General features: G+C 66.9%; 427 protein-coding genes, 8 tRNA genes, 1 other RNA gene and 5 pseudogenes (2 of these 441 cut by a window edge). 206 read left to right on the forward strand and 235 right to left on the reverse strand.

Annotated elements, in window-relative coordinates; all coding sequences use genetic code 11:
* The 4 genes from gltA to PIB44_RS09315 all read left to right on the forward strand — a co-directional run.
* On the forward strand, nucleotides 1-698 hold the 3' portion of the coding sequence (gltA, locus tag PIB44_RS09300; RefSeq protein ID WP_025977401.1) for a citrate synthase. The gene continues 604 nt to the left of window position 1, outside the view; 698 of the gene's 1,302 nt are visible here — the last part of the coding sequence; the start codon falls outside the window, past its left edge; its stop codon occupies nucleotides 696-698.
* Between the two features lie 137 nt (nucleotides 699-835).
* A complete protein-coding gene (locus PIB44_RS09305) occupies nucleotides 836-1,225 on the forward strand; it encodes a cupin domain-containing protein (protein ID WP_278069159.1) in 390 nt (129 codons plus the stop codon).
* Between the two features lie 171 nt (nucleotides 1,226-1,396).
* On the forward strand, nucleotides 1,397-2,647 hold the full coding sequence (locus PIB44_RS09310) for an acyl-CoA dehydrogenase family protein (protein WP_278069160.1): 1,251 nt from the start codon (nucleotides 1,397-1,399) through the stop codon (nucleotides 2,645-2,647).
* Nucleotides 2,644-3,666 (forward strand): phosphotransferase family protein, encoded by a 1,023-nt coding sequence (locus PIB44_RS09315; RefSeq protein WP_278069161.1) that lies wholly within the window; start codon nucleotides 2,644-2,646, stop codon nucleotides 3,664-3,666. The genes PIB44_RS09310 and PIB44_RS09315 overlap by 4 nt, the downstream gene beginning before the upstream one ends.
* 27 nt (nucleotides 3,667-3,693) lie before the next feature.
* Here PIB44_RS09315 and PIB44_RS09320 read toward each other — a convergent pair.
* The 4 genes from PIB44_RS09320 to clpX all read right to left on the reverse strand — a co-directional run bounded on the left by PIB44_RS09320 (nucleotide 3,694) and on the right by clpX (nucleotide 8,155).
* Nucleotides 3,694-3,770, reverse strand: a tRNA-Val gene (locus PIB44_RS09320).
* A 47-nt stretch (nucleotides 3,771-3,817) separates the two neighbouring features.
* The gene (locus PIB44_RS09325; protein WP_278070984.1) at nucleotides 3,818-4,066 is read right to left on the reverse strand and encodes an HU family DNA-binding protein; all 249 of its coding nucleotides are present in this window, start codon (nucleotides 4,064-4,066) and stop codon (nucleotides 3,818-3,820) included.
* Between the two features lie 146 nt (nucleotides 4,067-4,212).
* Nucleotides 4,213-6,612: an endopeptidase La gene (lon, locus tag PIB44_RS09330; protein WP_278069162.1), complete on the reverse strand. Its 2,400-nt coding sequence runs from the start codon at nucleotides 6,610-6,612 to the stop codon at nucleotides 4,213-4,215.
* 274 nt (nucleotides 6,613-6,886) lie between these two features.
* Nucleotides 6,887-8,155: an ATP-dependent Clp protease ATP-binding subunit ClpX gene (clpX, locus tag PIB44_RS09335; protein ID WP_278069163.1), complete on the reverse strand. Its 1,269-nt coding sequence runs from the start codon at nucleotides 8,153-8,155 to the stop codon at nucleotides 6,887-6,889.
* A gap of 195 nt (nucleotides 8,156-8,350) precedes the next feature.
* Here clpX and PIB44_RS09340 point away from each other — a divergent pair, with 195 nt between their 5' ends.
* A complete protein-coding gene (locus PIB44_RS09340; RefSeq protein ID WP_134581115.1) occupies nucleotides 8,351-8,998 on the forward strand; it encodes an HAD-IB family hydrolase in 648 nt (215 codons plus the stop codon).
* 3 nt (nucleotides 8,999-9,001) lie between these two features.
* Here PIB44_RS09340 and PIB44_RS09345 read toward each other — a convergent pair whose 3' ends face one another.
* From PIB44_RS09345 to tig, 3 genes are all read right to left on the reverse strand, one after another.
* The gene (locus tag PIB44_RS09345) at nucleotides 9,002-9,544 is read right to left on the reverse strand and encodes a cytochrome b (RefSeq protein ID WP_278069164.1); all 543 of its coding nucleotides are present in this window, start codon (nucleotides 9,542-9,544) and stop codon (nucleotides 9,002-9,004) included.
* 102 nt (nucleotides 9,545-9,646) lie between these two features.
* Nucleotides 9,647-10,288: an ATP-dependent Clp protease proteolytic subunit gene (locus PIB44_RS09350; RefSeq protein ID WP_024354168.1), complete on the reverse strand. Its 642-nt coding sequence runs from the start codon at nucleotides 10,286-10,288 to the stop codon at nucleotides 9,647-9,649.
* Nucleotides 10,289-10,456: 168 nt separating this feature from the next.
* On the reverse strand, nucleotides 10,457-11,800 hold the full coding sequence (tig, locus tag PIB44_RS09355) for a trigger factor (protein ID WP_025977409.1): 1,344 nt from the start codon (nucleotides 11,798-11,800) through the stop codon (nucleotides 10,457-10,459).
* A gap of 172 nt (nucleotides 11,801-11,972) precedes the next feature.
* Between tig and PIB44_RS09360 the strand changes: the two genes are divergently transcribed.
* Complete coding sequence (locus PIB44_RS09360) at nucleotides 11,973-12,686, forward strand: MBL fold metallo-hydrolase (protein WP_278069165.1); 714 nt, start codon at nucleotides 11,973-11,975, stop codon at nucleotides 12,684-12,686.
* Between the two features lie 16 nt (nucleotides 12,687-12,702).
* Here the strand turns inward: PIB44_RS09360 and PIB44_RS09365 are convergent, their stop codons facing one another.
* Nucleotides 12,703-12,999, reverse strand: coding sequence for a hypothetical protein (locus PIB44_RS09365; RefSeq protein WP_134581118.1), 297 nt, complete (start codon nucleotides 12,997-12,999; stop codon nucleotides 12,703-12,705).
* A 173-nt stretch (nucleotides 13,000-13,172) separates the two neighbouring features.
* Between PIB44_RS09365 and PIB44_RS09370 the strand changes: the two genes are divergently transcribed.
* A complete protein-coding gene (locus tag PIB44_RS09370; RefSeq protein ID WP_029673451.1) occupies nucleotides 13,173-13,406 on the forward strand; it encodes a con-10 family general stress protein in 234 nt (77 codons plus the stop codon).
* A 78-nt stretch (nucleotides 13,407-13,484) separates the two neighbouring features.
* Here the strand turns inward: PIB44_RS09370 and egtB are convergent, their stop codons facing one another.
* Both egtB and PIB44_RS09380 read right to left on the reverse strand, forming a co-directional pair.
* On the reverse strand, nucleotides 13,485-15,650 hold the full coding sequence (egtB, locus tag PIB44_RS09375) for an ergothioneine biosynthesis protein EgtB (RefSeq protein ID WP_278069166.1): 2,166 nt from the start codon (nucleotides 15,648-15,650) through the stop codon (nucleotides 13,485-13,487).
* A gap of 562 nt (nucleotides 15,651-16,212) precedes the next feature.
* The gene (locus PIB44_RS09380; protein ID WP_024354161.1) at nucleotides 16,213-16,518 is read right to left on the reverse strand and encodes an SCP2 sterol-binding domain-containing protein; all 306 of its coding nucleotides are present in this window, start codon (nucleotides 16,516-16,518) and stop codon (nucleotides 16,213-16,215) included.
* 198 nt (nucleotides 16,519-16,716) lie between these two features.
* On the opposite strand from PIB44_RS09380, the gene PIB44_RS09385 reads away from it, so the two are divergent.
* Nucleotides 16,717-16,893 carry a hypothetical protein gene (locus tag PIB44_RS09385; RefSeq protein ID WP_278069167.1) on the forward strand — a complete coding sequence of 59 codons (177 nt, stop codon included), beginning with the start codon at nucleotides 16,717-16,719 and terminating at the stop codon, nucleotides 16,891-16,893.
* A gap of 34 nt (nucleotides 16,894-16,927) precedes the next feature.
* Here the strand turns inward: PIB44_RS09385 and PIB44_RS09390 are convergent.
* Nucleotides 16,928-17,019: transfer RNA gene (locus tag PIB44_RS09390), tRNA-Ser, on the reverse strand.
* Between the two features lie 258 nt (nucleotides 17,020-17,277).
* On the opposite strand from PIB44_RS09390, the gene PIB44_RS09395 reads away from it, so the two are divergent.
* Genes PIB44_RS09395 through PIB44_RS09410 form a run of 4 tightly spaced genes read left to right on the forward strand, consistent with a single transcriptional unit; the run spans nucleotide 17,278 to nucleotide 22,032 of the window.
* Nucleotides 17,278-18,705, forward strand: a complete 1,428-nt coding sequence (locus PIB44_RS09395) for an exopolysaccharide biosynthesis polyprenyl glycosylphosphotransferase (protein WP_278069168.1) — start codon at nucleotides 17,278-17,280, stop codon at nucleotides 18,703-18,705.
* A complete protein-coding gene (locus tag PIB44_RS09400; RefSeq protein WP_278069169.1) occupies nucleotides 18,705-20,156 on the forward strand; it encodes a lipopolysaccharide biosynthesis protein in 1,452 nt (483 codons plus the stop codon). Before PIB44_RS09395 ends, PIB44_RS09400 begins: the two co-directional genes overlap by 1 nt.
* A complete protein-coding gene (locus PIB44_RS09405) occupies nucleotides 20,153-21,085 on the forward strand; it encodes a glycosyltransferase family 2 protein (RefSeq protein WP_278069170.1) in 933 nt (310 codons plus the stop codon). Before PIB44_RS09400 ends, PIB44_RS09405 begins: the two co-directional genes overlap by 4 nt.
* Nucleotides 21,082-22,032: a glycosyltransferase family 2 protein gene (locus PIB44_RS09410; RefSeq protein ID WP_278069171.1), complete on the forward strand. Its 951-nt coding sequence runs from the start codon at nucleotides 21,082-21,084 to the stop codon at nucleotides 22,030-22,032. The genes PIB44_RS09405 and PIB44_RS09410 overlap by 4 nt, the downstream gene beginning before the upstream one ends.
* Before the next feature lie 51 nt (nucleotides 22,033-22,083).
* Here the strand turns inward: PIB44_RS09410 and PIB44_RS09415 are convergent, their stop codons facing one another.
* Nucleotides 22,084-22,764, reverse strand: coding sequence for a P-loop NTPase family protein (locus tag PIB44_RS09415; RefSeq protein WP_278069172.1), 681 nt, complete (start codon nucleotides 22,762-22,764; stop codon nucleotides 22,084-22,086).
* Nucleotides 22,765-22,869: 105 nt separating this feature from the next.
* Entirely contained in the window at nucleotides 22,870-24,315 is a 1,446-nt protein-coding gene (locus PIB44_RS09420; RefSeq protein WP_025977418.1) for a GumC family protein, read from the reverse strand.
* Between the two features lie 125 nt (nucleotides 24,316-24,440).
* Here PIB44_RS09420 and PIB44_RS09425 point away from each other — a divergent pair, with 125 nt between their 5' ends.
* The gene (locus tag PIB44_RS09425) at nucleotides 24,441-25,169 is read left to right on the forward strand and encodes a polysaccharide biosynthesis/export family protein (RefSeq protein WP_025977419.1); all 729 of its coding nucleotides are present in this window, start codon (nucleotides 24,441-24,443) and stop codon (nucleotides 25,167-25,169) included.
* 524 nt (nucleotides 25,170-25,693) lie between these two features.
* Here PIB44_RS09425 and PIB44_RS09430 read toward each other — a convergent pair.
* The 8 genes from PIB44_RS09430 to PIB44_RS09465 form a co-directional block, all read right to left on the reverse strand.
* Nucleotides 25,694-25,885, reverse strand: a complete 192-nt coding sequence (locus tag PIB44_RS09430; protein ID WP_025976195.1) for a hypothetical protein — start codon at nucleotides 25,883-25,885, stop codon at nucleotides 25,694-25,696.
* A 181-nt stretch (nucleotides 25,886-26,066) separates the two neighbouring features.
* Nucleotides 26,067-26,143 (reverse strand) — tRNA-Pro (locus tag PIB44_RS09435).
* A 67-nt stretch (nucleotides 26,144-26,210) separates the two neighbouring features.
* Nucleotides 26,211-26,690, reverse strand: a complete 480-nt coding sequence (locus tag PIB44_RS09440) for a DUF192 domain-containing protein (RefSeq protein WP_278069174.1) — start codon at nucleotides 26,688-26,690, stop codon at nucleotides 26,211-26,213.
* Nucleotides 26,691-26,711: 21 nt separating this feature from the next.
* A complete protein-coding gene (locus PIB44_RS09445) occupies nucleotides 26,712-27,251 on the reverse strand; it encodes a cold-shock protein (RefSeq protein ID WP_278069175.1) in 540 nt (179 codons plus the stop codon).
* 179 nt (nucleotides 27,252-27,430) lie between these two features.
* Nucleotides 27,431-27,505 (reverse strand) — tRNA-Glu (locus PIB44_RS09450).
* A gap of 184 nt (nucleotides 27,506-27,689) precedes the next feature.
* Nucleotides 27,690-27,764, reverse strand: a tRNA-Glu gene (locus PIB44_RS09455).
* Nucleotides 27,765-27,879: 115 nt separating this feature from the next.
* Nucleotides 27,880-29,682, reverse strand: a complete 1,803-nt coding sequence (gene recJ / locus PIB44_RS09460; protein ID WP_278069176.1) for a single-stranded-DNA-specific exonuclease RecJ — start codon at nucleotides 29,680-29,682, stop codon at nucleotides 27,880-27,882.
* Between the two features lie 182 nt (nucleotides 29,683-29,864).
* Nucleotides 29,865-30,326 (reverse strand): hypothetical protein, encoded by a 462-nt coding sequence (locus tag PIB44_RS09465; protein ID WP_278069177.1) that lies wholly within the window; start codon nucleotides 30,324-30,326, stop codon nucleotides 29,865-29,867.
* 76 nt (nucleotides 30,327-30,402) lie between these two features.
* On the opposite strand from PIB44_RS09465, the gene phaC reads away from it, so the two are divergent.
* Together phaC and PIB44_RS09475 are read left to right on the forward strand one after the other, a co-directional pair.
* Entirely contained in the window at nucleotides 30,403-32,373 is a 1,971-nt protein-coding gene (gene phaC, locus PIB44_RS09470) for a class I poly(R)-hydroxyalkanoic acid synthase (RefSeq protein ID WP_278069178.1), read from the forward strand.
* Nucleotides 32,370-32,747: a hypothetical protein gene (locus PIB44_RS09475; RefSeq protein WP_134581134.1), complete on the forward strand. Its 378-nt coding sequence runs from the start codon at nucleotides 32,370-32,372 to the stop codon at nucleotides 32,745-32,747. The genes phaC and PIB44_RS09475 overlap by 4 nt, the downstream gene beginning before the upstream one ends.
* Nucleotides 32,748-32,766: 19 nt before the next feature.
* Here the strand turns inward: PIB44_RS09475 and argC are convergent, their stop codons facing one another.
* The 3 genes from argC to rplM all read right to left on the reverse strand — a co-directional run bounded on the left by argC (nucleotide 32,767) and on the right by rplM (nucleotide 34,752).
* The gene (argC, locus tag PIB44_RS09480; RefSeq protein WP_278069180.1) at nucleotides 32,767-33,702 is read right to left on the reverse strand and encodes an N-acetyl-gamma-glutamyl-phosphate reductase; all 936 of its coding nucleotides are present in this window, start codon (nucleotides 33,700-33,702) and stop codon (nucleotides 32,767-32,769) included.
* A gap of 85 nt (nucleotides 33,703-33,787) precedes the next feature.
* Nucleotides 33,788-34,276 (reverse strand): 30S ribosomal protein S9, encoded by a 489-nt coding sequence (rpsI, locus tag PIB44_RS09485; protein WP_024354145.1) that lies wholly within the window; start codon nucleotides 34,274-34,276, stop codon nucleotides 33,788-33,790.
* Between the two features lie 2 nt (nucleotides 34,277-34,278).
* Complete coding sequence (gene rplM / locus PIB44_RS09490) at nucleotides 34,279-34,752, reverse strand: 50S ribosomal protein L13 (protein ID WP_201105658.1); 474 nt, start codon at nucleotides 34,750-34,752, stop codon at nucleotides 34,279-34,281.
* A 277-nt stretch (nucleotides 34,753-35,029) separates the two neighbouring features.
* Between rplM and PIB44_RS09495 the strand changes: the two genes are divergently transcribed.
* The 8 genes from PIB44_RS09495 to PIB44_RS09530 all read left to right on the forward strand — a co-directional run bounded on the left by PIB44_RS09495 (nucleotide 35,030) and on the right by PIB44_RS09530 (nucleotide 45,794).
* Entirely contained in the window at nucleotides 35,030-35,641 is a 612-nt protein-coding gene (locus PIB44_RS09495) for a TIGR02466 family protein (protein WP_278069182.1), read from the forward strand.
* Between the two features lie 125 nt (nucleotides 35,642-35,766).
* On the forward strand, nucleotides 35,767-37,434 hold the full coding sequence (ettA, locus tag PIB44_RS09500; protein ID WP_025977430.1) for an energy-dependent translational throttle protein EttA: 1,668 nt from the start codon (nucleotides 35,767-35,769) through the stop codon (nucleotides 37,432-37,434).
* A 221-nt stretch (nucleotides 37,435-37,655) separates the two neighbouring features.
* Complete coding sequence (locus PIB44_RS09505; protein WP_278069183.1) at nucleotides 37,656-38,585, forward strand: 2-hydroxyacid dehydrogenase; 930 nt, start codon at nucleotides 37,656-37,658, stop codon at nucleotides 38,583-38,585.
* Between the two features lie 135 nt (nucleotides 38,586-38,720).
* Complete coding sequence (locus PIB44_RS09510; RefSeq protein WP_025977434.1) at nucleotides 38,721-39,683, forward strand: ArsR/SmtB family transcription factor; 963 nt, start codon at nucleotides 38,721-38,723, stop codon at nucleotides 39,681-39,683.
* Complete coding sequence (gene metF / locus PIB44_RS09515; protein WP_278069184.1) at nucleotides 39,683-40,630, forward strand: methylenetetrahydrofolate reductase [NAD(P)H]; 948 nt, start codon at nucleotides 39,683-39,685, stop codon at nucleotides 40,628-40,630. Before PIB44_RS09510 ends, metF begins: the two co-directional genes overlap by 1 nt.
* Nucleotides 40,631-41,707: a homocysteine S-methyltransferase family protein gene (locus PIB44_RS09520; RefSeq protein ID WP_278069185.1), complete on the forward strand. Its 1,077-nt coding sequence runs from the start codon at nucleotides 40,631-40,633 to the stop codon at nucleotides 41,705-41,707.
* A 184-nt stretch (nucleotides 41,708-41,891) separates the two neighbouring features.
* The gene (metH, locus tag PIB44_RS09525; RefSeq protein ID WP_278069186.1) at nucleotides 41,892-44,558 is read left to right on the forward strand and encodes a methionine synthase; all 2,667 of its coding nucleotides are present in this window, start codon (nucleotides 41,892-41,894) and stop codon (nucleotides 44,556-44,558) included.
* 84 nt (nucleotides 44,559-44,642) lie between these two features.
* Nucleotides 44,643-45,794 carry an amidohydrolase gene (locus PIB44_RS09530; RefSeq protein ID WP_278069187.1) on the forward strand — a complete coding sequence of 384 codons (1,152 nt, stop codon included), beginning with the start codon at nucleotides 44,643-44,645 and terminating at the stop codon, nucleotides 45,792-45,794.
* 22 nt (nucleotides 45,795-45,816) lie between these two features.
* Here PIB44_RS09530 and PIB44_RS09535 read toward each other — a convergent pair whose 3' ends face one another.
* Together PIB44_RS09535 and PIB44_RS09540 are read right to left on the reverse strand one after the other, a co-directional pair.
* Nucleotides 45,817-46,230 carry an ArsR/SmtB family transcription factor gene (locus PIB44_RS09535; RefSeq protein WP_278069188.1) on the reverse strand — a complete coding sequence of 138 codons (414 nt, stop codon included), beginning with the start codon at nucleotides 46,228-46,230 and terminating at the stop codon, nucleotides 45,817-45,819.
* Entirely contained in the window at nucleotides 46,227-46,868 is a 642-nt protein-coding gene (locus PIB44_RS09540) for a peroxiredoxin (RefSeq protein ID WP_025977440.1), read from the reverse strand. The genes PIB44_RS09535 and PIB44_RS09540 overlap by 4 nt, the downstream gene beginning before the upstream one ends.
* Nucleotides 46,869-46,960: 92 nt before the next feature.
* Between PIB44_RS09540 and PIB44_RS09545 the strand changes: the two genes are divergently transcribed.
* The 4 genes from PIB44_RS09545 to PIB44_RS09560 are packed head-to-tail and all read left to right on the forward strand — an operon-like array spanning nucleotide 46,961 to nucleotide 50,444.
* A complete protein-coding gene (locus tag PIB44_RS09545) occupies nucleotides 46,961-47,917 on the forward strand; it encodes an MBL fold metallo-hydrolase (RefSeq protein ID WP_278069189.1) in 957 nt (318 codons plus the stop codon).
* Nucleotides 47,918-47,952: 35 nt separating this feature from the next.
* The gene (locus PIB44_RS09550) at nucleotides 47,953-48,366 is read left to right on the forward strand and encodes a protein tyrosine phosphatase family protein (protein WP_278069190.1); all 414 of its coding nucleotides are present in this window, start codon (nucleotides 47,953-47,955) and stop codon (nucleotides 48,364-48,366) included.
* 3 nt (nucleotides 48,367-48,369) lie between these two features.
* The gene (locus tag PIB44_RS09555; protein ID WP_278069191.1) at nucleotides 48,370-49,650 is read left to right on the forward strand and encodes an NAD(P)/FAD-dependent oxidoreductase; all 1,281 of its coding nucleotides are present in this window, start codon (nucleotides 48,370-48,372) and stop codon (nucleotides 49,648-49,650) included.
* The gene (locus PIB44_RS09560; RefSeq protein ID WP_278069192.1) at nucleotides 49,650-50,444 is read left to right on the forward strand and encodes a sulfite exporter TauE/SafE family protein; all 795 of its coding nucleotides are present in this window, start codon (nucleotides 49,650-49,652) and stop codon (nucleotides 50,442-50,444) included. The genes PIB44_RS09555 and PIB44_RS09560 overlap by 1 nt, the downstream gene beginning before the upstream one ends.
* Nucleotides 50,445-50,462: 18 nt before the next feature.
* On the opposite strand, the gene PIB44_RS09565 is transcribed toward PIB44_RS09560, so the two are convergent.
* Both PIB44_RS09565 and hemA read right to left on the reverse strand, forming a co-directional pair.
* On the reverse strand, nucleotides 50,463-51,695 hold the full coding sequence (locus PIB44_RS09565; protein ID WP_253121268.1) for a benzoate/H(+) symporter BenE family transporter: 1,233 nt from the start codon (nucleotides 51,693-51,695) through the stop codon (nucleotides 50,463-50,465).
* A gap of 134 nt (nucleotides 51,696-51,829) precedes the next feature.
* On the reverse strand, nucleotides 51,830-53,077 hold the full coding sequence (hemA, locus tag PIB44_RS09570; RefSeq protein ID WP_278069193.1) for a 5-aminolevulinate synthase: 1,248 nt from the start codon (nucleotides 53,075-53,077) through the stop codon (nucleotides 51,830-51,832).
* A gap of 115 nt (nucleotides 53,078-53,192) precedes the next feature.
* Here hemA and pdxR (PIB44_RS09575) point away from each other — a divergent pair, with 115 nt between their 5' ends.
* The 4 genes from pdxR (PIB44_RS09575) to PIB44_RS09590 all read left to right on the forward strand — a co-directional run bounded on the left by pdxR (PIB44_RS09575) (nucleotide 53,193) and on the right by PIB44_RS09590 (nucleotide 57,924).
* The gene (gene pdxR / locus PIB44_RS09575) at nucleotides 53,193-54,683 is read left to right on the forward strand and encodes a MocR-like pyridoxine biosynthesis transcription factor PdxR (protein WP_278069194.1); all 1,491 of its coding nucleotides are present in this window, start codon (nucleotides 53,193-53,195) and stop codon (nucleotides 54,681-54,683) included.
* Between the two features lie 86 nt (nucleotides 54,684-54,769).
* The gene (alr, locus tag PIB44_RS09580) at nucleotides 54,770-55,936 is read left to right on the forward strand and encodes an alanine racemase (protein WP_278069195.1); all 1,167 of its coding nucleotides are present in this window, start codon (nucleotides 54,770-54,772) and stop codon (nucleotides 55,934-55,936) included.
* Complete coding sequence (locus tag PIB44_RS09585) at nucleotides 55,933-56,694, forward strand: YggS family pyridoxal phosphate-dependent enzyme (protein WP_278069196.1); 762 nt, start codon at nucleotides 55,933-55,935, stop codon at nucleotides 56,692-56,694. The genes alr and PIB44_RS09585 overlap by 4 nt, the downstream gene beginning before the upstream one ends.
* A 72-nt stretch (nucleotides 56,695-56,766) precedes the next feature.
* On the forward strand, nucleotides 56,767-57,924 hold the full coding sequence (locus tag PIB44_RS09590) for a DegT/DnrJ/EryC1/StrS family aminotransferase (RefSeq protein WP_278069197.1): 1,158 nt from the start codon (nucleotides 56,767-56,769) through the stop codon (nucleotides 57,922-57,924).
* Nucleotides 57,925-57,930: 6 nt separating this feature from the next.
* Here the strand turns inward: PIB44_RS09590 and pdxY are convergent, their stop codons facing one another.
* From pdxY to PIB44_RS09605, 3 genes are all read right to left on the reverse strand, one after another.
* Nucleotides 57,931-58,731, reverse strand: coding sequence for a pyridoxal kinase (gene pdxY / locus PIB44_RS09595; protein WP_278069198.1), 801 nt, complete (start codon nucleotides 58,729-58,731; stop codon nucleotides 57,931-57,933).
* 17 nt (nucleotides 58,732-58,748) lie between these two features.
* On the reverse strand, nucleotides 58,749-60,017 hold the full coding sequence (gene glyA, locus PIB44_RS09600; protein ID WP_278069199.1) for a serine hydroxymethyltransferase: 1,269 nt from the start codon (nucleotides 60,015-60,017) through the stop codon (nucleotides 58,749-58,751).
* A gap of 98 nt (nucleotides 60,018-60,115) precedes the next feature.
* On the reverse strand, nucleotides 60,116-60,355 hold the full coding sequence (locus tag PIB44_RS09605; protein WP_278069200.1) for a thioredoxin: 240 nt from the start codon (nucleotides 60,353-60,355) through the stop codon (nucleotides 60,116-60,118).
* A 118-nt stretch (nucleotides 60,356-60,473) separates the two neighbouring features.
* Between PIB44_RS09605 and pdxR (PIB44_RS09610) the strand changes: the two genes are divergently transcribed.
* The 3 genes from pdxR (PIB44_RS09610) (at nucleotide 60,474) to PIB44_RS09620 (ending at nucleotide 65,684) form a co-directional block, all read left to right on the forward strand.
* Nucleotides 60,474-61,910, forward strand: coding sequence for a MocR-like pyridoxine biosynthesis transcription factor PdxR (gene pdxR, locus PIB44_RS09610; protein WP_278069201.1), 1,437 nt, complete (start codon nucleotides 60,474-60,476; stop codon nucleotides 61,908-61,910).
* Nucleotides 61,911-62,439: 529 nt separating this feature from the next.
* The gene (locus PIB44_RS09615) at nucleotides 62,440-64,650 is read left to right on the forward strand and encodes a TonB-dependent hemoglobin/transferrin/lactoferrin family receptor (RefSeq protein ID WP_278069202.1); all 2,211 of its coding nucleotides are present in this window, start codon (nucleotides 62,440-62,442) and stop codon (nucleotides 64,648-64,650) included.
* 62 nt (nucleotides 64,651-64,712) lie between these two features.
* Nucleotides 64,713-65,684 carry a DUF6607 family protein gene (locus tag PIB44_RS09620; protein ID WP_278069203.1) on the forward strand — a complete coding sequence of 324 codons (972 nt, stop codon included), beginning with the start codon at nucleotides 64,713-64,715 and terminating at the stop codon, nucleotides 65,682-65,684.
* A 225-nt stretch (nucleotides 65,685-65,909) separates the two neighbouring features.
* On the opposite strand, the gene PIB44_RS09625 is transcribed toward PIB44_RS09620, so the two are convergent.
* The 3 genes from PIB44_RS09625 to PIB44_RS09635 all read right to left on the reverse strand — a co-directional run bounded on the left by PIB44_RS09625 (nucleotide 65,910) and on the right by PIB44_RS09635 (nucleotide 66,687).
* Nucleotides 65,910-66,116 (reverse strand): type 2 periplasmic-binding domain-containing protein, encoded by a 207-nt coding sequence (locus tag PIB44_RS09625; protein ID WP_278069204.1) that lies wholly within the window; start codon nucleotides 66,114-66,116, stop codon nucleotides 65,910-65,912.
* Between the two features lie 49 nt (nucleotides 66,117-66,165).
* A complete protein-coding gene (locus PIB44_RS09630) occupies nucleotides 66,166-66,363 on the reverse strand; it encodes a hypothetical protein (RefSeq protein WP_278069205.1) in 198 nt (65 codons plus the stop codon).
* A gap of 250 nt (nucleotides 66,364-66,613) precedes the next feature.
* Nucleotides 66,614-66,687: transfer RNA gene (locus PIB44_RS09635), tRNA-Gln, on the reverse strand.
* Between the two features lie 217 nt (nucleotides 66,688-66,904).
* On the opposite strand from PIB44_RS09635, the gene PIB44_RS09640 reads away from it, so the two are divergent.
* The 8 genes from PIB44_RS09640 (at nucleotide 66,905) to PIB44_RS09675 (ending at nucleotide 72,249) form a co-directional block, all read left to right on the forward strand.
* Nucleotides 66,905-66,981, forward strand: a tRNA-Pro gene (locus PIB44_RS09640).
* Nucleotides 66,982-67,055: 74 nt separating this feature from the next.
* A complete protein-coding gene (locus tag PIB44_RS09645) occupies nucleotides 67,056-67,604 on the forward strand; it encodes a DUF924 family protein (RefSeq protein WP_278069206.1) in 549 nt (182 codons plus the stop codon).
* 68 nt (nucleotides 67,605-67,672) lie between these two features.
* Complete coding sequence (locus tag PIB44_RS09650; RefSeq protein WP_278069208.1) at nucleotides 67,673-68,977, forward strand: hypothetical protein; 1,305 nt, start codon at nucleotides 67,673-67,675, stop codon at nucleotides 68,975-68,977.
* Between the two features lie 102 nt (nucleotides 68,978-69,079).
* On the forward strand, nucleotides 69,080-70,024 hold the full coding sequence (locus tag PIB44_RS09655; protein WP_278069209.1) for a CsgG/HfaB family protein: 945 nt from the start codon (nucleotides 69,080-69,082) through the stop codon (nucleotides 70,022-70,024).
* Nucleotides 70,025-70,142: 118 nt separating this feature from the next.
* On the forward strand, nucleotides 70,143-71,000 hold the full coding sequence (locus tag PIB44_RS09660) for a thymidylate synthase (protein WP_278069211.1): 858 nt from the start codon (nucleotides 70,143-70,145) through the stop codon (nucleotides 70,998-71,000).
* Between the two features lie 7 nt (nucleotides 71,001-71,007).
* A complete protein-coding gene (locus PIB44_RS09665) occupies nucleotides 71,008-71,307 on the forward strand; it encodes a nucleoside triphosphate pyrophosphohydrolase family protein (protein WP_278069212.1) in 300 nt (99 codons plus the stop codon).
* A 78-nt stretch (nucleotides 71,308-71,385) separates the two neighbouring features.
* On the forward strand, nucleotides 71,386-71,913 hold the full coding sequence (locus PIB44_RS09670) for a dihydrofolate reductase (protein WP_278069213.1): 528 nt from the start codon (nucleotides 71,386-71,388) through the stop codon (nucleotides 71,911-71,913).
* Nucleotides 71,914-71,928: 15 nt separating this feature from the next.
* Complete coding sequence (locus tag PIB44_RS09675; RefSeq protein ID WP_134581175.1) at nucleotides 71,929-72,249, forward strand: YbjQ family protein; 321 nt, start codon at nucleotides 71,929-71,931, stop codon at nucleotides 72,247-72,249.
* A gap of 12 nt (nucleotides 72,250-72,261) precedes the next feature.
* On the opposite strand, the gene PIB44_RS09680 is transcribed toward PIB44_RS09675, so the two are convergent.
* On the reverse strand, nucleotides 72,262-72,684 hold the full coding sequence (locus PIB44_RS09680) for a universal stress protein (protein ID WP_278069214.1): 423 nt from the start codon (nucleotides 72,682-72,684) through the stop codon (nucleotides 72,262-72,264).
* Nucleotides 72,685-72,712: 28 nt separating this feature from the next.
* On the reverse strand, nucleotides 72,713-73,780 hold the full coding sequence (locus PIB44_RS09685) for an Mrp/NBP35 family ATP-binding protein (protein WP_278069216.1): 1,068 nt from the start codon (nucleotides 73,778-73,780) through the stop codon (nucleotides 72,713-72,715).
* Nucleotides 73,781-73,867: 87 nt separating this feature from the next.
* Between PIB44_RS09685 and miaA the strand changes: the two genes are divergently transcribed.
* The 3 genes from miaA (at nucleotide 73,868) to PIB44_RS09700 (ending at nucleotide 75,730) form a co-directional block, all read left to right on the forward strand.
* On the forward strand, nucleotides 73,868-74,749 hold the full coding sequence (gene miaA / locus PIB44_RS09690) for a tRNA (adenosine(37)-N6)-dimethylallyltransferase MiaA (protein ID WP_278069217.1): 882 nt from the start codon (nucleotides 73,868-73,870) through the stop codon (nucleotides 74,747-74,749).
* 13 nt (nucleotides 74,750-74,762) lie between these two features.
* Nucleotides 74,763-75,131: a transfer-messenger RNA gene (gene ssrA / locus PIB44_RS09695) on the forward strand.
* 101 nt (nucleotides 75,132-75,232) lie between these two features.
* The gene (locus PIB44_RS09700) at nucleotides 75,233-75,730 is read left to right on the forward strand and encodes an SspB family protein (protein ID WP_278069218.1); all 498 of its coding nucleotides are present in this window, start codon (nucleotides 75,233-75,235) and stop codon (nucleotides 75,728-75,730) included.
* Nucleotides 75,731-75,763: 33 nt separating this feature from the next.
* On the opposite strand, the gene PIB44_RS09705 is transcribed toward PIB44_RS09700, so the two are convergent.
* Nucleotides 75,764-76,114: a RusA family crossover junction endodeoxyribonuclease gene (locus PIB44_RS09705; protein WP_278069219.1), complete on the reverse strand. Its 351-nt coding sequence runs from the start codon at nucleotides 76,112-76,114 to the stop codon at nucleotides 75,764-75,766.
* A gap of 105 nt (nucleotides 76,115-76,219) precedes the next feature.
* Between PIB44_RS09705 and fumC the strand changes: the two genes are divergently transcribed.
* Nucleotides 76,220-77,611, forward strand: a complete 1,392-nt coding sequence (gene fumC, locus PIB44_RS09710; RefSeq protein WP_278069220.1) for a class II fumarate hydratase — start codon at nucleotides 76,220-76,222, stop codon at nucleotides 77,609-77,611.
* Nucleotides 77,612-77,674: 63 nt separating this feature from the next.
* On the opposite strand, the gene PIB44_RS09715 is transcribed toward fumC, so the two are convergent.
* Nucleotides 77,675-78,070: a YccF domain-containing protein gene (locus tag PIB44_RS09715; protein ID WP_278069221.1), complete on the reverse strand. Its 396-nt coding sequence runs from the start codon at nucleotides 78,068-78,070 to the stop codon at nucleotides 77,675-77,677.
* Nucleotides 78,071-78,163: 93 nt separating this feature from the next.
* Nucleotides 78,164-78,397 (reverse strand): DUF2171 domain-containing protein, encoded by a 234-nt coding sequence (locus tag PIB44_RS09720; RefSeq protein ID WP_003167222.1) that lies wholly within the window; start codon nucleotides 78,395-78,397, stop codon nucleotides 78,164-78,166.
* Between the two features lie 121 nt (nucleotides 78,398-78,518).
* Between PIB44_RS09720 and PIB44_RS09725 the strand changes: the two genes are divergently transcribed.
* Nucleotides 78,519-78,707, forward strand: coding sequence for a DUF4169 family protein (locus tag PIB44_RS09725; protein ID WP_278069222.1), 189 nt, complete (start codon nucleotides 78,519-78,521; stop codon nucleotides 78,705-78,707).
* On the opposite strand, the gene PIB44_RS09730 is transcribed toward PIB44_RS09725, so the two are convergent.
* Nucleotides 78,704-79,648, reverse strand: coding sequence for a DMT family transporter (locus PIB44_RS09730; RefSeq protein WP_278069223.1), 945 nt, complete (start codon nucleotides 79,646-79,648; stop codon nucleotides 78,704-78,706). The two genes, PIB44_RS09725 and PIB44_RS09730, sit on opposite strands and share 4 nt — an antisense overlap.
* Nucleotides 79,649-79,778: 130 nt before the next feature.
* On the opposite strand from PIB44_RS09730, the gene PIB44_RS09735 reads away from it, so the two are divergent.
* Genes PIB44_RS09735 through PIB44_RS09745 form a run of 3 tightly spaced genes read left to right on the forward strand, consistent with a single transcriptional unit; the run spans nucleotide 79,779 to nucleotide 81,166 of the window.
* Nucleotides 79,779-80,195, forward strand: a complete 417-nt coding sequence (locus tag PIB44_RS09735) for a YbaY family lipoprotein (protein ID WP_278069224.1) — start codon at nucleotides 79,779-79,781, stop codon at nucleotides 80,193-80,195.
* 3 nt (nucleotides 80,196-80,198) lie between these two features.
* The gene (locus tag PIB44_RS09740) at nucleotides 80,199-80,438 is read left to right on the forward strand and encodes a ribbon-helix-helix domain-containing protein (protein ID WP_025977485.1); all 240 of its coding nucleotides are present in this window, start codon (nucleotides 80,199-80,201) and stop codon (nucleotides 80,436-80,438) included.
* Complete coding sequence (locus PIB44_RS09745; protein ID WP_278069225.1) at nucleotides 80,435-81,166, forward strand: SIMPL domain-containing protein; 732 nt, start codon at nucleotides 80,435-80,437, stop codon at nucleotides 81,164-81,166. The genes PIB44_RS09740 and PIB44_RS09745 overlap by 4 nt, the downstream gene beginning before the upstream one ends.
* Nucleotides 81,167-81,203: 37 nt before the next feature.
* Here PIB44_RS09745 and PIB44_RS09750 read toward each other — a convergent pair whose 3' ends face one another.
* Genes PIB44_RS09750 through PIB44_RS09760 form a run of 3 tightly spaced genes read right to left on the reverse strand, consistent with a single transcriptional unit; the run spans nucleotide 81,204 to nucleotide 82,059 of the window.
* On the reverse strand, nucleotides 81,204-81,551 hold the full coding sequence (locus PIB44_RS09750) for a DUF488 domain-containing protein (RefSeq protein ID WP_278069226.1): 348 nt from the start codon (nucleotides 81,549-81,551) through the stop codon (nucleotides 81,204-81,206).
* A gap of 4 nt (nucleotides 81,552-81,555) precedes the next feature.
* Nucleotides 81,556-81,864: a hypothetical protein gene (locus PIB44_RS09755; RefSeq protein WP_253121247.1), complete on the reverse strand. Its 309-nt coding sequence runs from the start codon at nucleotides 81,862-81,864 to the stop codon at nucleotides 81,556-81,558.
* A gap of 9 nt (nucleotides 81,865-81,873) precedes the next feature.
* Nucleotides 81,874-82,059 (reverse strand): hypothetical protein, encoded by a 186-nt coding sequence (locus tag PIB44_RS09760; RefSeq protein WP_278069227.1) that lies wholly within the window; start codon nucleotides 82,057-82,059, stop codon nucleotides 81,874-81,876.
* Nucleotides 82,060-82,193: 134 nt separating this feature from the next.
* Here PIB44_RS09760 and PIB44_RS09765 point away from each other — a divergent pair, with 134 nt between their 5' ends.
* From PIB44_RS09765 to PIB44_RS09775, 3 genes are all read left to right on the forward strand, one after another.
* A complete protein-coding gene (locus PIB44_RS09765) occupies nucleotides 82,194-84,596 on the forward strand; it encodes an ATP-dependent helicase (protein WP_278069228.1) in 2,403 nt (800 codons plus the stop codon).
* Complete coding sequence (locus PIB44_RS09770) at nucleotides 84,593-85,840, forward strand: O-antigen ligase family protein (protein WP_278069229.1); 1,248 nt, start codon at nucleotides 84,593-84,595, stop codon at nucleotides 85,838-85,840. The genes PIB44_RS09765 and PIB44_RS09770 overlap by 4 nt, the downstream gene beginning before the upstream one ends.
* Nucleotides 85,841-85,908: 68 nt before the next feature.
* Nucleotides 85,909-88,011 (forward strand): DNA topoisomerase IV subunit B, encoded by a 2,103-nt coding sequence (locus tag PIB44_RS09775; protein ID WP_278069230.1) that lies wholly within the window; start codon nucleotides 85,909-85,911, stop codon nucleotides 88,009-88,011.
* Between the two features lie 8 nt (nucleotides 88,012-88,019).
* Here the strand turns inward: PIB44_RS09775 and PIB44_RS09780 are convergent, their stop codons facing one another.
* The 8 genes from PIB44_RS09780 to PIB44_RS09815 form a co-directional block, all read right to left on the reverse strand.
* Nucleotides 88,020-88,694 (reverse strand): helix-turn-helix transcriptional regulator, encoded by a 675-nt coding sequence (locus tag PIB44_RS09780; protein WP_278069231.1) that lies wholly within the window; start codon nucleotides 88,692-88,694, stop codon nucleotides 88,020-88,022.
* A gap of 299 nt (nucleotides 88,695-88,993) precedes the next feature.
* A complete protein-coding gene (locus tag PIB44_RS09785; protein ID WP_278069232.1) occupies nucleotides 88,994-89,875 on the reverse strand; it encodes a hypothetical protein in 882 nt (293 codons plus the stop codon).
* 16 nt (nucleotides 89,876-89,891) lie between these two features.
* The gene (locus PIB44_RS09790) at nucleotides 89,892-92,504 is read right to left on the reverse strand and encodes a fimbria/pilus outer membrane usher protein (protein ID WP_278069233.1); all 2,613 of its coding nucleotides are present in this window, start codon (nucleotides 92,502-92,504) and stop codon (nucleotides 89,892-89,894) included.
* A gap of 1 nt (nucleotide 92,505) precedes the next feature.
* Nucleotides 92,506-93,243, reverse strand: a complete 738-nt coding sequence (locus PIB44_RS09795; RefSeq protein WP_134581193.1) for a fimbrial biogenesis chaperone — start codon at nucleotides 93,241-93,243, stop codon at nucleotides 92,506-92,508.
* Nucleotides 93,244-93,312: 69 nt separating this feature from the next.
* A complete protein-coding gene (locus PIB44_RS09800; protein WP_134581194.1) occupies nucleotides 93,313-93,906 on the reverse strand; it encodes a hypothetical protein in 594 nt (197 codons plus the stop codon).
* 158 nt (nucleotides 93,907-94,064) lie between these two features.
* Nucleotides 94,065-96,365, reverse strand: coding sequence for an ABC transporter permease (locus tag PIB44_RS09805; RefSeq protein ID WP_278069234.1), 2,301 nt, complete (start codon nucleotides 96,363-96,365; stop codon nucleotides 94,065-94,067).
* The gene (locus PIB44_RS09810; RefSeq protein ID WP_278069235.1) at nucleotides 96,362-97,429 is read right to left on the reverse strand and encodes an HlyD family secretion protein; all 1,068 of its coding nucleotides are present in this window, start codon (nucleotides 97,427-97,429) and stop codon (nucleotides 96,362-96,364) included. Before PIB44_RS09810 ends, PIB44_RS09805 begins: the two co-directional genes overlap by 4 nt.
* A complete protein-coding gene (locus PIB44_RS09815) occupies nucleotides 97,426-98,949 on the reverse strand; it encodes a TolC family protein (protein ID WP_278069236.1) in 1,524 nt (507 codons plus the stop codon). The genes PIB44_RS09810 and PIB44_RS09815 overlap by 4 nt, the downstream gene beginning before the upstream one ends.
* 243 nt (nucleotides 98,950-99,192) lie before the next feature.
* Between PIB44_RS09815 and PIB44_RS09820 the strand changes: the two genes are divergently transcribed.
* Complete coding sequence (locus tag PIB44_RS09820; protein WP_278069237.1) at nucleotides 99,193-100,062, forward strand: bile acid:sodium symporter family protein; 870 nt, start codon at nucleotides 99,193-99,195, stop codon at nucleotides 100,060-100,062.
* Between the two features lie 6 nt (nucleotides 100,063-100,068).
* On the opposite strand, the gene PIB44_RS09825 is transcribed toward PIB44_RS09820, so the two are convergent.
* Both PIB44_RS09825 and PIB44_RS09830 read right to left on the reverse strand, forming a co-directional pair.
* Nucleotides 100,069-101,796 (reverse strand): AMP-binding protein, encoded by a 1,728-nt coding sequence (locus PIB44_RS09825; RefSeq protein ID WP_278069238.1) that lies wholly within the window; start codon nucleotides 101,794-101,796, stop codon nucleotides 100,069-100,071.
* Between the two features lie 169 nt (nucleotides 101,797-101,965).
* Nucleotides 101,966-102,247 (reverse strand): hypothetical protein, encoded by a 282-nt coding sequence (locus tag PIB44_RS09830; RefSeq protein WP_278069239.1) that lies wholly within the window; start codon nucleotides 102,245-102,247, stop codon nucleotides 101,966-101,968.
* 25 nt (nucleotides 102,248-102,272) lie between these two features.
* Here PIB44_RS09830 and PIB44_RS09835 point away from each other — a divergent pair, with 25 nt between their 5' ends.
* Genes PIB44_RS09835 through PIB44_RS09845 form a run of 3 tightly spaced genes read left to right on the forward strand, consistent with a single transcriptional unit; the run spans nucleotide 102,273 to nucleotide 106,083 of the window.
* Nucleotides 102,273-103,511 carry a parallel beta-helix domain-containing protein gene (locus PIB44_RS09835; protein WP_278069240.1) on the forward strand — a complete coding sequence of 413 codons (1,239 nt, stop codon included), beginning with the start codon at nucleotides 102,273-102,275 and terminating at the stop codon, nucleotides 103,509-103,511.
* Nucleotides 103,512-103,519: 8 nt separating this feature from the next.
* Nucleotides 103,520-104,665 (forward strand): SO2930 family diheme c-type cytochrome, encoded by a 1,146-nt coding sequence (locus tag PIB44_RS09840; RefSeq protein WP_278069241.1) that lies wholly within the window; start codon nucleotides 103,520-103,522, stop codon nucleotides 104,663-104,665.
* Entirely contained in the window at nucleotides 104,656-106,083 is a 1,428-nt protein-coding gene (locus PIB44_RS09845) for an aldehyde dehydrogenase family protein (protein WP_278069242.1), read from the forward strand. Before PIB44_RS09840 ends, PIB44_RS09845 begins: the two co-directional genes overlap by 10 nt.
* Before the next feature lie 15 nt (nucleotides 106,084-106,098).
* On the opposite strand, the gene PIB44_RS09850 is transcribed toward PIB44_RS09845, so the two are convergent.
* Nucleotides 106,099-106,743, reverse strand: coding sequence for a TetR/AcrR family transcriptional regulator (locus PIB44_RS09850; protein WP_253121233.1), 645 nt, complete (start codon nucleotides 106,741-106,743; stop codon nucleotides 106,099-106,101).
* Nucleotides 106,744-106,885: 142 nt separating this feature from the next.
* Between PIB44_RS09850 and PIB44_RS09855 the strand changes: the two genes are divergently transcribed.
* The 4 genes from PIB44_RS09855 to PIB44_RS09870 all read left to right on the forward strand — a co-directional run bounded on the left by PIB44_RS09855 (nucleotide 106,886) and on the right by PIB44_RS09870 (nucleotide 112,524).
* Nucleotides 106,886-109,303 carry a TonB-dependent receptor gene (locus PIB44_RS09855; protein WP_278069243.1) on the forward strand — a complete coding sequence of 806 codons (2,418 nt, stop codon included), beginning with the start codon at nucleotides 106,886-106,888 and terminating at the stop codon, nucleotides 109,301-109,303.
* A gap of 310 nt (nucleotides 109,304-109,613) precedes the next feature.
* Complete coding sequence (locus PIB44_RS09860) at nucleotides 109,614-110,609, forward strand: TerC family protein (protein WP_278069244.1); 996 nt, start codon at nucleotides 109,614-109,616, stop codon at nucleotides 110,607-110,609.
* Between the two features lie 149 nt (nucleotides 110,610-110,758).
* Nucleotides 110,759-110,947 carry a DUF2256 domain-containing protein gene (locus PIB44_RS09865; RefSeq protein WP_253121230.1) on the forward strand — a complete coding sequence of 63 codons (189 nt, stop codon included), beginning with the start codon at nucleotides 110,759-110,761 and terminating at the stop codon, nucleotides 110,945-110,947.
* Nucleotides 110,944-112,524 (forward strand): cryptochrome/photolyase family protein, encoded by a 1,581-nt coding sequence (locus PIB44_RS09870; protein ID WP_278069245.1) that lies wholly within the window; start codon nucleotides 110,944-110,946, stop codon nucleotides 112,522-112,524. Before PIB44_RS09865 ends, PIB44_RS09870 begins: the two co-directional genes overlap by 4 nt.
* Before the next feature lie 57 nt (nucleotides 112,525-112,581).
* Here the strand turns inward: PIB44_RS09870 and PIB44_RS09875 are convergent, their stop codons facing one another.
* Both PIB44_RS09875 and PIB44_RS09880 read right to left on the reverse strand, forming a co-directional pair.
* Entirely contained in the window at nucleotides 112,582-113,022 is a 441-nt protein-coding gene (locus PIB44_RS09875; RefSeq protein WP_278069246.1) for a DUF3429 domain-containing protein, read from the reverse strand.
* Complete coding sequence (locus PIB44_RS09880) at nucleotides 113,019-113,381, reverse strand: thiol-disulfide oxidoreductase DCC family protein (RefSeq protein WP_278069247.1); 363 nt, start codon at nucleotides 113,379-113,381, stop codon at nucleotides 113,019-113,021. Before PIB44_RS09880 ends, PIB44_RS09875 begins: the two co-directional genes overlap by 4 nt.
* Before the next feature lie 526 nt (nucleotides 113,382-113,907).
* On the opposite strand from PIB44_RS09880, the gene PIB44_RS09885 reads away from it, so the two are divergent.
* The gene (locus PIB44_RS09885) at nucleotides 113,908-116,037 is read left to right on the forward strand and encodes a TonB-dependent receptor (protein WP_278069248.1); all 2,130 of its coding nucleotides are present in this window, start codon (nucleotides 113,908-113,910) and stop codon (nucleotides 116,035-116,037) included.
* Between the two features lie 365 nt (nucleotides 116,038-116,402).
* Here the strand turns inward: PIB44_RS09885 and PIB44_RS09890 are convergent, their stop codons facing one another.
* A complete protein-coding gene (locus PIB44_RS09890) occupies nucleotides 116,403-117,563 on the reverse strand; it encodes a class I SAM-dependent methyltransferase (RefSeq protein ID WP_278069249.1) in 1,161 nt (386 codons plus the stop codon).
* Nucleotides 117,564-117,697: 134 nt separating this feature from the next.
* Between PIB44_RS09890 and PIB44_RS09895 the strand changes: the two genes are divergently transcribed.
* Entirely contained in the window at nucleotides 117,698-118,498 is an 801-nt protein-coding gene (locus PIB44_RS09895) for a maleate cis-trans isomerase family protein (protein ID WP_278069250.1), read from the forward strand.
* A gap of 35 nt (nucleotides 118,499-118,533) precedes the next feature.
* Nucleotides 118,534-118,827, forward strand: coding sequence for a hypothetical protein (locus PIB44_RS09900; protein ID WP_024354889.1), 294 nt, complete (start codon nucleotides 118,534-118,536; stop codon nucleotides 118,825-118,827).
* A 104-nt stretch (nucleotides 118,828-118,931) separates the two neighbouring features.
* On the opposite strand, the gene PIB44_RS09905 is transcribed toward PIB44_RS09900, so the two are convergent.
* Nucleotides 118,932-120,131, reverse strand: coding sequence for an FAD-dependent oxidoreductase (locus PIB44_RS09905; protein WP_278069251.1), 1,200 nt, complete (start codon nucleotides 120,129-120,131; stop codon nucleotides 118,932-118,934).
* A gap of 230 nt (nucleotides 120,132-120,361) precedes the next feature.
* On the opposite strand from PIB44_RS09905, the gene PIB44_RS09910 reads away from it, so the two are divergent.
* Nucleotides 120,362-121,855 (forward strand): aldehyde dehydrogenase, encoded by a 1,494-nt coding sequence (locus PIB44_RS09910; protein WP_278069252.1) that lies wholly within the window; start codon nucleotides 120,362-120,364, stop codon nucleotides 121,853-121,855.
* Nucleotides 121,856-121,897: 42 nt separating this feature from the next.
* On the opposite strand, the gene PIB44_RS09915 is transcribed toward PIB44_RS09910, so the two are convergent.
* On the reverse strand, nucleotides 121,898-122,722 hold the full coding sequence (locus PIB44_RS09915) for a GntR family transcriptional regulator (RefSeq protein ID WP_025977517.1): 825 nt from the start codon (nucleotides 122,720-122,722) through the stop codon (nucleotides 121,898-121,900).
* A gap of 127 nt (nucleotides 122,723-122,849) precedes the next feature.
* On the opposite strand from PIB44_RS09915, the gene PIB44_RS09920 reads away from it, so the two are divergent.
* Both PIB44_RS09920 and PIB44_RS09925 read left to right on the forward strand, forming a co-directional pair.
* Nucleotides 122,850-123,650: a GntR family transcriptional regulator gene (locus PIB44_RS09920; RefSeq protein WP_278069253.1), complete on the forward strand. Its 801-nt coding sequence runs from the start codon at nucleotides 122,850-122,852 to the stop codon at nucleotides 123,648-123,650.
* Between the two features lie 90 nt (nucleotides 123,651-123,740).
* Nucleotides 123,741-124,433 carry an isochorismatase family protein gene (locus PIB44_RS09925; RefSeq protein ID WP_278069254.1) on the forward strand — a complete coding sequence of 231 codons (693 nt, stop codon included), beginning with the start codon at nucleotides 123,741-123,743 and terminating at the stop codon, nucleotides 124,431-124,433.
* A 127-nt stretch (nucleotides 124,434-124,560) separates the two neighbouring features.
* Here the strand turns inward: PIB44_RS09925 and PIB44_RS09930 are convergent, their stop codons facing one another.
* From PIB44_RS09930 to PIB44_RS09950, 5 genes are read right to left on the reverse strand one after another with little or no spacing between them, the layout of a single operon-like run.
* Nucleotides 124,561-125,475 (reverse strand): polysaccharide deacetylase family protein, encoded by a 915-nt coding sequence (locus PIB44_RS09930; RefSeq protein ID WP_278069255.1) that lies wholly within the window; start codon nucleotides 125,473-125,475, stop codon nucleotides 124,561-124,563.
* Nucleotides 125,462-126,412, reverse strand: a complete 951-nt coding sequence (locus tag PIB44_RS09935; RefSeq protein ID WP_278069256.1) for a polysaccharide deacetylase family protein — start codon at nucleotides 126,410-126,412, stop codon at nucleotides 125,462-125,464. The genes PIB44_RS09930 and PIB44_RS09935 overlap by 14 nt, the downstream gene beginning before the upstream one ends.
* Nucleotides 126,409-127,296, reverse strand: a complete 888-nt coding sequence (locus PIB44_RS09940) for an isocitrate lyase/PEP mutase family protein (RefSeq protein WP_278069257.1) — start codon at nucleotides 127,294-127,296, stop codon at nucleotides 126,409-126,411. Before PIB44_RS09940 ends, PIB44_RS09935 begins: the two co-directional genes overlap by 4 nt.
* Nucleotides 127,293-127,781 (reverse strand): LeuD/DmdB family oxidoreductase small subunit, encoded by a 489-nt coding sequence (locus tag PIB44_RS09945; protein WP_278069258.1) that lies wholly within the window; start codon nucleotides 127,779-127,781, stop codon nucleotides 127,293-127,295. The genes PIB44_RS09940 and PIB44_RS09945 overlap by 4 nt, the downstream gene beginning before the upstream one ends.
* Entirely contained in the window at nucleotides 127,778-129,064 is a 1,287-nt protein-coding gene (locus tag PIB44_RS09950) for a 3-isopropylmalate dehydratase large subunit (RefSeq protein WP_278069259.1), read from the reverse strand. The genes PIB44_RS09945 and PIB44_RS09950 overlap by 4 nt, the downstream gene beginning before the upstream one ends.
* A 125-nt stretch (nucleotides 129,065-129,189) precedes the next feature.
* Here PIB44_RS09950 and PIB44_RS09955 point away from each other — a divergent pair, with 125 nt between their 5' ends.
* The 8 genes from PIB44_RS09955 (at nucleotide 129,190) to PIB44_RS09990 (ending at nucleotide 138,149) form a co-directional block, all read left to right on the forward strand.
* Nucleotides 129,190-130,380, forward strand: coding sequence for an acyl-CoA dehydrogenase family protein (locus PIB44_RS09955; protein WP_278069260.1), 1,191 nt, complete (start codon nucleotides 129,190-129,192; stop codon nucleotides 130,378-130,380).
* A 13-nt stretch (nucleotides 130,381-130,393) separates the two neighbouring features.
* Nucleotides 130,394-131,599 (forward strand): CaiB/BaiF CoA transferase family protein, encoded by a 1,206-nt coding sequence (locus tag PIB44_RS09960; RefSeq protein ID WP_278069261.1) that lies wholly within the window; start codon nucleotides 130,394-130,396, stop codon nucleotides 131,597-131,599.
* Nucleotides 131,600-131,761: 162 nt separating this feature from the next.
* Nucleotides 131,762-132,670, forward strand: a complete 909-nt coding sequence (locus PIB44_RS09965; protein WP_278069262.1) for an ABC transporter permease — start codon at nucleotides 131,762-131,764, stop codon at nucleotides 132,668-132,670.
* Nucleotides 132,667-133,473: an ABC transporter permease gene (locus PIB44_RS09970; protein WP_278069263.1), complete on the forward strand. Its 807-nt coding sequence runs from the start codon at nucleotides 132,667-132,669 to the stop codon at nucleotides 133,471-133,473. Before PIB44_RS09965 ends, PIB44_RS09970 begins: the two co-directional genes overlap by 4 nt.
* Nucleotides 133,470-134,279, forward strand: a complete 810-nt coding sequence (locus tag PIB44_RS09975) for an ABC transporter ATP-binding protein (protein WP_278069264.1) — start codon at nucleotides 133,470-133,472, stop codon at nucleotides 134,277-134,279. The genes PIB44_RS09970 and PIB44_RS09975 overlap by 4 nt, the downstream gene beginning before the upstream one ends.
* Nucleotides 134,276-135,169, forward strand: coding sequence for an ABC transporter ATP-binding protein (locus PIB44_RS09980; protein ID WP_278069265.1), 894 nt, complete (start codon nucleotides 134,276-134,278; stop codon nucleotides 135,167-135,169). Before PIB44_RS09975 ends, PIB44_RS09980 begins: the two co-directional genes overlap by 4 nt.
* The gene (locus PIB44_RS09985) at nucleotides 135,166-136,707 is read left to right on the forward strand and encodes an ABC transporter substrate-binding protein (protein WP_278069266.1); all 1,542 of its coding nucleotides are present in this window, start codon (nucleotides 135,166-135,168) and stop codon (nucleotides 136,705-136,707) included. The genes PIB44_RS09980 and PIB44_RS09985 overlap by 4 nt, the downstream gene beginning before the upstream one ends.
* A 59-nt stretch (nucleotides 136,708-136,766) precedes the next feature.
* On the forward strand, nucleotides 136,767-138,149 hold the full coding sequence (locus PIB44_RS09990; protein ID WP_278069267.1) for an FAD-dependent oxidoreductase: 1,383 nt from the start codon (nucleotides 136,767-136,769) through the stop codon (nucleotides 138,147-138,149).
* A 650-nt stretch (nucleotides 138,150-138,799) separates the two neighbouring features.
* Here the strand turns inward: PIB44_RS09990 and PIB44_RS09995 are convergent.
* Both PIB44_RS09995 and PIB44_RS10000 read right to left on the reverse strand, forming a co-directional pair.
* Nucleotides 138,800-139,435, reverse strand: coding sequence for a general stress protein (locus tag PIB44_RS09995; protein WP_278069269.1), 636 nt, complete (start codon nucleotides 139,433-139,435; stop codon nucleotides 138,800-138,802).
* A 17-nt stretch (nucleotides 139,436-139,452) separates the two neighbouring features.
* Nucleotides 139,453-139,806, reverse strand: coding sequence for a hypothetical protein (locus tag PIB44_RS10000; protein WP_134581225.1), 354 nt, complete (start codon nucleotides 139,804-139,806; stop codon nucleotides 139,453-139,455).
* Between the two features lie 433 nt (nucleotides 139,807-140,239).
* On the opposite strand from PIB44_RS10000, the gene copC (PIB44_RS10005) reads away from it, so the two are divergent.
* Nucleotides 140,240-140,599, forward strand: coding sequence for a copper homeostasis periplasmic binding protein CopC (copC, locus tag PIB44_RS10005; protein WP_134581226.1), 360 nt, complete (start codon nucleotides 140,240-140,242; stop codon nucleotides 140,597-140,599).
* A gap of 1 nt (nucleotide 140,600) precedes the next feature.
* The gene (gene copD, locus PIB44_RS10010) at nucleotides 140,601-141,506 is read left to right on the forward strand and encodes a copper homeostasis membrane protein CopD (RefSeq protein WP_278069270.1); all 906 of its coding nucleotides are present in this window, start codon (nucleotides 140,601-140,603) and stop codon (nucleotides 141,504-141,506) included.
* Nucleotides 141,507-141,515: 9 nt separating this feature from the next.
* Here the strand turns inward: copD (PIB44_RS10010) and PIB44_RS10015 are convergent, their stop codons facing one another.
* Complete coding sequence (locus PIB44_RS10015; RefSeq protein WP_278069271.1) at nucleotides 141,516-142,166, reverse strand: PepSY domain-containing protein; 651 nt, start codon at nucleotides 142,164-142,166, stop codon at nucleotides 141,516-141,518.
* Nucleotides 142,167-142,342: 176 nt separating this feature from the next.
* Here PIB44_RS10015 and PIB44_RS10020 point away from each other — a divergent pair, with 176 nt between their 5' ends.
* From PIB44_RS10020 to PIB44_RS10050, 7 genes are all read left to right on the forward strand, one after another.
* Complete coding sequence (locus tag PIB44_RS10020; RefSeq protein WP_278069272.1) at nucleotides 142,343-142,624, forward strand: hypothetical protein; 282 nt, start codon at nucleotides 142,343-142,345, stop codon at nucleotides 142,622-142,624.
* Nucleotides 142,621-143,061, forward strand: a complete 441-nt coding sequence (locus PIB44_RS10025; RefSeq protein ID WP_278069273.1) for a Spy/CpxP family protein refolding chaperone — start codon at nucleotides 142,621-142,623, stop codon at nucleotides 143,059-143,061. Before PIB44_RS10020 ends, PIB44_RS10025 begins: the two co-directional genes overlap by 4 nt.
* Before the next feature lie 7 nt (nucleotides 143,062-143,068).
* Nucleotides 143,069-143,623 carry an RNA polymerase sigma factor gene (locus tag PIB44_RS10030; RefSeq protein WP_278069274.1) on the forward strand — a complete coding sequence of 185 codons (555 nt, stop codon included), beginning with the start codon at nucleotides 143,069-143,071 and terminating at the stop codon, nucleotides 143,621-143,623.
* 162 nt (nucleotides 143,624-143,785) lie between these two features.
* Complete coding sequence (locus PIB44_RS10035; RefSeq protein WP_278069275.1) at nucleotides 143,786-145,600, forward strand: copper resistance system multicopper oxidase; 1,815 nt, start codon at nucleotides 143,786-143,788, stop codon at nucleotides 145,598-145,600.
* Entirely contained in the window at nucleotides 145,597-146,745 is a 1,149-nt protein-coding gene (locus tag PIB44_RS10040) for a copper resistance protein B (RefSeq protein ID WP_278069276.1), read from the forward strand. The genes PIB44_RS10035 and PIB44_RS10040 overlap by 4 nt, the downstream gene beginning before the upstream one ends.
* A gap of 19 nt (nucleotides 146,746-146,764) precedes the next feature.
* Complete coding sequence (locus PIB44_RS10045) at nucleotides 146,765-147,151, forward strand: copper resistance CopC family protein (RefSeq protein ID WP_278069277.1); 387 nt, start codon at nucleotides 146,765-146,767, stop codon at nucleotides 147,149-147,151.
* A 114-nt stretch (nucleotides 147,152-147,265) separates the two neighbouring features.
* Entirely contained in the window at nucleotides 147,266-147,628 is a 363-nt protein-coding gene (locus tag PIB44_RS10050; protein WP_278069278.1) for an amidase family protein, read from the forward strand.
* A 156-nt stretch (nucleotides 147,629-147,784) separates the two neighbouring features.
* Here the strand turns inward: PIB44_RS10050 and PIB44_RS10055 are convergent, their stop codons facing one another.
* The 10 genes and pseudogenes from PIB44_RS10055 to PIB44_RS10100 all read right to left on the reverse strand — a co-directional run bounded on the left by PIB44_RS10055 (nucleotide 147,785) and on the right by PIB44_RS10100 (nucleotide 162,743).
* Entirely contained in the window at nucleotides 147,785-149,419 is a 1,635-nt protein-coding gene (locus PIB44_RS10055) for an alkaline phosphatase D family protein (protein ID WP_278069280.1), read from the reverse strand.
* A 112-nt stretch (nucleotides 149,420-149,531) separates the two neighbouring features.
* Nucleotides 149,532-152,585 (reverse strand): TonB-dependent receptor, encoded by a 3,054-nt coding sequence (locus tag PIB44_RS10060; RefSeq protein ID WP_278069281.1) that lies wholly within the window; start codon nucleotides 152,583-152,585, stop codon nucleotides 149,532-149,534.
* 89 nt (nucleotides 152,586-152,674) lie between these two features.
* Entirely contained in the window at nucleotides 152,675-153,874 is a 1,200-nt protein-coding gene (locus PIB44_RS10065; RefSeq protein WP_278069283.1) for a hypothetical protein, read from the reverse strand.
* A gap of 233 nt (nucleotides 153,875-154,107) precedes the next feature.
* Nucleotides 154,108-154,797: a response regulator gene (locus PIB44_RS10070; RefSeq protein ID WP_278069285.1), complete on the reverse strand. Its 690-nt coding sequence runs from the start codon at nucleotides 154,795-154,797 to the stop codon at nucleotides 154,108-154,110.
* A gap of 10 nt (nucleotides 154,798-154,807) precedes the next feature.
* Nucleotides 154,808-157,477, reverse strand: a complete 2,670-nt coding sequence (locus PIB44_RS10075; RefSeq protein WP_278069287.1) for a DUF4118 domain-containing protein — start codon at nucleotides 157,475-157,477, stop codon at nucleotides 154,808-154,810.
* The gene (gene kdpC, locus PIB44_RS10080; protein WP_278069288.1) at nucleotides 157,477-158,061 is read right to left on the reverse strand and encodes a potassium-transporting ATPase subunit KdpC; all 585 of its coding nucleotides are present in this window, start codon (nucleotides 158,059-158,061) and stop codon (nucleotides 157,477-157,479) included. The genes PIB44_RS10075 and kdpC overlap by 1 nt, the downstream gene beginning before the upstream one ends.
* Nucleotides 158,061-158,819 carry a TorF family putative porin gene (locus PIB44_RS10085; RefSeq protein ID WP_278069289.1) on the reverse strand — a complete coding sequence of 253 codons (759 nt, stop codon included), beginning with the start codon at nucleotides 158,817-158,819 and terminating at the stop codon, nucleotides 158,061-158,063. Before PIB44_RS10085 ends, kdpC begins: the two co-directional genes overlap by 1 nt.
* 30 nt (nucleotides 158,820-158,849) lie before the next feature.
* Nucleotides 158,850-160,915, reverse strand: a pseudogene (gene kdpB / locus PIB44_RS10090) (potassium-transporting ATPase subunit KdpB).
* A 12-nt stretch (nucleotides 160,916-160,927) separates the two neighbouring features.
* Nucleotides 160,928-162,640, reverse strand: a complete 1,713-nt coding sequence (kdpA, locus tag PIB44_RS10095; protein ID WP_278069291.1) for a potassium-transporting ATPase subunit KdpA — start codon at nucleotides 162,638-162,640, stop codon at nucleotides 160,928-160,930.
* A 16-nt stretch (nucleotides 162,641-162,656) separates the two neighbouring features.
* A complete protein-coding gene (locus tag PIB44_RS10100; RefSeq protein ID WP_327020087.1) occupies nucleotides 162,657-162,743 on the reverse strand; it encodes a potassium-transporting ATPase subunit F in 87 nt (28 codons plus the stop codon).
* 368 nt (nucleotides 162,744-163,111) lie between these two features.
* On the opposite strand from PIB44_RS10100, the gene PIB44_RS10105 reads away from it, so the two are divergent.
* Nucleotides 163,112-163,261 (forward strand): hypothetical protein, encoded by a 150-nt coding sequence (locus PIB44_RS10105; protein WP_278069292.1) that lies wholly within the window; start codon nucleotides 163,112-163,114, stop codon nucleotides 163,259-163,261.
* Between the two features lie 628 nt (nucleotides 163,262-163,889).
* Here PIB44_RS10105 and arsH (PIB44_RS10110) read toward each other — a convergent pair.
* The 7 genes from arsH (PIB44_RS10110) to PIB44_RS10140 all read right to left on the reverse strand — a co-directional run bounded on the left by arsH (PIB44_RS10110) (nucleotide 163,890) and on the right by PIB44_RS10140 (nucleotide 167,957).
* Nucleotides 163,890-164,642: an arsenical resistance protein ArsH gene (arsH, locus tag PIB44_RS10110; RefSeq protein ID WP_278069293.1), complete on the reverse strand. Its 753-nt coding sequence runs from the start codon at nucleotides 164,640-164,642 to the stop codon at nucleotides 163,890-163,892.
* Nucleotides 164,643-165,059 carry a GNAT family N-acetyltransferase gene (locus tag PIB44_RS10115; protein ID WP_278069294.1) on the reverse strand — a complete coding sequence of 139 codons (417 nt, stop codon included), beginning with the start codon at nucleotides 165,057-165,059 and terminating at the stop codon, nucleotides 164,643-164,645.
* Nucleotides 165,059-166,144 (reverse strand): ACR3 family arsenite efflux transporter, encoded by a 1,086-nt coding sequence (gene arsB / locus PIB44_RS10120; protein WP_166604665.1) that lies wholly within the window; start codon nucleotides 166,142-166,144, stop codon nucleotides 165,059-165,061. The genes PIB44_RS10115 and arsB overlap by 1 nt, the downstream gene beginning before the upstream one ends.
* On the reverse strand, nucleotides 166,141-166,566 hold the full coding sequence (gene arsC / locus PIB44_RS10125; protein WP_135196040.1) for an arsenate reductase (glutaredoxin): 426 nt from the start codon (nucleotides 166,564-166,566) through the stop codon (nucleotides 166,141-166,143). The genes arsB and arsC overlap by 4 nt, the downstream gene beginning before the upstream one ends.
* 7 nt (nucleotides 166,567-166,573) lie before the next feature.
* Nucleotides 166,574-166,909 (reverse strand): ArsR/SmtB family transcription factor, encoded by a 336-nt coding sequence (locus PIB44_RS10130; protein ID WP_278069295.1) that lies wholly within the window; start codon nucleotides 166,907-166,909, stop codon nucleotides 166,574-166,576.
* 243 nt (nucleotides 166,910-167,152) lie between these two features.
* Nucleotides 167,153-167,560 carry a DUF305 domain-containing protein gene (locus PIB44_RS10135; protein ID WP_278069296.1) on the reverse strand — a complete coding sequence of 136 codons (408 nt, stop codon included), beginning with the start codon at nucleotides 167,558-167,560 and terminating at the stop codon, nucleotides 167,153-167,155.
* Between the two features lie 58 nt (nucleotides 167,561-167,618).
* The gene (locus tag PIB44_RS10140) at nucleotides 167,619-167,957 is read right to left on the reverse strand and encodes a metal-sensitive transcriptional regulator (RefSeq protein WP_318035466.1); all 339 of its coding nucleotides are present in this window, start codon (nucleotides 167,955-167,957) and stop codon (nucleotides 167,619-167,621) included.
* 39 nt (nucleotides 167,958-167,996) lie between these two features.
* Here PIB44_RS10140 and PIB44_RS10145 point away from each other — a divergent pair, with 39 nt between their 5' ends.
* The 6 genes from PIB44_RS10145 to PIB44_RS10170 all read left to right on the forward strand — a co-directional run bounded on the left by PIB44_RS10145 (nucleotide 167,997) and on the right by PIB44_RS10170 (nucleotide 172,982).
* Nucleotides 167,997-170,351, forward strand: a complete 2,355-nt coding sequence (locus PIB44_RS10145; RefSeq protein ID WP_278069297.1) for a heavy metal translocating P-type ATPase — start codon at nucleotides 167,997-167,999, stop codon at nucleotides 170,349-170,351.
* Between the two features lie 147 nt (nucleotides 170,352-170,498).
* Nucleotides 170,499-170,993 carry a DUF305 domain-containing protein gene (locus PIB44_RS10150; protein ID WP_278069298.1) on the forward strand — a complete coding sequence of 165 codons (495 nt, stop codon included), beginning with the start codon at nucleotides 170,499-170,501 and terminating at the stop codon, nucleotides 170,991-170,993.
* Nucleotides 170,994-171,110: 117 nt separating this feature from the next.
* Entirely contained in the window at nucleotides 171,111-171,473 is a 363-nt protein-coding gene (copC, locus tag PIB44_RS10155) for a copper homeostasis periplasmic binding protein CopC (protein WP_228184647.1), read from the forward strand.
* Nucleotides 171,474-171,477: 4 nt separating this feature from the next.
* Nucleotides 171,478-172,392, forward strand: coding sequence for a copper homeostasis membrane protein CopD (gene copD / locus PIB44_RS10160; protein ID WP_228184646.1), 915 nt, complete (start codon nucleotides 171,478-171,480; stop codon nucleotides 172,390-172,392).
* A 62-nt stretch (nucleotides 172,393-172,454) separates the two neighbouring features.
* Entirely contained in the window at nucleotides 172,455-172,787 is a 333-nt protein-coding gene (locus tag PIB44_RS10165; RefSeq protein ID WP_269220985.1) for a hypothetical protein, read from the forward strand.
* A gap of 48 nt (nucleotides 172,788-172,835) precedes the next feature.
* A complete protein-coding gene (locus PIB44_RS10170) occupies nucleotides 172,836-172,982 on the forward strand; it encodes a hypothetical protein (protein ID WP_228184644.1) in 147 nt (48 codons plus the stop codon).
* Nucleotides 172,983-173,080: 98 nt separating this feature from the next.
* Here the strand turns inward: PIB44_RS10170 and PIB44_RS10175 are convergent, their stop codons facing one another.
* From PIB44_RS10175 to PIB44_RS10185, 3 genes are read right to left on the reverse strand one after another with little or no spacing between them, the layout of a single operon-like run.
* On the reverse strand, nucleotides 173,081-173,572 hold the full coding sequence (locus PIB44_RS10175) for a YybH family protein (RefSeq protein WP_278069299.1): 492 nt from the start codon (nucleotides 173,570-173,572) through the stop codon (nucleotides 173,081-173,083).
* Nucleotides 173,573-173,621: 49 nt separating this feature from the next.
* Nucleotides 173,622-174,098, reverse strand: coding sequence for a DUF411 domain-containing protein (locus tag PIB44_RS10180; protein ID WP_228184642.1), 477 nt, complete (start codon nucleotides 174,096-174,098; stop codon nucleotides 173,622-173,624).
* Entirely contained in the window at nucleotides 174,095-175,186 is a 1,092-nt protein-coding gene (locus tag PIB44_RS10185; RefSeq protein WP_228184641.1) for an acyltransferase family protein, read from the reverse strand. The genes PIB44_RS10180 and PIB44_RS10185 overlap by 4 nt, the downstream gene beginning before the upstream one ends.
* 191 nt (nucleotides 175,187-175,377) lie before the next feature.
* Between PIB44_RS10185 and PIB44_RS10190 the strand changes: the two genes are divergently transcribed.
* The 7 genes from PIB44_RS10190 (at nucleotide 175,378) to PIB44_RS10220 (ending at nucleotide 180,441) form a co-directional block, all read left to right on the forward strand.
* Nucleotides 175,378-175,656: a hypothetical protein gene (locus PIB44_RS10190; protein WP_269220983.1), complete on the forward strand. Its 279-nt coding sequence runs from the start codon at nucleotides 175,378-175,380 to the stop codon at nucleotides 175,654-175,656.
* Nucleotides 175,653-176,093: a Spy/CpxP family protein refolding chaperone gene (locus PIB44_RS10195; RefSeq protein WP_183204306.1), complete on the forward strand. Its 441-nt coding sequence runs from the start codon at nucleotides 175,653-175,655 to the stop codon at nucleotides 176,091-176,093. Before PIB44_RS10190 ends, PIB44_RS10195 begins: the two co-directional genes overlap by 4 nt.
* 9 nt (nucleotides 176,094-176,102) lie before the next feature.
* On the forward strand, nucleotides 176,103-176,672 hold the full coding sequence (locus PIB44_RS10200) for an RNA polymerase sigma factor (RefSeq protein WP_228184639.1): 570 nt from the start codon (nucleotides 176,103-176,105) through the stop codon (nucleotides 176,670-176,672).
* Nucleotides 176,673-176,800: 128 nt separating this feature from the next.
* A complete protein-coding gene (locus PIB44_RS10205) occupies nucleotides 176,801-178,612 on the forward strand; it encodes a copper resistance system multicopper oxidase (RefSeq protein WP_228184638.1) in 1,812 nt (603 codons plus the stop codon).
* Nucleotides 178,609-179,802 carry a copper resistance protein B gene (locus tag PIB44_RS10210; protein WP_228184637.1) on the forward strand — a complete coding sequence of 398 codons (1,194 nt, stop codon included), beginning with the start codon at nucleotides 178,609-178,611 and terminating at the stop codon, nucleotides 179,800-179,802. The genes PIB44_RS10205 and PIB44_RS10210 overlap by 4 nt, the downstream gene beginning before the upstream one ends.
* 17 nt (nucleotides 179,803-179,819) lie before the next feature.
* The gene (locus PIB44_RS10215; RefSeq protein ID WP_278069300.1) at nucleotides 179,820-180,206 is read left to right on the forward strand and encodes a copper resistance CopC family protein; all 387 of its coding nucleotides are present in this window, start codon (nucleotides 179,820-179,822) and stop codon (nucleotides 180,204-180,206) included.
* Nucleotides 180,207-180,216: 10 nt separating this feature from the next.
* On the forward strand, nucleotides 180,217-180,441 hold the full coding sequence (locus PIB44_RS10220; protein WP_278069301.1) for an ammonium transporter family protein: 225 nt from the start codon (nucleotides 180,217-180,219) through the stop codon (nucleotides 180,439-180,441).
* Between the two features lie 52 nt (nucleotides 180,442-180,493).
* Here PIB44_RS10220 and PIB44_RS10225 read toward each other — a convergent pair whose 3' ends face one another.
* The 3 genes from PIB44_RS10225 to PIB44_RS10235 are packed head-to-tail and all read right to left on the reverse strand — an operon-like array spanning nucleotide 180,494 to nucleotide 181,490.
* Nucleotides 180,494-180,853: a bleomycin resistance protein gene (locus PIB44_RS10225; RefSeq protein ID WP_228184634.1), complete on the reverse strand. Its 360-nt coding sequence runs from the start codon at nucleotides 180,851-180,853 to the stop codon at nucleotides 180,494-180,496.
* Nucleotides 180,854-180,888: 35 nt separating this feature from the next.
* The gene (locus PIB44_RS10230; protein WP_114818253.1) at nucleotides 180,889-181,107 is read right to left on the reverse strand and encodes a GDCCVxC domain-containing (seleno)protein; all 219 of its coding nucleotides are present in this window, start codon (nucleotides 181,105-181,107) and stop codon (nucleotides 180,889-180,891) included.
* Nucleotides 181,104-181,490, reverse strand: coding sequence for an MFS transporter permease (locus PIB44_RS10235; RefSeq protein WP_114818252.1), 387 nt, complete (start codon nucleotides 181,488-181,490; stop codon nucleotides 181,104-181,106). Before PIB44_RS10235 ends, PIB44_RS10230 begins: the two co-directional genes overlap by 4 nt.
* Nucleotides 181,491-181,552: 62 nt before the next feature.
* On the opposite strand from PIB44_RS10235, the gene PIB44_RS10240 reads away from it, so the two are divergent.
* A complete protein-coding gene (locus PIB44_RS10240; RefSeq protein ID WP_040349355.1) occupies nucleotides 181,553-181,957 on the forward strand; it encodes a MerR family transcriptional regulator in 405 nt (134 codons plus the stop codon).
* Between the two features lie 40 nt (nucleotides 181,958-181,997).
* Here PIB44_RS10240 and PIB44_RS10245 read toward each other — a convergent pair whose 3' ends face one another.
* Nucleotides 181,998-182,396: a four-helix bundle copper-binding protein gene (locus PIB44_RS10245; RefSeq protein ID WP_008261099.1), complete on the reverse strand. Its 399-nt coding sequence runs from the start codon at nucleotides 182,394-182,396 to the stop codon at nucleotides 181,998-182,000.
* Between the two features lie 947 nt (nucleotides 182,397-183,343).
* Here PIB44_RS10245 and PIB44_RS10250 point away from each other — a divergent pair.
* Entirely contained in the window at nucleotides 183,344-183,772 is a 429-nt protein-coding gene (locus PIB44_RS10250; RefSeq protein WP_008263799.1) for a DUF411 domain-containing protein, read from the forward strand.
* A 19-nt stretch (nucleotides 183,773-183,791) separates the two neighbouring features.
* On the opposite strand, the gene PIB44_RS10255 is transcribed toward PIB44_RS10250, so the two are convergent.
* Complete coding sequence (locus tag PIB44_RS10255) at nucleotides 183,792-185,951, reverse strand: heavy metal translocating P-type ATPase (RefSeq protein ID WP_278069305.1); 2,160 nt, start codon at nucleotides 185,949-185,951, stop codon at nucleotides 183,792-183,794.
* Between the two features lie 136 nt (nucleotides 185,952-186,087).
* Here PIB44_RS10255 and PIB44_RS10260 point away from each other — a divergent pair, with 136 nt between their 5' ends.
* Nucleotides 186,088-186,645 (forward strand): Fur family transcriptional regulator, encoded by a 558-nt coding sequence (locus tag PIB44_RS10260; RefSeq protein ID WP_114818270.1) that lies wholly within the window; start codon nucleotides 186,088-186,090, stop codon nucleotides 186,643-186,645.
* Nucleotides 186,646-186,888: 243 nt separating this feature from the next.
* Here PIB44_RS10260 and PIB44_RS10265 read toward each other — a convergent pair.
* From PIB44_RS10265 to PIB44_RS10305, 9 genes and pseudogenes are all read right to left on the reverse strand, one after another.
* Nucleotides 186,889-187,863: pseudogene (locus tag PIB44_RS10265) on the reverse strand (acyltransferase family protein); the annotation flags it as partial.
* Nucleotides 187,864-188,286 carry a hypothetical protein gene (locus PIB44_RS10270; protein ID WP_112863181.1) on the reverse strand — a complete coding sequence of 141 codons (423 nt, stop codon included), beginning with the start codon at nucleotides 188,284-188,286 and terminating at the stop codon, nucleotides 187,864-187,866.
* A gap of 3 nt (nucleotides 188,287-188,289) precedes the next feature.
* Entirely contained in the window at nucleotides 188,290-188,733 is a 444-nt protein-coding gene (gene copM, locus PIB44_RS10275) for a CopM family metallochaperone (RefSeq protein ID WP_114818249.1), read from the reverse strand.
* On the reverse strand, nucleotides 188,730-190,796 hold the full coding sequence (locus PIB44_RS10280) for a heavy metal translocating P-type ATPase (RefSeq protein ID WP_278069307.1): 2,067 nt from the start codon (nucleotides 190,794-190,796) through the stop codon (nucleotides 188,730-188,732). The genes copM and PIB44_RS10280 overlap by 4 nt, the downstream gene beginning before the upstream one ends.
* Nucleotides 190,797-190,946: 150 nt before the next feature.
* Nucleotides 190,947-191,636: a methyltransferase family protein gene (locus PIB44_RS10285; RefSeq protein WP_278069308.1), complete on the reverse strand. Its 690-nt coding sequence runs from the start codon at nucleotides 191,634-191,636 to the stop codon at nucleotides 190,947-190,949.
* Nucleotides 191,633-192,235 (reverse strand): cation efflux transmembrane domain-containing protein, encoded by a 603-nt coding sequence (locus PIB44_RS10290; RefSeq protein WP_040349350.1) that lies wholly within the window; start codon nucleotides 192,233-192,235, stop codon nucleotides 191,633-191,635. Before PIB44_RS10290 ends, PIB44_RS10285 begins: the two co-directional genes overlap by 4 nt.
* A complete protein-coding gene (locus PIB44_RS10295; RefSeq protein ID WP_114818248.1) occupies nucleotides 192,232-195,453 on the reverse strand; it encodes an efflux RND transporter permease subunit in 3,222 nt (1,073 codons plus the stop codon). Before PIB44_RS10295 ends, PIB44_RS10290 begins: the two co-directional genes overlap by 4 nt.
* Before the next feature lie 11 nt (nucleotides 195,454-195,464).
* Nucleotides 195,465-196,673, reverse strand: a complete 1,209-nt coding sequence (locus tag PIB44_RS10300) for an efflux RND transporter periplasmic adaptor subunit (protein WP_278069310.1) — start codon at nucleotides 196,671-196,673, stop codon at nucleotides 195,465-195,467.
* Complete coding sequence (locus tag PIB44_RS10305; protein ID WP_040349348.1) at nucleotides 196,673-197,926, reverse strand: TolC family protein; 1,254 nt, start codon at nucleotides 197,924-197,926, stop codon at nucleotides 196,673-196,675. Before PIB44_RS10305 ends, PIB44_RS10300 begins: the two co-directional genes overlap by 1 nt.
* A gap of 141 nt (nucleotides 197,927-198,067) precedes the next feature.
* Here PIB44_RS10305 and PIB44_RS10310 point away from each other — a divergent pair, with 141 nt between their 5' ends.
* Entirely contained in the window at nucleotides 198,068-198,403 is a 336-nt protein-coding gene (locus tag PIB44_RS10310) for a hypothetical protein (RefSeq protein WP_162790673.1), read from the forward strand.
* A gap of 223 nt (nucleotides 198,404-198,626) precedes the next feature.
* Here the strand turns inward: PIB44_RS10310 and PIB44_RS10315 are convergent, their stop codons facing one another.
* Nucleotides 198,627-199,133 carry a hypothetical protein gene (locus tag PIB44_RS10315; protein WP_050771603.1) on the reverse strand — a complete coding sequence of 169 codons (507 nt, stop codon included), beginning with the start codon at nucleotides 199,131-199,133 and terminating at the stop codon, nucleotides 198,627-198,629.
* Nucleotides 199,134-199,313: 180 nt separating this feature from the next.
* Here PIB44_RS10315 and lspA point away from each other — a divergent pair, with 180 nt between their 5' ends.
* From lspA to PIB44_RS10345, 6 genes are all read left to right on the forward strand, one after another.
* The gene (lspA, locus tag PIB44_RS10320) at nucleotides 199,314-199,838 is read left to right on the forward strand and encodes a signal peptidase II (protein ID WP_008258720.1); all 525 of its coding nucleotides are present in this window, start codon (nucleotides 199,314-199,316) and stop codon (nucleotides 199,836-199,838) included.
* 289 nt (nucleotides 199,839-200,127) lie between these two features.
* Nucleotides 200,128-200,376, forward strand: a complete 249-nt coding sequence (locus tag PIB44_RS10325) for a hypothetical protein (RefSeq protein WP_008262009.1) — start codon at nucleotides 200,128-200,130, stop codon at nucleotides 200,374-200,376.
* A 48-nt stretch (nucleotides 200,377-200,424) separates the two neighbouring features.
* The gene (locus PIB44_RS10330) at nucleotides 200,425-200,859 is read left to right on the forward strand and encodes a MerR family transcriptional regulator (RefSeq protein WP_040349346.1); all 435 of its coding nucleotides are present in this window, start codon (nucleotides 200,425-200,427) and stop codon (nucleotides 200,857-200,859) included.
* Between the two features lie 112 nt (nucleotides 200,860-200,971).
* Complete coding sequence (locus PIB44_RS10335) at nucleotides 200,972-202,231, forward strand: cytochrome P450 (RefSeq protein ID WP_008261169.1); 1,260 nt, start codon at nucleotides 200,972-200,974, stop codon at nucleotides 202,229-202,231.
* Nucleotides 202,232-202,294: 63 nt separating this feature from the next.
* Entirely contained in the window at nucleotides 202,295-203,707 is a 1,413-nt protein-coding gene (lpdA, locus tag PIB44_RS10340; protein ID WP_008259848.1) for a dihydrolipoyl dehydrogenase, read from the forward strand.
* Nucleotides 203,708-203,844: 137 nt separating this feature from the next.
* The gene (locus tag PIB44_RS10345; protein ID WP_278069313.1) at nucleotides 203,845-205,782 is read left to right on the forward strand and encodes a cytochrome c/FTR1 family iron permease; all 1,938 of its coding nucleotides are present in this window, start codon (nucleotides 203,845-203,847) and stop codon (nucleotides 205,780-205,782) included.
* Between the two features lie 114 nt (nucleotides 205,783-205,896).
* Here the strand turns inward: PIB44_RS10345 and PIB44_RS10350 are convergent, their stop codons facing one another.
* The 3 genes from PIB44_RS10350 to PIB44_RS15225 form a co-directional block, all read right to left on the reverse strand.
* Entirely contained in the window at nucleotides 205,897-208,026 is a 2,130-nt protein-coding gene (locus tag PIB44_RS10350) for an NAD(+) synthase (RefSeq protein WP_040349344.1), read from the reverse strand.
* 242 nt (nucleotides 208,027-208,268) lie between these two features.
* Nucleotides 208,269-209,024, reverse strand: coding sequence for an arsenical resistance protein ArsH (gene arsH, locus PIB44_RS10355; protein ID WP_008259815.1), 756 nt, complete (start codon nucleotides 209,022-209,024; stop codon nucleotides 208,269-208,271).
* A complete protein-coding gene (locus PIB44_RS15225; RefSeq protein ID WP_446680377.1) occupies nucleotides 209,024-210,961 on the reverse strand; it encodes a GNAT family N-acetyltransferase in 1,938 nt (645 codons plus the stop codon). Before PIB44_RS15225 ends, arsH (PIB44_RS10355) begins: the two co-directional genes overlap by 1 nt.
* Before the next feature lie 161 nt (nucleotides 210,962-211,122).
* On the opposite strand from PIB44_RS15225, the gene PIB44_RS10375 reads away from it, so the two are divergent.
* Nucleotides 211,123-211,968 carry a hypothetical protein gene (locus PIB44_RS10375; protein ID WP_278069316.1) on the forward strand — a complete coding sequence of 282 codons (846 nt, stop codon included), beginning with the start codon at nucleotides 211,123-211,125 and terminating at the stop codon, nucleotides 211,966-211,968.
* Nucleotides 211,969-212,008: 40 nt separating this feature from the next.
* Complete coding sequence (locus PIB44_RS10380; protein ID WP_278069317.1) at nucleotides 212,009-213,151, forward strand: GIY-YIG nuclease family protein; 1,143 nt, start codon at nucleotides 212,009-212,011, stop codon at nucleotides 213,149-213,151.
* A 44-nt stretch (nucleotides 213,152-213,195) separates the two neighbouring features.
* Here the strand turns inward: PIB44_RS10380 and PIB44_RS10385 are convergent, their stop codons facing one another.
* Complete coding sequence (locus tag PIB44_RS10385) at nucleotides 213,196-214,059, reverse strand: DUF3800 domain-containing protein (protein ID WP_278069318.1); 864 nt, start codon at nucleotides 214,057-214,059, stop codon at nucleotides 213,196-213,198.
* Between the two features lie 232 nt (nucleotides 214,060-214,291).
* Here PIB44_RS10385 and PIB44_RS10390 point away from each other — a divergent pair, with 232 nt between their 5' ends.
* From PIB44_RS10390 to PIB44_RS10405, 4 genes are all read left to right on the forward strand, one after another.
* Entirely contained in the window at nucleotides 214,292-215,572 is a 1,281-nt protein-coding gene (locus tag PIB44_RS10390; RefSeq protein WP_278069319.1) for a DUF4238 domain-containing protein, read from the forward strand.
* Between the two features lie 282 nt (nucleotides 215,573-215,854).
* Nucleotides 215,855-216,052, forward strand: a complete 198-nt coding sequence (locus PIB44_RS10395; protein WP_278069320.1) for a hypothetical protein — start codon at nucleotides 215,855-215,857, stop codon at nucleotides 216,050-216,052.
* Between the two features lie 158 nt (nucleotides 216,053-216,210).
* Nucleotides 216,211-217,428 (forward strand): hypothetical protein, encoded by a 1,218-nt coding sequence (locus PIB44_RS10400; RefSeq protein WP_278069321.1) that lies wholly within the window; start codon nucleotides 216,211-216,213, stop codon nucleotides 217,426-217,428.
* A 213-nt stretch (nucleotides 217,429-217,641) separates the two neighbouring features.
* Nucleotides 217,642-217,923, forward strand: a complete 282-nt coding sequence (locus PIB44_RS10405; protein WP_278069322.1) for a helix-turn-helix transcriptional regulator — start codon at nucleotides 217,642-217,644, stop codon at nucleotides 217,921-217,923.
* Between the two features lie 258 nt (nucleotides 217,924-218,181).
* Here the strand turns inward: PIB44_RS10405 and PIB44_RS10410 are convergent, their stop codons facing one another.
* From PIB44_RS10410 to guaB, 7 genes are all read right to left on the reverse strand, one after another.
* Nucleotides 218,182-218,721: a YjaZ family protein gene (locus tag PIB44_RS10410; RefSeq protein WP_278069323.1), complete on the reverse strand. Its 540-nt coding sequence runs from the start codon at nucleotides 218,719-218,721 to the stop codon at nucleotides 218,182-218,184.
* A 138-nt stretch (nucleotides 218,722-218,859) separates the two neighbouring features.
* The gene (locus PIB44_RS10415) at nucleotides 218,860-220,113 is read right to left on the reverse strand and encodes a tyrosine-type recombinase/integrase (RefSeq protein ID WP_278069324.1); all 1,254 of its coding nucleotides are present in this window, start codon (nucleotides 220,111-220,113) and stop codon (nucleotides 218,860-218,862) included.
* 290 nt (nucleotides 220,114-220,403) lie between these two features.
* Entirely contained in the window at nucleotides 220,404-221,966 is a 1,563-nt protein-coding gene (gene guaA, locus PIB44_RS10420) for a glutamine-hydrolyzing GMP synthase (RefSeq protein WP_278069325.1), read from the reverse strand.
* Nucleotides 221,963-222,658, reverse strand: coding sequence for a 5'-methylthioadenosine/S-adenosylhomocysteine nucleosidase (locus PIB44_RS10425; RefSeq protein WP_278069326.1), 696 nt, complete (start codon nucleotides 222,656-222,658; stop codon nucleotides 221,963-221,965). The genes guaA and PIB44_RS10425 overlap by 4 nt, the downstream gene beginning before the upstream one ends.
* Entirely contained in the window at nucleotides 222,655-223,950 is a 1,296-nt protein-coding gene (locus tag PIB44_RS10430; protein ID WP_278069327.1) for an RsmB/NOP family class I SAM-dependent RNA methyltransferase, read from the reverse strand. The genes PIB44_RS10425 and PIB44_RS10430 overlap by 4 nt, the downstream gene beginning before the upstream one ends.
* A 1-nt stretch (nucleotide 223,951) precedes the next feature.
* Entirely contained in the window at nucleotides 223,952-224,350 is a 399-nt protein-coding gene (locus tag PIB44_RS10435; RefSeq protein ID WP_025977557.1) for an MAPEG family protein, read from the reverse strand.
* Nucleotides 224,351-224,415: 65 nt separating this feature from the next.
* Nucleotides 224,416-225,876: an IMP dehydrogenase gene (gene guaB / locus PIB44_RS10440; protein WP_278069328.1), complete on the reverse strand. Its 1,461-nt coding sequence runs from the start codon at nucleotides 225,874-225,876 to the stop codon at nucleotides 224,416-224,418.
* Between the two features lie 128 nt (nucleotides 225,877-226,004).
* On the opposite strand from guaB, the gene PIB44_RS10445 reads away from it, so the two are divergent.
* Nucleotides 226,005-226,571 carry a DUF2061 domain-containing protein gene (locus PIB44_RS10445; RefSeq protein ID WP_278069329.1) on the forward strand — a complete coding sequence of 189 codons (567 nt, stop codon included), beginning with the start codon at nucleotides 226,005-226,007 and terminating at the stop codon, nucleotides 226,569-226,571.
* Here the strand turns inward: PIB44_RS10445 and PIB44_RS10450 are convergent.
* Nucleotides 226,568-227,290 (reverse strand): RlmE family RNA methyltransferase, encoded by a 723-nt coding sequence (locus PIB44_RS10450; protein WP_278069330.1) that lies wholly within the window; start codon nucleotides 227,288-227,290, stop codon nucleotides 226,568-226,570. The genes PIB44_RS10445 and PIB44_RS10450 overlap by 4 nt on opposite strands.
* 80 nt (nucleotides 227,291-227,370) lie before the next feature.
* Between PIB44_RS10450 and PIB44_RS10455 the strand changes: the two genes are divergently transcribed.
* Entirely contained in the window at nucleotides 227,371-227,835 is a 465-nt protein-coding gene (locus tag PIB44_RS10455; protein ID WP_003167307.1) for a peptidylprolyl isomerase, read from the forward strand.
* Nucleotides 227,836-227,970: 135 nt separating this feature from the next.
* On the opposite strand, the gene PIB44_RS10460 is transcribed toward PIB44_RS10455, so the two are convergent.
* The 3 genes from PIB44_RS10460 to PIB44_RS10470 all read right to left on the reverse strand — a co-directional run bounded on the left by PIB44_RS10460 (nucleotide 227,971) and on the right by PIB44_RS10470 (nucleotide 230,162).
* Complete coding sequence (locus PIB44_RS10460; RefSeq protein ID WP_029972565.1) at nucleotides 227,971-228,486, reverse strand: hypothetical protein; 516 nt, start codon at nucleotides 228,484-228,486, stop codon at nucleotides 227,971-227,973.
* Nucleotides 228,483-229,106, reverse strand: coding sequence for a methyltransferase family protein (locus tag PIB44_RS10465; RefSeq protein ID WP_278069331.1), 624 nt, complete (start codon nucleotides 229,104-229,106; stop codon nucleotides 228,483-228,485). Before PIB44_RS10465 ends, PIB44_RS10460 begins: the two co-directional genes overlap by 4 nt.
* A gap of 90 nt (nucleotides 229,107-229,196) precedes the next feature.
* The gene (locus PIB44_RS10470; RefSeq protein WP_278069332.1) at nucleotides 229,197-230,162 is read right to left on the reverse strand and encodes a M28 family peptidase; all 966 of its coding nucleotides are present in this window, start codon (nucleotides 230,160-230,162) and stop codon (nucleotides 229,197-229,199) included.
* Between the two features lie 133 nt (nucleotides 230,163-230,295).
* Here PIB44_RS10470 and ligA point away from each other — a divergent pair, with 133 nt between their 5' ends.
* A complete protein-coding gene (gene ligA / locus PIB44_RS10475; RefSeq protein ID WP_278069333.1) occupies nucleotides 230,296-232,623 on the forward strand; it encodes an NAD-dependent DNA ligase LigA in 2,328 nt (775 codons plus the stop codon).
* Nucleotides 232,624-232,791: 168 nt separating this feature from the next.
* Nucleotides 232,792-233,214 (forward strand): DUF2147 domain-containing protein, encoded by a 423-nt coding sequence (locus PIB44_RS10480; protein WP_278069334.1) that lies wholly within the window; start codon nucleotides 232,792-232,794, stop codon nucleotides 233,212-233,214.
* An 82-nt stretch (nucleotides 233,215-233,296) separates the two neighbouring features.
* On the opposite strand, the gene PIB44_RS10485 is transcribed toward PIB44_RS10480, so the two are convergent.
* From PIB44_RS10485 to PIB44_RS10495, 3 genes are all read right to left on the reverse strand, one after another.
* The gene (locus PIB44_RS10485) at nucleotides 233,297-235,120 is read right to left on the reverse strand and encodes an aminopeptidase P family protein (protein ID WP_278069335.1); all 1,824 of its coding nucleotides are present in this window, start codon (nucleotides 235,118-235,120) and stop codon (nucleotides 233,297-233,299) included.
* A 72-nt stretch (nucleotides 235,121-235,192) separates the two neighbouring features.
* Nucleotides 235,193-235,489 (reverse strand): endonuclease domain-containing protein, encoded by a 297-nt coding sequence (locus PIB44_RS10490; protein WP_278069336.1) that lies wholly within the window; start codon nucleotides 235,487-235,489, stop codon nucleotides 235,193-235,195.
* 146 nt (nucleotides 235,490-235,635) lie between these two features.
* Nucleotides 235,636-236,502: a 50S ribosomal protein L11 methyltransferase gene (locus PIB44_RS10495; RefSeq protein WP_278069337.1), complete on the reverse strand. Its 867-nt coding sequence runs from the start codon at nucleotides 236,500-236,502 to the stop codon at nucleotides 235,636-235,638.
* Nucleotides 236,503-236,583: 81 nt separating this feature from the next.
* On the opposite strand from PIB44_RS10495, the gene PIB44_RS10500 reads away from it, so the two are divergent.
* Entirely contained in the window at nucleotides 236,584-237,108 is a 525-nt protein-coding gene (locus tag PIB44_RS10500) for a hypothetical protein (protein WP_278069338.1), read from the forward strand.
* Nucleotides 237,109-237,187: 79 nt separating this feature from the next.
* Here PIB44_RS10500 and PIB44_RS10505 read toward each other — a convergent pair whose 3' ends face one another.
* From PIB44_RS10505 to PIB44_RS10515, 3 genes are all read right to left on the reverse strand, one after another.
* Nucleotides 237,188-237,397: a DUF3126 family protein gene (locus tag PIB44_RS10505; protein ID WP_003167318.1), complete on the reverse strand. Its 210-nt coding sequence runs from the start codon at nucleotides 237,395-237,397 to the stop codon at nucleotides 237,188-237,190.
* Between the two features lie 90 nt (nucleotides 237,398-237,487).
* A complete protein-coding gene (cysE, locus tag PIB44_RS10510; RefSeq protein ID WP_227157709.1) occupies nucleotides 237,488-238,309 on the reverse strand; it encodes a serine O-acetyltransferase in 822 nt (273 codons plus the stop codon).
* A 28-nt stretch (nucleotides 238,310-238,337) separates the two neighbouring features.
* Complete coding sequence (locus PIB44_RS10515; protein ID WP_278069339.1) at nucleotides 238,338-238,967, reverse strand: NUDIX domain-containing protein; 630 nt, start codon at nucleotides 238,965-238,967, stop codon at nucleotides 238,338-238,340.
* Nucleotides 238,968-239,013: 46 nt separating this feature from the next.
* Here PIB44_RS10515 and PIB44_RS10520 point away from each other — a divergent pair, with 46 nt between their 5' ends.
* The gene (locus tag PIB44_RS10520; protein WP_278069340.1) at nucleotides 239,014-239,616 is read left to right on the forward strand and encodes a nitroreductase family protein; all 603 of its coding nucleotides are present in this window, start codon (nucleotides 239,014-239,016) and stop codon (nucleotides 239,614-239,616) included.
* Nucleotides 239,617-239,795: 179 nt separating this feature from the next.
* Here PIB44_RS10520 and PIB44_RS10525 read toward each other — a convergent pair whose 3' ends face one another.
* From PIB44_RS10525 to queF, 3 genes are read right to left on the reverse strand one after another with little or no spacing between them, the layout of a single operon-like run.
* Nucleotides 239,796-240,605, reverse strand: coding sequence for a DUF817 domain-containing protein (locus PIB44_RS10525; protein WP_278069341.1), 810 nt, complete (start codon nucleotides 240,603-240,605; stop codon nucleotides 239,796-239,798).
* A 44-nt stretch (nucleotides 240,606-240,649) separates the two neighbouring features.
* Complete coding sequence (locus PIB44_RS10530) at nucleotides 240,650-241,699, reverse strand: hypothetical protein (RefSeq protein ID WP_278069342.1); 1,050 nt, start codon at nucleotides 241,697-241,699, stop codon at nucleotides 240,650-240,652.
* 57 nt (nucleotides 241,700-241,756) lie between these two features.
* Entirely contained in the window at nucleotides 241,757-242,218 is a 462-nt protein-coding gene (gene queF, locus PIB44_RS10535) for a preQ(1) synthase (protein ID WP_025977575.1), read from the reverse strand.
* A 202-nt stretch (nucleotides 242,219-242,420) separates the two neighbouring features.
* Between queF and PIB44_RS10540 the strand changes: the two genes are divergently transcribed.
* The 5 genes from PIB44_RS10540 to PIB44_RS10560 all read left to right on the forward strand — a co-directional run bounded on the left by PIB44_RS10540 (nucleotide 242,421) and on the right by PIB44_RS10560 (nucleotide 245,582).
* The gene (locus PIB44_RS10540) at nucleotides 242,421-243,125 is read left to right on the forward strand and encodes a TonB family protein (protein ID WP_278069343.1); all 705 of its coding nucleotides are present in this window, start codon (nucleotides 242,421-242,423) and stop codon (nucleotides 243,123-243,125) included.
* Between the two features lie 151 nt (nucleotides 243,126-243,276).
* Nucleotides 243,277-244,203 (forward strand): NAD(P)H-dependent flavin oxidoreductase, encoded by a 927-nt coding sequence (locus PIB44_RS10545; protein ID WP_134581318.1) that lies wholly within the window; start codon nucleotides 243,277-243,279, stop codon nucleotides 244,201-244,203.
* A gap of 35 nt (nucleotides 244,204-244,238) precedes the next feature.
* Nucleotides 244,239-244,931 (forward strand): TorF family putative porin, encoded by a 693-nt coding sequence (locus PIB44_RS10550; protein WP_253122372.1) that lies wholly within the window; start codon nucleotides 244,239-244,241, stop codon nucleotides 244,929-244,931.
* A gap of 63 nt (nucleotides 244,932-244,994) precedes the next feature.
* Complete coding sequence (locus PIB44_RS10555; RefSeq protein WP_025977579.1) at nucleotides 244,995-245,201, forward strand: hypothetical protein; 207 nt, start codon at nucleotides 244,995-244,997, stop codon at nucleotides 245,199-245,201.
* Between the two features lie 168 nt (nucleotides 245,202-245,369).
* The gene (locus PIB44_RS10560) at nucleotides 245,370-245,582 is read left to right on the forward strand and encodes a cold-shock protein (protein WP_003164457.1); all 213 of its coding nucleotides are present in this window, start codon (nucleotides 245,370-245,372) and stop codon (nucleotides 245,580-245,582) included.
* 84 nt (nucleotides 245,583-245,666) lie between these two features.
* Here PIB44_RS10560 and PIB44_RS10565 read toward each other — a convergent pair whose 3' ends face one another.
* The 3 genes from PIB44_RS10565 to PIB44_RS10575 are packed head-to-tail and all read right to left on the reverse strand — an operon-like array spanning nucleotide 245,667 to nucleotide 249,535.
* Nucleotides 245,667-246,893, reverse strand: coding sequence for a mechanosensitive ion channel family protein (locus tag PIB44_RS10565; protein WP_278069344.1), 1,227 nt, complete (start codon nucleotides 246,891-246,893; stop codon nucleotides 245,667-245,669).
* Nucleotides 246,894-246,948: 55 nt separating this feature from the next.
* A complete protein-coding gene (locus PIB44_RS10570; protein WP_278069345.1) occupies nucleotides 246,949-248,127 on the reverse strand; it encodes a cystathionine gamma-synthase in 1,179 nt (392 codons plus the stop codon).
* A 4-nt stretch (nucleotides 248,128-248,131) separates the two neighbouring features.
* Nucleotides 248,132-249,535, reverse strand: a complete 1,404-nt coding sequence (locus tag PIB44_RS10575) for a pyridoxal-phosphate dependent enzyme (protein WP_278069346.1) — start codon at nucleotides 249,533-249,535, stop codon at nucleotides 248,132-248,134.
* Between the two features lie 111 nt (nucleotides 249,536-249,646).
* Between PIB44_RS10575 and rnr the strand changes: the two genes are divergently transcribed.
* Both rnr and PIB44_RS10585 read left to right on the forward strand, forming a co-directional pair.
* Nucleotides 249,647-251,962: a ribonuclease R gene (gene rnr, locus PIB44_RS10580; protein ID WP_278069347.1), complete on the forward strand. Its 2,316-nt coding sequence runs from the start codon at nucleotides 249,647-249,649 to the stop codon at nucleotides 251,960-251,962.
* The gene (locus PIB44_RS10585) at nucleotides 251,959-252,666 is read left to right on the forward strand and encodes an NUDIX hydrolase (protein WP_278069348.1); all 708 of its coding nucleotides are present in this window, start codon (nucleotides 251,959-251,961) and stop codon (nucleotides 252,664-252,666) included. Before rnr ends, PIB44_RS10585 begins: the two co-directional genes overlap by 4 nt.
* 18 nt (nucleotides 252,667-252,684) lie before the next feature.
* On the opposite strand, the gene PIB44_RS10590 is transcribed toward PIB44_RS10585, so the two are convergent.
* On the reverse strand, nucleotides 252,685-253,299 hold the full coding sequence (locus PIB44_RS10590; protein ID WP_278069349.1) for a hypothetical protein: 615 nt from the start codon (nucleotides 253,297-253,299) through the stop codon (nucleotides 252,685-252,687).
* A 127-nt stretch (nucleotides 253,300-253,426) separates the two neighbouring features.
* Between PIB44_RS10590 and rpmG the strand changes: the two genes are divergently transcribed.
* Entirely contained in the window at nucleotides 253,427-253,594 is a 168-nt protein-coding gene (gene rpmG / locus PIB44_RS10595) for a 50S ribosomal protein L33 (protein ID WP_003164451.1), read from the forward strand.
* Nucleotides 253,595-253,688: 94 nt separating this feature from the next.
* On the opposite strand, the gene PIB44_RS10600 is transcribed toward rpmG, so the two are convergent.
* Nucleotides 253,689-255,050 carry a PleD family two-component system response regulator gene (locus PIB44_RS10600; protein WP_278069350.1) on the reverse strand — a complete coding sequence of 454 codons (1,362 nt, stop codon included), beginning with the start codon at nucleotides 255,048-255,050 and terminating at the stop codon, nucleotides 253,689-253,691.
* A 3-nt stretch (nucleotides 255,051-255,053) separates the two neighbouring features.
* Nucleotides 255,054-255,419 (reverse strand): response regulator, encoded by a 366-nt coding sequence (locus PIB44_RS10605; protein ID WP_003167338.1) that lies wholly within the window; start codon nucleotides 255,417-255,419, stop codon nucleotides 255,054-255,056.
* A gap of 123 nt (nucleotides 255,420-255,542) precedes the next feature.
* On the opposite strand from PIB44_RS10605, the gene PIB44_RS10610 reads away from it, so the two are divergent.
* The 4 genes from PIB44_RS10610 to PIB44_RS10625 all read left to right on the forward strand — a co-directional run bounded on the left by PIB44_RS10610 (nucleotide 255,543) and on the right by PIB44_RS10625 (nucleotide 258,865).
* Nucleotides 255,543-256,817, forward strand: a complete 1,275-nt coding sequence (locus PIB44_RS10610) for a DNA polymerase IV (RefSeq protein ID WP_278069351.1) — start codon at nucleotides 255,543-255,545, stop codon at nucleotides 256,815-256,817.
* Between the two features lie 54 nt (nucleotides 256,818-256,871).
* On the forward strand, nucleotides 256,872-257,330 hold the full coding sequence (locus PIB44_RS10615; protein WP_025977588.1) for a RidA family protein: 459 nt from the start codon (nucleotides 256,872-256,874) through the stop codon (nucleotides 257,328-257,330).
* Nucleotides 257,327-258,472 carry a GNAT family N-acetyltransferase gene (locus PIB44_RS10620; protein ID WP_278069352.1) on the forward strand — a complete coding sequence of 382 codons (1,146 nt, stop codon included), beginning with the start codon at nucleotides 257,327-257,329 and terminating at the stop codon, nucleotides 258,470-258,472. Before PIB44_RS10615 ends, PIB44_RS10620 begins: the two co-directional genes overlap by 4 nt.
* Before the next feature lie 87 nt (nucleotides 258,473-258,559).
* Nucleotides 258,560-258,865, forward strand: coding sequence for a CsbD family protein (locus PIB44_RS10625; protein ID WP_178826095.1), 306 nt, complete (start codon nucleotides 258,560-258,562; stop codon nucleotides 258,863-258,865).
* A 186-nt stretch (nucleotides 258,866-259,051) separates the two neighbouring features.
* On the opposite strand, the gene clpA is transcribed toward PIB44_RS10625, so the two are convergent.
* From clpA to PIB44_RS10640, 3 genes are all read right to left on the reverse strand, one after another.
* Nucleotides 259,052-261,355 carry an ATP-dependent Clp protease ATP-binding subunit ClpA gene (clpA, locus tag PIB44_RS10630; RefSeq protein ID WP_253122350.1) on the reverse strand — a complete coding sequence of 768 codons (2,304 nt, stop codon included), beginning with the start codon at nucleotides 261,353-261,355 and terminating at the stop codon, nucleotides 259,052-259,054.
* Between the two features lie 12 nt (nucleotides 261,356-261,367).
* Nucleotides 261,368-261,697 (reverse strand): ATP-dependent Clp protease adapter ClpS, encoded by a 330-nt coding sequence (gene clpS / locus PIB44_RS10635; protein ID WP_003164443.1) that lies wholly within the window; start codon nucleotides 261,695-261,697, stop codon nucleotides 261,368-261,370.
* A gap of 170 nt (nucleotides 261,698-261,867) precedes the next feature.
* Nucleotides 261,868-262,338, reverse strand: a complete 471-nt coding sequence (locus tag PIB44_RS10640) for a phasin family protein (RefSeq protein WP_278069353.1) — start codon at nucleotides 262,336-262,338, stop codon at nucleotides 261,868-261,870.
* Nucleotides 262,339-262,608: 270 nt separating this feature from the next.
* On the opposite strand from PIB44_RS10640, the gene PIB44_RS10645 reads away from it, so the two are divergent.
* A complete protein-coding gene (locus tag PIB44_RS10645) occupies nucleotides 262,609-264,012 on the forward strand; it encodes a D-alanyl-D-alanine carboxypeptidase (RefSeq protein ID WP_278069354.1) in 1,404 nt (467 codons plus the stop codon).
* Nucleotides 264,013-264,121: 109 nt separating this feature from the next.
* Here the strand turns inward: PIB44_RS10645 and PIB44_RS10650 are convergent, their stop codons facing one another.
* The gene (locus tag PIB44_RS10650) at nucleotides 264,122-264,478 is read right to left on the reverse strand and encodes a phage holin family protein (RefSeq protein ID WP_025977594.1); all 357 of its coding nucleotides are present in this window, start codon (nucleotides 264,476-264,478) and stop codon (nucleotides 264,122-264,124) included.
* A gap of 113 nt (nucleotides 264,479-264,591) precedes the next feature.
* Here PIB44_RS10650 and PIB44_RS10655 point away from each other — a divergent pair, with 113 nt between their 5' ends.
* Entirely contained in the window at nucleotides 264,592-265,029 is a 438-nt protein-coding gene (locus PIB44_RS10655) for an HIT family protein (RefSeq protein WP_025977595.1), read from the forward strand.
* A gap of 7 nt (nucleotides 265,030-265,036) precedes the next feature.
* Here the strand turns inward: PIB44_RS10655 and PIB44_RS10660 are convergent, their stop codons facing one another.
* On the reverse strand, nucleotides 265,037-265,387 hold the full coding sequence (locus tag PIB44_RS10660) for a DMT family protein (protein ID WP_278069355.1): 351 nt from the start codon (nucleotides 265,385-265,387) through the stop codon (nucleotides 265,037-265,039).
* A 51-nt stretch (nucleotides 265,388-265,438) separates the two neighbouring features.
* On the opposite strand from PIB44_RS10660, the gene PIB44_RS10665 reads away from it, so the two are divergent.
* The 3 genes from PIB44_RS10665 (at nucleotide 265,439) to PIB44_RS10675 (ending at nucleotide 266,771) form a co-directional block, all read left to right on the forward strand.
* Nucleotides 265,439-265,514 (forward strand) — tRNA-Thr (locus PIB44_RS10665).
* Between the two features lie 17 nt (nucleotides 265,515-265,531).
* Nucleotides 265,532-266,158 carry a TetR/AcrR family transcriptional regulator gene (locus tag PIB44_RS10670; RefSeq protein WP_134581330.1) on the forward strand — a complete coding sequence of 209 codons (627 nt, stop codon included), beginning with the start codon at nucleotides 265,532-265,534 and terminating at the stop codon, nucleotides 266,156-266,158.
* A gap of 82 nt (nucleotides 266,159-266,240) precedes the next feature.
* A complete protein-coding gene (locus PIB44_RS10675) occupies nucleotides 266,241-266,771 on the forward strand; it encodes a c-type cytochrome (protein WP_278069356.1) in 531 nt (176 codons plus the stop codon).
* Between the two features lie 79 nt (nucleotides 266,772-266,850).
* Here the strand turns inward: PIB44_RS10675 and PIB44_RS10680 are convergent, their stop codons facing one another.
* The 4 genes from PIB44_RS10680 to PIB44_RS10695 all read right to left on the reverse strand — a co-directional run bounded on the left by PIB44_RS10680 (nucleotide 266,851) and on the right by PIB44_RS10695 (nucleotide 272,898).
* A complete protein-coding gene (locus tag PIB44_RS10680) occupies nucleotides 266,851-270,087 on the reverse strand; it encodes an efflux RND transporter permease subunit (RefSeq protein WP_035302429.1) in 3,237 nt (1,078 codons plus the stop codon).
* On the reverse strand, nucleotides 270,087-271,232 hold the full coding sequence (locus PIB44_RS10685; RefSeq protein ID WP_278069357.1) for an efflux RND transporter periplasmic adaptor subunit: 1,146 nt from the start codon (nucleotides 271,230-271,232) through the stop codon (nucleotides 270,087-270,089). Before PIB44_RS10685 ends, PIB44_RS10680 begins: the two co-directional genes overlap by 1 nt.
* 110 nt (nucleotides 271,233-271,342) lie before the next feature.
* Nucleotides 271,343-272,131 carry a hypothetical protein gene (locus PIB44_RS10690; RefSeq protein WP_134581332.1) on the reverse strand — a complete coding sequence of 263 codons (789 nt, stop codon included), beginning with the start codon at nucleotides 272,129-272,131 and terminating at the stop codon, nucleotides 271,343-271,345.
* Nucleotides 272,128-272,898, reverse strand: coding sequence for a class II aldolase/adducin family protein (locus PIB44_RS10695; protein ID WP_025977602.1), 771 nt, complete (start codon nucleotides 272,896-272,898; stop codon nucleotides 272,128-272,130). Before PIB44_RS10695 ends, PIB44_RS10690 begins: the two co-directional genes overlap by 4 nt.
* A 160-nt stretch (nucleotides 272,899-273,058) precedes the next feature.
* Between PIB44_RS10695 and PIB44_RS10700 the strand changes: the two genes are divergently transcribed.
* From PIB44_RS10700 to PIB44_RS10710, 3 genes are read left to right on the forward strand one after another with little or no spacing between them, the layout of a single operon-like run.
* Nucleotides 273,059-274,162: a DUF2336 domain-containing protein gene (locus PIB44_RS10700; RefSeq protein ID WP_278069358.1), complete on the forward strand. Its 1,104-nt coding sequence runs from the start codon at nucleotides 273,059-273,061 to the stop codon at nucleotides 274,160-274,162.
* A gap of 31 nt (nucleotides 274,163-274,193) precedes the next feature.
* A complete protein-coding gene (locus tag PIB44_RS10705) occupies nucleotides 274,194-274,973 on the forward strand; it encodes an NAD kinase (RefSeq protein ID WP_025977604.1) in 780 nt (259 codons plus the stop codon).
* 60 nt (nucleotides 274,974-275,033) lie between these two features.
* The gene (locus PIB44_RS10710; protein WP_134581334.1) at nucleotides 275,034-275,510 is read left to right on the forward strand and encodes an Hpt domain-containing protein; all 477 of its coding nucleotides are present in this window, start codon (nucleotides 275,034-275,036) and stop codon (nucleotides 275,508-275,510) included.
* 51 nt (nucleotides 275,511-275,561) lie between these two features.
* Here PIB44_RS10710 and spbR read toward each other — a convergent pair whose 3' ends face one another.
* Both spbR and PIB44_RS10720 read right to left on the reverse strand, forming a co-directional pair.
* Nucleotides 275,562-276,701 carry a SpbR family protein gene (spbR, locus tag PIB44_RS10715; protein ID WP_253122337.1) on the reverse strand — a complete coding sequence of 380 codons (1,140 nt, stop codon included), beginning with the start codon at nucleotides 276,699-276,701 and terminating at the stop codon, nucleotides 275,562-275,564.
* Nucleotides 276,702-276,791: 90 nt separating this feature from the next.
* Complete coding sequence (locus PIB44_RS10720) at nucleotides 276,792-277,589, reverse strand: transglycosylase SLT domain-containing protein (RefSeq protein WP_025977607.1); 798 nt, start codon at nucleotides 277,587-277,589, stop codon at nucleotides 276,792-276,794.
* 150 nt (nucleotides 277,590-277,739) lie between these two features.
* Here PIB44_RS10720 and PIB44_RS10725 point away from each other — a divergent pair, with 150 nt between their 5' ends.
* A complete protein-coding gene (locus tag PIB44_RS10725) occupies nucleotides 277,740-278,480 on the forward strand; it encodes an energy transducer TonB family protein (protein WP_278069359.1) in 741 nt (246 codons plus the stop codon).
* On the opposite strand, the gene PIB44_RS10730 is transcribed toward PIB44_RS10725, so the two are convergent.
* Nucleotides 278,477-279,499 (reverse strand): NAD(P)/FAD-dependent oxidoreductase, encoded by a 1,023-nt coding sequence (locus PIB44_RS10730; protein ID WP_278069360.1) that lies wholly within the window; start codon nucleotides 279,497-279,499, stop codon nucleotides 278,477-278,479. The genes PIB44_RS10725 and PIB44_RS10730 overlap by 4 nt on opposite strands.
* Nucleotides 279,500-279,551: 52 nt before the next feature.
* Entirely contained in the window at nucleotides 279,552-281,396 is a 1,845-nt protein-coding gene (locus tag PIB44_RS10735; RefSeq protein ID WP_278069361.1) for a phosphoenolpyruvate carboxykinase (GTP), read from the reverse strand.
* 209 nt (nucleotides 281,397-281,605) lie between these two features.
* Between PIB44_RS10735 and PIB44_RS10740 the strand changes: the two genes are divergently transcribed.
* Nucleotides 281,606-282,241 carry a DUF938 domain-containing protein gene (locus PIB44_RS10740; protein ID WP_278069362.1) on the forward strand — a complete coding sequence of 212 codons (636 nt, stop codon included), beginning with the start codon at nucleotides 281,606-281,608 and terminating at the stop codon, nucleotides 282,239-282,241.
* On the opposite strand, the gene PIB44_RS10745 is transcribed toward PIB44_RS10740, so the two are convergent.
* A complete protein-coding gene (locus PIB44_RS10745; RefSeq protein ID WP_244093376.1) occupies nucleotides 282,238-282,729 on the reverse strand; it encodes a type 1 glutamine amidotransferase family protein in 492 nt (163 codons plus the stop codon). The genes PIB44_RS10740 and PIB44_RS10745 overlap by 4 nt on opposite strands.
* 307 nt (nucleotides 282,730-283,036) lie before the next feature.
* On the opposite strand from PIB44_RS10745, the gene PIB44_RS10750 reads away from it, so the two are divergent.
* Complete coding sequence (locus tag PIB44_RS10750; RefSeq protein ID WP_253122324.1) at nucleotides 283,037-283,795, forward strand: pseudouridine synthase; 759 nt, start codon at nucleotides 283,037-283,039, stop codon at nucleotides 283,793-283,795.
* On the opposite strand, the gene PIB44_RS10755 is transcribed toward PIB44_RS10750, so the two are convergent.
* The 11 genes from PIB44_RS10755 to PIB44_RS10805 all read right to left on the reverse strand — a co-directional run bounded on the left by PIB44_RS10755 (nucleotide 283,785) and on the right by PIB44_RS10805 (nucleotide 292,350).
* Complete coding sequence (locus PIB44_RS10755) at nucleotides 283,785-284,087, reverse strand: winged helix-turn-helix domain-containing protein (protein ID WP_134581340.1); 303 nt, start codon at nucleotides 284,085-284,087, stop codon at nucleotides 283,785-283,787. The genes PIB44_RS10750 and PIB44_RS10755 overlap by 11 nt on opposite strands.
* Nucleotides 284,084-284,533: a hypothetical protein gene (locus PIB44_RS10760; RefSeq protein WP_278069363.1), complete on the reverse strand. Its 450-nt coding sequence runs from the start codon at nucleotides 284,531-284,533 to the stop codon at nucleotides 284,084-284,086. Before PIB44_RS10760 ends, PIB44_RS10755 begins: the two co-directional genes overlap by 4 nt.
* 80 nt (nucleotides 284,534-284,613) lie before the next feature.
* Nucleotides 284,614-285,375 carry an ATP12 family chaperone protein gene (locus PIB44_RS10765; protein ID WP_278069364.1) on the reverse strand — a complete coding sequence of 254 codons (762 nt, stop codon included), beginning with the start codon at nucleotides 285,373-285,375 and terminating at the stop codon, nucleotides 284,614-284,616.
* A 9-nt stretch (nucleotides 285,376-285,384) separates the two neighbouring features.
* Complete coding sequence (locus PIB44_RS10770) at nucleotides 285,385-286,071, reverse strand: HAD-IA family hydrolase (RefSeq protein ID WP_278069365.1); 687 nt, start codon at nucleotides 286,069-286,071, stop codon at nucleotides 285,385-285,387.
* A 1-nt stretch (nucleotide 286,072) separates the two neighbouring features.
* Entirely contained in the window at nucleotides 286,073-287,554 is a 1,482-nt protein-coding gene (locus PIB44_RS10775) for a putative 2OG-Fe(II) oxygenase (RefSeq protein WP_278069366.1), read from the reverse strand.
* Between the two features lie 20 nt (nucleotides 287,555-287,574).
* Nucleotides 287,575-288,570 (reverse strand): RluA family pseudouridine synthase, encoded by a 996-nt coding sequence (locus PIB44_RS10780; protein ID WP_025977619.1) that lies wholly within the window; start codon nucleotides 288,568-288,570, stop codon nucleotides 287,575-287,577.
* Entirely contained in the window at nucleotides 288,567-288,965 is a 399-nt protein-coding gene (crcB, locus tag PIB44_RS10785) for a fluoride efflux transporter CrcB (RefSeq protein WP_278069367.1), read from the reverse strand. Before crcB ends, PIB44_RS10780 begins: the two co-directional genes overlap by 4 nt.
* Nucleotides 288,966-289,045: 80 nt before the next feature.
* On the reverse strand, nucleotides 289,046-289,540 hold the full coding sequence (locus PIB44_RS10790) for a CC0125/CC1285 family lipoprotein (RefSeq protein WP_278069368.1): 495 nt from the start codon (nucleotides 289,538-289,540) through the stop codon (nucleotides 289,046-289,048).
* A 157-nt stretch (nucleotides 289,541-289,697) separates the two neighbouring features.
* Nucleotides 289,698-290,423, reverse strand: a complete 726-nt coding sequence (locus tag PIB44_RS10795; protein ID WP_134581347.1) for an RluA family pseudouridine synthase — start codon at nucleotides 290,421-290,423, stop codon at nucleotides 289,698-289,700.
* 43 nt (nucleotides 290,424-290,466) lie between these two features.
* Entirely contained in the window at nucleotides 290,467-290,907 is a 441-nt protein-coding gene (locus PIB44_RS10800) for a hypothetical protein (protein ID WP_253122316.1), read from the reverse strand.
* A 132-nt stretch (nucleotides 290,908-291,039) separates the two neighbouring features.
* On the reverse strand, nucleotides 291,040-292,350 hold the full coding sequence (locus tag PIB44_RS10805; protein ID WP_278069369.1) for a replication-associated recombination protein A: 1,311 nt from the start codon (nucleotides 292,348-292,350) through the stop codon (nucleotides 291,040-291,042).
* 67 nt (nucleotides 292,351-292,417) lie between these two features.
* Here PIB44_RS10805 and PIB44_RS10810 point away from each other — a divergent pair, with 67 nt between their 5' ends.
* Nucleotides 292,418-292,837: a VOC family protein gene (locus tag PIB44_RS10810; RefSeq protein ID WP_024353942.1), complete on the forward strand. Its 420-nt coding sequence runs from the start codon at nucleotides 292,418-292,420 to the stop codon at nucleotides 292,835-292,837.
* Nucleotides 292,838-292,979: 142 nt separating this feature from the next.
* On the opposite strand, the gene PIB44_RS10815 is transcribed toward PIB44_RS10810, so the two are convergent.
* Nucleotides 292,980-294,368, reverse strand: coding sequence for a Do family serine endopeptidase (locus PIB44_RS10815; protein ID WP_278069370.1), 1,389 nt, complete (start codon nucleotides 294,366-294,368; stop codon nucleotides 292,980-292,982).
* 148 nt (nucleotides 294,369-294,516) lie between these two features.
* Nucleotides 294,517-295,752, reverse strand: a complete 1,236-nt coding sequence (locus tag PIB44_RS10820; protein WP_278069371.1) for an alkaline phosphatase family protein — start codon at nucleotides 295,750-295,752, stop codon at nucleotides 294,517-294,519.
* Between the two features lie 104 nt (nucleotides 295,753-295,856).
* Between PIB44_RS10820 and PIB44_RS10825 the strand changes: the two genes are divergently transcribed.
* Nucleotides 295,857-296,756 carry an ABC transporter ATP-binding protein gene (locus PIB44_RS10825; RefSeq protein ID WP_278069372.1) on the forward strand — a complete coding sequence of 300 codons (900 nt, stop codon included), beginning with the start codon at nucleotides 295,857-295,859 and terminating at the stop codon, nucleotides 296,754-296,756.
* Complete coding sequence (locus PIB44_RS10830) at nucleotides 296,753-297,616, forward strand: hypothetical protein (RefSeq protein WP_278069373.1); 864 nt, start codon at nucleotides 296,753-296,755, stop codon at nucleotides 297,614-297,616. The genes PIB44_RS10825 and PIB44_RS10830 overlap by 4 nt, the downstream gene beginning before the upstream one ends.
* Before the next feature lie 117 nt (nucleotides 297,617-297,733).
* Here PIB44_RS10830 and PIB44_RS10835 read toward each other — a convergent pair whose 3' ends face one another.
* The 3 genes from PIB44_RS10835 to PIB44_RS10845 are packed head-to-tail and all read right to left on the reverse strand — an operon-like array spanning nucleotide 297,734 to nucleotide 299,731.
* The gene (locus PIB44_RS10835; protein ID WP_278069374.1) at nucleotides 297,734-298,219 is read right to left on the reverse strand and encodes a GNAT family N-acetyltransferase; all 486 of its coding nucleotides are present in this window, start codon (nucleotides 298,217-298,219) and stop codon (nucleotides 297,734-297,736) included.
* A complete protein-coding gene (locus PIB44_RS10840; RefSeq protein ID WP_278069375.1) occupies nucleotides 298,216-298,773 on the reverse strand; it encodes an NADPH-dependent FMN reductase in 558 nt (185 codons plus the stop codon). The genes PIB44_RS10835 and PIB44_RS10840 overlap by 4 nt, the downstream gene beginning before the upstream one ends.
* A gap of 1 nt (nucleotide 298,774) precedes the next feature.
* The gene (locus PIB44_RS10845) at nucleotides 298,775-299,731 is read right to left on the reverse strand and encodes a LysR substrate-binding domain-containing protein (RefSeq protein WP_278069376.1); all 957 of its coding nucleotides are present in this window, start codon (nucleotides 299,729-299,731) and stop codon (nucleotides 298,775-298,777) included.
* A gap of 126 nt (nucleotides 299,732-299,857) precedes the next feature.
* On the opposite strand from PIB44_RS10845, the gene PIB44_RS10850 reads away from it, so the two are divergent.
* Both PIB44_RS10850 and PIB44_RS10855 read left to right on the forward strand, forming a co-directional pair.
* Complete coding sequence (locus PIB44_RS10850; RefSeq protein ID WP_134581354.1) at nucleotides 299,858-300,730, forward strand: pirin family protein; 873 nt, start codon at nucleotides 299,858-299,860, stop codon at nucleotides 300,728-300,730.
* Nucleotides 300,731-300,791: 61 nt separating this feature from the next.
* The gene (locus PIB44_RS10855) at nucleotides 300,792-301,688 is read left to right on the forward strand and encodes a pirin family protein (protein WP_278069377.1); all 897 of its coding nucleotides are present in this window, start codon (nucleotides 300,792-300,794) and stop codon (nucleotides 301,686-301,688) included.
* A gap of 17 nt (nucleotides 301,689-301,705) precedes the next feature.
* Here the strand turns inward: PIB44_RS10855 and PIB44_RS10860 are convergent, their stop codons facing one another.
* From PIB44_RS10860 to PIB44_RS10885, 6 genes are read right to left on the reverse strand one after another with little or no spacing between them, the layout of a single operon-like run.
* Nucleotides 301,706-302,476 (reverse strand): 2,3-dihydro-2,3-dihydroxybenzoate dehydrogenase, encoded by a 771-nt coding sequence (locus PIB44_RS10860; protein ID WP_025977634.1) that lies wholly within the window; start codon nucleotides 302,474-302,476, stop codon nucleotides 301,706-301,708.
* Nucleotides 302,473-306,363, reverse strand: a complete 3,891-nt coding sequence (locus PIB44_RS10865) for a non-ribosomal peptide synthetase (protein WP_278069378.1) — start codon at nucleotides 306,361-306,363, stop codon at nucleotides 302,473-302,475. Before PIB44_RS10865 ends, PIB44_RS10860 begins: the two co-directional genes overlap by 4 nt.
* A gap of 9 nt (nucleotides 306,364-306,372) precedes the next feature.
* Complete coding sequence (locus PIB44_RS10870) at nucleotides 306,373-306,636, reverse strand: phosphopantetheine-binding protein (RefSeq protein WP_024353927.1); 264 nt, start codon at nucleotides 306,634-306,636, stop codon at nucleotides 306,373-306,375.
* Nucleotides 306,633-307,280, reverse strand: coding sequence for an isochorismatase family protein (locus PIB44_RS10875; protein WP_278069379.1), 648 nt, complete (start codon nucleotides 307,278-307,280; stop codon nucleotides 306,633-306,635). Before PIB44_RS10875 ends, PIB44_RS10870 begins: the two co-directional genes overlap by 4 nt.
* Entirely contained in the window at nucleotides 307,277-308,905 is a 1,629-nt protein-coding gene (locus PIB44_RS10880; RefSeq protein ID WP_278069380.1) for a (2,3-dihydroxybenzoyl)adenylate synthase, read from the reverse strand. The genes PIB44_RS10875 and PIB44_RS10880 overlap by 4 nt, the downstream gene beginning before the upstream one ends.
* Entirely contained in the window at nucleotides 308,902-310,149 is a 1,248-nt protein-coding gene (locus PIB44_RS10885) for an isochorismate synthase (RefSeq protein ID WP_278069381.1), read from the reverse strand. Before PIB44_RS10885 ends, PIB44_RS10880 begins: the two co-directional genes overlap by 4 nt.
* 140 nt (nucleotides 310,150-310,289) lie before the next feature.
* Here PIB44_RS10885 and PIB44_RS10890 point away from each other — a divergent pair, with 140 nt between their 5' ends.
* From PIB44_RS10890 to PIB44_RS10900, 3 genes are all read left to right on the forward strand, one after another.
* A complete protein-coding gene (locus tag PIB44_RS10890) occupies nucleotides 310,290-310,967 on the forward strand; it encodes a response regulator (RefSeq protein ID WP_278069382.1) in 678 nt (225 codons plus the stop codon).
* Entirely contained in the window at nucleotides 310,945-312,351 is a 1,407-nt protein-coding gene (locus PIB44_RS10895) for a sensor histidine kinase (protein ID WP_278069383.1), read from the forward strand. The genes PIB44_RS10890 and PIB44_RS10895 overlap by 23 nt, the downstream gene beginning before the upstream one ends.
* 98 nt (nucleotides 312,352-312,449) lie before the next feature.
* On the forward strand, nucleotides 312,450-312,770 hold the full coding sequence (locus tag PIB44_RS10900; protein ID WP_278069384.1) for a YdeI/OmpD-associated family protein: 321 nt from the start codon (nucleotides 312,450-312,452) through the stop codon (nucleotides 312,768-312,770).
* Between the two features lie 34 nt (nucleotides 312,771-312,804).
* Here PIB44_RS10900 and PIB44_RS10905 read toward each other — a convergent pair whose 3' ends face one another.
* Nucleotides 312,805-314,601 carry a DUF885 domain-containing protein gene (locus PIB44_RS10905; RefSeq protein WP_278069385.1) on the reverse strand — a complete coding sequence of 599 codons (1,797 nt, stop codon included), beginning with the start codon at nucleotides 314,599-314,601 and terminating at the stop codon, nucleotides 312,805-312,807.
* Nucleotides 314,602-314,654: 53 nt separating this feature from the next.
* Nucleotides 314,655-317,120, reverse strand: a complete 2,466-nt coding sequence (locus PIB44_RS10910; RefSeq protein WP_278069386.1) for a zinc-dependent metalloprotease — start codon at nucleotides 317,118-317,120, stop codon at nucleotides 314,655-314,657.
* Nucleotides 317,121-317,315: 195 nt separating this feature from the next.
* Between PIB44_RS10910 and PIB44_RS10915 the strand changes: the two genes are divergently transcribed.
* On the forward strand, nucleotides 317,316-317,489 hold the full coding sequence (locus PIB44_RS10915) for a DUF1328 family protein (protein ID WP_025977645.1): 174 nt from the start codon (nucleotides 317,316-317,318) through the stop codon (nucleotides 317,487-317,489).
* 64 nt (nucleotides 317,490-317,553) lie between these two features.
* On the opposite strand, the gene PIB44_RS10920 is transcribed toward PIB44_RS10915, so the two are convergent.
* Genes PIB44_RS10920 through PIB44_RS10930 form a run of 3 tightly spaced genes read right to left on the reverse strand, consistent with a single transcriptional unit; the run spans nucleotide 317,554 to nucleotide 319,519 of the window.
* The gene (locus tag PIB44_RS10920) at nucleotides 317,554-317,859 is read right to left on the reverse strand and encodes an ATP-binding protein (RefSeq protein ID WP_278069387.1); all 306 of its coding nucleotides are present in this window, start codon (nucleotides 317,857-317,859) and stop codon (nucleotides 317,554-317,556) included.
* Nucleotides 317,859-318,869: a sensor histidine kinase N-terminal domain-containing protein gene (locus PIB44_RS10925; protein ID WP_278069388.1), complete on the reverse strand. Its 1,011-nt coding sequence runs from the start codon at nucleotides 318,867-318,869 to the stop codon at nucleotides 317,859-317,861. Before PIB44_RS10925 ends, PIB44_RS10920 begins: the two co-directional genes overlap by 1 nt.
* The gene (locus PIB44_RS10930) at nucleotides 318,866-319,519 is read right to left on the reverse strand and encodes a response regulator (RefSeq protein ID WP_278069389.1); all 654 of its coding nucleotides are present in this window, start codon (nucleotides 319,517-319,519) and stop codon (nucleotides 318,866-318,868) included. The genes PIB44_RS10925 and PIB44_RS10930 overlap by 4 nt, the downstream gene beginning before the upstream one ends.
* A gap of 62 nt (nucleotides 319,520-319,581) precedes the next feature.
* On the opposite strand from PIB44_RS10930, the gene dsbD reads away from it, so the two are divergent.
* The 11 genes from dsbD (at nucleotide 319,582) to PIB44_RS10985 (ending at nucleotide 330,610) form a co-directional block, all read left to right on the forward strand.
* The gene (dsbD, locus tag PIB44_RS10935; protein ID WP_278069390.1) at nucleotides 319,582-321,537 is read left to right on the forward strand and encodes a protein-disulfide reductase DsbD; all 1,956 of its coding nucleotides are present in this window, start codon (nucleotides 319,582-319,584) and stop codon (nucleotides 321,535-321,537) included.
* The gene (locus PIB44_RS10940; protein ID WP_278069391.1) at nucleotides 321,534-322,328 is read left to right on the forward strand and encodes a TlpA disulfide reductase family protein; all 795 of its coding nucleotides are present in this window, start codon (nucleotides 321,534-321,536) and stop codon (nucleotides 322,326-322,328) included. The genes dsbD and PIB44_RS10940 overlap by 4 nt, the downstream gene beginning before the upstream one ends.
* 137 nt (nucleotides 322,329-322,465) lie before the next feature.
* Nucleotides 322,466-323,110: a DsbA family protein gene (locus tag PIB44_RS10945; RefSeq protein ID WP_278069392.1), complete on the forward strand. Its 645-nt coding sequence runs from the start codon at nucleotides 322,466-322,468 to the stop codon at nucleotides 323,108-323,110.
* Between the two features lie 132 nt (nucleotides 323,111-323,242).
* A complete protein-coding gene (locus PIB44_RS10950) occupies nucleotides 323,243-323,380 on the forward strand; it encodes a hypothetical protein (RefSeq protein WP_278069393.1) in 138 nt (45 codons plus the stop codon).
* Between the two features lie 102 nt (nucleotides 323,381-323,482).
* A complete protein-coding gene (gene msrC / locus PIB44_RS10955; protein ID WP_278069394.1) occupies nucleotides 323,483-323,980 on the forward strand; it encodes a free L-methionine (R)-S-oxide reductase MsrC in 498 nt (165 codons plus the stop codon).
* 237 nt (nucleotides 323,981-324,217) lie between these two features.
* Entirely contained in the window at nucleotides 324,218-325,111 is an 894-nt protein-coding gene (locus tag PIB44_RS10960; RefSeq protein WP_278069395.1) for an ROK family protein, read from the forward strand.
* Between the two features lie 63 nt (nucleotides 325,112-325,174).
* Nucleotides 325,175-325,852, forward strand: coding sequence for an SDR family NAD(P)-dependent oxidoreductase (locus PIB44_RS10965; protein WP_278069396.1), 678 nt, complete (start codon nucleotides 325,175-325,177; stop codon nucleotides 325,850-325,852).
* Nucleotides 325,852-326,670, forward strand: a complete 819-nt coding sequence (locus PIB44_RS10970; protein WP_278069397.1) for an HpcH/HpaI aldolase/citrate lyase family protein — start codon at nucleotides 325,852-325,854, stop codon at nucleotides 326,668-326,670. Before PIB44_RS10965 ends, PIB44_RS10970 begins: the two co-directional genes overlap by 1 nt.
* Before the next feature lie 217 nt (nucleotides 326,671-326,887).
* Nucleotides 326,888-328,951 carry a capsule polysaccharide biogenesis protein gene (locus tag PIB44_RS10975; protein WP_278069398.1) on the forward strand — a complete coding sequence of 688 codons (2,064 nt, stop codon included), beginning with the start codon at nucleotides 326,888-326,890 and terminating at the stop codon, nucleotides 328,949-328,951.
* Nucleotides 328,952-329,099: 148 nt separating this feature from the next.
* Complete coding sequence (locus PIB44_RS10980; protein ID WP_278069399.1) at nucleotides 329,100-330,245, forward strand: beta-ketoacyl-ACP synthase III; 1,146 nt, start codon at nucleotides 329,100-329,102, stop codon at nucleotides 330,243-330,245.
* 98 nt (nucleotides 330,246-330,343) lie between these two features.
* The gene (locus PIB44_RS10985) at nucleotides 330,344-330,610 is read left to right on the forward strand and encodes a hypothetical protein (RefSeq protein WP_025977657.1); all 267 of its coding nucleotides are present in this window, start codon (nucleotides 330,344-330,346) and stop codon (nucleotides 330,608-330,610) included.
* A 76-nt stretch (nucleotides 330,611-330,686) separates the two neighbouring features.
* Here PIB44_RS10985 and PIB44_RS10990 read toward each other — a convergent pair whose 3' ends face one another.
* The 3 genes from PIB44_RS10990 to ppdK all read right to left on the reverse strand — a co-directional run bounded on the left by PIB44_RS10990 (nucleotide 330,687) and on the right by ppdK (nucleotide 334,872).
* Nucleotides 330,687-331,214, reverse strand: coding sequence for a porin family protein (locus PIB44_RS10990; RefSeq protein ID WP_278069400.1), 528 nt, complete (start codon nucleotides 331,212-331,214; stop codon nucleotides 330,687-330,689).
* A 213-nt stretch (nucleotides 331,215-331,427) separates the two neighbouring features.
* The gene (locus PIB44_RS10995) at nucleotides 331,428-331,961 is read right to left on the reverse strand and encodes a porin family protein (protein WP_025977659.1); all 534 of its coding nucleotides are present in this window, start codon (nucleotides 331,959-331,961) and stop codon (nucleotides 331,428-331,430) included.
* Nucleotides 331,962-332,181: 220 nt separating this feature from the next.
* Nucleotides 332,182-334,872 (reverse strand): pyruvate, phosphate dikinase, encoded by a 2,691-nt coding sequence (ppdK, locus tag PIB44_RS11000; protein WP_278069401.1) that lies wholly within the window; start codon nucleotides 334,870-334,872, stop codon nucleotides 332,182-332,184.
* A 226-nt stretch (nucleotides 334,873-335,098) separates the two neighbouring features.
* Between ppdK and ygfZ the strand changes: the two genes are divergently transcribed.
* The 4 genes from ygfZ (at nucleotide 335,099) to PIB44_RS11020 (ending at nucleotide 337,677) form a co-directional block, all read left to right on the forward strand.
* Nucleotides 335,099-335,887: a CAF17-like 4Fe-4S cluster assembly/insertion protein YgfZ gene (ygfZ, locus tag PIB44_RS11005; protein WP_278069402.1), complete on the forward strand. Its 789-nt coding sequence runs from the start codon at nucleotides 335,099-335,101 to the stop codon at nucleotides 335,885-335,887.
* A 110-nt stretch (nucleotides 335,888-335,997) separates the two neighbouring features.
* On the forward strand, nucleotides 335,998-336,462 hold the full coding sequence (locus PIB44_RS11010; RefSeq protein WP_278069403.1) for a hypothetical protein: 465 nt from the start codon (nucleotides 335,998-336,000) through the stop codon (nucleotides 336,460-336,462).
* Entirely contained in the window at nucleotides 336,459-336,659 is a 201-nt protein-coding gene (locus PIB44_RS11015; protein WP_024353899.1) for a helix-turn-helix transcriptional regulator, read from the forward strand. The genes PIB44_RS11010 and PIB44_RS11015 overlap by 4 nt, the downstream gene beginning before the upstream one ends.
* Nucleotides 336,660-336,705: 46 nt before the next feature.
* Entirely contained in the window at nucleotides 336,706-337,677 is a 972-nt protein-coding gene (locus PIB44_RS11020) for a TraB/GumN family protein (RefSeq protein ID WP_278069404.1), read from the forward strand.
* Between the two features lie 130 nt (nucleotides 337,678-337,807).
* On the opposite strand, the gene PIB44_RS11025 is transcribed toward PIB44_RS11020, so the two are convergent.
* From PIB44_RS11025 to PIB44_RS11050, 6 genes are read right to left on the reverse strand one after another with little or no spacing between them, the layout of a single operon-like run.
* Nucleotides 337,808-338,602 carry a DUF3313 family protein gene (locus tag PIB44_RS11025; protein ID WP_278069405.1) on the reverse strand — a complete coding sequence of 265 codons (795 nt, stop codon included), beginning with the start codon at nucleotides 338,600-338,602 and terminating at the stop codon, nucleotides 337,808-337,810.
* A 58-nt stretch (nucleotides 338,603-338,660) separates the two neighbouring features.
* Nucleotides 338,661-339,218 (reverse strand): lipocalin family protein, encoded by a 558-nt coding sequence (locus tag PIB44_RS11030; protein WP_278069406.1) that lies wholly within the window; start codon nucleotides 339,216-339,218, stop codon nucleotides 338,661-338,663.
* Nucleotides 339,219-339,242: 24 nt separating this feature from the next.
* Entirely contained in the window at nucleotides 339,243-340,469 is a 1,227-nt protein-coding gene (locus PIB44_RS11035; RefSeq protein ID WP_278069407.1) for an SAM-dependent methyltransferase, read from the reverse strand.
* Between the two features lie 31 nt (nucleotides 340,470-340,500).
* Nucleotides 340,501-341,964 carry a cryptochrome/photolyase family protein gene (locus PIB44_RS11040; RefSeq protein WP_278069408.1) on the reverse strand — a complete coding sequence of 488 codons (1,464 nt, stop codon included), beginning with the start codon at nucleotides 341,962-341,964 and terminating at the stop codon, nucleotides 340,501-340,503.
* Entirely contained in the window at nucleotides 341,954-342,757 is an 804-nt protein-coding gene (locus tag PIB44_RS11045; protein ID WP_278069409.1) for a DUF1365 domain-containing protein, read from the reverse strand. Before PIB44_RS11045 ends, PIB44_RS11040 begins: the two co-directional genes overlap by 11 nt.
* Nucleotides 342,754-344,091, reverse strand: coding sequence for an NAD(P)/FAD-dependent oxidoreductase (locus PIB44_RS11050; RefSeq protein WP_278069410.1), 1,338 nt, complete (start codon nucleotides 344,089-344,091; stop codon nucleotides 342,754-342,756). Before PIB44_RS11050 ends, PIB44_RS11045 begins: the two co-directional genes overlap by 4 nt.
* A gap of 162 nt (nucleotides 344,092-344,253) precedes the next feature.
* Between PIB44_RS11050 and PIB44_RS11055 the strand changes: the two genes are divergently transcribed.
* The 3 genes from PIB44_RS11055 to PIB44_RS11065 are packed head-to-tail and all read left to right on the forward strand — an operon-like array spanning nucleotide 344,254 to nucleotide 346,264.
* Nucleotides 344,254-344,826 (forward strand): sigma-70 family RNA polymerase sigma factor, encoded by a 573-nt coding sequence (locus PIB44_RS11055; protein WP_235599192.1) that lies wholly within the window; start codon nucleotides 344,254-344,256, stop codon nucleotides 344,824-344,826.
* Nucleotides 344,823-345,461 (forward strand): cadmium/peroxide/UV radiation responsive anti-sigma factor ChrR, encoded by a 639-nt coding sequence (gene chrR / locus PIB44_RS11060; RefSeq protein ID WP_278069411.1) that lies wholly within the window; start codon nucleotides 344,823-344,825, stop codon nucleotides 345,459-345,461. The genes PIB44_RS11055 and chrR overlap by 4 nt, the downstream gene beginning before the upstream one ends.
* Complete coding sequence (locus PIB44_RS11065) at nucleotides 345,458-346,264, forward strand: DUF1295 domain-containing protein (protein ID WP_278069412.1); 807 nt, start codon at nucleotides 345,458-345,460, stop codon at nucleotides 346,262-346,264. The genes chrR and PIB44_RS11065 overlap by 4 nt, the downstream gene beginning before the upstream one ends.
* On the opposite strand, the gene PIB44_RS11070 is transcribed toward PIB44_RS11065, so the two are convergent.
* Nucleotides 346,261-346,668: a DUF2177 family protein gene (locus PIB44_RS11070; RefSeq protein WP_134581384.1), complete on the reverse strand. Its 408-nt coding sequence runs from the start codon at nucleotides 346,666-346,668 to the stop codon at nucleotides 346,261-346,263. The genes PIB44_RS11065 and PIB44_RS11070 overlap by 4 nt on opposite strands.
* Before the next feature lie 87 nt (nucleotides 346,669-346,755).
* A complete protein-coding gene (locus tag PIB44_RS11075) occupies nucleotides 346,756-347,361 on the reverse strand; it encodes a cysteine hydrolase family protein (RefSeq protein WP_025977674.1) in 606 nt (201 codons plus the stop codon).
* A gap of 263 nt (nucleotides 347,362-347,624) precedes the next feature.
* On the opposite strand from PIB44_RS11075, the gene PIB44_RS11080 reads away from it, so the two are divergent.
* Together PIB44_RS11080 and PIB44_RS11085 are read left to right on the forward strand one after the other, a co-directional pair.
* Nucleotides 347,625-348,404: a nucleotidyltransferase family protein gene (locus tag PIB44_RS11080; protein ID WP_025977675.1), complete on the forward strand. Its 780-nt coding sequence runs from the start codon at nucleotides 347,625-347,627 to the stop codon at nucleotides 348,402-348,404.
* Entirely contained in the window at nucleotides 348,388-349,185 is a 798-nt protein-coding gene (locus PIB44_RS11085) for a metallophosphoesterase family protein (RefSeq protein WP_278069413.1), read from the forward strand. Before PIB44_RS11080 ends, PIB44_RS11085 begins: the two co-directional genes overlap by 17 nt.
* A gap of 4 nt (nucleotides 349,186-349,189) precedes the next feature.
* Here PIB44_RS11085 and PIB44_RS11090 read toward each other — a convergent pair whose 3' ends face one another.
* On the reverse strand, nucleotides 349,190-350,083 hold the full coding sequence (locus tag PIB44_RS11090) for an SDR family oxidoreductase (protein WP_278069414.1): 894 nt from the start codon (nucleotides 350,081-350,083) through the stop codon (nucleotides 349,190-349,192).
* Nucleotides 350,084-350,273: 190 nt separating this feature from the next.
* Here PIB44_RS11090 and PIB44_RS11095 point away from each other — a divergent pair, with 190 nt between their 5' ends.
* The 4 genes from PIB44_RS11095 to PIB44_RS11110 all read left to right on the forward strand — a co-directional run bounded on the left by PIB44_RS11095 (nucleotide 350,274) and on the right by PIB44_RS11110 (nucleotide 352,063).
* Nucleotides 350,274-350,468, forward strand: a complete 195-nt coding sequence (locus tag PIB44_RS11095) for a hypothetical protein (RefSeq protein ID WP_278069415.1) — start codon at nucleotides 350,274-350,276, stop codon at nucleotides 350,466-350,468.
* Between the two features lie 126 nt (nucleotides 350,469-350,594).
* The gene (locus PIB44_RS11100; protein WP_278069416.1) at nucleotides 350,595-350,828 is read left to right on the forward strand and encodes a hypothetical protein; all 234 of its coding nucleotides are present in this window, start codon (nucleotides 350,595-350,597) and stop codon (nucleotides 350,826-350,828) included.
* 28 nt (nucleotides 350,829-350,856) lie between these two features.
* Nucleotides 350,857-351,447, forward strand: a complete 591-nt coding sequence (locus PIB44_RS11105; RefSeq protein ID WP_278069417.1) for a DUF4142 domain-containing protein — start codon at nucleotides 350,857-350,859, stop codon at nucleotides 351,445-351,447.
* A 118-nt stretch (nucleotides 351,448-351,565) separates the two neighbouring features.
* Nucleotides 351,566-352,063: a YciE/YciF ferroxidase family protein gene (locus tag PIB44_RS11110; protein ID WP_134581389.1), complete on the forward strand. Its 498-nt coding sequence runs from the start codon at nucleotides 351,566-351,568 to the stop codon at nucleotides 352,061-352,063.
* Nucleotides 352,064-352,106: 43 nt separating this feature from the next.
* Here PIB44_RS11110 and PIB44_RS11115 read toward each other — a convergent pair whose 3' ends face one another.
* Nucleotides 352,107-352,835, reverse strand: a complete 729-nt coding sequence (locus PIB44_RS11115; RefSeq protein WP_134581390.1) for a Crp/Fnr family transcriptional regulator — start codon at nucleotides 352,833-352,835, stop codon at nucleotides 352,107-352,109.
* Between the two features lie 159 nt (nucleotides 352,836-352,994).
* Between PIB44_RS11115 and PIB44_RS11120 the strand changes: the two genes are divergently transcribed.
* The gene (locus PIB44_RS11120; protein WP_278069418.1) at nucleotides 352,995-353,258 is read left to right on the forward strand and encodes a hypothetical protein; all 264 of its coding nucleotides are present in this window, start codon (nucleotides 352,995-352,997) and stop codon (nucleotides 353,256-353,258) included.
* A gap of 59 nt (nucleotides 353,259-353,317) precedes the next feature.
* Nucleotides 353,318-354,022: a Crp/Fnr family transcriptional regulator gene (locus PIB44_RS11125; protein WP_278069419.1), complete on the forward strand. Its 705-nt coding sequence runs from the start codon at nucleotides 353,318-353,320 to the stop codon at nucleotides 354,020-354,022.
* Between the two features lie 43 nt (nucleotides 354,023-354,065).
* Here the strand turns inward: PIB44_RS11125 and PIB44_RS11130 are convergent, their stop codons facing one another.
* Both PIB44_RS11130 and PIB44_RS11135 read right to left on the reverse strand, forming a co-directional pair.
* Nucleotides 354,066-354,452 (reverse strand): hypothetical protein, encoded by a 387-nt coding sequence (locus PIB44_RS11130; protein ID WP_278069420.1) that lies wholly within the window; start codon nucleotides 354,450-354,452, stop codon nucleotides 354,066-354,068.
* A gap of 2 nt (nucleotides 354,453-354,454) precedes the next feature.
* Nucleotides 354,455-355,276, reverse strand: coding sequence for a TIGR02587 family membrane protein (locus PIB44_RS11135; protein ID WP_278069421.1), 822 nt, complete (start codon nucleotides 355,274-355,276; stop codon nucleotides 354,455-354,457).
* A 196-nt stretch (nucleotides 355,277-355,472) separates the two neighbouring features.
* On the opposite strand from PIB44_RS11135, the gene ku reads away from it, so the two are divergent.
* Complete coding sequence (gene ku / locus PIB44_RS11140; RefSeq protein WP_278069422.1) at nucleotides 355,473-356,330, forward strand: non-homologous end joining protein Ku; 858 nt, start codon at nucleotides 355,473-355,475, stop codon at nucleotides 356,328-356,330.
* A 3-nt stretch (nucleotides 356,331-356,333) separates the two neighbouring features.
* Here ku and ligD read toward each other — a convergent pair whose 3' ends face one another.
* The 11 genes from ligD to PIB44_RS11195 all read right to left on the reverse strand — a co-directional run bounded on the left by ligD (nucleotide 356,334) and on the right by PIB44_RS11195 (nucleotide 372,456).
* Nucleotides 356,334-358,868 (reverse strand): DNA ligase D, encoded by a 2,535-nt coding sequence (ligD, locus tag PIB44_RS11145; RefSeq protein ID WP_278069423.1) that lies wholly within the window; start codon nucleotides 358,866-358,868, stop codon nucleotides 356,334-356,336.
* Between the two features lie 267 nt (nucleotides 358,869-359,135).
* On the reverse strand, nucleotides 359,136-360,935 hold the full coding sequence (locus tag PIB44_RS11150; protein ID WP_278069424.1) for a DUF885 domain-containing protein: 1,800 nt from the start codon (nucleotides 360,933-360,935) through the stop codon (nucleotides 359,136-359,138).
* Nucleotides 360,935-362,668, reverse strand: a complete 1,734-nt coding sequence (locus PIB44_RS11155) for a DUF885 domain-containing protein (protein WP_278069425.1) — start codon at nucleotides 362,666-362,668, stop codon at nucleotides 360,935-360,937. Before PIB44_RS11155 ends, PIB44_RS11150 begins: the two co-directional genes overlap by 1 nt.
* 27 nt (nucleotides 362,669-362,695) lie before the next feature.
* The gene (locus PIB44_RS11160; RefSeq protein ID WP_278069426.1) at nucleotides 362,696-364,492 is read right to left on the reverse strand and encodes a DUF885 domain-containing protein; all 1,797 of its coding nucleotides are present in this window, start codon (nucleotides 364,490-364,492) and stop codon (nucleotides 362,696-362,698) included.
* A gap of 101 nt (nucleotides 364,493-364,593) precedes the next feature.
* Entirely contained in the window at nucleotides 364,594-367,557 is a 2,964-nt protein-coding gene (locus tag PIB44_RS11165; RefSeq protein WP_278069427.1) for a TonB-dependent receptor domain-containing protein, read from the reverse strand.
* A 90-nt stretch (nucleotides 367,558-367,647) separates the two neighbouring features.
* Nucleotides 367,648-368,055, reverse strand: coding sequence for a RidA family protein (locus PIB44_RS11170; protein ID WP_025977693.1), 408 nt, complete (start codon nucleotides 368,053-368,055; stop codon nucleotides 367,648-367,650).
* Nucleotides 368,056-368,068: 13 nt separating this feature from the next.
* Entirely contained in the window at nucleotides 368,069-368,521 is a 453-nt protein-coding gene (locus tag PIB44_RS11175; protein WP_235599238.1) for a VOC family protein, read from the reverse strand.
* Nucleotides 368,522-368,670: 149 nt separating this feature from the next.
* Nucleotides 368,671-370,053, reverse strand: a complete 1,383-nt coding sequence (locus PIB44_RS11180; protein ID WP_278069428.1) for an FAD/NAD(P)-dependent oxidoreductase — start codon at nucleotides 370,051-370,053, stop codon at nucleotides 368,671-368,673.
* Entirely contained in the window at nucleotides 370,050-370,337 is a 288-nt protein-coding gene (locus PIB44_RS11185; protein WP_278069429.1) for a (2Fe-2S)-binding protein, read from the reverse strand. The genes PIB44_RS11180 and PIB44_RS11185 overlap by 4 nt, the downstream gene beginning before the upstream one ends.
* Nucleotides 370,330-371,529 (reverse strand): NAD(P)/FAD-dependent oxidoreductase, encoded by a 1,200-nt coding sequence (locus PIB44_RS11190; protein WP_278069430.1) that lies wholly within the window; start codon nucleotides 371,527-371,529, stop codon nucleotides 370,330-370,332. Before PIB44_RS11190 ends, PIB44_RS11185 begins: the two co-directional genes overlap by 8 nt.
* Nucleotides 371,530-371,532: 3 nt before the next feature.
* On the reverse strand, nucleotides 371,533-372,456 hold the full coding sequence (locus tag PIB44_RS11195; protein ID WP_278069431.1) for a dihydrodipicolinate synthase family protein: 924 nt from the start codon (nucleotides 372,454-372,456) through the stop codon (nucleotides 371,533-371,535).
* 138 nt (nucleotides 372,457-372,594) lie between these two features.
* Between PIB44_RS11195 and PIB44_RS11200 the strand changes: the two genes are divergently transcribed.
* On the forward strand, nucleotides 372,595-373,512 hold the full coding sequence (locus PIB44_RS11200) for a LysR family transcriptional regulator (RefSeq protein WP_025977699.1): 918 nt from the start codon (nucleotides 372,595-372,597) through the stop codon (nucleotides 373,510-373,512).
* Nucleotides 373,513-373,530: 18 nt separating this feature from the next.
* Here PIB44_RS11200 and PIB44_RS11205 read toward each other — a convergent pair whose 3' ends face one another.
* The 5 genes from PIB44_RS11205 to PIB44_RS11225 form a co-directional block, all read right to left on the reverse strand.
* Nucleotides 373,531-374,982: a sodium:solute symporter family protein gene (locus PIB44_RS11205; protein WP_278069432.1), complete on the reverse strand. Its 1,452-nt coding sequence runs from the start codon at nucleotides 374,980-374,982 to the stop codon at nucleotides 373,531-373,533.
* Complete coding sequence (locus PIB44_RS11210; protein ID WP_201105631.1) at nucleotides 374,979-375,245, reverse strand: DUF3311 domain-containing protein; 267 nt, start codon at nucleotides 375,243-375,245, stop codon at nucleotides 374,979-374,981. Before PIB44_RS11210 ends, PIB44_RS11205 begins: the two co-directional genes overlap by 4 nt.
* 22 nt (nucleotides 375,246-375,267) lie before the next feature.
* Nucleotides 375,268-376,557 (reverse strand): amidohydrolase family protein, encoded by a 1,290-nt coding sequence (locus PIB44_RS11215; RefSeq protein WP_278069433.1) that lies wholly within the window; start codon nucleotides 376,555-376,557, stop codon nucleotides 375,268-375,270.
* A 153-nt stretch (nucleotides 376,558-376,710) separates the two neighbouring features.
* Nucleotides 376,711-377,361 (reverse strand): flavin reductase family protein, encoded by a 651-nt coding sequence (locus PIB44_RS11220; RefSeq protein WP_278069434.1) that lies wholly within the window; start codon nucleotides 377,359-377,361, stop codon nucleotides 376,711-376,713.
* Complete coding sequence (locus PIB44_RS11225; RefSeq protein ID WP_278070985.1) at nucleotides 377,351-378,304, reverse strand: carbon-nitrogen hydrolase family protein; 954 nt, start codon at nucleotides 378,302-378,304, stop codon at nucleotides 377,351-377,353. The genes PIB44_RS11220 and PIB44_RS11225 overlap by 11 nt, the downstream gene beginning before the upstream one ends.
* 102 nt (nucleotides 378,305-378,406) lie before the next feature.
* Between PIB44_RS11225 and PIB44_RS11230 the strand changes: the two genes are divergently transcribed.
* Both PIB44_RS11230 and PIB44_RS11235 read left to right on the forward strand, forming a co-directional pair.
* Nucleotides 378,407-379,534 (forward strand): cupin domain-containing protein, encoded by a 1,128-nt coding sequence (locus tag PIB44_RS11230; RefSeq protein WP_278069435.1) that lies wholly within the window; start codon nucleotides 378,407-378,409, stop codon nucleotides 379,532-379,534.
* Nucleotides 379,535-379,546: 12 nt separating this feature from the next.
* The gene (locus tag PIB44_RS11235; RefSeq protein WP_253122683.1) at nucleotides 379,547-380,458 is read left to right on the forward strand and encodes a fumarylacetoacetate hydrolase family protein; all 912 of its coding nucleotides are present in this window, start codon (nucleotides 379,547-379,549) and stop codon (nucleotides 380,456-380,458) included.
* Nucleotides 380,459-380,523: 65 nt separating this feature from the next.
* Here PIB44_RS11235 and PIB44_RS11240 read toward each other — a convergent pair whose 3' ends face one another.
* The 4 genes from PIB44_RS11240 to PIB44_RS11255 form a co-directional block, all read right to left on the reverse strand.
* On the reverse strand, nucleotides 380,524-380,925 hold the full coding sequence (locus tag PIB44_RS11240; protein WP_278069436.1) for an acyl-CoA thioesterase: 402 nt from the start codon (nucleotides 380,923-380,925) through the stop codon (nucleotides 380,524-380,526).
* Nucleotides 380,922-381,389, reverse strand: a complete 468-nt coding sequence (locus PIB44_RS11245; protein WP_278069437.1) for a MarR family winged helix-turn-helix transcriptional regulator — start codon at nucleotides 381,387-381,389, stop codon at nucleotides 380,922-380,924. The genes PIB44_RS11240 and PIB44_RS11245 overlap by 4 nt, the downstream gene beginning before the upstream one ends.
* Nucleotides 381,390-381,427: 38 nt before the next feature.
* Entirely contained in the window at nucleotides 381,428-383,731 is a 2,304-nt protein-coding gene (locus tag PIB44_RS11250) for a bifunctional salicylyl-CoA 5-hydroxylase/oxidoreductase (protein WP_278069438.1), read from the reverse strand.
* A 98-nt stretch (nucleotides 383,732-383,829) separates the two neighbouring features.
* The gene (locus PIB44_RS11255; protein WP_278069439.1) at nucleotides 383,830-384,306 is read right to left on the reverse strand and encodes a MarR family winged helix-turn-helix transcriptional regulator; all 477 of its coding nucleotides are present in this window, start codon (nucleotides 384,304-384,306) and stop codon (nucleotides 383,830-383,832) included.
* 122 nt (nucleotides 384,307-384,428) lie between these two features.
* Between PIB44_RS11255 and PIB44_RS11260 the strand changes: the two genes are divergently transcribed.
* From PIB44_RS11260 to PIB44_RS11270, 3 genes are read left to right on the forward strand one after another with little or no spacing between them, the layout of a single operon-like run.
* Complete coding sequence (locus tag PIB44_RS11260; RefSeq protein ID WP_278069440.1) at nucleotides 384,429-385,214, forward strand: cyclase family protein; 786 nt, start codon at nucleotides 384,429-384,431, stop codon at nucleotides 385,212-385,214.
* Nucleotides 385,215-385,220: 6 nt separating this feature from the next.
* On the forward strand, nucleotides 385,221-387,362 hold the full coding sequence (locus PIB44_RS11265; protein WP_278069441.1) for a ferredoxin family protein: 2,142 nt from the start codon (nucleotides 385,221-385,223) through the stop codon (nucleotides 387,360-387,362).
* 6 nt (nucleotides 387,363-387,368) lie between these two features.
* Complete coding sequence (locus PIB44_RS11270) at nucleotides 387,369-388,850, forward strand: indolepyruvate oxidoreductase subunit beta family protein (protein ID WP_278069442.1); 1,482 nt, start codon at nucleotides 387,369-387,371, stop codon at nucleotides 388,848-388,850.
* Nucleotides 388,851-389,361: 511 nt separating this feature from the next.
* Here the strand turns inward: PIB44_RS11270 and PIB44_RS11275 are convergent.
* Complete coding sequence (locus PIB44_RS11275) at nucleotides 389,362-391,164, reverse strand: metallophosphoesterase (protein ID WP_278069443.1); 1,803 nt, start codon at nucleotides 391,162-391,164, stop codon at nucleotides 389,362-389,364.
* Nucleotides 391,165-391,316: 152 nt separating this feature from the next.
* Between PIB44_RS11275 and PIB44_RS11280 the strand changes: the two genes are divergently transcribed.
* The 3 genes from PIB44_RS11280 (at nucleotide 391,317) to PIB44_RS11290 (ending at nucleotide 395,794) form a co-directional block, all read left to right on the forward strand.
* Complete coding sequence (locus PIB44_RS11280) at nucleotides 391,317-391,847, forward strand: phosphonate degradation HD-domain oxygenase (protein WP_278069444.1); 531 nt, start codon at nucleotides 391,317-391,319, stop codon at nucleotides 391,845-391,847.
* A gap of 203 nt (nucleotides 391,848-392,050) precedes the next feature.
* Nucleotides 392,051-394,888: a TonB-dependent receptor gene (locus tag PIB44_RS11285; RefSeq protein ID WP_278069445.1), complete on the forward strand. Its 2,838-nt coding sequence runs from the start codon at nucleotides 392,051-392,053 to the stop codon at nucleotides 394,886-394,888.
* A gap of 138 nt (nucleotides 394,889-395,026) precedes the next feature.
* A complete protein-coding gene (locus PIB44_RS11290) occupies nucleotides 395,027-395,794 on the forward strand; it encodes a UTRA domain-containing protein (protein ID WP_278069446.1) in 768 nt (255 codons plus the stop codon).
* A gap of 9 nt (nucleotides 395,795-395,803) precedes the next feature.
* Here the strand turns inward: PIB44_RS11290 and PIB44_RS11295 are convergent, their stop codons facing one another.
* Nucleotides 395,804-396,433, reverse strand: a complete 630-nt coding sequence (locus tag PIB44_RS11295; RefSeq protein ID WP_318035468.1) for a DUF5690 family protein — start codon at nucleotides 396,431-396,433, stop codon at nucleotides 395,804-395,806.
* Nucleotides 396,434-397,103: 670 nt separating this feature from the next.
* On the opposite strand from PIB44_RS11295, the gene istA reads away from it, so the two are divergent.
* From istA to PIB44_RS11310, 3 genes are all read left to right on the forward strand, one after another.
* On the forward strand, nucleotides 397,104-398,615 hold the full coding sequence (gene istA, locus PIB44_RS11300) for an IS21 family transposase (RefSeq protein WP_278070986.1): 1,512 nt from the start codon (nucleotides 397,104-397,106) through the stop codon (nucleotides 398,613-398,615).
* Nucleotides 398,602-399,330, forward strand: coding sequence for an IS21-like element helper ATPase IstB (gene istB / locus PIB44_RS11305; protein WP_278069447.1), 729 nt, complete (start codon nucleotides 398,602-398,604; stop codon nucleotides 399,328-399,330). The genes istA and istB overlap by 14 nt, the downstream gene beginning before the upstream one ends.
* Nucleotides 399,331-399,699: 369 nt before the next feature.
* Complete coding sequence (locus tag PIB44_RS11310; protein ID WP_278069448.1) at nucleotides 399,700-400,608, forward strand: helix-turn-helix domain-containing protein; 909 nt, start codon at nucleotides 399,700-399,702, stop codon at nucleotides 400,606-400,608.
* On the opposite strand, the gene PIB44_RS11315 is transcribed toward PIB44_RS11310, so the two are convergent.
* The 13 genes from PIB44_RS11315 to PIB44_RS11375 form a co-directional block, all read right to left on the reverse strand.
* Complete coding sequence (locus PIB44_RS11315) at nucleotides 400,605-401,021, reverse strand: cupin domain-containing protein (RefSeq protein WP_278069449.1); 417 nt, start codon at nucleotides 401,019-401,021, stop codon at nucleotides 400,605-400,607. The genes PIB44_RS11310 and PIB44_RS11315 overlap by 4 nt on opposite strands.
* 20 nt (nucleotides 401,022-401,041) lie before the next feature.
* Nucleotides 401,042-403,402, reverse strand: a complete 2,361-nt coding sequence (locus tag PIB44_RS11320; RefSeq protein WP_278069450.1) for a TonB-dependent receptor — start codon at nucleotides 403,400-403,402, stop codon at nucleotides 401,042-401,044.
* Between the two features lie 199 nt (nucleotides 403,403-403,601).
* Nucleotides 403,602-404,405, reverse strand: coding sequence for a 3-oxoadipate enol-lactonase (pcaD, locus tag PIB44_RS11325; RefSeq protein ID WP_278069451.1), 804 nt, complete (start codon nucleotides 404,403-404,405; stop codon nucleotides 403,602-403,604).
* A gap of 5 nt (nucleotides 404,406-404,410) precedes the next feature.
* Nucleotides 404,411-405,613 carry a 3-oxoadipyl-CoA thiolase gene (gene pcaF, locus PIB44_RS11330; protein ID WP_278069452.1) on the reverse strand — a complete coding sequence of 401 codons (1,203 nt, stop codon included), beginning with the start codon at nucleotides 405,611-405,613 and terminating at the stop codon, nucleotides 404,411-404,413.
* Nucleotides 405,610-406,260, reverse strand: coding sequence for a 3-oxoacid CoA-transferase subunit B (locus PIB44_RS11335; RefSeq protein ID WP_278069453.1), 651 nt, complete (start codon nucleotides 406,258-406,260; stop codon nucleotides 405,610-405,612). The genes pcaF and PIB44_RS11335 overlap by 4 nt, the downstream gene beginning before the upstream one ends.
* Nucleotides 406,257-406,970 (reverse strand): CoA transferase subunit A, encoded by a 714-nt coding sequence (locus PIB44_RS11340; RefSeq protein ID WP_278069454.1) that lies wholly within the window; start codon nucleotides 406,968-406,970, stop codon nucleotides 406,257-406,259. Before PIB44_RS11340 ends, PIB44_RS11335 begins: the two co-directional genes overlap by 4 nt.
* Nucleotides 406,971-407,066: 96 nt before the next feature.
* Entirely contained in the window at nucleotides 407,067-407,843 is a 777-nt protein-coding gene (gene benD / locus PIB44_RS11345) for a benzoate diol dehydrogenase BenD (protein ID WP_278069455.1), read from the reverse strand.
* Nucleotides 407,840-408,868, reverse strand: coding sequence for a benzoate 1,2-dioxygenase electron transfer component BenC (gene benC / locus PIB44_RS11350; protein ID WP_278069456.1), 1,029 nt, complete (start codon nucleotides 408,866-408,868; stop codon nucleotides 407,840-407,842). The genes benD and benC overlap by 4 nt, the downstream gene beginning before the upstream one ends.
* A gap of 18 nt (nucleotides 408,869-408,886) precedes the next feature.
* Nucleotides 408,887-409,393, reverse strand: a complete 507-nt coding sequence (gene benB / locus PIB44_RS11355) for a benzoate 1,2-dioxygenase small subunit (protein ID WP_278069457.1) — start codon at nucleotides 409,391-409,393, stop codon at nucleotides 408,887-408,889.
* Nucleotides 409,390-410,751: a Rieske 2Fe-2S domain-containing protein gene (locus PIB44_RS11360; protein WP_278069458.1), complete on the reverse strand. Its 1,362-nt coding sequence runs from the start codon at nucleotides 410,749-410,751 to the stop codon at nucleotides 409,390-409,392. Before PIB44_RS11360 ends, benB begins: the two co-directional genes overlap by 4 nt.
* A gap of 29 nt (nucleotides 410,752-410,780) precedes the next feature.
* Entirely contained in the window at nucleotides 410,781-411,671 is an 891-nt protein-coding gene (locus PIB44_RS11365; protein WP_278069459.1) for a dioxygenase family protein, read from the reverse strand.
* A 59-nt stretch (nucleotides 411,672-411,730) separates the two neighbouring features.
* Entirely contained in the window at nucleotides 411,731-412,021 is a 291-nt protein-coding gene (gene catC, locus PIB44_RS11370) for a muconolactone Delta-isomerase (RefSeq protein WP_278069460.1), read from the reverse strand.
* Between the two features lie 4 nt (nucleotides 412,022-412,025).
* On the reverse strand, nucleotides 412,026-413,216 hold the full coding sequence (locus PIB44_RS11375; RefSeq protein ID WP_278069461.1) for a muconate/chloromuconate family cycloisomerase: 1,191 nt from the start codon (nucleotides 413,214-413,216) through the stop codon (nucleotides 412,026-412,028).
* A 175-nt stretch (nucleotides 413,217-413,391) separates the two neighbouring features.
* Here PIB44_RS11375 and PIB44_RS11380 point away from each other — a divergent pair, with 175 nt between their 5' ends.
* The 3 genes from PIB44_RS11380 to PIB44_RS11390 all read left to right on the forward strand — a co-directional run bounded on the left by PIB44_RS11380 (nucleotide 413,392) and on the right by PIB44_RS11390 (nucleotide 416,016).
* Nucleotides 413,392-414,327, forward strand: a complete 936-nt coding sequence (locus tag PIB44_RS11380) for a LysR family transcriptional regulator (protein ID WP_278069462.1) — start codon at nucleotides 413,392-413,394, stop codon at nucleotides 414,325-414,327.
* A gap of 127 nt (nucleotides 414,328-414,454) precedes the next feature.
* On the forward strand, nucleotides 414,455-414,763 hold the full coding sequence (locus tag PIB44_RS11385; RefSeq protein ID WP_278069463.1) for a helix-turn-helix domain-containing protein: 309 nt from the start codon (nucleotides 414,455-414,457) through the stop codon (nucleotides 414,761-414,763).
* Complete coding sequence (locus tag PIB44_RS11390; RefSeq protein WP_278069464.1) at nucleotides 414,760-416,016, forward strand: type II toxin-antitoxin system HipA family toxin; 1,257 nt, start codon at nucleotides 414,760-414,762, stop codon at nucleotides 416,014-416,016. The genes PIB44_RS11385 and PIB44_RS11390 overlap by 4 nt, the downstream gene beginning before the upstream one ends.
* A 917-nt stretch (nucleotides 416,017-416,933) precedes the next feature.
* Here the strand turns inward: PIB44_RS11390 and PIB44_RS11395 are convergent.
* The 4 genes from PIB44_RS11395 to PIB44_RS11410 are packed head-to-tail and all read right to left on the reverse strand — an operon-like array spanning nucleotide 416,934 to nucleotide 423,101.
* Complete coding sequence (locus tag PIB44_RS11395) at nucleotides 416,934-418,265, reverse strand: spinster family MFS transporter (RefSeq protein WP_278069465.1); 1,332 nt, start codon at nucleotides 418,263-418,265, stop codon at nucleotides 416,934-416,936.
* Between the two features lie 55 nt (nucleotides 418,266-418,320).
* Complete coding sequence (locus PIB44_RS11400; RefSeq protein WP_278069466.1) at nucleotides 418,321-419,250, reverse strand: NAD(P)H-dependent flavin oxidoreductase; 930 nt, start codon at nucleotides 419,248-419,250, stop codon at nucleotides 418,321-418,323.
* On the reverse strand, nucleotides 419,247-420,947 hold the full coding sequence (locus tag PIB44_RS11405) for a class I adenylate-forming enzyme family protein (protein ID WP_138141650.1): 1,701 nt from the start codon (nucleotides 420,945-420,947) through the stop codon (nucleotides 419,247-419,249). Before PIB44_RS11405 ends, PIB44_RS11400 begins: the two co-directional genes overlap by 4 nt.
* A gap of 42 nt (nucleotides 420,948-420,989) precedes the next feature.
* Nucleotides 420,990-423,101 carry a TonB-dependent receptor gene (locus PIB44_RS11410; RefSeq protein ID WP_167493328.1) on the reverse strand — a complete coding sequence of 704 codons (2,112 nt, stop codon included), beginning with the start codon at nucleotides 423,099-423,101 and terminating at the stop codon, nucleotides 420,990-420,992.
* Between the two features lie 329 nt (nucleotides 423,102-423,430).
* Between PIB44_RS11410 and PIB44_RS11415 the strand changes: the two genes are divergently transcribed.
* The 5 genes from PIB44_RS11415 (at nucleotide 423,431) to PIB44_RS11435 (ending at nucleotide 428,491) form a co-directional block, all read left to right on the forward strand.
* On the forward strand, nucleotides 423,431-423,907 hold the full coding sequence (locus PIB44_RS11415; RefSeq protein ID WP_278069467.1) for a MaoC family dehydratase: 477 nt from the start codon (nucleotides 423,431-423,433) through the stop codon (nucleotides 423,905-423,907).
* Between the two features lie 72 nt (nucleotides 423,908-423,979).
* Nucleotides 423,980-425,473, forward strand: a complete 1,494-nt coding sequence (locus PIB44_RS11420; protein WP_167493329.1) for a carotenoid oxygenase family protein — start codon at nucleotides 423,980-423,982, stop codon at nucleotides 425,471-425,473.
* Nucleotides 425,470-426,684, forward strand: a complete 1,215-nt coding sequence (locus PIB44_RS11425) for an acetyl-CoA C-acyltransferase (RefSeq protein ID WP_167493330.1) — start codon at nucleotides 425,470-425,472, stop codon at nucleotides 426,682-426,684. The genes PIB44_RS11420 and PIB44_RS11425 overlap by 4 nt, the downstream gene beginning before the upstream one ends.
* On the forward strand, nucleotides 426,681-427,493 hold the full coding sequence (locus PIB44_RS11430; protein WP_138141655.1) for an alpha/beta fold hydrolase: 813 nt from the start codon (nucleotides 426,681-426,683) through the stop codon (nucleotides 427,491-427,493). The genes PIB44_RS11425 and PIB44_RS11430 overlap by 4 nt, the downstream gene beginning before the upstream one ends.
* A 62-nt stretch (nucleotides 427,494-427,555) precedes the next feature.
* Nucleotides 427,556-428,491 carry a winged helix-turn-helix transcriptional regulator gene (locus PIB44_RS11435; protein WP_278069468.1) on the forward strand — a complete coding sequence of 312 codons (936 nt, stop codon included), beginning with the start codon at nucleotides 427,556-427,558 and terminating at the stop codon, nucleotides 428,489-428,491.
* Here the strand turns inward: PIB44_RS11435 and PIB44_RS11440 are convergent.
* The 3 genes from PIB44_RS11440 to PIB44_RS11450 all read right to left on the reverse strand — a co-directional run bounded on the left by PIB44_RS11440 (nucleotide 428,488) and on the right by PIB44_RS11450 (nucleotide 431,014).
* A complete protein-coding gene (locus PIB44_RS11440; RefSeq protein ID WP_138141657.1) occupies nucleotides 428,488-429,390 on the reverse strand; it encodes an SDR family NAD(P)-dependent oxidoreductase in 903 nt (300 codons plus the stop codon). The two genes, PIB44_RS11435 and PIB44_RS11440, sit on opposite strands and share 4 nt — an antisense overlap.
* On the reverse strand, nucleotides 429,387-430,325 hold the full coding sequence (locus PIB44_RS11445; RefSeq protein ID WP_278069469.1) for a DUF1295 domain-containing protein: 939 nt from the start codon (nucleotides 430,323-430,325) through the stop codon (nucleotides 429,387-429,389). The genes PIB44_RS11440 and PIB44_RS11445 overlap by 4 nt, the downstream gene beginning before the upstream one ends.
* A gap of 161 nt (nucleotides 430,326-430,486) precedes the next feature.
* On the reverse strand, nucleotides 430,487-431,014 hold the full coding sequence (locus PIB44_RS11450) for an alpha-ketoglutarate-dependent dioxygenase AlkB (RefSeq protein ID WP_376787713.1): 528 nt from the start codon (nucleotides 431,012-431,014) through the stop codon (nucleotides 430,487-430,489).
* On the opposite strand from PIB44_RS11450, the pseudogene PIB44_RS11455 reads away from it, so the two are divergent.
* Nucleotides 431,002-432,217: pseudogene (locus PIB44_RS11455) on the forward strand (IS3 family transposase). The gene PIB44_RS11450 and the pseudogene PIB44_RS11455 sit on opposite strands and share 13 nt — an antisense overlap.
* A 549-nt stretch (nucleotides 432,218-432,766) precedes the next feature.
* Here PIB44_RS11455 and PIB44_RS11460 read toward each other — a convergent pair.
* Nucleotides 432,767-433,477 (reverse strand): GntR family transcriptional regulator, encoded by a 711-nt coding sequence (locus PIB44_RS11460; protein ID WP_278069471.1) that lies wholly within the window; start codon nucleotides 433,475-433,477, stop codon nucleotides 432,767-432,769.
* Between the two features lie 302 nt (nucleotides 433,478-433,779).
* Here PIB44_RS11460 and PIB44_RS11465 point away from each other — a divergent pair, with 302 nt between their 5' ends.
* A complete protein-coding gene (locus PIB44_RS11465) occupies nucleotides 433,780-436,101 on the forward strand; it encodes a S9 family peptidase (RefSeq protein WP_278069472.1) in 2,322 nt (773 codons plus the stop codon).
* Between the two features lie 126 nt (nucleotides 436,102-436,227).
* Here PIB44_RS11465 and PIB44_RS11470 read toward each other — a convergent pair whose 3' ends face one another.
* Both PIB44_RS11470 and PIB44_RS11475 read right to left on the reverse strand, forming a co-directional pair.
* Nucleotides 436,228-439,122 (reverse strand): TonB-dependent receptor plug domain-containing protein, encoded by a 2,895-nt coding sequence (locus PIB44_RS11470; RefSeq protein WP_278069473.1) that lies wholly within the window; start codon nucleotides 439,120-439,122, stop codon nucleotides 436,228-436,230.
* Nucleotides 439,123-439,390: 268 nt separating this feature from the next.
* Nucleotides 439,391-439,633 (reverse strand): hypothetical protein, encoded by a 243-nt coding sequence (locus PIB44_RS11475; RefSeq protein WP_313391233.1) that lies wholly within the window; start codon nucleotides 439,631-439,633, stop codon nucleotides 439,391-439,393.
* Nucleotides 439,634-439,741: 108 nt separating this feature from the next.
* On the opposite strand from PIB44_RS11475, the pseudogene PIB44_RS11480 reads away from it, so the two are divergent.
* Nucleotides 439,742-439,879 (forward strand): annotated as a pseudogene (locus PIB44_RS11480) (integrase core domain-containing protein); the annotation flags it as partial.
* A gap of 26 nt (nucleotides 439,880-439,905) precedes the next feature.
* Here PIB44_RS11480 and PIB44_RS11485 read toward each other — a convergent pair.
* Nucleotides 439,906-440,131, reverse strand: a pseudogene (locus PIB44_RS11485) (IS110 family transposase); the annotation flags it as partial.
* Between the two features lie 374 nt (nucleotides 440,132-440,505).
* Here PIB44_RS11485 and PIB44_RS11490 point away from each other — a divergent pair.
* On the forward strand, nucleotides 440,506-441,456 hold the full coding sequence (locus tag PIB44_RS11490; RefSeq protein WP_278069474.1) for a winged helix-turn-helix transcriptional regulator: 951 nt from the start codon (nucleotides 440,506-440,508) through the stop codon (nucleotides 441,454-441,456).
* 57 nt (nucleotides 441,457-441,513) lie between these two features.
* On the opposite strand, the gene PIB44_RS11495 is transcribed toward PIB44_RS11490, so the two are convergent.
* Entirely contained in the window at nucleotides 441,514-443,715 is a 2,202-nt protein-coding gene (locus PIB44_RS11495; RefSeq protein ID WP_278069475.1) for a TonB-dependent receptor, read from the reverse strand.
* A 122-nt stretch (nucleotides 443,716-443,837) separates the two neighbouring features.
* On the opposite strand from PIB44_RS11495, the gene PIB44_RS11500 reads away from it, so the two are divergent.
* The 3 genes from PIB44_RS11500 to PIB44_RS11510 form a co-directional block, all read left to right on the forward strand.
* Nucleotides 443,838-444,830 (forward strand): DUF1295 domain-containing protein, encoded by a 993-nt coding sequence (locus tag PIB44_RS11500; RefSeq protein WP_278069476.1) that lies wholly within the window; start codon nucleotides 443,838-443,840, stop codon nucleotides 444,828-444,830.
* Nucleotides 444,827-445,720: an SDR family NAD(P)-dependent oxidoreductase gene (locus PIB44_RS11505; RefSeq protein ID WP_278069477.1), complete on the forward strand. Its 894-nt coding sequence runs from the start codon at nucleotides 444,827-444,829 to the stop codon at nucleotides 445,718-445,720. Before PIB44_RS11500 ends, PIB44_RS11505 begins: the two co-directional genes overlap by 4 nt.
* Nucleotides 445,721-445,817: 97 nt before the next feature.
* Nucleotides 445,818-446,408, forward strand: the 5' end (the start) of a protein-coding gene (locus PIB44_RS11510) for a carotenoid oxygenase family protein (RefSeq protein ID WP_278069478.1). 870 nt of this gene lie beyond the right edge of the window; the window shows 591 of its 1,461 coding nt (coding positions 1-591); its start codon is at nucleotides 445,818-445,820; its stop codon lies off the right edge, out of view.

The following is a 446,408-nucleotide window of genomic DNA, read 5'->3' on the forward strand; positions in this document are numbered from 1 at the left end:
ACTTCCTGCGCATGTGCTTCGCCGTGCCGGCCGAGGACTACCACGTCGATCCGGCGCTGGTGCGCGCGATGGACCGCATCTTCATCCTGCACGCCGACCACGAGCAGAACGCCTCGACCTCGACCGTCCGCCTGGCCGGCTCGTCGGGCGCCAACCCGTTCGCCTGTATCGCCGCCGGCATCGCCTGCCTGTGGGGCCCGTCGCACGGCGGCGCCAATGAAGAGGCGCTGAACATGCTGAAGGAAATCGGCACCCCCGACCGCATCCCCGAGTTCATCGAGGGCGTGAAGGCGCGCAAGTACAAGCTGATGGGCTTCGGCCACCGCGTGTACAAGAACTACGATCCGCGCGCCAAGGTCATGCAGCAGTCTGCCTATGAAGTGCTGGCCGCCACGGGCCGCGAGAACGACCCGCTGTTCCAGGTCGCCAAGGAACTCGAAGCCGTCGCCCTGCAGGACGAGTATTTCACCTCGCGCAAGCTGTTCCCGAACGTCGACTTCTATTCGGGCATCACCCTGTCGGCCATGGGCTTCCCGACCACCATGTTCACCGTGCTGTTCGCCCTGGCGCGCACCGTGGGCTGGATCGCCCAGTGGCAGGAAATGATGGCCGATCCGTCGCAGAAGATCGGCCGCCCGCGTCAGTTGTACACCGGCCCGACCGAGCGCGATTACGTGCCGCTGGCCCAGCGCGGCTAAGCGATCAAAAGCGTAAGACTGCACAAACGCCGGGGCGAAAGCTCCGGCGTTTTTTCTTGGTTTTGCGAAAGATCAAGACCCGGCCGCATCAGGCGCGTTATGAGTCGAACTCTCCCAGTTCTTCATGAGGATCCGCCATGCAAGGCTATCTGGACGACATCGAACGGGCCACGCTCGACAACGACGACTATCGCCGCGTGCTCTACACCGGCCGTCACCTGCAACTGGTGCTGATGACCCTTCAACCGGGCGAAGAGATCGGCGAAGAGGTCCACGAAGGTCACGACCAGTTCTTCCGCATCGAACAGGGCGAAGGACAGATCGTCATCGACGGGCAGTCGCGCCCCGCCCAGGCCGAGTCCGGCATCATCGTTCCGGCCGGCGCCCGTCACAACCTGATCAACACGGGTTCGGAGCCGCTTAAGCTCTACACCCTCTATGGCCCGCCGGAGCATCGCCACGACGTGGTTCATCCGACCAAGGCCGACGAAGCCGAAGAGCATTTCGACGGCAAGACCTCGGAATAGGCTCAGGCGACCGGCGCGTTCCCCCATGCAGACGGAGGAGCGCGCCCTCTGCCTTGGACGCTTCAGCCGATTTCAAATGCCGAACGGTCTGGCATGGTGAAGCCTGTCGAGAATCTTCGACCGGTTGAAAGACCGACTCGACGTTGTGGCCATACCTAAGGGAGCTAAGCGATGGATTTCACCCTGACGGAACGAGAGCGTTCGTTTCAGGCGCGCGTCCGGGCCTTCATGGCCGACAAGGTTCGCCCGCGTGTCGCCGCCGTCCACGCCGAGATCGCTGAAGGCGACCGCTGGGCCGCGCCCCTGCCCTCGATCGAGGCGTTGAAGGCCGAGGCGCGCGCCGCCGACCTGTGGAACCTGTTCATGCCGCCCGCCCCCGAAGGCATGGCCGAGCCGGACGATTTCGAGTTCACGGGCGAACGGCTGACCAACCTCGAATACGCCCTGTGCGCCGAAGAGATGGGCCGCATCGAATGGGCCAGCGAGGTGTTCAACTGCTCGGCGCCGGACACCGGCAACATGGAGGTGCTGCACCGCTACGGCTCGCCCGCTCAGAAAGCGCAGTGGCTGATTCCGTTGATGAACGGCGAGATCCGCTCAGCCTTCCTGATGACCGAACCGGCCGTCGCTTCGTCCGACGCCACCAATATCCAGACGCAAATCCGCCGCGACGGCGACTGCTATGTCATCAACGGCCGCAAATGGTGGTCGTCGGGCGCGGGCGATCCACGCTGCCGCGTCGCCATCGTCATGGGCAAGACCGACCCGGACGAGAAGACCTATCGCCAGCAGTCGATGATCCTGGTGCCGATGGATGCGCCGGGCGTTAAGATCGAGCGGCCGCTGAGCGTCTATGGCTATGACCACGCCCCGCACGGCCACATGGAGGTCAGCCTGACCGACGTGCGCGTGCCGGTCGAGAATATCCTGCTGGGCGAGGGTCGCGGCTTCGAGATCGCGCAGGGCCGCCTGGGGCCGGGCCGCATCCACCACTGCATGCGCACCATCGGCGCGGCCGAAGAGGCGCTGGAGGCGATGACGCGCCGCCTGATGTCGCGCGTCGCCTTCGGCAAGCGGATCGGCGAACATTCGGTCTGGGAAGAGCGCGTCGCGCGCGCACGCATCGACATCGAGATGACGCGCCTGCTGTGCCTCAAGGCCGCCGACATGATGGACCGCGCGGGCAATAAGGCGGCCAAGGACGAGATCGCCATGATCAAGGTCCAGGCGCCGATGATGGCCCTGCGCATCATCGACGACGCCATCCAGGCCCACGGCGGCGGCGGCGTGTCCCAGGACTTCGAGCTGGCCGCGGCCTGGGCGGGCATCCGCACCCTGCGCCTCGCCGACGGCCCCGACGAGGTGCACGCCCGCGCCATCGCCCGGTCCGAGTTCGCCCGCCACGCTGAGGCGGCGCGATGAGCGATCTAGACGTCGCGCGTCTGGGACAGTGGCTGGCGGGCGTCCTGCCCGCCGCGCCCGCCGATGTCCATCTCGAGAAGTTCCCCGGCGGCCAGTCGAATCCGACCTACCGGATGACCGTCGACGGCCAGGACTATGTCCTACGCCGCCGCCCGTTCGGCCCCCTGCTGCCCTCGGCCCATGCGGTCGAGCGTGAATACAGGCTGATCAGCGCCCTGCATCCGACCGGCTTTCCCGTGCCCGCCCCGCTCGCCCTGTGTCAGGACGACGCCGTCATCGGCTCGGCCTTCTATGTGATGGAGTTGGTTGAGGGACGCACCTTCTGGAACGGCGCCCTACCGGGCCTGTCGCCGTCCGAGCGCCGCGCCGCCTATGAGGCCATGGTCGATACGTTGGCCCAGTTGCACGGCGTCGATCCGGTCGCGGTGGGACTGGAAGACTTCGGGCGCCCCGGAAACTATTTCGAGCGTCAGGTCGCGCGCTGGACCAAGCAGTATCGCGCCGCCCAGACCGACGACCTGCCCGAGGTCGAACGCCTGATCGACTTCCTGCCGCGCACGGCGCCGGAACAGACCCGCACCGCCATTATCCACGGCGACTATCGTATCGACAACCTGATCTACGCCCCCGATTCCATGACGGTCCGGGCCGTGCTGGACTGGGAGTTGGCGACGCTGGGCGACCCTCTGGCCGACTTCGCCTATCTGGCCATGAACTGGATTCTGCCCGCCGACGGCCGCGCCGGGCTAAACGGTCTGGACCTTGAGGCCGCGGGCATTCCCTCGCTGGACGACATGGCCCGGCGATATTGCGCCGCCACCGGGCGCGATACCCTGCCGGACCTGCACTGGCACTTCGCCTTCAACCTGTTCCGCCTGATCGGCATCATTCAGGGCGTAAAGAAGCGGATGCTGTCGGGCAACGCCTCCAGCGCCAAGGCCGCCGACGCCGTGGCCATGCTGCCTGCCCTGACCAAGGCCGCCTGGCGTGAAGCTCGCCTGGCGGGCACCGAAGAATAGGATGCTCGCCCGTCCGAACGGAAGCGATGGTAGGCGGCGACGGGTTCGAACCGCCGACCCTCTCGGTGTAAACGAGATGCTCTGACCAGCTGAGCTAGCCGCCCACATCATTCGACTCAATGTCGAGGACAGGCTTCATGCCCTGTGGCGGTCAGCCGTTCAAGGCGCTTTTCAAGCCTTCGCACGGGCGAAAGCGTGCGGTGCGAGAGGCGGGCCGCGCGATCTCCTGGCCGGTCTGAGGATTGCGCGCCACGCCCGCCTTGCGCTCGGCGGCGACGAAGCTGCCGAAGCCGACCAGGCGCACCACCCGCCCCTCGACAAGCGAGGCCGTCACCTGATCGGTAAACGCCTCCAGCGCCAGCTTGGCCTGGTCGCGGCTGATCCCCGCCGCCTGGGCCATGCGGCCGATCAGTTCAGTCTTGGTCACGTCGAAAGCCCCCTCGCGAACGAAGGCGGAACTTAAGCGGCTATTGGGGCGCGCGTCAAAAAAGAGGCGGCTCAGGTCGCCCCGAGCCGCCTCTCGTCACTCTCAGGCCAAGGCCCGCATCAGTGGCTGATGCTGGCCCCCTCGCCGGCCGGCGCCGCCGGCGGCGTCGGGGTCATGGGTTCGGCCGCCTCGTCCCATTCGACGGGGGTCGGCGTGCCGGTCAAAGCCCACTTCAGCGCCTCGTCGGCGTTAGAGATCGGTACGATCTCCAGGGCCGCCTTGACGTTCTCCGGCACCTCCTCGAGGTCCTTCTCGTTCTCCTGCGGGATCAGGACGGTCTTCACACCCGAACGCAGGGCCGCCAGCAGCTTCTCCTTGAGGCCGCCGATGGCCGTGACCCGACCGCGCAGAGTGATCTCGCCGGTCATGGCGATGTCCTTGCGGATCGGAATGCCGGTCAGAACCGACACCATGGCCACCGTCATGGCCACGCCCGCCGAGGGGCCGTCCTTGGGCGTGGCGCCGTCCGGCACGTGCACGTGGATGTCGGTCTTCTCGAACAGCGGCGGCTTGACGCCGAAGCTGAGGGCGCGGCTGCGGACGTAGGACGCCGCCGCAGAGATCGACTCCTTCATGACGTCCTTCAGGTTGCCGGTCACGGTCATGCGGCCGCGGCCCGGCATCTTCAGGGCCTCGATGGTCAGGATGTCGCCGCCGAACTCGGTCCAGGCCAGACCGGTGACGATGCCGACCTGATCTTCCGCGTCCGTCTCGCCATAGCGGAACTTCTTCACGCCCGCGTATTCGGCCAGCTTGGCCGCATCCACAGTGATCGAGGCGGCCTTGGTCCTGGCCATCTCGCGCACCGCCTTGCGAGCCAGACCGCCCAGGGCGCGTTCCAGCGAACGCACGCCTGCTTCACGCGTGTAGTAGCGGATCAGGTCGCGGATCGTGTCATCAGGGACGATCAGCTCGCCCTCCTTCAGGCCGTGGTCCTTGAGCTGTTTGGGCAGGACGTGGCGGCGGGCGATCTCGACCTTCTCATCCTCGGTGTAGCCGGAGACGCGGATGATCTCCATGCGGTCCAGCAGGGGCTGGGGCATGTTCAGGCTGTTGGCCGTGGTGACGAACATCACCGGCGACAGGTCGTAGTCGACCTCCAGATAGTGGTCGCCGAAGGTCGAGTTCTGGGCCGGGTCCAGCACTTCCAGCAGAGCCGAGGACGGGTCGCCGCGCCAGTCGGCGCCCAGCTTGTCGATCTCGTCCAGCAGGACGAAGGCGTTGGTGGTCTTGGCCTTCTTCATCGACTGGATGATCTTGCCGGGCATGGAGCCGATGTAGGTACGGCGGTGGCCGCGGATCTCGGCCTCGTCGCGCACGCCGCCCAGCGACATACGGACGTATTCACGCCCCGTCGCCTTGGCGATGGACTGGGCCAGCGAGGTCTTGCCGACGCCCGGAGGGCCGACCAGGCACAGGATCGGCCCCTTCAGGCTGCCGGTGCGCGCCTGAACAGCCAGATACTCGATGATCCGTTCCTTGACCTTCTCCAAGCCATAGTGATCCTCTTCGAGGATGTCCTCGGCCTTCTGCAGATCGATGGGCTTGGGCCGGGTCTTGGACCACGGGATCGACAGCAGCCAGTCGAGATAGTTGCGCACCACGGTCGATTCCGCCGACATCGGCGACATATTGCGCAGCTTCTTCAGCTCCGCCTCGGCCTTGGTGCGGGCCTCCTTGGACAGGCGCGTCTTCTTGATGCGCTTTTCCAACTCCAGCAGTTCGTCACGCGCGTCGTCGGTCTCGCCCAGCTCGCGCTGGATCGCCTTCATCTGCTCGTTCAGATAATACTCGCGCTGGGTCTTCTCCATCTGCCGCTTCACGCGGCTGCGGATCTTCTTCTCGACCTGAAGGACGCTGATCTCGCCTTCCATCATGCCGTAGACCTTCTCCAGCCGCGCCGGGATGACGACGGTTTCGAGCAGGGCCTGCTTGTCGGCGATCTTGACCGACAGATGGGCGGCGACCGAGTCCGCCAGCTTGGACGGATCGGTGATTTGGGGGATGGCGCTGAGGGCCTCGGGCGGGACCTTCTTGTTCAGCTTCACATAGTTTTCGAACTGTTCGATCACGGCGCGCAGCAGGGCTTCGCTCTGCGACGGGTCGCCGGCCTCATCGTCGATCTCGACGGCCTCGGCTTCGTAATAGTCCTCACGATCGGTGAAGCGGGTCAGCCGCGCGCGCGACTTGCCCTCGACCAGCACCTTCACCGTGCCGTCCGGCAGCTTCAGCAGTTGCAGCACCGTCGCCAGCACGCCGGTCGAATAGATGGCGTCCGTCGCCGGGTCGTCATCGACCGAGTTCATCTGGGTGGCGAGCAGGATTTGCTTCTCGCCCTTCATGATCTCGTCGAGGGCGCGCACGGACTTCTCGCGCCCGACAAACAGCGGCACGACCATGTGCGGAAAGACGACGATGTCTCTCAGCGGCAGGACAGGGAGGATTTTGCTCTCGGTCATGATGCGTACTTTCCGGGGCCATCGTGAATCTCCGGCCCGCCGAACCGGTCTGATTTGGCGTTACTGCCTCTTCGTCCCGACTCGACCCGCTGTTGTCAGCGGCTTTCGTGTGAGTATGTGGTTCTGTCTGGACGCGGTTCAAGCGTGGCGGGCCTGCAGCCCACAGAAGCGTGAAAAAGCGTGTGATTTCAGATAGCCGCCTGGGCCATCTCTGAAACGATGAAGGGGCGGCCCGTGGCGAGCCGCCCCTTTTCGCTTTGATCGGACGTCAGCGTCAGGCGGCGCCGTCGGCCGTCTTCTTCTTGGTTTCCGAATAGATCAGCAGCGGCTGGGCCTTGCCCTCGATCACCTCGGCGTTGACCACGACCTCTTCGACGCCCTCGAAGGTGGGCAGTTCGAACATGGTCTCCAGCAGCACGCCCTCCAGAATGGAGCGCAGGCCGCGCGCGCCGGTCTTGCGGGTGATCGCCTTCTTGGCCACCGCCGACAGGGCGTCATCGGTGAAGGTCAGGGTGACGTTCTCCATCTCGAACAGGCGCTTGTACTGCTTGACCAGGGCGTTCTTCGGCTCGGTCAGGATGGTGATCAGCGCCGTCTCGTCGAGGTCTTCCAGCGTCGCCAGAACCGGCAGACGGCCGATGAACTCGGGGATCAGGCCGAAGCGCATTAGGTCGTCCGGCTCGACGCCCTTCAGGATTTCGCCGGTGCGACGCTCGTCGATCTCCTTGACCTTGGCGCCGAAGCCGATCGAGGCCCCTGCCCCGCGCGCCGAGATCACCTTTTCAAGGCCGGCGAAGGCGCCGCCGACGATGAACAGGATGTTGGCGGTGTCGACCTGCAGGAACTCCTGCTGCGGATGCTTGCGCCCGCCCTGCGGCGGCACGGAGGCGACGGTGCCTTCCATGATCTTCAGCAGGGCCTGCTGCACGCCCTCGCCCGACACGTCGCGGGTGATCGAGGGGTTGTCCGACTTGCGCGAAATCTTGTCGATCTCGTCGATGTAGACGATGCCGCGCTGAGCCCGCTCGACGTTGTAGTCCGAAGCCTGAAGCAGCTTCAGGATGATGTTCTCGACATCCTCGCCCACATAACCGGCCTCGGTCAGGGTCGTGGCGTCGGCCATGGTGAACGGCACGTCGATGATGCGCGCCAGCGTCTGGGCCAGCAGCGTCTTGCCCGAGCCGGTCGGCCCGATCAGCATGATGTTCGACTTGGCTAGCTCGACGTCGTTGTTCTTCGTCGCGTGGTTCAGGCGCTTGTAGTGGTTATGAACGGCGACGCTCAACACCTTCTTGGCGTGGCTCTGACCGATCACATAATCGTCGAGGACGTCGCGGATCTCCTTGGGCGTAGGCACGCCGTCCTTGGAGGTCTTGAAGGCGATCTTGTGCTCTTCGCGGATGATGTCCATGCACAGTTCGACGCATTCATCGCAGATGAAAACGGTCGGTCCGGCGATCAGTTTGCGGACTTCGTGCTGGCTCTTGCCGCAGAACGAGCAGTAGAGCGTGCTTTTGGCGTCTGTGCCGGCGGCTTTGGTCATAGACCCTTCTCACTATCCGCAATCCGCCCCGACATTGAGACGAAAAGCGCTTCCTTCACGATCGATCCAGGGAATCTATCATCGAAGGTCTTCAAAAAATGACAATCACCCATCACACGTTCCGCCACAACCCCGTTGCGGCGCTGCAACGCGCTTCAGGGACGGACAGGACAGATAATATGGGGATCACGGCTAATGTCTGACATGGGAAGCCAAAAAGCCTTTCACCAGTCCCCTGACCCCGGACAGCCCATCGTCGCCTTCGACTTCGACGGCACCCTGACGATTCGCGACAGCTTCACCAGTTTCCTGAAGTGGCGAGCCGGGCCGCTGCGATGGGTGACCGGTCTGGCGCAGATGATCCCGGCGGTCTTGGCCTATCTGGGCGACCGCGACCGGGGCCGGATCAAGGTCGCCTCGGTGCGCGAGTTCCTGATGAACGTCGACCGCAAGGCGCTGGAGGCTGACGCCGAACGCTTCGCCGCAGAGATCTGGCCGCGCTTCATGCGCCCGGACGCGCTGGCGACCTGGGAGGACTGGGGCCGTCGCGGCGCCCATCGCGTCATCGTCACCGCCTCGCCTGAGACAACCGTCGCCCCCTTCGCCCGCAGGCTGGGCGCCGAGAACCTGATCGGCACACGCTTGGCGTTCGACGCCCAGGATCGCGTGGCCGGCAGCTTCCTCGGCGGCAACTGCCGGGGCGAGGAGAAGATGAGCCGTCTTCGCGCCGCCTACGGCGACGACATGACGCTGGCCGCCGCCTATGGCGATACCTCGGGCGATGCCGAGATGATCGCGGCGGCCGCCGAAAAGGGCTACCGCGTCTTCACCGGCCGCCCCTGAGCACTAGGCGATCATGCGCTTGGTCGTCTCGTCCTTCCAGATGAAGCGATGAACCAGCACCATCAGGATATGGCCCGCAATCGCGGCCAGCAGCACCCAGGCCAGCAGGCCATGAGCGGCGTTGGCCGGGGCTGTCATCCACGGAACCTCAGCCCAGCCCCCGTCGATCAGACGCACGCCGAACACGTCGAGCGGCTTGCCCGATCCATACTGCCGGAGTAGGGCCAGCGCCGGGACGATCAGCATCAGGGCGTAGAGCGCCAGATGCCCGACCTTGGCGGCCAGCCCCCAGAAGCCGCCGCCATGCGCCGGACGCGTCTTCATGTTGTATAGCCCCCACAGCGCGCGCAGCACGATCAGGGCCAGCAGAACGACGCCGATCCCCTTGTGCGTGCCGACCCAGAAGGCGGTGATCGGCGCCTTGCCGACGGTCAGTTTGATGGCCATGCCCGTAAACTGCCACGCCAGCAGCAGGGCCATCGCCCAGTGCAGCGCCCTCGTCACGGCGCCATATCGAAAGCCGTCGTCTCTCCACTGCGTCGCCATGAGGCCCCCTCCCGCTGATACCGAGTCTGAAACACGATTCGAGGCGGGATCCGTCGCCGAATCCCGCCTCGCCAATTGTCGCAGCCGAAGCTCGTCTAAGGCTTAGGGAGCCTTGACGCCGTCGTCGTCAGCCTGGGTGCGCTTGTCATAGACGTGGTCGACGATGCCCCAGGCCTTGGCTTCCTCGGCGGTCATGAAGTGGTCGCGGTCCAGGGTGCGCTCGACCTCTTCATAGGTGCGGCCGGTGTGCTGGACGTAGATTTCGTTGAGGCGGCGCTTGGTGGCGATGATGTCCTCGGCGTGGCGCTCGATGTCCGAAGCCGTGCCGCGGAAGCCGCCCGAGGGCTGGTGCACCATCACCCGCGCGTTCGGCAGGGCGACGCGCTGGCCCGCCTCGCCGGCCGTCAGGATCAGCGAGCCGGCCGATGCGGCCATGCCCATGACCACGGTCGAGACTGGCGACTTGATGTATTGCATGGTGTCGTAGATCGCGAGCGCCGAGGTCACCTGACCGCCGGGGCTGTTGATGTACATGCTGATTTCCTTCTTCGGGTTTTCCGATTCCAGGAACAGCAGCTGGGCGCAGATCAGCGAGGCCATGCCGTCTTCGAACGGGCCGGTCAGGAAGATGATCCGCTCGCGCAGCAGGCGCGAGAAGATGTCGAAGGAGCGCTCGCCGCGGCTGGATTGCTCCACCACCATCGGCACGAGGTTATTGGAGATGTAGTCGATCGGATCGCGCATGAAGGCCTTCTCGAATTCAGGAGGGTCGCACGACTCATACGGCGCGCGCCTGTCTTCTACGATATCGCGTTCATGAGGCCTCGGCGCAAGGCGGCGCCGGAAAGCAAAATCCCCGCCCCGGAAAACCGGAGCGGGGATCGCAAGGCTCAGGGCCTGAGGAAGAAAGGCTTACGCCTCGTCTTCTTCCTTCATCAGCTCTTCCTTGGTGATGGCTTCGTCCTTCACCTCGGCGACCGAGACGATCAGGTCGACGACCTTTTCCTCATAGATCGGCGCGCGCAGTTGGGCGGCGGCGTTCGGGTTCTGGCGGTAGAAGTCCAGCACCATCTTTTCCTGACCCGGATAGTTGCGGGCCTCGGCCATGATGGCGTTCGACAGTTCCTGATCCGTCACGCCGACGTTGTTGGCGCGGCCGATCTCGGCCAGCACCAGACCCAGGCGCACGCGGCGCTCGGCGATCTTGCGGTACTCGGCCTTCAGTTCGTCTTCCGACTTCTTGGCGTCTTCTTCCGGCAGCTGGCCCGCGTCCTTGTCGGCCGAAACCTGAGCCCAGATGCCTTCGAACTCGGCGTCGACCATCTTCGGCGGCAGGGCGAAGTCGTGGCCTTCGTCCAGGATGTCCAGCAGGGCGCGCTTCAGCTTGAAGCGGGTGGCGCCGGCGTATTGCTGGTTCAGGTTGGACTTCAGCAGTTCCTTCAGCTGGTCCAGCGACTCCAGGCCGATGCGCTTGGCGAACTCGTCGTCGATCTTGGATTCGACCTCGGCCTTGATGGCCTTGACGGTGACGTCGAAGGTCGCGGCCTTACCGGCCAGGTGCTTGGCCTGGTACTCTTCCGGGAAGGTCACTTCGATGGTCTTTTCTTCACCGACCTTGGCGCCCTTCAGCTGCTCTTCGAAGCCGGGGATGAAGCGGCCCGAGCCGATCACCAGGTCCGCGTCGGTGGCGGCGCCGCCGTCGAAGGCTTCGCCGTCGATCTTGCCGACGAAGTCGATGGTCAGCTGGTCGCCGTCGGCGGCCTTGACCGTCTTGCCCTTCTTGTCCTCGTAGGACTTGGCCTGCGAGGCCAGTTCCTTCAGCGCCTCGTCCAGGTCCTCTTCCGAGGCCTCATAGGTCGGGCGGGTCAGCTTCAGGGTCTTGGGGTCGACCGGGGTGAATTCCGGCATGACTTCCAGCGACATTTCATAGGCCAGGTCTTCCTGACCGGCGATGACCTTGTCCATGTCGGAGGTCAGGTTCATTTCGGCCGGCGCGGCCGGACGCAGCTTCAGCTCTTCCAGAGCGCCCTGGCTGGTCTCGTTCAGCGAGGCGTTGATGATTTCGCCCATGAAGTCACGGCCGAAGGTCTTCTTGACGTACGAGGCCGGCACCTTGCCCGGACGGAAGCCTTTCAGCTTCATCTGGGGGGCCACTTCCTTGATGCGGGCTTCGAGCTTTTCATTGAGCTCGGCGACGGGAATGGTCACCGCAATCACGCGGCTGAGGCCTTCGTTCGACTTTTCGACGACTTGCATGGTCGGATATCTGACGCTCTGTGGCGACGCCGCAAAGGCGCGCGGTGGATAAAGCAACAGGGCCGCCCCTTTCGGGAGCGGCGCCTCGGAGCCCGCCCTTATGTCGAGAAGGGGCTGAAACGTCAACGCAACGCGGTTCCTTTGTGGTCAGAGGGCCGCTATCTGGTGACGCATGAGCCAGTCGTCAGCCTCTTCCGCAGCCCCCATCGGCGTCTTTGTCACGCCCGTCACCCCGCTTCAGCAGAACTGCACCACCGTGTGGTGCACGAAGACGAACAAGGCCGCCGTCATCGATCCCGGCGGCTCGGTCGACGCTATCCTGGGCGAGGTCGCGCGGCGCGGACTGACGCTGGACGCCATCTGGATCACCCACGGCCACCTAGACCATGCCGGCGCCGCCGCCGAAATGCAGGAGAAGACCGGTCTCGACATCGTCGGCCCGCATCTTGAGGACCAGTTCTGGATCGACCTGATTCCCACTCAGGGCCAGAAGTACGGCCTGCCCGAGGCCCGCACCTTCACCCCCACGCGCTGGCTGGACGATGGCGACGTGCTGACCCTGGGCGAAACCACGTGGGAGGTCTTCCACTGTCCCGGCCACACGCCCGGCCACGTGATCTTCTTTAACCGCGAGGCTCGCTTCGCCCAGGTCGGCGACGTTCTGTTTCAGGGTTCGGTCGGCCGCACCGACTTCCCGCGGAGCGATCATCAGGCGCTGCTGAGCGCGATCACCACCAAGCTGTGGCCGCTAGGCGACGACGTGACCTTCGTGCCGGGCCACGGGCCGTATTCGACCTTCGGGGCAGAGCGGCGCACCAACCCCTTCGTCTCGGATCGGGCCATGCAGGCGGCGCCGATCGCGCGCCCCGCCTCCGGCCCGGCCTGACCTCCCTGATAGTCGTCTAACGCGCGGCCAGCAGGCCGATCAGGACGCCGATGCCAAGGGCGTAGAGCGTCATGCGGATCGGCTCATCGCGAATCGCGTCGCGGGCCTCAGAGCTGCGATGGCGCGCCCAGTCGCGCACCTCGGCCGCATCTTCTCGCACAGCCTGACGCAGGGGGCGTGGCCGCGCCCCGGCGGCCAGAATCTCGTCGGCGGCGCCCTCAAGACGGTCGCCAAGGGTGGAGCGGTCCTCGATGATGTCCTCGGGCGATGGCGCGCCGTCCGTATGGGCGAAGGGGTCGTTGGATGCCGACATGAACTGAGCTCCTGAATGCTGCACTCCGAGCCTCGATGAACCCGCCGAAGTCCGCGCGGTTCCGTCTTGTCGAGGCGCGCCGCCGAACAGGGTTTTAATCCTTTCTCGGAACCTCCGCGCCGGGGCTGGGTTCTCTTTCGCAAGCGCCACCGTCTACGAAAGGAACATCCGAAATGGCCGAAGGTCAGCCCACTCGCGGCTCCGGTGTTTCCAAGCGAGGCTTCGCCTCGATGGACCCGGAACGTCAGCGCGAAATCGCCCGCAAGGGCGGCGCCAGCGTCCCCAGCGAGAAGCGCAGCTTCTCTCAGGATCGCTCTCTTGCAGCCCAGGCCGGCCGCAAGGGCGGCGAAGCCTCCCACGGCGCGCGCAACAAGGCCGCTCAGGATCCGGCGACGCCGAAGCGCTGATCCCAGCGACACAGTTTCAGACTTTACAGACGGCGCGGGAAACCTCGCCGTTTTTCTTTGCCCGAAAAGACCCGAAGACTAGCTGCCCAGCAACGCCAGGGCCACGCGCGGCGCGTCGCTGACCGCGAACGCCTCGATACGCCAGCCCGCCGCCTCGGCCAGGGCGCGCACGCGGGCCTCGTCGAACTTGCGCGAGCTTTCGGTGTGGATCGTCTCGCCCTGCGCAAAGCGGAAGACCAGCTTGCCAAGGCGCACCGTCATGGGGCGCAGGGCCTCCAGATGCATCTCCATGCGCGCCTCGGCCTCGTTCCAGACCGCCCGATGGGCGAAGGCGTCCAGATCAAAGTCCGTCCCCAGATCGCGGTTGGCCCGCGCTAGCACGTTCAGGTTGAAGCGGGCGGTCACGCCTTGCGCGTCGTCATAGGCGGGGACCAGGACCGACGGCTCCTTGATCAGATCGACGCCCAGAATGAACAAGGCGTCCGGCCCCAACATGTCGCGCGCGTCGCGCAACAAGGTCTCGGCGGCCTCTGGCGTCAGGTTGCCGATGGTCGAGCCCGGGAAGAAACCGACGCGACGCCCCTGCCCCGCTTCGGCCGGCAATACGCCCATATGCTCGAAATCGCCAACCTGCGGCAGGACCCTTAGCGCGGGATAGGCCTGTCGCAACCGCGCCGCCGCGTCATCCAACGCCGTAGGGCTGATGTCGATGGGGATATAGGCCGCCAGATCAGGCGCGGCGTCCAGCACGATCCGGGTCTTCTCGCTGGCGCCCGAGCCCAGTTCGACCAGGACGGCGTCAGGGCCGAACCGCCCCGCCCAGTGCGGCGCGACCCGCCGCAGCAGCGCCGCTTCCTGTCGGGTCGGATAGTATTCCGGCAGCCGCGTAATCGCCTCGAACAGGTCCGAGCCTCGCGCGTCATAGAACCACTTGGGCGGCAGGCTCTTTGGCCTGGCCGCCAGGCCGGCGACCAGATCGCGACGAAAAGCCTCATGCTCGTCGTCGCTCTCGCCGCGTCGCCTCGCCTCGTCAGCGTCCGACGCCACCCGCACGCCGGTGAAGGCCCAGCGCTGGTCCGGATAGAAGAAGTTGCGATAGGTCGGCCGCGCGTGGCCCGGCGCAGTGGCGAAGGCACCGCCGCGCAGCACCATCTGATTGGCCATGAACTTGCCGTTGTACTCGGCCGCCGTGCCTTCGGTCGGGCGAAAACCGGGGTAAGGGGCATAGGCGCTGGCGGTCCATTGCCACGCCTCGGTGTCCAGATTGGAGAAGGCCTCGGGTCGGCTGCGGGCCGCGTGTTCCCACTCCGCCTCGGTCGGCAGGCGTCCCCCCGACCACCGCGCGAAGGCGTCGGCCTCATAGAAGCTGACATGACGCACCGGCGCCGCCGGATCGACCGGCCGCCGCCCCGCCAGCGTCATCACCGTCCAGCCGCCGTCTTCCTCACGTCTCCAGTAGAGCGGCGCCGTCCAGCCCTTCGCTTGAACCGTCGCCCAGCCGTCGCTCAGCCACAGATCGGGCCGCGCGTAGCCGCCGTCGCTGATGAAGGCCAGCCACTCTCTGTTGGTGACCAGGTCCGCCGCTAGGTCGAACGGCTCCAGCCAGACGCGGTGAGCGGGCCGCTCATTGTCGAAGGCGAAGCTGTGGCCGGCGTCGCCGATTTCGACCAGTCCGCCTTCAAAACCTTGCCAGCCGCCATACGGAGCCTCCAACGGCGACGACCGCGGCTCTTCGTCATAGACGGCCGGATCCAGGGGCGAGCGCGACATCAGATGGAGGATATCCATCAGGAACAGCTCCTGGTGCTGCTGCTCGTGGTTCAGGCCCAGCTCGAAGAGATATCGCTCTAGCGCGCCAAGCGGCCTTGCAGCGTCGGCAAGGCGCGCTTCCATCCGCCGATCGACCTCTGCCCGATAGGCCATGACCTCAGCCCGGGAAGGCCGGGTCATCAGACCCCGTTCGGCGCGCCCGATCCGTTCGCCCAGAGCCTCGTAATAGGAGTTGAAAACCCGCCCCAGCCTGGGGTCGATCGGCTGATAGCCCGGCTCTTCGAGCAGCATGGTTTCAAAAAACCAGCTAACATGGCCGAGGTGCCATTTGCCCGGACTGGCCTCCGCCATCGACTGAGCCTGCAGGTCTTCATCCGTCAGCGACGCCGCCAGTATCGGCAACACGCTGCGGGTCCGGCGATAACGTTCCAGGTCATCGACGGGTGCGGTCGCCCTATGCTGCATGCTGCCCATGAAGCCGCTTCGCCCCCATTTTGATTTCGACGATCGCCACCTTCTCGAAATGCAGCCGGCGCGCAGGGGGTTCCTTAAGTCGTGAGCGGACCCTGGCGGAGGCTCAGCATCGCCACGTGGCGTACGGAAAAGAAGGTGATCGGCCGGCGGCGCAACCGGGTCGGCGATGACGCTAAAATAATACTGGCCGCAAAAGCGGCGCCGCAGGAACAGCGCCTCTCTGAAGGGGTTTAATTCCCAGCCTTAGGAGAGTCCGCAATGATGACTCCGCAACACCCTTCGTCCCCCCAAAGCCCCCGTCCGGCCAAGCGCGGCCTTATGGACTGGCTGTTCGGCCGGCCGCCAGCTCCGCCCAAAAAATCAAGCACGAATCTTTATTTGGGCGACATCGTCGATGGCGATTTCAGTTCGCCGTCTGTCCATCACCACCACAGGAATCCGCCTGATAAGGCGGGATAGGACGACCCGCGCCGGCCCTGAACCGGGCGCGAGCCATCCCCCAAACGAAAACGGCGCGGCCCCATCGGAGCCGCGCCGTTGACCATCAGACCTCAGCCCGCCGTTAGCCCTTGAGCAGCGGCGCCAGCTTTTGGGCGATCATCATGTCGCCGGCGATCTTCAGCTTGCCCTGCATGAAGGCCATCATCGGATCCAGGCGACCCTCGGCCAGGGCGACGAAATCGTCCCACTTGATCGAGACCGTGGCGTCGGCCGGCTTGTCGTCGTTGCTGACGGTGTTCGGAGCCGAGGCGCCGTCGATGAAGATCTTGCCGTCATCGCCGAAGTCCAGCTTCACGGTCTTGCCCAGACCCGAGTTTTCGCCGACGGCGGCGCGGATCTTGTCGGTGGCGAGGGCCAGATCGGCCATGTGCGTTTCTCCCGTTGAGAAGTTGAGCCACAGGCCTAACCCGCGCGCCGCGCGGCGCCAAGATCACCTTAGGGAAGCTCGCCCCTGAAGAGGCCCAACATGCGGCCTCCCTCACATATGGCTCAGGTTACATGAGTTTGCGTTCGTCCCCGGCTAGACCGCCTAAAAGCAAGGCGTCTGCGTAACGAGGACTCGTCAATGACTCGCCTGCTCACTCCAGAGGAAGTTCGCCTGGATCAACTGTGGCGCGAGCGTTTCGGGCAACCGCTGCCGATGGTCGGCGCGCCCGAAGTCGCCCGTCGCATCCTGCGCCAGCACGGCGTCCCTGTACGCCGCCCCACCGACGCCAAAGCCGCCCCCTCCCAGCAAGGCTGAGGCTGCATCATCATTTATGTAAGGTGAAAGGTTCTGGCGGAGACGGAGGGATTCGAACCCTCGGTACCCCTTACAGGGTACGACGATTTAGCAAACCGTTGCCTTCAGCCACTCGGCCACGTCTCCGGCAGGCCGCGTGGATAGCGAGTCGCGCGACGCTTCGCAATGCGGAACTGACGCCCTTTGTGTTAACCCGGCATAAGACTGGCATGTGAGAGGGGATTATCGCCCTGTTTTGCTCGATTTCGGGAAAGAGAATTGGCCCTCACGCCTGCTGACAGCCTGACATCCGCGACGGATCGCGCGCGCGCATCTCGCGCAGCGTCGGCCGAATCGCGCGCTGCGGCGCCGGCAGGGCCGGCGGAGCGGACGCGGCGCGGGCCGTTGCGTCCAGAGGTTTGGCTGAACACCCGACAGCGCGCGGCGGCGCGACGCCGGGTCTTCTATTTCCGTGGGGTGGACATCGTCGCCTCGTCCTTCCTGTGCGTCGTAGCGATCGAGCGGCTGGCCCCAGGCGGTCTGATGCAGGTCGGGCTGTTTCAAGCCCTGCCGATCCTGCTCGGCGCACTGGTCACTCTGGGCCTGATGCGCTCGCTGGGCCTATATCGTTTTGACAGCAGCCGGGCGCCGGCGCGCCATCTGGCGGGGGTCGCTGTCGTGGCCGCCCTGGGCGGAGCCATCGCTTGCGCGCTGGGGCTCGTCCTGCCCGGCGAAACGCCCCTGGCCGAATACGGCTGGTGGGCGATCGCGTCCACGGTGGTGGTGACCGGCCTGCATACCATCTGGCGAATGCTGGTGGCGCAATGGAGAAGCCGCGGCGACTTAACGCCCAACGTCGTCGTGGTCGGCGCCACGCGCCATGCTGAATCTCTGATCCGCGAGGCGCTGGATCGCCGCGACCTGAACATTCTGGGCGTTTTCGACGACCGCCTGGCCCGTACGCCCGACGCCCTGGCTGGAGTGCCGGTTCTGGGCGGCGCCGACGCCCTGCTCGACCATCGACTGACGCCCTATATCGACCGCGTCATCCTGGCCATCGACCCCAAGGCCGAGGCGCGGGTGCGCGCCCTGACGCGCCGGCTGGAAGTCCTGCCCATCCCGCTGACGCTTCTGGTCGATCCCAAGGGCGCCGCTCAACGCAACGAGGCGCTGGAGAAGCTGGCTTCGGCCTCCCTGCCCCTGCTGGGCGGCGCGATGGACGGCGAGCGGCGCGCGTTCAACAAGCGCATCCTCGACATCATCCTGTCGGCGCTGGCCTTGGTCACGCTCGGCCCGGTTCTGTTCCTGATCGGCCTGGCCGTGCGGCTGGACAGCAAGGGCCCGGCCCTGTTTCGCCAGCGCCGCCACGGCTTCAACCAGGAAGAGATCGTGGTGTGGAAGTTCCGCACCATGCGTCAGGAAGCCTCCGACGCCACCGCCAGCCGTCAGGTCACAGCCGGCGACGACCGCGTCACCCGTCTGGGCAAGTTCCTGCGCGCCACCAGCCTGGATGAACTGCCCCAGCTGGTGAACGTCCTGCGCGGCGAGATGTCGCTTGTCGGGCCGCGTCCGCACGCGATCGGCATGAAGACCGGCGACGCCGAGTCGGCGCGTCTGGTCGCTGAATACGCCCACCGTCATCGCATCAAGCCCGGGATGACCGGCTGGGCCGCCATCAAGGGCTCGCGCGGGCCTTTACACACGGCCGATGAGGTGCGCCGCCGCGTGCAGCTCGATATCGAATACATCGAGCGCCAGTCCTTCTGGCTGGACCTGTGGATCATAGCCGTGACCGTCCCCGTGTTGTTGGGCGACCGGATGGCCGTGCGCTGATGTTCTGGCGGGGGGTGTTCGGCTATCTGCCGGCCAACATCGTGCAGGGCGTGGTCGGGTTTCTGACCATCATCATCTTTACGCGCCTGCTGTCGCCCGAGGATTTCGGGCGCTACGCCCTGGCCTATTCGGTGCTGACCCTTGCCCATGTGGCGACGTTCAGTTGGCTGGAAGCGTCCATGGCCCGCTTCTGGGCCGCCCAGTCCGACGAGGCGCAGATGGCCGGGCATTTCGCCAGCCTGTATCGCGCCGCCCTCATTATGACCGCCGTCTTCGTGCCGGTCGTCGGTCTCATGGTGTGGCTGTGGCCCATGCCGGACAGCTTCCGCCTGCCGCTGGCGGTGGCCTTGGCGGGCGTGCCGGTGCGCTGCTTCCTGAAGCTGGCGCAGGAACGGTTCCGCGCGGCGGGGGATGTCGGCCCCGCCGCCGCCATCGATATCTGGAGCGCGATGGCCGGACTGGTCTTCGGCGTCGGCCTGGCCCTGCTGGGGCTGGGGGCTGAGGCCCCGTTGGCGGGTATGCTGCTGGCCCCGCTGGCCGCCCTTCCCTTCATCCTTCCCGCCGAACTGCGCGAAGCCCGGCGCGGGCGGCTCGATCGCCAGCGGCTGAAGGCCTACGCCGTCTACGGCTATCCCATCGCCGTCGGACTAGGGCTGACCGTGGTGCTAGCCTCGACGGACCGCTTTCTGCTGGCGCTATTCATGAACGAGGCGGCGGTCGGCGCCTATCACGCCGCCTACAGCATCGCCAACCGGACCCTGGACGTCATGTTCGTTTGGCTGGGCGCAGCGGGCGCTCCCGCCCTCGTCATGGCGCTGGAACGCGGCGGGCGCGAAGACCTTCAAGCCGCCGCGCGCGAACAGGCTTCCACCCTGGTGCTGATCGGCCTGCCCGCCGCCGTAGGCGTGGCCCTGGTCGCGCGGCCGCTGGCCGAGTTCATGATCGGCGAAGACCTGCGCACAGTCGCCGCCTCCGTCACGCCGTGGGTGGCGCTGGGCGCTTTCCTGTCGGGCATGACGACCTATTATTTCGGACAGGCTTTCACCCTGGGCCGCCGCACCGGCTGGCTGTTGCTGGCCATGAGCATTCCGGCGGGCAGCAACATCGTCCTGAACATCTTGCTGATCCCGCGGTTCGGCGTGATGGGCGCGGCCTGGGCGACGGCGATCAGCTTTGCCCTGGGCCTGAGCGCCTCCATGACTATCGGCCGCCGCATCCTGCCGCTGCCGGTGCCGTGGAACGCTCTGGCGCGCTGCGGTCTGGCCGCCGCCGTCATGGCCGCAGCTGTGCTGTTGCTGCCGCCGATCGGAGGTTTCGCCGAACTGATGATGGACGCAGGCGTGGGCGTCGCCGTGTACGGCGCTGTCGCCTACGCCCTGAACGCCGCCGGCGTGCGCGACCTGCTGCGCCGCCTGCGCGGCTTCCTGCAGGCGCGAAAGGCGGCGGCATGAGCGGCTCGCTTCACGACAACACGGCATGGGCGGCGGCGACGCCCGTCCTGTCGGTGCTGATGCCCTTCCTGCGCGACGATCCGGCAGAGCTGCTGCGGATGCTCGACCGCGAGGCCCCTGCCGTCGCAGAGCGCGCCGAGTTGATCATACTGGACGACGGTACGGCGGACCCGGCCCTGACGGCCCGCCTGACCGCCCTGATCGACGCCCTGTCCCTGCCCGCCCGGCTGATCACTCTAGACGCTAACGAGGGCCGCTCCAAAGGCCGCAACCGCCTGGCCGAGGCAGCGCGCGGCCGCTTCTTGCTGTTCCTGGACAGCGACATGCGCCCCGACCATGCGCGCTTCCTCAGCGACTGGGTCGATCTGGCGATTAAGGATGACCCGGCCGTGGCCTTCGGCGGCTTCTCCCTGCTTCAGGCGCCGACCGACGCGCGCTTCGCCGTTCATCGCCAGATGGCCGCGCGATCCGACTGCATACCCGCCGATCAGAGGGCGCTGCAGCCTGAAAAATACGTCTTCACCTCCAACCTTCTGGTGCGCCGGGACGTCTTCGACACCGAGAGCTTTGACGCCGGTTTCAGCGGCTGGGGCTGGGAGGACGTCGAATGGGCCATGCGCGTCTCGCGCCGGTTCACGGTCACGCACATCGACAATCCGGCCACCCACATGGGTCTGGACACCGTCGAGGCCCTGGCCGCCAAATATGAGCAATCGGCGCCCAACTTCGCCCGCGTGGCCGCCCGGCACCCTGACTTCGTCGCCGCCTATCCCAGCTATCGCGTGGCGAAAAAGCTGAAGGCCGTGCCCGGCCTGCGCCTGATCCGGCCTCTATTCAAACAGGCGGCGCGCATCGGCCTGCTGCCCCCCGCCGTACGCGGCCTCAGCCTGCGCCTGTATCGCGCCGCCCTCTATGCAGAGGCGATATGAGCAGCCCTGACGTCGCCGTCGTCATTCCGACCCTGCGTCGCCCGGACGAACTGACCCGCGCCCTGCGCTCGATCTTCGCCCAGCAGAACGTCGACAGCCGCCTGCGCGAAATCGTCGTCGCCGACAACGATCCCGAAGCCAGCGCCCGCGCGACCGTCGAAGCGTTGAGGGGCGAATCGCCGGTCCCGCTGATCTGGACCCACGCGCCGCGACCCGGCGTAGCCACCGCGCGAAACACGGGCCTGGCCGCCACCCAGGCGCCGCTGATCGCCTTTCTGGACGACGACGAGGCCGCCGCCCCCGGCTGGCTCGCCGCCCTGCTGCGCGGTCAGGCGGCGACCCGCGCCGACGCCGTGTTCGGCCCGATCCTGGGTCGCGTGCCGGACGGAACCGGCTGGGCGACGGCCTACCTGGAGCGCTTCTTCGGCCGCGAAGGCCCTGAAGGCGATCAACTGATCGACGAGCCCTACGGCTGCGGCAACTCGCTTCTGGTGCGCGCGACCGCCTTGCCCGGCGAGACGCCCTTCCACGTCGGATCGGATCAGATCGGCGGCGAGGACGATGTCCTGTTCGCCGCCTTGAAGGCGCGCGGCGGCCAGTTCGGCTGGGCGGCCGACGCCTGGGTGGATGAGTTCGCCCCCCCGCATCGGGCCACCCTGCGCTACGCCCTGACCCGCGCGTTCGCCTATGGCCAGGGCCCCAGCCAGACAGCCGCCGAGGCGCGCGACTGGCTCGGCGTCGGCCGCTGGATGGCCATCGGCGCGGTACAGACGCTGGTCTGGGGCGCAGCGGCACTCGCCATGGCCATTATGGGCCGCGACAGCCGCGCCCAGATGGCCGACCGCGCCGCGCGCGGTCTGGGCAAGATCATGTGGATGAAGGGCTTCGAGCCGCGCTTCTACGGCCAGAGCGAACTGGACCGCCTGAACCGCCAGCGCTCCAGATAGTTCTGGACCATTGTTCTGGGTCCAGTCGATTCCGACTGAACCGAAAATGGTCTAGCTGAAGAACCGCTTCAGCAGTTTGGGCGGGCTCCAGGTCGAACGGTTCATCACCAGACCCGCGACACGGCCCCCGGCGGCGTCGATCTCTTCACGCAGGGCGGCAGGCGCGGCTGCGCCGGTGCTGTCCGCCGCCACCACCATCACCGTCGAGTCCGCCAGCGGCGCCAGCGTCAGGGCCATGTCGCTACGGTCCGCCGCCGGGGCGTCGATCACCACGGTGTCGGCATGCGCCCGCAGACGGGTCCAATAGCGCGGATCATCGACCGCCTCGACCCGCTGGCCTGCGCGCAGCAGCTCCATATGGAAGCGGGTGACATACAGCCGCCCTCCCAGGCAGGCCTTGGCCGTCAGGACGCGTCCCGGCGCAGCGGGCTTGCCGTCACGGCCGCGCAACGGCGGCGACACGGCGTAGAAGGCCGACCCGTCCGGCGACGCCCGCACAGACGCCCCCAGGCGCCCGAACCGGTCCGGCTCGGCGGCGATCTGCTCCATCTGGCCCTGCTGCGACAAGTCGCCGTCGATCAGCCAGACCGGACGGCGTCCGCGCACGGCGGCCATACGGGCGAACTCGCGCGCTACCGTCGAGACGCCTTCGCCCGATGTCGCGGCGGCGAACAGGATCACGCGGCCGCGATGCGCCGGGGCCGGCCCCAACGCAGCCCACAGGCCAGCCATTTCTGTCGTCAGATCGACCATGCGAATCGGTTACGCGCGCGCCATTTGGCGAAACCTAGCACGGGCCGTCCGCCGGTCATCGCCGCGTATCCGCGTCATACGCGCTCAGATGCTCTTGGCGGGCGCTACGGCCAGCACCGGCGCGTTGAGGGTGCGGCTCAGGGTCGCGGGCATGGCGAATCCCGGCCGCAGCAGCACCCGCAGCAGGCCGACGCACAGGGCGGTGAAGCCGGCGAACAGGAAAACGGCGATCATCAGCGGCGCCTTCAGGCTCTTGCCCTTCGACGGCGGCTGGGCGCGCTCGATGACGGTGACGTTGTCGGCGCCCGCCTTGACCAGTTCGTTGTCAGCTCGGCTCTGGGTCTCGCGCTGCTGGAACTCGCGGATCGATGCGGTCAGCACCTCGCGGTTGCCCGCCAGGGTCGAGTTGCGCGACTCCAGTTCGGTCAGGCGCGACTGACGCGCGCGCAGGTCCGACAGTTGCCGATCCAGAACGGCCAGCCGCGCCGCCAGCGCGTCCCGCTCGGCCTGGGCGTTGATGCGGGTGGTCTCCAGTTCGACCCAGATCGGGTTCGGTCCCGTGCGGACCTCCTTGGCGCCGACCGCCGTGCCGGTGCCGACATAGGTCTGGAGCTGGGCGATCTTGGCGTCGATCTCGCGCACCGGCTGGGCGTCGGCCTGATAGCGGGCCAGCAGGCTCTCACGTTCCGTGCGCAGTTGCAGGATCAGATCCTGGGCCGAAACGTTCAGATCCTTGTACAGGGCCACCTCGGCCGGGGTCCGCGACAGCTGGCTTACCAGCGTCGCCAGACGCTGCGACGCCTGCTGCAGTTGGGCCTGAACGCCCATCCGCTCGGCGAAGATCGACTGATAGGTGCTGGCGACCGTCGCCCTGGCCGTGGCGAAATCGCCGATATTATTGGTGCGCAGGAAGTCTTCATACGCGCGGTCAGCGTCGCCCAGCTCGTCCTCGAATGTCTGGCGCTGAGTGCGGATCGCCGCCGTCGCGCGGTCCTGAAACACTTCGCGGCGATAGGTCAGATACTGGTCGATGACCGTGTTCAAGACCCGCGCCGACTTGGCCGGATCATCGCTCTTGTAGCTCAGGCCGATCACCGGGCTCAGCGGCGTCACCTCGACGCCCAGACCGCTGGCGACCGCGCGAACCGCCGAAGCCTCGCGGCGGGCCGGATCGGCGGGCGGGGGCGCATCGGGGCTCTGGAAACTCTCGACGCCCAGGGCGCGCACCACGCGGCGCTTGACCTCAAGGCTGTTAAGGATGGCCGCCTCGGACTGAGCCACCTCGGCGGCCGAAGGCGGCATCGCCCGCTCGCCCAGGCCGACGCGCGGCTGGTAGACATATTCCTGACCGACGCCAACAAACAGGCTGGCTCCGGCCGTGTAGGTCTTCTTCATCGTCATCACGACAGCGGCGCCGATGCCGAAGATCACCGCGAAGATGATGACCATCAACAGCAGCTCCCGGAACAGCAGGGCCACGACGTCCATGACGCCGTACCGGGGACGGGTTGCTGTGACGTGCGAACGCATACGGGCCGGATCATCCACCAGTGTCAGACCGGGACAGCTTGAAGCGTTGGCGTTAACCGGCCGTTACCCATAAGGCGTCAACTTGGCGGAACTTCAGTTTCGCAATCGATCGGACCCGGCCGCTCATGGACGTTGATCGCCGCCTGCTTCTTCTGGCGCTGGGCGCCGGCCTGACCGGCTGTGCGTCAAGCGGGCGCAACGAGTCCGCCGCCGTCCTGCCCAGGCCTCAGACAGTGGCCGACCTGCCGCGTGACCTGCCGTTCGCGCCGTGGACCGATATCGAGCCTGAATACCGTCTCTACGCCGGAGACGAGATCGAGGTCGCCCTGCCCACCGCGACCGAACTGACCCGTCAGCTGAAGATCGGCCCGGACGGCCGTGTCTCCCTGCCCCTCGTCGGACATGTGACCGCCGCCGAGCGCAGCCTGTCGGAGCTTGAAGGCGATATCTCGGCCGGCTACGCCCCTCACCTGCTGCGCCCCGAAGTCGAAGTCACGCTGCGCCAGGCCGGCCCGCTCAAGGTCTGGGTCGACGGCGAGGTGCGCAATCCCGGCGTTTTCGACATGCCGGGCCCGATTGACGCCTATCAGGCCCTGATCATGGCCGGGGGCGCCCTGCCGACGTCCAACACTCGAAACTGCGCCCTGATCCGTCGCGGGCCGGGCGATCTGCGCATGCTGAAGGTGCTGGATCTGCGCGCGCCGCGCGGCGAGATTCTGCCCCTGCGTCGCGGCGACATCCTCTTCGTTCCGCGCTCGACGCTGGGCGAACTGGCGGCCTTCTTCACCCAGTTCCGCGCCGCCCTGCCGATCGGCTTCTCCTACGCCATCAACGGCGGCTACGCCTCGACCTGACGCGGGTCGGGGCGATGCGGCGATAAGGAAGCGGCGTCATCGTCGCACTGAGGGCGTTAGCAATCAGTCCCGGGCGCCTGGATCGACTTCCAGAAGCAGTAGACCGCGAACACGTCACGCCCGTTATCGGACTCTATCGTTTGTTCGGGTCGCCGGAAATCACGCGTCTGCGAGCTATTTCGCCCTCAGGGGTAAGTCGAAAATCGAAAATAGGCCCAAATCGAACTAAGTCGATCCGATCGAGCCGCTCGGTTCTGACAACAAGGCCTGCCTCCCCTGCCGTCACAAGCGCATGATCCCTTGTCCCAGGCGCGGTTGCAGTTAGCAGTGCAGAGGTTCCGCCTCGGGCGAGAAGGACGGCGTCTACATTCTTAGCAGTTTGCTTCCGAACAAGGCGGCGGAGCAGTGAGAGCATCGACATGCCCTTTGCTTGCTAGATTTTGGTAATGACCGCAATCCACCCTTAGGCGAACTTCGCTTCACGACCCGTTGCTGACATCCAGAGAGTTCAGTCCCCGTGGGACTTACTGAGGTTGGTCGGTCGCTCCGAACCGCTTGACCAAGGTCAGCGTCGATTTGCCCGCTAGCAGCAGTCCGACCAAGCCGATGAGGACCGCCCAATCAGAGCCTGAAATCAGAGCAGAGACGATCAATGCCAGCCCCAGCGCGATGGCGATGAAGAAGGCCAGAGTCGGGGCTCGATCTATAATGCTCATGTATCAACGATACAGAGAGCCGATTCTGGGAGCAACTTCCGCCTTCCACCCATAGCTGAAGTTGAAAGGGTCTGTTTTGGGGAAACCAAAACCAGCGCCGATCGAGAAAACTGATTGCGAGGCAGCGCTTCAGCCGCAGGGACGAGTGTAAAACTCATCCCGCCCAAACGGGCTTAAACCGTGGTCGGGGCGAGAGGATTCGAACCTCCGACCCTCTGGTCCCAAACCAGATGCGCTACCAGGCTGCGCCACACCCCGGACCGACGGAGCGCTCTCATGGCACGTCGGCGGCGGCGCCGCAACGGCCTAAGCGGCGCCTTAGTCGTCAAGGGCGAAAGAAAGGGTGTTTCACCGTGTCGCCCGGCTTGGCGCCGATCTCGTCCGCCCGTCCTGCACGCAGTTCCAGCACTCCGTTGGCCGCGCCGTTCGAGGGAATCGGCGCCTCTGAGTTCGGCGTCGTGTGGCGGGCGATGGAGACGATGCGGCCGCGCGGGTCGATGTAGAGGATGTCCAGCGAACTGGGCGTGTTCTTCATCCAGAAGCTCTGCTCGGACGCCGCCGGGAACTGGAACAGCATTCCGCGATCGCCTTCCAGCGGCGGGCGGAACATCAGGCCGCGCGCGCGCTCAGTGTCGTCGTCCGCGATCTCGACCATGAATTTGTGCTCGCCCGTCGACGTGACGATGGACAGAGCTTCAAGCGGTTGCCCCGCGCCATCCATCGGCCCTGTGCGCGCGCAGGCCGAAGCCATCACGGCGATACCCAGGGCGGCCCCCAGGGCGAAACGGCGAGTGAGGTTCATCATCATCGTCCTCTACGGACGAACTCAGCCGCCCGGTCTGATATCAGCCACCACGAGGCCCTTGGGACCTTCGGCGAAGCGAACGCTGACCGGATCGCCCGGCAGCAGGTCGTCCAGGCCGCAGCGTCGCAGCGTCTCGACGTGAACGAAGATATCGCCGTCCTGGCCGTCACGCACCACGAATCCATAGCCCTTGGTGCGATTGAACCATTTGACCACGGCGGCTTCCAGCGGGGTGTCAGCAGAGAAAGCCTGACCAATCGACGAGGGCCGGACGTTTTCCCGCCGCGTCACAGGCGTCGCCTCAGCCGCTTCCAGATCAATGACCGCCACGACCTGCCAGCCCTTCGTCCGCTTGGCGCATTCGCAGGTGATGGCCGCGCCCTCGCCCGCCAGCTCGTGCCCCGCCTGGCGCAGGCTGGTGACATGAAGCAGGACGTCGCGACCTTCCGTCAGAGCCGGATCGTCCGGGACGATGAAGCCGTACCCCTTGCCAGCATCGAACCACTTGACCTTACCGGCGACCTTGACGGTCTCAAGCGTATCGCTCTCTTCGAAACTCATCACCTACTCCCCGCCCGAGCACTCCGGGACAGTCGCCATACCACGGGTATGTCAAGATTGGCAATCTTGCCGCCCCTTTTACGCCACATTATCGTCACGGGCGCAAGACAAACGCGCGCAACCGCGCGTTGCATAGGCGGTCTTGGGGCTGGAGATTCTGGGGAGGTGTTTGCTCCGCGTGGCAGTCCCTAGGGGAATCGAACCCCTCTTTTCAGGTTGAAAACCTGACGTCCTAACCGATAGACGAAGGGACCGCTGCGCGGAGGAGCGGCCTGATAGCCGTCCCTTTTCGGCGACGCAAGAGGCTGCTTCGCGCTTTTTCAAAAAAACGACAAAGCCGCACGCAGACGCCGGATCGATCGCGCAAAATCGACACGGCAAGCGTGCGTATTCACGAGCGACGACAGATCTAAATGTCAGGGGGAGATAAACTCCGCGTGGCAGTCCCTAGGGGAATCGAACCCCTCTTTCCAGGTTGAAAACCTGGCGTCCTAACCGATAGACGAAGGGACCGCTGCGCGGAGGACCGTGTAGATAGCCGCCCATTCCGCTTATGGCAAGCTCGGTGGAGGCGATTTATGCGACTTTTTCAAAGACCTGCGTCGTTTCACAGCCAAGGCTGACGCTTTCAGACCATGCGCGGATCGGCGACGTCCTCGATCTCGAACTGAACGCCGCGACGGCCGTTCCAGTCGTCGGCTTTCAGGCGGCCCGCCACGTTGAGGCCGCCCTGCCCCGCCAGCAGCGCCTTGCCCGTCGGCAGGTCGGCGCAGCGCCAGGCGATGGCGCGCACCGAGGCGCCGTCCGGCCCGACCAGGCGGCACCGCACATGGCCGCCGTTCATGGCCACCGGTTCGCGGGCTTGAACCCCTTCCAGCGCGAATAGAGGCTCTGGGTTGGCGGGGCCATAGGGGGCGAGTTGCTCGAAGGCGTCGAACAGCTCGCGCGTGGCGGCGCGCGGGTCGATCAGGGCGTCGACCTCGACCCAGTCCTGGGCCACGGCCTCGACGCGTTCGTCCGACAGTCGCTCATTGAGGAAGGCGCGCAGCTCGTCGATGCGGTCGGCCGCCACCGTCAGGCCCGCGGCCATGGCGTGGCCGCCGCCGGCGATCAGCAGGCCGTCGGTCCACGCCGCCTGCACCGCTCGGCCCAGATTCATTCCCGGCTGCGAGCGGCCCGACCCCTTGCCCACGCCGTTGATGGCGTCGACGCCGATGACGATGACCGGCTTCCTCCAGCGTTCGCGCAGGCGCCCGGCGACGATGCCGACCACGCCGGGGTGCCAGTCTTCGCCCGAGACGACCACGGCGGCGCTGTCGTCGGCATGAGCGCCCGTCGCCTCGACGCGGCGGACAGCCTGTTCCGTCACCTCGGCCTCGACCTCGCGGCGAGCGAGGTTCAAGGCGTCCAGTTCCTGCGCCAGCATCCGCGCCTCATCCGGGTCGTCGGTGGACAACAGGCGCGCGCCCAGATCCGACTTGCCGATCCGACCGCCCGCATTGATGCGCGGCCCCAGGATAAAGCCCGCATGGTTGGTCTTGGCCGGTCCCGGCTCGGCCCCCGCCGCCGCCAGCAGGGCGCGCAGGCCCGGATTGCGCCAGTGCGACATGACCCCCAGCCCCAAGCTGGTCAACGCGCGGTTGAAGCCGGTCAGGCCCGTCACGTCGCAGATGGCGCCCATGGCGGCCAGGTCCAGCCACTGACGGATATCGGGCTCGGTCTTGCCCTCGAACAGGCCGCGCCCGCGCGCCTCGCGGTTCAGGGCGGCCAGCAGGACGAAAACTACCCCCGCCGCCGCCAGATTGCCCTGCCCCGAGCCGCAGCCCGGCCGGTTCGGGTTGACCACGGCCAGGCAGGCAGGCGGCTCCTCGCGCATCATATGGTGGTCGATGACCACGACCTTCAGGCCGATGGACGCCGCATGGGCCACCGCTTCGTTAGCCGCCGCCCCGCAATCGACGGTGATGACCAGATCGGCGCCGCGCGCCTTCAGCGTGTCGAACGCCCTGGCGCTGGGGCCGTAACCCTCGGTCAGGCGATCCGGCACATAGATCGGCAGGTCGGCGCCCAGCGCCCGGAACCAGCGTACCAGCAAGGCCGCGCTGGACGCCCCGTCCACATCGTAGTCGGCGAAGACGTGGATGCTGGCGCCGCTCTGCAAGGCGTCGACGATGGCGGCGGCGGCGGCGTCCATGTCCATGAAGCTAGACGGATCGGGGAACAGCGCCTTCAGCGTCGGCTTGAGGAAGTCGGCGCCCTGATCCGCCGCCACGCCGCGCGCCGACAGGGCGCGAGCCATCACCTCGTCCAGCCCCAGCGCCTGCATATGGGCGCGGGTCGTCGCCGTCTCGGCCGGACGCTGCCGCCACGCCCGCCCCGACAGAGAGCGGCTGACCCCCAGAAAGGCGGGCAGGCCGTAACCGTCCGCCATCAGAAGGTCCGTCCGATGAAAATAGCGACAATGAAGACAGAACGGGCCATGCGGACCTTTGCAGCAGATTCGAGCGTCGGCCCTGCGGCCGAAGCGTTCAGGATCGCGAGATTCGAGGCCGGACGCGATCTGCGCGCCTCATGCCCCTTACATCGCGACTGCGCCTGATACGGTCGTGCGTCTCAGAAGCGCGGACGGTCGATCGGCGGCGGCGCCGTGGCGCGGCGGCGCAGCTCTTCGGCGTAGGCTTCAACTTCCTGAGCGGTCTTCAGCGTCTGGGGCGACATCTGGCTGGCGTCCAAACGGCGGTTGATCTCGGCGAGGAAGGCGGACGGGTCGCTGTTCAGCGTCCAGTCGATACGCGCCATCTCGGCGGTCAGGGCGGCGCTGCGGCCTTGCAGGCGTCCCACGTCGGCGGCGATCTCGGTCGGCGCCGGCAGCGGGGTGCTGCTGCGCGGGAAATCGGCCCAGCGCGGATACTGGCGATTCTCATCGACCAGTTGCTGGATGCGGGGCGCCAACGGCGAGGTCGGGTCGATCTTCGGCTCGAAAGCCCCGACGCAGCCGCCCAAAATCAGGGCTGAACCGAGGGTCGCCCCCCAGGCTGCCGTCCATCCCGTCTTTTTCAGCATAAGCGCGTTCATTTCCGTCACTGACATATGCCATCATCGCGTCGGGAGGAAGGCGCGCGCATTCGCTCGTCCCCAACGGAGGTTCGCCATGGCCAAGCGCCCGACCAAGGCCCCGCCCCAGCCAACGGCGCCCGCCGAGGCCCCCGCCCCGCGCAAGGCCGGCCGCCCGACCTCGGCCAAGCCGCGCGCCAAGAAGGCCGCCGCACCGCCTGAACAGCCGCAACCGGCGCCCGCCCCGGAACCGACGCCGCAGGACGAAGCCCCCGCCTCTACGCCCGACTTCATGGCCTTCAGCGCCAAACAGCGTCAGCAGTTGGAGACGCTGTCCCTAAATCTGGCCAAGGCGGCGATGATGGCCCAGACAGCGGTGGCCGAGGCGGCTCTGTCGCAGGCCGACCGCCCCGCCGCCCTGTCGCCCGACCCGTTCAACGTGGCCCCGGCCATGTCCTCGGTCATGACCAGCCTGGCCGCCCGACCCGAAAAGCTGTTTCAGGCCCAGGCCGATCTGTTCGGCCGCTATATGGAGCTGTGGTCGACCACCACGCGCCGGGCGATGGGCGAGACGGTCGACAGCCCCGCCCCGTTCGACAAGCGGTTCCGCGATCCGGCCTGGTCCGAAAACCCCATGTTCGACATGATGCGCCAGTCGTATCTGGCCACCTCGGACTGGATGAATAATCTGGTCTCCAGCGTCGAGGACGTGGACCCGCGCGTGAAACGCCGGGCTGAGTTCTTCACCCGCCTGCTGACCGACGCCTTCTCGCCCGCCAACTTCCTGGCGTCGAACCCGGTGGCGCTGAAGGCGCTGGCCGAAACCAGCGGCGAATCCCTGGTGCGCGGGATGCAGAACTTCGCCGCCGATCTGGAGCGCGGGGCTGGCTCGCTGAAGATCAGCCAGGCCGATTATGGCCGCTTCGTCCTGGGCGAGAACGTCGCCACGGCGCCGGGTCAGGTCGTCTGGCGCGACGAACTGTTCGAGCTAATCCAGTATGACGCCGCGACGGAGCAGCAGCACGCCATTCCGCTGCTGATCTTCCCGCCGTGGATCAATAAGTTCTACATCATGGACCTGCAGCCGGCGAACTCCCTGATCCGCTGGCTGAGCGCGCAGGGCTTCACCGTCTTCGTCTGCTCGTGGGTCAACCCGGACCGCGACAAGGCCGAGTTCGGCCTCGACGACTACATGAAGAAGGGCGTCTATCGCGCCGTCGAGAAGACGCTGGAACAGACCGGCCAGAAGCATCTGAACGCCGTCGGCTACTGCATCGGCGGCACCATGCTGGGCGCCACACTGGCCCATATGGCGGCCAAGGGCGACGACCGCATCGCCTCAGCCACCTTCTTCGCCGCCCAGCACGACTTCGCCGAGGCGGGCGACCTGCTGCTGTTCACCGACGAGCACTGGCTGGCCGAGATCGAGCGCATGATGGACGAGGCGGGCGGCGTACTGCCCGGCACGGCGATGGCCGACACCTTCAACGCCCTTCGCGCCAACGACCTGATCTGGTCCTTCTTCGTGTCCAACTATCTGATGGGCAAGGCGCCGCCCGCCTTCGACCTTCTGGCGTGGAACGCCGATCAGACGCGGATGCCCAAGCGGCTGCACCTGCAATACTTGCGCCTGATGTACGGCCAGAACGCCCTGGCGAAGGGCGAACTGGAGATCGACGGCGAGGCCATCGACCTGTCGAAGGTCCGCATCCCCCTCTACTTCCAGGCCAGCCGCGAGGACCACATCGCGCCGATGAACTCGGTGTATCGCTCGGCGCGGCTGTTCGGCGGGCCGGTGACCTATACGCTGGCCGGGTCGGGCCATATCGCCGGGGTCATCAACCCGCCATCGGCCAACAAGTATCAGCACTGGGTCAACGCCGCCCTTCCCGAAACGCTTGAGGAGTGGCAAGCGGAGGCGGAACAGCATCCCGGCAGTTGGTGGTCGCACTGGGCCGACTGGCTGGGCGCGAAGTCCGGCGAGAAGATCGCCGCTCGCGATCCCAAGGCCGGGCCGCTGAAGCCCATCGAACCGGCGCCCGGCGCCTATGTGAAAGTAAAGTCTTGAAGCGTATCGAGCCTAACCTGCTGCTGGCCGTCGCCACGGCCATTCCGCTGATCCTGCTGATCGCAACGGCGACCCTGTTCGGAGCGCCCGGCCAGCTGGTGAAGTATCTGGCGATCGCCATTATCGTGCCGGCGGCCTTCGTGCCGCTGAACGGCATCATGGCCCGGCGGATGGGCATGCAGCGCCCGCCGATGATCCATCCTCACGCCGCCTCGACCGCCGTCTGGGCCAGCCTGTTTCCGGCGCTGATCATCCTGGCGGCGGGCGTGCCGCTGGTCTTCCCCGGACACGACTACGGCCTGCTGATCATCATCGCCGCCGTCTTCTTCGGCGGGACGGTGGAGTCGGCCGTCAAGGCGGCGCGGGCGCGCTGATCGCGCGCCCCGGCCGGCCTCACCTGAGGCCGGTCGCCTCGTCCAGACCCAGCATGATGTTGAGGTTCTGAACCGCCGCGCCCGAGGCGCCCTTGCCCAGATTGTCCAGCAGGGCGACCAGACGCGCCTGCTCCCCGCCCCGATCGCCGAAGACGTGCAGGCGCATTCGGTTGGTGCCGTTCAGGCCCTCGGGCTCGATGCCGGTCATGGCCTCGGTCTCGTCGATCTCGGCGACCTCGACGAAACGCTGGCCGTCATAGGCCTCGACCAGCGCGCCGTGTAGCCGCTCGACCGAGGGCGTCTCCGGCAGGGCCGACAGGTGCAGCGGAACCTCGACCAGCATTCCCTGGCGGTAATTCCCGACAGCGGGCGAGAACAGCACCGGCCGCGACAGCCCCGCGTGCCTGGTCATTTCCGGCACATGCTTGTGCTTCAGCGTCAGGCCATAGGCGCGGAAGGCGGTGGATGCGCCCTCAGCTTCAAACTCGGCGATCATCGCCTTGCCCCCGCCGGAATAGCCGGACACCGCATTGATCGTAACCGGCCAGTCCGCCGGGACCAGCCCAGCCTTCACCAGCGGCCGCATCAGGCCGATGAAGCCGGTCGGATAGCAGCCGGGATTCGACACCCGCGTCGAGGCCGCGATGGCCGCGCGATGGGCCTGATCCATCTCGGCGAAGCCATAGGTCCAGCCGTCCGCCACCCGATAGGCGGTCGAAGCGTCGATGACCCTAACCGACGGATTTTCGATCATCGACACGGCTTCCTTAGCCGCGTCGTCGGGCAGGCACAGGATAACCGCATCGGCGCTGTTCAACGCCTCACGCCGCGCCTCGACATCGCGGCGGCGGTCGCCCAGCAGCATCAGTTCCAGATCGCCGCGCGCCTCCAGCCGCTCGCGGATCTCCAGGCCCGTGGTCCCGGCCTCGCCGTCGATGAAGATGGTGTGGGTCATCTGGTGCCCTCGGACATGCAAAAAGAAAAAGGCGCCTCGGGTTTCCCCGAAGCGCCCTTTGTATTCCCAGTCGCGGGTTCGCGACTTAGCGCTTCGAGAACTGGAAGGACTTGCGCGCCTTGGCGCGGCCGTACTTCTTACGCTCGACGACGCGGCTGTCGCGGGTCAGGAAGCCGTGCGGCTTCAATACCTTGCGCAGTTCCGGCTCGTAGTGGGTCAGGGCGTGCGACAGGCCGTGGCGGATGGCGCCGGCCTGGCCCGACAGGCCCGAGCCCTCGACGGTGCAGATCACGTCGTATTGCGTGGCGCGGTCCGAAACGTTCAGCGGCTGTGCGACCATCATCTGCAGCACGGGGCGAGCGAAATACGCAGCCACGTCCTTGCCGTTGACGGTGATCTTGCCGGTGCCGCGCTTCACCCACACGCGGGCGATGGCGTTCTTGCGCTTGCCGGTCGAGTACGAACGGCCCAGGGCGTCGATCTTCGGCTCGCGGACGATTTCCTCGGCAGCAGCGGTGCCCAGGCCCTTCAGGGCGTCAAAGCCGGCGGCGGTGTCTTGAGTCACGTCGGTCATGCTCAGGCGCTCCGGGTGTTCTTGGACGACATCGACTTGAAGTCGATGGTCGTCGGCTGTTGGGCTTCGTGGTCGTGCGCGGCGCCGGCGAACAGGCGCAGGTGGGTCATCTGCTTGCGAGCCAGCGGCGACTCCTTGGGCAGCATGCGCTCAACGGCCTTTTCCAGCACGCGCTCGGGGAAGCGGCCGCCCAGGACTTTCTCCGGGGTCGTCTGCTTGATGCCGCCCGGGTGGCCGGTGTGGCGATAGTAGACCTTGTCGGTGTTCTTCTTGCCGGTGAACACCACCTTGTCGACGTTGGTGACGACGACGTAGTCGCCGCAGTCAACGTGCGGGGTGTAGGTCGGCAGGTGCTTGCCGCGCAGGCGGTTGGCGATGAAGGTCGCGAGGCGGCCCACCACGACGCCTTCGGCGTCGATGTGGATCCACTTCTTCTCGACCTCGGCCGGCTTCAGCGAAGCCGTAGTGCTCTTCAGCATGATGAGGGTCCTGGAAGACGAAAAACGCGGCCCGAACCAGATGGATCGGGCGGAGGCCGTGCTGATAGAGGGTCCACGCGCACAGGTCAACGCCATCCTTGATGCGGAAAACAGGACAACTTGTTGAAAAATATCGTCTATTTATATCTGGTATTAAAATACCCGACCCGTTTCGCCCGAAAGGTGCCGCCGAGGGGCCGGAAAACACCCCGTCGCCCGCCCTGCGCGACCGTTTTCGTCTTCTCGCATAAATCCAGACGCGGTATCGCGGGCCATGCCCTCTCGCTCCCTCTTCCCGACCCAGGTGTATGACGCCTCCCTCGCCTCGGCGCGCGGGTGGACGGAACTGCACGAGGAGTTGCTGGAACTGTGCCTTGTCATGGCGGAAGAGGACGAGGCCGGGATCGAATGGTGCCGGGCCAACCACTATCCGGGCTATACCTCCTATGGCTCGATCAACGACCTGCCTCAGCGGTTTCCCGAGTTCGGCGAGCTGAAAAAGCTGCTGGACAAGCATGCGGCGCTCTTCGCGCAGAGCCTGCATTTCGACTTGGCGAAGAAGCTGCGGCTGGACAATCTGTGGGTCAATGTCCTAATGCCCGGCGGCGGCCACACCGGACACATCCACCCCCACGCCGTGCTGTCCGGCACCGTCTATATCCATGTGCCCGACGGCGCCTCCTCGCTGAAGATCGAGGACCCGCGCCTGGCCATGATGATGGCCCGCCCCGGCCTGACCGCCGAAGCCGGCGAGGCGGAACAGCCTTTCGTCTATCTGAAGCCGGCGCCCGGCACGGTGCTGATGTGGGAAAGCTGGCTGCGCCACGAAGTGCCCGCCAACCGCGCCGAAGAACAGCGCATCTCCATCAGTTTCAACTACGCCTAAGGCGGGGCGCCGACGCCGCCATTGAAAAGCCGCGTCGGCGTCCGAAGATTTGCCCAAAGCCTTCTGGATCGCTACATCCCCCGGCAACTTCCCATCCGCACTGAATCAAAGGCGCGACGCGACGCATGGCGCAACAATATATCTTCCAGATGCAGGGCCTGACCAAGGCCTATCCCGGCGGCAAGAAGGTCTTCGAGAACATCTGGCTCAGCTTCTACAACGACGCCAAGATCGGCGTCGTCGGGGTCAACGGCTCGGGTAAGTCGACCCTGCTGAAGATCATGGCCGGCCTGGACCACGAGTTCCAGGGCGAGGCCCGCGCCGCCGACGGCGTCAAGCGCGGCTACCTGGAGCAGGAGCCGCAGCTCGACCCGAACCTGAACGTTCGCCAGAACGTCGAGGCCTGGTGTGAAGAGAAGCAGTGGGTCAACCGCTTCAACGAAGTCGCCAACGAACTGGGCGAAAACTACACCGACGAGCTGATGGAGGAGATGACCGCCCTCCAGGAAAAGATCGACGCCGGCGACGTCTGGGACATCGACAGCCGCATCGATCAGGCCATGGGCGCCCTGCGCTGCCCGCCGGACGACTGGGAAGTCACCAATCTGTCGGGCGGTGAAAAGCGCCGCGTGGCGCTGGCTCGCCTGCTGCTGTCCAAGCCGGACATGCTGCTGCTCGACGAACCGACCAACCACCTGGACGCCGAGTCGGTGGCCTGGCTGCAGCACCACCTGGAAAACTTCCCCGGCTGCGTCATCCTGGTGACCCACGACCGCTACTTCCTGGACCTGGTGACCAAGTGGACGCTGGAGCTGGACCGCGGCAAGGGCCACCCGCACGAGGGCAACTACTCCTCGTGGCTGGAAGCCAAGACCAAGCGCGTGGTGCAGGAGCAGTCGGAATCCGAAGCCCGCCAGCGCGCCCTCACCCGCGAACTGGAATGGGTCCGCTCGGGCGCCAAGGCTCGTCAGGCCAAGTCCAAGGCCCGTCTGGCCGCCTATGAGAAGATGGTCGCCGAGCAGGAAAACAGCCGTCAGGCCCAGTCCTTCGCCGTCATCCAGATCCCGCCCGGCCCGCGCCTGGGCAACGTGGTGCTGGAAGTCGAGGGGCTGAAGAAGTCCTATGGCGACAAGGTCCTGTTCGACAACCTGAACTTCAAGCTCCCGCCCAACGGCATCGTTGGCGTCATCGGCCCCAACGGCGCCGGCAAGTCGACTATGTTCAAGCTGATCACCGGCCAGGAACAGCCCGACGGCGGCACAATCAAGGTCGGCGAGACGGTCAAGCTGGCCTATGTCGATCAGTCGCGCGACGACCTGAAGCCGGACGACACCATCTGGCAGGCCATCTCGGGCGGCACCGACATCATGATGGTCGGCAAGCGCGAGATTAACACCCGCGCCTATGTCGGCAGCTTCAACTTCAAGGGCGGCGACCAGCAGAAGAAGGTCGGCCAGCTGTCGGGCGGTGAGCGCAACCGGGTCCACCTGGCCAAGACCCTGGCCACCGGCGGCAACCTGATCCTGCTCGACGAACCGACCAACGACCTGGACATCGAAACCCTGCAAAACCTCGAAGAGGCTCTGGAAGAGTTCGCCGGCTGCGCGGTGGTCATCAGCCACGACCGCTGGTTCCTGGACCGTCTGGCCACCCACATCCTGGCCTTCGAAGGCGACGGCCATGTGGAATGGTTCGAGGGCAACTTCGAAGCCTACGAGCAGGATAAGATGCGCCGCCTGGGCGCGGACAGCATCATTCCCAAGCGCGTCCAGCACCAGAAGTTCGGCCGCTGATCCAGCGGACAGACTGACACGCGGCCCTCCGAGCGATCGGGGGGCCGTTTTTCTATGCCCCCTCTCCCGCTCATCCCGGCGGACGCCGGGATCCAGTAAGAGCCCAAGACCAGAGGGTCGAACGTCGCACCTGTCGCCAAAACACTGGATCCCGGCGTCCGCCGGGATGAGCGGTGAATGAGAAGGCTGGCGCTCCGGCGAAAGCGGGATAGTCTGCGCCCATGACCCAGCGTCCCGCCGTCCTGATCATGCAGCGGCATCTGGCCCCGCTGAGCGCCTTCCTGGAAGGCGCCTACGATGTCTATCGCTTCTGGGAAGGCCCCCCGATCGAGGCCGCCGGCGACATTCGCGCCCTGATCGTCGCCGGCGAGTTCGAGCTCGACAAGGATCTGATCGAGCGCCTGCCGAACCTGTCGCTGGTCGCCTGCTTCACCGCTGGATATGACGGCATCGACGTCGCGTGGTGCCGCGCGCGCGGCCTGCCCGTCACCCATGCGCCCGGCGTAAACCATGAGGACGTGGCCGACCACGCCATCGGCCTGATCCTCGCCTCACGCCGCCAGATCGCCGAGGGCGACCGCGCCGTCCGTGCGGGCGAATGGAGCCTGTCCAGCCGCAGCATCACCACATCTCTGAGCGGTCAGCGTCTGGGAATCGTCGGTATGGGCCACATCGGCGAGGCCGTAGCGCGGCGCGCCGAGGTCATGCGCATGGACGTCCGCTGGTGGGGGCCCCGCGCCAAGGAGGCCGCCTGGCCCCGCGCCGATAGCCTGATCGCCCTGGCGCGCGATTCGGACATTCTTGTCGTCGCCTGTCGCGCGGACGAGAGCAACCGGGGACTCATCTCTCAAGATGTCATCGATGCGCTTGGGCCTTTAGGTCTGCTGGTCAACGTCGCGCGCGGACAACTGGTGGACGAAGACGCCGTCATCGCCGCCCTGAGAGAGGGCCGCCTGGGCGCCGCAGCACTCGACGTCTTCGCTGAGGAGCCGACCGACGCGGCGCGTTGGGCGGGCGTGCCAAACACCGTCCTGACGCCCCATACCGGCGGCGCCACGACCGAAGCGGTGCAGGGCATGCTGATGCTGCTCCTGCAGAATCTGTCCGCCCACTTTGCGAACGAGCCGCTGCAGACGCCTGTCGCAGACTAAGATTTTCTCTTTGGGGCGCTCTCGACCCTGATTTCAGACACAAGAAGAACGATCCGTGCCTGCGTTCGGTGGTTGGCGGACGCGCGCGACCAGATTTTGCTTGCATAAGCGTATAAGGATATCTTTATACGACCTATGACGCTGACCGCTGACCAGACCGTTGAAGCCCTGCGCGCCGCCGGAGAACCGACCCGCCTGCGCGTCCTATCCCTGCTGGCTGCGGAGGAGCTGTCGGTGATGGAGCTGTCGCGGGTTCTGGACCAGAGCCAGCCGCGCGTCTCGCGCCATCTGAAGCTGATGGCCGACGCGGGTCTGATCGAGCGGTTTCCCGATGGCGCGCGCGTCTTCTACCGTCTGTCGCACGACGCCCTGTCGCGGCGGCTGATCGACACCGTGCTGGACCTGCTGGACGACGGCGAGGGCGAGGCCGACCATCGCCGCCTGGAGGAGGTGCGCAAGGAGCGCGCCATCGACGCCGCCCGCTACTTCGAGCAGATCGCGCCCCAGTGGGACCAGATGCGCAGCCTCTATGTCTGCGAAAGCGCGGTCGAGGCGGCGGTCGAACGCGCCGCTGGTCCCGGCCCGTTCGATCGGGTGGTCGACCTGGGCACCGGCTCGGGCCGGATGCTGACCCTGTTCGGCAAGAAGGCGAAAATGTCGGTGGGCCTCGACCTGTCGCAGAACATGCTGAACATCGCCCGCGCCAATGTCTCCAAAGCCGGGCTGGACAAGGTCGAGCTGCGCCACGGCGACATCTTCTCGACCCGCCTGCCGCACGAGAGCGCCGACCTGGTGATCGTCCATCAGGTGCTGCACTACCTGGCCGATCCCGCCGCCGCCGTGGCCGAAGCTGCGCGTCTGGTCATGCCGGGCGGCAAGCTGCTGATCGTCGATTTCGCCCCGCACGCCTTCGAGCACCTGCGCGAGGCGCATCAGCACCGTCGCCTAGGCTTCCCCGACGCTGAAATCCGCGAATGGCTGACCGAGGCGGGCCTGACGCCCTCGGCGCCCATCGCCCTGCCGCCCGACACGGAAGGGCTGACTGTTCACATCTGGACCGGCGAACGCGCCGCGAGCCCCGTCCGAAAGACCGCCTGATGGCCCCCTCCTCTCTCGCCGAAGCCCGCGCCCTGCTGCTGTCGCCGCTGGGCCCAGTCGCGCGCGCCGGATCGAACCGCAACGCCGTCAACGTCTCGTTCGAGTTCTTCCCGCCCAAGACCGACGCGGCCGAGGCCAATCTGTGGTCGGCGATCCGGCGCCTGGAGCCGCTGAACCCGGCCTTCGTCTCCGTCACCTACGGCGCGGGCGGCTCGACGCGCGAGCGGACGCACCGCACCGTCCAGCGCATCATCAGCGAAACGACCCTGCGCCCCGCCGCCCACCTGACCTGCGTCGAGGCGAGCCGCGCTGAGGTCGATGAAGTCATCGAAGGCTACAAGGCCATCGGCGTCGATCACGTCGTCGCCCTGCGCGGCGACCCGCCGGGTTCGGCCGGCATCGGCGGCGCCTATACGCCGCGCGCCGACGGCTACGCCAACGCCACCGAACTGACCGCCGCCCTCAGCCGCATCGGCGGGTTCGAGGTCACGGTCGGCGCCTATCCGGAGAAGCATCCGGAAAGCCCGTCGATCGACCACGACATCGAGGTGCTGAAGGCCAAGGTCGATGCGGGCGCCACGCGCGCCGTGACCCAGTTTTTCTTCGACATCGAGGCCTTTCTGCGCTTCCGCGACCGGGTGCGGGCGGCGGGCGTGACCATTCCGCTGATCCCCGGCGTCATGCCGGTGACCAACTTCGCGGGACTGCAACGGATGACGGCGGCGTGCGGCGCGGCCCTCCCCGATTGGCTGGCAGGCCACTTCGACGGGCTGGACGACGACCCGGAGACGCGCAAGCTGCTGGCCGCCTCCATCGCCGCCGAAACCTGCGCCCGCCTTCAGGAAGAGGGCTTTTCGGACTTCCACTTCTACACCCTGAACCGGGCCGAGCTGGTCTATGCGATCTGTCGGGTTCTGGGCGTGCGCGAAACCAAGGCTGTTGCGTAGATGACGTCTCCCCTGACCCGCCCCGACCGCATCGCCGCCCTGCACGCGGCGGCGAAAGAGCGAATCCTGGTGCTGGACGGCAGCTGGGGCGTGATGATCCAGCGCCGCGAGCTGACGGAAGAGGACTTCCGCGGCGAGCGCTTTCGCGACCACAGCCATCCGCAGAAGGGCAACAACGATCTGTTGATCCTGACGCGCCCGGACATCATCGCCGACCTGCACGATGTCTATTACGCCGCCGGGGCGGACATTTCGGAGACCAACACCTTCTCCTCGACCACCATCGCCCAGGCCGACTACGGGCTGGAAGACGCGGTCTATGACCTGAACTATGAAGGCGCCCGCATCGCGCGCGAGGTCGCCGACCGTTGGGCCGAGAAGGAGCCGCACAAGCCGCGCTTCGTCGCCGGCGCCATCGGCCCGACCAACCGCACCCTGTCGCTGAGCCCCGACGTCAACGACCCCGGCTATCGCGCCGTCACCTATGACGAGGTCTATGAGGCCTATAAGCAGCAGGCCCGCGCCCTGCACCACGGCGGCGTCGACCTGTTCCTGATCGAGACGGTGTTCGACACCCTGAACTGCAAGGCCGCGATCAAGGCGATCAAGGATCTGGAGGACGAGGGGCTGGAGCCCCTCCCCCTGTGGATTTCCGGCACCATCACCGACCGCTCGGGCCGCACCCTGAGCGGCCAGACGGCGGAAGCCTTCTGGAACTCGATCCGACACGCCAAGCCGTTCGCCGTCGGCTTCAACTGCGCCCTGGGCGCCGAGTTGATGCGGCCCCACATCGCCGAGCTGAGCCGCGTCGCCGACACCCTGGTCAGCGCCTATCCGAACGCGGGGCTGCCCAACGCCATGGGCCAGTATGACGAACAGCCGCACGAAACGGCCCACTTCCTCGAGGAATGGGCGCAGTCGGGTCTGGTCAACATCGTCGGCGGCTGCTGCGGCACCACCCCCGACCACATCCGCCACGTCGCCGACGAGGTCGCAGGCGTGACCCCGCGCGTTGTGCCGGAGCGCCCGGTCGCCCTGCGCCTGGCGGGCCTGGAACCGTTCGAGCTCGTGTCGTGATCACGTGTTGCTCTTTCCTTCTCCCCTCGGGGGAGAAGGTGGCCGCGAAGCGGTCGGATGAGGGGGCTGCCCACAACGCGCTCACCCTCAGCCGTTCAGCCTGCGGAACCCTACCCCTCATCCGTCATGCTTTGCATGACACCTTCTTCCCCAAGGGGAGAAGGACTGCCTTTGGTGCGTGCTGATGCGTCCTGTCTTCATCAACGTCGGCGAGCGGACCAACGTCACCGGCTCGGCCAAGTTCAAGAAACTGATCATCGCGGGCGACTATCCCGCCGCCCTGTCGGTCGCGCGTCAGCAGGTCGAGGCGGGCGCCCAGATCATCGACGTCAACATGGACGAGGGCCTGCTGGACGGTCCCGCCGCCATGCGCACCTTCCTGAACCTGATCGCGGCCGAGCCCGACATCGCCCGCGTGCCGATCATGATCGACAGCTCGAAATGGGAGGTTATCGAGGCGGGCCTGAAGTGCGTGCAGGGCAAGCCGATCGTCAACTCGATCAGCATGAAGGAGGGCGAAGACGCCTTCCGACACCATGCCGTCCAGTGCCTGCGCTACGGCGCCGCTGTCGTGGTCATGGCCTTTGACGAGGTGGGCCAGGCCGACACCGCCGCGCGCAAGATCGAGATCTGCACCCGCGCCTACAACATCCTGGTCAACGAGGTCGGCTTCCCGCCCGAGGACATCATCTTCGACCCCAATATCTTCGCCGTGGCGACGGGGATCGAGGAGCACGACAACTACGCCGTCGACTTCATCGAGGCGACGCGGGTCATCAAGGCCACCCTGCCCCACGCCCGTGTCTCAGGCGGGGTGTCGAACGTCTCGTTCAGCTTCCGCGGCAATGAGCCGGTGCGCCGGGCGATCCACAGCGTGTTCCTGTATCACGCGATCAACGCTGGTCTGGACATGGGCATCGTCAACGCCGGCGACCTGCCCGTCTATGACGACATCGACGCCGAACTGCGCGAAGCCGTCGAGGACGTGATCCTCAACCGGCCGCAGCGGACCAACGTGTCCAACACCGAGCGGCTGGTGGACATGGCGCCCCGCTACAAGGGCGAGAAGGGCGCGGCCAAGGTCGTGGACCTGAGATGGCGCGACGCCCCGGTCGCCAAGCGCATCGAACACGCCCTCGTCCACGGCATCACCGACTACATCGTCGAGGACACCGAAGAGGCCCGACAGGCGTCCGAGCGCCCGCTGCACGTCATCGAAGGCCCGCTGATGGACGGCATGAATGTGGTCGGCGACCTGTTCGGCTCGGGACGGATGTTCCTGCCCCAGGTGGTGAAGTCGGCGCGGGTGATGAAACAAGCCGTGGCCCACCTCGAGCCCTTCATGGAGGCCGAGAAGGCCGGTCAGGAGCGGCAGGCGGCGGGCAAGATCCTGATGGCCACGGTCAAGGGCGACGTTCACGACATCGGCAAGAACATCGTCGGCGTCGTGCTGCAATGTAACAACTATGAGGTCGTCGATCTGGGGGTCATGGTTCCCGCCGACCGCATTCTGGACGCCGCCATTGAGCACAAGGTCGACATCATCGGCCTGTCGGGCCTGATCACGCCGTCGCTGGACGAAATGACCTTCGTCGCCGCCGAGATGGAGCGGCGCGGCTTCGACATTCCCCTGCTGATCGGGGGCGCCACGACCAGCCGGACCCATACGGCGGTGAAGATCGAACCGGCCTATCGCAAGGGCTCGACCACCTATGTCATCGACGCCAGCCGGGCCGTCGGCGTGGTCTCGGGCCTGCTGTCTCCAACCGACCGGGCGAAGAACGAAGCGGCCACTCGCGACGAATACATCCGCATCCGCGAGCAATACGCCCGTGGGCAAGAGGTGAAGGCCCGCGCCACCATCGAACAGGCGCGCGACAACCGCTGGCGGCCCGACGAGGCGCAAAGCCCTGCCCCGGCGCCGTCCTTCCTCGGCGTGCGCGCCTATGAGGCGTGGGACCTTCAGGATCTGGCCGACCACATCGACTGGACCCCCTTCTTCGCCAGTTGGGAGCTGATCGGCCGCTATCCGCTAATCCTGGAGGACGAGATCGTCGGCGAGGCGGCGCAGGACCTGTTCCGCGACGCCCAGGCCATGCTGAAGCGCATCGTCGAAGAGAAATGGTTCACGGCCAAGGGCGTCGTCGGCTTCTGGCCCGCCAATGCGCGCGGCGACGACGTGATCGTCTGGACCGACGAGAGCCGCACCGAGGAGGCCGCTCGGCTCCACGGCCTGCGCCAGCAGATCAAGAAGTCCAACGGCAAGCCGAACCTGTGCCTGTCCGACTTTGTCGCCGAAGAAGGAAACGACTACCTGGGCGCCTTCGCCGTCACCGCCGGTCACGGCGAGCTGGAAAAGGCCGCCGAGTTCAAGGCGGCGGGCGACGACTACTCCGCCATCATGGCCACGGCCCTGGCCGACCGTCTGGCCGAGGCCTTCGCAGAGCGGCTGCACAAGGAAGTTCGCACCCAGCTGTGGGGCTACGTTCCCGACGAGCAGACGTCGGTGCAGGATCTGATCGAGGAGAAGTATCAGGGCATCCGCCCCGCCCCCGGCTATCCGGCCCAGCCCGACCACACGGAAAAGGCTGCGCTGTTCCGTCTGCTGGACGCAGGCGCCAACGCCGGGATAAGCCTGACGGAATCCTTCGCCATGTCGCCCCCGGCCTCAGTCAGCGGCCTCTACTTCGGCCATCCGGGCAGCCACTATTTCGGCGTCGGCAAGATCGACCGCGATCAGGTCGAGGACTACGCCGCCCGCAAGGGCTGGGACGTGCAGACCGCCGAGCGCTGGCTGGCGCCCATCCTGAACTACGATCCGGCCGCCATCGGACGAGACGACGCCGCCTGACCCGCGACCGGGGGCCGCCATGTCCCCGACCGCGCGGGGGTGCTAAGGGTCTGGGCGTCGTCTTTTTCGCCGGATGCCTGACCTATGAAGCCCCTGCCCGCCCTCGCCGCCCTCGCCTCGGCCATGACCGCCTGGCGTCGGGATTTCCACGCCCACCCCGAGCTCTCGGGCGAGGAAAGCCGCACGGCGAAGATCGTCTTCGACGCCCTTAAGGACATGGGCCTGTCGCCCGAAGGCGGCATCGGCGGCGCGGGCGTCGTGGCGGTGGTTCAGGGACGCGAGCCCGGCCCCTCCATCGGCCTTCGCGCCGACATGGACGCCCTGCCGATGAACGACGACAGCGGCGCCGAGCACGCCTCGACCAAGCCCGGCGTCTCGCACGCCTGCGGCCACGACGGCCACACGGCGACCCTGCTGGGCGTCGCCCGTTACCTGAGCGCCAATCCTCCTGCGCGCGGACGCGTGGTGCTGATCTTCCAGCCCGCCGAAGAGAACGGCCTGGGCGCCAAGGCCATGATCGACGACGGCCTGTTCGACCGCTATCCGTGCGATGAAGTCTACGCCTATCACAACATGCCCCTGCTGCCGTTCGGCGAGGCGGCGGTGCGTCCGGGCGCGACCCTGAACGGCTACAAGATCTGGGAGATCGACATTCAGGGCGTCGGCGGCCACGGCGCCGCCCCGCACAAGACTAAGGACCCGCTGCAGGCGGCCGTCCGCGTCGCCTCGGAGATCTCGTCCATCATCGGCCGTCACGTCGATCCGATGGAACCGGCCCTGTTCACCGTCACCAAGCTGCAGGCAGGCGCGTCGCACAACGTCGTGCCGCACGAAGCCAGTCTGGCCGGCACCCTGCGCGCCACCTCGCCTGAAGTGATCGAAACCATGTGGAGCCAGCTTCAGGCCATCTGCGACGGCGTCGCCCGCATGACCGGCTGCACCCTCACCGTGACGGAAATCGCCGGCGTGCCGCCCTGCATCAACGCCCCGGCTCAGGCCGCCATCGCCGCCGACGCCTGCGCCGCCGTGCTGGGCGCGGACAAGGTGCTGCGCGATCTGAAGCCTTATCCCTTCACCGACGACTTCGCCTATATGCTGCAGCACGCGCCGGGGGCCTATATGTTCTTCGGCCAGGGCGGACCGATGGTCCACCAGACGGTCTATGACTTCAACGACGCCGTCCTGCCCGTCGCCTCGTCGATCTTCGCCCGCGTCGTCGAGGACCGCCTGAGCTGAGTTCAAATCAGCAAGAGGCGCATCAGGCGCGCGGAGGAAGGATCCGGGCGAACCGGGCCGCGTCGCCTGCAGGGCGCGCCAGCTCCGGCGCGGGCGCCTGATGCAGCCTTTCGGCCAGGGCCGCCGGGTCCTGGCAGAAGATCTCGAACAGCATGGCCATCACCCCTTCGGCCCGCTCGTCGGCGAGGGAGTAGTAGATGGAGCGGGATTCCCGCCGGGTCTTCACCAGACCCGACTGGCGCAGTTCGGCCAGTTGCTGCGACAGGCCCGGCTGACGCAGACCCAGCTCCTGTTCCAGCTGACCCACCGAACGCTCTTCCTGCGCGATATGGCACAGGATCAGCAGGCGATTGGCGTTAGCCAGTTGGCGCAACAGTTCGGCCGCCTCGGGCGCGGCAGCCTTCAACCGGCCCAGATCGACGTCGCCGCGCGTCATTTCGGCCCCGGCCGATAATACCAGGCGTCATCGCCCGCCAGCACGTCGCCAAAGTCGGTCGGCGCCGCCTGAAGCAAAGGCGCGCCCGGCGTCCAGCCCTCGGGCGCGGAGGCCCCTTCCCGATCCGCCGTCTGCAGGGCCGTGATCAGCCGCAGCAACTCCTCGACCGAGCGGCCGACGTTCATCGGATACCAGCTGATCGCCCGCACCACCCCGTTCGGGTCGATGACGAAGGTGGCGCGCACCGAGGCGCTGTCGGGCGCCGCCGGGTCGATCATGCCATAGGCCTGAGCGATGACCATCGACGGGTCTTCGATGATCGGAAACTCCACCGTCACGCCGAAACGGTCGCGGATGTCCTTCAGCCACGCCAGGTGAGAATAGAGGCTGTCGACCGACAGGCCCAGCAGCTCGCAGCCGATCGCCGTGAAGTCCGCCTGACGCCGGGCCAGGGCGATGAACTCGCTGGTGCAGACCGGGGTGAAATCCGCCGGATGCGAGAAGAAGGCCAGCCAATGCCCGCGATAGTCGCTCAGCCGGCGCTGGCCGCGCGTCGTGCGTGCGGCGAAATCCGGCGCCGCCTCATTGATCCGCAGCGGCCGCAGCAAAGGCGTGTCCGTCATCGAGTCGGTTTCCATGTCATAGGGCTACGCGCAGCCGAGGTCTGACGCACCTTGAAAACATTTACTTGCATATAATATGTAAATATCTAATTGCTTGATGCAGATCAATGCGGAGAGACGCCGTGACCGACACCCCCATCGACCCCGCCCGCGACCACGCGAGGGAAGTGATCGAGGCCGCCCTGACGAACCCGACCCAGCGCCCCGTGGTCAAATCCTTCTTCGACCCCGCCACCTTCACCGTCAGCCATGTGGTGCGCGACCCCGGCTCGAACGCCTGCGCCATCATCGACAGCGTGCTGGACTATGATCAGGCGGCGGGCCGCACCTCGACCGCCTCGGCCGACGCCCTGATCGCCTATGTCGAAGCCGAGGACCTTGAGGTTCAGTGGCTGCTGGAGACGCACGCCCACGCCGATCACCTGTCGGCCGCGCCCTATCTGCAGGAGCGCCTCGGCGGCCGCCTGGCCATCGGCCGCGACATCATCAAGGTGCAGGACGTCTTCGGCAAAGTCTTCAACGAGGGGACCGAGTTCCGCCGCGACGGCAGCCAGTTCGATCAGTTGTTCGACGACGGCGACCGCTTCGCCATCGGCGGGCTTCAGGCCACGGTGCTGCACGTTCCCGGCCACACCCCCGCCTGTCTGGCCTATGTGATCGGCGACGCCGTCTTCCCGGGCGACACCCTGTTCATGCCGGACTACGGCACGGCGCGTTGCGACTTCCCCGGCGGCGATGCGCGGACGCTGTATCGCTCGATCAAGCGCCTGCTGTCCCTGCCCCCGGCGGCGCGCGTCTTCCTGTGCCACGACTACAAGGCGCCGCCCGCCCGCACCGAATTCGCGTGGGAGACGACCATCGGCGCCCAGCGCCAAGGCAATATCCACGTCCGCGACGGCGTGACTGAGGATGAGTTCGTCCAGATGCGAACCGCCCGCGACGCCACCTTGTCCATGCCGCGCCTGATCTTGCCTTCGGTTCAGGTCAATATGAACGGCGGCCGGATGCCCGAGCCTGAAGACAACGGCGTCCGCTATCTGAAAGTGCCCATCAACGCGCTCTAACCCGAGCACCCCTTTCCTCAAGCCAGAGAAGCCTCATGGACATCCGCACCCTGGAAGACCGCCTGCACGTCTCGCCGCAGATCCTGCCTGAGGAGGTCCCGACGGCGGCCGCCCAGGGCTATCGCGCCATCATCTCCAACCGCCCCGACGCCGAAGAGCCGGGCCAGCCGACGACCGAGGACATCCGCGCCGCCGCCGAGGCCGCGGGCCTGCCCTTCGTCCACATCCCGGTCCGCGGCGGAGCCATGACGCCTGACGACGTGGCCCGCTTCAAGGCGGCGCTGGCCGAACTGCCCCAGCCCATCCTCGGCTACTGCCGTTCCGGCACCCGCACCACCTTCCTGTGGGCCCTGTCGCAGGCAGGCGAGCGCCCGGCCGAAGAGATCGTCGCCCTGGCCGCCGCCGCCGGTTACGACGTCTCGCCGCTCGGCCCGCGCCTGGAGGGCTGAGGCATGGCCCATACGGAAGCTTCCGAGACCTGCGACGTCCTGATCGTCGGCGGCGGCGCTGCCGGCATCGCCACGGCGGCCAGCCTGCTGCGCCGCCGCCCCGGCCTTGACGTGGTGATCGTCGAGCCGTCCGAGCGCCACTATTACCAGCCCGGCTGGACGCTGGTCGGCGCCGGCGTCTTCACGCCCGAGCGCACCATGCGCGAGACCTGCCGCCTGATCCCCAAGGGCGCCCGCTGGATCAAGGACAGCGTCGTCGACTTCGCGCCGGAAGCCGATCAGGTGCGCCTGTCGGACGGCCGCCGCATCGGCTATCGCGCCCTGGTCGCCGCGCCGGGCATCAAGCTGGACTGGGACGCCATCCCCGGCCTTAACCAGACGCTGGGCCGCAACGGCGTGACCTCCAACTACCGCGTCGATCTGGCGCCCTATACGTGGAAGCTGGTGCAGGAACTGAAGGGCGGCCGCGCCCTGTTCACCCAGCCGCCCATGCCGATCAAATGCGCGGGCGCCCCGCAGAAGGCCCTCTATCTGTCGGCCGACCACTGGCAGCGCACCGGCGCCCTCAAGAACGTGGACATCGAGTTCCACAACGCCGGGGCCGTGCTGTTCGGGGTCAAGGACTACGTCCCCGCCCTGATGAAATACATAGAGCGTTACGGCGTCGACCTGCGCTTCAACTCGCGCCTGACCGCCATCGATGGCGAGGCGCGCAAGGCGACCTTCGCCGTCACCGACGCCGATGGGGCCGTCAGCGAAGTCGACCGCGACTTCGACATGCTCCATGTCTGCCCGCCGCAGACCGCGCCCGACTTCATCCGCAACAGCCCGCTGGCGGCCGACAGCGGCTGGATCGACGTCGATCAGGCCACCTTGCATCACAACCGCCTCGACAACGTCTTCGGCCTGGGCGACGCCTGCTCGGCGCCCAACGCCAAGACGGCCGCCGCCGCCCGCAAACAGGCGCCGGTCGTGGCCGAGAACGTCATCTCCCTGCTGGACGGCAAGGCGCTGAAGGCGGTCTACGACGGTTACGGCTCCTGCCCCCTGACGGTCGAGCGCGGCAAGATCGTGCTGGCCGAGTTCGGCTATGGCGGCAAGCTGCTGCCCAGCTTCCCGGCTTGGATGCTGGACGGCCGCCAGCCGACGCGCCGCGCCTGGCACCTGAAGGCGCAAGCCCTGCCGGAAATCTACTGGGTCGGGATGCTGAAGGGCCGCGAGTGGCTGTGCGCCCCCGACTGCGTCGAGCCGGGCGTCGCCCCCCGCGCCAAGAGCGCCGCCTGATGGGCGAGCCGCTCAGCCTGCTGCAATACGGACTGGGCGCCGGGGCGGGGTCGCTGGTCGGCTTCACCCTGGGCCTGGTGGGCGGGGGCGGCTCGATCCTGGCCGTGCCGCTGATCGTCTATCTGGTGGGGGTGAAGGACCCCCACCTGGCCATCGGCACCAGCGCCTTCGCCGTGGCCGCCAACGCCTTCGCCAACCTGCTGAACCACGCCCGCCACGGGGCGGTGAAGTGGAAGATCGCCCTGCTGTTCGCGGCGGCGGGCGTGGTCGGGGCGGCCCTGGGCTCCAGCCTCGGAAAGGCGGTGGACGGGCAGAAGCTGCTGGCCCTGTTCGCCGTGCTGATGCTGGTCGTCGGCTCCCTGATGCTGCGCGGCCGCTCGGCTGCAGGCGACCCGCAGGTGATCCTGACCGCGCGCAATGCGCCCAAGCTGATCGGCACGGGGACGGCGACGGGGATGCTGTCGGGCTTCTTCGGCATCGGCGGCGGCTTCCTGATCGTGCCCAGCCTGATGGGCTCGACCGGCATGCCCATCTATTACGCCGTCGGCTCGTCTCTGGTCGGCGTCACCGCCTTCGGCCTGACCACCGCCTTCAACTATGCGCTGGCGGGATGGGTGGACTGGCCGCTAGCGGCGGTCTTCATCGGCGGCGGCGTTCTGGGCGGGTTGGTGGGCGCGCGACTGGCCAAGACGATGTCCAGCCGCAAGGGCCTGCTGAACACCGTCTTCGCAGGCCTGATCTTCGTCGTGGCCCTCTACATGCTCTATCAGAGCGCGCAGGCCTTGATGGCGTGAACACGGGGGCGTCCTGCCTTATGGCGTGACGCCCTCGCCCGCGACGTCCTTCGCAGCGCGACGCGGGACGCGGCCGGTGAAGATCCAGTGCGCCGCCAGCCCGATCACCAGCCCCCAGAAGGCGCCGCCGATCCCCAGCAGGGTGATGTTCGCTGCCGCCGCCAGGAAGGTGATCAGGGCCGCCTCCCGCGACGTGGTGTCGGCCATAGCGCCCGCCAGGCTGCCCCCGATCGTGCCCAGCAGCGCCAGCCCCGCCAGGGTGGTGATGAAGGCCGCCGGGAAGGCCATGAAAACCGCCGCCAACGTCACCCCGAACACGCCGACCAGGATGTAGAAGACCCCTGCGGCGACGCCCGCGATCCATCGCTTTGCGGGGTCTTCGTGCGCCTCTGGCCCCGTGGCGATGGCGGCGGTGATGGCGGCGATGTTGAAAGCGTGCGACCCGAACGGCGCCAACAGCAGCGAGCCCAGGCCCGTCACGGCGACGATGGGATTGGCGCTGGTCTTGAACCCGTCGTTCCTCAGCACCAACATGCCGGGCATGTACTGGCCCGACAGGGTGATCAGGAAGAGCGGCAAGGCCACGCTCAGCAGGGCGTTGAGCGAAAACGTCGGCATGACGAAGACTGGAGCGGCGAACTCCAGCTTCAGGCCCGACACGTCCACCCGCCCCTGCCAGATCAGGATCGCAACCCCTAACAGCAGGATGCCGACGACCGCATAGCGCGCCGAGAACCGCTTGAAGCCGACATAGGCCAGGATCAGCAGGCCGACCAGCAGGGGATCGACGCTGGCCCCGGCGAAGGCCCCCACGCCGAACTGCAACAATATGCCCGCCAGCAGGCCCGAGGCGATGCCCGGCGGGATCAGTCTGACCACCTTGTCGAAGCCGCCTGATACGCCGAGCAGGACGAAGGCGGCCGCCGAAACCATATAGGCGCCGATCGCATCGGCATAAGCCGTGGTCGCCAGTGCCGTGACCAGAAAGGCCGCCGCCGGCGTCGACCACGCCGTGATGATCGGCTCGCGATAGCGCCAACTCAGATACAGGCCGGTCAGGCCCACGCCGATAGAGACCGACCACACCCATGAGGCCGTCATCTCAGGGCTGAGCCCAGCGATCTTGGCCGCCTGGAAAACCAGGATGAAGGTGCCGCCATAGTTGACCAGAACGGAGATCAGGCCGGCGACGACGGGATGGAGCAGATCACTAAGGCGAAACGGCGAGGCGATGGTCGGGGAGGACGACATCTGGCTTGAAAGTCTCCGAGGAAGGGGTCGCGGACGGCGGCGATAAGCGGGGCGAAGTCGGCGCGTCGCCGGCCGCTGGATACAGACGCGCCACACCACCGCTTCTGGCGTGCGGGGTCTGGGCGCGGGCCGCGTCAGACGGTCTCTAGCTGGCGCATCGCCATCGCTGAGAAGCGTCGCCACTCGGTGTTATCGCACCAGATTTCGACCAGCGCCTCCAGCAGTTGCTCTTCGTCCTCGTCGGCATGAAGAGGCGTGGGCGTGACCCTGAGGCGCTCGGTTCCGCGCGCAACGGTCGGGAAGTTGATCGGCTGGATATAGACGCCGAAATCCTCCATCAGCCGGTCCGTCACGCGCCTCGCCGTCGCCGCGTCCCCGATCATCACCGGCAGGATGTGGCTGGGGCTGGGCAGGACCGGCAAGCCCATCCTGACCATGGCTTCGCGGATGGACTTGGCCCGCGCGGCCAGGGCTCGCCGGGGTCCGCCGTCGGCTTTCAGATGCTTCAGCGCAGCGCGCACCCCCGCCACGACCGACGGCGGCAGGGCGGTGCTGAAGATAAAGCCTGGCGCATGACTGCGAACAAAATCGACCGCATCCGCATCACCCGCCACATAGCCGCCCATCGCGCCGAATCCCTTGCTGAGCGTGCCCTGGATCATGCTGATGCGGTGCGACTGGCCGTCGCGTTCGGCCACGCCGGCGCCGCGCGCGCCGTACAGGCCCACGGCGTGGACCTCGTCCAGATAGGTGAAGGCGCCGTGTTTTTCGGCCACGTCGCAGATCGCAGCGATGGGGGCGAAGTCGCCGTCCATCGAATAGCAGCTCTCGAAGCAGACCAGCTTGGGCCGATAGCGGCAGACCCCGCTCATCAACCGGTCCAGATCGCGCCAGTCGTTATGGGCGAAGATGTGCTTCTCCACGCCCGAGCGCCGCATGCCCTCGATCATGGAGGCGTGGTTCAGGGCGTCAGAAAAGATCACCGCGCCCGGCAGGCGCGAGGCCAGCGTCGACAGGGCCGCGTCATTGGCCGCATAGCCCGAGGTGAACAGCAGCGCCGCCTCCTTGCCGTGCAGATCGGCCAGATCGCGTTCCAGCAGGACGTGCTCGTGACTGGTGCCCGAGATGTTGCGGGTGCCGCCCGCGCCCGCGCCATAGGTGCGGATCGCATTTTGCGCCGCCTCGACCACCTCGGGATGGACGCCCATCGACAGATAGTCGTTCGAGCACCAAATGGTGATGGTCCGCTCGCGCCGATGATCCCAGGCGTAGGGCGCGCCCTTCGACAGCCGCTCCAGATCGGCGAAGACGCGATACCGGCCCTCCTGCTTCAGGTCGTCCAGATCGCGGCTGAAGAAGTCGGCGAAGTCGAAAGCGCCCATGACATCACATCCCATCACAGGACGGGCGGCGACATTGCCATCCCGCCGGGGGCGTGACACCTAGCGCTGCATTGGCCGGGCCATTCCGGCCACTTTGGAAAGAAGCCCCAGACCATTGCTGAAGCGCGCCCAGCTGGACTCCGTTAAGGCCTTCATGGACCACCCGGCCCAGTCCGGCCTGCCCCTGCACGCGCGCATCCAGCGCGCCGTGCGCCAGTTGATCGTCGAGCGTTCGCTGACGGCGGGGCGCCCCTTGCCCTCGTCGCGCACTCTGGCCCGGTCGCTGGGCGTGTCGCGCGACACGGTCGAGACGGCCTATGCCCAGCTTCACGCCGAGGGCTTCATCGAGCGCCGCGTCGGCAGCGGCAGCTTCGTCTGCGAGCTGACCGAACTGGGCCTGAAGCGCGGGGTGCTGCGCCCGGCCGACCGCCGCCCCGCCCTGCAACCGGCGACGGCGCCGACCCTGAGTAAACGCGGGCAGGCGATGGCCGACAGCGGAGGTCTGCGCGACCCTTACGCCCCGCTGGCCTTCTCGCCCGGCGTGCCGGAGACGCGGCTGTTTCCCTTCGCCCAGTGGGACCGGCTGCACCGCCAGACCCTGCGCGAGGAAGGCGCCGCCGCCCTGCATCACGGCGATCCGCAGGGGCATCCGCGCCTTCGCCGCGCGATCGCCGAATACGCCAATCTCGAGCGCGGGGCGCGCGCCGACCCCGACCAGATCCTGGTCCTGACCAGTTCGCAGCAGGCCCTGTCCCTGTGCGCGCGGGTGCTGGCCGACCCCGGCGACGGCGTCTTCATCGAAGACCCGGCCTATCAGGGCGCCGCCAGGGCCATGGACGCGGCGGGGCTGGAACGCCTGCCCGTGGCGGTCGATGCGCAGGGGCTGCGCACCGACGACCTGCTAGCCCGGCGTGAGGACGGGCGGGCGGTGTTCGTCACCCCCTCGCACCAGTTTCCGACCGGGCGCACCCTGTCGCTGGACCGGCGTCTGGCCCTGATCCAGTGGGCGGCGGATCATGACGCCTGGATTCTGGAAGACGATTACGACAGCGAGTTTCACTACGCCGGGCGGCCGACCGCCTGCGTGCAGGGTTTGGACCCGCACGACCGGACCCTGTACCTGGGCACCTTCACCAAGTCGCTGTTTCCGGGGCTGAGGCTGGCCTATCTGATCCTGCCGCGCCCACTGGTCGAGCCTATGGTCGCGGCGCGCAGCCTGATGGACGGCTTCACCGCCTCTGTGGCCCAGCTGACGCTGGCGCGCTTCATCGAGGACGGCCGGTTCAGCGCCTATGTCCGCACCATGCGCGGCGTCTATGAGGAACGGCTGGATGCGCTGGAGGCGGCGGTGACGGCGCGTCTGTCCCACGTCGTCACGCCCGACCGGCCCGCCGGAGGATTGCAGATGCCCTGCTTCCTGAAGGACGGCTTAGACGAGGCCGAAACGGTGCGCGCGGCGCGGCGCGTCGGCGTCCACCTGACCGGCCTGACGCCCCTGCACGACGCGGGCGCGGGCCGCCCCGGCTGGCTGATGGGCTTCGCCGCCTCGACCCCGGCCGAGATCGACGCCGCCGTCGAACGGCTGGCGAAAATCTTCCCCGCGTGATCGACGCTTACAAAGCGGTCTGACGATCTGCGCCGACGTGGCGGGGAATGGCCGGGGCGGCGCTGGCTAGGGTGCAGAGGTCGGCGGTGAGCCGACGCCGTGAAAGCTTCCGTCCCTTGCCTGCCCTCGCCCTCTTCCCGACCGACCAGCCGGCCCGCCGATCCGACCATGGCGGCGGCCGCATTCGCGTGTCCCTAGGCGCCGTCGCCGCCAACTATCGCGCCATGCGGGACAGGATCGCGCCCGCCGCCTGCGCCGCCGTGGTCAAGGCCGACGCCTATGGTCTAGGCGCGGCCCGCATCGCGCCCGCCCTCTATGACGCCGGATGCCGCGCCTTCTTCGTCGCCCATCTGTTCGAGGCGGTGAATCTGCGCCGCGTCCTGCCCGCCGACGCCGAGCTGTTCGTGCTGAACGGTCTGGCGCCGGGCGCCGAATACGCCGCCCTCGCCGCCGGAGCGATCCCGGTGCTGAACAGCCGCGAACAGATGGAGGACTGGGCGCGTCTGGGCCGGGCCGTCGGGCGGCCGCTGGCGGCGGCGATCCAGTTCGACACGGGCATGTCGCGACTGGGTCTGCCGCCCGAGGACGCTGCATGGGCCTTTGACCCGGACGGCCCGATCCGCTGGATCGAACCGCGCCTGATCCTCAGCCATCTGGCCGTCGCCGACACGCCCGGCCATGCGGGCAATGCGCGCCAGCGTCAGGCCTTCGAGCGCATTCTGGCCCACGCGCGGCCGGGCGTTCCGCGTTCGCTGGCCAACTCGGCCGGGTGCTGGCTGGGCGAAGACTATCACTATGACGTGTGCCGGGTCGGGGCCGCCCTGTTCGGTCTGGACGCCTCGCCCTCGGCCAAGGCCATGCTGCCAGTGGTCGAGGTGACGGGCCGCGTCATCCAGACCCGCGCCGTGCCTGCGGGCGCGGGTGTCGGCTACGGCTGGGCCGTCACGGCGGCGAAGGGAATGCGTCTGGCCACCATCGGCGTGGGCTATGCTGACGGCTGGCCGCGTCAGTTGTCGGCCACCGGCGGCGCAGCATTCGAGGGGCGGTTGCTGCCCTTCGTCGGGCGCATCTCGATGGACAGTCTGGTCGTGGACATCAGCGACCTGCCGCCCGATGCGGTGAAAGCGGGCGATCAGCTCGAACTTCTGGGCCCCAATCGCACGCCGGAACAACTGGCTCGGGACGGCGCGACCATCGACTATGAAGTCATCGCGCGGCTGGGCCGCCGCCTGTGTCGGGAGTATGTTTCGTGACCCTTTCGCCTGAAAACCTCGAACGCTTCGGTGCTGACCCGCGCGAGCGGTTCGCCGCCAATCTGGCGCTGGTCCATCGCCGCATCGCCGCCGCCTGCGAACAGGTCGGGCGGCCGATCGACAGCGTGCGTCTGTTGCCGATCACCAAGACGGTTCCGGCCGAGGTCCTGCGTCTGGCCTGGGCCGCGGGCGTCACCGACTTCGGCGAGAACAAACTTCAGGAGGCTCGCGACAAGGCTGAGGCCATGGCCGACCTGCCAATGCGCTGGCACGTCGTCGGCCACCTTCAGTCGAACAAGGTCAAATACCTGACCCGTCTGGCCGACGAGTTTCATGCGCTGGACAGTCTCAAGCTGGCCGAGGTGCTGAACAAGCGGCTGGAGACCGACGGCCGCGACATGAAGGTCTATGTCCAGGTCAACACCTCGGGCGAGGAGAGCAAGTTCGGTCTGCATCCCGATGATGCCCTGGACTTCATCGAACGGCTGGAAGCCTTTCCCCGGCTGAAGCCGCAGGGGCTGATGACGCTGGCGGTGTTCAGCGAGGACCCGGACAGGGTGCGGCCCTGCTTCACCCTGTTGCGGTCCCTGCGCGACAGGGCCGAGCGCATTGATGGGCGCATCACCGGCCTGTCGATGGGCATGACCGGCGACTACGAACTGGCCGTGCGCGAAGGCGCGACCGTGGTCCGCGTCGGCCAGGCCATCTTCGGCCCGCGCCCGACGCCGAACGGGCACTACTGGCCAGGTCTGGCCTGAGCTGACTTGCCCTGGGCCGACTGGGCCTGAGCCGACTGGGCCTGACTTTCCTCCACTCCCCGGAGTAACCGCGTGACCATTCCCTTCATCGATCTTCTCAGCCAGCGCCGCCGCATCGGCGCGACCATCGACGCCGCCCTGCTGGAGGTCGCCGCCAGCGGCCAGTACATCATGGGTCCGGCGGTCGGCGCCTTCGAACACGCCCTGTGCGACTTCGGACAGGCGCCGCACGCCCTGTCCTGCTCCAACGGGACGGATGCGCTGGTGCTGCTGATGATGGCGTGGGACGTGGGGCCGGGAGACGCCGTCTTCTGCCCCGCCTTCACCTTTGCGGCTACGGCCGAGGTGGTGGCGCTGGCGGGCGCCACGCCGGTCTTTGTCGACATCCGTCCCGACACCTGGACGATCGACCCCGACCACCTGCGCGCCGCCGTCGAGGCGGTCGAGCGCGAGGGCGTGCTGAAACCCCGCGCCGTCATCGCCGTGGACCTGTTCGGGCAGCCCGCAGACTATCCCGCCCTGTCGGCAATCGCGCAGCAATACGACATTAAGCTGATCGCGGATTCGGCGCAGGGGTTCGGCTGCACCCTGAACGGCCAGCACCCCATCCACTGGGCCGACGCCACGACGTTGAGCTTCTTTCCGGCCAAGCCGCTGGGCGCCTATGGCGACGGCGGGGCCGTGCTGATGAAGGAGGCGGCCCTGATGGACCACCTCGTTTCCCTGCGAGTCCACGGTCAGGCGACGGCGGCGGATGCGGCGGCGCAGGGCTTCGCCCACGACCCGAAATACCTGAACCCGCGTCTGGGCATGAACGGACGGCTGGACACGCTGCAGGCCGCCGTCCTGCTGGAGAAGCTGAAAATCTTCCCGGACGAGATCGAGCGCCGCAACCGCATCGCCGAGCACTATGTGCAGGGGCTGGCCGGTCATGTGGCGGCGACGCCGGTGGTCATACCCGGCGGCCGGTCGGTCTGGGCCCAGTTCACCGTCGAGCATGACGATCGCGACGCCCTGGCCGCCCATCTGAAGGCTGAAGGCGTGCCGACCGCCGTCTATTACCCGATCCCCCTGCACCGCCAGCCCGCCTATCGCCAGCACCCGGTCGGCCCCGGCGGTCTGGCCGCGACCGAGGCCAAGGCGGAACGGGTCATCAGCCTGCCGATGAGCGCCTATCTGGACAAGGCCGTGCAGGATCGGGTGATCGCCGCCGTCGCCAGCTTCGGCTGAGGGCTTTCAGCCCTCGGTCAGGCGCATCTCGAAGGCGCCCGCCGCCTGGGTCCGCAGCAGAACGGTCTGGACCCCGGCGGTGGCGCGGGCGGCGGCCTCGGCTAGTCCCTCGCCGCGCATCAGCCAGCCGGTCAGGTATGCGGTGAACAGGTCGCCCGTGCCGCTGGGCCGGATCGGGATGCGGGGGATGGAGGTGCGATGGGCGACGCCGCCTTCGACGGCCACCGTCTCGACCTCGCCTGGCGCGGTGTCCGTCAGGACGCAGCCCGCCACCACCGTCCGCCCCGTGCCGCGCGCGCTCAGGATGCGCGTCGCCTCGATCACCCCCGCGACCGTATCAGGCCGTTCGCCGACCAGTCGGCCCAGTTCGAACTGGTTGGGGGTGATGATGTCGGCCATCGGCGTCAGCTCGTCGCGGAACTGTTCGATCAGGCCCTCGGCGACGAAGACGCCCAGATCATCGTCGCCGATTACCGGGTCGCAGATGTGCAGCAGGGCCGGATTCTTCGCCTTCCAGCGCCGCAGGAAGCCCGCCGTCGCCGCCGCATTGGCGGCCGAGCCCATATAGCCCGTGACCACCGCCCCGGATGTCATCGGCAGGTCGCGCTCCTCGACCCCCAGCAGCAGGTCGGCGACCAGTTCCGTCTCCAGAATCCGGCCGCGCATGGTGGGATAGTGCGGGTGATTGGACAGCAGGGTGGTCGGCACCGCCGCCACCTCCAGCCCCATGGCCTGCATCGGCTGGACCGCCGCGCTGTTGCCGACGTGGCCGTAGACGACCTGGCTCTGAATCGAGATGACCCGCACGCGCCTTCAGAACCTCCTTAGGCGGGCGTCAGCGCCGGTCCGGCGATCGGCCAGGCCCGCGTCAGTTCTCTTGCCTGCGCCTTCACCGCCGCGCTGTCGAGATCGCCGTCTCGCAGGCCTTTGAGGATGGTCAGGATCATGCCGCCGACCGTGCGGAACGCCTCGGCGTCGAACCCGCGCGAGGTCGAGGACGGCGAACCCAGCCGTAACCCCGACGTCACCATGGGCGAGGCCGTGTCATAGGGGACCGAGTTCTTGTTGGCGATCAGGCCGTGATCCTCCAGCGCATCGACCGCCGCCTTGCCGGTCAGGCCGAAGGGGCGCAGGTCGACCAGCACCAGATGGCAGTCCGTTCCGCCCGACACGAGGCGCAGGCCTCCGTCCGCCAGCGTCTGGCCCAGCACGCGGGCGTTCTCGATCACCGCCTTTGAGTATTCGACGAAGTCCGGTTGCAGCGCCTCGTGGAAGGCCGCCGCCTTGCCGGCGATGACGTGCATCAGCGGCCCCCCTTGCGTGCCGGGGAAGACGGCCTTGTCGATGCGCCTTGCCAGCTCTGGATCATTGCACAGGATCAGACCGCCGCGCGGGCCGCGCAGGGTCTTGTGCGTGGTCGAGGTGGTGACATGAGCGTGCGGCGTCGGATTGGGATAGAGGCCCGCCGCGATCAGCCCGGCGTAGTGGGCCACGTCGGCCACCAGCCAGGCGCCGACCCTGTCCGCGATCTGGCGCATCCGGGCGAAGTCGATGCGGCGCGGATAGGCCGAGCCGCCTGCATAGATCAGGCGCGGCCGATCCTGAAGGACGCGCCGTTCCATGTCGTCATAGTCGATCAGGTCGTCGTCCTCGCGCACCCGATAGGCGCTGACCTCGAACCACTGGCCCGACAGGCTGACCGGCGAGCCGTGCGTCAGGTGACCGCCGCAGGCCAGGTCCAGCCCCATGATGCGGTCGCCCGGCTTGATCAGGGCGAACAACACGGCCAGATTGGCGTTGACGCCCGAGTGCGGCTGGACGTTGGCGTAGGCCGTGTCGAACAGGGTGCAGGCGCGTTCGATCGCAAGCTTCTCGGCGATGTCGACCGCCTCGCACCCGCCGTAGTAGCGGCGGCCCGGATAACCCTCAGCGTATTTGTTGGTCAGGACCGAGCCCTGCGCCTGACGCACGGCGGCGCTGACGATGTTCTCGGACGCGATTAATTCGATGCTGTCCTGCTGGCGCTGGCGCTCCTGCATCAGGGCTTGGGCCAGTTGCGGGTCCAGAGCCCGCGTCGCAAGGTCGGAAGTCATGCCGTCTCCGTCTGACAAAAAGAGGCGGGCGGCTTGACGAGAGGGAGGCCGCCCGCCCAGCGGCCGCGCTTCGGGGGAAGGAAGCGTAGCCGAACAGATCACCCGCGCAGGGCCGAGAGATCCGCGCCGTGATTGATGTGGTACACGGCGCCGTCGATGACGAAGGCGGGCACCGACTTGACGCCGGCGGCCTCGGCCTCCGCCAGGCGCTCGGACGTCTCTCCAAGATGCACCACTTCAACAGCGTAGGCGGCCGGGTCCAGGGCGCCCACGAAGCCCCTCTCGGCATCAAGGCAGACGGTGCATCCTGCGTGATAGAAAACAGCTTTCCCGGACATGACGCTTTCTCGTGTTTCTGGTCCCGCAGCGGTGTTGCTGAATGGGAGAGCGGCTGGGATAACCGGCGAAACGGCCCCGTGATAAGTGCCGCTATTTCGAAACTTGATAGGCCGGATTATGGCGCGCAGCACCGTCGTCATTGAACTGATAGAAGACGCCTCCAGGCCCATCTTCATCAACCTGGCGGAATCGATCATCCGCGAGATTGAACGTGGCCGGCTCAAGCCTGGAGATCGCCTCCCGGGGACGAGGGCTCTCGCTGGGACGCTCGGCGTGCACCGGAATACGGTCGACGCCGCCTATCAGGAGCTGGTGCTTCAGGCCTGGCTGGTTTCCGAGGCGTCCCGCGGCACATTTGTCGCAAGGGACCTGCCGGACCTGGGCGCCCGAAGCTGGGCAGGGCATGCCAAAGCCCGGGCGGCACCGATCGAAGCGCGAACCGCTCTGCCTCCCCTGAAATTCTCCGACGGCGCGCCTGACGCCCGGCTGATGCCTGGCGCAGAACTGGCGCGCGCCTTCCGCCGCGCCGTGTCCGCCTCAGGGCTGAGAATGCTGACGGGATATGGCGATCCTCGCGGCGCAGCGCCCCTGCGATCGGCCCTCGCCCGCTATCTGTCTTCGGAACGCGGCCTGATTGTCGGCGCCGACGACATCCTGGTCACGCGTGGGAGTCAGATGGCGCTCTTCCTCGTGGCGGGCGCCGCTCTCAGGCCAGGTGAAGCGGTCGCCGTCGAAGACCCGGGCTATCCCATGGCCTGGAAGTCATTTCGCGCCGCGGGCGCCCGCGTCGTGGGCGCTCCTGTGGACGGCCTGGGCCTGGATATCGACCGCCTGGAGAGCCTGCTCGACCAGGACCCGGGGATTCGCGCGATCTATCTGACGCCGCATCACCAGTATCCCACCACCGTGACTCTTGGCGCAGGGCGCCGCCTGCGGCTCTTCGACATTGCGCGCCGGCGCCGACTGACGCTGATCGAAGACGACTATGACCACGAATACCGTTTCGAAGGCCGGCCGGTTCTGCCCATGGCGGCGCGCGCGCAGGCTGAAGACCGGATAATACACATCGGTTCGGTGTCAAAACTGCTCGCTCCTGCCTTGAGGATCGGCTACGCCACCGGAACCTCCGCCTTGTTGGAAAGAATGAAAAATCTGCGCGAAGCGATTGATCGTCAAGGCGATGTCCTCCTGGAAACCGCTCTCGCCAAGCTGATCGACGAAGGCGATCTCGGCCGTCACGCCCGCAAGGCGAGAAAGGTCTACGAACAGCGCCGCGACCACCTGGCGGATGAACTCACTGCACGGCTCGGCGACGCCGTCGCCTTTGATCGTCCCGCAGGGGGACTGGCTCTCTGGGTGAAAGTTCATCCGTCGATCAACGCCTCGGCCTGGGCGGCCGCCGCCCAGGGCTCGGGTCTCTTGCTGACACATGGCGGCCAGCTTTGCCTGGAAGAGGATGGCCAAATGAACGCCTTCCGGCTCGGCTTCGCCAGCCTCGACGATGCCGAGCTCAGACGCGCCGTCAAACTCCTGGAGACCTCCAGGCCCGTCTAGCGATCCAGTGGTCTTCAGAACCGGAGGATCGCGCCCATCCCGCTTCATGCCCCCGTCGTGAGCTGATGTCTCGAGGGTTGACTGGTTCATGTCCTGACGAACCTTCGTCAGAAAACCCGCGCAACGTCGGCGACCTGACGAGATCGACAGAACCGTCCAAGGCCGGGCGTCGACCCAACGATCACCCAAGCCGGTTCAACAACTCGATACACGCCTTTCACAGCCGCCGAGCCTCGACACGTCGGGCCCGCCGAACTCGGCCTTCCATTTGGAAGTCCGAGACTGAGTGATGCCGAATCAAGTGTTAGGCAGGAAAACGGGCAACTTCCGGTTCCTTTAAAATCAATGACTTCGTCGGCGGGATTGTTGTTTCGGTGCAAAGGTAGCGCTGTCCGGTTGACATGAGCGAATGCGGAACACGCTGCCACATGCCACCGCCTAAGAGTGCTTAGCCAAATAGAAATAGTGCTATTGATTCTGATAATCGTTCGCATTAAAGGCGAGGCCTCTTTCAAACGGGGTGCCGCCTATGCGTTCGCTATTGATGATTTCCGCCGGGGCCGCGGCTCTTGGGGCCGCCTTGCCGGCCAGCGCGGAGGACGGGTTTGAGATCGACCTGAATCAACCGGTGCGGGTGGCTCCGGTCACCGTCGTCGGCACCCGCACCGAACGACGCGTTGACGAAGTGCCCGCCAGCGTCAGCGTCATCACCGCAAAAGACATCGAGACCAACCTCGTTACGGACATCAAGGACCTGATCCGGTTCGAGCCGGGCGTTAGCGTTCCGACCAGTCCGGCCCGCTTCTCGGCAGCCCTGTCGGGCGCCGGGCGGGACGGCAATTCGGGTTTCACCATCCGCGGCATGGGCGGCAACCGCGTCCTGATCGTCCAGGACGGCGTGAGGGTGCCGGACGGCTTCGCCTTCGGCGCCCAGGCGGTCGGACGCGGCGGCTATAATGACTTGGATCTGGTCAAGTCGGTCGAGATTCTGCGCGGTCCGGCTTCGGCTCTGTATGGCTCGGATGGCATCGCCGGGGCGGTCAGCTTCACCTCGAAGGACCCGACCGACTTCATCGAGGCGGGCCGCAGCTTCGGCGTGCGTGCGCGTGTCGGCTACAGTTCGGCTGATGAGGGCTGGACCGAAGGCCTGGCCCTGGCCGGGCGCAGCGGCGCCCTGTCGGGTCTGCTGGCCTACACCCGCCGCGACGCTCAAGAGACCGAGAACAGGGCTGAGACCGGCGGCGTCGGCGCGGCCCGAACCCAGCCCAATCCCCAGGACTTCGCCTCCAACGCCGTGTTGGCCAAGCTGGTCTGGGATGTGAATGACCATCACACCTTGCGCCTGACCTACGATCACTTCGATCAGGACATGGATGGCGCGGCGTTGAGCGGTTATTCGGCCACGGTCGTCGGCTTGACGGCTCATGACGAGACCCAGCGCGATCGCGTCAGCCTTGACTGGCGTTTCGACGACGTCCTAGGTCTGGATTCGGGCTCTGTGGCCGCGTTCTGGCAGGATTCGACCACGCGCCAGTTCACCTATGAGGACCGCACGCCAGCGGTCGACCGCACTCGCGACGTGACGTTCGACAACGCCGTCTGGGGCTTGGCGGCGCAGGGCTCCCGAAGCTTCGGCGGCGAGGCCGTTCGTCACCGGGTCACCTTCGGCGCCGACTGGTCGCGCACCACCCAGGAAGGCATCCGCGATGGCACGGTCCCGCCCATGGGCGAGCCTTTCCCCGCCCGGCCTTTCCCCAAGACCGAGTTCGACCTGGCGGGCCTGTTCATCCAGGACGAGATCGATCTGCTGGGCGGCCGCCTCAGCATCATCCCGGCCCTGCGCTACGACTGGTATGAGCTGACGCCGCAGGCCGACGCCCTGTTCCCGGCCCCGGCCGAGGGGCAGAGCGACAGCCATCTGTCGCCCAAGATCGGCGCCATCTACTGGGCCGACGATCATTTCGGCGTCTTCGCCAACTACGCCCAGGGCTTCAAGGCGCCCTCGCCGATGCAGGTGAACAACTTCTTCGCCAACCCGGTATTCGGCTATGAGTCCATCCCCAATCCCGACCTGAAGCCCGAAACCAGCGAGAGCATCGAGGGCGGCTTCCGCTTCCGCAATCTGGAAGCCTTCGGCGGCGCCCTTTCGCTGCAGGCTACGGCCTTCCGCACGGAATACGACGACTTCATCAATCAGGTCGTGGTGAGCGGGACCGGCGTGCCGGGCGTCGATCCGCTGATCTATCAGTACGACAACCTGACCAAGGTCGAGATCTGGGGCCTGGAAGCGCGCGGCGATATTCACTGGGACAACGGCTTCTCGGCCATCGTCGCCGCCTCCTTCGCCGACGGCGAGCAGGAGACGGACGGCCAGCGCGGCGCCCTGACCAGCGTGGATCCGATCAAGTTGGTCGGCGGGCTGAACTACGCCGCTCCCTCGGGCGTCTGGGGCGGAAGCGCCACGGTCACCTGGTCGGACAGGAAGTCGAACCACGAATGCGGCGGCGGCCTGTGCTGGCCGGGCGAGCGCTTCACCCTGCTGGATGTGATCGCCTTCTGGAACGTGACCGAACGGGCCACTCTGCGCGCCGGCGCCTTCAACGTGTTTGACGAGAAATACGCCTGGTGGAGCGACGTGCGCGGCCTGAACAGCCCGGCCGTCGGCGCCCGACCGGCGACGCTGGACGCCTTTACCCAGCCCGGCCGCAACGTCGGCGTGTCTCTGAGCGTGCGCCTGTGAGCTCGACCATGCCCCGGAAGCGCCAGCTGAAACCCCGTCCTTCGCAAACCAATGGAGCCCCCATGCGCGCAATCTTGATCGCGGCCGCCCTTCTGACCGGCGCCCCGGCCGTCCAGGCCTTGCCCGCCTCGACGGAGACGGGCCAGACCCAGGCGCCCGCTAGCGCCTTTGAACAGGACCGTCAGGCCATCCTGGCCCAGGTCGGCGATTATCGCGTGCGTTTCGACATGCGCGAGACGGTTGGCCTGCAGGCGGACTATCAGCCGCTCGAGCCCAAGCGGTCCGGCGGCACCGAGATCGTGCGTGTCGTCTACGACACCGGCGATCGCATCAGCCTTCAGCACATCCTGGTCATGTATCACCAGGGTCAGACCATACTGGTCAAACACTGGCGTCAGGACTGGGCCTATCAGCCCGAGACCGTGCTGACCTACGCCGGACCGAACCAGTGGACCCTGACTCCTGTGTCGGACGAAGAGCGTCGCGGCGCCTGGTCCCAGACTGTCTGGCAAACGGACGATTCGCCTCGCTATGGCGGCGTCGGACGTTGGAGCTACGACAATGGCATGACCGTGTGGACGTCCGGCCCGACCTGGCGGCCGCTGGCCCGTCGCGACGCGGTGCGCAACCCGGTCTATGACCGTTATCTTGGGACCAATCGCCACGTTATCCGTCCGGGCGGCTGGGTCCACATTCAAGACAACGTCAAAATGACCGGGCGTAACGGCGGTGTTCCTCAGGCCGTGGTTCAGGAAGACGTGGTCAACACCTACGACGCCTCGACGGCCTTCGAGCCCAAGCCCGGCGACGACTATTGGGCCGCGACCAAGGACTATTGGGCCGAGGTCCGCGCCGCATGGGACGCCGTGATCGCACGCGACGGAGGCGTCCATGTTCAGGAGGTCGCTGAAACCGGCGCCGTCACCAGCGCCCCTCTGAGGGATCTGGCGGACCAGATCAATGCAGGGACATTGACTACCCAAGCTGCTGTAGAGCGCGGACGCGCCCTGATCGCCGACGCAACCCGGCGTTAAGCACCTCTTCCGCCTATCGTGCCGGTCCGGGTGAAGCAGCGTCTGATTTGGGTCGCCTAGCTCTGCAGCGCATAAATCAAGTCCGCCCCGGACACGAGCGGGGGCCCAAGATCGGGCGGGGGGGGGGCCATGACCCGACGGCCCCCCCTGCTTTCCCAGCCCTTATAGGCAATCGCGGATTCACCAGTCTGATTGTGATTAACTAGGCTGATTTCGGCATGAAACCTACGGACCGAAATCGCCCCCAAGCGAGTCCCCAGCCGGTTCTTGAGCCGGTGACAGCATTCTAAGAAACTCCTCGGCCAGACGCGACGGCTTGACGCTGCTGGACACCACGAAGGCGTGTTCATGCAGAATGTCTGGATCGAACCGACCCAGCACGGTTTGATCGCGCACATAGGCCTGCGCCAGTCGTTCGTTGACGATAGCCACGCCGACGCCACGCGCAGCCAGGGCGCAAGACGAGGCCACCGTGTGGGTTTCAACGCATGTCAGGGCCGTGCTGGATGATCTGGATCGCGGCGAATGCCCGACCGTCCTGCAGACGTCGGATGGTCTGCCCTAGACGCCGCTCGGCAACGGCCTGGATAGCGGCGTGAGGCGCGCCCGCCTTGAGGCGGATGAGGCCGCGAAACGATCCGGCAAGGCCAGCGCCGGCCTTGAGGGCCTGCGCTTCCATGACCTGCGCGGCACAGCCGCCACCAACTTCATCCGTGCAGGTCTGCCGCTGGATGATGTCGCCACGATCCTGGGCTGGGAGCTCGACCGCGTGAACGAGATCGCACGGCGTTATGTAACGGGAGAGGCCATCGGTTTAGGCATGATCGCGCGGCTCCAGGAGACCCGGAACCGAAGGCCAACTGTAAAACCCGCTGTAAAACCTGAGCCCCGAAGGGGGCGCTCAAGGCGCTCAAACCCTTACAGGACGATGGCTGGGGAACTAGGACTCGAACCTAGAATGACGGTACCAAAAACCGTAGTGTTACCATTACACCATTCCCCAGCGGTCCGGTGTTCCCGCCGGCGCAGTGCGTCCCGGCGAGGAGCGGTCAGATACGCCAAGGTTTCGGGGGATGCAACACCTGAAAAGGAAAGAATTTTCATCGGCCCAAGAGTTTTTTCCGGAGGCTCATTTACCCGCTTGCGAGGGCCGGTCGGCATGGCTATAAGCCCCCTCCTCGACGCAAGCGGCGACCACGGCTCGTCTGATTGCGTAAAGTCGGAGTGTGGCTCAGTCTGGTAGAGCACCGCGTTCGGGACGCGGGGGTCGCAGGTTCGAATCCTGCCACTCCGACCATTTCTTTCTCTAATTGCGAAGTCAGAGCCGTCGCAAGGTCGCGCCCGCTGGCGCGCTGCTGCTAGGCTGGCGGCATGACCCAAGTTCTGACCCCCGCTGAAGTCGTCGCCTTCTGGACCGAGGCCGGCCCCGAAAAATGGTTCGCCAAGGACGCCGCCTTCGACCGCGCCTTCACCGAGTTGTGCCGCGACAGCCACTTCGCCGCCGCCGCGCGCCAGCTGGATCATTGGCTGGAGACGCCCGACGCCGCCCTGGCCCTGATCATCCTGCTGGACCAGTTGCCGCGAAACGCCTTTCGCGACACCGCCCACATGTTCGCAACCGACCCCCTGGCCGTCGCCTTCGCCAAGAAAGCGATTGAGCGCGGACATGATCGCCAGGTCGCGAAGGAACTGCGCCCCTTCATGCTGATGCCTCTGATGCACTCCGAGTCGTTGGAGGATCAGGACCACCTTCTGGCTCTGCTGGATGAAGCGACCGAAGCGCAGACGTACAAGTTCGCCGTGATTCATCGGGACATCATCGCCCGTTTCGGCCGCTTCCCGCACAGGAACGACTGTCTGGGCCGCGTGACATCCGCAGAGGAGGCGGCCTTCCTCAGCGCAGGCGGCTTTTCCGGCTAGACGTCGATTGCTTTGCAGCAACGGCAAAGCTAAGGGCGGGCCGGTTTTTCACAATCGGCCTGTTCATCATGTATCGTTTCGCGCTCGTCCTGACGGCAACCTCGGCCCTGTTCGCCGTCTCGGCGTCCCCGGCTGAAGCGCAGATTTTCAACCGCCGATCCAACGCTGAAACGGCTCAGGTCGTTAACGAAGCGCCGCGCTGCACCCAGAATCTGGGAACCGTGGCGATCGCCGAAACCCAGGGCGTCCTGTTCGAGCAGATGGGGCTGGGGGAGCCGACGGAACTGCTGCGCACCGTGATTCGCGATTCCGGCTGCTTCACCCTGATCGAGCGCGGGCCCGGGATGGATCTGGTCGAGCGCGAGCGCAGCCTGGGCGGCGCCGCGCGCGTCCGCACGGCCGACTTCGTCCTGGTCGCCGAACTGGCGAACCCCATTGAATCGACCGACAGCGACCGCAGGTCGGGTCTACTTGGCTCGCTGGCGGCCGTCGGCGGGCGCGCGCTGCTCACGGCCGGCCTGGCCGCAGCCACGGGCGGCGATCTGGGCGGAGGTCTCGGTGGTCTGGGCGGTCTAGGCGCCGAGGCGGGGCTTAATCCCTTGCAGATGCAGGCCATGAATGCGGCCATGAACATGGCCGGCAACGCCCTCGGCGGCCAGAAGGGCGCTCAGGCCGCCCCAGCCCAGGCGCTGAACGCCAATACGGTTGAGCGGATTCGCGACCTGAAAAAGGACATTGGTCGCGGCAAGGAAGACGCCCAGATCGTCTTTTCTCTGGCCAGCGTGCCTCTGGCTGAAACCGTCGGCACTACGCGCGCCGTGGCCAACAAGGACGAGCTGCGCCGCCTTCGTATCCGCGACAACCATTTCGGCGGCCGCGTCGGCGCCGGCTATGAAAGCCAGGATGAGGGGAAGGTGATCGCCCTGGCCCTGGTGCGCGGTTACGCCGATCTGGTGACCAGCCTTGGAGGCACGGGCGCGCAGACGCCGGACGTCACGCTCGCCAACCGTGAGGCTGTCCGCGCCGCCGCCGCCGAGCGCGAGGCCGAAGCCGCTCGCAAGGCCGAGGCGGAACGCCGCGAGCAGGAGCGTCTCGATCGCGCGCGCGAAGAAGAACGACGCCGCCTGCGCGAAGAAATCCGGCGTGAAGACGAACTCCGTCGCCGCACCGACGCAGCGCAGAGCCTGGCCAGCCGTCAACTGGCCCTGCCGACGGTGCTGCGCAAGGCTCCGGACGGCGAGGCCATTCGCCCCATGGCGGCGGGGGCGGCGGTGTTCCCGACTGGAAAGTCTGATGACCAATGGGTCGAGGTTCTGGACGCTGACGACAACATCGGTTGGCTGCCACAGGACCGATTGGTCGACGCTCAATAAACAAGGTTCCCTTAGCTTCACCGTATTGCTACGGCGTTCGCGCCCGCCGCGTGTCGGCGCCAAGGGCCGTGAAGCTTGATAGCGAAACCAGGAGATCACGTTTTGAAGACCTATCTTATCGCCCCGGCCCTCGCCGTCTCGATCGCCGCCTTGGCCCTGCCGAGCGCATCCCTGGCCCAAGCGCGCAGCGGCGCGCAGCGCGCCCAGGACGCGCAGATGGCGCAGATCCCGCGCTGCCGGGCCAGCCTCGGCTCCATCACCATCACTGACGGCCAGTCCGACTATTGGCGCGAGCTGCAGCTGTCGCCGCCGCAGAGCCTGCTGCGCGTCGTGATCCAGCGTTCGGGCTGCTTCACCCTGGTCGATCGCGGCGCCGGCATGAGCGTCGCCCAGCGCGAACGCGAGATGGCCGCAGGCGGCGACCTGCAGCGCGGCTCCAACGTCGGCGGCGGCCAGGTGCGCGCGGCCGACTATGTGCTGGTCGGCGAAATCGCCAGCCAGAACGCCAACAGCGGCGGCAACGCCCTGGCCGGTCTGGCCGGCGCGGCGCTGGGCGGGCGCGCCGGCGCCCTCGTCGGCGGCCTGCGCACGCGCAGCATGGAAGCCAACACCGTCCTTTCGCTGACCAACGTCCGCACCTCGGAAACCGAGTTGGTGACCGAAGGTTACGCCTCCAAACGCGACCTGAGCTGGGGCGTCGGCGCCGCAGGCTTCGGCGCAGGCGCCCTGGGCGGCGGCAGCTATGAAAACACCGAGATCGGCCGCATCGTGGCCCAGTCCTTCATCCAGGCCTACACCGACATGGTGACCCAGATGGGCGGCCTGGAAGGCGGCTCGGCGGCCCAGTCCGCCCCGATCCAGAGCTATACGGTCCAGACGGCGTCGACGCTGCGCTCGACCCCGAACGGCGGCTCGGTCGTGCGCGCCCTGCCCGCCGGCCTGCGCCTCTATCCGACCGGCCAGCGGGACGGCGCCTGGTGGGAGGTCATGGACGACAACGACAACGTCGGGTGGGTCCAGAACGAACGCCTCGCGCCGGGCAAGTAACGGCCGAACGCCTGAAACCAAGAGCGCCCGCTGTTGCGTCAGCGGGCGTTTTCTCTTTTCTGTGAGCAAGAGAATCAGGCCCCTGCCCTCCGGAGAGAATCAGCGGCATCCTCAGAGCATGAACGCCGCCGTCGCCCTCGCCGATCTTGAAGCCCGCACGGCGGCCGCGCCCGCCGACCATCCCGAATGGCAGTATCTGAACCTGCTGCGGGACATCCTCGACAACGGCGTGCGGCGCGACGACCGCACCGGCACGGGGACGCTGGGCGTCTTCGGACGTCAGATGCGCTTCGACCTGTCCAAGGGCTTCCCCCTGCTGACGACGAAGAAGCTGCACACGCGGTCGATCTTCATCGAACTGCTGTGGTTCCTGCGCGGCGAAACCAACATCGCCTGGCTCAAGGACAACGGCGTCAGCATCTGGGACGAATGGGCCGACGCCGAGGGCGACCTCGGCCCCGTATATGGCAAGCAGTGGCGCTCCTGGTCCGCCCCGAACGGCCAAAGCATCGACCAGATCAGCAAGCTGGTTCACGGCCTGAAGACCAACCCCAACAGCCGCCGCCACATCGTCAGCGCCTGGAACCCGGCCGACGTGGACGACATGGCCCTGCCGCCCTGCCACTGCCTGTTCCAGTTCTTCGTCGCCGACGGAAAGCTGAGTTGCCAGCTGTATCAGCGCTCGGCCGACGTCTTCCTGGGCGTACCCTTCAACATCGCCTCCTACGCGTTGCTGACGCACATGCTGGCCAAGGTCGTGGGGCTGGAGCCGGGCGACTTCGTCCACACCTTCGGCGACGCCCACCTGTATCTGAACCATCTGGAGCAGGCCGAGCTTCAGCTCAGCCGCGCCCCCCTGCCCCTGCCGACCCTGAGCGTGGCGGACAAGAGCGACCTGTTCGGCTTTGGGCTGTCGGACTTCGTGCTGAACGACTATCAATCCTGGCCGCACATCAAAGCCGCCGTCGCCGTCTGATCCCCGCATGAAGCTGACCGATCTGCAGGCGGATGTGCTGCGCATCTCCGACATCTACGCGCGCGAACACGCCATCGACCGCGACCGCGACTGGGCTCTGCTGAAGTTGCAGGAAGAGCTGGGCGAGCTGACCGCCGAGCACTTGCGCCTGACCCAAAGGGCGCGCGGCGCCGCCGATGCTCAGGCCCTGGCCGATGAGGCGGCGGACGTGTTGGGCATGCTGCTGATCTACTGCGACCACGCCGGCGTCGACCTGAACGCCGCGATGCAGCGCAAATGGCTGAGCTGGCTCAACACCGAGGCTTGAAACTGCTCCAGCCGGACGCCTAACTCCTGCGGACGGGAGCGGCGTCGCGCGGCTCCCGATTCGCTTCGGAGAACCGCCTTGGCCCTGCCCCGCATCGCCCTCGTCGTCGCCCGCGCCCGCAATGGCGTCATCGGCTGGGACGGCGACCTGCCCTGGCGGCTGCGCTCGGACCTGCAGCGCTTCAAGGCGGTGACGATGGGCAAGCCCTGCATCATGGGCCGCAAGACCTGGGAGAGCCTTCCCTTACGCCCCCTGCCCGGACGGCTGAACATCGTCCTGACCAAGGATGAATCCTACGCCGAGGCGGGCCTGGCCAAGGGCGCCGTCGTCTGTTCGACGCTGGACGAAGGCCTGTCCATCGCCCGCGAACAGGCGGCCGACGACGGCGTGGACGAGGTCTGCGTCATCGGCGGCACGGCCATATTCGCCGCCGCCCTGCCGCGCGCCAGACGCCTGTACATCACCGAGGTCGAGGCCGAACCGGAAGGCGACGCCGTCTTCCCCACCTTTGACGAAACCGCCTTCGTCCGCACGGCGTTTGAACCGCATGAGGCGGGCGAAAAGGACGAGCACGCCTTCGCCTTCACCGTTCTGGACCGCCGCTGAACATCAGGAGTTCTCATGATCGTCGCCACCACCAATGACCTGGCCGGTCATCGCATCGTGCGCCAGCTGGGCGTGGTGCGCGGCATCACTGTGCGCTCGCGCAACCTCGTCTCCGACGCCATCGGCGGGGTCCAGTCGATGATCGGCGGCAAGGTCGGCGCCTATGTCAAACTGGCCGAGGCCGCGCGCCAGGAAGCCTATGACGACCTGATCGCCCATGCGCAGGAACTAGGCGCCAACGCCATCCTGGCCATGCGCTACGACGCCAATGAGATCATGCCGGGCGTGACCGAAGTCCTGGCCTACGGCACCGCCGTGGTGGTCGAGCCCGCCTGAACCGATAATGGTCTAGCGAGCGATGGTCACGCTGACCGGGGCGCGGGCGGCGACAGCCTCGGCGGTGGAGCCCATCAACCAGTTCACCAGCCCTTTGCGGTCGCCCGTGCCCACCACGATGTGATCCGCGCCTAGGGCGACGGCCGCCGCGATCAGGGCGTCGGCCACGTCATGCCCCTCGGTCGTGACCGCTTCAACCGACGGGCAATGACGCCGCGCCTCGGTCATCGACCGCATCAGAATGGCGTCCTGCTCCTCGGCCTTCCAGGCGCGAATATCCGGGTGGCCGCTGGCCGAGCTGAGCGGATTGACCGCCACCAGCGCCAGTCTGGCGCCTTTCGCCCTGGCGAACTGCGCCGCGATGCGCACGGCGCTCTCAGCATGCGCGCTGCCGTCGATGCCGCAGACGACCGCGGATTGTTCCTGCTCAGCCATCATGGCCTCCCTCTAAAGAGCCAGCGACCTAAAGACCCAAGGACTGGGCGACCTTCGCGGCGATCTGTTTGAAACGCTCGGACGCCGGATGCTGCGGGTCAACGGCGACCAATGGCCGCCCCGCGTCGCCCGCCCGCCGCAGCGCTCCGTCCAGCGGCAGATCGCCCAGATAGGGTGCCCCCAGACGCGCCGCCTCGGCCTCGGCGCCGCCGGTTCCGAACACCTCGCCGCTCATGTTCTCGACCAAGCCTAGCGTGGGGACGCCGACCTTGTCGAACAGGGTATGCGCCCGGCGCGCGTCGGCCAAGGCCACCTCCTGCGGCGTCGAGACGATGACCGCCCCGTCCAGCGGCGTCTTCTGGATCAGGGTCAGTTGCACGTCGCCGGTGCCGGGCGGCAGGTCGATGACCAGAACATCCAGCGGCTGCTCTTCCGTTCCCCAGCGCGTCTGGGTCAGCATCTGATTGATGGCCTGCGACGCCATCGGCCCGCGCCAGATCATGGCGTCCTCGGCCTTGGTCAGCAGGCCGACCGACATGGCTTTCAGCCCATGCGCCACGTGCGGAACCATCGCCCCGTCCTCATAGGCGGGCTGTCCCGAGATCCCCAGCATGGTCGGCAGCGACGGGCCATAGACGTCCGCATCCAGCACCCCGACCGATAGACCGCGCGCCGCCAGCGCCGCCGCCAGATTGACCGAGACCGTCGACTTGCCGACCCCGCCCTTGCCGCTCGCCACGGCCAGAACGCGCTTCACATGGGCCGGGCGCTCGTTCGGCACCGGCGCCTTGGGGCGCCCCTGATCCGTCGCCGCCTTCGACAGTCCAGCCGTGCGGCGCGGCGCGGCGGTCACGGCCTCGGCGGTCAGGACGACCGACACCCGCTCCATGCCCGGCATGGCCTTCAACGCCGCCTCGGCCGCATCGCGCACCGGGGCGTAAAGCGCCGTCTCCTTGGCGGGAACTTCCATGACGAAGCCCGCGCGCCCGTCGGTCACCACCAGTCCCTGCACCAGCCCGGCGGTCGCCAGCCCCTGCCCCGACCTGGGGTCGGTCACGGCGTCGAGGACAGCGAGGACGGCGGCGCGGTCAGTCACGATGAAGACTCCTTGAAGACCCGACGGACTTGCCGGGCCGGTGACAGGCGTTCTATCGCCCTAAGCGTCCGTTCGCGAGTTGATCCTTTGTCCCAACCTCTCCTCACCCTGATCGCCGGCCCCACCGCCTCGGGCAAGTCGAGGCTGGCGATGCAGCGTGCGCGCGAAACGGGCGCCGTCATCATCAACGCCGACAGCCAGCAGTTGTACGCCGACCTGCGCGTGCTCAGCGCCCGGCCGTCCGCCGAGGACGAGGCCGAGATTCCGCACCGCCTCTACGGCGTCGCCGACGCCGCCGACGCCTGGTCCGTCGGGCGCTGGAGCCGGGCGGTGATGGACCTGCTGGCCGAACTGGCCGCCGAGGGCCGCCCGGCCCTGCTGGTCGGAGGGACGGGCCTCTACTTCAACGCCCTGACCAAGGGGCTGGCCGAAATCCCGCCTGTCCCGGTCGACGTCCGCGACGCCGTTCAGACCGAGTTCGACGCCGAGGGCGAGGCTGTCTTCCGCCGCCGCCTGGCGCACGTCGATCCGGCCGCCGAGGCCGCCATCTTTCCCGCCGACCGCCAGCGGCTGGTCCGCGCCTTCAGCGTGCATCGCGCCAGCGGCCGCGCCCTCAGCGACTGGAAGGCCGACACCCGATCCCTGCTTGCGCCCGGCAGCTATGAGGCCCTTGTCGTGGAGCCCCCGCGCGAGCGCCTTTACGCCTCGTGCGACGCCCGCGTCGATGTAATGATGGCCCACGGCGCTCTGGACGAGGTTCGCGCCCTTGTCGCCCGCGACCTTCCCCCCGATTTGCCCGCCATGAAGGCTGTCGGCGTGCGGGAGCTGGCGGCGCATCTGGCGGGCGACCTGTCGCTGGACGACGCCGTCGCCGCCGTGAAGCAGTCGACCCGCAACTACGCCAAGCGCCAGTTGACGTGGTTCCGCAACCAGCAGCGAGACTGGCCCCGCCATCCCGGTTTCGCCTGAACTTCTGCGCCAGCCCCTTGGAACGCGGCGTCGCCCATACTATATTGATCGTGCTCGGGTTCGCCCGGGCTATGGCGATAAACGCGCCTGTAATAAGCGGACCGGACCCGGGTGCGAATCCCGGCGGCTCCACCAACTTCTTCCCCGCGTTATCGGCGGAGGCAGCATGGGGCCGACTAGCATCGACGGACGTGTAAAGAGGATTGCTTTCGCTCGTCCTGGCCCACCGTATCGGGCCTTTATCTAACTGCGAACGATAACTTCGCTGGAGAAGTCCGCCTCGCCGCGTAATGCGGTTCGGTTGATTTCGAACACTTAAGTCCTAGGGGTTCAGATCCTTAGGCGGGGCCTGTCGGGAGCCTGGCAACAGAATCCCGGCGCTTCTCGCAAAAATCGAAATTCCTGATCCGGCGGCGACTCTGCGTCTTCCGTCGCCTGCGCTTGGCGGGTAACAGTCACGCGTTCCCCTGTTTTGAGGCCCTGATGACGGATCAAACTCCCCCTGTCGACGAGATGCACTATGAGCAGCTCGCCCAGGACGCCCTGCGCGGCGTGATCCGCCTGGCGCTGGAGCGCGCGGCCATGCCCGAGGGCATCCCCGGCGCCCACCATTTCTACATCACCTTCAAGACCCGCGCGTCGGGCGTCAGCGTCCCGCCCGACGTCCTGGCCAAATATCCGGACGAGATGACGGTGGTGCTGCAGCACCAGTATTGGGATCTGGCGGTCGAGCCTGACCTATTCTCGGTGATGCTGAAGTTCGGCGGCGCGCCCAAGGTGCTGACCGTGCCCTACAGCGCCGTGGTTCGTTTCTACGATCCCAGCGTGCAGTTCCTGCTGCAGTTCGACGAGCCGGAAATCGTCGAGGCCGAGATCGCCCCCCTGTCGCCGCCCGCGCGCGACCCGGATGCAGCCGCCCCGCCGCCGTCCGGCGACGACGGCCCCAAGGTCGTTTCCCTGGATCAGTTCCGGAAGAAGTAAGCGGCCAAGCCTCGCCCCGATCGGCGCCCGCTTTCAGGTCCTCGGAAACACCCTGATGCTGATCCGTTCGCGCTCGCCTTCGCGGCGTTCGACCAGCAGGCGGGCGACCTGGCTGTCGTCGTGGAACAGATAGCCCTTGATGGCGTCCAGCAGGGCCTTGGCCAGGTTGTCCAGATCCATCCACGGCGGATCGCCGACGTGCTCCATCATGATCTCGACGACGTAGTCGCCCCAGGAGGGGCGCGACGCCCACTCCTTGCGCATGAACTCATAGACCAGCGGCTTGTAGTATTTGGCCTGGGTGGTCAGGCCGTCGATGGTGATCTCGACCGCCTCGCCCTGCTCGCGCGCCCTGACCTTTCCGGTTCCGATCCAGCCGTGCACGCGCCGTCCGCCTTTCGTGATCAGCGGCTCGCCTTGCTCCGCCGCGCCTGCGTGCTACACCGCCCGGCATCTTCCCGCCACGCCTGAGAGACGAGTCCCGCGCACATGAGCAACGTTCGTATCGAAACCGACACCTTCGGCCCCATCGAGGTCGCCGCCGATCGCTATTGGGGCGCGCAAGCCCAGCGCTCGCTCGGCAACTTCAAGATCGGCTGGGAGAAGATGCCGCTGCCGATCGTGCGTGCGCTCGGCGTCGTCAAGCGCGCCGCCGCCGAGACCAACCGCGACCTGGGCAAGCTGGACGCCAAGCTGGCCGACGCCATCATCGCCGCCGCCAATGAAGTGATCGAGGGCAAGCTGAACGACCACTTCCCGCTGGTCGTCTGGCAGACCGGTTCGGGCACCCAGTCGAACATGAACGCCAATGAGGTGATCTCGAACCGCGCCATCGAGATGCTGGGCGGCGAGATGGGCTCCAAGACGCCGGTCCACCCGAACGACCACGTCAACATGAGCCAGTCGTCGAACGACACCTATCCGACGGCCATGCACGTCGCCTGCGCCGAGCAGGTGGTCAACGACCTGCTGCCCGCGCTGAAGCACCTGCACGCCGCGCTGGACGCCAAGGCCAAGGCCTGGGCCCACATCATCAAGATCGGCCGCACCCACACCCAGGACGCCACGCCCCTGACGCTCGGCCAGGAGTTCGGCGGCTACGCCCACCAGGTCGCCATGGGCATCGAGCGCATCGAACTGACCCTGCCGCGCCTGATGGAGCTGGCCCAGGGCGGCACCGCCGTCGGCACCGGCCTGAACGCGCCCATCGGCTTTGCCGAGAAGGTCGCCGAGAACATCGGCAAGATCACCGGCCTGCCCTTCACCACGGCGCCGAACAAGTTCGAGGCCCTGGCCGCCCACGACGCGATGGTCTTCACCCACGGCGCCATCAACACGGTCGCCGCCTCGCTGTTCAAGATCGCCAACGACATCCGCTTCCTGGGCTCGGGTCCGCGCGCGGGTCTGGGCGAGCTGTCGCTGCCGGAGAACGAGCCGGGCTCGTCCATCATGCCGGGCAAGGTCAACCCGACCCAGAGCGAAGCCCTGACCCAGGTCTGCGCCCAGGTGTTCGGCAACAACGCCGCCATCTCGTTCGCGGGTTCGCAAGGCCACTTCGAGCTGAACGTCTACAACCCGGTGATGGCCTACAACTTCCTGCAGTCGGTGCGTCTGGTCGCCGATGCGGCCGTCAGCTTCACCGACAACTGCGTCGTCGGCATCGAGCCGCGCGAGGACAACATCAAGGATGGCCTGGAAAACAGCCTGATGCTGGTCACCGCCCTGAACGCCAAGCTGGGCTACGACACCTGCGCCAAGATCGCCAAGACGGCGCACAAGAACGGCACCACCCTGCGCCAGGAAGCCGTCGGCGGCGGCTATCTGACCGACGCCGAGTTCGACGAATACGTCCGCCCCGAGAAGATGATCGCGCCGCAGTAAGCCGCGCTCATCACCAGATATGAAGACGCCGGTCGGGTTCGTCCCGGCCGGCGTTTTTCATATTCAGTCCTTGTCGCGGATGGTCCGCCCGACCGGCGCCAGCGACAGCCGCGCCAGCTCGACATTCTTCAACGCGAACGGAATGCCGATCAGGCTGACGAACTGCGGCACGGCGATCAGGATATGCGCCAGGGCGATGTACCAGCCCGCCAGCACCAGCCAGATCACGTTCAGCCCGACGCCCAGGCAGCCTGCGCCCAGATCCGCCGGGTTCGGATCGCGCCAGACGATCTCGCGCCCGAACGGCCAGAAGGAATAGCTGGCGATCCGCCACGCCGAGAACGCCCACGGCAGGCCCACGACGGTCAACGCCAGCAGCATTCCGCCGAACAACCAAGCTAAACCCGAGGCGAACCCGCCCAGGAAGAACCACAGCAGATTGAGGATCAATCGGATCAAATCATCGGCCCTTTCGCGTCACCACCCCCCTCATATGGCGAAAGGCCCCGCTGATTGCAGCGGGGCCTTCGATGAAATCACGGTAAGGCGTGACTAGTGCTTCTCGGTCCAGCGCGCCTTGGCCTCGTCCTTGCTGAGGTTGAGATGAACGTGCTCGTCGACGCGGGACACCCAGCTGACCGGGATCATATGGTGCTTCAGGCCTGAACCCAGATCCAGTTTGGCCAGCTCGATCTGATCGCCCTTTACGTGGTCCACCCGGCCGACGTGGCCGCCGTCGGAACCGACGACTTCCTGATGTTCCTTGATCATCGAGGCGTTTATCATGATTGACTCCAATGGCTGTGAGGGACGCTGAGACAACGAGTCCGCCCGCCATGGGTTCACCGCCAAGCCTATCGTGGGAGTTCACAATGTCGATGCCCCGCCCGATGCCGGGACGCGCCTGATGGCCGAGATCGTCAACTTGAACCGGGCGCGCAAGGCGCGCGCCAAGGCCGACGCCAAGCGTACGGCCGAGGCCAACCGCCTGACCTTCGGCCGCACCAAGGTCGAACGGCTGACCACCCAGACGGAGCGCGAGCGCGACGCCGCCCAGCTGGACGGTCACAAGTTGGAAAAGCCTGACGACGCCTAGGCCGCCGATCGCTTTGGCGCGCGGATCAGGAACAACTGCCCTGCCAGCACCAGGACCAGGCCCGCCAAGGCTAGGACGCCGAAGCGGGCGCCCTCGAACATCACCGACACCAGCATGGCGATCGGCGGCGTCAGGGCCGAGATATAGCTGGCCAGCGCATAGCCCCTCGCCCTGGCGATGGTGAAGTACAGGCCGAAGGCGATGACCGAGCCGAACACCGCCAGATACAGCAGGGAAACGATATAGGCCGGACTCCAGGCGACCGACCACGACACCCCTGTGACCAGGGCGTAGAGCGCCAGCGTCCCCGTGCCATAGGCCATCGCCCAGGCGGTCGAAGGCAGAACCTGCGAGCCCGCCTGCTGGCCGCGCCAGGCGAACCAGTTGCCGAAGGCCGAGGCGACGACAGCGATCACGGCGAAGCTGACGCCCGCCACGGCATGGACGCCCAGCCCCGCCCCCATCACCTCGCCCGCAGACAGAACGCCGACGCCGGCCACGCCCATCCCCGCGCCCAGCCAGGCCGCCGGCGCCGCCTTCTGGCCCGAGGCGACGCGGAAAAGGATCAGATTCAGGAAGGCCAGGGCGGCGAAAATCACCGCCACCACCGCCGAGGCGATCTTCTCCTCCGAGGCGTAAACGAAGGCGTAGCTGATGGCGAACGAGAACAGCCCCTGCCCCAGCGCCGCCAGATGCTGAGTGCGTGTCAGGGCCAGCCGCCCGCCCGTCGCCTTGGCGACCAGCGCCAGCAGGGCCGAGGCGATCCCGAACCGCAGCACCACCGACACCACCGGGTCCACAGCGCCCAACTGGAACGTGATGGCGTACCAGGTGGTGCCCCAGATCAGGGCGCAAACGCCCACGCCGCCGAAGGCCAGCATGGCCGGCGACCGGAGAAACGACGATCCGCCTTCTGGCGATGGAGCATCAGACTGGGGCACTCAGGCGCACTCGACAGGACTAAACGACACATGGCGATACCACCGCTCGGGCGTCCCGTCTCTCAAGCGTTGCAGCCATATGTCGCGCTGATGAGTTCTGCTAAGCTGACCTTATGCAATGGAGGCGCTGATGCGCTCTTTTCTCGCCCCGCTCGTCATGATCCCTGCCCTGATGGCGGCAGCCTGCACCACCTCGCCCGAACCGTCGAGCGACACGACCGAAGTCCGGGTCACCGCGACCTATCGTGAGCGCATCATGCTGCCGGCCGGCCATACCCTGACGGTCAGGATCGAGGACGTCAGTCGCGCGGACGCTCCATCGCGCGTGCTCGCCGAGTCGCGGCAGCCTTTGGATGGCCGCGCGCCCCCTTACGCCGTCACCCTGTCCGTTCCGAACGACGAGATCGACAGCCGCTTTGAATACGCCGCCCGAGCAGAAATTCGCGATGCCGCCGGCGCCCTGCGCTTCACGACCGACACACGCCATTCGGTGCTGACCCGCGGCGCGTCGAACAGCGCCGACATCGTCATGGTGGGCGTGCGGTAAGCCTTGAGCGGTCTCATTAAACGATCCGTCCTGCTGTCAGGCCACGCCACATCGGTGGCGCTGGAGCCTGAGTTCTGGGCCATTCTGGACGCCATCGGGGCGGAGCTTTCCTTGAGCCGCGCCGGACTGATGATCCGTATCGACGACTGGCGGGGCCGCCGCCCCCTGGCGTCATCCTGCCGCGTCCTGGCCCTGCAATGGGCGGGCGGCGACCGCAGCTTTGCAGAAGAGAAGACCCCATGAGCGATAATCGCATCGACACCGCTCGCCTCATCCCGGCGGCTGTCTTCGGCGGCCTGGTGGCTATCGGCCTGATCGGCGGCGGCGCCCTGATCGGACAGGGCGTGGTCAACGCCCGCGCCGGCGACCGCTCCGTCACGGTGCGCGGCCTGGCGGAAAAGGACGTGAAAGCCGACCTGGCCGTCCTGCCGATCCGCTTCACCACCTCGGGCGACGTGCTTTCCGAGGTCCAGAGCCGCATCGACGGCGACCTGGCCATCGTGCGCCAGTTCCTGAAGGCGCAGGGCTATCCTGACGATGCGGTCGACCTGGGCCAACTGGGCGTCGCCGACACCCGTTCGCGCGAATACATGAGCCAGACCGGCGGGCCGCGCTTCATCTTGACCCAGACCGTGATCGTGCGCACCACCGACGTGGACCGGGTGCAGACGACGACGCGCAACCTGAACGATCTGGTGCGTCAGGGCGTGGTGCTGCAGGACTTCAACGGCCCGTCCTACATCTTCACCAAGCTCAACGACGTGCGACCGGCTATGATCGCCGAGGCCACCGCCGCCGCGCGCAGCGGCGCTGAACAGTTCGCCAAGGATTCCGGCGCGCCGCTCGGCCCCATCAAGACGGCCGGCCAGGGGTCTTTCGAGATCCTATCGCGCGACGGAACCGGCGACGAGGCCAGTTCCCCCAACAAGAAGGTGCGCGTGGTCACGACGATCAGCTACCGCTTGAAATAGTCGGGCCCGCCTGCCGGGCTGGCGTGAGCCGCCCGGCTCAGGCGCCGCCTAGAAAGGCCGCGAGCACGACGGCGTCGTTGTGCGCTTCATCTTTCGCACCATAGAGCAGAGTCGCTCGACCGCTCGCCAGCGCGGCCTTCAGCTGGGAGACCGCCTCCCCCTTCGCCCGCAGCTCGGCGCGGTACCGACGCTGAAACTCGGGCCATTTTTCGGGATCGTGGTTGAACCACTGGCGCAACTCAGTGCTGGGCGCGACCTCTTTCAGCCAGAGGTCGACTTGCGCCTTGTCCTTGCTCAGCCCGCGGGGCCACAGGCGGTCGATCAGAATGCGCGTCCCGTCCGCCTGAGACGGAGTCTCATACACGCGCTTCAGGCCGACCGTCACGGCGTCAGGCCTTGGGTTCCGGCGTCGTCACCTGAGGGGTCTCGCTGGGGCGGGGAAGTTCCGGCGGCGCGGGGCGATCTGGAACGTCGGGCATGCGCGGCGCGGGTACGCTTATGTCCACATCGAGGTTCGGCGCCTCCGGCGCAGGCGCGCGTCCCCCGGCGAAGACGAACCAGGCGATCATCGCCACGGCGACCAGCAGCCCGCCCACCAGGAAGGCCAGGCCCGCTCCCCCGCCTTTGCGTGGCGGCGGGGCGGTGTTGATGGTCGTCTGATGCACGACGCGCTCGGGCGGAAGGTTAGGGTCCGTCATCGCGCGACCTCAGTTGCCGCCCGGGACGGCCGTCGCCGAAACTTCAGGCAGCTTGACGTCGACATCGACGTTCTTGGTCTCCGGCGCGGCGCCTCGGCCCAGCAGGAACCAGGCCAGTATGGCCACCACCACCACCAAACCGCCTACGATAAAGGCGAGACCGGCGTTGCCGCCGCTGCTTGAGTTCTCCGCCATCCGGCATCCCTTCCTATGTAGTCCCTGTCATTTGGGACAACGATGCTCTGGCTTCACGGTTCCGTTCATTCCCTAGCTGAAGGGGACTGACTTTGGCCGCTGTGCTGCTTATGTTCTCCTCTTCCAGATTCCGCATGGGCGCCACGCCCGCCCCAGACGCCCAGACGCTGTCCCGAGTACCCGCCCCTGTGACCGACCTGCCCGCTCCCCGTATTTCCGACCTCGCCCGCGCCCAGAGTCCGCAAGGTGCTCCGCAAGGCGCGGCGTCCGACTATCTGGCCGGGCTCAACCCCGAACAGCGCGAGGCGGTGGAGACGACCGAGGGGCCGGTTCTGGTGCTGGCCGGAGCCGGCACGGGCAAGACGCGCGTCCTGACCACCCGTCTGGCGCACATTCTGGCGACCGGCCGGGCCAAGCCGTGGGAGCTGCTGGTCGTCACCTTCACCAACAAGGCTGCGCGCGAGATGCGCGAACGGATCGGCCACCTGATCGGCCCGTCGGCCGAGGGGCTGCGCTGGCTGGGCACCTTCCACTCGGTGGCCGCACAGATCCTGCGTCGCCATGCGGAACTGGTCGGGCTGAAGTCCAGCTTCACCATCCTGGACACGGACGATCAGGAGCGGCTGCTGAAGCAGCTTCTGGAAGCGGCCAACATCGACACCAAGCGGTTCACGCCCAAGTCGCTGGCCCATATGATCGACCACTGGAAGAACCGCGGCTGGACGCCCGACAAGCTGCCGCCGGGCGAGGACTTCGCCAACGGGAAGGGCCCGGCGCTCTACGCCGCCTATCAGGCGCGGCTGGCGACGCTGAACGCCTGCGACTTCGGCGACCTGCTGCTGCACAACATCACCATCCTGTCCAAACACGCTGATCTGGCGGAGGAATATCGCCGCCGATTCCGCTACATCCTGGTCGACGAATATCAGGACACCAACGTCGCCCAGTATCTGTGGCTGCGGCTGCTGACCTCTTCGACCGGCAACGTCTGCTGCGTCGGCGACGACGATCAGTCGATCTATGGCTGGCGCGGGGCCGAGGTGGACAATATCCTGCGCTTCGAGCGCGACTTCCCCGGCGCCAAGGTCATCCGACTGGAGCGCAACTACCGCTCGACCAAGCACATCCTGGGCGCGGCCTCGGCCCTGATCGCGGCCAATCAGGACCGACTGGGCAAGACCCTGTGGACCGAGGACGACAGCGGCGACAAGGTCCGCGTGCGCGGCGTCTGGGACGGCGAGGCCGAGGCCCGCCTGATCGCCGACGAGATCGAGACCGCGCGCAAGCAGGGCATGAATTACAAGGACATGGCCGTCCTTGTTCGCGCGTCATTTCAGATGCGGGCGTTTGAAGAACGCTTCCTGATGCTGGCCATCCCCTATGTCGTCATCGGCGGCCCGCGCTTCTTCGAGCGGGCCGAAATCCGCGACGCCCACGCCTATCTGCGGCTGATCCAGTCCGAGGACGACGACCTGGCGTTCGAGCGCATCGTCAACACGCCCAAGCGCGGCATCGGCGACACCAGCGTCCAGAAGATCCTGCACATCGCGCGTGAGAACGGCGTCTCGGCCATGCGGGCGGTGCGTCACCTGATCACGACGGACGAGCTTCAGGCCCGCACCCGCACGCCGCTGGCCAACTTCGTGCGCGACCTGGACCGCTGGCGCGACCTGATGGCCATGGGCACGCCGCACTGGCAGGTGACGGAGACCCTGCTGGACGAGAGCGGCTATACCGCCATGCAGAAGGCCGACCGCACCAGCGGCCAGACGCGGTTGGACAACCTGAAGGAACTGACCCAGTCGATGCAGCAATTCGAGACGCTGCAGGCCTATCTGGAGCATGTCTCCCTGGTCATGGATCTGGAGCGCCGCGACGAGAACGCCGACGGCTCGGGCTCGGTGCAGATCATGACCCTGCACGGCGCCAAGGGGCTGGAGTTCCCCCTGGTCTTCCTGCCGGGCTGGGAGGAAGGCGTCTTCCCCAGCCAACGCAGCATCGACGAGAAGGGCGTGAAGGGGCTGGAGGAGGAACGCCGCCTGGCCTACGTCGGCGTCACCCGCGCCAAGCAGGATGCGCGCATCAGCTTCGCCGCCAACCGCATGGTCTACGGCCGCTGGACCTCGCAACTGCCCAGCCGCTTCGTCGATGAACTGCCCCTCGCCCACGTCGAGCCGCAGTCGGACACCGGCTACTACGGCACCTCGAGCGGGATGAAGGAGGCCAAGAGCCGCTGGGACGAGGCTCCCTCGTTCGGCGGCGGCTATTCCAGCCCCGGCTGGAAGCGCGCCCAGACCTACACCGCCGCCCAGACGCCCAAGCCCGCCTACGCCCGCCGCGCCGTGATCGAGGGCGAAGGCCGCCTGATCGCCACCGCCGATCCCAAGGCGGCGTCCGGCTGGTCGCGCGGCGACCGCGTCTTCCACCAGAAGTTCGGCTACGGCCACGTCCGCGCGGTGGAGGGCAACAAGCTGGTCGTCACCTTCGACAAGGCCGGCGAGAAGAAGGTCATCGACACCTTCGTGGAGAAGGCGTGACGGGGGCCGACGCCCTTCGACGTCCGGTCTCCGACACCCCCACCCTGTGGGAACAGGCGGCGGCGGCTCTGATTCTGGCTCTGTTGTCCGGCGCCCTGCTCGGCCCGATCTTCGCACCACAGCAGCAGGAAACGCCGGTGCTTCGGCTGATCTGGCCGCCGATCTATCTGGTGATCCTGGGGCTGGCCGCGTTTCGCGCGCGCCGGATGGCGGCGGCCTGGCCCGCCTTCATTCCCCTGCTGTTGATGGCGGTTCTGGCGTTGGCGTCCAGCCTGTGGTCCCAGGCGCCCGAGGTGACCGAGCGCCGCGTGCTGGCCCTGGTTCTGACCGGCGTCTTCGCGATCTATCTGGGCGCGGTCTTTCGGGGGATCGCCCTGCCCCGAATGCTGACCGCCGCCTTCCTGGCCCTTGGCGTCGGCAGCCTGATCTCCGTCTTCGCCTTTCCCGGCTTCGGCGTGCACGCCGACGTCAACGCCGGGATGTGGCGCGGCCTGTGGTATGAAAAGAACCAGCTGGGCATGGTCATGGCCGTGGGCCTGATCTCCGCCGCCGCCCTGATGGCCGCTCAGGAGCAGAAGGTCGACCGGAACCTGGCGCTGATCGCGCTGGGCGTCTGCGCCCTGGCGCTGTTGGGATCGCAATCCAAGACTGCCCTCATCATGGCGATGCTGGGCGCCGGGCTGGTGGTCCTGTGTCTGGCGATCCGGCGGATGGGGCCGGTGTTCGGCGTCATCGCCGTCTGGTGTCTGGGCGTCGCCCTGTTCGGCGGCCTGTGGATCTGGAGCGAGTTCTCCGTGGAGATTCTGGCCCTCTTCGGCAAGGACCCCAGCCTCACCGGCCGAACCGAAATCTGGGACGCCATCGGCCGCATGACCGAGCGCAAACCCTGGCTCGGCTATGGCTACAGCGCCTTTTGGCTGCCGCACGCCGAGCCGATGGAATGGATCCGCCATGAGACGGGCTGGCGCGTGCCGTCCGCTCACCAGGGCTGGCTGGACCTGCGCGCCGAACTGGGCTGGACGGGCGTCGGCCTGGTCGGCGCCGTCGTCGCCGTGACCTCGTCCGCCGTCCTGATCCGCCTGTCCGGCCTGGGTCGGCGGGAGGGCTACTGGAGCCTGGCCTATCTGGCCGCCTTCCTGCTGCTCAGCCTGTCGGAGAGCGTGCTGATGCGGCACCAGGACCTGCCCTGGACCCTGTTCGTCGCCCTGATGACCCGCAACCTGTTGGTCAACAGGCCTGAATGAGGCGACGCTTGCCCCCGCTCTCTGCGAAGCCTACCAGACCCTGCCCCGAATCGCCGCAAAATGCCCTGATGGACGATCTGTTTTCCAAGCTCGACGACGCCGAACCGACCAAGCCCGCCGCTCCCGCTGCGGCGCCCGCTCCTGCGGCGACGCCCCTGGCGGCCCTTCAGGCAGCGCCTGCGCCGGTGCATGAGCCGAAGGTCGAGCTGACGTCCCACGCCAGCACGGCGACGGCGGCCGCCACCGGCTATTCGGCCTCCTCGATCGAGGTGCTGGAAGGGCTTGAGCCCGTCCGCAAACGCCCCGGCATGTATATCGGCGGCACCGACGAACGCGCCCTGCACCATCTGTTCGCCGAAGTGCTCGACAATGCGATGGACGAAGCCGTCGCCAAGCACGCCAAGCTGATCACCGTCGATCTGGACGCCGAGGGCTATCTGTCGGTGCGCGACGACGGGCGCGGCATCCCCGTCGATCCGCACCCGCGCCATCCGGGCAAGTCGGCGCTGGAAGTCGTCATGACGGTGCTGCACTCGGGCGGCAAATTCTCGGGCAAGGCCTATGAGACCTCGGGCGGCCTGCACGGCGTCGGCGTCTCGGTCGTCAACGCCCTGTCGGAAAGCCTGGACGTCACCGTCTGGCGCGACGGCTTCGAATGGCGCCAATCCTTCAGCCGCGGCCTGTCGCAAGGCCCGATCCAGCAGGTCGGCCCCTCTAAGAAGAAGGGCACCCTGATCCGGTTCAAGCCGGACGAGCAGATCTTCGGCGTCGGCGCGACCTTCAAGCCCGCCCGCCTGTTCCGCATGACCCGGGCCAAGGCCTATCTGTTCCGCGGCGTCGAGATCCGCTGGAGCTGCGCCCCTGAGCGCATCACCGACCAGACGCCGGCCCAGGCGACGCTGCACTTCCCCGGCGGCCTGGCCGACGCCCTGTCCGAGCGCGTGGGCGAACTGGAAACCGTCACCCCGGTCTTCGCCGGGCGCGTCGAGCGCAAGGGCGAGGCCGGCGCGCTGGAATGGGCCGTCACCTGGTCGCCGATCGGCTTCGGCGACGCGGACAGCTTCGTCGCCTCCTACTGCAACACCGTCTCGACCCCCGACGGCGGCACCCACGAGGCCGGTTTCCGCGCCGCCCTGGTCAAGGGGCTGAAGGCCTATGGCGAGCTGATCAATGAGAAGCGCGCCGCCCAGATCACGGCGGAAGACGTCATCGCCAATGCCGGCGCCCTGATCTCGATCTTCATCCGCAATCCCGAGTTCCAGGGTCAGACCAAGGACCGCCTGTCCTCGCCCGAGGGCGCGCGCCTGGCCGAACAACTGCTGCGCGACCCCTTCGATCACTGGCTGACCGAGAGCCCGAAACAGGCCAACGCCCTGCTCGGCTTCGTCGTCGACCGCGCCGAGGACCGCCTGCGCCGCCGCAAGGACAAGGAAGTCCAGCGCGCCGCCGCCACGCGCAAGCTGCGCCTGCCCGGCAAGCTGTCGGACTGCTCACGACAAGCCGCCGAGGGCACCGAACTCTTCATCGTCGAGGGCGACTCGGCCGGCGGCTCGGCCAAGCAGGCGCGCGACCGCACGACCCAGGCCATCCTGCCCCTGCGCGGCAAGATCCTGAACGTCGCCTCGGCCACGGCGGACAAGCTGCGCCAGAACATCGAACTGACCGACCTGATGCTGGCGCTCGGCGTGCAGGCGGGCAGCCGCTTCAGCGTCGACGACCTGCGCTACGAGCGCGTGGTCATCATGACCGACGCCGACGTCGACGGCGCCCACATCGCGGCCCTGCTGATCACCTTCTTCTACCGCTCCATGCCGGACCTGATCCGTCAGGGACGGCTCTACATGGCCCTGCCGCCGCTCTATCGGATTTCGGCGGGTCCCCTGTCGGAATACGCCCGCGACGACGCCCACCGCGACGAGCTGCTGGCCACCGTCTTCAAGGGCAAGAAGACCGAGATCGGCCGGTTCAAGGGCCTGGGCGAGATGATGGCCTCTCAGCTGAAAGAGACCACCATGGACCCGAAGAAGCGCACCCTGGCGCGCGTCTCCCTGCCCGACAGCGAGGAAGAGATCGAGGATCTGGTCGAGCGCCTGATGGGCCGCAAGGCCGAGGCCCGCTATCAGTTCATCCAGGAAAACGCCCGCTTCGCCGTCGCCGACCTGGACGTCTGATCCGCGCGTCAGCTCATCTGGAAACTGAGCCGCAGGGCGCCGTTGATGCCCTTGACGCCCATCCGCATGCAGATCGAGCGCAGGTGCGCCCGCACGGTATGGATCGACATATCCAGCTTGCGGCCGATGTCCTTGGGCGTGGCGCCGGCGGTCAGGTGCAGCAGCACCGCCGTCTCGGCGCGGGTCAGGCCGAAGACCGCCCCGAGAGCCGTGATCTTGGCCACGTCCAGCGGTTTGACCGGCTGGGCCGTGGCGAACACTCGGCACGGCGCCTCGGGCGTCGTCATCAGATCCAGGATGCACCACTCGTCGTCGCCGGTGCGGAACAGAATGCGTCCGCTCGACCGATTTCCATCGGCTAGGTCCCGCAACAGCGCGTCCAGCTCCGCCCGGCTGCGATGCGCCGCGCAGATAAACAGACCGCGCGACCCCACCATGCCGCAGTCGGCCAGGGCGCGCGCCTTGGCGTTGGTGCGTAGAACCCGACCGTCTGCATCCAGAATAAAGCGGGCCGTATCATCGGCCTCAAACCAAGCGTCCGCTTCCGGTAGATCGCGAGGCGCGGAAGGGGGATGGAACGAGCGGATATCGCCGAAGGCCGCTTCAGATCGGCTTATCCACAACCCGTCAACGGGGCTCCCCGTATCCGATCCAAGCGTCGTCGTGGTCTGCTCTCCGATCATCGCCCTAACCTCCCGCACGCCAGGCCCTAAGGACCATCAGCTCCTGAAAGCTGAACAGCGCATCCTCTAATTCCACATTGTTGGTCGCGTATCGGTGGCTTTTCAAGGTTCAAAATGAGAAATCGGGATTTTAATAAGCTGCGCTTTAAAGATTCTCCCTAGTGGGTACGTTTGATCAACACTAAATAAAAAACTTCGATGACTTCACAGATCTGACAAACAGCATACTTGGCGCTGTAAACAAATTCGTTCTGGCACGAAATTTAACACGCCGCTATAAAGTCCCAAAATGGGTCAGTTCATTTGGGGGAGATGTCTATCGTCAGAACGTCCGCATAACGACCTTCCATGGCGCCGGCGACAGACCCCAAAATGAAGGTCATCGGAATGGAAATACCGGCCAGGGTCCGCGGCGGATCAATCTGTTTTGTCCACAGGGTCGACAGATCAACACCATCACCGTCCAAATCCACTGTGTAGGGCAAGGCCGGGGCGTCGGGCGCCTCCTCCACCCGGCGCATGACGCCGCCGTGCTGAGACGAAACCGACACCGTCGCCATCGTATTGGCGCGGACCTGAAGGAATATCCGCCGGGTGACGCCGGCGATCGCCTCGCCGAAATCCACGACCTCAACGCTGGAGCCCGTGCCGAAGGCTCCCGCTGCGCCCGCCAGATTCAGTTGCGCCCTCGGCGTCGCTTGAAGGATCAGCCGCACCGGGATCGGCGCTCCGATCGGTTCGCCGTCCGCCGTCTTCACGACCAGACGCAGGTTCACGCCGTATTCGCCGGCGTCGGCCACCGCTCCCTGCACCACAGCGGCGTCGAACTGGGCCTGCCCCTTGGCGCCCGGAGCGAGCTGATATTGGAACACGGCTGTCTGCACATCGGCCATCTGCACGCCCGACGCCTCACGCGGCCGGAATTGCACGCCCACATTACCCAGGACTACGCTGGTGACCTCAACGCCGACGTCGTCGGTGAACGACATCCGCACATCGCAGGCGGCGTCGCCCCGGTTCTCCAGGTTGATGTCCAGCGCTCCGGACGAAGGTCCGATGTCGAAGGGGTTGTACTCGATCCGCACCGTCTGCGGCCCGTCCCGCGCCGCCAGCTCGCATGTCTGGGCCGAGACGCTGGACGCCAAGGCTGCAGCCGCAAGCAGGCCCGCTGTCCCGATCATCAGCCGCCCTTGCGCCCTATGACACCGGGCCAGGGGTTTTGATTTCTCCCACATCGCTTACTCCTTCCGCGTTGTCCGGAATGACAAATTCGCCCACCGTTCGCCCCTTGATCACCAGTCGATATTGTCCGGGGGCCAGGCCGTCGGCGATGAAACGCCCGTTGCGATTGGTGAAGAAGGGCTTGCCCTGAGCGTCGTCCTTTGCACCGGCCGGGACGATCAGGCCGCCCATCAAGGCCACCGGCCCCTCGGGCGATATCAGATAGCCCCGCGCCGTGCGTGAGGCGTCGCTGCCGACGACAAAACGATAGCCGTTGCCGAAACCAGGAAAGGCCTGGATCACGCCGGCGCCGAGATCATAGCCCTCCGGCAAGGGATCGACCTCCAACTCGTAGCGCCGGACGCCATAGCCGCGATCAATGCCCGCCAGCGCCGGGCCGAACCAGCCGCTTTTGGCGACCGGATAGCCGCTGGAGTCCGTCAAGCTGACCTGCGCGCCCTTCAATGTCGGGTGGCCGGTGGCGATGACGAAGCCTTCGCGCGCCGATCGGCCAATGCCGAAAGCGCCGTTCGCATAACCGACCATGGTCGAGAGCCGCCACAGCGACTCCTGCCGCGTCTCGCCGTCGTTCAGGTTCGAAACCAGGCGGTTTGAGATGATCTCCGCATCGAAGCGGTTGTTGATGTAGCGCAGGTCGCCGGCGATGGTCTGCTGCGTCCCGTCTTCGGAGAAGCGCAGATCCCCGCTCAGATCGTTCAGGCGGCCTGACGAGGCGCGCGAAATGCCGACCTCGCGTAGGTCGTTCTGGCTATCGTAACGCGCCACGCCGCTCCACCGCCCGCCGAAACGAGTGGTCAGGTTGATGCCGAACCGCGTGTCGTCGCGTCCGTCCAGGGCGGTCGTGCGCTGCACGGTCATATTGACGCCGAAACGGCGGAAACTGCGACCGAAGTTCAGATTGAGGTCGGTCCGATCCCGCTCGCCCCGCCCCTTCACATAGGCTGCGCCAAAGCCCATCGTATAGGCGCGGAACCGCAACAACGCCTGGCCGGCGGCGCGCCATCTCTCACGGTTGAAGCCATTGGTTTCGAAAGCGCTCTGGAAATAGCGGCTGGTCGCCTGGATTGACGCTACAAGGCGAAGATCGGCTTCCCGGCCGAACGTCGTCTCGCGCAGATAGTCGATCGAGCCGATATAGCCCTGCCGTCCCGTGTCGCCGTTATGACTGACAGCGGCGCTCGCCTGGATCAGGCCGAGGCGGCTGCCCCATACGGCCAGCCCGCCGGCCTGGCCACGTCCTTCGGCCAGCTGGGCGTTGGCGCCCAGGGTCAGCACGTCGCTTATCCCCTTGCGGACAAAGCCCGACGCGCCCAGGGCGGAGCCGTATTCCAGCGATCCGCCCTCCTCCAGCACGCCCGCCGAGACGCCGAAATCCAGCACGCCGGGGTCCAGCAGTCCTGCGCCGCCGAACAGGTCGAACACGGCGATCTCTCTCTGGCCCGTATTGTCCTCGACCAGCAGGCGCACGGTGTTGGCGCCCTGGCCGAACGGAAAGTCGCCCAGTGAATAGGGCCCGGCGTCCAGGCGCAGCCGCTCGATAATCACGCCATTGACCTCGACCACCACCAGGGCGGGGCGATCCAGCACGAACTGGCGCCGCCCAGATGGCCGCACGTTCTGGAACGGTCGGATCGTCGAATAGGCCCGCGCCGCCGACAGGCCCAGAAATCGTCGCGAACCCTGGAAGCTCTCAACCGGCGGTGCGAACTCGCCGGCGGTCAGGCGCACCGCCGACTGGAACAGATCCTTGGTGAGGCGGATTTCGCGGCGGCGCCAGCGCTCATCGGATGAGCCGTCGTAGTCGACGCCTGCCGTTAACGTCACGCCGTCGAAGCCGCCGAAGTTGGCGAACATGTCCACCCCGCCCGCCAGGGGCGCAAAGCTGTTCTCCGAATGCGAATACTGCTGAGCCATGGTGATATTCGCGCCAGCCGAAAAATTGGCGGGCTGATCAAAGGCCGCCGGATCGACCAACTCGTTACGGTTGAAGCTGACGTCCCGGCGCGCACGCGCCCCGGCCGACAGTTCTGCTACGAAGGTCAGGGCCAGTGGATCGAAGCTCAAGGAAAAGCCCTCGCCTCTCAGGTCCGCCATGTTGACGCGCTTCTGCGACGCGATGATCGTCTTCAGCCGGTCGCGCTGGGCGGGCGCCAGACTGGGACCCAGAAGGTCCATCAGCCCCTCGGCGTCGACCAGCCCCTGGCCTTGCAGATCCACCTCCCCCGCCAGGTCGCCCAGATAGCGGCCATCGAGGGTCAGCGGCCCCTGGATCGGGCTCAGCACCGGCGTCGGCCGGGCCGAGGGCGCCTGATCCTGGGGTCCGCCGGCCGCCGCATCGAGCGCGGGGGGAACACTCGACGCGGCGCCGGCGGCGAGCAGGACGTCAGGGGCGTCTCGCTCGACCGGGACTACGGCGGCGGCGCCGTAGGTGACTTCGGAATAGTTGCGCGCCGTGCGGATGACTTCATCCCCCGCGAAGGGCGCTTCGGCGTTGCTGGCCGAGGCGACGCTGCCGCCCAGGCAGGCCGCGGCGCCCAGGCGCCGCCAGATCCGTTTGCGGCCGGACATCTCACAGCAGCACGATCGAGGCGGTCACGTCGCCGCTGGCGTCAGCCGCCAGCGCAGCCGGGATACGCATGTTGCGCGTGGCGCCGCCCGCCATCACGCTAACCTCTCCGACATCAATATTGGCAGCAGGAACCTCATGCGTCTTCCCGTCCGCCGTCTTGAGCGTGAAACGCGCCTCGCGCAGATGGGCGAAGCCGTCGCCCGTGTTTCGCGCCGTCAGAAGAATGTCGCCGTTCGGCGCGCGGGAAACGGAGGTCACCTCGACCGCCGCCCTGGCGCTGGTCGGCGCCACGAAGACATAGGTGTTGATCGTGAAAGCCAGCTTGACGTCTGCTCCAGCCTCGTCCTCGCCGGTGATCGACTGCATATTGATCGGCAGTTGCGCCGCCCGTACCAGGTACATCTTTCCTTCCGGCCCGCTGTCGCCGAGATAGCGCACCTGCACCACCTGTTCGCGATTGGGCGGGATGACGGATTGCACCGGGAAGACGCCGATGTCGTCTTCTTCAGGGACCAGGCTGCGGACGCCGTTTTCGTCGACCCTCATCCGATAAACTTCTATCTCCACCGTGGCCGGCGCCGTGGCGGTGTTGCGCACGGTCAGTCGGTAGCTGGATCCGCTTCCTGAAGGCGTGATCTTGGCCACCATCGGCGAGACATCCATGGCGCGCGTGTCTGACGGCGCCGTCATGGCCATCATCAGACAGAGCACCGAAGCTGCGATGACTTGAACTCTCATAACTGCATCTCCCCTGCAGTAATGCGAAAGAAAAACGGGGAGCCTTGCGGGCTCCCCGTTCTGGCTCGATCAAGCCGGGTTCAGCGTAAAGGTGAAGGTCTCCGTATAGGTGCCGGCCGGGGCCGTGGCCGCGCCCGGACCAGACGGCGCAGCCGCGCAGCCCGTCGAACCGGGGTTGGTGTTGTCGCCTTGCGTGCCGCCGACGCCGGTGCCGCCCGGAACGTTGTAGCAAAGGTTCAGGAACAGATCGGCGAAGATGCCGTCAGCCAGGGCTTGGCTATAGCCGCCCGAGTTGGTGACGATCGCCGGGCTGCCGGGCCAGGTGTCCTGAGCCGGGAAGCCCAGGGTCGGCACTTGCTGAACCACCAGGTCCCAATCGTAGTTGATCAGCACGCCGTCGACCGACTTGAAGTCGCCGTTGGCGGCGCTGGAGGTCAGCTTGGCGCCCGTCGGGGCGTTACACGACATCCGCAGCGTGGTGACTTTCTGGCGCTGGCCGTTGGCCACCGCGACATTGCCGCCGGCCACATTGGCCAGGCCGATGCCGCAGAAGTTGGTCACGCTGGTGCTGACCGTCACATTGGTTTGCGCGCTGGAAACGCCGGGCAGAGCCAGCAGGGCTGCTGCGGCGGTGGCGGCCGCAGTGATCATCAAAGTACGCATCTTCGCCTCCGGGAATGGGTTGTTAAACGAGATTCCAGACTGTCGCTTCCGATGTCTGGAGTTGCGGCTGATCGCCACAATCTCGCCATTTAAACCTCCCCCCAGAGGCCAACATCCCCAAGGTTGATACTCATCTTGGACTAGTCAATTGTAACTAATCATTTACCGCTGCGACGGACGAGGCTGCTACGCGGCGGATCGAGCAGCAACCACAGGGCGCCGAAGATCGCCGCCAATGCCACCAGCCCCGCCGCCTGAGGCGCGACCTCCGCCAGACTGGCGCCCATGGCGTTCATCGGCACAAAGGCCTGGACGGCGGCGGTCGAGGGCGACAGGTAAGCCAGCCAGACCAGCAGCTTGGGCATCATGAAATGCGGCCAGGCCGCCCCCGCCAGAAAGAAAAGAGGCGCCGAGGTTCCGACCAGCACCTGCAAGACCCGCTCGTGACGATCGAACAATCCGCCCAGCAGCAGCCCCAGCGCCGAGACCCCGGCTGCGAACACGGGCGACAACAGGACGACCCCGCCTAGATCGCCGCCGCGCGGATAGTCCTGCACCCAGAACACGAAGCCGAAATAGAACAAGCAGGACGCCGTGCCGATCGCCGTGAGCGCCAACCACAGACCCAGCTTTGCGCTGCGCCGCATGGGGGCCGCGCCGGTCTCGCGGCGCAGGGCGGCGATAACGCCGGCGCCCAGCAGCAGGGTCTGCTGCAGAATGATCAGACTGACCGCCGGCACAGCATAATCGCCATACCCTTCCGTCGGATTGAACAGGGACTCCTGCTTCAGCGTCGGCACCAGCTTTGCCGCGCGGGCGGCCTGAGGCAGGCCCTCCAGCCGCGTCTCGGCGACATGGGCCGCAGCGGCCGCGACCGCCTTGCCGACCGAGGTGACGCGGACCAGATAGCCGCCGTTCAGCCAGACGGCCACGCCGTCGGGCGCGCCGCGCGCCAGATCGGCCTCGAACCGCTCGGGCAGGATGACCACGCCGTCGACGACGCCGCGCCGCATCAGGTCGGACGCTTCGGCGGTCGAGGGGAGGACGGCGGCGACCTCGACCGCGTGGGAGGCGTTGAGGTCTTCGACCAGGGCGCGGGTCAGGGCGCTCTGCGTCGGCGTCACCACGGCGACCGGCAGCCCCGTCGCCGCCTGCCCGGCATAGGCCGCCGGATAGTAGAAGGCGTACAGAACCACAGCCAGGATCAGCAGGCTGCTGACAGGCCGGGCGCGCGGCAGATTGCGGAAGGTGGCGATGAAGGCGACGCCCACGCCCTGTTCGGGCAGGGGGAAGGCCAGCGCTTCGGCCTTGGGCGCGCGGCGGGCGCGCAGGCCGACCAGCACGGCGGCCAGGATCAGGGCGATCACGGCGACAACGCTCAGAATCGCCAGGTCGCGCCAGGCCCCGCCGGGCGCTGCGCCTGTCACCATCTGGCCGGTCTGCAGCCGCAGATAGTGGGTGTAGGGCAGGATGTCGCTCCAGATCCGAGCGAACCGCGGCCCGTGATCCAGCGGCAGGGTGCCGTTCGAGAAGGCGATGGCCGCGCCCGAATAGATGGCGGTGCCCGAGAAGGCCATGTCGATGTCCCCCAGCAAGGCGACCAGCAGGGCCGACAGGGCGACGCTGACGGCCATCAGGGCGACCACGCCCAGCAGCAGCAAGGGCAACGACCCCGCCACGCCCCAGCCCCTGATCCCGCACAGCCAGCCGATCCACGCCAGCCCCCACAGGGTGAAGATGACGAAATGCGGGATCAGCGTCCCGAGCAGAGCCACCGTCGTCCGCCCGTCGTTCTGGGCCCTGAAGGTCTGGAAGGAGCCGCCCTGCATCAGCCGCCCCACCGCCAGCACCGCTGAACAGGCCGCCAGCAGATGCAGCACGCCGGGCGCCAGCAGGCCGCCGAGGAACAGTTCGAAACTCAACTGCGGATTGCCGATGATCGACACCTGAACCACCGGCGGCTCCAGCGCCGTGGCGGGCAGGCCCATCTGGCGCGCGCGCTCCTCCAGCCGCGGCGCGGCGGCCGAGGCGATGGCCGCCGACTGCCCCAGGGCTGACAGGGCGCCGACGGTCTGGAAGGCGCCGTTGAACGACACCGTCACCTGCTCCGGACGACGGAAGGCGCCTTCGCTGAAGCCCGAGGGAAAGTGCGCGATGCTGTAGACCTCGCCGCGCCGCATCAGGGCCACGGCCTCATCCACCGTCGCCGGGGCATGGGCCACCCGCACGCCGGGGCTGGCCTCCATGTTGCGGATCGCCGCCCGGCTGAAGGCCGAGTTGTCCTGATCCACCACGGCGACCGGGGCCTGACGGATCACGCCGGGCGCCAGCATGGCCGCGATCACCGCCAGCAGGATCAGCGGCAGGCCGAAGGCGACGAAGGCGTCCCACGGCCGGGTCGCCAGCCGCCGCGCCTCGTCCTGAACGGCCGCAAGAAAGACGGCCGCCCCGCCCTTCATCGCGCCGACCAGTCGAACAGGACGCTCATGCCCGGCCGCAGGCCCTCGATCGGCCGGACAGGCTTGGCCTTCACCTGGAAGCTGCGGACATCATAGCCGCTGGACTGCCGGGTCGAGCGCCAGGTGGCGAACTCGCCCTGCGGGCTGATGGCGGTGACGCGGAAAGCCGCGCCTTTGACGCCCAGCGCCGGCACGTCGCCGCGCACGGTGGCGCCGATCTTCAGATCGCGGAACTGATCCTCGCGCACGCTGAAGGCGACCCACGGATCAGACGTATCGACGATGGTGAACACCGGCACCCCCGTCAGCACCAGCTCTCCGACATTGGCGAAGCGTTTCGACACCTCACCCCCATGCGGAGCGGTCAGGCGGGTCTCGCCCTGCAGGCTTTCGACCTCGGCGACGGCGGCGCGGGCGCCGCTGACATTGGCGTCGGCGACCGACTTCTCTTGCTGACGGGTTCCGGCCTGCGCCTTCAGATACTGCTGGCGCGCGGCCTCGGACTGAGACGCCGTAGCGGCGCGGGCGGCCACCGCCTCATCTCGGCGCTGGGCGGAAATGACGCCCTCGGCGAACAGGTTTTCGGCCCGGCGCGCGGTCTGATCGGCCAGACGAGCCGTCGCCTGTGACGCGCGCCAGATGGACTCGACCGTCTGCACGTCCTCGACGCGGGCGCCCTCGCGGCTCATGGACTGGATGGCCTGCGTCGACTGCAGCAGGGCGCGGGCCTGGGCGTCCTTGGCCTCGACCTCGGGGCTGCTCATCAGCGCCAGTTCCTGCCCGGCCGTCACCTGATCGCCCTCGGCGGCCATGAAGCGTTCGACGCGGCTGGGCACCTTGGTGGCGACGGTGAAGGTCTCGGCCTCGACCATGCCCTGAACCTGATTCGGCGCCGGACGGGCGGCCAGGAACAGACCCACGACGATGAAGACCAGCAGCAGCGCCACCCCCGCCGCGACGATCAACGGCAGAAGCGGACGGCGCGGTTTCGGCGGCGGCGCCTCGGCGGGTTTGGGCGGCGTATAGGCCGAAGAAGGCGTCTCGCTCATGGGGCGCTGAGTCATGGGGCGCTGATCCGGTCGTCGCGTTGCAGATAATCGTTCAGGGTCTGGCCGTTGCCCGACGCCGCCAGCAGCGCCGCCAGGCTCAGGTCGTATTCATAGGCCGCAGCCGCCCGTTGCAGGCGCGCGGTTCCCAACAGGTTGCGGGCGTCGATCACCGAGGCGGCCGTCGCCTCGCCCTCGCGGAAGCCGACCTCCTGCACGCGCAGATTTTCGCGCGCGGCCTCCATACTGCTGTCCATGCTCAGGAACTGCCGCCGGGCCAGATCGACCTGATTATAGGCGCGCGTGACCATCAGCCGGGCGTCGTCGCGGGCCTTGCGCTCCATCTGAGACGCCGCCGAGGCCTGGGCGCGCGCGGCGCCGAGCAGCCGTCGCCGGTCCACCGAAGACATCAGGGTGTAGCGCGCGCCCAGCCCAAAGGCCCAGTCCGGCTCGGTCGGCAGGGCATCATCGGGGTTCAGATTATAGGTCCCGAAGGCGAACACCGACGGCTTCAGCCGCGAGGCGGCCAGATCCGCCCCCGCCTCGGCCAGATCGCGCCCCGCCTGCGCCTGAATGACCCGCGCGTTCGACTGCCCCGCGCTGTCCACAAACAGGTCGGCCGGTCCCACCGGGCCGCGGTTGACGAACAGGGGCGTGGTCGGCGTCGCCCCGTCCTCAAGGTCCGTCACGCGCGCCAGCGAGGCGACGGCGTTTTCATGCTCCAGTTCGGCGCGGTTGACCTGACGCTGGGCGGCGTCGCGCGCCACCTCGACCTGAAGCGTCTGGGCGCGGCTGAGGAACCCCTCGCTCTCCATGCGGCGCGCGTTGTCCAGATGCAGATCAAAGCCGTCGCGCGTTTCGATGGCGATCTTCAGCGCCTCCGCCGCCAGCACCTGGCTGAAATAGGCCTGGGCCAGCCCGACGCCTTCCAGATCGACGGCTTCGCGACGCTTGGCTTCGGCCAGATCCAGATTGGCCTCCGCCGCCCGACGCAGGGCCGGAATGGCGCCGCCGGTATAGATCGGCTGAAGCGCCGTCACCGTCGGGCGAAACGTCGTGTCGTCCACCTGCAGCCGGATATCGTGCGGCAGGGCGGCGAAAATCTCTGGCAGAGCCGCCTGCAGCCTCTGCTCCACGACGCCCAGAACATCGCCCGGCACGCCCGGCAGACCTGAAATCAAACCCGGAATGGCCGCGCTGATGTCGGACTGCGCCCGGTCCAGCGGCTCGCCCAGCGACAGGTCGAACGTCTTGCGATAGCGGATCAGCTGAGCGTCCAGCGACACCGTCGGCCGGTTCAGGCCGTCTGCGGCGCGCGCCTGAGCCTCCGCCGCCTCTACCGCATAGCCCGCCGCCCGGTTCAGGCTGGACGTCGCACGCAGCCGCGCCTCAGCCTCTGCATAGCTCAGCGGGGTGCGGGACGCCTCGGCGTTTCGAGGCGCAGATGCGGTCAGTTGAGCCTGCCGCTCCGCCTCCTGGCTGCTCGCCATCGGCCCCGCAGCCAGCGCGACGCACAGCCCGACCCCACTGATCACCATCGCTTCACCCCGTATCACGTCCGGCCCCAACGATCCTGACGCGCCGCCGTTGCGTCAAGCAAGCACGGGCCGCGCCCGCTCGCCTTGAGGAAAGGCGTTCTAGCCGGATTCCAGCCCTGTTCCGAACCGTCTTGACGCGCGACGCCCCCGTGCTGGAAGGTCTCCATACCGCTGGCGAAGCTTCCGGGCTCGGCGGCGGAAGGGGCGCTGTCAGGGCGGACCTGACGACAGGGGGAATGACCTATGGGCTCGCCGTTGACCCTGATCGGGCTGCCGATCGCGCTGGGCATCATCATGTTCGGCCTGGGCCTGGGTTTGACGCCCTCCGATTTCGTCCGGGTGGGCCGACAGCCGAAGGCGGCGGCGGTGGCCCTGGCCTGTCAGCTGCTTCTGCTGCCGGCGATCTGCTTCGCCCTGGTGCTGGCGTTCCAGTTGCCGCCGCTTCTGGCGGTCGGCATGATGCTGCTGGCGGCCTCGCCGGGCGGGACAACGGCCAATCTCTATAGCCACCTGTTCCGCGGCGATGTGGCCCTCAACATCAGCCTGACAGCGATCAACTCCGTCATCGCCGTCGTGACCCTGCCGGTCATCGTCAACCTGGCCGTGGCCCATTTCCAGCCCGGCGACATGAAGGTCGGCCTGCAGCTGACCAAGACCCTCGAGGTCTTCATGATCGTGCTGGTTCCCGTGGCTCTGGGGATGCTGGTGCGCGGTCTGAAACCCGGCTTCGCCCAGGCGATGGACAAGCCGGTGCGGATCGCCTCCATCGTGATCCTGACCCTGGTGATCCTGGGCGCGGCGGCGTCCAGCCTGGATGTGCTGCTCGCCAACTTCCAGGCCCTGGCGGGGATCGTCATCCTGTTCTGCCTGTTCAGCCTGGGCATAGGTTTCGCCGTGCCGCGCCTGCTGAAGATCGAACGCCCGCAGGCCATCGCCAGCGCCTTCGAGGTCGGGCTGCACAACGCCACCCTCGCCATCGTCATCGCCCAATCGGTGCTGCGCAGCCCGGAGATGACCCTGCCGGGCGCCGTCTATGGCGTGCTGATGTTTCCCCTGGCGGCGGCGTTCGGCCTGCTGATCACCCGCTACCGCGCAACAGCCGTCGCAGGCTGAACGCGATCAGCCGCGCAGTTCGCGACGCAGCACCTTGCCCACCGCCGTCTTAGGCAGGGGTTCGCTGCGGAACTCGACGATGCGCGGCACCTTGTAGCCGGTCAGTTGCGCGCGGCAGTGGGCGATCAGCATCTCCTTCGTCAACTCAGGCGATCGCGGCACGACGATGATCTTGATCCGCTCGCCCTGCGCCGCATCCGGCACGCCGACGGCGGCGACCTCCTCGACCAGCGGATGGCTGGCGACCACATCCTCGATCTCGCCCGGATAGACGTTGAAGCCGGACACCAGGATCATGTCCTTGATCCGGTCCACCAGACGCACGCGCCCGTCCGCCTGCATCACCCCGACGTCCCCCGTCGCCAGCCAGCCGTCGTCCGACAGCACCCTGGACGTCTCGTCGGGCCGTTTCCAATAGCCCAGCATCACCTGGGGGCCGCGCACATGCAGCTCTCCCTCTTCGCCGATCCCGGCCCAGCTGCCGTCCTCGCGACGCATGCGAACCTCGGTCGAGGGCACCGGCAGGCCGACCGTTCCGTCGAAGCCCATCCCCTCCTGATGCTCCAGATCGACGCGCCCGATGCATACCACCGGCGACGTCTCCGTCAGTCCATAGCCGTCGATCAGCGGCGCGCCCGTCACCGCCTGCCACTCCTGGGCCACGACGCTCTGGGTCGCCATGCCGCCGGCGATGGTCAGCTTCAGATCCGAAAAGTCGCGCTCTCGAAACGCCTGGCTTTTCATCAGGCTGACGAACAGGGTGTTCAGCCCGGTCATGGCCACGAAGCGCTCCTTGCGCAGGATCCATTCCACCCGCTTGGCGTCGCGCGGATTGGCGATCAGGATGTTGCGCCCGCCCGCCCCGGTGAACATCATCAGGTTCGCGGTCAGCGAGAAGATATGGTACAGCGGCAGCATGGTGACATTGCCTAAAGGCCGTGTCTGATCAATCTGATCCAGCAGCCAGACCCGCCCCTGAATCGTGTTGGCCAGGATGTTGCGATGGGTCAGCATCGCCCCCTTCGCCACGCCTGACGTTCCCCCCGTATATTGCAGGAAGGCGATGTCCTCGGGACTGATCGGCGCCGGCTGCAAGCTCATTCGCCGCGCCTTGGCCATCAGGCGCGTCCACCGATGCGCGCCCGGCAGGCGATAGGTCGGAACCATCTTCTGCACATGACGCATCATGGCGCTGACGGCGACGCCCTTCAGGCCGCCCATCATGTCGCCCATGGCGGTGACGACGACATGCCGAAGATCGGTCCCTTCGCGCGCCTGCTCCACCGTGGCGGCGAACATGTCCATGACCACCAGGACGACTGCCCCGCTGTCCTTGAGCTGATGGTTCAACTCGCGCGGGGTGTAGAGCGGATTGACGTTGACCACGATGGCGCCGGCGAACAGCGCGCCGAACAGGGCCGCCGGATACTGCAGGCAGTTCGGCATCATCAGCGCCACCCGCTCGCCCGGCTGCACGCCGATCGACTGCAACCACGCGCCGAAGCTCTTGGCCGCCTTCAGCATATCGCCGTAGGTCACTGCCGAACCCAGGCTGACGAAGCCGGGCCGGCCGGCGAACTTCAGCGCATCCGCCTCGAACAACTGAGGGACCGACGTCCAGCGCGCCAGCTCGTCCTCAATGCAGCGGGGCACGCCCTTGTGATAGAATTTCGTCCAGAAACGCTCGGCCCACAGTTGGTCCAGGTCGTCAGCGGAATCAGTCACGGCGCTCATTTCTCGACCGCCCACGCCGACCGGCGCCCTGCGGCCGCCTCGCGACAATGGACGCGCAGGGCGGCGGTCAGCCGGTCCCGGTTCGCCCCAACGGCCCAGGCGGCGCTGGGCCGCCAAAAGGGGATACGAACGCCGCCGATCATGGCGAACCGTGGCGGTGCGGATGCGGTCAGCATAGGGCTTCATCCCTGGACGAAAGGGTCAGGCGACCCTGTAGATGGAAGCGCGACCCAATGGCGGCGCGCGCGGAAAAATCACATTCGTGGCCGCCTGCTCCTACGTAAAGCAACGCCTTTCCGAGCCGAAACTGCGGCGCGGGAGCGAAGGTCATGGCGACGAAGGCCATCGAGACAACCCCGACGATTCGTCGAGCGTAGCCAAAAACAGAAACAGTTTCATTTTCTTCTTGCGACGTAATGAACCTTGTGAAAGCCTTGGGCTGGGCGAACACTCACGAGCGTTCTGGAGGGGACATCATGAAAATGCGCATCTGGCTGCCGGTCGCGGCGATATTGTTTCTGAGCGCCTGCGGGTCGAAACCGGCCGAGAAGGGCACGGACCTCAGCAAGGCGAACACCACCTATCAGAACGAACTGATGGAGCTGTTGATGGACGCCAAGCCGGGCGCGGTGATCGAGATCCCCGCCGGCGTCTTCGCCATCGATACTGAGTTGAGCCTCGTGGTCGACGGCGTGACCATTCGAGGCCAGGGCATGGACAAGACCATCCTGAACTTCCGCAACCAGGCGGCCGGCGCCCAGGGGCTGCTGGTCACCGCCAGCAACTTCACCATCGAAAACCTGGCGATCGAGGACACCAAGGGCGACGCCATCAAGATCAACAAGGGCGAGAACATCATCGTGCGCAAGATCCGCACGGAATGGACCCAGGGCCCCAAGACGGAAAACGGCGCCTACGGCATCTATCCGGTTCAGACCAAGAATGTCCTGATCGAGGACAGCGTGGCGATCGGCGCCTCCGACGCCGGCATCTATGTCGGCCAGTCGCAGAATGTGGTGGTCCGCCGCAACCGCGCCGAGTTCAACGTGGCCGGCATCGAGATCGAGAACTGCATCGACGCGGACGTCTATGAAAACCTGGCGACCAACAACACCGGCGGCATTCTGGTCTTCAACATGCCCCAGCTTCAGCAGGCCGGCTATCGGACGCGCGTTTATAACAACCGCGCGATCGCCAACAACACGCGCAACTTCGGCCACGCCGGCACCCCGGTCGCCAGCGTGCCCGCAGGCACGGGCGTGATCGTCAACTCCAACGATCAGGTCGAGATCTTCGACAATGAGATCGCCGACAACAAGACGGCCAACATCATCATCTCGGCCCTGTTCTCCGCCGGCTATTCCGACGGCGCCATGAGCGCGGACTTCGACCCCTATCCCGAGGCCATCCTGATCAAGGACAACCGCTTCAGCGGCGGCGGCAATGCGCCGGACGGCATGGATTTCCAGGCCCTGCGCATCGCCAAATTCGGCCCCACCGGCCGCTTCCCCGACATCCTGTGGGACGGCTATGTCAATCCGAAGAAGCTGGTGAACGGCCAGTTGCCCGCTGACCTGCGGATCTGCATCGACAACGGCGACGCCGGAATCCTGAACGTCGACGGGCCCAACAAATACGCCAAGCCCAACACCGACATCACGCCGCACCGCTGCACCCTGCCCCGGCTCAAGCCGGTCGTCCTGCCGCAAGCCTGACACGGGCCATGAAACCGCTTCACCTGCTCTCGCTGGGCCTGCTGCTCCTGATCGGAGCAGCAGGCTGCTCCAAGCCTCCGCCCCCGGCCCAGCCTCTGGCGGAGCCGACCTATTTCGAGGCCGACAATCCCAAATCCCTTCGGGAATGGGGCATGGTTCAGACATCGGACGGGGCTCTGGTCCTCGGCGCCCGGGTCACGCCGTATGACCTGACCACGCCGCTGTTCACCGACTATGCGCAGAAGCTGCGGACCATCTGGATGCCGCCGGGCGTTTCGGCCGGTTACACGCCGGACGACGCGCTGTCCTTCCCGGTCGGCACGGTCATCACCAAGACCTTCTTCTACCCGACCGGCGCCAAGGGTCGCGTGCTGCAACAGGCGGACCCCAGGCAATTCCATGATGGCGACGGCCTGAAGCTCAAGCAGGTTCGCATGATCGAAACCCGCCTGCTGATCCGCCGGCCCGAGGGATGGACCGCCCTGACTTATCTCTGGAACGAGGCCCAGACCGACGCCGTCCTGCACCGCGTCGGCGCCGCGGTCCCCCTGACGATGACGGGCTCGGACGGCAAGGACGAAACCTTCTCCTACATCGTCCCCAATGCGACCCAGTGCTCGGCCTGCCATGCGACCAATGTCGCCACCCGCGAAATCCAGCCCATCGGCCCCAAGGCCCGTCTGCTTAACCGCGACTTCGCCTATTCGGACAGGACGGAAAACCAGCTGAGCCGCCTGACCGCCATGGGCTATCTGAAGGGCGTCGCCGATCCGGGCCAGGCGCCGCTCCAGGTGTCCTGGACAGACGCCGCCGCATCGACCGAGGCCCGCGCCAGGGCCTATCTCGACGTCAACTGCGGCCATTGCCACAACCCCAAGGGCGCCGCCGCCACCTCGGGGCTTTATCTGGATGCGCCCTCGCCGCTGTCTGGGTCCGCCGGCCTGTGCAAACCGCCCGTCGCGGCGGGCGCGGGCACGGGGAACCTGCGGTTCGACATCGTGCCGGGCAAGGCGGATGAATCCATCATGGCCTACCGCATGGACTCGACCCATCCGGCCGTCATGATGCCCGAGATCGGCCGCTCGACCCGCCATGACGAGGGCGTCGCCCTGATCCGGTCCTGGATCGATTCACTGGAGGGATCATGTCGTTAGACGCGGCCCAGACCCCTGTGCACCAGACCCCTGCCCCTCAGACCCCTGACCCTCAGATCCCCGCGATCCTGGATCGCCTCCGGGCCGCCTTCGACAGCGGCCTGACGCGCGACCTGGCCTGGCGCCGCGCCCAGCTCGCCGCCCTCGAACGGATGATGGTCGAGAACGAAGCGGAGATCGCTTCTGCGCTGAAGGCGGATCTGGGCAAGCCGTTCGCCGAGGCCTGTACGGCCGAGATCGACCTGGTCTCCAGCGAGGCGGCCCTCGCGCGCAAGCATCTGGGCCGCTGGAGCCGCCCCCAGCGGACCCGCACCCCCCTGGCGATCCAACCCGGCAAGAGCTTTATCGAGTCGGCGCCCTACGGCGTGACCCTGATCATCGGGGCGTGGAACTATCCCTTCCAGCTGGTGCTGGCCCCTCTGGTCGGGGCCATCGCGGCGGGCAACTGCGCGGTCATCAAGCCTTCCGAGATGGCGGTCCAGTCCTCCGCCCTGCTGAAGCGTCTGGTGGAGCGCTATCTGGACCCGCGCGCCTTCGCCGTGGTCGAGGGGGACGCCGCAGTCTCGACAGCCCTATTGGAGCAGCGTTTCGACCTGATCTTCTATACGGGCGGCGAGCGGGTCGGTCGGATCGTCATGGAGGCCGCCGCCCGACATCTGACCCCAGTCGTGCTGGAGCTGGGCGGGCAGAACGCCTGCATCGTCGATGAAACCGCCGACCTGACGGTGGCCGCCCGGCGCATCGTCTGGGGCCGGTTCCTGAACGCCGGCCAGATCTGCGTCGCGCCGGATCACGTCTATGTCGCCGCCTCGGTCGAGGCCCGCTTGCTGGAGGAGCTGAAGCGCGCGGTCACGGCCATGTTCGGCCCCGATCCACGACAGAGCCCCGACTACGGCCGCATCATCAACGTGCGTCACGCCGCACGCCTGCAGCGCCTGCTGGCCGACGGCCGCGCCGTCACGGGCGGCCAGGCCGATGTCGACGCCTGCTATGTCGCGCCCACCATCCTGACGGATGTCGCGGCCGATGCGCCGGTTCTGGCCGAGGAGATCTTCGGTCCGATCCTGCCGGTCCTGCCCTATCAGACGCTGGACGAACCCCTGGCGGCGATCAACGCCCGCGCGCCTGCCCTGGCGCTCTACGCCTTCACCCGGAACAAGGCGACGGTTGACCGGATCATCGCCGCCACGCGATCCGGCTCGGCCACCATCAACGATGCTGTGATCTTCATGGCCAATCCGAACCTGCCGTTCGGGGGCGTGGGGGCCAGCGGCATGGGCGCCTACCACGGACGCTACAGTTTCGAGGCCTTCAGCCATCGGCGCGCCGTGCTGAAGCGAGGCTTCGCCCTGGACGCCAGCATCCGCTATCCGCCCTTCACCCCGGGCAAGCTGGCGCTTTTCCGACGCATGGCCTGAGCCGTCTGCCCCGGATCAGTCCTGCAGATAGGCTGACAGATAACGCTCCAGCGCCACGGTCGCCTCCGCGAACAGACGGTCGGTCCATTCCGACTGGGCCTCGCCGCTGGTCAGGGTTTCAAACGAGGTGAAGATCTCGGTTGCCATGCGGGCGACGGCCAGGGGCGCGTCGCCCTGGAAGCCGTCCAGCCCCTGTTCCCACCGCGCCGCCAGATAGGCCGCGATCTGGGCATTGGCCTGTTCCTTGACGATCCGCAGTTCGCGCGTCGTCAGCATCAGATGGAACAGGGGGCGATAGGCGGGGTCCTCGTCCAGCATCTTGCGCAGGGTCCGCATCACCTGCAGATGGCGCTCGCGCCATGACGTGAACTCGGGGTTCTCCATGATCTCCGCAATGCGGGCGTGCAGTTGCGCCACCAGGGTCTCGAACAGCTCCTTGTAGATGGCGAAGACGTTCGGGAAGTAGCGATAGATCGAGCTGACCGGCACATTGGCTTCAGCCGCGATGGCGCTGGTGGTGATCGTATCGACGGAGGTCGAGGCCAGGAGCTTCTCGGTCGCCGCCAGCACCCGGGTGATTCTATCGCGCGCACGTTGCTGCATCGGCGCGGCGCGGCGTTCCAGCGTGGTGATGATTTCTTGCGACGCGCGCGAGGTCACTGCCGCCCTCCATTCCAGTCTGCAGGCCGTCTAACATGACTTGACGCCTTTCCATACGCCGCATCGAGCCACAGCCTCTTGTCAAACGGAATAATATTCTGTTTCTTGAAGTTTGAGAAACGGGGCTTTGGGAGGGGCTGCGATGATCAAGATGGAGCACTGTCGCAAGGCGACGCTGGCGGGGAGCGTGGCGCTGGCCGCCCTGGCCGCGCCGGGTCTGGCGACGGCGCAGGAGGCCACGACCCTCGATGATGTCGTCGTCACCGCGCAACGGCGCGAACAGAGCCTGCAGGAAGTCCCGATCACGGTCAGCGTCGTCACGGCCAAGACCCTGGAATCGCTGGCGGCGGACGACATGGGCGACATCTCCGCCTTCGTGCCGGGCCTCTCGGTGTCGAACACCAGTCCGACCCAGGCCAAGTACAGCATTCGCGGGGTCTCGACGTCGGACTTCGGCGTCGGCACCGACCCGGCGGTGGGCGTCTATGTCGACGGCGTCTATGCGGCGCGCTCGGGCGCCGGCCTGCTGGCGTTCAGCGACGTGGCCCGGATCGAGGTGCTGAAAGGGCCGCAAGGCACCCTGTTCGGCCGCAACAGCGCCGCCGGCGCCGTGTCCATCACCACCAACAAGCCCAGCGACGAATTCGAAGCCCGCCTCGGCGTCCGGCTGGGCGAATATGACAAGCGTCGCTTCGAAGGTCTGGTCAATCTGCCGATCAACGACGCCCTGGCCCTGCGGGTGAACGCCCTGGTGAACCGCCGCGACGGCTGGCTCATCGATGAGGCCACCGGCCAGTACTATGACCGCGAGGACAACTGGGCGGCGCGTGCAGCCCTGCGCTGGGATATCGGTCCCCAGACGCAGATGATCCTCAGCTGGACCCATGACGAGATCGATCAGGACGCCCGCCCGGCGATCGGCGTCGCCCGCCTGCCCGCCGCACCGGGTTTGCCGGCCTTTCCGTCGAATCCGGCGGACTATCTGAACCCGTTCAAGGCCGGAATCCGCAATGACGTCATCGACAACCACGAGACGCGTCGCCTGGACGAGGGCACGCTGACGATCACTCACGCCTTCGGCGACATCGACTTCACCTCCCTGACCTCGGCCCGCCGCTTCAGCACCGAGAACCGCGAGGACGAGGACGGCACCAACCGGCCGGATCTGTATTTCGACACCAACAACCGCGAAAAGAACCGGTCCTGGTACCAGGAATTCCGTTTCGCCGGCGAACACGGCGCGTTCAACTGGATCGCCGGTGCCAGCTATTACAGCGAACACGCCGAACAGCGCAGCGACACCTACGCCACCACCGACAGCATCAACACCATCCTGACCAATGCGGCCGGACAGCCGCTGTTCTCGCTGGCCGACATGATCCTGGGCATGGCTGGAATCCCCGCCAGCACCCTCGGTCACAGCTGGCAGGAGGACATGATCAACGAGGGCGATTTCGACGCGACCGCCGGGTTCGCCGACGTCATCTGGGCCGCCAACGACCGCCTGAACTTGACGTTCGGCCTGCGCTATACCCGCGACAAGAAGACGTTCCAGTGGCTGAACGGCCCGCGCGTCGCGCCCGGACTAGACGCCGTGCTCAACGACCCCACGGTCAACTTCGTGCTGGACGCCTACATGGGGCCGGCGCTGGGCTATCTGTATTCCGACTTCGTCTTCGACCTGTCCGGCCTGGCGGGGGTTCAGTGCGACAACGGCGTCACGGTCCAGGAAGGCGTAGCCTGCAAGCTGTCCGACTCCTGGTCCGACCTCAGCCCGCGCTTCGTCGCGGACTATCACCTGACCGACAACGCCATGGTCTTCTTCTCCTACGCCAAGGGTTACAAGGCCGGGGGCTTCAACAGCGTCGAGGTCGCCTCGCGCTTCGACAATGAAGACGTGCAGAATTTCGAGATAGGGCTGAAGAGCAGCCTGGGCCCCAACGCCCGCTTCAATATCTCGGCCTTCCAGTATGACTACGACGGCAAGCAATCGATCCGGCTGGTCACGCCGGCGGGGTCCAATGTGCCGCAGTATCTGGTCGAGACCAGCGACGACACCGCCTGGGGCCTCGACATGCAACTGGACGTGCAGCCTCTGGACGGCCTGAACCTGTTCGCCAACGCCCAGTACATCGACGCCACCTACAAGCGAAAAATGACCGACGACGGCGATCTGGCCGGCCAGCCGACGGGCGAACCGCTATGGTCAGCGGCGGCGGGCGCCTCCTATCGCCGCGACCTCGGCGCCGCCGGCTCGCTCGACATGCAGCTGATCCACGCCTATCGCGGCGAAGGTCGCTGCAACAAGACGTCCACGGGTCAGGGTTCTTGCCTTCAGACCCCCTGGTTCGATCCCTCCGAGGCGCAGAACCGAACGGACGTTCGTCTGTACTGGCGCAATGCGGACGAGCGCTATCAGGTCGGTTTCTACGTCAATAACCTGTTCGACAACCAGTATGTGACCGGCGTGAACAACATCACCGCCACCACCTTGGGCACCCCGTTCGTGAACATCACCGAACCCAGAATGTGGGGCGTCGACCTGACCTACACCTACTGAGGGGTTTCCGCCTGGGACGGCGCAAAGGCGGTCCCAGGCGCCTCGCTTGGCCGATAGGACGCCGGGCGCGGAACAGCCCAGACCGGCGCCTGGCCGCTCTCGCTCGAGGGCGCCGCCGCCCCGCATCGGTTTCGGCTTGTCGGAAAAGTGCGGACCGGATAAATTATGGATCAGCGGACCGGGCCCCTCTGACGTCTGATGGCAGACGTGATGTCGGACCGCATCGAGTGATCTCGGTGCGCGACTACCCCTTTCTGGTCGATCCCCCAAATTGCGCGCCGGGGTCGCTCCTTGAACAAGGGGTGTCCTTATGGACCTGATGACTTTCTTCCTGACCGAATGGCTGGGCAAGCCGGCCTGGATGTGGCTGGCGTTCATGGGCGTGGTCGTGGCGCTGCTGTTGCTGGACCTGGGCGTCCTTCACCGCGACCAGCACGAGATCGGCGTGCGTGAGAGCCTCTTGCTCTCCAGCATGTACATCGCCGTCGCGCTCCTTTTCGGCGGCTGGGTCTGGCGGGAGCTGGGCAGCCAGTCGGGCATGGAATACCTGACAGGCTTCGCGATCGAGAAGTCGCTGGCGATGGACAACGTCTTCGTCATCGCCATGATCTTCGGCTACTTCGCTATTCCGAGGTCGCTGCAGCACCGGGTGCTTTTCTGGGGCATCCTGGGCGTAATCGTACTCAGGGCCATCATGATCGGCGCAGGCGCGGCCCTGGTCAGCCAGTACGGCTGGGTGCTCTACATCTTCGCCGCCTTCCTGATCTTCACCGGCATCAAGATGTTTTTCGCCGGCGACGGACATGCCGACGTGGGCGCCAATCCGCTGGTGAAGTGGATGCGCGGGCATCTCAGAATCACCGACCAACTGCACGGCCAGAGGTTCTTCGTGCGGGAGCCGCACCCGAAGACCGGACGCTCGGCCCTCTGGGCCACGCCGCTGTTCCTGGCGCTGGTGATGATCGAGATCGCGGACGTGATCTTCGCTGTGGACTCGGTGCCGGCGATTTTCGCCATCACCACTGACCCCTACATCGTCTACACCTCGAACATCTTCGCCATCCTGGGGCTCCGGGCGCTCTATTTCGCGCTCGCCGCCATCATCCACCGCTTCGCCTATCTCAAGCAGGCGCTGGCCGTGCTGCTGGTGTTCATAGGCGGCAAGGTTTTTGTGGCCGACCTCTTGGGCTGGGAGAAGTTTCCTGCGGAATGGTCGCTGGCCATCACGGCCTTCATCTTGGCCGCCGGGGTGTTGTGGTCGCTCTGGAAGACGCGGGGCCGGTCCTCTGAGGCCTCCTCCTCGTGACGAGAAAGGGCCCCTCGACAGGCCCCAAAGCCGCCCCTTCCCCGACGGTCCGCTGAATGGAGGCGGCTAGACCTGATCCAACCAAGGGCTGGAGCGTAATAAAGCCCGACTGAGGCGGGACCCCTCTTGCAGGGCGGAAGGTGACTTGGATGCGGCGAGTTCAGAAGAAGGACCTGCCTTCCAAGACCTGCCCCGTCTGCGCCAGGCCCTTCGCGTGGCGCAAGAAATGGCAAAGAGACTGGCCGAACGTGATCTACTGCAGCGCGCGTTGCGCCTCCCGAAAGACGCCCCTCGAAGAGGCGGGCAAGCCTGTCCGTCCTTCGTCGATGCCGTCATGACGCGGGTGGATGACGTGAGGGTTCTGCGGCTGGTGCTCGGCGATCAGCTTTCAGACAGCCTTGCCGGCCTGACTGATCTGGAGGCGACGCGCGACGTCGTGCTGATGGCGGAGGTGCGGGACGAGGCGACCTATGTGCGTCATCACAAGCAGAAGATCGCGCTGACCTTCGCCGCCATGCGAGCGCACGCGAACCGGCTGACGGCGCGAGGCGTGACGGTTCGCTATGTCCGCATCGACGACCCCGACAACACGCATTCCATCATAGGCGAACTGCATCGCGCCCTTACGCACGACGCCTATGCCCGCGTCGTGATCACCGAGCCCGGCGAAGTCAGGCTGGCCGAAGCCTTCGCGGCCTTCGCCGCGACCGCCGGCCTGCCGGTCGAGATCCGCGAGGACCGGCGCTTCATCTGTTCCCATGCCCGTTTTCGACGCTGGGCCGCCGACAAGCGCGAACTGAGAATGGAGTATTTCTATCGCGAGATGCGCCGCGAGACGGGCCTGCTGATGGACGGCGCCGATCCCGAAGGCGGTCGCTGGAACTTCGACGCCGAGAACCGCAAGAAGCTGACCAGGGGACTGCGCCCGCCCCCTCGGCTGCGCACCGCCCCCTCGGCCACGACGAAGGGCGCGATCGCCGACGTCGCCCGCCTGTTTCCCGACCATTTCGGCGATCTGGACGATTTCGGATGGCCGACCACGGTCGAGGAGGCCGAGGCCGCGCTGGAGACCTTTCTGGCGCGCATCCTGCCCGCCTTCGGCGACTGGCAGGACGCCATGGCCCACGGCGAGCCCTGGATGTGGCACGGCCTGGTCTCGACGGCGATCAACATGGGCCTGCTGGACCCGCTGGACGTCTGCCGACGAGCCGAAGCCGTCTATCGGGCCGGCGCCGCGCCCCTGAACGCGGTCGAGGGCTTCATCCGCCAGATTCTGGGGTGGCGAGAGTTCGTGCGCGGCGTTTATTGGCTGAAGACGCCCGAGTACGGGCGCATGAACTTTCTGGACGCGGACCGCACCCTGCCCTGGTTCTTCTGGTCCGGCGAGACGGACATGGCCTGCGTCGCCGACGTGGTGTCCGCCACCCGCGCCAGCGCCTACGCCCACCATATCCAGCGCCTGATGATCACCGGCAACCTGGCCATGATGCTGGGCGTTCATCCCGACGCCGTCGATGACTGGTACATGACCGTCTATGCCGACGCCTATGAGTGGGTCGAGATGCCGAACACGCGGGGCATGGCCACCTTCGCGGACGGGGGGATCGTCGGCTCCAAGCCCTACGCGGCGTCCGGCGCCTATATCCAGCGCATGAGCGACTATTGCGGCGGCTGTCGCTACGACGTGAAGGGCAAGAGCGGCGATGGCGCCTGTCCGTTCAACCGTCTCTACTGGGGCTTCCTGGAGCGCAATCGCCCGCGCCTTCGCCGCAACGCCCGCCTGGCCATGCCCTATCGCACGCTGGACGGCTTTGGAGAGGCGAAACGCGCCGCCTTGCTGGCGGAGGCGGAAGCCGCGCGGCTGGCTCTCGGCGCTGCGCCGATCAGCGGCGCGGACGAAGGCTTAGGCCGGTGAAGGTCAGCGCGGCGCTCGGATCAGCTCGGATCCTGGGGCAGACCCGCGATCTCGGCGTCAAAGTCTAGCGGTCAGGAGCACGGCGGACGCCGCGATCAGGCAAACGCAGACTGCCAAGGTGAGCCATACACGGATCCGACCATACCATTGCGGAAGGTCGCCACGCCGGACGCATCTCAGATCATAGGCCAGCAGGAGGCAGAAACCGGCGGCGAGCCCGACCAGACCGATCGTCGTCGGGGCGAACCCCATGGCAAAGGCCCACAGCGCGGGCAGGACGCTGACGGCATAAGGCGGCGCCTTGTCCTCATTCCTCAACGTCGCGACGCCCCAGTGGACGCCGCCCATGAAGGACAGAATGACCGCCCCGTAAAGCCGAAGGGCGCCCGCGACCTGGTCAGAATCGCCCAGCCCAAACGCCAGAGCCCCCACAAGGCCGGCAAAGGGCAGAACGCCGGACCAGCCCAGGATCATCGCTGAGCGCGGGGTCTGCATCATACCCCCTTGCCTTCGCGTTCCAGGCGGCGAACGACCCTCTGCAGGCCAGGACGAAGGCGCAGGAAGCCTCGGTAGGCGAACTCCAGAACTGCGGCGACAGGTCGGATTGTCGCCAGTCGGCCAAGCCAGTTCAAGGCCGGAAGCTCGCGCCAGACGGCGGCGAAGGCTGCGGCTCCGCTAACGGTCTGACCGTCGGTCCCGCGCACATGAAACTGACGGAGCAGCGCGTCGCGGTCCATATCCCCCACATCGCGCCGCGTCACGTCGAGGAAGGACAGACGCCTGTGACGGTCCAGCCGCCGCATCACCCTGATTTCCCGAGAGCAGAGCGGGCACCCGCCGTCGTAGTAGACGATCATCCCGGAATCCGCCGGCTCTGCCTGATGAGGTAAGCGCTTCACGACAGTCGGAACTCCAAACCGCACCCGCGCACAATACGCCCCATCCCGACCTCTGGATCAGCCGCGCTGGCGTCACACGCTGAACCTCTAAAGGACCTCCTGGAGAGAGAGGCGGTCAGGCCCGCCGGTTGGCGCGAGGCGACCGGTCACCTGCAGTCTGCCTGGGAGTTAGGCGAAAGTCGGGAGGGTCATGCTCTGGGCGTCGAGCGGACCACCGTGCGCTCTCCGGGGGCGGGCCCGCACGACAGCGCCTTGCGCGCACGGCCCAGCCATGACGAGTGCATTTGAATACCTCTAAGTTCTAGGGCAGCCCTGGGACGACCGAACGGCACGGCTCGCCGCGTGCGTTTGTCAGGTTTTCACGCGGACTGATTGACAGAAAGCTCAGGTTATGTCGACATCGCACGTATTCATAAAGATACATGCTCGGCCAAGAGGGCATGACAGGGGAGCCACCGTGAAACATTGTACCCACGCCTTAGCCATGACTGCCCTCGCGGCCGGCTTTAGCGTCCTGGCCAGCGTCGCCGCAGCCCAAGAAACCGCCCAGGTCGATGACATCATAGTCACCGCGCGCAAGACCAGCGAGCGTCTGCAAGAGGTGCCGCTGGCCATTACCGCCCTGAATGCCGAGGAAATGCAGCGTCGCGGCATTCGAGACGTTACGGATCTGTCCTCGATCGCGCCGGGTCTGAACATCGAGAAAGACCAGGGCCGCCGCTTCGAGCGCCCGGTCATTCGCGGCCAGGCCAACGTCTTCGGCGCGCCCAACGCCGCCTCCTTCATCGACGGCGTCTATATCCCGGACAGCTTGTTCGCCACCGAAATGGCCTTCGTCGATCAGGTCGAGGTGATCAAGGGACCGCAGTCGGCTCTGTACGGCCGCCAGACCTTCTCGGGCGCGATCAGCTACACGACACGCAAGCCGTCGCAGGACGTCGAGGCCCTGATCCGCGCCACCGCGGCCGAGCATGACGAATACAACTTCCTGATGGGCCTCAGCGGGCCGCTGGTGAAGGACGTGCTGTCGGCCCAGGCGTCCGTCAACTACTACACCTATGGCGGCGAGTACCGGAACAACGCGCCCGGCACGCCCAGCGACGGCAAGACCATCGGTCAGGAAAAGACCGTCGGCGGCACCCTGGCGCTGATGTACACGCCGACGTCGGAACTGAGCTTCATCCTGCGCGGCTCGTACGCCCATAACAACGACGGCCACGAGCCGATGGCGATCCAACGCTCGAGCGCCAACAACTGCTATCTGAACACGCGCACCCAGTATTATTGCGGCGCCATCAACGTCACGCCGGACATGATCGGCCTGAATCTGGATGAAATCGGCGGCGGCGGCGTGGAACGCAAGACCGGCCGTCTGAGCCTGACCGCCGAATACGATCACGGCGGCTACACCCTGACCTCGATCAGCGCCTATAACGATTCCGAAGAGCATCGAAAGGCCGACCTTGATTACCTGCCCCAGCGTCTGCTGGGCGGTTCGCTGCATGTCGACGACCGGGTGAACATCAAGGGCTTCAGCCAGGAGTTCCGCATCGCCTCGCCGCGCGGCGAACGCCTGCACTGGATGGCCGGGGCCTATTATTTCAACAGCGACCGCTGGGACGGGCGTTATCGCTATGTCTCACGCGCCCTGCAGGACAACGGCACGATCGAGACGGAAAACCTGGCCGCCTTCGGCCTGGTCGGCTTCGACTTCACCGACAAGCTGTCGGGCACGGCCGAAGTGCGGGTCGCCGAAGAAAAGCTGCACCTGACCGGCGGCGATTCCAACTTCGATTACGAAGCGACCTATCGCTCGACCAACCCGCGCTTCACCATGTCGTATAAGGCCACTGACGACCTGATGTTTTATGGCCTGGTGGCGCGCGGCAACAAGCCGGGCGGCTTCAACACCGACGTGCGCCTGAGCCCCGCGGATCGCTCCTACGGCGAAGAGACCGCCTGGAACTATGAACTGGGCTTCAAGAGCGATCTGTTCGATCGCCGCGTCCGCCTGAACGTCGCCGGCTACTATATCGACTGGTCGAACCAGCAGATGACCCAGGTGGCCAATCTGTCCTCGACTGAGACCGTCTCCTTCATCCGCAATGTCGGCGAGGTCGAGGTCAAGGGCGTCGAGGTCGAGGCCCAGGCCAAAATCACTTCTGACTGGTCCGTGCGCGGCACCTTCGCCTATGCGGATTCCGAATACACCAATGCGTTCGACCCGGACTTCGCCACCCTGACCGGGGGCGACGGCGACGTCAGCGGCAAGGCGATCCCCAACGCGCCCAAGATCCAGTACTCCCTGGGCAGCAACTACGCCTGGTACGTCGGCGAGAACCGCTTCTTCGTCGACGGCACCTATTCCTTCCGCTCCAAGAAGTATGATCAGGTCGCCAACCTGGCCTGGGTGGACGGCCGCGATACCGCCAACGTGCAACTGGGATGGGAACGCGGCCCGCACCGGGTGATCCTGTTCGGCCGCAACATCTTCGACAACATCGATCCTGTCGGCATCGTCCGCTACTCGGACTTCACCACCAACCAGCGCGGCTTTGTGGGCTCCCTGCCGCGCGGTCGTCAGATCGGCCTGACCTACGAAGCCAACTTCTGACCTGCCTCCCGGAAGCTGGTTGGGCCCGCAGTTCACGCTGCGGGCCCTTTTTTCTTGGCTGAGTTCACGTTGGACGTTGGCGAACTGAAGGCCTCCGATTCTCGCGTCATCCTCGCCCTTGTGGCGAGGATCCAGAACCTCGACGGGAGACTGGTCGGGCGGAACCGCTCAAAACGGCTTCGGCGGCGCGTCTAGATCCTCGCCACAAGGGCGAGGATGACGAATGATGGCGGGGCCAACACTTAACGTGGATACAGCGTTTTTCTTTGAGGCCCTGGCCTCGGCCAGCCTCTGCTCCAGAAAGCAAAAAGGCCCCGGACGGCGATGCGTCCGGGGCCCTTTCCATCATTTGATCGCCGGGTCGATCAGCCGGTGAGAGCCGTGCCGCGACGCCCCTCAGCGTCAGGCTTCTCGCCCAGCACGATATACCAGGCGCGCGGGCCGTCGCGCATCCGCACCGTCGTCTCCAGCACTTCGTCAGCCGCGAAACCCGCTTCGAGCATGACGTCCGGCGCCTGTGTCGCCAGGAACTCGTCCCAGAAGGGTTCGTCGTTGTTCTTGGTCTGCCAGGCGAAGATGAACTTCTCGAAGGCGCTGAAATCGGCGCCCTTCATCGGCACGTCCTGGTGCACGACCACGCCGCCGGGACGCAGCACACGGCGCGCCTCGCTGAAAATGCGGCCGAGCGAAGCGCGCGAGACCTCGTGCATCATGTTGTGCGACACGACCAGATCAAAGCTTTCGTCCTCGAACGGCATGGCGCCCGCATCCATCTGACGGAAGTGCGCCTTCAGCCCCATCGCCTCGGCCCGGATATGGGCGTAGCGCAGCAGGCCCGGCGCCACGTCGACGCCATAGACCTCGGCCTCGGGAAAGGCGGCCGCATAGCCGACCGTGGCGCCGCCCGAAGAACAGGCCAGATCCAGAATGCGACGCGGCTTGAAGCCGGGATAGCGCTCAGCCAGGAATTCGATGACAGCCGCAGACTTGGAGTCGCGCGTGCCGATGCCGACGCCCAGCGAATAGGCGTTGCCGCCGCTTTCATAGAAGGCCCCGGCCGTGAAGTCGTCGGCCGAACCCTCGCCCAACATATAGCCGCCGGGCTGGCCGTGGATGTGGCCCGCATAGGCGTCGGCCGGGGCCGCAAAGTCGGGGCTGGTTTCGCAGCTGCCGCCCGCCGGCGCCTGAGCCAGACCGGCGGCGACCTGCTTCATGCGCGGCAGTTCGCGATGAATGGTCTCGCCCACCGAGTTCCACATGACGTCCTGAGCGCTGCGGCTGAAGGCGCTCCAGATCTGATAGAAGGGATCACGGATCATGGCCGCCGTGATGTCCTCGACGGTTTCCGGCGCCTTGCCCGACGCGGCCTTGAAGGCCGGACCGGCGCGCGCGTCCAGGGCGACCTTGTTGGCGTCCTCATAGCGACGCAGCCGGTTCTTCAACTGCACGATGTACTGGGTGCGCGCCGCCTCGTCATGAAGCGGCCGGGCCAGAAGTTCATGGGTGGCCGTACGGTCGATGATCATGCGCTCTCCTCCATGTTCGACTGGCGTTCAGTCTTTCATGATGTATTATCTCAAATACCTCTTATGCGGAAGTCTCTTCGTCGGATCGGACCATGCCTTCAATCTCGCCACCCCCTCTTCACGCTGCATCCGGTGTGGAGCGCGACCGGCCCGATCTGGGCGCGCGCGGCGTGGTCGCCCTGCTGACCCCGGCCGAAAACCCGACCGCCGAGCCCGAGCTGTCGCTGCTGATGCCGCCGGACGTGAACCTGCTGACCGCGCGCATGTATGCGCCCGCTTCCGAGATGAGCGCCAGGCTCAGGGCCTATGAGACGCGGCTTGAGGAATGGCTGGCCCCTTTCGGCGACGCGCCGCTGGACGCCGTTGCGTTCGCCTGCACCGGCTCGACCTATCTGCTGGGCCCTTCGCGGCGTCGGCCGGAAGCGCTGGAGCGTCACCACGGCCCCTGTCCTGTCGTTTGCGCCGCCGATGCGCTGAAGGATGGCCTGCAATCGCTGAGGGCGCAGCGCATCACCCTGGTCAGCCCTTACCCTTCAGCCTTGACCGAGGCCGCTCAGGATCACTGGCGCGAGGCGGGATATGATGTGGCCGCTGTCATCCAGTCGCCCCTCGCGCATGGCGCGGCCCACCCGATTTACGGCCAGACGGCCGCCACCCTGCTGACAGGGCTGCGCCAGGGCCTGAAGGCGGGCGTCGCCGACGCCGTGATCGTCATGGGAACGGGCGCGCCAAGCCTGGCCGCCCTGGCCGTCGCCAGCGAGGAAACGGACATTCCGATCCTGTCCTCCAACCTGGCCACGGCCTGGTCCATCGCGCGTCAACTGGGGCTGGAGGATCGGGCGCTGATCACGGACTGGCTGGCGCCCGACGCCCCCTGGCGCGAACGGTTATGGAGCCGTTTCCCCGCCGTTCAGGCCCGGCTGAAGAGCGCCTGACGCCCTATTCTGATTTCGTTTCGAGGAGTTTCCTGATGTCTACGCCCAAGCCGCCCCGCCCGACCTTCTTCGAGGACACCGCCAACGACCGGCTGACCGCCATCATCACCGCCCTGGTGACCGAGGTGGCCGGGTTGAGCGACCGGGTGGCGACGCTGGAGAACCTGCTGGCCGCCCAGGGTGTTTTGTCGCCGGACGCGGTCGATCATCATGTCCTGACCGAGCAGGAACAGGCCGCGCGCCGCGCGCGCCACGCCGCTCTGACCGACCGCGTGTTCTACGTGCTTCAGGAAGAGGTCGACGCCCTCAAGGGACAGTTGGGCGCCTGATACGAAAACGGGCCGGGACGCCTTCGCATCCCGGCCCATCGCCCCTCGCCCCGCTCCGCTTTCACCGATGCTCCCTCAAGCAGCGACGCGCGGAGGAGTTCGCCTCAGGTCAGCGTCGCCGCCTTGCGCAGGCCGTCGATCATGGACGACCGCATCACATAGTCCTTGTGCCGCACAGGATCGGCCAGCATGGCCTGCATCTCGGCCATCATGACCTTGCGGCGTTCCGGGTCGCGCTCCTGCATCCGGCCACGGTTGCGATCGGCCTGGGCCAGGATCTCCTGCTCGGCGATAGGGCGGCGCTGGCGCGTGTAGAGATCCAGCAGCCCCTCGTCGGCGCCTTCCAGCACGGCTTTCAGCTTCTCGGTCAGGTTGAAGGCGTCATGAACGCCGCCGTTCATGCCCATCCCGCCGGACGGGCTGTTGATGTGGGCGGCGTCGCCCGCCAGAACGACCCGTCCGCTGCGGTAATCAGGCGCGATCCGCATGTGCACGCGATAGGGACGGATCTCCAGCACCTTATAGGGCTCGTCCCTGGCGACGATGGCCTGAAGCTTGCGCTCGATGCTGGCCGGGTCCAGCGCGTCCTCGATGGACTCTTCGCCGCGCGGATAGAGGCTGCAGCGCCAGAAATCCTTCAGCTTGAGCAGGGAGAAGGTGCCGCCGTCCGTCCAGCAGTAGTTGACGTTCGACAGCCCCTCCAGATGGTCTTCGAAAGGGAAGTCCGTGATCGCGAGGATGGTCGTTTCAGGATAGGTCTTGCCGTCAAGCTCCCACCCCAGCAGGGTCCGCACCGCGCTGCGGGCGCCGTCCGCCCCGATCAGATAGCGACAGCGCAGCGTCCGCGCCTGACCGCCCTGCTCATAGGTGACGTTGACGCCGTCTGCGTCCTGATCCACCGCGCACACCGTTGCGCCCATGCGGATTTCGACATGGCGCGCATCCGACAGATGGTCGGCCAGGATGCGGCACAGACGAAACTGCTCGCACTGCAGCCGGAAGGGATGCTGGGTCTCGCCCTCAAGATAGGACAGGTCGAATACGGCGCGTTCGCCGGTTTCATGATGCCGGATCTGCCACTGCTCGCACTTCAGCCCCTGAGCGATCAGCGGCTCGGCCAATCCGTACTGCGCCAGCATGTCCAGCGTCGGGGGATGAAACGTCGACGCCCGCAGGTCTTCCGGCAACTCCGTTTCGGCCTCAAGCACGATGGCTGAAATCCCGAAAGCTTCCAGCCTCAAGGCCGCGCTCAACCCGACCGGGCCGGCGCCGACGATGACCACTTGGGCGTCCCATTGCTGCATATTGGCGACCTCATGCCTACTTGTATCTGACTTAATACATTTGTTCGGCATTCCGGCAAGGGAAGAGTCGCAGACTTCTCTGCCGCCTGGTCGGTTTAAGGAAACTTCGACGCCGGAGCGGGCCAATGATGCAGCTTTCCCCTCACCGCACCGTCTCGCCTTGCGATCCGCATCGATCACGTATTAGCTTAAACACAACACAAGTCGCCACAGTATCAGGATGACCGCTCATGTCCCTCCCCGCCTCCCCATTCGACTGGGCTCCCAAAACGGTCACCAGCCTGATTGACGGCGCCTATGTCGCAGAGCACGGCGGCCATCGCCTGCCCGCCTATTATCCGGGCAACGGCGAGGTCATCTCCGAACTGCAGGAAGCCGACGCCGAGGAAGTCGATCGTGCGGTCCGGTCGGCCCGCCGGGCCTTCAACGATCCTGCATGGCGCGAAATGTCGGTAGAGGCCCGACAGGCCATCCTCTATCGAATCGCCGACGCCATCGACGCTCACGCCGTGGAACTGGCGACGCTGGAAACGCTGAACGCCGGCATCGTCCTGCGCGACGTTCTCAGCCGCCAGGTCGTGCGCGCAGGCTATAATTTCCGCTTCTTCGCCGAGGCGATCAGCCAGCAGCCCGGCCAGGTCTGGCAGCAGATCAAGGATCACCTGACCTTCGTCACGCGCCACCCCGTCGGCGTGGCCGCCCTGATCGCACCGTGGAATTCGCCGCTGGCGCTGGCGTCGATGAAGGTCGCCTCGGCCATCGCCTTCGGCAACACCTGCGTGCTGAAGCCGTCGGAGCAGACACCGCTGTCGCTGGCCCGCATGGTCGAGATCATCAACACCATCACCCCGCCGGGCGTGGTGAACCTGGTGAACGGGCGCGGGGCGGTGACGGGCGCCGCCCTGGTGGATCACCCCGAGGTCGATCTGATCTCCTTCACCGGCGGGACGGAGACGGGCCGCCACATCATGCAGGCGGCCGGACGGCGGCTGAAGCCGGCCGCGATGGAACTGGGCGGCAAGTCGGCCAACATCATCTTCGCCGACGCCGATCAGGAGCGGGCCCTGGACGGCGCCTTGATCTCCATCTTCTCGAACAACGGGCAACAGTGCCTGGCCGGGTCGCGCATCCTGGTCCAGGATTCCATCTTCGACGAGTTCGTCGATCGCTTCGTCGAGCGGGCGCGAAAGATCCGCGTCGGCGACCCACTGGACGACGCCACCGAGATCGGCCCCATCGCCTCGGCCCGCCATCGTCAGCACATCCTGTCCTATGTCGACATCGCCAAAAGTCAGGGCGCGACCCTGTTGACCGGCGGCAAGGCGCTGGACCGGCCGGGCTATTTCATCGAGCCGACCGCCGTCCTGGCGCCCAGCAACAGCGACCGCGTCTGTCAGGAGGAAATCTTCGGCCCCTTCGCCGCCTTCGTGAAGTTCAGCGACATGGAGGACGCCGTCCGCATGGCCAATGAAAGCCAGTTCGGCCTGGTCGGCTATTGCTGGACGCAGAACGTGGACAAGGCCCTGAGGGTCAGTCAGGCCGTTCGCACCGGTCTGATGTGGGTCAACACCCCGATGGTGCGTGAACTGCGCGCGCCGTTCGGCGGGGTGAAGGATTCAGGCCTGGGCCGCGACGGCGCCGCCGCCTCCATGGCCTTCTTCACCGAAGAGAAGACGACGACCATTCCTCTGGCCGACGTGCCGCTGCGCAAGTTCGGCGTCTGATCCCGACTGGGTCGCGGCGGGCCTGTCCCGCCGCGCTTCGCGTCAGCCGATGTGGCGCCACTGCGGACGGGCCGAGCTGTTATCGCGCGTCAGCAGCATGTGGTACTCATACTGATCGGGATTATAGAGGCCGACCTGATGCTCGAACGGGCGGCCGTCGCCGTCAAACACGGTGCGGCGCAGGCGCAGCAGCGGCGCCCCGATGGCCACATTCAGCTTATTGGCCGCCGCGTCGTCAGCGAGAATGGCGCTGATGGTCTGTTCGGCGCGCTGGGCGCGTATCCCGCCGCTTTCCAGAATGCGCATGATCGGTCGGTCATCGATGACGCTGCGGGGCGTCAGGGAGGCGACGGAACGAGGCAGCCACACCGTCGTCACCGACAGGGGCTTGTCCTTGAAGAAACGCAGGCGCTCGATCCGCAGCGCCCGCTCGTCGGCGGGCAGGCCCAGCGCCTGAAGCACGGCGGCCGGCGTCGGCGCCTCGGGTTCATAGGCCAAAAGCCGCGCCGTCGTCTCAAGCCCCAGGGTGATGAGGTTCTCGACCAGGCCCGACACCCGGCTTTCCTCTCGCTGCGCCTCATCAGCACGGGGGGCGACGAAGGTGCCGACGCCATGCTTGCGTCGAATCCAGCCTTCGCGTTCCAGCAGATCCAGCGCGCGCCGCACCGTCACGCGCGACACGTCATAGGCCGCCGCCAGCTGCATTTCGGACGGCAGCGGCTGCTCCGGCGCAAAGGCGCTGTCCTTGATCTGCTGACGCAGAATGGTGGTCAGCTGGTGATAGATCGGCAGGCTGCTGGAACCGCCGTCCGCCTTGAGGCTGCGTCGACCGATATCGGTCCCTGCCCCGGCGCCCTGTCTGGCCAAGCTCATCCTCCACACGCCGGCGTCAGGGCCTGCGTCGTCAATTAGCGAACTTGTGCTTATTATCAGACCTTAGCGGCTTGGCCACTCCGGCTTGTCTCCGTCGCCGCCGCAAGCCACACAAGACGGTATGACATCATCCCCGCCGACAGACGACGCCCTGGATCTGCGTCCCGAGCTTCTGGACGACCGGCTGCCGATCCCCCTCTATCATCAGGTTAGGTTGCTGCTGGCCGAGCGCATCCGGCGCGGCGTGTTTCCGCCTGGCTCCCTGTTGCCCGGCGAGCATCAGATCGCAGAATTGCTGGGCGCGTCGCGCATTACGATCAAGCGCGCCATGAATGAACTGGCCGATGCGGGCCTGGTCACGCGCCATCGGGGCCGCGGCACGGTGGTGGCGCCGCAGGTCGAACTGCCGGTTGTAACGGGGTCCTTTTCGACCCTGATGGATTCGCTCAAGACCATGGGACACGAAACCCAGGTCGAGTTGCTGGAAAGCCGGTCCGTCGCCGCCGATAGCGACGTCGCGCACGCGCTGGCGGTCAGCCCCGGCGCATCGGTGCGGCGCATCACCCGCCTGCGTCGGCTGGGCGAGACGCCGTTTTCCTATCTGGTGTCGTGGTTGCCGGAGTTCGTCGCCAGCGGATGTGACGACGCCGCCTTCGCTGAACAGTCCATGCTGGACCTGCTGGAGCGAGCCGGGGCGACGCCGCATGAGGCTGAACTGTGGATCTCGTCAGTCGGAGCCGACACCGCTGCTGCTTCGGCGCTCCAGGTGGCGATCGGGTCGCCCCTGCTCCGGATCGAGCGGATCATGCGCCGGGCCGACGGCGAACCGGTTCAGTATATTCACGCCCATTATCACGCCGACCGCTTCCGCTATCACCTGCTCAGCCGCCGCGAAAAAGGAAACTGGCAGGACGGCGCCTGATTTCCGCTGCGCCGCCTCAGGACCGGCTGGCGCCTGCCGCAGGACGGTCTATAGTTGGCATATCTTTATACCATTAAGGACAGACCGACCGTGAGCGACCTTGTCTTCGAACCGACCATGATCTGCGAGAACAAGACGGCGCGCGAACTGTTCGAGGCGGTCAAGGCCAACCCCGCCCGCACCCGTTTCGGCTTCGGCGAGAAACTGGCCGTCGTGAACGTCGACTTCCAGCAGTCCTACACCCGCCCCGATCTGTTTCCGAAGACGGCCTATGTGACCCACCCTGACCAGATCGGCTTCACCAACCGCATCTCGGCCGCCGCGCGCGCCAAGGGGATGCCGGTGATCTGGAGCCATGTCGCCTATAAGGCCGACGCCGGGGACGCAGGCGTCTGGGGCACGCGCACCGATACGCCCGACAGCCTGCAGAACATCAAATACGGGTCCGAACGCCACGCCCTCGATCCGCGCTGTCAGATCGATGAGGCCGCCGACCTGATCTACACCAAGCGGATGCCCTCGGCCTTCTTCGAGACGCCGCTGAACTCCTACCTGCGGTGGCACAAGGTGGACACGGTGCTGGTGACGGGGGGCTCGACCTCGGGCTGCGTGCGCGCCACGGCGGTGGACAGCCTGTCCTATGGCTTCCGCACCATCGTCGCCGAAGAGTGCGTGGCGGACAAGCACGAGAGCTACCACTACGCCAATCTGACCGACCTTCAGTTGAAGTATGCCGACGTGGTGTCGGCGCAGGAAGTGCTGGACTGGCTGGCCTCGCGCTGAGCTGACGGCAGCCTGAAAAATCGAAGGGCGGCGGACCGAAATCCGCCGCCCTTCTTTTTACGCTTTTACGCTTCCCGGCCGAAGGTTGGGGGCGACGGCCGAGCCTGGAGCCGGGACGGCGGCGGCCTCAGCCGCGCGCCGCCTCGACAATCTCTGAGACGCCGGCGGTCCATACGGCGTCGTCCTGGGCCAGACCGTCCAGCACGCGGCGGACAGACTTCATCCGGAACGGCAGGCCGCTGACGTAAGGGGTCAGGGTGAAGCCGACGACCTGGCCGCCGAAGCGGTCGGCCTCGGCCCTGTGCAGGCGGATCGCCTCCAGCACCTGATCGGCCCATTCGTCCTCGGTCTGAAGGCGCACGGTCAGCAGGGTGCGGTCATCCAGTTCATTCGACAAAGGCGCCGCCCAGACCACGCCCTTGTCGGTCTGCATCGGCACGGGAACCGTGTCCTGCTCCCAGTCCAGGCAGATGTCGAAGCCCGCCTCGGCGATCAGGTCCAGCGTCTGGAACGACTGCTGCCGCGCCGGGCTCATCCAGGCGCGCGGCTTCAGCCCCGCCCTGTCGAAGGCGTCGCGCGTACGGCCGATCCATTCAGTCTCGACGCCTGGTTCAAGCCCGCTCCAGTGGATGCAGTCCGCCTCCCAGCCATAGGCGGCGATCTCATGCCCGTCGGCGAGGATGGCCTCGACCAGCGGTCGTGCGCGTTCCAGCAGGACCGCATTGATCGGAAACACCGCCTTCAACCCTCTCGCTTTCAGCGCGTCCAGAATGCGGAACACCCCGACCCGATTGCCGTAGTCGCGCGTGGTGAAATGGCGCAGATCCGGATAGGTGGTCTGCATGGCGCCGGGATGCTTGAACGGCTTGCCTTGCGGGTTCAGGCGATGGAACTCCAGCGGGACCACGATCATGGCGGCGGCAACCTTGCCGTCCGGCCAGGCCATCTTCGGCCGCTCGGTCGCCGGACGCCACGGATACAGCGTCTGATCCATGCCGTAGGAACGGTGCGGATAGGTCAGATAGTCCTCAGGCAGCGCCATGGCCGAACCCCTTTCCTCCGGTCGCGCAGCCTCTTGCCGCGATATCGGCCTGCGTCTGGTCCCAGCAGTGGTCGCGATAGTAGCCCGCGATCTCGGCGCCGGTGGCGAACCACACGTCGTCGGCGTGGCCCATCACGTGTTTCAGCGCCTCTTCGAACGGGCCGATGCGATGGGGCTGGCTGACCAGATAGGCGTGCAGGGGAATGCACATGACCGTGCCGCTCTGCTCGCCCTCTTCCAGCAGTTGGTCGAAATGCCGCTTCAGGATGTCGGTGTAGCGCGCCGGGCTCATCCCCAGGGCGCCGTAGGTGATGACGTCGTTCACCTCTAGCGAATAGGGCAGCGAAATCAGCTTGCCTGACGCCGTCTTCACCGGCTGCGGCTGGTCATCCTGGAACAGGTCGCAGGTGTACCAGAAGTCGTTCTCGGCGATCAGGTCCAGCGTCCGTTCGGTGTGCGTCAGAGCCGGAGCCAGATAGCCGCGAATACGCTGGCCGCTGGCCTTTTCGACCGTGCGGATGGCGTCTTCGATGATGGCGCGTTCCTGCGCCTCGTCCATGCCGTATGAATAGCGGGTGTTGTAGACGCCGTGCGAAAAGAACTCCCAGTTCCGCTCGACGCAGGCCTCGATGATCTCAGGATGGTGGTCGCACAGGGCGACGTTCAGCGACACCGAGCCGCGCAGGCCGTATTTGTCCAGCAGTTCCATCAGCCGCCAGTGGCCGACGCGGTTGCCCCAGTCCCGCTGGGAATAGGCGACGACATCCGGCGCAGGCTTGGGCCAACCGGCGCGGCCGGGGTTCCTGGCGGGATCGAACTCATAGAACTCGATGTTCGGAGCGACCCAGAAGGCCAGTTTCTTGCCGCCGGGCCAGACGATCTTCGGCCGGTCTCGATAGGGCCAGTAGTCGTAGAGGTTGGGGTCCGCGACGGTCATGCCTTCTCCTCTTCCTGCGCTTCGTATCGCTGTCCCAGAGCCATCATCTCATCCAGACCGATGCGGGCGTTGACCCCCATCAGGTCGGTCATGTGCGCCCGGTGCGCCGCCGTGCCGCCGTCGCGCTTCAGCACCGACAGGAAGGCTTCGACAGCCGGAATGACGGCCCGCACCATCGCGCCCGGCGCAATGACAAGGCGATAGCCCAACTCGCACAGGCTGTCCGCCGAACTCAGCGGCGTGTCCCCGCCCTCGACCATATTGGCCAGCAGGGGAACGCGGGCGGCGAAGCGTTCGGCCACCGCCCGCATCTGCTCCAGATCGCGCGGCGCCTCGACGAACAGGACGTCGGCCCCGGCCTCAAGGAACAGTTCGGCGCGATCCATCGCCGCTTCAAAGCCTTCGACCGCGATAGCGTCAGTGCGGGCGATGATCAGGGTGTCGTCGTCGTGGCGGGCGTCGACGGCGGCGCGGACCTTGCCCGCCATCTCCTGCGCCGAAATCACGCCCTTGCCGCGCAGATGGCCGCACCGCTTGGGGAAGGTCTGGTCCTCGATCTGGATGGCGCGGGCGCCCGCCCGCTCGAACAGCCGCACCGTCCGGCCCATGTTCAGGGCGTTGCCGAAGCCGGTATCCGCGTCGACGATCAGAGGAATGTCGATCCGCTCGGTGACGCGCGCCGCCACGTCAACGACGTGATCCAGACTGACCAGGCCGATATCGGGCCGCCCCAGCTGAGTATAGGCGACCGAGGCGCCCGACAGATAGGCCGCCTCGAATCCCGCCTGCTGGATCAGCAGGCCGGACAGGGCGTCATAACATCCCGGCGCCAGAAGGGCGGGGGACTGCTTGAGCCGGCGACGCAGGTTAAGACGCTCGCTCATGCGGCGCCCGCCAGCTTCTTCTTCAGGTGCGGCATCAGCCCCCCGTCATCCATCATGGCCATAAGGTGCGGCGGCAGGGGCGTGAAATCATAACCCTGCCCCGTCGTCAGATTCGTCAGACGCCCAGCCGCCAGATCGACCTTCAGCCGGTCGCCTGCGGAAATCTCGCCCGCTTGTTCAAGGGTGATGCACGGCACCCCCAGATTGATCGCATTGCGCCAGAAGATGCGGGCGAAAGAGCGCGCGATCACGGCGCGTACGCCCAGCAGGCTCAAAGACACCGCCGCTTGCTCGCGCGACGAGCCGATGCCGAAGCTGCGGCCGCCAACGACGAAGTCGCCCTTGGCCACCGTGCGGGCGAAGTCAGGATCGACAGCGGCCAGACAATGCTGCGCCAGTTCTTCGGGCGGCAGCTTCATCAGCGTCCCCGGCGCCATGACGTCGGTGTCGATATTGTCGCCGAAGACGAAGGCCCGACCGCTCATGCCGCCTCTCCCAGGAACTGACGCGGATCGGCGATGCGGCCTTCAATCGCGGCAGCGGCCACGGAATAGGGCGAGCCGAGATAGACCTGCGCCTCCTTGGACCCCATGCGCCCCTTGAAGTTGCGGTTGGTCGAAGAGATGCAGACCTCGCCGTCCGCCAGCACCCCGGCGCCATAGCCAGCACAGGCGCCGCAACCGGACGGCAGCAGGACCGCCCCCGCCTCCATCAGCGTCTGCAAGGTGCCGTCCTGCGTCGCTGTCGTCGTGGTTTTCTGAGACGCCGGAGCGATCAGCAGGCGAGTGTCCGGCGACACCTTGCGACCCTTCAACACGGCGGCGGCCATGCGCAGGTCTTCGATCTTGGCCCCGACGCAGGCGCCGATATAGCACTGATCCACCTTGATCCCGGCGTGTTCGGTCACGTCCTGAGTGCGTGACGGATCATGCGGCGCGGCGATCTGCGGCTGCAGCGTCGCCGCATTGAAGCGGTGGACGGCGGCGTAGGCGGCATCGCGGTCCGACGCCAGCGCCAGAGCCGCCGCCTCGTCCTCCACCGGACGCCCGGCCGCGCGCAGATAGTCGAAGGTGGTCCGGTCCGGCGCCACGACCCCGGCTTCGCAGCCCAGTTCGGCGGCCATGTTGCACAGGACCATCCGCTCGGCCATCGACAGGCCCTCGACCGTGTCGCCGCCGTATTCAATGGCCTTGAAGGCGTTGTCCATGCCCAGTTCGCGGCACAGGAACAGCATGATGTCCTTGGCCGCAACGCCCGCACCGAACCGGCCCGACCACTCGACGCGGATCGTCTCGGGCACGGCCAGCCAGGTTTCGCCGGTGGCGACGATGGCGGCCATGTCGGTCGCGCCATAGCCTGCCGCATAGGCGCCGAAAGCCCCCGCCGTCGGCGAGTGACTGTCGCCCCCCGCCACGAAGGCGCCCGGCCGGATCAGGCCATGCTCGGGCAGGACCAGATGGCAGATGCCCACCATGTCGAAGAAGGCGCCGACCTGATGTTCGGCCGCAAACTCTCGCGCCAGCTTCAGGATACGGGCGGATTCAGCGTCAACCGCCGGGACATAATGGTCAGAGACGATGGCGACCTTCTGCGGATCCCACAGCCCCACGCCCAGTTCGCGCAGCATCGGCGCCCAGCGACGCGGCCCCGAACTGTCGTGCGCAAAGGCCAGATCGACCTGAGCCGTCACCAGTTGGCCGGGCGCAACCCGGTCCACGCCGGCCGCCCGGGCGATGATCTTTTCAACGAGGGTGGAGCCCCGGCCCATGCCTTCTCCCGATGATGCGCCGCACAAGGGCATTGCTGGATCAAATGATATAGTTTTATATCATCTAAACGCGCAGCCTTGGCAAGCGCCTTCCCGCACCTTCCAGTCCGTCAGGAACGCTCATCATGTCGAACCCCGCCGCTTCTTCCGCCCAAACCTTCCGCTGGGACGACCCCTTCGACCTGACGGGGCGTCTGACCGGCGAAGAGCGGATGGTCCAGGACGCCGCCCGGTCCTATGCGCGCGAGGCCCTGCTGCCGCGGGTGGTCGCCGCCTTCCGCGACGAGGTCTTCGACCGCGCCATCATGACCGAGATGGGCGAGATGGGCTTTCTGGGCGCCATGCTGCCGGAACAGTACGGCGGTTCCGAAGCGTCGCACGTCGCCTATGGCCTGATCGCGCGCGAGGTCGAGGCGATCGACAGCGGCTATCGCTCGGCCATGAGCGTGCAGTCGTCGCTGGCCATGTACCCGATCTTCGCCTTCGGCTCCGAAGAGCAGAAGGCCAAATTCCTGCCCAAGATGGCGGCGGGCGAACTGGTCGGCTGCTTCGGCCTGACCGAGGCCGACGGCGGGTCCGACCCGGCCTCGATGAAGACCACGGCGGTGGCGGTCGACGGCGGCTATCGCCTGAACGGCGGCAAATACTGGATCACCAACAGCCCGATCAGCGACCTGGCCATCGTCTGGGCCAAGCTGGACGGGACCATCAGGGGCTTCATCGTCGAGCGGGATTTCGAGGGCTTCACCACAGGCAAGATCGGCGACAAGCTGTCCTTGCGCGCCTCGATCACCGGCGACATCGGCCTGAACGACGTCTTCGTGCCGGAAGCCAACATCCTGCCAGGCGTGCAGGGCCTGCGCGGGCCGTTCTCCTGCCTGAACAAGGCGCGTTTCGGCATCGCCTGGGGGGCGATGGGCGCGGCCGAGTTCTGCTTCCACGCCAGCCGTGACTATGTGGCCGAGCGCACCCTGTTCGGCCGCCCGCTGTCGGCGCGCCAGCTGGTGCAGAAGAAGCTGGCCGACATGCAGACCGAGATCTTCCTCGGCTTCGAGGGCGCCTATGCGCTCGGCCGCCTGCTGGACACGGGCGCCTGGGTTCCCGAGGCCATCAGCCTGATGAAGCGCAACAACTGCGGCAAGGCCCTGGCCGTCGCCCGCGAGGCCCGCGACATGCACGGCGGCGCCGGGATCACGGGCGAGCTGCACGTCATGCGCCACGCCATGAACCTGGAAACCGTCAACACCTATGAAGGCGCCCACGACGTCCACGCCCTGATCCTGGGCCGCGCCATCACCGGCGAAGCCGCCTTCTGATCAGGAGACTGTCATGACCTCCAGACCCGCGATTTCGAAGACCGCCCGCGGTCCGCTTCACGGCGTGCGAGTTCTGGACCTGTCGCGGGTGCTAGCGGGGCCTTGGGCGACGCAGACGCTGGCGGATCTGGGGGCCGAGGTCATCAAGATAGAGCGGCCGGGCGCCGGCGACGACACCCGCCATTGGGGCCCGCCCTTCACCACCACGGCCGACGGCGCGCCCGGCGACGCCGCCTATTTCCTGTGCGCCAACCGGGGCAAGAAGTCGGTCGAGCTGGACATCGCCAGCCCTGAAGGCGCCGAGGCCGTGCGCCGTCTGGCCGCCACCTGCGACGTGGTGGTCGAGAACTTCAAGACCGGCGGGCTGAAGAAGTACGGCCTCGACTACGCCGCGCTGGCGGCGATCAATCCGAGGCTGGTCTACTGCTCGATCACCGGCTTCGGCCAGGACGGGCCGGACGCGCACCGGGCGGGCTATGACTACATGATCCAGGCCATGGGCGGGCTGATGTCCATCACCGGCCAGCCCGACGGCGCGCCGGGCGCCGAGCCGATGAAGGTCGGGGTGGCGGTCGTTGATCTGTTCACCGGCCTTTACGCCTCCAACGCCATACTGGCCGCCCTGTGGCACGCCCGGGCGACGGGCGAGGGCCAGCACGTCGACATCGCCCTGTTCGACGTTCAGGCGGCCATGCTGGCCAATCAGGCGACCAACTGGTTCGTGTCCGGCAAGGCGCCGACGCGGATGGGCAACGCCCACCCCAATCTGGCCCCCTATCAGCCCTTCGCCTGTTCCGACGGGATGGTGATCATCGCCGTGGGCAATGACGGCCAGTTCCGCGCCCTGTGCGCCGCCCTGGGGCTGGAGGCTGAGGACCGCTTCGCCACCAACGCCCTGCGGGTCGCCGAGCGCGAGGCGCTGGGTCCGCTGATCGCGGCGAAGACGGCGGGCTTCACCATGCAGGGGCTGATGCAGGCGCTGGAGGCGGCGGGCGTGCCCTGCGGCCCCGTCAACACCATCGACCAGGTGTTCGCCGAGCCTCAGGCCATCCATCGCGGCCTGACGGTCGAACAGACGCGGCCCGATCTGGCCGATCCGGTCCGCACCGTCGCCTCGCCCATCCGCCTGTCGAAGACGCCCGTGCGATACGACGCCCCGCCGCCGAGGCTGGGACAGGATACGCAAGATGTGCTGCGCGATCTCAAGTCCGGGGATTGAGCGCCGTTGACAGGCGCTTCGCTTACCCTAAGGATGATGTCTTAACTTAGATACGACTCTGCGGCGGAGACCGTTCATGCCCAAGCCTCTACCGAGCGTTTCGGCCCGCAGCAAAGCGAGCCGCCGCCCCTGATGTTTTCCTCTTCTCGTATGCTTGGCGGCTTGAGGGACTTCGCCTTTGTCCTGATCGCCGCAATGACAGTGCTGTTCTTCCTGCTGCGGCTGACCGGCGACCCGGCCCTGGTCATTGCGGGCGAAGGCGCCTCTCCGGCTCAGATCGAGGCGATCCGCGTCGAATACGGCTTCGACAGGAGCCTGATCGTCCAGTACAGCCAGACCATGCTGAGGCTGCTTCAGGGCGACTTCGGCAAGTCGCTGACCGATGGAAGCCCGGCGCTGGGCAAGGTCCTGGCCTCCCTGCCCGCCACCCTGTTCCTGGCCGCAATGGCGCTGAGTCTGAACCTGCTGATCTCCCTGCCGCTGGGCGCCTGGCTGGGGCAGAAGCGCACCGGGGCGGCGCGTCGTGCGGTGCGCGGCGTGCTGACGGTGATGCAGGGATTTCCCGGTTTCGTCATCGCCCTGCTGTTGATCAACCTGTTCGCCGCCGGGCTCGAATGGCTGCCCTCGATCGGCTACGGCGGACCGGCGACCTGGGTGCTGCCGGTGATCTCGGTCGTCTCCTTCCTGGCCCCCAAGCTGATCCGCGTGGTCGAGGCCAACACCCACGCCGCCCTGGCCGCCGACTTCGTGCGCACCGCGCGCTCGACCGGGGCGTCCGAAAACCAGATCCTGTGGCGCCATGTCCTGCCCAACGCCCTGCTGGGCGCCGTCGCCCTGATCGGCGCTGAACTGGCCTTCATGCTGACGGGCCTGGTGGTCATCGAGACCATCTTCGCCTGGCCCGGCATCGGCTGGCTGCTGGTGCAGTCCACGCTGAACCTGGACTTCCCCGTGGTGCAGGCCGTGGTCTTCGTCATGGTGGTCAGCGTCTTCCTCAGCAACGCCGTCACCGAGGCGGTGCAGGCCCTGTTGGACCCGCGCATCCGCAGCCGCGCGAGGGCCGCATCATGAGCCGCAGCCTGTCCCCCGCCATTGTCGGCGCCGGCGTGGTCGGCCTGTTCTGCCTCGCCGTCATGATCTTCGGCGACGCCCTGTCCGGCCACGATCACCGCGCCATCGATCTGTCTATGCGTCTGGCCGCGCCGCTGGCGGCGGGCCATCTGTTGGGAACGGACGAACTGGGGCGCGACGTGCTGGCGCGTCTGCTGAACGGGATGCGCTGGTCGGTAGGATCGGCCCTGTGCGCTACCCTGATCGCCTTCAGCATCGGCACGACCTTCGGCCTGGCGGCGGCGCACAAGGGCGCCTGGCTGGGCGGCGCCCTGAAGCTGCTGACCACCTTCACCCAGTCCTTTCCGTCCTTCGTCATGGCGGTGACGGTGATCGCCCTGCTGGGCGACAGCGGCTTCTGGGCGGTCACGCTGACGCTCGGCCTGGTGACCTGGCCGGTCTTCTCCCGCGTCGTCTACGCCGAGGCCAGCAGCCTGTTTCAGCGCGAATACGTCCAGGCCGCCGAAATGACCGGCATGAGCGTCGCGCGTCTTTACGCCCACCACGTTCTGCCGGCCCTGGTCCCGACGCTGTCGGTGCTGGTGGTCTTCCACTTCGCCGAGATGATCGTGGCCGAAAGCGCCCTGTCCTTCCTGGGCATCGGGGCACCGCTGGGGGCCGCGACCTGGGGCGCCATGTTGAGCGAAGGACGGGCCTTCATGCTGCAGGCCCCGTGGCTGACGCTGGGACCGGCCTTCGCCATGGTCATCATCATCGTGGCCGCCCACAGCGTGGGCCAGCACCTGCGGAACCTGACCCGATGAGCGTTGCTGACCTGAACACGGCGCACGAAATCGTGCTGGATATCCGCAAGCTGAGGCTGGAGACCGTCGCCGACCGCCGCGTGTTGATTCCCAGCCTCGACCTGACGATCCGTCGCGGCGAGATCGTCGGCCTGGTCGGCCAGTCGGGGTCGGGCAAGACCCTGACCTGCTTCGCCGTCGGAGGCCTGGTTCCGCCGGGCGTGCGCCTCGCGGGCGGCGAGATTCATCTGGAAGGCCGCCGCATCGACAATCTGACCGAGGCGGAATGGCGCGCCGTGCGCGGCGGCCGCATCGGCATGGTGTTCCAGGACCCCCTGTCCTCGTTCAACCCGGTGAAGACGGTCGGCTCCATTCTGATCGAGTCGGCGCGTCGTCATCGCGGCCTCGACAAGGCCGCCGCCCGCGCCCTGGCCGTCGAAACCCTGCGCGCGATGCGCCTGCCGGGAGCCGACGCCTGCGTCGACGCCTTCCCGCACCAGTTGTCGGGCGGACAACGCCAGCGCGCCATGATCGGCCTGGCGTTGATCAATCAGCCTGCGCTGATCCTGGCTGACGAGCCGACCACCGCGCTTGACCCCACGGTCCAGTTGCAGATTCTGGCCCTGTTGCGGCGTCAGGCCCAGCAGGCCGCCGCTCTGATGATCACCCACGACATCGCCGCCGCCGGCGCCGTCTGCGACCGCCTCGCCGTCATGCTGGAAGGCGAGATCGTCGAGGAAGGCCCCACAACACAGGTGCTGTACGAGCCCCGGCATCCCTTCACCCGCAGCCTGCGGGACGCCGCCCACCTGGGGAGACGGCCATGACCGCGCCGCTTCTGTCGATTCAAAACCTGGGCGTCGCTTACGGCAGCGGGCTTGACCGCCGCTTCGTCCTGCGCGGCGCCGGTTTCGACCTGGCGCCCGGTCAGGTCATGGCCATCGTCGGCGAGTCGGGATCGGGCAAGTCGACCCTGGTGCGCGCCGTCGCCGGGCTGGCGACACCCGCTGAAGGGGCGATCATGTTCGAGGGCGTCGCCCTGCCGCCGCTGGGCAAACGCTCGAAGGCCATGCTGCACGGCATCCAGATGGTCTTTCAGGACCCCGGCGCCAGCCTGAATCCGAGCCAGTCGATCCGCACCGTGCTGGAAGAGCCGCTGATCGTGGTGGGCAGGCTGGACGGCGCGGCGCGACGGCGACGGGTCGAGGAGCTGATGGACCTCGTCCATCTGGACCATCGCCTTCTGGACCTGCGGCCCTCCGCCCTGTCCGGCGGGCAGAAACAGCGCGTCGCCATCGCCCGCGCCCTGTCGATGGAGCCGCGCCTGCTGATCGCCGACGAGGCGCTGTCGGCCCTGGACTTCGCCAATCAGGACAAGGTCTCCGCCCTGCTGCTGGAGCTGAAGGAGCGGCTGAACCTGGCCATGCTGTTCGTCTCGCACGACATGCGCAGCGTGCGCCGCATGGCCGACCACGTCTGCGTCATCGAAGGCGGTCAGGTCGTCGAACAGGGGCCGGTCGCAGAGGTCCTCTACCACCCCAAGAGCGCCTATACGCAGTTGTTGCTGGCCGCCGCCCTCAACCCGGCCGCCGCCCTGGCCGACCCGCGCCTGAGCGCCGCCCTGGAAGCCGGGGGCCCGATCTCGGACGAGGCGCTGGCCGGCGTGATGGACATCATCGGCGCGAACGCCCGCTTGCAGGAGCAGCCCAGCTCATGACGCCGAACCGCCTTCGCCTCTTCATCGCCGCCTGTCTGGGCGCCGCCCTGGTCGCCGCCTGCGGCGAGGGCGGCACGAACAAGCCGACGCCTGCGACCGGCAGCCAGGTGCTACGTGTGGCCGCCGCCAGCCTGCCCTCCAGCCTTGGCAATCCCTTCCGGGGCAACAGCCGTCCCGGCTCCCTGCTGTGGTTGGCCATTTACGACGGCCTGACCGCCATCGACGACGAGGACCAGTTGGGCTCGGGCCTGGCGACCGAATGGGCGCTGGTCGAACCGACGGTCTGGCGTTTCAAACTGCGCGAAGGCGTGCGTTATTCGAACGGTCGCCCGTTCGACGCCGAGGCCGCGGCCGAGGTCTTCGCCTTCCTGCGCTCGGATCAGGGCAAGCGCACCCTGATCGGCTCCGAAGCGCGCGGCATCGTCGAAGCGCGCGCCGTCGGACCGCTGGAACTGGAGATCCGCACCGAACGGCCCGATCCGGTCCTGCCGCGCCGTCTGGCCGCCATCATGATGATCGAGCCGAAGGCCCTGGCCGATATGGGCATGGACGCCTACGCCCAGAAGCCGGTCGGCACCGGCGCCTTCGTCATGACCGGCTGGGACCAGCGCACCCGCCGCCTGACCCTGGCCCGAAACCCGAAATCATGGCGCCCGTCGACGATCGACGGCGTGGTCTTCTATGAACTGCCGAGCGCGGCGGGGCGGACACAGGCCCTGCTGTCGGGCGATGTGGATCTGTCTCTGGTCGACCTGGAGGAGACGGAGCGGCTGGAGCGCAACGGCTTCCACGTTCTTTACAGACCCTCCATGCAGGTGAAGGCCTACTCCTTCCGCAACGTGGGCGGCGATCCGTCCTCGCCCTTGCGCGACGTTCGCGTGCGTCAGGCGCTCAACTACGCCGTCGACAAGGAGGCGATCGCCTCCCTGCTGCCGCAGAACGCCAAGCCGTCGGGCCAGCCTGCCGCCAAGGGAGTGTTCGGCTACGACCCGACCATCGCGCCCTACCCCTATGACCCCGCCAAGGCGCGCCGCCTGTTGGCGCAGGCCGGTTACCCGAACGGCTTCAATCTGACGATGGAGGTCCTGACCGACGCGGCGCCGGGCGACGACATGATGTCCCAGGCCGTGGCCGAATACTGGCGCGCCGTCGGGGTCGACACCCGCCTCAAGGTCATGACCATGCCGGACTTCCTGGTGAAGTATCAGACCAACAGCTGGTCGGGCGAGGCGCTGGCCCTGTCGTGGAACAGCTTCCAGTACTACGACGTCACCCGCGCCATGGAGGACTTCTCCTGCATGCGGCCGACGCCCTTCTTCTGCGACGCGGAAATCACCGACAAGCTGAAGACCGCGCGCGAGATCATGGACGATGACGAGCGGCTGAAGGCCTATCAGGCGCTGGGTCGACTGTACCGGGAGGCGGCGCCTTCGCTGTTCCTGATCGAGCACCAGGACCTGTTCGCCTATACGCCCAGGGTGGGCCACGTGAAAATCCGCCACCGCGTGCCGGTCTATGAAGAAATGACCCTCCGTTGAACATGGCCTCAGGCGCCGCTCCCTGGGACCTCGTTATCGTCGGCGGCGGGGCCGCGGGTATGGCCGCCGCCATCTTCGCGGCGGAGCGCTCGTCTCGCGTCCTGTTGATCGACCACGCCGATGTGCTGGGCGGAACCCTCTGGGTCGCCAACGGCCAGTTGAGCGCGGCGGGCACGCGCCTGCAGCGCGACAAGGGGATCGAAGACGACGCGCAGGCGCATTTCGACGACATCATGCGCCTAAGCCGGGGCACGGCGAACGAGGCCCTGGTACGGCTAGCGGTATGGAACGCCGCCGAGACGTTCGACTGGCTGATGGAACAGGGGTTCGACGTCGACCCCGCCTGTCCGGTCGACGGCGTCGGCCACGAGCCCTATTCGCGCGCGCGCTACTACTGGGGCCGAAACGGCGGCGCCTCGCTGCGCGACGTCCTGATCCCGCGTGTCGAGCAGGCCGTCGCGGACGGCCGGATCAGCCTGAGGCTAGGCCATGAAGCACTGAGCCTGACAACCGACCCCGGCGGCGCCGTGACCGGGGTTAAGACCCGCGACGCCCACGGCGCCGAACATCGCTTCGAGGCCGCCCAGACCGTGCTGGCGACGGGCGGCTATTCTGCCTCGCCCGACGTCTATCAGGCCCTGAACGGCGTCCCGCTCTACACCAATCTGCCCTATGCTTATTCGCAGGGGGTAGGGCACAGGCTGGGCTGCAGCGTCGGCGGATGGCTGCGAGGTCGCGAGAACTTCTTCATCAACTTCGGCTTCCTGCTGGACGGCGAAGGACCGCGCCCCGGCATGGTCGGCCGGTTGAACACCTATCCCCAGCATCGTCCGCCGTGGGAAATCTACGTCAACGCCCACGGCGACCGCTTCGTGCGCGAGGACATGGAGTCTGTCGATGCCCGCGAAAACGCTCTGCTGGAGCAGCCCGAGCAACGTTACTGGGTCGTGTTCGACGAGCGAATCCTGAGCGAAGCGCCGCCGTTCATCGCCGGCTTCGACGCCGGCGAAATACGCGCCCTGTTCGCGGACGATCGCCCCTTCTTCTACAAGGCCAATGATCTGGAGACGCTGGCTCAGAAAGCGGGCGTCGACGCGCATGGCCTGATGCGCGCCGTGCGCGGCTATAATTACGGCGTCCATTCCGGCAACGATTTCCTGGGCCGCCGCCATCTGCCTCTCCCGATCGCGCAAGGCCCTTTCCACGCCATCCGGGTGCAGGGCGCGGCGGTCAGCAGCGCGGTCGGCCTGGCGGTCAACGAGCAGCTTCAGGTGATCCGCCCCGACGGATCGGCCATACCGGGGCTGTGGGCCGCCGGCGAACTGCTGGGCGCCGGCCAGACCATGGGACGCGCCGTCTGCGGAGGCATGATGGCGACGCCCGCCCTGACCTTCGGACGCCTGCTGGGCCAGAGTTTCGTCCCCCTGAACTCCAAGGCCTGACTTCAAGCGGGCTCCGGCTCGTGATCGTCGCGGTTACGCGGACCGCCTGCGGGGCGGATCACTAGCCCAAGCACTCTGGTCTCCGTTGGAAGTCACGCGGCTTTTGATGCACCTCCCATAATGCGGTCAGTTCGGCGACTACGGGGAGCGCCCAAGCCATTCGACCGTCGACCGATAGACGCCAGTCGCCTTGCTGCCGGCGGGAACCATTTCGGGCGCCGTCCTCTCATCAGAGGCAAAGCCATGACGGGAGAGTCCGATGGGACAACCGAAGCAGTCGAAAGGTCGAGAGCAGAACGCCGCCATTCCGGGCGGCAAGCCTGATGCGGCCACGTCCGATGAAGCCGTGCGTCGGGTGGGACGAGACTCCCGCCGTCGCGCCGGGCCTGACGGACCTGACGCCCGCGAGGTTGGCGACACGTTCAAAAAGACGTCGGCCGCCCCCGCGGCCAGCGCGAAACCACAAAGCCGCCCTTAAGCTGCGGAACGGCCATCGCGCCTAGGTGCAGCTTCGAGAGCCCCCTCGTGATCATGCCACGCCACGGCAGGGCGCCAGAACGAAGCCTTATCTGCGCGTCATCGCCCCGTCCTGCGATCCGCCTTAGGCGTGAAGGCGGCGCGATTGCGTCGCGCCGCCTTCCCTCTTCGCCTTATCGATATCGCGCGCGCTCGGCGGCGATTTCTTCGGTGGTATAGGGCGCGGCGGCAGGGTCGAAGTTCGTCCAGCCGGCCTCGCGGTAGGCGGCGCCTCGAGCGCCGGCGTCCCAGCCCCGGCTTTCGTCCAAGATCGCCTGCGCCCTGGACCGCTCAGCTTCATCGACGCGAACGCTGACCAAGGTCCCGCCCCGACGCACGCCCTCGGCGTAGACGTGGGCGTCCTTGTCATCATGGCCCGCCTCCTTGAGCGCGCCGAGGATGCCGCCGACCGCGCCGCCTGCAGCGGCGCCCGCGACGCCCGCAGCCGCCGCCGACGCGAGCCAGCCGGCAGCCACCACGGGGCCCAAGCCCGGCACCGCCAGCATGCCCAGACCTGCCAGAACGCCGGCGCCCACGCCGAGCGCGCCGCCCGTCGCCGCGCCCTTGCCAGCGCCTTCGGCGACGTCGTTCTCGCCATCGCCGTTCATATCGCCCGGCGAGCGCCCGTGATGGCGGTGGCCCTCATGCCAGTTATCGGAGTTGTTGGAGATGATGCTGATGTCGCCCTCTGCAAAGCCAGCGGCTTCAAGGGCGGATACGGCATCCATCGCTTCGGTGTGAGTATCGTAAAGGCGCGTGATCGTGGACATGGAAATCTCCTTAAGCATCAGGAAGCGGGCGAGGCGCTGACAACGCCCTTGTAGTCGACGGAAACCTTGGACTGGACGCCGTCCTTGACGGCGGTCGCCGTCCAGACGCCGTCTTGGCCTTGGCTCAGGGCGCCGATCTGGGCGTAGCCCTGTTTTTCAATGGCGCTTCGCGCCTGGCCCTCGGTGAAGGAGTTCGCGCCCGGCGTGAGCGTCCCGTCTGCAGCGTTCTGCGTCGTGTCGACAGCGGGATTCCTGGGCGTTTCGGACTCGGACACCACAGGCCCTTCAACAGGCGCCTCGGCGTCGCGACCATCGCCGCACGCTCCCAGCAGAAGGGCGGCTCCCGCCAGGCCGATGAGGGCTCTTGTCATGGACTTTCTCCTTTGATGAGGTGTTGAAGGAAGCCGCCCGGATTCAAACCGTTCCGCCGCGTCGAAGACTTTCTCGCGAAGCTTGCGTCCAACATCCTGCGCAAAAGAAGCTCAGGCTGAGGCCGAGCCGCCGCCGCGCCTCCGCTCGGGAGCGGGACGTTCACCACGAACGTCGATAAGCTTTTCGCGGGCCTGGGCGATCAGGCGAGCCCCTCCGAAAAACTTGGAAGGACCGCGTCAAAGTCCACTTTTATGTCAGCGACCTCGGCTCTTTCGGAAGCAATACCGGCGCCTCCTGGACGGCCTGAATGAGTCACGCTCGACTACTGTGTCTTCACTTTCGGCCAGCCAACACCGATCCGATGAGGGAAGCGCCCGCCCGACGCGTAGATGATCACGCGGCCAATATCGGCCAATACCGTGGAGACCGCGCGTGGGTTACTCAAATATCGTCCCCTTCGTCGCCGTCGCGGCCGTGACAATCGCGGCCGGCCCGGCGGCGGCGCACGCCCGTCTCGTCAGCGCGACGCCGGCGCCCGGTTCCGCCGTGTCGGCGCCCCGGTCCATCAGCCTGACCTTCAGCGAGCGGACCATGGCGGCCTTTTCCGGCTTCGACGTGATAAACGCCGCGGGTGCGAAAATCGCGATCAGGGTCGCTGTGTCACAGGACGGCAAGACCCTGACCGGAACGCTGGCTCGGCCGCTGCCTGCCGGCGCCTATGTCGTCAATTGGCGCATCGCTTCCAGCGACGGCCACCGCATGACCGGCCGCCACGGCTTCACCGTCCGCTGAAATGGCCGACGTCTGGATCGTCGTCCTGCGCGGCCTGCAATACGCCGCCGGGGCGTTGCTGCTGGGGCTGCCCGCCTTCATGCTCTACAGTCAGCAGGCGGTCGGGCCGCTGGGTCTGCGCTGGCCGCGTCAGGTCCTGATCTGGGCGGCGGCGGCGGCGGCGGTGGCCGCGCCCGCCGCCCTGGTGACCCAGACCGCAATGATGGCCGGGTCGTTGAGCGAAGCCGTCAAGCCCGCCCCCCTGGCGTTTATGGTCACAGGCATGGGATTGGGCCAGGCGCTGATGGTGCGGACGCTGGCGGCCGTCCTGGCGTTGGGGGCGGCCCTGCTGCTGCGGCCCGGACGTCCGATGTGGAGCGTGCTGACGCTGCTGGGCGTCATCGTCTCGGCCAGCTTCGCCTGGACCGGCCACGGCGCCGCGACCGAAGGCGCAGGCCATGCGGCGCATCTGATCTCCGACGTCCTCCATGCCCTGGCCGCCTCCATCTGGATCGGCGCCCTGGCCGCCTTCGCGGTCCTGGTCGTGCGGCGACCTGCGGAGGATCCCGCCTGGGAGGCGAGCGTGGCGCGCAGCTTGACCGGGTTCGCCGGGGTCGGCGCGACGGCGGTCGGCACGTTGATCGTCACCGGCCTGATCAACAGCGCCTTCCTGGTCGGGCCGTCGAAGGCGCTTGAACTGTGGACCAGCCCGTATGGCGTCCTTCTGATGATCAAACTGGTCCTGTTCGGCCTGATGCTCGGCTTGGCGGCGATCCACCGTTTTCGCCTCGCGCCTCTGATGGCCAGGGACGCCGGCCAGGCGCTTCCCCATCTGAAGAAGAGCCTGACGATCGAGTTCGCTGCGGCCTTGGGGATTCTGGCCGTGATCGCGGTCATGGGAACGCTGCCGCCACCCGCAGCCCTGTAGCGACGAGTCCTAGAGGGCGGCCTTGCGGCGGGCCGCCCGCACCGCCCGCGCCGTCTTCAGGTCGCGCGCCAGGCGTATCCAAAGCAGGATGAAGCCGGTGATCACGATGCTGAGCGTCAGTGCCGTCAGGCCGATCAGCAAGGGATGGTTGAAGTTGTCGCCGTCCTTGAAGTCCAGGATATGGAGCCGCCAGAAGAAGTCGTAGAAGCGCCAGACCGCCGAGCGCCGCGTCACCACATCGCCCGTCTGCGGCGACAGATAGAAGGCCGTCCGTTCGGCGTCGTTGAATTCCACGCGCCAGATCGGCCCCTCGCGGCCCGTCTCCTTCGGCGCCTGATCCAGCAGAACCGCCTGCCTGGGCGCCGCCCCGCCCCGATAGGCGGCCGCTGCCAGGGCCGAGGCCTCGTCCTCCCTCATGGCGGCGAAGGATCGGCCGGTCGCGGCGGCCACGGTGACAGGCGCGCCCTCAAGCGGGGTCAGGACCCAGGCAGGTCCGCGCGGCGTGGTTTTCAACTCGGCGCGCGCGGGCGCCACGCCGGACAGGCGCGCGGCCTCGGCCAGCGGCAAGGCCTGATCCAGGGCCAGGGCGACCGGCGCCGGCGCCTTCAGCCGCCCCCGACCCAGAACAACACCTGCAAGCCCACCACCAGGCCGACCCATTTATGAATCTAGGTCGAATAACGCAGGACCTTCATAGCTTCCCCTCAAGCCCAAGGCGCCGCGGCCGCCACGGCCCAAATGAACCCTATACGCCTATCGACGCGCGCCCCCTCATGCGCTTTCAAGGGAAGGAACGACGGGCTGCGTATTCACCGTCGGGGCCGCGAGGATTTGCAATGACCGACGACATCGAGCGCATGCTGGCGACGCCGCTTTCAAGCGACGAAACCGCGCATCTGACCGGGCTGGAAGGGCGCGTCTGGCGCCGCATCGAGGAGCGGCAGGCGCAACGCCGCCAGGGTCAGGTGCGCCTGGCCGTCCTGGCCTTCGCGCTGCTGGTCGGCGTGACCAACGGCGGCGTACTGGGCCAGGCCTTCAAGCCCCGGCCGTCCGACATCCAGGTCTTCAGCGTCTCGGCCGGCCTGTCGCCGATGACGAGCGTCGAGTTTGGCGGATGAGCTCGAACTGGAAGTCGATCGCCCTGACCGTGGTCATGGCGGCCCTGGCCAGCGCCGGCGGAGCCTGGCTTGGCGCCGGCTGGATGATGCAGCGGCATGAGACGCTCGGCTTGCATGAGATCGTGCATCAGAAGCTGGACCTCACTGCCGAACAGGATGTCCGCCTGGACGAGATCGAAGCCCGCTTCGCCGTTCGGCGCGAGGCTCTGGAGGCAGACGTCCGCGCCGCCAACCGCGAACTGGCCCAGGCCATCGCCGCCAGCCAGGGCGACAGCCCCGAGGTGCGCGCCGCGGTCGATCACTTCCACGACGCCATGGGCGCGCTGCAGAAAGCGACCATCGCCCATGTGTTCGAGATGCGCGCGGTGCTGACGCCGGAACAGGCTCGCGTCTTCGACAGGGAAATCGCCGGCGCCCTGACGCAAGAGCCCAGGTAAGCCCGGGGTGGCGGCCGACGACGACACAGACGAAATCCGGGCCGCGCAGGGTGATCGACGCGCCTTCTCCGCCCTGATGGCGGCGACCAGCGGCGAGCTATACCGCTTCGTCCGCCGGTATGTCGGCGATGCGGACGAGGCTCAGGACCTGCTGCAGGAAACCTACGCCGCCGCGTGGATGGCCATCCGGCGCTACGATCCCGCGCGGCCCTTTGCGACGTGGCTGCGCAGCATCGCCGTCAACAAGTGCCGCGACTGGGGCAGGAAGCGGACGGTGCGCCGCATCGTGCGCGGCGTCATGGGACTGGACGGTCCCGAAGCCATGGCCGTGGGCGAGGATGCGCCCGAGCCCGAGGCCCGGCTGGACGCCGGCCGCCGCATGGCCGAGCTTGATCGCGCCTTGGCCGACCTGCCCGACGCGCTGAAGGCGCCGCTTCTGCTGGCAGCCCTGGAAGGCCGCTCTCACGCAGAGATCGCCGAAGTGCTCGGCGTCACCCCCAAGGCGGTGGAAACCCGCATCGCCCGCGCGCGACAGAAACTGAACCTGGCCCTGAGGGGTTGAGACCGACGCGCGTCGGACACCCTAGACCTGGACCTTGGCCGAGCCTGCGGCGCCCTGCCGCAACGGCGGGGCGAGGGGCCATCGCATTCTTCGCGTATCCCGATCAAACCTCTTCCCTGCCCGCCATCCCTTGGCGAACGGCTTCCTTGAGACCTGGACGACATGGCGACAACATCCCTGGACCGTCGAACCCTATTGAGAGGCGCCGCCCTGGGCGGCGGCGTCCTGGGCCTGCAGGGCCTACTGCCCGCCTGGGCCCAGACCGGATCGCCGGGCCTTCGCGCCGACCTGCCGACCCTGACCGGGCCGAACATCGACTTGAGGGTCGGGCGCTCCGACTTCACCGTCGGCGGGCGCACCGGCCATGCAGTGATGGTGAACGGCCTTTTGCCCGCCCCCCTGCTGCGGATGCGCGAGGGCCAGAACGTGCGCCTGTCGGTGACGAACACCCTGGACGAGGACACCTCGATCCATTGGCACGGCCTGCTGCTGCCGTTCCAGATGGACGGCGTGCCGGGCATCAGCTTCCCTGGCATCAAGCCGCGCGAGACCTTCGTCTATGAGTTCCCGATCAGGCAGTCGGGCACCTATTGGTACCACAGCCATTCCGGCCTTCAGGAAGCCATGGGCCACTATGGTCCTATCGTCGTCGATCCGGCGGGCGCCGACCCGGTCGCCTATGACCGCGAGCATGTCCTGGTCCTGTCGGACTGGAGTTTCCTGCATCCGCACGAAATCCTCGACAAGCTGAAGAAGAGCCCCGGCTACTTCAACCAACAGAAGACGACGCTGGCGGGCCTGATCGACGGCTCCGACCGCATGAACCTGGCCGAGCGGCGGATGTGGGGCTCCATGCGGATGGACCCGCGCGACATCCTGGACGTCAACGGCTCGACCTACACCTATCTGGTCAACGGCCACGGGCCGGACGAGAACTGGACCGGCCTGTTCCGGCCCGGCGAGCGCGTGCGGCTACGCGTGATCAACGCCTCGGCCATGTCGATCTTCAACGTCCGCATTCCGGGGCTGGCCATGACCGTGGTCAACGCAGACGGCGAGAACGTGCGCCCGGTCGAGGTGGACGAGTTCCAAATCTCGGTCGCCGAGACTTATGACGTCATCGTCCGTCCCACTGAGGATCGCGCCTACACCATCGTCTCCGAGGCCATCGACCGTTCAGGCATGGGCCGCGCCACCCTGGCGCCGCGCCTGGGCATGACGGCCGAGGTCCCGCCGCTGCGCCAGGTCCCGAACCTGACCATGAAGGACATGGGCATGGGCGGCATGGATCACGGCGGAATGGACCACAGCGCCATGGGCCACGGCGCTGCCGGCGCCGACCACGCGGCCATGGGCCAAGGTGCGGCCGCAAGCGCGGCCGCAACCGCCGCGCCGATGGACCACGGCGGCATGAGCCACAACATGCGCGATCCGAACAACGCCCCAGCCGACATGGCGGTCGGCGTCGGCGTCGACATGATTTCGCCCGCGCCTTCCAACCGCCTGGCCGACAGGCCGCAGGGTCTGGATAACGTCGACCACCGCGTGCTGGTCTACGCCGATCTGGTCTCGCTGACGCCGAACAAGGACCGTCGCGCGCCCTCGCGCTCCATGGAGATCCACCTGACCGGCAATATGGAGCGGTTCATGTGGGGCTTCGACGGACGCAAATTCTCTGAGGTCGTCGAACCGATCCGCTTCGAGCTGAACGAACGGGTGCGCGTGACCCTGGTCAACGACACCATGATGGCCCACCCCATCCACCTTCACGGCCATTTCTTCGAACTGGTCAACGGCCACGACGGGCATCAGCCGCTGAAGCACACGGTCAACGTCGCCCCGGGCGGCAAGGTCGCCTTCGACCTGACCGCCGACGCGCCCGGCGACTGGGCCTTCCACTGTCACCTTCTGATGCACATGCATGCGGGCATGTTCAACGTCGTCACTGTTCGCCCGCTGGATGGAGCCGTCTCGTGAAGTCCCTTTCTCTTTCGCTCGCGCTCGCCCCGCTGATGGCGCCCGCGGGCGGGCCGGCCCTGGCCCAGAGCCATGCCGGACATGCCGGCCATGCTCCCGCTGCTCAAGCGGCGGCTCCGTCGGCCAAGCCCGCGCATGACTGCCCGATGATGCGTGACGGCAAGCCCTGCCCCATGCACGGCGCAGCCGCCACCGGCGCTCAGGCCGATCCGCATGCGGGTCATGACATGAGCAGCCATGCCGGACACGGCGCTGCTGCGGCCGATCCCCACGCGGGCCACGCCATGGCTTCCGCCCCAGCGGCTCAGGCCGACCCGCACGCCGGTCATGACATGGGCGCGACACGCGGTGGTCCGAACATCCCGACCAGCGTGGACGCCGTCGGCGGCCGTCTGGTCGAGACTCCTCCCCCCGCCGCCGCGCGCGCGGCCCCCGCCCACGCCGCTGACCTGCTGTTCGACCCGGTCGTCATGGCTGCGGCGCGCAAGCAGTTGCTGGCCGAGAACGGCGACATCCGCTCGACCGCCGTATTCATCGACTCCCTCGAAGCCAACTTCGGCGACGGCGCCGACGGCTACAGTTGGGAGGCCCAGGGCTGGACCGGCGGCGACATCAACCGCTTCTGGTGGAAGACCGAGGGCGAAGGCGAGTTCGGCGGCAACCTGCACGAGGCCGAGTTCCAGGCCCTCTACAGCCGTGCCGTCGCTCCCTTCTGGGATCTGCAGGCAGGCCTGCGCCAGGACATCCGTCCCGACGGCGACGACACGACCCACCTGACCGTCGGCGTCCAAGGCGTGGCCCCCTACTGGTTCGAGATGGGCGCCGCCGCCTTCCTGTCGACCGACGGCGACCTGACCGCCCGCCTCGACGCCGAATACGACCAGCGCATCACCCAGAAGTGGATCCTGCAGCCGGTGGTCGAACTGCATATGTCGGCGAGCGACATCCCGGAACTGGGGCTGGGCTCGGGCCTGACCTCGGTCACGGCGGGGCTGCGCCTGCGCTATGAAATCCGCAAGGAATTCGCGCCCTATGCCGGCGTCGAGTGGAGCCGCTCGCTGGGCGACACGGCCGATTACGCCAAGACCCGCGGCCAAGACCCCCAGGACACGCGTTTCGTGGTCGGCCTCAAGGCCTGGTTCTAACGCTGAAGGATAGCTGACAATGATGCGCACCTTGGCTTTCACCACTGCGCTGGCTCTCACCGCCGGCGCGGCCTTCGCGCAGGATCCCCATTCCGGCCACGCTGGAATGCATCCGCAGGCATCGGCCGCCTCGGGCATCGTCACCAGCCCGGCCGACGGCGCCATGACGCACGGCTCGCCGGAGCGCTTCAACGTGACCTTCCCCCATCCGATGATGCTCAGGACCGTCACCCTGACGATGGAGCACCATGCTCCGATCGTGGTCACGGCGCCGGAAGCGCCTGCCGCGCTGAGCGTCGGCGCGCCCCTGCCGCGTCTCGCGCCCGGAACCTATCGGGCGATATGGGTCGCCGAGGCGCCGGACGGCCACCGCATGACCGGGACCGTCAGCTTCATGGTTCACTAAGAGCGACGCTAGCTCGAGCCCCAGGGTCGACCTGGGGCGCGAGGCAGGCCCCGACGACCTGGAGCCCCTGACCCTCGCCCTGGCCGCGATCGGCCGACGCTCGCCCCCGAAGCCATGAGCGCTGCCTTAGGAATCCTCGGCGGGTCTATGGAGGGCTACCTCGCCCAGTTCGACAGCATCGATGTCTTCATGACCCCGACGCAGAACAAGCCGCCGGTCCCGCTGTCCTATCTGGATCAGGCCCTGCCGGTCGAAATCCAGATGGAACGTCTGTTCGGCTACGCCCCGACGTGGCTCGACAACGTCGCCGGCACGCCCGCGATCACCCTGCCGATGGGCCAGAGTCGTGACGGCCTGCCTCTCGGCCTGCAGTTCTCGACCCGCCCCGGGGGCGAAGCCATCCTGCTTCAACTAGCCTTCGAGCTTGAACGCGAGTTGCAATGGGACCTGCGCAAGCCGCCGGTCTGGGTGGGGTGATGGACGGAGCCAACGCCCAAGTGACCTCCACGGCCGAAGCCGCAGTCTATGGCGTAGCTGAGCGCCAATTCACGGCCGGACCTCGGTTCCGCTTCTGATCGGATACGCCGGTCCGGGTGGGCCCGCGCGTCGATCTGCCTGAAGACCAGCAAACCCTCAGGCGACGAAACGTCGCCGTCCCTTCTGGACTGTCATCCGGTGCGCGCCTGCGACGGCGGTGCTGCGCGCCTTGATCGTCTCCATGAAGATCCACTCGCCGCCGACGCGGTCCGGCGTGATGTCGATCATCATATAGCCGCGCCCGCTGGTCTGGGCCCAGGCCATCTCCGGGTTGGCGGCGACGAAGGAACGGGCGGCGACCGAGGGGGCCACGCCCAACTGTTTTTCGATGCCGTTGGAGGTCACGGCCTGACCGGCGAACTCCACCCCGGCCGGGCGACCGTCCTCGGACAGTGAATAGGCCCAGGCGTTGTGGCTGTCGCCGGCCAACATGACCAGATCCGCGTCGGCCGCCTGCGCCGCCTTGAGGAAGCGCGAGCGCGCCGCCGGATAGCCGTCCCAGCGGTCCATCCACATGGGCAGGCCGACCCGCCCCGCCCGCGCGGCGTTGGTGAAGGAGCGGACGGCGCCTTCGCTCAGGTCCGAGCGCAGCCAGCTGACGGCGTCGTGGGGCATGACGGTGCGCCCCATGATCGTGCCCATACCCACCACCTGCCAGGCTGTCTTGCGTGCGTTGATCCGCAGTTCGCGCGCCAACCAGGCCTCCTGGGTCGAGCCCAGCATGGAGGCCGAGGCGTCCTGCCAGGCGCCGTCGCGGAAGGCGGTCAGGGCGGCTTCCGTCCCCTCGCGATAGGCGGCGCCGATGTCGGCCTGGCGCGTGCGGCCGATCAGGCGCGATTCCGTGCGATAGAGGGTGGCCAGATCGCCGATCGGATAGGCTTTCCACGGCTCTTCCGAGATCGGCATCCATTCCAGATAGGCCTGAGCGGCGGCGGCGCGGCGCGTGCTCCAGTCGCCTTCGGTGGCCGCCTGATGGTTCTGCGCCCCGCCTTCCCAGCTGTCGTTCGTCGATTCGTGATCGTCCCAGACGCAGACCATGGGCGCCGCCGCATGCACGGCCTGCAGGTCGGGGTCGGCGCGATAGCAGGCGAAGCGGAGGCGATAGTCGGCCAGAGCCACCATCTCGTGGTCATGGGCGGGCAGGACCGCGCGCTCGGCGAGCCGGTCGTCCACGGCGTAGGAGCCCAGGCCGTATTCATAGACATAGTCGCCGACGTGCAGCCACAGGTCGACGTCGTCGCGCGCCGCCGCATGGGCATAGGCGTTGAACCAGCCCATCGGCAGGTTGGAGCAGGAGAACAGCCCGATGCGGAACCGCTCGGCCCGACCGACCGGCAGGGTCCGCGCCCGGCCCGTCTGCGACTGCGACCCGTCTGGGCCGATAAAGCGATACCAGTAGGTCGTGCCCGGTTGCAGACCATCCAGAGTGATCTTCACCGTCCAGTCGCGATAGGCGCCGGTCCGCACCACGCCGCGCGCTGCGATCTGATGGAAGCTTGCGTCCAGGGCGATCTCGGCGTCCAGGCGGACCTCGTCGGCGCCGCCCGAGGGAACGTAGCGGCTCCACAGCAGCAGGGAGTCCGGCCCTGGTTCGCCGCTGGCCACGCCGTGGGTGAAGCCGGAGGCGCTGAGAAGTTCGCGCGCCAGGGCTGCGCCGCCCGGCAGGCCCAGCGCCGCCAGCCCCAGGCCGCCGCCCAGCACCAGCCGCCGTCGATCAAGCATCAGAGGCATGAGATGTCCTTTGGAAATACAGGTCGAGGGACGCCGCCCCTCAGGTCGGACTCCGAGCGGCCGCACCGTCGCAGGACGATACGGCCGCCGGGTCTTCAAGCCGAAAGGGTGATCAGAAGACGCCCTTGACGCCGATGTTCCACATGGAGCCGTAGACGGTGTACTGCTGCACCCGATCACGCTCGTTGGAGTAGATGACGTCCGGCGAGTTGAAGATATTCCGACCGGCCAGCATCAGGTCGAAGCGGTCGTTGATCTTGTAGTTCACGCTGACGTTCCACAGCTCGCGCGGCGAGTGGTAGAGGATGCCGTTGTTGGCCGTGGTCGGCGTGTTGTTCAGCCCACTGACGCGATATTTTGACTGCCAGTTGCCGTTCAGCTGGAAGTCGAAGCGCCCGATGTTGTAGCGCACGCCCCAGTTGGCGGCCTGTTTCGGCGTGCCCTGACGCTCGCCGTCCGGATCCAGGTAAGTCACCGAGCCATGCAGGCCCAGGCCGCGCCAGGCGCCCGGCAGGAAGGTCAGCTGCTGGCTGTATTCCGCGACATAGCCGCGGTTGGTGCTGGTCCCCGGCAGGTTCTGGGCGCTGCGGAAGGTGTAGCCGGCGTATTCGGCCGGATCGAAGCCGACGTCCTCCGGGTTTACCGTCATGCCGGTGACCTGCATGTCCTGCATGTCGAGCTGGTAGGCCGACAGACCGATGATGCCCGCCGGCGCCAGATAATACTGCAGGCTGGCGTAATACTTCGTCGAATGCTCCGGCTTCAGCTCGGGGTTCGGCACGGTGACGATCATGGTGTCGTCGTTGACCGACACCACCCCGCCCAGGTTGCCGTAGTCGGGACGCAGGACCGCCTGGCTGAAGGACAACTGGCCGACCAGCTTGTCGGTGAAGTCGTACTTCACCCCGCCGCTCCAGAACCAGTCGTCGTACTCGCCCTTGCGATCCTGATAGGTCCCGTTGTTGTACTGGTACAGCAGCCCCTCGACCGTGTTGACCGACAGGCCGGCGTCCGCGACCTCCTTGGCCGGACGGATGACGGCGATACGGGCCGCCGTCTCGGTCTTCTCGTAGCGCAGCCCCAGGTCGAAGCGCGCGCGGCCGGCGTCGGCCTGGGCCTCGACGTAGGCCGAGGTGATGTCTTCCTTGACCCGCTTGTTGTTGTCGAGACGGCGCTTCAGGTTGCCGACCTCGTCCGCCACGAAGTACTCAGGGTGTTCGCGGTAGATGTCGTACATTCCGTAGTGGCTGTCGGCGCGCCAACCTTGGGCGTTCATGTTGCCGGCATCGAAGCCGATCATCTCGAAGCGGTATTTCTGCGTCCACGGCACCACGGCTTCGGCGGCGGTCTGGGTCAGATCGCCGGTCGAGCCGACATACTGGAACTGCTGATAGGAGCCCTCGTCCGTACGCCAGTCATTGCTGCGCGCGCCCAGGCCGCCCATCAGGGTGAAGTGGACGTCGCCCAGGCTGAGCCGCTTCTTCGCGTCCAGGTTCAGCGAATACATGTCGTTGACGGCGTCCGATTCCGCCGTGCGGACGTTGTTGCCGATGTCGATGTCGCGATTGAAGTTCATCGGATCGCTCCACGAACGACCCGCCGTCTGGCGCAGATACCAGGCGTTGGAGTCCGTGGAGTCGCGCTCCATCTCGAAGCCGATCCCCGTCAGGTGGTTGTCGGTTCGCTGGAAGAAGCCCTTGCTGGTGTCGCGGAAGTTGAACTCCGCCGACGAGTAGCTGGCGCGCAGCGCCGCTTCCCACGTCTCGCCCTTATATTCCAGCTTCGGCGCGATCAGATAGGTCGGCGTTCCGGCGTAGCGGTGCGAATAGCCGGTGTGCAGCCGGGTGTTCCGGCCGTCCGGATTGACCACGATATGCGTCCCCGTCGAGTCAGGCGTGGCGTAGGACTTCGTCGTCGTGCCGAACGTCAGATAGGTGTACTGGTTGAAATACTCGACGTCATAGAACGAGTAGTTGCTGCGCAGCGAGAAGATCAGGTCTTCGGTGAACTTGTAGTCGACCGCCAGGTTGGCGGCGGATCGGCTGGTCAGCTTCGGCCCCGGACGCCACATGACCTGGTAGGGGATCACCCGGCCGTCAGCCAGGTAGGACCAGTCGGTCTGGATGCGATCCTGCTGCACATAGTTGGCGTTGTGGCTGGCGCTGACGGCGACGCCCAGGCGGCCGTCCAGGAACACGTCGGCGTAGGAGAACTGGGCCGAGGGATAAAGGCTGGCGTGCTTCTTGTCGTCGGGCATGTAGTGGCGCGACAGGGCCGAGTCCGAGGTCGCCACCCCGCCCACCTGAAAGCGCAGCTGCCGCTCGGGCAGCTGGAAGGCGTACTTGCTGCGCAGGTTGATGCTGCCGCCCGGCGAGTCCGCATCCATGCTGGCCAGCAGGGTGTGGTTCAGCTCGATCGTCTCGATGCCGGTGATCGACATCTGCTCGAACGAGTTCTGACGGCCCGAGTTGTTGTTCGAGGTGGCCGTGGCCATCCTGGCCCCGTCCATGGTGAAGGTAGAGTATTTGGGCGGCAGGCCGCCGATGCGCACGGCGGTGGCGTCGACCTCGGTGTAGTCGATCGACAGACCCGGCATCGACTTCATGAACTCGCCCACGTCGCCCATGGTCAGGGCGCCGAAATTGTCGGCCGGGACCACGTTCTTGGCGTTCATCGCCACGCGGCGCTCCATCAGCGCCTTGGCCTGGCCCCCGCGTGCGGCCGTGACCACGATGTCCTCCACGGCAGACGCCTCATCGGAGCCAGCATAGAGCGGGGCCTTCAGCTCGATGTCGACAACCGTGGTCTGGCCTGCGACGACGCTGGCCGTGGCCCGCGCGTCCTGCAGGCCGGCGTAGCGGACCACAAGCGTGACCTCGCCCGTCGGCACGCCGCTGAGACGGAAGGCGCCGCCGTCCTCGGAATAGGCGACGATGCCCGTGCCTTCGACGCGAACCTCGGCATTGCGCAGATACTCGCCGCTGACGGTGTCGAGCACCCGGCCGCGCAGGGCGCCGGCGGCGGCGGGCGCCTGGGCCGCGGGCTGGCTGGTCGTTTGCGCCACCGCCGCCTGAGGCGTCACGGACACAAAGGCGGCCGCCATCAGCGGATACAGCAAGAGGGCTCGCGGGCTGGTGCTGGCGAGGTGGCGAGAACGGGCCTTCATGGGAGTTTACTCGAACAACTAGGAGGGAAGAGAAAAAGCGAGGGGGATGCCGCTCACAGCGAGCGGCGCGCCGAGAGGGCGGGCGCAGCTCAGGGCGTGGAGCTTCGTCGCCGGCGCTCTTCGGCGTCGACGGGCGCGAACGGCGTCTGCGGATCGCCGGTCCAGCGCATCAGGGTCAGGTCGGCCGTCTGGCTCCCCTTTCCGCCGGAATTCATCGCCAGATAGAAGAGGCCGCGTCCCAAGGACTCCAGGCCGACATCCGCCTTCCAGCGCCAGCCGCGCAAGCCAGTGGCTGGATCTTCCAGGCCATCGGCCGCCAGGGGCAGAAGCATCCCCTGATCCCATCCTGGGCCGGACGACGCAGGCACGCCGATCAGATCGCCGCGCACGGGCCGGCTCCCGGCCTCGACGGCGAACAGCAGATAGTTGGGAAACTCCGCCTTGCGGCCCTGATAGACCCCCAGGAACCAGCGCCCGAGTTCGGCGTCGTAGGCGAGGGTCTGCACCCCATAGGTCGTATTGCCGGTACGGACAAAATACTTGCCGTCAACGGCGGCGGGGCCCTCGCGATGCGGCGCGGCCTCGGACAGCGGACGGGCGTGACGCTCCCAGTCAGCGATGTCGTACTGCAGCAGGACCTGGTGGTCGTTGTCGGCCCGCGTCACATCGCCATAGACGCCGTAGGCCACCGTCAGCAGCGAGGGGCCGTCCCTGCGCCCGAAGCGCGGCCCAAAGGCCACCCCGTCGATGCCCGAGGCGCCGTAGCGATGGTCGCGCGTCTTGGCCGTATCGCCGTCGAAGCGTCCGTCCCCGTCCATGTCGGCGACGTAGTCCCGCGCGACCTCGGCCAGATGAACGGTCTTGAACAGGTCGCTGCGGCCGGCCTCGACCCCGACCCGATCCAGTCCGCTGACATCGATCACCGCGATGTAGAACGCCTGATCCGCCTTGTATTCCAGCGAGCCGTAGAGCTTTCCGTCGGCTGGATTGAAGGCTAGGTCGCCCAGGTGCCCGGTCCACCCGACCAGCGTCCCCACCAACCGACCCTCGAGGTCGTATTTGGCGAGCAGGTTGGTGAAGGAATAATAGATGAAGCCGCCTTCGAGATCGACGGCGACGCCCTGCACATGGCCGGCGTCCCACGTCCCGCCATTCTGGCTCAAAGGCAGCCGCAGCAGAGACTGTCGCTCGGCGGTCGAGGCCGTAGCCTGATGCGGCTGCCACGCGACTAGCGCCGCCGTCACAAACGCCACGCCCGCCCGCTTCAGCGGCGCAATACTGAACTTCATCCTTGCCCCCTGCGACAGCCTGGGGGTCTAGGGCGGGTTCATGATCGCTCGCTCACGCTTCAGCTACATTCGCGCCAAGTTTGGATGAAGATAGCTTTGCGATTAGGCCGCGCACGGATAAGCGCCAGGGGAAGACTGGCTGGCTCCCCATAAGCCGATAAGGGCGCCCCGCCTAAAAGCTGGCCTCTAGACCCGCTTGCCGTACCCGCCAAAGTCGCGCCTTGAGGCGTTGATCAATCCACCAGGCGATAACCGACCCCTGGTTCGGTGACGATCAACCGGGGCTGTGCGGGGTCGATCTCTAGCTTCTGGCGCAATTGGCCGATGACCACGCGGAGGTACTGGGTGTCGTCCGCATGAGCCTTGCCCCAGACGGCGGTCAGCAGGTCGCGATGGCTGACCACCTTGCCGACGTTGCGCGCCAGATGGGCGAGGACATCGTATTCCTTGGGCGTGACGCGCACGGCGACGTCGGCGCGGGTAATCAGGCGGCCCTCCAGATCGATAACCACCTCGCCCGCCGTCAGCGGCCCCTGCATCTCGACGCGCGACGCGGCTTGCCGCAGGTTGGCGCGGACCCGGGCCAGAAGTTCGCCGACGCCAAAAGGCTTTTCGACATAGTCGTCGGCGCCCAGATCCAGGGCCGCGATCTTCTCCGCCTCCCTATCGCGCGCCGACAGGATGATGATCGGCCCTGAATAGAACTCGCGGGCGCGGGCCAGCACGTCCTTGCCGTCCATGTCGGGCAGGCCGAGGTCCAGCACCACGGCGTCGGGGCTCCACAGGGCGATGCCGCGCAAGCCCTCCTGCCCGCTGTCGGCGCGGCGCGGCTCATAGCCGGCGGCGTCCAGCGCCGGCGACAGGAAGCGATGGATCTGGGGCTCGTCGTCGATGACGAGAATCTGGGGACGAACGGCGGCCATGCGGCGGACCTTAGAGCAGGCTCGGGTGGGTGACGACGGCCTTGGGCAGGCTGATCAGGATACGGGTCCCTTTTCCGTCCATGATCGGGCTGGCGGCGGCGATGCGGCCGTTCATGGCCTCGACGAAGCCCTTGGCGATGGCCAGACCCAGGCCGGCGCCCTTGGTGCGGTCCGACGGCTCCTCCATGCGGCGGAACTTGTCGAAAACCCGTTCCAGCTCGGCGGTCGGGATGCCCTTGCCCTCGTCCTCGATGGAGATGACCACCGCCCCCCGGTCCTCATAGGCGGCCAGTTCGACGGTCGAGCCGTCGGGGCTGTAGGCGATAGCGTTTTCCAGGATGTTGACCAGGGCCTGTTCCAGCAGCCCCTGATCAACCATGACCAGGCTGAGCTGGGCCGGGAAGTCGCGGGTCATCTTGCGCGCGCCCAGACGCCGCGCGACCCGCTTGCCCGCCGCGTTCAGCACGTCGCGCACATCGACCCAGTCGGCGCGGATGTTCAGCCCCCCGCCCTCCAGACGGGTCATGTCCAGCAGGTCGCCGACATAGCGGCTGAGCCGCTCAGCCTCCTCGCGGATGGAAAGCAGCAGGTCGGCGCGGACCTCGGGCTTCAGCTTGTCGCCCAGATCGATCAGGGTGGTCGAGGCGCCTAGGACCGTGGACAGGGGCGTGCGCAGATCATGGCTGACGGAGTTCATCAGCGCGCCTCTAAAACGATCCGTTCGCCGCAGGGTTTCGGTCTCGACCGCCTGCCCGGCCAGATCGGCGCGCTCGACGGCCACAGCGCCCTGATCCAGCAGGGCGAGGGCCAGTTTCTCTTCGTCCGAACCGGGCGACAGGGCGGCGGCCTCGATCCCCGCTACGCCCGCACGATCGCGCACGCCCTGCAAGGGCCTGAAGGTCCAGCGCGCCTGCGGCAGGGTGCCAGTGCCGTGCCCCGCCGGTTCGCCCTTTTCCCAGGCCCAGCGGGCGGCGGCCATGGCCTCGGCGTCTAGCGGGGTCTTGGTCGGCGCGCCGGCGACCAGGGTCAGTTCGTCGTTGACGGGCAGAAGCACCACGGCCCCCGCCCCCGCCGCCGCCGCCGTCTGCTCGGCCAGGATGCGCGCGGCGGTGGTCCGATCGCCGACGCCAGTCAGCCTCTGACTGGCGGCCAGCAGAGCGGAGACCGCCGAGGCCCGGCGCTGCGCCGTCTTCGCCTGCTCGCGCACCCGACCCGCCAGGAAGCCTGTCGTCAGGGCCACGGCCCAGAAAACGATCAGGGTCAGGACATCGGTCGGCGACCCGATGGCGAAACTATATTTCGGCTGAAGGAACAGGAAGTTGTAGGTCAGGAAGGCGACCGTCGCCGCCGCCAGGGCCGGGCGCAGACCGTAGAGCACCCCCGCCGCCAGCACCGCCGACAGATAGATGACGCCCAGATCGACACGCTCGAACGTGCGGTCCAGCAGCAGGGCCAGGCCCGTCGCCGCCACGACGCAGGCGGCGCCGACCGCATAGCCGCGCCAGCCCCCGGTCAAACGCAGACGCGGCTCCCGCAGCGTCTTCTCCTCCAGATCGACCCCGTCGGTGATGACGTGAACCGCGACGCCGCGCGCCTGGCGCAGCAGTTCCGCCGCCAGCGACCGCCCCAGCCATTCGGACAGGCGGCTGTCGCGCCCCTTGGCAAGGACGATCTGGGTGACGTTGTTCTGATGGGCGTGATCCATGACGGCGCGCACCACGTCGTCGCCGCTCAGGACCACCGTCCGCCCGCCCAGCTGCTCGGCCAGCTTCAGCGCGTCCGACAGCTTGCCCGCCGAGCCCACGCCGTGCCGCGCGCCCGAGGGCCGGTCGACGTGGGTCACGGTCCAGGGCGCGTCCATCATCATGTCGGACAACCGTCGACCGGCGCGGACCAGGGGCGCGGCCATGGCGTCGCCGGCGATCAGCACCAGAATCCGCTCGCCCGCCGCCCACGGCCCCGGCACCCCCTGCTCGCGGAGTCGGGCCACCAGCTGATCATCCACCGTCTGGGCCGCCCGGCGCAGCGCCAGTTCGCGCAGGGCCGTCAGGTTCTCGACCTTGAAGAAGTTGTCCGAGGCCAGCCGCGCCGTCTCGGGCACATAGACCTTGCCCTCGGCTAGCCGCTTGCGCAGTTCCTCCGGGGTGATGTCCACCAGTTCGATGTCGTCGGCGCGCGACAGGGCGCTGTCCGGCACGCTTTCACGTTGCCTGACGCCGGTGATGCGCAGCACCACGTCCGACAGGCTTTCCAGGTGCTGGACGTTCAACGTGGTCCAGACGTCGATCCCGGCGTCGAGGATCTCCTCCACGTCCTGCCAGCGCTTGGGATGACGCGAGCCGGGGGCGTTGGAGTGGGCGTATTCGTCGACCAGCAACAGGCCGGGGCGGCGCGCCACGGCGCCGTCGAGATCGAATTCCAGCAGGGTCCGGTCGCGATAGGCGATGGGGCTGCGGGCCATGACCTCCAGCCCGCGCAGCAGGCTCATGGTCTCCTTGCGGCCGTGGGTCTCGACCACGCCGACGACGACATCATCGCCCTCGGCTTTGCGGCGGCGGGCGGCGCGCAGCATTTCGTAGGTCTTGCCGACCCCAGGCGACATGCCCAGAAAAACCTTCAGCCGCCCACGCTTTCGCGGGGCGGCCGGGGTCTTGCTCGTCGGAAGGATGGGCGGCGCCATCAGCCCTCCGCAGGACGCGGGAAGCGGGCGTCCAGCGCCATGTTGGTCAGCAGCACATTGACGCGCGGCTGGCCCAGCACGCCGAATGTTCGGCCTTCGACATGCTGTTCGATCACCTCGCGCACCTGCGCCTCCCCTACCCCGCGCGCGCTGGCGATGCGGGCGATTTGCAGCTCGGCGTAAGCCGGAGAGATATGCGGGTCGAGGCCCGAGGCCGAGGCCGTCACGGCGTCGGCGGGAATAACCGCCGCACCCGTTTCGGCGCGCAAGGCATCGGCGTCTGTCTTGACCCGCGCGATCAGATCCGGGTTCAGCGGGCCCAGGTTGGCGCCGGATGAGGACGAGGCGTCATAGCCGTCGCCCGCCGCCGAAGGGCGCGGATGCAGATAGACCGGCTCTGCGAAGGTCTGGCCGACCAGGGCCGAGCCGACCACCTTACCGGCCTTGTCCCGGACCAGGCTGCCGTCGGCCTGTTCCGAGAAGACCGTCTGGGCCACGCCCGTCACCGCGAACGGATAGGCGACGCCCAGAACGCCGGTGAACAGGGCGATCATCACGACCGCCGGACGGATGTGGTTCAGCATCAGAAGGTCGCCTTCAGGCTGGCTGCGACGCGACCGTCATAGGCGGCGCCGAAGTCGTGTTCGTCAGTGTCGAAATAGCGGACGTCCAGCGCCAGATGGTCGGTCAGCTGATAGGCCGCGCCCAGGTTCCAGGTGGTGTAGTCAAAGTCCGACGACACCCACTGGCGCCCCACCGCCGCCGAGATGGTCCACTTGTCGGCCGGGCTGATCGCGCCGTTGATCTCGGCATAGGTCGCCTCGTCCTCGGACGCGCCGAAGAAGTCCGGCGAGTGATAGATCGCGGCCCCCAGGGTGGCCGGGCCGACCGCGCGCGAGGCGGCGGCCTTCAGCTCGACATAGTCGTAGTCGGCCCCGTCCGGCTGGCCGGCGTAGACATAGCTGACCACGCCGAAGTCCCAGTTGAAGCCGCCGAACTCGGGCCGGACGCCGGCGTAGAGGTCGATCTCGGCGTCGGTGTCGGCGTCTCCGGCGAAGGAGACGTTCCCGGCCCAGGCCCCGGCGTAGAAGACGCCTTGCGTCACATCGACCCCGGCCGAGATCGCCGGATCGCCTTCATTCTGGCTGACGCCCCGGAAGACGTAGTCAGATCCAATGGCGGCGTTGAAGGCGACCTCGGGACGGACGCCCTTCGCAAAGTCCTGGGCCTTGGCGTCCGTGGGCGCCGTGCACAGGCCCAGGGTGATGACGGCGACCAGGCAGGCCCCGCCCACCAGGGCGTTGTTCAGGTCCGAGCCGTCGAGTTTCTTGCGTTTACGCATGGTGGCTTCCTTGATCGCTCAGGGCGGGCTTTACGCCAGGCCGAGGGCGGAGATGACGATGTCGATGAGCTTGATGCCGACGAAGGGCGCGATCAGACCGCCCAGGCCGTAGATCAGCAGGTTGCGGCCCAGCAGCTTGCCCGCCCCCACGGCGCGGTACTTCACCCCGCGCAGCGCCAGCGGGATCAGGGCGATGATGACCAGGGCGTTGAAGATGACCGCCGACAGGATGGCGCTCTCCGGGTTGGACAGCTTCATCACGTTCAGCGCCGCCAGCGACGGCAGGCCGACCACGAACATGGCCGGGATGATGGCGAAATACTTGGCCACGTCGTTGGCGATGGAGAAGGTGGTCAGGGCGCCGCGCGTGATCAGCAGTTGCTTGCCGACCTCGACGATCTCGATGACCTTCGTCGGGTCGCTGTCGAGGTCGACCATGTTGCCGGCCTCGCGGGCGGCCTGGGCCCCGGTCTGCATGGCCACGCCGACATCGGCTTGTGCTAGCGCCGGAGCATCGTTGGCCCGTCGCCGCACATGGCGACCAGACGGCCCTTGGCCTGCTCCGCCTTGATCAGGCGCATCTTGTCCTCGGGCGTGGCCTCGGCCAGGAAGTCGTCGACCCCGGCCTCGGACGCGATGGCCGCCGCCGTCACCGGGTTGTCGCCGGTGATCATGACGGTGCGCAGACCCATGCGGCGCAGATCGGCGAAGCGCGCCTTCACGCCCGGCTTGACCACGTCCTTCAGGTGAATGACCCCGACCAGGGCGTCGTTCTCGGTCACGGCCAGAGGCGTGCCGCCCGAGCGGGCGATGCGGTCCACGGCGGCGCGGAACTGGGCGGGTGCGGCGTTTTCGGCCATGCCCAGGGATTTCAGCACGGCGTCGACCGCGCCCTTGCGCCACGACTGGCCGTCCGCTTCCAGACCCGACTGGCGGGTCACGGCGCTGAACGGGATGGTCCTGGCGCCGGCAGGCAGGTCGCCCATCACGCCGGCGTTTCGGCCCAGCTCGACGATGGAGCGGCCTTCCGGCGTCTCGTCGGCCAGCGAAGCCATGACCGCCGCCCGCATCGCTGCGTCGGGACGCACGCCCGGCACGGTGATGACCTCGACAGCCATGCGGTTGCCGAAGGTGATGGTGCCGGTCTTGTCGAGCAGCAGGGTGTCGACGTCGCCTGCCGCCTCCACCGCACGGCCCGAGGTCGCCAGCACGTTCACCTTCAGCAACCTGTCCATGCCGGCGATGCCGACCGCGGACAGCAGTCCCCCGATCGTCGTCGGGATCAGGGTGATGAAAAGGGCGCCCAGGACGATGGGGTCCAGCTTGATCCCCGAATAGGCGCCGAGACCCAGCAGGCTGGCCACCGCGATCAGGAAGACCAGGGTCAGCCCGGCCAGCAGGACCGACAGGGCCAGTTCGTTCGGCGTCTTGCGACGGTCTGCGCCCTCGACCATGGCGATCATGCGGTCGAGGAAGGTCGCGCCGGGGGCCGAGGTGATGCGTACCTTGATCCAGTCCGAGACGACCGTGGTGCCGCCGGTGACGGCCGAGCGGTCGCCGCCGCTTTCGCGGATCACGGGGGCGCTTTCGCCGGTGATGGCGGCCTCGTTGACCGAGGCGACGCCTTCGATGATCTCGCCGTCCGACGGGATGACGTCGCCGGCCTCGACCAGGACGATGGAGCCGATCTCAAGCTCCCCGGCCGGGGTCGGGACCACCGTGCCGGTCTTCGGATCGACGATCAGCTTGGCCTTGGTGGTGACGCGGGTAGCCCTCAAGGAGTCCGCCGCCGCCTTGCCGCGCCCTTCGGCGATGCTTTCGGCGACGTTGGCGAACAGGACCGTGGCCCACAGCCACAGCGCCAGTTGGATGGCGAAGCCCGCCGCCTGGCCGCTGGCTGCCGCCACGACCGCCGAAGCGGTCGCCAGCAGGGCGACGATCCAGGTGGCGAAGATCACCGGGTTGTTGAGAAGCTTGGTCGGGTTCAGCTTGGCGACGGCGTCGCCGAGCGCCCGGCCGAGCATGGCCCCGGTCAAGCCGCCCGCGATGGACGGCGACGACCGGGAGCTCGACGGATCGAGCGTGACTTGGGTCATAGGATTATCCGATCAGAACCGGGCCACGACCTGGAGCATGTCGAAATGCTCCCCGATCGGACCCAGCGAGAGGGCGGGGAAGAACTGCAGGCCGCCGAGGATCAGGATCACCCCGATCAACAGGCCGATGAACAGCGGGCCATGGGTCGGCAGGGTCCCGGTCGAGGGGGCCAGCTTGGGCTTGGCGACCAGGGCGCCGGCGACGGCAAGCACCGCGACAGCGGGCACGAACCGGCCCAGCAGCATGGCCAGACCCAGGGTGGTGTTCCACCAGGGGGCGTTGGCGGTCAGACCCGCAAAGGCCGAACCGTTGTTGCCGGTCGCCGAAGTGTAAGCATAGAGGACCTCGGACAGGCCGTGCGGCCCCTTGTTCAGCAGACCGGCCAGGGCTTCGGGCAGGACCGCAGCCACGGCCGAGAAGCCCAGCACCGACAGCGGCACGACCAGAACCGACAGCATGGCGAACTGAATCTCGCGCGCCTCGATCTTCTTGCCCAGGTATTCAGGCGTGCGACCGACCATCAGGCCCGCCACGAAGACCGCCAGCATGGCCATCAGCACCATGACGGCGATGCCCGAGCCGATCCCGCCGGGCAGGATCTCGCCCAGCTGCATCAGGAACATGGTCACCGCCCCGCCCAGCGGCATGTAGCTGGCGTGCATGGAGTTGACCGAGCCGTTCGAGGCGCCGGTCGTCTGCGCCGCCCAGGCCACGGAGGCCGGGACGCCGAAGCGGACCTCCTTGCCCTCCATATTGCCGACCGAGGTCTCGACCCCGGCGGCGACCAGAGCCGGCGCCGGCTGGCTCTCGATGACGTAGAGCGCCGAGCCGGCGGCGCCCAGCAGCAGGATCGCCGCGATCACCAGGGCGCGCACGTCCTTCTTGGCCAGGACGCTGCGGCCAAAGGCGAAGAAGGCCGCCCAGCCCAGGACGTTGATGCTGATCGCCGTGATCAGCGTCGTCAGCGGCGTGGGGTTTTCCAGCGGGTGGGCCGAGTTGACGTTGAACACGCCGCCGCCGTTGATGCCCAGCTGCTTGATGGCCAGCTGGCTGGCGGTCGGGAACAGGCTGATCGTCTGCGATCCGCCTTCCAGCGTCGTCGCCTGGGCCGCGGCCGCCAGCGACTGCACCACGCCCAGCCCGGCCAGAACCACGGCCACGATGAAGGCGATGGGCAGCAGGACATAGAGGCTGGTGCGCGTCAGGTCGGCCCAGAAGTTGCCGACGCCCTCGCCGCGATTGGCGATGAAGGCGCGGGCGAGAGCCGCCGCGATGGTCGCGCCGGTGGCCGCCGACACGAAGTTCTGCACCGTCAGGCCGACCATCTGGGTGAAGGTCGACAGCGTCGTTTCGCCGCCATAGCTCTGCCAGTTGGTGTTGGTGACGAAGCTGACGGCCGTGTTGAAGGCCAGATGCGGGCTAACGCCGTCAAACCCCTGCGGGTTCATCGGCAGGACGCCTTGCAGACGCAGAATGGCGTACAGCAGGACAAACCCCGCCAGGTTGAAGGCCAGCAGGGCGCCGGCATAACCCAGCCAGCCCTGGCTGCGCGTCGGGTCCACCCCGGCGGCGCGATAAAACAGGCCCTCGACCGGCCTAAGCACCGGGTCCAGCCAGGTGCGTTCGCCGTTCCAGACGCGCGACATATAGATCCCGATCGGCCAGCCGAGCATGACGGCGAGGCCGAGGGTCAGGGCGATTTCCGCCCAACCTTGAATATTCATGAGAAGGCGGCTCCGTTCAGAACCGCTCGGGGCGCAGCAGGGCCGCGACCATGTAGCCAGCAATGACGAGGGCGCCGGCGCCCCACAGGACGTTCAGCAGCATCGTCACAACCTCTTCAACGCAACAGCGAGGGCGGCGAAGGCCAGAAAAGCCCCGCCGCCGATCGCCAGAAAAATCACATCGGCCATGCCGACACCTCCAGCTCGACTGAGAGCCGGAAGAGACGCCCTGAGGACCTAAGCGGGCCATGTGGAAAGCGCGGCCGAGCATAACGCCTGCATAAGGGCGCGCTTTGCTTGAGACGGTGCTGCGGCGATGCATCCAGCCTGATCAAGGCCGACGCCAACCGCCAACGCGGCGTGCCCGGGCCACCAAGGCCTGCCGCCCGAGGCCGCCAGCTGCGCTATCGACGAGTACTCTGGCCGTGCTGGACGAGGCCGAAGCGACGGCGGCCCGCACCATGATCGAGCGTGCGCGCGAGCATCATGATCTGTGGCCCGCCCGGCTGGGGGGCGGACATGGCCTATGGCTCGGCCGAGATGCTGGCCTGGCGGGTTCACGGTCGGCGTGGCTTCTCGACGCCCCGGACCCAGGCCCCGCCTCGGGACACCCAGCGCTAGGCGCCCAGGACTCCGCCCGCGGCATCGCCGAGACCGACGCCGACGACCGCGTGAGGCGGGAGCCAACCGCAGCGTCCGCTTCAAGCGGCGATCTCAGCAGCCGCCTTTTTCAAATCAGTCGGAAGCTGACCTAATGAGCCGCATCAAGCCCTCTGCGCCCCTTCCGCCTCCGTAGATCTACTACCGCAGACCCGAGGGACCGCACTCGCCGAACGCGACCGCTACCCCCCTCTTTCTCATTCCCACTCGATTACTTAATGACAACAACAGTGTTGTTTACAAAGCTCTTTTTATTGGCACGACGACCCCATGCCGACTAGGCTACCGTCGCCCAATAACGCTATTGAAAACACTAAGAAATATTGCGTCATAAAATTTTAGTGATGACGCTATCTTTCGAGATCATTCGAGGCATGGCAGCCAAGTCGACGCGTAATTTAAATCGAATCTGAGCTGCAGAGTCCATCTCATCTATTCGTAGCAGCTCGAAAGAATCCATGTCGCCCTCGCGGCTCCTAATCGACCAATCATGTCGGCGAAGCGCCAACAGCGGTCATTGGCGAAGTTCCGAGAACCAGACATGAGCTTGGGTTCGATGACCGAGCTTAACTGCGCCGATCCCGGCACCTCATTGTGCCGCGATGGCGATGGATGACAAATCGGACGCGGCGTCGACCGGAACGCCCTCCGCCTTTCGTTCGGAATACCGATCGACGAGCTGGACGGCGTGGGGCCGGACCAGAATGGTGAAGCGCACCAGTTCCTCCATCACGTCGACGATCCGCTCATAGTAGGCCGAGGGCTTCATCCGGCCGGCCCCGTCGAACTCCTGGAAGGCCTTGGCCACGCTCGACTGGTTGGGGATGGTGATCATCCGCATCCAGCGGCCCAGAAGGCGCAGGGTGTTGACGGCGTTGAAGCTCTGCGACCCGCCCGACACCTGCATGACGGCGAGGGTCCGGCCCTGCGTCGGGCGCATGCCGCCCTGGCTCAATGGCAGGTGATCGATCTGCAGCTTCATCAGCCCGGAGACCTGGCCGTGCCGTTCCGGACTGCACCAGACCATGCCCTCCGACCAGAAGGCGTGTTCGCGCAACTCGCGCACCGCCGGGTGGTCGTCGTCGCCGGGCGCGCCCGGCAGGGGGAGGTCGGAGGGGTCGAAGATGCGGGTCTCGCATCCCATGCGCTGCAGTAGGCGGGCCGCTTCCTCGACGCAGAGCCGCGAATACGACCGCTCGCGCAGCGATCCGTACAAGAGAAGGATCCGCGGCGCCGGGTCGGTCGAGCCCAATCCCCGGGCGGGCTCGGCGGACAGATAGGCCGCGTCCAGGGCCGGCAGGTTATCCGGATCCGGCAGCGAACGCAGACGGGTGAACGTCATTCAAAGGTCCTTGGTCAAATAGACGGCAGACGCCGGGCAGAGGTCCGCGAACTCGCGAGTTTGCCGGATCGCGGGCGGCGCGGACTCACGATCGGCGGCTACAAAGCCGCGCCCGGTGAAGAAGCGCTCGGCCGTCGTGGTGAGCAGGTGCAGACGTGCAGCGCCCAGGTCGCCGGCGGTGGTCTCGGCGGCGGCCAGCACCCGACTTCCCAGGCCGCGGGCCTTCTGGTCGGCAAGTACGACCAGGGAGCGCAGCAGCAGGTCGCGCCGCTCCCCTTCCACCCCGACGTAGCCGATGACCGCGCCGTAGTGGTCGGCGCTGAAGTATCGCCCGGCGCCCGGCTCAGGCAGGTTCTCGCCACGCAGGGCCGCGATCAGATCGACATCGGTCGAGTCGACCAAATGCAGACTGACCATCAGCCGGCGTCCTTCGGCGGGGCCGTGTCCGGGAACCAGCGTCGGCCCATCCAGAGCGCGACCGACACGAGCAGGATCAACACCGGCACCTCGACAAGGGGGCCGATGACGGCCGCGAAGGCGACCGGCGAGGTCAGACCGAAGGCCGCGATGGCCACCGCTATGGCCAGTTCGAAATTGTTCGAGGCCGCGGTGAAGGCCAGGGCGGTGGTGCGCGGATAGTCGGCTTCGATCAGCTTGCCCATGAGGAAGCTCACCACGAACATGACGAGGAAGTAGATCGTCAGGGGAATGGCGATGCGCAGGGCGTCCAGCGGCAAAGCCACCACCTCCCCGCCCTTGAGGCTGAACATGACCACGATGGTGAACAGCAGAGCGATCAGGGTGATCGGCCCGATGCGCGGCAGGAAGCGCCGCTCGTACCAGTCGGCGCCGCGGCGAGCGATCAGGCTGCGTCGGGTCAGGAAGCCGGCTAGGAACGGTAGGCCAAGGTAGACGAGCACCGCGCCGGCGATGGTCCAGACGCTGACGTCCACCACGCTGCCCTGCAGGCCGAACAGTGGCGGCAGGACGGTGAGGAAGATCCAGGCATAAAGGCTGAAGAACAGGATCTGAAAGATCGAGTTGAAGGCTACGAGGCCGGCGACATACTGGTTGTCGCCCCGCGCCAGCTGGTTCCAGACCAGGACCATGGCGATACAGCGCGCCAGCCCGATCAGGATGACGCCGGTCATGTATTCCGGCTGATCACGCAGGAAGATCACCGCCAGGGCGAACATCAGCACCGGGCCCAGCACCCAGTTCTGGAACAAGGACAGGGCCAGGACCCGCTTGTCGGCGAAGACGCGCGGCAGTTCCTCGTACCGGACCTTGGCCAGCGGCGGGTACATCATCAGGATCAGACCGATGGCGATCGGGATATTGGTCGTGCCGATTGAGAGGCTGTCGACCCAGGTCGGCAGGCCCGGCGCCAGCGTCCCCATAGCCACGCCCAGGCCCATGGCCACGAAGATCCACAGCGTCAGCCAGCGGTCGAGGAAGGACAGGCGACGCGGCGCAGCGTCCTCCACGCGGGTGTCGATCATCGCTTCACCCGCTGGCCGGCGGCGTCGATGACGACCTCGCCGTCCTCCTTGGTGAAGGGCTTGAGATCATCGGCGGGCAGGAGGTCCAGAACGGCCTCGGACGGTCGGCACAGGCCGACGCCGAGCGGACTGACGACGATCGGGCGATTGAGCAGGATCGGATGGGCCTCGATCGCATCGAGCAACTGATCGTCCGTCAGGCCCGGGTCCCCTAGGCCCAGTTCGGCGAAGGGCGTGCCCTTCTCGCGCAACAGATTGCGCAGCGGCTTGCCGGCCCGTTCGGCCAGCCAAGCGACCATGGTCCGCGACGGCGGGGTCTTCAGATACTGCACGACATGCGGCTCGATGCCGACGTGGCGGATCAGCTCGAGCGCGTTGCGCGACGTCCCGCAGGCGGGGTTGTGATAGATGACGATGTCCACGGGATCCTTAGGGGCACCAGGGCGCGAGTTCAGCCAGCAGGGGTTCGCACAGGTCCGCCCTGCCCCCGCAGCAGTCCTTGAGCAGGAAGAGGACCAGGTCGCGAAGCCGATCCAGGTCGGCCCGGTAGATGATCGACCGGCTGCGCCGCTCCGACCTGATCAACCCCGCGCGCGTCAGGACGCCGAGATGGGACGACAGGGTGTTGGCCGGGATCACCAGATGGTTGGAGATGTCACCGGCCGGCAGACCATCGGGTTCGTGACGCACGAGGAGGCGAAACGCCTCCAGCCGCGTCGATTGCGCCAAGGCGGCGAGAGCGAGAATCGAAACTTCGGTTTCCATATTTCCAAATTAGTCGAAATATGGAAATGTTCAAGCCCGCTCGTCTGCGGGTGCGGCAGTTCAGGCATCGGTGACGACCTGATCTTTGACGACTGCCGCCTAAAAGATCGCAGAGTAGCGACAGCCGAGTTTAAGGGTCGCTGGGCTATACTCTCCGTCGAGACCATGGACTTTGGCCACGAGGTCGACAGTTGGCCGATTTCGCACGTCTGTCGGTCCGGACGCGGTGCGCTGATCTCGCGATCAGGCGGCGGGAGCCGCCGACGCTCCCTTCTGGGCGAGCCAGGCGTCGATCAGGGTGATTTCGCGCTCCTGCGCCGTGATCACCTCCTGGGCCAGGTTCCGCGCTTGGGCGTCCTTGCCTTGCGCGAGCTCCACACGGGCCATCGAGACGGCGGCGACGTGGTGACCTCGCATCTGCTTCATGAAGTCGATGTCCGCGTCCCCGGTGAAGGCGGGCATCGCCTCCATCATCGTGTTCATCGAGGCCTTGTAGCCTTGGGTGGCGACGGAGTCGCCGGGCGCAGGCGCAGCCATGCCGCCCTCCGCCGCTGCGGGGGCCTCAGGCGCGGCTACGGCGGGCTCTTCGGCTTGCGGGGAACAGGCCGTAGCCAAGGCGCAGGCGGCGAGGACGAGGCTGATGCGTTTCATGACGGCTCCTTGGGATCCCGACGTTAGCGACCAGGAGGGCCCATTCGTTCCGCCAACTCTACCGTCCGGCCCGCGCCAAGAGCTCGATCAGCTCGCCGGCCTTTGCCTTGCGATCCTCGGGATCGTCGCCGGTCATAGCGCCCATGACGCAGTGGTCGAGGTGATCCCGTAGCACTTCGGTCTCCACGCGATGGAGCGCGGCTCGAACGGCCTGAAGTTGGGTCAGCAAGTCGACGCAATACCGGTCATCTTCAACCATGCGGGAGATTCCCCGCACCTGGCCTTCGATCCGGCTGAGCCTGTTGAGGACTTTGGGTTTCGTGTCGGTTTGCATGCGGCCTGTCCTCCTGAGCACCCCCATATACCCCAGACGGGTATCTTGCGATATACCCCCCATGGGTATATGTTAGCTCTTCGGTCAGCCGGAGAGAGCGACATGTCCACGCATCCTCACAATCACGCCTCGGGTCACGCCTGCTGCGGGGCGAAGGCCTCGGATGGCGCGGCAACGGTCAAGGATCCCGTCTGCGGCATGTCGGTCGATCCGACGGCCACCGCTCACCGAGCCAGTCATGACGGTCAGGACTATTTCTTCTGCTCGGCGGGGTGCCGGACCAAATTCATCGGCGATCCGATGCGTTACCTGAACCCTCCCGTGGAGGCCGAGCCGGCCGTTCCCGGCGCCATCTACACCTGCCCGATGCACCCCGAGATCCGGCAGGAAGGCCCAGGCTCCTGCCCGATCTGCGGCATGGCGCTTGAGCCGGAGACGGTCACGGCGGAGGCCCCGCCCAACCACGAGCTGATCGACTTCACCAGACGCTTCTGGGTCGGTCTGGTCCTGACCCTGCCGGTCTTCGCCCTGGAAATGGGCGGACACCTGGCCAATCTCCACATGTTCATCCCGGGCCAGATGTCGAACTGGATCCAGTTCGCTTTGGCGACCCCCGTGGTTCTCTGGTGCGGCTGGCCCTTCTTCGAGCGCGGCTGGACATCGCTGCGCACCCGGCGGCTGAATATGTTCACCCTGATCGCCATGGGGGTCGGCGTGGCATGGCTTTACAGCGTCGTGGCCGTCGTCGCGCCAACCCTGTTCCCGCCCGCCTTCCTGAAGGCCGACGGCAGTGCGCCGGTGTATTTCGAGGCGGCGGCGGTCATCACCGTGCTGGTCCTCGTCGGGCAGATTCTGGAACTGCGCGCCCGCGAACAGACGTCGGGCGCGATCCGCGCCCTGCTGGACCTCACGCCCAAGACCGCGCGCCGAATCCGGGCGGACGGCGTCGATGAAGATGTCTCGCTTGACCAGATCGCCGTCAGCGACCGCCTGCGGGTAAGGCCCGGAGAGAAGATCCCGGTCGATGGCGAACTCCTGGAGGGTCGGGTCGCTGTCGACGAATCCATGGTGACCGGCGAGTCCATGCCGGTGACCAAGGATGTCGGCGACCGCGTCGTGGCCGGCGCGCTCAACAAGACCGGATCCTTCATCATGCGCGCCGACAAGGTGGGCGCCGACACCCTGCTGGCGCAGATCGTCCAGATGGTGGCCCAGGCCCAGCGCAGTCGCGCCCCGATCCAGCGGCTGGCCGATACGGTCTCCGGATGGTTCGTTCCCACCGTGATCGCGATCGCCCTGCTCGCCGCCGTCGTCTGGGGCCTGGTCGGTCCCGAGCCCCGTTTGTCCTACGCCCTGGTCGCCGCCGTTTCGGTGCTCATCATCGCCTGTCCCTGTGCGTTGGGTCTGGCGACGCCGATCTCGATCATGGTCGGGGTGGGACGTGGCGCCCACGCCGGCGTCCTGATCAAGAACGCCGAGGCGCTCGAACGCTTCGAGAAGGTCGACACTCTCGTTCTGGACAAGACCGGCACCCTGACGGAGGGCCGTCCGTCGGTGACGGCGATCCTGCCCGCCCTCGGCTTCGTGGAAGCGGACATCCTGCGTCTTTCGGCCAGCCTCGAGCGGGGCAGCGAACATCCGTTGGCCGACGCAATCGTCCGGGCAGCCAAGGACCGGGACATCCCCCTTACCGAGGCCGCGGACTTCGACAGCCCGGTCGGTCGCGGCGTTCGCGGGACGATTGAGGGCCGCCAGGTCGCCCTGGGCAACACCCGTTTTCTCGGCGAGCTTTCGATCGACGTCTCCGCGCTGGAGCCGAAGGCGGAGGCCCTTCGCCACGACGGCGCCACCGCCATATTCGTGGCGATCGACGGAAAGGCGGCCGGGGTCATCGGCATCGCCGATCCCATCAAGGCCACCACGCCGGCTGCGATCCTCGCGCTGAAAGCGGCCGGTCTGCGGCTGGTGATGATGACCGGGGACAACCGGACGACGGCCGAAGCGGTCGCGCGGCGCCTCGGCATCGACGAAGTCCAGGCGGAGGTTTTGCCGCAGGACAAGGCGTCTGTGGTTCAACAGCTTCGTTCGCAGGGTCGGATCGTCGCCATGGCGGGGGATGGCGTCAACGATGCCCCTGCCCTCGCCGCAGCCGATGTCGGCGTCGCCATGGGGGCGGGTTCGGACGTCGCCATCGAAAGCGCCGGCGTCACCCTGCTGGGCGGAGATCTGCAAGGCATCGTGCGCGCACGGCGTCTGTCCCGCGCGGTGATGGGCAACATCCGCCAAAACCTCGTTTTCGCCTTCGGCTACAACGCCCTTGGCATCCCCGTGGCGGCTGGCCTGCTTTATCCCGTCTTCGGCTGGCTTCTCTCGCCTGCCCTTGCGGCGCTCGCAATGGCGCTCTCCTCGGTCAGCGTCATCGGCAATGCGCTGAGACTGCGCGCGGTGAGGCTTTAGCCAGGATAGGCAATCAACAGTCCGCCCACCCACCCAAGGGAGGAACCGGCTGTGACGGGCCGGATTGATTCAGACGCTGACCGCAGTCTCCAGGCTTTCGCAGCGGCAGGCGAAGACGAACTGAAATTTCTGAAAAGGATACGGACGATGTCTCATCAACAGATGGACCACGGCGGGCAAGGCAACGCTCGTGGACTCGGCCCTTATCGGAGCCTGTACCTCGAGTTGGCGCTCGATTTCGTCATCATGTACCTGGTCATGTACACGATGATCGCCACGCTCGGTCACTTCTATCTCAACCTGAACAACGTCTACATGACCCTGATGATGGTCGCGCCGATGGCGGTACTGATGCTCGTCTTCATGCGGTCCATGTACCCGTCGCGCAAAACGAACCTGGCCATCGGCGCGGTCGCGGCCGTGATCTTCCTCGGCAGCTTCATCGGCATGCGCACCCAGGCGTTCGTTGGCGACGACGAATTCCTTCGATCGATGATCCCGCACCATTCCGGGGCCGTGTTGATGTGCGAGCAAGCCTCCCTGACCGATCCGGAGATCATCGCCCTGTGCAACGGCATCGTGCGTGGTCAACAGGAGGAGATCGCCCAGATGCAGGCGCTCCTCGAGAAGCGTCGCCGCTGACCCCGGCGTGCGGGGGTAGGACTCAGCCGCCGCCCGCTTCCTCTTCATGAGGGACGCGGTCGTGTGGCGCGTAGAGAAGCAGAAGGCCGGGACCGGCCGAACGTCTGGAGACTGAGTATGCGTTACTTCAACCCTGCGCCCTTCATCGCCGTCGCGGCGGTCGTGGCCTTCGCCGCCGGACCGGCGGCGGCCCACGCTCGCCTGGTCAGCGCCACCCCGGCACCCGACTCCACCGTGGCCGCCACCCGGACGCTGACCCTGACCTTCAGCGAACGCAGCGTTCCCGCCTTTTCCGGCTTCGACGTCGTCAATGCGGCGGGGGAGAAGATCGCGATCCGCACCTCGGCCGCCGAGGACGGCAGGACCCTCACGGGCGCGCTGGCTCGCCCGCTGGCCGCCGGCGCCTACCGTGTCGACTGGCGTATCGCGTCGAGCGACGGCCACCGCATGACGGGATCCTACACCTTCACGGTGCGCTGACGCCGTGCTGGAAGTCGCGGTCATCGCGCTTCGCTGGCTTCAATACGGCGGCGGCGTCGTCCTTCTCGGCGCGCCGCTGTTCCTTCTCTACAGCTTCAAAGACGCCGACGCGCCGAACCTGGAATGGTCGCGACCGACATTGCGCCTCGCCGCGATCATCGTCGCGCTCGGCTCGCTCGCCGCCCTGGTGGCCCAGACGGCCGTCATGGCGGGGTCGCTGGGCGAAGCCGTCAAACCCGCGTCCCTGTCCTTCATGGTCACCGGCACGGCCCTGGGCATGGCGATGGTCGTGCGGGCCGCCGCCGCCTTGCTTGGGCTTGTCGCCTTGGTGGCCCTGAAACCCGGTCGCGCGCTCTGGAGCGTGACGACCGCCTTGGGTCTGATCGTGGCCGCCAGCTTCGCGTGGACGGGTCACGGCGCGGCCACCGAGGGCCCTGGCGGGCCCATCCATCTTGTCGCCAACATCATTCACGCGGTGGCAGCGGCCTTGTGGCTGGGCGCCCTGGCGGCGTTGACGGCCCTGCTTCTGCGCCGAGCCGGTCCGGACGACCTTGCAATCCATCGCGCCCTGCATGGCTTCGCCGGCCTTGGAACGCTCGCGGTCCTGGTGCTGGTGCTGACCGGTCTCGTGAACAGCTGGTTCCTGATCGGTCCCGAGCGCGTGGCGTCGATCGCGGGCAACCTCTACGGCCAGCTGCTGGTCGCCAAGCTCGTCCTCTTCAGCTTGATGCTTGCGCTGGCGGCGAGCAACCGGTTCCGGCTGACGCCGACACTGGGCTCTGCGCTGGAGACGGGCCAACTCTCCGTCGCCGCCATAAGCGCGCTCCGGCGCAGCCTGTTGGTCGAAACGGGTCTGGGACTCGCCCTGATCGGCGTCGTGGCGGTCATGGGAACCCTGCCGCCCGCGGCGTCTCTGTAGGCTCGATTGCGATGATCAAAATGAGCTCGTCGTTCCGCCGACCGTTGAAGTATGATCAGACAATGCCGTTCCTGCGTCATGACCTCGTCCGACTGACGACCGCGCTGCTCGCGGCATTTGCCGTGCTGTTCGTGTCCACCGCTTCGATCGCCTGCGAAGCTCCGGTCGATCAGGATATGGCGTCCATGTCGATGAGCGGCGACGGCGCCCCGTGCGAGCCGAAGACCGTCAGGATCTCGTGCCATAAGGCGTGCCTGGCCATCTGCCAGGGCCTCGTCCCCCAGAGCGGCGAACCCACCCCTGCACGGGTCTATGCATCCGTCCGCTATCCATCCCTTGATACGCGGCATGCCGATTTCACCGCGGAGGCGGACGACCCGCCCCCGCGACGCTGATCCTGTTGAAGAAGACCGAACTCATTCAATCAAACAGAGATCAAAACCATGAAACGCACGCTCACCATCGCAGCCCTGGTGCTGCTGGCTTCCGGTTCAGCCGCCTTCGCGGCCGCGCCGGACGCCGTGGCGCAGGCCGTATGCGCTTGCTGCGACGCTATCGCAGCCTGCGCGGAAGCCTGCGCCTGCTGCTGATCTTATGATCGGGGACGCCCGCCCGCGACGGCGGGCGTCTTCTCGATGTTCCTCACCGACGTCGCAGGGCAGGCGACCCGCTGCCGCGGGCCTGAGCGTCAGCCGGGCGCGCGCGACGACCAGTGAATGTGGTGGATGCGCCAGCCGTCGGCATGGCGTTTGAGCACCATCGTTTCCGTCGTCAGGCGGTCTACGGCGCGGCCGTTGAATTGGCCCGTGGTGCGGCCTTCGCTGGCGATCCAGGCGATGTCCCCGTCGGCCCATCCCGATCTGCGCGTCACCGTCGCTTCAGAGGCGGCGGCGAAGGCGGCGTCCGAGCCCAGGTGATGGGACGCATACTCGTCGCGTGATCGCTCCGCGCCACCCTCCTCGAAGATCATCACATCCGGCGCCATCAGGGCCAAGGCGCCGGCCGTGTCGCCGGCCTTCAGGGCGACGTGAAAGGCGTCGACGGCCTTCGCCGCGTCCGCAGCTTCCGCGGCGACCGAGCCGGCGGCCTGGGCATGCCCGTGGGCGTGGTCCTGGGCGAAGACGGGGGTTGCCGAAAGCACGGCGAGCGACAGGACGAGGGCGAGAGAGGTGCGGGACATGGCGAACTCCGGACTGTGGGTGATCTGAACGGGCTGAGCGCGATCTGCGTCAGGCCGGCGGGTTGTGGCGGGCGAACACGCGGGTCGCGCCCGAGCGAAGCACCAGCAGGGTGTCGTAGGGCTCCTTGTGCCCCTGCGGCGTCTCCATGCCGGGCGAACCGAGCGGCATGCCCGGGACCGCGACGCCCACCGCTGCCGGTCTCTCGGTCAGCAGTCGAATGACGTCCGGGGCCGGCACATGACCCTCGACCAGATAACCCTCGATCAGACCGGTATGACAGGAGGCGAGCGCGTCCGGCATGCCGCGGCTGCTCCGGACCGATTGAAGGCTGGGAAGGACGGTGATGGTGGTGGTGAAGCCCGCCTGGCGCATGTGCGCGATCCAGGCGTCGCAGCAGGCGCAGGTGGGCGTCTTGAAGACCGTGAGGTTTCTGGACGGACGGGTCTGGGCGCAGGCGGACCCGCCCATGCCGATGAAGACGGCCGCGCCCATGAGTAGACGACGGTTCAGATTGGCGGGTTTCAAAAGGGTTCTCCCTGATCGCTGTGGACGGATCGCTGCGCCTCGACAGGGTCGGCGCGCTGCGGCGCCAGCCGCGCCCGCAACCACCGTCGGCCAGGCTGCTCGACGAAGACATGGATGGCGGCCGCGGCGGCGAGCGTCAACACAAGCATGGCGGCCAGTTCGACCAGGCCCATTCGATAGTCGGCGCCCCAGCCGGAGAACGCCTGCGCCGCATTGCGCCACACCATCAGGATGGGGATGTGGACGAGATAGAGGGCGAACGACGCTTCGCCGGCGAACAGAAGGACGGGGTGAGACAGGAAGGTCCGGACCGGAGCCTTGGCCAACAGGGCGAGCGACAGGATGAAGGAACCGGCCGCCGCCACGATGACCCGGTCGTCGGCGCCGATCTGCATGAGCGTCAGCAGCAGGGTCGTGGCGACCAGGGCGCCCATGAGGGACATTCGCGGCGAAGGCGTCCAGCGCTGACCGAGATAGTAGAGGCCAATGCCGTAGAGGAATTCGGGAATGATGCGCAGGATCCCGAGGCTGTCCTCGGCGCGAGGCAGCATCCGGCCGAACCAGGCGCGGTAGAAGGCGTCCAAAGCGACGAAAAACAGCATGGCGAGTGCAATCAGGACCCACGGCCTGGCCCGCAGCCGGAGCGCGAGGGCGGCATAGGCGGGGAAGGCCAGATAGGCGAACCACTCCGCCGACAGCGACCAGGCCGGTCCGTTCCAGAGCGCCATGCTCTCGCGCGGGAACCACGCCTGTACGAGCAGAAGGGTGCCCGCGAAGTCGACGGGATTAAACCGGCCAGGCTCCAGCCCGACGCCGAACACCGGCGCGATCAGCACCAGCCCAAGCATGGCCAGGAGGATGAACAGGTGAGCCGGATAGATCCGGGCCAGGCGCGCCGCCAGGAATCGACCGTAGTTCGGGGCCCGGTCTCCCTGCAGGTAGACGTGGGTCAGGATGAAGCCCGACAGGATGAAGAAGACATCCACGCCCAGGCGCGCGCGGTTCAACAAGCCCGCGCTCTCCGCCGGGAGCGTCCAGTAGAGCTGGAAGTGGAACAGCACGACGCCGAGGGCGAGAAAGAACCTCACGCCCGTGAGCGGATCGAGCACGTCGGGGAATGGAACCCGCGTGGGCCCTGCTCTGTCGCTCACGTCTTTTCCCCGGACGACAGGGCGCGTCCCGGTCGTTCTCTGGTATCTACGCGGGCGACGGCTCGTCCCCTCGTGAGGGGACCGGAAGGCCGGCGCGTATGGCAGATGGGGCGTGACGCAGGTGCTCAATGACCGACGACATGAATGAACTGATCGCAGCGGTCGGGCCGGGCGACGCCGGCCGGCTGGTCGGAATGGAAGACGCGGTCTGGGTGCGGATCGGCGAACGCAAGGAGCGCGCCCGCATGGGTCAGGTCCGGGTCGCGGCCGTTGCATTCGCGCTGGTGATCGGCGTTGCGAACGGAGGGCTGATGCTCATGGCTCCGCGGCCGGAGCCGTCCGAGATGCGGATTTTCACCGTCTCGGCGGGCTTGTCGCCTCTCTCCGGCCTGGACGTTCGGGGATGAGGGCCGCCTGGAAGTCGATCGTTATCACGGCCATCCTGGCCGCGCTGGCCAGCGGCGCGGCGACCTGGGCGAGCGCGACCTGGGTCATGCGGGAGCGGCAGCCGCCAAGCCTGCACAGCGTCGTCCATGAGAAACTCGACCTGAGCCCTGAGCAGGATCGACGGCTCGATGTGGTCGAAGCCCGGTTCGCCGCTCAGCGGCCGGCGCTCGAAGCGGAAGTGCGCGCGGCCAATCGCGAACTGGCGGCCGCCATCGCCGCCAGTGACGGCGACACGCCCCAGGTCCAGGCCGCGGTCGATCATTTCCACGCCGCCATGGGCGATCTGCAGAAGGCGACAATCACCCATGTGTTCGAGATGCGATCCGTCCTGACCCCGGCGCAGGCCGAGGTGTTCGACGCCGCGGTCGTCGAGGCCCTGCACGACGACGCCGGCTAAGCGGCGCGCGTGTGTGCCGAGCAGAGCATCGAGGCCCGTGCGGCGACCGGAGACCGGGCCGCCTTCACCGCCTTGATGGCCGCCACAAAGGCCGATCTCTACCGGTTCGTGCGCCGCTATGTCGGCGACGAGTCCGAAGCGCATGACGTGCTTCAGGAAAGCTATGCGTCCGCCTGGCTCGCCCTGCTGCGGTATGATCCGGCGCGGCCGTTCGACGTCTGGCTTCGCTCCATCGCCCTCAACAAATGTCGAGACTGGGGCCGGCGGCGCGCGGTCCGCCGGGTCGTGCGCGGCGTCATGGGCCTGGAGGCGCCCGAGGCGGCGGCGGTGGGCGACGATGCGCCGTCACCCGAGACACGGCTGGACGATCAGCGCAGGGCCGAAGCTCTGCAACGCGCCTTGCGGGACCTTCCCGACGCCCTGAAGGGGCCGCTTCTGCTCGCCACGCTCGAGGGACGGTCTCACGCCGAGATCGCCTCGATCCTCGGTATTACGCCCAAGGCGGTCGAGACCCGCGTCGCCCGCGCCCGCAAGACCTTGACGGCGGCTTTGGCCCAAGCTTCCGGCGGAAACGCTTGACCTTGCCCTGATGGGAAGATGCACAAGCTGCAATCCCGACGTCTGCGGCAACCTGACGCGAGGGATACGCCGCCCGGCCGCGTATCTGAACGAACGGCTGAATAGCCCGACCAAGGAATTTCTCGCCTATGTCCACGCCCCGCCTCGATCGCCGAACGCTTCTCCGTGGCGCAGCCGCCGGCGGCGGGCTGCTGGGCCTGCAGGGTCTGCTCCCCGCCTGGGCGCAAACCGGATCGGCGGGACTGCGGGCGGATCTTCCGACGCTCACGGGACCGAACATCGACCTGACCGTCGGACACACGCCCTTCACCGTGGGCGGCCGCACCGGCCATGCGGTGACCATCAACGGCGTTCTGCCGGCGCCGCTGCTACGCCTTAGAGAAGGCCAGAACGTCCGGCTAGCGGTGACCAATACGCTGGACGAGGACACCTCAATCCACTGGCACGGCCTGCTCGTCCCGTTCCAGATGGATGGCGTGCCCGGCATCAGCTTCCCCGGCATCCGGGCGCGTGAGACCTTCGTCTACGAGTTTCCGATCAAGCAGTCGGGCACCTTCTGGTATCACAGTCACTCTGGCCTACAGGAGGCGATGGGTCACTACGGCCCAATCGTGATCGACCCGGCGGGCGCCGATCCGGTCGCCTACGACCGCGAGCATGTGCTGGTCCTGTCGGACTGGAGTTTCATGCATCCGCACGAAATCCTGGCCAAGCTGAAGAAGAGCCCGGGTTACTTCAACCAGCAGCGCACCACGCTGGCGGGGCTCATGGACGGCAGCGACCGCATGAGCCTGGAGGAACGGCGCATGTGGGGCCAGATGCGGATGGACCCGCGCGACATCCTCGACGTCAGCGGGTCGACCTACACCTATCTGATCAACGGCCATGGACCGCAGGAGAACTGGACCGGCCTGTTCCGGCCCGGCGAGCGGGTGCGGCTGCGCATCATCAACGCGTCGGCCATGTCCATCTTCAACGTTCGCATCCCGGGCTTGCCGATGACCGTGGTGCAGGCCGACGGCGAGAACGTGCGCCCGGTCGAGACGGACGAGTTCCAGATTTCGGTCGCCGAGACCTACGACGTCATCGTCCAGCCGACCGAGGACCGCGCCTACACCATCGTCTCCGAAGCCATCGACCGGTCCGGCATGGGCCGGGCGACCCTGGCGCCGCGCCTGGGCATGACCGCCGAGGTCCCTCCCCTGCGAGAGGTCCCGAACCTCACCATGCGCGACATGGGCATGGGCGGAATGGATCACGGCGCGATGGGCGACATGTCCGGTATGGACCATGACGCGATGTCCGGCATGGACCACGCCGCTCCGACCCAGAACGCGCCCGCAGCCGGCGAGATGGCCGGGATGTCCATGTCGGGCATGAACATGCGCGATCCCGAGAACGCTCCGCCCGACATGGCGGTGGGCGTCGGCGTCGATGCGATCGCCATGGACCCCGCCAACCGTCTGGGTGAGCGTCCGATCGGTCTCACGACCGTCGATCATCGCGTCCTCGTCTACACCGACCTGGTGTCGCTCCAGCCGAACAAGGACCCGCGCCCCCCGTCTCGGACGATGGAGATCCACCTGACCGGCAACATGGAGCGGTTCATGTGGGGCTTCGACGGCCGAAAGTTCAGCGAACTGGTCGAACCGATCCGCTTCGAGCGCAACGAGCGGGTGCGGGTGACCCTGGTCAACGACACCATGATGGCCCACCCGATCCATCTGCATGGTCATTTCTTTGAACTGGTGACCGGCGGACCGGCCGGGCACCAGCCCCTCAAGCACACGGTCAACGTCGCGCCCGGCGGCAAGGTGACCTTCGATCTGACCGCCGACGCGCCCGGTGATTGGGCCTTCCACTGCCACATGCTGATGCACATGCACGCCGGCATGTTCAATGTTGTGACGGTGCGGCCCATGGACGGAGCTGCGTCATGAACCGCCTCGCCGTCGCCCTCGCCCCGCTGGTGCTCGCCGCCAGCGCCTTCAGCGCCCAGGCCCAGGACCCTCACGCGGGCCACACGATGCCGGCGACCGCGGCGCCGACACGCCCCGCGCCAGCACCGCGGCCCACGCCACAGGCGCCGGCCCGACCGGCGCAGGATCCGCACGCCGGTCACGTCATGCCGCCCGCGCAGACGCCGCCCGCCGCGGATCCGCATGCAGGCCACCAGATGCCGGCGCAGCCCGCGCCCGTAGACCCGCACGCGGGACACCAGATGCCGGCGGCGACGCCCGGCCAGGCTGATCCGCACGCGGGCCACGACATGTCGGCCATGTCGCCCGCGCAGACCGACCCTCACGCCGGGCATGACATGTCGACCATGAGCATGGGGCCGCCCGATGTGGCGACCAGCGCCGACAATCCCGGCCGTCCTCCGGAGGACCCGCTCCCGGCCGCCGCCCTGGCCGGCCCTGCCCACGCCGCCGATCTCGTCTTCGGCGCCGAGGCCATGGCCGCCTCTCGCCGGACCCTGATTCACGAAAACGGCGACGTCCGCACCACGGCCGTCATTCTCGATCGCCTCGAAGCCGGCTTCGGCGACGACGGCGAGACCTACCTCTGGGACGTCCAGGGCTGGACGGGCGGCGACATCAATCGCTTCTGGTGGAAGTCCGAGGGCGAAGGCGACTTCGGCGGCGAGCTCGAGGAGGCTGAAGTCCAGGCGCTCTACAGCCGCGCGGTCACGCCCTTCTGGGACGTTCAGGCCGGCGTGCGTCAGGACTTCCGGCCCGACGGCGAGGACACCACGCATCTGGTCCTCGGCCTGCAGGGCCTGGCGCCCCATTGGTGGGAAGTCGACGCCGCCGCCTTCCTGTCGACCGACGGCGACCTGACCGCCCGCGTCGAGGCCGAATACGACCAGCGCATCACCCAGCGCCTGATCCTTCAGCCCCGCCTCGAAATCGACGCTTCAGCCAGCGACATTCCGGAACTGGAGATCGGTTCGGGCCTGTCCTCGATCGAGGCGGGCCTGCGACTGCGCTACGAATTCCGCAAGGAGTTCGCCCCCTATGTCGGCATCGAGTGGAGCCGCGCGTTCGGCGATACCGCCGACTACATCGAGGCCCGAGGCGGCGAGACCGACGACACCCGCTTCGTCGTCGGCCTCAAGGCCTGGTTCTAACCGAAGGAGACCACCCCATGATGATCCGCACTCTCGTTGTCACCGCCGCCCTCGCGTTCGCTGGCGCCGCCGCCGCCCAGGACCCGCATGCGGGTCACGCTATGCCGGCCCAGGCCGCTGTGCCCCAATCTGGCATCACGACCGTCCCTGCGAATGGCGCGATGACCCAGGGGTCGCCCGAGCGGTTCAGCGTCACCTTCCCCCACGCCATGGTCCTCAAGACCGTCGCCCTCTCCGCCGAGGGGCAGGCTCCGGTCGACGTCACTGTCCCCGCCGCACCGGCCGCCGCCACCGTCGGCGTGGCTCTTCCGCGCCTCGCGCCGGGCACCTACACTGCCGCCTGGACCGCCGAAGGCCCGGACGGTCACAAGATGTCCGGCTCCGTCAGCTTCATGATTCACTAGGAGAACGACGATGAAGGTTTCCACCCTGCTGGCCGCCGCCGGCGCGATCGTGACCCTGAGCGCCGGCGCGGCCCTCGCCGCCGAGGGCTGCGAGTGCTGCAAGGACATGGCCGCGGACGCCGCGATGACGTGCTGCGACGAGATGAAGACCGAGCCCGCCCCGGCCGAACCGGCGCCGCCCGCCCCGGTGCCGTCGGATGCGCCCGCGCCTCAGGGCCACGCCGACCACAACTGATCGTCGCATCGATGGTTTCCGGCGGTTTCCCGTGGGGGAGCCGCCGGACGCCTCAGTTCTGAATCAGGCGGATCAAGTTTCCGTCCGGGTCGATGAGCGCGCCGATCCGCAGTCCCGACTCCTCAAGCTTCGGCGCGTGCAGGCGGGGGTGGCCCCAGCAGGTTTCCGGCAATCCTGAAACGACGCACCCTGCGTAAAACCCGTCCAGGTCGTCCAGCCGCAGGCAGCAGCCGAAGTTGCTGGTCAGCGGATCCACCTCCGGATGCGGGAAGAACTCCAGCGTCAAACCGCCTCTTTTCAGGATCATCCAGCCTTTGTCGCGCCAGTCCTGGTCGAAGCCCAGTCGAGTGTAGAACTGGGACGTAACTTCGAAATCCCGCGACGGTAGGTTGGGCGTGGCGTGGTCGGTCACGGCGAACTCCGGGAATGCAGCAATGCCGCCGTAGCCTAGCCGCAACACCCCTTGCCATCTACCTGGATCGGCGGACACGGCACGTCGGCATAGGAGCAGAACACGCAGCAGTCGCCGGGTAGGGGCTTCAGCTTCATGCCGCAGCCGAGACAATCGTAAAACCAGATGCAGGCGTCGGTGGGCATGGTCTCCGTCGCAACATGACCGCAATCCGGGCAGGTCAGCGTCGAATCCAGAACGATGGCCGGGGTCATCGCATGGCCGCCAGTCGCGGCATGACCCACGGCTCGATGTACGGCTGCCAGGCCATGGAAAGGACGATCAGCAGACTGGCGATCACCAGCAGCCAGAAGGCGAGCCGCGAAGGGTGGCGGCAGGCCCCGTCTTTCCGACACATCCGCAGGCGACGCCAATGCAGCAGCCAGCCCGCGGCCAGGATGACGGCGGCCAGAAGCGTCAGCCAGTTCCGCGCACCCGCGATGACCGCGGCGCCGGCGAAGGATACGCCCGCCACGGACAGAGCCAGAGGCAACACACAGCACGCGGCCCAGGCGAACACCGAGGCGACACCGCCGAGGGCGGCCGAGGCGCTGACGGCGACCTCGGGCATGCGGGGCCGGTCGTAATCGATGGCCATGGGACCTCCCGTTCGATTTCTGCTACAGGCTACAACCCGTAGCCGCTACAGGATCAAGAGCCATGTCCGCACGAAGTTTGACGATCGGGCGCCTCGCTGACAGCGCCGGGGTGAACCTGGAAACGGTGCGCTACTACGAACGTATCGGGTTGATGCCCGCGCCGGCCCGGACCGAGGGCGGCCACCGCAGCTACGAGCCGGAACACGCCCAGCGCCTGCGCTTCATCCGCCGGTCGCGCGAACTGGGCTTCGGCATCGACGCCATTCGGCGCCTGATCGCGCTGAGCGAGCCGGGCGTTCAGGCGTGCTGCGAAGTCCGCGACATGGCCCAAGACCACATCGCCAGCGTGGACGCCAAGATCGAGGATCTGCAGAGGCTACGGAAAGTGCTGAGGCAGGCTGTGGCCGACTGCAGTGAAGGCGGGCGGGTTAGGTGCCCGGTGATTGATGAGCTGGGCTCGAGCTAGCGTCGAAGCTACGACCCTGTGCCGATGACAGCGGTCAGCCTCAGTGCCGTGAAGGCCTGATCGACGCGGCCGCCTCGCGGCAAGCATCTTCGCAACGCCGGCATTCTTCGGCGCAGATACGGCAATGCTCGTGCATCTCGGCGTGCTTCTCGCACTCGATGGCGCAGTCGGCGCAAGCCTCGGCGCAGGTCTCGAGCATGCGCTTTATCAAGGCCTCGTTGCTGCCGGCGCGCCGCACGGCGAGCCCGGCCGTAGCCAGACAGACATCGGCGCAGTCGAGATCGAGCCGGATGCACTGGGTCAGGTCCCTGACCATCTCCTCGGCCAGGCAGGCGTCAGCGCAGATGCGGCATACGGCGGCGCAGCCGTAGCCCGCTTCGATCGCGCGAATGAGGCTGTCGTTCACGCTGCCGCGTACGTCGGGGTGGGTGCTGATCATTGGTTGGATTTGCATCGGAGGCTCCCTCGGGTGATCTGGATCCAACCCCGGCGCCGGGAAGATGTTCCGAACGGCGACGCCTCCCGACCTCGTCAAACCCGTACTTCGCCGAGCCGAGATCATGTGGAAATGCGGTGGACCAGACATCAGGGGCCGGCCGGCGACCTCAAGCTCACATGCATTCGACCACGGATCACTGAACCGCTTGCGATTTGGATCTCCGCACTTGCCCGCGAGAATTCATCTACAATCGGCGGCGCAACCGAGATTGTGGGGTCGGCGGGCTCCGGAACAGAGAGGCGCTGGTCTTGAGCCAGGGACGTAATGCGTCGGCCCGGGCGCGCCGGGCCGGCCTCGTCCTCGCTGCCCTCGAGGGCCGAAGGCTCGTCTTCGCGAGCGGGCCCGCGCGAAAAGTCAGCCTGTTGGTCGCGCGCGCCGTGTTGCGCCTTATACGGCCGGGCGGAGGCCGTTGCCGCTCACATGCAGTTTTTGGCGCCTTCGGGGCCCCGCAAGCGTCTGCGGGCTAGCTCTCGACGCCACGTTAGCCGCAGCGGACGCTTCGCCTCCGGCTTCCGCCGGCTCCTCAATCCCGTCGCCCATGACCATTCCGCGGGGATCAGCGCTTGCGTGACCGGCCTCGTACGGTCGCGATACGTCAGCGAAGGCATGGTTGCGAGACCCCGGGCGCCTCAGGCGAACGGATTCGCTTGGCCGCGCCGGCCGAGCAGGGGGCTGTGTCCTGCCCGGGCGGGTGCGGGCCTTCTACCAGAGGTTCCGCTGCGATATGGGCGGGCTTAGCCGGCGCTCCACGCCTGGGCGACGTCAGGTCAGGGCGCGACAACTGCGCCCGTCGCCAAACCGGCCCGCGCCCGCCATGGTGGGATTTGGACTCCCAAGGAGCGCTCACTTTGGTTCAAACTCGCCCGCGCTTGTCCCGCCGGACCCTCGTGTTCGGCCTGCCCCTGGTCGCCGTGCCCGGCCCGGCCCTCGCCGCGCCCCCGAAACGGATGATCGCCTACAAGACGCCATGGTGCGGCTGCTGCGGCGGCTGGATCGCCCACATGCGCCAGGCGGGCTGGATCGTCGAGGTCGTCGAGCGCGAGGATCTCGCCCCGATCCGGGCCCGGCATGGCATTCCGGACCGCCTCGCCTCGTGCCACACAGCGGTGGTCGGCGCCTACGCCATCGAGGGCCATGTTCCGTCGAGCGATGTCGAGCGGCTGCTCGGCGAACGCCCCGCCGCCCGCGCACTAAGCGCGCCCGGCATGCCGGCGGGCTCGCCGGGCATGGAGGCCGCCGGGCGCGAACCCTATGCGACCGTCCTGATCCTCAACGACGGTTCGACCCGCGTGTTCGGTCGCCACAACGGGGCCTGAGAAGGCGCACCGCCGGCAGTCACGACGGTTGACGACGCGGCGTCCAGCGCAGCAGGCGCATGGCATTGGCGGTGACCAGGACCGTGGCTCCGGTGTCAGCGAGGATGGCGGGCCACAGGCCCGTCACCCCGATCACGGTGGTGACCAGGAACACCGCCTTCAAGCCCAAGGCGATGGTGATGTTTTGCCCGATATTGCCCATCACTCCGCGGGACAAGGCGATCATGTCGGGAATGTCCCTGACCCGGCCGTGCAGGACGGCGGCGTCCGCCGTCTCCAGGGCCACGTCGGTGCCGCCGCCCATGGCGATGCCGACATCCGCCTGGGCCAGGGCCGGGGCGTCGTTGATGCCGTCCCCGACCTTGGCGACCACCAGCCCCTCGGCCTGCAGCGCCTTGACGATGACTAGCTTGTCCTGCGGCAGCAGTTCGGCCCGGGGCTCGATGCCCAGGCCGGCGGCGACCGCCTCCGCCGTGCGGCGGTTGTCGCCCGTCAGCATGATGGTCCGGATGCCCCGCGCCTTCAGGTCGGCCAGACCCTGGACTGCGTCGGGCCGCGCCTCGTCGCGCATGGCGAGGAACCCGGCGACGCCATCCCCGACGACAAGGACGGAAACCGTCTTGCCCTCGGCGTTCAGGGCGGCGATGGCCGCGTCCTGGGCCGGCGTGATCGGGGCGCGTCGGGCCGCGGCCTGCGGCGAGCCGAGGAATATGCGTTCGCCGCCGACCTCGCCTTCCACGCCCTCCCCCGGAATGGCCTGGGTGGCCGAGGCCGGCGGCGCCGTGATCTTGTCCGCCTCAGCTCGGGCGAGGATGGCGAGGGCGAGCGGATGGCTCGATCCCGTTTCCAGCGCGGCCGCTAGGGTCAGCAGGGCGGAGGCATCCCGCGTTCCGGCGACGACGTCGGTGACGACGGGCTTGCCGGCGGTCAGGGTCCCCGTCTTGTCGAAGGCGATCGCCGTGATCTTGCCCAGGGTCTCCAGCACGGCCCCGCCCTTCATGAGCAGGCCGCGCCGGGCCCCCGCCGACAGGCCGGCGGCGATGGCGGCCGGCGTGGAGATGACGAGGGCGCAGGGGCAGCCGATCAGCAGCACGGCGAGGCCCTTGTAGACCCATTCGCTCCACGTCCCGCCGAACAGCAGCGGCGGCGTGACCGCGACGAGGGCGGCGAACACGAGCACGCCCGGCGTGTAGATTTTCGAGAAGCGGTCGATGAACCGTTCGGTCGGCGATTTCGATTCCTGCGCCTCCTCGACGAGACGCACCACCCGGGCGATGGTGTTGTCCGAGGCTGAGGCCGTCACGCGCACTCGCAGGACGCTGCCGCCGTTGATCGTGCCGGCGAACACAGGATCGCCCTCGACCTTGCGCTTGGGCACGCTCTCGCCCGTCACCGGGGCCTCGTCGAGGTCTCCCGCGCCCTCGATGATCTCGCCGTCCGCCGGAACGCGGTCTCCGGGCCGGACGAGGATGATCGCGCCCACCGCCACGGTCTCGGCGGCGACCTCCGTGGTCACGCCGTCCACCTCGACGAAGGCGGTCTTGGGCACGAGGGCGGCGAGCCCCTGGATGCTCTTGCGCGCGCGACCAGCCGCCACCCCTTCGAGCATCTCGCCGACGAGGAACAGCAAAACGACGGCGGCGGCCTCTTCCGCGGCCCCGATGAAGACGGCGCCGACGGCGGCGATGGTCATCAGCATTTCGATGGAGAAGGGCGTGCCGTGGCGCGCCGCCGAAAAAGCGCGCGACGCGATCGGAATGAGCCCCACGGCCAGGGCGGCGAGGAAGGCGTATCGTTCCAGGGAGGGGAACAGCGTGCCCAGTCCATAGGCGGACAATAGCGCCAGGCCGCAGAGCGCGGTGAGGCGGGCCTTGCCGGTCCACCACCACGGGGCGCCCCCGGCCCGGGCGGCCGCCGGAGGTGGGCCCGCCGCCGCAGCGACGGCTCCGGACGTCGGCGCGGCCGCTTCTCCGCTGTAGCCGAGGTTGCGCAGTTGCTGCAGGACCGCCTCGTCGGCGAGGTCTCCGCCATGCCGGATCTTGAGCACGCCGGTCTGCACCGCCACCGAGACGTCCTCGACGCCCGGCAGCCTGCGGATCGCCGTGTCGATCTTGCGGCCGCAGCTGGCGCAATCCATCCCGGTGACCCGGTATCGGCTTTCGAGAGTTTGCGCCGTCATGTCTGTTCCTTGTGATCTCTATAGGGCAAGGCTACCTCCTCCAGCGACTGTAGATGCAAGCTAAAAAATGAGCGCGCCGTTCGGTTGGAGTGGAGGGCGCCGTCCGACGAACCCCGGAGGCGAGGCCAGCCCCTTGATGACCTCGCCTTGTCCGCATGACCGGGAGACCGCGCCGCCGACGGCCGCACAGGTGGAACGCGCCCTGGACGCAGCCGCCGCCAGCGTCGCCGCCGCCGGGGACAAGCTGACGCGCCCCCGGCGCAGGGTGCTGGAGCTCCTGCTCGTCGCGGGCGCTCCGGCCAAGGCCTATGATCTCGTGGCGACGTATCACCGGGAGGCCCGCGTCGCGACGCCGGCGACCGTCTATCGGGCGCTGCAGTTCCTCGAGACCCGCGGTCTGGTTCATCGTCTTTCCAGCCTTAAGGCCTATGTGGCCTGCGATCCCGAACGCCTCGGTTCGCCTGCGGTTTTTCTTCTGTGCGACTGTTGCGGCTTCTGTCGCCAGATTCCTTCGTCCGGCATGGCGTCGCTGGGCGCGGCCGCGACAGCGGCGGGCTACGAGATCGAACGGATCACGCTCGAAGGCCAGGGTCTGTGTCCGGCCTGCCGCCCGCAGCGCCCCGGCGCGGCCCGGGATCCGGCCCCCCAGACAGAGCCGGGGGCGGCCGCGGGGGTCCGGGCCCACAAGCACTGAGCCGCGCCCCTGATCAAGCCCGGGGCGGGTCGATGGCGGCCTGGCCCGGGCGCCCGGCCGCGGCGACGCCGGGGCCCGCGGCCCATTCCATGGCCTGTTTGGTGGCGGCGGCCGACATTCGGGTCCCCCCCCCCGTCGGGACGGACTAAGCCAGGTCTGGACCGGTCGGTCGAAGCCGTAGCGAAACACGGCGGCGGCCACGAACGCCCCGACCAAGCCGATCGCCCACAGGACCCAGCGAACGCCGGACGACCACGCCTCCTGTCCAAGGGCGTCGAGCAGGCCGAACCAGACGATGCGGCTCACCTCATTCGTGAGGAACATCGAGAACGACATTAGGGCCAGATGCTCGATCAGCCGTGAAGGACTGCGCACCGGCACGGCGCCGGCGGCCCAGATGATCACGGTCATCAGGCCGAGCGACACCAGGCTGAAGGCGCCGAAGGCCTGCAGCCCCACGAGCGCGAAGGCGGCGGCGAGGCCGATCGCCCTGGCCCGGTGCGGCGCGACACAGACCCGCGAACCGTAGAAGGCCGCCGCGACTCCGAGCAGGAAGAGCGGCATGGCGCGGAGAATGCCGTGGCGCATCGGCAGGCGGTAGATCGGATCCCCGAGCCAGAGCGAGGCCGCGACATCGGCGACGACGACGAGGAGGGCCGCGCCGATCACGACAGCGATCGGCGGCCAGCGCCACAGGGCCCGGCAGATCCAGGGCAGCAGGAGGTAGCAGGCAATCAGGGCCGAGAGCGTCCAGGTCGGGGCGTTCCACCCCTGCCCGCCCGGCACGCCCCAGGCCTGGAGCAGCAGCACCTGGGCCGGCAGCTGCGACCAGTCGAACCAGCGCGGATTGCTGGGCGCGATCCCGGCCAGGGCGGCGCCGCCGACGAGCAGCACCAGGACGAGGCTGACCGCCAGGTGGGCCGGAATGACCCGCAGCAGGCGCTGGCGCGCATAGGCGCGCAGCGAGGCCTGTCCGGACGCGAGGCGATCACCGTAGATGCGGGCCAGGACATAGCCGGAGTCGATGATGAAGAAGTCGGTGAGCAGATAGCCGCGCTCGAAGACTGGATGCAGTTGTCCGAGAGGCACAGGCGCGGCCTCGCGGAAATGGTAGAGGATGATCAGCGCCCCTACGATAAAACGCAGCGCGTCCAGCCAGCCGCCGCGCGCGATCCGGACGGGGCGAGGCGATGGCTCGGTCAGCGCGGCTTCGGGCATTCAGTCAGCCTTCCGTGGCGCAGACTTGGCGGCGGCGCTGCGGTGCTCATGTGGACGCAGGACGATCTGGTCTCGCGAAGCGTAGAGGACGGCCGTTCCCAAAACCCAAACGACGACCAAGCCTCCGACGACCATCAGTCCGGGCCTATCGCGGGGTCCAAACACAAACGAGCAGCCGATCACGCCGCCCAGAATGGCCCCGTAACCAAAATGCAGCGGCACCTTGTGTGCGCCCAGTAGCAGAAGGGCCATGCAGAAGACCAGGCCTCCTGCGAACAGGCTGACCCCGATGGCGACGAGCGTATCGAGCACGGGCCGTGGCTTCAGCGGGCGCGCCTGGAGCCGCCGCCTACCTCGTTGGCGATAGCGGCCTTCCCGCCAACGAATGCTCCGGCCGCGCACGGTGAAGCGTTTGCCGGCCATGCGTCAGGGCCTTGCGTTGGGCGCGGGCGTGTCCTCATGGCGCGCAAGAAGGATTCTCATCCGGACAATTTCGGATTCCTGGGCCGCAATGATCTCATCGGCCAGATTACGCACGTCGCGGGCTTCGCCATGCTCGACGGCGACCTTGGCCATTGCGAGCGCACCCTCGTGGTGGGCGATCATTCCGCGCAGGAAGTCGATGTCGGCGTCGCCCGTGTAGTTGATGCTCATGGCCTGGTGCATCTTCGCGCTGGCCTCGCGATAGGCGCGAGTCGATGGGCTGTCCGTGGTCTCGCCAGCGTGGCTTGCCTCGGTGTCGCTCGGGCGAGAGTCAGCCGCCGACGGCGCCGCAGGGACCTCGCGGGTTTGCCGCGAGATCATCCCGAAGGCGAAGGCCGACAGGGCGAGAAAGACGGCGATGACGGAAATCCATCCGAAACGCTTCATGACGATGTCCTCGAGAGAGCCGGCGGGGCCACGGGGGCGGCCGGGATTGCACTGGGAAGGATGGGCGCCGTTCGGTCGCGGTAGCCGAGCAGGCGCAGAGCGTTGAACACCACCAGCAGGGTCGACCCCTCGTGGAGCGCCACGGCAGGGCCGATGCCAAGGCCGAGGATCGTCGCCGGCACAAGGAAGGCGACGATTCCGAGACTGACGTAGAGATTCTGGAGAATGATGCGCCGCGTCTGTCGGCTGAGACCGACGGTGAAGGGCAGCTGCGACAGGTCGTCGGACATCAAGGCGACGTCGGCGGTCTCAAGCGCAACATCGGAGCCAGCCGCGCCCATCGCGATACCGACGGTCGCCGTGGCCATGGCCGGGGCGTCGTTCACCCCGTCGCCGACCATGGCAATCTTGCCGTCAGCGCGAAGGCGTTTGATGGCGTCGACCTTGTCCTCGGGCATGAGGTCGCCCCAAGCCTCTGTCAGGCCGACCTGTCCGGCGATCGCCTGTGCGGCCTTCTGGTGATCGCCCGAGATCATGATCATTCGCCCGATGCCGAGGGCGCGAAGAGTGGTCAGCGTCGGCCGCGCTGCTGGGCGAGGCGTATCAAGAAGCCCAATGACACCGAGATCGCGCGTGCCGCGTCGCACCACCATCAGGGTTCGCCCCTGCAGTCGCAACTGAGCGACGACAGAGGTTGTTTCGTCGCCGAGCGGCGCTACGCCGTCGACGCCGAACATCTCCGGCTTCCCTATCCAGATCGTCTCGCCGTGCAGCTGGGCGGTCACGCCCTTGCCCGTCAGGCTCTTGAGGTCGATCGCGGCCGGGATGATCGTATCGCGCAAGCGTGCGCCACCGTCGCGCGCGATGGCCTCCGCCAACGGGTGGTCGCTGAGCCGTTCGACCGCCACAGCGACCGCCAGAAGATCGCCCTCCTTCGTCCCGCGCACCGTCATGACGTCGGTGATCCGCGGCCGTCCCTCGGTCAGGGTGCCGGTCTTGTCGAAGGCGATGGCGTTGAGCGAGCCGAGGTTCTCCAACGGCGCGCCGCCCTTGATCAGGACACCGGCGCGCGCCGCACGGGCGACGCCCGAGAGGACGGCGCTCGGGGTGGCGATGGCGAGCGCGCAAGGACTCGCGGCGACCAGCACGGCCATGGCGCGATAGAAGCTGTCGCGGAACGGCTCATCGACGACGACCCAGGCGAACAGCAGGACAAAGGCGAGCGCCAGCACCACAGGCACGAAGATGCGTTCGAACCTGTCCGTGAAGCGCTGGGTCGGCGACTTCTGCGTCTCGGCCTCACTCACCATCCGAACCACCTTGGCCAGGGTGGTGTCGCTCGATGTGCGGGTCGTCTCAATCTCGATGGCGCCTGAGCCATTGATGGTGCCCGCGAAGACGAGAGACGGCGATCCGACCTGGGCCGGTCTCGCCCGCGCCGCCTCGGGGTCCGCGACGGGCTGCTTGTCGACAGGCATGCTTTCGCCGGTCACGGGGGCTTGGTTGATGCTTGTGGTGCCGACCACGACAAAGCCATCAGCGGGCAGTCGTTCGTTTGGACGCACCACCACGGTGTCGCCGACGACCAAATCTTCGACAGGCAATTCGACGACCTGCCCGTCGCGTCGCACATGGGCTGTCCGGGGGGCAAGCTCGGCCAGGGCCTCGATCGCGCGTTTGGCGCGGCCCATGGCGTAGTGTTCGAGCGCGTGGCCGATGCTGAACAGAAACAGCAGGAGAGCGCCTTCGGCCCAGGCCCCGAGCGCCGCCGCACCTGCGGCTGCGACGAGCATCAAGGTATCGATCTCGAAGCGCTTCTGGCGGAGGTTCTCGAACGCTTCTCGCACCGTAAAAAAGCCGCCGAAGATGTAGGCGATCAGGAAGAGGGCGAGGGGAATCCAAGCGGGAAGGCCCGTTGCGAGTTTCTCGAGGGCGAATCCAAGGCCCAGAGCAAGGCCACTTGTCAGGGCGAAGATCAGCTCCGTATTGGAGCCTAGAACGCCACCGTGATCGTGCTCCTCGGACTTGGTGTGGAGATGGTCCGGCAGTGTTGTGCTGGTCATAAATAGGGTCCCGTTGCGGGTTGGGAATCGCGGCTGCTTGCGGCGACCGCCGCGATCGAGGGGGCGGGATAGCGACACGGGCGAAGGCGCGCCGGGCCAGCGGGTTCCAGCGCGATCCGCTCGCAGGTGGTCATCCCGGTTCTCCCGACCTCAGGGCACGGGCACGACGGCATTAAAGCCCCCGAGCCGCTGGAGCTGCTCAATCGCTTCGAAAAGCGGAAGCGCTAGGAGAAAGACGAAGCCGTCGCGCACCGTGCGGACGAAGAATACCGGCCGGATCATGATTTCCGCCTCGTCGCGCCATAGGGAGAGCTTGGGCAGGAACCGAGGGGTGCGCTCACGGTAAGCTTGGTAGTCGTGTCCAAAGGCGTCGGAGAGGAAGCGTTCTTCGCGGCCGACCACGATGCGAAACACCACCCAGCAGGCTAATCCGAAGACCAAACCGACGCTAAGGCTGCCGGACTGGGCGCCGATGCCAAACGCGCCGATGAAGCTGAAGACGTACAGCGGATTGCGGCTGACCGAATACGGTCCTGCGGATATGATCTCCTGTTTCTTCCGGCCACCGATGTAAAGGGAACACCAGGCCCGACCGATGATGCAAACCATGATGGCGATCAGGCCCAGATGCTCGACAGGATGTTCGAGCAAGGGCCAGGATGTGACGAGCGCCGCGCAGACGACAAGAAGCAGGCCCCCGACGAGAATGCCCGCCTTGCGCCATCGTTGAACGGATTGGATATCGACCGCTGATCGACAGGCGTCATCAGGGGGCGAGGAGCCGGACAAAGCGGGGCTTGCGGGCTTGGAGACGCTGTCGGAGGGCTCGAGCTCCATCATTGCCCCTCCCCCTCAGCCGGACGATCCTTAGCCGCATCGCGCAGGATATCCACGCCGCCCTTCAACGCGATGGCGGCCACGAGGACGCCGACGACGAGGTCCGGCCACGCCTGGCCGAGCCAGAGCACCAGGGCCCCGGCGACGAGGATTCCCCCGTTGGAGGCGAAGTCGTTAAAGCTGAACGTCTCGGCAGCCTTCATGTTGACGTCGCCGCTGTGCTGACGGCGGATCAACTGCAGGCAGATCAGGTTGATGATCGCTGCGACGACCGAGAGTCCCATCATGGTCGGGCCGATCGGTTCGGTCCCGATGAGGAATCGACGACCCGCGTCCAGAAGGACGCCAGCGCCGAAGATAAGGAGCATGACGCCCGAGAGGCGCGCCGCCCCCCGCTTCCACGAACCAGGCCGACCGATCGCGAGAAAGCTGATCAGATAGACAGCAGCGTCCGAGGCGTTGTCCACTGCATTGGCCAGCAGAGCGCTGGAATCGGCGGACAAGCCGCCGATCCCGAGCGCTAATGCCAGGCCCGCGTTGAGCGCGAGAACCGTCAGCAACGTGCGTCGCTGCTGACGGTCATCCTGAGTGCGAGCAATCAATCCTCAACCCCCTCGTCCTTGCGATGACGCACCGCCTTGGCCGCGAAGGTCGGCAGGACCAGCAGGGTCAGGGCCGTCGCGGTCAGAAGGCCGCCGATGACGACCGTCGCCAGAGGCTTCTGAACCTCGGCCCCCGCGCCGTGGGCGAGCGCCATCGGGATGAAGCCGACAATGGCGACCAAGGCTGTCGTCAACACCGCACGCAATCGGCTGGACGCCCCTTCGATCGCCGCGTCCCGGGGCGCGAGCCCCGCCTGCAATCGCTCGCGAATGGCCTGCATCAAAACAAGTCCGTTCAGGGTCGCCACACCCGAGACGGCGATGAAGCCAACGGCCGCAGACACCGAGAACGGCATCCCTCGCATGAGAAGCGCCAAGGCGCCGCCGATCAAGGCCAAGGGCACGCAGGCGAAGACCAGCCCAGCCTCGGAGAACGACCCCAGAGCCATAAACAGCAGCACACCGATCAGGACGAAGACGATCGGAATAACCAGGCCCAGCCGTTGTTCGGCCCGTTTGAGGTTCTCGAACTGACCGCCCCAGGTCAGGCGGACGCCCGGCGGGAGCTGGATTTGGTCCACCTTGGTTTGTGCGTCGGTGACGAAGCCGCCCAGATCCCGGCCGCGAACGTTGGCCTGGACCACCATCCGTCGGCTACCGTCGTTGCGGCTGATCTGGTTCGGCCCCTCGGCGCTTTGGATACGGGCTACCGAAGACAGCGGCACGGTTACGCCTGTCGAAGAGACGATCGGCAGGGCCGCGAGCGCCGCCGGATCGTTGCGCGCATCGTCCGGAAGACGGACGACGACGTCGAAGCGACGGTCGCCCTCGAAAATCCGGCCGGCCTCCGCGCCGCCGATGGCGGCCGAGACCGCTTCAGAAACGTCGGCTGCGGACAGGCCGTAGCTGGCCGCCGCGAACCGATCGACGCTGACCGTGAGCGTCGGCAAGCCCGACGCTTGTTCGACGCGAACGTCGGCGGAGCCGGTGGTCTGCCGCAGTACGCCGGCCACCTCATCAGCGACCCGCTGCATGGTGTCGAAGTCATCGCCGTAGACCATGACCGCGAGGTCGGTCCGGACCCCGGAAATGAGTTCGTTGAAGCGGAGCTCGATGGGTTGGCTGAACTCGAAATTATTCCCGATCTGTTGGTTGGCGAGCTCTTCGAACCGCTCGAGCAAGGCTTCCTTCTCGAGACCTGAATCCGGCCAGTCCATGCGGTCCTTCAGAACGATGACGCTGTCCGAAATGTTGGGCGGCATCGGGTCGACGGCCGCCTCGGCGGTGCCGGTCCTGGAGAACATGGTCTCGACTTCCGGCTGGGCGGTGATGACCCGTTCCAACGCCATCTGCATGGCGAGCGACTGTTCCAGCGACGCCGAGGGAACACGCAGCGCCTGCATGGCGATGTCGCCTTCGTCCAGGGTAGGGATGAACTCCCGCCCGAGGGACGAAAAGGCCAGACCACCGACGACGACCGCGCCGAGCGCCGAGATCAGGACGATCTTCGGACGATCGACGGCGGCGCGGATGGCCGGCTGGATCCAACGCCGCGCGTGGCGGAGCAGGAAGGTTTCGTGTTCGTGGGCGTGGCCGTGTTCGTCGGTCTCGACCTTCTTGGGATCCCGCACCAGCAGGGCCGTCATGGCCGGAACGAAGGTGAAGGAGAAGATGAAGGCCCCGACCAAGGCCAGCATCACCGTCGCCCCCATGGGGACGAAGGTCTTGCCCTCCACCCCCTCAAGCATCAGCAGGGGCGTGAAGACCAGCAGGATAATCAGCTGACCGAAGGCGGCCGGCTTGACCATCTTGCGAGCTGCGGCCACGGCGACATCGAGGCGTTCCCGACGGGTCAGGGCCCGTCCCAGATCGATCCGCCGCTGCGATAGCATCAGCAGGGTGCTTTCGACGACGATGACCGCCCCATCGACCAGAAGGCCGAAGTCCAGCGCGCCCAAGCTCATCAGGTTTCCACTGATGCCAAACCTATTCATGCCGATGACGGCGAACAGGAAGCTGATCGGGATCATCAGGGCCGTGATGCTGGCCGCACGAATGTTTCCGAGCAGCAGGAACAGCACGACGATGACCAGAAGGGCGCCCTCGGTGAGGTTGCGGGCCACGGTCGAGATGGTCGAGTTGACTAGGGCGCTACGGTCAAGGACCGTCACCGCCTCGATCCCTGCGGGCAGAGTCTTGCGAACCTCATCGAGTCGCTCCCCGGCCGCCTGGGCCACGGTGCGGCTGTTGCCGCCCGCGATCATCAGCGCCGTTCCGAGCACGGCCTCGTGGCCGTCACGGCTGGCGCCGCCCAGGCGCGGAGCCTGGCCGATCTCGACCGTGGCGACATCGGCGACCCGCACGATCAGGCCGTTCCGGTTGACGACCGGCGCCTGAGCCAGATCTTCCACGGTGGAGGCCAAGGCGTCGGTGCGGACCGTCAGAGCTTCGCCAGCGCGCTGGATATAGCCTGCGCCGGCCTGAGTGTTGGCGCGATCGAGGGCCTGGATAAGGTCGCCCATGCCCAGGCCGTAGGCGGAAAGGCGCGCCGCGTCCGGACGGACCGCATACTCCTTCACATAGCCGCCGACGGTGTCGACGCCGGCGAGACCGGGGGCGGTCCGCATTTGCGGCGCGACGATCCAGTCCTGCACGGTGCGCAGATAGGTGGCGCGCTGCTGCGGGGTCGAAAGCAGATCGCCTTCGGGCGTCAGATAGGCTCCGCCCGCCTGCCAGCCCGGCTCGCCAGGCTTGGCGAGGTTCTGACTGTTGAATGGCTTGTAGTCGATCGTCCACATCAGCACTTCACCGAGGCCCGTGGTGATCGGGGCCATGGTCGGCTCCACCCCGTCAGGCATGGCCTCCCGGGCGCCCGCGAGCCGTTCGGCGACCTGCTGGCGCGCGAAATAGATGTCGGTCTGGTCGGTAAAGATGACCGTGACCTGGCTGAAGCCGTTTCGGCTGAGGGATCGGGTCGTGGTCAGGCCGGGAATGCCGGCCATGGCGGTTTCAATCGGGTAGGTGACCTGTCGTTCGATCTGTTCAGGCGCGAGCGCCGGAGCGACCGTGGTCACCTGGACCTGGCGATTGGTGATATCCGGCACGGCGTCGATGGGAAGCCGTGTCAGCTCGAGGAGTCCGTAGGCCGCGACAAGCGCCGTGGCGAGAACCACGAACCATCGGAATTTGACCGAGAGTTCGATGATGAATTTGAACATGCGGTGCGCCCCTAGTGACCGTGCTCGGCCTCGCCCTTGGCGAGCTCGGCTTTGAGGAGGAAGGCGTTCGTGCCGGCGACCCGTTCAGCCCCGGTGAGGCCACGCAGGATTTCAGTCCGCCCCCCGGCCTGACGACCGGCGAGCACCGGACGGGCCTGGAAGCCGTTCGGGACCTGAACGAAGACGACGGTGTTGCCGTCGACGGTCTGGACGGACTCGGTCGGCACGGTGAGACCGCCGGTCGTCTCGCCCGTCACGATCGCCCCCGTGACGGCGGAACCGGCCGGCGGGAGGACAGAGCCCGTCGGCCGGGCCCGAATGACCGTGGCGCCGCTTTCGCCGCCCGCGCCTGCGGCAACGCCGGTGACGATGGCGTCGAAGTCGCCGCTGGGGCTGCTGACCCGCAGAGGCGCCCCGGCCCTTACATTGGCGGCCAAAGCAGGCGGCGCGTTGAAGACGAGCTCAACCCTGGCCGGGTTGGTGACCTCGGCGACAACGCCGCCAGGGGCGACGAAGCCGCCCGGTCCGACCTGGACGCTGGTCACGACTCCGGTGATGGGGCTGGTGACGCTGAGGCGGCCCGAAGCGTTGGGCGAGCCCGCCGCGCTGGACCGCGCGCGAGCCGCGCGGGCGCCGGCTTCGGCGCTGAGCAGTTGCGCGCGGGACGCCTCGACCTCCTGTCGGGCGACAACGCCCTGGTCCGCCAGATTGCGGTTGCGTTGATAAGCCTGGCGCGCCACTTCAGTTTCGGCGGCCGCCGCGTCTGCGTCCGCGCGGAACGTCGCCGCTTCACCGCTGACGACGCTCGCCAGGGGCTGACCGATCCGGACCGACTGGCCCGGAGCTACGAGAACCCGCTCGACCCGCCCGCCGACGGACGCCGCCACAGCGGCGCGCGCGTCGACCATGGGCTCGACCCGCCCGGAGAGCCGGGTTTCGGCGCCCCCTCCCCGACCGACGCCGACCACGATCAGGTTGGCGGCCTGGGCCTGGGCCGCGCTCAGAGCGACGAAGCCTTCCGGCGCTTCGGCCTCGCGTTCGTGGCCGGCTTCGCCCTCGGCGTGGGCGCCCTCTTCTTCAGCGTGACCCGCCTCACCCTCGGCGGCGGCTGGAGCGGCGTCCGGCCCGCGCGTGAGCAGGAACAGCCCGCCTCCGCCAAGCAGAACGACGGCGGCGGCGCCGCCGATCAGCAACGTCTTGTTGGATGTGCGCTTGCGCATCATTGGGCTCCTTGGAAGGGGGCGCGGCCGTCCTGGCGCGCAAGTTCAATCTCGGCCTGGACGCGTGCAAGGCGCGCATCGACGGCCGAAGTTCGGGCAGAGATCAGGGCTGCACGGGTGACCCGCAGCTCGAGTTGGGAGATGCGCCCCGCTTCGGATCCGATCCGCGACAGACGGTAGGCCTCCTCGGCAGACGCCACCCCCGCATCGGCGGCGGAGACCCGGCTCACGGAGGCGGCGAGGCGCGCCCGCGCCGCGGCGCGATCGGCCTGGGCCTCCTGGCGGGCGCCCAGGAGCCGCGCATCCGCAGCCCGGAAGTCGGCCTGCGCCGCGTCGATGTTCCCGCGGTTGCGGTCGAACAGGGGCAGCGGCATGCTGACGCCGAACGTCAGCGCCGTCGCGTCCTCCATCTCGTAGCGACGGACACCAACGCTGGCGTTGATGTCCGGGCGCGAGCGGATCCGCTCCACATCGATCCTGCGTTCGGCGGCCGCGCGCTGAGCCTCGGCGACGCGAACGGCCGGCGCCTCCGCCGGGGGAGCGAAGGTCGCGGCAGGTGCGAGGTCCAGCAGGCTGGTGTCGATCGTCGTGACCGGAGCCGCCAGCATGGCGACTGCGGTCAGCCGCGCGAAGGCCGCGTCGCGCTCCGCGACGGCTTCATCGCGAGAGGCACGCGCCGCAGCCGCTTCGCTTTCCCCCTGGATGCCGCGCAGCAGCGGCTCACGGCCTTCCTCGACAAGAACAAGGGCGGCCCTCGCATCGGCGATGGTCAGGGTGAGGCTTTCCTCCGCGAGAGCAGCCCGCCTTTGGGCGGCTTCCGCATCGGCATAGACCTGAGCGAGCCTTCCGGCGGCGTCGATGATGGCGAGATCCCGCTGCAGCGCCGCGGTTCCGGCTTCCGCGCGGGCGACATTGACCCGCGCGGTCCGACGTCCCCACAGCTCGAGGTCCTGGCTGATCGACAAGGTGGTTTCGGCATTGGCGTAGCCCGAGAAGGGCCCCGTGCCGAAAGCGTTCTCGGCGTCGAGAGCGATCGTCGGATTAGGCCTCGCACGGGCCTGGCGGACACGTGCTTCGGCGGCGTCCGACAGGGCGCCGGCTTCAAGGGTGGCCGGGGTTTGACCCAGCTGGGCGAGCAGCTCGGCGAAGGACGGCGCGGGGTCAGCCCAAGCGGGACTGGCCAGCACGGCCGCGAATGCGGCCAACGCGCAGCCGACCGCGAAACGCGGCGGCCTGCGGTATGAGGGAGGCATGATTCATCTTCCAGAAATTTGACACGAGTTCGCGCGCACGGCGGCGCAGACGTCCGGTCAGACTCTGGGAGGGCGCTTCAGGCCGTCGGGAGAGATCGACGACGGAAAATCACTCGAGGGGAAGGCGTGAACAGGCCGCGCGTGGATCTGCATCGCGATGTGGTCGGCGACATCCGCACGGGCAGTTCCGTTGTGGTGGCAGTGGCCGTGGGTGCAGACTCCGTGCCCAGCGCCAGGGTCGACCTGGTCGCCATCGCCCGCATCTTCAACGACCATGGCGTGAGCCGATGCCGTCTCCGGGACGCAGGTCGCGGCGTCAGCGATCGGGGCGACGAAAAACACGGCGGAGACCAGGGTCACCGCCAGTATCAGTCTTGCCCATGTCGCAATTGGCCACGCCATCGCGTGGTGGATACTTTCATTCGGGCGATCAAGCAATCTGTTACAGTGTTCGGGGGCTGCGACTGTTTCGAGTGACCACCAATCCGCGGTGAGGGAGAGGGAAAGTCGACATGCAAGGCCGAGAGTGGCGCGTCGTCGGCCATCTCGACCTATTCAGCAACGTCGAGCGATCTTTAAGCGAGCGCACGCTGATCGCGTCCGATTCTTTCGCTGCGTCTGCAGGTGGATCGAGATTGCAGAATGCGCAATCTTCACCCGAGTAGCGCTCCCGCTATCAGGTCGGGCCATCGTGAACCGGTCAGCCAGACCGCTCCGCCGGTCGCCGCGACGCCAGGCTCTGGGTAAGGTCGTTGCGCGCGCATAGCCAGAGCGAGCGGACGTTGGCGTCGCCTGCGCAGTGGCTTACCAGCAGTAAGCCGGCCAGGGCGTTGGCGAAGAAGCCCAGAGGGCCCAGTCCGGTGATGCCACGGGACGGCGCCCCGGAGGTGGCTCGCGAGATCGCGTAGCTGAGGAATAACAGCACCAACGCAACGAGGCTGGCGCCTTGGCCATTGGCCGCCCCGGACTGCACGGCGACCGAACGTCCGATCACGGCCAGGCTGATGCCGTAGGTGGCGCGTCGGCCAGGAAGTTGAGCACATTGGCGCCCAGGGGGCGCCGAGCCTTGCAGGGACACGCCGCTGGCTATGGCCATAAAGGCGGCGCAGTTGACGGCGATCACCGCGATCATGATGCGCCGGTAGGCGGGGTGGCGCTGTCGAACCTGGAGGCCACGCCGCAACTGCAGCCGGGCGAGGAAGTGCACAGGACGAGAGGGGGTTCAGTCATCGGATTACCCTTTCGCGAGAAGCATGCATCTCCCAATGGCTAGACGATCATGCCGAGAATGCATGGCTTCCATGAAAGAAACGCCTGTCAGATAAAACCAGCTTGATCCTCTAGTAACTAGAGGGCCCAAAATCAGTTGAAATCCATTGGAGGCTTCATGATCACCATGCACCCGACGCGACGCGTTCCCGGCCGCCTGCAGACGATCGCCTTCGCGCTCGCGGCGCTGATCGCCGTCGTGGATCAGGCCGCCAAGGCCGCGGCGCGCGCTCAGCTGGACGCTCCGATCAACCTCACGCCGTTTCTCGCGCTGCGTCTCGGGTTCAACCCCGGCGTCACCTTCGGCCTGTTCGCCGGCTCAGGCGCCGTCGGCCGCTGGGCGCTGAGCGCCGTGGCCTCCCTGATCATCGGCGCCCTGCTGGCGTGGATCTGGCGCACGCGCAGCGCCGTGACGGCGGCCGCCGCAGGCCTCATCGCCGGTGGAGCGATCGGGAACCTCGTCGACCGGCTACGCTTTGGCGCGGTCACCGATTTTATCGATCTTCATTGGGGGGCGGCGCACTGGCCGACCTTCAACCTCGCCGATGCGGCCATTGTCTGCGGCGTCGCGCTGCTCCTCCTCACCGTCCGGGGCTCGGACAGCCGCGCGGCGTCCTCGACCCTGGGACGGGCGGCGCGATGAGGCTTCCCGCCGAACAGAGGGCGATCGCCGTCCGCTCGGCGCCGGCGATTCTCATCACCGCCTCAGCGGCGGCCTCCGCCTGGCTGCGGCTTTCCCCGCCCCTTCTCGGCGCGGCGCGCGACATGGCGACGGCCGATAGGCTGGCCTATGCCCTGCAGGCGAATCTCCCGGTCTTCCTGTGGCTCGCGGGGTGTTTGAGGGTGGTGGCCAGCATCCGGTTCCGGTCCGACGCCGACCGGCCGGGTCCGCCGATGCGGCGCCCGGCGCCAGGCTCGCCCTACCCGCCGCCGTGCTACAGAACTCGCTTGAACAGACCGTTCTGGCGGTGAGCGCCCACCTGGTGCTCGCCACCGTGCTGCGCGGCGAGGAGATGATCCTGCTGCCGGTGTTGGTCCCTCTTTATCTGGTTGGTCGGGGTTTCTTCGCCCTGGGTTACGCGCAGGGCGCGGCGGCCCCGGCCTTCGGCATGGCGCTCACCGGCGCCTCCACGATTGCCGCCTTCGGCATCGCCGTCGTCCTGATGGGGCTGGGCCGATGATCCCTCCCCGCCCCAGATGCCTTTCACCCGCCGTTACGAGCTGACGCGATGCCCCTCCCCTCTCCCGCCTCGTCCGGGTTGCGCCCCATCGGCAAACTGGCCGCCGCCACGGGCGTCAAGGTTCCGACCATCCGCTTCTATGAAGAAATCGGCTTGCTTCCGCCGCCGCCGCGCACCGCCAGCGACCGGCGCATGTATGACGACGCGGCGGAGCGCCGCCTGTCATTCATCCGGCATGCCCGCCAGCTGGGCTTCGATCTGGATTCGATCCGCTCCTTGCTTGATCTGTCGGATCACCCCGATCGACCCTGCGCCGAGGCCAGCACCCTGGCCGAACGTCATCTCGCCGATGTGAAACAGAAGATCGCCCGGCTCCGCGCCCTCCAGCGCGAACTGTCGCGGATGACGACGGAATGCGCCGGGGGCCGGGTCTCCGCCTGCAAGGTGATCGAGGCGTTGCACGATCCATCCGCGCCGCTTTGACCCTGTGGAAGATCCGGAAGGCGCAAAGACCCCGGAGCCATTAGCCCACCGCGACGTTTGGAGGCGATTGGCGGCTCCCGTCGCGGACCGCCCGTCCTTCTGGAGGATTTCGATGACGCATCGGCCGACCTCGCGACACGGCGACCAGACCCTGGCCCTGCTGACAGACCCTTATCGGCGCCTTTCCCACCTGTTCGAGCAGGCCGGCGCCGACGTCGTCGAGACCCGCCTGGCGCTGAAGGAGACGACCTGTCTGAGAGGCCGCGAGGCGGCGCGGATCTTCTATGACGAGACCCGCATCGTGCGGGCGGGCGCCATGCCGGCGCCGGTCCGCCGCACGCTGCTCGGCGAGGGCGGTGTCCAGGGGCTGGACGGCGAGGCCCACCGCGCCCGCAAGGGCGTGTTCATGTCCCTGATGTCGCCAGCCCGTGTCGCGCGACTGGGCGAACTGTTCGAAGCGGAGTGGCGGCGCGCGGCCGTCGAATGGGCCGGCGAGGACGACATCGTGCTGTATGACGCCTTGCAGCCGGTGCTAACGCGGGCCGTCTGCGCCTGGGCCGGCGTGCCGCTCGAGCCGCACGAAGAGGCGAAACGGGTCCGTCACCTGAGGGCGCTGTTCGACGCGGCGGGATCGCGGGGCCCCCGGCATCTGTGGTCGAGGCACGCGCGTCGCCGCGTCGACGCCTGGCTGGGCTCGATCATTGAAGACATTCGCGCCGGCCGTCTGTCGCCGGATCCGGACACGGCCGCCCACGCCTGGGCCTGGACCCGCGCCGCGGACGGCGAACCGTTGCCGATCCACACGGCGGCGGTCGAACTGGCCAATGTATTGCGGCCGACTGTCGCGACCTCGGTCTACATCGTGTTTGTGGCGCACGCGATGCAGGCTCACCCGGATGCGGCCCGTCTGGCCGACGCCGACGCCGGACGTCGCCGCGCCTTCGTCCAGGAAGTCCGACGCTTCTATCCGTTCTTCCCGGCAGTGATCGGGCGTGTGCGCGCGCCGTTTCGCTGGCGCGACCTGGTCTTCCCGGAGGGCCGTCAGGTGGTCCTCGACCTCTATGGCTCCAATCACGATCCCGCACACTGGACTGATCCCGAGGCGTTCCGGCCGGAGCGGTTCAGCGACGGCTCCGGAGATCCGTTCGGTCTCATCCCCCAGGGCGGTGGGGATGCGGCGACCGGTCACCGTTGCCCTGGCGAAGGGATCGTCGTGGAGCTGATGGAGCGCGCCGTCGGCCTGCTCGCCGACCTGAACTACCGGCTGCCGGATCAGGATCTGGAGATCGACTTCCGCCGCCTGCCGGCCCTCCCCGGAAGCGGGTTCCGAATGGAGACGCGCGACGCGGCCCTCAATGAGGGGGGCGCCTGATGCCGCTTCCTCGGGCTGGCCGGGGCCCTTCTCTCCCATCCACTCGCAGCAAAGGCTGACGCCATGAGCCGTTCGACGACCTCCTACGACCTGGTGATCATCGGCGGCGGGCCGGGCGGATACCCGTGTGCGATCCGGGCGAGCCAGCTCGGCCTGTCGGTGGCGGTCATCGACGACCGCGAACTGCTCGGGGGGACCTGCCTGAACATCGGGTGCATTCCGTCCAAGGCGCTGCTCCAGGCCACCGAGCGGCTGGAGATGGCGCGCAATCTCGAAGCGTTCGGCGTCATGGTAGACAATGTGCGGGCCGATCTTGACGGTGTCATGCGGCACAAGGGCAAGGTGGTGACCGAGCTTGGCGAAGGGGTCGCCTACCTCCTGCGCAAGCACAAGGTCGCCCGCTTCCAGGGCCGCGGGCGGCTGCTGGCGCGCGACCGGGTGGAGGTGCGCGCCGCGGACGGCGCTTTCGAGGTGCAGGCCAGCAAGGCGGTGGTCATCGCCAGCGGATCGGAAGCGGCGACCTTGCCCGACCTGCCCATCGACGAGCGGCGGATCGTCACCTCCGCCGGCGCCCTGAGCCTGACGGCGGCGCCGCGCCATCTGGCGGTGATCGGCGGCGGCTACGTCGGACTGGAGCTGGGGTCGGTCTGGCGTCGGCTCGGCAGCGAGGTCACGGTCATCGAGGTGCTCGACCGGATCGCCTCCGGCGTCGACTCGGAGATGTCGGCGGCGCTGCACAAGGTGCTCGAGGCCCAGGGCTTCCAGTTCTGCCTTGGGCATAAGGTGGTCGGATCGCGGATGGAGGGCGACGACGTCGTCCTCGACGTCGAGCCCATGGGCGATGGCGCGCGAGGAACCATCAAGGCCGATGTCGTGCTGGTCTCCATCGGCCGACGGCCCGCAACCGCCAGGCTCGATCTGGAAACGGTCGGCATTGCGCCCGACCGCAGGGGCTTTATTCCGGTGGACGAAGGGTTCCGGACCAGCGCCGACGGGGTCTACGCCATCGGCGACGTCATCGGCGGCGCCATGCTGGCCCACAAGGCGGAGGAGGAAGGGATCGCCCTGGCCGAACGCCTGGCGGGGGGCGCGGGCCATGTGGACTACGGAACGATTCCGGCGGTCGTCTATACCTGGCCGGAACTGGCTTCGGTCGGCCGCACCGAGGACGACCTCAAGGCGGCCGGCGTGGCCTACCGCGTGGGGCGCTTCCCCTTCTCCGCCAACGCCATGGCCAAGGCGCGTCTGGAGAAGAACGGTCTGGTCAAGGTTCTGGCCGACGCCGCGACGGACAAGATCCTCGGCGTGCACATCCTGGGCCCTGAGGCCGGCGGGTTGATCCATGAAGCGGTCGCCGCCATGCAGTTCGGCGCGGCGGCCGAGGATCTGGCGCGGACAAGCCACGCCCATCCGACCCTGCCGGAAGCCCTGCGCGAAGCCTGCCTGGCGGTAGCCGAGCGCACGATCCACCTCTGACGGCCGCGCGTTACGAAGTCTGACCCGACGGCAGCCGCGATCGCGGCCGCCTCTGCGGGCCCGGGCGCGTCCGCAGTTTAGACGCGACAGCGGCGTCGCTTGAATGCTATTGCGAGCCGCTCACAACTAGGTCTCCCATGCGTCCTCTGCTCCGTCTGCTCACCCTGCTGTTCGCCCTAGGGTTGGCCGCCCCGGCCCTCGCCCAGGCGCCGTCCGCCTCGGAGGCCCAGGTCGCCTGGCGGCTGCTGGATTATGTGGCGGTCGACTACGCCGGCGCAGTGGCCGACGGCGAGATCGTCAATCCGGCCGAATACGGCGAGATGATCGAGTTCAGCACCCAGATCCGGACGCGTCTGGAGGCCCTGCCGGCCAACCCGGCCAAGGCCGCCCTGATGCGCGACGCAGAGGGCCTGCAGGCGGCCATCCGGGACAAGGCGGATCCGGCCGTCGTCGGCGCCCGGGCCAAGGCCCTGGCCGGCGCGGTGCTGACGGCCTATCCGAGCCCGCTGGCGCCCTCGTTCCCGCCCGACCTGGCCCGCGGCGCCGCCCTCTACGCCGAGCAGTGCGCGGTCTGCCACGGCGTGACCGGGCGCGCCGACGGCCCCGGCGCCGAAGGGCTCGATCCGCCGGCGATCGCCTTCGCCGACGTGGAGCGCGCGCGCCAGCGCAGCGTCTTCGGGCTGTATCAGGTGATCGACCAGGGGCTGGAGGGCACGGCGATGGCCAGCTTCTCGCACCTGCCGGCCGAGGACCGCTGGGCGCTGGCCTTCTATGTCGGCCGCTTCGCCTTCACCGACGCCGAAGCCGCCGAGGGCAAGCGCCTGTGGGACGGCGATCCGGCGGTCCGCGCGGCCTTTCCCGACCTGGCCGCCCTCACCCAGACCACGCCGGCCGAGCTGGCCACCCGCCTCGGCGAACCCCGGGCGCGGGCCCTGACCGCCTATCTGCGACGTCATCCCGAGGCCGCGGCGCGCCCGGCCGGATCGACGCTGACCCTGGCGCGGACGCGCCTGGCGGAGAGCGAGGCCGCCTATCGACGGGGCGATCGCAAGGCCGCCACCGACGCGGCGCTGTCCGCCTACCTCGACGGCGTCGAGCCGATCGAGCCGGCCCTCGGCGCCCGGGACAGCGCCCTGCTGCGCCGGGTCGAGACCGCCATGACCGAGCTGCGCGTCTCTATCAGCCGGGGTGCGCCCGCCCAGGAGGTCGCCGGTCGGGTCGCTCGTGCGAACGCCCTGCTGGACACGGCCGAGCGGGCCCTCGCGCCCCAGGAGGCGGACAATCTCGCCAGCTTCCTCGGCGCCTTCACCATCCTGCTGCGCGAAGGCCTAGAGGCCCTGCTCATCGTGGTGGCGATGATCGCCTTCCTCAGGAAGGCCGAACGGCCCGAGGTGCTGCGCTACGTCCACGGCGGCTGGGTCGCCGCGCTGGTCGCCGGCGGGGCTACCTGGGCGGCCGCGACCTTCTTCATCTCCATCAGCGGCGCCAGCCGGGAACTGACCGAAGGGTTCGGTTCGCTTCTGGCCGCCGTCGTGCTCGTCTCGGTGGGCATCTGGATGCACGGTAAGTCGCACGCCGACGCCTGGCAGACCTATATCCGCGACAAGCTCTCCCATGCGCTGTCGAAACGGTCGGCCTGGTTCCTATTCCTGCTGTCCTTCGTGGTGGTCTACCGGGAGGTGTTCGAGACCATCCTGTTCTATGCGGCGATCTGGAGCCAGGGCGGCCACCTCGGCATGCTGGCCGGCGCCCTGACGGCGGTGGTCATCCTGGCCGTGGTTGCCTGGGCCCTGCTGGCCTACAGCAAGCGCCTGCCGATCGGCCGGTTCTTCTCCCTGAGCTCGATCCTTATGGCCATCCTGTCGGTTGTCCTCGTCGGGAAGGGGGTGGCGGCGCTGCAGGAGGCGGGCTGGCTCGACGTCCATCCGCTGGCCTGGATCCCCCGTATCGAGATCCTCGGCCTCTACCCGACGGTCGAAGGCGTCGCCGTTCAGCTGCTGACGATCGCTATCCTCGTGGTCGGCTTCTCCCGGCATGCGGCACCGAAGGGCGCGCGGCCGGCGGACATCGGCTAGGGCCGCCAGCCCTTCAGCGAACTTCCGCCCCGCCGGGGGCCGCATGGGCAGGCGCCGGCTTCCGGTTCTGAAACCGCCCTCCGCCCCCGGAGTCCGCAGGCCGGGGAGACGGTCTTATCGGACGATGGGTTTGCCTCCGGCGGGCAGCACATCGGGCTCTTTCGTTGGAATGTCGTCGCTTGCGGGATCAAGAACCTCCGGCACGTTGCGATGCAGCTCGTCGATCCAGACCTGGCCATGAGCGTCCGAGGGCATGCGCCAGTCGCCCCGCGGCGACAGAGAACCGCCTGTCGTGACCTTGGGTCCGTTCGGCAGGGCCGAGCGCTTGAACTGATTGGCGAAAAAGCGCTGCAGGAACACCTCCAGCCAGCTGCGAATAGACCCGATGGGGTAGGCCCGCTTTTGCTCGTCCGGAAAGCCCGGCGGCCAATTCCCGGCGGCGGCGTCCTGCCAGGCGTGCAAGGCCAGGAAGGCGATCTTGGAGGGCCGCAGCCCGAACCGGGTGAGATAGTAGATCCAGAAGTCGTGGAGCTCGTAGGGGCCGATCTTGCCTTCGGTGCTCTGCGACTCGCCCTCGGCCGTCTGCGGGATGAGCTCCGGCGAAATCGTTGTCGCCAGGATGTCGAGCAGGACGTCGGACACCGCGGGGTCGAACAGGCGGTTCGCCGCTGTCCAACGGACCAGGTGTTGAATGAGGGTTTTCGGGAGGGAGCCGTTGACGTTGTAGTGGCTCATCTGGTCGCCGACGCCGTAGGTGCACCAGCCGAGCGCGAGCTCGGACATGTTGCCGGTGCCGAGCACCATGCCGTTCCGCTGATTGGCGGCCCTGAACAGGAGGTCTGTCCGGAGCCCGGCCTGCACATTCTCGAACGTCGTGTCGTACACAGGTTCGCCCCTCGCGAACGGATGGCGCAAGTCCTGCAGCATCTGCTGGGCGAGCGGCTTGATGTCGATTTCCTCGACGGTCACGCCGAGCCCGTTCATCAAGGCGTAGGCGTTAGACTTGGTCCTCGCGCTCGTGCCGAAGCCGGGCATTGTGAACCCGAGAATGTCCGTGCGTGGACGCCCAAGCAGATCGAAGACCTTGGCCGCGACGATCAAGGCGTGCGCTGAATCCAGGCCTCCGGACACGCCGATGCAGATCTTGGCTGTTCCGGTCGCCTCAAGCCTCTTGGCCAGCCCGCTCACCTGTATGTTGAACGCCTCGTAGCAATCCTGGTCGAGACGGGAGGGATCGTTGGGCACAAAGGGAAAACGGTCGATGCGTCGTTGCAGGCCGAGGTTGCGAACTGGCGGATCAAGATGGAAGGTCACCCGGCGAAAGCGCCGGTCGGGCATCCCGTTGGCGATCGCGGCCTCGTTAAAGGTGCCGGTCCGCATACGTTCCAGCTGCAGCCGTTCCACGTCTATGTCCGCGACGGCCATCTGGGACCCCAGGCTGAAGCGCTCCGTCTCCGCGAGCTGCGCCCCCAGCTCGTAGATGCAGGCCTGTCCGTCCCAGGCCAGGTCGGTCGTCGATTCTCCATAGCCGGCCGCGGAGTAGATGTAGGCCGCCCAACAGCGGCCGGACTGCAGCTCGCAGAGTCTTCGCCGCGTGTCCGCCTTTCCGACAACGATATTGCTTGCGGACAGGTTCGTCAGAATCAGCGCGCCGGCGAGCGCGGCGAAGTCGCTGGGCGGCGCGGGCGCCCAAACATCCTCGCAAATTTCGACATGAAAGATCAGGCCGTCGACATCGTCGGCCTGGAACAGCAGATCCATTCCGAATGGAGCGGTCTCGCCCCCGATCGTAATCTCGCCTTCCACATCCCGCCCGGAGGCGAACCATCGCTTTTCATAGAACTCGCGGTAGTTGGGCAGATGGCCCTTTGGCACCACGCCAAGGACCCGCCCCCGGTGGATAGCCACCGCACAATTATAGAGCCGTCCCTCACGACGGAGGGGCGCGCCGACCAGAACGACCGGATGGAGATCGCGGCTTTCGGCCACGAGGTTCACGAGTTGCCGCTCGACCTCGTCGAGCAACGCCCGCTGCAGCAACAGGTCGTCGATCGAATAGCCCGAGAGGCCCAGCTCCGGGAAAACCATCAGCGCGATCCCTGCCTCGTCTCCCTCACGGGCGAGCCTCAGGGTCTGCTCCAGGTTGAACGCCGGATCCGCGATCCTGCAGACGGGACGGCACGCAGCGACCCTCACGAAGCCTTGCTGGTAAATCGACAGGAAATCGGCTGCGTTGCGAGGCACGTCTGCTCCTATTCCGCTTCGGGCATTACTGTTTTCGGCCGGACGGCCCGCGCCTGGTCCCCCTTGCTTAGCGCGGCAAGGGCCTGGAGGTTCGTTAGGATGAGGACGTCAACCGGAGACTGCCTTTCGCCACTTCTGGCGAGTTACGACCATCGCGATGCTCGGCGGCCGCCGCGGCCATGGGGTCAAGGTCCGTATTAAGGGGGAGGAATGCGAGGCGTGTTCGCGTTGTCGAGGAGAGGTCACGCCTGGCGCGCGATGGCGATCCCCGACAGATCGGAAGCGGCGTCGAGGGGAATCCTGGCCGCCTTGCGCTCGGAATAGCGGTCCACCAGCTGGGCCGCGTGCGGCCGGGTGAGGATGGTGAAACGCACCAATTCCTCCATCACATCAACAATCCGCTCATAGTAGGCCGAGGGCTTCATCCGGCCGGCCTCGTCGAACTCCTGGAAGGCCTTGGCCACGCTGGACTGGTTGGGGATGGTGATCATCCGCATCCAGCGGCCCAGCAGGCGCAGAGTGTTGACGGCGTTGAAGCTCTGCGACCCGCCCGACACCTGCATCACCGCCAGGGTGCGGCCCTGGGTCGGGCGCAGGCCGCCCAGGCTGAGCGGCAGATGGTCGATCTGCAGCTTCATCAGGCCGGAGACCTGGCCATGCCGTTCCGGACTGCACCAGACCATGCCCTCCGACCAGAAGGCGTGCTCGCGCAACTCGCGCACCGCCGGGTGGTCGTCGTCGCCGGGCGCGCCCGGCAGGGGCAGGTCGGAGGGGTCGAAGATGCGGGTCTCGCATCCCATCCGCTGCAGCAGACGGGCCGCCTCCTCGACGCAGAGCCGCGAATACGACCGCTCGCGCAGCGAGCCGTACAAGAGAAGGATCCGCGGCGCCGGGTCGGTCGGGCCCAATCCACGGGCGGGGTCGGCGGACAGATAGGCCGCGTCCAGAGCCGGCAGGTGATCCGGATCCGGCAGCGAACGCAAGCGGGCGAGGGTCATCAGAGGTCCTTGATCAGATAGGCGGCCGACGCCGGGCAGACGTCCGCGAACTCGCGGGTTCGCCGGATCGCGGGCGGTGCAGACGCCCGATCGGCGACGACGAAGCCGTGCCGGGCGAAGAAAAGCTCGGCCGTCGTGGTGAGCAGGTGAAGCCGTTCGCTACGCAGATCGCTCGCCATGGCCTCGACGGCGGTCAGTATGCGGCTCCCGATCCCTTGGGCCTTCAGGTCGGCGAGCACGACCAGGGAGCGCAGCAGGAGATCCTGCCCTTCCCCTTCCAGGCCGACATAGCCGGCGATGCCGCCGTGTTCGTGGGCGGCGAAGTATCGACCAGCGCCAGGCTCGGGCAGACCCGCGCCGCGCAGGGCCGCGATCAGGCCGACGTCATCCGCGTCCAAGAGATGCAGGACGACCATCAGGCCGCGTCCGCCGGCGGAGCCGTATCCGGGAACCAGCGTCGGCCCATCCACAGCGCAACTGACACCAGCAGGATCAGCACTGGCACCTCGACCAACGGGCCGATGACGGCCGCGAAGGCGACCGGCGAGGTCAGGCCGAAGGCCGCGATGGCGACGGCAATGGCCAGTTCGAAATTGTTCGAGGCCGCGGTGAAGGCCAGGGCGGTGGTGCGCGGATAGTCGGTCTCGATCAGCTTGCCCATCAGGAAACTGACCACGAACATCACAAGGAAGTAGATCGTCAGCGGAATGGCGATGCGCAGGGCGTCCAGCGGCAGGGCCACCACCTCCCCGCCCTTGAGGCTGAACATGACCACGATGGTGAACAGCAGGGCGATCAGGGTGATCGGTCCGATGCGCGGCAGAAAGCGCCGCTCGTACCAATCGGCGCCCCGGCGGGGGCTGGCTGACGATGGCCGGCGGATGAACACGCCAGGCGGCCTCAAACGCCTTCGTCGCCTCGGCCGTTGTGTCTACGACCTGCCCCGCCGCCGGCTCGGCGCGAATCCGATGGCGCGCGACGCGCTCGAACGCGTCCAGGGTCTCGGCCAGACGGGAAGCCGTCCCGTCCAGCGCCTTGATGGCGGCGTACATCGCCTGGCGGGACGTCTCGTTGGGAATCTCCTGAGGCTTGGCCGTACACCAGTCGCTCCGGTTTTCGGTTGCGCTGACGTGGGTGTCGACCAGCGAGTAGAAGGCTTCATTGGCCTCGCGCACCGTCTCGAGCGCCGCCTGTAGCTTCCGATCATGAAACTCGTGCCGCGCGCCGATCCATTCGAAACGCAGGGCGAAAAGCGGATCGAGGAGAGCGCGGGGGAACGGCGTCCCGAAGCTGTGCGTCACAAGGAAGTTGTGAATGCGGTCGGGAATGAGTTTGCGGAGCCGGTCGAGCAGCGCGACGTCATGCGGGTGCGGTCCCAGGGCCGAGGCGCCGAAGCCGTCATCGGCGATGCTCAGCTTGAGCGCCTTGACGAGCACGGCGGCGAGCTCCTCACGCGCCGCGTTGCGCACTGCGTCGTCTGCGCCGGCGGGGCAATTGTACAGGATCGGCCAGCGGCTATGCAGGAGATCGAACGGCAGCGGATGGGTCTTGGGATGGCCGTAGGCGGTGTTCATCAGGCCCACGACCTGGGGCCACCCCTTGGATTTCAGGGCCCAGCCGTGTTCGAGGAGGACGTTGGGATTGGGGATGCCCTCGCCGCGTGCCCTGAAGGCCACATAGGTCAGGTCGGAGACGAAAATCGCCGCCTCGTCGATCTTCTTGAAGATGGTGTCGGCGACGGGCGGCATGCCCGGGGTGTCGATGGTGTCCCGGTCGATAGCGAGGGACCGGTCCGCTTCGCTGACATCGACGTCGGCTTTCAGGATCTTGATCGCCCGGTTCAAGGCCCACTCGATCAGGCTGCGGTTCTCGCGGGAAGCGGTGTCGGACTGCCAGGAGAAGAAGACCTTTGCGGTCGTCGGCGTGTCTGTCGTCAAGAGCCGCCTCCGTGCCGCCGCCGCGATCCGGCCCGTCGCAGCTTACAGCCGCCACGCGGCGCGACAACGCGGAAACGCCGCGCCCGAGAAACGCCGCTCACGGCGTAAATCGGAAATCGGCTAGTTGGAGAACCATCCTTCACAGCCCTCGCCGCCGGACCATGCCAGAGCCCAAGACCTACGAACGCCGCCTCATCCTGTTTGTGGACTTCCTCGGTTTCAAGGAGATCGTGGATCGGACCGCCACCGACCCTGAGGCGCTGCAGAAGGTCCTGTGGGCGATGGAGCAGCTGCGCGCCATCGGCGACGACGCCATGGGCGAAAGCCAGAGATTCCAGCAGTTCTCCGACTGCGTGGTCCTGTCCTTCCGGGTCACGGAACCGTCGGGCGTATTTTATCTGCTCAATGACATCGGGATCACGACCATCACGCTGGCGTCCGCCGGCTTTATGATCCGCGGCGCCGTGACGGTTGGCGACCTCTATCACGACGAACAGCTGATCGTCGGACCGGCGATGGTTCGCGCCTATGAGCTGGAGAGCAAGAGCGCGAAATACCCACGCGTGATCATCGATCCGGAAGCGCTGGAGGTCGGGCGCAGCCACCGCAGCAACCGCCATTCTCGCCGGGAAGAGTCCGCCTATCTCGAATCCTTCTTGCTCGAGGACGACGACGGATGGATGTTCTTCGACTGGTTCTCGTGGAAGGTCGTCGTCGAAGCCATCGGCGCCGACGACCAGGCCTATCCCAACTATCTCGCCCGCCTCGCGGCGACGATCAAAACGGGCCTGGCGCATCCGGTGGCGGCCTGCGCGGAGAAATATCTCTGGGTTCGACGACACTATCTGCGCGCGCTGGACCATCTCGCCGAGGCCAACCCTGAGCACCGCCGTCTCAATCCCGAGTTCTGGGAGGTCGCCGACGGCCTACCTCGCCTGAAGAAGCGCGCCGCCAAGGCGAAGGCGCGGGTTGCCGCGGCCAGGGCGGTGGCGCAGGCTCGGCGTTGAAGGCGCTGGAACGCCGCGCACGGGGCGACGCCGGCGGGTCATGGTGACGATCGACGAACATTGGTGGCTGCACCTCGCGCCGAAGGCGATGCATCCCCTGCGGCTGGAGCTAGAGCGCCTGTTGCGGGCCTGGGTGCGCACGGCATACGGGGCGCACTGGTTGAACTCGGCGGCGCGAGGCAATGGTCTGATCCGCGTCAAACCGGGCCAAGTCATTCCCGCCTTCCACGCGATTAAGCTCGACGGGCGTCCCATGTTCGTCGCGCCGCCCTCGCTGCTCAAGCCGGGGCATCGCGGCGTCGGCCAGGCCGAGATGGCCTCGCGGCGGCCGCTGGAGGCGGGCGAGATCGCGCTCCAGCCCGAGATCCGTCTGGACCTCGTGGACGACCCGGTCCTGCTGGAGGCGGCGCGGCGTGGAGAACATCCGCTGCGGCCCCAAGGCGTGACCCGCCCCAGCCAGGTCTTCACCCTTCCCGCCCACTATCTGATCGCGCCCTCCGTGCGGCCCGATGCCGCCTACGTGCTCTACCAGCACATCTTCGGCGAAGGCGGCAGCTACCCCAATGACGGCTGGTTCTATGTCGGCCTGACCACGCGGAGCTGGCAGACCCGATGGGCCGAACATCAGAGGGCGATGCGCTCTGGCAGCGCCCTGCGTTTTCACAGAACCTTCCGCGACGAACAGACCGCCGGCCGCATCACGTACGTCAATCACAAGGTCATGGGGATCACCGACGACCTCGAAGCTCTCTACCAGGCGGAAGCCTTCCTCGTCGAAGGCCATTGGGAGGATCAAAGGCGTCTGAACATGATCCCCGGCGGCAAGGACGGCCTCCGATACCTACGCGATCATGGGATTATCCCCCCGGGCCCCGCGCCTGAACCCGATGCGCGCGAGCCGGTGCTGGCCGAATGGCTGGCTGCCCGCTCTGCCGCGCCGCTATCGCGCACCTGGCTGAAGGACCGATGGGGCGATCGGACGTGGGCCGCAGCTCAGATCTGCAGTCGGAAGGATCGGCTGTCCATCGAGCAGGTCGCGGCCATCCGCGCCCTGGCAGAGGATCACACCGCGGCTGAAATCGCAGATCGGATCGGCGCCGCCGGGCCTGAGCAGGTTCAGGGCGTGATCGACGGGAAGACCTATCACCGGGTGGGATCGATCGAGCCGAAGACGGCGCAATAGTCCGTTGATTCGACCGATGTCGGTTTAGCGGGATCGAACGGCGATCAGGCGTCTCGCTTCGCCGGGCTCGGCCTCAGTCCCTTCGCAAGGCGGTCTGCGATCAGCTTATCTTCGTACAAGCGGCGTCCGAACTCGGCAGGGCGCACCAGCAGCCGGGGCAGGTTAAGGACATTCAGGCGCGACGCCGCCTCGAGGATTGCCGCTTCGGCCTTGCCGAACTCCGGCCCCGCCTTGCGGTTTACGGCGGTCCACTGGGCGCGGGTGATGATGAAGGCGGCAAAGTCGGCCAACTGCAGGCCCGCGACGTCCTCGGATCTCTGGAAACAGGCGCGCGGCCCCGCAATGACGTCTCCCCAGTTCGGCAAGGCGCGTTCGCGGCCGGCCGGGAGAAGGCCCTCGTCGACGTAAAGCGCCAACGGAAGGCCCAGACCATCCGCCGCATTACCGGCCATCACGCGAAGGCGGACCGCGACCTCCCGGCAGAGGAACAGGAAACCGAGATGGGAAACATCGTCGAGCCGCCAGTCTCCGGTTCGGCTGCGGCTCAGGCCGGACATCAGGTCCGGGTGATCGCTCAGGGTCTGATCGCTGACGGTCTGGTGGACGACTGGCAGGGCGAAGGAGTCCATCAACGTGGCCATCAACGAGATGAGCTCGCCGCGGTCCGAAGGCGCGACCGCCTTCCATACCCCTTGGCCGCTCCAGATCTCGGTGAAGTGCAGCTCCTCGGCCCCATAGTCAGCACGCACGCCATCGAGAAAGATCTGCAGCGCGTGGTCGACGTCGGCCGCAACCTCGGGCGGGACAACGACCGCCGTCCAGGATTTGCGCGTGTCCGGCAGGAACGCCGATCCCGACTCGGCGCCGGGGTTGCCGGAATCATCAACGTAGATCGCGCCCGTCGCCATGGCTGGGTCCGTGTACCCTCGGCTCGAGGCCGACCGGGGACCGATACGACCATCGGAACGCGATGCCAACGGCCGCCGTCGTGGACGATAATGATTACCTGCGCAGGGGTCCCGCCGGCTGCAGCGCTCCGCTGGGGGTCGAGCTGAACGGGATGTCTGGACCGGCAGACGGCGAGCGCTCAAAAAGCCCGCCTCTTATCGCGGACGGTCCGCCGCCCCTAGGACGAACGCCATGCCCGCCAAGGCCCCGAACGAGTCGAACTTCCACCATTTCGTGCCGAAGTCCGCCTTGCGCCGATTTACCGTCGACGGCGCCGGCAAACAGATCTGGGTGTTCGACAAATCGGACGGGCGTTCGTTTCCGGGCGGACTGAAACGCACCGGGTCGGGCCAAGGATACAATACGCTTCGGCTTTCGGACGGATCGCTCTGGAACTTTGAAGACGCGTTCCAGAACATTGACGATGAGTTCGCAGCGACCGGGAACACGCTGGCCACTCGCCGTCGGGTCGATGACCTGGATCCGCCGTTCAAGGCGGCGGTCTGCACCGGCGTAGCGGTGCAGTTCCTGCGCACGCCCAAGGTTCGGACGACGCTGGATCGCCTGCCGCGCCAGCTGGTCGAACGGCTCGTGGAGGCTGGCCTACCCGCGCTAGACGATCCGATGCCGAGCGAAGACGACATCCGCAAGATCACGCTCGACCTGATCGCCAATCGGGACGAGATCGTCGAGGGTCTGCTCACGAAAATCCCGATCCTCTACGAGCCTGCCGGCGGAGCGCGGTTCTGGACCTCGGATCATCCGATCGTGCGCGAGGGTTCGACGCCCGACGACCGGCGTGGCGTCAAGGACCTCGGTGTAGCCTTTTATGCGCCGATCTCCAGCGACCTGCTCCTCGGCCTCGTCTGTCCGAGCATCCTTGCCAAACTGACGGACGCTCCGATCGAACGTCTCGAGCTGTCGGCGAATCGCAAGGCCCGGCTCCTGGCCTTGCGGGACGGATTACTCTCGGGACGGCCGGTCCCGATCACCGATGACCAGGTTATGGACTTCAACCTGAAACAGGTCGGTGGCAGCGAGCGCTTCGTCTACGCCCATGAGGATGCTTTCGAGCCGGCGCGAACATGGCTGAAAGCGCACCCCGAGCAACGCGCCGGCGCCGCCCTGTTCTCGGTCGGTCGGATGGGCTCGGGTCCGCCGCGCCCCGAACAATTCAAGGAGGGGCAATGGCTGGTGCTGTATGGCCGGGACAACTGGGTGCAGCTGCCCATTGGGGGCTACGATCCGCAACGCTCCCTTCGACAGGCTTGGACCGATCAGCCGGCGCTGCTCCGCTCCGCGATGCGCCACGCGCCTTTCGCCGAGGCGCAGATCTACTATCCGGAAGGGTCCGAAATGATCCGGGACATTAATGTCGTCATTCTCGAACGGGGGCCTAGGACACGGTTCAAACTCGTTCCGTCCGACCCCGGCATGGCTCAACTCGACGCCATGCTGCGCCGAGGCGGATAGCCCAAGGACGCGACCGGCGACTCGACCGGGCGCCACGGCGATCGCAGGGAAGCGCGGTTTGTGTGCCGAACGCTCATATGGTGCGCGAGCGTTATGAGTTTCCGGCAAGCGGCGATGATGACGCCTTTCCGCAACCCGTCCTCACGTCGGCCGCTGGCGATGGACCTAGCGATAGCCAGACACCGCTCTTTCTCGCTCTGTTGCTGACCCACCTGGACCTAGCCGCCGCCGCGAAACGCCAAACCTCCGCCTTGTTCAGCCCTGTTGTGCAGCAGCTTGAGAATGTTCCGCTCGGGAGTGATCTATGACGACTGGCGGCCGTCGATGGTCAACAGCGACCTCTCCGTGGTCCTGCGGCCGCAGGGCTGCTCCCAGTATGTCAAAAACGTCCACGCGTTCCGCGCGGGAGAGATCGACGAACCCGCGATCGAGCATGGTCTTGGTCCGGAGGAGGCCGAGCCCGCGCAGGTCAAACCTTAGCGGCCGGTCCGGCGGCGCAGCCGCTTCACCTTGGCCCGCGCGAGGGCGGAGCCCTTAGCGCTTCAGGGGCATCGTCGTATTTCGATGGAGCGTGGGAAGACTGCGACCCGACATTCGGCGCGCTTGCCGACCTTCCGACGTTGAGCCATTCGGACTTTATGACCGACGTCGCCCAGCCCGAACCTGCTCCTCACCCCGACCCCTTCTTCGAGAAGATCCCCGATGGACTCTGGAACGCCTGTATCGGCGTGCAGGGCAGCGAGGAGGCCTATGTCGACGGCTACATTGAGGCTGCGCGCGAACTCGTTGTGGCCGTCATCGACAAGAAGATGTTCGGCAGTCGAGACTCTCTCGCCATGCCGATCCTGTACAACTGCCGACATGCGATCGAACTGTCCCTGAAGTTCGCGATAAACCGGCTGCATGACGCCAGAATGGTCGCCGAGCGTCACAAGCCGGACCACGATATCCGCTCCCAGTGGAAGCATCTTAGGGACGCCAAGGTCGGAGACGCACGGATCGTGGATCTTGTGGCTCAGCTCGAGCCCTATGTGGCGAGCCTGTCGGCCGTGGACGACGACGGACAGGAACTGCGTTACGCCAGCAACCGTGCCGGCGTAAAAAGCCTGGGCGGCTTTGCGGTCGTCAATCTCCCGCATATCAGGACCAGTATCGAGACGTTGGAAGCGATATTGGGTCAGATGAAGATCCGCGTGCTGGAGCTCGAGCAGGAGCGCCTGACCGGCGTACACACCGGCGAGTGTTCACGAGAGGATCTCAAGCGGGTCGCGGCGATGGTGGGGCCCCATTCCGGGTGGGGCGACGCCGAATTTTCCGACCGCAAGGCAAAGGTCATGGAGAGCTTTGGTCTCGGGAGTCGGAAGTTCAGCCAAGCGTTGACGACTATTCGAAACTCACGTCCGCTGGCGACGCTCGTCGGGATTGAGACATCCCTGAAGCACCTCAGTGACGACAAGGCGGTCGAAGCGCTTTCGGCTTGGGCAGAGGCTCACCCCGTCAAGGACCGGACAGCGGATCTCGGATCGTCATTCTTCCCTCGGGACCTGGAGGCTATCGCCACGCATCAGCAAAGGCGTCAGAGCCTGAATGCCGCGATGACCGCCCTTCTGACATCGGAGGAACTCGCCGATCTTGAGACGGTGTATTACCTGGGGCGCAACCGCGAAGACGGCGAACACTACGACGCCAATCTCGAGCTGACCCAGCGCACGTACGGCGTCTCTGGGAGACCCATGGGGCGTCTGGACGACGTTTTCAGCAAGACCAACCTTCTGGACGCCTTCGTCGACGGCGCAGCGGCGGCAGGCCGGCCCAGTCTCGCTCAGAAGGTCCGTGCGATCAGGCCGGGCAGGTAGCCCCCCGTCAGGTTCCGATTGCCGCCGTCACATCGACGATTTGGCGGCTCAACCTCGACCTACGGCGTGCGGTGCGGCCTAGTCTACGGCGGTCGGCGATAAAGTATCCGGGCGGGTTCGTCCCGCAAACGTCACATCGCATCCTGTCGGGTTTCGCCTTCGTTGCGTTTCGGTTTGATTCTATCGGACTGGACAGCCGATGGAGATCGAAAGATGGCCCGCTCAGATTCCCTGCCGCGAACGATCAAGAAGCCGGAACTGCGCCAGATGGTGCCGCTTGCAGACAGCACCATCTGGGAGATGGAGCAGCGCGGAGAGTTTCCCAAACGCTTCCGGCTGACTCCGCGATGCGTGGTCTGGGATCTGTCGGAGGTCCAGACCTGGCTGGAGAAGCGCCGCCGCGCCCCCGTCACGCCGGCCAAGGCTCCGGATGTGCGACTGCGCCGATCACGCCCCGTCCACGACGGGGCGGGCGCCTCCCGACCGCACCTCTAAGCTGCGCTTCGCTTCAGAAAGCGGCGAGCGGGTCATGAGATGCTTCATTCGGGGATGGCGGAGCCACGGACGACGGGACAGGGCTTCCAGGGCCGATAATTGATTTCTTCACTCCCTGGAGCTATATGTCGTCCCGAGGCCAGATCGGTTGAAACAGCCTCACCCGCCTCTTCGGAGGTCCACGCGTGAGCGAGATAGGGATTTCGATCCCGGAAGCGGCTACCGAGTGACTTCTGATAAGGGCGCCTCCGGGCGCCCTTATCTTTTCCGGTGAAACTTCAGCTTCTCGCCCTTTAGCGTCTTGTCGATCAGGACGGCGAAGCGAACCTTGCTCATGTGGGCGATGGCGAGCGCCTGGGCCGGCTCAGGGCTGTAGGCGCTTTCCACGAAGAGCTTGAGATCGACGCCGGCATCGGCGCCGCGCTTGACACGGAAGAAGACCCTGTAGTCCCCTGCTCCGCCGTCGTTGCGCACGCCGATACGCAGGAAGTTCGCCTCCGGGGTCTGATAGACATGCGCGGTCGGCAGACCTTTCAGGATGTGCGGCAGCGCCTGCGACAGCCCGTAGCGGATGGGACAGAAGACGCGCCGCCTCGGGCCGTCCCAGACCGTCACAGCATTGTCGTCGTGCTCAGCGGCGTCGAAGGTTTCGCTGAAGCAGTGGTTGCTGAACCGGACATCGATCTTCACTCCGTTCGGACGCGACTGGGTGGCCATCTCCAGCACGAAGGGCTCGAGATGGTCGAACACGAGCGTCTGCCCCGCGACCTCCAGCGGCGGAAAGTACGGCCCGGCCATAGCCTACAATCCAAGCAGGTGCGGCGACCGCTTCCGCAGTCCCGGCCGCTCGGCCGCGCGCTCGGTGACGGCAGCCTTATCCCGCGCGTCGATCATGTCCTTGTCCCTGCTTTTTCTGTTGGCATCCCCCGATGCATCTCAAAATTTCGGATCAAAACGCGGTGCGCTGACCTCTGACACGGTCAGAACTGGGGTGTAGGCATGGCCCGCTTCCCAAGCGTCTACGGCGTTAGACCATTCCTGAGCCATGTGCCGACGCTGGGTCTCGAACTCCGCCTTGTTGTAGACGCCGCGCGAGGATCGCTCTTCGTGAGCCAGCCCTTTCTCGATCCAGTCCGAGTTGAAGCCCATCTCGTGCAGCAGGGTCGAGGCCGTCCGCCGCAGGTCGTGGACGGTGAAGGGTTCGAGCGGGAGATCACCCTTTCCGGCCTTCTCAGCGATCGCACTGGTGACGCGGTTGAAGGTCGCCCGCGACATCGGCGCATCGGCATCGTAGCGCGACGGCAGGATGTATTTCGAGTTGCCGGCGCAGGTCTTCAGGGCGACCAGGATGTCAAGCATCTGGGTGGAGAGATAGACGTTGTGAGGACGCGAGCGTTTCATGCGTGCGGCCGGGATCGACCAGACCGCATTCCCGAAATCCACCTCGGTCCATACCCCGTCCTGAAGTTCGCTCTTTCGAACCATGCTGAGCAGGATGAACTTCAAGCCGAGCCTGATGGTCGGCAGTGTCGCCACCTCACCCAAGAGCATAAGCATGATCCGGATTTCGGCGGGGGTGAGCGATCGGTCGCGCGGTCGGAAGGTCGCTATGGACGCCGGGCCCACGTCATCCGCAGGGTTGTCGATCTTCTCGCCGTGGAGGATCGCCCAGCCGTAGATCTGCTTGACGATATCCCGGACGTGGATCGCTGTCGCGGGCGCCCCGCGGTCCACGATCGCCTTGCAGTGCGCCCGCAGGTCGTCGGGGGTGATCTCGCTCAGCAGGCGGTTCTTCCACTTCGGAAGGATGTCGCGATTGAAAATCGCCCGGCGCATGTCGCGGGTGCTGTCCGCCATCGGCGCGCGGTCCATCCAACCCTGGGCGACCTGTGCGAAATCGCGAGCCTCCTTGAGGCGACGTTTGGCGCGCTGCTTTTCAACGGCGGGGGATACCCCGTCGGCGATCGCCTTCTTCACCTCGATCAGCCGCTCGCGGGCCTGCGCCAGCGTCAGCCCGGCCCGGCCATAACGGCCAAGCGTCACAGTCTCCCGACGGCCGTTGAACCGATAGTCGTAGCGGAATGAGACTGCGCCGCCCGTCGAGACGTAGACATACATGCCGTCCCTGTCGGTACTCTTGTAAGCTCTTGCTTTTGGACGCAAATTCTTCAGTGCGGTGTCGGTTAGCACGGTATAATCGCCTTCGGCTGTCGGCCCTCGAAATCGACCGCGCCATCAAGAACTTTCTCTCAAATCTTCAATGACTTGCCGAGAAATAATACCGTCAGGGCGTGGCCGGCTGTCAGGACGGTATGAGCCCGAGTCCGCCAGATCAATGCAGCGGCATACCGTCGGCCAGTCCGACAAAACGAAGAAAGACCCTCCGAATGGCTTCGAAGGGTCTCGACAGAATTCACAATGTTGTCAGCCGCTTAGTGGACGTTTCGGAAGCGATGCCGAATGCTGCCGAAAGGTCCGAACTATTCCCACTCGATCGTGCCGGGCGGCTTGGACGTCACGTCGTAGACGACGCGGTTGACGCCGCGGACTTCGTTGATGATGCGCGTGGCGGTCTTGGCCAGGACGTCCCAGGGGAACTGGTAGAAGTCGGCTGTCATGCCGTCGGTCGAGGTGACGGCGCGCAGGGCCAGCACCTTCTCATAGGTGCGGGCGTCGCCCTGGACGCCGACGGTCTTGACCGGCAGCAGCACGGCGAACGCCTGCCAGATGTCATCGTACAGGCCCGCCTTGCGGATCTCGTCCAGATAGATGGCGTCCGCGTCCTGCAGGGTGGCGACGGCCTCCGGCGTGATCTCGCCGGGGATGCGGATGGCCAGGCCCGGTCCGGGGAAGGGATGGCGGCCGACGAAGGCGTCCGTCAGGCCCAGTTCGCGGCCCAGCGCCCGCACCTCGTCCTTGAACAGTTCGCGCAAGGGTTCGACCAGCTTCAGCTTCATGAAGTCCGGCAGGCCGCCCACGTTGTGGTGGCTCTTGATGACGTGCGACGGGCCGCCGGTCGGGGACACGCTCTCGATCACGTCGGGATAGAGGGTGCCCTGAGCCAGGAAGGCGGCGCCTTCGATCTTGTGCGCCTCGCGGTCGAACACCTCGATGAAGACCCGGCCGATGGTCTTGCGCTTGGTCTCCGGGTCGGAGATTCCGGCCAGCTCGCCGAGAAATTCCTTCGACGCATCAACGTGCACCAGCGGGATGTTGTAATGCTCGCGGAACAGGGTCGTGACCTGATCGGCCTCGCCCTTGCGCATCAGGCCGGTGTCGACGAAGACGCAGGTCAGCTGGTCGCCGATGGCCTCGTGGATCAGCACGGCGGCGACCGAAGAGTCGACCCCGCCCGACAGGCCGCAGATGACCTTGGCGTCGCCGACCTGTTCGCGGATCTTGGCGATCTGCTCGTCGCGATAGGCGGCCATGGTCCAGTCGCCGGTCAGACCCGCCACGCCATGGGTGAAGTTCTTCAACAGTTGGGCGCCGCGCGGCGTGTGCACCACCTCGGGGTGGAACTGCACGCCGTAGATCTTGCGCGTCTCATCGGCGATGGCGGCGAAGGGCGCGCCTTCCGAGGTGGCGATGACGTGGAAGCCTTCCGGCAGAGCCGTCACGCGGTCGCCGTGGCTCATCCACACCGGCTCGCGGTGGTCGACGGCGCCGATGCCGGCGAACAGGGGGCTTTCGCGGGTGATGACGATCTCGGCGCGGCCGAACTCAGCGTGGTGGCCGCTCTCGACCTTGCCGCCCAGCTCGGCGCAGATCAGTTGCTCGCCATAGCAGATGCCCAGGATCGGCGCGCCATAGTCGAAGACCACGCGGTCGACACGCGGACTGTCGGCGTCGGTCGTGGAGTTGGGGCCGCCCGATAGGATGATGGCCTGAGGCTGCATCGCCGCCAGGGCCTCGCCCGCCTTGTTGAACGGATGGATTTCGCAATAGACGCCGGCCTCGCGCAGGCGGCGCGCGATCAGCTGCGTCACCTGGCTGCCGAAATCGACGATGAGCACCTTCTGGTGTTGGGTCGGCTGGGTCATGAGGTCGAATCCGGGGCGAGCGATTGGGCGAGGGTTTGGCCTTGCAGGGCCGGAATTTCAAGGGCCGAGAGGCCCTGATCCGCGAGCACCGCGATCAGGCCGTCCAGCACCCGGGCCAGGTTCTCGTCCACCAGATGCAGGGTCGAGGTCCAGTCGTGCAGGCCCGTCAGTTCGGCCTTGCCGTCCGACACCCCGCGCAGCGCGACCAGCGGCAGGCCGAAGCTTTGTGCCGCGCGCACCAGCGCCCACGTCTCCATGTCCACCATCTCGGCGTCGATGGCGTCATAGGCGGCGCCCGAGACGACGTTGGCGCCCGTCGACAGGCGCGCGCTCGGCACGCCAGGAATGGGGCACGGCAGCAGCAGAACGGCGGGCAGATCGAGCAGCGGCGTCACGCCCTTCTCAAACCCCAACGGACTGGCGTCCATGTCGCGATAGGCCACGGACGACGCCTGATAGACGGCCGCATGATCCAGCACGCGCGACCCGCACGAGCCCAGCGACAGGATCAGATCCGGCGTCTCTCCCCTCGCCTCCAGCCGCGCCAGGGCGGCCGTCAGCGCCACCGCCCCCTCGACCGGACCGATGCCGGTCATCAGCGGGTCGATGCGGGCGCGCAGGTGCTCGCCGTATTCCGCAGGCGCCGCCATCACGGGCAGGACCGTGACGGCGCCGTAGCGTTCCAGCCTCATGAGGCGCGCTCATAAAGAGCGATGAAGAAGCCGTCCGTGCCGGTCGCGGCGGGCGACAGACGCAGGCGGTTGCCTTGCGCCAGCGCGGGCAGGCGTTCGCGCCCCGCCTCGGTCAGGTCCGCGCTGTGCGCCGCATCGGCGATGGGGACGGGCTTGAAGTCCGCGTGCGCGGCCTCGAAGGCGGCGGCTGTGGCCTCATTCTCCGCGCCCAGCACCGAGCAGGTGACATAGGCCAGGCGCCCGCCCGGCCGCACCAGCTTGGTCGCCTGCCCCAGAATACGCAGTTGCAGCGCGTGCAAACGCGCGACTTCCTCGGCCGTCAGGCGCCAGCTGTCCTCCGGCCGGCGCCGCCAGGCGCCCGAGCCCGAGCACGGCGCGTCGACGAACACGACGTCGGCCTGACCGTTCAGATCCTCGACCCCGCCGCCGTTCGTGCCCAGCAGGCGCAGATCGGCCTCGACGCCCGCGCGGGCCAGACGCGGCTTCACATTGTCCAGGCGTTTGGCCGAGACGTCGCAGGCGATCAGCGACCCCTGCCCCTGCATGGCCTGCACCAGACCCAGCGTCTTGCCGCCGCCGCCCGCGCAATAGTCCACCACCGTCGCGCCGGGGAAGGCGCCGGACAGCCAGCCGACAACCTGACTGGCCTCGTCCTGAATCTCGAAATGGCCGTTCTGGAAGCCGTCCAGCGGCTGCACGTTCGGCGCCGGCTCAGCGTCCAGCCGCAGGCCCCAGCCCGACAGTTCGGTGCGCTGGGGCGATAGGCCCGCGCCGCGCAGCTCGGCCTCGACCTCCTCCATCGTAGCCCGCAGACCGTTGACCCGCAGGTCCACCGGCGCGCGACCGCTCAGGGCCTCGACCTCGTCGCGCCAGCGGTCGCCGTGGACCGCCTTCAGGTCCGCCGTCACGAAGTCCGGCAGGGCGACCTCGGCCAGATCGGCCGCGTCCTCGTGCGCCATGATGCGGCCGCGCTCGTGCTTGGACAGCGGGCGTGGGCCATAGCCCTCGCCGTTATAGAGGCCTTCGATCTCCTCCAGCGTCGCGCCGTCCAGCAGCGACAGGGCGCCCACGATCAGGGCGCGTCCGTCCTGACGCCCGCCCATGAAGGCCGACAGGCGGCCGCGCGCGCGCAGCACCTGATAGACGCGTTCGGCGATGGCGCGGCGGTCGCCCGAACCGGCATAGCGATTCTGCTGGCTCCAGGCCTTGAGCACGGCGTCGGCGGGCTGGCGGCCTTGCGAAATGCTGTCGATGATGGCGGCGGCGGCGGCCAGGCGGGCGGCTGGGGTCAAATCAAACTCGGATGAAAAGGGCCAGAAGGCACAGCGCCAGTCCCGCAAGCGAGACCAGCCACACCAGCGACCGGATATAGGGAACGCCCAGGGCGTACAGCGGGATATAGGCGACGCGCGCCCAGAAGTAGAGGCCTGCGCCCCACGCCGTCAGCGCGCCGGTCCGATCCGCCATCTGGGCGATCAGCACGGCGCCGATGAACAGCGGCAGGGTCTCGAACAGATTGGCCTGGGCCCGCTCCAGACGGCCGACGACGGGGCTCTTGGCTTCGGGCGTTTCGTCCCGCGCCCCGGCGTTCCACGACAGGCCGAACTCGCGCGTTCGGGCGAAGGCGGGCAGGAAGATCTGCACCAGGGCCAGCACCAGCGTCGCCGCCAGATAGGTGAGTTCAGTGGTCACGCTCTTCTCCTGTTTCACTAGCCCAAAACAAAACCGCTCCCGACCGGGGCCGGGAGCGGATCAGGTCAGCCCTGACGATAGTTCGGCGCCTCGCGCGTGATCATCACGTCGTGGACGTGGCTTTCACGAAGGCCCGCATTGGTGATGCGGACGAAGCGCGCGCGCTCCTGGAAGTCCGCGATGGTGGCGCCGCCGACATAGCCCATCGAGGCGCGCAGCCCCCCGACCAGCTGGTGCACCACCGGGGCGATCGGCCCCTTGTAAGGGGTCTGGCCCTCAATGCCCTCGGGGACCAGCTTCTCGGACGAGACTTCCTTCTGGAAGTAGCGGTCGGCCGAGCCGCGCGCCATCGCGCCCACCGAGCCCATGCCGCGATACGACTTGTAGGACCGGCCCTGGTACAGGAAGACCTCGCCGGGGCTTTCGTCGGTCCCTGCGAACATCGAGCCCATCATGGCGACATTGGCGCCCGCCGCGATGGCCTTGGCCAGATCGCCCGAGAACTTGATGCCGCCGTCTGCGATGACCGAGGCGCCCGTGCCTTGCGCCGCGCGGGCCGCGTCGACGATGGCCGTCAGCTGCGGCACGCCCACGCCGGCGACGATGCGGGTGGTGCAGATGCTGCCCGGCCCGATGCCGACCTTCACCGCATCGGCGCCCGCGTCGATCAGGGCGCGGGTGGCGTCATAGGTGGCGACGTTGCCGGCGATGATCTGGACGCGGTTGTTCTCGCGCTTGATGCGCTCGACCACCTGGGCGACCGAGGCCGAGTGGCCGTGGGCGGTGTCGATCACCACCACGTCGGCGCCCGCCTCGGCCAGCGCCATCGCCCGCTCGAACCCGGCGTCGCCGACGGTCGAGGCGGCGCCGACGCGCAGGCGGCCCTGCTCGTCCTTGCAGGCGTTGGGGAAGGCCTGGGCCTTCTGGATGTCCTTCATGGTGATCAGGCCGACGGCGCGATAGGCGTCGTCCACCACGATGACCCGCTCGATCTTGCGCGTGCGCAGCAGTTCGCGCGCCGCCTCGCGCCCGGCCGAGCCTTCGCGCAGGGTGATCAGCTCGCCCGTCGTCATCAGATCGGCGGCCTTGAGGTTCAGGTCCGTCTCAAAGCGCATGTCGCGGTTGGTCAGCATCCCGACCAGCTTGCCGCTCTTGGGATCGACCACGGGGAAGCCGGTGATCTTCTTGCGCTCGACGATCTGGAGCACTTCGCCCAGCGTCGTGTCGGGGGCGACCGTGACCGGGTTCACCACCATACCGCTTTCGTAGCGTTTGACGGCGCGGACCTCTTCGGCCTGCTCCTCGATCGTCATGTTCCGGTGCAGCACGCCCAGGCCGCCCGCCTGCGCCATGGCGATCGCCAGGCGGCTTTCCGTCACCGTGTCCATGGCGGACGACAGCAGCGGGATGTTCAATCTGATTTCGCGCGTCAGCTGGGTCGAGACATCGACATCAGCGGGCATGACCTCGGACGGACCGGGTTCGAGCAAAACGTCATCGAAGGTTAGGCCTTCGCGTATCTCCATTTGGAGCCTCCATTTTGCGGGCCGCGTATAGCCCCCGTTGGCGGGGAACCGCAACCCCAAGCCCGCGCTATCGTCCATATAAGAGGAATTGCCTTGAAACGGGCGGCGAAGGGACGCATTGCGCGATAATGGTTCGCATCTTGATCAACACGGCGCGGGAGCTGGCTCTCAAGATTGCGAGCTACGGCGCCATGCACCTGATCGTGGCGATCCTGGTGGCCTTCGCCCTGACGCGCGACTGGCGGCTGGCGCTGGCGGTCGGGGTGGTCGAGCCGATCTTCCAGACCATCGCCTATTCGATCCACGACCGCGTCTGGCACCGGGTCGAGCGCCGCAAGATGCTGTCCGGGGTGGAAGAGACCGCCGAGGCCTTCACCGCCCGTCTGGAGCTGATGGACGCGCACGAGCAGAACCGCGCCCACAACCACCACAGCCACGGACATAGCCACGCCCTGCCCCGCAACCTGAAGCAGGTGGCGTTGAAAACCATCACCTACGGCGTCATGCACTTCGCCGTCGCGGTGCTGGTGGCCTTCGCCCTGACGCGCGACATCCGCATCGCCCTGGCGATCGGCACGATCGAGCCTCTGGTGCAGACGGTCTTCTTCACCCTGCACGACCGCCTGTGGACACGCGCCGAAGCGAAAAAAGCCGCCCGGCGCGCTGCGGCCGAGGCGGAAGGCGCGTCGGCCTAGCGCTTGTTCAGCGCCACCAGGAAGACCTCGGCGCTGCCCTTTCGGCTCGACTCCGGCTTCACGTATTTCACCGTCTCGAACTCTTCGCGCAGGCGCGTCAGCACCCCGCCGGCGTCGCCGCCCTGGAAGTTCTTCGACACGAAGTTCCCGCCCGGCCGCAGCGTGCGGATGGCGAAATCGGCCGCGATCTCGATCAGGGTGATGATCTTCAGGTGGTCCGTCTGGCGGTGGCCGATGGTGTTGTGCGCCATGTCAGACAGCACCAGGTCCGGCGGACCGCCGATGGCGTCCAGCATCTGCTGATCCACGCCCGGATCGGTGAAGTCGGCCTGAATCAGCGTCGCGCCCGGAATCGGCTCGATCATCAGCAGGTCCACGCCCGCCACCGCCGCCGCGCCGCGATCCAGCGCCACCTGCACCCAGCCGCCCGGCGCCGCGCCCAGGTCGATGACCCGCGAGCCGCGCTTGATCAGCCGATACCTGTCGTCGATCTCCATCAGCTTGAAGGCGGCGCGGCTGCGCCAGCCCTCTGCGCGGGCGCGCTCGGACCACTGGTCCGACAGTTGACGCTTGATCCACGCCTGGCTGGACAGCGTCTTCTTGTCGGCTGTCTTGATCTTCTGACCGACCTTGCGGCCCGAGGCAGTGCCGCCCGTGGGCAGACGCACCATGCGGCGGCGTTCCTGCGGCTTGTCGGCGGGCTTTTCGTCTTCACTCATGCTTCCCACATAGCCCTGACGGCGTTCAGCCGCTATGACCCGCGCACAATTCCGGCTCGCATAACCTCAAGGAGCGCCCGATGGCCGACCAAACCCTGACCTTCACCCTGGACACCGGCGACGGCGAAGACCGCAACGTCGTCATCAAGCTGCGCGACGATCTGGCGCCGAACCACGTCAAGCAGATCACCGACCTGGCCAAGGAAGGCTTCTACGACGGCGTGGTCTTCCACCGCGTGATCCCGGGCTTCATGGCCCAGGGCGGCGACCCGACGGGCACCGGCACTTCGGGTTCGTCCAAGCCGAACCTGAAGCAGGAATTCTCGAAAGAGCCGCACGTCCGCGGCGTCTGCTCGATGGCCCGCACCGCCAATCCGGACAGCGCCAACTCGCAGTTCTTCATCTGCTTCGACGACGCCCGCTTCCTCGACGGCCAGTACACCGTCTGGGGCGAAGTGATCGAAGGCATGGAACACGTCGACGCCCTGCCCAAGGGCGAGCCCCCGCGCGCGCCGGGCAAGATCGTCAAGGCGACCGTCGCCTGATCATAAATCTCCTCCCCACGGCGTGGGGAGGGGGACCACGTAGTGGTGGAGGGGCTTGCGACAGCGGAACCGGGCGGTCCCTCCGTCACGGCGCTACGCGCCGCGCCACCTCCCCATGAAATGGGGAGGAGAAGATCAGTCCCCCGCCCACCACCGCATCGACACCCCGTCGAAGGTCCGGTCCCCGACCTTCAGCCGTCCTTTCAGGACCACGCCCTGATCGCCCAGGTTGCGCCGCGCCGTCGCCAGCGCGCCCTGGTCCAGCGCTCCCTCGAACGACACCGCGCCCAGCTCGCGCGACGACGCCTCAAACCGCACCCGGTCCTCGGTCACGTCATAGGCCGTCGGAATCAGCCGCGTGCGCCGCGCCTTATCGCCCGTCTCGAACTCCATCATGATCGGCGCGAACCCCGCCGTGCGCTGACCGTCGCGCCAGGCCATGAAGTCGGGAACCTGCCCTATGAACAGGTGATGCAGCCGCCAGTCGCCGACCTGCACCACCGTCGTGGGGATGTAGTAACCGGACACGTCCTCAGGCAGGTCGTGCTTGAACGCCGTCGCCGAGGGAGCCTTGTCAGGCACGGCGCCCCGATCACAGGCCGCGACCGTCAGGGCCAGGGCCCCCGCCAGCAGAATCGACAACGCCCTCATGGCAGGCGCAGCAGCGTCGACAGCCAGCCCAGATCCTGCAGCCGCTCGACCGACTCGAACAGCGGCACGGCCAGCAGGAAGACCAGACCGTCACGCAAGGTCGTCAGGAAGAACTGCGGCCGCACCTCCAGGCTGTCGGCGTCGCGCCATTTGGAGAAGTCCGGCCCGAACCGCGGCGTCCGCGCGCGATAGTCCGCATAGGTCTGGCCAAACGCGCCCGCCAGCCAGGCCTCCTCGCGCTTCACCGTGGCGTAGAAGACCGCCACCGTCAGCAGCAGGAAGACGGTCGCCAGCGTCACGCTGCCCGTCTGCGCGCCCACGCCGAACGCCCCCATGAAGCTGAAGACATACAGCGGGTTGCGGCTGATCGAATAGGGTCCGCGATCCACGATCTCGGCCTTCTTGCGTCCGCCGATATAGAGGGAGCACCAGGCCCGCCCGACGATGCAGACGACGATCAGGCCCAGGCCGAACGCCTCCAACCCCTCGTGCAGCATGGTCTCGCCGCCGATGGACCGGCTGACGAAGGCCAGCCCGACCACCCCGATCAATCCGACCAGCAGCGCCGCCTTGCGCAGCTTCTGCACCCGTTGAAGGTCAAACCCTTGCGTCGCCGACATCACGGTATTCCTCGACTGCTGAGGCTGCGACAGAACGCCGCTCTGAGGGCGGATTCAAGGCCTATCTTTGCAAGTGTATTGCGACAGCCGTCACTGATCCAGCCACCGGTCCAGCGCCCGGAAGCCCGCGATGGCCAGCTCCGTCGAGTCCTGGAACACCGCCGGGTTGATCTTCTCGAAGTCGTCGCTGGGGCGGTGATAGTCCGGGTGATAGTTCACCCCAAAATAGAGGAACGGCAGCCCCGCGCGGTGGAAGGCGGCGTGATCCGACGCCTCGACCCAGTTGTCGGCGCCCTCATCCTGAGGCGTGTCCTTGCCGAAGGCCAACGCTACGTTCGGACGCGCCGCCACCTGATCCAGCACCGGGCGGAAATAGGGATGCTGATACGTCCCCGTCACCCACAGCTTGCCGTCGCTGTCGGCCCGCGCCGTCATGTCGAAGTTCAGGTTCATCGCAATGGCGTGCAGCGGCACCGGCGGCGCCTCGACGAAATGCTTGGCGCCCAGCAGGCCTCGCTCCTCGCCGTCCAGCGCCACGATCAGCACGCTGTGCTCGGGCGGGTTGGCCTTCAGCCGTTTGGCCAGCTCCAGCATGGTCGCCACGCCCGAGGCGTTGTCGTCGGCGCCGTTGAAGATCTGGCCGTCGTTGACGCCCACATGGTCGTAGTGCGCCGTCACCACGATGTATTTGTCGCCCACCCGCGTGCCGGGGATCACGCCGATGATGTTGGTCCCGCTGAAGGTCTTGGTCCCTTCGCGCGTCCGCCCCTGCATCTCCCACGGCTGCAGCCGCCCCATCGGCGAGGGCTGGACGCCCAGCGCCTCCAACCGCCCGACGATGTAGGCGCGCGCCTTGGCCCCGCCCTCCGAACCGGTGTCGCGCCCCTGCATGTCGTCGGCCGACAGGATGCGCAGGTCCTCCATCAACTGGGCGTAATCGACCGAGGGCGACGCCGCGGCCGCAGGCGTCTCGACCACAGGCGCGGTCGTCGTCTCACAGGCGGCCAGCGTCAGGGCGGCGGCGATCACGGACAGGCTGACAAGAACAGGACGCATGGAGGGCTCCGGCAGGAATCTTTGAGGCGGGACGCTAGCGGCCCTCGGCTGTCGCGTCAGATTACGTTTCTGTCATGGCGGCGGCAGGGTGGTAAGGAACCCCTTCCGCCTTTGCCGACTTCCTGCGATTCTCATGTCCGATCTCTTCCCGCCTGTCGAAACCCTGACCGAAGCCCAGGCGCGCGAAGAGCTGGATAGCCTGTCGGCTGAGCTGGCGCGTCACGACGCCCTCTATTACGCCGACGCCGCGCCCGAGATTTCCGACGCCGACTATGACGACCTGAAGCGCCGCGCCCTGGCCATCGAGGCCGCCTTCCCGGCCCTGTCCAGCCCCGTCTCCCCGTCTCAGCGCGTCGGCGCCCCCGTCTCCACCCAGTTCGCCGAGGTCCGCCACGGCGTGCCCATGCTGTCGCTGGACAACGCCTTCGACGACGGCGAGGTGCGCGACTTCGTCGCCCGCATCGCCCGCTTCCTCAAGCTGTCGGGCGACGAGCCCATCGCCTTCGTCGCCGAGCCCAAGATCGACGGCCTCTCGGCCAGCCTGCGCTACGAAAAGGGCGTCCTGGTCCAGGGCGCCACGCGCGGCGACGGCAAGACGGGCGAGGACGTGACCGCCAACCTGCGCACCATCGCCGCCATTCCCCAGACCCTGGCCGGCTCCGGCTGGCCCGACGTGATCGAGATCCGCGGCGAGGTCTACGCCCCCAACGCCGCCTTCGACGCCTTCAACGCGGCGGCCGAGGCCGAAGGCAGGCGGACCTACGCCAACCCGCGCAACTTCGCCGCTGGCTCCCTGCGCCAGAAGGATCCGAAGATCACGGCCCTGCGCCCCCTGACCTTCTTCGCCTACGCCTGGGGCGAAACCTCCGCCCCGTTCGCCGACACCCAACACGGCGCGCTGGAGGCCTTCCGCAGTTGGGGCTTTCAGGTCAACGACCGCTCGGTCCGCGTCGAGGGCGCCGAAGGCCTGATCGGCGTCTATCAGACGCTGGAGGCTGACCGCAGCCGCCTCGGCTACGACATCGACGGCGTCGTCTATAAGGTCGACCGGCTGGACTGGCAGCAGCGCCTCGGCTTCATCGCCCGCAGTCCCCGCTGGGCCATCGCTCACAAATTCCCGGCGCAACAGGCGACGACCGTTCTGGAAGGCATCGACATTCAGGTCGGCCGCACCGGCTCCCTGACCCCCGTCGCCCGCCTGCATCCCGTCACTGTCGGCGGCGTCGTGGTCCGCAACGCCACCCTGCACAACGAGGACGAGATCGCCCGCAAGGACGTGCGCATCGGCGACACCGTCGTCCTGCAACGCGCCGGCGACGTCATCCCCCAGATCGTCGGCGTGGTCGAAACCCTGCGCCCCGACGGCGCCGTCCCTTACGTCTTCCCCACCGTCTGCCCCGTCTGCGGCTCCGAAGCCGTGCGCGAGGGGGACGAGGTCAAGCGCCGCTGCACCGGCGGCCTGATCTGCGACGCCCAGATCGTCGAGCGCCTCAAGCATTTCGTCAGCCGCCGCGCCTTCGACATCGAGGGCCTCGGCGAAAAGCAGTTGATCGCCTTCCACGCGCGCGGCTGGATCAAGGAGCCCGCCGACATCTTCCGCCTCGCCCGCGACGAGCAGAAGCTGGCCCTGCTGCGCGCCGAAGACGGCTATGGCGAGACCAGCGTCGGCAACCTGATGGCCGGGATCGATGCGCGCCGCGTCATCAGCCTCGACCGCCTGATCTTCGGCCTGGGCGTGCGAGAGATCGGCGAACAGACCTCGCTCGTCCTGGCCCGCGCCTTCGGCAGCTGGACCGCCTTCCAGGGCGCCTGCATGGCCGCCGCCGATGGCCTGGCCAGCGACGACTGGAAGACGCTGGCCGCGACCCACGCCATTTCGCCCCGCGTCCTGGGCCTGATGGCTGACGCCCGCCCCGCCGCCGACGATCCCTGGCCCGAGGCGCCGATGGATCAGAAGATCGCCCTCGCCTTCCCCGGCATGGCCGCGCCCGCCCGCCGCTCGCTGGCGGAAATCTCGGACGGCTGGAGCGACCTCACCCGCTGGGCCGCCGTCGCGCGCAACGAAGGCCCGTCCGAAATGCTGAACCAGATCGCCGGCGTCTCCGGCGTCGGCCCGGTCGCCGCCGAGGCCCTGGCCCACTTCTTCCACGAACCGCACAACCTCCAGGTCGTCGACGCCCTGCTGGCCGAGCTCGAGCGCGTCGAGGACGTGGCCGCCCCCACGACCGACAGCCCGGTGGCGGGCAAGACCGTGGTCTTCACCGGCTCGCTGGAACGCTTCACCCGCGACGAAGCGAAGGCCCGCGCCGAGAGCCTCGGCGCCAAGGTCTCGGGCTCGGTGTCCAAGAAAACCGACTACGTCGTCGCGGGACCCGGCGCCGGGTCCAAGCTGAAGGACGCCGAAAAACACGGCGTCGCCGTCCTGACCGAGGACGAGTGGCTGGCGCTGATCGGCGGCTGACGCTTTCCTCCCCATGGAATGGGGAGGAGAACGCGCGCGAAGAAATCTTGACCTGAGGTCATGTAATCCTTTGGCGAACTTCAAGATTTCGGCCTTGTTTCCGTCCGAAACCCGGATCACCCTCCGGCCAAGGGATCGGCTCAACGATCCGTCAGAAGGAAAACGCCGATGAAGACCTCCGTCCTGACGGCGCTCGCCGTCGCCGCCGCCGCCCTCGCTTCTCCCGCGCTCGCCAGCGACCCGACCGGCCTGTGGCAGACCCCGACCAATGGCGGCCAGGTGCGCATCGAGCGCTGCGGCCAGGCCCTGTGCGGCACGCTCGTCACCTCCAGCCACATCCGCGCCGATCCGAACGCCCGCGACGCTCGCAACAAGGACGCCTCCCTGCGCGACCGTCCCTTACGCGGCCTGCGGATGCTGTCGGGCTTCACCGGCGGCCCGACCGAGTGGCGCGGCGGCAGCGTCTACAATCCCGAGGACGGCGGGACCTATCGCGGGACCATCACCCTGACCAACGACAATACGCTGCGCCTGCGCGGCTGCATCGTCGCCCCGCTGTGCAAGACCCAGACCTGGACCCGCGTCCAGTAGGCCTTTCGCACAGCCCGAACCAAAAACGCCTCCCCGGCGATCGCGAGGGAGGCGTCTTCATATCCACGCTTGCGCGCTCGCCTTACAGCGGCGCCGTCTGCGCCTTCAGCCACTCCAGCGCCGCCTCGTCCTTCTGCACGCCCTCGGCCAGCAGCGGTCCGACCTTGGCCAGAACCTCGGCGTGATAGGCGTCCACGTAAGCCCGCTCGTCCGCCGTCAGCAGCGCTGTGTCGATCAGCTTGCGATCCAGCGGCGCCAGCGTCAGCTGCTCAAAGCCGTGCATCGGCCGCTCGCCGCCCGGAACCTGCGTCGGCTCCGTGACGACCTGCAGCGTCTCGATGCGGATGCCCCACTCGCCCTCGCGGTAATAGCCCGGCTCGTTCGACAGGATCATGCCGGTCAGCAGAGGCTGGTCGGTGCCCCAGCCGGCGATGCGCTGCGGCCCTTCGTGGACGCCCAGATACGACCCCACCCCGTGCCCTGTGCCGTGATCGAAGTCGAAGCCCGCATTCCACAGCGGCTGGCGCGCGATGGCGTCCAGCTGACGCCCGCTGGTCCCGGCGGGGAAGCGGATCACCGCCATGGCGATATGGCCCTTCAGCACCAGGGTGAACATCCGGCGCTGATCGGCCGCGCCCTCGCCGATGGCCATGGTGCGGGTCACGTCCGTGGTCCCGTCCAGATACTGGCCGCCGCCGTCCACCAGCAGCAGCGAGCCCGTCTCCATCGGCCGAATCTTGGCCCCGACCGGCTTGTAGTGCGGCAGGGCGCCGTTCGGCCCGACCCCGGCGATGGTGTCGAACGACAGGTCCTTCAGCATGCCGGTCGCCTCGCGGAAGCCTTCCAGCGCCTCGACCACCGCCCGCTCGTCGGGCAGTTCCTTCTGCGCGACCGTATCGACCCAATGCAGGAAGCGGGTCAGGGCCGCGCCGTCGCGGATGTGCGCCTGACGGGCGCCCTCGATCTCGACGGCGTTCTTGCAGGCGCGCGGCAGGGCGCAGGGGTCCATGCCGCGCACGATTTCGGCGCCCGCCGCTTCCAGCCGGTCGAAATACCAGGCCGACGACACGGCCGGGTCGATCAGCACCTTGCGCCCCGACAGGGCGTCCAGCGCGCCCGGCAGCGCCTCGGGCGCCTCCAGCGCCACGGCGTCGCCCAGCCAGCCGGGCAGTTCGTTGGTCACCTTGGCGGGATCGAGGAAGACTTTGGCGGTCCCGTCCGCCTTCACCACCGCCTGGCCCAGCGGCAGCGGCGTGCGGATCACGTCGCCGCCGCGAATGTTGAACAGCCAGGCCAGCGACGACGGCGCCGTCAGCACGGCGGCCTCGGCCCCGGCATCACGGATGGCCTTGCCGATGCGGGCGCGCTTGGACGCGGCGTCTTCGCCGGAATAGCGATCCTCGTGCGGGACTACCGGCGCCTGCGGCTGGGCCGGGCGAGCGTCGCCCCAGGCCAGATCGATCGGATTGGCCTTGACCGCCTTCAGCGTCGCCCCGGCCTTCTCGACGGCGGCGCGCAGGCTTGCCAGCGCATCGGGGCTGTGCAGGCGCGGATCATAGCCGATCACCGAACCCGACGGCACGGCCGCCAGCCAGTCGGTCAGCGCGTTCAGCGGCTGGCGCTCGAACAGGGCCTCGTCCGTCTGGGCCTTGGCCTGGACCGTATAGCGGCCGTCGACGAAGACCGCCGCCTTGTCCATCAGCACCACGCCCGCCCCGGCCGAGCCGGTAAAGCCGCTGACCCAGGCCAGCCGCTCATTGGCGTCGGGCAGATATTCGTTCTGATGCTCGTCCTCGTGCGGGACCAGCAGGCCGTCGAGCCCCTGCTTGGCCATCTCGGCGCGGAGCAGAGGCAGGTGCTTGGCCCCGAAGGACGGATCAGTGGTTTCGTCGAATGTCTGGCGCATGAGGGCCTCTTACTCCTTCTCCCCTTGTGGGAGAAGGTGGCCCGTCAGGGCCGGATGAGGGGTGAAACACCGTCACCTCGCCTGCTGCGCCATCGCCCGCCGAACAGCATCGAACACCACGGACGGATTGCTCAAGACGGCCTCGTTTCCGAAGCGCAACACCGTGAAACCCTGCGCCGTCAACCACGCGTCCCGCTCGGCATCAGACTCAGCCCGCAGGACATGAACGCCGCTATCCAACTCAATGATCAGCCGCAACGCCGGGCAGCAGAAGTCGGCAATGTATCGCCCGATAGGCGCCTGTCGGCGAAACTTCACGCCCGACAGCCGACGATCCCGCAGAAGCTTCCACAGGGCGGCTTCGGCCATGGTCAAGTCTTGGCGAGACCGCCGGGCGTTGGCCTGAATGCGAAACGAGGGCTTCAACATAGCTGAAGCCTAAACACCGAACGACGGTACTTCACCCCTCATCCGTCATGCTCCGCATGCCACCTTCTCCCTCAAAGGGAGAAGGATCAGGATTTACGCAGCTGCAGCGCGCTCCACGCGTCATGATGGATCGTCTGCTCCACCACGAAGCCCAGCGGCAGATAGGCCTCCAGAATCCGCTCTTCCTGCGTCCGCAGCAGGCCCGACAGGATCGCCACCCCGCCCGACTTCAGCGCCCCGGCGATCTCGGGCGCCAGGAACACCAGCGGCGCGGCCAGAATGTTGGCGAACACCAGATCATAGGGCGCGTGCTGGGCGATGCGCGCGTCGCTCAGGCCGTCGGCGAAATAGAACTCGCATTTGGCGTCGTTGATAGCCGCATTCTCATTGGCGATGCGGGCCGAGGGCTCGTCGATGTCGGTGCCGACGGCGATGGGCGAGCCGGTCTTGGCCGCCGCGATGGCCAGCACGCCCGTACCGCAGCCGACGTCCAGCACCTTTTCGAACGTCTCGCTCTTCAGCAGATTGTCGAAGGCCTCCAGGCAGCCGACCGTCGTGCCGTGGTGGCCGGTGCCGAAGGCGGCGCCCGCGTCGATCTTCAGATTGACCCGGCCCTCGGGAATCTTGCCCTGATCGTGCGCGCCATAGACGAAGAAGCGCCCCGCCTCGACCGGCGGCAGGCCCGACAGGCTCATGGCCAGCCAGTCGGCGTCGGCCAGCTTCTCGACCACCACCTCCAGCCCCGGCGTGGCGCGCAGGATCTCGGCGATGCCCTCGGCCTCCTCGTCGCTGGTCGGGAAGGCGTCGATGCGCCAGATTTCCTTGTCCTCATCCTCTTCCAGGATGGAATAGGTGGCGCCTTCCAGCAGGGGGTTGGCGTCGATGGCGGCGGCGGCGGCCTCGGCCGGGGCGCGGTCGCCGCGGGCGATCACCTGAACTGCGGATTCGGACATTTTTCAAACACCGTTATAATAACGAATCGCCAGTGCGGGCTTGGATCACACGCCCGCGTCCAACGAGGGGTCGGGGAGTTTATGGCCAAAGCACCGTCTGAGACGAAACCTGCCGCGAAAGCGGCTTCTGTCGCTTCCAAGCCGAAACCAGCGGCAAAGTCGAGCGCCGCAGCGACAAAAGCTGACGCCAAGCCCAAGACCGTAAAGGCCGCCGCGCCGGCCAAGGCTCCCGCCAAGGCGGCCGCGCCCAAGGCTGAGCCCAAGGCCAAGCCCGCCGCCGCCAAGGCGACGACCGCCAAGGCCGCTCCGGCCAAGAAGCCGGCGGCCGCCAAGACCGCGAAGACGGCCGCCGCCAAGGACGCCGCGCCCAAGAAGGCTGCAGCGCCGAAGAAGGCCCCCGCAGCCAAGCCCGCCGTGAAAGCCGCGCCGTCCGCTTCAGAGGCCAGGGCCGAGCCGGCCGTCGCGGCCGCCGCCGCCCCGGTCGAGCCCCCCGTTCAGGCCACGGCGCCCGCCGCCGCCGCTGCGGCGGTCGAGCCGGTGAAGCCAGTCGACACGCCCGCCCCCGAAAAGAAGAAGGGCTTCTTCGCCCGTCTGTTCGGTTTGTGATCCGGCGCTGAGCGCCAAGAAAAAAGGCCGGAGAGGACGCCCTCTCCGGCCTTTTTCAATTCACGTCGTCAGGCGGGCCTCAGGCCGGCGGCAGGTCTTCCGCCAGGATCGCCATTTCGAACATGTAGGAACCGGCTTCGTCTTCATCCTCGAACACCACGCCGATGAACTCGTCGTCGACATAGACTTCGGCGGAATCGGCCACCTTGCGGCCCTTCACCTTGATGCCGCCGTGGTTGAAGGTGCGCTTCAGGTGCGTCTCGACGCGCTTCAGATCGTTCTCGGTCACGGGGTAGCCTCGTTCAACTCGTTGGCCGCGAAGGGTAGAGAAGCCGTCTGCCGATTGGAAGCCCGGACAGGATCAGCCCACAGCAGAGTCTCAGATCACGAAGTCATAGACGATGTCGGACAGCGTGTGGTCCATGGTCCGCGCCGGCGTGGCGTCGGTGGGGCAGTTGACCAGCCGCGCAGGCACCCCCGCCACGGTGCAGCCCGCCGGGACGGGTTTGAGCACCACCGAGCCGGACGCCACCTTGGCGTAGTCGCCGACCGTGATGTTGCCCAGCACCTTGGCCCCGGCGCCCAGCAGGACGCCGCGCCCGATCTTCGGATGGCGGTCGCCGCGCTCGGCCCCGGTCCCGCCCAGGGTCACGGCGTGCAGCATCGACACCTCGTCGCCGATCACCGCCGTCTCGCCGATGACGATGCCCGTGCCGTGGTCCAGGAAGACGCCCGAGCCGATCCGCGCCGCCGGGTGGATGTCCAGTTGGAACAGCTCCGAAATCCGGCTCTGGAAGTGAAACGCCAGGGTGTCGCGGTCCTGGGTCCACAGCCAGTGCGCCACGCGCCAGGCCTGCAACGCCTGGAACCCCTTGAAATACATGAAGGGCTGCAACAACGAGCGGATCGCCGGATCGCGCTCCTGCACCGCCTTCAGGTCCGCCTCGGCGGCGGCCACGATGCCCGGATCGGCGGCGAAGGCCGACAGGGCCACCTCGCGCACCGTCATGGCGCCCAGTTCCGCATCGCCCAGCTTGCGCGCGATCTGGAAGCTCAGCGCCCCCGCGAAATCATCGTGCGCCAGCACCACGGCGTTCAGCTGCGACGCCAGGCGAGGCTCCTCGCGCGCAGCGTCCTGGGCTGCGGCGCGCAACTGCGCCCACAGGTCCGGCTGTTGCGGCACGACTTCCAGCTTGGCCATCCGGCTTCCTTCGCGTTCGGCGGCGATCTTACGCGCCCAGCATGGAACGCGCCAGCGCGGCGGGCAGTTCGCCCTCCCGGGCCATATGGTAGGCGCGATAGGCCGTCGCCACCGTCAGGCTGTCGCGCACCGCGCCGCGCGCGATCTCGGCCATCAGCTCGCCGAAGGGCACGCGCGCCGACAGAAAGACCTCCGTCTCGTCCGGCGCCGTCTCGGTCGCCTCAAGCCCCCACGCCACCCAGGTCATCGCCCGCTCGTCGGTGATGGAGTTGGACAGGTCCACGTCCAGCGCCGCGCGCCAGTGCTGCGCCGTCAGCCCCGCCTCCTCGGCCAGCTCGCGCTTCACGGCCTCGAAGGGGTCTTCCCCCTGCGGCGCCCCGCCCTCGGGCATCTCCCAGGAGTAGCGCATCAGGGCGAAGCGGTGCTGCCCGACCAGGCTGACCGTCCCGTCGTCATGCAGCGGCAGCACCCCCGTCCCCACATTCTTCGGCCGCATGACCATATAGTCCGCATCCGCCCCCGTCGGCGCCACGGCGGGATGGCGCGTCACCTGCATCCAGGGCGTATCGACGATCACGCTCGTCCCCAGACTGCGCCACGGCGGCGTGTCAGGCAGGCCCTCGGCCCAGCGAGGCTTGATGTCGCGGATCTTGCTCATCCCCCTGCTATGGCGCCGGAGGCCGGGAAATCCTAGCTAAGCGGCCATGAGCCCGTCAGACCTGTCCGCCCCCCTGCCCCTGCCCGTCCGTTCGCAAGAGCTGCTGTCGCGCCTGGCCGTGCGCCGCTCGGCCTCGGCCCAGTTGCTGACCCTGCCCGGCCCCTCGGACGCCGAAGTCGAGCAGATGCTTCTGCTGGGCGCCCGCACCCCCGACCACGGCAAGCTCTTCCCCTGGCGCTTCGTCGTGCTGGGCCCCCAGAGCCGCGCCGAACTGTCCGAGGCCCTCGCCGTGCTGGGCGAGACCCAGAACCGCACCGGCAAGGAGATCGCCTCCCTGGCCAAGCTGGCCAACCCGCCGCTGACCATCCTGGTCGTCTCGACCCCCATTCAGGGCCACAAGGTTCCGGTGTGGGAGCAGCAGCTGTCCGCCGGCGCCGTCTGCATGAACCTGGAGCACGCCGCCAACGCCCTGGGCTACTGCGCCAGTTGGATCACCGACTGGTATGCCTACGACCCCGCCGCCGTCGCCCTGTTCGGCGTCGAGGACGGCGAGAGCATCGCCGGCTTCATCCACGTCGGCTCCCTGACCGAGCCCCCGCTGGAGCGCCCCCGCCCCAACCTGGCGCACAAGGTGACGCGGCGGCCGTGATCCTCTCCCTTCTCCCCCTGTGGGAGAAGGTGGCTCGCGCAGCGAGACGGATGAGGGGTGTCAGCGCCCCCGGCATCCGATTACGTCATCTGGCGAGCACACGCGGCAGACGCCCCGCCGCCACCCCTCATCCGAGCGCCTCCGGCGCCCACCTTCTCCCGCAAGGGGAGAAGGCCTTCCTACCTCGGCTCCTCCTCCGGCCGGTGCACGATCGACACCAGCACCACCGAGATGATCATCAGCAGGAACCACGCCCCCAGCTTGTTCAGGCTGACCATCTCCCATCCGTCGCTCTGCCCCGGATAGACCCAGGCCCGCGCGAACGTCCCCAAGTTCTCCGCGAACCAGATGAACAGCGCCACCAGCCCATAGCCCAGCAGCAGCGGCATCGACCGCCGCGTCCGGTCGGCGGTGAAGTAGAACCACCCCCGCATGAACAGCAGCCCCGTCGCCGCGAACAGCGCCAGCCGAACGTCCGGCAGCCAGTGGTGCGCAAAGAAGTTGACGTAGATCGCCGCCGCCAGCACCCACGTCGTCCACAGCGGCGGATAGTTCCGTACCCGGATATGGAAGATGCGCTGCACCCGCGCGATGTAGCTGCCCACCGCCGCATACATGAAGCCCGAGAACAGCGGCACGGCGCCGATCCTCAGCACCGACTCTTCCGGATAGATCCACGACCCGTGATAGGTCTTGAACAGCTCCATGATCGTCCCGGCGACATGGAACAGAAAGATGACCCGCGCCTCCTCCCAGCTCTCCAGCCTGAAGGCCAGCATCAGCGCCTGTATCCCCAGCGCCCCCAGCACCAGAAAGTCATAGCGCGCCAGCGGCGAGTCCTCGGGCCAGAACAGAAACGTCCCCAGGATCAGCGCCAGCATCGCCCCGCCGAACAGACACGCCCACCCCTGCTTCAGCCCGAACCACAGGAACTCATAGGCGTAACGGCGAAGCCGCGACCGGTCCGCCCACGCTTCGGCGCGGGCCATCAGACGACGGCCCCAGGCTTCGAGCGGGAGGCGGGAGGATGGGGTCACTCCGGCGCCGCCGCCGTCAGAGTCCTCCAGTAGTCTTTGAACAACTCATGGCAAGTGGCGACTGCAAGGCTTACCCGGCTTGATGCAAGCCTATCCCATGCAAACCCAAACGCTTCGGCCAATTCGTCCTCAATCACGTCCCTATCGCTGGATGATATCCCCATGGCTGTGGCCAAAATTTGGGCGTGGTCACTGATTTCCGTGGAGATGAGCGCAACGTTCTGCCGATGGAAGGCAAATCCCAAGAAAACAATCCGATCCGCTTTGGCGATGGCGCTTCGGATTGCGTTCAGATTGTCACCTTCTTCAACTTGCTCGGTGAAGGTACGAATTTCCGGCACAATCTGAGCAAGTTGCTGAGGTGCCCCCTGACCAAACTCCACCCCAGGGCCATCACCCGGTCGCCAAGGAAGTCGCCCAACTAGACCATAGGGACGATGGACGGTCAACTTGGACATAGAATTTCGTACAATATCCAACCCAACACCACAGTAATCGGATAAACTGTACTGCAAATAATACTCTAAACAGCGGTCATAATTAAAGTTGACTACCTCCACATTATCAAAGAGCTTATCAATCTCACTTCTTTTAACCTGTTCGGTCAGTAACTGAGTTAAACTTGAGTACCAAGTATTTTTAAACTTGCTAACATCAATAGCGTTTGTGTCAAAATTTATTTTAAAGTAAGGACTTTCAGCCTCAGCCTTGAGAATGGCTCTAGCAATTCCAAGCTTTCCTAAAATTTCGATTTCACTATTTTCTAGGGCATCTATCACGTTGTCGATAGATAATGCTTGTTTTGCGGATTTGCCTAACTGCCTACCAGCCATCAAATGCGCCTTTAAGCGGGATACATCACCACCTTCATCAAGAAATATCTTCAAAGCATCGAAGATATTGCGGTCTCCTTTCATTAGTCGACCAATATCGAACTCGAAATGGGTAAGATCAACGATCGCCTTGAGCAGAGAATCTCCAACCGGAAGTCCGACTTCACAGCTAGCTCCAGCCCCGATTACAAAAACAGTCCTCGCCCTAAACATTCCATGCCCCCGATATTCGTTAGAATATATAGCCTTTCATTCTACGACTAATCGCCCTTACCCCCGCCCGCGATACCCCGCCACGCCCTGATCCGGCAGCCACACGCCCTCCAGCGGCGCGCCCGTCTGCCAGAAGACGTCGATGGGGATGCCGCCGCGCGGATACCAATAGCCGCCGATGCGCAGCCATTTCGGTTGCAGCAGTTCGGCCAGGCGCTTGCCGATGGCGACGGTGCAGTCCTCGTGGAAGGCACCGTGGTTGCGGAAAGATGTCAGGTACAGCTTCAGGCTCTTGCTCTCGACCAGCCAGTCGCCCGGCACATAGTCGATGACGAGGTGGGCGAAGTCGGGCTGGTTCGTCACCGGGCACAGGCTGGTGAACTCCGGCGCGGTGAAGCGCGCCACATAGAGCGTGTCGGCGTGCGGATTGGGCACGCGCTCCAGCACCGCCTCTTGCGGGTTCGTCGGGGCGGCGGTCTGGACGCCGAGCTGGCTGAGGCTGTCGGTATAGTGGGTCATGCCCGCCATTTAGGCCTTCGCCCCGCCAAAGAAAACGCCGCCCCCGCCGCAATCGGCCCTCCCCCCGTTTCGCCTGTGCTAGACTGCGCCCCGGCCGATGGAGACCGGCCGTGCGGCGACGAGGCGATTTCAGACGATTCAGACGAATTGGACTCTTTTTTTTTCCGCAGAGACATTTCGGCGGCCTGTTTCAGGAGCATCCATGATCTTGCCCACCAAGCTTGGCTTCGCCTTGAGCGCGCTGGTGATCGCATCAGGCGTCGCCGCCCTGCCCCCGGCGTCTTCGGCCCAGGAGGCCGATCAGGCCTTGGCGCCCCCGCGCTGGAGCGTGCCGCCGCAGGCCTCGGTCGATGACTTCCCCGAAGCGGCCCTGCAGGCGGACGTCAGCGGCGCCGCCGTGATCGCCTGCGACGCCGCGCCGGACGGCCGGCCCGTCAACTGCGAAGTCCGTTCCGAAACGCCGCCGGGCATGGGTTTCGGTCCGGCCGCCCTGGGCATCGTGCAGCGCGGGCGCGTGGTGGTCAGCGATGACGGCGCTGACGCGGCCTCTAGCCGTTTCGCCGTCCGCGTGCCGTTCAATCTCGCCCCCGAGCCGCCCCCGCAGGAACCGGCCCGGACGTTGGCCAACATTGAATCCCGATGGCTGACGCCGCCCCAGCCGAAGGCGTCTGACTATCCGCAAAGGGCGGTCGATCGCGGCCTTTCCGGCGGCGCCGCCGTCCGTTGCGAAGTGGCGCCCTCAGGCAAGCCGACCAACTGCGTCGTGATCGGCGAAGTTCCTCGCGGCAGCGGCTTCGGCGAGGCGGCCGTCAAAATCGTCCTTCGCGGCCGGCTGGACCCCGCCACGATCCGGCCGGAAGAGGTCGGATCGACCTTCGTCGTCACCGTGCCCTTCAGCATCCACTGATGCGAATTTCAGACGATTCAGACGAATTGGACTCTGTTTTTTAAGCAGCCTCAGGAGGATGGGCGCGACGAGCACGGGATAGAAAGAGCCGATTGCCTTCCCCGACGACAGCCGGTTAGCGTGGCCAAAAGCAACTCAGGAGAGACGACCCGTGGCCATTCCCGCTTCCCTGCAGTCCGGCCTGAAGCTGCCGGTGATCGCCTCGCCCATGTTCCTGGTGTCGGGGCCGGATCTGGTGGTGGAGGCCTGTAATGCGGGCGTGATCGGCACCTTCCCCTCGCTGAATCAGCGTACGACCGAGGGCTATCGGGAGTGGCTGCACGAGATCAAGGCGCGTCTGAAGCCCGACGCCGCCGCCTTCGGCGTCAACCACATCGTCCACCCGACCAATCCGCGCCTGATGGCCGATATGATGGTCTCGGTCGAGGAGAAGGTGCCGCTGATCATCACTTCGCTCGGCGCCGTGCGCGACGTGGTGGATGCGGTGCACGGCTATGGCGGCGTGGTCTTCCACGACATCGCCAATGTGCGTCATGCGCGCAAGGCCGCCGAGGCCGGCGTCGACGGCCTGATCCTGGTCGCCAATGGCGCAGGCGGGCACGCCGGCGTGGTCAACCCCTTCGCCCTGATCAACGAGGTGCGCAGCTTCTACGATGGGACCATCATCCTGGCAGGCGCCATCTCGACCGGTCAGGACGTGGCGGCGGCGCTGATGATGGGCGCCGACTTCGCCTATATGGGCACTCGCTTCATCGCCACGACCGAGAGCGCGGCCCAGCCCCACTACAAGGAGATGATCGTCCAGGCGGGCTCGGCCGACATCACCTACACTCCCGCCGTTTCGGGCATCCCGGCCAACTTCCTGACCCCGTCGCTGGTCGAGAACAACATCGACCCCAAGTCCCTGCCCGAGCACAAGCTGGACATGGGCGAGGAGGCCAAGGCGTGGAAGACCGTCTGGTCGGCCGGTCAGGGTTCGGGCGCCATCCACGACGTGCCGACCACGGCCCAGCTTGTCGCTCGGCTGACGGACGAGTTTTCGCAGGCCTGTGATAAATTCGACAAGAAGCGTCTCTAGTAAGCGGCCTCGACACTCCCCTGACGAGGCCGACCATGCGCATCCTGACGACCGCCCTTTTGGCGACCGCCCCGCTCCTGATCCTGGCCTCGGCGGCCCAGGCTCAGGACATGCCCGGCCGCTGGAGCTTCAGCGCGGGCGCCGCCAGCGACAACCGCTCCAAGGACGCCTCCAAGTCCGACGGCGATCCCTTCGTCTGGGGCGCCGCAGAATGGGAAAGCGACAGCGGCCTTTTCTACGTCAGCCCCGCCGCCGAAACGATCAAGAGCGGCGGCTCGGAGCTGGAGCTGGAGCTGACCGGCGGGGTGCGTCCGCAATGGGCCGGCTTCGACTTCGACCTGAACGCCGCCCACAAGTGGCGCGTGGACGCCGCCCCCGGTTATGACGCCAACGCCTGGGAATTCACGGCCGACATGAAGCGCTCGATCGGCCCGGCCAGCGCCCGCCTGCGGCTGCAGCACTCGCCCGACGGCGCCGGTTCGGTGAAGGCCTGGACCTGGGTCGCCCTGCGCGGCGGCTGGGACTTCACCGACAAGCTGAATGTCTCGGCCGAGATCGGCCGCCGCGAGCAGGACGAGAGCGTCGACTACACCGGCTACAACATCGGCGCGACGTACGCCCTGACGTCCAATCTGGAGGCCGAACTTCGCTGGCACGGCACGAACGCCAAGGTTCCGGGCGAGCAATACGCCGACGCCCTGGTGGCCGGAATCAGCGTCTATTTCTGACCGGCCGCGCCGCGTTTCAGGCGCCGGTTTCATCTTTGCCGCGAAAAGGCTTAGGCTGACGCCATGACTTTTCGACCGACGACTTTGGAACGTGCGTACCAACTGGCCCAAAGCGGCGCCTGCCGGACGGTAGGCGATGTGAAACAGGCCCTGAAGACCGAGGGGTATGAGCGGATCCAGGATGCCCTGTATGGCTCGACCATCACCTCGGCCCTGCGTAAATTATGTCAGGAGAACTGGGTTTCGCCCCCCGAAACCGCCGAGCCCTGAACCGCGCCCCTTGCATTAGGACGAGGAACGGTCCACTTTATCGGGGTCGATCTCACTGCGTAACGCTCTGCCTTCTGCCCCGCGCACCGAGGTCTAAGCCGATCCATACAGACCCGACAGGCCATCAGGGACGTTCTCTGAGGCCAACTTCTAGCGGAGGTCCTGAAAATGGCTACCGGCACTGTTAAATGGTTCAACTCCACCAAGGGCTACGGCTTCATCCAGCCGGATGACGGCGGCAAGGACGTTTTCGTCCACATCTCGGCCGTCGAGCAAGCCGGCCTGCGCGGCCTGGACGAAAACCAAAAGGTTTCGTACGAAATCGAGCGCGACCGTCGCTCGGGCAAGGAATCGGCCGGTCAACTGAAGACCGAAGGCTGATCCAGCCGTCCCCTCCCCGTCGGCGACGACGGGCGTGGGCGACAAGGATTGAAGCGCGCAGAGGTCGCCCTCTGCGCGCTTTTCTTATGCGGGTTTCAACTGGCTGAAGTCGGCGCCGCTGGGCGACTGGAAGAGGCGCAGACCGAATTCGGGCAGGATCGCCAGCAGGTGATCGAAGATATCGCCCTGGATCGCCTCATACTCGGCCCAGGCGACCGTGGCGGTGAAGGCGTAGATCTCCAGCGGCAGGCCCCTCTCCGTCGGCTGCAGCTGGCGCACCAGCAGGGTCATGTCCTGGCGGATGCGGGGATGGTTCTCCAGATAGTTCTGCACATAGGCCCGAAACGCGCCGATGTTGGTCGAGCGGCGCATGTTGACGGGGTCACGCCCCGCCGCGACCAGCTTGGCGTTCCAGTCGGCCATCTCGACGGCCTTGTCGGCCAAGTAGTCGTCGATCAGGAGGAAGCGCCGCATCCGATCGCGCTCGGCCTCGGTCAGGAAGCGCGCGCTGGTCTGGTCGATCAGCAGGGCGCGCTTGATCCGGCGCCCGCCGCTTTCCTGCATCCCGCGCCAGTTCTTGTAGGACTCGTTGATCATCCGCCATGTGGGGATGGTGGTGACGGTCTTGTCCCAGTTCTGAACCTTCACCGTATGCAGGGCGATGTCGATGACGTCCCCGTCGGCGTTGACCTGAGGCATCTCGATCCAGTCGCCGACGCGCAGCATGTCGTTGGAGTTCAACTGAACCGACGCCACCAGCGACAGGATCGTGTCCTTGAACACCAGCATCAGCACCGCCGCCAGCGCCCCCAGACCCGACAGAAGCAGCAACGGCGAGCGGTCGATCAGCGCCGCGATCACCAGGATGGTGGCGACGGCGTAGATGACGATCTTCAGGACCTGAAGATAGCCCTTGATGCTGCGTCGATGCGCGCGTGGCGAGCGGGCGTAGATGGCGTTGGCCATGTCCAGCGCGGCGCCGATGCCGACAGCCACCGCCACGATCATAAAGGCCCCAGCCACATTCTGGACCAGGGTGACGACGCCGGGCGAGAGATGGGGCACGCCGCCGATGCCCCGGTAGATGATGATGGCTGGAACGACGCGGGTGAAGCTGCGCACCACCGGCTGCAACAGGACGTCGAGATCCTGCGCCGCCCGCCCGACGACCTTCAGGATCAGTCGGGTCAGAACTCGGCGGACGACAAAGTCCGCAATAAGGGCGACAAGGACAAGAAGACAGAGCCCGATCAGCATCTCCGCCGTCGGGAACTCCGCCAGGCGCTCGCGCATGGCGTCAAAATTAAACATGTCCCCAGCCTAGGCAGGCTGGCCGGGGATTTGAACCCCGGCGCCTCAATCAGTCTCAGCCGATGGCTTGATCCAGATCGGCGATCAGGTCGTCGATGTCCTCGACCCCGACCGAAAGGCGGATCAGGTTGTCAGTGACGCCGCCGGCCTCGCGCACCTCTTTCGGTACGCTGGCGTGGGTCATGATGGCCGGGTGGTTCACCAGGCTTTCGACGCCGCCCAGCGATTCCGCCAGGGTGAAGACCTGCACCCGCTCCAGCACCCGCTTCGTGCGCTCCAGGTCGCCGTCGATCAACAGGGTGACCATGCCGCCGAAGCGGCCGTTCATCTGGCGCGCGGCCAGTTCGTGCTGCGGGTGGCTGATCAGGCCCGGGTAGAGCACCTTGGCGACGCCGCCATTCTTCTGATCGGCCCGGTCTTCCAGCCAGCGGGCCACGGCCAGGGCGTTCTCATTGTGCGCCTTCATCCGCAGACCCAACGTCTTCAGGCCGCGGTTGGCCAGGAAGGCGTCGAACGGTCCCATGATCCCGCCCACCGAGTTCTGCAGGAACTTCAGCTGAGCCGCCATCTCGGCGTCCTTGGCCACCAGAACCCCGCCGACGATGTCGGAGTGGCCGTTCAGATATTTGGTCGCCGAATGCATGACCACATCGGCGCCCAGCGTCAGCGGCTGCTGGCTCCACGGCGTGGCGAAGGTGTTGTCGACCACCAGGATCAGCTTGTTCGCCTTGGCGACCATCGACAGGGCCTCGATGTCGGCCAGTTTCATCAGCGGGTTGGTCGGCGTCTCCACCCACAGCATCCGCGTCTTGTCGGTGATGGCCGCTTCGACCGCCGCCAGGTCGGTCAGGTCCACATAGCTGAAGTCCAGCCCCATCGAGCGGCGCCGCACCCGCTCGAACAGCCGCCATGAGCCGCCATAAAGATCGTCGCCGGTGACGATGTGCGACCCGGCGTCCAGCAGCTCCAGCGCCGTCGAGGTCGCCGCCATGCCCGAGCCGAAGCCAAAGGCCTGAACCCCGCCTTCCAGATCGGCGATGCAGGCCTCGAAGGCCTCGCGCGTCGGGTTCTTGCCGCGGGCGTATTCATAGCCCTTGTTCACGCCGGGGCTTTCCTGCGCATAGGTCGAGGTGGCGTAGATCGGCGTCATCACCGCGCCCGTCGTCGGGTCCGGCCGCTGGCCCGCATGGATGGCGCGGGTCGAGAAGCCCTGGCGGTTCTTCAGTTCAGACATGGGTTTACCGGTTCAGGCTGAGGTGGTTGATCAGGTCGGTGCGGGTGATCAGGCCGACGAAGGCCTCGCCGTCCAGCACAATGGCGACGCGGTCTCGATCAAAGACCGGGATCAAGGCGTCCAGAGACTCAGTCACCTGCAGCGTGTCCAGATCGCGCGTCATGGCCGAGGCGACCGGCTTGGCGAAACGCTCCTGACGGGTGATGTCGTCGGTGTTCATGATGTGGACGATGTCGCTCTCGTCCAGAATGCCGACCAGACGACCGTCCTGAATGACCGGCAGTTGCGACAGGCCGTCGCCGCGCATCCGCTTGAAGGCCGTGTCCAAGGTGTCGTCAGGCCCGATCACCACCACGTCGCCGGCGGCGTATTTGCGGTTGATCAGGTCCGACAGGTCGCCGTGCAGTTCGCGTTCGGCCAGCCCCTGATCGGCCAGCCAGGCGTCGTTATAGACCTTGGACAGATATTTGGCGCCGGTGTCGCAGACGAAGGTCACGACCCGCTTCGGCTCGGTCTGCTCGCGGCACCAGCGCAGGGCCGTGGCGATCAGGGTGCCCGAGGATGACCCCGCCAGAATGCCTTCCTTCAACAGCAGCTCGCGCACCGTGGCGATCGCCTCGGCGTCGGGGATGGAATAGGCGACGTCGATCAGGTCGGGATCGGTCGTCTCGGGCATGAAGTTCTGACCGATGCCTTCGACGGTATAGCTGCCGTCCGGCCCCGGCACGCCTTCGTTGATCAGGCCCGCCAGCGCCGAACCGACCGGGTCGGCCAGGATGATCTTGGCGTCCGAGCCCTGCGCCTTCAGATAGCGGGCGATGCCCGTGATGGTGCCGCCCGACCCGATACCGGCGACGAAGGCGTCGACATGACCCTCCATCTGCTCAAAGATCTCGGGGCCGGTCGTCCTGAAGTGGGCCTCGGAGTTGGCGTCGTTGGCGAACTGGTTGACGAAATAGCCGCCCGGAATCTGCTGGGCCAGGCGCTCGGCCATGTCGGTGTAGTATTCGGGGTGGCCATGCGGCACGTCCGAGCGGGTCAGGCGCACGTCGGCGCCCATGGCGCGCAGGTGCTGGATCTTCTCCTTCGACATCTTGTCGGGGATGACCAGCAGGACCTTATAGCCCTTCTGCTTGCCGACCAGGGTCAGCGCCAGGCCGGTATTGCCCGCCGTGGCCTCGACAATGGTGCCGCCGGGCTTCAGCCAGCCCGCCTTCTCAGCCGCCTCGATCATCGACAGGGCGATGCGGTCCTTGATGGAGCCGCCGGGGTTCTGGCTCTCCAGCTTCAGGAACAGGCGGCAGGGGCCGGTGTCGATCCGCGTCACCTCGACCATCGGCGTCTTGCCGATCAGGTCCAGCAGGCTCTTGGCCGGACGGCTGAGAACAGGGGCGTCGGTCATCGACATGAGAGCAGGCTCCGTTGCACGGGTGACTTGTGAAGCTGGGCGTCCGCCCCTCTGCGGTCAACTCCTGCAAGTTTTCACCCTTTCGGCGCGAAGCGCGTTAGAAAGGGCGCAATGGTCAAGACTCCGAAACGCCCCGCTGCGGGCCTGCCCGACAAAGAATCCCTGATCGCCTTCCTGCGTGAGGCCGGAGAAGCCGAAAAGGCCGACATCGCGCGCGCCTTCGGCCTGAAAGGCGCCGAGCGGCGCCAGATGCGCGAAATGCTGAAGGAGTTGGAGGCCGAGGGCCGGCTCAGCAAACGCGGCCGCAAGGGCTTTTCCGAGGTCGGCGCCCTGCCCCCGGTCGGCGTCGCCGACGTGGTGGATCGCGACGCCGACGGCGAGCTTTACGTTCAACTGGTCAAGGGCGGCGAGGACGCGCCGCGCGCGATCCTGATGCCTGACCGCGAAGGGCGCGGCCCGGCGCCCGGCATGGGCGACCGCCTGCTGGTCAAATTCAGTCAGGGCGTCGACGGCTGGGAGGCGCGTCTGGTCAAACGGCTGGACACCGGCGCCAACCGCGTGCTGGGCGTCATCCGCAAGGGCGGGCGCGAGACGCGGGTCGAGCCGGTCGACAAACGCTCCAAGGATGTTCTGCTTGTGCCGGCCGCCCAGGCGGCGGACCTGCGCGACGGCGATCTGGTGCTGGCCGCCGTCGAAAAGGGCGAGCATCGCTACGGCCCCAAGCGCGGCAAGATCCTTGAGAACATCGGGCGTGAAGACGACCCGCGCGCCGCCTCCATCATCGCCATTCACGCCCACGGGGTGCCGACCGGCTTCTCCGAGGCCGTCGAGCGCGAGGCCGAGGATCAGGATGTGCCGACGTTGAAGGGGCGCGAGGATCTGCGCCACGTCCCCTTCATCACCATCGATCCCGCCGACGCGCGCGACCATGACGACGCCGTCTATGCCGAGCGCGACGAGGACCCGGCCAATACAGGCGGCTGGATCGTCTGGGTCGCCATCGCCGACGTCGCCGCCTATGTGCGCCCCAATACGGCGCTGGACCGCGAAGCGCGGGCCAAGGGCAACTCGACCTACTTCCCCGATCGGGTCGAGCCGATGCTGCCCGAAGTGCTGTCCAACGGACTGTGCAGCCTGAAGCAGGGCGAGAACCGAGCCTGCATGGCCGTGCGCATGGTCTTCGACAAGGACGGCAGGAAGACCGGGCACAAGTTCACGCGCGGCCTGATGCGCAGCCACGCCAAGCTGTCCTACGAACAGGCGCAATCCGCCATCGACGGCCTGCTGGACGACGCCACCGGCCCGATCATGGAGGCCATCCTCTATCCGCTGTGGAACGCCTATCGCACCATGCTGAAGGGCCGCGAGCGCCGCAGCCCGCTGGCTATCGAAAGCCCCGAGCGCCGCATCATCATGTCGCCCGACGGCGGCATCGCCGGCATCGAGCCGCGCAAGTCGCTGGAAGCTCACCGCCTGATCGAAGAGATGATGATCCAGGCCAACGTCTGCGCCGCCGAGACGCTCGAGAAGACGCACACGCCGCTGATCTATCGCGTCCACGACACGCCCAGCCAGGAGAAGATCTTCAACCTGGCCGACTTCCTGCACACCATCGGCAAGCCCTGGAACAAGGGCGAGGCGCCGAACACCAAACGCTTCAACAAACTGCTGGAAGAGACCCGCGACACCCCTCACGCCGAGGTCGTCAACGAAGTCGTTCTGCGCACCCAGATGCAGGCCTTCTACAGTCCGGAAAACGTCGGCCACTTCGGTCTGCACCTGGACCGATACGCCCACTTCACCTCGCCGATCCGGCGCTATTCCGACCTGATCGTCCACCGCGGGCTGATCCGGGGGCTGAAGCTGGGATCGGACGGCCTGACCGATCGCGAGATCGCCGAACTGGGCGGCATCGCTGAACACGTCACCGAGACGGAGCGTCGCTCGATGGCCGCCGAGCGGGACGCCATGGATCGCTACATCGCCGCCTTCCTTGAGGAGCACGTCGGCGCGACCTTCAGCGGCCGGATCACCGGCGTGACCCGCTTCGGCCTGTTCATCCGGCTGGACGAGACGGGCGCCGATGGTCTGGTCCCGGTCTCGACGCTCGGCGACGAATATTTCACCCACGACGACCGCGCCCACGCCCTGGTCGGCGAGCGCAGCGGCAAGCGGTTCCCGCTGGGCCGCCGCGTCGAGGTGCGGCTGATGGAGGCCACGCCCGTCACCGGCGGTCTGGTGCTGGAAATGCTGTCCGAACCGGACCCGCGCGACCCCAACGCCCCGGCCCCGCGCTATGGGATGCGCGGTAGAGGCGGCGACGGCCCGCCCAAGCGTGGGAAAGGCCGTCCGGGCGGTCCCAAGCCCCGCAACAGCGCCAAGCCTTCCGGCGGCCTGAAGGGCGTCAGAAAGGGCAAGCGGCGATGAAGCCCCTCCCCTTCGACGCGGCGCAGGACCTCGCCGATGCTCCGCGCACCGGGGGCGCCCAGCGCCCCAAGGACGCCGCCACCCTGATCCTGACCCGCGACGCCAAGCGCCCCGAGGTGCTGATGGGCCGCCGCGCGCCGGGCCATGTCTTCATGGCCTCGAAGTGGGTATTTCCGGGCGGACGCATCGAGCGCGCCGACTTCACCGCCGCCTCTCAAGGCCCACTATCGCGCGACGCCGCGCGCCGACTCGAAGCGGAAATGCCCGCGCGGCGCGCCCGCGCCCTGGCCCTGGCCGCCGTGCGCGAGACCTTTGAAGAGACGGGGCTGATCCTGGGCCGCGCGGCGCCCGCCGCCTCAGTCGCCGGGCCGTGGCGGGAGTATCGTCAGGCGGGCGCCCTGCCCGATCTGTCGGTCCTGTCCTATGTGGCGCGGGCCATCACCCCGCCGGGCCGACCGCGCCGTTTCGACGCGCGCTTCTTCATGGCCCCGGTCGAGGCCCTGCGCGATCCGGACCGTATCGAAGGCTCAGGCGAACTGGACGAGATCGCCTGGATTCCGCTGGACGAGGCGCAGAACCTCGACCTGCCCGCCATCACCCGCTTCGTCCTGGGCGAGGTGGCCGAGCGGCTGGAGACGCCTCAGCGCCCCCTGCCCTTCGTGCATATGGCGCGCGGCCGCCACGTCATAGACCATCAGGACTGACGCGGCGGCCTCAAGCCCTTATTCGGCAACCGGCTTGGTCAGGTCGAAATCAACCTGGAAGTGGCGGTTCGGGCGGCGCAGTTCATAGGTGAAGGTCTTGTCGGGATGGACCTCCATCGCCCAGACGTTGGTCGTCGAGACCGAGGCGTCGTTGGCGTTGAACAGGTCGATGGATTCCTGATCGACCGGGAACTCCTGACGCTCGGCGGTGCCTTCGTTGGCCGTGTCGCCGCCGTACCAGTGCAGCGGATCGGTCTTGCCATCCGGTTGGCGGTGATCGTGCTTCAGGCGCAGGCCCGAATCGGTGCGCGTCACCACCCAGGTGCGCGAGCGGTCTTCGCCGACCCAGAAGGGGATACGGATCTCGTCCGCCGAGCAGTCGCGCACGTGCATCAGCAGGCGCTTGCCGGCGAAATCGGAATCGGCGGCCTCGTTGGTGACGACCTTGCCCTCGAATCGCTGGCCGCACAGGGCGGTCAGATTGGCGAAGAAGGCGTCCTGCGCCGACGCCGGGGCCTCAGCAGTCGCAGCCGCCGGAGCGGCGGGCTCGGACGAGCAGGCGGAAAGGGCCAGACCAGCGGCGAGAACGGCGGCGGAAAGGGCGGGGGCGGGCTTGAAGCAGGGCTTTTTCATGGCGAAACACTAGCGTCTGTATGGCCAGGCTCAACGCGACATCGAAGCCGTTGACTTTGAGCCTGTCCTGAGTATGTTCCGCGCCTCTTATTTCAAGCGGCTTTCGCCGTCGCAGAGGTTAATTCCGATGGCCAAACCGGCTTCCATCAAGATCCGCCTGAACTCCACCGCCGACACCGGCTTCTTCTACGTCACCAAGAAGAACGCCCGTACGATGACCGAGAAGATGGTCGTCAAGAAGTACGACCCGGTCGTCCGCAAGCACGTCGAGTTCAAGGAAGGCAAGATCAAGTAAGGGCTTCGCCCTCCGCTTGAATCTGCAAGAATCGAAACGCCCGGTCGCAAGGACCGGGCGTTTTTCTTTGGTCGCCTGTTAGGGCGAGGCTGCGTCAGGCGGCCCGAGCTACGACGCGGTCGCGCCCCTGAGCTTTCGCCTCATAGACGCCCTCATCGGCCCGTTTGAGCAGCGCCTCGGGCGTGTCGTCCATGCCCAGACTGGCCGCCACGCCGACGGAGACGGTCACGCCAAGCACATCCCCGCCGCTGATACGGAAGGGGGCCGCCCCTACGTCGCGGCGAATACGTTCGGCGATGCGATGTGCGTCTTCCAGCGTCGTGCCCGGCATGACCACCACGAACTCCTCGCCGCCGAACCGACAAGGCAGATCGACCGCGCGCACATTGGTCGCCAGCCGCACCGAAAACTCGCGCAGCACTTCGTCGCCCACGTCATGTCCGAAGGTGTCGTTCACAGCCTTGAAGTGGTCGATGTCCAGCACCAGCACCGCCACCGGGTCCCCGCCCCGCGCGGCGCGCGCGACAAGAGCCTGAAGCTGGCCGGTCATGTAGCGGCGGTTGTGCAGACCCGTAAGGGGGTCGGTGAGCGCCAATTCCAGGCTGTAATCCAGCTTATCGCGCAGGAAGTCGCCGTACCGTTTGCGCTTCACCTGGGTGCGCACTCTGGCCGACATCTCTTCGGGGTCGACGGGGCGGGCGAGGATGTCGTGCGCGCCCAGATCCAGCGCCTTCAGCAGACGCGGCCGGTCATGGGTGTCGATCAGCGCCAGGATGGGGATGCGGCGCATCGCCTCCTTGGACCGCAGCTGGGCGATCAGTCGAAGGCCGTCGAACCCTTCGGACGACACATTGACGATCACCAGATCGACCGATCCGCGCGCCGCATCCAGACCGTCGGCTAGCGTGTCCGCAATCATGGGACGGTGCTCGATCGACAGCTCGCGCGCGATCATCTCGGCCTGAAGCTCATTGTCGTCGACGACCAGAACCCGGCCGCCCGAGCCCTTCAGATGGCCGACGCCGCCTGCGTCCATGCCCAGGCGGCGGCTGCTTTCCTCGCGCTCACGCAGTTCATCCATGACCATTTTCAGGCGCGTCAGGCTCTTGACCCGCGCCATCAGGATCACATCGTCCAGCGGCTTGGACAGGAAGTCGTCGGCGCCTGCTTCCAGTCCCCGGATGCGGTCATGACGCCCGTCCAGGGCCGTCACCAGCACCACCGGGATATGACGCGTCTCCTCGGCGGCCTTGAGGCGGCGGCAGGTCTCGAACCCGTCCATGCCGGGCATCATGACGTCCAGCAGGATCAGGTCGGGCTGTTCGTCCTGGGCGATGCGCAGGCACGAGGTCCCTTCGCCGCAGGTCAGGACATCATAGTATTCAAGAGTCAGCTTGGCTTCGAGCAGACGGACGTTCGCCTCTACGTCGTCGACCACGAGAATTCGCGCACTCATCCCCTACCCCAGGTGCTTCCGCACCGTTTCCAGGAAGGAGATGACCGAAATCGGCTTGGAGATGTAGGCCTCGCACCCCCCCTGGCGAATTCGTTCTTCATCACCCTTCATGGCGAAGGCGGTAACGGCGATGACGGGTATATGGTTCAGCTCTTCATCGTCCTTGAGCCATTTGGTCACTTCGAGCCCCGAAATCTCCGGCAGCTGGATATCCATCAGGATCAGATCAGGGCGATGCTCGCGCGCAATCGCCAGCGCCTGCAGCCCTTCGCGGGTCTGCAGCACTTCGTACCCCTGAGAATCGAGCAGATCATGAAATAGCTTCATGTTCAGCTCGTTATCCTCGACGATGAGGATCTTCTTGGACATCCGCCACCCGGCTGTTGCGCCTCTGGTTCATTCGCTTTCGCGTCGGGCTGTTACGCCTTCTTGGGTGCACTGTGGGCGCGTCAGTCTTAAGTTGACGTGAAGCTGAGGAAACGGAGTTCGGGTTTGGCCATAACGGCCCTTTGTCGCGACTGCCTGTGGACCGGCGACCGCACGGTCGCGCGGTGCCCGTCGTGCGCTTCGCGCCGGGTGATCGCCCACGATGAACTGAGCGATCTGCACATCGCCCACCTGGACTGTGACGCCTTCTACGCCTCGGTCGAAAAGCGCGACCGACCCGAACTGCGCGACAGGCCCGTGATCGTCGGCGGCGGCAAGCGCGGGGTCGTCTCCACCGCCTGCTATGTGGCGCGGCTGTACGGCGTCGGCTCGGCCATGCCGATGTTCAAGGCGCTGAAGGCCTGTCCCGACGCCGTGGTCATCAAGCCGGACTTCGCCAAATACAAGGCGGAGAGCGCGCGCATCTTCGGCGCCGTGCAGCGCCTGACGCCGCTGGTTCAGACCCTGTCGCTGGACGAGGCGTGGATCGATCTGAAGGGCACCGAGCGGCTGAACGGCGGGCCGCCCGCCTTCCAGTTGGCGCGCCTGCAGAAATGGATCGAGGATGAGACGGGGCTGAGCGTCTCCATCGGCCTGGCGCCCAACCGCTTCCTGGCCAAGATCGCGTCTGAACTGGACAAGCCGCGCGGCTTTTCCGTCATCGGCGCGGCGGAGGCGCAAGATCTGCTGGCGCCGCGCCCCGTGACCACTCTGCCCGGCGTCGGGCCGGTGTTCGGCCGCACCCTGCGCTCGGACGGCTTCTCCACCATCGGCGATCTGGCCGCCGCCGAGGTGAAGGATCTGGCCCGGCGGTATGGCGAGACGGGCCTGCGGCTGCACGATCTCAGCCACGCCCGCGACAGCCGCCCGGTGAACCCCGACCACGACCGCCGCGGCATGAGCGCCGAGACCACCTTCAACGAAGACCTGATCACCGCCGAAGCGCTGGAGGCCGAACTTTGGCCCCTGTGCGAAAAGCTGGCCTCCAAGGCCCGGCGCGAGGGCGTGGCCAGCCGGGTCCTCGTGCTGAAACTGCGCAAGACCGACTTCAAGATCGTCACCCGCCGCGTCACCCTGGCCGAGCCGGTGCAGACGGCGCGCGCCCTGTTCGCCGCCGGGCGAGACCTGCTGAAACCCGAAATCGGCGTGCCCTACAGGCTGATCGGCATCGGCATGGCCGACATCGCCGACGCCCACGACGCGCCAGCCAGCCTGTTCGCCACGGCCGAGACCCGCGCCCTGAAGACCGAGACCGCCATCGACGCCCTACGCGACAAATTCGGGGCGGGCGCCGTCGTCGCCGGGCGCGCTCTGAAACGTCCCAACGAACGCCCCGGATGACGCGGCCGCCGCGCCGCGCTAAACCCCCTGCACCCTTTCATACGGAGTCGCCCCATGAGCATTCACGCCCGCATTGCTGAACTCGGCATCACCCTGCCCGAGCCCGCCAAGCCGGTCGCCAGCTATGTCTCCTACGTCCGCTCGGGCGAGCAGATCTTCATCTCGGGCCAGCTGTCGAACGACGCCAATGGCGGCATCAAGGGCACCGTCGGCGTGGACGTGACCCCTGAGCAGGCCGCCGAGGCCGCCCGCCTGTGCGGCGTCAACCTGCTGGCCCAGATCAACGCCGCCGTCGACGGCGACCTGGATCGCGTGGTCCGCATCGTCAAGCTGGGCGGCTTCGTCCAGGCCGGCCCGGACTTCGAGGCCATCCCCGCGGTCATCAACGGCTGCTCGGACCTGATGGTCCAGGTCTTCGGCGACGCCGGCAAGCACTCGCGCTCGGCCGTCGGCGTGTACAAGCTGCCGCTCGGCTTCGCCGTCGAAGTGGACGCCGTCATCGAGGTGAAGTGAGCTTCACCCTTCAGGTTCACGACGGGATCGCCGCCATAGGCCGGGACGCGTGGGACGTCTGCGCGGCCCCGACCGGCGATCCCTTCGTCTCCTACGATTTCCTCGACGCCTGCGAGGCGTCCGGCAGCGCCGTCCCGTCTGAAGGCTGGGCGGCGCGCCACCTGTCCCTGCACGATGAAGATGGGGCCGTGATCGGCGTCATGCCCCTTTATCTGAAGGGTCATAGCCAGGGCGAGTACGTCTTCGACCACAGCTGGGCCGACGCCTATCAGCGCGCTGGCGGGCGCTACTATCCCAAGCTTCTGGGGGCTGTGCCCTTCACTCCCGCGACGGGCCCACGGTTTCTGAATGCGCCGGGGACGGACGCCGTCGTGGTGCGCGAAGCCCTGCTGCAAGGCGCGCTGACCCTGACGGAGCGGCTGGGCCTGTCGTCGCTCCACGTCAACTTTCCCCTAGAGGCCGAATGGCGCGCCATGGCCGAAGCGGGCCTGCTGCCGCGCCGCGACATCCAGTTCATCTGGCGCAACGACGACCATCAGAGCTTCGACGACTTCCTGGCCGCCCTGTCTTCCAACCGGCGCAAGACCATCCGGCGCGAGCGACGCGAGGCGCAAGCGGGCCTAGACATTCGCGTGCTGACGGGCGCCCAGATCACCGAGGCGCATTGGGAGGCCTTCTTCGCCTTCTACATGGACACCGGCGACCGAAAATGGGGGCGGCCCTATCTGACGCGCGACTTCTTCGCCCGCGTCGGCGCGACCATGGCTGACCGCATCGCCCTGATGATGGCGTTTGAAGGCGAGACGCCGGTAGCCGGGGCGCTGAATTTCATCGGACGGGACGCGCTTTACGGACGCCAGTGGGGGACGCTGGTCGACCGGCCCTTCCTCCATTTCGAGCTTTGCTATTATCAGGCCATCGACTTCGCCATCTCGCGCGGCCTGTCGCGGGTCGAGGCGGGGGCGCAAGGAGAGCACAAGATCGCGCGCGGCTATCTGCCCTCGCCGGTCTATTCCGCCCATTTCATCGCCGATCCGGCGCTGCGCGATCCTGTCGCCCGCTACCTCGACAACGAGCGCCCGGCGGTCGAGGCCGAGATGGACGCGATGACGGCGGATCTGTCGCCCTATCGCGCCCGCTGACAGGGCGTCGCATCGCGAATTTCTACGGAACTTGCTGCGTCGCAATACGCTTTCCCTGTGAGTACCCTCCTCACATCAGGAATCACCATGACCGATCAACGTATCGAAGGCGTCGCGACCGAACTGCAAGGCAAGGCCCAGAACGGCCTCGGCCGCTTGACCGGCGACAGCAAGCTCCAAGTCGAAGGCAAACTGAACGAGGTCAAGGGCAAGGCGCTCGACGCCTATGGCCGTGTCATCGACGGCCTCGACGGCATGGTCGACAAGGCCCCCGTCGACCTGCGCGACCCGGCCCGCAAGGGTCTGGACTTCGCCCGCCGCAAACCCCTGCTGACCACCGGCATCATCGCCGGCGCGGCGATGCTCTTGGGCGCTCTGGGCCGTCGCCGTTAAACAAGGCCCTCTCCTCTTGCGGGAGAAGGCGGCTCGCGAAGCGTGACGGATGAGGGGTTGCGAGGCATCAAAGTCTCGCAACCCCTTTTTGCGTCGCGAGACCCCTCAACCGGGCCCGGGCGGGAGACGGACAGAAAAAAGGCCCAGGCGTTATGCCCGGGCCTTTCTCTTTGCGCCTGATCGAAATCAGGCCGTTTCTTCTTCCGCTTCCTTCACCGCCGCGCCCTTGGCCGGGGTGATGTCGAAGGCGATCTTGCCGTCCTTCAGCTCGACCTTGACGTGGCCGCCGCGGGTCAAGCGGCCGAACAGGATGTCGTCGGCCAGCGGCTTCTTGATGTGCTCCTGGATGACGCGGGCCAGCGGACGCGCGCCATACAGTTCGTCGAAGCCGTTCTTGGCCAGCCAGTCGGCCGCCTCGTCGGTCAGTTCGATGGTGATGTTGCGGTCCGCCAGCTGGGCTTCCAGCTGCAGCACGAACTTGGTGACCACCGAGCGGATCGTCTCGGCGCCCAGCGGCTTGAAGGCCACGATGGCGTCCAGGCGGTTGCGGAACTCAGGGGCGAACAGGCGCTGGATGGCCTTTTCGTCCTCGCCCTCGACCTTGCCCCGGCCGAAGCCGATGGCCGCGCGCGCATTGTCGGCGGCGCCCGCGTTGGTCGTCATGATCAGGATGACGTTCCTGAAATCGACCTTCTTGCCCACCGCGTCGGTCAGCGTCCCGTTGTCCATCACCTGCAGCAGGATGTTGTAGACGTCGGGGTGCGCCTTCTCGATCTCGTCCAGCAGCACGACGGAGTGCGGATGCTGGTCCACGGCGTCAGTCAGCAGGCCGCCCTGATCATGGCCGACATAGCCCGGAGGCGCGCCGATCAGGCGGCTGACCGTGTGGCGCTCCATGTATTCGGACATGTCGAACCGCTGCATCTCGATGCCGAGGGTGGCGGCGAGCTGCTTGGCGACTTCGGTCTTGCCGACGCCGGTCGGACCGCTGAACAGGAAGGCGCCGATGGGCTTGTTCGGGTCGCGCAGACCCGCCCGCGCCAGCTTCATCGCCGACGACACCTGGTCGATCGCCTGCTCCTGACCGAAGACGGCGCGCTTCAGATCGGTCTCCAGCTCGCGCAGGGATTCCGTATCCGACTTCGACACCGACTTGGCCGGGATGCGCGCCATCTTGGCGATGACGGCCTCGACCTCCTTCTGGCCAATGACCTTCTTGCGCTTCGATTCCGGCAGCAGCATCTGCGACGCCCCCGCCTCGTCGATCACGTCGATGGCCTTGTCCGGCAGCTTACGGTCGGTGATGTAGCGCGCCGACAGATCGACCGCCGTGCGAATGGCCGAGTCGGTGAAACGCAGCTTGTGGTGCGTCTCATAGGTCGTCTTCAGGCCCTTGAGGATCTTCACCGTGTCCTCGATCGTCGGCTCATTGACGTCGATCTTCTGGAAGCGGCGGACCAGGGCGCGGTCCTTCTCGAAGTGCTGGCGATATTCCTTGTAGGTGGTCGACCCCATGCAGCGCAGGCTGCCCGACGCCAGCGCCGGCTTCAGCAGGTTGGACGCATCCATCGCTCCGCCCGAGGTCGCGCCTGCGCCGATCACAGTGTGGATCTCGTCGATGAACAGGACGGCGTTGTCGTGGCTCTCCAGCTCCTTGACGACCTGCTTCAGCCGCTCCTCGAAGTCGCCGCGATAGCGGGTGCCCGCCAGCAACGAGCCCATGTCGAGGCTGTAGATCGTCGCGTCCTTCAGGACTTCCGGCACCTCGCCGTTGACGATCTTGCGCGCCAAGCCCTCGGCGATGGCGGTCTTGCCGACGCCGGGGTCGCCGACCAGCAGCGGGTTGTTCTTGGTGCGGCGGCACAGGATCTGGATCGAGCGCTCGACCTCGGCCTGACGCCCGATCAGCGGGTCGATCTTGCCGTTCCGGGCCTTCTCGTTCAGGTCGACGCAATAGGCCTCCAGCGCCTCGCCGCCCTGTTTGACGACCGAGCCGTCCTCGGCCTCTTCGGGGCTGGCGCCGCGCACCGAGCGGGCTTCGTTGGCGCCGGCCTTCTTGGCGATGCCGTGGGCGATGAAGTTGACCGCGTCGTAGCGCGTCATGTCCTGCTCCTGCAGGAAATAGGCGGCATGGCTTTCGCGCTCGGAGAAGATGGCGACCAGGACGTTGGCGCCGGTCACTTCCTCGCGGCCGGACGACTGGACATGGATGACCGCGCGCTGGATCACGCGCTGGAAGCCCGCCGTCGGCTTGGCGTCGTCGCCGTCGGCCGTGGCCAGGGCGGCCAGGTCAGTGTCGACATAAGAGCCGAGCGCAGCCTTCAGCGCGCCCAGATCGACGTTGCAGGCCGTCATCACGGCCGAGGCGTCCGGATCGTCGATCAGGGCCAGCAGCAGGTGTTCAAGCGTGGCGTACTCGTGCCGGCGCTCGTTGGCGTAGTGGACCGCGCGGTGCAGGGTCTCTTCGAGAGGACGGGAAAACGAAGGCATGGCAGGTTCCTCTCAGTCCTTTTCCATCGTGCATTGCAGGGGGTGCTGGTGGCGCCGCGCCGTCTCGACCACCTGGGCGACCTTGGTTTCGGCCACTTCGTAGGTGAAGACGCCGCAGACCCCGACGCCATGCTGGTGCACGTGCAGCATGATGCGGGTCGCGTCCTCGCGGCTCTTCTGGAAGAACCGCTCCAGCACGTAGATGACGAACTCCATGGGGGTGTAGTCGTCATTCAGGATCAGCACCCGATAGAGCGAGGGGCGCTGAAGTTTCGGCTTTGTCTCGGTGACGACGGCGGCGCCTGCGCCTCCGCCTTGTTCACCTGGCCGTCTGTTAGGCATTCGTGGTCCGTAATCGGGGAGTGTCGAGGATCAGATAGGGAATGATGGCCTGATTTGTAGAGGCGTCCAGCCCGCAGACGCTCACGCACGCCCAGTTGATAGCTAAACGTGAAAAAGCCCCGGCGTTTCCACCGGGGCCTTTCCGAAAGTCTGAGTTACGCAGGCGCGTCTTAGCGAGCGCCCTGGAACTGCTCGACAGCGGCCGAAACGCGCTCGTTGATCGGCTTGAAGCTGTCCTTGACCGAGGCGGTCATGGTCTCGGTCGCCTTGCCGAACTCGGCCAGATAGGCCTCGGCGGCCGACTTGGCCCAGTTGGTCTGCAGTTCGAACAGTTCCTGCATCGAACGGGCCTGCGAGAAGGACTGGGCGGCGGCGACGCCGTCTTCCCAGGACTTCTTGCCGTAGGCCACGGCCTGTTGCGACAGGGCCTCGGCGCCCTTCTGGGCGGCGGCCGCGGATTCGACCACGGCTTCCAGGTTCTTCTTGCCGTGCGCATTCAGCTCGCTCAGCGAGGCGACGGACTTGTCCACGCCTTCGCGGAACGCCTGGGCGCCGGCGGCCTGGATGGATTCAGCCTGGGCCTTGGCCTTGGCGGTCGTTTGTTCGACGGTCTTCTTCACGGTCTCAGCGGCGTCAGCCATGGGGAGTCTCCTGAAGCGAAAGGTTTCTTGCGACAGGCGGAGCCCATCGCGACAACGGCGATATGGTGCACCTGCGAAAAGACTTCAAGTGAAAATTGTGCGCTGCACAATATTATCATTGATAACCTTCCTGCCGACTTCGCAGGAGCGATCACAAGTCTGTTGACGCGCCGTTAACCCTCTCGAAACCGGGCGAGCCGATGTTAGCGTTTGTAACGTGCGTGATCGCAGCCGTCTTCGCGCCACAGTGACGAGGCTAGTAGCTTGCCCATGAACGCCCTCTTCCGCCGTCGCTTCCTGGCCGCCCTGGTCCTGGGGGGCATCGTCCTGACGCCGACGGTCGGCGTCGCTCCTCCGGAAGCCCAGTCCTCGGACAGCCGATACGCGGCCATTGTGGTGGACGCCGCCTCGGGCGAGGTGATGTTCTCACGCTTTGCCGATGCTCGCCGGTATCCGGCCTCCATCACCAAGGTCATGACCCTGTATCTGGCGTTCGAGGCGCTGGAGTCGGGCAAGGTCAAGCTGGACGACAACCTGACCGTCTCGCCTCGGGCGGCCTCTCAGCCGCCGTCCAAGCTGGGCCTGGCGGCCGGTCAGACGATCAGTCTGGACGACGCGATGCGCGCCACGGCCGTCCGCAGCGCCAACGACATGGCCGTGGTGATCGCCGAACACATCGGCGGCTCCGAAGGCCGCTTCACCCAGATGATGACGGAGAAGGCGCGCGAGCTGGGGATGGAGCACACCCGCTTCACCACCGCCAACGGCCTGCCCGACACGCGCCAGGCGACCACGGCGCGCGACCTGTCGATCCTTAGCCGCGCGGTGATGCGCGACTATCCGCAATACTATCGCTACCTCGGCCTGCACGACTGGTTCTACAAGGGCCGCGACTACCGCAACACCAACGGCCTGCTGGCCACCGGGCGCGGCTATGACGGCATCAAGACCGGCTTCACCAACGCCTCGGGCTATAATCTGGCGGCGTCTTCCGTGCGCGACGGCAAGCGGCTGATCACCATCGTCATGGGCGGACGCTCGACCGCCAGCCGCAACGCTCACGTTGCTGAGTTGATGGACACCGGCTTCGAGGTCCAACGTCGCCGCAGTCAGGGCGAGACCATCCAATTGGCTCAGGCCTTCTTCGAACAGCGCGGCTATGGGATCAGCAGCGAGCCCGCCGCCACGGTCGCCTACGCCTCCCTATCCGACGAGGACGGCGAAGGCGCCAGCGGCTCGACCGAAGTGGCCTATGTCTCCGGTCCGCCGCCGCGCAGCCTGCCGACCGAGGTGACGCCGCCGCCGTCGGCCCGCCGCGCCGAGAACCGCCCGCCCGAAAACCTCACCGCCGCGCTGAACGGCGGATCGGCTGCGACGTCGGCGGCCCCTGCCCGTGCGACCCGCAACACCCCCGCGCGGGCCGCCGCCCCTGCTCCGGCCGGTCGCTGGACCGTCCAGGTCGGCGCCTTCCGCGAAGAAGCCGTGGCCCGCGACTGGCTGAACAACATCAGCCGCCGCTTCTCCGGCCAATTCTCGAACGCCCAGCGTGACGTGCAGACGGCCAACGGCTGGTATCGCTCGCGCTTCACCGGCATGACCCAGCAGGCGGCCGAGGCGGCGTGCGAAGCCCTGTCGGAACGCCGCGTCACCTGCATGGTGGTGCGTCCCAGCTAAGGCGGCGCTTCCCGGCGCCCCCGGCCTCGTCCTGAATGAGCGTGGAACGCCGTCCCGTCGCCCGCGACAGCATCCGAGCGGCCTCGTCAAAGGCCTTCAGGATAGATCGTCAGGCCCGATCAGCCATGCCTCCGAACAGGGCGCCGGCGATCCAGCTGACTACGCCGGTGACGATGGCCGCCCCGATCCCCGCCCACAGACCGTCGACGACAAAGCCGCCCAGGAACATGGCCGTCAGCCCGATCATGGCCGCGTTCACCACCAGCAGAAACAGGCCGAAGGTGACGATGGTCAGCGGCAAAGTCAGGATCACCATCAACGGCCGCACGAAGGCGTTGACCAGGCCCAGAATGATCGCCGCCGCGACCAGCGAGCCGGTCGAGGTGAACTCTACTCCCGGCACCAGCTTGGCCGAAGCCCACAGGCCGATAGCCGTAACCACGGCCTGAACGATGAAACCCAGCATGACGCCTCCGTCGGTTGAACCTTGACCATATAAGCGCATATCGCGGCGTTCCGCTCCGTGCGTCGGGCCGGATCGCCTGCTAGGCTGGCCGCCCTATCCCGAAGGAGACTTCCATGAGCCTTCACGGCGCCTACGACCCGGACAACATCTTCGCCAAGATCCTGCGCGGCGACATGCCCAGCGTGAAGGTGTGGGAGGACGACGACGTCCTGGCCTTCATGGACGTGTTCCCCCAGTCCGAGGGCCACGTCCTGATCGTGTCCAAGACCTCGACCGCCCGCAACATCCTGGAGATCGAACCCGAGGCGCTGGCCAAGCTGACGGCCGCCGTGCAGCGCACCGCCCGCGCGGTCGAGAAGGCGCTGAAGCCCGAAGGCCTCAGCCTGATGCAGTTCAACGGCGACGCAGGCGGCCAGACAGTGTTCCACCTGCATTTCCACATCGTGCCGCGCTGGTCCGACCGCCCGATGAAAGGCCATGGCCACGCCCCGATGGCCGACGCCGAAGAGCTGAAAATCCTGGCCCGGAAGATCGCCGCCGCGCTCGACTGAGCGTCTCCTACATCGGCCCTTTGAAGATGAAGAAGGCCCCGCCGGCGATCAGGGCGAAGCCGATCAGGTGATTGACCGTCAGCTTCTCGCCCAGATAGAGTACCGAGAAGATCGCGAAGACCAGCAGGGTGATCACCTCCTGCATGGTCTTCAACTCGGCCGCCGAATAGACCTGATGGCCGATGCGATTGGCGGGCACGGCCAGCCAGTATTCGAAGAAGGCGATGCCCCAGCTGATCAAGACCACGATCCACAGCGGCTTGGCCCCGAATTTCAGATGGCCGTACCAGGCGAAGGTCATGAAGACGTTCGATAGGGCCAGCATGACGATGGGCGCGAGATAGGGCAGCGTGGGCATTCAATCAGTGTGCTTGCGTCAAAGAGATTCCGCCAGCATAAGGCGGGCCACGCCGGTTTAGCTCAGCTGGTAGAGCAGCGGTTTTGTAAACCGAAGGTCGCGGGTTCGATTCCTGCAACCGGCACCACTCTCGCGGCCTCCCCCATGTCCGAGACGACCAACAAACTGGGTCACAGGATCCGAACGCGCGGCGCGCGCACCCGCCGCGCCTTGCTGGACGCCCTGCGCGCCCTGCTGAACACCAAACATCTGGGCGAGATTCGCGCCGCCGACGTGGCCATGGCGGCGGGCGTATCGGCGCCGACCTTTTACACCTACTTCGCCTCGGTCGAGGAAGGCCTGCAACTGCTGTGCGAAGAGGCGGGCGAGGACTTTCAGCGGCTGGCCGCCCACATCCACGCGGACTGGTCGGGCGACCGGGCGTTCGAGGCCGCGCGGGCGTATGTGCTGGAGGTGCTGAACCTCTGGAACGACCACGGGCCGGTGCTGCGCGTCGAACAGATGCTGGCCGACATGGGCGAGCCCGCCTTCGCCGAAAGCCGTATCCGGCGCCTGCGTCGCCTTCACCTGGCGCTGGAGCGCCGCATCGCCCAGGCCCACGCCAACGGCCTGCACCCCGAAGGCCTGAATCCCCGCCTGGCCTCCTATGAGACCGCGAACCTGGTGGAGTCCGTCGCCGCCGGTTTCGACCTGATGCGCCGCGCCGACACGCCCGAAGCCATCATCGAAACCACCGCCCATGTCGTTGTGAAGCTGACCACCGGGCGCTGACGCTCCTGGCTGGCTTGGACAAGCTGTCCATTGCGGCGGCGCCTTCATGGGGTAAGCATGATCGTTGGCTTAGGAGTGCGTCATGTCTCGTCTTTCGTCCTTTCCTTCGATCCGCAACATCGCGGCCCCAGCTGTCGCCCTGAGCGCCGTGCTGACGCTGGCCGCCTGCGGCCCGAACGACGCCGCGCCCGCAGCCGACAACGCGCCTGCCGCGCCCAAGGTGCCGTCGCCCAGCGAAGCCGAAAAGCTGGCCCTGCTCGCCGCCCTGCCCGCGCCTTATAATGAGGCCGACCTGGACAACGGCCGCCGCGCCTTCGCGCGCTGCCGGTCGTGCCACACCATCACGCCGGGCGGGCCGAACATGACGGGGCCCAACCTCTATGGCGTGTTCGGCAGCAAGGCCGGGGCAAAGGAAAAGTACAGCTATTCCCACGCTATGCGCACGGCGGGCTTCACCTGGGACGCCGAGACGTTGGACCACTGGCTGCAGAACCCCCGCACCTTCCTGCCCGGCAACAAGATGAGCTTCGCCGGCCTGCCCGACGCCACGGACCGCCGCGACGTCATCGCCTTCCTGAAGGTCGAGACGGGGTTCAAACCCCAGGCCGAGTGAGCCGAGACAGCCAGACAAGCAAAAGGGCGGCGGACCATGGAGATCCGCCGCCCTTCGCATATGCAAGGACCAGAGCGGTCTATTCCGCCGGGCTCATGTCCGGCTGGACGCCCTGGCGCTTCTCTTGCGCTTCCCACTCCTCGATCTTGCGGGCGGTGTATTCCGGCGACTTGGTGAAGCGCGCCAGCACGCCGTAGATCACCGGCACCACGAACAGGGTCAGCACCGTGGCGAACATGGCGCCGGTGAAGATCACCACGCCGATGGTCTGACGACTGCCCGCCCCCGCGCCTTGCCACAGCACCAGCGGCAGGGCGCCGAAGGCGGTGGCGATCGAGGTCATGATGATCGGGCGCAGACGCAAGCTGGAGGACTCGATGATGGCCTCGCGGATGCTCCGGCCCTGGTCGCGCAGCTGGTTGGCGAACTCCACGATCAGGATGCCGTTCTTGGCCGCGACGCCGATCAGGATGATCAGGCCGATCTGGCTGTAGATGTTCAGGCTGGAACCCGCCATCAGCAGGCCGAACAGCCCGCCCGCCGCCGCCAGCGGCACCGTCAGCATGATGACCGCCGGGGTGATCCAGCTCTCGAACTGGGCCGCCAGCACCAGGAAGACCAGCAGCAGAGCCAGGGCGAAGGCCCAGCCCACGGCGCTGCCCGCCTCCTGCTGGTCGCGGGCCGCGCCGCCCCAGCGGATATTGGTCACGCCCTGCGGCTGCTTGGCGGCCTCGGCCATCAGGAACTGAACGGCGTCATCGATGGTGGTGCCGGGGTTCAGGTCGGCCTGCAGGGTGATGGCGCGCTGGCGATCCAGACGGCGACGATCCGGCGTGTCGCCCGAAGTCTTGGTGGTGACCACCGCCGACAGCGGCACCAGCTGCGCCGTGCCGGTCGAGACATAGAGCGCCTCAAGGTCCGAAACCTCGCGGCGGCTGTCGCGGTCGGTCTGCAGGATGACGTCATATTCCTGGCCGCCCTTGATGTAGGTCGTGGCGCGGCGCGAACCGAACATGGTCTCCAGCGTGCGGCCGATCTGCTGTGACGAGACGCCGAGCGCCGCCGCCTTCTGCGGATCGACGTCGACCAGCAGGCGAGGCGCGTTCGGCTCATAGTTCAGGCGCGGACGCGAGAAGCCGGGGTTGTCCTGCGCCGCCGCCAGGATCGGCTGCAGCCAGTTATAGATGGCGGAATACTCCGACCCCGTGACGATCATGTCGATCGAGTTGGAGTTGCCACCGCCGCGCTGGAAGGCGCCGGGCGTCGAGGCGTTGACCTGTGCGCCGGTCTGGTTGCGCAGCTTGCCGTTCAGCTCCTGGGCGATCTCGTCCGCCGAGCGGTCGCGCTCGGACCAGTCAGCCAGGTTCAGCACGGCGCTGCCCGAACTGAAGCCGGAGCCGCCGAACCCTGGCGAGGAAATCATGTAGTTGGCCGCCTCGCCGTTCTCGCGATACTCGGCCAGCAGCGGCTCGAGCCCCAGCATGATCTCGCGCGTATAGTCGAAGCCCGTGCCTTCCGGCCCGGCGATCCGCACGGTGACGCGGCCGCGGTCCTCGTTCGGCACCAGTTCGTTGGGCAGATGCAGGAAGATGCCGGTCGCGCCCGCCGCCACCAGGACGATCAAAGCGGCCACCCCGCCGACAGCGACCCGGCGGCCCAGCAAGGCGTCCAGCGAAGCGGCGTAGGACCGCTTCAGCGCTTCCATGCCTGCATCCACGCGTCGCGCGACCCAGCCGCCGGTCTGCGCCGGCTTCAGGATTTTGGACGCCAGCATCGGCGACAGGCTCAGCGCCAGGAAGGCCGAGAAGGCCACCGCCGCCGCAATCGCCGCCGCCAGCTCGACGAACAGCCGTCCGACGTAGCCCGGGAGGAACAGAAGAGGCGCGAACACGGACAGCAGGACGACGGTCGTCGCCACCACGGCGAAGAAGACCTGGCGCGCCCCGCGCTCAGCCGCGACCAGCGGCGGCTCGCCGCCGTCAAGGCGGCGCTGAATGTTCTCGACCACGACGATGGCGTCGTCGACGACTAGGCCGATCGCCAGAACCAGAGCCAACAGGGTCAGCAGGTTCAGCGAGAAGCCCAGCGGCGCCAGGACGATGAAGGTCGCCAGCAGGCAAATGGGCGCTACGACCGACGGAATGATCGCGGCGCGCAGGCTGCCCAGGAAGATGAAGTTGACCAGAGCCACCAGGGCCATGGAGATGCCGATCGTCACCCACACCTCGTCGATGGCGTGGGAGGTGAAGACCGAGTTGTCCGAACCGATCTCCAGCGTCGTGCCCGGCGGCAGGCTGGGGCCCACCTCCTCCATCAGCTTACGCACGCCTTCAGAAATCTGCAGGTCGTTGGACTGGGCCTGACGGGTGATGGCCAGGCCGATCTGGTCGATGCCGTTGCCGCGGAACAGACGGCGCGCTTCGGCGGGCGCCTCCTCGATCCGGGCGATGTCGCCCAGCCGGGTGACATAGGCGGCGTTGCCGATCAGGGCGCCGGTGACGCCATTGGTCATGGCCGCCGACGCCGCGCCCAGAGTACCGGACGCCTGCGCGCCGGTGGCGGTCGAGGCAGAGCCGCGCGTGCCGATCGGCAGTTGAGCGAAATCCGCCGGGTCGGCGTAGTTGCGCGCCACGCGGACGGTATAGTCCTTCTGCGCCGACTCCAGCGAGCCGGCGGGCAGTTCGACGTTCTGGTTGTTGAGGGCGGTCTCGACGTCGGTGACGGTCAGGCCGCGCGCGGCCATCGCCCCGGCGTCCAGCCAGATACGCATGGCGTAGCGCTGCTCGCCGAAGATATTGACCTGGGCCACGCCCGGCACGGTAGCGAAGCGGTCGACCAGATAGCGGCGGGCGTAATCGGTCAGCTCCAGACGATCCATCGTCGTGGAACGCAGGAACATGATCAGGATGGGCTGGCTGTCGGAGTCGGCCTTGGCCACCTCGGGCGGATCCGCCTGGTCCGGCAGACGGCCCAGCACGCGCGAGATGCGGTCGCGCACGTCGTTGGCCGCGTCGTCGATGTTGCGATCCAGCGAAAACTCGATGTTGACGTTGGATCGGCCGTCGCGACTGGTCGAGTTGATACGCTGGACGCCTTGGATCCCGGCGATCTGCTGCTCGATCGGCTCGGTGATCCGACTTTCGATCACCTCGGCGGAGGCCCCCGCGTAGCCGGTGCTGACCGAGACGATCGGCGGGTCCACGTCTGGCAGCTCGCGCACCGGCAGGAAGAAGAAGGCCGCCAGGCCGATGACGCACAGGACGATCGCCGCCACCGCCGCAAAGACGGGGCGCCGAACCGAAACATCGGACAGCATCATGGGCGGGCCGCCTGCGTCGCGCGGGCGCCGCCCTTGCTCGGAGCACGCCCTTGAGCGGCTTCACCCTCGACGGTGACATGAGCGCCGGGCTGAATGCGGTTCAGGCCTGAGGCGACGATGTGGTCGTTGTTGGCCAGCCCCGAAACAATCTCGACATAGCCGCCCTCGACGGCGCCCGTCTGGACCTCGACCCGCTGGGCGGTAGAGCCCTTTTCGCCGCGCGCGATGCGATAGACGAAGGCGCCCTGCCCTTCATACTGAACGGCGGCCTCAGGCACGGCCAGGCTCTGGCGGCGGCCCTGCTGAACGGCGACGCGCATCATCATGCCGGGGCGGATGCGATTGCCAGGGTTGGTGAATTCAGCGCGGGCGATGATAGCGCGGGTCTGTTCGTTGACGCGCGTGTCCAACAAGGCGATGCGCCCGTTGAATTCTTCGCCAGGGAAGGCGTCCGTCGTGGCCGTCAGCGACGCCCCCACCGGAAGCACGCCCAGATAGCGCTCCGGCAGCGGGAAATCGACGCGCACGCCGCTGATGTCGTCCAGAGTGGTGATGACCGAACCCGGCGAGATCAGGGTCCCCGGCGTCACAGAGGTCAGCCCCAGCACGCCGGCGAAAGGCGCGCGCAGGATGCGGTCGCCGCGACGGGCTTCCGCCGCCGCCACGGCGGCCTGCGCCGTCTTCAGAGCCGTTTCCGCCGTCTCGGCCATGACGCGCGGCGCTACGCCGCGCTCGGCAAGAATGCGGTAGCGGTCGTACTCGCGCTGGGCGTTCTCCAGCTGGGCCCGGGTGCGGATCAGGTCTGCGTCTTCCTCACGCGCCTGCAACTCGACCAGGGGCGTGCCCGCCGCCACGGCCTGCCCATCAGAGAACATGACCTGGGTCACCAACTGGGTGGTGTTGGAGGTGATGTTGACCGAGCGACGCCCTCGCGCCACGCCCAAAACGCGGATCTGGTCCGCAAACTCACGACGTTGGGCCACGACCTCGGCGACCACCTGGCCGCGCCCGGCGCCCGGCCCGCGCGGACCCTTGCGATCGCCTGCGCCGCCGTCGCTGAAGGCGATCTTCAAGACCGCCGCGACGATCATCAGCCCCAACAGACAGGCCGCGCCGATAATGAAAAAATGGCGTTTGAACACGCGACGCAGTCTCCCCCACAACAAGCGCTATCGCTTAACGGGTCATCGCCGTTACGCAAATAACGTATCTGTAACGAGGGTCCTCTCTGATTCCGTCGCGCAAATTTGCTTCAAAAGCGTCGCCAAATTCCGATAACGGGCCCCTGCCCCGCAGGAGTTTCGCGCCCTGCGACCGCCGTTCGCCAGCCGGCCTGCAGGCTCCAATCGCCGAGTCGTCGCACGACTGATGTTTCCAGCGAAAGCCAGCGCGGCCCGTCTTTATCCGCCGCTCCGGCATAGGCCTGGCCCAGCAGCAGCCAGTCCGGCGCGAGATACAGGCCCGCCGTCACGTCCAGCCGCGTCTCGTCATTCAGCCCCGCGCGCCATAGCCGCGCCGCCTGCGCCTCGATGAAGCCGCCCTGCCCGTCGGCGCCCAGGCTGCGCCCCGCCATCACCCGCGCCTCCCAGTCGTGATCGCCGGCGCCGGGCGGCGCATAGCCGGCGTTGCGCCCCTCGCCGCCCTGAGCGTAGCCGACATAGACGGCGGCGGCGTTGCGCGTATCGCGATAGGCCTGCCAGCGCACGCCGATCTCAATCGGGCCGCGTCCCTGATAGTCGACGAAGGCGTCGCGCCCCTGTTGCCACTCGCCCTTCATCTGCAGGGTGAAGCGGTCGTCCAGCCCATACTCGGCAAAGATGGAGAGGGAGCGGTCCAGCCGGTCGTGCGACAGGTCAACCCGTTCGCCATCGGAAGTGAAGGCCTGGTCCGCGCGGATGGTCTCATATTTGACGATCGCCTGCCCTTCTCCCTTGGGCAGGTTCCAGGCGCCCGCATGGGCCGGGCAGCCGACAGCGATGCACGCCAGACCGGCCAGAAGGCCGATCGGGCTGCGCCTTGATCCGCCCCCCAGCGGCCTCACGCGTCGTAGCCGGGCGATTTTCGCTGGAGCTGACGCAGAGCGCCGGGCCAGGCCAGGGATGAGACGAAGCCGATGCCGCGTCCCTGTTCCTTGGTCTCGGCTTGAGCGGCGTCCGGGGCGATCAGGACATTGTCGCGACCGGCCGACAGGGCGGCGACCTGCTGGGCGCAGGCGCGTTCCAGGAAGAAGATGCCGACCCAGGCCTGCGCCGCCGTGTTGCCGACCGCCATCGTGCCGTGATTGCGCAGCAGCATCAGCGACCGGTCGCCCAGGTCCGCGACCAGACGCTCGCGCTCGTCATGGTTCAGCGCCAGGCCTTCATAGCCGTGGTAGGCGACCTGATGCTGCAACAGGCAGGCGTTCTGGCTGATGGGCAGCAGGCCGTCCTTCTGGGCCGCCACCCCGACGCCGTTCACCGTGTGCAGGTGGATGACGAAATGCGCGTCCTCGCGCGCCGCATGGACGGCCGAGTGGATGGTGAAACCCGCCGGATTGATGAAGCTGTCGGTCTCTTGGACAATGTTGCCGTCCAGATCGACCTTTACCAACGACGACGCTGTAATCTCGTCGAAATACCAGCCGTAGGGATTGATCAGAAAATGCGTCTCGGGCCCCGGGACGCGGGCCGAGATGTGGGTGAAGATCATGTCGTCCCACCCGTGCAAAGCCACCAGCCGATAAAGGGCCGCCAGTTCGACGCGCGTGCGCCATTCGTCTTCCGAAACCCGCCCCTGCAACGAGGGCGCCCCGCTTATCCCATCCGCCATGACCACTCCCCTGATCAGCGTTCAGGTGAACGTCCCCCCGGCAGGCGTCGGCGTCAAGACGCAAGGCCGCGCTTTCCCAAGACTTCGTTAACCCTGTTTTCACAGCCCCGCCTCAAGGTGCCTTCGCCTCAGGGGCAGGCAGTTCTTCCGCGAGGGCGACGTGGAACCCACCAATGTGACGCGCAACGGACCGCAGACGCACGGCGCCCTGCCTCTGAACAGTCTTGAACAACTGGTCGACCTGGCGAAGGGACAGCCGCCGGAGCGTCAGCACGGCCTGCTGATCGGCGTGGCGGATCTGTATCGCTCGACCGGAGGGCGCGATCGCGCGCCCCAGGCGCTCGGCGACGCCTTCATCGCTCTTGTCCGTGTGGTTGAGGCGGATATTCGCCAGGCCCTGTCGGAACGACTGGCGGATGCGGATTGGGTTCCCGTCGCCCTGGTGCGAATGCTGGCCGCCGACGCCATAGAAATCGCCCGCCCGGTCATCGCGGCCAGCCCCCTGCTGCAGGACGACGACCTTTTGACCCTGCTGGCCGAGGCGTCGCTAGATCACCGCATCCAGGTCGCGTTGAGGCCTGGCCTCGGCGCCGCCGTCGCCCGCGCCATCATCAGCGCCGACGATCCGACCGTGCTGACGGCGCTGGCCTCGAACCGCACGGCGGCCCTGGGCGCCGAAGGCATGAGCCGACTGGTCAGCCGGTCGCGGGAACTGGCCGCCCTGCGCGCGCCCCTGGCCCGCCACCCGCAGATGACGCCTGAACTGGGCGCGCGCCTGTATCAGTGGGTGGGCGAGGCCCTGCGCCAGGCCATCATGGACCGCTTCACCCTCGATCCAGCGCGGCTGGCCGAGGCGGCGCACACCGCCGCACAGGAAACCGCGCCCGCCGACGTCGCCGCCGCCCGCCTGACGGCCAAGCTTCAGGCCTCGGACCAGCTTCGGCCCGCCACCCTGATCCGCGCCCTGCGCGAAGACCGACTGGAGGTCTTCATCCACGCCCTGAGCCGCCTGGCCCGGTTGGATCTGGATCAGGTGCGTCGCGCCTTGCGGGCCGACACCGCCCGCCCGCTGTTTCTGGCCTGCACCGCTGCGGGCCTCGATCGCGCGGCCTTCCCTGCAGTCCTGAACGAGGTGCGGCGGATGAACAACGGCTTCCCGCATGATCCCGATGGCGGCGACTGGCGCCTGGCGCATCGCTCGGCGGCGCAGGCGGCCTATGAATTCCAGCTGCTGATGGCGCCTGAAGACGGTCATCCCGTTTGACAGGCGGCCCCGGCTCCGCTTGCCTAGGCTGGTGAGCCAGCCCTTCCGCCCCACCGCCGTCACCTTCCTCGCCAGCGACCGGCCCGAGGCCGAAGAAGCGCGCCTGCGGCTGACCGAACGCTATGGCTCCGTTCCCGTCGCCGAGGCTGAGGTGATCGTGGCCCTGGGCGGCGACGGCTTCATGCTGGAAACCCTGCACAACAACCTGCAATTGCAGACGCCGGTTTACGGGATGAACCGCGGCTCGGTCGGCTTCCTGATGAACGACTATGAGGAAGACGACCTGCTGGACCGCCTGATCCAGGCGGATCGCACCGTGCTGCATCCGCTGCAGATGGACGCCTGGACCGAGAGCGGTCAGGTCCACAGCGGCCTGGCGATCAATGAGGTCTCCCTGCTGCGCCAGACGCGCCAGAGCGCCAAGCTGCGCATCAGCATCAACGACAAGGTGCGGTTGGAAGAACTGACCTGCGACGGCTGTCTGGTGGCGACGCCGGCGGGATCGACCGCCTATAATCTATCGGCGCACGGGCCCATCATTCCCCTCGATGCGCCCAGCCTGGCTCTGACCCCCATCAGCGCCTTCCGTCCCCGGCGCTGGCGCGGGGCGCTGCTGTCGCACACGGCCCGCGTCCGCTTCGAGGTGCTGGAGGCCGACAAGCGCCCCGTCAGCGCCACCGCCGACAACTTCGAAGTGCGGCGCGTCACGCGCGTCGAGGTGCGCGAGCGTCGCGACATCGCCCTGACCATGCTGTTCGACGCCGGCCGGTCCTATGAGGAGCGCGTGATGGCCGAGCAGTTCGCCTCCTGAACGTCACGATTTTTTAGAACTCTCGCGGCAGATTGGATTTTACAGTTCAGGAGTCCGCCCGTGAGCAATTCGTCCAACGTCTTTCGCCCGCCCAACGCCCTGCGCGCCAAGGTGGGCGGCGGCTTCGGCGGTATTGACGCCAACGCCATCGCCAAGGCGGAAGAGGCGCTGAAGGCGATGTCGTCCCAGTTCGGCCAGTGGCTGCAGGACGAACTGACCAAGCTTGATCAGGCCCAGGCCGACATCCGCGCAAAGGGCTATACGGCCGAAACGGCCGAGGCGCTGTATTTCCGCGCCCATGATCTGAAAGGCCTCGGCGCGACCTATCAATATCCGTTGGTGACGCGCATCGCCGGCTCCCTGTGCCGGATACTGGACGACGCGGACAAGCGGCTGCAGGCGCCCCTGCCCCTCGTTGACGCCCATATCGACGCCATCAAGGCCGTGGTGCGCGATGAGATTCAAACCGACGAACACCCGGTGGGACGCGATCTGGCCGAGACGCTGGAAGCGCGGGTGGCCGAGCATCTCGGCTGAGGCCTTAGTCTCGTAGATAACGAAGGGGCGTTCGGTCGGACGCCCCTTTTTCTATGCCGCGCCGGCCGCTGCCTGCATCTCGGGCGCCGGGCGATCCAGACGCTCCATCAGATAGGCCAGGTCTTCGCGCGCGGCGTCGGGACGCTGGCTGAGGAAGCGTTCCAGCATGCGCTGACGGAAGCGCTCGCCCGAAGTGTCGCCGCCCTCGGCCTGAAGCGCGCGCCAGGTGTCCACGCCCGCGCGGAACGCCTGAAACAGTCGCGGCGGCATCCCCGCCCGGTCATAAAGGGCCTTGAACCCCAGCGGCCCCGCATCGTGCACCATCAGCCAGGCGCGGTGATGCGGCGTGCCGGCCAGTTCGGCCAGGGCGTGCTCCAGCAAACTCATTTGCCCGCGCGCCAGCGCCCTCAGCAGCAGCGACGGCGTCAGCGCCTTTCGCCCATACAGGCGTGCGACGAAGGCAGGCAGGTCGGTCGCCGTCCGCGCCTGATCGATCAGGTCCACGGTCGCCCGCTCCCGCGCGAAATCGGCGAACCGAATGGCGGTTTCAGGCGCCAGGGCGTGGCGGGTGATCAGATGCTCGCGCGCGGCGTCGGCGGCGAGGTCCACCAAACGCTGGGTCACCGACAGCGGCAGAACCTGGCGATAGGCCAGAGCCGATACGATCTCCGGCGCATGACCGAAGCGATCGACCACCACGCCCAGCGCTTCCTCGGACAGGTCGGCGTTGTCGTTGGCCGCCAGGGCCAGCACTGCCTCCTGTCGCCCCTCGGCGGCCAGGACGGTCGCCACATCGCGCGGCACCTTTGGACGGGAGGCCACGGCGGCCTGACGCAGCGCGCACCCGGCGCGGACGATCTCGATCAGATCATCGTCGGAAAAGACAGGCGAGCAGTTGATGACCGGCAGGGCCACGCTGTCCACATCGGCCGCCAGGCGGCGCGCCACGTCGCGCGGCATCAGGCTGGAGGCCTTCAGCGTCACCGCCAGGGCGCGGCGCACCAGTTCAGCCGCATCGACGGCCAGCACTGTGAGAATCTTCTGCGCCGCGGCCCGTTCGGCCTCGTCCAGCGTCATGCGATCGATGCTGCGCAACAGCTTGTGCGCCGCCGCCGCCCGTTCGTCCTCGACGTCGGACTTGATCAGGCGCCGGATGTCGCTTTCCGTCAGGCGGGCCCGGTAGGCGGTCATGGATGAGGCTCAGGGCGGCGAAGAATCAATCGTCACCCATAGCGTTACATAGTTAAAGCCTCGTTAGGAATAACGGCCGAACAAAGGTCTTCAGACCGACCTGTCCGGCGGCGGTCCATAGGCGCCGCCGAAGCCGCCACCCGTCCCCTGCCCGTCCTGACCCAGCAGCAGGGCCAGCAGGCCTTGATCCTGCTTCAGACGATCCAGTCGCGCGGCCAGCGCGCGCTCCTTGTCGCCCAGTTCGGGTCCAGCCTTGACGGCGCCGACGCCTGCGGCAGGCGCGACCTCGCCCGCCGTGCGCTGCAGATTGGCGTGCACCTCGGCCACCGATACGGCCCGACCGTTGCGGTAGAAAATCGAGCGGTTGGCCGAGGCGGCTTCCGGGAACAGGGCCGCGGCGCTGGACTGGGGCCGCGTCTGCATGGCCTCCATCAGCTTGGCCGCGCCCGCCGGGCCGAGGAAATGCGCGGCGTAAAGCTCGCCCCCGTTCGGCTCGCGTCCCGTGCGGCCGCGCAGATAGGCGGCGTTGGAGGCGGTCAATTCGCCGGCCATGGTCGAGGCGGCGTGGGGGTCGAAGCGCAGGTCCAGCACGACATTGCGGGCCGAGCCCCGCACCTGCCAACGCCCGTCGCCGCCCTGATAGATCAGGTCCGCATACTGGCCGTAGCCATGCTTGGCGCCGTGCCGCTTCACCGTGCCCAGCCAGGTCTGCTCGATGAACTGAAACAGGCCAGAGGCCGAAGACGTCGGCGCCCGCGCATTGGGGTTCATCGCGCTTTCGCGACGCGCGGTCTTCATCAGAAAGTCGAAGTCCACGCCGGTCGAGGTCGAGGCGCGCCGAATGGCCGCCTCCACGCCGCCGGATGATGGAATCGCTTTCACGCTCATGTGTGAACGGTCGCTAACCTAGGTAAACCAAACCTTAACGCAGCAGCGTCGCCATTAACAATTCGAAGCGCCACAATAAGGCCGCAAGCCAAGCGCGAACTTCGTTCCGTGGGGCGCTGGGGAGGGCCCGCGACAGGAGGCGCGTAAGTCATGATGATGCGTATCGCGGGCGGCCACGGCGTGGTCAGCCCCCTCGACTTCCAACAACGCCGCAAGCCGCTGTCCCCCTTGATGTGGGCGATGATCGGCGCCTCGGCCCTGGTCCACGTCGGCGCCGGCGTCTGGCTGTATCAGCAACGGTTTGAAATGGCCGAAGCCCCGCCCGCGCCGGCAGAGCCGCCGCCCACCATCATCGATCTGATCCGTCCGCCCTTGCCGCCCAAGCCGCAGACGACGCCCCAGGCCTCGCCCGCGCCGACGCCGCCGATCCACCGGCCGACGCAGGTCACGCCCAGCGATGTCGCCCCTCTGGAGGTTCCGGTCGCCCCCGTCGTCAGCCATGACGCCGGGCTGGCCATCAACATCACCGCGCCTGCGGCCGAACCTTCGACCGGAACGGCGGTCACGCCCGAACCGCCCAAGCCCGCGCCGGTCATCACCCAGCCTGACTGGGTGCGCAGGCCCACGGCGGAGCAGTTGATGCGCGCCTATCCGTCCGCCGCCGAGGCGCGCGGCGTCGGCGGGGTGGCGGAACTGTCCTGTCTGGTGCGCGTGGACGGCAGCCTGACCGGCTGTTCGGTCACGTCAGAGACGCCGGGCGATCAGGGGTTCGGCCGGGCGGCGGTCAGCCTGAGCCGCTACTTCCGCCTCAGCCCGCGCACGGTGGACGGACAGGCTGTGGACGGTGCCCGCGTCACCATGGCCATCCGCTTCGACCCGCCCAAAGACTAAAGAAACCGCGAGGGATGGAGGGTCGGCTCGGCGACGGGCCGACCCTCTGTCGCATCGGCGATGACGGCGCCGACCAGCGGCCCCAGCAGCCAGCCGTTGCGTCGCGGCCCCAGCGCGACATACAGGCCGGGCGCGACCTGCCCCGCCATCGGCAGGCCGTCCGGCGTCGTCCCCCGCACCCCTGCGCGCCAGTCGATGCTCAGCGGGCGCGGCGTCTGCCCCAGCACCTGCCATGCCGCCGCCAGCATGGCTTCGCAGCGCGCGGCGTCGGGGGTCAGGGACCGCTCGCCCGGCTCCATCGTCGCCCCGATCACGCTGCCCTCGCCCATAGGCGCGACATAGGCGCCCGGCCCGCGCACCACATGGTCGACCAGAGCCTCCGAAACCAGGCCGATCTGGCCGCGAACAGGCGTGACGAGCGCCACGAGCGCCTGAGCCTCGGCCGGCAGGCCCGCCAGCGCCGGTTCGGCTCCGGTCGCCAACACCAGATGATCGGCGCGGAAGGCCCCCGCCGGGGTCTCGACGCGCCAGCCCTTGTCGTCTCGCGCCACGCGCTGCGCCCGCGCCTCGATCAGAGTCAGCCCCTGCGCCAGGGCGGCCATGGCCTGAGGCGGATCGACCTTGGCGTCCTCGTGCGTGGTCAGGCGCGCATAGGCTTCGTCGTAGTCATGCTGAAAACCCAGCGCCTTCATCCGCGCCGCCAGTTCGGCGACGTCCCCGCCGCGCCATTCAGCTACATCGCCATACAGGCGCACGCCGGTCGCCTTGGCGAAGGCTGGCCAAAGGTCGCGCGCTCGCCGCAGCACCTGCGCCGTTTCCGGCGACAGATCATCGATGGCGCATTCCATCCCGGGCGCGATCATGCCCGCCGCCACCGCCGAGGCGTTGACGCCGCCGGGGTCGACCACCGCCACGCGGCGTCCGCGTCGCCTCAGCTCCGCGGCCACGCACAGGCCCAGAGCGCCCGCGCCAATGACCACGGCGTTGAAGGAAGGTTCGGGAGAATTAGAAAGGGGCACGGGATGTCCTTCGACCTCCCGCGCCCCGATTTCAACCGTCGATGGCGGTGTTTTATTCAGCAGCCAGCTTGGCCGCGCGCGCCTCTTCCAGACGCTTGGTCAGGGCGGCGTGCTGGTCCCACAGGGCCTTGGGCAGGCGATCGCCGAACTTCTCATAGAAGGCGGGGATCAGCGCCGCTTCCTCGGTCCAGACGTCGGCGTCGACATCCAGCAGGATCTTCAGATCGGCGTCTGACAGCGTGAGACCCGACAGGTCCAGGGCATCCTTGGACGGCACGCGGCCGACCGGGGTGTCCACGGCCTCGGCCTGGCCTTCCAGACGCTCGACGATCCACTTCAGCACGCGGGCGTTATCGCCGAAGCCCGGCCACACGAACTTGCCTTCGTCGTTCTTGCGGAACCAGTTGACGAAGAACAGGCGCGGCAGCTTCGCGGCGTCGGTCTTCTGACCCATCTTCAGCCAGTGGCCGAAGTAGTCGCCCATGTTGTAGCCGCAGAAGGGCAGCATGGCGAAGGGGTCGCGGCGCAGTTCGCCGACCTTGTTCTCAGCCGCGGCGGTGCCTTCCGAGGCCACGGTCGACCCCAAGAAGACGCCGTGCTCCCAGTCGAAGGCTTCCGTCACCAGCGGCACGGCCGAGGCGCGGCGGCCGCCGAACAGGATGGCGTCGATCGGCACGCCCGCCGGGTCTTCCCACTCAGGCGCGATGGACGGGCACTGACCGGCCCAGACCGCGAAACGCGCGTTCGGGTGGGCGGCGGGCTCGCCCGAGGCCGGGTCGTGCGGCTGGCCCTTCCAGTTCGTCAGGCCTTCGGGCGCTTCCTTGGTCAGGCCTTCCCACCAGACATCGCCGTCGGCGGTCAGGGCGACATTGGTGAAGACGGTGTCCTTGGCCAGCGTCTCCAGCGCGTTCTTGTTGGTGTTGCGGCTGGTGCCCGGCGCCACGCCGAAGAAGCCCGCTTCCGGGTTCACGGCGTACAGGCGGCCGTCGTCGCCGAAGCGCATCCAGGCGATGTCGTCGCCGACCGTCTCGGCCTTCCAGCCGTCCAGCGCCGGCTGCAGCATGGCCAGGTTGGTCTTGCCGCAGGCGCTCGGGAAGGCGGCCGCCACATATTTCGACACGCCCTCGGGGCTGGTCAGCTTGAGGATCAGCATGTGCTCGGCCAGCCACCCCTCGTCGCGGGCCATGATCGAGGCGATGCGCAGGGCGTAGCACTTCTTGCCCAGCAGGGCGTTGCCGCCGTAGCCCGAGCCGTAGGACCAGATTTCGCGCGTCTCGGGGAAGTGAACGATCCACTTGTCGTCGTTGCAGGGCCACGGCACGTCGGCCTGGCCCTCGGCCAGCGGCGCGCCCAGGGTGTGCACGGCCGGGACGAAGACGCCGTCGGCGCCCAGCATGTCCAGCGCGCCCTTGCCCATGCGGGTCATGATGCCCATCGACACGGCGACATAGCCGCTGTCAGTGATCTCGACGCCCAGGGCGGAGATCTTGGAGCCCAGCGGTCCCATGCAGAACGGGACGACATACATCGTCCGGCCCTTCATGCAGCCGTCGAACAGGCCGTCCAGACGGGCGCGCATCTCGACCGGATCGGACCAGTTGTTGGTCGGGCCGGCGTCAGCCTCGTCCTGCGAGCAGATGAAGGTGCGGCTCTCGACGCGGGCCACGTCCTTGGGATCCGAGGCGGCGTAGTAGCAGCCGGGGCGCTTGGCCTGATCCAGTTCCTTCAGCGTGCCCTTGCCGATCAGGTCGGCCACGATGACCGACTTCTCGGCGTCCGAGCCGTCGCACCAGTGAACACGGTCCGGCTTGGTCAGGGCGGCGATCTGCTCCACCCAGGCGACAAGGCCCTTGTGTTCGGTGGGCGCCGGATGGAGTCCGGGAATCGATTGCGTCACGTCTTGCTCTCCTGAAGCTGCGCGCGCCGATCTGTCGTCGCCGTCACGCAATAAGCTGATCACGCTGTGTTACGCGGGCAATGAACCCGACGGGACGTAAGGTCAACCGCTGCACGTTTCATTCCCCCGTTATCCGGGCCAGGCCGCCCACGCGCACAATTAAATCGTCAGAGCGCGCCCCAAGGGCTATCTCCTTCGGCGTGAAGACAATGGATTCTGCAATATCGACATCGGCCGGCACCCCTGACGCTCTGATTTCGCCGGCAGCCGAACGCAACAGCGCGGCGATACTTCAGGTTCTGCGCGCCCATCTGCCCGCCCAGGGCCGGGTGCTGGAGATCGCCGCCGGATCGGGTCAGCACGCCGCCGCCTTCGCCGCCGCCCTGCCCGGCCTGGACTGGATCCCCAGCGACCCCAGCCCTCAGGCCCGCGCCAGCATCGAGGCGTGGCGGGCGCATACAGGCGTCGCAAACCTGCACCCTGCACAGCCCGTCGACATGCTGGACGACGCCAGCTGGCCGTCGGAGCGGCTCAACGCCATCGTCTGCATCAACATGATCCACATCAGCCCGTGGACGGCGGCCGAAGGCCTGATGCAACTGGCCGGGCGGTCGCTGCTGCGCCCCGGTGGGCTGCTGTACCTCTACGGCCCCTATCGCGAGGCGGAGGTTCCGCTAGCGCCGTCCAACGCGGCCTTCGACGAGAGCCTGAAGGCGCGCGATCCGGCCTGGGGCCTACGCGACCGGGGCGAGGTCGAAACGCTCGCCCGGTCGCATGGCCTAGCCCTGACGCTGCGGCGAGCCATGCCCGCCAACAACCTGAGCCTGATCTTCCGCCGGATTTAGATGGCGGCGACGACGGCCGTCAGTTCGGCGCGGTCGTTCAGCAGGGCGACCTTGCCGTCGCGGAAGGCCGCGCCCGGCGCATCGGCGGCTTGGCCAAAGATTTCGGCCGTCAACGCCACGCCGTCGGCGAAAGCCAGAACCGGCAGTCCCTGCGCCTTGGCCAGGCTCACCAGCGCCTTGACCTGAACCAGGCCGGCTTCGTCCGAGTCGCCGCCCGGAACCACCACGCCCTGAACACGGCCGCCGGTGATGTCGTCGGCCGTCGCCGTGGCCAGAACCGTCAACCCGCCGGAATTCAAGCTGCCCTCGCCCGACGAGATCGGAGCCAGCGACACGCCTTCAAAGCGCAGAGCGGTCTCCATGTCCCCCAATTCGCCGAAATCCATGCCCTTGCGCATGATCAGGCCGAAGCGCAGGCGGGTCGGTGCGGGGCGGTTGCCGTATTGGCGGGAACGAGGGCCGGTCGCGGTCTTGCGTTGAGCGTACAAAACGTCTCCTTCAAAGGTTATCGATCAATATTCGCGGACAGTTCCTAAAAACCGTCGCGCCCTGCGTGTCGAAATTCGGTCAGACACGGCAAACGTCGCGATCCGAATCGATCGGCAGCGAACGTGTCAAAATCATCAGGGTGACTGCTGATATAGGCTTATGATGCTCAAGGTCAACTTGGCGACGAAAACGTGACCTGAAACACAAAGGCGGAAAATCTGGGCTCTGGCGAGCGGCGGCCAGCCTTGCCTGAGCCCACAACCCCGCCCTACACAGCCGATCGCATCGCAGAGAGTCAGTCAGCTCATGGCCTTCGTCCGCACCTATGACGGCGCAGAACCCGTCCGCATCAACAAATGGCTGGGCCAGACCGGCGTCTGCTCGCGCCGCGAGGCCGAGGGGCTGATCGCGGATGGCCTGGTCAGCATCGACGGCGAGGTGGTGCGCGACGCGGGCCGCAAGATCGAACCGGGCCAGACGTTGACCCTGAACGACAAGGGCGAGGCGGCGCTGGCGGCGGGCGTCGCCATCCTGCTGCACAAGCCGGTCGGATACGTCTCGGGCCAGCCGGAACCCGGCAAGATCCCCGCCGCGCGCCTGTTGACCGCCGCCAACAAGGTCGGTGAAGGCGAAGTCCCGGCGCGCGACGCCTCCCTGCCCCCGGTCGGCCGGCTGGACGAGGATTCGCGCGGCCTGCTGCTGCTGTCGTCGGACGGGGTGGTGGCCAAGGCGGTGATCGGGCCACAGTCCGATCTCGACAAGGAATACCTGGTCCGGGTCGCCGGTCAGGTGACGGAGGCCAAACTGTCCCAACTGCGCCACGGGCTGGAGCTGGACGGCCGCCAGCTGAAGCCCGCCCGCGTCACCCAGATGGAGCCCCAGCGCCTGCGCTTCCTGCTGCGCGAGGGCCGCAATCGCCAGATCCGCCGCATGTGCGAACTGGTCGGGCTGGAGGTCGTTGACCTCTATCGCATCCGCATCGGCCCGGTGAAGCTGGGCGACCTGCCCGAAGGCCGCTGGCGGATGCTGACGGCCGACGAGCGGGCGGCGCTGATCAAGGGCTGATCGGCGCCGTCATGGCCGCCAGGCGGCTCAGCTCGGCGACATGGGAGGCGAAGGCCGCCTTGCCCGCCCCGGTGAGGCTGAGCCAGGTGCGCTGCCGCCCGCCCTGCGCCGCCTTGCGGACAGCAAGGTAACCGGCCTCCTCCAGCGTCTTCACGTGTTTCGACAGGACGGAGTCCGACACCTGAATGGCGTCGCGCACCACCGCGAACTCGGCTTCGGCGGCGGATAGGATGGCGCAGATCTGCAGCCTGCCCGGCGCATGGATCACAGGATCGAAAACCGGCGGCTTCACGACAGGCTCCGCACGTCGATGCGGTACAGGCGCATCCACACCCTCATGCCGACGACGCCCAGAGCGGCGGCCGCCAAACCGTTGGCGAAGGGAACCCAGACGACGCCCTGCACCCGGCCGAACCAGATGCTGACGCCCATCAATCCCATCAGGATCGCCGCCAGGCCAAAGGCGGCCCAGCGGGCGCGACGCGGTGCGTATCCGTTCACCCAAACGCCTGTGCGATCCTGCCAAACCCGCATGATCGTCGCCAGAATGGCGATGGCGACAACCACGCAGGCCATCCCGATCGCGGTCGGGAAGCCCTGCCCCGCCACCAGAAGCCCGCACGACAAAGCGTAGCCGGCGTCATACCACCACGGCCAATAGTTCATCTTTCCGAGCGCCTGTTCGCGCGTCTGGAGAATCTGCTCCAGAGCGGCCTTAGCGTCTTGCGTATCTGACATGGATGAATCCCTCACTTTCCAGAACGGAAAATGAAGATGGCTTTCCACTTCGTCAAGTCATAACTTTCCAGGACGGAAAGTTATCTGAGCGCCTCGAACCACCGCTGCAGCAACGCAGCTTCGGCGCGGTGAGCAGCGGTTCGGGCAGCCGCCTCTTCGTCCACGCCCCAGCGCTCCTCGGTGAAGGCTTCGTCCAGCCGCGACAGGTCCAGCGCCGTCTCGCCCGCCAGCGCCCCGCGCTGCACCGCCAGCCCCAGCACCGCCGAGCCGAACAGAGGCACGGCCGTCGCCAGCCCGGTCAGGGCGAAGTCGTCCATCTCGAGCGCCAGGGCCTCGACCCGCGCCAGAGCCTCCGGCGCCTGCGGCCGATGGATGATGCCCTCGACCGGTTGCAGTTCGACCCCCAGTTCGCGCGCGGCCCAGTCGCGCCACGGCCCCCACTCCGCCTGCTGGCGCTCGATCAGCCCCGACGGCGTCTCGGCCAGGTAGCAGAGCACGTCCGACCCGGCGTAGCGGGCGATCTCTTCGGCCACGGGACCGCGCGTCTGGCTGACCCGGTCGATGGCGGTCGAGGCCAGACGGGTGGCGGGCATGGTGGCCGGCAACAGGTGCTCGCCCTGATCGTTCCACTCCTCGGCCACCAGTCCCGCGGCGGTCTCGGTCGGCAGGACGATGGCGTTTCCGGCCGGCGTCTTGGGCGCGCGGCCGTCCAGCAGGACGATCCAGCCGCTCTCGCGGGCTTCGACCCCGGCGGCCTTCCAGAAGCGCTTGATGCGCTCCTCGGATTCACGGAAGCCCTTCTGGGCGGCGACGTTGGGATCAAGCGGAGGAATGTGGGACATGATGAACTTCTAGGCGAACAGCTTGGTCGAGGCGAAACGATCGAGCGCCGCCTCCAGATCAGGAAAATCAGCGGCGATGTGCAGCGCGCCGGCGGCCGCCTGCTCCTCGACCGTGTGAAACCCCCAGCCGACCCCCAGCGGATGCACCCCAGCCGCTACGGCCATTGTGATGTCGTGGCTGGTGTCCCCGATCATGACGGTCGAAGAGGCGTCGGCGCCGCAAGCGTGCATGGCGGCGCGCAGCATGGCCGGGTCCGGCTTTCCGGGTCCATCCTCGGCGCAGTGGCTGGACAGGAACAGCTCGCTCCACTCAGGCCGCGCCAGGTTGCGAGCCACCCCGCGCCGGTTCTGCCCCGTCGCCAGCGACAACCGCCAACCGTCGCGCTTCAGCCGCCGCAGGGTGTCCATGACGCCGGGATAGAGCGGCTCCTCATGCCCCGCCTCGTACATGGCGCGGAAGCTGGCCTGGAAAGCCGCGACGAAGTCCGCCAGTTCGGCGTCGGTCAGCGACGGCTCCAGCACATGCAGGGCGTGAGGCAGGCTCAGACCGACAATCTGGCGCACTCGGTCGTATCCCGGTTCCGGCAGGCCAAGCACCAGCGCCGCCTCGCAGGCCGCGCGATGGATCGAGGCGCGGCTGTCGACCAGGGTGCCGTCGATGTCGAAGACGGCGAGGGGAGCGTCGGAAGCGATCATGTCAGACAGGCACGATGTCAAAGGCGACGGACAGACGGGGCTGGTCGCCGGTAAAGGGCACGGTGCCGTGCCACAGGCAGGACGGGAACAGCGCCAGCTTGCCCGGCTGCGGCTTTTCATACCGCAGCGGCTCCAGGGGCTGCGGCGTCGGGAACGGCGGCTGACCCAAGGCCAGCCAGCCCTCGCGACCGCCCGCCTCGACCACCGGCGGCACGTCGATGTAGCAGGCGGAGGAATACCAGCCCTTGGGGTGGATGTGGTGTTCGTGAAAGCCGCCCGGCGCCAGCCGCACGGACCAGCAGCCGTTCAGCCTGTAATCGCCGCTGTTGCGACGCCGAACCGGGTCGCCGCCCTGCCCTAGCCGCGCCAGATGACGACGGATCGGCCCGTCGATGGCGGTGAAGAAGGCGCGGATGGACGGATCATCGACCAGGGTCAGATCTACCGGGGTCTGCGTCCCATGACGCAGGCTCTGACCCAGCGGATGGTTCTGATAGGCGTGCTGCGCCAGCAGGGCCGCCTGCAGGTCCGCCAGATAGGCGCCCAGATCGTTCCAGCCCGGCGGGGTGTCGATGGTCTGTGCGCTGACAAGACCGTCCATATCATCGAGGCCCAGCGCATCGGCCTGTCCCTTCACCCGGCTGGCCGTGGCGTGCAGGGCCAGAACCTTCTGATGGACGACCGGCGCGCCGGAAAGCTGGTTCAGTATTTCGAAGGCGCCGTCGGCGTCGCCCGTGGCGACAAGGGCTTCGGCCAGGCTGATCCAGGAATCGATCGTCTGCGGCGCCAGCTCGGTCACCCTGCGCGCATGTCCGATCGCGAGCGCCGGGTCAAAGGTCAGGGCCAGTTGTCCGGCCGCCAGTTCGACCGACGCGGAACGGGCGCCGCCCGCCTTGGCCCGCTGCGTCAGTTCGGCCCACGCCTCGCGCGGATCGCCGCCGCCATACATCAGCACCAAGGCCAGACAGGTCAGCAGATCGCCGTCGCCCGGCGCCGTCGCCAGCGCCTTCAGCACCGGCGCTCTGGCGGCCTCTACATCGCCGCCGCGCATCCAGATCAGCTGGGCCAGTTCGCGAACCGCCTCGCCATAGGCCGGGCGGCGTTCTACGGCGCGGCGATAGGCGTCTTCGGCCTCATCCAGCCGGGCGCAGCCGGATAGGGCGCGCGCCAGAACCAGCCAGGTCTCGGGCGCATCGCCACCGTTGGCGAATGCCTGATGCGCCGTCTCGACCGCCTCGGCATTGCGGCCCATGTCGCCCAGCAGGGCGGCCAGATTGTGCCGTGCGGCGACGCTGTTCGGCGCCGCCTGGACCTGCTCACGCCGGATCGCCAACGCGTCCTCGAAACGCTCCATCGCCTTCAGCAGATCGACCTGAAACGACAGGACGCCCGCGCGATCGGCCGGCGGCGCCTGCTCCAGCTCCGCCAGCGCCCCCGTCAAGTCGCCTTGCTGAGCCAGGGCCTGAGCCCGCTGGAGCCTCATATGAACCCCCGGCGCGGTACTCATCGCATCCGCCGCACGCCCTCGAAGGGATCCTCGTCGGCCTCGTCCTCGGAGAAGCCGAAGTGGTTGAAACCGGCCTTCATCTCAGGGCTCAACGGCGCCTCGACGATCAGCTTGCCGCCGCCGGGATGATCCAGTTCGATGCGTCGGGCGTGAAGCTGCAGCTTCAGCGGGCCGGACAGTTCGCGCGACTTGTCGTCTCCGTATTTGGGGTCGCCCAGGATCGGGTGGCCGATGGCCGCCATGTGTGCGCGCAGCTGGTGCGTCCGGCCGGTGAAGGGGCGCAGGGCCATCCAGGCGGCGCGGTGGGCGGCGCGGCTGATGGTGGCGAAGGCCGTTTCGGCCGGTTCGGCCTTGGGGTCCTTGGGCTCGGCCGGGCGCATCATCTCGAAGTCGTTGATGCCGGTCTTCTTCAACGCCATGTCGATCTGGCCCGCCGAAGGCTTGGGGTTGCCGATGACGATGGCCCAATAGGTCTTCTTGGCCTGACGACGGGCGAAGGCGCCGGCCAGACGCTTGGCCGCTTCAGGCCCCTTGCCCAGCAGCAGCACGCCCGAGGTGTCGCGGTCCAGGCGGTGAACCAGCCGCGGCCGGTCCATCCCCTCGCCCCAGGCCGACAACAGGCGGTCGACGTGCTTGGTCGTCTTGGTCCCGCCCTGCACGGCCAGGCCGTGCGGCTTGTTCAGGGCGATGACCATGTGATCTTCGTACAGCACCAGCGACTTGGCGTAGGCGATGTCGCGCTCGGTCAGTTCATGCAGGTCGCCGGGCTTGCGCGGATTGGCCTCGGGCAGCGGCGGCACGCGCACGGCGGCGCCGGCGGTCAGGCGATCCTGCGGTTTGACGCGCGAGCCGTCGACGCGGATCTGGCCGCTGCGGGCCATCTTCTCGACCTGGATATGGGTCAGGTGCGGCCAGCGTCGCTTGAACCAGCGATCCAAGCGGATGTCGTCTTCATCCTCGGCGACATAGAGGGTCTGGACTTCGCGGCTCATGCGCCCACTCCGGTAAACAGTTTGCGCGCGATCATCAGGCCGACGAACAGGGCGGCGATGGCGAGAACCACCGAACCCGCCGCATAAACCAAAGCCGAGACGATTTCACGGCGTTCGATCATCAGGGCCGTTTCCAGCGAGAAGGCGGAAAAGGTCGTGAACCCGCCCAGCACGCCGACGGCGGCGAACAGGCGGATGTTCTCCTGCCCCGCTCCCGCCTTCAACGCCAGCCAGCCGGTCAGCAGTCCCATCAGCAGGCCGCCGATGACATTGGCGGTCAGGGTCGCCCATGGCCAGGCCGCGCCCGGCGCCAGGCGGCCCGCCGCCAGACCCAGCCCATAGCGGGCCATAGCCCCCAGGCCGCCGCCGATCGCCACCAGCAAGAAACGTGTCATGCTGGCGGCTTATACTGTTCCGACGTCATTTGCGAAGGCCGCCAGGTTGCGGCGATCCCGCGCTGGGCTGTTCCAGGCCCTTATAGGCGCGGACGAATGGCGTCCTGGACCCCTCGCGCGTCATAGGCTTCCCGACGGTCCGGGCGCTGGCCGCGCCCCATGACGATCTCCAGCGTCGTCGATGTCGGCTGCGGCCCGCTGAGGTCGAAGCCGAGGCCGACGCCGACGCCCGAGGTCGACCATCCGCCGTAACGGCCCGAGCTGGCGCCCACCGACACGCTGGGACGCACGCCACCGGCGCTTTCGGGACGACCGTCGATCCAGCGCTGCGTCACCTCGAACCAGTCGTAGCCCTGCTCGACCGTCAGTTGGGCGGCGCGGAACAGGGCCATGTCGGCCACCGGGCCGGGCGCGCCGACGCCTCTGTAGGTCACGCGGAAACGGTCGCGTTCGATCTGCTGGTCGGAATAGCCCTGCCCGTTCGGTCCCATCTGCTGGCCATAGGGCGCCAGGCTGGCGCAGGCGGTCAGGGCCAAGGCCGAAGCGGCGATCGTGACGATGGCGAGGCGTTTCATGCGCGTGTCTCCCACGCCCGAACAGCGCGCGGGCCGGCCGGATTGTTCCGCTGTGAAGCTGAATAGGGGATGAAGCGGCGCCGGCGTCTCTCGCAGTTCCACCGTCATCCTCGGCGTTGACTCGAGGGTCGAGCGTCCGCGCGGCGCACCGCATCTGCTAAAGGCCGGCGGCCTCGCGCAGGGACTGGAAATCTTCAGGCTCCGGCGCCTCGACAGTCACGCGGCCGCCGTCGGGGTGGGGAAAACTCAGCTTCGCCGCGTGCAGCATCAGCCGCGGCGCCGCGCGCCCGGCGAAGGTCAGGGCCCCGCCATAGCGCACATCGCCGACCAGAGGACGCCCGATGGAGGCCATGTGGACGCGGAGTTGGTGCATCCGCCCCGTCTCGGGCGAGAGTTCGACCACCGCCCCGTCCTGACCGGAGGCCAGAGTGCGGTAGCTGCTGGCGGCCCCTTGCGCGCCCGGCGCATCGAACGCCACGACCCGCATATAGCTTTCACGGCCGATCTCTTCGCGGCGCAGGGCGGAGGTGATGCGGCCAGCCTTGGGCTCCGGCGCCTCTGCGACAAGCGCCAGATAGGTTTTCTGGAACTTGCGCATCTGCATCGCCTTGCCGAAGAAACCGGCGGCGGGCTTGGTCTTTGCGGCCAGGATGACGCCCGAGGTGTCTCGGTCTAGCCGGTGGACCAACTCCGGCCGCTTGCCGTTCGAGCGAGCGAAGGCCCACAGCAAGTCGTCCAGCGTGTGCGCCTGAATGCGCCCGCCCTGACTGGACAGGCCCGCCGGCTTGTTGAAGGCGATCAGATGCGCGTCTTCATGCACCACCCAGGAACGGACGGCGGCGATCTCTTCTTCGGTCAGGGAAACAGGCTGGCGAGTCTTCACCCGCCCAGCCTTTAGCCGAGCAAGGCCCGCTTCGCCATGCTTCTCAGCGGATCAGACCCTTGCGGCGCGCCCAGTGGGCATAGGCGATCTGGATGACGAAAACGGCGGCGACCGCCCCGACAGAAGCCAGCCCCGCGGCGCCCAACACCTCTCGCCCATTGCTCAGCGCCAGCACATAGACGGAGTGCGCCAGCATGGCGATCAGGCCCGCGACGAAGGCGTTGAAAGCCAGCTTGCGCCGCAGCAACAGCATCAGCGCGCCCAGCAGGCCGCACCACACCGCCACGCCGAAGGCCACGTCCGTCCACATCGGCGCCGAGCGCAGATAGAAGACCTGCTCCATCGTCAGGGCGCTCCAATAGGCCTGCGCGCCGGTCACCTTCTGGTACCATTGCCAGACGCCGACGCCGTTCCAGAGCACCGAGGCGGCGGCGATGGCCCACAGATGCCACGGCGCCGTCGGGCGCTTCGAAATATCGACCATCATTCTTCCCCCACAGCCTGAGCGCCAATAGCTACGCCGAAATAGGTCGCCGCAACAAGGGTTTCGGATGAATCTCACGCCCCATGGCTGAGTCGTGCGCCCGGCGAACAGAACCCGCTAAAGCGGCAAGGCCTATGTCCTATCCGCCTGCATCCGCGCCCGCATCGCCGCCCAGCGTTCCAGGCGCGCCTTGACCTTCTCCTCATGGCCCTCGCCCTTGGGCTTGTAGAAGGTGCGGCGCTCCATTTCGTCGGGGAAGAAGTCGGCGCCCGAGAAGCCCTCGGGCGTGTCGGGGTCGTATTGGTAGCCCTTGCCGTAGCCCAGCGCCTTCATCAGCTTGGTCGGGGCGTTGCGGATATGCGCCGGAGGCATCAAAGAGCCGGTCTCGTGGGCCGCCTTCTTCGCCGCCTTGAAGGCTTCGTAGACGCCAACCGACTTGGGCGCGGTGGCCAGATGGACCACCGCCTGCGCCAGGGCCAGCTCGCCCTCGGGGCTGCCAAGAAAATCGCAGGTGTCCTTGGCCGCGTTGGCGACCAGAATGGACAGGGGGTCGGCCTGACCGATGTCCTCGACCGCCATGCGCACGATGCGCCGCGCCAGATAGAGCGGGTCTTCGCCCCCGTTCAGCATCCGCGCCAGCCAGTAGAGCGCCGCGTCCGGGTCCGAGCCGCGCACCGACTTATGCAGGGCGGAGATGAGGTTGTAGTGCTCCTCGCGCGCCTTGTCATAGGCGGGGGCGCGTTTCTGCAGCACGCCCGCCAGGGCCTGAACGTCCAGCGGCTGCACGTCCGTCAGATCGAACAGCACCTCGGACATGGTCAGCAGGTAGCGGCCGTCGCCGTCCGCCAGGGCCAGCATGGCCTGCCGCGCTTCCGGGGTCAGCGGCAGAGGCTTGCCCATCAGCGCCTCGGCCCGGTCCAGCAGCCGGTCCAGAGAGGCGTCGTCCAGCCGCTTCAGCACATAGACCTGGCTGCGCGACAGCAGGGCGCCGTTCAACTCGAAGCTGGGGTTCTCCGTCGTGGCACCGACCAGGGTGACGATCCCCTCCTCCACGAAGGGCAGGAAGCCGTCCTGCTGGGCGCGGTTGAAGCGGTGAATCTCGTCGACGAACAGCAGGGTCTGCTGCCCCGCCGCCCGGCGCATCCGCGCGGCTTCGAACGCCTTCTTCAGGTCGGCCACGCCCGAAAAGACGGCGCTGATGGACTGGTATTCATAGCCCGCCGCCTTGGCCAACAGGCGGGCGATGGTGGTCTTTCCCGTCCCCGGCGGCCCCCACAGGATCATGGAGCCGAGGCGCCCGGCCTCGATCATGCGGCGGATGGGGCCGCCCTCGCCCAGCAGGTGATCCTGGCCCACCACCTGGTCCAGCGCCTGCGGGCGCAGACGGTCGGCGAGCGGCGCGTCGGGAGGATGAATGCCGGAGGCTTCGAACAAATCAGTCATGGAACGCTCTAGATAGGCGTTCGTTCGGGCGACTGCACCCGCTACAACGCCTCCAAGGAGGAATCGCATGACAGAACCCAAGCCCGATCAGGGACCGCGCGGCGGGGTGACGCCCCATCTGACCATTCCCTCGCGCGGCGCGGCCGCAGCGATCGAATTCTACGCCCGCGCCTTCGGAGCCGAGGAAGTCATGCGGATGCCCGCCGAGGACGGCGAGCGCCTGATGCACGCCCATCTGCGCATCAACGGCGGCAGCCTCATGCTGGCTGACGAATTCCCCGAATGGACCGGCGAGGCCGACATCAAGCCGGTCGGCGTCAGCCTGCATCTTCAGGTCGACGACGCCGATGAATGGTGGGGCCGCGCCCTGGTCAACGGCGCCATCCCGGTCATGCCGCTGGAGGACCAGTTCTGGGGCGACCGCTACGGCCAGGTCCGCGATCCGTTCGGCCACCTGTGGAGCATCGGCGGGCCGGTGAAGGGCTAGGCTTCTCCTCCCCATTTCATGAGGAGGTGGATCGGCGGCGCAGCCGACGAGACGGAGGGGCTTCTTGGTTACGCCGTCGCAAGGCCCCTCCACCGCTTCGCGGTCCCCCTCCCCCACATAGTGGGGAGGAAAACTCGGAGGCTTACGGCAGGCGCCCGGTCAGACGGCGGCCGCCGCGCACGATCACCAGCTCCGAGCCCCGCTGCGCCCGGCCCAGGGCGGCGACCGTCGTGACGGCGCGGCCGTCGATCTGCACCACCAGGTCATTGGGACGCAGGCCGATGCGGGCCGGGATGCTGTTGCGCTGCAGGCCCGTCACCACCACGCCGCTGGTGAAGGGATCGCCGCCCAGACGGTCCGCCAGCGCCGGGTTGAGCGCCACGCCCTGAAGACCCGCCAGAGCCCCCTGCCCCACGACCGTTCCCTGCCCCGGATCGGCATCGCCCGGCAGAGTCGAGACGCGGGCGTTCAGCGTCTGGGTCCGACCGTCGCGCAGCACGGTGACGGCGACCGTCGAGTTCGGCGACTTGGTGCCGACGCGGAAGTTCAGGCCGCCCTGATCATTGACCTCGGCGCCGTCGATGGCGGTGATCACGTCGCCCTGCTGGATGCCTGCGCGCGCGCCCGGGCCGCCGGGGTAAACGTCGGTGACCATCAATCCTTGCGGTCGCTCAAGGCCCAGGCTGCGGGCGATGTCGGCGCTGACGGTGTCGCCCTTGACGCCCAGCCAGGCGCGCTCGACCGCCTTGGCCCCGCCGACCGCCGAGTCCACCACCCGCTTGACCATGGCCGCAGGGACGGCGAAGCCGACGCCGCTGGACGAGCCCGAGCGCGAGAAGATCGCCGTATTGATGCCGATCAGTTCGCCGTCCATGTCCACCAGGGCGCCGCCCGAGTTGCCCGGATTGATCGGCGCGTCGGTCTGGATGAAGGAGCCGGAATCGCTGATGCCCGTCTCGGTCCGGTTCAAGGCCGAGATGATGCCGTTGGTCACAGTCTGGCCGACGCCGAACGGGTTGCCGATGGCCAGCACCAGATCGCCGACCTGCTGCTGTTCCTGATCGTCGATGCGCAGGACCGGCAGGTCGCCGTCCAGGTTTTCCAGTTGCAGTACGGCGATGTCGGACCGCTCGTCCGCCAGCAGCACCTTGGCCGGATATTCGCGCCGGTCATTCAGGGTGACGCGGATCTGCTGCATGTTCTGGATGACGTGGTTGTTGGTCACCACGATCCCGTCGGGGCGCACAATGACGCCCGAACCGATGGAGCCGGTGACGCGCGACTGCGGCCCGCCGCCGAACAGTTCGAAAAAGGGATCACGCACCTGCTGGATGCCGCGCGCCGAGATGTTCACCACGGCGGGGGCGGCCTCGCGCACCACGGGGGCGAAGCTGGTCTTCAGCGCCCCGGCGTCGCGCGGGGCGACGCGGGGCTGTTCGGCGAAGACGCCTTCCTGCGCCTTGGTGGGCTGCGGCTGGCCGCAGGCGGACAGGATCAGGGCGGCGGCGATGGCAAGTCTGGAAGTTTTCATCTCGTCCCGATTTTTATCAAGCTTGGGCGTTTCGTTCATTCCGCCTCGGCTTTTCGACAGGATCAAGGCCCTCGTTCGCTCAAAGGCGCGGCGGCGATCAAACGGACGTGACCCCGTCCCGTTCCGCCGCGTGCCGAGAGATCGCCGATCAGCGCACCGTGACTGGCAGGGTGTCGTTCGGATCGCCGTCGCCGCGCGGCGCGGTCACGCCCAGCAGGCGCGCCAGGAAGGGCTGGACGTCGACGCTGTCCAGGTTCTGCAACCGCCGCCCCGCGATCACGCCGGGACCGCGGGCGATGAAGACGGCCTGCATCTCGGGCGCGGCGTTGTCATACCCGTGGGCGCCGCCGGGCTTGGTCACCGGCCGTGCCTTGGTCGCCAGCAGCCAGCCGGGCTCGGACGCGCAGACGATAGCCGAGACGCGCGGGTTGGAGCCCAGGACGAAGCGCGCCGGAATCTCGCTCTTGCGCCAGCAGTCCAGGTGCGGGCGCGAGCCCAGCAGGGCCTGCTCGACCTCGGCCTCGCGGCCCGCCACGGGGTTCAGGAAGGCGACCGCGCCCGAATAGACGATCTGCACCGCTTCGGGATCGATAATGTCGTCCAGCACGGTGACGCGGTCGGGCGAAGTCGCCGCCATGCCGTGGTCCGACACCACCACCACCATGGTTTTGTCATACAGGCCCCGAGCCTTCAGCCCCTCGACCAGACGCCCGATGGAGGCGTCGACCGAACGCAACGCTTCCAACGTCTGCGGCGCGTCGGGGCCGTGGTTGTGGCCCATGGTGTCGACGATATCGAAATAGAGGGTGGTCAGGGCCGGGCGCTGGGCGGCGGGCAGGTCCATCCAGGCCAGCACCTGATCAACGCGGGCGTCGCCCGGCAGCGACTGGTCGAAAGGCGTCCAATAGGTGGGACGCACGCCGCGAATGTCGGCCTCGGAGCCCGGCCAGAACATGGTGGCCGTCTTCACCCCCTGCCGCTCGGCCGAGACCCAGATCGGCTCCCCCTGCTCCCACCAGCGGCGATCGGTGACCGCCTGCTTGTTGCCAAGCGAGAACCGGCCCAGTTCAGCGTCGACCATATTGTTGCCGACGATGCCGTGGTGATCGGGATGCAGGCCGGTGACGAGCGTATAGTGATTGGGAAAGGTCACGCTGGGGAAGGACGGCTTCATCGGCCCCGACGCCCCGTCGGCCGCCAGTTGCGCCAGCACCGGCGTCGCCCCGCGTTCCAGATAGTCCGCACGGAAGCCGTCGATGGAGATCAGGATGACGTTCGGCGCCTGAGCCGTTTCGACCGGCGCGACGGGCGGCGTGGTGGCGCAGGCGGCGACGGCCAGCGTCAGGACGGCGGCGCGCGCCAGCCCGAACAGACGATCAAACATGAGGAACTCCGACAAACCGACTTTCGCGAACATTGCCTAAGCTTAATCCGCGACAGACAGAAGACGGCTTGCCGGTTTTTCAACCACGGGCCACGCTCCCCTTCATGACCAGCGTTATCGAAACGAACGGCCTGACCAAGACCTATGGCGCGGTGCGCGCCTTGGACGGCCTCAGTCTCAGCATACCGCGCGGCGGGGTCTATGGGGTGCTGGGGCCGAACGGCGCGGGCAAGTCGACCCTATTCCGCATCCTGCTGGGCCTGATCCGGCCCACAGCGGGCGAGGTGCGGGTGATGGGCCAGCACGCCGGCGATCCGGCCGTGACCCGGCGCATGGGCTCGATGATCGAGACGCCGCGCTATCCGCCCTATCTGACCGCGCGTCAGGCCCTGCGCTGGCTGGCGCTGGCGCACGGCATGGGCGCAGAGGCTGAGACCGACCGCTGGCTGGATCGGGTCGACCTGTCCGAGGCGGCCGACCGCAAGGTGCGCGGCTTCTCGGTCGGGATGATGCAACGGCTGGGCGTCGCCGCCGCCCTGATGACCCGGCCCGATCTGGTCATCCTGGATGAACCGACCAGCGGCATGGATCCCCCCGGCATTCAGGAGATGCGCGCCTTGATCCGCAGTCTGGCCGACGACGACGGCGTCACCGTCGTTCTGGCCAGCCACCAGCTTCTGGAAGTCCAGCGCGTCTGCGACCGCGTCGCCATCCTGAACCGGGGCAAGCTGGCGGCCGAGGGCAGGGTCAGCGACCTGACCGCCTCGGGCGAGCGGCTGCGTCTGTCGGCAACGCCCCTGGCCAAGGTCCTGGCCGTGCTGGGCGAGCGGGGCAGCGTTCAGGACGACGCCGTCATGGCCGCCATTTCCCGCGCCGAGGCCCCTGCCCTGCTGCGCGCCCTGATCGAACAGGGCGTGGACATCGATGAGGCCCGCTGGGTCGGCGCCGATCTGGAAAGCGTCTTCATGACCGAAACCTCTGCCGCCGCAGGAGGCCGCCCATGATGCTGGCCGACGCCATCCGCGCCGAAACCTGGCGCCTGCTGCAGAACCGCACGGCCGTGTTCTGGAGCGTCGTGTTCGTGCCCCTGATCTCGCTGGGGCTGGCGACCGCAAGCTTCCTGTTCATTCGGTCCAAGATGGACGGGGCGATGCAGACCCTGCCGGTCGAACTGAAACTGACGGCCAGCGCCGTCGATCTGGGCCAGTCGCTGGTCGATGCGGCCGGCGGGCTGGCCAATCCGGGCGCGCTGGCCTTCCTGTTGATCGGCGCGGCCACCGTCTTCGCCGGCGACTACCGCTGGGAGACCTGGCGGTTGATCACGGCGCGCAACACCCGGCCGAACCTGATCATGGGCAAGGTAGGCGCGGTCAAGCTGATGACCCTGGCCGGACTGTTCCTGCTGCTGCTAGCCAGCCTCGGCGCCGATGTCGCCAAGGGCGTGATCTTCGGGCGCAGCTTCACCTTCGGCTTCGGCGGCGAACAGGCGCAGGCCTTCGGCCTGCTGGCGCTTCTGTCCTATGTGCGGGTGGTGCAGTTCCTGCTGCTCGGCCTGCTGGCGGCGACAGTGACGCGGTCCCTGCTGGCGGCGCTATTCGTGCCCCTGGTCATCGGCGTCGGCCAGTTCTTCCTGGCCAAGCTGAGCCCGCTGTTCGGCTGGCAGATGGGCGACTGGGCGACGATGCTGCTGTTGCCCGGCGACGCCTATGAAGTGCTGAAACTTCTGATCAAGGGCGGCATGGAGGCCGCCCTAGTCCCCGCAGGCGCCGCCTGGCGCGCCATCGCGGGACTGGCGCTGTGGAGCTTGGGCCCCTTCCTTCTGGCTCTGGCGTGGTTCCAGAGACAGGACCTGTCGAAGGAGTAGAATCTTTCCTCCCCACTGCGTGGGGAGGGGGACCGCGTACCGGTGGAGGGGCTTAAGGCTGCGGAACCAAGCGGCCCCTCCGTCTCGACGGCTACGCCGCCGATCCACCTCCCCATGTCATGGGGAGGAGAAACCCAGCGCCTTCTCCATGAAGACGTCGGCCCGAACATAGGGCGTGTCGCGCGGCGGCAGGCGGACAAAGCCGAAGCTGTCATAGAGCGCCAGCGCCGGGCCGAGCGTCGAACTGGTCTCCAGATAGAGGCGATGCGCCCCCGCCTCGCGGGCCGCCGCCTCGCAGGCGTCCAGCAGCCGGCGCGACAGCCCCTGACCGCGCGCGGACGGCGCAATGGTCATCTTGGCGACCTCATAGCCGCCGTCGTCCATCGCCATCAGGGCGCAGCAGCCGACGGCCTGCCCCGCCTGTTCGACGAAGAAGATGCGGCCGCCCGGCGTCAGGATCTGCCCCTCGGGGTCGCCCAGCACCTTGCGGTCCTTGGCTTCGATGGCGAAGCCGCCCTCGGCCAGCCAGGCTTCGTTCAGGGTGCGCCAGGCGTCGCGATGGTCCGGCCGATAGGCGACGATATCGAAGGTTTCGCCGCTCATGCCGACAGCCCCCGGCAGTGATTAGCGAAACCGGCGACGAAGGCGGTCAGGCGACGGCGCGTATCTGCGTCGATCAGGCGGCCCTCGGCGTCGAAGGCGTCGCCCGCGCGCGGGACCATCAGCCGCGCCCCGAACCAGGGCGCCGCGCCCAGGGTGCGCAGCACCGGCAGCCAGGCCGCCTGGCTCATCAGCGTCCCGAACGGCCCGGGCGAGGCGCCCAGCACCGCCGCCGGCCGCCCGCCGAACACCCGTGCGATGTCTGAACTGGGCCGGCTGAGCCAGTCGATGGCGTTCTTGAACGGGCCGGGGATGGAGTTGTTGTATTCCGGCGTGAACAGCATCAGCCCGTCGCAACCGGCGATCAGGTCCTTCAGCGCCACCACGGCCTCGGGCAGGCCCTGCTCGGCCTCCAGGTCGCCGTCATAAAGAGGGATGCTGTGGATGGTCGCGGCGATCAGTTCTACGTTCGGCGGCGCCGTCTCCTGCGCCGCGCGCAACAGAGCGCTGTTGTAGGAGGCCGCCCTCAGGCTGCCCGACAATCCGACCAGACGCATTTCAGTCCTTCGTCTTCGCTAGCGCCGCCATATCAGGCGACGACAGCCTTTCGCCGTGAATTTGCTGCTCGGCGCAACCCTCGACCAGAAAATCCAGCAACATGCGCACCGAAGGCAGCAGCCCGCGCCGCGACGGGAAGACCGCGTGGACGATCCACTTCTTGGGCCGCCAGTCCGGCAGCAGGTCGATCAGCCGCCCCGTCTCAAGGTCGCGCATCACCGCCACGCTGGGCAGCAGACCCACGCCCAGGCCGCTCAGAGCGCCGTCGTGCAGCATGTGCAGGTCGTCGGTGACCAGACGCGGCGCATGGCGCACCGACGCCGTCATGCCGTCCTTATGGTGCAGGGCCCATACGTGATCGCGATGCGCCGGGCCGAAATCCACGCTGGGCCAGCCCGCCAGATCCGCCGGGCCGGTCGGCGTTCCCATGCCGGCGATCAGGTCCGGGCTGGCGACCAGGCGATGCACGCTCTCGTCCAGCTTTCGCATGACCAGATCGATCTGCTCCAGCGGCGGCTCGCGGACCCGGATGGCCAGGTCGAATCCCTCGCCGATCACGTCCACCCGGCGGCTGGTGCTGTGAAGCTGCACCTCAAGCTCGGGATACAGGGCCATGAAGCGCACGATCAGCCCGCTCATCTGATAGGTCAGCAGGCCCGGCGCGCAGGCGACGCGGATCGTGCCGCACGGCTCGGACCGGGCGCCGTCGATCAGGGCCTGAGCGGCCTCGGCTTCGACCAGCATGGCGAGGCAGTGCTGGTAATAGGCCTGACCGATCTCGGTGACGGAGAACTTGCGCGAGGACCGCTGGATCAGCCGCGTGCCCAACTGGTCTTCCAGCGCAGCGATGCGGCGGCTGAGCTTGGATTTCTGCATCCCCAGCGCCCGCGCCGCCGGGGCGAAGCCGTGGTGATCCACCACCTGCACGAAATAATAGAGGTCGTTAAGGTCTCTCATCGTCCTATTGATAGAACGCAGCGAGGCGATTTCGCAATCTGCCCGGCTCATCGTTTCGCAGGCATAAGTTCTTCAACGCGATCGGCCCTGCCCCCAGCGGCCGATCCGACGAATGGAGACTAGACCATGAAGAAGGTTCTGGGCCGTTACGGCAACGAGCGCGGCCACTGGGTCGGCGACGGCTTCCCCGTCCGTTCGCTGTTTTCCTACAACGCCGCCGGCAAGCAGGTCAGCCCCTTCCTGCTGCTCGACTACGCCGGTCCGTACAACTTCGAGCCGACGACCGAGCGGCGGGGCGTGGGCCAGCATCCGCACCGCGGCTTCGAGACCGTGACCATCGTCTATGACGGCGAGGTCGAGCACCGCGACTCGACCGGCCAGGGCGGGATCATCGGCCCTGGCGACGTCCAGTGGATGACGGCGGGCGGCGGCATCCTGCACGAGGAGTTCCATTCCCCGGCCTTCTCGCGCACCGGCGGCCCGTTCCGCATGGTTCAGCTGTGGGTCAACCTGCCCGCCAAGGACAAGATGACCCGTCCCGGCTACCAGTCGATCCTGAACGCCGACATTCCGTCCGTCGCCCTGCCTGACAATGCAGGGACCGCGCGGATTATCGCCGGCGCGATGGAGGGCTCCAAAGGCCCGGCCACGACCTTCACCCCCATCAATGTGTGGGACGTACGGTTGAACCGGGACGCCGAGACGACGCTGGACCTGCCCCAAGGCCACACGGCCATGGTGGTGGTTCTGTCGGGTCATGTCACCGTCAACGGCGACCAGCCGGCCGGCGCCGCCGAGGCCCTGCTGCTGGACCGTCAGGGCGACAGCGTGACCCTGAGCGCCGATGCGGACACGACCCTGCTGATCCTGACCGGAGAGCCAATCGACGAGCCCATCGTCGGCTATGGCCCCTTCGTGATGAACAGCGAGGACGAGATCCGCACCGCCATCACGGACTTCAACAGCGGCCGCTTCGGCGACATCCCCGCCGCAGCGTGACACACTGAGCAACAGGCGGCCCGGCCAGCGCCGGGCCGCCCCCCTTTCAAGGAGGCCCCCCATGATCGAACTCGTCATCGACCAGCGCCGCAAAGACCTCGGCGGCTTTGAAGTCGGCCGCGTCCTGCCCTACGCCAAGCGCCGCATGGTCGGCCCCTTCGTCTTCTTCGACCACATGGGACCGGTGGATATGCCTGCGGGCATTCCCCAGACGGTCGACGTGCGCCCGCACCCGCACATCGGCATCTCGACCCTGACCTATCTGTTCGACGGCGAGATCACCCACCGCGACAGCCTGGGCGTCCAGCAGGACATCCGCCCGGCCGAGGTCAACTGGATGACCGCCGGCAGCGGCGTCACCCACTCCGAACGCTTCGAGCGGGCGCGGATGGAGGGTCTGCGTCTTGAAGGCATCCAGGCCTGGGTCGCCCTGCCCAAGGGTCAGGAAGAGATCGATCCCTCCTTTCAGCACGTCGTCCCCGGCGACCTGCCGACCTGGATCGAGAACGGCGTCAAAGGCCGTCTGGTCGCGGGCGAGACCATGGACATGAAGGCGGGCGTCAGCACCTTCTCGCCCCTGCACTACCTGCACCTGGAGCTTGAGCCCGGCGCCCGGTTCCAGACCCCGACCGACCATTCCGAAAGCGCCGTCTACGTCGTTCAGGGGCTGGTCGAGATCGACGACGGCAGGCCCCTAGGCCACGGCCAGATGGCGGTGCTGTCCAAGGGATCGCCATCGGTCATCCACGCCCTGCAGCCGACCACCGTCATGGTGCTGGGCGGCGAGCCGGTGGGCGAGCGTTTCATCGAGTGGAACTTCGTTTCCTCGTCGCAGGACCGGATCGAACAGGCCAAGGCCGACTGGCGCGCCGGGCGCATGAAGCTGCCCGACATGGACGATCAGGAGTTCATCCCCCTGCCGCCCGACCGCACGCCGCCTCCCCCGCCCATGTCCTGAAACGGCTCCGCTGCAGTTCAGGCCCGCAGCGTGGCCCCGCCGTCGACATAGAGGTCCGTCATGGTGATGTGGGCGGCCCGATCGGACAGCAGGAAGACCACAGCCTCGGCGATGTCTTCGGGCGTCGCCAGCTTCTGCAGCGGGATGCCCGCCTTGAACGTCTCGGGCGAGCCGGCGATGACGCGGGCGGCGCCGTCTTCATCCGCCCACATGCCCGTCTGCATCGGCGTCAGGGTCGAGCCCGGGGCGACGATGTTGCAGCGGACGCCCTTGGGCCCCAGCTCCAGCCCCAGACAGCGGGTGAACATGGTCGCCGCCGCCTTGGACGCGGCATAGGCCGCCATCGCATGACGCGGCACGCCCGCAGCATTGGAGCTGACGGTGACGAAGGCCCCCTTGCCCCGCTCGCCCATCCGGCGCGAAACTTCACGGCCCAGGTGGAAAGGCCCATCCGTATTGACCGCGAAGACGCGGCGCCATTCGGCGTCCGAGGTCTGATCCACCGTCACATTGGACAGGACGCCCGCCACGCTGGCCACCAGGTCGATGGGGCCGTCCTCGCCCTCGATGCGCTCGAACAGGGCCTCGACCGCCGCGCCGTCGGATACGTCCAGCGGCTCGATGCGGACGCCCTTCAGGAAGGCCAGACCTGACAGTGCGGTGGACGGCAGGTCGGTGGCGACCACGCGCGCGCCCTCCTCGACCAGCAGGCGCACCACGGCCGCGCCGATGCCGCCCCCCGCGCCCGTGACCAGGGCCAGACGGCCGGACAGTCCGCTGTCTCTCATCGTGTCGTATCCTCTGCGGCGGTCATGCGGGCGTCCAGCGCCGGGGCGATCAGGGCCGTCGCCGCCGGGCCGGTCAGTTGCGGGTGCAGGAAGGGAACCTCGACCACGTCCAGATCGGCGGCGTAGGGGCGCCATAGGCCCGGCGTCAGGTCGCGCTCCGTGTGATCCAGAGCCGCGCGGACGTGGGTGGTGCGGCCTCCGAAAGGCTTGTGATAGTGTTCGCGCACCAGCCGATTGGTGTCCATCACCACGCGGATGACCCCGTCCAGAGCCGCCTCGGGCAGGCCGCCCAGCGCGCTGTCGCCCGCCTTCAAAAAGGCGAGGATGGCCGCACGGCTGCGCAGTTCGGGATACTGGGTCGGGTCGTAGCCGGCGATGGCCAGAAGCGCGCGCAGGGCGTCCACCGGGTCGGGCTCAGGCTCGGCGCGCCAGCACTCGGCCGGATAGGAATCCAGCATGGCCATCAGGCCGACCTTGACCCCGCGCCGCTCCAGCTCGACCGCCGCCGCCTGGGCGATGATGCCGCCCACGGACCAGCCCGCGATATGGACCGGGCCGGGCGCGCCAAGCGCCAGAATATGATCGACATACACCGACGCCAGCGCCTCGATACCGTCCGGCAAGGCGTTATCGGGGTCCAGCGCGGGCGACTGCACGCCCCACACCGTGCGGCGGGGCGACAGGGCGCGCGCCAGGGTGCGATAGCCCCACGACAGCCCCCCCGCCGGGTGGATCAGGAACAGCGGCGCCAGGGCCGCATCGCCCTCGGCCAGACGGATCAGCACGCCCAGCCCGTTGTCGAAGTCCAGCGCCTCAGCGTCGATCAGGGCGGCCAGTTCCGCCACGCGCGGTCGGTCGAACAGGGCGCCCAGGCCCGGATCGCGCCCCAACCGCTCGCGGATCAGCATCATCAGGTGCACGGCCAGCAGGGAGTCGCCGCCCAGGGTGAAGAAGTCGTCGTCGGCGCCCGCCGGTTCGGCCCGGCCCAGCGTCTCGGCGAAAAGTTCGGCGATGACTTTCTCGGTCGGCGTCTCAGCCGCCCGGCCCGCTGCGGCCTCGAACACCGGGGCGGGCAGCGCCTTGCGGTCCAGCTTGCCGTTGGAGGTCGTCGGCAGGGCGTCCAGCGCCACCATGGCGGCGGGGACCATGTAGTCAGGCAGGCGCGCGGCCAGCTTGGCCTTCAGCGTGGCGGGGTTGTAGCCCTCGGACGGGACCAGATAGGCGACCAGACGGCGCTCTCCCGGCCGGTCCTCGCGCGCCAGCACCACCGTCTCGCGCGCCAGACCGCTGGCGATGACGGCGGCTTCGATCTCGCCCAGTTCGATGCGCAGGCCGCGGATCTTCACCTGATGGTCGCTGCGGCCCAGATAGACCACCGCCCCGTCGGCGCGCCGGCGCGCCACGTCGCCGGTGCGATACAGGCGCTGGCCCGGATGGTGCGGGTCGGGGATGAAGGCGGCCTCGGTCAGGTCGGGCCGGTTCAGATAGCCGCGCGCCAACTGGACGCCGCCCAGATGCAGGTGGCCGCCCATGCCGGGCGCCACGGGGCGCAGCCGCTCGTCCAGGATGACCAGCCGGGTGTTCCACACCGGCCAGCCGATCGGCATGGGGCGGGACGTATCCTCCGGCCCGGCGGCCCAATAGCTGACGTCCACCGCCGCCTCGGTCGGGCCGTAGAGGTTGTGCAGTTCGGCGCTGACCGTCTGATGGAAGCGGTCGCGCAGTTCGGCGGGCAACTCCTCGCCGCTGCAGAAGACGTGGGCGACCGTGATCCCCTTGGCCGCCGGATCGGCCAGAAAGGCCGACAGCATGGAGGGGACGAAGTGCAGGTCGGTGATCGCATGGCGACGGATCAGCCCGGCGATGGCGGCCGGATCGCGGTGCGCGCCGGGCGGGGCCACGACCAGTTCGCCGCCGGAAATCAGGGCGAGGAAGAACTCCCACACCGAGACGTCAAAGGTGGCGGGCGTCTTCTGTAGGATGCGGGTGTGGGCGCCGATGCCGTATTCGGCCTGCATCCACAGCAGGCGGTTGACGATGGCCCGATGCTCGACCAGCACCCCCTTGGGATCGCCGGTCGACCCCGAGGTGTAGATGACATAGGCGGCGTCCTCGCCCCCTTGCGCCACCGCAGGCGCAGCCCCGTCCAGCGGCCATTTGGCGGGCGCCAGCAGGGCCTCGCCAACCGCGCCGCCGATGTCGTCATGGGCCAGCACGACGCTCGGTCCGGCGGCGCGGACGATGGCGGCGATGCGCTCGGCCGGATGCTCCAGATCCAGCGGCAGATAGGCGCCGCCTGCGCGCAGGGTCGCGACAAGCGCGATCACCAACTCCAGCGAACGCGGCAGGGCCACGGCGACGAGGCTTTCGCGCCCCACGCCGCGCGCCGCCAGCGCCGAGGCCAGCGCCGCCGTGCGGCGGTCCAGTTCGGCGTAGGTCAGGGTCTGCTCGCCGAAGGTCAGCGCCGAGGCGTCCGGCGTCGCCTTCATCGCCATCTCCAGCAGGGCGGTCAGCGTCGTGTCGGGAACCGGATGGGCGGTGTCGTTGAAGGCTTCCAGTTCGCGCGCGGCCTCGCCCGGCGTGGCGATGGGAACCTCGCCCAGCGTTTCGGCGTCCAGCGCGTTCGTCAGAAAGGCGGCCAAACGCTCTGCGTGGGCGGCAGCCTCCTCCAGCGTGTAGAGGTCGGGGTTGGCGTCGACTTCCAGCGTCAGGGCCGGGGCAGCGTCACCACGGAAGGTGAAGCTGATGTCGTCGACAGGGCCGGTGCCCAGCACCTTCAGCGTGGTGTCCAGTCCCGCAAAGCGCGGCGGCAGGTCGAACGGCAGGACGTTGACCAGCGGCCCATACAGACGCCGCGCCCCGCCGATCAGGCCCAGGTCGCGCCGCAACTGCTCGCTGCGATAGCGACCGTGGCGGCGGGTCTTGATCAGGGCCTTGGAGGCGAGGACCAGCTGCTCGTCCAGCGGCGCGTCCTCGTCCAGCGTCAGGCGCAGCGGCGGGACGTTCATGATCATGGCGGGCGTGCGCGCCGAGGCGCTGCCCATGCGCCCCATCCACGGCACGCCGATCACAGCCTCTTCAGCGCCCGAGAAACGGCGCACATAGGCGGCGCCGATGGCGGTCAACACGTCGGGCCAGGACAGGCGCCCGGCGTCAGCGCGGGCGCGCAGGCGGGCCGTGACCTGCGGCGGCAGGGCGCGCTCGATGCGGTGGAAGCGGTGGGCGGTCGTCGCCTTGCCGGGCGCCAGAGAGGCCACTTCAGGCGCATCGCCCATGACCTCGCGCCAGTAGGCGGCGTCGGCCGTGCGCTTGTCCGAGACGCGATAGGCGGCGTCTTCCTCCCACACCTTGGCGATGGGGTTGAAGACCGGACCGGGCGCCGGGCCGCCGCGCGCGGCGTTGTAAAGCTCGGCCGTGCGGTTGGTCAGCAGGGACATGCCGAAACCGTCGGTGGCCAGGTGGTGGACGCGCAGGCTCCACAGGAAGCGTTGCGGCCCCATCAGGAACAGGATGTTGGCGGCCAGCGGGTCGCGGGTAGGGTCCAGCGGCGTCTCATGGTCGCGACGCATGGCGGCCATGGCCTCGGCGACCGGATCGGCGGCGGCGGACACGTCGATGATCTGAAGCAGCGGACGATGGACCGGCTCGAGGGTCTGGAAAACCTCGCCGTGCTTCTCAACGAAACGCAGCGACAGGGCCTCGGCCTCGGCGGCGGTCTGATCGACGGCGGCGCGGAAGGCCTCGACATCCAGATCGCCCCGGATGTCGAGATAGTGGGCCGTGTTGAAGATCGGGTTGGCCGGGTCCAGCCTCTGGGCGAACCACAGGCCGGATTGGGCTTCCGTCAGCGGGTGTTCCAGCACCGCCGCCATGCGTCCGTCGTCCATGATGTCAGGTCAGGCGTCGTGACCGGCGGCGCGCAGGCGCGCCTGAACCACGCTCCACCAGCCTGCGAGCGTGGTGTGTTCGGCCAGTTCGCTGAACTCCAGCGGCACGGCCTCGCTCCACGCCAGCGACAGGTTGAGTGCGCGTAAGGAGTCGACGCCCAGGTCCATCAGATTGTCATCGTCCAGAATGGAGTCCGGCGTTTCGTGCAGCACGGCGGCGACATCGGCGCGCATGCGCTCCAGCGTCAGATCCTGCGGGGTCAGCTTGGTCATGTCAGTCGTTCCAGAACGCGCGCCGTCGAAAGGGCCACGGCGCAGGTGTCGGCGGCCCAGGCCACCGCGCCCATATGCTTGTCGCGCGAGAAGTCGCCAAGCGCATCGGCGACGAAGAAGGGTTCGATATCGCGCTGAAACGCCTCGGCGGCCGTCAGCTGGCAGCCGATGTGGGCGTAGACGCCGCAGACGATCAGCTGGTCCCGCCCCCGCGCGCGCATCAGCGTCTCGAGGTTGCTGCGCTGGAATGCGCTGTAGCGGTGCTTGACCAGAGGGAAGTCGCCCGGCGCCGGGGCCAGTTCCGGCAGGATGTCTTCATGCTCGGGCATACGGCTCATGCCCGGTCCCCACAGGTCAGCCTGCAGGCCCCGGTCGCGACGATCCTGATCGCCGTGCTGGGCGGTGTAGAAGACCGGAACGCCCGCCGCCCGCGCCGCCGCGATCAGGCGGGCGATGTTGGCGATCAGCCCCGGCAGCGGCTCGGCGCCCGGCGCATAGGGGCGCATGAAATAGCGCTGCATGTCGTGGACCAGCAGGGCGGCGCGGCCCCGTTCCAGCGCCCAATGGGCGCGCGAGGCGGGGATTTCCGCCTCGGTCGGCAGGGCGTAGGCCGGGACGGTGGGCAGACCTTTCGAGACGCTCACGCCTTGCCCTCTTCTTCCAGAATGCGCTGACGCAGAGCGGCGCGCAGTTCGCGGCGGCTGACCTTGCCGACAGCCGTCACGGCGAAGTCTTCCACGAAGACGATCTGATCCGGCACCTTGAAGTCGGCGATGTCGCGCTTGCGCATCCAGGCCTTCAGCTCGACGCCGCGCGGCGGGGCGCCGTTGGGGATGATGAAGGCGCAGATGCGCTCGCCCAGATAGTCGTCGGGCACCGACACCACGGCGGCGTCGAACACGGCCGGGTGGGCCAGCAGATGATCCTCGACCTCCTCGGCCGAGATCTTCTCGCCCGCGCGGTTGATGTGGTCGGTGGCCCGGCCCATGACCACGAGGTAGCCCTCGGGCGTGCGGCGCACCACGTCGCCGGTGCGATAGAAGCCGTCGTCGGTGAAGGACCGCGCATTGGCCGCCGGTTCATTGTGATAGGCCCGGATCGTATAGGGGCCGCGCGTCAGCAGGTTGCCCGGCTCGCCCTCGGCGACCGGCGCGCCCGCATTGTCGACGATCAGGATTTCGTCGTCAGGGCTGATCGGGCGTCCTTGCGTTTCTACGATCAGGCTCTCGGGGTCGTCCAGCCGGGTGTAGTTGACCAGCCCCTCGGCCATGCCGAACACCTGTTGCAGGGTGCAGCCCAGTTCGGTGCGCACGCGCCGCGCCGCCTCTGGCAGGAATTTCGCGCCGCCGACCAGCAGCACCTCAAGACTGGAGATGTCGTGGGTCTTTCGCGGCGCCGCCTGCATCCACAGCAGGGCCAGCGGCGGGACCAGACCGGTGATCGTCACCCCCTCGCGCTCGATCAGGGGGAAGCAGGCGTCCGGCGACGGCGACGGCGACATCACCACCGTCGCCCCGACATAGAGGGCGCCCAGATAACCCGGCGAGCTCATCGGGAAGTTATGCGCGGCCGGCAGGGCCGTCAGATAGACGCTGGACGCGCTCAGTTTCGAGATCACCGCGCTTTCGCGCACGCTGTAGAGGTAGTCGTCGTGCGTGCGCGGGATCAGCTTGGAAAGGCCGGTCGAGCCGCCCGAAATCTGCAGGAAGGCCACGTCAGACGGATCGGCGTCCTCGGTCGGCAAGGAGGCCGCATCGGCGCGGAAGGCGTCGAAGGATGCGAACTCCTCCGCCTCGCCCACCACGACCACATGGCGCAGTTCGAGAACCTCGGCCTGAACGGCGCGGGCCAGGACCCGGTAGTCGAAGCCCTCATGTCGGTCGGCCACGACATAGGCCGAGGCCTCGGCCCGGCGCAGGAAGTGAACGATCTCGGTCGAGCGGTGGGCCGGCAGCGCATAGACGGGGATCAGCCTGGCCCGGAACAGGCCGAAGATCACGCTGAGGAACTCGGGCAGGTTCGGCAACTGCACCACGACCCGGTCGCCCGGCTTCAGCCCCAGCGCCATGAACCCGGCGGCGGCAGTCTCGGCCTTTTCCAGCAGCTCGCCATAGGTCCAGCGCTGGTCCATGCCGACCACGGCGACGGCGTCGGGGGTCGCCTCGACGCGATCGCGCAGCAGTTGGGAGAAGGTCTCTCCACGCCAATAGCCCTTGGCGCGATAAAGGGCCGCCAGATCGTCCGGCCAGACCTGCTGCAGGGGAATCATACGCTCGCCTCATCCACGCCCAGGGCGCGCAGGACGGCCTGGAACTTACCTGACGTCTCGTCCGCCTCGGCGGCGGGGTCGGAGCCTTCGACAACGCCCGCCCCGGCATAGAGACGCGCCTGATCGCCGCACGTCTCGGCGCAGCGCAGCGAGACGTACCATGCGCCGTCGCCGAAGGCGTTGGTCCAGCCCACGGCCCCGGCATAGAAGCCCCGGTCATAGCCTTCAAGCGCGCGGATCATCTCAGCCGCCCGGTCGCGCGGCGAGCCGCAGACGGCCGGCGTCGGATGCAACAAGGCGGCCAGTTCGGCGGCGGAGGTTTCATCGGGGCGATGCAGCCGCCCCTCGATGCGCGTGCCCAGGTGCCACATGGTCCGGGTCGAGACGAGCGCCGGTCCGGGCGGCGCGCGCAGGTCGCTGCAATAGGGCGCCAGCAGATCCATGATGGCCTCGACCACCAAGGCGTGTTCGCGGCGGTCTTTGTCCGAAGCCAAAAGGCTCTGCGCCGCGGCCTCGTCCTGCACCACGTCGACGCTGCGGCGGGCCGACCCGGCCAGGGGGTGAGAGAAGACGGCGGGCCCGCGCTTGGAGACCAGCAGTTCCGGCGTGGCGCCGACCAGACGGCGCATGGCTCCGCCAGCGCCCTCGCCCAGCGGCGTCAGGAAGCGCGCGGCGGTCGGGTCGGCTTTCAGGTCGCGCCACAGGGCGAAGGGGTCGATCGCGCCGTCGCCCTGAACCTTCAGGCTGCGCGACAGCACCACCTTATTGATCGGTTCGGCGCCGCCGTGAGAAGCGCGCATGGCGGCAAGCGCCTGCGTCACCGCCGCCTCATAGGCCGCGCGCGACGGCTCGGGCGTCAGGGCGCGGATCGAGGGGCGCGGCGCGCTCGAGCGCATATCCCAGATACGGTTGGCGGCGCGCTCGGGCAGAAACAGGCAATCGTCGGCGCGGCGGTCGAACGGCAGGGCGCCGACCAGCAGGCGCGGCGACGGCTCATCGGTTTCCGGCGCGACGGGCAGATCAGCGAAGAAGCGGCGCACGCGCGCCCCCAGCGTCGCCGCCGGTCCCGGCGTCAGGCGTTGCTTCAGACCGGTGGTGAACAGGCGAAGCTCGGGCGTGCTCAGTCCAAAGGCCCAGTCCATGTCGTCCTTGGGAGCGGCGGCCTCTTGCCGTTCGGATGCGCCGCCGCCGATCTGAACCGACAGATCGGGCGCGCCCCAAAACTCCGCTACTCTCGACTCCATGCTGATCCCTGCTGCACTCAAGCTGTTGCATATCATTCGCAACAATCGGCCTATAGCGGAGCAACCTTCGCGTTGTCTTGCGGCCAGATTAATTCCAAGCCGGTCTGGTCGTTTCGCCGCAGAGGTTTAGAAGGGCGCTCATGCGAATGCTAGTCATTGACGATGATGCCCGAACCCGCGCCTTCGTGGCCGAAGGGTTGCGCCAGCAGGGGCACACCGTCGATGAAGCCGGCGATGGGGAGACGGGCCTGCACATGGCGATGGAGGGCCAGTACGACGCCCTTGTCGTGGATCGCATGATGCCTGGCCTGCCGGGCCTGGAGGCCGTCCAGGCCATGCGCGCAGGCGGGCTGAAGACGCCGGTGCTGATGCTGACAGCGCTGGGTTCGGTGGATGATCGGGTGGCGGGGTTGAACGCGGGCGCCGACGACTATCTGGTCAAGCCCTTCGCCTTCAGCGAGCTGAGCGCACGGCTTCAGGCCCTGGTGCGCCGCCCGCCGTTGGCCGAGACATCGACGCGGCATCGCGTGGCGGATCTTGAGGTCGACGTGGCCGCGCACCGAGCGACCCGCGCGGGCCGGACGCTGGACCTGACCCCGCATGAGTTCAAACTGCTGGAGCGGCTGGCCCGCAACGCCGGTCACGCGGTGACGCGCACCATGCTGCTGGAAAGCCTGTGGGGCTTCCACTTCGACCCGCGCGCCAATCTGATCGACGCCCACATCAGCCGCCTGCGCGCCAAGGTCGATCGTGGCTTCGATCAGGAGTTGATCCACACCATTCGGGGGGTGGGCTATGTCCTCAAGGCCCCCGACTGAGCCGAAGCGCCCCTCCGTCTGGTCCACGGCCAGCCTGCGCTACGCCGCCGCCTTCTCGGTCCTGTTCGGCCTGGGCGCTGCGGGGATGATCGCGGGCGTGGACTATGGGCTGATGCGCTTCGCCGAGGCCGAGGTCCGCGACGGGCTGAACCACCAGATGGACGTCATGCGCGCCGACGCGAACCGGCACGGCACGGCCCAGCTGGTGCGGGAGTTGAACGCCGAGGCCCGCAACCGCGACGCCCGCCGCTATCTGCTGCTGGTCGAGGCGCCGGACGGCAGCACCTTCTCCAACGGCCTGACGCGGCTGGCGGTCAATGAGACGGGCTTCCGCCGCAACCTGCCCAACAAGGCGCGTCCCGCCCGCTGGCCCGACCAGACGCCCAACATGCTGGCGCTGAGCGCGCGGGCGTCCGACGGCGGCCTGCTGGCGGTCGGACGCGACATCCAGCATCTGGACGAACTGCGCGGCGGCATCCGTCGCTATGCTCTGATGAGCGGGATCGCCCTGATCCTGCTGGCGCTGGTTGGCGGCTGGTTCGCCGGACGGCTGTTCCTGCAACGGCTGGAGGACGTCAATCAGGCGGTCGGCCGCATCATCGCCGGTCAGGATTCGGCCCGCTTGCCCGCCGTCGGCCTGGGGCGGGAGTTCAACGAACTGTCGGCCAACCTCAACCGGATGCTGGACCGGCAGGAGGCGGCGCTGACGACGCTGAAGACCCTGTCCGAGGGGGTGGCCCACGAACTGCGCGCGCCGCTGAACCGGGTCCGCAACCGGCTGGAGCATCTGGCCGCCAATCTGAATGACGCCCAAGCGCGTGAAGCCGCCGTCGAACGCGCGCTTGAGGAGACTGATCAGGTCAGCGCCCTGTTCGAGGCCCTGCTGACGCTGGCGCGGATCGAGAGCGGCGACGCCGCCCTGAAGACCGAACAGTTGGACCTCGCCGCCTTGGCCGGCGCCGTGGCCGACATCTACAGCCCCTTCGTCGAAGAGGCGGGCGGGCGCCTGACCGTCACCTTGGCCCCCACAGGCACGATCGAGGCCGACCCTGCCCTGCTGCAACAGGCGCTGGCCAACCTGATCGAGAACGCCGTCTTCCACGGCGGCGGCCAGGTCGAGGTCTCCACGTCCAGCGAAGACGGCTGGGCGACCATCCGCATTGCCGACCGAGGCCCCGGCGTGCCGGAAGCCGAGCGCGACAAGGTGCTGCGCCGCTTCTATCGCCTGGGTCAGGGCGCGAGCGACCATAGTTCCGGCGCCGGTCTGGGACTGGCCATGGTGGCGGCCGTGGCGCGGGCCCATGGCGGCGAGCTTCGGCTGGACGACAATCAGCCGGGACTGGCGGTGGAGCTGGCGCTGCCCCTCACCACTGCGAAGGCTTAAGTCTCGTCCGGCGCGCGCTCCGAGCTTGCGGTCGCGATCGGGTTGCCGCTTATATTCTAGAGAGGCCGACACATCGGTCGCGAGTTCCAGGAGGGCCCATGCCAGACGGTTTTCCGCAGGGAACCGTGCATCAGGCGGCCGCCGATCTTCAGAACGCCCTGAAAGCAGACGACGAGGTTTTCGAACTGTGGCGAAACCTGACCCCGCTGGGTCGTAACGAGTTCATCTGCTGGGTTGAGGACGCCAAACAGCCGGCGACGCGCCAGCGACGCATCGGACGGACCGTAGAGGAACTGCGGGAGGGCAAGCGCCGTCCCTGCTGCTGGGCGGGCTGCATCCATCGCACCGACAAGGCGCCCAGCCGCTGGCAAAAGGCCGTTCTGATCGACCAGAAGACCAAGGGCGCGTCCAAGCCCTGACGCGCCCTCGCCTTCTCTCGTCTGTCGCCCGTATTTATTGGGCGGCGACCGCCTTGGCCGTCTCAGCGGGTTTGCCGCCGCGCGCGATGAAGGCGCGCATATGCTCCTCCAGCGTGTTCAGCGGCACCGAACCCAAAGCCAGGATTTCGTCGTGGAACGGGCGCGGATCGAAACGCTCGCCCAGGGCGACCTCGGCCTCGCCGCGCAGGCGGCGGATGGTCAGCTCGCCCAGCTTGTAGGACAGGGCCTGACCAGGCCAGCTGATGTAGCGGTCCACCTCGGTCTCGACCTCGTGGCGCGACAGGGCGGTGTGACCCGCCAGATAGTCGATGGCCTGTTCGCGCGACCAGCCCTTCAAGTGCACCCCAGTGTCGATCACCAGACGCGCCGCGCGCCACATCTCATAGCTAAGGCGGCCGAAGTTCTCGTAGGGCGTGCGATAGATGCCCATCTCGACGCCCAGCCATTCCGTATAGAGGCCCCAGCCCTCGCCATAGCCGGAGAAGTAGGTGTGGCGACGGAAGGTCGGTCCCGCGTCCTGCTCCTCGGCCAGCGCCATCTGGAAGCTGTGGCCCGGCGCGCATTCATGCAGGGTCAGGGCCGGGATGTTGTACAGGGGCCGGCTAGGCAGGTTATGGGTGTTCATCTGGCAGGCTTCCAGACCGCCGCGCCCCGCCGTGTAGAAGGGGGCCAGCGCCTCAGGCACCTGGATGATGGTGTAGCGACGGCGCGGCAGCTTGCCGATCAGCTTGCCGATCTCCCCATCGGCCCGCACGGCGACCCAGGCCGACACCATCATCAGCTCGTCCGGCGTCTTGGCGTAGAACTGCGGATCGGTGCGCAGGAAATGCAGGAACTCGTCGAACGAACCGGTGAAGCCCGCATCGGCCATCGTCTGGCGCATCTCGGCCTGGATGCGGGCGACCTCGGACAGGCCGATCTGGTGAATCTCCTCGCCGCTCAGTTCCAGCGTCGTGTATTTGCGGACCTGGGATTCGTAGAAGGCGACGCCGTCGGGCATGTCGCGGGCCGCCAGCGTGGTGCGGGCGCGCGGCTGATACTCGTTCAGATAGAACTCCAGCAGCGACCGATAGGCCGGGATCACCGCCTCATTGATGACTGTCGCGGCCTCGGCGCGCAGGCGCGCCTGGTCGGACGCCGAAACGGTCGAGGGCATCTGGCGGAAGGCGGCGTAAAAGGAGTTGGCCTCGGCCGTGTCGGTGATGAAGTTGGTGATGGAGGCTTCGCGGCCTTCCAGCGTCACGCGCGGCACGCTGAAACCGCGCGCCAGGCCGTCGCGCATATTGGCCTTCTGCTGGCCGAAATAGCGCGGGATGTCGCGCATCCGCGAGATAAAGGCGCTGTAGTCCTCGGCGGTGCGCAGGCTGCGCGACTGGTCCAGATAGGTCCAGAAAGAGCTGTCGCTGTTGAACGGCATCTCCCACTGGCGGGCCTGACCGTCGATCAGGGCGTGCTCCAGATTGGTGCGGAAGACGGCGGCGTTGATGCGGTCCTCCGCCGACAGTTCGTCCAGCGTAATGCCGTCCAGTTGCTGCAACAGCTCGCGCACATAGGTCAGGCGTTGCTGCTGCGCCGCCGGGCTGACGTCGGCCAGACGATCCGCTGGGCCGTATTCGCCGTCGGCGCCTTTGACCCGGCCGGTGCGGGTCATGCTCGTTTCCGTTTCCGCCTCATAGAGCGCCTTCAGCCGCGCTCCGGCCTGCTGCATCGGCGCGGCGGACGGGGAGGCCTCGGCGGCGAACGCCGCGGCCGGGACCGACGCGACCAGAAGGGACGAAACGGCGCAGGCCGTCAGCAGCAGGGTTCTCATGATACTGTTCCTATTCTTACCAGCACGGGCGTCGGCCGAAGCCTGGGCCTGCGTCAATGCCACTCGCCGCCGCCGATCGGCGCGCCCGGCGGAACAGGCTGAGCGACCGGAAGGGTCGCGCTGAGCGCCTTCAGCCCCTCGATCGGTCCTGTCAGGGCTTCGGCCAGATAGGCGCACTGCGCCGTCTCCAGCCGATCGCCACGGCAGCGTTTCAACTGTTCGCCGAAGCGGCGGGCGCTGTCGCGCACCACGCCCTGAGCGGTCGAAGACAGGTCCTTGCCCTGCATCAGGGCCGACAGATGGGCGGCGTAGCGGGCGCGGGCCACGCGGCGCAGTTCGGCCTGTCGCGGGCTGAGGACGGCGCCCGGACCGACGGCCAGCGCCACCCGATCCAGCGTCTCGACCAGACCCAGCTGGCCCGGATCGCGGCGCTGCTGTTCGATCAGACGATTCAGCCGCTCGGGCGCCAACAGGGTCTCGAACACCACCTCGGTCGCCGCAGCCGCCGCCGAGGACGGGTCGAACACGGCGTCGGTCTTGCCTTCGAACAGCTCGATCTGGGTCTGGCGATCCGGATTGCCCGACTGGACCGAGGACAGCAGGTCGATCAGGTCGTCCCTGAGGTCCAACTCGGCCGGAGACAGCGCCTGCATCAGGGCCTCCAGCGCCGCGCGCTGCTTGTCGGCGGGCACGACCTCGGCCCGCTCATGCCCGGCGCCGCTGACGGCGTAGCTGTAGTCCACGCCGCCGATCTGACGCCCGACCGCCGTGGTCTGATAGCGGTGATACAGATAGATCGGCACGATGACCCGGCGCAGGTCCGCCGCCGGGGCTCCGGCCGGCAGGTTGCCCAGACCAAAGCGCGACAGGGCGATGCGGCGCACCGCCAGGGTGTTGGCGAACTCGGCCACCGGGTCTTCGCCGTTGTCCCACATGGCGCCATAGGGCTGAAGACTGCCCAGCGGGCGGGTGTCGCTGTCGCCGACGAACCGATAGCCCTTGCCTTGCGCCTCTGCCGCCAGAGCCAGACGGCGCGCCTGCGGGTCCTGCCCCGGCGTGTCGCCATACAGCCAGTCGATGGCGTAGCGGTCCCAGGCACCGACGCCGGTCGTATAGGCCTGGCTGAAGTCCAGCCGGTCGCCGTCGGCGATCACCCAGGGCGCAGGATAGTCCATCACCGAAGCGCGCCCCTCATACCTGGAGGCGGCGAAGTTGTGGGCCAGGCCGATCGAATGGCCGATCTCATGCGCCGACAGGTGACGCAGGCGGTGATAGGCCAGACGGTCCGGATCGTCCTCGGCGCCCGTCCCGGCGCGCGCGGCGCCGACCAGCCCCTCGATGATCATCTTGTCCTGGCGGTCGCGCAGCGAGCCCAGTTGCACCACGCCGCGCACGATCTCGCCGGTGCGCGGATCGCTGACGGTGCTGCCGGTGGACCAGCCGCGCGTCTCGCGGTGCACCCAGGCGATGATGCTGTAGCGAGCGTCCATCGGATGCGCCCCTTCGGGCAGCAGCTCGACCCGGAAGGCGTTCTGATACCCGGCCTCTTCGAAGGCTTGCGCCCACCAATTGCCGCCCTCGATCAGGGCTTCGCGGATGGCGACGGGCGCGGCGCGGTCGACGTAGAAGACGATCGGCTTCTTGACCGGCGAACGGGCGGCCGACGGGTCGGTCTTCTCCAGCCGGAAGCGGCGCGCCATCCGCTTCATCACCGGCTGATCCAGAGGCGCGGCGAAGTCGACGGCCATCGCCTGGCCGACGCTGCCGCCGCGCGGATCGTGCGGCACGGGCTGGAAGCCGTCGTCCGGCAGGCGGATGAAGGAGTGCTGGACCGTCAGGGTGACCGCGCGCGAATCCGGCGCGATGCGCGACAGCTCGCCGCCCGGCTCGTCGCTGGTGAAGGTCTGGACGGTCTGAAGTTCGACGTTGTCGGGGAAGACCAGGGTCTGTTCCAGCGCCAGATGCCCCAGATCCTGCGCCGCCTTGAACGAACCGAGGTTGGCTCGCTTCAGCCGCCCGGCGATATTGACCGCATCGCGCGTCAGGAAGCCGGACAGATCGACGACCACCGAGCCGTCGGCGCCCGTCTCGATCACATCCGTCGCCCAGACGGTCGAGGGGGCGAAGGAGGCGGCGACCGCCCTCTGTTCGTCGTCGCTGGCGTCAAGGGCGCGGAAGCGGTGATTCTCGAACCGGGCGAACACCCGGCCGCCGACCTTGTGGAAGGCCACGATCTGCGTCTGGCCCAGCCCTGATCGGTCCAGCCCGGCGTTATCCATGCCCAGCCCCGCCGACAGGCCCGGCTGATACAGGTATCGCCCGATCACGCCCTCGGCGTCCGGCGGCGACAGACGCGCCAGAACCCGCCCCTTCTCGCGGTCCAGCCGCACGCCGAACAGGCCGTCCTGCCAGACGGCTGTGGCCGCCGCTGTCGGGGGCGTAGACTGCGCTGTCGCCTGAGCCGACGCCCCGAACATCACCAGACCGGCGACGCTCGCCAGCAGAACCTTGCGTAACATCGGCTTCCCCCTCCGACGGTTTTAACAGGGCGTTCAGAACACTGAACGCGCGCAAGCGCAAGCCGAAGGCGCGCCTCGATCGAATAATGTATCTGGATATCCGATAGGCAAGCGGCTTCCTGTTTTGCCAACGGCCAAGCCAGGCGGAACCCTCAGCGTCCCCTCCCGTTGCGCTCGGGTACGAAGGAGAACGACATGATCAAATGGGCCATCATCTTCGCCATTATCGCCATAGTGGCCGGCCTGCTGGGCTTCGGCGGCATCGCGGGCGCCGCGGCGGGCATCGCCAAATTCCTGGCTGTTCTGGCGCTGATCATCTTTGCGATCTTCCTGGTGCTTGGCTTCACAGTGGCCAAGAAAATCACCTAAAATCCGGCCTTGAACGCTGGCCTGCAAGCCGCCGCCCGTCCGCCGGAGGGGCGGCGGTCGCTTTTCAGCTGTGTTCCGGTCGCGTCCTGACCGGCAGACCGCGCAGTTCCACCCGCAAGCCGCCCAACCGCGAGGGAACGAAGCGAACCTCGCCCCCGTGCGCCTTCATCGCCGACGCCACGATCGACAGGCCCAGTCCGCTGCCGCCGCCGGGGCTGCCTGCCGGTCGGAAAAATCGCTGGCCCAGCCTCTCAAGATCAGCGGCGGCGACGCCGGGGCCGTCGTCATCAATGGCGATGACGGCGGACGGCCCCTCTCCTTCAGCCGACACGCGGATGCGGCTGCGGGCGAACTGTTGCGCGTTCGCCATCAGATTGGCCGCCACCAGATTGAAACAGGCTCGGCGAAGACCTCCATCCCGCCCTGCGGCGCCTCAAGGCGGGGTTCCGGCCCCTGAGCCTGGAAAGGCGCCGCCAGCCCCGTCCACCGCTTTTCGCGATCGTCGATGGCGGTCACATCCTCCCGCGCGAGGGCCAGCAGGCCGGCGACCAGACGCGCGGTTCGGTCGACCGAGACCTGGATCTGCTCCAGCGCATGTCGGCGCGTCTGCTCATCAGCCGTCGCGGCGGCGATCGGGGCCTGGATACGCAGCCCCGCCAGCGGCGTGCGCAACTCATGCGCGGCGGCGGCCGTGAACTCCGTCTCCCGTAATCGGGCCGCGCGCACCCTGTCCATCAGGGCGTCCAGAGACTGCACAAAGGGCTGAAGGTCAGACCCGCCGGGCGCCACGCCGATCGGCGACAGGTCGTCAGCGTCCCGTTCGGTCAGGATGCGGGTCATCTGGCGGACCGGCCGCAGCCCGGCCCCTACCGACCACCAGATCAGCACGCCCAGGGCCGCCAACCCCAGGGCCGCCGGGCCGAGCAAACCCGCGACCACGCTGCTGACCAGATGCTCGCGGATCGTCAGACTGTCGCCGACCATCACCCGATAGCCGCCCTCGGGCACGTTGACGGTGTAGACCCGCCAGCGCTCGCCCTGGATCACACGCTCGGAAAAGCCGTCTTCGTCCGGCGCCAGGCTCTCGGCGGGGGCGTTCTGGGAGCGCGCGATCAACTCGCCGTTCATGGTCCAGATCTGACACGACAGCTGCCGCTCATAGGCCGGAACAGGCCCTGGCAGGGCCGGGTTCGCCACCGGCGTCATCTCGCCCGTGCGCATCAGGGACGACACCATGCGCGCCGATTCCATCAGACGCCGGTCCAGCACGCGCTGGACCTCATGGCGGGTATGGACCTCCACCCAGACCACCGCTGCGCCCCATACCAATGCGGTCACAACGGCCAGAATGGCGAACAATCTGAGCCGGATGGAGGTCATCGCAGGGTGTATCCCACGCCGCGCACCGTGCGGATGAAGGCGGCACCCAGCTTGGCCCGCAGGTGGTGGACGTGAACCTCCACGGCATTAGAGCCGATCTCCTCCTGCCAGCCATACAGACGCTCTTCCAGCTGGCTCCGCGACTGCACAGCCGACGGCCTTTCCATCAGAGCCTCCAGGATGGCGAACTCCCGGCGCGACAGCGGCAAATCCTCTTCGCCGCGCCAGGCCAGCCGCGCCTTCGGGTCCAGCGTGACGTCCTTGTGCGTCAGAGCCGGGCGCGACCGCCCCAGCAGCCGACGCCGCACCGCCCGCAGCCGCGCCGCCAGTTCGTCCAGATCGAACGGCTTGCCCACATAGTCGTCGGCGCCCGCGTCAAGACCGCCGATCCGATCCCGGCTTTCGTCGCGCGCCGACAGAATGACCACCCCGACATCCATGTCGCGCTGCCGCACGAAGCGCAGGACCTGAAGACCTTCGCCATCGGGCAGATGGAGGTCCAGGACGACAGCGTCGAACGCCGAGCTTTCAAGCGCAGCCAGGGCGTCCTCGATGCGCGTCGTGGCCTCGACCGTCCAGCCGCAAGCCGTCAGGCCGACCTGAAGGCCGTCCGAAAGCACCGGATCATCTTCCACTATGAGCAGTCTCATGCCTTATGTCTTCCGCCGCCGGGCTTAAGCCTGACTTAAGCTCTTACGCCGACCCGAGACGCATGAAGTTCATTTCCTGGCGCCTTCTGGCGATCCTGTTCGCCCTGATGCTGGCCGCCCCATCTGTCGGGCGCGCCCAGGCCTTCGCGTCCCTGGACCAGTCCTTCCTGTCCCCGGACCAGGCCTTCACGCTCAAGGTTTCGCGTGAGACCAACGGCGATCTGACCTTCCGCTGGACCATAGCTGCGGGGCATTACCTCTATCGGGATCACACCGTCGCCACGGCGCCGGGCGGCGAGGAGAGCCTCAGCCTGCAGTTGCAGCCCGGCGAGAAGAAGGACGACCCCGGCTTCGGCGTGGTCGACATCTGGCGCACGGCCGGACAGGCGCGCCTGTCGGCGTCGACGTTGGAGCGCGCGGGCGCGCCGGGCTCGATCAACATCACCTATCAGGGGTGCAAGGAAGACTCGATCTGCTATCCGCCGACCACGCGGACCATCGCGATTCCCGCCATGCCGCGCGCGGCAAGACAGGCCGGGGACGGCGCGGCCCAGCCCCCGGCCGAACCGGCCGCCGCACTGGCCCTGAAGGCGCCGCCTGCGCCCGAGGCCCAGCCGGCCCCTGACGCCTCGCCGGTTTCAGAGCCCGAAGCATCCCTTGTCGCTGAAGCCGCCGATGCAGCGCCCGCGCCCGCCGTCCGGCTGGACCAGAACCCAGGCTTCGTTGACCGGCTGGCGGATCGGGGGGGCTTTGCCTGGGTCCTGCTGGCCTTCTTCGGTTTCGGCGTGTTGCTGGCTTTCACCCCTTGCGTCTTCCCCATGTATCCGATCCTGGCCGGCGTGATCGGACGGGGCGTCGATGGACGCGGGACCCGGCGCGGGCTGGTGCTTTCCACGGCCTATGTCCTGGGACTGGCCACGGCCTTCGGCCTGCTGGGCGTCGCCGCCGCCTGGTCGGGTCAGAATCTGCAGATGGCGCTTCAGTCGGTCTGGGCCGTCGGCGCCCTGTCGATCATCTTCCTGCTGCTGGCCGCCTCGATGTTCGGCGGTTTCGAGCTGCAGCTGCCGTCCGCCTGGACCAGCCGGTTCTTGCGCGACAACGGGACCGGGCGGCGCTCCGTCGGCTCGGCCGCCGGGCTGGGCTTCGCCTCGGCCCTGATCGTCGGTCCCTGCGTGACCGCCCCGCTGGCGGGCGCCCTGCTCTACATCGCCCAGACCGGCGACGCCGGGCTAGGCGCGGCGGCTCTGTTCGCCCTGGGGCTGGGCAAGGGCGCGCCGCTGATCGTCTTCGGCACGGCCGGCGCCCGCTTCCTGCCCAAGGCCGGGGCCTGGATGGATCGGGTCAAGACCCTGTTCGGCTTCGTCTTCCTGGGCATGGCCTGGTGGCTGGCGAGCCGCATCCTGCCGCCGACCGTCGTGCTGGCGCTGGGCGCGATGCTGGCTCTGGCCGCCGCCGCCGCCCTTGGCCTGTTCAGCGGCCCCGCGACCAGCCGTCCGGCGGGGCTCGCCCGCGCCGCCGGATTAGCCGTCGCCGCCTGGGGGATCATGCTTCTGATCGGCCTCAGCATGGGCGCCGCCGATCCCTGGCGTCCGCTGGCCCCGCTCGCATCCCGCTCGGCGCCCGGCGACGCCGGACCGGGCGCGGCGCCTATCCCCGCTGCCGTGGTCACGGACCCTGCCGGGCTGGAGCGCGCCATCAAGGAGGCGGCCGCCCGCTCACGCCCGGCCATGATCTACTTCACTGCCGACTGGTGCGTCATCTGTCGGCAGATGGACCGGGACGTCTTCGTCGACGACCAGGTTTTCGCCGCCCTGCAGAACGTCGATCTGATCAAGGTCGATGTGACGAACAACACCCCGGAAACGCGCCAGCTGATGGAAACCTACGGCGTGGTCGGCCCGCCGACGCTGATCTTCCTTTCGGCCGCATCGCAGGAGCCCGCGTCCACCCGCCTGGTCGGCAAGACCGCCGTGAGCAAGGTGCTGGCCTCGCTCGACAGCACGCAGGCCGCCCGATGAACGCGCTAGAGCTCGGCCCCCTCGTCCTGTCCGGCGAGCGGCTTTCCATCATCATCGGCATCTTCGTCTTCGTCATCGGCTCGGGCCTTCTGGCCAGCCGGGTGAGCATCCGCTTCAACGCATGGAGCACTGTCGTCGTCTTCGGCGGCGTTCTGGTCGCGCGCCTGGCCTATGTGGCTGCCAACTGGCCGCACTTTCAGGCCGACCCCTTGCGCGCCTTCGCCGTCTGGCAGGGCGGGTTCGCCTGGCTTTGGGTCATCCCGGTCGTCGTGCTGGCGACGGCGGTGCTGCTCAAAACCGCCAGAGAACGCGCCTGGGCTCTGGCCCCCGTCGCCGTCAGCGCCCTGGCCTGGATCGCCGCGCATCAGCTGGCGTCCGCGACCGAGCCCCTGCCTCCCGCCGAAATCACCCTGGCGCAGTTGGACGACGCCCCGCTCGACCTGGCCGCGCCGTCCGATCGCCCGACCGTGATCAACGTCTGGGCCAGTTGGTGCCCGCCCTGTCGCCGCGAGATGCCCGCCCTGGCCGCCGCCCAGAAGGCCCATCCCGACGTGCGCTTCCTGTTCGTCAATCAGGGCGAGGGCGAAGCGACGGTGCGGACCTATCTGGCGCGCGAGGGCCTGACGCTGCAGCATGTCCTGCTTGACCCGCACATGGATCTGCCCCGCCACTACGGCACGGTCGGTCTGCCCATCACCTTCTTCCTTGGAAGCGACGGGCGGCTGGCCAAGGCCCATCTGGGCGAGATCGGGCCGGAGCGCATCGCCGCCGAAATCGCGCGGCTGGAATGAAACGAAACATCCCCCACCCGTCTGCGTCTTAAGCCTGACTTAAGACCGGGCGTGGACGAAGCCCACACCTTTGAGGCGCGCGCCTCGCCAAGATCATGGCCCTGGATGGCCGTCACATCACCCGGAGAAGTCTGATCATGAACAAGCCCGCGCTCGCCCTGATGATCGCCGCGACGATGAGCCTGGCGGCCTGTGGTCCGGCCGACGCCAGCGCCGCGCAGGACATGCCCATGATCGCAGAGGTCGGCTTCAGCGACCTTCTGAAGAATCCGGCGACGCCCTTCATCGGCGCCGAACAGGCCGATATCACCATCATCGGCTTCATGGATTACAACTGCCCCTACTGCAAAATGATGATCCCGGAGCTCAACGGCCTGATGGAAGCCGATCCGAAGGTGCGGGTGCTGTACAAGGAATGGCCGATCTTCGGCCCGGTGTCCGAGAACCTGGCGCGCATCGCTCTGGCCGCCGGCTATCAGGACAAATACCACGCGGTGCACAACGCCTTCATGAGCGCGCCGGATCGAATCCAGACCAATCAGAAGGCGCGTCAGCTCGCCACGGAAGCCGGCGTCGACATGGAGCAGCTGGACCGCGACCTGGCCGCCCATCGCGAGGACATCGACGCCGTCCTGCTGCTCAACAGCCGAGAGGCCGCCGCCCTCGCCCTTAACGGCACGCCGGCCTTCGTCATCAACGGCAATCTGATCCCCGGCGGAATCCCCCAAGCCCAGCTGGAGGCCGTGATCGCCCGCATCCGCTCCGGTCAGCCGCTGCGCTGATTCAAGAGGCGAAGGCTCCATAAGGGGCTCGGGGTCGGCGCGGCGCGGAAGACGCCGCGCGCCTCGCCGATCCCGTTTCCCCTGCGCCGCGTTCAGGGGAACCTCGGCAAATCAAAGACCGTTCTAAACCACATGAACCTTGGCCTTTTCTTCTTTGGCGTTGTGTTGCTGGCGGTCCTGCTCACCGGGCTGGATCGCGCCATCACCGGACCTCGGCGCGCTGCGGACAAGGATCAGGACGGCGAACCCGACGGTCCCCCAGAGGACTGACGCCCGCCCCCTTTCGATCCGGCGGCAAAGAACTATGTTGCCGACACGCCGCGGCTCGATCGCGGCGCGTTCAACCTGTCCTGATTTCGCCGAGCCTGCTTCATGTCCTACGTCGCCCGCGACGACCGCCCCGCCGACAAGGCCGAACGCTACGCCGAGGTCGAGGCCGAGATCCTGGCCGTCCTGGACGGCGAGCCGAACCTGACGGCGCGCATGGCCACCGTGGCGTCGATGCTGGCCGACGCCTTCCCGGCCTTCTTCTGGACCGGCTTCTACGTGGTGGACGCGGCCAAGGACGAGGAGCTGGTGGTCGGCCCCTATCAGGGGACGCTGGGCTGCCTGCGCATCCCCTTCGCGCGCGGCGTCTGCGGCGCGGCGGCCAAGACGCGCCAGACCCAGGTGGTCGAGGACGTCCACGTCTTCCCCGGCCACATCGCCTGCGACAGCCGCTCGGCCAGCGAGATCGTGGTCCCGGTGCTGGACGCGGCGGGCGGCCTGATCGCCGTGCTGGACGTGGACGCGACCGAGAAGGCCGCCTTCGACGCCGTGGACGCCGACGCGCTTGAGCGGCTGATGACCAAGGTGTTCGGCGCGAGCTGAGGGGCGCCCTCCTTGAACGCCGTCATCCTCGGGCTTGACCCGAGGATCCAGCCGTCCGCGCGCTGCTTACCGCGCGAGGCGAAACGGCGCAGCATCACCAGCGGCCCTCTGCCCGACCTTCGCTCGATCCTCGGGTCAAGCCCGAGGATGACGGCGGATTAGGTCGGATAAGGTCGCGTTAGGGCGGGAGAGGGTTCCGCACACGACGCCTGCCCCCGCCCGTGCTACCTCCCGGCCATGAGGATCGGAATCGACTTCGGCGGCACCAAGATCGAGGCGGCGGCGCTGGACGCGGCCGGCGCCTTCGCCGCGCGCATCCGGGAGCCCAACCCCGGGAGCTATGACGCCGCCCTGGCCCTGGTCGCCGACCTGGTGCGCCGGGTCGAGGCCGGGGCGGGCCCGGCGCGCTCGGTCGGCCTGGCCATTCCCGGCTCGCCCTCGCCGCGCACCTGTCTGATCCGCAACGCCAACTCCACCTATCTGAACGGCCGCCGCTTCGCTGAGGATCTGGAGGCCGCGCTCGGCCGCCCGGTGCGGCTGGCCAACGACGCCAACTGCCTGGCCCTGTCGGAGGCCGCCGACGGCGCAGGCGCGGGCGCCGCCAGCCTGTTCGGCGTCATCCTCGGCACCGGCTGCGGCGGAGGCCTGGTCATCGACGGCAAGCTGGCCGAGGGCGCGCACGGGGTCGCCGCCGAGATCGGCCACATCTCCCTGCCTTGGCCCGCAGCGGACGAGGCGCCCGGCCCCGCCTGCTGGTGCGGCCTGCACGGCTGTCTGGAGACCTGGGTGTCCGGGACGGGCTTCCAGCGCGATCATGAAGCTGCGACCGGGCGGGCGTGGAAGGCGCAGGCCATCATCGACGTCGCCCGCGCGGGCGACGCGCAGGCCGCCGCCGCGCTTGAGCGCTACATCGACCGGCTGGGGCGCGGACTGGCCATGGTGGTCAATCTGGCCGACCCGGAGCTCTTCGTGCTGGGCGGCGGGATGTCGAATGTGGGCGAGCTTTACGATCGCCTGCCGCAGGTCGTGGCCCGCCATGTCTTCTCCGACCACTGGGAGGGACGGATCGTTCCGGCGAAGTGGGGCGATTCCTCGGGGGTGCGCGGCGCCGCGCGGCTGTGGGACGATTGATCCCTGATTGATTGGGCCGCGCGCCCCGCTATGGTCCGCGCCGAACCATTCAGGAGCGAGACGATGGGCGAACGGGTTGCAGCGATCACCGGCGGACACGGCGCCCTGGGCCGCGCCGTGGTCGAGGCCGCGCTGACCGCAGGCTGGACCGTCGCCGTCATCGACCACGCCAGCGGCCACGCCGTCCCCGAAGGCGTGCTGGAGGTCGGCGGCGTCGACCTGACCGACTCCGTCCAGGCCAAGAGCGCCATCGACGCTGTCATCGCCCGCTTCGGCCGTCTGGACGCCCTGCTGAACATCGCCGGCGGCTTCGTCTGGAGCCCAGTCGAGGGCGACGGCGACGAATTCGACCGGATGCACGCCCTCAACCTCAAGACGACGCTGAACGCCAGCCGCGCCGCCCTGCCCCATCTGAAGGCCTCGGCCGAGGGGCGCATCGTCAACGTCGGCACCAATGGCGCGGTGAAGGCCGGGCACGGCATGGGCGCCTACGCCGCCTCCAAGGCCGGGGTCCACCGCCTGACCGAGGCCCTGGCCGAGGAGCTGAAGTCGACCTCGGTGACGGTCAACGCCGTCCTGCCCTCCATCATCGACACCGCCGCCAACCGCGCCGACATGCCGGACGCCGATCCGTCGAAGTGGGTCGCGCCGGCCGACCTGGCGGCGGTCATCCTGTTCCTGGCCTCGCCCGAGGCGCGGGCGGTAACGGGCGCCCTGATCCCCGTCACGGGCAAGGTCTGATGCGCGCGCGCAGCGTCCTCTACCTGCCCGCCTCGAATGCGCGGGCGGTCGAGAAGGCCCGCACCCTGCCCTGCGACGTGGCGGTGCTGGACCTTGAGGACGCCGTCGCGCCCGAAATGAAGGCTGAGGCCCGCGCAGCCGCCGTCGCCGCGGCGCATGAGGGCGGCTTCGGCCCGCGGCTGGGCGTGCGGATCAACAGCCTAGACACCCCCTGGGGCGCCGACGACCTGAAGGCCCTGCGCGACGCGCCCGTCGACCTGATCGTCGCGCCCAAGGTCGAGAGCGCAGCCAGGGTCCACGCCCTGTCGGAGGGAATGCGCCCCGGCGCCGCCCTGTGGGCCATGATCGAAACGCCGCGCGCCCTGGTGTCCCTTGGCGACATCGCTGAAGCGGGCGGGGCGCTGAGCGGCCTCATGCTGGGCGTCAACGACCTGGCCAAGGATCTGAAGACCGGCCTCGCGCCTGACCGGGAGCCGCTGAAGCCGTGGCTGGCGGCGGTCGTGGCCCACGCTCGCGCCAACGGACTGAACGTCATCGACGGCGTGTTCAACCGCATCCAGGACGAGGCGGGGTTCGCCGCCGAGTGCGCGCAAGGGCGGCTCTACGGCTTCGACGGCAAGAGCCTGATCCATCCTTCGCAGATCGAGAGGGCCAACGCGGCGTTCGGCCCGTCGGTCGAGGAGGTGGAATGGGCGCGCAAGGTCGTCGCCGCCTTCGCCGCGCCCGAAGCCGCCGGGCTGGGCGTCCTCCGCGTCGAGGGCGAGATGGTGGAGCGGCTGCATCTGGGGCAGGCGCAGGAATTACTGGCGGATCTCTAAGCCCTTCTCCCCTTGTGGGAGAAGGTGGGCGCCGGAGGCGCTCGGATGAGGGGTGTCGGCGCGACGGCGGAAGATTGGCGGCGTCGCTTGGAGCCCTTTTCGGATAGGAGACCGCACACACCCCTCATCCGTCAGGCTCCGCCTGCCACCGTCTCCCACAAGGGGAGAAGGAAGAGCGGGGTGGCGTCCTTCTACGGCAGACCTTAGACACAGCCTCATGATCGCACCGCTTCCGCCCCCGTCGAAAACCCGCGCCTGGGTCTGTGCGCCGGGGGTGCTGAAGGTGCCTTTCCTCTCCGCCTTCCTGCCCGATTACGACCTGTCCGCCCTGCCCGGATCGTCGATCGAAGCCGTCCTCGGCTGGGGCATGAAGCCGACGGCGGAGGCGGGCCGACGCTGGGCGCAGAAACAGGGCAAACCCTACGTTGCTCTGGAGGACGGCTTCCTGCGCTCGGTCGGCATCGGCGAGAGCGGGGCGACCAGCCTCAGCCTGATCGTCGATGATCTGGGCGTCTATTACGACGCGACCCGGCCCAGTCGGTTGGAGCAGTTGATCCAGACTGCGCCCGACTGGTGCGACGCCGCCATGAAGAGCCGCGCGCGCGGTCTGATCGACCGCATCGTCGCCTCGGGCGTGTCCAAGACCAATATGGGCGGGACGCTGGACACGAACCTGCTGAAGCCGGGCCGCCGGGTGCTGATCGTGGACCAGACCTTCGGCGACGCCTCCATCGGCTATGGGCTGGCGACCGAGGCCAGCTTCTCGGACATGCTCGCGACCGCCCGGCGCGACGAGCCGGACGCCCAGTTGATCGTCAAGCGCCACCCGGCCGTGGCGGCGGGGCGCAAGTCGGGCTGCATCCCGGCGGACCAGCTTGAAGGCGTCACCCTGATCGACACGGACGTGCGGCCCGCCGACCTGCTGGCGGCGGTGGATGCGGTCTATGTCGTGACCTCGGCCCTGGGATTCGAGGCGCTGTTGAGGGGCCTGCCGGTGCGCTGCTTCGGCGCGCCCTTCTATTCGGGCTGGGGGCTGACCACGGACGCGGTCGAGACCGGCCGACGCGGCGTCGGGCGCGATCTGGAGCAGGTCGCGGCGGCGGCCCTGATCGGCTACACCCGCTATGTCGACCCGATCACCGGCCAGCGGTGCGAGGCGGAAGCGGCGCTGGAGCGGCTGATCGCCCTGCGCGACCGCGCCGACCGGCTGGCGGGCGACTGGGCGGCGGTCGGCTTCGCCCCGGCCAAGCGGCCGCCGGTGCGCCGCCTGCTGAACTCGCCCAAGGGCCGCGTCCGCTATTTCTGGCGTTCATCCGCCGCCGTCGCCCATGCGCGGGCGACGGGCGGCAAGCTGATCTGGTGGGCGGGCAAGGAGACGCCGAAAATCCGCGCCGCCGCCGACGCCTTCGAAGGGCCGGTCGTGCGCATGGAGGACGGCTTTATCCGCTCGCGCGGCCTGGGGTCCGACTTCTTCGGCGCCCTGTCGGTCGCCCTGGACGATCAGGGCGTCTATTACGATCCCACCCGGCCCAGCCGTCTGGAGAGCCTGATCGAGGCGGGCGAGCCGTCCCCGGATCAGGCGGCGCGGGCCGAGCGGCTTCGCGCCCGCGTGGTCGAGGCGGGTCTGTCGAAATACAATCTGAAGGGCGCGGGCGTCCCGGCGCATTGGCCGACTGACAGGCCGATCCTGCTGGTCGTGGGTCAGGTCGAGAACGACCGCTCGATCATGATGGGCTGCGCGCCCGACCTGCGCACCAACTCCGGGCTGGTGAAGGCGGCGCGGGCGGACCACCCCGACGCCTTCCTGATCTATCGCAACCACCCAGACGTGACGGCGGGCAACCGGCCCGGCCTGCTGGACCATGCGGCCATGGAGGAGGTCGACGCCTCGGCCGACGATCTGGACATCATCGACTGTCTGAACGCCTGCGACCGGCTGGCGACCCTGACCTCCCTGACCGGGTTCGAAGCCCTGATGCGCGGCAAGGCGGTCAGCGTCTATGGCCGGCCCTTCTACGCCGGCTGGGGCCTGACCAACGACAAGCTGACGTTCGATCGCCGCATCCGCCGCGCCAGTCTGCAATCCGTCATCCACGCCGCCCTGATCGGCTACCCGGTCTATGTCACGCCCGAGGGCTGGCCGTGCGAGGCCGAGGACCTGGTCGAGGCCCTGATCGCCGCGCGCGACCATCCCCTGCCCGCCCCGCCGCGCGGGCGGATCAATCGCTGGTGGCGAGGGATCAAGGCCAGTCTCGACCGCAGCCTTCCCCCGGCCTATTGAAAGGTTCGTCATCGCAACGGACTGAGTCCGGCCCGCGAGGCGCCCGAACTTCGCCGCGAGGCGCCGACATAAGGCTTGTCGAGCGCCGGGGACTCCATGTTCCCTCATGCAGCGAGGCGCCGCGCGCCGAGCGTTAGGGAAACAAGAAGTGCAAAAAGCCGTCATCTCCGCCACCGGCCTGTTCACGCCGGAACAGTCGATCTCGAACGAGGAGCTGGTCGGCGCCTACAACGCCTGGGCCGAACGCTGGAACGCCGCCAACGCTGAAGCGATCGCCGCCGGAGAGATCGAGGCCAAGACGCCCTCGTCCGAAGCCTTCATTGAAAAGGCCTCGGGCATCAAGGCGCGCTACGTCATGGACAAGTCGGGGATCATCGACCCGGAGCGGATGCTGCCCAATCTGCCCGCGCGCGGCGATGACGAGCTGTCGATCCTGGCCGAGATGGCGGTGAAGGCCGCGCAGGACGCCATCAAGGCCTGGGGCAAGCCGGTCAGCGAGATCGGCGCCGTCATCTGCGCCGCGTCGAACATGCAGCGCCCCTACCCCGCCATGGCCATCGAGGTGCAGCAGGCGCTGGGGATCGAGGGCTTCGCCTTCGACATGAACGTGGCGTGCAGTTCCGCCACCTTCGGCATCAAGACGGCGGCGGACTTCGTGGCTTCAGGCTCGGTCAAAGCCGTGCTGATGGTGAACCCGGAAATCTGCTCCGCGCACCTGAACTTCAAGGATCGCGACAGCCACTTCATCTTCGGCGACGTGGCCACCGCCGTCATCATCGAGGCCGAGGATCAAGCCGGTCCGGGGGGCTGGGACATTCTGGGCACGAAGCTGCAGACCAGCTTCTCGAACAACATCCGCAACAACTTCGGCTTCCTGAACCGCGCCGCCCTGCCGACTGACGGGCATGAGCCGGTCTCGTCCGATGGCCTGAGCGACAAGATGTTCGTCCAGCAGGGCCGCAAGGTGTTCAAGGAAGTCGTGCCGATGGTGTCGGAGATGATCCTCGACCACGCCGCCGAACTGAGCCTGGACCCGCATGGGCTCAAGCGCCTGTGGCTGCACCAGGCCAACATCAACATGAACACCCTGATCGGCAGGAAGGTGCTGGGTCGCGAGCCTGAGGCCGGCGAGAACGTCATCATCCTGGACGATTACGCCAACACCTCCTCGGCGGGGTCGATCATCGCCTTCCACCTGCACCACGACGGCTTCGAGCCGGGCGAGACGGGTCTGATCTGCAGCTTCGGCGCAGGTTATTCAGCGGGCACGGTTTTTGTGCAAAAGCGGCCCTGATTCCGCCAATCAGGAATCATTATTTCCGGCGGCGCTTGCACTGTTCGGAAAATTTTGCAAACCGTTACGCGTCGAGAAACAGGGGGGATGAAGCCCGAATGACTCAGACAGCTTTGCCTTGGGCTGAAAAACTCAGTGATCCGCTGGCGCACGACGTGGCCACGGTGTTGCAACGCATGGGCGGCTCCGCCCATCAGGATATCGTCATCAACTGCGTCGCAGCGCTGAAGCGCCAACGCGGCGAGTCGGTCACTCACGACCTCAAGATGAAGATCATCGAGGTGTTCGAGCGATATCGGGACTTGTTCGTGCGCCCGTTTGGCGAAGGCTCCCTGCGCTGGGCCCTGGCGCCTGACGTCGCCTGACGCCTCAAGGGTTCCGTCAACGAAAAAGGCCCGCTCCGACCGGAGCGGGCCTTCGTCATTTTAAGAGCGAGCGCTCTTAGAAGCGTCGGATGTAGCTGACCGAATAGGCGTCAGCCTCGCCGCGGTCATCGCGGAAGTCACGACGGGTCCAGTCAGCGCGGACGCCGTTCACGCCGTCCAGGTAGTAGTTGGCGCCGACGCCATAGTTCCAGCTGTCGCCGCCGACCTTGGTCTCGGCGCCGGCCAGTTCCTGCTTCAGCTCGGTGTGGCCGTAGCCGCCGCGCGCAAACAGCTCCAGCTTGTCGCCGATCGGGTATTTGCCGACGACATAACCGGCAGCGTCCCACTCGTGCTTGATCTGGCCATCGACGCCGGCGACGGTGATGTCCTTATTCTTGACCCCGACCCCGACTTCCGTCTCGACGGCCAGGTAGCGGTTCAGATCGACGCCCAGGCGACCGCTGACCGCGCCGGTCTGGGCGGCGTCGCCTTCCATGTGCGTGTAGCCCAGCGAGCCATAGCCGCGCGGCTCAGGATTCGATTGAGAAAACGCCGGAACGGCAAGAACAGACATAGCGGCGGCGGCGAGAATAACGTTACGCATTATTTCATACTCCTTAGATGATGTGACTTCTGTGATCACATGCCCCATCCAACACAGAGACAAATGGGTAGGCGGGACTTGGCGTTCCATACCCATCATCAAAGATACAGATCGATGGTGCACCAATGACACATACGGTGTTACATCTATATCTCAAAAAGAAGGGCGCGCTCCGCCGAGAAGCGCGCCCCATCCGGTCGCTGATAAGTCGGCTTAGAAACGACGGACGTAGTTGACCGAATAGATATCCACCTCGCCGCCATCGTCGGTGAAGTCACGGCGGGTCCAATCGCCGCGCAGGCCGTTTTGAGCGTCGAAGTAGTAGTTGGCGCCGACGCCGTAGTTCCAGCTTTCACCGTCGGCCTTGCTCTCAAACCCGGCCAATTCGCCCTTGATACGGGTCGTGCCGTAACCGCCGCGTGCAAACAGTTCGAAGTTGGGCGTGAGCGGCAGCGTGCCGACCGCATAGGCGGCCAGATCATAGTCGTGCTTGATCTTGCCCTCGGCGCCGGCGACGGTGAAGTCGTCGTCCTTCACCCCGATCGAGCCCTCGCCCTCGACGCCGAAATAGGGGTTGAACTTGGCGCCCAGACGACCGGTCACCGCGCCCAGGTCCCCATCAGAATGGTCCAGTTGCGAATAGCCGAGCGTACCGTAGTAGGTGGGGCCGCCCGGCTGCACGACCTGGGCCGCAGCCGGCAGGGCAAGTACAGACAGCGCGGCGGCGGTGAGAATAACATTACGCATGAGCTTCAATCACTCCTTATTGCGATGAGCAGGACTGGCCTGATCACCTTGCGGAGAAACAAAGCTCGCACGCCCGCAGACGTTCCTTGCCCTTCATGAAGAAGTCGATGACTGTGCAATAGGAAGCACACACGACGTTCCTTCAAGAGCGACTATTATAAGACAAGAAAAAGGCGACCCTTTCGGATCGCCCTTTCCTTATCGATGCTGAGAGCGGACCCTAGCGATCCTTCTCGCGCTCTACGCCCGAGCGGGCGGACAGCGCCGCCTGCGCCGCCGCCAGACGGGCAATCGGCACGCGGTAGGGCGAACAGGAGACGTAATCCAGCCCCACCTCTTCGCAGAAGGCGATGGACGACGGGTCGCCGCCGTGTTCGCCGCAGATGCCCATCTTCATGCCCGGCTTGGCCGCGCGGCCCCGCTGCTCGGCGATGCGGATCAGGTCCCCCACCCCGTTCTGGTCCAGACGGACGAAGGGGTCGTTCTCGAAGATGCCCTTGTCCAGATAGACCTGCAGGAAGCGGCCGGAATCGTCGCGGCTGATGCCGAAGGTCGTCTGGGTCAGGTCGTTGGTGCCGAAGCTGAAGAACTCGGCGTATTCGGCCAGATCAGCCGCGCGCAGGGCGGCCCGTGGCAGCTCGACCATGGTGCCGACCAGATAGTCCACGCTGTCGCCCGCCTCGGCGAAGACGGCCTTGGCCGTGCGGTCGGTCAGCTCGCGCAGATATTTCATCTCCAGACCAAGGGCGACCAGCGGGTGCATGATCTCCGGGATCGGGGCGACGCCGGTGGACGCCTTCACCTGCAGCGCCGCCTCAAGGATGGCGCGGACCTGCATTTCATAGATTTCCGGATAGGCCACGCCCAGGCGGCAGCCGCGGTGGCCCAGCATGGGATTGGTTTCCTGAAGCTCCTTGGCCCGGCGCTTCAGCTTGGCCGCGTCCAGCCCCTGATGCACGGCCAGGGCGTCGATCTCAGCCTCGGTGTGCGGGATGAACTCGTGCAGCGGCGGGTCCAGCAGACGCACCGTCACCGGCAGGCCGCTCATGATGGCGAACAGTTCGGTGAAGTCGGCCTTCTGGAACGGCGCGATCTTGGCCAGGGCGGCGCGGCGGCCCGCCTCGTCGTCGGCCAGGATCATCTCGCGCACGGCGGCGATGCGGTCTTCGTCGAAGAACATGTGTTCGGTGCGCGACAGGCCGATGCCCTCGGCGCCGAAGCCCCGCGCGGTCTTGGCGTCCAGAGCGGTCTCGGCGTTGGCGCGGACCTTCAGGCGGCGGATGCCGTCGGCCCAGCTCATCAAGGTCTGGAAGTCGCCCGTCAGCTCCGGCTCGATCATGGCCACGGCGCCGTCCAGCACCTCGCCCTTGCCGCCGTCGATGGTGATGATCTCGCCCGCCTTGAAGGTGCGGCCGCGCGCGGTGAAGGTTCCGGCCTTCTCGTCGATCGAGATTTCGCCCGCGCCCGAGACGCAAGGGCGCCCCATGCCGCGCGCCACCACCGCCGCGTGGCTGGTCATGCCGCCGCGCGCCGTGACGATCCCGCGCGCCGCGTGCATGCCGTGGATGTCCTCAGGGCTGGTCTCGTCGCGGACCAGGATGACGGCGTCGCCCTGCTGGCCCAGACGTTCGGCCTCATCGGAATCGAAAACGATCTTGCCGGTCGCCGCGCCCGGCGAGGCGGGCAGGCCCGCCGCCACCACGGTGCGGGCGGCCTTGGGGTCCAGCGTCGGGTGCAGCAACTGGTCCAGCGCGGCCGGCTCGACGCGGCTGACGGCCTCGTCCTGAGAGATCACGCCTTCGGAGGCCAGGTCCACGGCGATCTTCAGCGCCGACTTGGCCGTGCGCTTGCCGTTACGGGTCTGCAGCATCCACAGGCGGCCCTGCTCGACCGTGAACTCGATGTCCTGCATGTCGCGGTAGTGGCTTTCCAGCCGCCCCACCACGTCCACGAACTGGGCGAAGACCTCAGGCATGGCCTCTTCCATCGAAGGCGCGGTCTCGCCCATTTCCTCGCGGCCCGCCTTGGTCAGGGACTGCGGCGTGCGAATGCCGGCCACCACGTCCTCGCCCTGGGCGTTGATCAGGAACTCGCCGTACAGCTTGTTCTCGCCGGTCGAGGGGTTACGGGTGAAGGCGACGCCGGTGGCCGAGGTCTCGCCCATGTTGCCGAACACCATCGACTGGACGTTGACGGCCGTGCCCCAGCTTTCGGGGATGTCGTGCATACGGCGATAGAATTTCGCCCGGTCGTTCATCCAGCTTTCGAACACGGCGCCGACGGCGCCCCACAGCTGGGCCTGGGGGTCCTGCGGGAAGGGCTGGCCCAGCTCGCGCTCGACCAGGGCCTTGTAGTCCGCGACCACCTTTTCCCAGTTCTCGGCGGTCAGTTCGGTATCGACCGAGACGCCCAGGCGATCCTTGTGATCGTCCAGCACCTCTTCGAAATAGTCGTGGCCCAGGCCCAGCACCACGTTGGAATACATGGTGATGAAGCGGCGGTAGGAATCGAAGGCGAAGCGGCGGTCGCCCGACAGCTTGGCCAGCCCCTCGACCGTCTGGTCGTTCAGGCCCAGGTTCAGGACGGTGTCCATCATGCCCGGCATGGAGGCGCGGGCGCCCGAGCGCACCGAGACCAGCAGCGGGTTGGCGGCGTCGCCGAAGGTCTTGCCCACCACGCCCTCGACATGGGCCAGGGCGGCCTTGACCTGATCGGTCAGGTCGGTCGGATAGGTCTCTTCATTGGCGTAATACCAGGTGCAGACCTCGGTCGTGATGGTGAATCCCGGCGGCACCGGCAGGCCGAGGGACGACATCTCGGCCAGGTTCGCCCCCTTGCCGCCGAGAAGATTCTTCATCGAAGCGTCGCCGTCAGCGGATCCGCCGCCAAAGCCGTACACCCACTTGGTCATTTCGCAGTTCCTGAACCGTGGTCTGACTGCGGGTGCCAGCCCCGCATATGTATAAGGGTGCGGGTATATTCTTGAGTCCCGCCTTACGGACGCCCTCACTAGCGCGCTGCACCTGCGAAGGCGAGGCTGCAGGCGCAACAATCCGTGAGCAGATGTCTCGTCTGATAAGGCGGGGGCGCCGCGTGACGCACTGGAGGAAGCGGCTCGGGCCGCCTATCTAGGCCTTATGCCTATCGCCCGCCTCGACAGTCGCGCCCTGGTCCGCATCAGCGGCCCCGACGCCCGCCCCTTCCTGCATAATCTGCTCACCCAGAACGTGGAGACGCTGCAGCCCGGCGAGTTGCGCTTCGGCGCTCTGCTGTCGCCGCCGGGACGGCTGATGTTCGACCTGTTCATCTGGGGCGAGGAAGACGGCGTCATCCTGGATGTGGCGGCCGACCGGCGCGACGCCCTGCTCCAGCGCCTGTCGATGTACAGGCTGCGCTCCAGCGTGGACGTGATGGCGATTCCCGACGCTGTCTTCGTCGCCTGGGGCGCCGACAGGCCGGACGGCTTTGTCGACGATCCCCGCCTGCCGGCGCTGGGCGGCCGCCGCTGGGGCGATCAGAGCGAGACTGACGCCACCGAGGCCGACTGGCAGGCGCACCGCCTGACGCTGGGCGTGCCCGATCCCACGGCCGACACGCTGCAGGACAAGACCTATCCGATCGAGGCGGATTTCGACCTGCTGAACGGCATCGACTTCCACAAAGGCTGCTTCATCGGTCAGGAGACGACCTCGCGCATGAAACGGCGCGGCACGATCAAGAACCGCATGATGGCCATCGCCTTCGACGGCCCTGCCCCCGAACGCGGCGCCGAAGTGCTGAACGGGGACTTGCGGGCGGGCGAAGTCATGACCGGCGCCGAGGGGCGCGCCATCGCCCTGATGCGCTTGGACCGCATGGACGGCGATCTGACCGTCGAGGGCCGCCCCGTCCGGGTCGAGAAGCCCGACTGGATCCCTGATTTATAAGGCTGAATTCGAAAGAACGGAAAATCTGCTTGTCTCTGTGTAAAAGGCGCTTGACGTAAACGCGGCCTCGTTGGTAAAGCTCACTTGTCAACACGACAGGGGAGCTTGTCATGAATACCGAGGTCACCACCGCCGGCGCAGCCGCCGCCCGTAACAAGAAGAAGATGGACGACCTGACGGTCGTTCTGTGCGCCCTCACTGTGGTGGGCGTCAGCGCCACCGCCGCCACGCCCTTCTGGCCTGACGCCTGGGGCCGCGCGCCGTCGATCGGCGTCGTCGTCCTGGCCGCCGGACTGGCCGTCTTCACCGCCCTGCACACCCTCTACTGGTGGCGCGGCCTGGATGAGGCCGCCAAGGAGGCGCACAAATGGGCCTGGTGGTGGGGCGGCAATCTGGGCTTCGTCGTCGGCGGCGCGGCCGTCGTCATCGCCGCCCTCGCAGGCGTGAACCTGCTGCCCGCCGCCGTGCCGCACACCGATGCGGCCTTGATCGCCCTGGGCGTCGCCGCCGCCTTCGCCGCCCAGGCGGTGGGCTATGGCGTCGCCTGGTGCGGCTGGTGGTTCGCCCGTCGATGACCAGCGCCTTCGTCAATCGCCTGAAGGTCTTCCGCGCCGAGCGCGACTGGACCCAGGCCGATCTGGCCGAGCGCCTGGGCGTCTCGCGCCAGACCATCCAGGCGCTGGAGAAGGGCCGCTATGACCCTTCCCTACCCCTCGCCTTCCGCATTTCCCGCCTCTTCGGCCAGCCGATCGAAGCCATCTTCATCGCCTGATCCGGCCTCACCTTAAGCCAAACCCCTAAAATCCAAGGACTTTGCAATGACCCTCGCACACCGCATGGGCCAGTCGGCCAACTGTGTCTCGCGCTTCGCCGCTGGACTGCTGGCCGCCCTGGCCGCCTCCGCCGCCCTCGCCGCCGCGCCCGGGGCCGCTCATGCTGGACAGGCAGCGCCCGCTCCGGCCGCCGCGCCCATCCCCCGCGCCGAGGGCGCCGGCCCGCCGCTGTGGGTGGTCAGGGACGCGGACTCCACCGTCTATCTGTTCGGCACGGTCCATGTGCTGCGTCCCGGCACGGCCTGGGGCTCGGACAAGGTGGACGCCGCCTTCGCCAGCGCCTCGGACATCTGGGTCGAGGTCGCCGATCAGGACGATCAGGCCGTGGTCATGCCGGTGATCCAGCAGCATGGCGTCGATCCCTCCCGCCCTCTGTCATCGATCCTATCGACCGAGGAGTTCGCCGCCTTCGACAAGGTCGCCCAGGCCAATGGCGCGTCAGGCGCCGCGCTGGACGCCTATCGCCCCTGGCTGGCGGCCTTCATGATCTCCATGTCGGGCCCGACCAACGCGGGCTATCGGTCCGAAGCAGGCGTCGACAAGACGTTGATGGATCGCGCCAGGGCGCAGGGCAAGGCGCTGCACGGCTTTGAAACCGCCGACGTCCAGGTGCGCCTGATCGCGGGCATGAGCGAAGAGGCGCAGGTCGCCTATCTGAACAACTATGTCCGCAATGCAGACGGCATCGTCGCCAATCTGGATGCCACCGTCGCCGCCTGGCTGAAGGGCGACGCCGCCGAGGCGGGCCGCCTGAACCGCGTCAACACCCGCGACATTCACCAAGACATCCACCGCGCCGCCCTGATCGATCGCAACGCCGACTGGACCAACCAGATCGAAGCGATGATGCAGGGTTCCGGCACGGCCTTCGTCGCCGTCGGCGCCGCCCACCTGATGGATCAGGACAGCGTCATCGACATGCTGACGGCGCGGGGGTTCAAGGTCGAACGGCTGTAAGGTCCCGCCCCGACTGAACAGAGGCCCGGCGGCGACGCCGGGCCTCTTGTCTTTCGCCATCCTCCGACAAGCCAAGCGGAGAGCGGCGTCATAGAGCCGCCACCCACCGCTGAGCGTTCGCCCTTAGGCGTCAGTCCGAGTCAGGCGCTACGGGGCGTCCGCCGCTCCACTCGGGCTGGTACAGGCCCGTTGCTATGCCGGCGATAAAGCCTTCGGGCCGAATTCGCGGACCGAACCGTCGACACGGATCGGGCGTGGGCGCCGGCCGTGCTTCGCGATTTTCCGGAGCAAGGGCGTCAGCAACCATGTCGCCCAAGGGCTCGGCCAGTTGGTGCGCATCGCCGACTCGAGAAAGGGAAGGCTTGTCTGTGCCCACAAGCATGGCGTCGCGTCGCCAGACAATCGCCGCCGCCTGCCGCCCGTCCGGCGTCAACAGCTCGGCCTCGGCCCCTAGCCCGCCCAGTCCGCCGGGCGCTCGGACCTTGATCGGCCCTGGAATAAAGAAGTTCGCAACCGCGGCAGCCGCAGAGCCCGCCTGGTGCGTGGGCCGGATATGCGTCACCCCGACCCGCACGGTCCCGGCGCCTGGATCCGGCTGTTCAGCGATTTGGTATCGCTCGCTCAGTTCATAGCAAAGCTGACGATCGACCTCCGTCAAGACCAGCCGCCGCTCCTCCGGCGAAAGCACCGGGTCTGAAACGCCGAACACCTCGGCCGGCGCGACCCAGACTCGCTCGACCGTCGCGGTCAACGCTTCATCGCGACGCTGCAGAACCGAAGCCCTCACCACGTCGGTGCGAGGCTCAAGTCCTTCGTAGGAGGACAGAAAACCCGATCCCGGCTTAACCTCGGTGGTCGCGCAAGCGCCCAACGCGGCCGACAGGCCGGCTGCTGCGACGGCGAGCCGCGCAATCCTGAAATCCATGCGTCTTCTCCTGCTTTAGACCATTACGCGGCAGAAGGGTCGTCGGATCGCGCCCGGCCTAGTGTCGAACGTCTCTGACCAGGGAAAGATCATATCCGAGCGCCTTCGTCCGCTCCATGATGGCGGATCGCGTCGCTTGGTCCGGGTGGGGATTACGGCTCAGCAGCCACAGGTACCGACCCGAGGGTTCGCCGACGATCGACCAGGAATAATCATCCGCCCGATCCAGCACCCAGTAATCGCCCAGATAGAAGGGGCCGAAGAACGAGACCTTCAACTTGGCGTTGTCCGAACCGGGCGTCACCTTGGCCCTGCCCTGGGCCGTCTTGACGGGTCCGTCCACAGCGCCCTGGCGACAGGTGTTCAGCACGCTGACCAGGCCGTCGTCACGCAGACCGTATTCCGCCGTCACCGCTTCGCAGCCCCGTTCGAAGCCGTTCTCGTAGCGACCGATCTCGTACCACAGCCCTGCGTAGCGGTTCAGGTCCACCGCCTTAGCCGGTTGGGGCACGGCCGAGTTGCCGACCGGACCACGCTGCAATGTGGCGCACGCCGACAAGGTGGCGGCGGTCCCGACGGCGAACAGAACAAGGAGGCTGGTTCGTTTCAGGTTCATGGCTGGCTCCGCGCTCAAAAGGTTTCAGACGCCCCGATCCAGGGCGACTTGGATGACATCGGTTCGACCGGAACGGAACCCGGCCTCGCAATAGGCCAGGTAGAAACGCCACAGACGATGAAAACGACTATCGAACGCCTCGCTTTTGCTCCGAATGTCCGACCAGGCGGCGTCGAACCGGCGCGTCCATTCGGCCAGAGTGTCGGCGTAATCGAGACCGAAACGATCGACCGCCATCTGCTTCAGGCCTGCCTTTTCGATCACCGGGGCCATCCGGTCCTCGGACGGAAGAGAGCCGCCCGGAAAGACGTATTTCTGGATGAAGTCCGTGCGCGCGTCGTATTCCTCGAACAGGCTGTTCTGAATGGTGATGACCTGCAGGCCCGCACGTCCGCCGGGTTCAAGAACGTCGTGTATCTTCTGAAAATAGGTCGGCCAGTATTCCCGGCCTACAGCCTCGAACATCTCGATTGAGGCGACGCGGTCGAAGCGTCCCTGCACATCGCGATAATCCAGCAGGCGAATGTCCGCGCGCTCGGCCAGCCCCGCCTCGAACATGCGGCGGCGGGCGTAGTCATGCTGTTCCCGTGAGATCGTCACGCCGGTGACGAGGGCGCCGACCTCGCGCGCGGCGAACTCGGCGAAGCCGCCCCAACCGCAGCCGATTTCCAGCACGCGGTGGCCGGGCTTGAGGTCCATTAGGCGCGCCAAGGCGGCGTATTTGGCCTGCTGCGCCTCCTGCAACGACTGGTCGGGCCGCTCGAACCGCGCCGAGGAATAGGTCATCGAAGGATCCAGCCAGGCGGCGTAGAAGGCGTTGCCCAGATCGTAGTGGGCGTGGATGTTGCGTTGCGAGCCGCGTCGACTGTTGCGGTTCAGCCGATGCCCGACCCAGTTGACGGCGTTCATCAGCGGATTTCCGTCGAAGAGCCGGCGGATGTGGTCGTAATTGTTGACCAGGGTCTCCAGCAGGACCGCGAGGTCGGGCGTGTCCCACTCGCCCGCCATATAGCCCTCGGCAAAGCCGATATCGCCGCCTCTCAACACCCGAGCGGCGAAGCGCGGGTCGCGGATGACCAGAACGGCGGCGTGTCCCGTGGATCGACCGCTCAGTTGTCGGTTCGTCCCGTCCGGCAGGAGGAGCGTCAGGCGTCCCCAGGTCCAGTTCGAGGACAGCAGGCGCAGCAGCAGATCGAGAACGGGCGAAGCCCCCCTCTTCTCGTCCTGGCCGCCGTAGAAGGTCGTAGTCATGGCGTCATAAGGCCTTTGTGGGCAAAAAGGATCATGTCGGCTCTTCATCCAAGGGTCGCGCGGCGAGCGATTTCAGGGCGTCCAGCGCCCGCGCTCGCGCCGCCGCGTGATCCACGATCGGGCGGGGGTAGGTGCGGCCCAGCCTCACCCCGGCCTCGGCCAGGACAGCGGCGGGGGCCGACCAGGGCGCGTGCAGCCAGCGATCCGGCAGGGCCCGGATCTCAGGAACCCAACGACGCACATAGCGCCCGGCAGGGTCGAACTTCTCGCCTTGGGTCACCGGGTTGAAGATACGGAAATAGGGCGCGGCGTCGGCGCCAGAGCCTGCGACCCACTGCCAGTTCTGCACATTGCTGGCCTGGTCGGCGTCCACCAGAGTGTCCCAGAACCAGGCCTCGCCCTCGCGCCAGTCGATCAGCAGATGCTTGACCAGGAAGGAGGCGACCACCATCCGCACGCGGTTGTGCATCCAGCCGGTCGCCCACAACTCACGCATCCCCGCATCGACCAACGGGTAGCCGGTGCGCCCCCGCTTCCACGCCTGAAGCCCCTCGGGATCGGCCCGCCAGGGCATGGCGTCGAACTCGGGCCGGAAAGCGCGCTCGGCCATGTAGGGAAACTGATGCAACAGATGGGCCGAGAACTCGCGCCAGCCGATCTCGGCGATGAACTTGTCCGCCTGGGCGGGGGCGACGCGGCCGTCGGCGACCGCCGCGCGGACGGCCCGCACCACCCCGCGCGGGCTGATCTCGCCCCAGTGTAGGTGCGGCGACAGACGCGACGTGCCCCGGCGCCCCGGCACGTCACGGCCGACCGCGTAGTCCGCCAAACCGCTCTCGATGAAAGTCGCCAAGGCGGCGGCAGCGCCGGCCTCTCCGGGCGTCCAGTCAAAGCCTCGGGACCAGTCCGGCGCGCAGGGATGAAGCCCCCAGGCGTCGATGTCCTGGCCGGCCGGCCCCTCGGGCGTGACCAGGGTTTCCGGCGCGGGCGTCGCGGGCCGCTCGGGCGCGGCCTGAAGCAGCGCCTTCATAAAGGGGGTGAACACACGGTACGGCTTTCCCGCGCCGGTCAGGACAGCGCCCGGGCGTGTCAGCAGGCTGCCGTTGAAACCGTGGCAGGCGACGCCCTCTTCCTGCAGGTCGTGGGCGATGTCGGCGTCGCGGACGAAGGCCTCTGGCTCGAACCGGCGGTTCATGAAGACCTGGGCGGCGCCGGTCTCGTCGATCAGGCGGCGAAGTTCAGCCTCGCTGTCGCCGCGCCGCAGGATGAGCCGCCCTCCGCGCTGGCGCAGCGCGGCGTCGAGGGCGCGCAAGGATTTGTCCAGCCACCACCGGGAGGCGCCGCCGGGACCACGCCCCTCCCCGCTCTCGTCAAGAATATAAACGGGAAGGATCGGCCGTTTCGCGGCAAGCGCTGCGGCCAGGGCGGGATTATCGCCCAGCCTCAGGTCGCGGCGAAACCACAGGAGGACGGGGGTCGCAGCGTCACCGGCCAAGACGACTCTCTTTCGCCTTACGCTGGATGGTGACCGGATCCCAGGCCGGCGGCGGTTGCCGGGTGAGAGGAATACGCTTGAGCCAGAGCTTCAGCGCCTCCCAGTGGATGGCGGCCATGACCTTGAGCGTCAGCAACGGCATGGCGGCGGCGGCCGACAACAGGTTCGCGTCGGTCAGGTCGCGACGCTCGCCCGACATGGCGGCCGTGATCAACACGCCTTGGACGTCCAGGCCGTCGATGGTCAGGTTCAGACTCTCGTCTGGCGCATGGCCACGAAACTCATAATCCATCTCCATCCCCATGAAGGGCGAGACGTACAGGGCCTTGGCCGCGCCCTGACGGATCCGGCCGGCCGCCTGATCTTCTGCCGGGACGGGAATGACATAGGCGTGCCGCACGCCGAAGGTGCTGGTGACCTCATAGACCACCGCCGCGAGCCGACCGTCGGCCCCGTGACAGTAATAGAGGCTGATCGGATTGAAGACATAACCCAGCACACGCGGCATGGTCAGCAAGCGGATCGGCCCGCCCTCGATGTCTATCCCGGCCCGGCCCAGATAGGCCTCGATCTGCGGCCGCAGCGGCCCGCCCGCGCCATCGCCGTGATCCCGGTCATGAAAGGACAGCAGGTTGAAGCGATTGCGCGAGAACAGACGCAGCCGCCGATCCAGGGCGTCGATCTCAGCCAGGTCCAGCAGCAGCCAGAACACGCGGTAGTTCAGCCGATGCTCGCGCGGCCGAAGCCGCCTGTGGGCGACAACTCCGCGATAAAGGGCCGAACCATAGGTCACGCCGTCGCCTCAAGCACGCTGGGCGCGGACATGGGCAGATGGATGCGTCCGCTCTCGTTCTCGACAGCCCAGGGCCTGCGAACGCCGCCCAACTGCTCCGCGACGGCGAGTCCAGACTGTAGGCCGTCCTCGTGAAAGCCAGCGCCGAAATGGGCGCCGCAGAACCACACGCCGCCCTGCCCTTGCAGGCCCCACAGCTGCTTCTGAGCCTGGATGGCCTCTGGGGTGAAGATCGGGTGCTCGTAAAGTTCGCTGCGCAGCAAGGAGCCCGTGCGCGGCGGACGCGGCGGGTTCAAGGTGACGAACAGGTCCTGGCCTTGAAGCCCCTGAAGACGGTTCATCCAGTAGGTGACGCACAGACCGTCGTCGGCCCCGATATAGTTCCAACTGGCCCAAGCCCGTCGGCGGCGCGGCATCAGGGTCTGATCCGTATGGAGAACCGTCAGGTTGCGGCTGTAACGGAAGGCGCCCAGCACTTGGGTTTCACGCTCCGTCGGGTCCGCCAACATGGCCAGTGCCTGATCCGCATGGGCGCCGATCACTACATGGTCGAACCGCTCGGCCCCGCCCTGGCTGTCGTGGACGATGACGCCCTCGCTGGTGCGCCGCACCGCCGTCACGCCCCGGTCCAGGCGAATGTCGGAGATCGCCCGCGCCAGACGCTCGACGTAGACGCGGCTGCCTCCCTCGACCGTGCGCCAAAGCGGCCGTCCGACCAGCTTCAGCAGGCCGTGGTTGCCGCAGAAGCGTATGAAAGCCTCGGCCGGATAGTCCAACAAAGTGTGCGCCGGGGATGACCAGATCGCCGCCGCCATCGGCAGCAGGTGATCATCACGGAAAGCTTCGCTGAAGCCCTGCCGCTTCAGATAATCGCCGAGGGTCAACCGGGGATCCGTCAACCCGGCCAGATCGACTGGGGCCTGGCGGTAAAAGCGCAGGATTTCGCCTAGCATCGACCAGAAGCGCGGCCGAAACAGGTTGCGACGCTGGGCGAACAGTCCCGGCGCCGCATATTCAAATCGCCCCTGATCCAGCGACACGGCGAAAGACATATCCGTCGCGCGGGTCTGCACTCCAAGATGTTGGAATAGCGCGATCAGGTTGGGATAGGTGGCGTCGTTGAAGCAGATGAAGCCTGTATCTACGGGAACCTCGGCGCCGAGCGCGCCCGCCGTCACCGTATTGGAGTGACCGCCCAGCCTTTCGGCCTTCTCATAGAGGGTGACGAGATGCTTCTGAGACAGCAGCCAGGCCGAAGACAAGGCGGCCACGCCCGAACCCACGACGGCGACCTTCAGCGGCGCGTTAGAAGGGACAGCGGTCGGTAAGGACATAAGAGCTCCGGCCCACGATCAAAAGCGATGCAGGTTCGGCGACAGATACGAGCGGAGCGGTCGGACGGATGACGATTGATCCAAACTTTTGCGCAAAGCGTATTAGGATCCATGCATGTCGAGGCTTCGTCTTTCGCACCCTTTGAAAAGCGCGTCGGCGCCATGAGCGACGGAGCCGAGAATCCGCTTGCGCACGAACGGCTGATCGAGGCGGTGGCCCTCCGCCGCGACCGCGAGGCCTTCGCCCTTCTGTTTGAACATTTCGCCCCGCGCCTGAAAGCTTGGCTGATGAAATCCGGCGCCAGCGCAGCGGCGGCCGAAGACTTCGCCCAGGACGCCATGCTGACGGTCTGGCGCAAGGCGGACTTGTTCGACGCCCGCAAGGCGCGCGCCGCGACTTGGATTTTCACCATCGCCCGCAACCGCCGGCTGGACATGCTGCGACGCGACGCTCGCGCCCTGCCCATGCCTGAAATCGAGCCCCACGAAGACGAATCAATGCGGCCTGACGCCATACTGGTCATGAGTGACGACGCCCGCCGAGTGCGCGAGGCCTTAACGCTGCTGAAGCCCGATCAGGTCGAGGTCCTGCGCCTGGCCTTTTTCATGGACAGCCCCCATTCGGAAATCGCGCAAAGGCTGAACCTGCCGCTGGGCACGGTGAAGTCCCGCATCCGCAACGCCATGATCAAGCTGCGCGCGCTCCTCGAACCGTCCGAGGAGGCCTCCCTATGATTCCCGCCCGCAACCCTTCTGAAGAGCGCCTGCTGGCCTATGCCGCCGGAACGCTGAGTCCGCCTGAAGCGGTGGTCGTCGCCGCCCACCTGGCCTTGCGCCCCGCCAACGACGCCTGGGTCCGACGACTGCAGTCCGTCGGCGGCGAGTTTCTGGAAGAGACGCCCCCCTCGGTCCTGTCGGACGGCGCTCTGTCCCGAGCCATGGCGCGGATTGAAACCGACGCCGGCGAAGTCCGGGTTCAGCCGCCGCTGAACGACATGCCTGAACTGCCAAAACCCTTGCGGCGGTATGCCCTGGGTCCATGGCGCTGGATCGGACCCGGGATGCGGATGCGCGACGTCCATGCGCCGCGCGACGGCGATTGCCGCGTCATCTTGCTGAAAATCGATCCGGGCCGTGAAACGCCCCGCCACACCCACGGCGGGGTCGAGCTAACCTGCGTTCTGTCCGGCGCTTACGCCACCGAGACGGAATGGTTCGGGGTCGGGGATTTGGAAGAAGCTGATGAAGACGTGCTGCACCGGCCGCGCGTGGTCTCGGACGAGCCCTGCCTCTGCGTGGTGGCTCTGGACGGCCAGATACAGCTCGACGGCTGGATGGGCCGCCTGATGCAGCCCTTCGTGCGGCTGTGATCGGCGCCCTGCTGGCGCTTTGGGCCGGGGCGGCGCTGTTCCTGGTTCTTGTGATGGCGGCCGCTTGGCTGGTTCAACGCCGTACAGGTCAGGGGGGATGGGCGGACGCCTTCTGGTCGCTGGGCTTGGGCGCGGCGGGGGTCTTGGTGGCCCTGTTCCCGCTCGACAGCGCCGCGCCGTCCGCCCGCCAGACCCTCGCGGCCTGTCTGATCGGCGCCTGGGGATTGCGTCTGGGCCTGCACATCGCCGCCCGCGCCCGCTCGTCGCACGAAGACCCGCGCTACGCCCGCCTGCGACAGGATTGGGGGCCGCATTTTCAGTCCCGGATGTTCGGCTTCCTGATGCTGCAGGCGGGGGCCGCCGCCCTCCTGGCGCTCAGCATCCTGGTCGCCGCCCGTAATCCGGCGCCGGGCCTGAGTTTCCAGGACGCCCTTGCGACCCTCGTGTTCGTGGCCGCCCTGTGCGGCGAAGCCCTGGCTGATCGTCAATTGAGCCGCTTCAAGGCCGATCCGGCCAATCGCGGCGAAGTCTGCGACACCGGCCTCTGGGCCTGGTCCCGGCATCCCAACTACTTCTTCGAATGGCTCGGCTGGTGCGCCTGGCCGATCTTCGCCCTCAACCTGAGCGGCGACTGGACGTGGGGGTGGTTGGCGCTGAGCGGACCGGCCTACATCTATTGGCTGCTGACCCGGGTGTCGGGCGTGCCCTTGCTCGAGGCCCACATGCGTCGCTCGCGCCCGGAGGCCTTCGCGGCCTACGCCGCGCGCACCAGCGTCTTCTTTCCTCGGCCGCCGAGGCCTTAAAGCATGCGGAACACTCGCGCGGCGAAGGCGCAGGCGATCGCCGACGACCCCGCGCTGACGCATACGCCCCAGGCCATGTCGATCAACGACAGTTTCAGGCTCCAGGTCTTCAGCGTCGCCAGGTTCGTCAGGTCATAAGTCCCGTAAGCGAACAGGCCGAACAGGCCGCCCCACAAGAGCGCCTTCTTCCAGCCGCCCTCAGCCAAACCAGGCCAGACGGCGAAGAGGGTCAATCCCGCCGCATAGAGAGCATAGAAGGCGATCGCGGGCGCCAGCCTGAAGTTATCGGCCAACATCGAACCGATAAAAGGACGATAGAGCCGGTCGCCCATACTGCCTAACCAGGCGGTGTCGATGATGGCGAACACGATCAGGGTGGAAAGATAGGCAATCGCGATATTCATAGACGACCTCCAGCAGCACTGCTGATGATATACGATCACGCACGGCGATTGGATTTGGGATCCCGACCAAGATGGGCGGAAAGGCGGCTAGGTCCAGGCGTCCAGCACCTCATCGCATTCGGCCGTTTCGATCTGCTGGCTGAAGCGGTCATGGTAGAGGTTGAGCAGAGCTTCGTGCGCCTGATCTGACGAACTGCACACCGCGTCGGAGACCACGATCACGCGAAAGCCCAGATCCACGGCGCCCAGTACGGCTGCGAGGACGCACATATCCGTCTCGGCCCCCGTCACCACAAGCGTGTCCACCTGTCCCGCCGCAAGGGCTGACGCCAGATTTGTCCCCATCCAAGGCGAGTAGTGCGCCTTGTCTAAGACACGGGCGGGTGGAGTGAAGGTTTGAAGCTCGGGCAAGAGCTCAACGCCCTCCTCCCCCAGGTTTTCGAGGGTGATCGACTCCCATCGACGCCAATACCGCCGCCAGGCTCCTCGACCATCGCCCGGCGAGCGGGCGGGGATAAAGCGGGTGAAGCACGTGCGATCAGCACGGCGCTCGCACAGGCGCACGACGACCGGCAGCACGCGGGGCATCCACGGCGTCCGCCAGGCTGTTTCCTCTGCGAACATCCGTTGCATGTCGACGCATAGATGCACCGCAGAGGCTGGAATGCGCCCATAGATGATGCCGGAAGCCATGAACTGGCAAAGCCTAAATCTCCGCCAGGTTCCCGCCCAGGCGACTCCGTTTCGGACGCCAGGACATCGAAACCCAACCTGTGTGGAAGTTCGAGCACCGGCGCCCCGGGCCAACCGGGTCGCCAGACTTCCTGCCCGCGCAAATGAAGACCAACGAGCCCAAGACGGGGCGCTTGTCAGCAACCGCGCAGTCACCGCGAGGGCCGGGCGGAACCCGGCTTGGCGATGCGCCGTTCCCTTGCCCTGTTTAGGAACCGCATCCCATGTCCGACACGATCGCCGACCCGGCCTTTGAACCACCGCCCGAAGCCCAGGCCTTCTACGAGGAGGCCTTGCGCCTGCTGAAGGAATCCGGCGTGCCCTTCCTTCTGTCGGGCACCTATGCGGTTACCGCCTATACGGGAATCCGTCGGCCGACCAAGGATCTCGATGTCTTCTGCAAGCCTGGCGATTACCCTCGAATCCTCGCCTTCTTCCAGGCGCGCGGCTATCGCACCGACGTGGAGGACGAACGCTGGATCGCCAAGGTCTGGAAGGATGACAAGCACTTCTTCGACGTCATCTTCGCCATGTCGAACGGCACCATCGCCGTGTCCGACAGCTGGTTCGGACCGGACCGCATCACCGTCTACGGGCATGAGGTGACGATCACCCCGCCGACCGCCCTGATCCTGTCCAAGGCCTTCATCCAGGATCGCTATCGCTACGACGGCGCCGATGTGAACCACGTCATCCTGAAGCAGGCCGAGGCCATCGACTGGAAGTCGCTTCTGGATCAGATGGACCTTTATTGGGAGGTGCTGATGGCGCACCTGCTCAACTTCCGCTTCGCCTATCCGACCGAGCGCGGCCTGGTGCCCGCCTGGCTGATGACCGAACTGATCGGCCGCCTGCAGGCCCAGGTCGATCTGCCGCCGCCGCGCGTCAAGGTCTGTCGCGGGCGTCTGTTCAGCCCGCGCGACTATATCGCCGACATCTCCGAATGGGGCTTCGGCGACGTGGTGGGCAAGGGCCTTGAGGAGCGCCATGACCCCGTCGCCTGACACGTCTGAAGCGGCGCCTTCGGTCGAGGGGCAAACGCCCCAGCCGGGCATGGAGTCCGGGCCGAAGAAGAAGCTGCGCGTCGCCGCCGTGGCCGACCTGCACGTCGGCGAAACCTCGCATCGCGCCTATCGCGACCTGTTCGACCGGGTGCATGAGGACGCAGACGTGCTGTGCCTGTGCGGCGACCTGGTCAACTTCGGCAAGACGGTCGAGGTTGAGAACCTTCTGGAAGACCTGCGCGCCTGCCGCATCCCCATGGTCGGCGTCCTGGGCAATCACGAGCATGAGTGCGGCCAGCCGCTGGAAGTCAGCCGCATGCTGACCGACGCAGGGGTCAAGATGCTGACCGGCGAGGCCTATGAGATCGACGGCGTCGGCTTCGCCGGGGGCAAGGGCTTCGTCGGCGGTTTCGGCCGCTACATGCTCAGCTCCTTCGGCGAGGCCTCGGTCAAGACCTTCGTCAATGAGGCGGTGGAAGACGCCAACCTCATAGAGAATTCGATCCGCACCCTGCGCACCGAGCGGAGCGTCGTGCTGCTCCACTACGCCCCGGTCGTGGATACGGTGATCGGCGAGCCGCCCGAGATTCACGCCTTCCTAGGCTCGTCGCGCCTGGCCGAGGTCGTCGACCGCTATGAGAACGTCAAGCTGGTGCTGCACGGCCACGCTCATCGGGGGACCCCGGAAGGCCGCACGGCGCGCGGCGTCCCGGTCTACAACGTCGCCCTGCCCGTACTGCGGACGCTGGGCGACACCCCGTATCGCGTGTTCGAGGTCTGAAGGCTCAGGCGATCCCGGCGCCGCCAGTCACGCCCCAGACCTCGCCCGTGACGAAGCTGGCTTCCTGCGAGGCCAGCAGCACATAGACGGGCGCGATCTCGACCGGCTGGCCTGGGCGACCGAAGGCGCTGTGGGCGCCGAATTTCTCCACCTTCTCCTGGGGCTGGCCGCCGCTGGGCTGCAGAACCGTCCAGAAGGGCCCCGGCGCCACGGCGTTCACCCGCACCCCCTTCTCGATCAACTGCTTGGCCAGGGCCTTGGTGTAGGTGACGATCCCGCCCTTGGTGGTGGCGTAGTCCAGCAGGATGTCCGACGGCTCATAGGCCTGGATCGAAGCCGTGGTGATGACCGCCGCGCCCGCAGGCAGATGGGGCGCCGCCGCCTGACACAGCCAGTGCAAAGCGTAGAGGTTGGTCTTCATGGTCGCGTCGAAATCATCGGTCGACACCTCTTCGACATTCTCGCGGAACTGCTGTCGGCCCGCGTTAACGACCAAGATGTCTAAGCCTCCGAAAGCGTCCAGCGTGCGCGCGACCATGGTGGCGTTCCACGCCTCGTCGCGCACGTCCCCGGGCAGGGCCAGCGCCTTGACGCCCTCCGCCTCGACCAGGGCGATCACCTCCCGCGCGTCGGCTTCTTCCGAAGGCAGATAGGAGATCGCCACGTCGGCGCCCTCACGAGCGTAAGCGATGGCGACTGCGCGACCGATGCCGGAATCAGCGCCGGTGATCAGGGCGCGCCGCCCTTTCAGCCGCCCGTGGCCTTGATAGCTCTTCTCCCCGTGATCCGGCTGGGGCTCCATACTGGCGACCAGGCCTGGCGCAGGCTGGGGCTGACGCGGAAACGGCGGGCGCGGATACTGATGACGGGGGTCCTGCATGGTCAGGCGGTCGGACATTGCGGCTCCTCTTAACGACTGAAGGCGTGCCATCCTAAGTCGCACCCGCGGCGAGCGTTCCCCGCCCGGTTCAACTCGCCAGCGTGAAGACGCCTCTCATCCGTCTCGTCCGAAAATCCAGAAGCGACCGGCGCCATACGGAACAGGCGGCGCGCCTTTTTCTTTCTCTTCGCGACGAAAGGAGTCCCTCTTGCCCCTCGCGAACAAGGAAAAGCCTCAGATCCTGCGACAGCCGCGACGCTTGCTGGTGGTTGTCGGCGCCGTCCTGGCGCTGTTGATCGTCGTGTATCTGGCTACAGCCGCCACCGGCTTTCTTCGCACTCAGACCAAGGTTCCAGATCCGCGCATGACGGGTACGGAGGCGCCCCTGGAGCGCGCCATGTGACGGCGGTTGCGAGCTTGACCGTTTGGAACAGCCCCGCGCCTCGCCGCTTAACGTTCTGTCACAGGGAGGAAAGAATGAACCGACTTCGCACTCGCCTGCCCGCCGCCGCCATCATGGGAGGCCGTCATGCGCTTTTATGAAGTCGTTGTCGGCAGCGACAGCGGCCCCCAGCGGACCCTGCAGGTGGCCTCGCCCACGGACGCACAGGCCGCCGACGCCGCCGCTCGCCTGATGCGGGCGCACGAAGCCATTCTGTCCATTCGAGACGTGCCTGACGATGGGCTGCAGCAGGCCGATGGTCCGCCGCCCAGAACTCAGGCCGAAGAACTGGCCCCCGGTTCCCCCGGGGATGGCCGCTAAATCCTGATCCATCGCAAGGAGGACACTTATGATCAAACAAACCGTCGCGGTCGTGGCCGTCTCGGCCGCCGCTCTCACCCTGGCGGCCTGCAACCAGCAACAGGGCTCTGACGCCGTCGATAAGGTTCAGGACGCCGTTTCCGAACCGGTGGGTCAGACCTCGGCCGCCACCATGGGCGCCAACATGGTCAGCGCCTATGTTCCGAACGCCGCCATGGGCGACATGTACGAAATCCAGGCCGCCGACATCGCCCTGGAACGGTCGCAGAGCGCCCAGGTCAAGGAACTGGCCAAGATGATCAAGGCGGATCATACGGCCGCCGCCGCCGCCCTGAAAACCGCCGCCGCGCAGGCCGCGCCTGACACCGCCGTGCCGAGCGCACTGGATCAGCGTCGCCAAGGCCTGATCGATAACCTCGGCTCGGCCGATGCGGCGAATTTCGACAAGACCTATATCGACCAACAGGTCGCCGCCCACGAGGAAGCTGTCACGCTTCATCGCGGTTTTTCGGACAAGACGGACGCCCCGGCGCTTGCTGAACACGCCCGCACCGTCCTGCCCAAGATCGAAGCGCACCTGCAGCGCGCGAAGCAGGTGCAGTCCAGCCTGGCCGGCTGACGTCAAACCGGTCGCGGAAGCAGAGCGTCCGCAGAGGCTCTGTCTAAATGCAGACACGCCGGAACACTCTCACGTATCCGCCGCTTCGAAGATCCCCACTCATTTTTAGGAGACACTCATGGCCGAGAAAACACTGCAGACCCTGTTTCACGACACTCTGCGCGACATCTATTACGCCGAGCGGAAGATCCTGAAGTCTCTGCCCAAGATGGCCCGCGCGGCTCAATCTCCTGAGCTCAAGGCGGCGTTCGAGAAACATCGCGAGCAGACGGAAGGGCAGATCGAACGCCTGCAGCAAGTGTTCGAGATCATCGGCAAGCCCGCCCGCGGCAAGACCTGCGACGCCATCGAGGGCATCTTGGCCGAGGGCGACGAAATCGCCGATGACTACAAGGGCACGGCAGCGCTCGACGCCGGCCTATTGGCCGCCGCGCAGGCGGTGGAGCATTATGAGATCACCCGCTACGGCACGCTGAAGCGGTGGGCGCAGGTGCTGGGGTTGAAGGACGCCGTCAAACTGCTGGACGAGACTCTCCAGGAGGAAAGCCAGACGGACGAGGACCTGACCGCCATCGCCGACGCCGCGGTCAACGCGGAGGCCATGCAAGCCGCCTGACGGCCGACCGCCCCGCCGCGTCGTCGGCGGGGCGAACCCGGCTTCAGACCGGCAGCTTTTCCAATCGCAGGTAGGAAGGATTGAACTCGGCCGCCTCGGCCAGTCGGTCCCAGGCGAGGATGCGAACCTCGGGGCCGGTCCATTCCAGCCACCCCGCCTCACGCATGACCTTCAGCGTGCGGTTCACATGCACCGCCGACATGCCCAGCAGATTTGCGATCTCCGCTTGAATGATCGGAAAATGGAACGCCCCGTCGCGGGCGAGGCCGACGGTCTGAAGGCGGGCGTAGATTTCACAGACCAGCAGGGCGGCCCGTTCCAACGCCTCCTGACGGCCCAGCGCCAGCAGCCATTCGCGGTGCATGGCGGCGTCCACCACCGTCTCCAGCCACAACAGTCGCGCCAGATGCGGATGCTGCTCGGTCAGGGTTCGCAAACGATTGTGAGGGGCCTCTGCGATAAGACAATCAGTCAGCGCGCGAACACCGTGATCGACCCGCTTCAGCACGAAGCCATGCAGGTCGATGAAATCTCCGGGAATGTTGATCTGCGTATACTGACGCCGCCCATCGCTCAGGTCGCGATACCTCGCGCAGAACCCGCTGATGACCAAGCTGGAATGCTCGACCAGGGCGTCCTGGGAGACGATGTCGCAACCCGCCGGCTTCGCCACGACATGGGTCAATACGCTTCGCAAGGCCTCCCGCTCGTCCTCGGCGAGGTCGTCGCGACGCTCCAGCTTCTTCTCCAACAGGCGGCTATGATCAGGCATGGTATGGCTCCGCTTACGCTTGGCCGGTGCTCAACGCTGCGGCGCGGCGAATGTTGCCGCCAAGCTAGCTCGCCTCCGGTTCCACAAAGCCGCAAAGGCGACAGATCGAACCGCCTGCGGCCGGCCGCATTGAGTTCGCGCCACAGGGGAGTTTTCATTGTGAATAGGACACCAGTCATCGAGCGGGCTTTTGAGCTGGCGCGCAGCGGTCGCTTCCGCATCCCGAGCGAGATCCGCAAGGCTATGATCACCGACCGCTATACCCAAGCTGAGTTGTTCCAGCTGGAAGGCAAGGCCACCTGGCGCCAGCTGCGGACGTTGTGCGCGGATTCCTATTATCGCGCCTCAAGCGGACCTGGCAGGCCTGGAGCAGCGCTGAAACTGGCCGATGCTCTCGCTGACACGCGGAGCTTCGGCGACTAACCCATGTAAGCGCGGTCCCTTCGCCACTCATGGCAGGGCTCTCCCTCCAAGGAGGGCCCATGCCTGCAGATTCGGCCGCCACGCTGTCCCCATCCATCCCGCTGAACGGGCGTGCACGCGCGCATATCGGCGATCATCCGGTGTATCGCGCCTTGCCGCCGGACACGCGGCGGCGCCTGCTCGAGGAAGGCACGGAAATCGAGCTCCGGCGCGATGCGCCTCAGCCCCTGGACAGAGACCATCTCTGGTTTGTGCTCTCAGGCGTGCTGGGCGCCTTCCCGGCCGACAGCGAGGTTTGCGTCGCGCAGGTCGTATCCGGCGCCGTCTACGGCTGGGAGCACGCCCTCGGCTTCAGCGGCAGCGCAGCCCAGGTGCGACCGGTGCTGGACGTGCGGGTGTTCCGCGTCCCCGCCGCCGCCGCCCGCGAGGCGCTGGGTTATGACTGGCTAGCGCGTTTCGTGGCCCTCCAGGCTGTCCAGCGCCTGACCTTTCTGGAACAGGAAGCCGCCTGCAACGCCTCCCACCGGGTCTCGGAACGCTTGGCGAAATGGCTGCTTCGCCTGCATCTCGGCGGAAACGGCGCACCGCTTCGCCTGAATCAGGCCCAGCTGGCGGCCATGCTTGGCGTCCAGCGCACCAGCATCAATGCGGCGGCGCGCAGCCTGCAGGCGATGGGCGGCGTGCGGTTCAGCCGCGGCAAAGCTTCGATTCTCGATGTGCCCAAGCTGACCGCCGGGTCATGTCGTTGCGGCGCGACGCACTGACGAAGGCGGCGACCGGCCTCGGCAAGCAACGCCGGCCGGCGCGTCAGGGCTCTGACCAGCCCAGCACGCGCAGGGCCGGATCGGGCTTGTCCCTCTGCGAGAAGACCAGGCTCGCCTTCTTCTCTCCCTGCCCCGGAACATAGTCGAGCGAGGCGCCGGACCGTTCGTCGCCGACCCGGCCCTCGATGTCCACGGCGGCTGCGGCCAGGTCGCCGTGATTGGCGACAACGACGTCGACCACCCACCCGCCGGACGAAGGTCGCACCGCCTCGCTTCTGATCGTCAGCGTCGCCGGCGCCGGAACGGTGAAGGCCGCTCGCGCCAATACGGCCGCTGCGGCGAGCGTGATCAGAAATCCAGCCAAGGCGCAGGCGCGCTGCAGCCGCGACACGCCCCTTGTTCCTGTCTTCTGCTTCTTCTTGTCGGTCACGACTACACCAGAAGCCGCGCTGCCGCAGCGCCGATCGCCGCCGGAAAAGCGAGGATGATGACATTGGCCATAAGGGCCTGAAGGCCATGGCCGTCCGCTCCTCCGAACACCCACAGCATGGCGAGGCTGGCCAGCAGGCACAGGGCGTAGCCAGGCAGGGTGAAGTGGAAGAACGCCCGGATCGGCGTCTCCGCCTGTTCCTGTCCGGCGAAACCCGCCTCGAAGACGATCAAGTGCAGCAGGACCACCGAGAGAACGAGCACGCCCAGGGCGCCCAGCGGCGACGCCATATAGGCGATCAGACGCATCTCCTCGGTCGGGGCCAGGTTCAGGGCGAAGTAGAGGGCGCCGACCAGCATCAGGAACAGTTCGCCCGGATAGGAGGCCTCATCCTCATCGCCCTCGTCCGGGTCGCCGGACAGCTGGCGTCGCGCCGCCAGAGCGCCCAAGGCGGCGGGCGCCGCCTGCAGGGACATCTGCCCCACGGCGGACGCCGGTGAACTGAAATCCAGCACATTGAAGATCAGCAGAAGCGCAGCGGCGGTGACGAAGCCCACCGCCAGCGCCACCAGGGTGTCCAGCGCAGTGTTGACCAGACCGCGGCGCGCCGAAAACCCGGCATAGTGCGCCAGCCCGAACAGCACCGGCAGGGCCGCCAGCAGAAAGACGAGACGCCGCTCCGGTTCCGCCGAGAAACCGAGCGCCCACATCTCCATCGTCATAAGCAGGGGCAGACTGAACAGCAGGGCGCCGCCGAAGGCTCGGCCCAGATCGCGGAGGTAGGCGCTGTCTTCGGCCCTGGCGGCGTCCTGGATCGTCGTCATGACCATGCAACGCCGCCGTCCGGTTTCGGCTCCCGCGCGGATCGCGCCCTCGCCTCACTCGAGGCGACTGCGGGCTGGCGGAGGGTCGCATGGAAGCGGTTCGCGCTGCTCGCCCCTACCGCGACGCAGCGTTGATGCTTGACTGGAAGCGAACGGAACGTCTCGCCGCGCATTCCTTTTGCCGATGGAGGATCACATGGCTGCTCGCCCGACCTGGCAAGGACATCTGAAGCTGTCGCTCGTCACCTGCCCGGTGGCGCTCTACACCGCGACTAGCAGCGCCTCCGACGTGCGCTTCCACCTGATCAACCCCGACACCCACAACCGCATCCGCATGGTGCCGACCGATCCCGACGCGGGGCCGGTGGAACGCAGCCATCTGGTGCGCGGCTATGAGGTATCCAAGGACGAATACGTCCTGTTCGACGACGCTGACTTTGACAAGGTGCGGCTGGACAGCACCAAGACCATTTCCATCGACAAGTTCGTCGACGAGTCCGACATCGACCGCCTCTACTGGGACGACCCCTTCTTCGTCGTTCCGGAAAAGGGCGCGGGCGTCGAAGCCTTCGCCGTGATCCGCGACGCCATGCAGAAGCAGGGCAAGGTGGCGCTGGGCCAGTTGGTGCTGCGCGGCAAGGAGCGCCAGCTGGCGCTGGAGGTGCGCGGCAAGGGCCTGGTGGCCTACACCCTGCGCGCCCACGACGAGGTGCGTGACGCCGACGACTATTTCGACGACATTCCCAAGGTGAAGGCCGACGCGGACATGGTCGAGATCGCCGCCCGCATCATCGCCCAGAAGGAAGCCGACTTCGACCCGACCGCCTTCAAGGATCGCTACGACGACGCCCTGCGCGAGATGATCAAGGCCAAGACCAAGGGGGGCAAGGGTCTGGTCGACGTGGCCGAGCCGGACGACACCAACGTCATCGACCTGATGGCGGCGCTGAAGAACAGCCTGAAAGGCTCGGCTGGCGGCGCTCGCAAGCCGGCGGCCAAGAAGCCCGCCTCCAAATCGACCTCCAAGTCGGCGCCGCGCAAGAAGACCGCCTGACGGTCAGTCCACGCCCATCTTGCGCAGGGCGGGTCTCAGGCTGACGGCGCTGTCGCGGAAGCCCGACCAGGCGTCGGGTCGTTGCAGCAGTTCGGGCCAGACCCACAGATTGTAGTCGGCCGGGTTCAGCCCCGGCGTCACCTGTTCCCACGACAGCGGAAAAGCGATCCCCGCGCCTGGCCGGGCGCGCGGCGACCAGGGCGCCACGGCGGTCGCCATCCGGCCGTTGCGCAGATAGTCGATGAAGATCTTTCCGCCCCGCGCCTTCTTGGCCAGGGTGGTGGTGAAACGGTCGGGCGCCTCGGCCTTGATCGCCTCGGACACGGCCTTGGCGAAGGCCTTGTTCTGATCCCAGGTGACGCGCGAGCGGCCGTCGGCGCGGATCGGCACGACCAGGTGCAGCCCCTTGCCGCCCGTCGTCTTGACGAAGGGGTTGAGCCCCAGCGCCTCCAGCTTGGCTCTGACCACCAGAGCGGCGGCGATCACGTCGTCGAAGTCCAGTCCCTCGTCGGGGTCCAGATCGAAAGTGATCTGATCGGGCGTTTCCGGATCGCCGGGTTTGCAGCCCCAGGGGTGCAGCTCCAGTCCGCCGGACTGGGCCACGGCCGCCAGACCGCCGACGTCGACCACAGCGACGTAGGGCGTGCGCGCCTTGACGTCGATCAGCTTCAGCCGGGGGTTGGACCCGGCCATGGCGTGACGCTGGAAGAAGGTCTCGCCCTCTATGCCGTCCGGGGCGCGGATGATCGAGACGGGCCGGTCCGCCACATGAGCCAGAAGCCGCTCGGCCGCCGCCTCGTAATAGCGCGCCAGGTCGGCCTTGGTGATGGGCGGTCGACCGTCCGAGCCCGGCCACAGCACCTTGTCGGGGCTGGAGATGGCGACGCCCGCTACCGAGACCTTGCCATTCTTTCTCGGGGCCTGCGGCGCGGCCGGCGCTTGCGGCGCGTCCGTGACGTCCTCGGCCGTCTTGTCGTCGCGCAGCCCCTTGAACGCCGCGTGCCGTAAGGCGCCGGATTCAGTGTAGCCGCCGTGTTCGATCTCGGCCACCAGCCTTGGCTTTACCCAGTGGATGTCCTTTCCCCCCTTGGGCGCGCCGGGACCGACGAAGGGGCTCTTGTCCGCCGCCTCGGCCTTCAGTGCGGGCATGAGCAACCGCGTCGCCGTCTCGCCGAAACCCGTGCCGACCCGGCCGAGGTATTTCATGCCGCCCTTCTCGCGCACCCCGACCAGCAGCGAGCGGAATCGGCTGCCGCCTTCGGACGACCAGCCGCCGATGACGACCTCATCGCGGCCCCGGCATTTGGACTTCACCCAGCTTGACGACCGGCCCGCGTGATAGGGCGCATCCAGCTTCTTGGAGATCACGCCTTCCAGATGCATCCGGCAGGCGCTTTCCAGCACCGCCTGCCCCGTCGAGGCGAAATGCTCGACATAGCGAAGACGCGCGGCGCCCTTCGCGCCCAGCCGGTCGATATAGGCCTGCAGCCGCGCCTTGCGGTGCGCCAGGGGCAGCTTGCGCAGATCCTCCGCCCCCTCGAACAACAGGTCGAAGGCGAAGTAGACGAGCCGGTCCGTCTCTCCCTCGGATATCGCCGCCTGAAGCGCGCTGAAGTCGGGCATGTGATCATCGTCGAGCGCGCATAGTTCGCCGTCGATCACCGCATCGGGCCAGCCCGCCGCATCCGTCGCTAACTCGGGAAACCGGTCGCTCCAGTCCAGACCCTTTCGGGTTCTCAGCACCGCCTGGCCGCCGCCGATACCGATCTGCAACCGATAGCCGTCGAACTTGATCTCATGCGCCCAACCCGTCGCCGAGGGCGGATGATCGACAGCCTTGCAAAGCTGGATCGGGACAAAGGCGTGCGGCCGCTTCGCCTTGGACGTCGCCTTGGACGGCGCAGGCTTGGGCGGCGCCTTGCGGCGGGTCGGTTTGGACGACGTCCATTGCGCGTCGCCCTCGGCGATCTGGACCAGCGAGCGTCCGGTCGTCACCGAGGCGTCGATCTGCGCCAGGGCGTCGCCTTCGCCGGCGACGGCGTGTTCGTCCTTCTCCTTCAGCAGCAGCCAGTTGTTGCGCTTGGACGGCTTGCCCCGATCGCTCTTCAACCGGATCAACGCCCATTTCCCCTTCAGCCGCTCGCCGTGCAAGATCATCTTGATCTGGCCGCGCGCCCAGGCCGCCTCCAGGTCCGCCTCCTGCGGCTCCCAACTGCCGACGTCCCACAGTTGCACCGTCCCGGCCCCGTAATTGCCCGCCGGAATCGTCCCCTCGAAGTCGCCGTAATCTAGCGGATGGTCCTCGACCTCGACCGCCAGGCGTTTGATCGCCGGATCGCGCGACGGGGCCTTGGTCACCGCCCAGGACTTCAGCACCCCATCCGCCTCGATGCGGAAGTCGTAGTGCAGCCTCGTGGCGGCATGGCGCTGGATCACGAAACGCCGCGCGTCCTTTTCGCCTGCGCGTTGAGCGCCCTTGGGTTCGGGCGTCTGCTCGAACCGCCGCTTGGCCTGATAGGTCTTCAGTTCGCCGCGCATGAAAAACTAACCCGCCCACGGCGAAACCGTTGCCTGACAGGTCCATGAGCGTGCCTGCATAGCGAACGTGACGGCGTCATTAGGAAGGGCCCGGCGCGCCCCGCGCTACCGCTCGGTAATGGTGAGAATTCACGTCACGCGGCGAGTGCGCCAGCCTCTACCGAGCGCGCACGCTCCGTCGCCAGCGCCCCCCCCCGGTCAAGCTGCCGGCAACGAGAACAGCATCGATGTGCAAAGACCAACACGCCTGATCCGAACCAGGACGGCCTAGGTCAAGCGCACCGCTGCGGCCAGAACATCCATGGGCAGAGGCCCGGAGGCCAGGACGAAATCATTGTACCGGCGCAGGTCGAAGCGCGCCCCAAGGCGGCGCCTTGCCTCCTCACGCGAGGCGGCGATCTGCTGTTTGCCGACCATGAAGCTGCAGGCCTGGCCCGGATAGACGCAGTAGCGGTCGATCTCGCGCTCGGCGGCGTCGCGATGCTCGCCTGCGTGGGTCACCATCCAGTCGATCGCCTGCTCTCGCGTCCAGCGCGCATGGTGGATGCCGGTGTCGACGACCACGCGGCAGGCCCGGAAAAGCTGCCCTTGCAGATAGCCGATCCGGCCGACCGGATCGCCCTCATAGGCGCCGATTTCGTCGGCCAACTGCTCGGCGTAAAGCGCCCAGCCTTCCGTCCAGGCCGAGAAACGGACCGTCCGCCGGAACAGCGACAGCTCGCCCGCCTCGCGCAGGACGCTGTCCTGGAAATGGTGCCCCGGCACGCCTTCGTGGTGCAGCAGGGTCGGAATGCGCCACAGGGCGTTTTCCTCGACCGAGCGCAGGTTGATGTAGATGATCGACGGCTGGGCGGGATCGCTGCTGGCGCTGTAGAACCCGCCGGGCGCGCCGTTCTGGATGGCGGGCGAGACGCGGCGCACCTCGACGGGCCGATCCGGGGTCACGGTGAAACCGCGCGACAACAGGCCCTTGACGCGGTTCAGCCGCTGGTTGGCGTAGTCGATGATTTCCTGACGCCCGGCTTCCGTATCCGGCTTGAGGAAGCGCGGGTCGCGATCCAGAGCCGCCATGCGAGCGCCGACTTCCCCTTGCGTCAGACCCTCGGCTCTGAGCAGCCGGTCGATTTCGGCCGAGAGTTCGGCGACCCATGACAGGCCCAGCTGATGCAGTTCGCCCGGCGCGTAGCTGGCGGTGGTGTTGGAATGAAGCGCAGAGGCGTAATAGGCCTCGCCGTCCGGCTTGGCCCAGACGCCGGCGCGGGCGTCGGCGCGGGGCTGCAAGGCGGTCAGGGCTTCGCTCTGGCGCTGTAGCGCGGGCCGGATCCGCTCGACGAAGATCGCCGCCGCGCGCGTGTCCAGACCGGCGATTCCAGCTTCGTGCGCACGCTCCAGCGCGGGCGCCGTCAATGCGTTGCCCGTCGGCGAAGAATCCCGAAGAGCCGCGATCTGCGCCAGGGTCTTGGCCAGAATGAAGTCGGGTGGAACGACGCCGAGCCCGGCGTCATGGCCGATCTGCTCGGTCTCCTGATCCAGGGCGACAGCGAACTGATTCAGCTTGTCGAGATAACGATCGGCGTCGGCCGCGTCCTTCATCGGCGAGCGGCCGCCGATGCCGTCCGGCAGCCAGTAGTAGGCGCCGTTCATCTGGCTGACGACATAGGGGCTGGGCCGCAGATTGATGTCCGAGAAGCCGTAACGTCCATACTGATCGGCCATCGCCTCATAGACGAAGCGGGCCGTGTCGTAGTCCAGAGCTGCAGCGGCCGAGAGCGCCGCGCGGTTCACCGCGCCCAGTTCCGCCAGTCGCTGGGCCGTCGCCTGTCCGTGGCGAGCGCGGGCCGCCAGAGAATAATCGGCCAGACGGTCGCCGCCTCCCTCCTCGGCGCGCAGGGCCTGGGCGTGGCGTTCCAGCATGGCGGCCAGACGGGCGTCGTCGGCCCCCCCGCCCATCGTCGCGCCCATCGCCGCGCCGGGCGAAACGGTCGAAGCGGCGCCCGTAGCGCAGGCCGCCAGAGGAGAAGCCATGCCGAGCGCCGCAGCGCCGACCAGGAGATCACGACGACGCATCAGGCGGCGCTCCATTGCTGAACAAGAGCGTCCAGGACTTCCATCGGCAAGGGGCCGGAACGCAGTACAAGATCGTTATAGTCGCCCAGGCGGAAACGACCGCCCATGGCCTGTTTCGCCGCCTCGCGAGAGGCGACGATCTGTTGCTTGCCGACCATGAAGCAGCAGGCCTGCCCAGGATAGACGCAGTAGCGGTTCACTTCGCGCTCGGTCGGTCCGCGCAGTTCGCCGACGGTGTCGACCATATAGGCGACGGCCTGTTCGCGGTCCCAGCGCTCGTGGTGCAGACCGGTGTCGACCACAACGCGCCCCGCGCGCCAGAGCTGCGCCTGCAGATAGCCGATGCGGCCGTAGGGGTCGGCCTCATAGGCGCCGATCTCGTCCGACATGGCTTCGGCGTAGAGGGCCCAGCCTTCGGTCCACGCCGAGAAGCGCGCCGCGCGCCGGAAGGCCGACAGGCCGCCGACTTCGTCCAGCACCGCCGCCTGAGAGTGGTGGCCCGGCACGCCCTCATGGTGGATCAGCGTCGGCAGGCGCCAGGACGGCAGATCGCTGGGCGTCTTCAGGTTCAGCAGCACCCCGCCCGGCGCCCCGCCCGACGGCCCGTTGTAGAAGGCGACCGGAGAGCTGTCTTCGGTTGCCGTCGACATGCGGCGAACCTCGACCGGCGTATCGACCAGATGAGTAAAGGCCCGCGACGCCCGCGCCCGCGACGCCGCCAGATAGGCTTCGGCCTGACGATGCACCTCGGCCCGCCCGGCGTCGGTGTTCGGCTGCAGGAAACGCGGGTCGACGTTCAGGGCGGCGATGCGTTCGCCGACCGAGCCCTGGCTCATCCCCAGCCGCTTCAGATCGGCGTCGATCTCGGCCGACAGGGCCGCCACCCACTCCAGACCCTGACGATGCAACTCGCCCGGCTCTCGCCGAATGGTGATGTTGGCGTACAGCGACGAGGCGTAGAGCGCCTCGCCGTCCGGTTGCGCCCAGACCCCCGCCTTGTCCGACGCGCGCCCGACAAGGGCGTCCAGCGCCAGCGCCTGACGATCCAGCGCGGGGGCGACGATCCGGCGGAACAGGGCGGCCCCTTCCTCGCCCAGGGCTTCGTCGGCGCGGTACGCCGGAGCCAGGACGGGGTTGGCCTGCGGCGCGCTGTCGCGCAGAGCCCCGACCTGCGCCGCTGTCATCGCCAGAATGAAGTCGGGCGGAATGACGCCCTGCGCGGCGTCGTGGACGATGCGTTCGCTCTCCTGTTCGATGCCGCGCGCCAGGGCGGCGACGCCGTCCAGATAGACCTCTCTACCCTTGATCGCCCGCGCGCCGATACGCGGCGGCGACCAGTAGTAGGCGCCGTTCATCTGGCTGACGACATAGGGGCTGGGGCGCAGATCAAGGTCCACCGTCCCCGGCCGCGCCAGATGATCGTCCAGAACGCCGTAGACGAAGGCCGCCGTATCCCGGTCGATGCGGGCGGCGGGCGACAGGGCCGCGCGATCGACGCGCTGAAGCTCGGCGATCCTTTGCGTGTTCTCAGCCCTGAAACGGGCGCGTCCGGCGACGGAGCGGTCGCCCAGCGGATCCGTCTCGCTGCCTCCGTCGAACGCCTGAAGGGCGCGGGCGTGCCGTTCCAACAGCGCCGCCAGGCGACCGTCGGCGCTGTCGAAAGCCGCGGCCGCGGGCGCCGCCGCCAGGGCGGCCGTCCCCGCCGCCGCCGTCAGCATCTGCCGTCTGTTCATGCCCTGCTCCCCTTCAGTCCCGCCCGCTTAGGCGGCGGCGGCCAGCCAGCGGTCGATCTTGGCTTCCAGCACGTCCAGCGGCAGGGCGCCGGTGTCCAGCACCTGATCGTGGAAATGGCGGATGTCGAACCGGTCGCCCAGCTTTTGGGTCGCCCGGCCGCGCAGTTCCTGAAGCTTCAGCTCGCCCACCTTATAGGCGCAGGCCTGACCGGCGTTGGTGATGTAGCGGTCGATTTCGACCACCACGTCGCGCTGCGCCATCGAGGTGTTGGCCAGCATGTAGTCGATGGCCTGCTGGCGGTCCCAACGCAGGGCGTGAAGGCCGGTGTCGACCACCAGACGCACGGCGCGCAGCATCTCCATGTCGAGATGGCCGAACCACTGATAAGGGTCGGTGAACAGGCCCAGGTCCTTGCCCAGAGACTCCGCATAGAGGCCCCAGCCTTCGGTATAGGCGGTCGCGGGCGCCAGGCGGAAACGCAGCAGATCCGGCAGGCTTTCGTCTTCCTGCACCAGCGACGACTGATAGTGGTGCCCCGGCACGCCTTCGTGCAGCGCCAGGGTCTCCAGCGTCGGGATCGGCCGCGTGTTCAGCATCGCCATGTTGAAATACAGCACGCCAGGCTCCGAAGCGTCCGGCGGGCCTGACCGATAGTAGCCCGTGCCGCGTTGGTCCCCCAGCGCGGGCAGCGGACGGACCTCGAACTCAGCGCGCGGGCGGCGCGAGAACAGTTGGGGCATCCGTTGCCAGACCTTGGCCTCGATCCGCTCGAAGTGGTCGATCAAGTCCTTCGGCTCGGTGTAGTAGAAGCTCGGCTCGGTGCGGATGTGTTCGAAGAAGGCGGGCAGATCGCCGGTGAAGCCCGCCGCCTTGCGCGACTCCTCCATCTCGGCGCGGATACGCGCCACTTCCGACACGCCGAGACGGTGAATTTCTTCCGCGCTCATGGTGGTCGTGGTGTGGCGCACCAGATCCGCCGCATAGACGCGCGCGCCGTCCTTCATCGCCCACAGGCCCGCGCCGTCGGTCGCGGTCGGCAGATACCGCTCGCGCAGGAAGACGCGCCATTGGTCATAGGCCGGATAGGCGCCGTCCTGGACCGCCTTGCGATAGGCCGCCTCCAGCCGCGTGCGGTCGGCCGCCCCGATCGCGTCGGGGAAGCGCGTCGCCGGGGCATAGAGGGGATTGTCTTCGACCGGCAGGGCGAGGAAGGCCTCGACCTGCGCCAGGACGTTGGTCACCACGATCTTCGGCTGGTGATAGCCCTCGGCCATCCCCTGCTCCAGACGCTTCACCGTGTCGTTCATGAAGGCGGTGAAGCCTTCGAGCTGGGCCAGACCCAGCTCATAGTCCTGAACCGACTTGAACTGGGCGCTGGTCATGTAGTCGGGGAATTCGACGTGCAGACCGAACGAGGCGTTCAGCGGCGCCTTGTTGCGGATCGCATGCAGGCCGCTGTCGATCTCTTCGACCGCCTTTTCCGCCTGATAGCGGAAGACGTCATAGGCGATCTGATCGCCCTCAGGCAGGGACGCACGGTCGATGGCCGACAGGGCGTTCAGCTCCGCCCGTTTCTGGGCGCCGAACTGCCGGGCGTAGGCCTGGCCCTGAGGGTCGATGAAGACGTCGCCGGTCGGGCGCTGCCCCCGTCGCGCCAGGCGCAGCGGATTCAGGGCGTCGTCCGCCTTTTGGCTCTCCTTGACCAGGGCCGCGAACCGCTCGCGCGCATCCGTCTGGCGCCATGCCGCCGCAGCGGGCGATGCGGCGGCGATGCTGAGCGCCGCCGCACCGGCCACGCCCAGAAGCAGTTCACGTCTTCTCATACTCGGTTCCCTCAACTCCATACGTCCCGCTCAGAATTCGAAGCGCGACGACGACGGCCTCAGGAGGATGGCCGAACCGTCGCCGCCGCGCCTGATCGGGGTCAGAACTTAGCCGTCAGACCCACGAAGTAGCGCCGTCCCAGGATGTCATAGGTCGAGGGATCGGTGTTGGCCTGGATGCCCGGCGACCAGGTGCGCGGGTCCTGGTCGGTCAGGTTGTTGACGCCCGCGCGCAGGACGACGCGGTCGCTCACTTCCCAGGTGCCCAGCAGATCGAAGTAGTTGATCGCATCCAGCTTGTTATCGGTGCGGTAGATATCCACCTCGCCGACCCGACGCCAGCGAGCGCCCACGCCATACGGCCCCTTTGAATAGTTGACCGAGGTCAAGAACTTCCATTCCGGGAAGGTGAAGCCGTTGGTGGAGTCGATGGTGCCTGCGCGCTCGTTGAACGGACCGCCCGCAGCATCCTGGCGCTGCCAGCTATCCATCCAGCCGACCACGAAGTTCAGGTTCAGGGCGCCCCAGTCGGGCATGCCGGCGTCCATCAGGTCGAAGCCCCAGTCGACCTGAAGGTCGACGCCGGAGGTCTTCAGCGTGGCCAGGTTCTGCTGCAGGCCCAGGCTGTCCACCACATTGCCCGTCATGGCGTCGCGGCGGAACAGCTGGCAGTAGCCGTTGTTGGCGTCATAGCTGGTGTTCGTCACGCCCGTGGCGTTGAAGCAGCCCTGAAGCTGGTTCGCCGCCGTGATGGTGCCGACCACGTCGGTGATCTCGATGCTGTAGTAGTCGAGCGAGGTCGACAGGCGCGAGAACAGCGGGTTTTCCAGCTGCGGACGATAGACGAAGCCCAGCGTCCAGGTGTCCGCCGTCTCTTCCTTCAGGTTGCGGTTGCCGCCGACGAAGCCCTGAATTTGCGTGCTGTTGAAGACATAGCTGTCGACAGCGGCCGCCGACAGGCCCTGTGCGATGCAGAGGTCGCGGACCTTGGCCCCATCGGGTCCCTTGCGGTAGGCGCCGCGGATGTCGCACGGGTCGCCGCCATAAACGGCCTGGCCTGCGGCGTTCACCGGGCTGCCGATCTGCGGCGAGCTGATGTCGCGGTTGCCGAACAGTTCGCCGATGGAGGGCGCACGCACGGCGCGCTGGACGCCGCCGCGAACACGCAGACCATCGACAACGGCCCAGTCGATGTCCGCCTTATAGGCTGAAACCCCGCCGACGGTGCTGTAATCGGCGTAGCGGTAGCCCAGGTTCAGGTCCAGCGACTGGACGAACGGCTGATCGGCCAGGACCGGGATCAGGGCTTCGATGAAGACTTCGGTCGAGTTGGTCGAGCCGGTCAGGGGCTGAACCGGGTTGAAGCCGGCGACTTCCACGCCGCCGATCTTGCCGCCGTCAGGCAGGCCATCCGCGCCCAGGTGGTCGACGATCGGATTGCTCTGCGACAGGCCGGCGTCCGGACGGAAGGCGAAGGTGTCTTCGCGATACTGAGCGCCCAGGGCGACGCGGACTTCGCCGGCCGGCAGCTGGAACAGACCGCCCTGCATGGTCGCCTCGACGACGCTCTGCTCGCTGAGGGTCGCGTTCTTGCTGTTGCGGTTGATGTAGTTGATGCAGCTCTGCGACAGTTGCGTCAGGCCAAAGGGGTTGAAGCCGCCTTCGCACAGATTGGCGCCGCCGGCCGGATCATCCAGCAGACGCTGAACGGCGGAACGCGAGACGTTGCCCGACTGCTGCGTCTGGTTGTCGACGCGGCCGTACTGGGCGCTGACGTCATAGCGCCAGTCGCCGAACGGCAGAGCGCCGCGCACGCCGGTCGTCACCTGATAGACCGTGGTGCTGTCCTCGGCCAGGCGGCCGCCGATGGCGTTGAAGCGCTTGTTCAGACCGAAGGAGGCCGTCGGATTCGGACGCGCGTCCAGGAAGGCGCGCAGGTCGGGCGAGATGAACGGGTTGGTCGTCGGCACGCGGAAACCGTACGTCGGCGACGGCCCCGGCATCGGCGTCGGCGCCAGGATCACGTCCGAGCTGTACTGGGTGTACAGGACGTTACCGTACAGCTCGACCGAGTCCGTCAGATCATAGCGGACCGCCGAGAAGGCGTTCCAGCGCTCCAGCGGAATGCTGAGCATGCCAGTCGCGCCGGTGTTGTAGGCCCAGGCCACGCCCGGCTGGTGATAGGCGTCCCACTCGGCGCCGCCGGGGCTCTTGAAGTTGTAGGCGCCGACGTGGCTGAACAGCGAACCGTCGGTGTTGTAGCCGAACTCGCCGGTCGGGGTGACGCAGCTGGCGCAGTTCAGATAGCTGTTGATGAAGGCCTGGCTCGGCAGGTTGGTCGAGTCGAAGGTCGTGACGCCCAGCGGCGAGACGCTGTTGCGGCCCGAAACACGCGAGAAGCCGCGCGCATTGCTCATGATCGCCGAACGGGTCGAACGGCCGATCGACAGCACCGCATTGCCGCGACCGTCGTCCAGGTTGCCGCCCATCGTGATGGTGAAGCTCTCGGTCGTGCCGTCGCCGCGTTCCGTCTGACCGTACTGGGCGTCGATCTGAACGCCGGAGAAGCTGTCGTTCAGGGTGAAGTTGGCCACGCCGGCCAGGGCGTCCGAGCCATAGGTGGCCGAGGCGCCGCCCGAGATGACTTCGACGTTCTTGATCAGGGCCGCCGGGATCAGGTTGACGTCGACCGTGCCGTCCGCGTTCGACGGCACGATACGGCGACCGTTCATCAGAACGAGGGTCCGGTTGCTGCCCAGACCGCGCAGGTTCAGGTTCGCCTGACCGCCATTGCCCGGGTTGACCGAGCCGTGGCTGTTGCCGGGCATGAACTGCGGCATATCGTTCATCAGGCTTTCGACCGTCACCGATCCGGTCGCCTGCAGGTCTTCCTGGCCGACAGTCACGATGGGGCTGGTCGAATTATAGTCCTTTCGGACAATCCGCGAACCCGTGACGACGATCTCGCTGACCGAGGTGGGTTCGTCCTGAACCATGGCGGCGGCAGGCTGGGCGGCGAAGGCCGTCAGGGCGGCGACACCGCCGATAACAGTGGATGTCAGCAAACACTGACGCGTGTTGGGAGAAGTCAACGAAGGAACTCCAAGGGAATTTAGCGTGAAGGAATGAGCGATCAGGCGCGCGCGGACGCGGCCTTAATCGCGGAACTGGGCGATGGCCTCGATCTCGACGAGGAAGTCCGGCAGGGCCAGGGACTGCACCCCGACCACCGTGTTGGGCGCCGGCGTCTCGTCGCCGTAAAAGCGCTTCAGGGCGCCGACTACGGCGCCGAGGCGCTCCATGTCGTTATCGACGATGTAGGTCCGCAGCCGCACGACATCCGACGGACCCAGACCGGAATGTGCGAGCACCGCCGCGATGTTGGCGAGCGCCTTGTCGACCTGGGCGGCGAAGTCGCCGACGCCCACGACATTGCAATCGGCGTCCCAGGCGACCTGGCCGGCGAGATGCAACACCCTGCCCCCGTCCTGAACGGCCGCATGAGAGAAGCCGAAAGGCGTGCTGTCGTAGAGCTCTGATGGATTGATTTTCGTGGTCGCCATGTCGCCCTCCCGGCTAGTCGACGAGTTCGAGCTGCAGCCCGAAAGGATCCTGGATGTAGAGGTTGGTCTTGCCCGCCAGCGGCCCGGCGTCGATCTCGATGGGGTCCAGCGGCTTGCAGCCCCGCTCCGCCAGCCAAGCGGCGGCGGCGGGAACGTCATCGACCCGGAATGCGATGTGATGCCCGCCGATGTCGCAGTTGAGCGGCGGCTCCATCCGTCGCCCATCCGGGCTGTCGTATTGCACCAGCTGGACGCGGGCGCCGCCCGTAAAGGCGATCATCGCCAGGGTCAGACGCGCGCCCCGGACGCCCACGTGGGCCTCCATCCAGTCGCGCCCATCGGGACCCGTCGGCATCTCAGCCGCGTCCATCGGACCCATGCGGTAAAGCTCGTCCGCCCCCAGAACGCCGCAGTAGAACGCCAGCGCCTGATCGAGGTCAGGCACGGTCCTGGACACATGGTCCACCGTGAACAAGGGCCTCCCCTCATCGCGAGTATTTCCGGCCACGCTCCCCTCCATTGCAACGTGTTCCGACTTTTGATGAAGACAGTTTTGTGGCGTTCTGCCGCCGCAAACAATGACTGCTTTTGGAAAAATCGTTGCGCTGAACGCAATCAACGAGCGGCGAGATCGCCGACTCTGACAGGCCTTGCAGGAAAGCGCGCCGTGAACGCTGAGCGTTCGGAATGCGGCTCTCCGGCCAGGCTCAAAAGGCTATGCTCGCAGTTTCGGCCCTGGCACGCGCCCATGCCGCATCGGGTCGCCAGCTTGACGGAACCGACCTCGTCGCAGCGCGCCAGCGCGGCCTGCAGATCGCCCAGAACCACATCCTCGCAGCGGCAGATGATCGTGTCCGCATCGGGCAGGCGGGCGCTGAACGGCCCCGGGTCGGCGACGGCCTCAAGCAGGGCCGAAAACCGCATCGCCGCCTCGCGCGCCTTGCGCCAGGGCCGGGCGCGACGACGCGCTTCATCCTGATCGATAAGGCCCTCGTCCAGGGCGACCGCCAGACCGGCCAGTGCGCCTTCGGCCGACGCCGCTTCGGCGCCCTTCACGCCTGTGGTCTCGCCCGCGACATAGGCGCCCCGGCGCGAGGCCCGCATCCATTCGTCGTGGCTCGTCTTCCAGCCCCCGGGCCTGGCAGGCGTCACCTGCAGGCCCGCCGCGCGCGGAAGGTCCGCCTGGGGCATGAAGCCGAAACAGAGGGCGACCGCATCGCAGTCGAACCGCTCCGTCTCGCTCAGACGCAAGGCGGCGACCCTGACCTGCCCCTCCACGCCCAGCGCCGCTCGGCCGAAACGCAGGGGAACGCCCGCCCTGAGAAGACGCCAGGCGCTGCCAAGCGCCGAGAGCAGAACGGGCCAATGCGTCAGGGCCGTCGAGGGTCTGGCGAGGGCGCGCCGCGCAAGCGTCGAGAAGGGCTGAACGAAGGCGACCACGGCCACCTCGCCGCCCGCCTCCAGAGCCTGCTCCGCCACAAGCAGTTGCAGCGGGTGGCTGCCCGCGAACGCCAGGCGCTTGCCGGGGACCAGTTGCTGGCTCTTGATGAAGGCCTGCGTCCCGCCCGCGCTCATGACGCCCGGCAGGGTCCAGCCGGGGATGGGCGCGGCAAGATCGTAGCAGCCGCCGGCGATCAGCACCCGGCGCGCCGAAACCTCTTCGACGCCCGAGGCGCCGGACAGGGTCAGCGTCCACGCGCCGCCCGCCTCGCGCAGGCCCAGCACCGAGCGCCCGCCCATGAAGTCGACGTTCGATAAGGCCTCAAAGGCGGCCAGCCGCGCCTTCAGTCCGCGATAGGCCCCGCCCCTCATCCAGTCGGTGACCGAAAACGCGCGCGGCGGCTGACGCAGAATCTGGCCGCCCGGCCGCGCCTGTTCGTCGATGACGGCGATCCGCAAGGCCCCGTTGAGGCTCAGGCACGCCGCCTGCCCCGCCGGTCCTGCGCCGATTACGGCCAGGTCGTAATCTGGGCTCGCGCTACCGAGGGACGACCTCATTCGCCGATCCCCGTCTCGACCGTCATTCCGGGTTCAGCCGGAACCAGGCAGGCGCGAAGGCGTCGCGAAACGTCGCCGTCCCGCACATGGACCAGACATTCGCCGCAGACGCCCATGTTGCAGAACAGGCCGCGCGCGCGTCCCGAGTGATCGCGCCTGAACCCCGTGGCCTCGGCCGCCAGCATGGCCGCCGCAATGGTCTCTCCCGGATAGGCCCGGATCATGTCGCCGTCGACGCTGAAGGCGAAGGGCTCCCCGCGCGACACGCCTTCGGTCTTACGCAAGCCGACCTCCCATGAAGCTGTTGAGGTGGCCGAAGCGCGCCGGAGAGAAGATCGACAGGCGATCCTCGCGCTCATCCAGGATCAGTCTGGCGAGAAGACGGGCGAACACCGGCCCCAGGGTGAAGGCCGAACCGCCCGCCGCCACATAGACGCCCCGCGCCTGAGGCACTTCGCCGACCAACGGGCTCTGATCCGCAGTGATGGCGGTGATCCCGGTCCAGCTGCGGATCAGATTGAGCTCGGCGACCGGCGGAAAGATCCGCGACGCGACCCCCAGATTGCCCGCAAGCGAGGGCGTCAGCAGTTCCGCCGGCCGATCCAGGTCGAACCGACCCGTGGCGTCCAGCCGCATACGAGACGGCCACCCCCCGCCGATCAGCATGTTTCCGGCGTGCGCCTGCTTCATCGACAGCCTTTGACCGACGTGCTGGATCAACTGCTCCAGCATGGGCGGCGCGCGCTCCGTCACATTCATCAGCAGCGCGACCGGATAGATGGGAAGATGCAGGTTGAACAGTTCGCCGATCCGACCGGTCCAGGCGCCCGCCGCGATCAGCACCTTGCGGGTCGCAAGTTCGATGTCCGCCTCGCCGCGGCGCACGGTCAGCCGATAGCCCTGCGCATCTGAACCGACAGCCGTCAGGCGCGCGCCCTGCAGCAGTTGGACGCCCGCCGTCTGGGCGCGCGTCATGAAGGCCGGCGTCAGGGCCTTCGGGTCTGCATGGCCTTCCGAGGCGAGATAGGCCGCCGCCGTCACGGCTTCGGAGAGGCCCGGCGCAATGCTTCGCGCTTCGGGGCCGTCGATCAGCCGGGTGTCCAGACCGCCCTCGACCTCGCGGGCGACCTTGCGCTCCAGCGTGCGGACCTGGTCCGCCGTCTCGGCGACCATCAGGCCCCCGCGCATGTGGATATGAAGATCCGGACCCATTTCGGCGTCCAGCCCCTGCCACTCCTCGATCGCGAGGCGGTTGAGGCTCAGGACCTGCGCGGCCTGATCGGCCAGCGCCTCGCCGTTCTCCAGGAAGCGGCGCTCCAACTGAAAATGCAGAGATCCCGCATTGGCGCCGGACGCGCCGACATTAGGATAGCCCGCCTCCGCGACGGCCACCGAGGCCCCGGCCTGGGCGAGCCTGAACGCCGTAGCGGCGCCGACCAGGCCGCCGCCGATCACCACGACGTCCAGACGCTCCATCGATCAGGCGCGCCCGAGCGACGCCAGAGTCTCGCGAATGCGCTCCAGATCGGCTTCGCGCACGTCCAGCAACGGACGGCGCACATAGCCGCCCGGCAGGCCCTGGATGTTCAGCGCCGCCTTCAGAATGGCGGGCCCCGACCCGAAGCGGCCGACAAGCTCAGAGGTGTACCAAGCGTCCATGATGACTCGGTCCTGACGGCCGCAGGCGCGCGCCGCCTCGAAATCCCCGGCCCAGACGTGATTGTAGAAATCCGGCTGGGTCCGCCCCAATACGCCGCCGGCCCCCATGGTGCCGTCGCCGCCCCCGCCCCTTAACAAGGCCAGACCGCCGTCGTCCATGCTGTGGCCGAAAACGCGGATCTGCTCGCACAGCCCGAAATAGGTCTGGACGAAGCGGCGCAGGTCGCCCGTCGACTGCTTGATGGCGACGACGTTCTCGATGTCGGCCAGACGGCGCAACAGGTCGAAGTCCATGTCAACGCCCGTGCCCGGAGGCCAGTTGTAGACGCAGATCGGCAGGGCCGACCCGTCCGACACCGTCTGATAGAAGCTGACGATCTCATCGGCTGACGGGCGAATATAGGGCGGAGGCGTCACCAGCACGCCTTCGTAACCGCAGGCGTGGGCGGTCTCGGCGAAATCGACGACCTCCTGCGCGGTAAAGGCAGTGCAACCGGCGATGAGAGAGATCTTGCCCTTCATCTGTTCGCCGACGGCGGTGATCAGGGCCTTGCGCTCCTGAGGGGCCAGACTGGTCCACTCACCCGTGGTTCCGGCCACCACCAGACCGTGCATGCCCTCAGCCTGCAGCCATTCCAGCAACGTCCCGAGGCCTGGCAGGTCAAGCTGTCCATCGACGTCGAAGGGCGTCGTGATCGCGGGGATGTAGCCGCGCCACCCGACGCGCATTCTCTTGCCAGTCACAAACACCTCTAGATCAATACTGTGCGACAGAATGGCCCTGTCTCGAGCATTTCGTTTGGTCTCACAATACGGGACAAATGATCAATATCATTGCGTTTCACGCAACACGCGCTAGCCTCCGCCTCCTAGGAGGACTCCATGCAGGGAAACGCGCTTTATTACTTTCATGAGGCCGCGCGGCTGGGCTCGATGCGGCTGGCCAGCGACAAGATCGGCGTCGCCGTCTCCTCCATCAGTCGTCAGATCGCACAACTGGAACGCGACATGGGCGTGGCCCTGATCGAACGTGGACGGCGCTCAATCCGCATGACCGAGGCGGGCCAGTTGGCCTACGAATACTATCAAGGCTGCGTCGCCAACGAAGAAGCCTTCATGAACAGGCTTCACGAGCATCGACAGATGAAAGCGGGCAAGGTCAGCATCGCTGTCGGCGAGGGCTTTCTGGGCGGCTTCTTCTCCAAGGTCCTTGAGGAATTCCAGGGCCAGCACCCCGGGATCGCCGCGTCCGTCTCGGTGCAATCGACGACGGAAATCGTCCGGGCGGTTCTCGACGACAACGCCCACTTCGGCCTGATCTTCAACGACTGCGCCGAGCCCAAGATCCGCGTGCGCGCCGTGGCGGCCCAGCCCTTGATGGTGGTGTGCGCCCCCGATCACCCGGCCGCGCGGCTGAAAAGCGTGTCCCTGCCCCAGCTGAGCGCTTTCGACCTGTGCCTGCCGGACATCGGCCTGAGAATCCGCCAGATCCTGCGCGAGGCCGAGCGGCGTGAGCAGGTGTGGCTGGAGCCCGCCCTGACCACAACCTCCCTGTATGTGATGCGCGAGGCGGCGCGGGCGGGCCGGATGGTTACCGTGCTGCCGCGCATCGCGGTGACGAGCGAACTGGAAGAAGGAACCCTGGTGGTCCGCCCGCTCAACGAAGCCAACCTCGAAGACACGACCATCAGCCTGATCCACCGACTGGGCCGTCAGCTGGACGGCGCGCCCGCCCGCCTGCTGGCCGCGTTCGAAACCCGCATCAAGGGCTGGAACGAGACCGAGACGGGGCGCGACTGACGCGAACTGAAGGCGGGCTTAACGCCCGCCTTCCTCAGGGCGGCCACGCGTCGTCAGCAGCACGACGATGATCGCGACAATGGCGTTGACGCCCATGGCCACCAGCCCCTTGTCCCACCCGGGCAGCAGCGCCGCCCACAGGGACTGGGCGGATGGCAGCAGCAGGGCCGCATAGCCCGCGCCGATGCCCGCCGCCACGCCGATCGCATTGGCGCGCGGCCACAGGAAGGCCAGGAAGACGCCGGGCGCCAACATGCCGATGGCGGCATAGGCGGCCAGGCCGATCTCGACTAGCGACGAGGTCGCGCCGATCGTCAGCCACACGGCCACCGCCGCAAAGCCCACCATCGACAGCCGCGAAACCAGCAGACTGGCCCTGTCGCTCAGGTCCGGCTTGAGCGGCATGACCACGTTGCGGCTAAAGATTGAGCCAGCCGTCAGCAGCAGCACTGAACCCGGCACCAGCGCCAGCAGACAGGCGGTCCCGGCCAGCAGGCCGATCATCCACGCCGGATAGGCGTCGGACACGAACTGCAGCAGGGCGGCGTTGACGTCTCCGCCCGGCGGAGAAACCCCCGCCAGCAAGGCGCCGAAGCCCAGCAGGATGATGAAGAAGAAAGACAGGGAATAGATCGGCTGCAGCACGGCGTTGCGGCGGATGGCCTTACGGCTGCCGGCCGCGTAGCAGAGCTGGAACATGTGCGGGAAGATCCAGGTGCCCAGGGCGACGTTCAGGGCCGCCGTCATCATCCAGGTCACCGTCAGGCCCGCTTCGGGGACCATGCCCGGAAAGACGCCGATGCCGGGATGCTGGTCCTGAACCCGCGCAAACACGTCCAGAATGGACGAGGCCCCGACCTTGCCCGCGACGGTGGCGCTCAGGCCGACGACCAGAACGATCATCAGCACGTCCTTGACCCCGGCCGCAAAGGCGGCCGAGCGCAGCCCCGCCACATAGACGAAGGCAAGCATGATGCCTGCGGCGATGATCGCCGCCGCCGTCACCGACACCTCGGTCCCCAGCGTCAGGCGCAGGATCAGGCTCAGGGCCGTGATCTGGATCTGCACATAGACGACGATGGCGGCGATCCCCGCCAGACCGACCAGGCACCCCAGCCAGGTCGCCTTATAGCGGGCGGCGAAAAAGTCCGCCTGAGTGATGAAGCCGCCCTGACGCCCCGCCTGCCAGATGCGCGGCATCAGCCAATAGCCCAGCGTCGCCGCCAGAGACACGGAGGTGAAGGCCAGATAGGCGGGCGCGCCATAGGCCCAGGCGTAGCCCGAAATGCCTAGAACGGCGAAGGTCGTGTAGATCTCGCCCGCGTTCAGAAACCAGAAGATCAGGGTGCCGAAGCTACGGCCGCCGACCGCCCATTCGCTCACCGTCTTGGCCTTGGACTTCTGATGTCCGTAGAGCATGGCGCCGATCATGGTCGCCAGCACGATGCCGAAGGTCAGAACCAGGGTCACGACAGACCCTCCGCGTCCCGATCATCGGTCAGACCCAGCTCCTTCTCGATGCGCTCGTCGCGCCAGAAGACGAAGCCGATCACGGCGGTGGCGACCAGGATGCCCGCCATCTGCCACGCCATCGGCAGGGGCAGAGAGAAGACCCGCACCGACGCCGTATTGACCAGCGGCGTCAGGCCGATCTGCCAGATGAAGGGGATGACGAGCAGCCAGCGGTGAACATACCGCCGGTGCATCGCGCGGAACGAAGCGTACTGAGACATGGTCAAGATTTCCGCGGCAGGCTCAGCGCGCCTGGCCGGACAGGCCGTGGTCATCGCGCACGACCGCTCCGCCCTTCATGACGAAGCTGAGCGAGCGCAGCGCGCCGATATCCTTGGTGGGGTCGCCGTCCAGAATGACGATGTCAGCGTATTTGCCGACCGTGATGCTGCCGATATCGGCGTCGCGACGCATCATGCGCGCGGGCTGGATGGTGGCGGCCTGAAGCGCCTGAAGCGGCGTCATGCCCGCATCGACATAGAGTTCGGCTTCGCGCACCGTGGCGGTCGTGCCTTCGTTGTCCTCGAACGGAAACTGATCGGTGCCCAGCGCGATCGGCACGCCCAGTCGGATCGCCTGCTGCAGCACGGCCCAGTGATCCTTGCCCACGCTGTCGACCCGCGCCAAGTACCAGTCCGGCGAACCGATCCGCTGATAGAAGGCGCGCGCACCGGGCTGGCTGACGACGATGGTCGGGATCAGCCAGGCCTCGTCCTTGGCCATGCGGCGCAGCACCGGCTCGGTCAGGTGATAGCCGTGCTCGAAGGCGTCGATGCCGTATTCCAGCGCCTGCATCGCCGCCTGGGGCGAGCCGTTGTGAGCGGTGACGCGCACGCCGTTGCGATGGGCCACGTCGATCAGGACAGAGAGCTCTTCATCGGTCATCGGCGCGGCGGCGATGTCGCCGTGGGTGTCGGAAATGCCGCCCGAAATGGCGATCTTGATCCAGGAGGCGCCCTGTTTGATCTGTTCGCGCGCGGCGCGGGCGAAGGCGTAGGGGCCGTCGACTTCGCGGAAGCCGTGACCGCCGGTCGGCACGATCAGTTCGCCCGCCGTCTCGATGCGCGGCCCGACCGCCTCGCCGCGCTGGATGGCGCGCTTCAGGGCGAAGTCGTTGCCGTGCAGTTCGGACACCAGGCGCACGCTGGTCACGCCCGCGCGCAGCGAACGCTCGGCGTTATGCGCCATGCGCAGCACCTGCTGGGCGTCCGTTTCATTCTGGAGTTCGGCCCCCGCCGCCCCCGGCAGCTTCAGGCCGAAGTGGACGTGCATATTCATCAGCCCCGGAGCCAGCCAACGGCCCTCCGTCGAGATGATGCGGGCGCCGACCGGCGGTTGGACCTCGCTGCGCGGACCTACCCGGACGATGCGCTGGCCCTCGACCACGACCACCGCGTCGGGAATGATCCGCCCGTCCTCGACCGACACCACCGAGCCGCCCACCAGAGCCGTGACCTCTCCGTCCGGCTGCGCCTGAGCCGAGGCGGCCTGCGCGCCGAAAACGGCCAGGGCCGCAGCCGATGCCGCCGCCATCAGAGACGCGAAACGTGGAAGACGAAGCGAGTACATGTGAAATCCCCTCTAGTCCGGGCGCGCCGGAGCCTCGCACTGTCAGGAAATGCGATGAGCGTGACAATGCTGTTCGCTGATACAGTCTGTTGCGCTCATGGCAACGAAGATCAGAGATCAGGCGTCCGTACCGCAACCGGCTGCATGGAGGCGCAGGTCCTCGAAACGGGGACGGTTCCGCTGAATCCGGTCGGTTGAACGCGCGTACCAACCGGCGCCATGCATGCGCGCCATCAGCTGCATAGCGGGCGTATCGACATGCAGACGCTCGGGATCGACGAAGCGGTCGTCCATGTGCAGGGCCAGGACCTGTCCGATCACCACCGTGGCCGCGGGCGCAAAGTCCAGCCTCTCGACGACCCGACATTCGAAGCTGACGGGCGCCGAGGCGATGCGCGGCGGCCTGATCACGGCGCACGGCGCCGTCGCCACCCCGGCGGCGGCCAGTTCGTCATAGCCTGCCGGGGCCTCGGCGCAGGTCCAGTTCATGGCGTCCAGATCGTCTTCAGACACCAGATTGACGACGAATTCGCCCGTCGCGACGATGTTGGCGCAGGTGTCCTTGCGCTCGCCGTTCGGCTTGCGCATCAGACCAAGGGCGATCAGCGGCGGATCGGCCGCCATCATGTTGAAGAAGCTGTAGGGGGCCGCGTTGCGCACGCCGTCCGGCGACAGGGTCGTCACCCATGCGATCGGCCTGGGCGTAATGGACGACGCCATCAGCTTGTAGCGATCGCCCGCTTCCAGCTGCGACAGGTCAAACAGCAAGGTCGTCCTCCGACCCGATGCGGCGCACGGGACGCTGCGGCGCCGTGTTGACGCTCAACTGGAAAACGTCGGGGCGCGCATAGTGGCCCGCGACGTCGAAGTCGTATTTGGCGCGCGCGATCTCGGACAGGTCGATATCGGCATAGAGGATCGTCTCGCCGGAATAGTCGGGCCCAGCCAGCACCTCGCCCAAAGGTGCGACGATCATGCTGCCGCCGCGCATTAGCACCGTGTCGGGCGCGTCGCCGAGGGCGCAGTCATAGTCCGCCGGATAGGCGTCGCGCCGGATATGCTGGCACGAGGACAGCACGAAGCAGCGGCCTTCCAGCGCGATATGGCGCATGGAGGCGGCCCAGCCGTCGCGGTCGTCCGCCGTCGGCGCGCAATAGAGGCCGATGCCCTGATCGTACATCGCCATGCGCAGCATGGGCATGTAGTTCTCCCAGCAGATGACGGCCCCGATCCGGCCCAGCGAGGTGTCGATCACCGGCATGGTCGAGCCGTCGCCGAAGCCCCAGATCAGCCGCTCGGCGCCCGTCGGCATCAGCTTGCGGTGTTTGGCGATCAGGCCGCGCTCGCCGTCGAAGAACAGGACCGTGCAGTAAAGCGTCGCCCCGCCGCGCTCGATGACGCCCATGACCACAAAGGCGCCGGTCTCGGCCGTCGCCTGGGTCAGGGCCGCTACCTCGGGTCCGTCGAGATCAATGGCGCCTTCGTAGTAGCGGCGAAAATCCTCGCGCCCCGACGGCTTGCGCATCCCGACGGGCGTGCCGAACGAGGCGCCTTTCGGATAGCCGCCCAGGAAGGCCTCGGGAAAGACGATCAGCCGCGCCCCCTCGCTGGCCGCCTGACGGATCAGGTCCGCCGCCTTGGTCGCCGACGCCCCAGGATCGCCCGGAATCGACCCCGCCTGCACCACGGCCGCCTTGTAGGACTGAGACATCACGGCCCCCTCTTCATCCCTGAAACCTCAGCGCAGATTAGTTGCGTTTGACAGCAATTGGAAGATATTTTAGGTCTATAATATTAGTGGAGGAGAGGGGTCATGACGAACCGTTTCGACCAATACCGCGAGGACGTCATCGGCCGCGCCAACGTCGCCGACACCCCCGAACTGGTGGACTACTATCGCCGCCTCTCGGAGCTGGGAACCGGCGCCCTGTGGACGGTGGCCAACAAAATCGAGCCGTGGGAGCCGGTCTCGACCTCCGTCCCCATGCTGTGGCGCTACGCCGACCTGCGCGACCATGTGCTGAAGGCCCTGGATCTGGTCACGCCGGAACAGGCGGGGCGCCGCGTCGTCTATCTGGAGAACAAGGGGCGGGCCGACGTGGTCGCGGCCGTGGGCTGGCTCTATTCCGGCCTGCAGGTGATGAAGCCGGGCGAATGCGCCTCCAGCCACCGCCACAGCGCCTCGGCCCTGCGCTTCATCATGGAAGGGCGCGGCGCCTTCACCAACGTCGACGGGCACAAGATGACGCTGGGGCCGAACGACTTCGTGCTGACGCCCAACGGGACCTGGCACGAGCACGGCGTGGCCGAGGACGGCGAGATCTGCATCTGGCAGGACGGCCTCGACATCCCGATGATGAACGCGCTGGAGGCCAACTTCTACGAGGTCCACCCGGACCTGAACCAGGCGGTCTCCTTCCCCGTCGACGACAGCACGGCGACGTGGGCGGGCGCGGCCCTGCGCCCGGCCTCGACGCCCTGGAACAAGCCCTATTCGCCGCTGCTGAAGTATGAGTGGGGACCGACCTACGAAGCCCTGCAACGCTTCGCCGCCGTCACCGACGGCAGCCCCTACGACGGCGTCCACATGGACTACGTCAACCCGACCACGGGCGGGCCGGTCATGCAGACCATCGGCGCCTCGATGCAGATGCTGCGCCCCGGCGAACGGACGAAGGCCCACCGCCAGACCGGCAGCTTCGTCTATCAGTGCGCCAAGGGTCAGGGCTATTCCATCATCAACGGCCGCCGGTTCGACTGGCGCGAGCGGGACATCTTCGTCGTCCCGGCCTGGATGTATCACGAGCACGCCAACGCCTCGGACACCGAGGACGCCTGCCTGTTCGCCTTCCACGACCTGCCGGTCATGCGCGCCCTGGGCCTCTATCGCGAAGAGGCCCTGGCCGAGAACGGCGGCCACCAACCCATCCTCTCCGAATAGGACTTAAAACCCATGCGTCTTGTTACCTATCGCGCCAGCGTCGAGGCCGAGGCCCGGCTGGGCGCCATCGACGGCGACCTGGTCGTCGACCTTGAAAAACTGGGCCAGGCGCGCGGCGTCGCCCTGCCCTCGACCATGCTGGCCTTCATCGACCTGGGCCCTCAGGCGGTGTCGGCGGCGTCGGCCCTGATGGCCGAAGCCAAGGGCCTGTATCCGGTCGGCGTCGCCTCGCCTCTGTCGAACGCGAAGCTGCTGGCCCCTATTCCGCGCCCGCGCAAGAACATCTTCGGCATCGGCCTGAACTATACGGAGCACGTCGCGGAATCGGCCAAGACGCTGGACACTTCGGCCGACCTGCCGCGCGAGCCGGTGATCTTCTCCAAGCCGCCGACGACCGTGGTCGGGCCGGGCGACCCCATCGTCCACAACGCCGCCATCACCCAGCAGCTGGACTGGGAAGTCGAACTGGCGGCGGTGATCGGCTCGACCGCCAAGGGCGTCAGCCGCGAGGACGCGCTCAAGCACGTGTTCGGCTATACGGTGCTGATCGACGTCAGCGCCCGCGACTGCCGCCGCGCCGGTCAGTGGATCTACTCCAAGGGCCAGGACAGCTTCGCCCCAATGGGACCCTGCATCGTCACGGCGGACGAGATTCCCGACCCGCAGACGCTGGATCTGACCCTGTCGCTGAACGGCGTCCAGAAGCAGAGCAGCAACACGGCCTACATGCTGTTCAAGGTCGATGAGCTGATCGCCGACATCAGCAAGGGCATCACCCTGGAGCCCGGCGACATCATCGCCACCGGCACCCCGGCAGGCGTCGGTGCCGGCATGGACCCGCAGGAATGGATGTGGCCCGGCGATACGGTCGAGGCCGAGGTCGTCGGCATCGGCAAACTGCGCCATCCCGTCGTCGCCGCCTGACGACAAAGAAACCCGCCCCGGCGCAGCGCCGGGGCGGGCTTTTCATTTCAGGGACTGGGCGAGGCTCAGGTCTTCGCCAGACCGTCGCGAACGTCATCCGGCCAGGGCGTCGAGCGCCCTTCAGCCAGGATCATGCAGACCAGCACCCCCTCGGCCGTCATCCTCACCTCGTCGCCGCAGGCCACCGTATAGGCCACGGCGCAGCTGGATCGGCCGACCGATTTCACCTCGATGGTGATGTCCAGTTCATCGCCCAGGCGGCTGGGCGCCGCAAACCGGCTGTCCAGGCTGACCGTGGGCACGCCCAGGCCGCGCGTCAGGTGCAGTTCGGCGAAATCGACGCCCAGGCCTTCGGCGAACCAGTCCTCGACCGCGCCGTTCAGCATCTCGAAGTAGCGGGGGTAGAAGACGATGCCCGCAGCATCGACGTGTGCGAAACGCACCTTGCTCCGCGTCGTGAAGCTCATGTGTGAAGGTTCTCTCCGATCGACGCCTTGACCTTGGCCAACAGGGCGTGAAGCTGTTCCAGATCATCGGGCGCCACGTCGGACAGCGCCTGATGGATCCACGCATGGTGCGCCTTGGCCAGCACGTTGAAGCTGGCCTGCCCGGCCGCGCTCAGCCGCACGATGGACGATCGGCGATCTTCCGGGTCAGGGCTGACCACGACCTGACCTGCATCCTGAAGCTGGCGCACGATGGCCGTGACGTTGCCGTTGGACACCAGAAGGGCGCGCGACAGCTGCCCCATCGTCCGCCCCTGCGGATGACGGTCCAGCGCCGCCATCACGTCGAAACGCGGCAGGGTGGTGTCATATTGCTCCGCGAAGCCGCGCCGCAGGCTCTTTTCGATCGTCATGGTGCAGCTCAGCATCCGCAGCCACGCCCGAACGTCGATCGGCCCCGCGCCGCCGTCATGCTTCTCGCGCATGGCACGCGACTCCTCTGCGAAACGCCCGGCCGCCCCGGTCAGGCCCTAACGCCATCTGCGGCGCTTCGGGCCTGTCGCGCAAGCTGGTCGAAACCGGCGCGATAGACGCTGGGCGTCGGATGCTCGCGGCGGCCCGCGGCGGCCGCCGCCTTGAGGGTCCAGGCCGGGTCCAGCAGGTGCGGGCGCCCCAGGGCGACAAGGTCCGCCCGCCCTGCCGCCAGGATGGCGTTGGCCTGATCCGCCTCGGTGACGGCGCCGACCGCCAGGGTGCGAACGCCTGCCTCATTGCGGATGCGGTCGGACAGGGGCGTCTGATACATCCGGCCGGTGACAGGACGCGCGTCCGGATGCGTCTCGCCGGACGAGACGTCGATCAGGTCCGCCCCGGCCGCAGCCAGCCGCCGGGCGATCTCAACCGCCTCATCCGGCGCCAGCCCGGCCTCGCCCATCCAGTCCTCAGCCGATATCCGCACCAGAAGCGGCTTGGCCTCAGGCCAGACGGCGCGGACCGCTTCCACCACCGACAGCGGGAAGCGCAGACGCCCGTCCAGGTCGCCGCCGTAGGCGTCCTGGCGATGGTTCATCAGGGGGGTGATGAAGCTGGACAGCAGGGTCCCGTGCCCGGCCTGAATCTCGAGCACGTCAAAGCCCGCCGCCTCCGCCCGGCGCGTCGCGGCGACGAAGGCGTCGCGCACAGCGTCCATCCCGGCTTCATCCAGAGCGGCGGGAACGAGGCCGCCCTCGGCCCAGGGCCGATCCGAAGCCGCCACCAGCGGCCAGGGCTGATCCAGAGGCGTCGTCGCCGGGCGGCCGCCCTGCGGCGCGGCGCACGCGCCGCGCGGACCCGCATGGCCGATCTGGGCGCAGGTAAGGGCCTCTCCCCCGGCATGGATCAGGGCGTTGATGCGCGCCCAACCCGCAATCTGATCGTCGTCATAGAGACCGGCGCAGCCCGGCGTGACCCGGCCCTCAGGGGACACGGCCAGCATTTCGGTCATGAGCAGACCCGCGCCGCCCAGCCCTCGCGCGCCATAGTGGGCCAGGTGGAAGTCCGTCACCCGCCCCTGAGCATCAGCCTGATAGGTCTGCATCGGCGCCACGACGATCCGGTTGGACAGTTGCGCCTCGCGCAGGCGCAGGGGGGCGAACATCGGCGGCGTCCCCGCCCCTGCGCCTGCCTTGTCGGCGAACCAGTCCTCGACCCGCCCCAGCCAGGGACCGTCGCGCAGACGCAGGTTCTCGTGGCTGACCCTCTGGCTGCGGGTCAGCAGGGCATAGGCGAACTGCTCGGCGTCGAAATCCGCATAGCGGTCGATATTCTCGAACCATTCGGTCGAGTTGCGCGCGCTGTTCTGAATTTTCAGCACCTCGACCTGGCGCTCGTCGCGATAATCCTTCAGCGCCTGCGTCAACGCCTGTCGGTTATCGAGGCCCGGCCGGTCCAGCACCTCGGCCAGCTTGATCGCATCCTCCAGCGCCAGCTTGGTGCCCGATCCGATCGAGAAGTGCGCCGTGTGCGCGGCGTCGCCGAGCAGCACCACATTGTCGAAGGACCACTGGCCGCACAGCACCCGTCGGAAGTTGATCCAGGACGCCGAGCCGCGCAGGTGCGCCGAATTGCTCAGCAGCGGATGGCCTTCCAGATGGCGCGCGAAGATCCGTTCGCACGCCGCCAGCGTCTCTTCCTGGCTCATGTCCTCGAAGCCCAATCCCGCCCAGGTCTCAGGCGAGCATTCGACGATGAAGGTTGAATGGGTCTCGTCGAACCGATAGGCATGCGCCCAGATCCAGCCCGCCGGGGTCTTCTCGAAGATGAAGGCGAAGGCGTCGAACAGCTTCCGCGTGCCCAGCCAGGTGAACTTGTTCCGGCGCGTCTGGATGTCGACATCGAAACGGTCGGCGTAGCGGGTGCGGATGCGGCTGTTCACCCCGTCGGCGGCGACGATCAGATCGAAGTCGGCGTAAGACGCCAGGTCATCGCCGAATTCGGTCTCGAAATGCATAACGACGCCCAGCTCGGCCGCCCGAGCCTGCAGAATCTGCAACAGCCGCTTGCGCCCTATGCCGATGAAGCCGTGGCCAGAAGACACCTCCGTGCGGCCATCCAGCGCTACGGCGATGTCGTCCCAATGCGCAAAGCTGTCCCGGATCCGACCCGCGCTGACCGGGTCGTTCGCTGTCAGATTGGTCAGCGTCTGGTCCGAAAAGACGACGCCCCAGCCGAAGGTGTCTCCGCTCCGGTTGCGCTCGAAGACATGGATGTCGTGCTCCGGGTTCCAAAGCTTCATCGAGATGGCGAAATAGATGCCGGCGGGACCGCCGCCAAGACAAGCAACACGCATGAGACGCCTCCAGTTGCTTTAGGTCTAAAATAAATGAAGACGGCAGGCAAGCGGTTCATCTCCGTCGCCGACACGGCGCCGGATCGCGCGGAAGCGTCTTAGTCCGTCATGACTTCCAGGTTGGCGTTCAGTCGTCCAAGCAGCGTCAGCAGCCGCTCAGCATCCCGCTCGGAGAATCCGGCCAGCGCCTGACGATAGACGGGCGCCATCAGGACCCGGGCCTGCGCCAACCGCTCGCGGCCCGCCTGCGTCAGACTGACGTCGATCACCCGTGCGTCCGCCGCGCTGGTATTGCGCGAAACCAGCCCGGCGTTGGTCATCCGCTCCACGATCCGCATCATGGTCGACAGATTGACCACGCCCGCCCGCGAAATCTGACCGATCGAACGCGGCGCCTGCTCGCCCAGGATCATCAGCACCCGCCATGTCGGGATGTCGACGTCGATCTTTCGCAGTTCGCGCTCGATGATCAGGTTGTAGCGGCTAAGCACCATGTTCACCTGGTAAAAAGGGTAGCGCTCCAGACGGAACTCTTCCGAACCGGGGTCGCCTGTCCGGCGCGTTTGCTCAACCACGGCGCCGCCCCTGCCCGCACAGGGCCCCCGCCGGATCAGCGTCGGCGCTCAAGAAATTAGTTGCAGATGCAAGTTTCTTCGGCAAGGCTTGATCCTGAGGAAAAGGAAAAGGGGAGGGACGAATGTCCGTATCTGCACAAGCTCTGTCGCAAATCGCGACAGGCATCGCCAGCGGTGATGTCAAGGTCGTCGACCTGACGCAAACCTTGTCGGAAGACACGCCGACGCTGGTGCTGCCGCCGCCGTTCGGCCAATGCGCGCCGTTCAGCCGCCAGGAAATATCCCGCTACGACGAGCGCGGCGTCGCCTGGTACTGGAGCAATTTCACCGTCGGCGAGCACACGGGCACCCATTTCGACGCGCCCGCCCACTGGGTCACCGGCAAGGACCAGCCGGCCGGCACCGTGGACGTGGTGCCGCCGTCCGACCTGATCGCCCCCGCCGTCGTCATCGACTGTTCCGCTGAGGCCGCCGCCGATCCCGACTTCCTGCTGGAGCCCACCCACATCGAGGCGTGGGAAGCTGTTCACGGCCGCATCCCGCCGCGCAGCTGGGTCCTGTTCCGCACGGACTGGTCCAAGCGTGATCCGGAGGCCTATGTGAACCGCCGCGAAGACGGCGCCCACACCCCCGGACCGTCGGTCGCGGCTGTGCGCCTTCTGGTCGAAGAGCGCGACGCCCTGGGCTTCGGCGTCGAAACCATCGGCACGGACGCCGGTCAGGCGCACCTGCTGGAGCCGCCCTACCCCGCCCACGCCCTGTTCCACGGCGCCGGCCGCTATGGTCTGCAATGCCTGCAGAACCTGGACGCCCTGCCGCCGACGGGGGCCGTGGTGATCGCGCCGCCGCTGAAGATCCGAGATGGATCGGGCAGCCCTCTGCGCGTTCTGGCTCTGGTCGCGGGCTGATCCAAGATGGCCGAGCGTTCCTTCAAGTCGGAAGTCCGCAAGCTGACCGCCGGTGAAGGCGACGTCTTTCACGGCGAGGGCATCCTCGCCGTGACCAAGGCGCTGCTGCAATCCGGGGTCGCCTATGTCGGCGGTTATCAGGGCTCGCCCATCAGTCACCTGATGGACGTCTTCGCCGATGCGAACGACCTGCTTGAAAGCCTGGACGTTCATTTCGAGGCCAGCGCCTCGGAAGCCACGGCGGCGGCCATGCTGGCCGCCTCCGTCAACTATCCGCTGCGCGGGGCCGTGGCCTGGAAGTCGGTCGTGGGCACGAACGTCGCCTCCGACGCCCTTTCCAACGTCGCCTCGGGCGGGGTGACGGGCGGCGCCATGATCATCGTCGGCGAGGACTATGGCGAAGGGTCCTCCATCATGCAGGAGCGCACCCACGCCTTCGCCATGAAGTCGCAGATGTGGCTGCTCGACCCGCGCCCCAACCTGACCAGCATCGTCGACATGGTCGAAAAGGGCTTCGAGCTTTCCGAGGCCTCGCACACGCCCGTCATGCTGGAGCTGCGCGTGCGCTCCTGCCACATGACCGGAAGCTTCGTCGCCCGCGACAACCGCCGCCCGCCCCTGACCGTGGCCCAGGCGGCGGCCGCGCCCGTGCGCGATGTGGAGCGGATCGTCCTGCCGCCCGCCAACTTCCTGCATGAGGTCGAGAAGGTGGAGAAGCGCTGGCCCGCCGGCATCGCCTTCGTGCGCGACAACAAACTCAACGAGACCTTCGGCCCGAACGAGGGCGACGTCGGCCTGATCGTCCAGGGCGGCCTCTACAACAACCTGAACCGGGCGATGGAGCTGCTGGGCCTGGCCGACGCCTTCGGCGACAGCGCCCTGCCGATCTACTGCCTCAACGTCACCTATCCGCTGATCCCCGAAGAGGTGACGGACTTCTGTCGCGGTAAGAAGGCGGTCCTGATCATCGAGGAAGGCCAGCCCGAGTTCATCGAGCATGAGCTGAACACCTTGATCCGGCGCGCGGGCCTTGAGACCCGCATCGTCGGCAAGGGGCCATTGCCGCGCGCGGGCGAATACGCCGCCCACGTCATCCAGGAGGGGTTGAAGAGCTTCCTGGAGGAATGGAGCCCGAAACACGCTCCAGCGCCCGCACCGGTTTCCACCGCCCCGACGCCTGCGGCAGTCGCAAATCTGGCCGCCGAGGTTCCTGCACGCCCTGCCGGTTTCTGCACCGGCTGCCCGGAGCGCCCGATCTTCACCGCCATGAAGATGGTCGAGCGCGAACTCGGCCCGTCGCACGTGTCGGCGGACATCGGCTGCCACCTGTTCTCCATCCTGCCGCCGTTCAACATCGGCAATACGACGATGGGCTACGGCCTGGGCGCCGCCGGGGCTTCGGCCTTCAAGCCGAAGGACAAGCGCGCGATCGCCATCATGGGCGATGGAGGCTTCTGGCATAACGGCCTGACCTCAGGCGTCGGCAACGCCGTGTTCAACAAGAACGATACCGTCACCTTGGTCGTCGACAACGGCTATTCGGCCGCGACCGGCGGCCAGGACGTGCTGTCTTCGCGGGCCGACAACAAGGCGCGCAGCACCCGCAACCCGATCGAGAAGGCGGCGCGCGGCGTCGGCGTGGAATGGGTGCGCTCCATCGACCGTACCTATGACCTGAAACGCATGAAAGGCGCGCTGAAGGAGGCGCTGACCAGCCCGGAAAAGGGCCCCAAGGTCATCATCGCCCAGTCCGAATGTATGCTGAACAAGCAGCGGCGCGAGAAGCCCCTGCTGCGCAAGGCCGCTCAGGCGGGACGGCGCGTCTCTCAGGACCGCTTCGGGGTGGATCCCGACACCTGCACCGGCGACCACAGCTGCATCCGGCTGTCCGGCTGCCCCTCCCTGTCGATCAAACCTAATCCCGATCCGCTACGGCGCGATCCGGTGGCCCATGTCGACAACTCCTGCGTCGGCTGCGGCCTGTGCGGCGAGGTCAGCCACGCCGCCATTCTGTGCCCCAGCTTCTACAGGGCGCGGGTGGTGACCAACCCGGGACGCTGGGAGCGCTTCGTCAACGAACTGCGCCAACGCATCATCACGACTCTCCAGCGGGGCGCCGAGCGCCGCCTGGCGGCACGAGCTTTCTAAAGAACCATGACACAGCAAAGAGATCGTCTCTGCATCGCCATTCTGGCGCTCGGAGGACAGGGCGGCGGCGTGCTGGCCGACTGGATTCAAAGCGTCGCCCGCAGCCAGGGGCGACTGGCCCAGGGCACCTCGGTCCCCGGCGTGGCCCAGCGCACGGGCTCGACCGTCTACTATGTCGAACTGGCGCCCATGCCCGCCGACGGGCGCGCGCCTGTCCTGGCGCAAATGCCGACCCCCGGCGACGTCGACGTGGTCATCGCCTCCGAGCTGATGGAGGTCGGCCGCGCCATGGTGCGCGGCTTCGTCAGCGCCGAACGCACGACGCTGATCGGCTCGACCCATCGCATCTACGCCATCTCCGAGAAGTCGGCGATGGGCGACGGACGCGCCGACAGCAGCAAGATTCTCGAAGCCGCCGCCAAGCGGGCGCGCCGCTTCGTCGGCTTCGACATGGACGCCGCCTCCGCTCGCTCCGGCAGCGTCATCAGCTCGATCATGTTCGGCGCCTTGGCGGGCAGCGGCGCCCTGCCCTTCCCGCGCGAAGCCTTCGAGGAGGCCATCCGCGCCAGCGGCGTCGCGGTCGACAGCAACCTGAAGGGCTTCGCCGAGGGGTTCGACGCCGCCCGTCAGCCGGTCGCGGCGCCCGACGAGCCAGCGGTTCCGACGCCTGAACCGACCACGCCCTTCGGCCAGGCCCTGGCGGCGCGGATTCGCGCCCGACTGCCCGCCGTCGCGCACAGGAACGCCCTGCTGGGGGTTCAGCGCCTGATGGACTATCAGGACCAGGCCTACGCCGCCCTCTATCTGGAACGGCTGGAGCGGATCGCGGCGCTGGACCAGCCGCCGCACGCCCTGACCACAGAGACGGCCGCCGCCCTGGCGCTTTGGATGGCCTATGACGACACCATCCGGGTGGCCGACCTCAAGACGCGCGCCTCCCGCGCGGCTCGCGTGCGCGGCGAAGTACGCGTCAAGAACGACCAACTCCTCAGCGTCACCGAGTTCATGCACCCCCGTCTGCGCGAGATCTGTGAAACCCTGCCCGCCCCGATCGGGCGGCGCCTCCTGCACAGCGCCGCCGCCGAAAAGCTGCTGGGACGCTTCTTCACCAAGGGCCGCCATGTGGAGACGACGCGGCTGCGCTGGTTCCTGATGCTAAGCCTGCTGGCCGCCATGCGTCCGTTGCGTCGCAGTTCCCTGCGCTACCAGGAGGAGCAGCAGCGCGTAGAGGAATGGCTCGCGGAAATCGAGGCTCGGGCGCCGTCGCAACCGGATGTCGCTCTCGAAATCGCGCGATGCCAGAATCTGATCAAGGGCTATGGCGAGACCTTCGACCGCGGCCTGTCCAGCTACGCAAAAATCCTAGGCTTCATTCGCTCAAGCACCCCCGCCGCGAACGACATAGCAGCCCTCCGCTACGCCGCATTGGCTGACGAAGAGGGAATCACGCTCCGTGCCGAATTTGATCGGCTAGCGACTTGCCTCTGAGTTTCCATTCAGCGGCGCCCGTCCTTAGATTAGTTACGCCTGGCCGCGTGGGGTGAGCAACAGGACGGACTGCGGCCTGCTTAAGCAAGCGGGCCACGACGAGATAAGGCCGGGCCGGGGTCGGCTGCACCCTGACAGGCTTCACCGCAGTTCGAACTTTTTCAGGGACAGCCTGCGGAATAGCCCCGCGGCGCTGCCTTATGATCGAATCTGTCAGGTCTAGAGAGGGCATGGGTCAGCAAAAACCGCCGGAGCATGAGCGTCGGGGGTTTTTGTATTTGGCTGCGGGAGCTCGCAACGCTCACCATAGCATAAGCAGCACAATGGACATTCCTGCGTAGCCCGAAGGCGCTGAATCTCGGCACCCATGACGACCACCTAGGAACGGTCAGCAATGCGCCATGAGCGGTCATTAACGCCAGCGCGTGAAGCGGACATGGGCGTGGCTTACCACGCAGCCGTTCGCAGTGCGCCAGCCTGACCGTTATTCGCAGCAGGAAGGTCGGTCGCTTCATCTTTTCGTCAGCGCGAAGCGATCGCGGGAACGGCCTTCGATATCGATCATCTCGACCTCGATCCGGTCTCCGGCCCCTCGCAACATGACGTAGTGGTGTGTCCGGGCCGTCTTGGCGCTGAAGGTCGGCTTGTTCGGCGCGAAGTCTTCCAGATTGCCGCCCATGCCGCCGACCTGAACATAAGTGACGCCGTTTTCGAGATCGACCGCGCCCTGCGTCATCGGCCAGGTGCGCTCATAGGCGTGCAAGTGGCCGTAGATGACCAGATCCACGCCATGGCGTTCGAAGATCGAGGTGAATTCGCGCTGCATCGCCTCGCTGCCGTAGGTTGTGCGGGCGGCCCAGCTGTCGCCGTGATCGTCTTCATCGCTGGTGAAGACGTCATGGTGGTGCATGGCGATCTTCCAGCGGGCGGTGGAGCGAGCCAGAGCCTGCTCCAGCCAGGCGGCCTGTCGCGCGCGGAAGCCGGGCTTCCGCTCCTCGCTACCCTCCAGATTGCTGTCGAGGATGAAGAACTCGACATCCCCGTAGCGGTGGCTGAAATAGGCCTCGTCGCCTGGCTGACGATGGTAGCGGCGGAACCAGTGCTGCTCGCCCTCGCCGTTGCCGGGGGCGGTGATGACCGGCACGCGCCCGAACAGACTGCCCATGCCCAGGAAGTACTCGTGCGTCCACTGATAGCGGCGATCAATATCGCCGCCGTCGGTCAGATCGCCGGCCAGCAACAGCAGATTCGGCCGCTCTTCCCAGATCAGCTGGCTCATGCGGTTGTTGATATGGGGGCGCGCCTCGGTGTCGGCCGAGACGGCGATGACGAAGGGCGCTCCGGGCAGCGGCGCCGAGCGGAACGACAACAGGCCCGAATCCAGCGCCCGCCCGTCCTCGGTCGAGGCCGTGACGCGATAGAAATAGGGCGTATCGGCCTTCAAACCGTCCAGCGTCACGCCGCCCTGACGGTCCTCTTCGGCGGTGGGAACCTCGATGCGACGCATCTGAGCTTCCGTCTCGCCCCAGGCGACAGCGAAGCGAGCTGGACGATCCGTCTCCCACGACAGCTGGATATCCTGTGTCGACGGGGCGTTCAGATAAGGCGGCTGGGTGAAGTGGAAGGTCTCCGCGTTCAAGCGGCCCTGATCGACCAGGGCGGCGCGGGCGGCGAAGGCGGCTTCGACCTCTGCCGCGCTGAGAGCGCGGTCATGCACCGCTGCGCCGCGCACAAGATCCGGCAGGGACATATAGGGTTCGGCCTCCAGGTATGCCGTCAGCGCCAGCGAGCTTTCCGAGGCGCCGGTCATGCGCGCCGAAGTCGATCCAGCAAGGACGCCGTTGACGTAAAGGCGCCAGGCGTCGCCCTGACGCACCCCCACGACGTGTCGCCAGACGTCTTTGTAGTCAGGAGCGTCGACCATGGCCACGCCCGCCGGGCCAAACGAGGCCTGGCCGTCGCGATAGGACAGCAGCCAGGGCGTCGCGCCGTTCGCGCCGTCCGGCGTCAGGACAGCGGCGACCGGGTGATTCACATGGTCCAGAATCCACATCTCGACGGTAAAATCGCGTCTGGAATCAAAAGCCGTTTCCAGGTTCCGGCGCTCCGTCGGCGCCATGTCGTTGAACCGCATGGAACTTGCGGACGGGGTCAGCTTCGCTATCGGCGAAGGCGTGTCCGCACGCTGCGGTCCTGCACCGCGCGGCAATTCATAGCGCGGCGTGAAATCCCAGGCCTGGCCTTGCATCGCCTGAGCGCCAGTCGGGATCAGGCAAGCCGAAGCTAGCAGGGCGGCGATGAGCGTGCGGTTCATGACAGTCTATCCGTGGTCTTGCTGGAGACGATTTTGTGGTCTAGACCAATAAGGGTTCGCCATGACTGTTTAATGACTGGGCGGACGCAGAAACACTCCACAATAACTGATCAGCCGTTTGCGACCCCTGGTCGACGGCGAGGGCTACGCCTGTGAAGCAGATTACCGACCTCTTCGACCGCCACGGCGAGAGCCGCTACGGCGAGCACGTCAATCAGCGCGAGCATATGCTGCAATGCGCCAAGCTGGCAGAAGACGCCGGAGACACCCCGGCCATGATCGCGGCGGCTCTGCTGCATGACGTGGGACAATTCCTTGAAGGCGCGGGCGATGCGGCTGAGGATCACGGCTACGACGCAGCTCATGAGAAGCTGGGTGAAGCCTTTCTATCTCAATGGTTTTCTGAAGAAGTGACGGCCCCGATCGCCTTGCACGTCGCCGCCAAACGCTATCTGTGCGCCGTTGAGCCAGGCTATCTTGAAGCCCTGAGCGGCGCATCGGCGCTGAGCCTGAGCCTTCAGGGCGGACCGTTCAACAAGGCGGAATGCGCGGCCTTTGAGGCGCACCCTTTTTTCAAGGAGGCCCTTCGCCTGCGCCGCTATGACGACCTAGGCAAGCAGCCCGGCGTTATTACGCCTGATGTCTCGCATTATATCGACATCATCCGGGCGACATTGAAATAGTAACACGCATACGTCCGAAGTCGGACAACAATACTTATATATGCAAACATTCTAACTATGGATGTTTTGTGTAGATCAAAGCAACTGGTTTACACCAGTTTGGCTTGCGGCTACCCCGCCCTCGTCCGCCGATGCGGACGGGGGACGGCCCGAGAAGCGCCCTCTCCCAGCCAAAACTCCTGGACTCTGGGTGGGGATCACCAATGTCGTTTCATTCCGCCGCCGTCGCATCGCGCACGGCGAACCGCATCGCAGGCGCCAGCGCCCTAGCATTGACCTGGGCCGTTGCAGGCACGGCGATCGCCGCCGCCTCTGAAGAAGACCAAGCCCAGCCGACCGTCGTCGGCGAGGTGGTGGTGACTGGCCAACGCCTGGGCACCGCCAACGCCATCTCGGCCCAGCGTCGCGCCGATGGCGTGGTCAACGTCCTGTCGGCTGATGATATGGGCAAGCTGCCCGACGCCAACGTCGCCGACGCCCTGGCGCGCCTGCCGGGCGTCAACGTCATCGTCAACCAGACGACAGGCGAAGGCGAATATGTCACCGTCCGGGGCTTCGCCGGCACCTTCAACGCCTATTCGATCAACGGCGTGCGCGTGGCTTTGACCGATACCGACAGCCGCAAGATGTCGATGACCGTCCTGCCGCCCAACGGTCTGCAGGCGATTTCCGTCTCCAAGACGCTGACGCCCGACATGGACGGCGACGCTATCGGCGGATCGATCGACTTCCGCACGCCCAACGCCTTTGACTTCAACGCCCCGGTGGCGCGCCTGTTCGCCAGCTACAGCTTCAACGACCGCGCCAAGGAACAGGGCGAATCCTCGGACAATTATCTGCTGCAGGCCGACTTCGGCCGCCGCCTGAAGGACGAGCGTTTCGGCGTCTTCGCCTCAGTCAACTACGGCCGCTCGAACGGTGTCACCGAAGAGACCGAGAACGACGGCGAATGGGAGCCCTACATCTGGCGCAAGAAGGCTGAAGAAGCGATCGACGAACGCTCCATGTACCTGCCGGGCATCGACCTGGACTACCGCCGCAACGAACAGGAGCGTTATGGCGGCAACGTTTCCTTCGACTATCGCGGGGCCGACCACGACCTGTACCTGCGCGGCCAGTACAACCGCTTCGAGCGCGCCTCGACCAATGACTGGACCGACTATCGCAGCCGCCCGACCATGCGTCTGGTGCAGGTGAACGACGAGGATCGCACCCTGTCCGCGCCCGAGAAGATGATCATCGGCCGGGATCCTGCCCTGGGCGCCATCTACGGCTATACGACGGGTCAGATCGTCGACGCCGACGGCGACGGCCGCATCACGGACGCCGACCGCACCCGCAAGTCCTACTGGTCCCTGCACGGCCGCTCGGGCGTGTGGGATCCTCGGGCGTTCCAGTTCTCGCGCAACATGGACATTTCCGACGAGAACCAGACCCTGGCCACTGTTAACCTGGGCGGCGTCAGCCGGCTGAACGCGCTCGAGCTGAGTTACGACCTGAGCTACAGTTTCGGCGAGCGCGAAAACCCCGACAACTACTCCATCGGCTACAACTGCGACGCTTGCGTTGCGCCGTTGAACGAAACTGGCCTGCTGTGGTCGTCCTACGATGGACGCTTCCCCATGCCGCAACTGCCCGCCTTCGCCGCCCATGTCGAACGCGACCCGTCGCTGCTGCCGCTGGACGGCGCAGGCCACAGCCGTTCGCGTCAGAAGGACGACCGCCTCGCCTTCAAGATCGACGCTCGCTACCAGGTCGATCGCGGCCCGCTGGAACAGATCCGCTTCGGCGCCAAATACCTGAAATCAGAACGTGAGTACGACAGCAGCCCGATCTGGGACGGCGACTTCTCCGGCACGGCGTTGGACGGTCTGTCCATGGCTGCCTCCGGCCTGATTGAACGCGAGGTCGATCGCATCCTGGGCGGCCGATACTACTACGGCGCCATCTTCAACCGCGAACGGGTGATCGCCGCCATCCGCGCGGCCGAGGCCGCCACCCCGTCCTCCATGTCCTATGAACGCCTGAGCCAGGACGACAAACAGGGGCAGGAGACCATCTACGCCGCCTATGCTCTGGCGCAGCTGCGCTGGGGCGACCTGCAGGTCATCGCGGGCGGCCGCTATGAACAGACCGACGTCAAGAACACCTTCTGGTCGGACGACGGCGACGCCAGCGGGTTCGATACCAGCGACGCAGACTACGGCGTCTTCCTGCCCAGCGTGACGGCGACCTGGCGTCCAAACGAGCAGTGGGTCTATCGCGCCGCCCTGTGGACCAGCTTCTCGCGGCCCGAGTACGGCTACATCTCGGGCGGGCAATCGGTGACGCGCGATCCGGTGACAAACGAGATTCTGGCCATAAGCCGCGGCAACCCGGACCTGAAACCGGCGGAAGCGCTGAATCTGGACCTGTCGGCCGAGTTTTATCCTGACCGCAGCAGCGTCCTGTCGGCAGGCGTCTTCTACAAGAAGATCGACAACTTCATCTTCACCAACGGCAGTCAGGTCGACGCCACCACGACCGAGGGCTTCATCGAAATCACCCAGCCCAAGAACGGCGACACCGCCGAAATCGCCGGGGTCGAACTCAACTTCATCAAGAGCTTCGACGGCCTAGCCGCGCCGCTGGACGGCTTCGGCTTCGAGGGCAATCTGACCTTGCAGACCAGCGAGGGCGAGACGGGCCTGGACTATCGCAAGGGGCGTCCGATCTCCTTCGTCGGTGCGCCGGACCTGATGTACAACGCCTCGCTGACCTATCAGAAGTACGGCTTCGAAGCGCGCCTGTCCTACAACTATCAGGGCGAGTACATTGAGGATCTGCGCGACAACGCCGTCGACAAATGGGTGCAGCCGACCAAAACGCTGGACTTCCACTCGCGCTACCACGTCAACGAACAACTGGCGGTCGATTTCGACGTGCAGAACATTCTGGACGGCCACCGCTACTATACGACCAAGGGTGAAAGCCCCAGCTACATGAAGGACTATATGGAGCCGGGCCGGACCTTCCTGTTCCGCATGAGCTACAGCTACTGAGGCCATCAACAGTCCGATGCCCTGGCGGCGGCGATCCGAAAGGGTCGCCGCCGTTTTCTTTACGGGCGGCGCAGAGGATCGACGCCGAGACGCGAAGACGCGATAAGGCGTCAACGACTTCTCAGCCGACGAGCTTTCATGTCCGCCGCCCCTGCGCCTGCCTGGTGGAATTCACCGACCGAAACACCTGCGGGCGATCGGGGCCGCTATCTAGTGGCCCGCGATCATATCGCCCGCCAGATCCACAGCGGCGCGCTGAAGCCAGGCGCCAAGCTGCCGTCGGAGCGCCAGCTTCAGGATGGTCTGGGCGTAGCACGCGGCACGATCCGCGAAGCCCTGTTCCAGCTGGAGTCCGAGGGGATGATCTTCCGCCGCGATCGCAGCGGCTGGTACGTCTCGCCCGAACCCGTGACCTATGATCCAACCCGCTGGGCCGGCTTCATGACCTATGTGGCTGAACAGGGCCGCCAGCCCGCGACGGAGACCCTATCGACCGCCTCGGTCGAAGCCCAGGACGGTGTCGCCAAGGCCATGGGCCTGCCGCTGGGCGCGTCGGTGCATCTGATCCGACGGCGGCGTCTGATCGATGGGCGGCCGGTGCTGGTCGAGCGCATCTATGTCGAGGCGGAGCGGGCGCCGGATTTGCTGGCGCATGATCTGGACGGCTCACTGACGCAGATTCTCAAGAGCCGTTATCGGCTGGCGGTGACGCGCAACCGGGTCGAGATGCAGCCCTGCGCGCTGATCCAAGAAGAGGCTGAGGCTCTGGGCGTGAAGTCAGGCACGCCGGGCCTTCTGGTGATCCGCGCCAGCTTCGACGCGGCCGGGCGCATCGTCGAATACGACCACGAATACTGGCGTCACGACGCGCTGCGCGTGAAGGTTGATCTGGATGTCACGCCCTAACGTCCAGCGTCAAGATGCGGCGGCGTCCGGCGCGGCCTGTATCGTCGGCGACTGATGCTTCCGCCCCAGCTTGCGCCCGAAATAGAGCGCCGACGCCAGAGTCAGCACCAGGCTGGCCGTCGCTGAGGCGTAGGCCGCGCCGATGAAGAACTGCAGCCAATCCAGCTGCGGCGCCGCGAAGCTGCGATAGAGCAGCAGCAGCACGCTGCCGACATAGCCGCAGGCGTCGGCCACATAGATCAGGAAGCCCGCCGTCCCGACCCTGCGCGTGGCCGCCAGCATCCGGTCAAACAGCATGGCGTTGAACGGGGTGTAGGCCATGTAGAGGCCCGCCCCGCTCAGGATCATCCACGTCAGCGCCGACACCAGCTCCGCCTGAAAGGCCAGGGTCGACAGACCGATCAACGCCGCGCCCGCGATCACCACCCCATGCATGACCATCAGCGCGCGCCGGTTGTCGCGGATCAGGATCAGACTGCCCAGAACAATCAGGACGATGACCGCCACAGGCAGTTCGCTGGCGGCGAAGACGCCCGCCGCATCGCCGTACCCGACAGCTTTCCAGACCTCGGCCGAGAAGTTGTCGCGGAAATCCCGAAAGGCGGTGAACAACACATAGGCCGCGATCAATGCGGCCATTCCCACTCGGTTGCACAAAACCCATATAACGATTTGTTTTACGTAATTATATTTCATTCTCGGCTAACCGACACCGATCCAGAAACCGACAAAATTTAAGTATTCTGAAAACGTTGAGAAAATTAACTGCTGTAAAAAACGCGTGATCACAACATCTTTCGAGACGTATTGACAACGCCGCACTCTCAATTTGCCAGCGAATTGGCAAAGCGTATCAGGCGACGCAGAATACCATGCGACGCGTTACTTCGAAAGAACATCCCTTCGGCCGAACGACGCCCCGCGCTTTAGGGGCGCAAACATCTCCTGCGTCCGTACCGGGACACGCCAGCCTCGGCCGGTCGATTCCGTCCAAGGTCTGAGCACGGGCCGTCAGCCAGCCAGCCCCGCGCCCCAACTGAAGTAGATATACCAGGCGATCAACAGCGCCAGTCGGGGGGCGGTGGCCGAGCGGGTCAACACCACCCGCCGTAAAGCAGACATCGACCGCAACGGCCCGAAGCGGATGTCGAGAAGGGGCTTGGACTGGCCTCGGTCGCTCAGTTTGGCAGTGCTGTGGATCGGCGTGGAAAAGGGACCCCGTTAGCGGTGTGATCGGCGTCGAATAAGGACCCCTCATTCCTGAGGTCTAACGGTGGCGGCTTGGCGGATGTCAGGCGGCGAGTTCGGGATGTTGGTGTTGGAGACGGTGTTGAAGATCCGGCGCGAGTTTGCGTCCGGGAAGGCGATCAAGGCGATCGCGCGTGACCTTCGATTGTCGCGCAAGGTGGTGCGCAAGGCGATCCGGGAGCCGGATGCGGAGTTCGCCTATCGGCGGGCGGTGCAGCCGTTGCCGAGGCTGGCGCCGTTCCAGGTCAGGCTCGATGAACTGCTGGAAGAGGACGAGGCGCGGCCGCGGCGCGAGAAGCTGCGGATGACGCGCGTCCATGATCTGCTGGTGCGCGAGGGGTTCGACGGGTCGTACGACGCGGTCCGGCGCTACGCGGCGGGGTGGCGGCTGAAGCGACGCCGGGGCGTGGCGGATGCACCGTCGTTCATCCCGCTGATGTTCAGGCCAGGCGAGGCCTACCAGTTCGACTGGAGCCACGAGGACGTGGAGATCGCGGGCAAGCCGATGCGGGTGAAGGTGGCCCACATGCGGCTGTGCGCGTCACGCGCGATCTATGTACGGGCCTATCCGCGCGAGACCCAGGAGATGCTGTTTGACGCGCATGCGCGGGCGTTCGCCTTCTTCGGGGGCGTGCCGACGCGCGGCATCTACGACAACATGAAGACGGCGGTGACGACGGTGTTCACCGGCAAGGATCGGGTGTTCAACCGGCGCTTCCTGGTCATGGCGAGCCATTACATGGTCGAGCCGACGGCCTGTTCGCCGGCGGCCGGCTGGGAGAAGGGTCAGGTCGAGCATCAGGTCCAGACGGCGCGTGGGCGGTTCTTCCAGCCACGGCTGCGCTTCGCCAGCCTGGAGGAGTTGAACGGCTGGCTGGAGGTGGAGTGCCGCCGCTGGGCCGAGCTGCGCCAGCATCCCGAGCAGAAGGACCTGACGGTCGCTCAGGCGCTGGCCGCCGAGCGTCCGGCGTTGCAGCCGATGCTGGGGCTGTTCGACGGCTTCCACGAGAGCGAGCACGCGGTGACCGGGACCTGCCTGATCAGTTTCGATCGCAACCGCTACTCGGTGATGGCCAAGGCGGGACGGCGGACGGTGCAGGTCCGAGCCTATGCCGACCGGATCGTCGTGCGCTGCGATGGGGAGGTCGTCGCCGATCATCGCCGGTTCTTCGGTCGCGACCGGACCCTGTATGATCCATGGCACTACCTGCCGGTGCTGGCGACCAAGCCCGGAGCGCTGCGCAATGGCGCGCCGTTCCAGAACTGGGAGCTGCCGCCCGCGCTGGCGCGCCTGAGGCGCAAGCTGGGCGCGGGCGACGAGGCCGACCGGCGGTTCGTGCGGGTTCTGGCGGCCGTGCTGGAGGATGGTCTGGAGCCGGTCGAGGCCGCCGCACATGAGGCGCTGGCCGCCGGAACCGTCAGCGACGACGTCATCCTCAACATCCTGGCGCGCCGACGCGAACCGCCTCGGCCGCCGAGCATCGTCACGCCGGAAGACCTGGCGCTGCGGCATCCGCCTCAGGCCGACTGCACCCGCTACGACAGCCTGCGAGGCCTGCATGCAGCGGCATGAGATGATGGCGGCGCTGACCGGCCTGGGCCTGAAGGGGATGGCCGGCGCCTTCGACGAGGCGGTCACCACGGGACTGCAGCGCAAGCGCACGACCATGGAGATTCTCGCCGACTTGGTCCGCGCTGAGACAACCCACCGGCACGCGGCCTCCATCCGCTACAGGATGGCGGCGGCCAAGCTACCGGCGGTGAAGGACCTCGACGCCTTCGTGTTCGACGACACGCCGATCAACGAGGGGCTGGTGCGCTCCCTGCACAGTGGCGCCTTCCTGGCGAACCGGCGCAACATCGTCCTGGTCGGCGGGACGGGCACGGGCAAGACGCATTTGGCCACCGCCATCATCGCCAACGTCGTGCGTACCGGCGCTAGGGGCCGCTACTTCAACACCGTCGACCTGGTGAACCGCCTCGAGGAGGAGGCTCGCTTGGGCAAGGCCGGTGCACTGGCCGCTCAGCTCTGCCGCCTCGACGTCGTCGTCCTCGACGAACTCGGTTACCTGCCGTTCGCCCGCTCGGGCGGCCAGTTGCTATTCCACCTGATCAGCAAGCTCTACGAGCGTACCTCGGTCATCGTCACGACCAACCTCGCCTTCGGCGAATGGCCCACCGTGTTCGGCGATCCAAAGATGACGACGGCGCTGCTCGACCGCATCACCCACCACTGCGACATCGTCGAGACCGGCAACGACAGCTGGCGCTTCAAACACCGCCGCTGACCCGGCCAACAAGAACGCCAAGCGGGGCTTGCGCCTCCGGTCGGGCTTCGCCCTCCCTACGCCCCAAGCCCCGCAAACGGTGCGCTCGTCACTGCCATCCCGAACCCCACAAGGGGGTCCCTATTGCACGCCGATAGGGGGTCCCTTTTAGACGCCGATTGACAAACAAGGCGCAGACAGCCGCCAGACATAGACGAAATTATTGTTTTTCTTAGAAATTTTTACCGCAACACTTGATGCAGACAGTTCGCAGATGGATTATAAGGACGTACGCTATCCACGCATTCAATCCGGGGACCAATCGCGAGCCACGCATAGAGCTCGCCCCTGAAAAGGCGATGGAAGGGGAGATGGATGGGCGCCGAACCAATGCGTTTCACTCACTACGTGAACGACCATATCTTGCCCGTCACCCAGATCGAGATTCGCGAATGCGCGAACCGCAATGCGGTGCTGGCGCTGGCTTCCCACGCGCCCAGTTGCGGGGTCAACTATGATCCCATTGACGATCTCATCGTCAGCATAGTTCTCGTGTCAAATCATTCTCGGGTCGTGCGCGACATCGGCGGGGGCCGCCAGAATTTCATTGAGGCTCCGGGCTGCATTCTCGTGACGCCTCCAAAGACCCCCTCTTATTGGTATTTCGAGAGCACGCCCCTGGTGCTGCACGTCACAGTGCCGGGCGACAAGGTCAAAGAGTTCACGGATCGCGGCGGCTTTGGATCAGGCCAATCTCTACGCCACACCGCCGACCAGCCATTTTACGATCCTCTGATCAGCCACCTAGCATATCGAATGTGGTCCGTTCTGGGTGATCCCATGGAGAACGCCGTCGCATTCAACACCCATGCGATCGCGATATTGATGAGCGTCGTCTACGCCGAAAATGTTGAAACGCCGACCCGCCCGAAGACAGGCGATCGCCGCAACGCGCTGGCGCCCTGGCGATTGAAACAGGTCACAGCGCTGATGACCGATCGACTGAGCCAGGGACTGACCGTCGATGAGATGGCCGACAGCGTTGAACTCTCCACGGACCACTTCTTGCGGTCGTTTGCGACCGCGACTGGCCGGACGCCGCATCAATGCCTTACAGAGATGCGGATGGAGAAAGCCAAGCAGTTGCTGCGCGGCACGGAACTGCCCGCCGCCGAAATCGCGCTTGAGCTTGGCTATTCTTCTCCGGCCCATTTCTCCAGCCGCTTCCGGCAGATCGTTGGCATTTCGCCGAGCGCGTGGCGCAAGGCCTTCGCCAACGATCCTGGAAACGCCGGTTAGGCCGCCCCGCCGGCGTAAGCCGCCGAAAGATGCTCCAGCATGGGGATATCCATGATGTGCTGGACTGAATCGTCGTCTCCCAGAAACGCCGAAGGACCCTGGCAGATCATCAACAGGACCGTCTCCTGATCGAAAGCAAGCGCGTCATGCAGGGCGCCCTTGGGCTCGGAGATATAGTCCCCCGCCTGATAGGCGCCGGTTTGTGCGTGCGTTCCCTGTCCCTGGAGGACATAGATTTCCGCGCTTTCAATATGACTGTGCCGCGGCAGGATGCCGCCCGCCTCAGCGCGTATCATCACGCTGAAACCACCGCTTTCGTGATCAAGTTTCAAAATTCGGACGCCGATCTTGGGCGCCAGAGGCAACCAGGGCACATCGTCACAATGCACCGTTTCACCACCATGGTAAGCCATGATCAAATCTCCATAATTTCCTAGAAGCGATATTTGAGGGTCGCCGCCCACTCTCTGGGACGAGCGTACTGACCTTCGATCTCCCCGATATTGTACTGGGCTATGCCTGAGACCAGATAGGTTTCATCGGTAAGATTGCGGCCCGACACACTCAACGCCCACCGTTGCCCGACCGGGGCCAGCGTCACCGCCGCATTGACCAGGGAATAGCCGGGCTGGTGAAGTAGGGCTTCATTGGCGCTGTCGAGATCCATCGACGAGCGATAGCTCCAGTCGACATGGGGCGTGATCGTAAAGCTGGAGCCCAGCGGCATTTCGTAGGAGATCGAGCCTCCATACTGCCATTCGGACGTGTTCGGCAGCCGACTGGCCAGGGTGATCCCTGAGACCAGCGCGCGGGGCGACAGGCTGTCGTAGCTGGCGTCGAGGTAGCCGGCGAAGGCGTTTATGTTGAGCCCCTGGGCCGGCCGCCAGTTCAACTCCACCTCAGCGCCCTGCAAGGTGGCGTCCCCGGCGTTCGTGATCGTTGGCGAGACGCCATCGACAACTGAAATCTGCATATCGCTATAGGTGGAGTGGAACACCGCCGCGCCCACCTGCATGGAGCGGTCCAGCAAGGTCGCCTTCACGCCGAACTCATAGGCGTCCACATATTCGGGATTGAAGCGCGGCACCTCGGGCGTGCCCGGCGCCAAGCGCTGTTCGTAGCCGCCGCTCTTGTAGCCGCGCGAGAACGACAGATAAGTCATCACATCGGGCGACCAATGATAAGCTAGGCTCACGAGCGGGGTGAATTCATCCGTTGCAATATCCGGCGTAGCGCCGGTTATGAACGGGACCGGCGTCGCCCTCAGGTCAAGCCAGAACCGGGTGGCCGGGTCCAGCAGAACGCCGACCACTTCCTGATGTCTCAGAGTGTCATAGCTCTTGGTTTCTTGAGTATACCGAGCGCCGAGTGTCAGCTCCAGAGACGGAGTGATCTCATAAGTCCCCTGTGCGAATACGGCGGTGCTTTCCGTGGCGAAGCTGCCGCCTGAGCGGAAAATCACGCTCGGAAAGGCGACGACGTTCAACGATTCGCCTTCTTCCTTCATGTAGAAGGCGCCTAGGACCCAGTTGATCTGGTCTCCCTCCCCGAGAAGTTGAAACTCCTGGGTGAACTGGTTTTGCGTCTGGTCGTTCTTGGTTTCGATGCCGGGATTGGGCGTGTGATCGGAATTGCTGGCCCAATAGGCTTCCAGCTCACGATAGGCTGTGATCGACTTGAAGGTCAGCCTGTCCGACAGGTCCCACTCAACGCGAAAACTGGCTCCGCCGACTTCGGTGATGGCCGTATTGCCGTAAGGGCGGCTGCCCTGGGAATCGAATATGTCGGTTTCGGCCTGATATCCGCCCGCTGTCTTGAAGGGCCCCTGGATGTGCTGCTGATCGATACAGGCCGGATTGCCGCTATTGCCCGTCGTGCTGGCCCCGCCGCAGGCCAGTGAGTTGTTGGAGATCGCGAAGATCTCGCTCGGAAACGGGCCGCCGGGAGCGAACTGCGTGCCGGGGATGAAATCCACCAGACCCAGCAACACCGCCGGCATGGCCGTTTCATCGGCGCGCATGGCGTCCGCCGCGAACGAAACCCGGACGTTCGGCGCAGCGTCCCACTCCACCGCCAATCGCCCGGCATAGCGATCTATGCTGCCCATGGCCGCGCTGTCCGCGCTCTCGACATAGCCGTCACGGTTCGAGGTCAGGCCCGCAAGGTTCAGGCGCAGCGTGTCCGTCAGCGGCGCATCAAAAGAGAACCGCGCGTCGCGCCGATCGAAATTTCCGGCCGTCGCCTCCACGAACCCGCCCAGTTCGTGGCCGGGCCGGCTGCTGCGAATGAGCATGGCGCCGCCGACGCTGTTGCGTCCAAACAGCGTGCCCTGCGGACCACGTAGCACCTGCACGGATTCTGGCGAGACCAGGTCAAGCACGCTGCCGACGCTGCGCGCGATATAGACGTCATCGACATACAGACCGACGCCCGGCTCGGTCCCCAGCGACGTCTCGGACGAACCGATGCCCCGGATGAAGATGGATGGCGTTGAGGCCCCCGTGCCGGTCGGCGCCCCCGTCTGGAACGTCATATTGGGCACGGACTCGCCCATCTGGGCGATCGTATCGATCCGGCGCCGCTCAAGTTCGACCGACGACATCACCGTCACCGCCAAGGGCACGTCTTGCAACGCTTCGTCACGCCGCCGCGCGGTAACGACGACTTCATCCACGCTCACAGCCGTTTCAGTCGGCTGCTGCTGCGCCGTCGCCTCCGCAAGGGGGAAAGCCGCGCAGATCAGGGCGGCGGTGGACAATAAGGATAATTTCGTCGCGTGCGCAGCCTTGGCCATAGTCTAATCCCCCCGATTATTTATAATTCTTGTTGGGAGATTATGTCGGTTAGCTCGTGTCTCAGCTTACGGATTTCCGCGCTTAATGTTGGAAAATCGATGCAAAATGCAGCAACTGGGCCGACGTGGTCCTAGCCGCAGTTTTATCACGTCATCAATCAGCGGGCGTCTCGGTCTTCCGCCCCATACGATCCGGAGCTCACAAAGAATCAGCCGCTTGGCGCCCTAGCAGGTGAGCGGCGACAGCCTCTGCAAAGGGCGCAGCCTGCTCAATATTGGCGAGGTGAGCGGCCTCAAGCATCTTGATCGTGGCGCCCGGGATGGCGGCGGCCAGGGCCTCGCTGTGCGACGGGGGTGTCGAGGGATCGCGGAGCCCGCCGATGACCAGGGCGGGGCGGCGGATCAAGCCGGCGACAGGGCGCATGTCCATGTCGCGGATGGCGGCGCAGCAGCCCGTATAGCCTGTCGGATTCTTGGCCTTGAGCGTAGCGACGATCGGGGCGATGGCGTCGGGCGCGGCGGCGACGAACTCAGGCGTGAACCAGCGCTCGACCGAGGCCTGGGCCAGCGGCGCCATGCCCTGCTCTCGGACCAGCACGATGCGGGCGTCCCAACCCGAGGGCGGCCCCATCCACGAGGAGGTGTTGGCCAGGACGAGCCGGTCCAGGCGATCGGGCGCGTGAACGCCCAGCCACTGACCGACCATGCCGCCGAGCGACAGGCCGCAGAAATGCACCTTGGCCAGCCCCAAGGCGTCGAGCAGTTCCACGACATCGCGACCCAGTCGATCCATGGAATAGGCGCCGACCGGCGCGTCCGAGGCGCCGTGTCCGCGCTGGTCATAGCGCAGCACGCGGAAATCGCGTGTCCACGCCACCATCTGCGGGGCCCACATATCCAGGCTCGTGCCCAGAGAGTTGGAGAGCATCAGGATTGGCCCGTCGTCTGGCCCGTCGAAACGATAAGCGATGCGGCAGCCGTCGCCCGTGGCGATGGAGGACATGATGGTCAGATCCTTTCGACGGCGACGGCCAACCCCTGGCCGACCCCGATGCAGAGGGTGGCGAGGCCGAGCTTGCCGCCCGAAACCTCGAGCTGATGCACCAGGGTCATCAGGATGCGACTGCCGGACATGCCGAGCGGATGCCCCAGAGCGATGGCGCCGCCGTTCGGATTGACCCTCGGATCGTCGACGGCGATGTCCAGTCCGCGCAGGACGGCCAGGGCCTGGGAGGCGAAGGCCTCGTTGAGCTCGATGGCGTCGAACTGGTCGAGCCCGATGCCGAGACGTTCGGTCAATTTCCGCGTGGCGGGGACCGGCCCTATGCCCATGACGCGCGGCGGCACGCCTGCGCTGGCCATGCCGAGAATCCGGGCGCGCGGGGTCAGGCCGTGGCGGCGGACGGCGGCCGCGTTGGCGAGGATCATCGCGGCGGCGCCATCGTTGACGCCCGAGGCGTTGCCGGCGGTCACGGTTCCATCCGGGCGGACGATCGGCTTCAGCTTGGCGAGTTGCTCCAGCGTGGTGTCGGGCCGCAGGTGCTCGTCTTGATCCACGACCGTCTCGCGGCCCTTGCGGTCGGTCTGAACGACGGGCGTGATCTCTTTGGCGAAGAAGCCCGCCGCCTGCGCGGCGCCGGCCTTGTGCTGGCTGCGAAGCGCGAAGGCGTCCTGGTCCTCGCGAGAGACGCCGAAGTCGTCGGCGACGTTCTCGCCCGTCTCCGGCATGGAATCGACGCCGTACAGCGCCTTCATCCGGGCGTTGACGAAGCGCCAGCCGATGGTCGTGTCATAGAGGGCGGGCGTCCGCCCATAGGCGGTGTCGGACTTGGGCATGACGAAAGGCGCGCGGGTCATGTTCTCGACGCCGCCCGCGATCATCAGGTCGGTGTCGCCGGCGCAAATGCTTCGGGCGGCGAGGCCCACGGCGTCCAGACCCGAGGCGCACAGCCGATTGACCGTCGAGCCGCCGACGCTGTCCGGCAGGCCCGCCAGCAGAGCCGCCATGCGGGCGACGTTGCGATTGTCCTCGCCCGCCTGGTTGGCGCAGCCCAGGATGACGTCGTCGATGGCCGAAGGGTCGATCCCCGTTCGCGCGATCAGGGCCTGGATGGGCGCCGCCGCCAGATCATCGGCCCGCACCCCGGCGAGCGCGCCGGCATAGCGGCCGATGGGGGTGCGCAGGGCGTCGCAGAGAAAAGCCTCGGTCATGCGTTCGCTCCCTGGAGCGCCAGGGACGCGCCGGTCTTGGCAACCACATCCTCGACGCTGACGCCCGGCGCGGTTTCCAGCAGGGTCAGTCCGCCCTGCTTGCGATCAACGGCGATGACCGCGAGGTCGGTGATGATCAGATCGACCACGGCCCGTCCGGTCAGAGGCAGGGCGCAGCGTTCCAGAATCTTGGGCGAGCCGTCCTTGGCGACATGGTCCATGACGACGACGATCCGCTTGACCCCGGCGACGAGGTCCATGGCGCCGCCCATGCCCTTCACCATCTTGCCGGGGATGGTCCAATTGGCGAGATCGCCATTGGCGGCCACCTCCATGGCGCCGAGGACGGCCATGTCGATGTGGCCGCCGCGGATCATGGCGAAGCTGTCGGCCGAAGAGAAGAAGCTGGAGGTCGGCAGGACCGTCACCGTCTGCTTGCCGGCGTTGATCAGGTCGGGATCGGCCTCGCCCTCGAACGGAAAGGGGCCGATGCCCAGCAGGCCGTTCTCGCTTTGAAGCGTGACCTGGAGCCCTTCGGGTACATGGTTGGCGACCAGGGTCGGAATGCCGATGCCCAGGTTCACATAATAGCCGTCGCGCAGTTCCTGACCGGCGCGGGCCGCCATTTCGTCGCGGGTCCAGCTCATGCGGCATCCTCCCTGGGGCGGGTCGTCAGCTTCTCGATCCGCTTCTCGTTGATCGTCGCCAGCACGATGCGGTCGACGTAGATGCCCGGCGTGTGGATGGCGTCCGGGTCCAGCGTCCCTTCGGGGACGATCTCCTCGACCTCGACGACCGTGACCTTGCCGGCGGTGGCCATGTTCGGATTGAAGTTGCGGGCGGTCCTGCGGAACATCAGGTTGCCCGCCGGGTCGGCGCGCCACGCCTTGATGATGGACAGGTCGGCCTTCAGCCAGGTCTCGCGGACGTATTCCTCGCCCTCGAACACCTCCGTCGGCTTGCCTTCAGCCACGACCGTGCCGACGCCGGTGCGGGTGTAGAAGGCTGGAATCCCTGCCCCGCCGGCACGGATGCGCTCCGCCAGCGTGCCCTGGGGGTTGAGCTCCAGCTCCAGCTCGCCCGACAGATACTGGTTCTCGAACAGCTTGTTCTCGCCGACGTAGGACGAGATCATCTTCCTGATCTGGCGGCTTTCCAGCAGCATCCACAGGCCGAAGCCGTCGGCGCCGGCGTTGTTGGAGATGACGGTCAGGTCTTTCACCCCGTTGGCGCGGATCACGGGGATCAGGCTTTCGGGATTGCCGGACAGGCCAAAGCCGCCGGACATGATGGTCATGCCGTCGAACAGCAGCCCGTCAAGGGCCTCGTGGGGACTGGCGAAGATCTTCGATGCCATGACGGTTCTAACCTTTCTGCACGATCGGGAAGCGGGCGGCGGCCTGACCAACGGCCGAAGCGGCGCCCGTCGAATGGGCTGTTCGCATCGGCGCGCTCATCCCAGATCGCCGCCGGCGACGGGCAGGACGACGCCCGTGATGTAGCTGGCCTCGTCGGAGGCCAGGAACAGGATCGGGGCGATCTGTTCGTCCAGCGTGGCGTAGCGTTTCATGAAGGCCGAGGCCGTGACCTGATCAACGGCCTCGGCCATCCAGGCCTGTTCCTGGGCGGTGTCGCCCTCGGCGTTGCGAGGCGCGCGACGCGGCGGGGCCGAGGTTCCGCCCGGCGCCGTGGCGACGACGCGGACGCCCTGCTCGGCGTATTCCATCGCCAGGCTCTGGGTCAGGGCGTTGATCCCGCCCTTGGCGGCCGAATAAGGCACCCTGCGGATGCCCCGCGTGGCGTTGGAGGACACGTTGACGATCACGCCCCCGCCCTGATCGAGCATGGTTTGCAAGACGGAGTGGCAGCCGTAGAGCGTCGGGAAGAGCGAGCGGCGGATTTCCTGGTCGATCTGGTCCGGCTCGAAGGCCGCGAAAGGGCGCATGCGGATGGCGCCGCCGACGTTGTTGATCAGGATGTCGATCCGGCCGAACGCCTGGACCGCCGCCGCCATCGCCGCAGCCGCGCCTTCATAGGTCTCCAGGTCGCAGCAGAAATGACGGGCCTCGGGTCCGGCCTCGACGGCGACGTCGCTGACGAAATCTGCGCGATCGACCAGGAAGACGCGTCCGCCCTCCGCGGCGATGCGCAGCGCCACGCCCCGGCCGATGCCCTGGGCGGCCCCGGTCACGACCACGGCCTTGCCGGCGAAGCGACCCTGGACGCTCATGCGGCGACCTTCTCGGTCTCGCTCGGCGCGAACTTCTCATAGTGGAAGTGGGCGGGCGTAACACCCTTGTCCCGCAGGAAGAGGCGCACCGCCTCGACCATCGGCGGCGGGCCGCACAGATAGATGTCGCAGTCGCCGGCGTTCAGATGCTCGTCGGCCAGGTGATGGGTGACATAGCCCTTGAGCGGATGCTGGCTGGCGTCGTTGGCGACGCAAGCCGCCCAGGTCAGGGACGGCAGGCGCGATTGCAGCGCCTCCAGTCGGTCGGTCTCGACCATGTCACCGTCGTGGGTCACGCCATAGATCAGGTGGATCGGCTGATCGCTGCCCTGATCCGCCAGCACTTCCAGCATCGACAGCAGGGGCGCCAGACCCGTGCCGCCCGCCAGCATGACGACCGGTCGATCCACGGGCCTCAGGAAGAAGCTGCCGCTGGGACCGAAGAAGGTCATGCGGTCGCCGACCGCCGCCTTGCCGGTCAACCAGCCGCTCATCAGGCCGCCGGGAAGGTTGCGGATCAGGAAGCTGGCCTCGCTGGCCCCCGGCTTGGAGCTGAAGGAGTAGGAGCGGTGCTGGCCGGCGCCCGGCACGCCGAGGTTCACATACTGGCCCGGCAGGAAGTTCAGCGCCGTCGGATTGTCGAGCGCGAGACGCAGAACGATGGTGCTGTCCGACGCTGTCTCCACCGCCGTGATGACGCCCTCATAGGCCGCCGGCTTGACCTTGCAGGCCGTCGACGGGAGCGGCACGGCGATGATGCAGTCGCTGGACGGCGTCATCTGGCAGGTCAGGACGATGCGCTCGTCCGCCTCGGCCTGGGTCAGGGCGTCGTCGATATAGTCGTCGCCCAGATCATAGTCGCCCTGTTCGCAGCGGCATTTGCAGGTGCCGCAGACGCCGTCGGAACAGTCCATCGGCAGGTTGATCTTGTGCCGATAGGCGGCGTCGAGGACTTTCTCGCCGGGATTGCACGCGATGAAACGGGTTTCGCCGTCCTCGAAATTGAGCGCGATGCGGTAAGTCATGTTGAATCCTCCGCTCAATCAGACGTGGTAGATATCGATGATCTGGCGGATGTAGTCGTTCTTCAGAACGATCTTCTTGCGCGTGATCAGCGGTGACGCCCCCCGGACATCCAGGCCGTAGTAGGACGTTCCGAAGAAGGTCAGGGTGTCCTTGTAGCGGTGGCTGAGCGTGAACCAGTTGAAGCGGACATCGAGCTCGCCGTCCCGCTCGGCCGTGATCTCCACATTGGCGATGTTATGGCTGGTGCGCGGCTCGGGCATGCTGGCGCCGGACCGTTCGGTCTTGATGCGGAAGACCCGGTCCTCCAGCCCGTCGCGGCTGGGGTAGTAGATCAGCGAGATATGCTGCTGAGGGTCCTCGACCAGTTGATCGTCGTCGTCCCAGGCCGGCATCCAGTATTCAACCTGGGGCGAATAGAGGGCGAGCCACTCGTCCCACTGACGGTCGTCGAGCAGGCGCGCCTCGCGATAAAGGAAGGTCTCGACCTCGGCGCGCGTCAGGCTGCGGTTCAGGATCGCGGTCATGCGGCGTCCTCCAGCACCGGCTTGGACGCGGCCTCGCGATCCAGAGCGGCGATCAGGGTCTGAGCCCAGTATTCGTGCTGACGCACGAACAGGCCCTCGTCCTCGCTGCGGTTGCCGCTGATCAGCGGCTCCAGCCCCATGGCCTTGGCGTTGTCGTCGGCGCCTTCGACCCAGTGGACGGCGCCGCGGCTGAGGTCGTTCCACAGCCCGCCCGCGCCGGCATAGGCGGTCTGGCAGGCGCGGAATTCCTCGAGGTCATCGGGCGTTCCCATGCCGCTGACGTTGAAGAAGTCCTCGTACTGGCGGATGCGCAGGGCGCGTTCCGCCGCCGCTTCGCCCTTGGGCGCGAAGCAGTAGATGCTGACCTCGGTCCGATCGACGCTGATCGGTCGAACGACGCGGATCTGGGTCGAGAACTGGTCCATCAGATAGACGTTCGGATAGAGGCCGAGATTGCGCGTCTGGCCCACGATCAGATCGGCCTTCGCCTTGCCCAGGCGCTGCTCCAGTTCCTCGCGGTGAGCGTAAACCGGGCGCACTTCCGGGTTGAGCGTGTCGGTCCATAAAAGGATGTGGCCGTTGTCGAAGCCGTAAACCCCGCCGACGCTCTTGGACCAGCCGTTGGCGTCCACGGTGCGGGTGCCTTCGGCCTCATAGTTGCGATGGCTCATGGTCGCCGAGTAGTTCCAGTGCACGGCGCTGACGTGATAGCCGTCGGCGCCGTTCTCCATCTGCAGCTTCCAGTTGCCGTCATAGACGTAGGTGGAGCTGCCGCGCAGCACCTCCAGTCCGTCGGCGGCCTGGTCGACGATCTGGTCGATGATCACGCGGGTCGAGCCTAGGTGCTCCGCCAGCGGCTTCACATCAGGATTGACGCTGCCGAACAGGAAGCCGCGATAGTTCTCGAACCGGGCGACGCGCGTCAGGTCGTGGGAGCCGTCGGTGTTGAAGCTCTCCGGATAGTCGCCGGTCTTGCCGTCCTTCACCTTCAGAAGCTTGCCCGTATTGCTGAAGGTCCAGCCATGGAAAGGGCACGTGAAGCTGCCCTTGTTGCCGTGCTTGCGCCGGCACAGGGTGGCGCCGCGGTGGGCGCAGGCGTTGATCACCGCGTGCAGTTCGCCGCCCTTGTCGCGCGTGACCACGACCGGCTGGCGGCCGATCCAGGTGGTGAAATAGTCGTTCGGCGCCGGGATCTGGCTCTCGTGGGCCAGAAAGACCCAGTTGCCCTCGAAGATGTGCGTCATCTCCAGGTCGAACAGGGCGGGGTCGGTGAAGACGTCGCGGCGGCACCGGAACACGCCCTGTTCCGGGTTTTCGACGACGGCGGTTTCCAGGCGTTCGCGCAGGGTCTGCGTCATTGTTGGTTTCCTCCTCTGGTCGGCCGCTTTCAGGCGACGGCGCGCGCCCGCTCGGACAGGACCTGGTCGCTCTCGCCGACCGCCTTCTGCAGTTCGAAGTCAAACGCGACGGTCACGGTGTCGCCCTGGCGGTTCGGCATGGGCAGAAGCCCTTCCCGGGTCGCGAAGGCGAAGTCGTCGTTGGCGAAGGGGTCGTCGCCGAAATTGATCTGGGTGGTCAGCTGCCGATAGCCCGGCGCCTCGATGAAGAAGTGGACGTGGGCCGGACGCTTGCCGTGACGCCCGACGGCCTCCATCAGCCGTTCCGTCGCGCCCTGCGGGGGCACGGCGTAGCCTTCCGGCATCTTGGAGTGGAAGGCGTAGGCGCCGTCGGCGCCGAGCTTGATCCGCGCCCGGTTGTTGAACGGCGTCTGCTCCGTGGTCGGATCGAAGTGGGAGTACCAACCCTTCGAGTTCGCATGCCAGACGTGGAGGATCGCGTCCTGCACCGGCTCGCCGTCGGGGCCCTTGACGGTGCCGTACATGCGCAGCGTCGAGGTGTCGTCGGCGTCCTTGGACAGGTTGACGTCGCTCTCCACCAGCGGCGCCCCGGCGACATACAGCGGACCTTCGATGGTGCGCGGCGTTCCGCCGGCGCGGCCGACCTCGGCGTCCTTGGCGTCCAGATACAGGTCCATGAAGTGCTCAAGGCCCGTGCCGGGGACCAGCAGGCCGAACTCGGGCGCGGCGCCGGACAGGTAGTTCACCCCGCCCCAGAACTCGTCTTCGCTGATGTCGTAGCGGACGATGACCTCGGCCATGGCCTGGGTGAGATCGCGAACGATGGCCTTCAGGCGGGCGTCGCCGCCTTCGCGATCAAAGCCGGCTGCGCGGTCGAGCAGGGCCTGAACAGGAGCGGATTTGACGAAATCGGTGTGCATTCGAAGGTCTCCCTTGGGAATATGGCGCCGCTGTTCAGCGGTCGTTCTTGTCTGTGAGGTCAGCGGTCGTCGTCGTGGAGCGACGACGGATGGCGACAGAGCGCCGTCACCTTCATCGTCATGAAGGGATAGAGCGGCAGGGCGATCAGCAGATCGTGGAGCGCGGCGTTCGACTCGACGTCAAAGATGCTGACGTTCGAATACTGGCCGACGACGCGCCAGATATGACGCCAGACGCCAGACGCCTGGAGTTCCTGAAAGCGAGCCCTCTCCGCCGCCTTCAACGCCGCCGCTTCGGCCGTGTCGAAGGTCAGCGGGATGTCGACGTTCATTTCGACCATGAACAGCATCGTCTCAGGCTCCCTTGGCGGCTGCGGAGCCGGCGACGACGGACAACCGTCGCGCGCCGTCGCGCCGGAAATGGTTCAACCGATCTTCGTCGAGGGCTACGCCCAGGCCCGGCCCCGTCGGGATCGCCAGTTCGAAATCGGCGTAGCGGAGCGGCTCCTCGAGGATTTCCTCGGTGATCAGCAGCGGACCGAACAGTTCGGTGCCCCAGTCGAGATGCGGGAAGCTGGCGAACACATGCGCCGAGGCGACCGTGCTGACGGCGCCCTCCAGCATGGTTCCGCCGTAGAGGCCGATCCCGGCCGCGTCGGCGATGGCGCCGACCTGGCCCGCGGCCATCAGCCCTCCGGACTGAAGAAGCTTGACCGCGAAAATGTCGGCGGCATGCCGCTGCGCCAGGTCGAAGGCGCTCGCCGGTCCCTGCAGCACCTCATCGGCCATGATCGGCAGAATGCCCCGGGCGGTCAGCCGCGCCAGCGCCGCGATCTGGGCCACCGGTTGCTCCACCATGTCGCAGCCCGCGTCGCGCAGACCCGAGAGCCCCCGCACCGCGTCGGTCTCGTTCCAGGCCATGTTGACGTCGACCCGGATGCTGGCCCGGTCGCCCAGGGCCTTCTTGATCTCGGCCACGTGGGCGACGTCCGCCTCCACGCTCTGGCGGCCGATCTTCAGCTTGAAAACCCGGTGGCGACGGCGCGCCAGCATGGCCTCGGCTTCGTCGATGTCGCGCTTCGTGTCGCCCGACGCCAGGGTCCAGGCGACCGGCAGGGCATCACGCACCCGCCCGCCGCACAACTCCGAAACGGACAGGCCGAAGCGTTTGCCCTGCGCATCCAGCAGCGCCGTCTCGACCGCGCATTTGGCGAAATGATTGCCCTTCACGACGGCGGAGATCGCCCGCATCGTGGCTTGCACCCGGCGCGGATCGCAGCCCATGAGAACCGGCGCGACATAGGTGTCGATCGCCAGCTTCATACCTTCTGGACTCTCGGGTCCGTAGGCGAGCCCGGCGATGGTGGCCGCCTCCCCCACGCCCACGACCCCGTCGGAGGCGTAGAGCCGCACGATCATCAGGGTCTGCCCCTCCATGGTCGCGACGGACAATTTATGCGGCCGGATCGTCGGCAGATCAACGAGGAACGTCTCGATCCGCTCGATCTTCAGGCGGCCATCGGAAGGGTGCGGGGACGACATCATGCCAAGAGAGCTAACCCCCTCGCGGATTGAAATCCAAAACCGATGCGGTCTTCTATTATACCTTTGACACACAGTCGGCCTTGCCGGACGGTCTGACAGATCGCCCGCCAAGGCCTGCTATATTGGTCAGCGGACCCCTTCGTCGCTCGGCGCGGCGCTCGCCAGAGGACGTAAAATGGAACTCAGACAGCTTCGCTATTTCGTCGCCGTCGCCCGTACCCGCAACGTGAGCCGCGCCGCAGAAGAACTGCACATCGCCCAGCCGCCGCTCAGCCGCCAGATCCAGAACCTGGAGGCGGAACTGGGGGTCAAGCTGCTGGATCGCAGCGCCCGTCCGCTCCAGCTGACAGAGGCCGGCCGCTTCTTCCATGAACAGGCGCTGCAAATCCTCGGCCGGCTCGAGCAGTTGAAGGACCAGACCCAGGAGATCGGCGCCACCGGCCGGACCCGCTTCGTCATCGGCTGCGTCGCCTCCAGCCTGTATGGCGGCACGCCCGACCTCATACGCCGGATGCGGGCGCGCTGGCCCCACCTGCAGATTGAAATCCTCGAAATGATGTCGAGCGAGCAGATCATGGCGCTCAAGGAAGGGCGCATCGACCTCGGCTTCGGCCGCGTCCGCCTCACCGATCCCGCCATCCAACGGGTTCGCTTGCGCGAAGAGGCCCTGGTCCTCGCCCTTCCGGCCGAGCATCCGCTCGCCAGCACCAGCGACCCGGTCGAGTGGTCGGTCCTGACTGACGAAACCCTGATCCTCTACCCGTCCCAGCCGCGCCCCAGCTTCGCCGACGAGGTGCTGTCGCTGCTGGCCGACGCCCGCATCTCGCCCGCGGCCACGCGCGAGGTCCGCGAACTCCAGACCGCCATGGGCCTTGTCGCCTCGGGCCTCGGCGTCGCGGTCGTCCCGGCCTCCGCGCACCGCTTGCGCAGCAGCGACGTGGTCTTCCGCCCGATCCAGGACCCCAAGGCCGTCTCGCCCATCATCATGAGCTACCGCGCCAACGACGCCAGCGGCCGGATCGATGAGATCAAGGACCTCATCGAAGAGATGTACGCCGCCAACCCCGCTTGGCTCGCCCTCTCGGAATCCCGCATCAACCTTCGAGGGTAGCCGTCACTGCCGCAAAGGCCAGAGCCGCGCTTTGAATCTGCCCAAGCCCGTTCCGCTCTCGTCTCAAAAGAGGTCAATTCCGGCCCTTTAACTGGATATTCGTCACATAATAGGCCATATTCGGCCCATGCTGTTGACCACGAATGAAATCCTGTCGGATCTCGGACGCGCCGTTCGGCTGCGCCGAATAGCTCAGGGACTGACCCAGGAGGAGGCCTCCAGCCGGGCCGGCGTCGGCTTGCGGACCTGGCGCCGGCTCGAAAGCAATGGTCACGCCACGCTTGAGACCCTGGTCAACGCGGCCGTGGTTCTCCGCTGCGAACAGACCCTGACGACCCTCTTTCCCCTGCCCGCGGCAAACAGTCTGGATGACCTCCTCAAACGCCAGGCCGACGCCGCTCCCCAACGCCGCCGCGCGCCGAGGGCGTCTCGATGAGATTGCCCCGCGGAACCCCGCTGTCCGTCGGCCTGATGCTTGAGGACGCCGCCCCCACCCTGCCCGCGGCCCGCCTCGCCATGGACGCCGGCATCGCTCAGCTGGAATGGTCGTCGGAGATCATCGCGCGCGGTCTGCGTCTCGCGGCTCTGGAGACCTATCCGCCGGAGCGAGGCCTTCAAGCCGCCCGCGGTCGGGCGTTCGGCGGCTTGCATGGCTTCCTGTCCGACAGCCTTCCGGATGGCTGGGGCTATCTTGTCATGCGCCGCCGCCTGGCCAAGCTCGGGGTAGACATCGCGTCCCTGACGCCGCTCGAACGGCTGGCGCTGGTCGGGGAACAGGGGCGCGGCGCCCTGGTCTTCGCGCCCGCCACCGCTCCGGACGATCCGGTGGAAACTCTGGACCTAGACGCCCTGTCCGACGCCGCCACAACCCTTCTGGCCGGAGAGGCTGACGGTCTCGCCGACACTCTCGCCGGGCTTGCCGGCGGGTCCGGCGGGGCGCGTCCGAAAGTCCACGTCGGCTTCGACGCGCAAGGAGCGATCTCGGTCGGGACCCGGGAAAGCCCTCCGGGGTTCGCTCCCTGGATCGTCAAATTCCGCGCGCCCGAGGATCCGGCGGACATCGGGCCGATCGAGGGCGCCTATGGGGATATGGCCAGGGCGGCGGGCCTGACCCTGAGTTCTCATCGCCTGCTGCCTGCGCGAAACGGCCCCGCCTATTTCGCGACGCGCCGGTTCGATCGCCCCGATGGGGGCGGCCGGAGGCATATGGTTTCCCTAGCGGGCGCCCTGGAGGCGCCGGACCGGCCCTCCGTCAGCTACGACACCTTTTTACGCGCGACCCGCGCCATCACACGCCAGACTGACGATGTCGCGGAGGCGTTTCGTCGGATGTTGTTCAACATCCTGGCCTCGAACCGGGACGACCATACCCGACAGCATGCGTACCTCATGGACCCCGCCGGCGACTGGCGACTGTCTCCCGCCTACGACCTGACCTATGCCCCGGGTCCCGGCGGCGAACATTATATGGACGTCGAAGGCGAAGGCCGTCACCCGACCCGGGCTCATGTCGAAACCCTGGGCGAAAGGCATGGATTTGATAGGCGCCGCATCGCGTTGATGATCGAAGAGACCCGCGCGGCGATCGAAACCTGGCCGCGACTGGCAGCCGCCGTCGACGTCAGCCAGGCCTCCTCCGAACTGATCAGAAAGGCGCACGATCGAGTCTGGGCGGAGTTTAAGGCCTGAGGCGGCCTGGAGATCCCGCCTTCAGCACCGCCGATGTCCGCTCAGCGCCGATACCGTTGAAAAAGTCCGGCAGCGCCCCAACACCCGCAAGATTGATGCTTCTCGCGAGATCTCGCTTTAGAAAAATCAATAGCTTAGGGCTTCACGATGTCACCCGGTTGGCCCGAAAAGGTCGATCACGACGGGCTCGCGGATTTTTTCAACAGTATCAGTCAGAAGCGGATCTCAGAGATCCACGAAAGGTCGAGCCTCTCTGCCGCCATCTACCACCGTAGGGCTACGGGTTCGCCCTGTCCCAACCAGACCGCTAAAGTCCCCCTGTCTTCAACGCCAACCCCTCGCCAGAGGCCGCTCTCGCACGCCCTCTTCCCCCTCATTCCCACTCGATTGCGCGAGGCAAATTTAAGCGATTGATTTGTAATCATATCTTCACCACGCATCTCGTTCAAGCCGACGAGAAGTCCGGCAAAATTTAAAATACCTGAAAACATTGATAAAAATATTCTATGTAAAAATCGTGTGATCACGCCACCGTTCGAGGTGTATTGACAACGTCGCAATATATGTTTGCGACATACATCGATCCATAACTCAATCATCCAACACTACCATTGTGCCAGTTCTGTTACGAAATTTTCGTGACCTCGCCTAGCAAAGACATGGGGATTCCTAGCCAGTTCAGCCTGGCATAGCTCGCCACCGCCCAAAAGCCCGGCTCTGCTCCGTCTAGTTTCAATCCGGTTTCGCCGTCGGCTTTCGGCTGATGACGCGACGGACAATGGGTGGGATGTCCCCGACGGGAAAGTCTGGGCCTCCCTTGTGTCAAACGATCATTAGGCGATCCGTTGGTATGATGTCCGTCCGTCTCGTGTTCACCATAGCCTTCGCTGCAATCGTGCTCTTCTGACTACTGCGTCCTAAACTTGAGCGTCATCAGTCCGCAGGGCGAACTTGTCCTTGCCAAGCCATAGCAAGCCAGCGCCGAGAAGGAGAACGAAAGCGCCGACCGCCAGCAACGACAGACCGACCTTGCTCGGATCAACGAACAGGCGGTCGGTCGACAGCCCGACCAGCAGCGGCACTAGGCTGAGCCCCAACAGATTGGCGACAAGCGTATAGAAGGCTCCCGCCTGTCCGCGCAGAGTCGCAGGCGTGAGCTGCTGCAGCGCGGCCCCGGCCGGACCCGCCGTCGCCGCCATGGTGACAATAGCCAGGGCGGCGCCGATGACGCCAAGGATCGGCGACGGCGACAGCACCATCAAGGCGACCGCGCCTAGTTGCGCCACGCAGATCAAGGAGCCAACCCGTAGATAGGCGTCCTTGATCCCACGCTTCAGCCAGGCGTCGGTCAGAACACCACCCGCAATGGCGCCCAGGGGACCCGCCGTCAGCAGGATGACGCCGAGGACGAGCCCCACCTGTCCGATCGACCAGTGATGGTGGCGCAGAAAGAAGGCCGGGGTCCAGATGGCGATTGCGTAGCCGTATCCCGTGTGCATGGCGAAGCCGAAATGGTGGCAGGTCAGCGCCCTCCAATGGCGTCGGGCGTGTTCGACAAAGGAGCCGAAGGTGGCGCCGCGCACAGGCGTCGCTGCGGTTCGCGCCGGTCGGGCTTCGCGCACGAACATCAGCGCCAGAGCCAGGACCAGGCCAGGCACGCCGGCGATCAGGAAGGCCAGGTGCCAACCGGCCAGCGGTTCGCCGTTCCACGGCAAGCTCATCGGCGGCAGGGCGTCCAGCCAGCCGACCAGCTTGCCGCCCAGGATGAAGGCGACGCCCGTGCCCAGATAGATGCCCATGGCGTAGATGGAGAAGGCTCTGGCCCGGCGCTGCGGCTGGAACAGGTCGGCGATCAGGGAATAGGCCACGGGCGCCAGGGCGGCTTCGCCCACGCCCACCATCATGCGGGCGATGAACAGTTCGGTGAAGTTGGTCGCCAGACCGCAGGCCGCCGTGGCCAGGCTCCACAGGATGATGGCGCCGGCCAGCAGTCTGGGTCGGTGCATGCTGTCGACCAGCCGTCCGAAGAACAGTCCGACGACGGTGTAGAAGAAGGCGAAGGCGAAGCCGTACAGCAGGCCGAAATGGGTGTCGGTCAGATGCAGGTCACGACCGATCGGCTCGATCATCATGACCAGGATCTGGCGGTCGAAGAACGACAGCACATAGCCCAGCATCAGCAGGACCAGCACATAGCCTCCGTGACGACCGGAAGGCGGCGCGATCAGTCCATTGTCGGTGATCTGCATTCTCGTCTCCGGGTCTGGATCACGGCCTGGGCCACGTCCGTCAGATTGATTCAGACTATGCCGCCGCGCGGCGCATGCGATGGGCGTTCAGACTGTCGATGAGGTCGTCCACCACCTGTCGAGCCGGGCGAACGGTGCGGATCGCGCCGACCCCCTGCCCCGCAGACCAGATGTCGCGCCACGCCTTGGCGCCCTTATGCGGGTCGTCGAAGTCGATGCGTGACCGTTCGCTGGCCGGGATGGCGTCAGGATCAATCCCCGCCGCCACAATGCTGGGCCTCAACATGCAGTTGGGAATGCCGGTGAAGGCGTCGGTGACGATCAGATCGCGGATATCGGCCTCGACCAGCATGGCCTTGTAAGCGTCCTTGGCCAGGCTTTCCTCGGTGGCGATGAAAGGGGTGCCGACATAGGCGTAGTCCGCCCCCAGCGTCAGCGCCGCGTCGATGGCCGCGCCCGTGCTCAGCCCGCCGCCCAGAACCAGCGGTCCGGACCAGAACTCGCGCACGGCCGGCACGAAGGCGAAGCCCGTGATGGAGCCGGTATGCCCCCCTGCCCCGGCAGCGATCAGCACCAGGCCGTCCACGCCGGACGCCGCCGCCTTGCGGGCGTGTTCCACCGTGCTGACGTCAGCGAAGACCTTGCCGCCATAGGCGTGAACGGCCTCAATCACTTCAGCGGGACTGCCCAGGGCGGTGATCACCAGCGGCGGCTTGTAGCGCACGATCAGCGCCAGATCGTCGGCCAGACGCCGGTTCAACCGATGCACCACCAGATTGACGGCCCAGGCCCCGTCCTGCGGCGTCAGCGCCTCGGTGATCTGCGTCAGCCAGCGATCGAGATCTTCAGAAGTCCGGCAGTTGGCGACCGGGAACGACCCGACCACGCCCGCCTTGCAGGCGGCGATGACTAGTTCGGGGCCTGACACCAGGAACATGGGCGCGGCGATCACAGGCAGGCGCAGGTTGCTGATGATATGGCTCATGCGACTTCCCCTTCATCGGCCATGCGCGACAATTCACGGCGCAGCACCTTATGCATGGCGTTGCGCGGCAGGGCGTCGAGCACCAGCAGGCGCTGGGGCAGCTTGAACACCGCCACCTTCTTGTCTTTCAGAAACTGGATCAAATCCTCCAGCGTCACCGTCTCGCCCTCTCGCGGCGTGACGGCCACGCCGACCTTCTCGCCCAGCCGCGCGTCACGACAGGCGAAGGTCGCCACCTCCTTGAGTTGCGGATGACGGCTGAGAAGTTCGTCCAGCTCCGCAGGCGCGATCTTAAGGCCGCCGCGCACGATGATGTCCTTGCAGCGTCCCACATAGCGGTAATAACGGTTCAGTTCGTCCTCGCCCGCAATCTCGAACAGGTCGCCTGTACGTAGATAGCCTTCCCCATCGAAGGCGGCTTTGGTCTGGTCTGGGCGTCCGAAATAGCCGGCGAAGATCGACGGGCTGCGCATCCGCAGTTCACCGGACCGCCCCGGCACGTCAACCGCCTCGCCGGTTTCCAGATCAATCAGCCGCGCCTGAATCTGCGTCGATTGCGGGATGCTGGCCCAGGTGAACTGGTGACTGCCCAGACGCGGAAAATAGCTGCCTCGGTGCGAAGCGTCTGGCATCTCGCGCGCCGAACTCAATAGGCTGGTACCCTCATTGGCGCCGAAGAAGTTGACGATTTCGACGCCGTAGTCAGCCTCCATCCGCTCGATAGCCCAGCTGGGGATGACCGCCGAACCCGTGCCCATCACCCTCAGGCTGCTGATGTCGGCATCCGCCGCCACAGCGGGATCCTTGAGCAGGGAGAGAAAGAAGGCCGGCGGCATGAAGGTCGCCTGCACCCGCTCATCACGAATCTGCTCCAGCGCTAGACCGATATCGAGCGGCGAATGCATGACCAGGGTGCCGCCGCCCATCAGCCACGGCATGACGCTGCCGCCGATCGCCGCCATATTGACCAGGGGCCGGGTGTTCAGGATCACGTCGTCGGGCCGCAACTGGGCGGAATCGATCATGATCTGGCCGGTCCAGGCCCAGTTGTTGTGGGTGCGCATCGCCCCCTTGGGTTCCCCTTCGGTGCCAGAGGTCCAGCAGACGGTGAAGACGTCGTCGGCCACAGCCCGCCCGTCTTCACGATGAACGGTCGCCAGCGCTCCGGCAGCCGCGGCGTCGGCTTCGAACCAGTCGGCCGCCTCGGGTTGATCCAGAACCACGACCGGACACCCCGTCTCTTCGCACACCACGCGCGCCGCTACGGACAGATCGCGGCGCTTGAACCGCGACACGGTGATGAACACCCGAGGTTTCAGCAGGGCCACGATGGGACGCAGCTCATTCTCGTCGAACTGAGGCAGGACCGGGCTGCAGATGGCCCCCAGACGCGCGCAGGCCAGCAGGATGATCACCGGGTCCATGGTGTTGGGCAGTTGGTAGATCACCACGTCGTCACGGCGCACGCCCAGCAAGGCCATCCGCCCGGCCGCTGCATCGATGGCGGCGTCCAAGCCCGCCCAGTCGAGACGCCGGGGTTCGCCGCCTGTGAACTCAGACCGATTGGGCGGATCCACCAACGCCAACCGCTGCGGATGGGCAGCAGCGGCGATGCGGACCCGATCATCCAGGGTCACATCGCCCCACCATCCCTTAACCCGGTATTCGGCGACCAGGTCAGCGTCGTGTGCAATCACTCTACAAACTCCATCGCTCAGGGCCAGCGGACCGCATGCGCGTCAATAGGTCCAGGTCAGGGTCGCGCCGAAGGTTCGCGGCGGAGCAAACCGCGCAAAACCGGTGTTGGCTGAAACGATGATGTGCGTCGGATACTCCTCATCCGTAAGGTTCTTGCCCCACAGAGAGACTTTCCAATCAGCGTTCAAAGCGATCAGTTCGGCGCTGGCGTCGAAGATGTTGGTGGCCTTGACCAGTCCCGGCGCCGTGTTCTCCGTATTGTAGAAATAGTCGCTGGTGTAGCGATAAGAACCATGCAGCCCCAGATCGAAATCGGCCGACAAGGACTGAGTATGGTCGACGTTCAGGCTGAGTGTGTGTTCCGGCGAACGCGAGAAGCGGTTTCCGTTCACATTCAACGTTCCGACCATGACATCGTCAGTGATCTCCGTGTCCAGGAAACCGTAGGCCAGCGACACATTCGTCTGATCGGTGAGCGCGAGATTGGCCTCCAGTTCGATGCCCGCATTGACCGCGCTGCCGGCATTCACCAAAGCGCCGACCGGCACCAACTGACCCGGCAAAGCCGTCAGGGTGAATATCTGCAGATCAGTGTAGTCCATATAGAACGCCGAAGCATTGAGGATCAGGCGGCGATCCAGCCAGGCGGTCTTGGCGCCGATCTCATAGTTGGTGACGTATTCAGGGTCTGTGGCCACGCTCGAAGCCGCCAGACTGGTCGGCTGCCCGTCCCAGCCGCCGCTCTTAAAACCACGCGAGACCGTGCCGTAGATCATACGGTCCGGCGTCGCATGATAGCTCAGCGTTACACGCGGGGTGACGGCGTCCCAGCTCTTGTCCTCATCCACTGCCCAGGGCAGCCCTGGGAAGCGGTTGCCGCTGATCAGAGCCTTGTAGGACTTGTCGTCCTTGCTCCAGCGCAGACCGACGCCAAACTCCCACTGATCGTTGAACCGATAGGTGCCGTCCGCGAAGACAGCGTAGCTGGTAGCACTGGACTCAGCATCCTGGATGTTGACTTGGTCAATCGGGCTGGCGGCGGCGAAAATGACCGTCTCTTCACGGCGATCAACCTCTTCATGGAAGAAGAACAAGCCGGCGACATAGCTGAAGGCGCCGATGGTGTTTCCCAAGCGGAACTCCTGAGAATACTGATCCGCCGATTCCTTGATGGCGTTGGAGTTGCCGAACGGGGCCGTGATCGCGCCCGGAACACGCGAGAAGCGGTTGCCGCCGAGATCCAGAGCGATATCCGCGTCATTGGTGCGGTAGGCGGTGATGGAGGTCACGGCGCCGACAGGGCTGTCCCACTCCAGGCGGGCGGACATGCCGGAGGTGTCAGTGTCCTGACGGCCGTCATCGACGAGATAGTTGTGACGCGCGTCCGGCCCGGCCGCAGCCGCAAAGGCCAGGTTGCCGATGTTGATGGCGTGCCGGTTCGCTCCGGCTCCGCGACGACGATAGCTGTCGGCGCTCAGCACCAGGTTGACCGTATCAGACACATCGATGTCCAGAGCCCCCCGCAAGGCCACGCTGGACAGATCATCCACATCGTTTCCCGTGTTCAGATTGACGTTGTAACCGTCGTGATTGCGCGTCGCGACAGAGAAGCGTCCGGCCACCGCGTCTGTCAGCGGCCCGGACACCACGGCGCGGGCTTCCAGGGTGTTGTAATTGCCGATTGTCGCCGACAGGCGGGCCAGCGGCGACTGTGTCGGACGGGCGCTAATGAAGTTCAGGGCGCCGCCGACGGTGTTCTTGCCATAGAGGGTGCCCTGCGGTCCGCGCAGGACCTCGACACGATCCAGATCGAACAGGTCGGCTGTGCCGCCTGAAGCGCGGCCCAGATAGACGTCATCGACGAAAATGGCCACCGAACGCTCCAACGAAGCACCGTCGAAATCCGACCCAATCCCGCGAATTCGGATCTGCGGATCAGAAGCGTTGTGCTCGCTGTAGACCAGCGTCGGCACCCGGCCCTGAAAATCTTCAACGGATTGGATGCGGCTCGCCTCCAGTTGCTCCGCGCCAAGCGCCGATACAGACAGGGGCACGTCCTGCAGCCGTTGTGACCGGCGCTGCGCCGTGACGATGATATCGGAAACGTTGGTCACCGCAGGACCGACCGGCTCTGAGGCCACTTCCTGGGCCATCGCAGGACTTAGCCCGACGGAAGACAAGGCAAGCACCAGGACAGAGGCCGAAGCCAGAGTGTCTCGTCTACGCATTTTCTCTCCCTCGCGGCGATCATGTCGCCGTCAATTCCGATCGGTCGATCCCGCGCATGGACGCCACGCAGTCCGCCAACTTCTTTTATCGAAGTCAGACTAGGCTCATTTTGTTTTCCTTGTAAAGCAGGCTAGAAAGTTGAAGCTTACGACAACCAAAATTACAAATTAACTATCTGAAAAATAATAGATTTAAGCGAACTTCGCACCTCTGGGCGGCGTTCGGATTATCTAGAAGCTGGAAATTATCTCTAATGAAGCGGTTGCCCAACACGCCCCCCAGATTGCTTTTCCCAGATCAGCTGCCCGCCCTGGCCGGAACTGAATTGGGGCGGTCGGCTTGGCATGAAATTCCGCAGGCTTTGATCGATGACTTCGCCGCAATTAACGGTGACGATCAATGGATTCATGTCGATACGGCCCGCGCCGATCGAGAACGCGGCGGCACAATCGCCCACGCCTTTCTGGTCTTATCCCTAATGTCGGCCATGACTCGAGAAATCGCCCGATACCAGGGGATATCGCACGGTTTCAACTACGGTTTCGATCAACTACGCTTCACCTCCCCCGTGCCATGCGGCGCACGCATCCGCCTGATCGAGACCCTGGCTTCCGTAGAGCGCCGTCAAGCCGGACTCCTGGTTCGACGCAACTGCGTGGTGGAGATCGAAAACCAGGAACGTCCCGCAGTCGTCTGCGACTGGTTGATCCTGCTGGTGACCGCCGCTTGACACCCGCCCCGTCACGTTGAACTATTGTTATTGAAGCGGATGAACCGCAAATCAGCCAGACGAGCAGAAATCGTGACCACGTCCGTCATTGAGAATACCTACCGCATCACAGCGGAAGAAGAGGGAAACGACTATCTGGCGGGGATCTTCCGTCCGGTGGAGCACGAGATCACGGCTACCGACATGGCAGTCATAGGTGAAATTCCGCTCGATCTGGACGGCACCTACATCCGCAACGGCCACAACCCCATCCTGCAACCCCAGAGCGGTCGGTATCACTGGTTCGACGGTGACTCGATGGTGCACAGCACCGCCTTCAAGGATGGCAAGGCGGTCTATCGCAACCGCATGGTGCTAACCGCCGGCCTGCTCAGCGAACTGGAGGCGGGTCGCGGCCTCTTCCCCGGCCTGCGCGATGGTTTTGAGGCTGAGGAGGGTCTGAAGAACAATTCGGGCACCGACGTCGTCCTGCACAACGGCGAGTTCAAGACCATGTTCTCGCGGTGCGGCCAGCCCTATCGTCTGGACCCTGAAACCCTGGCCACCATCGGTCCTGACACCTTCGGCGGCGAATGGACCAAGGGCGTGTCAGCCCACTCCAAGGTCGATGAACGCACGGGCGAGCTGATCTTCTTCAACTACAGCTTCAACACCGCCCCCTTCATGGAATACGGCGTGGTCGGCGCCGACGGCGTCCTGCTCCATTCCACCGAGATCGAGCTGCCAGGCCCGCGCCTGCCGCACGACTGCTGGCTGACCGAAAACTACACGGTGCTGCACGACTACCCGGTCTATTGGGATCCCGAACTGCTGAAGCAGCGCAAGAAGAAGCTGACGTTCAACCGCGACCTGCCCAGCCGCTACGGCGTCATTCCCCGGCACGGTTCCGGCGATCAGATCCGCTGGTTCGAGGGCTCGCCCGGCTACATGCTGCATACGGTTAATGCCTGGGAGGATGGCGACGAGATCGTCGCTTATGGCTATCTGCAGCATGAGCCGGTTCCGACCGTTCCGGCTGGCACCCCCCGGGTCAAGACGCCGAACTATTTCCTGTCGTTCGTCTACACCCAACCCCGGCTGACCGAGTTCCGCTTCAACCTGAAGACCGGCGCCTGCACCGAACGGCAGGTGGATGATGAATGCTTCGAAATGCCGGGCATCAACAACCGCTTCATGGGTCTGAAGACCCGCTACTCCTACAACACCCGCGTCGCCGACATCCCCTTTTTCCTGGCCCAAGGCATCCAGAAGTTCGACTACGAACTAATGGCCGAGGTCGCCCGCTATGAGTTGCCGGACGGCAAATACATGGGCCAGCCCGTGTTCGCGGCCCGCACCGGCGGGGTCGAGGAGGACGACGGCTATCTGGTCGCCTACGTCGCCGACGCCGACAGCGCCGAGGTCTACATCTGGGACGCCCGCGCCATCGACAAGGGGCCGGTCGCGCGCGTGCTGCTGCCGCAGCGTGTCCCCGGCGGATCGCACGCCTACTGGGCACGCGGCGAAGACATCCGCCAAGGCCGCGCACGACGCGCCCGGCTGGAAGCAACGGAGATGGGATCGTGAACACCTATCTGATCGATGCGGTGCGGGCGCCGCGCGGCAAGGGCCGCGAAGGCGGCGGTCTGAACGCCCTTCGGCCTGTCGACATCCTCAAACAGTTGTTCGACGCCTTGATTGCGCGCACCGGTCTTTCGCCCGACGTGGTTCAGGAGATCGTCCTGGGCTGCGTCACCCAGACCGGAGACCAGGGCGGCAACATCGCCCAGACGGCGGCGCTCTACGCCGGATGGGAGCAGGCGGGATCGGCGACCACGATCAACAGCCTGTGCAGTTCGGGTTTGACCGCCTGCGGGATCATCACGGCCAAGATCCAGGCCGGCTTTGGCGACACCTATGTGGCGGGCGGCGTCGAATGCATGTCGCGCGTGCCCATGGCGTCAGACAATGGGCCCCTGACCGCCGATCGCGAGGTTTCTGCGCGCATTCCCTTCATCCCCAACCCGATCATCGCCGACGTCATCGCCGCTCTTGAGGGCTTCTCGCGCGAAGACATCGAAGCCTATGCGATCGCCTCGCATCACAAGGCCGCGGCGGCCACCCGCGAGGGCCGGTTCGCCCATTCCCTCATTCCCATCGTCGGCGCCGACGGCGCTGTGGCGCTGGACGCCGATGAGTGCATCCGTCCAGGCGCCTCGGCCGAAGACATGGCCAGGCTAGCCCCCCTCAACGACCCCGAACGGTCCGGCCGTTTTATCGAGCGGATGCGCCAGGACGTGCCCGGTATCGGCCCCGTCACTCCCGTGCACAGCGCGGGCGCCGCTCCAGCCATGGTCGACGGCGCCTCTCTTGCGATCCTGGCCAGCGAAGACGGAGCGCGCCGTCTGGGCCGCGGCGTGCGGGCGCGCATCATCTCGCATGGCGCTGACCGAGGCCCCGCCGTCATGGGCCTGACCGGCGGTATCGCAGCCGCCAAGACCGCTCTGGCCCGAGCGGGCATGACCTCGGCCGATATCGACCTGTGGGAAATCAATGAGGGCTTCGCCGCCACGGTCATGAAGTTTGCACGCGACCTCTCGATCCCCGCTGACCGAATGAACGTCAACGGCGGCGGCATCGCCATGGGGCACGCTATGGGCGCCACCGGCGTCAACCTGCTGAGCACGATCGTCGACGAACTGGAACGACGCGACCTCAACACCGGCCTGATCGCAATTTCGGGCGCCGTCGGCATCGGCGGCGCCCTGATCGTCGAACGCGCCGCTCTGAACAGATGAAGGACACCATCGAGATGAACACCCGCCTGCCTGACCACAGCGTCACCGGAGACGGCGACGTCACCGTCTTCATGCTGCACGGCGCCTTTGGCGCTAAGGAATATTGGCGCAACCAGATCAAAGCCCTGTCCGACGCCGGTTATCGCGTCGTGGCCTGGGATGCGCCCGGCTACGGCGTCAGCCCCCTGCCTGCCGACTTCAGCGTACAGACGGCGGCGGAGGCCTGCGCCCGCCTCATCGACGCCCAAGGTGGAGATCGCAATGTCCTTTTGGGCCACAGCATGGGCGGGATGATCGCCCAACGCGCCTTCGACCTGCGCACCGACCGGATCGACGGCCTGATCCTCTCGGCCACCAGCGCCGCCTTCGGACGCAGCGAAGGCGAATGGCAACAAGCTTTCGTGCGTGACCGCGTCGCTCCGCTCGACGCCGGCCAGACCATTCCCGAATATGCGCCCAAAATGCTGCGCGACATGATGGCTCCGGGCGCCGGCGGCCCCATCGTCGAACTGATGATCGATGTCGTCTCCCAGATGCGCGAGGAGACTTTCCGCGCCGCCATCCAGGCCATCACCCAGTTCGATGGACGCGACATCCTGCCCAAGATGGCGACCCGGCCCGTGCTGTGCATCGCAGGAGAACACGACCTGAACGCCGCACCTCCTGCCGTCATGGAGAAGCTGGCGGGCAAGATCGGCGGCGAATACGTCTGTATGCCCGATGTCGGCCATTTCGGCTGGGCTGAGCAGCCTGAACGCTTCAATGCCCTGGTGCTGGACTTCCTCATGCGCCGCCTGCAACCGGCCTGAACCGTAAAGACTGGCTGAATCCTGCCTCTCTCAGCTAGACAGGGGCAGGAGACAGGCTTCGAATGACCGACCCTTATACCGCACGCCGCAGCTCGGTCTTATCGACGCTCGACATTATCGGCGATCGCTGGATGCTGATGCTGATCGAGGCGATGTTCGCCGGGGTCGATAGCTGGAGCGATCTGATCGCCCTGTTGCACGTCTCACCTTCAACCCTATCCAAACGGTTGAGCCAGTTGATCGAGGCGGGCTGCGCGGAGAAGGTGTCGGCTAGCAAGCGCGGCGGCGGCTATCGGCTGACCGAAAAGGGAATCGCCATGTTCCCCATCTTCGCCGCTAGCGACGAATGGCGGCTGGCATGGGACAATCCCGACCAGACAGTTCAGCCGATGTGGATCCATAAATGCGGCCAGCCCCTGCGCTCACGTTCGGTGTGCGGACGGTGCGAGCGAGACGTGACCCTTGAAGGCGTCACCTATCGTGAAGGCCCCGGTGCCGGGCCCTCTGTGGCGGCCGAGGGGCGTCGCTTTCGCAACTCCCGTTCAGGCGCTGACGATGTCAGAGGGGGCGAAGACAAGCCCAGTCGCTTCCTTCAGGCCATGGGAGACCGTCGGGCCGCCCAGCTTCTGGCCGCCTTCTTCATGGGTTGCCACCGCTTCGATGAGTTCGAGACGCACACAGGCCTGCACCCCGCGATCCTGTCGGATCGATTGCGCAAGTTCCAACTTCTCGGCCTGGCCCATACGCGGCTGTATCAGGAAAGGCCGGACCGCTACCTTTACAGCCTATCCGCCCCGGCCCGCGCCATCTTCACCATCACCGTGCAGATGATGCACTGGGGCGATCGCTTCATTCATGCGCCGGGCGAAGAGCCTCTGATCCTCACCCACAAAGCCTGCGGCGAGCGGCTCCAGGCTGTGGTGCGTTGCAGTTGCTGCGCTCAGCCGGTCCAACACGCTGACGTCACGCCCGCGCGCCTTCCCGGCAATCAGAACTAATCCAGCGGCGCGCGAGGCTCCAGGCCCGCCTCGACCAGCAAGGTGTCAAACGCCTGGTTCGAACTGCTGAACGACCGCCCGGGCGTCGTCGCCAGATCAGACATGAGGGCGGCGAAGCTTCCCTCATCCCCTTCCCGGCTGGGCGTCTCCACCGGCCCCGCGCGACGGAAGCGGCCGCCCCCGGCGACGATGACCTCGCCGTTGATCGTGCAGTCCTGACTGGACAGCCAGGCGACTAACGGAACCACCTTGTCAGGCGTGAACCGCTCGGCCACATCGGATCGCATATAACCCTCCGTCATCTGCGACAGGGCGTAGGGCGACACGGCGTTGGCCAGGATTCCGTTGCGCGCCCCTTCCGCCGCCAGCGTCCGCGTCAGGCTCTCGACCGCCGCCTTGGATGCGCCATAGGCCGACAGGCCGTGCTGGCCGAAACGCCCGGCGCTGGAGGTCGTGGTTACGATCCGACCATAGCCCACCTCTCGAAACAGCGGCCAAGCCGCGTGCAGCAGGTTCAGCGTGCCTAGAAAGCCGACATTGAACACATGGCGAAAGGTCGCCAGATCCGTCTTGTTGAACCCCGCCGCCTGAGGCGCTGCGGCGTTGGCGACGACGATGTCCAGCCGTCCGAACGTGTCCAGCGCATCACGAACCATGACCAGGCCGGAGTCTTCGGCTTCAACCGAGCCAAAGTTGGCCACCGCCCGTCCGCCCGCCGCCTTGATCGCCTCGGCCGTCGACCAGGCCGAGGTCTCTTCGGTGCTTTCGCCTGCATGGCGGCGGTTGTTGACCACCACAGCCGCGCCTCGCGCCGCCAGACCCAAGGCGTAGGCCCTTCCCAACCCCTTGCCGGCGCCGGTGACGATGGCCACACGGCCGCTCAAGTCGACGCCGCTCATGACCGGCCGCCAAACGGCAGGCGGGGGAACATCCGGGGCACCCGGCGAGCGTAATCGTCATAGTCAGGACGGGTCTTACGCATATGGCGTTCATTACCGGGCGCGGCCGATCCATAGCCCATGAACCAGTAGACGTAGATTGGGCTGAACAGCGTCAACCAACCCCACGGGTGCTGAAGCGCAAACAGAAAATAGCCAAACCACATCATGCCCTCACCGAAATAGTTTGGGTGACGAGTGAGGCTCCACAAGCCCTTCTGCATGGTCCGGCCACGGTTGGCGGGATTGACCTTGAACTGTTTCAGCTGCCAGTCGCCGACCGCCTGGAACAGGAAACCAATGAGCCACACCCCCGCGCCGATCAGGTCAGTCACGGACAGATCGCCCGATGGCGCCGCCATCGCGAAGGCGAATGGCGCACACCAAGCCCATAGGATCATCCCCTGCAAGGCATAAACCGCAAAGAAGCTCCAGCTGAACCATCGTTTGGCGTAGCGGCGACGCAGGCTGGCGTAAGGTTCTTGCTCGACCTTGAAGTTGGTCCGAGCCGCGTGGGACACCAGCCGCACACACCACAAGGCCACCAACCCCATCAGCAGCAGACTGTGCGGACTGGCGCCCGAGACCGACTGGCTGAACGCAAAACCCGCCATACCAAGGACCATCAGGGGATAGGCGATGTCCATCAAGCTGTGATTTCGCAGCAAAGTCCCCGCCAGCCACGCGGCAAGACACAGGGCCAGCAACACGCCCCCGCTCATCAACAGGATGGAAGTCGCCGCCGCCATTCCCGGCGGTGCCCAAGCCGCAGCTATGAATGGCGCAGCGATCAGGGCGATATGGATGTAGTGCCATCGCCGCGCTCGGAAGTCCGTTGGAATACTGAACAGCCACGCAACCGCCAACAACCCAGCCACCGCGATCAGAACGCCCATAACCCGCCCCCTTCAAATTTCTTTAAAGAAGCTATCTTCCAAAATTGTTAGCCGTCAATGATATATTACGCTATCTGGATGAAATACCATTATGGAACTTACTTGCAAATCGGGAGCAGCCACCAGCGCCTAACGTTTATACAGATGCTGCGGGTCTCCGGTCAGGCCAGGGTCCTGAAGGTGATGGAATAACGCAGCGCCGTCATCGGCGAGATCGAATGCTCCCAGTCTCTTCGCGCCTCTTCTGACAGCCGATAGGCTGATCCAGGCGCCAGCGGCGCCGCTGACCGACGCCATCCCGTCCGGTCTTTCCGGCGCAGGCGCATGACGCAGGGCGCGAGAAAGGAGACGCCGAGGATCTCCGCGTAGACAGGCCTGTCGCGGTGCCAGCCGATCCCGGCGCCGGGGGCGTATTCATTGACCAGCGCCTGGACGAAGGCTGTTTCATCAAGGTCGAGCTGTCTGGTCAGACGGCTCAAAAGCGCCTTCAGGAAATCCGGCCAGGGATCGGCCGCTTCCAGCCTGCCCCGCTCCAGATCGTAGCGCCGTCCGAACGCGGCGATCCGCCGGAAGCCCTGATAGCCCATGTGCTCATAAGGGCTGGAGTCCAGCTGACGTGACCCCCTGAAACTCCTCCAGGAATAGCTAGAGTCCGCCCTAACGAAGGACGGACAGAATGAAGCGATCAAGGTTCACGGAAGAGCAGATCATCGGGATCCTGCGGGAGCAGGAAGCCGGAGTGACGACGGCGGAGGTGTGTAGGTGTTATGGGGTCAGCTCGGCGACCTTTTACAAATGGAAGGCCAAGTTCGGTGGGCTCGACGTGTCGGAGGCTCGGCGGCTGAAGGCGCTTGAAGACGAGAACGCCCGGCTCAAGCGAATGTTGGCGGACGCGATGCTGGACAACGTGGCCCTGAAGGACCTGCTGGGAAAAAAGTGGTGACGCCCGCCGGCTGGCGCGAGGCGGCTGGTCATCTGCAAGCCGCCTACGAGATGAGCGAAAGGCGGGCGTGCCGTGTTCTGGGCGTCGATCGGACGAGCGTGCGCTATCAGGCGACGCGCCCGGACGACGGCGCCCTGCGCGACCGGCTGAGGGCCCTCGCCCAGGAGCGTCGCCGGTTTCGGCTACCGCCGCCTGCACGTCCTGCTGCGGCGCGAGGGCCATGCGGTCAACAAGAAGCGGGTTCAGCGGATCTATCGTGAGGAACGGCTGACGGTGCGCCGGCGCGGCGGGCGGAAGCGAGCAATGGGCACGCGGCGACCGCTGGACCTGCCGCTGGTGGCCAACCAGCGCTGGTCGCTGGACTTGGCTGCTACGCGCCGCCCTCCGGGTCGTCGCCGACCAGATGACGGACGGGCGGCGCTTCCGCATCCTGACGGTGATCGACAACTGCACCCGAGAATGTCTGGCGCTGGTGGCTGATACCTCGCTGTCGGGCGCGCGAGTAGTGCGGGAGTTGGACGCCGTCATCCGGCAGCGGGGCCGACCGGACACCATCGTCAGCGACAACGGCACGGAATACACCTCGAACGCCATCCTGGCGTGGGCCGACGACACCGGCGTCGGCTGGCATTACATCGCGCCAGGCAAGCCCCAGCAGAACGGCTTCAATGAGAGCTTCAACGGGCGCCTGCGTGACGAGCTGCTGAACGAGACGCTGTTTCGATCCCTGCCGCATGCCCGCGCGGTGCTGGAGGCCTGGCGGCGTGACTACAATGAGCGGAGACCGCACTCGAAGCTCGGCTGGCTGACGCCGCAGGCCTACGCGCAAACCCTTGCTGGAAACGCCGGGCGGCCTGCTGCGCTGGTTGACGGCTGCGCAGGCCGCCCTATTGCCAACCCAACCAATCTCTACCCAGATCAACCTTGGACTCTCGTTATGGCTGGGTGAGAAACGGGGGTCACGTCAACGGGATAGGGAAACGTCAGCTTCGTCAAATGGCGCGACAGCAAGGCGTTTGACCGGGGATCAAGCCCGCGCTCGAACGCCTGCTCGCCTCCGGGGTCAGCGGGGATGAAGATCACACCTGATGCTTCGAGGCGCATTTGCACTTTGTCCAAAGGACGCGACTGATATCCCGTCCTCCGGACTCAACGTTGGATTGTTGAGAAGCGACGTCCGCCGCCCTTAGCGAGTTCTCGCACTCCCAAACCCGCAGTCGTCCGGTCCAGCTTGACTTGAAGAGACGTGATGGCGCCGGCATTGTCTGACAAGCTTGGCCTTTTAAACCTTCATCTTCCCCGCGGTGAGGAGCGCCGTCCGTTCCCCTTCAACCCCGGCTTGCGCCCTACGGGCTGCGGCTGGCGCCGCAAGCGTTGACCCGGTGGGCCGCAACCGCTGAGGGCTCGGCGCGTCGATGGATCGATCCGCTTTGCGAGAAAGCGACGGCAGGCGTTTTCCGAGGCGGAGGTCGCGAGTATGCGCGGCGTTCAACAGCGATCAGCATAGCGAGACTGAACAGATAGGTTGGCGCTCCAGCTGCTCCGCCGTTCCGGCGGCGCTCGCGAACTCGTCGCGCAGGTCGCGCAGGGTGTGCTCCAGATGGGCTTCCACGAGACGGCTGACAGTCTCGGCGTCGCGGGCCAGCCAGGCCTGAAGGATGTGGTGGTGCTCGGCTTCGGCCGTCACGTGACGATCGCCATGTTCCAGATGCTTGCGCACATAGCGGTCGGCCATAACGTGCAGACGCGCTGTGATCTCAGCCGTCAGCACCAGGCCGCCGGGCTGAGTCAGCGCCATATGGAAGGCGCGATTTAATCGTCCGACGCTCGGCAGATGAGCGGCCGCTGCGGCGTCCAATTCGGCCAGCACGCGCCGGGCCGCCCCGCGCTGCTGCTCGTCGGCAGCGAGACAGGCCTGGGCCGCCGCCTCCGGCTCGAGCTTGAGGCGCAGTTTGAAAATCTCCTCGGCCTCGGTCGCGCTCATGCCTCGCACGAAGAAGCCCCGGTTGGCTTGCGACACCACCAGCCCGTCCTGCTCCAGGCGCACCAGCGCTTCTCGCAGGGGAATCTTGGAAACGTTCAGGCCCGCCGCCAACGCATCCTGCCGGATCGGGACGTCCGGCGCGATCGCGCCGGACAGTATCATGTCTCGGACCACCTCCATCAGGCGGTCGGACAGGGTGCGGATTTCAAGCGGAGATACGGCCATGCAGTTGATTGAGTCGAAAAGCCGGGCCGGTCGCCCGTCCCAGCCTACCGCGCGCGGAACGCAATTACGACGCGCAAGTCGTCGGCCGATCTCGAACGCGCTCTGAGGCCTTTGTCGGAGCCCGCGATGTCGAGGCCCGTTACGACCTCGGCCTTCGGGACATCACGGCACAACCTCTCAGGCTGGCTTCCAAACAAGCTCACGCCAGAGTCAGCCGCCGGCCGATCGTAGCGCTTGACGGCGTCGGACATCAGCCTCACAAATACTAAAATCGAATACTATATCCGATATAGGGGGAACTGATGAAGCGCCTACCCGCCCTGGCCGTACTGCTGATGAGCAGCGCGGCGCCCTTGGCCATCGGTCCGGCCTTCGCAACACCGGCCCTGGCCGGCGTCGAAGCCGCCGCGCCCGTCGCCATGTCGCCCGCCGTTTACGCTCGCGCCGAGGCGGTATTGCCGCAGCACGTCGACGAGCTGATCTACAATCTCAGCATCCGGCCGCAATGGATCGGCGAGGGCGCCGAGTTTTGGTTCGAACGGCGGACGCCGGCGGGCCGCGATTATGTGCTGGTCGACCCGACTTCGGGCCGGACCCGCCCCCTGTTCGATCATGAGGCCATGACGGCGGCGCTGGCCGCCGCCTCGGGCAAGCCTCTGGCGCGCAAGGATCTGCGGCTCAGGGGACTGAAGCTCGACGACAAGACCCGCGAGCTGACGTTCGCCTACGACGGCCGCAACTGGCGCTTCGATCCCGCGACCGGCGCGGTCCACGCGGCGGTGGAGGCGGCCAAGGGCGTGGTTTCGCCGGACGGCCGCTGGCGCGCCGAAGTGAAGGACGGAGACCTGGTCGTCGTCTCGACGGCCGACGGCGCCGAGCGGCGATTGACCCAGGACGGCGAGGCTTCGCCCTACGCCACGCCGTTGATCAACCTGAAGGAGATGGCCGCCCAGGGCACGTCGCAGCCGACTACGGCCCCCGCGATCCGTTGGTCGCCGGATTCCCGCTACATCGCCACCTATCGCATCAATCGCGACGGCGCCCGACGGCTCTCGCTCGTCCAGTCGACGCCAAAGGATGGCGGCCCCCCGCGGGTTCTGGACTATATCTATCCCCTGACCGGCGACGCCGATGTCCCGACCGCCGAGGGCGTCTTCTTCGAAGTCGAGAGCGGGCGGCGCATACCCATGGCAACCCCGGCCCGGCCGGTCCTCTACTACGGCGGTCCCTGGTACGAATGGAGCGCCGACAGCAGCGCGGTGTTTGAACGCGTCGCGACGCGGGGCTACGGCGCCCTGCAGCTGAACCGCATCGAGGCGGCGACCGGCGAGGCCCGGCTGCTGACCGAGGACAAGTCCGACACCTATGTCGACTTCTACGGCCATTTCTGGTCCTACGACGACAAGACCAACACCCACTTCTGGACCGCAGACCCTGACGGCTACGCCCATCTCTACGCCGTCGACGCCGTGACGGGCGCGCGGCGTCAGCTGACCTCGGGCGATTGGCGCGCGCGCACCGTGGCGGGTCAGGACCGCAAGGCGAAGCGCGTTCTGATCGTCGGCTCGGGCCGCGAGGCGGGGCGAGATCCTTACCTGCGTCACCTCTATTCGGCGCCCACGACCGGCGGGCAGCTGCGCCTGCTGACGCCTGAGGCCATGGATCATGACGTCTCGGTTTCTCCCGATGGACGCTTCTTCGTCGACAACATGTCGACCATCGACCAGCCGACCCGCTCGGTCCTGCGTCGTTCCAGCGACGGCCGGATCCTCATGGAGCTGGGGCGCGCGGACATCAGCGCCTATCTGGCGGCGGGCTATCGACTGCCCGAGCCGTTCCAGACTGTGGCCGCCGACGGCGTCACTCCCATCTACGGCGCCCTGTTCAAGCCCGCCGATTTCGACCCGGCCAAGCGATATCCGATCATCGAAGACGTCTACACCGGACCACACCATGTGATGACACCCAAGTCTTTCGAGGCGGCAATGACCGGGCGCAACGCCAACTCCATCGCTCAACTGGGGGTCATCGCCGTGACCATCGACGGTCGCGGCACCTGGGGACGTTCACGCGCTTTCCAACAGGTCGCCTACAAAAACCTGCATGGCGTCGGGCTGGACGACCACATCGCCGGAATCCGCGATATCGCCTCCCGCAACCCCTGGATGGACCCCGAGCGCGTCGGCATCTACGGCTTCTCGGCCGGGGGCTATGACGTGGTGAGGGCCATGACCCGCCGCCCCGAGTTCTACAAGGTCGGCGTCACCGCCTCGGGCAATCACGACAACCGGCTCGATAAGGCGACCTGGAACGAACAATGGATGGGCAGCGAACTGGGCCCGCTCTACGACGAAAACTCCAACATCGTGTGGGCGCCCAAGCTGGAGGGCCGCCTGCTGGTCGCCCACGGCGAACTGGATGAGAACGTGCCGCCGCTCGCCTCGCTGCGCCTGGTGGACGCCTTGATCAAGGCCAACAAGGACTTCGACTTCTTGATGGTGCCAAACGCCGATCACTTCTTGGACGACGTCCCTTATTATCAACGTCGTCGCTGGGACTTTTTCGTGCGCGAACTGCTGCACCAGGCTCCCCCTTCGGCCTACCAGATGCGCCCCTTCGACTGAGGAACTTGCGATTGGGGAATAGAAAAAGGCGGGTCGAACGACCCGCCTTTTTTATCTGCGACCTTTATCGGGCGTGGAAAAAGGGGCGGTTGAAAACCGCCCCTTCTCCGGCGCCTGGGGTTGCGCCTACTGTCCGCCGAAACGCCATTTGGCGCCGAGGAAGAAGAAGCGACCGATCAGGTCGTCCATCCCCAGGTTGCCGCGTGCGGTTGAGGGGTGATCACGCGGCCCTTCGTTGAACAGATTGCGGATGCCGGCAGTAAACCGGACGTCCATCGGCGTGTCGACCGCGATCGAGAGGTCATGATACCAAACCGACGGGATATTGTAGTAGCTGCCGATATCTTCGGCCGGGTTCGGCAGCCGGTTGTTCGTCACCGTTTCATCCACGAACCGACTGGACCAGTTCACCTGGATAGGCCCGCGATAATAGCCGGCGTTCAACATGCCGCGCCACTGAGGATTGGCCGCCTCGCCGGCATAGTCGAAGGCGGTCTCCTCGCCGGTCGCCACATCTCGATCAATGAAGATGTTGTGCTTCAGATAGGAGGCCACCCCCTGCAGGCTGATCCGACCGAAGTCGCCATCGCGTCCCAAAAGATCCGACACCTCGGCGTGATAGGTGGCCTCGAAATCGACCCCCTCCACCTCGAAGGAGGCGACGTTGATGTAACTGTCGCGCACCTCATAGAGATTGCCGTCCGGCCGGCGGGTCAGCATGCCGCAGAACTGATTGTCCAGGGATGGCAGGTCAACGCAGTTGTCGACCGTTTGCTGCGCCCCAATACGGGATATGCCGCCGTCCAGCTTGATCTTGTAGTAGTCGGTCGAGAAGGCAAACCCCGGCAGGAAGCGCGGACGCACTACCGCGCCGACCGTCATGGTGTCCGCTTCCTCGACGCCCAGATCCGGATTGCCCGTGCTGAAGACCAGGGTGGTCATGCGGCGCGTGTTCGGATCCCAGTTGACCGGATCGAAGCCCAGAGCCAGACAGTTCTTGCGTCGATTTTCGGTGCCGCTGTCAAGCAGGTTGGGGTCGCAAGGATCGCTCAGACCCGAAGCGCCTCGGCTGCCGGGATTGAACATCTCGCCCAGAGACGGCGCGCGCACGGCGGTCGCCTTGGTCAGACGGAAACGGATGTCCGGAATCGGCGCCCATGACCCAGCCAGTTTCCAAGAATCGACGCTGCCGGCGCGCTCATAGTCCGAAACGCGGTAGGCGCCTTCGATCTCCAACGAGTGCACGAACGGCTGGTCGCGGACCAGCGGCACCAGAACTTCAGCGAAAGCTTCGCGGACGTCATTGCTTTCCTTGACCGGCGAGAATTGGCTGGCGAAGAAGCCCAGCGCGTGCTCCCAGACGTAGGACGGGCGGAAGTCGATCTCATCCTTGCGATATTCGGCGCCCGCCGACACCTTCACCGCTCCGGCCGGCAGCTGGAACAGATCGCCCGCGATCAGCCCTTGAATCAGGGTCTGGCTGGTGTCCGTGGTGGAGGAGTGATCGGCGCGGATATAGTCGACCGCTTCGGGCGAGATCGTGCCCTGACCGAAGATGTTGACAGGCACGCAGCCCCGCGCACGCGCATCCGCGCTGCGACAGACCGCAGCGCCGGTGGCGGGATCGCGAACGGCGTCCAGGGCCTCGAACCAGCGCTCGTCGATACGGTCGTTCAGATTGCGATTGATCGCCTGGGACTTGCCGTATTCGAAAACGGTCGACCACTTCCAGCTCTCGCCGAACTCGCCTTCCAGCCCCGCGGCGATGCTGTAATATTTGCGGTTCATGTCGGTGCCGCGCATGCCGAACTCGTCATGCGAGCGGGCGAACTGCATAGAATCCTCGCCCGCAGCGACCAAACCGTTCCGCACCGCCGTCGGCATGAAGGGATTGTCGATCGAGACCGCGCCGCTCCAGGAGTCGAACACGGCGCTGATGCGGTCACGGGCGGTGATGTCGGCGAAGACGGCTTCGGTGAAGACCTTCAGCTGGTCGTTCAGCCGATAGTCGGCCTTGGCGTAGAGGTTGGTGCGCTCCAGAGGCGCAATCAGGGTGTCGGCGTCCTGAGTTCCGCCCTCGTCCGTAGAATAGGAGCCGTCGATCACCCCGCGCTCTCCGGCTCTCAGCGGGCGGAAGGTCTGGGTGGCGGAATCAAAGATGACGTCCGTCCAGGCGCCGTTTTGACCGAACGGCAGATAGCCCGTCGGCGTGCCTAGGGCGAAATAGGCGTAACGCAGGTCGCGCATCGGGATCCGCGCCGGGATGCCGTCGTCGCTCGTTTTGTTGGCCGGGTTCGATACGAAGCGGTAGGCCGTGCCGAGGCCTCGGTCGCCTCGCGTCAGACCGCCGCTTTCGGTGCGGCTGACATGCAGAACCGCATTGCCCCGATCATAGTTGACCCCGGCGGTCAGGCCGTAGGTCAAGGTGTCGTAATCGCCCCCTTCGTCCGATCCATACTGGACGTTGGCTTCAAGGCCGTCGAAATCATCCTTGAGGATCAGATTGACCACGCCCGCCACGGCGTCAGCGCCGTACACGGCCGAGGTGCCGCCGGTCTGGACCTCCACCCGCTTCACCAGGGCGGCCGGAATATTGCTCAGATCGAACGCCAGGAAGTTGGAGTCGTCGGGCGTGCCGGCCCTGCGACGGCCGTTCACCATCGTCAGCGTGCGGCGGACGCCCAGGTTGCGCAGATTAACCTGGTTCAGACCGATGTTGCCGAAACTATAGCTGGTGTTGGCGTTCGACAGGCCGGTGGCTACCTGCGGCATCTCATTGAGGATGTCGGCGATGTTGGTGATGCCCTTGGCCTCGATCGTTTCGGCGGTCATGGCCATGGTCGGCGTCGGCGCGTCCAATCCGCTGCGTTGCAGACGCGAACCGGTCACCACGACCTCATCGACCAGCGACGCCTCGCCCTCGGGCGCCGTCGTCGTCTGAGCGTGGACCGCGAACGGCGCAGCCAGCGCCCCCAAGCTCACCCCTGCGGTCAGAAGACCCTTACGCAGCCCCCGCTGCATCCCTCCTTGTCCCCTCAGCCTCATGATCGTTCCCTCCATTGGCCTGTAGTGAGGGATATACCGTATACAATATACCAGAAGTGTCCATACTGTTGGTTCGGCCGGTTTGGGTGCCCGGAAGCACGACGAATTCTCATTACAGTCAGATACTTGAGCGTGAGCATTGCTGAGCGCCGTTTCAAGCTGGACTTTGGGCCGGCGCGTTCAGCCACCGCAGACGCCCGCAACCCGTTCGCGCTTGCGGTCAGGCCTCAGAGCTTTCGCCGGATCACGCCTTCAGCATCTCCCGCTCGAGCGAGAGGTCGACGACCAAATCCCGGAGCCGGCCGTCCTCGCTATCGAGTTGCTTCAGCCGCTTCATTTCCGTCGGCAGCACACCGTCGTACTTCTTCTTCCAGTTGGTCGCCGGACCGATCCTTGCGCGGCGACTAATCTCCGCCGCCGGCACGCAGTCAGCGCCCTGCTTGAGTGTTGAACGCCTTTTGGGCGCCCGAGAAGCCGATGCCTTCATGGCTTCCGCTCCTTCCAAGGAAATCTCAGCGGAACAGTTTAACGTCCGGCGTTTCAACTTCGCGGAGCAGATCAGTCATATCTACACCCTTATCCCCCAAGCGTCGGCCAGGCAAAGGCCGCCATCGGATCCTGGATCACCTTCTACAACCATCGAAGACCTCACAGTGCCCATGGCGGCCAACCGCCTGCCGTGGTCTACTTCAACAGAACCAAAACCGATCAGCAGGCGCAGGCGGTAGCTTAAATATCCCCGAAAACTGTTCAAAGCATCGGGGAGTAGCTCACGTCGTGGTCCAGGCCAATCAGTTCGCGCGCCCAGTTATGCGCCGTTCCGCAAGCTTCGATCCCGACCAGACAGGGGACAGCTTTTCGAAGAACTCAGCAGCCGCGCTCGCGTCAGCTTCTGTCGAATGACGACGCGGCCCTCAGCATCGACGCCGTGCACCTGAAACACCGACTTCGCGACGTCCAAACCAATCGTGGCTACCTGTTCCATGGCTCTACTCCAGCCCTGCCGGAGGCCTAACGCCGCCGGTGGGTTGGAGAGCCGTCCACAGCATCAGGAGCAGACATGGAGATCGAGCGGGCAATCAGACGTTCTCTTTCATTCCCGGAGAGGCATAGATGCGCCGTAGCTTGGATCAGCCGACATACATTGGACATTGATAATTTCAGGCACAGCCCAGCTCAATCTACATCAGCGAGGTTCTTCTGTCCCTTGATCAGATGACGCGCACCCCATGCTCCCGTCTCGTACTGTTGCGCCCACTGTTTGACGGCAATGTGAGGGATGGATAGGTCTGCCAACACCAGCGGGACGGGTCGCATCCGCGACACGGCGACAAAGGCCTATGGGGGCCAGGTAGAGATTTGACTGAACCCGACATCCGATCCCTGATCATGGGCAATCCCGTGGCGCGAGCCTTCGCCATCACCGGCGACGCCTGGACCCAGTTGATCATGCGCGAGGCCTTCTACGGCGTGCGACGCTTCGGCGTGTGGCGCGAACGCCTGGGGACGCCGCGCAGCGTGCTGACCGACCGACTGCAGAAGCTGGTCGCGGCCGGCCTGCTGAGCCAGGAGCAGGTCGCGCCCGGCACGCGGACGGAATATCGCCTGACCGAGATGGGCCTCGATATGTTCGGCGTCGCCGTGGTGCAGGGCCAGTGGGAGAAGGTCTGGGCCCAGTCCCCGCTTCAGGAACGCTACGCCATCGCCTTTTTCGACCGCGAGACCGGTCGTCGGCTGAAGCCCGCCGTCCTTACGCGCGCGCACGGCGTCGAGGTGAAACCCGACAAGGTCGACTGGAAGCCGGGTCCGGGCCTCATCATCATCCCTCCCCCGACTTCGCGCCGACGACGCTCGGCGCCGATCGAGACGGATCGTCCGATCATCGACCGCTCGACCGAGATCATGGGCGACTACTGGAGCTGGGCCGTCCTGTCGGCGGCCTATTTCCGCCTGCGCCGCTTTGACGAGATCCATGCCGCCCTGGGCGTGGCGACCAATATCCTCGCCGACCGACTGAACCGTCTGGTGCTGCAAGGCGTGCTGGAAAAGCGTCCCTATCAGACCGCGCCCGTGCGTTTCGAATACCGGCTAACCGAGGCGGGCCTGGCCCTCTACCCCATCGTCCTGGCCATGCACGGCTGGAGCCAGAGATGGCTAGTCGAACCCGGCGAGGCTCCGTTGACCCTGGTGGACCGCGCCAGCGGCGAGGCGATCACACCCGTGGTCTGCGATCTGGACAGCGGCGAGCCGCTGGACCCACGTCGCGTCCGATGGGAGCTCGAGGCTGCGGCCGGGACGGCGAGCCCATAAGAAATCGCCCGCCGGCGCGAGGCCGGACGGGCAATAGTTGGAGGACAGGAAGGACCGTCAGAAGGTCTTGCTGACCGCCACGCCGAAGGAGCGCGGGGCGCCGAAGACGCTGAAGCCGATGTTGGCGTTCTTGATGATGTGCTGCTGATATTCCTCGTCGCCGAGGTTCTTGCCGTAAACCGAGACCTTCAGGCCGCTCGGCGCTTCCCACGAGGCGAAGGCGCTGATCAGGCCGTAGGACGGCACCAGCACCTCAGGCGCGTTCGACGGATCGAAGTAGAAGTCATCCGTCCACTGATAGTCCGCCCGCGCCGACAGCGTGCCGCCAAAGGCGTCCCACTGACCGTCGGCGTAGAGGGTGAACTGGCTTTCCGGCGAGCGAGGCAGACGGTTGCCCTTGTAAGGCAGGGCCAGGGCGCCCGACACGGCGTTGGACGTGTATTTGGCGTCCAGCTGGGTGTAGGAGCCGCCGATGGTGATGTTATGGTTCACCGCCAGCGCCGTCTCGACCTCGAAGCCCCGCACCTCGGCCTCGGCGTTAGACGTGACCAGGGTCAGGCCCAGCAGCTCATAGACCTGCAGGTCAGTGTAATCGAGCATGAAGGCCGCTGCGTTGAAGCGCAGTCGCCCGCCCGCCAGCGTCGTCTTGGCGCCGATCTCGTAGTTGTCTAGCAGTTCGGAACGCAGTGGCTTGGTCGCCTGGGCGCCGGTCTGGGCGGCGCTGGGGAAGGCGCCGGCCTTGTAGCCGCGATCATAGCTGACGTAGAACCGCATGTTGTCGATCGGCTCGACCGCCAGCGCCAGCTTCCACGTCGGTTCCTCAAAGGTGGCGTCGGCCTTGACGTTATAAGGCGAACCGGTCGGCCCCAGCGGAATGCCGGGAGGGGCGTTGGCGCCGTTCTCATTGTCCAGGGCGACCTGATGCACTTCGCGCTCGTCATGCGTCCAGCGCGCGCCGGCGGTTAGCTCCCAGATGTCGGCGAAAGGGATCGTGGCCTGGCCGAACACGGCGTAGCTGGAGTTGGTGGCCTCCTGATTGAAGGTCGTGTCGCCGCCCAGCGACGGCGGTGCGATTGGCAGGGCAGTCTGCACCACGAACCGCTCGGACCGCTCGACCTCTTCGCGGAACATATAGACGCCAGCGACCCAGTCGATCGAAGAGCCGGACTTGGAGGTCAGACGGAATTCCTGGCTGATCTGCTTGGCCGCCTCGCTGGCGCGGTCATCGACCGACAGGGGGAAGCCCGGGAACGGCAGTCCGCCCAGGTTGTCGCGCCAGCTGTAGTCGTTGTCGCGATAGGAGGTCAGGGAGATGACGTCGAAGTTCTCGGCGCCCGACCACTGGGCGCGCCCGGTCAGGCCCCAGTTTTCCCGCTTCTGATAATTGTCGGCCGAAGAGAAGCTCTGCCGCACGTCCAGACCGGCGCGCAGGCTGTTCACCAGGGTCACGAAGGGCGCGGGCGTGGACGAGGCCAGAACGGGAATGCGGGCGTGGCCCTGCATGTCGTCCTTGGAGTAGTCGACGCCGCCCAGGAAGCTCCAGTCGCCGGCGTTGTGCAGCACTTGGGCGCGCAGACCGAACTGTTCGCCGCCCTCCAGGCCCCGGCCGGTCGGCACGTTCTCGGCGTAGCCGTCGTTCTGGTTCCAGCGCAGGGCCAGACGACCGGCGGTGTCCTCGCCCAGCTGGCGGTTCAGGATGGCCTCGACGCCGCGCTCTTCGAAGCTACCGAGACGGCCGGTGATCTGGGCCGAGTTCTCGAAACGCGGCTTCTTGGTATAGACGTTCAGCGCTCCGCCCGAGGCGTTGCGGCCGTAGAGGGTGCCCTGCGGCCCGCGCAGGATCTCGACCCGCTCGACATCGAGGAAAGCCAGTGAGCTGGCGCCCGCGCGGCCGATGGAGACTTCGTCGATCGACACGCCGATGGAGGGGTCGCTGGCGGCGGAATCGCTGGTGGTGCCGACGCCGCGAATGAAGATCTGCGGCTCGCCGATGTTGAACTGGGTCAGGGTCACGCCCGGCGCCTTGCCCGCCACGTCCTGAATGCCCGTCGCCGCCGTGCGCTCCAGCGTCTCGGCGTTGAAGGCGGTGACGGCGATCGGCACGTCCTGAAGGCTTTGTTCGCGACGCTGGGCCGTGACGACGACGTCGCCGAGCGTCACGGCGCCCTCGGTCGGCGTGGTCTGGGCCATGGCGGGTGCGGCCATCCCCGTGGCCAGCAGCAGCGTCGCGACCGATGCGCTGAATGCGGTCTTCCTCATGTTTCGCTCCCTCGACCGCGCCCCGGCTCCGTTGATCAGATGCTCCAGCGGTCAAGCCGAAGCTTGCGCTAACGAACCTTGTTTGCAAGTCTTTTTACGCAAGTCATGAAAGGAGCCGTCGCATGAGACTGGATGGATGGATGCTGGCCGCCTCGGCCTGGGTCGCGCTCGTGGCGATCTGGCTCTTCTTCATGCCCTCGAAAACGCGCGGAAAAGCATGGCATTACGTCATGATGGCCGCGCCTCTGGCGGCCTTCGCCGCCGCCTTCGCCGCGCCGCCGTCCCTGTTGCGTGAAACATTGTTCATCTGGCTGGCTAGCGGCGGCGGGGTCCTGGCCGTGGTCGCCCTGGGCTGGCTGGCGGGGACGGTGAAACGCAATCACGGGCTAATGGACGTGGCCTATCCGCTGGCCCCGGCGGCGGCGGCGGGGACGGGTTTCGCCCTGTCCGGCCTACCGCTGGATCTGTTCAGCGGCCTGTTCCTGCTCAGCCTCGGCGTCTGGTCGATCCGCCTGGCGGTCCAGACCTGGGGCCACAACATCCACGCCCAGCGCCAGCCCTACGCCCATTGGCGCAAGAGCCATGGCCCCAACTGGCTGTGGTGGAGCGGCTTCCAGGTCCACCTGCTGCAAGGCGTGACCGTCTGGCTGTGGTGCGCGCCCTTCGCCTTCATCCTGACGGCGCCGACGCCGCGTCCGACCGCGCTGCTGGCCCTGGGCGTAATCGTCTGGCTGGCCGGATTCCTGTTGCAGAGCACGGCGGATCGCCAGCTGGCGGCCTTCAAGCGCGCGCCCGCCAACCGCGGCGGCCTGCTGGATACCGGCGCCTGGGCCTTTGTCCGCCACCCCAATTATCTGGGCGAGAGCGTCATGTGGGCGGGCTGGTTCGTGCTGGCCCTGGCGCATCCATGGGGGTGGGTCACGATCTTCGCCCCCCTCTATACCGGCTGGTTCATGGGCTACGCATCCGCAGCGCCGTTCAAAGAGCAGCACATGGCGCGCACCCGGCCTGAGGCCTGGGCCGCCTACTGCGCCCGCACCCCCCGCTTCCTGCCTTGGCCCCGGCCGAAGGCCGCCGGCAATTCTGCCCCCAAGACCGAAGGCGCAGACGCATGAGCGCGCTTCAGGATCAGGTCGTCATCGTCACCGGGGCCGGGCGCGGTCTAGGCCGGGCCTATGCACTGGACCTGGCGCGGCGCGGGGCCGGCGTGGTGGTCAACACCCGCTCTCGCCCGGCCGATGCGCCCGGCTCGGCCGAGGCGGTCGTAGCCGAGATTCGCGCCCTGGGCGGTCGCGCCGTCGCCGCACCGCTTGCTGTCGAGGAGGCCGATTCCGGCGAGCGGCTGCTGGCCGCCGCTCTGGACGCCTTCGGTCGCGTCGACGGCTTGCTTAACAATGCGGGCGCGCCCGAGGCCCGGACCCTGCACAATCAGACCACCGACGCCTTTCGGCAGGTGTTCGAGGTGAACTTCTTCGGCGCCCTGACCCCCACCCTGCCCGTCTATCGCCATCTGCGCGCCCAGGGCTCGGGCCGCATCCTGATGTCGACCTCGGCGGCGGGTCTGCACGGGGTCCACGGCATGGCCGCCTATTCTTCGTCCAAGGCGGCGCTGATCGGCCTGATGCGGGTCATCGCGTTAGAAGGCGGGTCACACGGCGTGGCCTGCAACGCCATCGCCCCCTACGCCGCCACCGGCATGACCGCCGACTATCTGGACGCCGTCAGCGCCGCCCGCATGGCGCCGGAGCGGGTCGCCCCGGTCGCCAGTTGGCTGATGGCGCCGGACTGTCCGCTGAACGGCGAGACCCTGGTGGCGGGGGCCGGGCGCGTGCGGCTCGCCGCGCGAATCGAGGGGCCCGGCCTGGCCTTCGCCGGCGATTTCGCCCCCGACGACCTGGCCGCCCACGCCGCCGCCCTGTTGGATCTGCACGGCTGGCAGACCTTCACCGACGGCAACGCCGCCTTTGACCAACTGATGGCCGCGACGCTGTCGCCGACGCCGTGAAAGTAACTTGCGTTAAGCGACCGAACCGCTCATGGTCGCAGCAGACAAGGTAGAGCGAGGCGCGACCTCGCTCACGAACAGGGAAGGAATAGCCGTCATGGCCGACGACGCCCGCCGGATCGAAACCGGACCGCTCAGCCCTTTGAACACGCTGAACCCCTATCTTCAGGGGGCCTATGAACCCGTGGCGAAGGAGACGACGGCGCTGAACCTGGAGGTGATCGGCGAGATCCCGAAAGACCTCTACGGCTGCTTCTATCGCAACGGCCCGAACCCGGCTCAGGCGCCCGCGGGGATGCACCACTGGTTCGACGGCGACGGCATGCTGCACGCCATCTATTTCGAGAACGGCAAGGCCGAGTACCGCAATCGCTACGTCCGCTCGGCGGACCATGTGGCGGACCTGAACGGCGGGTGCGGCGCGGGCGGGGTCATGCTGCCTTCGACACGGGCCAATCCCGCCTCGCCGCGCGGCGACAAGGTTTACAAGGACACAGCCAATACCGACGTGGTCCTGCACAACGGCTCCCTGATGGCCCTGTGGTACATCTCGGGTCATCCGGTCCGGGTGGATGCGCGCACGCTGGAAACGGTCGGAATCGAGACCTTCGGCGGCAAGCTACCGCGCCACGTCTCGGCCCACTCCAAGGTCGATCCTCGAACTGGCGAGTTCGTCTTCTTCGACTAT

Source organism: Brevundimonas sanguinis, from assembly GCF_029636725.1.
GTDB lineage: Bacteria > Pseudomonadota > Alphaproteobacteria > Caulobacterales > Caulobacteraceae > Brevundimonas > Brevundimonas sanguinis.

Excerpts from the sequence above, each read along its gene's own strand:
- PIB44_RS10255 (WP_278069305.1), bottom strand. The coding sequence starts at position 185,951 with ATGACGGCGCAAACTCTCGAAAGCCGATACCGGGTCACCGGGATGGAT.
- PIB44_RS10590 (WP_278069349.1), bottom strand. The coding sequence starts at position 253,299 with ATGAAAAAGCCCTGCTTCAAGCCCGCCCCCGCCCTTTCCGCCGCCGTT.
- PIB44_RS10830 (WP_278069373.1), top strand. The coding sequence starts at position 296,753 with ATGATGCTGGCCGACGCCATCCGCGCCGAAACCTGGCGCCTGCTGCAG.
- glyA (WP_278069199.1), bottom strand. The coding sequence starts at position 60,017 with ATGACTTCCGACCTTGCGACGCGGGCTCTGGACCCGCAACTGGCCCAA.
- PIB44_RS09890 (WP_278069249.1), bottom strand. The coding sequence starts at position 117,563 with ATGATCATCGACCGTACGGCCACCCATGAACTTCTGGCCCGGCCGCTT.
- PIB44_RS11105 (WP_278069417.1), top strand. The coding sequence starts at position 350,857 with ATGATCAAACAAACCGTCGCGGTCGTGGCCGTCTCGGCCGCCGCTCTC.
- PIB44_RS09325 (WP_278070984.1), bottom strand. The coding sequence starts at position 4,066 with ATGGCCCAGGCGGCGGGGATCAGCCGCGACCAGGCCAAGCTGGCGCTG.
- PIB44_RS09980 (WP_278069265.1), top strand. The coding sequence starts at position 134,276 with ATGACCGCGCCGCTTCTGTCGATTCAAAACCTGGGCGTCGCTTACGGC.
- PIB44_RS10650 (WP_025977594.1), bottom strand. The coding sequence starts at position 264,478 with ATGCTGGGTTTCATCGTTCAGGCCGTGGTTACGGCTATCGGCCTGTGG.
- PIB44_RS11465 (WP_278069472.1), top strand. The coding sequence starts at position 433,780 with ATGAAGCGCCTACCCGCCCTGGCCGTACTGCTGATGAGCAGCGCGGCG.
- PIB44_RS10380 (WP_278069317.1), top strand. The coding sequence starts at position 212,009 with ATGGTGACGATCGACGAACATTGGTGGCTGCACCTCGCGCCGAAGGCG.
- PIB44_RS10865 (WP_278069378.1), bottom strand. The coding sequence starts at position 306,363 with ATGGACGACGGACGCATGGCGGCGGTGCTGGAACACCCGCTGACGGAA.
- PIB44_RS10330 (WP_040349346.1), top strand. The coding sequence starts at position 200,425 with ATGCCCCTCCCCTCTCCCGCCTCGTCCGGGTTGCGCCCCATCGGCAAA.
- PIB44_RS10375 (WP_278069316.1), top strand. The coding sequence starts at position 211,123 with ATGCCAGAGCCCAAGACCTACGAACGCCGCCTCATCCTGTTTGTGGAC.
- PIB44_RS11155 (WP_278069425.1), bottom strand. The coding sequence starts at position 362,668 with ATGAACAGACGGCAGATGCTGACGGCGGCGGCGGGGACGGCCGCCCTG.
- PIB44_RS10895 (WP_278069383.1), top strand. The coding sequence starts at position 310,945 with ATGTCCTCAAGGCCCCCGACTGAGCCGAAGCGCCCCTCCGTCTGGTCC.
- PIB44_RS10740 (WP_278069362.1), top strand. The coding sequence starts at position 281,606 with ATGGATTCTGCAATATCGACATCGGCCGGCACCCCTGACGCTCTGATT.
- PIB44_RS10085 (WP_278069289.1), bottom strand. The coding sequence starts at position 158,819 with ATGCGTAAACGCAAGAAACTCGACGGCTCGGACCTGAACAACGCCCTG.
- PIB44_RS10960 (WP_278069395.1), top strand. The coding sequence starts at position 324,218 with ATGAGGATCGGAATCGACTTCGGCGGCACCAAGATCGAGGCGGCGGCG.
- ygfZ (WP_278069402.1), top strand. The coding sequence starts at position 335,099 with ATGCCTATCGCCCGCCTCGACAGTCGCGCCCTGGTCCGCATCAGCGGC.
- PIB44_RS09975 (WP_278069264.1), top strand. The coding sequence starts at position 133,470 with ATGAGCGTTGCTGACCTGAACACGGCGCACGAAATCGTGCTGGATATC.
- PIB44_RS09840 (WP_278069241.1), top strand. The coding sequence starts at position 103,520 with ATGAAACCGCTTCACCTGCTCTCGCTGGGCCTGCTGCTCCTGATCGGA.
- PIB44_RS09790 (WP_278069233.1), bottom strand. The coding sequence starts at position 92,504 with ATGTCCGGCCGCAAACGGATCTGGCGGCGCCTGGGCGCCGCGGCCTGC.
- PIB44_RS10815 (WP_278069370.1), bottom strand. The coding sequence starts at position 294,368 with ATGAAAACTTCCAGACTTGCCATCGCCGCCGCCCTGATCCTGTCCGCC.
- PIB44_RS10070 (WP_278069285.1), bottom strand. The coding sequence starts at position 154,797 with ATGGCCGCCGTTCGTCCCCAGATTCTCGTCATCGACGACGAGCCCCAG.
- PIB44_RS09565 (WP_253121268.1), bottom strand. The coding sequence starts at position 51,695 with ATGTCGTCCTCCCCGACCATCGCCTCGCCGTTTCGCCTTAGTGATCTG.
- PIB44_RS10905 (WP_278069385.1), bottom strand. The coding sequence starts at position 314,601 with ATGAGAACCCTGCTGCTGACGGCCTGCGCCGTTTCGTCCCTTCTGGTC.
- PIB44_RS10390 (WP_278069319.1), top strand. The coding sequence starts at position 214,292 with ATGCCCGCCAAGGCCCCGAACGAGTCGAACTTCCACCATTTCGTGCCG.
- PIB44_RS10170 (WP_228184644.1), top strand. The coding sequence starts at position 172,836 with ATGAAACGCACGCTCACCATCGCAGCCCTGGTGCTGCTGGCTTCCGGT.
- PIB44_RS11285 (WP_278069445.1), top strand. The coding sequence starts at position 392,051 with ATGTCGTTTCATTCCGCCGCCGTCGCATCGCGCACGGCGAACCGCATC.
- PIB44_RS10280 (WP_278069307.1), bottom strand. The coding sequence starts at position 190,796 with ATGACCAGCACAACACTGCCGGACCATCTCCACACCAAGTCCGAGGAG.
- PIB44_RS09905 (WP_278069251.1), bottom strand. The coding sequence starts at position 120,131 with ATGCAGCAATGGGACGCCCAAGTGGTCATCGTCGGCGCCGGCCCGGTC.
- PIB44_RS11395 (WP_278069465.1), bottom strand. The coding sequence starts at position 418,265 with ATGCAGATCACCGACAATGGACTGATCGCGCCGCCTTCCGGTCGTCAC.
- PIB44_RS09920 (WP_278069253.1), top strand. The coding sequence starts at position 122,850 with ATGACATCATCCCCGCCGACAGACGACGCCCTGGATCTGCGTCCCGAG.
- PIB44_RS10495 (WP_278069337.1), bottom strand. The coding sequence starts at position 236,502 with ATGTCCGAATCCGCAGTTCAGGTGATCGCCCGCGGCGACCGCGCCCCG.
- pdxR (WP_278069201.1), top strand. The coding sequence starts at position 60,474 with ATGGCGCGCAGCACCGTCGTCATTGAACTGATAGAAGACGCCTCCAGG.
- PIB44_RS11340 (WP_278069454.1), bottom strand. The coding sequence starts at position 406,970 with ATGGCATCGAAGATCTTCGCCAGTCCCCACGAGGCCCTTGACGGGCTG.
- PIB44_RS10870 (WP_024353927.1), bottom strand. The coding sequence starts at position 306,636 with ATGACCAAGCTGACCCCGCAGGATCTGACGCTGGAGCGCATGCGCGCC.
- PIB44_RS10405 (WP_278069322.1), top strand. The coding sequence starts at position 217,642 with ATGGCCCGCTCAGATTCCCTGCCGCGAACGATCAAGAAGCCGGAACTG.
- lpdA (WP_008259848.1), top strand. The coding sequence starts at position 202,295 with ATGAGCCGTTCGACGACCTCCTACGACCTGGTGATCATCGGCGGCGGG.
- PIB44_RS09535 (WP_278069188.1), bottom strand. The coding sequence starts at position 46,230 with ATGACGCGCGGCGACGTCGATCTGGGCCGGTTGAAGGCTGCCGCGCCC.
- PIB44_RS10055 (WP_278069280.1), bottom strand. The coding sequence starts at position 149,419 with ATGCCTCTGATGCTTGATCGACGGCGGCTGGTGCTGGGCGGCGGCCTG.
- dsbD (WP_278069390.1), top strand. The coding sequence starts at position 319,582 with ATGAAGTTCATTTCCTGGCGCCTTCTGGCGATCCTGTTCGCCCTGATG.
- PIB44_RS10220 (WP_278069301.1), top strand. The coding sequence starts at position 180,217 with ATGAAGGTTTCCACCCTGCTGGCCGCCGCCGGCGCGATCGTGACCCTG.
- PIB44_RS09505 (WP_278069183.1), top strand. The coding sequence starts at position 37,656 with ATGACCCAGCGTCCCGCCGTCCTGATCATGCAGCGGCATCTGGCCCCG.
- PIB44_RS10560 (WP_003164457.1), top strand. The coding sequence starts at position 245,370 with ATGGCTACCGGCACTGTTAAATGGTTCAACTCCACCAAGGGCTACGGC.
- PIB44_RS09900 (WP_024354889.1), top strand. The coding sequence starts at position 118,534 with ATGTCTACGCCCAAGCCGCCCCGCCCGACCTTCTTCGAGGACACCGCC.
- PIB44_RS11070 (WP_134581384.1), bottom strand. The coding sequence starts at position 346,668 with ATGAATATCGCGATTGCCTATCTTTCCACCCTGATCGTGTTCGCCATC.
- PIB44_RS10215 (WP_278069300.1), top strand. The coding sequence starts at position 179,820 with ATGATGATCCGCACTCTCGTTGTCACCGCCGCCCTCGCGTTCGCTGGC.
- PIB44_RS09660 (WP_278069211.1), top strand. The coding sequence starts at position 70,143 with ATGAACGCCGCCGTCGCCCTCGCCGATCTTGAAGCCCGCACGGCGGCC.
- PIB44_RS10770 (WP_278069365.1), bottom strand. The coding sequence starts at position 286,071 with ATGATCGCTTCCGACGCTCCCCTCGCCGTCTTCGACATCGACGGCACC.
- PIB44_RS11160 (WP_278069426.1), bottom strand. The coding sequence starts at position 364,492 with ATGAGAAGACGTGAACTGCTTCTGGGCGTGGCCGGTGCGGCGGCGCTC.
- PIB44_RS09345 (WP_278069164.1), bottom strand. The coding sequence starts at position 9,544 with ATGGCGACGCAGTGGAGAGACGACGGCTTTCGATATGGCGCCGTGACG.
- PIB44_RS10570 (WP_278069345.1), bottom strand. The coding sequence starts at position 248,127 with ATGTCTGAACTGAAGAACCGCCAGGGCTTCTCGACCCGCGCCATCCAT.
- PIB44_RS11245 (WP_278069437.1), bottom strand. The coding sequence starts at position 381,389 with ATGCGCGAGAAGCATGACGGCGGCGCGGGGCCGATCGACGTTCGGGCG.
- PIB44_RS11470 (WP_278069473.1), bottom strand. The coding sequence starts at position 439,122 with ATGCAGCGGGGGCTGCGTAAGGGTCTTCTGACCGCAGGGGTGAGCTTG.
- PIB44_RS09815 (WP_278069236.1), bottom strand. The coding sequence starts at position 98,949 with ATGGTGATCAGTGGGGTCGGGCTGTGCGTCGCGCTGGCTGCGGGGCCG.
- PIB44_RS10605 (WP_003167338.1), bottom strand. The coding sequence starts at position 255,419 with ATGTCCAAGAAGATCCTCATCGTCGAGGATAACGAGCTGAACATGAAG.
- PIB44_RS11260 (WP_278069440.1), top strand. The coding sequence starts at position 384,429 with ATGTCCGTATCTGCACAAGCTCTGTCGCAAATCGCGACAGGCATCGCC.
- ku (WP_278069422.1), top strand. The coding sequence starts at position 355,473 with ATGGCTGCTCGCCCGACCTGGCAAGGACATCTGAAGCTGTCGCTCGTC.
- PIB44_RS09400 (WP_278069169.1), top strand. The coding sequence starts at position 18,705 with ATGTTCTGGCGGGGGGTGTTCGGCTATCTGCCGGCCAACATCGTGCAG.
- PIB44_RS09680 (WP_278069214.1), bottom strand. The coding sequence starts at position 72,684 with ATGGCTGAGCAGGAACAATCCGCGGTCGTCTGCGGCATCGACGGCAGC.
- PIB44_RS10820 (WP_278069371.1), bottom strand. The coding sequence starts at position 295,752 with ATGTTTGATCGTCTGTTCGGGCTGGCGCGCGCCGCCGTCCTGACGCTG.
- PIB44_RS09725 (WP_278069222.1), top strand. The coding sequence starts at position 78,519 with ATGGCCGAGATCGTCAACTTGAACCGGGCGCGCAAGGCGCGCGCCAAG.
- PIB44_RS10260 (WP_114818270.1), top strand. The coding sequence starts at position 186,088 with ATGACCTCGCCTTGTCCGCATGACCGGGAGACCGCGCCGCCGACGGCC.
- clpS (WP_003164443.1), bottom strand. The coding sequence starts at position 261,697 with ATGCCTAACAGACGGCCAGGTGAACAAGGCGGAGGCGCAGGCGCCGCC.
- PIB44_RS11210 (WP_201105631.1), bottom strand. The coding sequence starts at position 375,245 with ATGTCTCAGTACGCTTCGTTCCGCGCGATGCACCGGCGGTATGTTCAC.
- PIB44_RS10525 (WP_278069341.1), bottom strand. The coding sequence starts at position 240,605 with ATGGCCCGCGCCGAAGCGTGGGCGGACCGGTCGCGGCTTCGCCGTTAC.
- PIB44_RS10135 (WP_278069296.1), bottom strand. The coding sequence starts at position 167,560 with ATGAAACGCATCAGCCTCGTCCTCGCCGCCTGCGCCTTGGCTACGGCC.
- PIB44_RS09420 (WP_025977418.1), bottom strand. The coding sequence starts at position 24,315 with ATGCGTTCGCACGTCACAGCAACCCGTCCCCGGTACGGCGTCATGGAC.
- benD (WP_278069455.1), bottom strand. The coding sequence starts at position 407,843 with ATGAGCGTCCAGGGTCGCTTCGCCGGCAAGGCCGTGGTCGTGACCGGG.
- PIB44_RS10965 (WP_278069396.1), top strand. The coding sequence starts at position 325,175 with ATGGGCGAACGGGTTGCAGCGATCACCGGCGGACACGGCGCCCTGGGC.
- PIB44_RS09860 (WP_278069244.1), top strand. The coding sequence starts at position 109,614 with ATGGACCTGATGACTTTCTTCCTGACCGAATGGCTGGGCAAGCCGGCC.
- PIB44_RS11055 (WP_235599192.1), top strand. The coding sequence starts at position 344,254 with ATGAGCGACGGAGCCGAGAATCCGCTTGCGCACGAACGGCTGATCGAG.
- PIB44_RS09795 (WP_134581193.1), bottom strand. The coding sequence starts at position 93,243 with ATGAGAGTTCAAGTCATCGCAGCTTCGGTGCTCTGTCTGATGATGGCC.
- PIB44_RS11035 (WP_278069407.1), bottom strand. The coding sequence starts at position 340,469 with ATGACTACGACCTTCTACGGCGGCCAGGACGAGAAGAGGGGGGCTTCG.
- PIB44_RS09785 (WP_278069232.1), bottom strand. The coding sequence starts at position 89,875 with ATGATCGGGACAGCGGGCCTGCTTGCGGCTGCAGCCTTGGCGTCCAGC.
- PIB44_RS10835 (WP_278069374.1), bottom strand. The coding sequence starts at position 298,219 with ATGAGCGGCGAAACCTTCGATATCGTCGCCTATCGGCCGGACCATCGC.
- ppdK (WP_278069401.1), bottom strand. The coding sequence starts at position 334,872 with ATGACCAAGTGGGTGTACGGCTTTGGCGGCGGATCCGCTGACGGCGAC.
- PIB44_RS10790 (WP_278069368.1), bottom strand. The coding sequence starts at position 289,540 with ATGAAACGCCTCGCCATCGTCACGATCGCCGCTTCGGCCTTGGCCCTG.
- PIB44_RS09540 (WP_025977440.1), bottom strand. The coding sequence starts at position 46,868 with ATGGAAACCGACTCGATGACGGACACGCCTTTGCTGCGGCCGCTGCGG.
- PIB44_RS09950 (WP_278069259.1), bottom strand. The coding sequence starts at position 129,064 with ATGGGCCGGGGCTCCACCCTCGTTGAAAAGATCATCGCCCGGGCGGCC.
- PIB44_RS11460 (WP_278069471.1), bottom strand. The coding sequence starts at position 433,477 with ATGGCCGTATCTCCGCTTGAAATCCGCACCCTGTCCGACCGCCTGATG.
- PIB44_RS10270 (WP_112863181.1), bottom strand. The coding sequence starts at position 188,286 with ATGGCCGGCAAACGCTTCACCGTGCGCGGCCGGAGCATTCGTTGGCGG.
- recJ (WP_278069176.1), bottom strand. The coding sequence starts at position 29,682 with ATGGCGGACGGTTACGGCCTGCCCGCCTTTCTGGGGGTCAGCCGCTCT.
- PIB44_RS10725 (WP_278069359.1), top strand. The coding sequence starts at position 277,740 with ATGATGATGCGTATCGCGGGCGGCCACGGCGTGGTCAGCCCCCTCGAC.
- ligA (WP_278069333.1), top strand. The coding sequence starts at position 230,296 with ATGTCCGATCTCTTCCCGCCTGTCGAAACCCTGACCGAAGCCCAGGCG.
- PIB44_RS11115 (WP_134581390.1), bottom strand. The coding sequence starts at position 352,835 with ATGCCTGATCATAGCCGCCTGTTGGAGAAGAAGCTGGAGCGTCGCGAC.
- PIB44_RS09745 (WP_278069225.1), top strand. The coding sequence starts at position 80,435 with ATGAGCGATAATCGCATCGACACCGCTCGCCTCATCCCGGCGGCTGTC.
- kdpC (WP_278069288.1), bottom strand. The coding sequence starts at position 158,061 with ATGCTGAACCACATCCGTCCGGCGGTCGTGATGATCGCCCTGTTCACC.
- PIB44_RS09555 (WP_278069191.1), top strand. The coding sequence starts at position 48,370 with ATGGCCCATACGGAAGCTTCCGAGACCTGCGACGTCCTGATCGTCGGC.
- PIB44_RS09495 (WP_278069182.1), top strand. The coding sequence starts at position 35,030 with ATGCCCTCTCGCTCCCTCTTCCCGACCCAGGTGTATGACGCCTCCCTC.
- PIB44_RS10585 (WP_278069348.1), top strand. The coding sequence starts at position 251,959 with ATGAAGCCCCTCCCCTTCGACGCGGCGCAGGACCTCGCCGATGCTCCG.
- PIB44_RS10995 (WP_025977659.1), bottom strand. The coding sequence starts at position 331,961 with ATGCGTAATGTTATTCTCACCGCCGCCGCGCTGTCTGTACTTGCCCTG.
- PIB44_RS10460 (WP_029972565.1), bottom strand. The coding sequence starts at position 228,486 with ATGAGGGCGTTGTCGATTCTGCTGGCGGGGGCCCTGGCCCTGACGGTC.
- PIB44_RS09935 (WP_278069256.1), bottom strand. The coding sequence starts at position 126,412 with ATGACCGTCGCGGACCCCAACCTCTACGACTACTGGCCCTATCGAGAC.
- PIB44_RS10050 (WP_278069278.1), top strand. The coding sequence starts at position 147,266 with ATGAGCGCTGCCTTAGGAATCCTCGGCGGGTCTATGGAGGGCTACCTC.
- PIB44_RS10910 (WP_278069386.1), bottom strand. The coding sequence starts at position 317,120 with ATGTTACGCAAGGTTCTGCTGGCGAGCGTCGCCGGTCTGGTGATGTTC.
- PIB44_RS09865 (WP_253121230.1), top strand. The coding sequence starts at position 110,759 with ATGCGGCGAGTTCAGAAGAAGGACCTGCCTTCCAAGACCTGCCCCGTC.
- PIB44_RS11020 (WP_278069404.1), top strand. The coding sequence starts at position 336,706 with ATGACCCTCGCACACCGCATGGGCCAGTCGGCCAACTGTGTCTCGCGC.
- PIB44_RS11150 (WP_278069424.1), bottom strand. The coding sequence starts at position 360,935 with ATGCGTCGTCGTGATCTCCTGGTCGGCGCTGCGGCGCTCGGCATGGCT.
- PIB44_RS09380 (WP_024354161.1), bottom strand. The coding sequence starts at position 16,518 with ATGGCCGATCTGGCCCTCGCCACCGACAAGATCCGCGCCGCCGTCGGC.
- PIB44_RS09910 (WP_278069252.1), top strand. The coding sequence starts at position 120,362 with ATGTCCCTCCCCGCCTCCCCATTCGACTGGGCTCCCAAAACGGTCACC.
- PIB44_RS09665 (WP_278069212.1), top strand. The coding sequence starts at position 71,008 with ATGAAGCTGACCGATCTGCAGGCGGATGTGCTGCGCATCTCCGACATC.
- PIB44_RS11360 (WP_278069458.1), bottom strand. The coding sequence starts at position 410,751 with ATGACGCAGACCCTGCGCGAACGCCTGGAAACCGCCGTCGTCGAAAAC.
- PIB44_RS11335 (WP_278069453.1), bottom strand. The coding sequence starts at position 406,260 with ATGAGCTGGACCCGCGACGAAATGGCGGCCCGCGCCGGTCAGGAACTG.
- guaB (WP_278069328.1), bottom strand. The coding sequence starts at position 225,876 with ATGGAGATACGCGAAGGCCTAACCTTCGATGACGTTTTGCTCGAACCC.
- PIB44_RS11415 (WP_278069467.1), top strand. The coding sequence starts at position 423,431 with ATGAAGCGGTTGCCCAACACGCCCCCCAGATTGCTTTTCCCAGATCAG.
- PIB44_RS10515 (WP_278069339.1), bottom strand. The coding sequence starts at position 238,967 with ATGAGCAAGATCCGCGACATCAAGCCTCGCTGGGCCGAGGGCCTGCCT.
- PIB44_RS11180 (WP_278069428.1), bottom strand. The coding sequence starts at position 370,053 with ATGAGGTCGTCCCTCGGTAGCGCGAGCCCAGATTACGACCTGGCCGTA.
- PIB44_RS09760 (WP_278069227.1), bottom strand. The coding sequence starts at position 82,059 with ATGGCGGAGAACTCAAGCAGCGGCGGCAACGCCGGTCTCGCCTTTATC.
- PIB44_RS10615 (WP_025977588.1), top strand. The coding sequence starts at position 256,872 with ATGAGCATTCACGCCCGCATTGCTGAACTCGGCATCACCCTGCCCGAG.
- PIB44_RS10470 (WP_278069332.1), bottom strand. The coding sequence starts at position 230,162 with ATGCGTCCTGTTCTTGTCAGCCTGTCCGTGATCGCCGCCGCCCTGACG.
- guaA (WP_278069325.1), bottom strand. The coding sequence starts at position 221,966 with ATGACCCAGCCGACCCAACACCAGAAGGTGCTCATCGTCGATTTCGGC.
- PIB44_RS10845 (WP_278069376.1), bottom strand. The coding sequence starts at position 299,731 with ATGAGAGACCTTAACGACCTCTATTATTTCGTGCAGGTGGTGGATCAC.
- arsB (WP_166604665.1), bottom strand. The coding sequence starts at position 166,144 with ATGATCGACACCCGCGTGGAGGACGCTGCGCCGCGTCGCCTGTCCTTC.
- PIB44_RS10670 (WP_134581330.1), top strand. The coding sequence starts at position 265,532 with ATGTCCGAGACGACCAACAAACTGGGTCACAGGATCCGAACGCGCGGC.
- arsH (WP_278069293.1), bottom strand. The coding sequence starts at position 164,642 with ATGACGTTCACCCGTCTGCGTTCGCTGCCGGATCCGGATAACCTGCCG.
- PIB44_RS10900 (WP_278069384.1), top strand. The coding sequence starts at position 312,450 with ATGCCAGACGGTTTTCCGCAGGGAACCGTGCATCAGGCGGCCGCCGAT.
- PIB44_RS09315 (WP_278069161.1), top strand. The coding sequence starts at position 2,644 with ATGAGCGATCTAGACGTCGCGCGTCTGGGACAGTGGCTGGCGGGCGTC.
- PIB44_RS10335 (WP_008261169.1), top strand. The coding sequence starts at position 200,972 with ATGACGCATCGGCCGACCTCGCGACACGGCGACCAGACCCTGGCCCTG.
- PIB44_RS10015 (WP_278069271.1), bottom strand. The coding sequence starts at position 142,166 with ATGGGTCGGCCTGGTGGTGGGCTTGCAGGTGTTGTTCTGGGTCGGGGG.
- PIB44_RS09945 (WP_278069258.1), bottom strand. The coding sequence starts at position 127,781 with ATGAGCGGTCGGGCCTTCGTCTTCGGCGACAATATCGACACCGACGTC.
- PIB44_RS10970 (WP_278069397.1), top strand. The coding sequence starts at position 325,852 with ATGCGCGCGCGCAGCGTCCTCTACCTGCCCGCCTCGAATGCGCGGGCG.
- PIB44_RS10550 (WP_253122372.1), top strand. The coding sequence starts at position 244,239 with ATGCGCATCCTGACGACCGCCCTTTTGGCGACCGCCCCGCTCCTGATC.
- PIB44_RS11390 (WP_278069464.1), top strand. The coding sequence starts at position 414,760 with ATGAGATTGCCCCGCGGAACCCCGCTGTCCGTCGGCCTGATGCTTGAG.
- PIB44_RS09440 (WP_278069174.1), bottom strand. The coding sequence starts at position 26,690 with ATGATGAACCTCACTCGCCGTTTCGCCCTGGGGGCCGCCCTGGGTATC.
- PIB44_RS10425 (WP_278069326.1), bottom strand. The coding sequence starts at position 222,658 with ATGAGGCTGGAACGCTACGGCGCCGTCACGGTCCTGCCCGTGATGGCG.
- PIB44_RS09605 (WP_278069200.1), bottom strand. The coding sequence starts at position 60,355 with ATGTCCGGGAAAGCTGTTTTCTATCACGCAGGATGCACCGTCTGCCTT.
- PIB44_RS10840 (WP_278069375.1), bottom strand. The coding sequence starts at position 298,773 with ATGCGTCTGGTCGGATTGTCGGGCAGCCTGAGGGCGGCCTCCTACAAC.
- PIB44_RS09930 (WP_278069255.1), bottom strand. The coding sequence starts at position 125,475 with ATGGCGCTGCCTGAGGACTATCTGACCTATCCGCACCGTTCCTACGGC.
- PIB44_RS10445 (WP_278069329.1), top strand. The coding sequence starts at position 226,005 with ATGGTTCGCATCTTGATCAACACGGCGCGGGAGCTGGCTCTCAAGATT.
- PIB44_RS10480 (WP_278069334.1), top strand. The coding sequence starts at position 232,792 with ATGAAGACCTCCGTCCTGACGGCGCTCGCCGTCGCCGCCGCCGCCCTC.
- PIB44_RS09765 (WP_278069228.1), top strand. The coding sequence starts at position 82,194 with ATGGGCGCCACGCCCGCCCCAGACGCCCAGACGCTGTCCCGAGTACCC.
- PIB44_RS10805 (WP_278069369.1), bottom strand. The coding sequence starts at position 292,350 with ATGACTGATTTGTTCGAAGCCTCCGGCATTCATCCTCCCGACGCGCCG.
- PIB44_RS11365 (WP_278069459.1), bottom strand. The coding sequence starts at position 411,671 with ATGCACACCGATTTCGTCAAATCCGCTCCTGTTCAGGCCCTGCTCGAC.
- PIB44_RS09995 (WP_278069269.1), bottom strand. The coding sequence starts at position 139,435 with ATGTCCACGATCACGCGCCTTTACGATACTCACACCGAAGCGATGGAT.
- PIB44_RS09550 (WP_278069190.1), top strand. The coding sequence starts at position 47,953 with ATGGACATCCGCACCCTGGAAGACCGCCTGCACGTCTCGCCGCAGATC.
- PIB44_RS11400 (WP_278069466.1), bottom strand. The coding sequence starts at position 419,250 with ATGAGCCATATCATCAGCAACCTGCGCCTGCCTGTGATCGCCGCGCCC.
- pcaD (WP_278069451.1), bottom strand. The coding sequence starts at position 404,405 with ATGTCCTCCATCGCCACGGGCGACGGCTGCCGCATCGCTTATCGTTTC.
- PIB44_RS10675 (WP_278069356.1), top strand. The coding sequence starts at position 266,241 with ATGTCTCGTCTTTCGTCCTTTCCTTCGATCCGCAACATCGCGGCCCCA.
- PIB44_RS11270 (WP_278069442.1), top strand. The coding sequence starts at position 387,369 with ATGACACAGCAAAGAGATCGTCTCTGCATCGCCATTCTGGCGCTCGGA.
- PIB44_RS11380 (WP_278069462.1), top strand. The coding sequence starts at position 413,392 with ATGGAACTCAGACAGCTTCGCTATTTCGTCGCCGTCGCCCGTACCCGC.
- PIB44_RS10680 (WP_035302429.1), bottom strand. The coding sequence starts at position 270,087 with ATGCTGTCCGATGTTTCGGTTCGGCGCCCCGTCTTTGCGGCGGTGGCG.
- PIB44_RS10825 (WP_278069372.1), top strand. The coding sequence starts at position 295,857 with ATGACCAGCGTTATCGAAACGAACGGCCTGACCAAGACCTATGGCGCG.
- PIB44_RS10540 (WP_278069343.1), top strand. The coding sequence starts at position 242,421 with ATGATCTTGCCCACCAAGCTTGGCTTCGCCTTGAGCGCGCTGGTGATC.
- rpmG (WP_003164451.1), top strand. The coding sequence starts at position 253,427 with ATGGCCAAACCGGCTTCCATCAAGATCCGCCTGAACTCCACCGCCGAC.
- PIB44_RS09825 (WP_278069238.1), bottom strand. The coding sequence starts at position 101,796 with ATGAGCGCCGTGACTGATTCCGCTGACGACCTGGACCAACTGTGGGCC.
- PIB44_RS10645 (WP_278069354.1), top strand. The coding sequence starts at position 262,609 with ATGAACGCCCTCTTCCGCCGTCGCTTCCTGGCCGCCCTGGTCCTGGGG.
- PIB44_RS11315 (WP_278069449.1), bottom strand. The coding sequence starts at position 401,021 with ATGGCTTACCATGGTGGTGAAACGGTGCATTGTGACGATGTGCCCTGG.
- PIB44_RS09545 (WP_278069189.1), top strand. The coding sequence starts at position 46,961 with ATGCGGAGAGACGCCGTGACCGACACCCCCATCGACCCCGCCCGCGAC.
- PIB44_RS09445 (WP_278069175.1), bottom strand. The coding sequence starts at position 27,251 with ATGAGTTTCGAAGAGAGCGATACGCTTGAGACCGTCAAGGTCGCCGGT.
- PIB44_RS10455 (WP_003167307.1), top strand. The coding sequence starts at position 227,371 with ATGGCCGACCAAACCCTGACCTTCACCCTGGACACCGGCGACGGCGAA.
- PIB44_RS11505 (WP_278069477.1), top strand. The coding sequence starts at position 444,827 with ATGAGCGCGCTTCAGGATCAGGTCGTCATCGTCACCGGGGCCGGGCGC.
- PIB44_RS10625 (WP_178826095.1), top strand. The coding sequence starts at position 258,560 with ATGACCGATCAACGTATCGAAGGCGTCGCGACCGAACTGCAAGGCAAG.
- PIB44_RS09530 (WP_278069187.1), top strand. The coding sequence starts at position 44,643 with ATGAAGCCCCTGCCCGCCCTCGCCGCCCTCGCCTCGGCCATGACCGCC.
- PIB44_RS10890 (WP_278069382.1), top strand. The coding sequence starts at position 310,290 with ATGCGAATGCTAGTCATTGACGATGATGCCCGAACCCGCGCCTTCGTG.
- PIB44_RS10235 (WP_114818252.1), bottom strand. The coding sequence starts at position 181,490 with ATGGCCATCGATTACGACCGGCCCCGCATGCCCGAGGTCGCCGTCAGC.
- benC (WP_278069456.1), bottom strand. The coding sequence starts at position 408,868 with ATGACTTACCGCATCGCGCTCAATTTCGAGGACGGCGAAACCCGTTTC.
- PIB44_RS09985 (WP_278069266.1), top strand. The coding sequence starts at position 135,166 with ATGACGCCGAACCGCCTTCGCCTCTTCATCGCCGCCTGTCTGGGCGCC.
- copD (WP_278069270.1), top strand. The coding sequence starts at position 140,601 with ATGGCCGACGTCTGGATCGTCGTCCTGCGCGGCCTGCAATACGCCGCC.
- PIB44_RS09360 (WP_278069165.1), top strand. The coding sequence starts at position 11,973 with ATGAGCCAGTCGTCAGCCTCTTCCGCAGCCCCCATCGGCGTCTTTGTC.
- PIB44_RS09780 (WP_278069231.1), bottom strand. The coding sequence starts at position 88,694 with ATGATCGGAGAGCAGACCACGACGACGCTTGGATCGGATACGGGGAGC.
- PIB44_RS10975 (WP_278069398.1), top strand. The coding sequence starts at position 326,888 with ATGATCGCACCGCTTCCGCCCCCGTCGAAAACCCGCGCCTGGGTCTGT.
- hemA (WP_278069193.1), bottom strand. The coding sequence starts at position 53,077 with ATGGGCGCTTTCGACTTCGCCGACTTCTTCAGCCGCGATCTGGACGAC.
- PIB44_RS11375 (WP_278069461.1), bottom strand. The coding sequence starts at position 413,216 with ATGATGTCGTCCCCGCACCCTTCCGATGGCCGCCTGAAGATCGAGCGG.
- PIB44_RS09820 (WP_278069237.1), top strand. The coding sequence starts at position 99,193 with ATGGGCTCGCCGTTGACCCTGATCGGGCTGCCGATCGCGCTGGGCATC.
- PIB44_RS10750 (WP_253122324.1), top strand. The coding sequence starts at position 283,037 with ATGGCCTTCGTCCGCACCTATGACGGCGCAGAACCCGTCCGCATCAAC.
- PIB44_RS10775 (WP_278069366.1), bottom strand. The coding sequence starts at position 287,554 with ATGAGGCTCCAGCGGGCTCAGGCCCTGGCTCAGCAAGGCGACTTGACG.
- PIB44_RS10345 (WP_278069313.1), top strand. The coding sequence starts at position 203,845 with ATGCGTCCTCTGCTCCGTCTGCTCACCCTGCTGTTCGCCCTAGGGTTG.
- PIB44_RS11170 (WP_025977693.1), bottom strand. The coding sequence starts at position 368,055 with ATGGCGACCACGAAAATCAATCCATCAGAGCTCTACGACAGCACGCCT.
- PIB44_RS10800 (WP_253122316.1), bottom strand. The coding sequence starts at position 290,907 with ATGGTCGATATTTCGAAGCGCCCGACGGCGCCGTGGCATCTGTGGGCC.
- clpA (WP_253122350.1), bottom strand. The coding sequence starts at position 261,355 with ATGCCTTCGTTTTCCCGTCCTCTCGAAGAGACCCTGCACCGCGCGGTC.
- PIB44_RS11440 (WP_138141657.1), bottom strand. The coding sequence starts at position 429,390 with ATGAGCGGCGTCGACTTGAGCGGCCGTGTGGCCATCGTCACCGGCGCC.
- argC (WP_278069180.1), bottom strand. The coding sequence starts at position 33,702 with ATGACCCACACCATCTTCATCGACGGCGAGGCCGGGACCACGGGCCTG.
- PIB44_RS11235 (WP_253122683.1), top strand. The coding sequence starts at position 379,547 with ATGCGTCTTGTTACCTATCGCGCCAGCGTCGAGGCCGAGGCCCGGCTG.
- PIB44_RS10195 (WP_183204306.1), top strand. The coding sequence starts at position 175,653 with ATGAGGGCCGCCTGGAAGTCGATCGTTATCACGGCCATCCTGGCCGCG.
- PIB44_RS10930 (WP_278069389.1), bottom strand. The coding sequence starts at position 319,519 with ATGAGACTGCTCATAGTGGAAGATGATCCGGTGCTTTCGGACGGCCTT.
- spbR (WP_253122337.1), bottom strand. The coding sequence starts at position 276,701 with ATGACCGCCTACCGGGCCCGCCTGACGGAAAGCGACATCCGGCGCCTG.
- PIB44_RS10020 (WP_278069272.1), top strand. The coding sequence starts at position 142,343 with ATGACCGACGACATCGAGCGCATGCTGGCGACGCCGCTTTCAAGCGAC.
- PIB44_RS09510 (WP_025977434.1), top strand. The coding sequence starts at position 38,721 with ATGACGCTGACCGCTGACCAGACCGTTGAAGCCCTGCGCGCCGCCGGA.
- PIB44_RS09340 (WP_134581115.1), top strand. The coding sequence starts at position 8,351 with ATGTCTGACATGGGAAGCCAAAAAGCCTTTCACCAGTCCCCTGACCCC.
- PIB44_RS10555 (WP_025977579.1), top strand. The coding sequence starts at position 244,995 with ATGACTTTTCGACCGACGACTTTGGAACGTGCGTACCAACTGGCCCAA.
- PIB44_RS09880 (WP_278069247.1), bottom strand. The coding sequence starts at position 113,381 with ATGATCGTCTACTACGACGGCGGGTGCCCGCTCTGCTCTCGGGAAATC.
- PIB44_RS09775 (WP_278069230.1), top strand. The coding sequence starts at position 85,909 with ATGGACGATCTGTTTTCCAAGCTCGACGACGCCGAACCGACCAAGCCC.
- PIB44_RS11385 (WP_278069463.1), top strand. The coding sequence starts at position 414,455 with ATGCTGTTGACCACGAATGAAATCCTGTCGGATCTCGGACGCGCCGTT.
- PIB44_RS11320 (WP_278069450.1), bottom strand. The coding sequence starts at position 403,402 with ATGGCCAAGGCTGCGCACGCGACGAAATTATCCTTATTGTCCACCGCC.
- PIB44_RS10950 (WP_278069393.1), top strand. The coding sequence starts at position 323,243 with ATGAACCTTGGCCTTTTCTTCTTTGGCGTTGTGTTGCTGGCGGTCCTG.
- PIB44_RS10175 (WP_278069299.1), bottom strand. The coding sequence starts at position 173,572 with ATGTCCCGCACCTCTCTCGCCCTCGTCCTGTCGCTCGCCGTGCTTTCG.
- metH (WP_278069186.1), top strand. The coding sequence starts at position 41,892 with ATGCGTCCTGTCTTCATCAACGTCGGCGAGCGGACCAACGTCACCGGC.
- PIB44_RS11435 (WP_278069468.1), top strand. The coding sequence starts at position 427,556 with ATGACCGACCCTTATACCGCACGCCGCAGCTCGGTCTTATCGACGCTC.
- PIB44_RS10985 (WP_025977657.1), top strand. The coding sequence starts at position 330,344 with ATGACTCAGACAGCTTTGCCTTGGGCTGAAAAACTCAGTGATCCGCTG.
- PIB44_RS11495 (WP_278069475.1), bottom strand. The coding sequence starts at position 443,715 with ATGAGGAAGACCGCATTCAGCGCATCGGTCGCGACGCTGCTGCTGGCC.
- PIB44_RS09370 (WP_029673451.1), top strand. The coding sequence starts at position 13,173 with ATGGCCGAAGGTCAGCCCACTCGCGGCTCCGGTGTTTCCAAGCGAGGC.
- PIB44_RS10485 (WP_278069335.1), bottom strand. The coding sequence starts at position 235,120 with ATGCGCCAGACATTCGACGAAACCACTGATCCGTCCTTCGGGGCCAAG.
- PIB44_RS11100 (WP_278069416.1), top strand. The coding sequence starts at position 350,595 with ATGCGCTTTTATGAAGTCGTTGTCGGCAGCGACAGCGGCCCCCAGCGG.
- PIB44_RS11110 (WP_134581389.1), top strand. The coding sequence starts at position 351,566 with ATGGCCGAGAAAACACTGCAGACCCTGTTTCACGACACTCTGCGCGAC.
- PIB44_RS09955 (WP_278069260.1), top strand. The coding sequence starts at position 129,190 with ATGTCGAACCCCGCCGCTTCTTCCGCCCAAACCTTCCGCTGGGACGAC.
- PIB44_RS10115 (WP_278069294.1), bottom strand. The coding sequence starts at position 165,059 with ATGGTCAGTCTGCATTTGGTCGACTCGACCGATGTCGATCTGATCGCG.
- PIB44_RS10885 (WP_278069381.1), bottom strand. The coding sequence starts at position 310,149 with ATGGAGTCGAGAGTAGCGGAGTTTTGGGGCGCGCCCGATCTGTCGGTT.
- PIB44_RS11080 (WP_025977675.1), top strand. The coding sequence starts at position 347,625 with ATGTCCGACACGATCGCCGACCCGGCCTTTGAACCACCGCCCGAAGCC.
- PIB44_RS09405 (WP_278069170.1), top strand. The coding sequence starts at position 20,153 with ATGAGCGGCTCGCTTCACGACAACACGGCATGGGCGGCGGCGACGCCC.
- clpX (WP_278069163.1), bottom strand. The coding sequence starts at position 8,155 with ATGACCAAAGCCGCCGGCACAGACGCCAAAAGCACGCTCTACTGCTCG.
- PIB44_RS09800 (WP_134581194.1), bottom strand. The coding sequence starts at position 93,906 with ATGCGTACTTTGATGATCACTGCGGCCGCCACCGCCGCAGCAGCCCTG.
- PIB44_RS10130 (WP_278069295.1), bottom strand. The coding sequence starts at position 166,909 with ATGGAAACCGAAGTTTCGATTCTCGCTCTCGCCGCCTTGGCGCAATCG.
- PIB44_RS09845 (WP_278069242.1), top strand. The coding sequence starts at position 104,656 with ATGTCGTTAGACGCGGCCCAGACCCCTGTGCACCAGACCCCTGCCCCT.
- chrR (WP_278069411.1), top strand. The coding sequence starts at position 344,823 with ATGATTCCCGCCCGCAACCCTTCTGAAGAGCGCCTGCTGGCCTATGCC.
- PIB44_RS09755 (WP_253121247.1), bottom strand. The coding sequence starts at position 81,864 with ATGACGGACCCTAACCTTCCGCCCGAGCGCGTCGTGCATCAGACGACC.
- PIB44_RS10860 (WP_025977634.1), bottom strand. The coding sequence starts at position 302,476 with ATGAGAGACAGCGGACTGTCCGGCCGTCTGGCCCTGGTCACGGGCGCG.
- PIB44_RS10245 (WP_008261099.1), bottom strand. The coding sequence starts at position 182,396 with ATGATCAGCACCCACCCCGACGTACGCGGCAGCGTGAACGACAGCCTC.
- PIB44_RS10600 (WP_278069350.1), bottom strand. The coding sequence starts at position 255,050 with ATGAGTGCGCGAATTCTCGTGGTCGACGACGTAGAGGCGAACGTCCGT.
- arsH (WP_008259815.1), bottom strand. The coding sequence starts at position 209,024 with ATGACCCTCGCCCGCTTGCGTTCGCTGCCGGATCCGGATCACCTGCCG.
- PIB44_RS11275 (WP_278069443.1), bottom strand. The coding sequence starts at position 391,164 with ATGAACCGCACGCTCATCGCCGCCCTGCTAGCTTCGGCTTGCCTGATC.
- copC (WP_228184647.1), top strand. The coding sequence starts at position 171,111 with ATGCGTTACTTCAACCCTGCGCCCTTCATCGCCGTCGCGGCGGTCGTG.
- PIB44_RS10920 (WP_278069387.1), bottom strand. The coding sequence starts at position 317,859 with ATGGCGAACGCGCAACAGTTCGCCCGCAGCCGCATCCGCGTGTCGGCT.
- PIB44_RS10850 (WP_134581354.1), top strand. The coding sequence starts at position 299,858 with ATGAAGAAGGTTCTGGGCCGTTACGGCAACGAGCGCGGCCACTGGGTC.
- PIB44_RS10915 (WP_025977645.1), top strand. The coding sequence starts at position 317,316 with ATGATCAAATGGGCCATCATCTTCGCCATTATCGCCATAGTGGCCGGC.
- PIB44_RS09350 (WP_024354168.1), bottom strand. The coding sequence starts at position 10,288 with ATGCGCGATCCGATCGACTACATCTCCAATAACCTCGTGCCGATGGTG.
- PIB44_RS11190 (WP_278069430.1), bottom strand. The coding sequence starts at position 371,529 with ATGGAGCGTCTGGACGTCGTGGTGATCGGCGGCGGCCTGGTCGGCGCC.
- PIB44_RS09940 (WP_278069257.1), bottom strand. The coding sequence starts at position 127,296 with ATGAGCGAGCGTCTTAACCTGCGTCGCCGGCTCAAGCAGTCCCCCGCC.
- PIB44_RS09870 (WP_278069245.1), top strand. The coding sequence starts at position 110,944 with ATGACGCGGGTGGATGACGTGAGGGTTCTGCGGCTGGTGCTCGGCGAT.
- PIB44_RS10655 (WP_025977595.1), top strand. The coding sequence starts at position 264,592 with ATGAGCCTTCACGGCGCCTACGACCCGGACAACATCTTCGCCAAGATC.
- PIB44_RS11135 (WP_278069421.1), bottom strand. The coding sequence starts at position 355,276 with ATGACGACGATCCAGGACGCCGCCAGGGCCGAAGACAGCGCCTACCTC.
- PIB44_RS10465 (WP_278069331.1), bottom strand. The coding sequence starts at position 229,106 with ATGTCGGCGACGCAAGGGTTTGACCTTCAACGGGTGCAGAAGCTGCGC.
- catC (WP_278069460.1), bottom strand. The coding sequence starts at position 412,021 with ATGCTGTTCATGGTCGAAATGAACGTCGACATCCCGCTGACCTTCGAC.
- PIB44_RS11240 (WP_278069436.1), bottom strand. The coding sequence starts at position 380,925 with ATGAGCTTCACGACGCGGAGCAAGGTGCGTTTCGCACACGTCGATGCT.
- istA (WP_278070986.1), top strand. The coding sequence starts at position 397,104 with ATGTTGGTGTTGGAGACGGTGTTGAAGATCCGGCGCGAGTTTGCGTCC.
- PIB44_RS11215 (WP_278069433.1), bottom strand. The coding sequence starts at position 376,557 with ATGGCGGCGGCATCGGCTGCGGCCCTGGCCGTTTTCGGCGCGCAGGCC.
- PIB44_RS10660 (WP_278069355.1), bottom strand. The coding sequence starts at position 265,387 with ATGCCCACGCTGCCCTATCTCGCGCCCATCGTCATGCTGGCCCTATCG.
- PIB44_RS10230 (WP_114818253.1), bottom strand. The coding sequence starts at position 181,107 with ATGACCCCGGCCATCGTTCTGGATTCGACGCTGACCTGCCCGGATTGC.
- PIB44_RS11075 (WP_025977674.1), bottom strand. The coding sequence starts at position 347,361 with ATGGCTTCCGGCATCATCTATGGGCGCATTCCAGCCTCTGCGGTGCAT.
- PIB44_RS10000 (WP_134581225.1), bottom strand. The coding sequence starts at position 139,806 with ATGACAAGAGCCCTCATCGGCCTGGCGGGAGCCGCCCTTCTGCTGGGA.
- PIB44_RS10760 (WP_278069363.1), bottom strand. The coding sequence starts at position 284,533 with ATGTCAGATACGCAAGACGCTAAGGCCGCTCTGGAGCAGATTCTCCAG.
- lspA (WP_008258720.1), top strand. The coding sequence starts at position 199,314 with ATGATCACCATGCACCCGACGCGACGCGTTCCCGGCCGCCTGCAGACG.
- PIB44_RS11200 (WP_025977699.1), top strand. The coding sequence starts at position 372,595 with ATGCAGGGAAACGCGCTTTATTACTTTCATGAGGCCGCGCGGCTGGGC.
- PIB44_RS09630 (WP_278069205.1), bottom strand. The coding sequence starts at position 66,363 with ATGGAAGCGCAGGCCCTCAAGGCCGGCGCTGGCCTTGCCGGATCGTTT.
- PIB44_RS11090 (WP_278069414.1), bottom strand. The coding sequence starts at position 350,083 with ATGTCCGACCGCCTGACCATGCAGGACCCCCGTCATCAGTATCCGCGC.
- PIB44_RS10285 (WP_278069308.1), bottom strand. The coding sequence starts at position 191,636 with ATGATGGAGCTCGAGCCCTCCGACAGCGTCTCCAAGCCCGCAAGCCCC.
- lon (WP_278069162.1), bottom strand. The coding sequence starts at position 6,612 with ATGACCGAGAGCAAAATCCTCCCTGTCCTGCCGCTGAGAGACATCGTC.
- benB (WP_278069457.1), bottom strand. The coding sequence starts at position 409,393 with ATGACCGCGATCCTGAACCGCAGCCTGACGCGCGCCGAGGTCGAGACC.
- PIB44_RS10500 (WP_278069338.1), top strand. The coding sequence starts at position 236,584 with ATGGCCAAAGCACCGTCTGAGACGAAACCTGCCGCGAAAGCGGCTTCT.
- PIB44_RS11225 (WP_278070985.1), bottom strand. The coding sequence starts at position 378,304 with ATGTCTCAGTCCTACAAGGCGGCCGTGGTGCAGGCGGGGTCGATTCCG.
- kdpA (WP_278069291.1), bottom strand. The coding sequence starts at position 162,640 with ATGAATATTCAAGGTTGGGCGGAAATCGCCCTGACCCTCGGCCTCGCC.
- PIB44_RS10190 (WP_269220983.1), top strand. The coding sequence starts at position 175,378 with ATGACCGACGACATGAATGAACTGATCGCAGCGGTCGGGCCGGGCGAC.
- crcB (WP_278069367.1), bottom strand. The coding sequence starts at position 288,965 with ATGACACGTTTCTTGCTGGTGGCGATCGGCGGCGGCCTGGGGGCTATG.
- egtB (WP_278069166.1), bottom strand. The coding sequence starts at position 15,650 with ATGGGCAGCATGCAGCATAGGGCGACCGCACCCGTCGATGACCTGGAA.
- PIB44_RS10575 (WP_278069346.1), bottom strand. The coding sequence starts at position 249,535 with ATGTCGATGACCGACGCCCCTGTTCTCAGCCGTCCGGCCAAGAGCCTG.
- PIB44_RS10385 (WP_278069318.1), bottom strand. The coding sequence starts at position 214,059 with ATGGCGACGGGCGCGATCTACGTTGATGATTCCGGCAACCCCGGCGCC.
- PIB44_RS10410 (WP_278069323.1), bottom strand. The coding sequence starts at position 218,721 with ATGGCCGGGCCGTACTTTCCGCCGCTGGAGGTCGCGGGGCAGACGCTC.
- PIB44_RS10150 (WP_278069298.1), top strand. The coding sequence starts at position 170,499 with ATGTCTCATCAACAGATGGACCACGGCGGGCAAGGCAACGCTCGTGGA.
- PIB44_RS09365 (WP_134581118.1), bottom strand. The coding sequence starts at position 12,999 with ATGTCGGCATCCAACGACCCCTTCGCCCATACGGACGGCGCGCCATCG.
- PIB44_RS11290 (WP_278069446.1), top strand. The coding sequence starts at position 395,027 with ATGTCCGCCGCCCCTGCGCCTGCCTGGTGGAATTCACCGACCGAAACA.
- PIB44_RS10925 (WP_278069388.1), bottom strand. The coding sequence starts at position 318,869 with ATGACCTCCATCCGGCTCAGATTGTTCGCCATTCTGGCCGTTGTGACC.
- PIB44_RS11250 (WP_278069438.1), bottom strand. The coding sequence starts at position 383,731 with ATGCGTGTTGCTTGTCTTGGCGGCGGTCCCGCCGGCATCTATTTCGCC.
- PIB44_RS11015 (WP_024353899.1), top strand. The coding sequence starts at position 336,459 with ATGACCAGCGCCTTCGTCAATCGCCTGAAGGTCTTCCGCGCCGAGCGC.
- PIB44_RS10145 (WP_278069297.1), top strand. The coding sequence starts at position 167,997 with ATGTCCACGCATCCTCACAATCACGCCTCGGGTCACGCCTGCTGCGGG.
- queF (WP_025977575.1), bottom strand. The coding sequence starts at position 242,218 with ATGACCCACTATACCGACAGCCTCAGCCAGCTCGGCGTCCAGACCGCC.
- PIB44_RS09700 (WP_278069218.1), top strand. The coding sequence starts at position 75,233 with ATGACGGATCAAACTCCCCCTGTCGACGAGATGCACTATGAGCAGCTC.
- PIB44_RS11500 (WP_278069476.1), top strand. The coding sequence starts at position 443,838 with ATGAGACTGGATGGATGGATGCTGGCCGCCTCGGCCTGGGTCGCGCTC.
- PIB44_RS10395 (WP_278069320.1), top strand. The coding sequence starts at position 215,855 with ATGTTCCGCTCGGGAGTGATCTATGACGACTGGCGGCCGTCGATGGTC.
- rnr (WP_278069347.1), top strand. The coding sequence starts at position 249,647 with ATGGTCAAGACTCCGAAACGCCCCGCTGCGGGCCTGCCCGACAAAGAA.
- PIB44_RS10165 (WP_269220985.1), top strand. The coding sequence starts at position 172,455 with ATGCCGTTCCTGCGTCATGACCTCGTCCGACTGACGACCGCGCTGCTC.
- PIB44_RS09620 (WP_278069203.1), top strand. The coding sequence starts at position 64,713 with ATGCGCGCAATCTTGATCGCGGCCGCCCTTCTGACCGGCGCCCCGGCC.
- PIB44_RS10565 (WP_278069344.1), bottom strand. The coding sequence starts at position 246,893 with ATGTTTAATTTTGACGCCATGCGCGAGCGCCTGGCGGAGTTCCCGACG.
- PIB44_RS09675 (WP_134581175.1), top strand. The coding sequence starts at position 71,929 with ATGATCGTCGCCACCACCAATGACCTGGCCGGTCATCGCATCGTGCGC.
- PIB44_RS10780 (WP_025977619.1), bottom strand. The coding sequence starts at position 288,570 with ATGAGCCGCGAAGTCCAGACCCTCTATGTCGCCGAGGATGAAGACGAC.
- PIB44_RS09970 (WP_278069263.1), top strand. The coding sequence starts at position 132,667 with ATGAGCCGCAGCCTGTCCCCCGCCATTGTCGGCGCCGGCGTGGTCGGC.
- PIB44_RS09430 (WP_025976195.1), bottom strand. The coding sequence starts at position 25,885 with ATGAGCATTATAGATCGAGCCCCGACTCTGGCCTTCTTCATCGCCATC.
- PIB44_RS11295 (WP_318035468.1), bottom strand. The coding sequence starts at position 396,433 with ATGGCCGCATTGATCGCGGCCTATGTGTTGTTCACCGCCTTTCGGGAT.
- PIB44_RS09410 (WP_278069171.1), top strand. The coding sequence starts at position 21,082 with ATGAGCAGCCCTGACGTCGCCGTCGTCATTCCGACCCTGCGTCGCCCG.
- PIB44_RS10300 (WP_278069310.1), bottom strand. The coding sequence starts at position 196,673 with ATGCGCAAGCGCACATCCAACAAGACGTTGCTGATCGGCGGCGCCGCC.
- ettA (WP_025977430.1), top strand. The coding sequence starts at position 35,767 with ATGGCGCAACAATATATCTTCCAGATGCAGGGCCTGACCAAGGCCTAT.
- rpsI (WP_024354145.1), bottom strand. The coding sequence starts at position 34,276 with ATGACCGACGTGACTCAAGACACCGCCGCCGGCTTTGACGCCCTGAAG.
- PIB44_RS10060 (WP_278069281.1), bottom strand. The coding sequence starts at position 152,585 with ATGAAGGCCCGTTCTCGCCACCTCGCCAGCACCAGCCCGCGAGCCCTC.
- PIB44_RS09875 (WP_278069246.1), bottom strand. The coding sequence starts at position 113,022 with ATGATGCAGACCCCGCGCTCAGCGATGATCCTGGGCTGGTCCGGCGTT.
- PIB44_RS09305 (WP_278069159.1), top strand. The coding sequence starts at position 836 with ATGCAAGGCTATCTGGACGACATCGAACGGGCCACGCTCGACAACGAC.
- PIB44_RS09385 (WP_278069167.1), top strand. The coding sequence starts at position 16,717 with ATGACTCGCCTGCTCACTCCAGAGGAAGTTCGCCTGGATCAACTGTGG.
- PIB44_RS11125 (WP_278069419.1), top strand. The coding sequence starts at position 353,318 with ATGCCTGCAGATTCGGCCGCCACGCTGTCCCCATCCATCCCGCTGAAC.
- PIB44_RS10295 (WP_114818248.1), bottom strand. The coding sequence starts at position 195,453 with ATGTTCAAATTCATCATCGAACTCTCGGTCAAATTCCGATGGTTCGTG.
- PIB44_RS09835 (WP_278069240.1), top strand. The coding sequence starts at position 102,273 with ATGAAAATGCGCATCTGGCTGCCGGTCGCGGCGATATTGTTTCTGAGC.
- PIB44_RS10305 (WP_040349348.1), bottom strand. The coding sequence starts at position 197,926 with ATGCCTCCCTCATACCGCAGGCCGCCGCGTTTCGCGGTCGGCTGCGCG.
- PIB44_RS10990 (WP_278069400.1), bottom strand. The coding sequence starts at position 331,214 with ATGCGTAACGTTATTCTCGCCGCCGCCGCTATGTCTGTTCTTGCCGTT.
- PIB44_RS10045 (WP_278069277.1), top strand. The coding sequence starts at position 146,765 with ATGATGCGCACCTTGGCTTTCACCACTGCGCTGGCTCTCACCGCCGGC.
- PIB44_RS11025 (WP_278069405.1), bottom strand. The coding sequence starts at position 338,602 with ATGGATTTCAGGATTGCGCGGCTCGCCGTCGCAGCAGCCGGCCTGTCG.
- PIB44_RS10880 (WP_278069380.1), bottom strand. The coding sequence starts at position 308,905 with ATGATTCCCCTGCAGCAGGTCTGGCCGGACGATCTGGCGGCCCTTTAT.
- PIB44_RS09650 (WP_278069208.1), top strand. The coding sequence starts at position 67,673 with ATGTATCGTTTCGCGCTCGTCCTGACGGCAACCTCGGCCCTGTTCGCC.
- PIB44_RS09720 (WP_003167222.1), bottom strand. The coding sequence starts at position 78,397 with ATGATAAACGCCTCGATGATCAAGGAACATCAGGAAGTCGTCGGTTCC.
- PIB44_RS09520 (WP_278069185.1), top strand. The coding sequence starts at position 40,631 with ATGACGTCTCCCCTGACCCGCCCCGACCGCATCGCCGCCCTGCACGCG.
- PIB44_RS10065 (WP_278069283.1), bottom strand. The coding sequence starts at position 153,874 with ATGAAGTTCAGTATTGCGCCGCTGAAGCGGGCGGGCGTGGCGTTTGTG.
- PIB44_RS10210 (WP_228184637.1), top strand. The coding sequence starts at position 178,609 with ATGAACCGCCTCGCCGTCGCCCTCGCCCCGCTGGTGCTCGCCGCCAGC.
- copM (WP_114818249.1), bottom strand. The coding sequence starts at position 188,733 with ATGAAGCGTTTCGGATGGATTTCCGTCATCGCCGTCTTTCTCGCCCTG.
- PIB44_RS11265 (WP_278069441.1), top strand. The coding sequence starts at position 385,221 with ATGGCCGAGCGTTCCTTCAAGTCGGAAGTCCGCAAGCTGACCGCCGGT.
- PIB44_RS09960 (WP_278069261.1), top strand. The coding sequence starts at position 130,394 with ATGACCTCCAGACCCGCGATTTCGAAGACCGCCCGCGGTCCGCTTCAC.
- PIB44_RS09990 (WP_278069267.1), top strand. The coding sequence starts at position 136,767 with ATGGCCGCCGCCATCTTCGCGGCGGAGCGCTCGTCTCGCGTCCTGTTG.
- PIB44_RS11030 (WP_278069406.1), bottom strand. The coding sequence starts at position 339,218 with ATGAACCTGAAACGAACCAGCCTCCTTGTTCTGTTCGCCGTCGGGACC.
- PIB44_RS09885 (WP_278069248.1), top strand. The coding sequence starts at position 113,908 with ATGACTGCCCTCGCGGCCGGCTTTAGCGTCCTGGCCAGCGTCGCCGCA.
- phaC (WP_278069178.1), top strand. The coding sequence starts at position 30,403 with ATGGCCAAGCGCCCGACCAAGGCCCCGCCCCAGCCAACGGCGCCCGCC.
- PIB44_RS11475 (WP_313391233.1), bottom strand. The coding sequence starts at position 439,633 with ATGAAGGCATCGGCTTCTCGGGCGCCCAAAAGGCGTTCAACACTCAAG.
- PIB44_RS09425 (WP_025977419.1), top strand. The coding sequence starts at position 24,441 with ATGGACGTTGATCGCCGCCTGCTTCTTCTGGCGCTGGGCGCCGGCCTG.
- PIB44_RS11010 (WP_278069403.1), top strand. The coding sequence starts at position 335,998 with ATGAATACCGAGGTCACCACCGCCGGCGCAGCCGCCGCCCGTAACAAG.
- ligD (WP_278069423.1), bottom strand. The coding sequence starts at position 358,868 with ATGCGCGGCGAACTGAAGACCTATCAGGCCAAGCGGCGGTTCGAGCAG.
- PIB44_RS10400 (WP_278069321.1), top strand. The coding sequence starts at position 216,211 with ATGACCGACGTCGCCCAGCCCGAACCTGCTCCTCACCCCGACCCCTTC.
- PIB44_RS09805 (WP_278069234.1), bottom strand. The coding sequence starts at position 96,365 with ATGAAGGGCGGGGCGGCCGTCTTTCTTGCGGCCGTTCAGGACGAGGCG.
- PIB44_RS09415 (WP_278069172.1), bottom strand. The coding sequence starts at position 22,764 with ATGGCTGGCCTGTGGGCTGCGTTGGGGCCGGCCCCGGCGCATCGCGGC.
- PIB44_RS11230 (WP_278069435.1), top strand. The coding sequence starts at position 378,407 with ATGACGAACCGTTTCGACCAATACCGCGAGGACGTCATCGGCCGCGCC.
- PIB44_RS11445 (WP_278069469.1), bottom strand. The coding sequence starts at position 430,325 with ATGGGCGTTCTGATCGCGGTGGCTGGGTTGTTGGCGGTTGCGTGGCTG.
- cysE (WP_227157709.1), bottom strand. The coding sequence starts at position 238,309 with ATGGCCAAGCTGGAAGTCGTGCCGCAACAGCCGGACCTGTGGGCGCAG.
- PIB44_RS10075 (WP_278069287.1), bottom strand. The coding sequence starts at position 157,477 with ATGGCGCCGCCCATCCTTCCGACGAGCAAGACCCCGGCCGCCCCGCGA.
- msrC (WP_278069394.1), top strand. The coding sequence starts at position 323,483 with ATGTCCTACGTCGCCCGCGACGACCGCCCCGCCGACAAGGCCGAACGC.
- PIB44_RS09615 (WP_278069202.1), top strand. The coding sequence starts at position 62,440 with ATGCGTTCGCTATTGATGATTTCCGCCGGGGCCGCGGCTCTTGGGGCC.
- PIB44_RS09560 (WP_278069192.1), top strand. The coding sequence starts at position 49,650 with ATGGGCGAGCCGCTCAGCCTGCTGCAATACGGACTGGGCGCCGGGGCG.
- metF (WP_278069184.1), top strand. The coding sequence starts at position 39,683 with ATGGCCCCCTCCTCTCTCGCCGAAGCCCGCGCCCTGCTGCTGTCGCCG.
- PIB44_RS10640 (WP_278069353.1), bottom strand. The coding sequence starts at position 262,338 with ATGGCTGACGCCGCTGAGACCGTGAAGAAGACCGTCGAACAAACGACC.
- PIB44_RS09465 (WP_278069177.1), bottom strand. The coding sequence starts at position 30,326 with ATGAACGCGCTTATGCTGAAAAAGACGGGATGGACGGCAGCCTGGGGG.
- PIB44_RS11430 (WP_138141655.1), top strand. The coding sequence starts at position 426,681 with ATGAAGGACACCATCGAGATGAACACCCGCCTGCCTGACCACAGCGTC.
- PIB44_RS09855 (WP_278069243.1), top strand. The coding sequence starts at position 106,886 with ATGATCAAGATGGAGCACTGTCGCAAGGCGACGCTGGCGGGGAGCGTG.
- PIB44_RS10450 (WP_278069330.1), bottom strand. The coding sequence starts at position 227,290 with ATGAGTGAAGACGAAAAGCCCGCCGACAAGCCGCAGGAACGCCGCCGC.
- PIB44_RS11410 (WP_167493328.1), bottom strand. The coding sequence starts at position 423,101 with ATGGCCCAGGAAGTGGCCTCAGAGCCGGTCGGTCCTGCGGTGACCAAC.
- PIB44_RS10765 (WP_278069364.1), bottom strand. The coding sequence starts at position 285,375 with ATGTCCCACATTCCTCCGCTTGATCCCAACGTCGCCGCCCAGAAGGGC.
- PIB44_RS10695 (WP_025977602.1), bottom strand. The coding sequence starts at position 272,898 with ATGGCGGATGGGATAAGCGGGGCGCCCTCGTTGCAGGGGCGGGTTTCG.
- PIB44_RS10490 (WP_278069336.1), bottom strand. The coding sequence starts at position 235,489 with ATGGCCGAAGCCGCCCTGTGGAAGCTTCTGCGGGATCGTCGGCTGTCG.
- PIB44_RS10520 (WP_278069340.1), top strand. The coding sequence starts at position 239,014 with ATGAGCCCGTCAGACCTGTCCGCCCCCCTGCCCCTGCCCGTCCGTTCG.
- PIB44_RS09310 (WP_278069160.1), top strand. The coding sequence starts at position 1,397 with ATGGATTTCACCCTGACGGAACGAGAGCGTTCGTTTCAGGCGCGCGTC.
- PIB44_RS10810 (WP_024353942.1), top strand. The coding sequence starts at position 292,418 with ATGACAGAACCCAAGCCCGATCAGGGACCGCGCGGCGGGGTGACGCCC.
- PIB44_RS10205 (WP_228184638.1), top strand. The coding sequence starts at position 176,801 with ATGTCCACGCCCCGCCTCGATCGCCGAACGCTTCTCCGTGGCGCAGCC.
- PIB44_RS10530 (WP_278069342.1), bottom strand. The coding sequence starts at position 241,699 with ATGTTTAGGGCGAGGACTGTTTTTGTAATCGGGGCTGGAGCTAGCTGT.
- PIB44_RS10240 (WP_040349355.1), top strand. The coding sequence starts at position 181,553 with ATGTCCGCACGAAGTTTGACGATCGGGCGCCTCGCTGACAGCGCCGGG.
- PIB44_RS10100 (WP_327020087.1), bottom strand. The coding sequence starts at position 162,743 with ATGCTGCTGAACGTCCTGTGGGGCGCCGGCGCCCTCGTCATTGCTGGC.
- PIB44_RS09810 (WP_278069235.1), bottom strand. The coding sequence starts at position 97,429 with ATGACTCAGCGCCCCATGAGCGAGACGCCTTCTTCGGCCTATACGCCG.
- PIB44_RS10940 (WP_278069391.1), top strand. The coding sequence starts at position 321,534 with ATGAACGCGCTAGAGCTCGGCCCCCTCGTCCTGTCCGGCGAGCGGCTT.
- PIB44_RS11310 (WP_278069448.1), top strand. The coding sequence starts at position 399,700 with ATGCGTTTCACTCACTACGTGAACGACCATATCTTGCCCGTCACCCAG.
- PIB44_RS09645 (WP_278069206.1), top strand. The coding sequence starts at position 67,056 with ATGACCCAAGTTCTGACCCCCGCTGAAGTCGTCGCCTTCTGGACCGAG.
- PIB44_RS10025 (WP_278069273.1), top strand. The coding sequence starts at position 142,621 with ATGAGCTCGAACTGGAAGTCGATCGCCCTGACCGTGGTCATGGCGGCC.
- tig (WP_025977409.1), bottom strand. The coding sequence starts at position 11,800 with ATGCAAGTCGTCGAAAAGTCGAACGAAGGCCTCAGCCGCGTGATTGCG.
- PIB44_RS09735 (WP_278069224.1), top strand. The coding sequence starts at position 79,779 with ATGCGCTCTTTTCTCGCCCCGCTCGTCATGATCCCTGCCCTGATGGCG.
- istB (WP_278069447.1), top strand. The coding sequence starts at position 398,602 with ATGCAGCGGCATGAGATGATGGCGGCGCTGACCGGCCTGGGCCTGAAG.
- PIB44_RS10945 (WP_278069392.1), top strand. The coding sequence starts at position 322,466 with ATGAACAAGCCCGCGCTCGCCCTGATGATCGCCGCGACGATGAGCCTG.
- fumC (WP_278069220.1), top strand. The coding sequence starts at position 76,220 with ATGAGCAACGTTCGTATCGAAACCGACACCTTCGGCCCCATCGAGGTC.
- PIB44_RS10140 (WP_318035466.1), bottom strand. The coding sequence starts at position 167,957 with ATGGGGGGTATATCGCAAGATACCCGTCTGGGGTATATGGGGGTGCTC.
- PIB44_RS11050 (WP_278069410.1), bottom strand. The coding sequence starts at position 344,091 with ATGTCCTTACCGACCGCTGTCCCTTCTAACGCGCCGCTGAAGGTCGCC.
- PIB44_RS11085 (WP_278069413.1), top strand. The coding sequence starts at position 348,388 with ATGACCCCGTCGCCTGACACGTCTGAAGCGGCGCCTTCGGTCGAGGGG.
- PIB44_RS10855 (WP_278069377.1), top strand. The coding sequence starts at position 300,792 with ATGATCGAACTCGTCATCGACCAGCGCCGCAAAGACCTCGGCGGCTTT.
- PIB44_RS10720 (WP_025977607.1), bottom strand. The coding sequence starts at position 277,589 with ATGAGCGTGAAAGCGATTCCATCATCCGGCGGCGTGGAGGCGGCCATT.
- PIB44_RS10035 (WP_278069275.1), top strand. The coding sequence starts at position 143,786 with ATGGCGACAACATCCCTGGACCGTCGAACCCTATTGAGAGGCGCCGCC.
- pcaF (WP_278069452.1), bottom strand. The coding sequence starts at position 405,613 with ATGACCGAGGCTTTTCTCTGCGACGCCCTGCGCACCCCCATCGGCCGC.